The sequence below is a fragment of the Haladaptatus paucihalophilus DX253 genome (assembly GCF_000376445.1).
In the GTDB taxonomy this organism is placed as follows: Archaea; Halobacteriota; Halobacteria; order Halobacteriales; family Haladaptataceae; genus Haladaptatus; species Haladaptatus paucihalophilus.
The window spans coordinates 2338489-2790225 of sequence record NZ_AQXI01000001.1 but is presented as its reverse complement, the minus strand read 5'-3'; the positions used below and the strand labels follow the sequence as shown (position 1 = coordinate 2790225).

General features: G+C 63.3%; 460 protein-coding genes, 4 tRNA genes, 4 pseudogenes and 1 riboswitch (2 of these 469 cut by a window edge). Of the genes and pseudogenes, 235 read left to right on the top strand and 233 right to left on the bottom strand.

The features are described 5' to 3' along the window. The 6 genes from B208_RS0115455 to B208_RS0115430 form a co-directional block, all read right to left on the bottom strand. Positions 1–38: the beginning of a glycerophosphodiester phosphodiesterase gene (locus tag B208_RS0115455; RefSeq protein WP_007981869.1), read on the bottom strand. The gene continues 952 nt to the left of window position 1, outside the view; 38 of the gene's 990 nt are visible here — the first part of the coding sequence; its start codon is at positions 36–38; the stop codon falls past the left edge of the window. Positions 39–201: 163 nt separating this feature from the next. After that, a complete protein-coding gene (locus B208_RS0115450; protein WP_026177882.1) occupies positions 202–1257 on the bottom strand; it encodes an ABC transporter permease in 1056 nt (351 codons plus the stop codon). After that, positions 1250–3175, bottom strand: a complete 1926-nt coding sequence (locus B208_RS0115445; RefSeq protein WP_007981872.1) for an ABC transporter permease subunit — start codon at positions 3173–3175, stop codon at positions 1250–1252. The genes B208_RS0115450 and B208_RS0115445 overlap by 8 nt, the downstream gene beginning before the upstream one ends. Next, the gene (locus B208_RS0115440; protein ID WP_007981873.1) at positions 3172–4059 is read right to left on the bottom strand and encodes an ABC transporter ATP-binding protein; all 888 of its coding nucleotides are present in this window, start codon (positions 4057–4059) and stop codon (positions 3172–3174) included. The genes B208_RS0115445 and B208_RS0115440 overlap by 4 nt, the downstream gene beginning before the upstream one ends. Positions 4060–4352: 293 nt before the next feature. After that, complete coding sequence (locus B208_RS0115435) at positions 4353–5894, bottom strand: long-chain-fatty-acid--CoA ligase (RefSeq protein ID WP_049805646.1); 1542 nt, start codon at positions 5892–5894, stop codon at positions 4353–4355. A gap of 97 nt (positions 5895–5991) precedes the next feature. Then, on the bottom strand, positions 5992–6711 hold the full coding sequence (locus B208_RS0115430; RefSeq protein WP_007981875.1) for a fumarylacetoacetate hydrolase family protein: 720 nt from the start codon (positions 6709–6711) through the stop codon (positions 5992–5994). A 260-nt stretch (positions 6712–6971) separates the two neighbouring features. Here B208_RS0115430 and B208_RS0115425 point away from each other — a divergent pair, with 260 nt between their 5' ends. The 9 genes from B208_RS0115425 to B208_RS24435 all read left to right on the top strand — a co-directional run bounded on the left by B208_RS0115425 (position 6972) and on the right by B208_RS24435 (position 15497). Continuing rightward, entirely contained in the window at positions 6972–9176 is a 2205-nt protein-coding gene (locus B208_RS0115425; protein WP_049805645.1) for a type II/IV secretion system ATPase subunit, read from the top strand. After that, on the top strand, positions 9173–11095 hold the full coding sequence (locus B208_RS0115420) for a type II secretion system F family protein (RefSeq protein ID WP_007981877.1): 1923 nt from the start codon (positions 9173–9175) through the stop codon (positions 11093–11095). Before B208_RS0115425 ends, B208_RS0115420 begins: the two co-directional genes overlap by 4 nt. Beyond that, positions 11092–11838, top strand: coding sequence for a DUF7289 family protein (locus tag B208_RS0115415; protein ID WP_007981878.1), 747 nt, complete (start codon positions 11092–11094; stop codon positions 11836–11838). The genes B208_RS0115420 and B208_RS0115415 overlap by 4 nt, the downstream gene beginning before the upstream one ends. Further along, a complete protein-coding gene (locus tag B208_RS0115410) occupies positions 11838–12332 on the top strand; it encodes a DUF7266 family protein (protein ID WP_007981879.1) in 495 nt (164 codons plus the stop codon). Before B208_RS0115415 ends, B208_RS0115410 begins: the two co-directional genes overlap by 1 nt. Then, positions 12329–13042, top strand: coding sequence for a DUF7263 family protein (locus B208_RS0115405; protein WP_007981880.1), 714 nt, complete (start codon positions 12329–12331; stop codon positions 13040–13042). Before B208_RS0115410 ends, B208_RS0115405 begins: the two co-directional genes overlap by 4 nt. Then, the gene (locus B208_RS0115400) at positions 13035–13481 is read left to right on the top strand and encodes a DUF7262 family protein (protein WP_018128959.1); all 447 of its coding nucleotides are present in this window, start codon (positions 13035–13037) and stop codon (positions 13479–13481) included. Before B208_RS0115405 ends, B208_RS0115400 begins: the two co-directional genes overlap by 8 nt. Continuing rightward, entirely contained in the window at positions 13478–14005 is a 528-nt protein-coding gene (locus B208_RS0115395; RefSeq protein ID WP_007981883.1) for a DUF7261 family protein, read from the top strand. The genes B208_RS0115400 and B208_RS0115395 overlap by 4 nt, the downstream gene beginning before the upstream one ends. Before the next feature lie 115 nt (positions 14006–14120). Beyond that, positions 14121–15212 (top strand): Gfo/Idh/MocA family protein, encoded by a 1092-nt coding sequence (locus B208_RS0115390; protein ID WP_007981885.1) that lies wholly within the window; start codon positions 14121–14123, stop codon positions 15210–15212. Between the two features lie 111 nt (positions 15213–15323). Then, positions 15324–15497 carry a hypothetical protein gene (locus tag B208_RS24435; protein WP_007981888.1) on the top strand — a complete coding sequence of 58 codons (174 nt, stop codon included), beginning with the start codon at positions 15324–15326 and terminating at the stop codon, positions 15495–15497. A 39-nt stretch (positions 15498–15536) separates the two neighbouring features. On the opposite strand, the gene B208_RS0115380 is transcribed toward B208_RS24435, so the two are convergent. Next, entirely contained in the window at positions 15537–15773 is a 237-nt protein-coding gene (locus tag B208_RS0115380) for a hypothetical protein (protein ID WP_007981890.1), read from the bottom strand. Between the two features lie 164 nt (positions 15774–15937). On the opposite strand from B208_RS0115380, the gene B208_RS0115375 reads away from it, so the two are divergent. After that, positions 15938–17020: an NAD(P)/FAD-dependent oxidoreductase gene (locus B208_RS0115375; protein WP_007981892.1), complete on the top strand. Its 1083-nt coding sequence runs from the start codon at positions 15938–15940 to the stop codon at positions 17018–17020. Positions 17021–17050: 30 nt separating this feature from the next. Here B208_RS0115375 and B208_RS23360 read toward each other — a convergent pair whose 3' ends face one another. The 4 genes from B208_RS23360 to B208_RS0115355 form a co-directional block, all read right to left on the bottom strand. Then, complete coding sequence (locus B208_RS23360) at positions 17051–17167, bottom strand: CcmD family protein (protein ID WP_007981894.1); 117 nt, start codon at positions 17165–17167, stop codon at positions 17051–17053. A 2-nt stretch (positions 17168–17169) separates the two neighbouring features. Next, a complete protein-coding gene (locus B208_RS0115365) occupies positions 17170–17892 on the bottom strand; it encodes a cytochrome c biogenesis protein (protein ID WP_232423815.1) in 723 nt (240 codons plus the stop codon). Positions 17893–17956: 64 nt separating this feature from the next. After that, positions 17957–18640 carry a cytochrome c biogenesis CcdA family protein gene (locus B208_RS0115360; protein ID WP_007981899.1) on the bottom strand — a complete coding sequence of 228 codons (684 nt, stop codon included), beginning with the start codon at positions 18638–18640 and terminating at the stop codon, positions 17957–17959. 49 nt (positions 18641–18689) lie between these two features. Then, complete coding sequence (locus B208_RS0115355) at positions 18690–19928, bottom strand: c-type cytochrome (protein WP_007981901.1); 1239 nt, start codon at positions 19926–19928, stop codon at positions 18690–18692. Between the two features lie 354 nt (positions 19929–20282). On the opposite strand from B208_RS0115355, the gene B208_RS0115350 reads away from it, so the two are divergent. Genes B208_RS0115350 through B208_RS0115340 form a run of 3 tightly spaced genes read left to right on the top strand, consistent with a single transcriptional unit; the run spans position 20283 to position 24280 of the window. Continuing rightward, a complete protein-coding gene (locus tag B208_RS0115350) occupies positions 20283–20687 on the top strand; it encodes a thioredoxin family protein (protein ID WP_007981903.1) in 405 nt (134 codons plus the stop codon). Further along, complete coding sequence (ccsA, locus tag B208_RS0115345) at positions 20684–23071, top strand: cytochrome c biogenesis protein CcsA (RefSeq protein WP_007981905.1); 2388 nt, start codon at positions 20684–20686, stop codon at positions 23069–23071. Before B208_RS0115350 ends, ccsA begins: the two co-directional genes overlap by 4 nt. An 18-nt stretch (positions 23072–23089) precedes the next feature. Beyond that, the gene (locus tag B208_RS0115340) at positions 23090–24280 is read left to right on the top strand and encodes a lysozyme family protein (protein ID WP_007981906.1); all 1191 of its coding nucleotides are present in this window, start codon (positions 23090–23092) and stop codon (positions 24278–24280) included. 23 nt (positions 24281–24303) lie between these two features. On the opposite strand, the gene B208_RS0115335 is transcribed toward B208_RS0115340, so the two are convergent. The 3 genes from B208_RS0115335 to B208_RS0115325 are packed head-to-tail and all read right to left on the bottom strand — an operon-like array spanning position 24304 to position 26103. Next, the gene (locus B208_RS0115335; protein WP_007981908.1) at positions 24304–24978 is read right to left on the bottom strand and encodes a heme exporter protein CcmB; all 675 of its coding nucleotides are present in this window, start codon (positions 24976–24978) and stop codon (positions 24304–24306) included. 1 nt (position 24979) lies between these two features. Then, entirely contained in the window at positions 24980–25684 is a 705-nt protein-coding gene (locus B208_RS0115330; RefSeq protein ID WP_007981910.1) for an ABC transporter ATP-binding protein, read from the bottom strand. 44 nt (positions 25685–25728) lie between these two features. After that, positions 25729–26103 (bottom strand): cytochrome c maturation protein CcmE domain-containing protein, encoded by a 375-nt coding sequence (locus B208_RS0115325; protein WP_007981912.1) that lies wholly within the window; start codon positions 26101–26103, stop codon positions 25729–25731. A gap of 475 nt (positions 26104–26578) precedes the next feature. Between B208_RS0115325 and B208_RS0115315 the strand changes: the two genes are divergently transcribed. Next, positions 26579–27178 (top strand): DUF2269 family protein, encoded by a 600-nt coding sequence (locus B208_RS0115315; RefSeq protein ID WP_007981916.1) that lies wholly within the window; start codon positions 26579–26581, stop codon positions 27176–27178. A 29-nt stretch (positions 27179–27207) separates the two neighbouring features. Here B208_RS0115315 and B208_RS0115310 read toward each other — a convergent pair whose 3' ends face one another. Further along, complete coding sequence (locus B208_RS0115310; RefSeq protein ID WP_007981918.1) at positions 27208–28245, bottom strand: asparaginase; 1038 nt, start codon at positions 28243–28245, stop codon at positions 27208–27210. 116 nt (positions 28246–28361) lie between these two features. On the opposite strand from B208_RS0115310, the gene B208_RS0115305 reads away from it, so the two are divergent. Both B208_RS0115305 and B208_RS0115300 read left to right on the top strand, forming a co-directional pair. Next, positions 28362–29027: a sugar phosphate isomerase/epimerase family protein gene (locus B208_RS0115305; RefSeq protein WP_007981920.1), complete on the top strand. Its 666-nt coding sequence runs from the start codon at positions 28362–28364 to the stop codon at positions 29025–29027. A gap of 49 nt (positions 29028–29076) precedes the next feature. After that, a complete protein-coding gene (locus tag B208_RS0115300) occupies positions 29077–29895 on the top strand; it encodes a hypothetical protein (RefSeq protein ID WP_007981922.1) in 819 nt (272 codons plus the stop codon). Positions 29896–30128: 233 nt separating this feature from the next. Here the strand turns inward: B208_RS0115300 and B208_RS0115295 are convergent, their stop codons facing one another. From B208_RS0115295 to B208_RS0115255, 9 genes are all read right to left on the bottom strand, one after another. Continuing rightward, a complete protein-coding gene (locus B208_RS0115295) occupies positions 30129–31106 on the bottom strand; it encodes an ABC transporter ATP-binding protein (RefSeq protein WP_007981924.1) in 978 nt (325 codons plus the stop codon). Beyond that, positions 31103–32092, bottom strand: a complete 990-nt coding sequence (locus tag B208_RS0115290; protein ID WP_007981926.1) for an ABC transporter permease — start codon at positions 32090–32092, stop codon at positions 31103–31105. Before B208_RS0115290 ends, B208_RS0115295 begins: the two co-directional genes overlap by 4 nt. A 52-nt stretch (positions 32093–32144) precedes the next feature. Beyond that, the gene (locus B208_RS0115285; protein WP_007981928.1) at positions 32145–33239 is read right to left on the bottom strand and encodes an extracellular solute-binding protein; all 1095 of its coding nucleotides are present in this window, start codon (positions 33237–33239) and stop codon (positions 32145–32147) included. 230 nt (positions 33240–33469) lie between these two features. Beyond that, positions 33470–35308, bottom strand: a complete 1839-nt coding sequence (locus tag B208_RS0115280; RefSeq protein ID WP_007981930.1) for an IucA/IucC family protein — start codon at positions 35306–35308, stop codon at positions 33470–33472. A 2-nt stretch (positions 35309–35310) separates the two neighbouring features. Beyond that, entirely contained in the window at positions 35311–36693 is a 1383-nt protein-coding gene (locus B208_RS0115275) for a lysine N(6)-hydroxylase/L-ornithine N(5)-oxygenase family protein (protein WP_007981932.1), read from the bottom strand. Then, positions 36690–37283, bottom strand: a complete 594-nt coding sequence (locus B208_RS0115270) for a GNAT family N-acetyltransferase (protein ID WP_007981934.1) — start codon at positions 37281–37283, stop codon at positions 36690–36692. Before B208_RS0115270 ends, B208_RS0115275 begins: the two co-directional genes overlap by 4 nt. Beyond that, positions 37280–39070 (bottom strand): IucA/IucC family protein, encoded by a 1791-nt coding sequence (locus B208_RS0115265; RefSeq protein WP_007981936.1) that lies wholly within the window; start codon positions 39068–39070, stop codon positions 37280–37282. Before B208_RS0115265 ends, B208_RS0115270 begins: the two co-directional genes overlap by 4 nt. Further along, entirely contained in the window at positions 39067–40587 is a 1521-nt protein-coding gene (locus B208_RS0115260) for a pyridoxal phosphate-dependent decarboxylase family protein (RefSeq protein ID WP_007981938.1), read from the bottom strand. The genes B208_RS0115265 and B208_RS0115260 overlap by 4 nt, the downstream gene beginning before the upstream one ends. Continuing rightward, the gene (locus B208_RS0115255) at positions 40584–41936 is read right to left on the bottom strand and encodes a diaminobutyrate--2-oxoglutarate transaminase (protein WP_049805660.1); all 1353 of its coding nucleotides are present in this window, start codon (positions 41934–41936) and stop codon (positions 40584–40586) included. Before B208_RS0115255 ends, B208_RS0115260 begins: the two co-directional genes overlap by 4 nt. Positions 41937–42253: 317 nt before the next feature. On the opposite strand from B208_RS0115255, the gene B208_RS0115250 reads away from it, so the two are divergent. Together B208_RS0115250 and B208_RS0115245 are read left to right on the top strand one after the other, a co-directional pair. Beyond that, a complete protein-coding gene (locus tag B208_RS0115250) occupies positions 42254–42703 on the top strand; it encodes an ester cyclase (RefSeq protein ID WP_007981942.1) in 450 nt (149 codons plus the stop codon). 75 nt (positions 42704–42778) lie between these two features. Continuing rightward, positions 42779–43798 carry a DHH family phosphoesterase gene (locus B208_RS0115245; RefSeq protein WP_007981944.1) on the top strand — a complete coding sequence of 340 codons (1020 nt, stop codon included), beginning with the start codon at positions 42779–42781 and terminating at the stop codon, positions 43796–43798. 333 nt (positions 43799–44131) lie between these two features. On the opposite strand, the gene B208_RS0115240 is transcribed toward B208_RS0115245, so the two are convergent. Then, positions 44132–45061, bottom strand: a complete 930-nt coding sequence (locus tag B208_RS0115240) for a DMT family transporter (RefSeq protein WP_007981946.1) — start codon at positions 45059–45061, stop codon at positions 44132–44134. Between the two features lie 94 nt (positions 45062–45155). After that, entirely contained in the window at positions 45156–46340 is a 1185-nt protein-coding gene (locus B208_RS0115235) for a polysaccharide deacetylase family protein (RefSeq protein WP_007981948.1), read from the bottom strand. 247 nt (positions 46341–46587) lie between these two features. Between B208_RS0115235 and B208_RS0115230 the strand changes: the two genes are divergently transcribed. Continuing rightward, positions 46588–48291 carry a right-handed parallel beta-helix repeat-containing protein gene (locus B208_RS0115230; RefSeq protein WP_007981950.1) on the top strand — a complete coding sequence of 568 codons (1704 nt, stop codon included), beginning with the start codon at positions 46588–46590 and terminating at the stop codon, positions 48289–48291. Between the two features lie 92 nt (positions 48292–48383). On the opposite strand, the gene B208_RS0115225 is transcribed toward B208_RS0115230, so the two are convergent. Continuing rightward, positions 48384–48767: a hypothetical protein gene (locus tag B208_RS0115225; RefSeq protein WP_007981952.1), complete on the bottom strand. Its 384-nt coding sequence runs from the start codon at positions 48765–48767 to the stop codon at positions 48384–48386. A 99-nt stretch (positions 48768–48866) separates the two neighbouring features. On the opposite strand from B208_RS0115225, the gene B208_RS0115215 reads away from it, so the two are divergent. Then, positions 48867–49172 carry a cupin domain-containing protein gene (locus tag B208_RS0115215; protein ID WP_007981954.1) on the top strand — a complete coding sequence of 102 codons (306 nt, stop codon included), beginning with the start codon at positions 48867–48869 and terminating at the stop codon, positions 49170–49172. 20 nt (positions 49173–49192) lie between these two features. On the opposite strand, the gene B208_RS0115210 is transcribed toward B208_RS0115215, so the two are convergent. Beyond that, positions 49193–49459 (bottom strand): hypothetical protein, encoded by a 267-nt coding sequence (locus B208_RS0115210; protein WP_007981955.1) that lies wholly within the window; start codon positions 49457–49459, stop codon positions 49193–49195. A gap of 215 nt (positions 49460–49674) precedes the next feature. Here B208_RS0115210 and B208_RS0115205 point away from each other — a divergent pair, with 215 nt between their 5' ends. The 3 genes from B208_RS0115205 (at position 49675) to B208_RS0115195 (ending at position 51823) form a co-directional block, all read left to right on the top strand. After that, the gene (locus tag B208_RS0115205; RefSeq protein WP_007981957.1) at positions 49675–50145 is read left to right on the top strand and encodes a cupin domain-containing protein; all 471 of its coding nucleotides are present in this window, start codon (positions 49675–49677) and stop codon (positions 50143–50145) included. A gap of 137 nt (positions 50146–50282) precedes the next feature. Beyond that, entirely contained in the window at positions 50283–51161 is an 879-nt protein-coding gene (locus tag B208_RS0115200) for a DUF3891 family protein (RefSeq protein WP_007981959.1), read from the top strand. Continuing rightward, on the top strand, positions 51158–51823 hold the full coding sequence (locus tag B208_RS0115195; protein WP_007981961.1) for a precorrin-2 dehydrogenase/sirohydrochlorin ferrochelatase family protein: 666 nt from the start codon (positions 51158–51160) through the stop codon (positions 51821–51823). The genes B208_RS0115200 and B208_RS0115195 overlap by 4 nt, the downstream gene beginning before the upstream one ends. A 2-nt stretch (positions 51824–51825) precedes the next feature. On the opposite strand, the gene B208_RS0115190 is transcribed toward B208_RS0115195, so the two are convergent. The 5 genes and pseudogenes from B208_RS0115190 to B208_RS24430 all read right to left on the bottom strand — a co-directional run bounded on the left by B208_RS0115190 (position 51826) and on the right by B208_RS24430 (position 55356). Further along, the gene (locus B208_RS0115190; RefSeq protein WP_007981963.1) at positions 51826–52854 is read right to left on the bottom strand and encodes an anthranilate phosphoribosyltransferase; all 1029 of its coding nucleotides are present in this window, start codon (positions 52852–52854) and stop codon (positions 51826–51828) included. Beyond that, positions 52854–53687: a uroporphyrinogen-III C-methyltransferase gene (gene cobA / locus B208_RS0115185; protein ID WP_007981965.1), complete on the bottom strand. Its 834-nt coding sequence runs from the start codon at positions 53685–53687 to the stop codon at positions 52854–52856. Before cobA ends, B208_RS0115190 begins: the two co-directional genes overlap by 1 nt. Next, positions 53684–54361, bottom strand: a complete 678-nt coding sequence (locus B208_RS24750; protein WP_232423839.1) for a DR2241 family protein — start codon at positions 54359–54361, stop codon at positions 53684–53686. Before B208_RS24750 ends, cobA begins: the two co-directional genes overlap by 4 nt. Positions 54362–54409: 48 nt before the next feature. Continuing rightward, positions 54410–55210, bottom strand: a pseudogene (locus B208_RS24745) (CbiX/SirB N-terminal domain-containing protein); the annotation flags it as partial. After that, on the bottom strand, positions 55207–55356 hold the full coding sequence (locus B208_RS24430) for a hypothetical protein (protein ID WP_007981969.1): 150 nt from the start codon (positions 55354–55356) through the stop codon (positions 55207–55209). The gene B208_RS24430 and the pseudogene B208_RS24745, both read right to left, overlap by 4 nt. Before the next feature lie 328 nt (positions 55357–55684). On the opposite strand from B208_RS24430, the gene B208_RS0115165 reads away from it, so the two are divergent. From B208_RS0115165 to B208_RS0115155, 3 genes are all read left to right on the top strand, one after another. Next, entirely contained in the window at positions 55685–56005 is a 321-nt protein-coding gene (locus tag B208_RS0115165; RefSeq protein WP_007981973.1) for a hypothetical protein, read from the top strand. A 106-nt stretch (positions 56006–56111) separates the two neighbouring features. Continuing rightward, a complete protein-coding gene (locus B208_RS0115160) occupies positions 56112–57890 on the top strand; it encodes a nitrite/sulfite reductase (protein ID WP_007981975.1) in 1779 nt (592 codons plus the stop codon). 80 nt (positions 57891–57970) lie between these two features. Further along, positions 57971–58249 (top strand): DUF6360 family protein, encoded by a 279-nt coding sequence (locus tag B208_RS0115155; RefSeq protein WP_007981977.1) that lies wholly within the window; start codon positions 57971–57973, stop codon positions 58247–58249. A gap of 1 nt (position 58250) precedes the next feature. Here B208_RS0115155 and B208_RS24425 read toward each other — a convergent pair whose 3' ends face one another. The 4 genes from B208_RS24425 to B208_RS0115135 form a co-directional block, all read right to left on the bottom strand. After that, the gene (locus B208_RS24425; RefSeq protein WP_026177874.1) at positions 58251–58508 is read right to left on the bottom strand and encodes a hypothetical protein; all 258 of its coding nucleotides are present in this window, start codon (positions 58506–58508) and stop codon (positions 58251–58253) included. A gap of 161 nt (positions 58509–58669) precedes the next feature. After that, positions 58670–59830, bottom strand: a complete 1161-nt coding sequence (locus B208_RS0115145; RefSeq protein WP_026177873.1) for a glutathione-independent formaldehyde dehydrogenase — start codon at positions 59828–59830, stop codon at positions 58670–58672. A 228-nt stretch (positions 59831–60058) separates the two neighbouring features. Next, a complete protein-coding gene (locus B208_RS0115140; protein ID WP_007981984.1) occupies positions 60059–60463 on the bottom strand; it encodes a DUF7344 domain-containing protein in 405 nt (134 codons plus the stop codon). A 57-nt stretch (positions 60464–60520) separates the two neighbouring features. Then, positions 60521–63037 carry a PAS domain S-box protein gene (locus B208_RS0115135; protein WP_007981986.1) on the bottom strand — a complete coding sequence of 839 codons (2517 nt, stop codon included), beginning with the start codon at positions 63035–63037 and terminating at the stop codon, positions 60521–60523. A 133-nt stretch (positions 63038–63170) separates the two neighbouring features. Between B208_RS0115135 and B208_RS24420 the strand changes: the two genes are divergently transcribed. Beyond that, positions 63171–63332 (top strand): hypothetical protein, encoded by a 162-nt coding sequence (locus B208_RS24420; protein ID WP_007981988.1) that lies wholly within the window; start codon positions 63171–63173, stop codon positions 63330–63332. On the opposite strand, the gene B208_RS0115125 is transcribed toward B208_RS24420, so the two are convergent. Then, positions 63327–63764, bottom strand: coding sequence for a hypothetical protein (locus tag B208_RS0115125; RefSeq protein WP_007981990.1), 438 nt, complete (start codon positions 63762–63764; stop codon positions 63327–63329). The genes B208_RS24420 and B208_RS0115125 overlap by 6 nt on opposite strands. 181 nt (positions 63765–63945) lie before the next feature. Here B208_RS0115125 and B208_RS0115120 point away from each other — a divergent pair, with 181 nt between their 5' ends. Beyond that, positions 63946–65589 carry an acyl-CoA synthetase gene (locus B208_RS0115120; RefSeq protein ID WP_007981992.1) on the top strand — a complete coding sequence of 548 codons (1644 nt, stop codon included), beginning with the start codon at positions 63946–63948 and terminating at the stop codon, positions 65587–65589. On the opposite strand, the gene B208_RS0115115 is transcribed toward B208_RS0115120, so the two are convergent. Both B208_RS0115115 and B208_RS0115110 read right to left on the bottom strand, forming a co-directional pair. Then, positions 65586–66800, bottom strand: a complete 1215-nt coding sequence (locus B208_RS0115115; RefSeq protein ID WP_007981994.1) for an outer membrane protein assembly factor BamB family protein — start codon at positions 66798–66800, stop codon at positions 65586–65588. The genes B208_RS0115120 and B208_RS0115115 overlap by 4 nt on opposite strands. Next, positions 66797–68140, bottom strand: coding sequence for an outer membrane protein assembly factor BamB family protein (locus B208_RS0115110; RefSeq protein ID WP_007981995.1), 1344 nt, complete (start codon positions 68138–68140; stop codon positions 66797–66799). Before B208_RS0115110 ends, B208_RS0115115 begins: the two co-directional genes overlap by 4 nt. 107 nt (positions 68141–68247) lie before the next feature. Between B208_RS0115110 and B208_RS0115105 the strand changes: the two genes are divergently transcribed. Together B208_RS0115105 and B208_RS0115100 are read left to right on the top strand one after the other, a co-directional pair. After that, positions 68248–68661 (top strand): hypothetical protein, encoded by a 414-nt coding sequence (locus B208_RS0115105; RefSeq protein WP_007981997.1) that lies wholly within the window; start codon positions 68248–68250, stop codon positions 68659–68661. Positions 68662–68786: 125 nt separating this feature from the next. Beyond that, positions 68787–69974, top strand: a complete 1188-nt coding sequence (locus B208_RS0115100; protein ID WP_007982000.1) for a mechanosensitive ion channel family protein — start codon at positions 68787–68789, stop codon at positions 69972–69974. 82 nt (positions 69975–70056) lie between these two features. Here the strand turns inward: B208_RS0115100 and B208_RS0115095 are convergent, their stop codons facing one another. Next, a complete protein-coding gene (locus B208_RS0115095) occupies positions 70057–70368 on the bottom strand; it encodes a hypothetical protein (protein ID WP_007982002.1) in 312 nt (103 codons plus the stop codon). Positions 70369–70511: 143 nt separating this feature from the next. Here B208_RS0115095 and B208_RS0115090 point away from each other — a divergent pair, with 143 nt between their 5' ends. Beyond that, on the top strand, positions 70512–71735 hold the full coding sequence (locus B208_RS0115090; protein WP_007982004.1) for an MFS transporter: 1224 nt from the start codon (positions 70512–70514) through the stop codon (positions 71733–71735). A 9-nt stretch (positions 71736–71744) separates the two neighbouring features. On the opposite strand, the gene B208_RS0115085 is transcribed toward B208_RS0115090, so the two are convergent. From B208_RS0115085 to B208_RS0115075, 3 genes are read right to left on the bottom strand one after another with little or no spacing between them, the layout of a single operon-like run. Continuing rightward, the gene (locus B208_RS0115085) at positions 71745–73004 is read right to left on the bottom strand and encodes a WD40/YVTN/BNR-like repeat-containing protein (protein WP_007982006.1); all 1260 of its coding nucleotides are present in this window, start codon (positions 73002–73004) and stop codon (positions 71745–71747) included. A gap of 51 nt (positions 73005–73055) precedes the next feature. Further along, positions 73056–73877: a hypothetical protein gene (locus tag B208_RS0115080; RefSeq protein WP_007982008.1), complete on the bottom strand. Its 822-nt coding sequence runs from the start codon at positions 73875–73877 to the stop codon at positions 73056–73058. Positions 73878–73916: 39 nt separating this feature from the next. After that, entirely contained in the window at positions 73917–74273 is a 357-nt protein-coding gene (locus B208_RS0115075; RefSeq protein ID WP_232423814.1) for a hypothetical protein, read from the bottom strand. 344 nt (positions 74274–74617) lie between these two features. On the opposite strand from B208_RS0115075, the gene B208_RS0115070 reads away from it, so the two are divergent. The 7 genes from B208_RS0115070 (at position 74618) to B208_RS0115035 (ending at position 81184) form a co-directional block, all read left to right on the top strand. Then, positions 74618–74917: a hypothetical protein gene (locus tag B208_RS0115070; protein WP_007982010.1), complete on the top strand. Its 300-nt coding sequence runs from the start codon at positions 74618–74620 to the stop codon at positions 74915–74917. After that, complete coding sequence (gene aceA, locus B208_RS0115065; protein WP_007982011.1) at positions 74914–75978, top strand: isocitrate lyase; 1065 nt, start codon at positions 74914–74916, stop codon at positions 75976–75978. The genes B208_RS0115070 and aceA overlap by 4 nt, the downstream gene beginning before the upstream one ends. A 1-nt stretch (position 75979) precedes the next feature. Then, the gene (gene aceB, locus B208_RS0115060) at positions 75980–77281 is read left to right on the top strand and encodes a malate synthase AceB (RefSeq protein WP_007982012.1); all 1302 of its coding nucleotides are present in this window, start codon (positions 75980–75982) and stop codon (positions 77279–77281) included. A gap of 570 nt (positions 77282–77851) precedes the next feature. Further along, on the top strand, positions 77852–78454 hold the full coding sequence (locus tag B208_RS0115050) for a DUF6230 family protein (RefSeq protein ID WP_018128956.1): 603 nt from the start codon (positions 77852–77854) through the stop codon (positions 78452–78454). A 29-nt stretch (positions 78455–78483) separates the two neighbouring features. After that, positions 78484–78885 carry a DUF6114 domain-containing protein gene (locus tag B208_RS0115045; protein ID WP_232423813.1) on the top strand — a complete coding sequence of 134 codons (402 nt, stop codon included), beginning with the start codon at positions 78484–78486 and terminating at the stop codon, positions 78883–78885. A gap of 107 nt (positions 78886–78992) precedes the next feature. Further along, complete coding sequence (locus B208_RS0115040; RefSeq protein ID WP_232423812.1) at positions 78993–79652, top strand: helix-turn-helix domain-containing protein; 660 nt, start codon at positions 78993–78995, stop codon at positions 79650–79652. 113 nt (positions 79653–79765) lie between these two features. Further along, positions 79766–81184, top strand: a complete 1419-nt coding sequence (locus B208_RS0115035) for an autotransporter outer membrane beta-barrel domain-containing protein (protein ID WP_018128955.1) — start codon at positions 79766–79768, stop codon at positions 81182–81184. 115 nt (positions 81185–81299) lie between these two features. Here the strand turns inward: B208_RS0115035 and B208_RS0115030 are convergent, their stop codons facing one another. Continuing rightward, positions 81300–82289 (bottom strand): TackOD1 domain-containing metal-binding protein, encoded by a 990-nt coding sequence (locus B208_RS0115030; protein ID WP_007982019.1) that lies wholly within the window; start codon positions 82287–82289, stop codon positions 81300–81302. 320 nt (positions 82290–82609) lie between these two features. On the opposite strand from B208_RS0115030, the gene B208_RS0115020 reads away from it, so the two are divergent. The 3 genes from B208_RS0115020 (at position 82610) to B208_RS0115010 (ending at position 83406) form a co-directional block, all read left to right on the top strand. Then, positions 82610–82834 carry a DUF7835 family putative zinc beta-ribbon protein gene (locus tag B208_RS0115020; RefSeq protein ID WP_007982022.1) on the top strand — a complete coding sequence of 75 codons (225 nt, stop codon included), beginning with the start codon at positions 82610–82612 and terminating at the stop codon, positions 82832–82834. Between the two features lie 99 nt (positions 82835–82933). Continuing rightward, positions 82934–83134 carry a hypothetical protein gene (locus B208_RS0115015; RefSeq protein ID WP_232423811.1) on the top strand — a complete coding sequence of 67 codons (201 nt, stop codon included), beginning with the start codon at positions 82934–82936 and terminating at the stop codon, positions 83132–83134. Positions 83135–83223: 89 nt separating this feature from the next. Further along, on the top strand, positions 83224–83406 hold the full coding sequence (locus B208_RS0115010; protein WP_007982026.1) for a DUF7556 family protein: 183 nt from the start codon (positions 83224–83226) through the stop codon (positions 83404–83406). 10 nt (positions 83407–83416) lie between these two features. Here the strand turns inward: B208_RS0115010 and B208_RS0115005 are convergent, their stop codons facing one another. Next, positions 83417–84706 (bottom strand): S8 family peptidase, encoded by a 1290-nt coding sequence (locus B208_RS0115005; RefSeq protein WP_007982027.1) that lies wholly within the window; start codon positions 84704–84706, stop codon positions 83417–83419. Between the two features lie 201 nt (positions 84707–84907). On the opposite strand from B208_RS0115005, the gene B208_RS0115000 reads away from it, so the two are divergent. The 9 genes from B208_RS0115000 to B208_RS0114960 all read left to right on the top strand — a co-directional run bounded on the left by B208_RS0115000 (position 84908) and on the right by B208_RS0114960 (position 93346). Then, complete coding sequence (locus B208_RS0115000; protein WP_007982029.1) at positions 84908–86284, top strand: APC family permease; 1377 nt, start codon at positions 84908–84910, stop codon at positions 86282–86284. Positions 86285–86546: 262 nt separating this feature from the next. Beyond that, the gene (locus B208_RS0114995; RefSeq protein WP_007982030.1) at positions 86547–87854 is read left to right on the top strand and encodes an ABC transporter substrate-binding protein; all 1308 of its coding nucleotides are present in this window, start codon (positions 86547–86549) and stop codon (positions 87852–87854) included. Between the two features lie 24 nt (positions 87855–87878). After that, positions 87879–88805 (top strand): carbohydrate ABC transporter permease, encoded by a 927-nt coding sequence (locus B208_RS0114990; RefSeq protein WP_007982032.1) that lies wholly within the window; start codon positions 87879–87881, stop codon positions 88803–88805. Beyond that, on the top strand, positions 88802–89722 hold the full coding sequence (locus tag B208_RS0114985) for a carbohydrate ABC transporter permease (protein WP_026177870.1): 921 nt from the start codon (positions 88802–88804) through the stop codon (positions 89720–89722). The genes B208_RS0114990 and B208_RS0114985 overlap by 4 nt, the downstream gene beginning before the upstream one ends. Positions 89723–89776: 54 nt before the next feature. After that, a complete protein-coding gene (locus B208_RS0114980) occupies positions 89777–90898 on the top strand; it encodes an ABC transporter ATP-binding protein (protein ID WP_007982035.1) in 1122 nt (373 codons plus the stop codon). Between the two features lie 3 nt (positions 90899–90901). After that, positions 90902–91078 (top strand): hypothetical protein, encoded by a 177-nt coding sequence (locus B208_RS24415; protein ID WP_007982037.1) that lies wholly within the window; start codon positions 90902–90904, stop codon positions 91076–91078. A 161-nt stretch (positions 91079–91239) separates the two neighbouring features. Beyond that, positions 91240–92007, top strand: a complete 768-nt coding sequence (glpR, locus tag B208_RS0114970) for an HTH-type transcriptional regulator GlpR (RefSeq protein WP_007982039.1) — start codon at positions 91240–91242, stop codon at positions 92005–92007. After that, complete coding sequence (gene pfkB / locus B208_RS0114965; protein WP_007982041.1) at positions 92004–92912, top strand: 1-phosphofructokinase; 909 nt, start codon at positions 92004–92006, stop codon at positions 92910–92912. The genes glpR and pfkB overlap by 4 nt, the downstream gene beginning before the upstream one ends. A gap of 191 nt (positions 92913–93103) precedes the next feature. Continuing rightward, on the top strand, positions 93104–93346 hold the full coding sequence (locus B208_RS0114960; protein WP_007982043.1) for a hypothetical protein: 243 nt from the start codon (positions 93104–93106) through the stop codon (positions 93344–93346). A gap of 138 nt (positions 93347–93484) precedes the next feature. Here the strand turns inward: B208_RS0114960 and B208_RS0114955 are convergent, their stop codons facing one another. Further along, the gene (locus B208_RS0114955) at positions 93485–94642 is read right to left on the bottom strand and encodes a PKD domain-containing protein (protein ID WP_007982044.1); all 1158 of its coding nucleotides are present in this window, start codon (positions 94640–94642) and stop codon (positions 93485–93487) included. 226 nt (positions 94643–94868) lie between these two features. Here B208_RS0114955 and B208_RS0114950 point away from each other — a divergent pair, with 226 nt between their 5' ends. Both B208_RS0114950 and B208_RS0114945 read left to right on the top strand, forming a co-directional pair. Then, a complete protein-coding gene (locus tag B208_RS0114950) occupies positions 94869–95936 on the top strand; it encodes a M42 family metallopeptidase (RefSeq protein ID WP_007982046.1) in 1068 nt (355 codons plus the stop codon). 71 nt (positions 95937–96007) lie between these two features. Further along, a complete protein-coding gene (locus tag B208_RS0114945; RefSeq protein ID WP_007982047.1) occupies positions 96008–96250 on the top strand; it encodes a hypothetical protein in 243 nt (80 codons plus the stop codon). A gap of 26 nt (positions 96251–96276) precedes the next feature. On the opposite strand, the gene B208_RS0114940 is transcribed toward B208_RS0114945, so the two are convergent. From B208_RS0114940 to B208_RS0114900, 8 genes are all read right to left on the bottom strand, one after another. Continuing rightward, on the bottom strand, positions 96277–96612 hold the full coding sequence (locus B208_RS0114940) for a DUF7344 domain-containing protein (RefSeq protein ID WP_007982048.1): 336 nt from the start codon (positions 96610–96612) through the stop codon (positions 96277–96279). Between the two features lie 67 nt (positions 96613–96679). Next, positions 96680–97600, bottom strand: a complete 921-nt coding sequence (locus B208_RS0114935) for a helix-turn-helix domain-containing protein (protein WP_007982049.1) — start codon at positions 97598–97600, stop codon at positions 96680–96682. A 246-nt stretch (positions 97601–97846) separates the two neighbouring features. Next, positions 97847–98935 carry an ABC transporter ATP-binding protein gene (locus tag B208_RS0114930; protein ID WP_007982050.1) on the bottom strand — a complete coding sequence of 363 codons (1089 nt, stop codon included), beginning with the start codon at positions 98933–98935 and terminating at the stop codon, positions 97847–97849. Further along, positions 98928–99962, bottom strand: a complete 1035-nt coding sequence (locus tag B208_RS0114925; RefSeq protein ID WP_007982051.1) for an ABC transporter ATP-binding protein — start codon at positions 99960–99962, stop codon at positions 98928–98930. Before B208_RS0114925 ends, B208_RS0114930 begins: the two co-directional genes overlap by 8 nt. A 77-nt stretch (positions 99963–100039) precedes the next feature. Beyond that, positions 100040–101023, bottom strand: coding sequence for an ABC transporter permease (locus B208_RS0114915; protein WP_007982052.1), 984 nt, complete (start codon positions 101021–101023; stop codon positions 100040–100042). Then, positions 101016–101993, bottom strand: a complete 978-nt coding sequence (locus B208_RS0114910) for an ABC transporter permease (RefSeq protein WP_007982053.1) — start codon at positions 101991–101993, stop codon at positions 101016–101018. Before B208_RS0114910 ends, B208_RS0114915 begins: the two co-directional genes overlap by 8 nt. Positions 101994–102028: 35 nt before the next feature. Further along, positions 102029–103642, bottom strand: a complete 1614-nt coding sequence (locus B208_RS0114905) for an ABC transporter substrate-binding protein (RefSeq protein WP_007982054.1) — start codon at positions 103640–103642, stop codon at positions 102029–102031. Positions 103643–103802: 160 nt separating this feature from the next. Beyond that, a complete protein-coding gene (locus B208_RS0114900; protein ID WP_232423809.1) occupies positions 103803–105323 on the bottom strand; it encodes a metallopeptidase TldD-related protein in 1521 nt (506 codons plus the stop codon). A gap of 108 nt (positions 105324–105431) precedes the next feature. Here B208_RS0114900 and B208_RS0114895 point away from each other — a divergent pair, with 108 nt between their 5' ends. Continuing rightward, positions 105432–106820, top strand: coding sequence for a M28 family metallopeptidase (locus tag B208_RS0114895; RefSeq protein WP_007982056.1), 1389 nt, complete (start codon positions 105432–105434; stop codon positions 106818–106820). Beyond that, positions 106817–107569: a creatininase family protein gene (locus B208_RS0114890; RefSeq protein WP_007982057.1), complete on the top strand. Its 753-nt coding sequence runs from the start codon at positions 106817–106819 to the stop codon at positions 107567–107569. The genes B208_RS0114895 and B208_RS0114890 overlap by 4 nt, the downstream gene beginning before the upstream one ends. 9 nt (positions 107570–107578) lie before the next feature. On the opposite strand, the gene B208_RS0114885 is transcribed toward B208_RS0114890, so the two are convergent. Both B208_RS0114885 and B208_RS0114880 read right to left on the bottom strand, forming a co-directional pair. Continuing rightward, the gene (locus B208_RS0114885; RefSeq protein ID WP_007982058.1) at positions 107579–108124 is read right to left on the bottom strand and encodes a hypothetical protein; all 546 of its coding nucleotides are present in this window, start codon (positions 108122–108124) and stop codon (positions 107579–107581) included. Beyond that, positions 108121–108894 carry a nucleotide-binding protein gene (locus B208_RS0114880; RefSeq protein WP_018128953.1) on the bottom strand — a complete coding sequence of 258 codons (774 nt, stop codon included), beginning with the start codon at positions 108892–108894 and terminating at the stop codon, positions 108121–108123. Before B208_RS0114880 ends, B208_RS0114885 begins: the two co-directional genes overlap by 4 nt. 455 nt (positions 108895–109349) lie before the next feature. On the opposite strand from B208_RS0114880, the gene B208_RS0114875 reads away from it, so the two are divergent. Both B208_RS0114875 and B208_RS24950 read left to right on the top strand, forming a co-directional pair. After that, on the top strand, positions 109350–109700 hold the full coding sequence (locus B208_RS0114875) for a hypothetical protein (protein WP_007982503.1): 351 nt from the start codon (positions 109350–109352) through the stop codon (positions 109698–109700). 108 nt (positions 109701–109808) lie between these two features. After that, a complete protein-coding gene (locus B208_RS24950) occupies positions 109809–109943 on the top strand; it encodes a DUF7503 family protein (RefSeq protein WP_007982500.1) in 135 nt (44 codons plus the stop codon). Here the strand turns inward: B208_RS24950 and B208_RS0114865 are convergent, their stop codons facing one another. Next, positions 109944–112025, bottom strand: a complete 2082-nt coding sequence (locus B208_RS0114865) for a caspase family protein (protein ID WP_007982498.1) — start codon at positions 112023–112025, stop codon at positions 109944–109946. 20 nt (positions 112026–112045) lie between these two features. Beyond that, a complete protein-coding gene (locus B208_RS0114860) occupies positions 112046–112732 on the bottom strand; it encodes a DUF7504 family protein (protein WP_007982496.1) in 687 nt (228 codons plus the stop codon). A 68-nt stretch (positions 112733–112800) separates the two neighbouring features. Here B208_RS0114860 and B208_RS0114855 point away from each other — a divergent pair, with 68 nt between their 5' ends. Both B208_RS0114855 and B208_RS0114850 read left to right on the top strand, forming a co-directional pair. Continuing rightward, positions 112801–113742, top strand: a complete 942-nt coding sequence (locus B208_RS0114855; protein WP_007982494.1) for an ABC transporter ATP-binding protein — start codon at positions 112801–112803, stop codon at positions 113740–113742. Between the two features lie 39 nt (positions 113743–113781). Beyond that, on the top strand, positions 113782–114576 hold the full coding sequence (locus tag B208_RS0114850; protein ID WP_007982492.1) for an ABC transporter permease: 795 nt from the start codon (positions 113782–113784) through the stop codon (positions 114574–114576). 5 nt (positions 114577–114581) lie between these two features. Here B208_RS0114850 and B208_RS0114845 read toward each other — a convergent pair whose 3' ends face one another. From B208_RS0114845 to B208_RS0114835, 3 genes are all read right to left on the bottom strand, one after another. Further along, positions 114582–116030, bottom strand: a complete 1449-nt coding sequence (locus tag B208_RS0114845; protein ID WP_232423808.1) for a COG1361 S-layer family protein — start codon at positions 116028–116030, stop codon at positions 114582–114584. 727 nt (positions 116031–116757) lie between these two features. Continuing rightward, entirely contained in the window at positions 116758–117939 is a 1182-nt protein-coding gene (locus tag B208_RS0114840) for a M24 family metallopeptidase (protein ID WP_007982489.1), read from the bottom strand. Between the two features lie 582 nt (positions 117940–118521). Continuing rightward, positions 118522–118595, bottom strand: a tRNA-Tyr gene (locus tag B208_RS0114835). A 129-nt stretch (positions 118596–118724) separates the two neighbouring features. On the opposite strand from B208_RS0114835, the gene B208_RS0114830 reads away from it, so the two are divergent. The 3 genes from B208_RS0114830 (at position 118725) to ftsZ (ending at position 120814) form a co-directional block, all read left to right on the top strand. Next, positions 118725–119264, top strand: a complete 540-nt coding sequence (locus tag B208_RS0114830) for a double zinc ribbon domain-containing protein (RefSeq protein WP_007982488.1) — start codon at positions 118725–118727, stop codon at positions 119262–119264. A gap of 182 nt (positions 119265–119446) precedes the next feature. Continuing rightward, positions 119447–119623: a ribbon-helix-helix domain-containing protein gene (locus B208_RS0114825; RefSeq protein ID WP_007982487.1), complete on the top strand. Its 177-nt coding sequence runs from the start codon at positions 119447–119449 to the stop codon at positions 119621–119623. Between the two features lie 3 nt (positions 119624–119626). Beyond that, positions 119627–120814 (top strand): cell division protein FtsZ, encoded by a 1188-nt coding sequence (gene ftsZ, locus B208_RS0114820; protein ID WP_007982486.1) that lies wholly within the window; start codon positions 119627–119629, stop codon positions 120812–120814. A 103-nt stretch (positions 120815–120917) separates the two neighbouring features. On the opposite strand, the gene B208_RS0114815 is transcribed toward ftsZ, so the two are convergent. Together B208_RS0114815 and ncsA are read right to left on the bottom strand one after the other, a co-directional pair. After that, positions 120918–122105 carry an outer membrane protein assembly factor BamB family protein gene (locus B208_RS0114815; RefSeq protein WP_007982485.1) on the bottom strand — a complete coding sequence of 396 codons (1188 nt, stop codon included), beginning with the start codon at positions 122103–122105 and terminating at the stop codon, positions 120918–120920. 97 nt (positions 122106–122202) lie between these two features. Beyond that, complete coding sequence (ncsA, locus tag B208_RS0114810) at positions 122203–123171, bottom strand: tRNA 2-thiolation protein NcsA (protein WP_007982484.1); 969 nt, start codon at positions 123169–123171, stop codon at positions 122203–122205. A 338-nt stretch (positions 123172–123509) separates the two neighbouring features. On the opposite strand from ncsA, the gene B208_RS0114805 reads away from it, so the two are divergent. Continuing rightward, entirely contained in the window at positions 123510–125642 is a 2133-nt protein-coding gene (locus tag B208_RS0114805; protein WP_007982483.1) for an outer membrane protein assembly factor BamB family protein, read from the top strand. Between the two features lie 16 nt (positions 125643–125658). Here the strand turns inward: B208_RS0114805 and B208_RS0114800 are convergent, their stop codons facing one another. After that, positions 125659–126804: an MBL fold metallo-hydrolase gene (locus B208_RS0114800; RefSeq protein WP_007982482.1), complete on the bottom strand. Its 1146-nt coding sequence runs from the start codon at positions 126802–126804 to the stop codon at positions 125659–125661. Between the two features lie 168 nt (positions 126805–126972). Between B208_RS0114800 and B208_RS0114795 the strand changes: the two genes are divergently transcribed. Next, the gene (locus B208_RS0114795; protein ID WP_007982481.1) at positions 126973–127620 is read left to right on the top strand and encodes a DUF7095 family protein; all 648 of its coding nucleotides are present in this window, start codon (positions 126973–126975) and stop codon (positions 127618–127620) included. Positions 127621–127902: 282 nt separating this feature from the next. On the opposite strand, the gene B208_RS0114790 is transcribed toward B208_RS0114795, so the two are convergent. Further along, a complete protein-coding gene (locus B208_RS0114790) occupies positions 127903–128994 on the bottom strand; it encodes an aminopeptidase (protein ID WP_007982480.1) in 1092 nt (363 codons plus the stop codon). A gap of 39 nt (positions 128995–129033) precedes the next feature. After that, positions 129034–129825, bottom strand: a complete 792-nt coding sequence (locus B208_RS0114785; protein ID WP_007982478.1) for a class I SAM-dependent methyltransferase — start codon at positions 129823–129825, stop codon at positions 129034–129036. Positions 129826–129955: 130 nt separating this feature from the next. On the opposite strand from B208_RS0114785, the gene B208_RS0114780 reads away from it, so the two are divergent. Both B208_RS0114780 and B208_RS0114775 read left to right on the top strand, forming a co-directional pair. Further along, complete coding sequence (locus tag B208_RS0114780) at positions 129956–130633, top strand: AzlC family ABC transporter permease (RefSeq protein WP_007982476.1); 678 nt, start codon at positions 129956–129958, stop codon at positions 130631–130633. Next, positions 130634–130984: an AzlD domain-containing protein gene (locus tag B208_RS0114775; RefSeq protein WP_007982474.1), complete on the top strand. Its 351-nt coding sequence runs from the start codon at positions 130634–130636 to the stop codon at positions 130982–130984. Between the two features lie 25 nt (positions 130985–131009). Here B208_RS0114775 and B208_RS0114770 read toward each other — a convergent pair whose 3' ends face one another. The 3 genes from B208_RS0114770 to B208_RS0114765 form a co-directional block, all read right to left on the bottom strand. Continuing rightward, positions 131010–131195, bottom strand: coding sequence for a hypothetical protein (locus B208_RS0114770; protein ID WP_007982472.1), 186 nt, complete (start codon positions 131193–131195; stop codon positions 131010–131012). Positions 131196–131249: 54 nt separating this feature from the next. Beyond that, positions 131250–131507 carry a hypothetical protein gene (locus B208_RS23920; protein ID WP_171970522.1) on the bottom strand — a complete coding sequence of 86 codons (258 nt, stop codon included), beginning with the start codon at positions 131505–131507 and terminating at the stop codon, positions 131250–131252. Between the two features lie 103 nt (positions 131508–131610). Beyond that, entirely contained in the window at positions 131611–132486 is an 876-nt protein-coding gene (locus B208_RS0114765) for a deoxyribonuclease IV (RefSeq protein WP_007982468.1), read from the bottom strand. A 62-nt stretch (positions 132487–132548) separates the two neighbouring features. Here B208_RS0114765 and B208_RS24410 point away from each other — a divergent pair, with 62 nt between their 5' ends. Continuing rightward, on the top strand, positions 132549–132725 hold the full coding sequence (locus B208_RS24410) for a thioredoxin domain-containing protein (protein ID WP_007982465.1): 177 nt from the start codon (positions 132549–132551) through the stop codon (positions 132723–132725). 88 nt (positions 132726–132813) lie between these two features. On the opposite strand, the gene B208_RS0114755 is transcribed toward B208_RS24410, so the two are convergent. From B208_RS0114755 to B208_RS0114745, 3 genes are all read right to left on the bottom strand, one after another. Beyond that, on the bottom strand, positions 132814–133623 hold the full coding sequence (locus tag B208_RS0114755) for a lipoate--protein ligase family protein (RefSeq protein WP_007982463.1): 810 nt from the start codon (positions 133621–133623) through the stop codon (positions 132814–132816). A 103-nt stretch (positions 133624–133726) separates the two neighbouring features. Then, positions 133727–134203 (bottom strand): YbhB/YbcL family Raf kinase inhibitor-like protein, encoded by a 477-nt coding sequence (locus B208_RS0114750; protein WP_007982462.1) that lies wholly within the window; start codon positions 134201–134203, stop codon positions 133727–133729. Positions 134204–134246: 43 nt separating this feature from the next. Then, positions 134247–134618, bottom strand: a complete 372-nt coding sequence (locus B208_RS0114745; RefSeq protein ID WP_007982461.1) for a DUF7475 family protein — start codon at positions 134616–134618, stop codon at positions 134247–134249. Positions 134619–134808: 190 nt separating this feature from the next. Here B208_RS0114745 and B208_RS0114740 point away from each other — a divergent pair, with 190 nt between their 5' ends. Together B208_RS0114740 and B208_RS0114735 are read left to right on the top strand one after the other, a co-directional pair. Continuing rightward, complete coding sequence (locus B208_RS0114740) at positions 134809–136095, top strand: TIGR00341 family protein (protein ID WP_007982460.1); 1287 nt, start codon at positions 134809–134811, stop codon at positions 136093–136095. A gap of 77 nt (positions 136096–136172) precedes the next feature. Continuing rightward, a complete protein-coding gene (locus tag B208_RS0114735) occupies positions 136173–136583 on the top strand; it encodes a VOC family protein (RefSeq protein WP_007982459.1) in 411 nt (136 codons plus the stop codon). 1 nt (position 136584) lies between these two features. On the opposite strand, the gene B208_RS0114730 is transcribed toward B208_RS0114735, so the two are convergent. The 3 genes from B208_RS0114730 to B208_RS0114720 all read right to left on the bottom strand — a co-directional run bounded on the left by B208_RS0114730 (position 136585) and on the right by B208_RS0114720 (position 138692). Further along, positions 136585–136977, bottom strand: a complete 393-nt coding sequence (locus B208_RS0114730; protein ID WP_007982458.1) for a VOC family protein — start codon at positions 136975–136977, stop codon at positions 136585–136587. 90 nt (positions 136978–137067) lie between these two features. Further along, positions 137068–138207 (bottom strand): pyridoxal phosphate-dependent aminotransferase, encoded by a 1140-nt coding sequence (locus B208_RS0114725; RefSeq protein WP_007982457.1) that lies wholly within the window; start codon positions 138205–138207, stop codon positions 137068–137070. After that, positions 138204–138692, bottom strand: coding sequence for an Lrp/AsnC family transcriptional regulator (locus tag B208_RS0114720; protein WP_007982456.1), 489 nt, complete (start codon positions 138690–138692; stop codon positions 138204–138206). The genes B208_RS0114725 and B208_RS0114720 overlap by 4 nt, the downstream gene beginning before the upstream one ends. Positions 138693–138825: 133 nt before the next feature. Between B208_RS0114720 and B208_RS0114715 the strand changes: the two genes are divergently transcribed. Further along, positions 138826–139350, top strand: a complete 525-nt coding sequence (locus tag B208_RS0114715) for a GNAT family N-acetyltransferase (protein ID WP_007982454.1) — start codon at positions 138826–138828, stop codon at positions 139348–139350. Between the two features lie 128 nt (positions 139351–139478). Here the strand turns inward: B208_RS0114715 and B208_RS0114710 are convergent, their stop codons facing one another. Beyond that, positions 139479–140273 carry a hypothetical protein gene (locus B208_RS0114710; protein ID WP_007982452.1) on the bottom strand — a complete coding sequence of 265 codons (795 nt, stop codon included), beginning with the start codon at positions 140271–140273 and terminating at the stop codon, positions 139479–139481. Positions 140274–140535: 262 nt separating this feature from the next. On the opposite strand from B208_RS0114710, the gene B208_RS0114700 reads away from it, so the two are divergent. Both B208_RS0114700 and B208_RS0114695 read left to right on the top strand, forming a co-directional pair. Further along, a complete protein-coding gene (locus B208_RS0114700; protein ID WP_026177866.1) occupies positions 140536–142005 on the top strand; it encodes a sodium-dependent transporter in 1470 nt (489 codons plus the stop codon). Between the two features lies 1 nt (position 142006). Then, the gene (locus B208_RS0114695; protein WP_007982447.1) at positions 142007–142324 is read left to right on the top strand and encodes a hypothetical protein; all 318 of its coding nucleotides are present in this window, start codon (positions 142007–142009) and stop codon (positions 142322–142324) included. 18 nt (positions 142325–142342) lie between these two features. On the opposite strand, the gene B208_RS0114690 is transcribed toward B208_RS0114695, so the two are convergent. The 5 genes from B208_RS0114690 to B208_RS0114670 all read right to left on the bottom strand — a co-directional run bounded on the left by B208_RS0114690 (position 142343) and on the right by B208_RS0114670 (position 148004). Then, positions 142343–143557 carry a cytochrome P450 gene (locus B208_RS0114690; protein WP_007982446.1) on the bottom strand — a complete coding sequence of 405 codons (1215 nt, stop codon included), beginning with the start codon at positions 143555–143557 and terminating at the stop codon, positions 142343–142345. A 199-nt stretch (positions 143558–143756) separates the two neighbouring features. Continuing rightward, positions 143757–144887 (bottom strand): ABC transporter ATP-binding protein, encoded by a 1131-nt coding sequence (locus tag B208_RS0114685; protein ID WP_007982443.1) that lies wholly within the window; start codon positions 144885–144887, stop codon positions 143757–143759. A 6-nt stretch (positions 144888–144893) separates the two neighbouring features. Beyond that, positions 144894–145766 carry a carbohydrate ABC transporter permease gene (locus tag B208_RS0114680; protein WP_007982441.1) on the bottom strand — a complete coding sequence of 291 codons (873 nt, stop codon included), beginning with the start codon at positions 145764–145766 and terminating at the stop codon, positions 144894–144896. Then, positions 145763–146662, bottom strand: coding sequence for a carbohydrate ABC transporter permease (locus B208_RS0114675; RefSeq protein ID WP_026177865.1), 900 nt, complete (start codon positions 146660–146662; stop codon positions 145763–145765). Before B208_RS0114675 ends, B208_RS0114680 begins: the two co-directional genes overlap by 4 nt. Positions 146663–146678: 16 nt before the next feature. Continuing rightward, complete coding sequence (locus B208_RS0114670; protein WP_007982436.1) at positions 146679–148004, bottom strand: ABC transporter substrate-binding protein; 1326 nt, start codon at positions 148002–148004, stop codon at positions 146679–146681. A gap of 192 nt (positions 148005–148196) precedes the next feature. On the opposite strand from B208_RS0114670, the gene B208_RS0114665 reads away from it, so the two are divergent. Beyond that, complete coding sequence (locus B208_RS0114665) at positions 148197–149114, top strand: serine/threonine-protein kinase RIO2 (RefSeq protein WP_007982435.1); 918 nt, start codon at positions 148197–148199, stop codon at positions 149112–149114. Here B208_RS0114665 and B208_RS23355 read toward each other — a convergent pair. After that, positions 149111–149257: a DUF1328 domain-containing protein gene (locus B208_RS23355; protein ID WP_026177864.1), complete on the bottom strand. Its 147-nt coding sequence runs from the start codon at positions 149255–149257 to the stop codon at positions 149111–149113. The genes B208_RS0114665 and B208_RS23355 overlap by 4 nt on opposite strands. Positions 149258–149478: 221 nt before the next feature. On the opposite strand from B208_RS23355, the gene B208_RS25210 reads away from it, so the two are divergent. Continuing rightward, a complete protein-coding gene (locus tag B208_RS25210) occupies positions 149479–149613 on the top strand; it encodes a DUF7503 family protein (RefSeq protein ID WP_449404116.1) in 135 nt (44 codons plus the stop codon). A 4-nt stretch (positions 149614–149617) separates the two neighbouring features. Here the strand turns inward: B208_RS25210 and B208_RS0114655 are convergent, their stop codons facing one another. After that, the gene (locus tag B208_RS0114655) at positions 149618–151723 is read right to left on the bottom strand and encodes a hypothetical protein (RefSeq protein WP_007982433.1); all 2106 of its coding nucleotides are present in this window, start codon (positions 151721–151723) and stop codon (positions 149618–149620) included. A 28-nt stretch (positions 151724–151751) separates the two neighbouring features. Beyond that, complete coding sequence (locus tag B208_RS0114650) at positions 151752–152453, bottom strand: DUF7504 family protein (RefSeq protein ID WP_007982432.1); 702 nt, start codon at positions 152451–152453, stop codon at positions 151752–151754. 205 nt (positions 152454–152658) lie between these two features. Between B208_RS0114650 and B208_RS0114645 the strand changes: the two genes are divergently transcribed. Together B208_RS0114645 and B208_RS0114640 are read left to right on the top strand one after the other, a co-directional pair. Then, the gene (locus B208_RS0114645) at positions 152659–153249 is read left to right on the top strand and encodes a 50S ribosomal protein L15e (RefSeq protein ID WP_007982431.1); all 591 of its coding nucleotides are present in this window, start codon (positions 152659–152661) and stop codon (positions 153247–153249) included. A 169-nt stretch (positions 153250–153418) separates the two neighbouring features. Next, positions 153419–154054 (top strand): TMEM175 family protein, encoded by a 636-nt coding sequence (locus tag B208_RS0114640; protein ID WP_232423806.1) that lies wholly within the window; start codon positions 153419–153421, stop codon positions 154052–154054. A 224-nt stretch (positions 154055–154278) separates the two neighbouring features. Here the strand turns inward: B208_RS0114640 and B208_RS0114635 are convergent, their stop codons facing one another. Both B208_RS0114635 and B208_RS0114630 read right to left on the bottom strand, forming a co-directional pair. Beyond that, a complete protein-coding gene (locus tag B208_RS0114635) occupies positions 154279–155295 on the bottom strand; it encodes an NADP-dependent oxidoreductase (protein WP_007982429.1) in 1017 nt (338 codons plus the stop codon). Positions 155296–155353: 58 nt separating this feature from the next. Then, on the bottom strand, positions 155354–156169 hold the full coding sequence (locus B208_RS0114630) for a CPBP family intramembrane glutamic endopeptidase (RefSeq protein WP_018128950.1): 816 nt from the start codon (positions 156167–156169) through the stop codon (positions 155354–155356). Between the two features lie 92 nt (positions 156170–156261). Here B208_RS0114630 and ubaA point away from each other — a divergent pair, with 92 nt between their 5' ends. From ubaA to B208_RS0114615, 3 genes are all read left to right on the top strand, one after another. After that, entirely contained in the window at positions 156262–157080 is an 819-nt protein-coding gene (ubaA, locus tag B208_RS0114625) for an SAMP-activating enzyme E1 (RefSeq protein WP_007982427.1), read from the top strand. Between the two features lie 176 nt (positions 157081–157256). Next, entirely contained in the window at positions 157257–157826 is a 570-nt protein-coding gene (locus B208_RS0114620) for a DoxX family protein (RefSeq protein WP_007982426.1), read from the top strand. Positions 157827–157863: 37 nt separating this feature from the next. After that, entirely contained in the window at positions 157864–158982 is a 1119-nt protein-coding gene (locus B208_RS0114615; RefSeq protein WP_007982425.1) for a VIT1/CCC1 transporter family protein, read from the top strand. Between the two features lie 32 nt (positions 158983–159014). On the opposite strand, the gene B208_RS0114610 is transcribed toward B208_RS0114615, so the two are convergent. From B208_RS0114610 to B208_RS0114600, 3 genes are read right to left on the bottom strand one after another with little or no spacing between them, the layout of a single operon-like run. After that, a complete protein-coding gene (locus B208_RS0114610) occupies positions 159015–160184 on the bottom strand; it encodes an NAD(P)/FAD-dependent oxidoreductase (protein WP_007982424.1) in 1170 nt (389 codons plus the stop codon). 34 nt (positions 160185–160218) lie between these two features. Next, a complete protein-coding gene (locus tag B208_RS0114605; protein ID WP_007982422.1) occupies positions 160219–160731 on the bottom strand; it encodes a winged helix-turn-helix transcriptional regulator in 513 nt (170 codons plus the stop codon). A 33-nt stretch (positions 160732–160764) separates the two neighbouring features. Next, positions 160765–161136, bottom strand: coding sequence for a DUF7471 family protein (locus B208_RS0114600; RefSeq protein ID WP_007982420.1), 372 nt, complete (start codon positions 161134–161136; stop codon positions 160765–160767). A 197-nt stretch (positions 161137–161333) separates the two neighbouring features. On the opposite strand from B208_RS0114600, the gene B208_RS0114595 reads away from it, so the two are divergent. The 3 genes from B208_RS0114595 to B208_RS0114585 all read left to right on the top strand — a co-directional run bounded on the left by B208_RS0114595 (position 161334) and on the right by B208_RS0114585 (position 163784). Next, positions 161334–161969, top strand: a complete 636-nt coding sequence (locus B208_RS0114595) for a DsbA family oxidoreductase (RefSeq protein WP_007982417.1) — start codon at positions 161334–161336, stop codon at positions 161967–161969. A gap of 63 nt (positions 161970–162032) precedes the next feature. Next, on the top strand, positions 162033–162758 hold the full coding sequence (locus B208_RS0114590; RefSeq protein ID WP_007982416.1) for a ribonuclease H-like domain-containing protein: 726 nt from the start codon (positions 162033–162035) through the stop codon (positions 162756–162758). A gap of 261 nt (positions 162759–163019) precedes the next feature. Further along, the gene (locus tag B208_RS0114585; RefSeq protein ID WP_007982414.1) at positions 163020–163784 is read left to right on the top strand and encodes an NAD-dependent epimerase/dehydratase family protein; all 765 of its coding nucleotides are present in this window, start codon (positions 163020–163022) and stop codon (positions 163782–163784) included. 12 nt (positions 163785–163796) lie between these two features. Here B208_RS0114585 and B208_RS0114580 read toward each other — a convergent pair whose 3' ends face one another. Then, entirely contained in the window at positions 163797–165626 is a 1830-nt protein-coding gene (locus tag B208_RS0114580) for a glycoside hydrolase family 15 protein (RefSeq protein ID WP_007982411.1), read from the bottom strand. 114 nt (positions 165627–165740) lie between these two features. Here B208_RS0114580 and B208_RS0114575 point away from each other — a divergent pair, with 114 nt between their 5' ends. Then, positions 165741–166277: a DUF6735 family protein gene (locus tag B208_RS0114575; protein WP_007982409.1), complete on the top strand. Its 537-nt coding sequence runs from the start codon at positions 165741–165743 to the stop codon at positions 166275–166277. A 41-nt stretch (positions 166278–166318) separates the two neighbouring features. Beyond that, entirely contained in the window at positions 166319–167053 is a 735-nt protein-coding gene (gene nucS, locus B208_RS0114570) for an endonuclease NucS (RefSeq protein WP_007982407.1), read from the top strand. An 11-nt stretch (positions 167054–167064) separates the two neighbouring features. On the opposite strand, the gene mutS (B208_RS0114565) is transcribed toward nucS, so the two are convergent. Together mutS (B208_RS0114565) and B208_RS0114560 are read right to left on the bottom strand one after the other, a co-directional pair. Further along, entirely contained in the window at positions 167065–169731 is a 2667-nt protein-coding gene (mutS, locus tag B208_RS0114565) for a DNA mismatch repair protein MutS (protein WP_007982404.1), read from the bottom strand. 67 nt (positions 169732–169798) lie between these two features. Next, positions 169799–170119 (bottom strand): antibiotic biosynthesis monooxygenase family protein, encoded by a 321-nt coding sequence (locus B208_RS0114560; RefSeq protein WP_007982402.1) that lies wholly within the window; start codon positions 170117–170119, stop codon positions 169799–169801. A 104-nt stretch (positions 170120–170223) separates the two neighbouring features. Here B208_RS0114560 and B208_RS0114555 point away from each other — a divergent pair, with 104 nt between their 5' ends. Next, positions 170224–171297, top strand: coding sequence for a guanosine monophosphate reductase (locus B208_RS0114555; RefSeq protein ID WP_026177862.1), 1074 nt, complete (start codon positions 170224–170226; stop codon positions 171295–171297). Positions 171298–171721: 424 nt separating this feature from the next. Here the strand turns inward: B208_RS0114555 and B208_RS0114550 are convergent, their stop codons facing one another. Continuing rightward, entirely contained in the window at positions 171722–171934 is a 213-nt protein-coding gene (locus B208_RS0114550; protein WP_007982399.1) for a hypothetical protein, read from the bottom strand. Between the two features lie 222 nt (positions 171935–172156). Here B208_RS0114550 and B208_RS0114545 point away from each other — a divergent pair, with 222 nt between their 5' ends. The 4 genes from B208_RS0114545 to B208_RS0114530 are packed head-to-tail and all read left to right on the top strand — an operon-like array spanning position 172157 to position 176594. After that, the gene (locus B208_RS0114545) at positions 172157–173170 is read left to right on the top strand and encodes an AIR synthase family protein (RefSeq protein ID WP_007982398.1); all 1014 of its coding nucleotides are present in this window, start codon (positions 172157–172159) and stop codon (positions 173168–173170) included. Between the two features lie 39 nt (positions 173171–173209). Then, positions 173210–174268, top strand: a complete 1059-nt coding sequence (locus tag B208_RS0114540) for an AIR synthase family protein (RefSeq protein ID WP_007982397.1) — start codon at positions 173210–173212, stop codon at positions 174266–174268. Beyond that, complete coding sequence (gene thiD / locus B208_RS0114535) at positions 174265–175647, top strand: bifunctional hydroxymethylpyrimidine kinase/phosphomethylpyrimidine kinase (protein ID WP_007982396.1); 1383 nt, start codon at positions 174265–174267, stop codon at positions 175645–175647. Before B208_RS0114540 ends, thiD begins: the two co-directional genes overlap by 4 nt. Beyond that, positions 175644–176594 (top strand): TIGR03560 family F420-dependent LLM class oxidoreductase, encoded by a 951-nt coding sequence (locus B208_RS0114530; protein WP_007982395.1) that lies wholly within the window; start codon positions 175644–175646, stop codon positions 176592–176594. The genes thiD and B208_RS0114530 overlap by 4 nt, the downstream gene beginning before the upstream one ends. Positions 176595–176621: 27 nt before the next feature. On the opposite strand, the gene B208_RS0114525 is transcribed toward B208_RS0114530, so the two are convergent. From B208_RS0114525 to B208_RS0114515, 3 genes are all read right to left on the bottom strand, one after another. Then, positions 176622–177014: a hypothetical protein gene (locus B208_RS0114525; RefSeq protein WP_139025536.1), complete on the bottom strand. Its 393-nt coding sequence runs from the start codon at positions 177012–177014 to the stop codon at positions 176622–176624. Between the two features lie 124 nt (positions 177015–177138). Next, a complete protein-coding gene (locus B208_RS0114520) occupies positions 177139–177483 on the bottom strand; it encodes a four-helix bundle copper-binding protein (protein ID WP_018128947.1) in 345 nt (114 codons plus the stop codon). 42 nt (positions 177484–177525) lie between these two features. Beyond that, entirely contained in the window at positions 177526–178716 is a 1191-nt protein-coding gene (locus B208_RS0114515; protein ID WP_007982392.1) for an arylsulfotransferase family protein, read from the bottom strand. Positions 178717–178917: 201 nt separating this feature from the next. Here B208_RS0114515 and mutS (B208_RS0114510) point away from each other — a divergent pair, with 201 nt between their 5' ends. Beyond that, complete coding sequence (gene mutS / locus B208_RS0114510; RefSeq protein WP_026177860.1) at positions 178918–181596, top strand: DNA mismatch repair protein MutS; 2679 nt, start codon at positions 178918–178920, stop codon at positions 181594–181596. A gap of 58 nt (positions 181597–181654) precedes the next feature. Here the strand turns inward: mutS (B208_RS0114510) and B208_RS0114505 are convergent, their stop codons facing one another. Next, positions 181655–182368 carry a hypothetical protein gene (locus B208_RS0114505; protein ID WP_007982388.1) on the bottom strand — a complete coding sequence of 238 codons (714 nt, stop codon included), beginning with the start codon at positions 182366–182368 and terminating at the stop codon, positions 181655–181657. 380 nt (positions 182369–182748) lie between these two features. Between B208_RS0114505 and B208_RS0114500 the strand changes: the two genes are divergently transcribed. Then, positions 182749–183438: a DUF7504 family protein gene (locus B208_RS0114500; protein ID WP_007982385.1), complete on the top strand. Its 690-nt coding sequence runs from the start codon at positions 182749–182751 to the stop codon at positions 183436–183438. Between the two features lie 33 nt (positions 183439–183471). Then, positions 183472–185550, top strand: coding sequence for a hypothetical protein (locus B208_RS0114495; protein WP_007982384.1), 2079 nt, complete (start codon positions 183472–183474; stop codon positions 185548–185550). 4 nt (positions 185551–185554) lie between these two features. Here B208_RS0114495 and B208_RS25205 read toward each other — a convergent pair whose 3' ends face one another. Together B208_RS25205 and B208_RS0114490 are read right to left on the bottom strand one after the other, a co-directional pair. Beyond that, complete coding sequence (locus B208_RS25205; RefSeq protein WP_449404117.1) at positions 185555–185689, bottom strand: DUF7503 family protein; 135 nt, start codon at positions 185687–185689, stop codon at positions 185555–185557. Between the two features lie 215 nt (positions 185690–185904). Then, entirely contained in the window at positions 185905–186258 is a 354-nt protein-coding gene (locus B208_RS0114490; RefSeq protein ID WP_007982382.1) for a hypothetical protein, read from the bottom strand. Between the two features lie 186 nt (positions 186259–186444). Between B208_RS0114490 and B208_RS0114485 the strand changes: the two genes are divergently transcribed. The 5 genes from B208_RS0114485 to B208_RS24405 all read left to right on the top strand — a co-directional run bounded on the left by B208_RS0114485 (position 186445) and on the right by B208_RS24405 (position 191577). Then, positions 186445–187284 (top strand): RNA ligase family protein, encoded by an 840-nt coding sequence (locus B208_RS0114485; RefSeq protein WP_007982380.1) that lies wholly within the window; start codon positions 186445–186447, stop codon positions 187282–187284. 270 nt (positions 187285–187554) lie between these two features. Further along, positions 187555–190797 carry a PAS domain S-box protein gene (locus B208_RS0114480; RefSeq protein ID WP_007982378.1) on the top strand — a complete coding sequence of 1081 codons (3243 nt, stop codon included), beginning with the start codon at positions 187555–187557 and terminating at the stop codon, positions 190795–190797. 90 nt (positions 190798–190887) lie between these two features. After that, the gene (locus B208_RS0114475) at positions 190888–191169 is read left to right on the top strand and encodes a HalOD1 output domain-containing protein (protein ID WP_073096624.1); all 282 of its coding nucleotides are present in this window, start codon (positions 190888–190890) and stop codon (positions 191167–191169) included. After that, positions 191166–191372 carry a DUF7576 family protein gene (locus tag B208_RS0114470; protein ID WP_018128945.1) on the top strand — a complete coding sequence of 69 codons (207 nt, stop codon included), beginning with the start codon at positions 191166–191168 and terminating at the stop codon, positions 191370–191372. Before B208_RS0114475 ends, B208_RS0114470 begins: the two co-directional genes overlap by 4 nt. 61 nt (positions 191373–191433) lie before the next feature. Next, positions 191434–191577 carry a hypothetical protein gene (locus tag B208_RS24405; RefSeq protein ID WP_007982373.1) on the top strand — a complete coding sequence of 48 codons (144 nt, stop codon included), beginning with the start codon at positions 191434–191436 and terminating at the stop codon, positions 191575–191577. A 54-nt stretch (positions 191578–191631) separates the two neighbouring features. Here B208_RS24405 and B208_RS0114460 read toward each other — a convergent pair whose 3' ends face one another. Continuing rightward, a complete protein-coding gene (locus tag B208_RS0114460) occupies positions 191632–191919 on the bottom strand; it encodes a hypothetical protein (protein WP_007982371.1) in 288 nt (95 codons plus the stop codon). A 121-nt stretch (positions 191920–192040) separates the two neighbouring features. On the opposite strand from B208_RS0114460, the gene mutL reads away from it, so the two are divergent. The 3 genes from mutL to B208_RS0114445 all read left to right on the top strand — a co-directional run bounded on the left by mutL (position 192041) and on the right by B208_RS0114445 (position 195297). After that, positions 192041–194245: a DNA mismatch repair endonuclease MutL gene (gene mutL / locus B208_RS0114455; protein ID WP_007982370.1), complete on the top strand. Its 2205-nt coding sequence runs from the start codon at positions 192041–192043 to the stop codon at positions 194243–194245. An 85-nt stretch (positions 194246–194330) separates the two neighbouring features. After that, positions 194331–195074 carry a hypothetical protein gene (locus B208_RS0114450; RefSeq protein ID WP_007982369.1) on the top strand — a complete coding sequence of 248 codons (744 nt, stop codon included), beginning with the start codon at positions 194331–194333 and terminating at the stop codon, positions 195072–195074. A gap of 31 nt (positions 195075–195105) precedes the next feature. Further along, the gene (locus tag B208_RS0114445) at positions 195106–195297 is read left to right on the top strand and encodes a DUF7333 family protein (RefSeq protein ID WP_007982368.1); all 192 of its coding nucleotides are present in this window, start codon (positions 195106–195108) and stop codon (positions 195295–195297) included. Between the two features lie 14 nt (positions 195298–195311). On the opposite strand, the gene B208_RS0114440 is transcribed toward B208_RS0114445, so the two are convergent. The 10 genes from B208_RS0114440 to B208_RS0114395 all read right to left on the bottom strand — a co-directional run bounded on the left by B208_RS0114440 (position 195312) and on the right by B208_RS0114395 (position 204072). Further along, positions 195312–196160, bottom strand: a complete 849-nt coding sequence (locus tag B208_RS0114440) for a class I SAM-dependent methyltransferase (RefSeq protein WP_007982367.1) — start codon at positions 196158–196160, stop codon at positions 195312–195314. Between the two features lie 615 nt (positions 196161–196775). After that, complete coding sequence (locus B208_RS0114435; protein ID WP_007982366.1) at positions 196776–197747, bottom strand: phosphoadenosine phosphosulfate reductase family protein; 972 nt, start codon at positions 197745–197747, stop codon at positions 196776–196778. 208 nt (positions 197748–197955) lie between these two features. Continuing rightward, positions 197956–198531 (bottom strand): DUF7110 family protein, encoded by a 576-nt coding sequence (locus B208_RS0114430; protein ID WP_018128944.1) that lies wholly within the window; start codon positions 198529–198531, stop codon positions 197956–197958. A 105-nt stretch (positions 198532–198636) separates the two neighbouring features. Further along, entirely contained in the window at positions 198637–198984 is a 348-nt protein-coding gene (locus B208_RS0114425) for a glutaredoxin family protein (RefSeq protein ID WP_007982362.1), read from the bottom strand. Between the two features lie 43 nt (positions 198985–199027). Beyond that, positions 199028–199549: a hypothetical protein gene (locus B208_RS0114420; RefSeq protein ID WP_007982360.1), complete on the bottom strand. Its 522-nt coding sequence runs from the start codon at positions 199547–199549 to the stop codon at positions 199028–199030. 65 nt (positions 199550–199614) lie between these two features. Beyond that, entirely contained in the window at positions 199615–200241 is a 627-nt protein-coding gene (gene gfcR, locus B208_RS0114415) for a transcriptional regulator GfcR (RefSeq protein WP_007982358.1), read from the bottom strand. Then, a complete protein-coding gene (locus B208_RS0114410; protein WP_007982356.1) occupies positions 200228–201301 on the bottom strand; it encodes a glucose 1-dehydrogenase in 1074 nt (357 codons plus the stop codon). Before B208_RS0114410 ends, gfcR begins: the two co-directional genes overlap by 14 nt. A 261-nt stretch (positions 201302–201562) precedes the next feature. Continuing rightward, positions 201563–202639: a D-xylose 1-dehydrogenase Gfo6 gene (gene gfo6 / locus B208_RS0114405; protein ID WP_007982355.1), complete on the bottom strand. Its 1077-nt coding sequence runs from the start codon at positions 202637–202639 to the stop codon at positions 201563–201565. A 26-nt stretch (positions 202640–202665) separates the two neighbouring features. Then, positions 202666–203484 carry an arylamine N-acetyltransferase family protein gene (locus B208_RS0114400; protein ID WP_007982354.1) on the bottom strand — a complete coding sequence of 273 codons (819 nt, stop codon included), beginning with the start codon at positions 203482–203484 and terminating at the stop codon, positions 202666–202668. Positions 203485–203490: 6 nt separating this feature from the next. Beyond that, positions 203491–204072 carry an NADPH-dependent FMN reductase gene (locus B208_RS0114395; protein WP_007982353.1) on the bottom strand — a complete coding sequence of 194 codons (582 nt, stop codon included), beginning with the start codon at positions 204070–204072 and terminating at the stop codon, positions 203491–203493. A gap of 130 nt (positions 204073–204202) precedes the next feature. On the opposite strand from B208_RS0114395, the pseudogene B208_RS25200 reads away from it, so the two are divergent. Further along, positions 204203–204394: pseudogene (locus B208_RS25200) on the top strand (DUF7347 domain-containing protein); the annotation flags it as partial. A 232-nt stretch (positions 204395–204626) separates the two neighbouring features. Beyond that, the gene (locus B208_RS0114385) at positions 204627–205151 is read left to right on the top strand and encodes a DUF7351 domain-containing protein (RefSeq protein WP_007982351.1); all 525 of its coding nucleotides are present in this window, start codon (positions 204627–204629) and stop codon (positions 205149–205151) included. 16 nt (positions 205152–205167) lie between these two features. Here B208_RS0114385 and B208_RS0114380 read toward each other — a convergent pair whose 3' ends face one another. Next, the gene (locus tag B208_RS0114380; RefSeq protein ID WP_007982350.1) at positions 205168–206115 is read right to left on the bottom strand and encodes an AIR synthase family protein; all 948 of its coding nucleotides are present in this window, start codon (positions 206113–206115) and stop codon (positions 205168–205170) included. Between the two features lie 212 nt (positions 206116–206327). Here B208_RS0114380 and thsA point away from each other — a divergent pair, with 212 nt between their 5' ends. After that, positions 206328–207965: a thermosome subunit alpha gene (thsA, locus tag B208_RS0114375; protein WP_007982349.1), complete on the top strand. Its 1638-nt coding sequence runs from the start codon at positions 206328–206330 to the stop codon at positions 207963–207965. A 626-nt stretch (positions 207966–208591) separates the two neighbouring features. Here the strand turns inward: thsA and rbcL are convergent. Beyond that, positions 208592–209839 (bottom strand): type III ribulose-bisphosphate carboxylase, encoded by a 1248-nt coding sequence (gene rbcL / locus B208_RS0114370; protein ID WP_018128943.1) that lies wholly within the window; start codon positions 209837–209839, stop codon positions 208592–208594. A 135-nt stretch (positions 209840–209974) separates the two neighbouring features. On the opposite strand from rbcL, the gene B208_RS0114365 reads away from it, so the two are divergent. Then, the gene (locus tag B208_RS0114365) at positions 209975–210355 is read left to right on the top strand and encodes a hypothetical protein (RefSeq protein ID WP_007979333.1); all 381 of its coding nucleotides are present in this window, start codon (positions 209975–209977) and stop codon (positions 210353–210355) included. 144 nt (positions 210356–210499) lie between these two features. Here the strand turns inward: B208_RS0114365 and B208_RS23020 are convergent, their stop codons facing one another. Continuing rightward, on the bottom strand, positions 210500–210682 hold the full coding sequence (locus B208_RS23020) for a hypothetical protein (protein WP_007979334.1): 183 nt from the start codon (positions 210680–210682) through the stop codon (positions 210500–210502). Positions 210683–210744: 62 nt separating this feature from the next. On the opposite strand from B208_RS23020, the gene B208_RS0114355 reads away from it, so the two are divergent. Both B208_RS0114355 and B208_RS0114350 read left to right on the top strand, forming a co-directional pair. Beyond that, positions 210745–211257: a gamma carbonic anhydrase family protein gene (locus B208_RS0114355; RefSeq protein ID WP_007979335.1), complete on the top strand. Its 513-nt coding sequence runs from the start codon at positions 210745–210747 to the stop codon at positions 211255–211257. A 133-nt stretch (positions 211258–211390) separates the two neighbouring features. Then, positions 211391–212920: an alpha,alpha-trehalose-phosphate synthase (UDP-forming) gene (locus B208_RS0114350; protein ID WP_007979336.1), complete on the top strand. Its 1530-nt coding sequence runs from the start codon at positions 211391–211393 to the stop codon at positions 212918–212920. Position 212921: 1 nt separating this feature from the next. On the opposite strand, the gene B208_RS0114345 is transcribed toward B208_RS0114350, so the two are convergent. Further along, on the bottom strand, positions 212922–214295 hold the full coding sequence (locus tag B208_RS0114345; protein ID WP_007979337.1) for a nicotinate phosphoribosyltransferase: 1374 nt from the start codon (positions 214293–214295) through the stop codon (positions 212922–212924). A gap of 342 nt (positions 214296–214637) precedes the next feature. Here B208_RS0114345 and B208_RS0114335 point away from each other — a divergent pair, with 342 nt between their 5' ends. From B208_RS0114335 to B208_RS0114325, 3 genes are all read left to right on the top strand, one after another. After that, on the top strand, positions 214638–215975 hold the full coding sequence (locus tag B208_RS0114335; protein ID WP_007979338.1) for a putative ATP-dependent zinc protease: 1338 nt from the start codon (positions 214638–214640) through the stop codon (positions 215973–215975). Between the two features lie 143 nt (positions 215976–216118). Beyond that, positions 216119–217117 (top strand): M48 family metallopeptidase, encoded by a 999-nt coding sequence (locus tag B208_RS0114330; protein WP_007979339.1) that lies wholly within the window; start codon positions 216119–216121, stop codon positions 217115–217117. A 158-nt stretch (positions 217118–217275) separates the two neighbouring features. Then, a complete protein-coding gene (locus B208_RS0114325) occupies positions 217276–218499 on the top strand; it encodes an HAD family hydrolase (protein ID WP_007979340.1) in 1224 nt (407 codons plus the stop codon). Between the two features lie 5 nt (positions 218500–218504). On the opposite strand, the gene B208_RS0114320 is transcribed toward B208_RS0114325, so the two are convergent. Together B208_RS0114320 and B208_RS0114315 are read right to left on the bottom strand one after the other, a co-directional pair. Continuing rightward, the gene (locus B208_RS0114320) at positions 218505–219149 is read right to left on the bottom strand and encodes a hypothetical protein (protein WP_007979341.1); all 645 of its coding nucleotides are present in this window, start codon (positions 219147–219149) and stop codon (positions 218505–218507) included. Positions 219150–219290: 141 nt separating this feature from the next. Continuing rightward, positions 219291–219557, bottom strand: a complete 267-nt coding sequence (locus B208_RS0114315; RefSeq protein WP_007979343.1) for a ubiquitin family protein — start codon at positions 219555–219557, stop codon at positions 219291–219293. Between the two features lie 100 nt (positions 219558–219657). Here B208_RS0114315 and B208_RS0114310 point away from each other — a divergent pair, with 100 nt between their 5' ends. Beyond that, entirely contained in the window at positions 219658–220572 is a 915-nt protein-coding gene (locus B208_RS0114310; protein ID WP_007979344.1) for a dihydrodipicolinate synthase family protein, read from the top strand. Between the two features lie 106 nt (positions 220573–220678). Continuing rightward, complete coding sequence (locus tag B208_RS0114305; protein ID WP_007979345.1) at positions 220679–221533, top strand: NosD domain-containing protein; 855 nt, start codon at positions 220679–220681, stop codon at positions 221531–221533. On the opposite strand, the gene B208_RS0114300 is transcribed toward B208_RS0114305, so the two are convergent. Further along, a complete protein-coding gene (locus tag B208_RS0114300) occupies positions 221517–222524 on the bottom strand; it encodes a glycoside hydrolase 5 family protein (RefSeq protein ID WP_232423805.1) in 1008 nt (335 codons plus the stop codon). The two genes, B208_RS0114305 and B208_RS0114300, sit on opposite strands and share 17 nt — an antisense overlap. 424 nt (positions 222525–222948) lie before the next feature. On the opposite strand from B208_RS0114300, the gene B208_RS24945 reads away from it, so the two are divergent. The 4 genes from B208_RS24945 to B208_RS0114280 all read left to right on the top strand — a co-directional run bounded on the left by B208_RS24945 (position 222949) and on the right by B208_RS0114280 (position 226942). Beyond that, entirely contained in the window at positions 222949–223074 is a 126-nt protein-coding gene (locus B208_RS24945) for a hypothetical protein (RefSeq protein ID WP_007979347.1), read from the top strand. A gap of 50 nt (positions 223075–223124) precedes the next feature. Beyond that, positions 223125–224363 carry a mandelate racemase/muconate lactonizing enzyme family protein gene (locus B208_RS0114290; RefSeq protein WP_007979351.1) on the top strand — a complete coding sequence of 413 codons (1239 nt, stop codon included), beginning with the start codon at positions 223125–223127 and terminating at the stop codon, positions 224361–224363. A gap of 358 nt (positions 224364–224721) precedes the next feature. After that, complete coding sequence (locus B208_RS0114285) at positions 224722–226389, top strand: outer membrane protein assembly factor BamB family protein (RefSeq protein ID WP_026177858.1); 1668 nt, start codon at positions 224722–224724, stop codon at positions 226387–226389. A 49-nt stretch (positions 226390–226438) separates the two neighbouring features. Further along, entirely contained in the window at positions 226439–226942 is a 504-nt protein-coding gene (locus B208_RS0114280) for an NUDIX hydrolase (RefSeq protein ID WP_007979353.1), read from the top strand. On the opposite strand, the gene B208_RS0114275 is transcribed toward B208_RS0114280, so the two are convergent. Further along, positions 226943–227305, bottom strand: coding sequence for a hypothetical protein (locus B208_RS0114275; RefSeq protein ID WP_007979354.1), 363 nt, complete (start codon positions 227303–227305; stop codon positions 226943–226945). 78 nt (positions 227306–227383) lie between these two features. Here B208_RS0114275 and B208_RS0114270 point away from each other — a divergent pair, with 78 nt between their 5' ends. Continuing rightward, positions 227384–227914 (top strand): hypothetical protein, encoded by a 531-nt coding sequence (locus B208_RS0114270; RefSeq protein ID WP_007979355.1) that lies wholly within the window; start codon positions 227384–227386, stop codon positions 227912–227914. 53 nt (positions 227915–227967) lie between these two features. Here B208_RS0114270 and B208_RS0114265 read toward each other — a convergent pair whose 3' ends face one another. Continuing rightward, on the bottom strand, positions 227968–228756 hold the full coding sequence (locus B208_RS0114265) for a YihY/virulence factor BrkB family protein (RefSeq protein ID WP_007979356.1): 789 nt from the start codon (positions 228754–228756) through the stop codon (positions 227968–227970). 131 nt (positions 228757–228887) lie between these two features. Here B208_RS0114265 and B208_RS0114260 point away from each other — a divergent pair, with 131 nt between their 5' ends. Then, positions 228888–229472: a flavin reductase family protein gene (locus B208_RS0114260; protein WP_026177857.1), complete on the top strand. Its 585-nt coding sequence runs from the start codon at positions 228888–228890 to the stop codon at positions 229470–229472. Next, a complete protein-coding gene (locus B208_RS0114255) occupies positions 229469–230266 on the top strand; it encodes an aminoglycoside N(3)-acetyltransferase (protein ID WP_007979358.1) in 798 nt (265 codons plus the stop codon). Before B208_RS0114260 ends, B208_RS0114255 begins: the two co-directional genes overlap by 4 nt. A gap of 1 nt (position 230267) precedes the next feature. Here the strand turns inward: B208_RS0114255 and B208_RS0114250 are convergent, their stop codons facing one another. Next, the gene (locus B208_RS0114250) at positions 230268–230600 is read right to left on the bottom strand and encodes a 2Fe-2S iron-sulfur cluster-binding protein (protein WP_007979359.1); all 333 of its coding nucleotides are present in this window, start codon (positions 230598–230600) and stop codon (positions 230268–230270) included. Positions 230601–230723: 123 nt separating this feature from the next. Here B208_RS0114250 and B208_RS0114245 point away from each other — a divergent pair, with 123 nt between their 5' ends. Beyond that, complete coding sequence (locus B208_RS0114245) at positions 230724–232091, top strand: geranylgeranyl reductase family protein (protein ID WP_007979360.1); 1368 nt, start codon at positions 230724–230726, stop codon at positions 232089–232091. Between the two features lie 172 nt (positions 232092–232263). Here the strand turns inward: B208_RS0114245 and B208_RS0114240 are convergent, their stop codons facing one another. Both B208_RS0114240 and B208_RS0114235 read right to left on the bottom strand, forming a co-directional pair. After that, complete coding sequence (locus B208_RS0114240) at positions 232264–232581, bottom strand: HalOD1 output domain-containing protein (RefSeq protein ID WP_007979361.1); 318 nt, start codon at positions 232579–232581, stop codon at positions 232264–232266. A 172-nt stretch (positions 232582–232753) separates the two neighbouring features. After that, on the bottom strand, positions 232754–234037 hold the full coding sequence (locus B208_RS0114235) for an amidohydrolase (protein WP_007979363.1): 1284 nt from the start codon (positions 234035–234037) through the stop codon (positions 232754–232756). A gap of 191 nt (positions 234038–234228) precedes the next feature. Between B208_RS0114235 and B208_RS0114230 the strand changes: the two genes are divergently transcribed. The 3 genes from B208_RS0114230 to B208_RS0114220 all read left to right on the top strand — a co-directional run bounded on the left by B208_RS0114230 (position 234229) and on the right by B208_RS0114220 (position 236676). Next, complete coding sequence (locus B208_RS0114230) at positions 234229–235800, top strand: Na+/H+ antiporter NhaC family protein (protein ID WP_007979364.1); 1572 nt, start codon at positions 234229–234231, stop codon at positions 235798–235800. Then, entirely contained in the window at positions 235797–236057 is a 261-nt protein-coding gene (locus tag B208_RS0114225) for a DUF7513 family protein (RefSeq protein ID WP_007979365.1), read from the top strand. Before B208_RS0114230 ends, B208_RS0114225 begins: the two co-directional genes overlap by 4 nt. A 172-nt stretch (positions 236058–236229) precedes the next feature. Beyond that, positions 236230–236676 carry a hypothetical protein gene (locus B208_RS0114220; protein WP_007979366.1) on the top strand — a complete coding sequence of 149 codons (447 nt, stop codon included), beginning with the start codon at positions 236230–236232 and terminating at the stop codon, positions 236674–236676. A 78-nt stretch (positions 236677–236754) separates the two neighbouring features. Here B208_RS0114220 and B208_RS0114215 read toward each other — a convergent pair whose 3' ends face one another. After that, positions 236755–237087 (bottom strand): uS10/mL48 family ribosomal protein, encoded by a 333-nt coding sequence (locus tag B208_RS0114215; RefSeq protein ID WP_007979367.1) that lies wholly within the window; start codon positions 237085–237087, stop codon positions 236755–236757. A gap of 192 nt (positions 237088–237279) precedes the next feature. Here B208_RS0114215 and B208_RS0114210 point away from each other — a divergent pair, with 192 nt between their 5' ends. Then, a complete protein-coding gene (locus tag B208_RS0114210; protein WP_007979368.1) occupies positions 237280–237708 on the top strand; it encodes a bis(5'-nucleosyl)-tetraphosphatase in 429 nt (142 codons plus the stop codon). A 32-nt stretch (positions 237709–237740) separates the two neighbouring features. Here B208_RS0114210 and B208_RS0114205 read toward each other — a convergent pair whose 3' ends face one another. Then, a complete protein-coding gene (locus B208_RS0114205) occupies positions 237741–238439 on the bottom strand; it encodes a DUF7827 domain-containing protein (protein WP_007979369.1) in 699 nt (232 codons plus the stop codon). 136 nt (positions 238440–238575) lie between these two features. Here B208_RS0114205 and B208_RS0114200 point away from each other — a divergent pair, with 136 nt between their 5' ends. Next, entirely contained in the window at positions 238576–239619 is a 1044-nt protein-coding gene (locus B208_RS0114200) for a DUF5787 family protein (protein ID WP_007979371.1), read from the top strand. Position 239620: 1 nt separating this feature from the next. Here the strand turns inward: B208_RS0114200 and B208_RS0114195 are convergent, their stop codons facing one another. Next, positions 239621–240121: a DUF5797 family protein gene (locus tag B208_RS0114195; RefSeq protein WP_007979372.1), complete on the bottom strand. Its 501-nt coding sequence runs from the start codon at positions 240119–240121 to the stop codon at positions 239621–239623. 132 nt (positions 240122–240253) lie between these two features. Between B208_RS0114195 and B208_RS0114190 the strand changes: the two genes are divergently transcribed. Further along, positions 240254–241030 (top strand): enoyl-CoA hydratase/isomerase family protein, encoded by a 777-nt coding sequence (locus B208_RS0114190; RefSeq protein ID WP_007979373.1) that lies wholly within the window; start codon positions 240254–240256, stop codon positions 241028–241030. A gap of 13 nt (positions 241031–241043) precedes the next feature. Here the strand turns inward: B208_RS0114190 and B208_RS0114185 are convergent, their stop codons facing one another. Continuing rightward, complete coding sequence (locus B208_RS0114185; protein ID WP_049805643.1) at positions 241044–242294, bottom strand: MFS transporter; 1251 nt, start codon at positions 242292–242294, stop codon at positions 241044–241046. A gap of 143 nt (positions 242295–242437) precedes the next feature. Between B208_RS0114185 and B208_RS0114180 the strand changes: the two genes are divergently transcribed. The 3 genes from B208_RS0114180 to B208_RS0114170 all read left to right on the top strand — a co-directional run bounded on the left by B208_RS0114180 (position 242438) and on the right by B208_RS0114170 (position 245388). Further along, on the top strand, positions 242438–242695 hold the full coding sequence (locus B208_RS0114180) for a DUF5789 family protein (RefSeq protein WP_007979375.1): 258 nt from the start codon (positions 242438–242440) through the stop codon (positions 242693–242695). Between the two features lie 60 nt (positions 242696–242755). Then, the gene (locus B208_RS0114175; RefSeq protein ID WP_007979377.1) at positions 242756–243067 is read left to right on the top strand and encodes a transcription factor S; all 312 of its coding nucleotides are present in this window, start codon (positions 242756–242758) and stop codon (positions 243065–243067) included. 638 nt (positions 243068–243705) lie between these two features. Then, a complete protein-coding gene (locus B208_RS0114170; protein ID WP_007979379.1) occupies positions 243706–245388 on the top strand; it encodes an acyl-CoA mutase large subunit family protein in 1683 nt (560 codons plus the stop codon). Between the two features lie 54 nt (positions 245389–245442). On the opposite strand, the gene B208_RS0114165 is transcribed toward B208_RS0114170, so the two are convergent. Then, a complete protein-coding gene (locus tag B208_RS0114165; protein ID WP_007979380.1) occupies positions 245443–245772 on the bottom strand; it encodes a DUF1330 domain-containing protein in 330 nt (109 codons plus the stop codon). 133 nt (positions 245773–245905) lie between these two features. Next, positions 245906–247021 carry an aminotransferase class V-fold PLP-dependent enzyme gene (locus B208_RS0114160; RefSeq protein WP_007979381.1) on the bottom strand — a complete coding sequence of 372 codons (1116 nt, stop codon included), beginning with the start codon at positions 247019–247021 and terminating at the stop codon, positions 245906–245908. A 100-nt stretch (positions 247022–247121) separates the two neighbouring features. Between B208_RS0114160 and mce the strand changes: the two genes are divergently transcribed. After that, complete coding sequence (gene mce / locus B208_RS0114155) at positions 247122–247505, top strand: methylmalonyl-CoA epimerase (protein WP_007979382.1); 384 nt, start codon at positions 247122–247124, stop codon at positions 247503–247505. Positions 247506–247622: 117 nt separating this feature from the next. On the opposite strand, the gene B208_RS0114150 is transcribed toward mce, so the two are convergent. Further along, positions 247623–249539 carry a beta-CASP ribonuclease aCPSF1 gene (locus B208_RS0114150; RefSeq protein ID WP_007979383.1) on the bottom strand — a complete coding sequence of 639 codons (1917 nt, stop codon included), beginning with the start codon at positions 249537–249539 and terminating at the stop codon, positions 247623–247625. 300 nt (positions 249540–249839) lie between these two features. Here B208_RS0114150 and B208_RS0114145 point away from each other — a divergent pair, with 300 nt between their 5' ends. Then, positions 249840–250316 (top strand): hypothetical protein, encoded by a 477-nt coding sequence (locus tag B208_RS0114145; protein WP_007979384.1) that lies wholly within the window; start codon positions 249840–249842, stop codon positions 250314–250316. A 1-nt stretch (position 250317) separates the two neighbouring features. Here B208_RS0114145 and B208_RS0114140 read toward each other — a convergent pair whose 3' ends face one another. Further along, on the bottom strand, positions 250318–250722 hold the full coding sequence (locus tag B208_RS0114140; protein ID WP_007979385.1) for a hypothetical protein: 405 nt from the start codon (positions 250720–250722) through the stop codon (positions 250318–250320). 55 nt (positions 250723–250777) lie between these two features. After that, positions 250778–251074, bottom strand: coding sequence for a hypothetical protein (locus tag B208_RS0114135; protein WP_007979387.1), 297 nt, complete (start codon positions 251072–251074; stop codon positions 250778–250780). 172 nt (positions 251075–251246) lie between these two features. On the opposite strand from B208_RS0114135, the gene B208_RS0114130 reads away from it, so the two are divergent. The 7 genes from B208_RS0114130 (at position 251247) to gltB (ending at position 264067) form a co-directional block, all read left to right on the top strand. Continuing rightward, positions 251247–251708, top strand: coding sequence for an 8-oxo-dGTP diphosphatase (locus tag B208_RS0114130; protein ID WP_007979389.1), 462 nt, complete (start codon positions 251247–251249; stop codon positions 251706–251708). Positions 251709–252445: 737 nt separating this feature from the next. Beyond that, positions 252446–253903: a proline--tRNA ligase gene (proS, locus tag B208_RS0114125; RefSeq protein ID WP_007979392.1), complete on the top strand. Its 1458-nt coding sequence runs from the start codon at positions 252446–252448 to the stop codon at positions 253901–253903. An 88-nt stretch (positions 253904–253991) separates the two neighbouring features. Then, a complete protein-coding gene (locus tag B208_RS0114120) occupies positions 253992–255644 on the top strand; it encodes an AMP-binding protein (RefSeq protein ID WP_007979394.1) in 1653 nt (550 codons plus the stop codon). A 133-nt stretch (positions 255645–255777) separates the two neighbouring features. Next, positions 255778–256467, top strand: a complete 690-nt coding sequence (locus B208_RS0114115) for a metallophosphoesterase family protein (RefSeq protein ID WP_007979396.1) — start codon at positions 255778–255780, stop codon at positions 256465–256467. Positions 256468–256521: 54 nt separating this feature from the next. After that, positions 256522–258645: a polyphosphate kinase 1 gene (ppk1, locus tag B208_RS0114110; protein WP_007979398.1), complete on the top strand. Its 2124-nt coding sequence runs from the start codon at positions 256522–256524 to the stop codon at positions 258643–258645. Between the two features lie 235 nt (positions 258646–258880). Then, a complete protein-coding gene (locus B208_RS0114105) occupies positions 258881–259381 on the top strand; it encodes an Lrp/AsnC family transcriptional regulator (RefSeq protein ID WP_007979400.1) in 501 nt (166 codons plus the stop codon). Positions 259382–259567: 186 nt separating this feature from the next. Continuing rightward, positions 259568–264067, top strand: coding sequence for a glutamate synthase large subunit (gene gltB / locus B208_RS0114100; RefSeq protein ID WP_026177855.1), 4500 nt, complete (start codon positions 259568–259570; stop codon positions 264065–264067). A 24-nt stretch (positions 264068–264091) separates the two neighbouring features. Here gltB and B208_RS0114095 read toward each other — a convergent pair whose 3' ends face one another. After that, the gene (locus tag B208_RS0114095) at positions 264092–264826 is read right to left on the bottom strand and encodes a GNAT family N-acetyltransferase (RefSeq protein WP_007979403.1); all 735 of its coding nucleotides are present in this window, start codon (positions 264824–264826) and stop codon (positions 264092–264094) included. A gap of 266 nt (positions 264827–265092) precedes the next feature. Here B208_RS0114095 and B208_RS0114090 point away from each other — a divergent pair, with 266 nt between their 5' ends. The 4 genes from B208_RS0114090 to B208_RS0114075 all read left to right on the top strand — a co-directional run bounded on the left by B208_RS0114090 (position 265093) and on the right by B208_RS0114075 (position 269442). Then, the gene (locus B208_RS0114090) at positions 265093–266082 is read left to right on the top strand and encodes an NAD-dependent epimerase/dehydratase family protein (protein WP_007979405.1); all 990 of its coding nucleotides are present in this window, start codon (positions 265093–265095) and stop codon (positions 266080–266082) included. Between the two features lie 551 nt (positions 266083–266633). Further along, the gene (locus tag B208_RS0114085) at positions 266634–267683 is read left to right on the top strand and encodes an NAD(P)-dependent glycerol-1-phosphate dehydrogenase (RefSeq protein ID WP_007979407.1); all 1050 of its coding nucleotides are present in this window, start codon (positions 266634–266636) and stop codon (positions 267681–267683) included. Positions 267684–267923: 240 nt separating this feature from the next. Then, entirely contained in the window at positions 267924–268574 is a 651-nt protein-coding gene (locus B208_RS0114080; protein ID WP_232423804.1) for a helix-turn-helix domain-containing protein, read from the top strand. Positions 268575–268863: 289 nt separating this feature from the next. Beyond that, on the top strand, positions 268864–269442 hold the full coding sequence (locus tag B208_RS0114075) for a response regulator transcription factor (protein ID WP_007979411.1): 579 nt from the start codon (positions 268864–268866) through the stop codon (positions 269440–269442). A 38-nt stretch (positions 269443–269480) separates the two neighbouring features. On the opposite strand, the gene B208_RS0114070 is transcribed toward B208_RS0114075, so the two are convergent. From B208_RS0114070 to B208_RS0114055, 4 genes are all read right to left on the bottom strand, one after another. Next, positions 269481–270314 carry an ABC transporter permease gene (locus tag B208_RS0114070; protein ID WP_007979414.1) on the bottom strand — a complete coding sequence of 278 codons (834 nt, stop codon included), beginning with the start codon at positions 270312–270314 and terminating at the stop codon, positions 269481–269483. After that, on the bottom strand, positions 270311–271246 hold the full coding sequence (locus B208_RS0114065; RefSeq protein ID WP_026177854.1) for an ABC transporter ATP-binding protein: 936 nt from the start codon (positions 271244–271246) through the stop codon (positions 270311–270313). Before B208_RS0114065 ends, B208_RS0114070 begins: the two co-directional genes overlap by 4 nt. Positions 271247–271310: 64 nt before the next feature. Further along, positions 271311–272144, bottom strand: coding sequence for an ABC transporter permease subunit (locus tag B208_RS0114060; protein ID WP_007979419.1), 834 nt, complete (start codon positions 272142–272144; stop codon positions 271311–271313). Continuing rightward, the gene (locus B208_RS0114055) at positions 272141–273085 is read right to left on the bottom strand and encodes an ABC transporter ATP-binding protein (protein WP_018128937.1); all 945 of its coding nucleotides are present in this window, start codon (positions 273083–273085) and stop codon (positions 272141–272143) included. Before B208_RS0114055 ends, B208_RS0114060 begins: the two co-directional genes overlap by 4 nt. A 121-nt stretch (positions 273086–273206) precedes the next feature. On the opposite strand from B208_RS0114055, the gene B208_RS0114050 reads away from it, so the two are divergent. Then, on the top strand, positions 273207–273710 hold the full coding sequence (locus B208_RS0114050; RefSeq protein ID WP_007979424.1) for a GNAT family N-acetyltransferase: 504 nt from the start codon (positions 273207–273209) through the stop codon (positions 273708–273710). A gap of 18 nt (positions 273711–273728) precedes the next feature. Here the strand turns inward: B208_RS0114050 and B208_RS0114045 are convergent, their stop codons facing one another. Then, positions 273729–275534: a S9 family peptidase gene (locus B208_RS0114045; RefSeq protein ID WP_007979427.1), complete on the bottom strand. Its 1806-nt coding sequence runs from the start codon at positions 275532–275534 to the stop codon at positions 273729–273731. A 178-nt stretch (positions 275535–275712) separates the two neighbouring features. Here B208_RS0114045 and B208_RS0114040 point away from each other — a divergent pair, with 178 nt between their 5' ends. The 7 genes from B208_RS0114040 to B208_RS0114010 all read left to right on the top strand — a co-directional run bounded on the left by B208_RS0114040 (position 275713) and on the right by B208_RS0114010 (position 280551). Next, positions 275713–276045, top strand: a complete 333-nt coding sequence (locus B208_RS0114040) for a HalOD1 output domain-containing protein (protein ID WP_007979429.1) — start codon at positions 275713–275715, stop codon at positions 276043–276045. Between the two features lie 4 nt (positions 276046–276049). Then, entirely contained in the window at positions 276050–276244 is a 195-nt protein-coding gene (locus B208_RS0114035; protein WP_007979431.1) for a hypothetical protein, read from the top strand. Between the two features lie 84 nt (positions 276245–276328). After that, positions 276329–276826: a hypothetical protein gene (locus B208_RS0114030; protein WP_007979433.1), complete on the top strand. Its 498-nt coding sequence runs from the start codon at positions 276329–276331 to the stop codon at positions 276824–276826. 287 nt (positions 276827–277113) lie between these two features. Beyond that, positions 277114–277713, top strand: coding sequence for a DUF7344 domain-containing protein (locus B208_RS0114025; protein ID WP_007979435.1), 600 nt, complete (start codon positions 277114–277116; stop codon positions 277711–277713). Positions 277714–277797: 84 nt separating this feature from the next. Further along, positions 277798–278871, top strand: a complete 1074-nt coding sequence (locus B208_RS0114020) for a glycosyltransferase family 4 protein (RefSeq protein ID WP_007979438.1) — start codon at positions 277798–277800, stop codon at positions 278869–278871. A gap of 202 nt (positions 278872–279073) precedes the next feature. Continuing rightward, complete coding sequence (locus tag B208_RS0114015) at positions 279074–279745, top strand: ABC transporter ATP-binding protein (protein ID WP_026177853.1); 672 nt, start codon at positions 279074–279076, stop codon at positions 279743–279745. Beyond that, positions 279742–280551, top strand: coding sequence for an ABC transporter permease (locus B208_RS0114010; protein WP_007979443.1), 810 nt, complete (start codon positions 279742–279744; stop codon positions 280549–280551). Before B208_RS0114015 ends, B208_RS0114010 begins: the two co-directional genes overlap by 4 nt. 9 nt (positions 280552–280560) lie before the next feature. On the opposite strand, the gene folP is transcribed toward B208_RS0114010, so the two are convergent. Together folP and B208_RS0114000 are read right to left on the bottom strand one after the other, a co-directional pair. Continuing rightward, complete coding sequence (folP, locus tag B208_RS0114005) at positions 280561–283011, bottom strand: dihydropteroate synthase (RefSeq protein WP_007979445.1); 2451 nt, start codon at positions 283009–283011, stop codon at positions 280561–280563. Positions 283012–283086: 75 nt separating this feature from the next. Further along, the gene (locus B208_RS0114000) at positions 283087–283614 is read right to left on the bottom strand and encodes an SHOCT domain-containing protein (protein ID WP_007979447.1); all 528 of its coding nucleotides are present in this window, start codon (positions 283612–283614) and stop codon (positions 283087–283089) included. 126 nt (positions 283615–283740) lie between these two features. On the opposite strand from B208_RS0114000, the gene B208_RS0113995 reads away from it, so the two are divergent. Then, positions 283741–284541 carry an alpha/beta fold hydrolase gene (locus B208_RS0113995; RefSeq protein WP_007979449.1) on the top strand — a complete coding sequence of 267 codons (801 nt, stop codon included), beginning with the start codon at positions 283741–283743 and terminating at the stop codon, positions 284539–284541. Between the two features lie 31 nt (positions 284542–284572). Here B208_RS0113995 and B208_RS0113990 read toward each other — a convergent pair whose 3' ends face one another. After that, positions 284573–284836, bottom strand: a complete 264-nt coding sequence (locus tag B208_RS0113990) for a zinc-ribbon domain-containing protein (RefSeq protein WP_007979451.1) — start codon at positions 284834–284836, stop codon at positions 284573–284575. A gap of 240 nt (positions 284837–285076) precedes the next feature. On the opposite strand from B208_RS0113990, the gene B208_RS0113985 reads away from it, so the two are divergent. Then, on the top strand, positions 285077–285547 hold the full coding sequence (locus B208_RS0113985; RefSeq protein WP_232423803.1) for a hypothetical protein: 471 nt from the start codon (positions 285077–285079) through the stop codon (positions 285545–285547). Positions 285548–285561: 14 nt separating this feature from the next. Here B208_RS0113985 and purH read toward each other — a convergent pair whose 3' ends face one another. Beyond that, a complete protein-coding gene (purH, locus tag B208_RS0113980) occupies positions 285562–287178 on the bottom strand; it encodes a bifunctional phosphoribosylaminoimidazolecarboxamide formyltransferase/IMP cyclohydrolase (RefSeq protein ID WP_026177852.1) in 1617 nt (538 codons plus the stop codon). Positions 287179–287345: 167 nt separating this feature from the next. Between purH and purB the strand changes: the two genes are divergently transcribed. Both purB and B208_RS0113970 read left to right on the top strand, forming a co-directional pair. Further along, positions 287346–288722, top strand: a complete 1377-nt coding sequence (gene purB / locus B208_RS0113975; protein WP_007979456.1) for an adenylosuccinate lyase — start codon at positions 287346–287348, stop codon at positions 288720–288722. A gap of 58 nt (positions 288723–288780) precedes the next feature. Then, positions 288781–289461, top strand: coding sequence for an SRPBCC family protein (locus B208_RS0113970; RefSeq protein ID WP_007979458.1), 681 nt, complete (start codon positions 288781–288783; stop codon positions 289459–289461). A gap of 10 nt (positions 289462–289471) precedes the next feature. On the opposite strand, the gene B208_RS0113965 is transcribed toward B208_RS0113970, so the two are convergent. After that, positions 289472–289843: a DUF2127 domain-containing protein gene (locus B208_RS0113965; protein ID WP_007979460.1), complete on the bottom strand. Its 372-nt coding sequence runs from the start codon at positions 289841–289843 to the stop codon at positions 289472–289474. Between the two features lie 87 nt (positions 289844–289930). Between B208_RS0113965 and B208_RS0113960 the strand changes: the two genes are divergently transcribed. Together B208_RS0113960 and B208_RS0113955 are read left to right on the top strand one after the other, a co-directional pair. Beyond that, positions 289931–290149 carry a zinc ribbon domain-containing protein gene (locus B208_RS0113960; protein ID WP_007979463.1) on the top strand — a complete coding sequence of 73 codons (219 nt, stop codon included), beginning with the start codon at positions 289931–289933 and terminating at the stop codon, positions 290147–290149. A gap of 39 nt (positions 290150–290188) precedes the next feature. After that, entirely contained in the window at positions 290189–290530 is a 342-nt protein-coding gene (locus B208_RS0113955; protein WP_007979465.1) for a DUF5518 domain-containing protein, read from the top strand. A 351-nt stretch (positions 290531–290881) separates the two neighbouring features. Here the strand turns inward: B208_RS0113955 and B208_RS0113950 are convergent, their stop codons facing one another. From B208_RS0113950 to dapA, 6 genes are read right to left on the bottom strand one after another with little or no spacing between them, the layout of a single operon-like run. Then, on the bottom strand, positions 290882–291997 hold the full coding sequence (locus tag B208_RS0113950) for a M20 family metallopeptidase (RefSeq protein ID WP_007979466.1): 1116 nt from the start codon (positions 291995–291997) through the stop codon (positions 290882–290884). Positions 291998–292001: 4 nt separating this feature from the next. Beyond that, positions 292002–292838: a diaminopimelate epimerase gene (gene dapF, locus B208_RS0113945; RefSeq protein WP_007979468.1), complete on the bottom strand. Its 837-nt coding sequence runs from the start codon at positions 292836–292838 to the stop codon at positions 292002–292004. After that, a complete protein-coding gene (lysA, locus tag B208_RS0113940) occupies positions 292835–294082 on the bottom strand; it encodes a diaminopimelate decarboxylase (protein WP_007979470.1) in 1248 nt (415 codons plus the stop codon). Before lysA ends, dapF begins: the two co-directional genes overlap by 4 nt. Further along, the gene (locus B208_RS0113935) at positions 294079–294921 is read right to left on the bottom strand and encodes a 2,3,4,5-tetrahydropyridine-2,6-dicarboxylate N-succinyltransferase (RefSeq protein WP_007979471.1); all 843 of its coding nucleotides are present in this window, start codon (positions 294919–294921) and stop codon (positions 294079–294081) included. The genes lysA and B208_RS0113935 overlap by 4 nt, the downstream gene beginning before the upstream one ends. Further along, positions 294918–295676, bottom strand: coding sequence for a 4-hydroxy-tetrahydrodipicolinate reductase (gene dapB, locus B208_RS0113930; RefSeq protein ID WP_007979473.1), 759 nt, complete (start codon positions 295674–295676; stop codon positions 294918–294920). The genes B208_RS0113935 and dapB overlap by 4 nt, the downstream gene beginning before the upstream one ends. Beyond that, complete coding sequence (gene dapA, locus B208_RS0113925) at positions 295673–296563, bottom strand: 4-hydroxy-tetrahydrodipicolinate synthase (protein WP_026177851.1); 891 nt, start codon at positions 296561–296563, stop codon at positions 295673–295675. Before dapA ends, dapB begins: the two co-directional genes overlap by 4 nt. 356 nt (positions 296564–296919) lie before the next feature. On the opposite strand from dapA, the gene B208_RS0113920 reads away from it, so the two are divergent. The 3 genes from B208_RS0113920 (at position 296920) to B208_RS0113910 (ending at position 298514) form a co-directional block, all read left to right on the top strand. Continuing rightward, positions 296920–297252, top strand: coding sequence for a hypothetical protein (locus B208_RS0113920; RefSeq protein WP_232423802.1), 333 nt, complete (start codon positions 296920–296922; stop codon positions 297250–297252). Positions 297253–297325: 73 nt separating this feature from the next. Then, positions 297326–297967: a metallophosphoesterase family protein gene (locus B208_RS0113915; protein WP_007979478.1), complete on the top strand. Its 642-nt coding sequence runs from the start codon at positions 297326–297328 to the stop codon at positions 297965–297967. A gap of 49 nt (positions 297968–298016) precedes the next feature. Next, positions 298017–298514 carry a LabA-like NYN domain-containing protein gene (locus B208_RS0113910; protein WP_007979480.1) on the top strand — a complete coding sequence of 166 codons (498 nt, stop codon included), beginning with the start codon at positions 298017–298019 and terminating at the stop codon, positions 298512–298514. Here the strand turns inward: B208_RS0113910 and B208_RS24400 are convergent. Further along, positions 298511–298687 carry a hypothetical protein gene (locus B208_RS24400; RefSeq protein ID WP_007979482.1) on the bottom strand — a complete coding sequence of 59 codons (177 nt, stop codon included), beginning with the start codon at positions 298685–298687 and terminating at the stop codon, positions 298511–298513. The genes B208_RS0113910 and B208_RS24400 overlap by 4 nt on opposite strands. A 142-nt stretch (positions 298688–298829) precedes the next feature. Between B208_RS24400 and B208_RS0113900 the strand changes: the two genes are divergently transcribed. From B208_RS0113900 to B208_RS0113890, 3 genes are all read left to right on the top strand, one after another. Continuing rightward, positions 298830–299300: a PUA domain-containing protein gene (locus B208_RS0113900; RefSeq protein WP_007979484.1), complete on the top strand. Its 471-nt coding sequence runs from the start codon at positions 298830–298832 to the stop codon at positions 299298–299300. A gap of 61 nt (positions 299301–299361) precedes the next feature. Beyond that, entirely contained in the window at positions 299362–299754 is a 393-nt protein-coding gene (locus B208_RS0113895) for a nascent polypeptide-associated complex protein (protein WP_026177850.1), read from the top strand. Then, on the top strand, positions 299751–300473 hold the full coding sequence (locus B208_RS0113890) for a methyltransferase domain-containing protein (protein WP_007979489.1): 723 nt from the start codon (positions 299751–299753) through the stop codon (positions 300471–300473). Before B208_RS0113895 ends, B208_RS0113890 begins: the two co-directional genes overlap by 4 nt. 102 nt (positions 300474–300575) lie before the next feature. On the opposite strand, the gene B208_RS0113885 is transcribed toward B208_RS0113890, so the two are convergent. Beyond that, complete coding sequence (locus B208_RS0113885) at positions 300576–301175, bottom strand: GNAT family N-acetyltransferase (RefSeq protein ID WP_007979491.1); 600 nt, start codon at positions 301173–301175, stop codon at positions 300576–300578. A 124-nt stretch (positions 301176–301299) separates the two neighbouring features. Between B208_RS0113885 and B208_RS0113880 the strand changes: the two genes are divergently transcribed. Then, complete coding sequence (locus B208_RS0113880; protein ID WP_232423801.1) at positions 301300–301545, top strand: hypothetical protein; 246 nt, start codon at positions 301300–301302, stop codon at positions 301543–301545. On the opposite strand, the gene B208_RS0113875 is transcribed toward B208_RS0113880, so the two are convergent. Next, entirely contained in the window at positions 301522–301983 is a 462-nt protein-coding gene (locus B208_RS0113875; RefSeq protein WP_007979494.1) for an MGMT family protein, read from the bottom strand. The two genes, B208_RS0113880 and B208_RS0113875, sit on opposite strands and share 24 nt — an antisense overlap. Before the next feature lie 85 nt (positions 301984–302068). Between B208_RS0113875 and trpC the strand changes: the two genes are divergently transcribed. Genes trpC through B208_RS0113855 form a run of 4 tightly spaced genes read left to right on the top strand, consistent with a single transcriptional unit; the run spans position 302069 to position 305867 of the window. After that, on the top strand, positions 302069–302827 hold the full coding sequence (gene trpC / locus B208_RS0113870; RefSeq protein WP_007979496.1) for an indole-3-glycerol phosphate synthase: 759 nt from the start codon (positions 302069–302071) through the stop codon (positions 302825–302827). Next, the gene (gene trpB / locus B208_RS0113865; RefSeq protein WP_007979498.1) at positions 302824–304185 is read left to right on the top strand and encodes a tryptophan synthase subunit beta; all 1362 of its coding nucleotides are present in this window, start codon (positions 302824–302826) and stop codon (positions 304183–304185) included. The genes trpC and trpB overlap by 4 nt, the downstream gene beginning before the upstream one ends. Beyond that, the gene (gene trpA, locus B208_RS0113860) at positions 304182–305051 is read left to right on the top strand and encodes a tryptophan synthase subunit alpha (protein WP_007979500.1); all 870 of its coding nucleotides are present in this window, start codon (positions 304182–304184) and stop codon (positions 305049–305051) included. The genes trpB and trpA overlap by 4 nt, the downstream gene beginning before the upstream one ends. A gap of 21 nt (positions 305052–305072) precedes the next feature. Beyond that, positions 305073–305867 carry a 2-amino-3,7-dideoxy-D-threo-hept-6-ulosonate synthase gene (locus tag B208_RS0113855; protein WP_007979502.1) on the top strand — a complete coding sequence of 265 codons (795 nt, stop codon included), beginning with the start codon at positions 305073–305075 and terminating at the stop codon, positions 305865–305867. Here the strand turns inward: B208_RS0113855 and B208_RS0113850 are convergent, their stop codons facing one another. Beyond that, a complete protein-coding gene (locus B208_RS0113850; protein WP_007979504.1) occupies positions 305868–306539 on the bottom strand; it encodes an HAD family hydrolase in 672 nt (223 codons plus the stop codon). It abuts the gene before it with no gap. A gap of 289 nt (positions 306540–306828) precedes the next feature. On the opposite strand from B208_RS0113850, the gene B208_RS0113845 reads away from it, so the two are divergent. Then, a complete protein-coding gene (locus B208_RS0113845; protein ID WP_007979506.1) occupies positions 306829–307998 on the top strand; it encodes a 3-dehydroquinate synthase II in 1170 nt (389 codons plus the stop codon). On the opposite strand, the gene B208_RS0113840 is transcribed toward B208_RS0113845, so the two are convergent. From B208_RS0113840 to B208_RS0113825, 4 genes are all read right to left on the bottom strand, one after another. After that, the gene (locus B208_RS0113840; protein WP_007979508.1) at positions 307985–308401 is read right to left on the bottom strand and encodes a zinc ribbon domain-containing protein; all 417 of its coding nucleotides are present in this window, start codon (positions 308399–308401) and stop codon (positions 307985–307987) included. The two genes, B208_RS0113845 and B208_RS0113840, sit on opposite strands and share 14 nt — an antisense overlap. 72 nt (positions 308402–308473) lie before the next feature. Beyond that, on the bottom strand, positions 308474–309148 hold the full coding sequence (locus B208_RS0113835; protein WP_007979510.1) for a type I 3-dehydroquinate dehydratase: 675 nt from the start codon (positions 309146–309148) through the stop codon (positions 308474–308476). 30 nt (positions 309149–309178) lie between these two features. Beyond that, positions 309179–310207 (bottom strand): DNA-methyltransferase, encoded by a 1029-nt coding sequence (locus B208_RS0113830; RefSeq protein ID WP_007979512.1) that lies wholly within the window; start codon positions 310205–310207, stop codon positions 309179–309181. Between the two features lie 55 nt (positions 310208–310262). Beyond that, complete coding sequence (locus tag B208_RS0113825) at positions 310263–311225, bottom strand: transcription initiation factor IIB (RefSeq protein WP_007979514.1); 963 nt, start codon at positions 311223–311225, stop codon at positions 310263–310265. Positions 311226–311479: 254 nt separating this feature from the next. Here B208_RS0113825 and B208_RS0113820 point away from each other — a divergent pair, with 254 nt between their 5' ends. Next, positions 311480–312229 carry a helical backbone metal receptor gene (locus B208_RS0113820; RefSeq protein WP_007979516.1) on the top strand — a complete coding sequence of 250 codons (750 nt, stop codon included), beginning with the start codon at positions 311480–311482 and terminating at the stop codon, positions 312227–312229. 34 nt (positions 312230–312263) lie between these two features. Beyond that, entirely contained in the window at positions 312264–312800 is a 537-nt protein-coding gene (yjjX, locus tag B208_RS0113815; protein ID WP_007979519.1) for an inosine/xanthosine triphosphatase, read from the top strand. Here the strand turns inward: yjjX and B208_RS0113810 are convergent. After that, a complete protein-coding gene (locus tag B208_RS0113810; protein ID WP_018128935.1) occupies positions 312786–314606 on the bottom strand; it encodes a flippase-like domain-containing protein in 1821 nt (606 codons plus the stop codon). The genes yjjX and B208_RS0113810 overlap by 15 nt on opposite strands. 218 nt (positions 314607–314824) lie before the next feature. Between B208_RS0113810 and B208_RS0113805 the strand changes: the two genes are divergently transcribed. Next, the gene (locus B208_RS0113805; RefSeq protein ID WP_007979522.1) at positions 314825–315064 is read left to right on the top strand and encodes a DUF7123 family protein; all 240 of its coding nucleotides are present in this window, start codon (positions 314825–314827) and stop codon (positions 315062–315064) included. A 204-nt stretch (positions 315065–315268) separates the two neighbouring features. Here the strand turns inward: B208_RS0113805 and B208_RS0113795 are convergent, their stop codons facing one another. The 5 genes from B208_RS0113795 to pyk form a co-directional block, all read right to left on the bottom strand. Continuing rightward, positions 315269–315883, bottom strand: coding sequence for a winged helix-turn-helix transcriptional regulator (locus tag B208_RS0113795; protein WP_007979526.1), 615 nt, complete (start codon positions 315881–315883; stop codon positions 315269–315271). A 102-nt stretch (positions 315884–315985) separates the two neighbouring features. Then, complete coding sequence (locus tag B208_RS0113790) at positions 315986–317122, bottom strand: SPFH domain-containing protein (RefSeq protein WP_007979529.1); 1137 nt, start codon at positions 317120–317122, stop codon at positions 315986–315988. Positions 317123–317251: 129 nt separating this feature from the next. Continuing rightward, on the bottom strand, positions 317252–317785 hold the full coding sequence (locus B208_RS0113785; protein ID WP_007979531.1) for an NfeD family protein: 534 nt from the start codon (positions 317783–317785) through the stop codon (positions 317252–317254). 38 nt (positions 317786–317823) lie between these two features. After that, positions 317824–318006 carry a DUF7312 domain-containing protein gene (locus tag B208_RS0113780; protein WP_007979533.1) on the bottom strand — a complete coding sequence of 61 codons (183 nt, stop codon included), beginning with the start codon at positions 318004–318006 and terminating at the stop codon, positions 317824–317826. A gap of 35 nt (positions 318007–318041) precedes the next feature. Then, a complete protein-coding gene (pyk, locus tag B208_RS0113775; protein WP_007979534.1) occupies positions 318042–319790 on the bottom strand; it encodes a pyruvate kinase in 1749 nt (582 codons plus the stop codon). Between the two features lie 115 nt (positions 319791–319905). On the opposite strand from pyk, the gene B208_RS0113770 reads away from it, so the two are divergent. After that, positions 319906–320190: a GYD domain-containing protein gene (locus tag B208_RS0113770; RefSeq protein WP_007979536.1), complete on the top strand. Its 285-nt coding sequence runs from the start codon at positions 319906–319908 to the stop codon at positions 320188–320190. Between the two features lie 7 nt (positions 320191–320197). On the opposite strand, the gene metG is transcribed toward B208_RS0113770, so the two are convergent. Then, on the bottom strand, positions 320198–322276 hold the full coding sequence (metG, locus tag B208_RS0113765) for a methionine--tRNA ligase (protein ID WP_007979538.1): 2079 nt from the start codon (positions 322274–322276) through the stop codon (positions 320198–320200). Between the two features lie 849 nt (positions 322277–323125). Further along, on the bottom strand, positions 323126–323692 hold the full coding sequence (locus B208_RS0113760; RefSeq protein ID WP_007979540.1) for a YqaA family protein: 567 nt from the start codon (positions 323690–323692) through the stop codon (positions 323126–323128). Positions 323693–323795: 103 nt separating this feature from the next. Between B208_RS0113760 and B208_RS0113755 the strand changes: the two genes are divergently transcribed. Continuing rightward, positions 323796–324371 (top strand): HVO_2922 family protein, encoded by a 576-nt coding sequence (locus tag B208_RS0113755; RefSeq protein WP_232423800.1) that lies wholly within the window; start codon positions 323796–323798, stop codon positions 324369–324371. 10 nt (positions 324372–324381) lie between these two features. On the opposite strand, the gene mfnA is transcribed toward B208_RS0113755, so the two are convergent. Continuing rightward, positions 324382–325440, bottom strand: a complete 1059-nt coding sequence (gene mfnA, locus B208_RS0113750) for a tyrosine decarboxylase MfnA (RefSeq protein ID WP_018128932.1) — start codon at positions 325438–325440, stop codon at positions 324382–324384. Between the two features lie 51 nt (positions 325441–325491). Continuing rightward, positions 325492–326613 carry a glycoside hydrolase family 15 protein gene (locus tag B208_RS0113745; RefSeq protein WP_007979545.1) on the bottom strand — a complete coding sequence of 374 codons (1122 nt, stop codon included), beginning with the start codon at positions 326611–326613 and terminating at the stop codon, positions 325492–325494. 163 nt (positions 326614–326776) lie between these two features. On the opposite strand from B208_RS0113745, the gene B208_RS0113740 reads away from it, so the two are divergent. After that, the gene (locus B208_RS0113740; protein WP_007979546.1) at positions 326777–327292 is read left to right on the top strand and encodes an HPP family protein; all 516 of its coding nucleotides are present in this window, start codon (positions 326777–326779) and stop codon (positions 327290–327292) included. A 100-nt stretch (positions 327293–327392) separates the two neighbouring features. Here B208_RS0113740 and ppsA read toward each other — a convergent pair whose 3' ends face one another. Further along, the gene (gene ppsA / locus B208_RS0113735) at positions 327393–329687 is read right to left on the bottom strand and encodes a pyruvate, water dikinase (protein ID WP_007979548.1); all 2295 of its coding nucleotides are present in this window, start codon (positions 329685–329687) and stop codon (positions 327393–327395) included. Positions 329688–329806: 119 nt separating this feature from the next. Next, positions 329807–330145 (bottom strand): DUF7344 domain-containing protein, encoded by a 339-nt coding sequence (locus B208_RS0113730; protein WP_018128931.1) that lies wholly within the window; start codon positions 330143–330145, stop codon positions 329807–329809. A gap of 180 nt (positions 330146–330325) precedes the next feature. Here B208_RS0113730 and B208_RS23350 point away from each other — a divergent pair, with 180 nt between their 5' ends. Further along, entirely contained in the window at positions 330326–330682 is a 357-nt protein-coding gene (locus B208_RS23350; protein ID WP_018128930.1) for a KTSC domain-containing protein, read from the top strand. Positions 330683–330700: 18 nt separating this feature from the next. Here B208_RS23350 and B208_RS0113720 read toward each other — a convergent pair whose 3' ends face one another. Next, positions 330701–331624 (bottom strand): PhzF family phenazine biosynthesis protein, encoded by a 924-nt coding sequence (locus tag B208_RS0113720; RefSeq protein ID WP_007979554.1) that lies wholly within the window; start codon positions 331622–331624, stop codon positions 330701–330703. Between the two features lie 486 nt (positions 331625–332110). Here B208_RS0113720 and B208_RS23910 point away from each other — a divergent pair, with 486 nt between their 5' ends. Further along, positions 332111–332911 (top strand): hypothetical protein, encoded by an 801-nt coding sequence (locus B208_RS23910; RefSeq protein ID WP_139025503.1) that lies wholly within the window; start codon positions 332111–332113, stop codon positions 332909–332911. Positions 332912–333587: 676 nt separating this feature from the next. Further along, a complete protein-coding gene (locus B208_RS0113700; protein WP_007979560.1) occupies positions 333588–333920 on the top strand; it encodes a hypothetical protein in 333 nt (110 codons plus the stop codon). Positions 333921–334462: 542 nt separating this feature from the next. Here the strand turns inward: B208_RS0113700 and B208_RS0113690 are convergent. Then, a complete protein-coding gene (locus B208_RS0113690; RefSeq protein WP_007979565.1) occupies positions 334463–335851 on the bottom strand; it encodes a chymotrypsin family serine protease in 1389 nt (462 codons plus the stop codon). Positions 335852–336143: 292 nt separating this feature from the next. On the opposite strand from B208_RS0113690, the gene B208_RS0113680 reads away from it, so the two are divergent. The 4 genes from B208_RS0113680 to B208_RS0113665 all read left to right on the top strand — a co-directional run bounded on the left by B208_RS0113680 (position 336144) and on the right by B208_RS0113665 (position 339696). Further along, positions 336144–336854, top strand: coding sequence for a phosphoribosyltransferase (locus B208_RS0113680; RefSeq protein ID WP_007979569.1), 711 nt, complete (start codon positions 336144–336146; stop codon positions 336852–336854). Between the two features lie 5 nt (positions 336855–336859). Beyond that, the gene (locus tag B208_RS0113675; protein ID WP_018128928.1) at positions 336860–337459 is read left to right on the top strand and encodes an HD domain-containing protein; all 600 of its coding nucleotides are present in this window, start codon (positions 336860–336862) and stop codon (positions 337457–337459) included. A 182-nt stretch (positions 337460–337641) separates the two neighbouring features. Next, complete coding sequence (gene mtnP, locus B208_RS0113670) at positions 337642–338490, top strand: S-methyl-5'-thioadenosine phosphorylase (RefSeq protein ID WP_007979573.1); 849 nt, start codon at positions 337642–337644, stop codon at positions 338488–338490. 135 nt (positions 338491–338625) lie between these two features. After that, the gene (locus B208_RS0113665) at positions 338626–339696 is read left to right on the top strand and encodes a pyridoxal-phosphate-dependent aminotransferase family protein (protein ID WP_007979574.1); all 1071 of its coding nucleotides are present in this window, start codon (positions 338626–338628) and stop codon (positions 339694–339696) included. Here B208_RS0113665 and B208_RS0113660 read toward each other — a convergent pair. The 3 genes from B208_RS0113660 to B208_RS0113650 are packed head-to-tail and all read right to left on the bottom strand — an operon-like array spanning position 339693 to position 344466. Beyond that, positions 339693–340601 (bottom strand): segregation and condensation protein A, encoded by a 909-nt coding sequence (locus tag B208_RS0113660; protein WP_007979576.1) that lies wholly within the window; start codon positions 340599–340601, stop codon positions 339693–339695. The two genes, B208_RS0113665 and B208_RS0113660, sit on opposite strands and share 4 nt — an antisense overlap. Further along, positions 340594–344172 carry a chromosome segregation protein SMC gene (gene smc, locus B208_RS0113655; protein ID WP_007979578.1) on the bottom strand — a complete coding sequence of 1193 codons (3579 nt, stop codon included), beginning with the start codon at positions 344170–344172 and terminating at the stop codon, positions 340594–340596. Before smc ends, B208_RS0113660 begins: the two co-directional genes overlap by 8 nt. A 27-nt stretch (positions 344173–344199) precedes the next feature. Continuing rightward, complete coding sequence (locus B208_RS0113650; RefSeq protein WP_232423799.1) at positions 344200–344466, bottom strand: DUF7518 family protein; 267 nt, start codon at positions 344464–344466, stop codon at positions 344200–344202. Between the two features lie 232 nt (positions 344467–344698). Here B208_RS0113650 and gatB point away from each other — a divergent pair, with 232 nt between their 5' ends. The 4 genes from gatB (at position 344699) to B208_RS0113630 (ending at position 348130) form a co-directional block, all read left to right on the top strand. Continuing rightward, complete coding sequence (gene gatB / locus B208_RS0113645) at positions 344699–346216, top strand: Asp-tRNA(Asn)/Glu-tRNA(Gln) amidotransferase subunit GatB (RefSeq protein ID WP_007979582.1); 1518 nt, start codon at positions 344699–344701, stop codon at positions 346214–346216. A 146-nt stretch (positions 346217–346362) separates the two neighbouring features. Continuing rightward, positions 346363–346620, top strand: a complete 258-nt coding sequence (locus tag B208_RS0113640) for a hypothetical protein (RefSeq protein WP_018128927.1) — start codon at positions 346363–346365, stop codon at positions 346618–346620. Further along, complete coding sequence (locus B208_RS0113635) at positions 346605–347282, top strand: DedA family protein (RefSeq protein WP_007979586.1); 678 nt, start codon at positions 346605–346607, stop codon at positions 347280–347282. Before B208_RS0113640 ends, B208_RS0113635 begins: the two co-directional genes overlap by 16 nt. 134 nt (positions 347283–347416) lie before the next feature. After that, complete coding sequence (locus B208_RS0113630; protein WP_007979587.1) at positions 347417–348130, top strand: lytic transglycosylase domain-containing protein; 714 nt, start codon at positions 347417–347419, stop codon at positions 348128–348130. 53 nt (positions 348131–348183) lie between these two features. Here B208_RS0113630 and B208_RS0113625 read toward each other — a convergent pair whose 3' ends face one another. From B208_RS0113625 to B208_RS0113615, 3 genes are all read right to left on the bottom strand, one after another. Next, positions 348184–349614: an MATE family efflux transporter gene (locus tag B208_RS0113625; RefSeq protein WP_394294987.1), complete on the bottom strand. Its 1431-nt coding sequence runs from the start codon at positions 349612–349614 to the stop codon at positions 348184–348186. Positions 349615–349694: 80 nt separating this feature from the next. Then, complete coding sequence (locus B208_RS0113620) at positions 349695–350234, bottom strand: response regulator (protein ID WP_007979589.1); 540 nt, start codon at positions 350232–350234, stop codon at positions 349695–349697. A 133-nt stretch (positions 350235–350367) separates the two neighbouring features. Continuing rightward, positions 350368–352584, bottom strand: a complete 2217-nt coding sequence (locus tag B208_RS0113615) for a sensor histidine kinase (protein WP_007979590.1) — start codon at positions 352582–352584, stop codon at positions 350368–350370. Positions 352585–352766: 182 nt separating this feature from the next. On the opposite strand from B208_RS0113615, the gene B208_RS0113610 reads away from it, so the two are divergent. The 8 genes from B208_RS0113610 (at position 352767) to B208_RS0113575 (ending at position 362114) form a co-directional block, all read left to right on the top strand. Then, complete coding sequence (locus tag B208_RS0113610; protein WP_007979591.1) at positions 352767–355343, top strand: DNA topoisomerase I; 2577 nt, start codon at positions 352767–352769, stop codon at positions 355341–355343. A gap of 347 nt (positions 355344–355690) precedes the next feature. Beyond that, complete coding sequence (locus B208_RS0113605; RefSeq protein WP_007979592.1) at positions 355691–356413, top strand: phosphoglycerol geranylgeranyltransferase; 723 nt, start codon at positions 355691–355693, stop codon at positions 356411–356413. A 215-nt stretch (positions 356414–356628) separates the two neighbouring features. Next, the gene (locus tag B208_RS0113600; protein WP_049805658.1) at positions 356629–357561 is read left to right on the top strand and encodes an ABC transporter ATP-binding protein; all 933 of its coding nucleotides are present in this window, start codon (positions 356629–356631) and stop codon (positions 357559–357561) included. Next, positions 357554–358357, top strand: a complete 804-nt coding sequence (locus B208_RS0113595; protein WP_007979594.1) for an ABC transporter permease subunit — start codon at positions 357554–357556, stop codon at positions 358355–358357. Before B208_RS0113600 ends, B208_RS0113595 begins: the two co-directional genes overlap by 8 nt. Next, a complete protein-coding gene (locus tag B208_RS0113590) occupies positions 358354–358983 on the top strand; it encodes a TetR/AcrR family transcriptional regulator (protein WP_018128924.1) in 630 nt (209 codons plus the stop codon). Before B208_RS0113595 ends, B208_RS0113590 begins: the two co-directional genes overlap by 4 nt. Positions 358984–359008: 25 nt before the next feature. Continuing rightward, the gene (gene aspS / locus B208_RS0113585) at positions 359009–360307 is read left to right on the top strand and encodes an aspartate--tRNA(Asn) ligase (RefSeq protein ID WP_007979596.1); all 1299 of its coding nucleotides are present in this window, start codon (positions 359009–359011) and stop codon (positions 360305–360307) included. 176 nt (positions 360308–360483) lie between these two features. Further along, positions 360484–361317, top strand: a complete 834-nt coding sequence (locus B208_RS0113580; protein ID WP_018128923.1) for a pantoate kinase — start codon at positions 360484–360486, stop codon at positions 361315–361317. A gap of 53 nt (positions 361318–361370) precedes the next feature. After that, a complete protein-coding gene (locus B208_RS0113575) occupies positions 361371–362114 on the top strand; it encodes a 4-phosphopantoate--beta-alanine ligase (RefSeq protein ID WP_007979598.1) in 744 nt (247 codons plus the stop codon). On the opposite strand, the gene B208_RS0113570 is transcribed toward B208_RS0113575, so the two are convergent. Further along, a complete protein-coding gene (locus B208_RS0113570) occupies positions 362111–363274 on the bottom strand; it encodes a glycoside hydrolase 5 family protein (protein ID WP_232423798.1) in 1164 nt (387 codons plus the stop codon). The two genes, B208_RS0113575 and B208_RS0113570, sit on opposite strands and share 4 nt — an antisense overlap. Before the next feature lie 393 nt (positions 363275–363667). On the opposite strand from B208_RS0113570, the gene B208_RS0113565 reads away from it, so the two are divergent. Beyond that, positions 363668–363976, top strand: coding sequence for a MazG nucleotide pyrophosphohydrolase domain-containing protein (locus tag B208_RS0113565; protein WP_007979604.1), 309 nt, complete (start codon positions 363668–363670; stop codon positions 363974–363976). Positions 363977–363987: 11 nt separating this feature from the next. Here the strand turns inward: B208_RS0113565 and B208_RS0113560 are convergent, their stop codons facing one another. The 3 genes from B208_RS0113560 to B208_RS0113550 all read right to left on the bottom strand — a co-directional run bounded on the left by B208_RS0113560 (position 363988) and on the right by B208_RS0113550 (position 368221). Continuing rightward, a complete protein-coding gene (locus B208_RS0113560) occupies positions 363988–365220 on the bottom strand; it encodes a digeranylgeranylglycerophospholipid reductase (protein WP_007979606.1) in 1233 nt (410 codons plus the stop codon). A gap of 383 nt (positions 365221–365603) precedes the next feature. After that, complete coding sequence (locus tag B208_RS0113555) at positions 365604–366467, bottom strand: 2-oxoacid:ferredoxin oxidoreductase subunit beta (protein ID WP_007979608.1); 864 nt, start codon at positions 366465–366467, stop codon at positions 365604–365606. After that, positions 366464–368221 (bottom strand): 2-oxoacid:acceptor oxidoreductase subunit alpha, encoded by a 1758-nt coding sequence (locus B208_RS0113550; RefSeq protein WP_026177846.1) that lies wholly within the window; start codon positions 368219–368221, stop codon positions 366464–366466. Before B208_RS0113550 ends, B208_RS0113555 begins: the two co-directional genes overlap by 4 nt. A gap of 91 nt (positions 368222–368312) precedes the next feature. On the opposite strand from B208_RS0113550, the gene B208_RS0113545 reads away from it, so the two are divergent. The 3 genes from B208_RS0113545 to B208_RS0113535 are packed head-to-tail and all read left to right on the top strand — an operon-like array spanning position 368313 to position 370292. Further along, entirely contained in the window at positions 368313–368951 is a 639-nt protein-coding gene (locus B208_RS0113545; protein WP_007979612.1) for an FAD-dependent oxidoreductase, read from the top strand. A gap of 52 nt (positions 368952–369003) precedes the next feature. Continuing rightward, positions 369004–369849: a DUF7093 family protein gene (locus B208_RS0113540; RefSeq protein WP_007979615.1), complete on the top strand. Its 846-nt coding sequence runs from the start codon at positions 369004–369006 to the stop codon at positions 369847–369849. A gap of 50 nt (positions 369850–369899) precedes the next feature. Continuing rightward, positions 369900–370292: a DUF5611 family protein gene (locus B208_RS0113535; protein WP_007979617.1), complete on the top strand. Its 393-nt coding sequence runs from the start codon at positions 369900–369902 to the stop codon at positions 370290–370292. Here the strand turns inward: B208_RS0113535 and B208_RS0113530 are convergent. Then, positions 370289–370648, bottom strand: coding sequence for a cell division protein SepF (locus B208_RS0113530; RefSeq protein WP_007979619.1), 360 nt, complete (start codon positions 370646–370648; stop codon positions 370289–370291). The genes B208_RS0113535 and B208_RS0113530 overlap by 4 nt on opposite strands. Before the next feature lie 152 nt (positions 370649–370800). Between B208_RS0113530 and B208_RS0113525 the strand changes: the two genes are divergently transcribed. The 8 genes from B208_RS0113525 to B208_RS0113490 all read left to right on the top strand — a co-directional run bounded on the left by B208_RS0113525 (position 370801) and on the right by B208_RS0113490 (position 377254). Next, positions 370801–371262 (top strand): hypothetical protein, encoded by a 462-nt coding sequence (locus tag B208_RS0113525; RefSeq protein ID WP_007979620.1) that lies wholly within the window; start codon positions 370801–370803, stop codon positions 371260–371262. A gap of 197 nt (positions 371263–371459) precedes the next feature. Then, entirely contained in the window at positions 371460–371897 is a 438-nt protein-coding gene (locus tag B208_RS0113520) for a hypothetical protein (RefSeq protein ID WP_018128920.1), read from the top strand. Between the two features lie 184 nt (positions 371898–372081). Further along, positions 372082–373554 (top strand): S8 family peptidase, encoded by a 1473-nt coding sequence (locus tag B208_RS0113515; RefSeq protein WP_007979624.1) that lies wholly within the window; start codon positions 372082–372084, stop codon positions 373552–373554. Between the two features lie 57 nt (positions 373555–373611). Then, positions 373612–374310, top strand: a complete 699-nt coding sequence (locus B208_RS0113510) for a DUF1028 domain-containing protein (protein ID WP_007979626.1) — start codon at positions 373612–373614, stop codon at positions 374308–374310. Between the two features lie 151 nt (positions 374311–374461). Further along, the gene (locus tag B208_RS0113505) at positions 374462–374941 is read left to right on the top strand and encodes an RNA-binding protein (RefSeq protein WP_007979629.1); all 480 of its coding nucleotides are present in this window, start codon (positions 374462–374464) and stop codon (positions 374939–374941) included. 47 nt (positions 374942–374988) lie between these two features. Next, positions 374989–375291 (top strand): DUF7562 family protein, encoded by a 303-nt coding sequence (locus B208_RS0113500; protein ID WP_007979631.1) that lies wholly within the window; start codon positions 374989–374991, stop codon positions 375289–375291. Positions 375292–375333: 42 nt separating this feature from the next. After that, complete coding sequence (locus B208_RS0113495) at positions 375334–376617, top strand: ribonuclease catalytic domain-containing protein (RefSeq protein ID WP_007979633.1); 1284 nt, start codon at positions 375334–375336, stop codon at positions 376615–376617. A 28-nt stretch (positions 376618–376645) separates the two neighbouring features. Then, positions 376646–377254, top strand: coding sequence for a uracil-DNA glycosylase (locus B208_RS0113490; RefSeq protein WP_007979635.1), 609 nt, complete (start codon positions 376646–376648; stop codon positions 377252–377254). Between the two features lie 9 nt (positions 377255–377263). Here B208_RS0113490 and B208_RS0113485 read toward each other — a convergent pair whose 3' ends face one another. The 3 genes from B208_RS0113485 to B208_RS24740 form a co-directional block, all read right to left on the bottom strand. Further along, positions 377264–377569: a HalOD1 output domain-containing protein gene (locus B208_RS0113485; protein ID WP_018128918.1), complete on the bottom strand. Its 306-nt coding sequence runs from the start codon at positions 377567–377569 to the stop codon at positions 377264–377266. A gap of 108 nt (positions 377570–377677) precedes the next feature. Then, positions 377678–378154 (bottom strand): Lrp/AsnC family transcriptional regulator, encoded by a 477-nt coding sequence (locus tag B208_RS0113480; protein WP_007979639.1) that lies wholly within the window; start codon positions 378152–378154, stop codon positions 377678–377680. 431 nt (positions 378155–378585) lie between these two features. Beyond that, positions 378586–378720, bottom strand: a complete 135-nt coding sequence (locus B208_RS24740; RefSeq protein ID WP_232423797.1) for a formate dehydrogenase accessory protein FdhE — start codon at positions 378718–378720, stop codon at positions 378586–378588. Between the two features lie 271 nt (positions 378721–378991). Here B208_RS24740 and B208_RS0113470 point away from each other — a divergent pair, with 271 nt between their 5' ends. Together B208_RS0113470 and B208_RS24735 are read left to right on the top strand one after the other, a co-directional pair. Beyond that, positions 378992–379273, top strand: a complete 282-nt coding sequence (locus B208_RS0113470) for a hypothetical protein (protein ID WP_007979643.1) — start codon at positions 378992–378994, stop codon at positions 379271–379273. Between the two features lie 439 nt (positions 379274–379712). Continuing rightward, on the top strand, positions 379713–380540 hold the full coding sequence (locus tag B208_RS24735) for a hypothetical protein (RefSeq protein ID WP_232423795.1): 828 nt from the start codon (positions 379713–379715) through the stop codon (positions 380538–380540). A gap of 388 nt (positions 380541–380928) precedes the next feature. Here the strand turns inward: B208_RS24735 and B208_RS0113455 are convergent. From B208_RS0113455 to B208_RS0113420, 7 genes are all read right to left on the bottom strand, one after another. Then, positions 380929–381000, bottom strand: a tRNA-Ala gene (locus tag B208_RS0113455). A 5-nt stretch (positions 381001–381005) separates the two neighbouring features. Continuing rightward, positions 381006–381623 (bottom strand): rhomboid family intramembrane serine protease, encoded by a 618-nt coding sequence (locus B208_RS0113450; RefSeq protein ID WP_007979649.1) that lies wholly within the window; start codon positions 381621–381623, stop codon positions 381006–381008. Positions 381624–381740: 117 nt separating this feature from the next. Further along, positions 381741–382049 (bottom strand): 30S ribosomal protein S10, encoded by a 309-nt coding sequence (gene rpsJ, locus B208_RS0113445; RefSeq protein WP_007979652.1) that lies wholly within the window; start codon positions 382047–382049, stop codon positions 381741–381743. A 3-nt stretch (positions 382050–382052) separates the two neighbouring features. Beyond that, complete coding sequence (gene tuf / locus B208_RS0113440) at positions 382053–383318, bottom strand: translation elongation factor EF-1 subunit alpha (protein WP_007979654.1); 1266 nt, start codon at positions 383316–383318, stop codon at positions 382053–382055. A 145-nt stretch (positions 383319–383463) separates the two neighbouring features. Beyond that, complete coding sequence (locus tag B208_RS0113435; protein ID WP_007979655.1) at positions 383464–384414, bottom strand: homoserine dehydrogenase; 951 nt, start codon at positions 384412–384414, stop codon at positions 383464–383466. After that, the gene (locus B208_RS0113430; protein WP_007979657.1) at positions 384411–384950 is read right to left on the bottom strand and encodes a hypothetical protein; all 540 of its coding nucleotides are present in this window, start codon (positions 384948–384950) and stop codon (positions 384411–384413) included. The genes B208_RS0113435 and B208_RS0113430 overlap by 4 nt, the downstream gene beginning before the upstream one ends. Positions 384951–385531: 581 nt before the next feature. Next, complete coding sequence (locus tag B208_RS0113420) at positions 385532–387718, bottom strand: elongation factor EF-2 (RefSeq protein ID WP_007979659.1); 2187 nt, start codon at positions 387716–387718, stop codon at positions 385532–385534. Between the two features lie 141 nt (positions 387719–387859). On the opposite strand from B208_RS0113420, the gene B208_RS0113415 reads away from it, so the two are divergent. Then, on the top strand, positions 387860–388621 hold the full coding sequence (locus tag B208_RS0113415) for a DUF5781 family protein (protein WP_007979660.1): 762 nt from the start codon (positions 387860–387862) through the stop codon (positions 388619–388621). Between the two features lie 53 nt (positions 388622–388674). Here B208_RS0113415 and B208_RS0113410 read toward each other — a convergent pair whose 3' ends face one another. From B208_RS0113410 to B208_RS0113370, 10 genes are all read right to left on the bottom strand, one after another. Beyond that, positions 388675–389292: a 30S ribosomal protein S7 gene (locus B208_RS0113410; protein ID WP_007979662.1), complete on the bottom strand. Its 618-nt coding sequence runs from the start codon at positions 389290–389292 to the stop codon at positions 388675–388677. Positions 389293–389294: 2 nt separating this feature from the next. Then, complete coding sequence (locus tag B208_RS0113405) at positions 389295–389723, bottom strand: 30S ribosomal protein S12 (protein ID WP_007979666.1); 429 nt, start codon at positions 389721–389723, stop codon at positions 389295–389297. Between the two features lie 151 nt (positions 389724–389874). Then, positions 389875–390444, bottom strand: a complete 570-nt coding sequence (locus B208_RS0113400) for a hypothetical protein (RefSeq protein WP_007979668.1) — start codon at positions 390442–390444, stop codon at positions 389875–389877. Positions 390445–390567: 123 nt separating this feature from the next. Next, a complete protein-coding gene (locus B208_RS23905; protein ID WP_139025504.1) occupies positions 390568–390750 on the bottom strand; it encodes a hypothetical protein in 183 nt (60 codons plus the stop codon). A gap of 19 nt (positions 390751–390769) precedes the next feature. Continuing rightward, positions 390770–391198 carry a NusA-like transcription termination signal-binding factor gene (locus B208_RS0113395; protein WP_007979670.1) on the bottom strand — a complete coding sequence of 143 codons (429 nt, stop codon included), beginning with the start codon at positions 391196–391198 and terminating at the stop codon, positions 390770–390772. After that, the gene (rpoA2, locus tag B208_RS0113390; protein WP_007979673.1) at positions 391198–392379 is read right to left on the bottom strand and encodes a DNA-directed RNA polymerase subunit A''; all 1182 of its coding nucleotides are present in this window, start codon (positions 392377–392379) and stop codon (positions 391198–391200) included. Before rpoA2 ends, B208_RS0113395 begins: the two co-directional genes overlap by 1 nt. Beyond that, positions 392372–395302 (bottom strand): DNA-directed RNA polymerase subunit A', encoded by a 2931-nt coding sequence (locus B208_RS0113385; RefSeq protein WP_007979675.1) that lies wholly within the window; start codon positions 395300–395302, stop codon positions 392372–392374. The genes rpoA2 and B208_RS0113385 overlap by 8 nt, the downstream gene beginning before the upstream one ends. A 1-nt stretch (position 395303) precedes the next feature. Then, positions 395304–397130: a DNA-directed RNA polymerase subunit B gene (rpoB, locus tag B208_RS0113380; RefSeq protein ID WP_007979677.1), complete on the bottom strand. Its 1827-nt coding sequence runs from the start codon at positions 397128–397130 to the stop codon at positions 395304–395306. After that, positions 397130–398686, bottom strand: coding sequence for a DNA-directed RNA polymerase subunit B'' (locus tag B208_RS0113375; protein WP_007979678.1), 1557 nt, complete (start codon positions 398684–398686; stop codon positions 397130–397132). The genes rpoB and B208_RS0113375 overlap by 1 nt, the downstream gene beginning before the upstream one ends. Then, positions 398686–398913: a DNA-directed RNA polymerase subunit H gene (locus tag B208_RS0113370; RefSeq protein ID WP_007979681.1), complete on the bottom strand. Its 228-nt coding sequence runs from the start codon at positions 398911–398913 to the stop codon at positions 398686–398688. The genes B208_RS0113375 and B208_RS0113370 overlap by 1 nt, the downstream gene beginning before the upstream one ends. A gap of 289 nt (positions 398914–399202) precedes the next feature. Between B208_RS0113370 and B208_RS0113365 the strand changes: the two genes are divergently transcribed. The 3 genes from B208_RS0113365 to B208_RS0113355 all read left to right on the top strand — a co-directional run bounded on the left by B208_RS0113365 (position 399203) and on the right by B208_RS0113355 (position 400145). After that, positions 399203–399275: transfer RNA gene (locus B208_RS0113365), tRNA-Asp, on the top strand. Between the two features lie 272 nt (positions 399276–399547). Further along, the gene (locus B208_RS0113360; RefSeq protein ID WP_007979683.1) at positions 399548–399988 is read left to right on the top strand and encodes a group I intron-associated PD-(D/E)XK endonuclease; all 441 of its coding nucleotides are present in this window, start codon (positions 399548–399550) and stop codon (positions 399986–399988) included. An 84-nt stretch (positions 399989–400072) separates the two neighbouring features. Beyond that, positions 400073–400145: transfer RNA gene (locus B208_RS0113355), tRNA-Asp, on the top strand. A gap of 84 nt (positions 400146–400229) precedes the next feature. Here B208_RS0113355 and B208_RS0113350 read toward each other — a convergent pair. Further along, positions 400230–400637 carry a hypothetical protein gene (locus B208_RS0113350; RefSeq protein ID WP_007979685.1) on the bottom strand — a complete coding sequence of 136 codons (408 nt, stop codon included), beginning with the start codon at positions 400635–400637 and terminating at the stop codon, positions 400230–400232. Between the two features lie 307 nt (positions 400638–400944). Here B208_RS0113350 and B208_RS0113345 point away from each other — a divergent pair, with 307 nt between their 5' ends. The 3 genes from B208_RS0113345 to B208_RS0113335 all read left to right on the top strand — a co-directional run bounded on the left by B208_RS0113345 (position 400945) and on the right by B208_RS0113335 (position 405485). Next, positions 400945–402528 carry a COG1361 S-layer family protein gene (locus B208_RS0113345; protein ID WP_007979687.1) on the top strand — a complete coding sequence of 528 codons (1584 nt, stop codon included), beginning with the start codon at positions 400945–400947 and terminating at the stop codon, positions 402526–402528. 6 nt (positions 402529–402534) lie between these two features. Beyond that, positions 402535–404985: an efflux RND transporter permease subunit gene (locus tag B208_RS0113340; protein ID WP_007979689.1), complete on the top strand. Its 2451-nt coding sequence runs from the start codon at positions 402535–402537 to the stop codon at positions 404983–404985. A gap of 68 nt (positions 404986–405053) precedes the next feature. Continuing rightward, positions 405054–405485, top strand: a complete 432-nt coding sequence (locus tag B208_RS0113335; protein ID WP_007979692.1) for a universal stress protein — start codon at positions 405054–405056, stop codon at positions 405483–405485. A 72-nt stretch (positions 405486–405557) separates the two neighbouring features. Here B208_RS0113335 and crcB read toward each other — a convergent pair whose 3' ends face one another. The 3 genes from crcB to B208_RS0113320 form a co-directional block, all read right to left on the bottom strand. Next, positions 405558–405920, bottom strand: coding sequence for a fluoride efflux transporter CrcB (gene crcB / locus B208_RS0113330; RefSeq protein WP_007979694.1), 363 nt, complete (start codon positions 405918–405920; stop codon positions 405558–405560). Further along, entirely contained in the window at positions 405917–406309 is a 393-nt protein-coding gene (locus B208_RS0113325) for a CrcB family protein (RefSeq protein WP_007979696.1), read from the bottom strand. Before B208_RS0113325 ends, crcB begins: the two co-directional genes overlap by 4 nt. 9 nt (positions 406310–406318) lie before the next feature. Then, positions 406319–406387, bottom strand: a riboswitch (Fluoride riboswitch). 101 nt (positions 406388–406488) lie between these two features. Further along, positions 406489–407517, bottom strand: coding sequence for an ATP-binding protein (locus B208_RS0113320; RefSeq protein WP_007979698.1), 1029 nt, complete (start codon positions 407515–407517; stop codon positions 406489–406491). 76 nt (positions 407518–407593) lie between these two features. Here B208_RS0113320 and B208_RS0113315 point away from each other — a divergent pair, with 76 nt between their 5' ends. Further along, complete coding sequence (locus tag B208_RS0113315) at positions 407594–408079, top strand: Ig-like domain-containing protein (protein ID WP_007979700.1); 486 nt, start codon at positions 407594–407596, stop codon at positions 408077–408079. 3 nt (positions 408080–408082) lie between these two features. On the opposite strand, the gene B208_RS0113310 is transcribed toward B208_RS0113315, so the two are convergent. The 6 genes from B208_RS0113310 to B208_RS0113285 all read right to left on the bottom strand — a co-directional run bounded on the left by B208_RS0113310 (position 408083) and on the right by B208_RS0113285 (position 412469). Next, the gene (locus B208_RS0113310) at positions 408083–408844 is read right to left on the bottom strand and encodes a protein-L-isoaspartate O-methyltransferase family protein (RefSeq protein WP_026177843.1); all 762 of its coding nucleotides are present in this window, start codon (positions 408842–408844) and stop codon (positions 408083–408085) included. A gap of 26 nt (positions 408845–408870) precedes the next feature. After that, the gene (locus B208_RS0113305; RefSeq protein ID WP_007979706.1) at positions 408871–409782 is read right to left on the bottom strand and encodes a class I SAM-dependent methyltransferase; all 912 of its coding nucleotides are present in this window, start codon (positions 409780–409782) and stop codon (positions 408871–408873) included. 50 nt (positions 409783–409832) lie between these two features. After that, entirely contained in the window at positions 409833–410483 is a 651-nt protein-coding gene (locus tag B208_RS0113300) for an HVO_0476 family zinc finger protein (protein ID WP_026177842.1), read from the bottom strand. A 70-nt stretch (positions 410484–410553) separates the two neighbouring features. After that, positions 410554–411087 carry a hypothetical protein gene (locus B208_RS0113295; RefSeq protein WP_007979710.1) on the bottom strand — a complete coding sequence of 178 codons (534 nt, stop codon included), beginning with the start codon at positions 411085–411087 and terminating at the stop codon, positions 410554–410556. A gap of 92 nt (positions 411088–411179) precedes the next feature. After that, a complete protein-coding gene (locus tag B208_RS0113290; RefSeq protein WP_007979711.1) occupies positions 411180–411512 on the bottom strand; it encodes a CHY zinc finger protein in 333 nt (110 codons plus the stop codon). Positions 411513–411524: 12 nt separating this feature from the next. Then, positions 411525–412469, bottom strand: a complete 945-nt coding sequence (locus tag B208_RS0113285; protein WP_007979712.1) for an aminopeptidase — start codon at positions 412467–412469, stop codon at positions 411525–411527. 182 nt (positions 412470–412651) lie between these two features. Between B208_RS0113285 and B208_RS0113280 the strand changes: the two genes are divergently transcribed. From B208_RS0113280 to B208_RS0113270, 3 genes are all read left to right on the top strand, one after another. Next, positions 412652–413665 carry a type II glyceraldehyde-3-phosphate dehydrogenase gene (locus B208_RS0113280; RefSeq protein WP_026177841.1) on the top strand — a complete coding sequence of 338 codons (1014 nt, stop codon included), beginning with the start codon at positions 412652–412654 and terminating at the stop codon, positions 413663–413665. A gap of 433 nt (positions 413666–414098) precedes the next feature. After that, complete coding sequence (locus B208_RS0113275) at positions 414099–414434, top strand: hypothetical protein (RefSeq protein WP_007979714.1); 336 nt, start codon at positions 414099–414101, stop codon at positions 414432–414434. Between the two features lie 149 nt (positions 414435–414583). Continuing rightward, positions 414584–414973 (top strand): Hsp20/alpha crystallin family protein, encoded by a 390-nt coding sequence (locus B208_RS0113270; protein ID WP_007979715.1) that lies wholly within the window; start codon positions 414584–414586, stop codon positions 414971–414973. Here B208_RS0113270 and B208_RS0113265 read toward each other — a convergent pair. From B208_RS0113265 to B208_RS0113250, 4 genes are all read right to left on the bottom strand, one after another. After that, entirely contained in the window at positions 414960–415826 is an 867-nt protein-coding gene (locus B208_RS0113265) for an ATP-grasp domain-containing protein (protein WP_007979718.1), read from the bottom strand. The two genes, B208_RS0113270 and B208_RS0113265, sit on opposite strands and share 14 nt — an antisense overlap. Positions 415827–415951: 125 nt before the next feature. Then, positions 415952–416413 (bottom strand): ASCH domain-containing protein, encoded by a 462-nt coding sequence (locus tag B208_RS0113260; RefSeq protein WP_007979719.1) that lies wholly within the window; start codon positions 416411–416413, stop codon positions 415952–415954. A 108-nt stretch (positions 416414–416521) separates the two neighbouring features. Then, positions 416522–417331: an alpha/beta fold hydrolase gene (locus B208_RS0113255; protein WP_007979722.1), complete on the bottom strand. Its 810-nt coding sequence runs from the start codon at positions 417329–417331 to the stop codon at positions 416522–416524. 154 nt (positions 417332–417485) lie between these two features. Then, positions 417486–417851, bottom strand: a complete 366-nt coding sequence (locus tag B208_RS0113250; RefSeq protein ID WP_007979727.1) for a DUF5518 domain-containing protein — start codon at positions 417849–417851, stop codon at positions 417486–417488. Between the two features lie 101 nt (positions 417852–417952). On the opposite strand from B208_RS0113250, the gene B208_RS0113245 reads away from it, so the two are divergent. Continuing rightward, on the top strand, positions 417953–418912 hold the full coding sequence (locus B208_RS0113245; RefSeq protein ID WP_007979729.1) for an NOG1 family protein: 960 nt from the start codon (positions 417953–417955) through the stop codon (positions 418910–418912). A gap of 23 nt (positions 418913–418935) precedes the next feature. Here the strand turns inward: B208_RS0113245 and B208_RS0113240 are convergent, their stop codons facing one another. Continuing rightward, the gene (locus B208_RS0113240) at positions 418936–420264 is read right to left on the bottom strand and encodes a TIGR00341 family protein (RefSeq protein ID WP_007979730.1); all 1329 of its coding nucleotides are present in this window, start codon (positions 420262–420264) and stop codon (positions 418936–418938) included. A 71-nt stretch (positions 420265–420335) separates the two neighbouring features. Next, the gene (locus B208_RS0113235) at positions 420336–421697 is read right to left on the bottom strand and encodes a TIGR00341 family protein (RefSeq protein ID WP_007979731.1); all 1362 of its coding nucleotides are present in this window, start codon (positions 421695–421697) and stop codon (positions 420336–420338) included. Between the two features lie 127 nt (positions 421698–421824). On the opposite strand from B208_RS0113235, the gene engB reads away from it, so the two are divergent. Further along, positions 421825–422445, top strand: a complete 621-nt coding sequence (gene engB / locus B208_RS0113230) for a GTP-binding protein EngB (RefSeq protein WP_007979732.1) — start codon at positions 421825–421827, stop codon at positions 422443–422445. Between the two features lie 450 nt (positions 422446–422895). Here engB and B208_RS0113225 read toward each other — a convergent pair whose 3' ends face one another. Beyond that, positions 422896–423585 (bottom strand): helix-turn-helix domain-containing protein, encoded by a 690-nt coding sequence (locus B208_RS0113225; protein WP_007979733.1) that lies wholly within the window; start codon positions 423583–423585, stop codon positions 422896–422898. 152 nt (positions 423586–423737) lie between these two features. On the opposite strand from B208_RS0113225, the gene B208_RS0113220 reads away from it, so the two are divergent. The 5 genes from B208_RS0113220 to B208_RS0113200 all read left to right on the top strand — a co-directional run bounded on the left by B208_RS0113220 (position 423738) and on the right by B208_RS0113200 (position 430744). Continuing rightward, the gene (locus tag B208_RS0113220; RefSeq protein WP_007979734.1) at positions 423738–424775 is read left to right on the top strand and encodes a DUF1611 domain-containing protein; all 1038 of its coding nucleotides are present in this window, start codon (positions 423738–423740) and stop codon (positions 424773–424775) included. Next, positions 424775–425830, top strand: a complete 1056-nt coding sequence (locus B208_RS0113215; RefSeq protein ID WP_007979735.1) for a dipeptide epimerase — start codon at positions 424775–424777, stop codon at positions 425828–425830. Before B208_RS0113220 ends, B208_RS0113215 begins: the two co-directional genes overlap by 1 nt. A 110-nt stretch (positions 425831–425940) precedes the next feature. Next, complete coding sequence (locus B208_RS0113210) at positions 425941–427134, top strand: redox-regulated ATPase YchF (protein ID WP_007979736.1); 1194 nt, start codon at positions 425941–425943, stop codon at positions 427132–427134. 825 nt (positions 427135–427959) lie between these two features. Beyond that, positions 427960–429519 carry an APC family permease gene (locus B208_RS0113205; RefSeq protein ID WP_026177839.1) on the top strand — a complete coding sequence of 520 codons (1560 nt, stop codon included), beginning with the start codon at positions 427960–427962 and terminating at the stop codon, positions 429517–429519. Further along, the gene (locus tag B208_RS0113200) at positions 429512–430744 is read left to right on the top strand and encodes a M20 family metallopeptidase (protein ID WP_007979738.1); all 1233 of its coding nucleotides are present in this window, start codon (positions 429512–429514) and stop codon (positions 430742–430744) included. Before B208_RS0113205 ends, B208_RS0113200 begins: the two co-directional genes overlap by 8 nt. A gap of 33 nt (positions 430745–430777) precedes the next feature. Here B208_RS0113200 and B208_RS0113190 read toward each other — a convergent pair whose 3' ends face one another. Both B208_RS0113190 and ddh read right to left on the bottom strand, forming a co-directional pair. After that, positions 430778–432169 (bottom strand): FAD-binding oxidoreductase, encoded by a 1392-nt coding sequence (locus tag B208_RS0113190; RefSeq protein WP_007979739.1) that lies wholly within the window; start codon positions 432167–432169, stop codon positions 430778–430780. Between the two features lie 223 nt (positions 432170–432392). Beyond that, complete coding sequence (ddh, locus tag B208_RS0113180; RefSeq protein ID WP_007979741.1) at positions 432393–433331, bottom strand: D-2-hydroxyacid dehydrogenase; 939 nt, start codon at positions 433329–433331, stop codon at positions 432393–432395. Between the two features lie 113 nt (positions 433332–433444). Between ddh and B208_RS0113175 the strand changes: the two genes are divergently transcribed. After that, positions 433445–434017, top strand: coding sequence for an LURP-one-related/scramblase family protein (locus tag B208_RS0113175; protein WP_007979743.1), 573 nt, complete (start codon positions 433445–433447; stop codon positions 434015–434017). A gap of 324 nt (positions 434018–434341) precedes the next feature. Here B208_RS0113175 and B208_RS24730 read toward each other — a convergent pair. Then, positions 434342–434596 (bottom strand): annotated as a pseudogene (locus tag B208_RS24730) (IS6 family transposase); the annotation flags it as partial. 209 nt (positions 434597–434805) lie between these two features. Next, positions 434806–435231, bottom strand: a complete 426-nt coding sequence (locus tag B208_RS0113165) for a DUF5518 domain-containing protein (protein ID WP_007979745.1) — start codon at positions 435229–435231, stop codon at positions 434806–434808. A gap of 200 nt (positions 435232–435431) precedes the next feature. Here B208_RS0113165 and B208_RS25045 point away from each other — a divergent pair. After that, positions 435432–436119, top strand: a pseudogene (locus B208_RS25045) (nucleotidyltransferase domain-containing protein). Between the two features lie 36 nt (positions 436120–436155). Here the strand turns inward: B208_RS25045 and B208_RS0113150 are convergent. Together B208_RS0113150 and B208_RS0113145 are read right to left on the bottom strand one after the other, a co-directional pair. Further along, positions 436156–437397 carry an NUDIX domain-containing protein gene (locus tag B208_RS0113150; RefSeq protein WP_007979747.1) on the bottom strand — a complete coding sequence of 414 codons (1242 nt, stop codon included), beginning with the start codon at positions 437395–437397 and terminating at the stop codon, positions 436156–436158. Between the two features lie 69 nt (positions 437398–437466). Beyond that, a complete protein-coding gene (locus B208_RS0113145) occupies positions 437467–438597 on the bottom strand; it encodes an outer membrane protein assembly factor BamB family protein (protein WP_007979748.1) in 1131 nt (376 codons plus the stop codon). 84 nt (positions 438598–438681) lie between these two features. Here B208_RS0113145 and B208_RS0113140 point away from each other — a divergent pair, with 84 nt between their 5' ends. The 3 genes from B208_RS0113140 to B208_RS0113130 are packed head-to-tail and all read left to right on the top strand — an operon-like array spanning position 438682 to position 440997. Continuing rightward, positions 438682–439209, top strand: a complete 528-nt coding sequence (locus B208_RS0113140) for a metallophosphoesterase family protein (RefSeq protein WP_007979750.1) — start codon at positions 438682–438684, stop codon at positions 439207–439209. Positions 439210–439262: 53 nt separating this feature from the next. Further along, entirely contained in the window at positions 439263–440024 is a 762-nt protein-coding gene (locus B208_RS0113135) for a coenzyme F420-0:L-glutamate ligase (RefSeq protein ID WP_018128912.1), read from the top strand. Further along, positions 440011–440997: a 5,10-methylenetetrahydromethanopterin reductase gene (locus B208_RS0113130; RefSeq protein ID WP_007979755.1), complete on the top strand. Its 987-nt coding sequence runs from the start codon at positions 440011–440013 to the stop codon at positions 440995–440997. Before B208_RS0113135 ends, B208_RS0113130 begins: the two co-directional genes overlap by 14 nt. Here the strand turns inward: B208_RS0113130 and B208_RS0113125 are convergent. Beyond that, on the bottom strand, positions 440948–441160 hold the full coding sequence (locus tag B208_RS0113125; protein ID WP_007979757.1) for a hypothetical protein: 213 nt from the start codon (positions 441158–441160) through the stop codon (positions 440948–440950). The two genes, B208_RS0113130 and B208_RS0113125, sit on opposite strands and share 50 nt — an antisense overlap. Positions 441161–441232: 72 nt before the next feature. Here B208_RS0113125 and B208_RS0113120 point away from each other — a divergent pair, with 72 nt between their 5' ends. From B208_RS0113120 to yciH, 5 genes are all read left to right on the top strand, one after another. Next, positions 441233–441526 (top strand): DUF7573 domain-containing protein, encoded by a 294-nt coding sequence (locus B208_RS0113120; RefSeq protein WP_007979759.1) that lies wholly within the window; start codon positions 441233–441235, stop codon positions 441524–441526. A 339-nt stretch (positions 441527–441865) separates the two neighbouring features. Further along, the gene (locus B208_RS0113115; RefSeq protein ID WP_007979761.1) at positions 441866–442864 is read left to right on the top strand and encodes an AAA family ATPase; all 999 of its coding nucleotides are present in this window, start codon (positions 441866–441868) and stop codon (positions 442862–442864) included. 1 nt (position 442865) lies between these two features. Next, the gene (locus B208_RS0113110) at positions 442866–443891 is read left to right on the top strand and encodes a DUF58 domain-containing protein (RefSeq protein WP_007979763.1); all 1026 of its coding nucleotides are present in this window, start codon (positions 442866–442868) and stop codon (positions 443889–443891) included. Further along, entirely contained in the window at positions 443888–446128 is a 2241-nt protein-coding gene (locus B208_RS0113105; RefSeq protein ID WP_007979765.1) for a transglutaminase TgpA family protein, read from the top strand. The genes B208_RS0113110 and B208_RS0113105 overlap by 4 nt, the downstream gene beginning before the upstream one ends. Before the next feature lie 65 nt (positions 446129–446193). Continuing rightward, on the top strand, positions 446194–446487 hold the full coding sequence (gene yciH, locus B208_RS0113100; protein ID WP_007979767.1) for a stress response translation initiation inhibitor YciH: 294 nt from the start codon (positions 446194–446196) through the stop codon (positions 446485–446487). 99 nt (positions 446488–446586) lie between these two features. Here yciH and B208_RS0113095 read toward each other — a convergent pair whose 3' ends face one another. The 6 genes from B208_RS0113095 to B208_RS0113070 form a co-directional block, all read right to left on the bottom strand. Then, on the bottom strand, positions 446587–446934 hold the full coding sequence (locus B208_RS0113095; RefSeq protein WP_007979769.1) for a rhodanese-like domain-containing protein: 348 nt from the start codon (positions 446932–446934) through the stop codon (positions 446587–446589). A 72-nt stretch (positions 446935–447006) separates the two neighbouring features. Continuing rightward, positions 447007–447525, bottom strand: coding sequence for an NUDIX hydrolase (locus B208_RS0113090; protein WP_007979771.1), 519 nt, complete (start codon positions 447523–447525; stop codon positions 447007–447009). After that, complete coding sequence (locus tag B208_RS0113085; RefSeq protein WP_007979773.1) at positions 447525–448073, bottom strand: NUDIX hydrolase; 549 nt, start codon at positions 448071–448073, stop codon at positions 447525–447527. Before B208_RS0113085 ends, B208_RS0113090 begins: the two co-directional genes overlap by 1 nt. A gap of 49 nt (positions 448074–448122) precedes the next feature. Continuing rightward, a complete protein-coding gene (gene azf, locus B208_RS0113080) occupies positions 448123–448869 on the bottom strand; it encodes an NAD-dependent glucose-6-phosphate dehydrogenase Azf (RefSeq protein WP_007979775.1) in 747 nt (248 codons plus the stop codon). A 62-nt stretch (positions 448870–448931) separates the two neighbouring features. Then, on the bottom strand, positions 448932–449150 hold the full coding sequence (locus tag B208_RS0113075; RefSeq protein ID WP_007979777.1) for a hypothetical protein: 219 nt from the start codon (positions 449148–449150) through the stop codon (positions 448932–448934). Between the two features lie 49 nt (positions 449151–449199). Then, positions 449200–449808 carry a translation initiation factor IF-2 subunit beta gene (locus B208_RS0113070; RefSeq protein WP_007979779.1) on the bottom strand — a complete coding sequence of 203 codons (609 nt, stop codon included), beginning with the start codon at positions 449806–449808 and terminating at the stop codon, positions 449200–449202. A gap of 85 nt (positions 449809–449893) precedes the next feature. Between B208_RS0113070 and B208_RS0113065 the strand changes: the two genes are divergently transcribed. Both B208_RS0113065 and B208_RS0113060 read left to right on the top strand, forming a co-directional pair. Next, positions 449894–450235, top strand: a complete 342-nt coding sequence (locus B208_RS0113065; protein ID WP_007979781.1) for a dihydroneopterin aldolase family protein — start codon at positions 449894–449896, stop codon at positions 450233–450235. A gap of 292 nt (positions 450236–450527) precedes the next feature. Beyond that, positions 450528–451010, top strand: coding sequence for a DUF5790 family protein (locus B208_RS0113060; RefSeq protein WP_007979783.1), 483 nt, complete (start codon positions 450528–450530; stop codon positions 451008–451010). A gap of 15 nt (positions 451011–451025) precedes the next feature. Here the strand turns inward: B208_RS0113060 and B208_RS0113055 are convergent, their stop codons facing one another. Next, positions 451026–451737, bottom strand: partial view of a creatininase family protein gene (locus B208_RS0113055; protein ID WP_007979784.1) — the 3' portion only. 26 nt of this gene lie beyond the right edge of the window; only the last 712 of its 738 coding nucleotides appear in the window; its start codon lies beyond the right edge, outside the window; the stop codon is at positions 451026–451028.

The window sequence follows — 451737 nt, the reverse complement described above, 5'->3', positions numbered from 1 at the left end:
GTTCGCCGATTCAACGTCTGGAGTCGTTCTGACACCATATCCCGATTCACACCCGCCATCGCTATAATATTTATAATAGACTTCCAGATTAATTCAAAATACTATATATTGATATTATATCCAGGATTCGACACTGTGCGCTCTCCGATTTGTTGAAATACGGAGACTTCCGTCTCGGTCGAACCACCCCGCACGTCGCGCTTACGCGGTCGTCAAAAGCCCCCGGCCACCGACGACCCGGCGGACCAGCGCGTAACCCGCGAGCGAACACGCCAAATAGAGCGCCACCATCGCGTGGGTAAACGGCGTCGGACTGCCGATGGCGAGCCTCGCCACGGTGTTCGCGGGCGCTTCCGGCAGGAGGTACGTCCCGCTGAAGACGACGAGCATCGCCATCGAGAACAGAAACTGGGCCTGCTTTCTGTCGCGGAACCGCAACGCGAGTATCGCGCCGATAGCGACGATGGCGACCGAGAAGGCCGCGACGAGCGCCACGATTTCGAGCGGGTTGGCGACGTTGGTCCCGTTAAACGAGAGGAGTACCAACCACGCCGCGGCCTGCACGGGCGCGAGTATTCCCATCGCCAGCAGTTTGCCGTCCACGATGTCCACGCCGGTCAGCGGCGTCACGCGGAGGAGTTCGAGGGTTCCGCGGTCGTACTCCTCGGCGATGGTGTCCACGGCGACGCTCCCGCTGATGAATACCGGGAGGAACATCAACAGCGGGATGAGCACCGTGTAGGTGAACCCGAAGTACGGACTCGCACCCGTCTCGGGCGGCGGTGCGACGGGCGACCGTTCGAGTCGAGAGGCGAACCGCGCCCGCTCGCGGCGTTCGAGTTTGTCGAGTACCTCCTTTATCTGGGTCACGACGAGCGTCGTCTTGATGTTGCCATCCGGGGCGATGGCGGTCACGCGGACGCTTCCGTCCGCGGTGCGGTCGACGGCGAGAACGGCGTGTATTCTTCCGGACCGGAAGTCGCGCATCGCGGCGCGCTGGGTCCGGTAGTGCTCCGCCTCCCAGCTATCGTCCGAAGCGAGGACGGGCGCGAGGTCGGCGCTCGCGTCCCCCGTCACGCCGAACGAGACGACGAAGCCGTTCGAGGCGGACCCGGGGTCGTACATCGACACCAGTCCGACTGCGAGGAACGACGAGAACGCCGCGATGAGCAACTGGATCAGTATCGCCAGCACGATGGTCTTCTCGCTCCTGAGCGACGCCAACTCCCGCCGCGCAACGGTGAGGCGTTTATCCAAGGGCGTTCACCACCGTGAGGTTGTAGGCGGCGTGAACCAGCGTCGTGACGGCCAGCGTCCACGCGTACCAATTTCGGTCCTTGCTGGCCCCGTAGGCCGTGACGGTCGCCGTGACCGAATGGAGCGCGAGCGGCGCGAACAGCAGGCCCAGCAAGACGAGCGGCGAGGCGTCCACGCCGAGACCGGTGGCAGCACCGAACGCCGCCCGTCCGAGTTCGAGGTTCGGAAGCCCGACCAACTGGGCGATGGCGGTCAGTTTTTCGCCGACGAAGAAGCCGAAGCCGCTCAGCAGACCGAGGCTCCCCACCGTCCGAAGCGAGCGGTCGAACCGCGAGTGGGAGAACCCGGCGTAGACGTGGACGCTCTTTGCGACCTCCTCGATGAACGCGATTGCGAGGAGCAACACGGGAATCGAGAGGTCCACGGGGAGCGCGAAGAGGAGCGCCACCGCGAGCAGTTCGGCCACGAAGACGAACGGAATCGAGAGCGCGCTGCATTTTGCGACGCTCCGCATCCCGTGAAGTTGGCTGTCGAGCGCGTCGAGCGCCTTCAGCGTCACCGGGCGCTGGGTGAACATGTCCTCCTCGCGGTAGACGCCCGCGCCGAGCGCGAACAACACACCCGCGGTGAGAAACAGCGGCAGCGTCGAGAAGGCGTACTGTCCCAGCGCGACCGACTCGCCCTGCAGGACGCGAACCACCAGCGACAGGGGCGAGATGGACGCGATGGGATGCACGTCGGTGAACACGGACGGCACGAACGCGTAGGAGGTGAGGAAGACGCTGAGCGACACCGTGACGAACGTGAGTTCCTTGAACGACCGGGAGAACATCGCGCCGACGAACGCGCTGGCGAGGAACAACAGCGCGATGGGAATCACCGCCGACACTGCCGTCACCACCGCACCCGCGACGGCCAGCGGTTCGGTACCGACGTTAGGGGTGAACTGCACGATACCGACCGCCGTCACCGTTGCGATGGCGACCATGCCGACGAAGTACGGTAGAGTCTTGCCGACGATGATGTCGCCGCGGGACACCGGCGAGACGAGGAGCAACTCGCCGCGGTCGTTGATGCGCTCCTCGATGACGCTGCTCGCGTAGGCCTGAATCACGAAGTTCATCGGCAGGATGAACGCGAACGCGAGCACCAGCGACTCGAACGGGAACGGCGGCGAGATGTCCGAAGGAGTCCCCTGCCGCTCGTTATCGACGAAGATGGACGACCCGGAACCCACCGACGGGGCCGCGACGGACCCGGTCGCCGACCCGTCCCGACCGCCCGCGTCGTTTCCGCCCGTTCCGTCCGTTCCGGCACCACCGCTTCCGGCACCGTCGCTTCCGCCGAGGCGCGTCTCGCCCGCCGTCGTGGTGCGGGTGGTGATTCCGTCACCCGCGCCGGGTCCGCTTGCTCCACTTTTTCCCGCTCCGGGAGCACCGGCAGTGGCGTTCTGCTGGACGTACCGGAGCGTGACGTTCACCGGAAACGCGGCGGCGCGGTCCGGTTCTTCGGCCATCCGTTCGTCGTTGTACCGCTCGACCGTCGTCCGCAGTTCGGCGAGCGCCGCCTTGCCTTTGGGCGAATCCTTGTAACGCAGCGCGTCCCGAGGACAGTTCGGAACGGCATCACCGGTGCAGACGAACACGTCGAATTCGCCCGACTCGTAGGTCTCCGCGGTCGGTTCGACGGCCACGAACGTCGGGTCGGTCGCGACCGGACCGTAGTACTGGCTGTCCTCGCTGACGCCGACGCGGTAGATGCCGTCGTCCACGGTGTTCCCCCGACTGGCGACCATCGGGGTCAGCACGGCGACGAACAGGAGGACGACGGCGACGACGGCGAGCGTCCGCCGGTCGAACTGTCCCGCGTTCTTGCTCACTTCCCAGCGTGCGATGCGGAGCGTCTTGCGGCGCTTCACGGACGCCCCTCCACGTCCGGCGCGTCGGTCGCCAAATCGAGGAAGATGTCCTCCAAACTGGGCGAGCGCGTCTCGATATCCACGACGCTCCCCCCGGCCGCTTCCGCGCGTTCCCGCGTCTCGGCCACGGCGTCCATGCTTTCGACGACGCGGCGGTAAGTTCCGTTCTCCCGCACCGCGTCGGTCACCTCGACCGTCGTGGAGACGTGGTACTCGGTCCGGCCGTGTTCCTCGCGGAGGTCTTCGACGCTCCCGCCCGCCACGATTCGACCGTTGTTCATCACGACGATGCGGTCACAGATGCTCTCGACGTGAAACAGGTTGTGCGCGCTGAAGACGACCGTCTTGCCCGAATCGCTCAACTCGCGCGTGAACTCGATGATGTAGTTCGTCGTGAGCGGGTCCAACCCGCTCGCCGGTTCGTCGTAAATCAGCACCGCCGGGTCGTTGACCAGCGAGCGGGCGATGGCGACCTTCCGCCGCATTCCTTTGGACATGTCCCCCAGTCGTCGCTCGCGGTGGTCCAGTTCGAGGCGGTCCAGCGTGCGGTGAATCCGCTCGTCGGCGACGCCGCTCGGCACGTCGTAGAGGTCGGCGAAGAAGGACAGGTACGACAGCGGCGTCATGTCCTCGTACAGCGGCGACTCCTCGGGGAGAAATCCGAGTTGAGTCCGCATCTCGGGGTCCTGCGCGTCGTAGCCCGCGACCCGCGCGCTCCCGGCGGTCGGTTCGATGAGTCCGGCGAGCATCTTCAGGGTCGTCGTCTTCCCCGCGCCGTTCGGGCCGATGACCCCGAACACCTCCCCATCGGAGACGGAGAAACTGCTCCCCTCGACGGCCGTGAAGCCGCCGTATTCCTTCCGGAGATTTTCCACTTCGAGCATAGATATGTTCTACTCTCGACACTGGAGCTACTTGAGCGTGTGCCAGTGGAATGGGAGTCGTTGACGAACGGTAAACGCCGCAAAACCGCGCTGATACCCAACGATTGACGGAATCGACCAATCAAGAAGACAGAGAGAACGAAAGTGGTGCCGGCAGTTTTACAGATTATTAAAGTATCTAGACATTATTTCAAATTCTTTGTGTCGAACCAGTCCCCCAGATACGTTGCGATAGCACCCCTCTTCGAACCAGTAACGAAACCTCCCTGACGATTACATTCCAATCCTCGCCCTTACGCGTCGTCCTCCCGGAGTTCGAACTTCTGAATCTTCCCGCTGGGCGTCTTCGGCAGTTCGTCGACGAAGGCGTACTCGCGCGGCCGCTTGAAGTCGGCGAGGTCGTCGTTCCCGAGGAGGAACGAATCGAGCGCTTCCGCGGTCGTTCCCGACTCGGCGGCGACGTACGCGACCACTTTCTCGCCCCACTCGTCGTCGGGCGTGCCGACGACCGCCGCCTCTATCACGTCGGGGTGTTCGAGGAGCGTGTCTTCGACCTCCCGCGGGTAGATGTTCTCCCCGCCGCTGATTATCATGTCGTCCGCGCGGTCTTTGACCCAGACGTAGCCGTCCTCGTCGGCGTAGCCGAGGTCGCCGGAGTAGTACCACCCGTCGCGGATGGCCGCGTCGGTTTTCTCGGGACTGTTCCAGTACTCTCGCATCAACGCCGGACCCCGAACGATGATTTCGCCGACGGTTCCGGTGGGCGCTTCTTCGTCCGGCGCGAGCGCGTTTCCGTCCGCGTCGAGACGGGCGACGCGAACGTCGTGGTTGAGTATCGGAATCCCGGCGCTGCCCGCCTTCTCCAGTTGCTCGTCCGGGTAGAGCACCGTGACCGCCGGACCGAGTTCGGTCATGCCGTAGTACTGGATGAGGTCACAGCCGATTCGCTCGTGGACGTCGCGAATGGTGGCCGGTGCCATGCTCGCGCCGCCGTACCCGCCCAATCGGAGCGCGGAGAGGTCGTAGGATTCCGGGTTCGCTTGGAGCATCGCCAGCCACATCGTCGGCGCACCGAACAGGACCGTCACGTCGTGTTCGACGAGCATCGAGAGCGTCTCCTCCGGGTCGAAGGCGTGCTGGATGACGTTCGTCGCGCCCACGTGAATCCGCGGAATGAGGAAGACGTGGAGTTCCGCGGAGTGATAGAGCGGTGCCGCCGAGAGGCCGACGTCGTCTCGGGTCAGTTGCTGGTCGACGAGAACGGACATGCTGTGCTCTATCATGTCTCGGTGAGCGTGGACGACGCCCTTCGGCCGCCCGGTGGTTCCGCTGGTGTACATGACGATGTAGTCGTCCTCATCCGAGACGTCCGCGTTCGGTTCGGCCGCCGATTGGTCCGCGAGCAGGTCGTAGAAGTACGTGTCCGCGTCCGGGTCATCGACGTGGACGAACTCCGTGACCGTTTTCAGGTCGTCTCTGGCCGTCTCGACAACCTCCGCCACCGCGTCTTCGTAGACGAGTACCGAACTCTCGGCGTCGTTCAGGATGTACGTCACCTCCCCGGCGGGCAGGCGAAAGTTGAGCGGGTTGAACACCGCACCGAGTTTCGAGGCGGCGTACATCGTGAGCACCAGTTCGCTGGTGTTGAACAGGAGCGTCGAGACGCGATCTCCCTTCTCGACACCGCGTTCGGAGAGCGCGTTGGCGAGTCGGTTCACTCGCTCGTCGAACTCACGATACGTCCAGGATTGGTCTTTTCGCGGGTACACCAGTGCGGTGCGGTCCGGGTTCTTCTCGGCCGATAGGGAGAGAGTGTCTCCCACAGTGGGATACATACACTGATTTCCATCCGCATAGATAATAAATATCCGGGCGCTGGTAGTTCGATTCTCTCGGCGTCTCCGTGCCGTCGATACGCCGGTTCTCGTGTGATTAGTCCGCGTCGACGATCGTATTTCGGAGCGTTCCGATACCGTCGTATCGGATTTCGACCACCTCGCCGGGGCGAACGAGACCGGGGTTGGCGGGACTGCCGAACGAAACGACGTCGCCCGGTTGGAACGTGTACCGCTCCGAGAGGAACGCGATGACTTCGCGCGGGGAAAACAGCATTTCCGAAGTGTTCGCCTCCTGACGAAGGTCGCCGCCGACGTGCGTCGTCATCTCGACGTCCGAGGGGTCCAACTCCGTCTCGATCCACGGACCCAACGGAGCCGACCCGTCGAACGCTTTCCGGGCGGTTCGTCCGTCCTGGTCGAGGGCGTCGAGGTCGTTTAGTATCGTGTATCCGCGAACCGCGTCGTCCACGTCGCCAACGTCGAGGTTCGTGCATCGACCGTCGATAACGGCGGCGAGTTCTCCGGCGTACGTCAGTTCGCTCGTCCAGTCGGGATACGGTAGTGCCGCTCCGTGCGGAAGAACCGACACCGACGGCTTGATGAACCAGTCGGGACGCTCGGGTCGCTCGTACCCCATCTGGTCGTTCGTCGTCGCGTAGTTTCGCCCGACGCAGTACAGCGCCGACGGTTCGCAGGGAGCGAGCAGTTCGGCGTCGTCACCGACGAGGTACGACTCGGAGCCGGTGTCTACCGTCCCGTCCTCGTATTCACCAGTCAACACCCCATCCGCGGTCCGTATCCGTGCCAAGCGCATACGTCGTAGCCACTCGAAGCAGGCGTCTATTCCTTTCGGTGCGCGCTGACTACGTACCCGAAGTGTTCGCTGCTGCTGATGCTGAAGTCGAGACTGATGTTGAAATCGTGACCAATGCTGAAGTTTCAAAATGGAAATTTCGTGGAGAGCGTAGCGTTGTGCGACTACCGCACATAAATATGCGGACTGTAATTTTTATATGATGTATCTGATTCCGAAGGTTTAAATCAGAATGGATGACCGAATATACTCATAACGACATGTCATCTTTGGATATATCGACAGGTTATGACACACCAGATACAGAGGTGGTTCCCCCGCCGATTCCGCCGGACGACTCCAACGCGTGGTACGCACCCGACGTGCGCGACCAGCGCGAACTCCACCCCGGCGTGGTCGCTACGGTTCGGGAGACGGACGACGGGTTCCGATACGACGTTCGAACGCCCGCACTCGGCACGACGGACGAGAACGCGCTCGACCGGGTTCGAGAGTACTTCGCCACCGCGAACCTTCGACGGCCGCTCACCCGCGAGGGGGCGGTCGAGTGCGTCGAGCAGGGGTTCGAACCGAAGTACCGACGCGCCATCGACCGGCTGACAGATCTCTCACATTCGGCCCGTCGCCGGGTCGAGTATCACGCGCTGGCCGAGTTGCTCTGTCTCGGGCGACTCACGCCGCTGGCGCTGGACGACCAGATAGAAGTCGCCGACGCCGCGGGAGACCACCTCGTCGTCCACACCGAGGACTACGCACCCGCCGACACGGACCTCCCGGCCGACGCCGACTATCTGGCTCGCTTCGCCAGCGAGCGAATCGAGACGCACACGGTCGATTTCCGGGACTTTCGAATTCCGGTCGTCATCTATCAGGAGCACCTGCTCGGGACGGATTCGTTCGCCACGAAGTACGCCGTCCTCGAACCGAACCTCCTGCCGGACGACGACCGCCTCATCGAGGAGTGTAAGGACCGCATCTGGGAAACGCACGTCGGCGACATCGTGGACGACCGCGCCGCGTTCGTCCGCTCGCGGGCGACGCAGTTTCTCTCGCGGCGTCTCACCGCCCGGAACACCCGCGCGTGGTTCGACGCGGCGAAGTATCGCGTTCGAACCGCGCTCGCGGAGTACGACCTCGCGGTTCCACCGGTGGACCACCGCTTCTCGGACGACCGACTCACCGACCTCGTGTACTACGTCCTCCGCGATTACGTCGGGCACGGAAAGCTGACGATACCCATCCGGGACGGTCTGCTCGAAGACATCGAGGCGAATCGCGTCGGCGAGCGAATCAAGGTCGTTCCCCGCGGCCGCGCCATCGGCCACGGTGAGCGCATCCCGACGAACCTCGCGTTCGAGGACGAATCGGCGTTCGTCAACGTCGTCACCCAGATGGCCGCCTCGGACGGCGTGGAGCTCAACGCCAGCAACCCCAGCGCGAAGGTGAACCTCTCGCTCGACGGCGTGGCCGACGAGGAGACCATCCGCTGTGCCGTCGCCCTCCCGGTCATTTCGGAGGACGGTCCGCACATCTCCATTCGGAAGCAGGCACCGGACACGATGACCCCCGTTGACCTGCTCGACGCCGACAGCATCTCGACCGAAATCGTCACCCTGCTCTGGCAGCTGTACGAACACCACGGCGTCGCGCTGTTCTCGGGCCAGACGGGGGTCGGGAAGACGACCCTCATGAACGCGCACATGCCGTTCATCCCGTACCGCGACCGCCCCATCAGCATCGACGAGGGGTCCCGCGAGGTGCGCCTGCCGCACGAAACGGGCGTCTCGCTCACCACCCGCGACCACGAGAACGACTACAAGCGGGTGACGATGGCGGACCTGATGACCGAGTGTAACTACCTCAACCCGGACGTGGAGGTCATCGCGGAAATCAACACCCCCGCCTCGTTTCAGACGTTCGCCGAATCGCTGAACACGGGTCACGGACTCCTCGGGACGACCCACGCAGAGAACATCGAGAAACTCGTCAACCGGGTGGTCGAACAGGGGCTTTCCTCCTATCTCCTCCAAGAAATCGACCTCGTGGTGTTCCCCCGCAACGTGGACGGCGAGCGCTACGTCGGCGAAGTCGTGGAACTCGTGACCGAGGACGAGTTGGCCGAACTGGACGGCCGCTGTGGAACGGTCACGAAGGACGGCACGACGATTCACTGGAACGCCCTCGCGTGGCGGGAGCACGACGGGTCGTTCCAGACGAAGTACGACCACCCGCACCTCGGCGACGAGGAGCGGAACATCGGCTTTCGGTTCTTCCACCGCCTCGCCCACCGCACTGACCGGAGCGTCGAGGAAGTCGAGGCCGAGTTCCACCGTAAACACCGCTACGTGCAATATCTGGAGCGCGAGAGCGTGACCGACTTCGACGAACTGTTCTCGTTCCTCGCCGACCTCCAGAACAACGAAGCGGCGACGGTGGAACGGGTTTCGCGGGAGGTGCGCGGGTGAGCCTCACGACCGAATCGACCGGAGATGTTTCGAAAACGACGACCTTCGAATCGTCGCTCGGCCTTCTCGACCGCGCGCTCTACGCGCTGTTCTCCCGCCACGCCGACCAGCGGCGACACGACCGGAACAGAAAGCGGTACCGCGCGACCGACGTGAACGCCAGTTTCGACGTGTTCCTCTCACGAATCTATGGCCTCTCGTGGGTCGTGTTCCTCGGAACGTTCGCGTGGGTACTCCTCCTCACGCTCGCAATTCCGCCGACCGTTCTGGCGCAGTTCGCGTCGTTCCTCCACGGCGGCGTTCCGGTCGTGGAGTACGTCCCGGTTCCGCGAGTTCCACGGGTGTACGCGGCGGCAGGGGTCGCGCTCTGCTGTGCGGCGGTCGGAAAGCGAGTCTCCGTCTGGTTCGGGGGGTTGTATCTCGGGTGGGCGGCGAGCGCCCGCCGGTCGAACATCGAGCGAACGCTTCCGGGTGCGGTGCGCTATCTCCAGGCCTTGTCGTCCGGGAGCGACGACCTGCTGGCGATGCTCCGAAAAGTCGCCGACCGCGAGGAGTCCTACGGCGAAACCGCGGTCGCGTTCCGGAAGGTGTTGAACAAGGCCGCGCTGACCGGCAGCGTCGATGACGGCTTGCGAATCGTCGCCCGCGACACGCCGTCGCGGGACGTGCTCGCGCCGTTTTTACTCAAGTTCCGCGAGCACGCAGAACAGGGACCGGACGCACTGGAGCAGTACCTCCAGATGGAGGGACGGATGCTGAGCCACAGGCAGTCGCGGTCGCACGAACAGGCACAGGACTTCCTCGAACTGTTGGCGGAGATGTTCATCGTCCTGCTGGTCGTTCCGGCGCTGCTCGTCATCGTGCTGACGGTGATGAGCGTCCTCGCGCCGGGATTATCAAAACCGGCCCCGCCACCGTTCGGCGGGTTTTCCGTCCGAACGTTCATCGTCTACGCGAGCGGCGCCTTCATCCTCGTCATCGGAGCGGGCGCGGCGGTGCTGGTGTCTTCGCTCCGTCCGGTGGACCAATCCCCGCCGACTCACTCGCGCTCGAACCGCGTCTCGGACCTGTTCCGCACGGTCCTCATCAATCCGGCGAACACGGCCGCCGTCCTCGCCCCGGCGACGGTCGCCGTGGGTGGGCTTCTCTGGTATCTGGAGTACACGCCGGTCAACACGGTTCTCCTCTCGTACGTCGCGTTCGCGCTTCCGGTCGGGGTGGTGTCGGTTCGCCGCTCCCGCCGCGACGACGCGAAGGACCGGGAGATAAAGGACTTCGTGCACGCCGTATCGAGTCACGTCAGCCTCGGCCGACCCTTCTCCACGGCCGTCGAGCGCGTCGCGCGGGACGTGGACCTCGGCGCGCTCCAGCCGAACGTCAACGACCTCGCGTTCAGTTCGAATCTCACCAGCCGCGAGGGCGACCTCCGACGCGACGCCCTCTCTCGATTCGTCGAGGACGTCGGGACGCCGCTCGCGGACCAAACCATCGGCCTCGTCACCGGGACGCTGGACGTCGGCGGCGACACCGAGACAGTCTTCGACACGCTACAGGTCGAAATCGGGCGGCTCTACCACCAGAAGAAATCGCTCCGGTCGAATATGCTCGTGTACGTCGTCGTGGGATGGATGACCGCACTGCTCGTCGTCGGCATCATGGTCGCGGTCAACGCCTACGTGCTCGACAGCTTCTCGCAGTTGTCGGCGGTCTCCTCGTCCAGCGCCGGATTCGCGCTCGACCCGCACGCGGTGCAACCCGCCCAAGACCGCCATCGGTTCTACGTCGTCACCCAAGCGACCATGCTCGCGTGCGGCTGGTTCGCGGGATACGCCAGCCGTGGGTTCTACGAGGCGCTGCTCCACTCGGCGGCGCTCGTCGCGGTTGCGTACTTCGTCTTCGCGGGGGTGGGAATGGTATGACCCGCGGCGAGTCGAACGCCCCCGGAAAGTCGAACGCCCGAGGGCAGTCCAACGTCATCGGCGTCGCCCTCCTGCTCGGCGTCGTCATGCTCTCGCTCGCGTCGCTGACGGCGAGCGTCGGGATGGTCGTCCAGAGCAACGCCGCGACGGCGGACGCGGCGCGGGTCGCTACGGATATGAATCGGGCACTCGACCCGGTGGAAGTGACCGGCATCCATCGCGGTCGCGTGGCGTTTTCGGCAGGAGCACTGACGACCGAGCCCCGGGAACTTCGCGTTCTCAACGAATCGGGGACCGTCCGAGTCGTCCGCGTGGACGCCTTCGTCTTCACGAACGGCGACAGACGCGTCACCGACCTCGCCGGAGCGGTCGTCCAAGGAACGGGCGACGCCGGGAGGATGGACGCCCGACCACCGATCACGTCGTCCGAACGCGGTGGCGTCCTCGTCGTCGGAGCCGCGAAACTCAACGCCTCCGGTCGGACGGTCGTATCGAAGCGCGGCGAATCAGCGGTCGTCCGCACGAACGTCACGCACGACCGAACGGCGCTCGGCAACGGAACCTACCGGGTCGCGGTGGAGACGAAAACGCCCGACGCGTGGGGTCGCTACTTCGAGCGGCAGAACGCCACGACGACGACTCGGGACTTCGACGGCGACGGGATTCCGAGCGTCGTCGCGCGATACCCCGGAACGCGGTTCTGCTACCTCGTCGTCCACGACATGCACATGGAGGTGCTGTGATGGACGAACGAACGCGCAGCGCCGACGACGGGGTGAACGAAACGGACGACCGGGCGGTTAGCCCGGTCATCGGCAAGGTGCTCGAAGCCGGACTCGTCGTGCTGTATGTCGGCCTGCTGACGACCACCTTGTACGGCGGCGTCGTTCCCAAGTACAGAACGGCCGTCGGCGACGAGATGGGACAACGCGTGCTGTCGAAGTCGGCCGAGCGAATCCAACAGGCGGTTCCCGAGGTCGGAACGAACGTCGACGTTCGAACCAGCGTTTCGTTGCCCGAAACGGTTCGCGGACGTGGGTACACCATTCGAGCCGACGGAACAACACTGACGCTCGACCACCCGAACGACCGACTGAACTCGAGCGTGCGACTCGCCCTTCCGTCGCGGGTGGCGACCGTGCGCGGAAACTGGTCGAGTCGTGAACCGGCGCTCATCACGGTTCGAAGCGGTCCGGACGGCCTCGTCGTGGAACTGAAACGAGGTGAAAAGCGATGAGTTCGATGCGTCGTGAGCGGCGACACGGATCGAAGGGACGCGCGCAGATGAACTTGCCCGCGTTGGCGGTCGCACTGCTCATCCTGACGATGGTGACGGGATTGAGCGTCGGTATCGCCGACAGGGCGTTGATCGGTGCGGACAGGAATCCAACGACGCGACGGGCCGCCGTGGCGACGAGCGAGCGACTCGTCTCGGCGGACAGTTCGTTGACGGTTCGGTCGAACGTCGTCAACGCGACGACGCTCGACGGATTCAACGCGAGTCGGCTGACGGCGTGGTTTCCGGTGGTCGGCGAACGGGACGTCCGCATTCGCCTCGGCGGAACCGTCGTCGCCGAACGAGGCTCACCGACGGGCGGCGTGACGATTCGCCGAATCGTCCTCGTCGAGAATCGGAGCGCGGTGACGCTGACGCCCCCGTTATCGACGAGCGACCCCCAGTTTACCCTCCCACGCCGCACGCCGAACGCGACGCTCGCCGTTCACCCGCCGGACGGAACGACCGTGAGTGTCGTCCGAGCGAACGGTCGGGTGGTGTTGCGGAACGCGTCGGGTATCGACGGGCGGTTTCACATTCCTCTTTCGCGGTTCGAGACGACTCGATTCTCGTTCGAAGCGGACGGTAGTCTCCCGACGGGCAGCGTCAACGTCACCTATTACCCGGCGAAAACCCGAAAAGCGGTTCTGGCGGTGACGGTCGATGTGTAGGGGACGTAGCGAGACACCGCGTGACGGCTCGCGGTCGTCTCGCGCTCAACTGTCGCTGTCCGTCGTTGAGGCGGGAATCGGCGTCGTGCTCGTCCTCGGCGTCACGATGGGGTTCGCGTTCGGCGTTCCGTCGCCGAACACGCGCGGAACGCAACTCGACCTGTACGCGAAGGATACCGGGGCGGTGCTCGTCCACGAGGCCCCGCGACACCACGGCGCGACGCGGTTGGCGGAGATAATCGAGTCGAAGGAGTCGTTCCGCCGAGAAAAGAGTGCGTTGGAGACTCGCGTGGACCGCATCCTCCCGGACAACCTGATGTTTCGGGTCGAGACGCCGTACGGTTCGGTCGGCTATCGAAGACCGGGCGGCGTCCCGGTCGGCGTTTCGACGGTGACGACCACCAACGGCGACGTGACCATCTGGGTGTGGTACGTATGAAAAATCGCGCTCAACTCGTCCTCACGGCGGCGGCCGTGGTCGCCGTCGCGCTCGCGCCCGCGGTGTTCGCCTACCTCCAACTGGGCTACAGCGCGGACGTAGCCGCGAGCGGCGATTACGACGCTCCCGTCGGGAACGCACAGCGCGTCCTGTCGCGCGGAGTTCACGGCGCAGCGACGGGAATCCCGTCGTCGTATCGATGGAACCGTCGGGAGGCGGCCATCTCGGCGGTGCGAGCGAGCCTCCAACCGACGATAGACGCGCTCCGGTCCTCCCGCGTCGAATCAGGAACTGTGTACCAGGTGGCGTACAACCGATCGGCGGCGCAAGCGTGGGGCGACGAACGCTGTGCGACGACACGCGGCCCGAACCGACAGTTCGGTGCGTGCGAGGCCAGTCGCGGCATCGTCGTCCAGAATCGAACCGGCGAGACGCACGTCCTCGCGGCGGCGTTCGACGTGCACGTGACGACCGAGCGGGGGCGGAACGAAGTGACGGTGATCGTCCCGTACGACGACGGGTGAGTGGTGGAAAACACCCATCGCAAGCGATTGGGTGGAAGCGTCCCGTATCGAACGACTGGTGGAAGCTTCGCCGGTGACGGCCACTTATTTCATCCATCGACCCGTCTCCGTTCCCATGCAGGAACCAACAGTTCGTCTCGGCGTCGTCGGGTTGGGATTCATGGGGCAGACCCACGCGACCAACGCCGAAGAACTCGGACACGACGTGGTAGCGGGTGCGGACATCGACCCCGCGACGCGCGACGAATTCGAATCGGCGTACGGCGCGGCCACCTACGAAGGGTTCGAGGCGATGTACGAGGCGGAGAATCTCGATGCGGTCGCCGTTTCCACGCCCAACACCTACCACGAAGCGGCCGTCGTCGCCGCGCTGAGCCACGGCTACGACGTGTTCTGTGAGAAACCGCTCGCGGACACGCTGGAGAGCGCAGAACGCATGGCCGAGGCCGCACGAGCGGCCGACGGCTTTTGCATGGTGAACTTCCACAACCGCGTCTCGACCGCGGCGGAGTTGTTCATGGGCTATCAGAAGGACGACTACTTCGGGGAGATTCGCCACGTGCGGGCAAACTACGTCCGCAGTCGGGGGATTCCCGGCGTCGGGTCGTGGTTCACCAACGAGGAACTCTCGGGCGGCGGCGTCGTGGTCGATATCGGCGTCCACGCCATCGACCTCGCGCTGTATCTGATGGGATTCCCGCCGGTCGAGGACGTGTTCGCCGTCACCCGCATGGGATTCGGCGACCGCGACGACTACGTGGACCCGGACGACTGGTACGACGCGACGGAGGAAGCCGTGTTCGACGTGGAGGACTCGGCGACGGCGCTGATCCGCTGTGCCGACGACCGGACGCTCTCGCTCGAAGTCGCGTGGGCGGCCAACGAAACGGCCAATCAGGAGTTCGTCGTCCGCGGAAGCGAGGCGGGCGCACGCCTCGACCTCGGCGGCGAGACGTTGACCATGCTGGAGGGAAGCCATCGCGGTACCGACCACCTCGTCGAATCGTCGGTCAGCGACGCCTCGCTCGACCACACCGGCTGGCGCGGCAGCGACAAGCGGTTCCTCGATGCCGTCGCGGCGGGCGAGGCACCCGAGTTCAACACCATCGAGCAGGCGCTCACCACCCAGCGCGTCATGGACGCTATCTACCGCTCCGCCGAGACGGGCGAGCGCGTCTCGGTCGACGACCGGCCGGTCGGTCGCTAACCGGTTTTATCTGGCCCCGTCGATACGGACACCTCACGACTGGCACGGGATGGGTTCGATGGGGTATCAGACAATCGAATAGTTTAACGCGACGATACGACATTGTGAAACATGAACGACAGAACCGACCGACTTCTCGCCGCGCTCGTCATTCTGGTCGCGTTGCTTCTCGTTTCGCAGGTCACGGTCGTCCCGAGGAACCGACTGTTCGGGACGATATCGATTGGCGTCGCCGTCGTGGCAATCCTCTACGCGCTCGCCGAAATCGCGGACACGTTCGGGTAGCGACGCAACGACGCTTCGATGCGCAAACGCGGCGTCGAATCACCGAAACGCAGCGTCCCAGACGAGGTTCGAGAGGCAGATGCCGAGATACGCTCCGACGGTACCGATGAAAAACTGCTGTGCGGCGTCACCGAGCGTTTCCATACCGTCCCCGTGAAGCACGAGGAGGTTCGCCGCGACGTACAGCGCCATCACGACGGCGAGGAAGACGAACAGCGGAGCGTTGGCGAAGTACGCCAGTTTGGAGGCGGGGGGTTCCGACGCTGGAAGGACCATCGTGTCTGAATCTCAACCGTATTACGTATATCCTTTCTCATCGCGGATGGTACGAAAATAGCGTTCGTTTTCCGTTCTATCGTCCCTCGCGGTACCGACGGTTCGGCCCCGACCGATACGGACAAAACTCAGGTAGCTACGAGTCCATCGTCCAGGCCAGAGCAATGAACGTCGGCATCATCGGCGGAGGCGTCATCGGCACCAGTTGCGCGTACCACCTCTCCGACCGCGGTCACGAGGTCACGCTTTTCGAACGGGACGAAATCGGCTCGGGGACGACGGCGGCGTCGATGGCCGTCTTCGTGTGGCAGGCGGTTCCGCCGACCGAGTTCGAGCACCGACTTCGGCGGCGCGCGTGGGAGGAGTACGCGGCGTTCATCGACGACGGCGACCTCGACTACACGCGAACGGGGCTTCGTCACGTCGCGTGGTCGGAATCGACGCTGGAGACGTATCGGGAGTACGCCGACGACCTCGACGCCGCGGGGGTGGACGCGACCGTGCGGTCGGGCGACGGACCGTACGACGACGACCGCGCCGTCGGGGAGCTTTACACGCCCGAGGACGGCTACTTCGACCCCGTTGCCGTCGCGGAACTGTACGCCCGGAAAGCGCGGGCTGCGGGCGCGACGATTCGAACCGGGACGACGGTTACGGACCTCGACACCGAGTCGGGCCGCGTGACCGGCCTCGAACTGGACGGCGACGAGATAGCGGTCGATGCCGTCGTGAACGCCGCCGGACCGTGGGCACCGGAACTCGGCGGCAAAGACGACCTCCCGTTGCGACGAACCGCCGGACCCATCGTCGGCTTCGAAACCGACGAGGACGTCGAGATTCCCTTCTCGCTCTTCGAAAACGACCTCTACGTCCGCGACTACTCGAACGGCGTGTACGTCGGCCACTACAACACCGACTATCGAGACGACGAGGACGCGAATCCCGATACAACGGCGACTCCCGACGACGGCGGCGCGTTCGAGCAACGGGCGAGGAACCTATTGGGCCATCTCGGGTTCGACGCGGACGACCTTCGGCGGGACACGGCGTGGACCGGGTATCGAACCGTCACGCCGGACGGACTCCCCATCGTCGGCGAGGGAACCACCGAAAACTACTACCTCGCCGTCGGGATGAGCGGCCTCGGAATCACCCGCGCACCCGTCGTCGGCCAGTCGGTCGCGGATGCGGTCGGCGGCGAGTCATCGTCGATGCTCCGCGAGATGTCGCCCGTCCGCTTCGACTGATTCATCGCCGTCGAAAAATAGCCGGTCGCGTTATCGCCGGTCGCTCAGCCGTTTTTCGAGCGAGACGAGTCGCCGCTGCAATCGAAGGACGTAGCCGAATATCAGGAGGAAAATGGCCCCGTATCCGGCGATGAGTAGTGGTTCCATGGTTATCGGTTGTGTGCGTTCCCCCAATGAACCTTGTCTTCTAGCTCGTGGAGTTTGATTCGGACGCCCATCAGGTACGCGTACAGGAACGTGACCGCGAGTATCGAGACGACGAGGGTGAGCGGGTCGATGTTCGCGCTGACGTTCCCGTTCCCGAGGGTCGCTTCGTGAAACGTCGGCGTCCAGAGGCGCGTCGCGGCGTAGGAGATGGGTACGGTCACGAACCCGAGGACGCCGTAGACGGACGCGTAGCGCTCGTCGTCGCTGTTCTCGGTCGAGGAGTAAACGACGAGATAGCCCGCGTACACGAGCCACACGATGAGGAAAGTGACGAGGCGGACGTCGCTCCACTCCCACCACGAGTTCCAGATGACTTTGCCCCAAATGCTGCCGGTGATGAGCGTCAGCGTGGCGAACAGGAAGCCGATTTCGCCCGCGCTGTGCGCGAGGCGGTTCCAGAACCGGCCTTCGTAGCGCAGATAGAAGACGCTCCCAAGGAACGTCGTGGCGAGCGCCACCGAACTGGTCCACGCCAGCGCGATGTGCCAGTATGCGATTAGGTTCGCACCGTGCTCGATACCGTACATCGTGCTCGACGCGAACCCGAAGACGAGAACGATAGAGGCGAGTCCCGCGATGAACGTCCCCCACCTGACTGCCCTGCTCCACATCACCCGGTCGAAAAATCGAACGAGAAGGCCCAATTTAGAGGATATTGCGCGCATGTGCCTACACCATGCACTATTGTTTACCCCCGCGACTAATCAGTTTCGTTTCAGCGAGCGTTCCTCACGCAAGCAACGACATGACGAGTTTGTCGATGTCGAACAGCATCGCAACGCCCGTCACGACGAGAACGTAGCCCGCCACTTTCCTGAACTGTACTGGTCGCCGTCCTCGCATCACGGTGTCGGCGAGGGCCCGACCGCCGCGCTTGCTCCCGTAGGCGACCCCGAGCAGGGGCACCGAGAAGCCGAGTCCGTAGACGAACAGGAGGGAGGCGCTCCGAGATACGTCGCCGGTCGTCCCGACGTACGCCAGCACCCCGCCGAGAATCGGCCCGACGCACGGCAGCCAAACGACGCCGAGTAGAAGTCCGAGCAGGAACGCGCTGGCGAGGGGGTGGTCGCGCTCGTCCACGAGCGCGGTCGCCTCGGTCGCGCGACCGGCGACCTTCGAAGCGTACGTCGAGTACACCTCGTGAACGTCGTCGTCCGCCATGACCGCACCGAACGCTATCATCACCGCCATCAACGGGCCGCGAAGCGCGTCCGGGGAGAGACCGCCGAAGAAACCCGTCGCCACGCCGAGGGCGGTGAACGAGCTGATGCTCCCGAACACGATCGACAGCGGTCGGAAGCGGTGACCGACGCTCCCCGCGAGCATCGGGGGAAGCATCGGAAGACAACACGGCGTCAGAATGGTCACTACTCCCGCGAAGAAGACCGCGACGACGCTCGGTGTTCCTGCCATCGTTCCGTTCGTGTGCTCCGAAAGAGGTAAAATTGAAACGATTCCCGCGTTAGGACGCCCGCTGGTCGTCCCGGTTCGACCCGCCGAACACGTTGACGATAGCGCCACTGGCGCTCGCGTTCGCGGTGCCGTTGATCGACGTCTCGTTCAACGCGTTCCGGTACTTGTCCGTGTTCTTCGGGATGTCCCCTTTGTTGAGCGGCTCCGTTCCGACCGGGATTCCGGCCATGAGGAGCTTCTTGCGCATCGGGTTCATGTTGTACCCGAACCGGTCCTGCACGCGCTTGTAGTAGACGGCCTCGTCCGGCGGTCCGTCCGCCGACCAGTCCTTGTTCTGACGGTCGAGATGCGGACGGTCGTGGCCGTTGACGAATCCGGCGATGTCTTGGACGTCGCGCCAATCGCTCACCGTGTGTGCCGAACCGTACGGCATCGCTTCACGGATGAAGCCGGATGCGGTGTAGATTCGGCCCATGCCCGCCCCGTCGTTGTAGGAGTCCGGTCCCCACAGCGGCGGATACTGTCCTTTCGACCCCTGTCCGTCCTTACCGTGACAGGACGCACAGTTTTCGAGGTACAGCTTCGCCCCGCGGACGGGGTTGACGTTGGGTATCGGCATCTTCTCGCTTCCCTCGGGCTTGCGGATGTGACGCCAGTACGGAACCTTCTGGACAGGCGTTCCCTTCGCCAGCCAGACGAGGTACGACTCCATCGCCTGTATCTCGCGGCTGTCGTATTCCGGGATGTTCTCCGGGTCAGTGTTCATGCTCCGGAGGAAGCACCCCTGAATGCGCTGGCGCATGTCTCGCATTCTGCTCGTTCGGCCCGTCCACTCGGGATAGCCCGCGGCCGTCCCGACGAGCGGAATCATCTTGATGTCCTGCCCGACCATGCCGTTCGCGGTCGGGAGCGACCCGCCGCCGTGACAGTTCGCACAGGACATCCGACTCGTGCCGGTCTGGTTCGGAATCTCGTTGGCCGTGTTCGCGAACAGTTGCCGACCGTATTTGACGAGTTCGCGTCGATGTTCGTTCTCGGGCAGCGTCGAGTTGTTCATCTTCTTCGGGACGAACGCGGCCTGCTGTCCGGCGGTCTCGTTGCGATACCGCATGTCATCACCGGCCTGCCCCTCTCGAAGATTCTTGTCCATCCACTCGAAGCCGCTCCAGTCGCCGGGGAGCTTGAGCTCACCGGCCTGGCTGGAGTCCTTCTGATACAACATGGGTGCGGTGCAACCCGCCAAGACGAGAACGAACGCGAGGGAGACGGTTGCGATCCGTCGATTCATCGTCCTCCCCGACGTCGCGACGTCGCCCGTTCGATACCCCGTTCACCTGTCTGCAGAGTCGTGTCCATAGCTTACAGTATTGTGTTTTTCCGGTATTCCTCCCGGGCTATTAAACGTTTGTAATGGTGAACCAATCTATCGTTCTTCGTGCGACGATTTGGGAAAACAGAGTACAGTATTCGCATTATAACGGACATATCACTTCGGGCAGCTCGCCGGAGGTATAGAATGATATCTACAAGAACACGCAATATTTAACCGGAATCGTTGCCAACAGCGGGTAGTTGGATGTCCCCACGAAAGATACTGACGCTCGTATTTTTAGCCGCTCTGTTGGGTATCGGTTATCAATCGATGAATGCGGCCCCGGTACTGAGTGACCAGTCCTACTCGTACCACGGCGGGACGAAGTGGCACACCAACTTCTCCGACGCAGAGAGCGTCGCAAAAGAACAGGACAAGCCCATCCTGGTCTACTTCTGGACGACGTGGTGTACGTACTGCGAGGACTACAATCAGAACGTGTACTCCGACCCGGCGGTGCGGGACCGCCTCGACGATTTCGTTCTCGTCGCCATCAACCTCGACAACGACAGCCCCCAAGCCTCGCGGTTGAAACAACGATACGATGCGACCTATCCGCCACAGCACGTCGCGATTACGCCCCAAGGTGACCGCCTCGTGAAGATAAACGGCTACGCGAAGAAGGAAGCGTTCATCGACTATCTCGAACGCGCACAGCGGAGGGCGGAGCAGTGACGCCGGGACAGATACTCCTCCTGCTCGCGCTGTGCGTGAGTACCGTCACCACGCTGTTGCTGGGACGGGACTACCTCCGCGACGAGGAGCGGTTCGCCGGATACGTCCCGGCGCTCGTGGGGACGACGGCCGGGCTGTTGACGACCGCTCTGTTGTATCTCACCTACCAGTTCGTCACGACCGACTACTCGAACGCCTACGTCTGGAACAACACGACCGATTTCCTTCCGCTGTTGTACCGGTTCACCGGCGTCTACGCGGGCAACGAGGGGTCCGTGTTGCTGTGGGCGGCGCTCGCCTCCATCGTCGCCTTCTGGGCGGCGAAGCTCCGCGGCGTCCGCGGGCGCAACAGAAAACTCGTCCAGACCATCACGATGGGAATCGTCTCCTACTTCGGCCTGATGTTGGTCGTCGAGAGTCCCTTTACCACCATCGCACAGGAGTTCCCGAACGCGGCCGCCGGGTTCGTTCCCGCGACCGGCCGCGGTCTCAACCCGCTCCTCGTGGACCCGTACATGGCGATTCACCCGCCGGTCATGTTCACCGCCTACGCGCTGTTGACGGTCCCGTTCGCCATCGGCGCGGCGCACTTCGTCTCGTTGCTCCGCGGCCAAGGCGGCCTGTTCGAGGAGTGGTACGGGAGCGTCCTCCGCTGGCTCCGCGTCTCGTGGCTGTTCCTGACGGCCGCCGTCTCCCTCGGCGCGCTCTGGTCGTACACCGTGCTGGGATGGGGCGGCATCTGGGCGTGGGACCCCGTGGAAACCGCGATTTTCATCCCGTGGCTGTTCCTCACCGCGACGCTGCACGCCGTCACGAACTACCGCGCCGGGCGCAACTACACGGTGCTCGCGCCCGCGATGACCTCGACGGTGTTCGCCCTCGCCATCTACACGACGTCGGTCGTTCGGAGCGGGGTCTTCCGGAGCGTCCACTCGTTCGCCTCCGAAGGAATCGGCCTCTCCCTGCTCGTGCTGATGGGAATCACGGCGCTTCTCGGCGTGGTCGTCCCGCTCGCGTACTGGTTCCTCGAAGCCGACGACGACGGGTCGAGCGGGAGCGAGTGGGTCACGCGGTCGAACCTGCTTCACCTCGCCGTCCTCGTGCTGGGAACGCTCGCGTTCATCTCCATCTGGGGACTGACGTTCCCCCTCCTCCGCGACCTCACGACCGGCATCGAGGTGCAGGTGAACCCGAAATACTACAACCTCTGGAGCTACCCGGTCGTGCTCCTCGCTCTCCTCCTCCTCGGCTTCTACATGGACTTCGACGTCGAAGGGCGCGACCGGAGCCTCGTCGCGCTCGGCGTCTTCGCCGTGGCGACCGTCGTGGCGGCGTTCGTCAAGCCGTCTTCGCCGTGGCAACTGGCGTCGGTGTCCGGCAACGACGCGCTCGTGTACCGCATCGTCGGCGGTGCGAGCGCGCTCTCGGTCGTTCCCCCGGCCGCGTACGTCTGTATCGCCATGGTCAAACGGGCGATAGAGCGCATCCCCGGCAATCCGCGCCGGTTCCAGCTCAAGGAGACGGGAATCACGCTCATCCACCTCGGCGTGGCGATACTCGTCGTCTCGCTTGCGTTCACCTATCTCTTCACGGCCCAGTCCTCGGTCATCATCCAGGATGCTCGCGCTGACGGGTCCGTCCATCAAGTTCCCGATTCGGCGTACGCCGTCCAGGCGGTCGGCTACGACGAAACCACGCTGCCGAAGAATCCCGACCCGCGGCAGGCCGCGCTGTCGAGCCAGCAGGTGCTCTCGAAGGGGACATCGTTGAACGGCACCATCAAGGCCGTGTACGGGACCGTCACGGACGTCAAACGAGGGCCGCGGGCGACCGTGGCGCAACTCGACAACTCCGGGGTGTGGGTCGGCCTGACCGGACAGAACGGCACCTCGGCCGACCTCTCGCGCGGCGAGGATATCGTCGCCCGGGGTGCGGTCATGTGGAACTACGTGCCGCAAGCCGATGCCGTCGTCGTGACCGACGCACAGAACGTCGGACCGGTATCGAACCCGCCAGCGTCCGTCGACCTGACTCGCGTCCAGAAACGCTCGATGGACCTCCGCGTCTATCGAAACGGTAACCGAATCGCCGCCGGGAGCGTGGGACAGCGACGGTACGTCAAACAGGGCGGTATGCAGGTCCGGGACGTGCTCATCGACCGCGGACTCACCCAAGACACGTACGTCATCGCCGCGCTCAACGACGGGACGGCATCGCTGACCGTCAAACGCATCCCGCTGATGACGCCGATTCGGGTCGGCGTTCTCTTCCTGCTCGGCGGGATGGTGCTGATACTCCTGTTCGACCCCACGCACGGACTCACCGCCGAATCGCTTCGGTCGACGACGACCGCATCAAAAACGGATCCGACGACATCCGACTAACAACGATTTGATACACCAATGAAACGCTTCGCACTATCGCTCCTCGTCCTCCTCGCTTGCGTCTCGACAGTGCCGCTTGCGAGCGGCGCGGGCGACACGACGGTATCGATTTCCGGAACAGCGACGGTTACGAACGGAACGGCAAACGGCGACACGGTGACGGTGACGCCGCTCGACCGGAACTATCGCCGGGTCGGGCAGTCGGTGAACGCGACGGTGACGAACGGAACGTTCACCGCCGCGAACGTCACGAACGCATCGCTGTACTACGTTCGACTGTCCCACGACGGACTGGCACACTACGCGCTGACGAACGAAACGGACGGCATCTCGTTCGACTTGGGACCGACCCTCTCGGGACGCGTCGTGAGCGAAAACGGCTCGGCCGTCTCGAACGCCCAGTTGCTCGTCGCCAGTCCGACCGGCCCGCCCGTCGGACAGGTCAACGCATCCGAAAACGGAACGTTCAGCGTCGGGCCGCTGAAGTCGAACACGACCTACACGCTGTGGATGCGGATGGCGGGCGTTCCCTACAAGAAGACCGTCACGACGGGGACGAACGCCACGAACGTCCGGTTCGTGAAACGCGCGCCGACGGACGACGACGGCGTGCTCACCGTCTCCGGCGGCAATCCCGCCAGTCACGTGATGCAGGTTTCGCCACAGCAGAACAGCACCGGCCTGAGCGTCGTCGAGACGCTGACGGTCCGCAACACCGGCGACCGGCCGTTCGTCGGTCCGGTTCGCGTCGCGCTCCCGAACGGAGCCACGCCGACCGGTGCGATGTTCCGTAATCGCCAGACTACGTTCTCACGACGGGGGTCGGACGTGATAATCAACGCCACCATCGCCGCGAACGACACGGCCCAAATCGGCGTCGCATACGACCTCGAAAACCGGAGCATACGGAAGTCGGTTGACCACGATACCGACCGTCTCGCGGTCGTCCTGCAGGGGTACAACCTCTCGGAGGTGTCCCACTCCTCGAACCTCCGACCGGGGTCGGCCCCGATTTCGATGTTGACGAACGATAAGGCGCTTCGGAGCGGGGACGAGATTCGAGTTCACGTGCCGAAAACGGCTCAACAGTCGGCGAACGGCGGGTCCGGCAATGGCGGCAACGGCGGCACCGACTTCCCGACCGTGGTCATGGTGCTGTCCTTCCTGAGCATCGTCATCGGCGGAATACTCGCGTACCGCGCGCTCTGAACGGCAGAACCCTCTTCTGAACCCTATCCTTCGACCACGTATTCGAACGTCACGAACCCGGCGAGAAAGAGGATGCCGTCGTACGCCAACAGCAGGACGACCCACGACCGGAGACTCTCGCCGGTGGTGAGGCCGCGGGTGAGCGACACCCCGGCCAGCAACACCGGGATGACGAGCGGGACGAGCAACATCGGGAGCAACAGCTCCCTGAGCTGTGACTTCACGGTCAGCAGCGACAGGACGACCCCCGCCGCGGAGAAGCCGAACGAGGCCGCGACGACGATACCGACGAGGGCGGGAACCGCCGCGACCGGCGGCGAGTAATCGAGGAACACCACGACGAACCCCACGGTGAGGAGTTCCACGCCCGCGACGAAGGCGGTCGAACTCACGACCTTGCCGACGTAGATGGCCGACCTGTCCACGGGGGCGAGCAACAACCCGTCGAGGGCGGCGTCCTGTTCCTCGCTGACCGCGCTTTGGATGACGCCGAACGTCCCGGCGAAGACGAACGACACCCAGAGCGCCCCGCTGCCGATGGTATCGAGGTTCACGAACGTCTGCGCGAAGCCGAACGCGAAGACGACGACGACGAGGAGCGAGAACACGACCGCCGTGTTGAGCACGCGCTTCGAGCGCGCTTCGACCAGCAGGTCCTTCCGGACGACCTCGGCGGCGACCCGCAGGAACGCCCGCATCTCAGTCCGCCTCCAAACCGATGGCGGTCCGGTACCGGTCGATGAACGCGTCCGACGAGTCGAGGGCGGTCAGTGAAACGTCGCTGCGGACGCTCCCGCCGTCGAGAACGAGGCCGCGGTCGCAGAAGGCGAAGCCGCGGTCGAGGTCGTGTGTCACCATCACGACCGTTCCGACGCCAACCGCGTCGAGGATGCCGTCGAAGTCGGCCATCGACCGCCGGTCGAGTCCGGAGTACGGTTCGTCGAGCAGCAACACGTCGGGGTCGTGCAACAGGGCGCGGGCCAGCGAAAGCCGCTTTCGCATCCCGTGGGAGAACGTGCTCGGGTCGCGCTCCCCGTCCGACCTGAGGCCGACCAACTCCAACACCCGTTCGCATCGCTCGGTATCGACGCCGTGGAGTCGGGCGTGCAGTCGGAGGTTCTCGCGCGCCGTCAACCCCTCGTAAAGCATCGTGTCGTGGGAGAGGACGCCGATTCGTCGCCGGACGCCCGCCCAGTCGGACGAGAGTTCGCGGCCGTCGACCAGAACCCGTCCATCCGTCGGCGTCGAGAGCGTTGCGAGGATGCGAAGCAGCGTCGTCTTTCCCGCGCCGTTCGGACCGAACAATCCGACGCGCTCGCCGTCGGAAACGCCAAAGCTCACGTCGTCGAGCGCCGTGAAGCGCCCGAATCGCTTGGTCAATCCATCGACTTCTATTCGTGTCATCGGTGTCGTCTCTCGACCGTCGAATTCGCGTTCACGACCGGCGGCTACTTCGATTTCTCGGGGCGGTCGGTTCCCTCGTGGGCGCGAACGGAGAGTTTGCGCGCGTCGAGTTTTCCATCCCGAAGCACGCCCTTGGCGACCACGACGCGCCCGTTCTGCATCGTCTCCGGCATGGTCTTGTCGTACGTCACCCGCACCGAGGTGTTGTTATCCACGACATCGAAGACGACCTGCTCGTTCGACCGATGAAGGTCGGTCACGCGTCCTTCCAAGTTAACCCAGTCGCCGTCGTAGTTCCCGCCCTGGGCCTTCGTCGGCGTGACGAACGTCGTCGTCGCGTTCATCGTCGTCGCCGCGAGAACGAGAAAGAGGACGAGGATTCCGATGCCCCCGAAGAGTAGTTTGTTCCGTTGTTTCATTGCCGAAAGGTGTGTTGCTTCTGCATTGTAAAGGTAGTCTTCGTACGATACGCCGCCGTCGAGCGGCCGGTCGAAACCGGCCGAGAAATACCGTTTCGAACGGGAAGTCGGCCGTCCTCGCCGTTCGGTCGGACGAACGAGTGTCCCGGCACCATTACCGACACGGAGTGTATCCGCGAATATATGCTTTTGGAAGTATCTTGCAATATTGTGCAAATTATTACCTGTTCGGATGTGGGAATCGAATCGTCGAAGTAGCTCAAAGTCTCCCGTCAACACGCTTAATTCTCATTTGAGAATTTCGGTGAGTCGCCCGAGAATACGGAATAGAAGGACAATCTCGGACGAAATGTAGAAACGGACGTTCGACTCGGCTCGTCAGCTTCGACGTCAACCGTCGCGTCGTCAGCTTCGACCAGATGTCGGTACTGTTAAGTCAATGATGGACATTACTCAACCAATCGTCGGCACCGCAATGTCCCAGAGTACTCCGACATACCTCCATCAGATACGGGAGATAACCGAAGAGTCGTCGCTCTCTTTTCTCGTGAGCGCCGTCCTCCTCCCACTTTCGGTCGTAGGTGCGACCGTCCTCATCGACGACCCGCTGTTGCTGTTGTACGCGCACATCGTGAGCGGGACCGTCTGGTTCGGGATGGCGATAGTCTTCCCGGCCGCCCTCATCCTGTATCTGGGAACCGCGAGTCCCGAGCGAGCCAAGGCGTTCACCCAACGAGTGATTCCCAAGGTCGTCGTATTCATGCTCGTCATCAGCTTTACCACCGTCCTCTCGGGGAGTCTCCTCGCGGAGCAGTTCGGGTTGTTGCACGCCGACAACCCGTGGATGCTCCGGGTGTTCGTCCTCGGGTGGTTACTGTGGTTGTTCGGCCTCCTCGTCTCCAACCGCATGCACCTGACGGTGTATTTCGAGGGGCAAGCGCCGTCCCCCGACCCCTCGCGGCTCAAATCCATCGAGAAACGTATCCTCCTCGTCGGGACGTTCGAAACGGCCGTCATGCTGGGAATCATCTTCCTCGTCCTCAACCCCGGCTTCCGCTTCTGGAGCCTGCTGTAGCACCCGGAGTCGGCCGAATCGGGTCCGTATCACCCGTCGAACAGCGCGCGGAGTTTCTCGTGTTCATCGCTCTCGTCGTCCCCGTCGCTCCCTGTTCGTCCGTCACTCTCCTCGCATCCGTCCTTTTCGCCCGAATACGTCGAGAGCGCGAGGGCGAGTTTGAGGCGAGCTTTGTGGGCGGGCAGGTCACCGGCGAACATCGCACCGGCGTTCCGCAACGTCTCGCCGCCGCCAGCGCCGCCGTAGACCGGCGTCGTCCGCCCCGCGACGCACCGCGACGCGACGACGACCGGCGTCCCGTTTCGGACCGTCGATTCGACGAACTCGCCGAGGCTCGCGGTGACGTTGCCGAGTCCCGTGCCGTTCACGACGAGACCGTCCGCGCCCGCGTCGAGCGCGGCCGCCGCCAGTCGTTCGTCCGCTCCGGCACCGCTCCCGACGACGAAGACGGTCGGGTCGAGAGAGGCGTCCGGAATGTGCTCGGTTTCGCTCCGCGGCCGACGGAGGATTCGAACGTCCTCGCGGTCGTGGGTCGCCACCGGCCCGACGCCGGGCGAGGAAAAGGCGTCGAGGGCAGACGTGTGGACTTTCGTCGCGTACCGTGCGCTGTGGACCGCCCCGTCGAAGGCGACGAAGGTCCCGCCGTGTCCGCCGTCCGCGAAGGCCCGTGCCGCCGCGAACGCGGTGACGAGGTTGGCCGGACCGTCCGAACTCCGTTCGTCCGGTCGCCGTTGCGCGCCGGTCAGGAGGACGGGCGTGGTCGGACGACGGGTCGCGTCGAGGAAGTAGGCCGTCTCCGCCATCGTGTCCGTGCCGTGCGTGACGACGATGGCGTCGGTTCCCGAATCGTCGTCCAGTTCGGCGACCCGCTCGCCGACGAGTTCGAGCGTTTCCGCCGTCATCTCGTAACTCGGAACCTGTGCGACCTGTTCGACCGAGATGTCGCCGTACTCGCGTAGCGCCGGGACGCGCTCGACGAGTTCGGTTCCCCGTTCGGTCGGCACCGCGCCGGTTTCGCTGTCGGTGCTCGCAATCGTCCCGCCGGTTCCGAGAACGGTCACGTTCATATAGCGCGAGCTTCTCGCTGCGCAACCAAAAACACGGGCGGGCGTGGGAGTTCGTGTTTGCCAAACCCTCACATCCCACGGTACGTATTTGGACCGGCGCGTGCTACGCCGTATCGATGATAGTCGCCGGGAAATGCCCACCGACCGCCGACGAATTGCGGGCCGCGTCCGAGCGCGGCTTCGACGCGGTGGAACTCCACCTCACCACGGACGACTTGGACGCCATCGAGGAGACGACGGCCGCGTGTCGCGCCGCGCCGGTCGATGTCGTTTCGGTGCACACGCCGCACGTGGGCCTCGACGAACTGGCGTACGTCCAGCGCGCGAACGACCTCTGTGAGCGACTCGACGCCACGCTCGTCGTCCACTCGACGAAGATTCCGTTGAGCAACCTCGGCTACGTCCTCGACCGCATCGACATCACCGTCCCGCACGGCTTCGAGAACTCGACGGGTCACAGTCGCCATTTCCTGACGAACGTCCTGCTCGACGAGGGTCGGCCGCTCGTCCTCGACACCGCACACCTCTACACGGCCGAGGCGGAGTACCGTTCGATACTGGAAACACTCCTCGCCGCGGACGACATCTCGATTCCCGTCGTGCACTGCTGTGACGGGACGAAAATCACGGACGGACTGGCGTTCGGGACGGGCACGATGGACATGGAGCGCGTGATTACGGCCCTCCACGAAAACTACGACGGCATCGTCGTGTTGGAGGTCATGCCCGACGAACAGGCCGACGCGCTGGAGCTATGGCGCGACGTGATTCGAGGGAGATGACGCCGGAATCACCCGAAAACGTATGATTTCGTGACGCGAATTCGAAGGTATGTCTTCCCCGCCGCGCCGAATCGGGTGGTCGTTCGAACCCGACGATTCGCGTCTCCTTCGGCTGCTGTCCTACTGCTCGTTCGGCGTCCTCGGCGGGATGTGGGTGTTCGCTGGCGCTGTCGCGGCATCGCTTTTCCTGCGGGGACCCCTCCCGATACGCGGACTGCTGGCCGCCGGATTCCTGTTCGCCGTCTTCGTCTGGCTGACGCACCTGCGCCCGCTGTTCGAAGCGGACGGGGGACTGTCGCATCTCGAACCGCACTGGCTGTTCGTCGCGTCGCTGTTCGGTGCCGGTGCGTTCTCGCTAACGCTGGGCGTCGGAACGGTTCTCGGATTCCTCCTCTTGTTCGGTCTCATCGCGGTCCCGGCGGTCCTCGTCTCGGCGCTCCAATCGACCGGCGATATCGACGCCGAGAAACGGACGATGACCTATCGCGGCCGCGAGGTTCCGGTCGACGGACTCTCGGACGTGCGTCGGTTCCGCCTCGGCGGTCTCACCCTCCACTGGTTTTCCTACGCGCCGGGCGCGTCGAACGTCACCACGCCGCGGTTCGTCGTCATCCCGACCGACGCGGCGGCGGACGCGAAACGGGTGTTCGCTGCCGCCGTCGCGGCGGAACCGAGCGACTTCGAACGTCCCAACCCGGCGGTTCGCTACGCGCTTGCCGCCTTCGGCGCGTTCTTCCTCGGCTTCGCCGCCGTCCTCGTCGTCGTCATGCCGGGCGGAGAGGACGCCGCGGTCGTCAAAACCTACGCCCTCCTCGTGTTCGGATTCGTGGGCGTCGGCTTTCTGGGTGCCGCCGCCGTTCACGGATAGGCGACCGTGGCGTCGAACCGCGAACTCACGACGGCGAGCACCGACGTTCGACCGCCGGAACGAAGCTACTGAACCACACTGAAACTACTGATTTGGATTTTGTGAAACTGATTAGCGGCTGGAGAGCACTATTTTCTACTGGAAGCGACTAATAAGTACTGAAAGATACTATCAAACGCGAAACGAGCGGTTGCATCTGCGACATCAGCGCGACGTTCCCTGCCGACCGGCGACTACTCCGGTCTCCCGTCCTCGATGGCCCAGCGGTGGTCCGATGGGAGCGACACGGCGACCGTCTCGCCGGGCGACAGCGACCGGGAACTGAACGCGGTCAACACCTCGTCGCCGAGCGAGAGCGTGACCCGATTGTCACCGTCCCGCGGCGTGACGCGACCGACGGTGGCCGAAAGCGACGCGTTCGTCGCCGCGCCGTCGAGCTCCACGAACTCGGGTCGGATGGCGACGTGCGTCGCGGACGGTTGGGGAACCACCTCGTCCGATAACGCCGTCGCGGGAAGGCAGTTCGACCCGGTGAACCACGCGACGAACGGTGTCGCGGGGCGTCGAAACACCTCTTCGACGGTGCCGAGTTGGACGATGCGGCCGTCTCGCATGACGGCGATGCGGTCGGCGAGCGCGCGTGCGGTCGTCCGGTTGTGGGTGACGTAAATCGAGGTGACGTCGGCGATGAGGTCTTGAAGGTCGTCGCGGAGCACCTCGCGGGTCGGCACGTCGAGCGCCGAGAGCGGTTCGTCCAACAGCAACGCCTCGGGTCGGATGGCGAGCGAGCGCGCCAGCGCGACGCGCTGGGCTTCCCCGCCGGAGAGGGTCCGCGGCCAACGGTCGGCGAGGTGCGCGACCCCGAGGTCGGCGAGGACCGATTCCGCGTCGAGCGCGTCCGGGTGGTATCGCGCGCCGAACGCGACGTTCTCCCGGACGGTCAGGTGCGGGAAGAGCGCGTAGTCCTGAAAGACGAAGCCGAAGTCCCGCTCCTCCGGCGGGTCGTCCGTCACGTCCCGCCCATCGAAGAAGACGCGCCCCGAGTGGTCGTGATACCCCGCAATCGTTTCGAGCAGAAGCGTCTTGCCGCTCCCGCTGGGGCCGAGCACGACGAGGGTTTCGCCCGTCTCGACTTCGAATTCGGCGTCGAGGTCGAACGGGTCGGTTCCTTGTGTGGTGAACGTCGCGCCAATGTCTAGCTCGAAGCTCATAGCACGCTCCCGGATTCGGTGTCGGTGAGCAGTCGAACGATAAGGAAGATGCCTGCGCTCATCACCAGCAGGATGAACGCGACGGCGCTCGCGTCCGCCAGCCCCGCCGAAGTGAAGGTGTTGAAGATGTACACCGGAGCGTGCTGTGCGACGGTTTCCTCGCCGGTGAACGGATAGAAGAAGTTCACGCTGTAGGCGACGACCGCGACCGCGCCGAACTCCGAGACGCCGCGCGCCCACGCGAGGACGCCGCCTGTGAGGATGCCCCGGTACGCGAGGGGAATCTGAATCCGCCGGAAGGTCTCGAACGGCGTCGCGCCGTGACTCCGGGCGGCGTATTCGAGTCGAGAATCGATGGTTTCGAACGCCTCGCGGGTCGTGTTGACCGCGAACGGCGCGCTCACGAACGTCAGCGCCAGCACCATCCCGGTGATGGTTGTCAGCACCGACACGCCCGGGAATAGACCGCGCCGCCCGAAGCCGAACAGGATGAGGATTCCGGCGACCGAGTGGGGAACCACGAGGGGCAAGTCGACCAGACTCTCGACGATTGCCTGCCCGGAAAAGCCGCGCGCGAGGAGGTAGGCGAGCGGCACGCCGAAGACCAGCGACGCGACCGTGGCGAGCAGCGGACCGTAGATGGTGAGATACAGCATCGTGTGGACTTCAGAGGAACGCGCCGCCTCGACGATGAGGGAGGGGTTTTGGCGCGTGATGAACATGACGAGGGGCATCCCGAGCGCCAGCAGGAGGACGACGCCGAACGTGGCGGCGGCGACGCCGAACCAGCCGTCGTTCGCGCGCCAGCCCAGCAGCGCCGCGCTCCCGAGCGCGACGCCGACGTAGAGGGTCGGCTGGCCGATGACGTACAACGTCCCGAACGCGATGGCCTGCACCGTCAGGACGGCCAGCACGACCGACCCGCGACCGAGCATCGCGGTCGGTTGCGCCCGATACCCGCCGTCTTCGTAATTTGAATCGCTCATGGTTTCCAAATGGTTCCCCGAAGACTCGTTACCGTCCGTTTGTGCGACCGCCCTATAGTTCGAGCGGACCGAGCGACGATTTCGCTTCCGCGTGGTTCATGACGCCCTTCGGAACGGCGTCCGTTCCGCTTTTCGGCACGACGGCGGGTTTCACGGGTTCGAATCCGTTCTGCTTCAGCATCTTCTGACCCGGTTCCGTGATCATGTACTCGACCCAGGCCGCTCCCGCGTCGGGGTTTTTCGCGTTGCTCGGCACCGTGATGCCGTAGGCGATGGGTGCGCCCGTGTACGTCTCGTTTTTCGTCTCCACTTCCGCCTTCGCGTAGTGTTTGGCGTACTTCGAGGTCGCCTTGGAGAGGTCCACCGACGGTTGGAGGTCGACCGTCTTCAGGTCGTGGCTCTTCCCCGCGGACTGGTACTCCCACGCGTAATCGAGTTCGCCGGATTTCAGTTGTCCCACGAGGTCCGTCTCGGTTCCCGACGGGATTTTCGCCTTGTCGATGAGCGCCTTCGACGTGCTCTCGTCGTACAGTTTCTCGCCGTCGAACGGGACCGCGCCGAGTTGCATCGTCATCACCGAACGGTAGCCGTTCGGGTCCACGGCGGGGTCCGAATGGGCGAACGTCACGTCGTCCCGGCCGAGAATTTCCCACCAGTTGTCCGGTGAAATCTCGTCCGACCCCGTGGATTTGTCCGTGTACGCGATGGTCATCGCGTTGGTGGCGAACACGGCGTACCACTTCGCGTACTTGGGAATCATCATGTCGGGGATGAGCCGGTAGTCGGACACGGCGAGCACGTCGGCGGAGCGGCCGAGATTGGTTATCTTCTTCGTCGAACCGACCGACCCCTTCGCCTCGCGGTTGACTTGCACGTCGTATTTCGACTCGAACTTCTTTTCGGCGTCCTCGAACGGCGCGGAGAGGCTCCCGGCGTGGAAGATGGTCATCGTCCCCGAGAGGTCCTTCGAACCGGACGAGTCCGTTCCGTCGGTCGTCGATGTCGAGTCGTCTCCCGTCGAACTTATCTCGCCGCTGCCGGCGTCGCCGTCGTCGTCGCCGGACGTACACCCGGCGAGGGCGAGCGCGCCGGTCGTCGCCGTTCCCTGAAGAAGCCGCCGTCGCGTTATGGTCGGTCGGTCAGTCATGAATAGAACATCGTTGTATCGTTCGTCATATAACGGTTGTGGTGTCCTCAACGACCGCTCAAAGCATAGCCTTTTCCGGTGGTGTGACGCCGCAGGAGACCGAACGGTAATCGCAGCGAGTACAACGGCGAGCGACCAGATATTTCGGATTTGAAACAGTGTTGGCAAACTATTCTACCGTTTCAACTGACGGGGTGAACCGGTCCGTTCACGCGACCGGACGGACTCGCTCAGCGGTCCACCACCTCGTACAGCGGGTTGGGAACCGTGCCGTGCTCCGAGGCGTGTGGACGACCGTCGGCGTCCTCGTAGCCGTAATCGAGGAGGCGGTTTCGATTGAGACAGAGCTTCGTGAACTCGGGCCGGAGCAGGTCGAACAGTTCGAAGCGGTCTTCCAGTTCCGGAAACTCGGCCTGATATTCCTCGACGGCCTCCCGAACGCCCAGCCAGAACCGCTCCTCGGAGTAGTCCGAATGCGTCTCGAGCGCGTCGGCGACGTAGCGGAAGACGCAGACGAACAGCCCGGAGAAGATGAACTGGCAGAGACCTTCCGGCGGTTCGGTCCTGAGAACCGCCCGAAGTTCGCCCGGGAGCGACTGGAGTTCGGGCAACGGTTGGTCGCTGACGTTCACGTCGTCCACGAAATCCTTCACCGCGAGGCGGTGCGGTCGGCCGTCCTTCAGCACCAGCATCGTGTTCTGGCCATGCGGCGAGAACACCGTCCCGTAGCGATAGAGGTAGTGAAGCAGCGGCGGGAGCACCGTCTCGAACAGTTCGTCCAGCCACGCTTCCATCGACAGGCCGGACTCCTCCACGAGCGATTCGAGGTACGGCGTCCCGTCTTCGACGTGCATGAGCGACGACAGCGTGATGGCGTTCTCGTCCTCGTCGAGGAACGTGTAGATGCTCTCGCGCCACACGCAGCCGAGCAGTTCGTCGTACTGGTACGCCGACCCGTCCAGTTGCGAGAAGTCGGGGTGGTCGTAGTTCAGCCCCGCGATTTCGCCGGGGAGAATCAAGTCACACTCCTCGCGGAGGAACTCGTCGTCCTCGTAGATTCCCTCGATGTACTCCGTGACTATCGGCGCGACTTCCGTCCGCTCGCCCGGGAGTCCGCGGTAAACGAGCGTGTTGAGGATGCGCAGCGGGAGTTTGACGTGGTGGCGCTCCAGTTCGTCCACGTTGACGAACGTTCGAATCGACTGCTGTGGGAGGTACTCGTCGGGACCGTCGCCGAGCGGGACGATGGCGTTCGTCGCGATTTCGTCCGCGAACAGTTGGACGACGCTGTTGTCCCACTGCCACTCGTGGACCGGCAGGAAGTAGTAGTCGTCCGGGTCGAGACCCTTCGCTTCGAGTTTCGCTCGGAACGCCCCGTACAGGTCGCCGAGTTCGTCGGCGACGAGCGACTGGTGGTCGAGTCCCGAGACGGCGCTGAAGGTGGCCCGCTCGCGGGAGACGCCGAGCCACGAGAGCGTCACGGGCTGTTTCCGCTCCGGCGCGTAGTCGAGGTAGTCGTCGTAGCCGAAGCCGAGCCGACCCTTGTTGTAGGTTATCCACGGGTGGCCGGTCATCTCGCCTTCGAGTTCGGCGTAGTCGAGCGCCGTGAGGTCCCGCTCGCCGTCGCGGGATTTCGCCTCGATGTGGGCGTCGGCGAGCATCGTGTTGCGGTACTCCCGAATCAGGTGTCCGGCGGTCATGTCCGAGACGCCGATGGTCCCTTGCGCGTCGAGCAGGAAGCGAACGGGGTCCGTCGCCGGTTCCCAGTCGCCGGACTCCCGGCGCTCGATGGAGTCGGGGTGAACGCTCCGCCAGTCGAACAGCCGGTCGTCGGCCTCGAACCGGTACTCAACCCCGTCGGACAGACCGAGGTGGAAGTAGCCGTCCTCCGTTCGCCGGGGCACGACGAGTTCCTCGTAGCCGAACTCGGCCAGCATCTTCGCCAGCAGTCGCCGACCGACCGTCTCCCAGATTCCGGGGGCCAGTGCGTCCCGAAGGTGTTCGTACTCGATACTGCCGTCGGTGCTATCGATGTCGATGTCGTTCGAATCCTGCGTTGGGGTCTGCATCGTCAGTCCTCCTGTGTGGGTGTCGCGCGTTCGTCGTCCAATCGTTCGCTTCCGGGTGATTTCGAGCAGAACCGCTCGACGGAGAAATCCTGAAAAACGGTGTCCTCGTCGGTCGGATACCGTTCCTCGCCGAGCAGCGACTCGATGATGACCGCGTTTCGCTGACAGCCGAGTCCGAGGTCGGGCGTCCCGACGCCGTGGCTGTACAGGTCGGCGTTCTGCACGAACAGGCGGGCCGCGCCGTCGAACTCGATTTCGTAGTTCTCGGCGATGCGAAGGCGTCCCTTCGCGTCGCGGGCGATTCGATCCTCGATTCCGGCGAGGAACGGCGGCCTCGGGCGGTGATAGCCGGTTCCGAGGACCACCACGTCGCTTTCGTGGGCGAACCGCTCGCCTTCCTGCCACTGCTCGCAGGTCAGTCGGTAGCCGCCGTCCGTCGCCTCGATGTCCTCGACTTCGGTCGTGGCGAGCATGCCGACGTCCGGGTCCGCGTCGCCGATGGAGCGCTCGTACAACAGGTCGTAGATTTCCTCGCTCGTCTCCGGGTCGATTCCCTTGTACAGCAACCCTTGCTCGGGCACGAGGTCGTCCTTTCGCTCCTGTGGCAGGTCGTAGAAGTACTCGGTGTACTCGGGCGTGAAGTGCTGAAGCCCCAGTTTCGAGTACTCCATCGGGAAGAACCCCTCCGAGCGCGTGAGCCAGTCGAGGCGGTAGCTCGCCTCGGGTTGTCGCTTGAGCAGGTCTAAGAACACCTCGGCGGCGCTCTGGCCCGACCCGACGACCGTAATCGCCCCGGCGTCGAGACAGCGTTCCCTGCGGTCGAGGTAGCTGGCGGTGTGGAACACGTCCTCGCTCGGGTGCCCTTGTAGCGCCTCGGGGATCTTCGGGACGCTTCCGACGCCGACCACCACGTTCTCCGCGCGGTACTCGAACGTCCCGCACGTCCCGCCGCTTTCCGGGTCGCGGGCGGTGACGTGGAACTCCTTCCGGTCCTCGTCGTACCGAACGTCGGTCACGGTGCGGGAGAACGCCGTGTTGCCGAGGGTTTCGGCGACCCACCGACAGTAGTCGTCGTACTCCCGCCGGGGCACCTGAAACGTCTCGTAGAAGTAGAACTCGTAGAGACGGTCCGTCTCCCGGAGGTAGTTCAGATACGTGTACTCGCTCGTCGGGTCGGCGAGCGTCACGAGGTCGGCGAGGAACGGCACTTCGAGGGTCGCGTCCTCGATGAGCATGCCGCCGTGCCACTCGAACTCCGGTTTCCGTTCGAGGAACAGCGCGTCGCTCTCCGTCTCCTCGAGCAGCGCCGCCAAACCGAGGTTGAACGGGCCGAGGCCGATACCAACGACGTCGTAGCTGTCCGTCGAACGTTCGTCGTCCGTCATCGACCCAGCACCTCCGTCTCGAATCGCTCGCGCTCACAGACCATCAGCAGGGCGTCCTTTTCCTCCAACGACAGCTCCCGTCGCGGTTCGAACCCGCAGTTCTCGAAGACGTAGATGACCTTGTCGTTGCGAACGTCGGGTTCCGTCACGATTCGGTCCGTCTCGTCGTGGCGGAACTGGAACGCCGTCATGGCCCGGAGCAGGGGTTCGGCGTAGCCGTGGCCCAGGAACTCCGGGACGCCGATGAGCAGGTGGATTCCTTGGTCCGTCGGCTTCGCATCGTAGTGGTCCGCGAGGTCGTCGTCCGCGGCCCAGTACGATTCCCAGTAGCTCATCGGAACGTGGTCGAGGTGGCCGACGTAGAGCGTCTGGTGGTCGTCGGCCAGCTTTCCGGCGAGCGTCCGTCGGAACTCGGGAAGCGGGTCGTCCAACTGCCAGTACGGCAGGACGTGGGGTTCGTTCAGCCAGCGGTGCAGGCGGCCGAGGTCGCGCTCCATCGACGCCTCCCGGAACGAAATCGTCTTTTCCGCATCGTCGTCGCGCGTCTGGAAGTCGTAGTTCGACGCCACGAGTCCGGCCGGGCCGGTCATGGTTTCACCTCCAGTTCCGTCACGAGCGGGTTGGGGACGTTCGAATAGACGGACTGATTTTCGAGCGTTCCGGTGAGTTCGTCCATGCCGTGGAACCGGGTGAGCAGGTTCGCCTTGCACGCGACCCGCCGCTCCGTGAGCAAACTCGTCGCCAGCGACGACTCCTCGCGTTCGTACTCCGCGAGCGATTCCAGTTCCTCGCGCAGGAGTGAGAGCAACTCGCGTTCGTCCACGAGTCCGGCACAGCCGAACGCGTTGACCACCCCGAACGCGTTGTTCAGGACCACGTAGTAGCGGATTCGCTCGTCGGCCAGTTCGTCGGAGACGAGCGTGTCCGCACGCTCGGCGACGCCGGGGAGGAACTCCTCGACTTCGTTCTGCGTCGATTCGACGAAGTAGTAGCCCTGATTGTCCCGGTAGCGGAATTCGTCGGGATAGCCGTCCCGAAGCATCAGCACGCTGTTTTGCTGGTGGGCTTCCAATCCGACGCCGCGGGTCAAATAGAGCCACAGCACCGGTCGGATGGCGACGGAGAGGTACTCGCGGAACCAGTCCCGGCTCACCGCGGCGGTTGACCGGCCCTCCCGCTCCGCGATTTCCTCCACGATGTTGGCGAGCCGGGAGTTACCGCCGGACAGCGAGTCCTGACAGAGCCCCACGATGGGCGTCGCGTTTCTCGCGTCCTCGCCGCGGAAGGGGTTCTCGCGCAGGACGACTTCGAACCCGGATTCCGCTCCGTCGCCCGCTTCGACCGTCAGATAGGCCGGGTCGCGCACCACGTCGAAGTCGGGGAACCGCGACCGCAGTTCGTCCCCGAGGGCCGTATCCATGAGTTCGGTGATGGCGACGCCGCGTTCCAGTTCGGGCCGCTTGTTCGTCCGCTCGGAGTTCGTGATGGTGACGGCGAGCGACCCCTTCACCATGAACGACGATTCCGGGCTGTACAGCGTCCGAACCGACGAGGTGGGATAGAAGTCCCGACCCACCGGACCGAGGTGTTCGAGTGACCCGTCGTCCGACAGCGACTCCACGAACGGTTTCCGGAGCAGGTGTTCGGCCTGCCACGGGTGAACCGGAATCAACGCGTCGTCGCTTTCGACGTGTTCCGCGACGAACGACTCGGAGACGGCCGGGTCGTCGCGGAGTTCGGATTTCACCCACTCGGTCGCGCTCTCGTCCCGCGCCGAATCGTGCGCGACGAGTTCGGGGGACGCCCGGAAGTAGTGGAGCGGGAACGACCCGCGCAGTTCCGGGGCGTACGTCGGCGCGTCGCGGGCGGCGATTCCCTCCCTGCTCTTCGGCGTCGGGTGGAGCAGGTGGCCGAAGACGAGCGACTGCTCGGCGTCGGCGAACTCGAAGTCGGTGCCGTACAACCTATCGAGATCGTCGGCGCGCGCTTCGACGAACCGCTCCGTCGCCCGTTTGCTGGACAGCACCCTGCCGAGGAACTCGTCGGCAACGTTGTCGTCCGCGCGCTTTTTCGACAGGTCCGTGACGACGAGCGACGCCAGCGTGGCGTAGTCGAGCGTCGTCCACTCGCCGCCCGCGCGGAACCGCGCCGGGAGGTCGAACAGGTGACGACCCGTCTCCGACCGGTACGAAAGCGGAACGACGACTTCGACGCCGACGGCCGACAGTTCGAACCGAATCGCGTTCCCGGACTCCGCCGAGGAATCTTCGACGACCTCGTAGTCGCCGGTCTCCCGGAGATAGGAGTTGAGGAAGGCGTGGGTCGTCGCGGCGGCGGCAACGACGTCGGGGTCGTCGGTCGCACTCGGGGGAATCATCGACTCACCTCCGGCGAGACGGCGCACAGCGAATCGCCGCGCCGTTCGAGCGTATCGAGGACGGCGGCGACGTCCGAGAGCGTCGTCCGCGGGTTGAGGAGGGTGAACTTCAGCGCGGAAACGCCATCGACTTCGGTTCGGGCGAGGACCGCCTCGCCCTCCCGGAGCAGCGACTCGCGTATCGCCTCGTTTATCCATCCCAGCAGGTCGTCGGAGAGGTCGTCGTGCGGCCGATAGCGGAAGACGATGGCGTTGAGCGTCGGTTCGGCGACCAGTTCGAACGAATCGTCCTCCGCGAGCAGGTCCGCGACGTCGGCGGCGAGGTCGACGGTGCCGTCGATGAGGGCGGCCAATCCGCTCCGCCCGACGGCTTTGAACGTGAGGTACGGTTTGAGCGCGTCGAAGCGGCGCGTCGTCTGGACGGATTTGGCGACGAGGTTCGGCGCGTTGTCCCCTTCGGGGTTGAGGTAGGAGGCGTTTCGCGCGATGTGTTCGTACCGCGAGCCGTCGCGCAGCAGGAACGCGCCACAGCTGATGGGCTGGTAGAACAGTTTGTGGAAATCGACGGCGATGGAGTCCGCGCGGTCGATGCCGGAGAGCCGGTCGCGGTGGCGGTCGCTCGCGGCCAGCGCGCCGCCGTAGGCCGCATCGACGTGGAACCACAGGTCGTGTTCGTCCGCCCGGTCGGCGAGTTCGGAAAGCGGGTCGATGCTCCCGAAGTCCGTCGTTCCGGCGGTGCCGACGAGGGCGAACGGGACCAGTTCCCGCTCGTGGAGGTCCGACAGGGTTCGGTCGAGCGCGTCCGGGCACAGCCGTCGGTCCTCGTCGGTTTCGACGGTCGTCACCGCGTTCTCCCCCAACCCGAGGTGGGCGGCGGCCTGTTCGGCCGTGAAGTGTGCCTCCTCGGAGCAGAGGATTCGCATCGCCTTCGCGCGCGGCGGAAGGCCCGACCGCTGAACGTCGGTGCCGAAGCGCTCCGCGGCGAACCGCTCGCGGGCGAGCAGGAGTCCGAGGAAGTTCGACTGCGTGCCGCCGCTGGTGAACACCCCGTCTCCGGCGTCGGCGTCGTAGCCGAAGAGCGAACAGAGGTCCTCGACCATCCGCGTTTCGAGCATCGTCGCCGCCGGACTCTGGTCCCACGAGTCCATCGATTGGTTCGTCGCGGAGAGCATCGCCTCCGCGGCAAGTCCCGGCACCGCGGGTGGGCAGTGGAGGTGGGCGAAACAGGTCGGGTTCGAGACGTTCACGGAGTTCCGGAGTATCGACTTCGCGTCCTCGATGGCTTCCTCGACACCCGTACCTTCCTCGGGAATCATCGATTCGTCCGCGAACAGTTCTCGAAGCGATTCCGGCGACTGACCGGAGTAGGGTTGCTCGCCGTCGCCGACCGAATCGAGAACCGCGTCGGTCGCTTTTGCCATCGCCCGCCGGTAGGCGTCGTCCCCCCCGTCGCTGCCGAGGAACAGCGAGTCCGCGCTCTCACGTTTCTCGATTTCCTTCGCGTTGGCCTTCGTCATGCCGTCACCACCTCGCGCTCGGCCGCCGCGACAGCGTCGTGGAACCGTTCCGCGATGGCGTCGATGTCGTCCTTCGTGACGACGAGCGGCGGGAGGAATCGGACGGTGCTGCCGTGACGACCGCCCAGTTCCACGATGAGACCACGGTCGAAACACTCGGCGCGGACGGCCGACGCGAGGTCCGGCGCGGCGGGATAACTGCCGAGTTCGTCCGGCTCGGACGTCGAGTCCACGATTTCGGCCCCGAGCATCAGCCCGCGGCCGCGAACGTCGCCGACGAAATCGAACGTCTCCGCGGTCCCGTCGAGGTGACTTCGGAGGCGCTCGCCCATCCGCTCCGCGTGAGCGGCGAGGTCGTTTTCGAGGACGTACTCGATGGTCGCCTGCCCGGCGGCCATCGCCAACTGGTCGCCGCGGAACGTCCCGGCGTGGGCACCCGGTTCCCACACGTCGAGCGATTCGTCGTAGACGACCACCGCGAGGGGGAGGCCGCCGCCGACCGCTTTCGAGAGCGTCACCACGTCCGGCACGATGTCCGCGTGTTCGAAGGCGTACGTTTCGCCCGTCCGTCCGAGTCCGGTCTGAATCTCGTCCACGACGAGCGGGATGTCGCGTTCGCGGGTCATCCGCCGAATCTCGCGGGTCCACTCGTCGGGGGCGGGAATCGCACCGCCCTCGCCCTGCACGAGTTCGAGCACCATTCCGGCGGGGGCAACGATACCGCTCTCCGGGTCGTCCAGCAGTCGTTCGACGTACCGACTCGACGTCCGGTGGCCGTCCTCGCCGCCGATGCCGAACGGACAGCGGTAGTCGTATGGGTACGGCAGGTGGTGGACGTCGGGCATCGTCCCCGGAACGGCCGCCTTCGGGTCGGTGTCGCCCATCAGCCCGAGCGCGCCGTGGGTCATCCCATGATAGCCGCCCTGAAACGCGAGGAGGGAGCGGTTTCCGGTCGCGGTCTTGACGAGCTTCAGCGCCGCCTCGATGGCGTCGGTTCCCGCGGGGCTACAGAACTGCACGCGCGCGGTGTCGGCGAACTCGTCGGGGAGGCTCTCGAACAACCGGTCCACGAACGCGTCCTTCGTCGGCGTCGTGATATCGAGCGTGTGGAGCGGGCCGCTCGCGTCCAACACGTCCTCGATGGCCTGCACGACGACCGGGTGGTTGTGGCCGAGAGCGAGCGTCCCCGCGCCCGCGAGACAGTCGTAGTACTCCCGACCGTCCACGTCCTCCACCGTGACCCCCTCCGCGCGCTCGATTGCGAGGGGGAGATGACGCGGGTACGTCCGCGCGTTCGACTCGCGCCGCGCTTGTTTTGCGAGCAGCCGCTCGCTTTCGGAACGACTCATTGCGACCACTCCGTCGGTTCGCGTGGTAGAGCCGTCGCTATCCGTGCTCTTCGGGGCTTCCATCGCTGCATACGGGTTTTAGGCTCGCCTAAACCAACGTAAACCCATCGGTTTTTAGGCCTACCTAAAACGTTGCCCGATAGTAATGTTCCGATAGTATGAAATAATATTTACCCCTCATTGTCGGATTACTCCCGGGTGGTCGCGGCCGTTTCGCCGCGTTCGACGCCCCCGAGCAGCCACGGCTCTGCTCCCGAAGAGACTCTTCTCGGACAACACTTTGTACCCCGCCGACGTACCCGTGCGCGGGGGGACCTATGGAAGACGTAGACGAAAACAAGGAAGTAGTCAATCGGCTCATCAACGAGTTCGTCAACGAGGGGAACGAAGCGGTCGCGGACGAACTGCTCGCGGCGGATTACGTCCGTTACGACCCCGACGCGCCGTCGGGGACGCAGGACGCGGACGAGTTCAAAGCGATGATTCGGACGTTCGGGGAGGCGTTCCCCGACGCCGAGGTGAAAATCGAGGAGATGATCGGGGAGGGCGATTTGGTCGTGTTCCGCGGCACCGAAACCGGCACCCACGAAGGCGAGTTCGTCGGCCACGAGCCGACGGGCGAGACGTTCGAAATTACCGGCCTCGCCATGCACCGCGTCAGGGACGGCCAAATAACGGAGACGTGGGCCAACTGGGACATGCTCGGGATGATGCAACAGCTCGGCATCGTCCCGACGCCCGACGAACTGACCGAACTCTCCGACTGACCGACTCGTTCATTTTTCCGCTCGACGGTGAAACCAACCGGCAGCTTCCTGTTACGTACACACGTAGTGTCTCGTATGGGGGAAGTTGCCGTCGGGGAAGCCGAAGAACTGGAGACCGTTTTGGAAGACACCGACTCGCTGGCAATCGTCTGTCACTACCAGCCGGACCCGGACTGTCTGGCGAGTGCATATGCGCTTCAATGGATCGCCGCGCGAAACGGCGTGACCAACACGGACATCTTCTACCAGGGTCACATCACCCATCAGGAGATTCGCTCGTTCATCGGCATCTTCGACATCAGCCTGCAGGAGATCGACGACGCCTCCCTCGAGAGCTACGACATCGTGGCGTTCGTGGACCACTCGATTTCCGGCACGGAGGTCGAAATCCCGCCGACCGTCGACGCCGATGTCGTCATCGACAACGTGGAACCGCCCGGAGACCCGGACGCCTCGTTCGTGGACACGCGACCGGAGTACGGTTCGACGGCGGCGATTCTGGCGGAGTACGTGACCAACTGGGACGATGACCCGCCGGAACTGGTCGCCTCGGCGTTGCTCTTTGCCATCCACCGAGAACGACTCGACGACGTTCGCTATCCGACCAGACTCGACTACCGAGCGGCGCTCGATCTCTTTCCCTACGCCGACATCGACCTCATCGAAGAGGTGTACGGGTCGTCGCTCACCCCGGAGACGCTCGATGCGGTTGGACGGGCCATCCATCACCGGACCATGCGCGGGTCCGTCCTCGTTTCCAGCATCGGACAGACGTCCGACAGCGGCGCGCTCCCACAGGCCGCGGAGTACCTCCTTCGACTCGAAGGCATCCGGACCGTCCTCGTCATGGGCGTCGTCAACGGCGACCTCTGGCTCAGCGGACGCTCGTTCGACCCCCGAATCGACATCGGGATGGCACTCAACGGCGCGTTCTCCGAGTTCGGCACCGCGGGCGGCCACCAAGACCGGGCGGGCGGACAGCTATCGCTCGGCATCTTCGCGGACACCGACATGGACTCGCCCGTCATCAACGAACGCCTCTTCCAAATCGTCGCCGACCGGTTCTTCAGGACGCTCGCGCTCGACGAGGACTGACCACTTCGAACGGTATCGACAGACCCAGCACGTATCGGTTTCGGTGATGACGACGGGGTTACCCTGAAGTTGACTTCGAACACCCCCGCCACGCTCGCTACGTGTTACAGCCGAGGGTAACTGAATCACAATCGCCGGAGAGACGACCTCGAAAGGAGGAGCCTTTCAGAAGTCCACCCGCGACCGCACAGCGTCCGGTGCTCACGGCGTTACCGTTCGCATACGAGGTTTCCTCGAAACCTCGCTGGCCTCACCGCCTCGCCAGCGCGCGCCACCCGGAAATGCGAATGCTGGTAGGATTCGAATTCGAGAAGCGAGGCGGTCCGAGAACGGTCACGCGTCCGTTTCCGTCCCGCCGCCGTCCCGAAGTCCGGCGACGAGCGTCCGCCGTTCGGTCAGCGCGAAGCCCGTTGCGATGACGACGAATCCGGCGACGGTGTGGAGCGTGATGGTCTCGCCGACGAGGAGCCAGCCCGCAATCGCGGTGACGACGGGGACGACGTAGGAGACGAGCGCCGTACGAACCGCGCCGATGCGCGCGATGAGTTCGAAGTACGCCGAGTACGCCCCCGCGGTGGCGACGACGCCGAGGTAGGCAATCGATACCAGAAGCGTCGAACTCCACGCGGTCGAAACGTGCTCGCCGAGTCCGTAGCTCACGGCGTGGAGGAAGAGGCCGCCGAACAGGAGGCCCCAACTGGTCGTCACGAGCGTCGGAAGCGTCGTCTCGAACCGCCGCGTGAGGACGGTGCCGAACCCGAGACAGGCCGCGCCACAGAGGAGTATCCACGGACCGAGTCCCCGCGCCGAGAGGAGCATCTCGGGGGTCGGGTCGGCGACGATGGCGACGCCGAGAATCCCGAGGACGACGCCGAGGACCGAGACGACCGAGAGCCGTTCGCTCGGCAGCAGCGCCCACGCGAACAGCGTCGCCAGTATCGGATTGAGCGCGAATATCACGGCGGCGACGGCGCTCGGCGTGGTCTGCTGGCCGACGAACAGGAAGGCGTTGGTTCCCCCTGCGACGAACAGCCCGGCGGCGAAAACGGTGAGCCAATCGCCGGCCGTCGTCGGTCGCCAGTCGTCGAACCACGCGACGACGGACGGCAGGAGGACGACCGCCGCGATGTCGAGGCGGCTCGCGGCGAAGAACACCGGCGGGAGGTTGTGCAGGCCGACCGAGATTGCGACGTAGGAACCGCCCCACGCCAGCGCGACGAAGGCGAAGAGCGCGGCGATGAACCGGGAGCGAGAACTGGACACGTTCGTCCCGACAGTATCGAGGAATAAAGCGGTGCTGACGCGGGCGAGGCTCGCCGGAGAACGGCGAGCGCGCGAAGGGCGACCGCCGAGCGACCTATCGCCGACGGAAGTAGCCGAGCGCGCCCAGACCGAGCGCGCCGAGGAGCGACACCGCGCCGAGTTGGCTCGCCGACGGCGTGTCGTCACCCGCCGATTTCGTATCGGACGGGTCGCCGGTCGTCCCCGACGAGGGGTCCCCACGGGCCGACGTCGACGCGGTGGACGTGGCGGACGAGGTGGTCCGTGTGGTGGACGGAGCGGGCGTCGTGGGTTCGGCGGTCGCCGGGAGCGCGTCGAACTTCTCCAACGCATCCCGCAACGTCACGATTTCGAGGTTCCGGCGTTTGGCGAGGCGAATCGTCGCCCGAACGCGGGAGGGCGCGAGGTGGCCGTCCTGACTGTGCCCGACGAATATCCCGAGGGCGTCCTCGTTCCGAACGCGGTCGAGGAACGCCCCGATTTCGGCCTCGGTCATCGACCCGTCGCGGAAGACGGCGCGGCCGAGGTGATAGCGGTCGAGCGAGGCCCGAGCGTTGAAGCCGCCGTGGTGTTCGTTCGCCAGCACGTCGTAGTAGTCGGGGACCAGTTCCTGCACCCGACCGCGCGTGCGCCCGAACGGGAGGACGAGACTGGAGACGTTCACGCCGAAGCCCTCCAGCGTCTCCTTCGAGTTCTTCAGGGACCGCCGAAGCAAGTCGTCGGTGTAGCGTTCGGTCACGCCGTCCTTCGCGCGGAAGGGCGTCCGGAGCGGTTCTTCCGCCACGAGGTACTCGCCGGTGGAATCCTCGCCGCCGTCAGCGACGGTGAACGTTTCCGTCCGGCGGCCGTCGTCCACCACGATTTCGTCGCCGGGAACGCGCTTGTGGAAGTTCGACTCCACGTACAGTTTCGTCTCGCCCGGTTCGACGTCCCGCGTGACCGCGATTTCGCCCAGCGCGCGGTGGCGGACGGAGTGAGACATCATCTCCCAGCCCTCGCGTTCCATCTCCCGCAACTGCTCCGGCGAGAGCCACGACGAGTGGCCGATGCGGTCCGCGACCGCGGCGACGCACCCCGGAACGCCCTCGTCCTGATGAACCGGAAAGATTCGAGTGTAGTCCTCCTCCGGGGAGTCGTCGTAGATGAACACGACCCGCCCGTCCGTTGACCGGGCGGCGGCCGTCGAACCGAGGAGCGGGAGGGAGAGCGCACCCGCCGATTGACAGAAGCGACGACGACTCACGTCCGGAAGTTCGCTCATCGTCCGACACCCCACCGGTTCTTCGGCGGTAGCGTGTCTGTCCGGAGCGTCCGCTTCTCCGGTTGTGGTCTCGGGGTTGAACGTTCAGCAGGGGACATCTTAGGAAGTGGAACGGTGTCCTAATAATTTGTAATGCGCCCCTTGGAACGATTAACAGACGGTTAAACGAGGGGCGACCGGCGTTGCGGCGAACCGACGTCTGCGGCCACAAATCAGTGGGTGGTCGGCGTCGTGGGTCTCACGGAGAATGCCCGACATTCCACGACGGCGGGTGCTGGGGGGAACTGCTGGGCTGGCGTTCGCGCTCACGGGGTGGGGAGCGGACGACGGCCGTGCGACCGACACGCGGGACGAGCGACGGACGCGAGCGGTGGCCGATTCCGTCGTCACGACAACCGACGAACTCGAATCGACGTTCGAGAACCTCTCGCCCGGCGAGACGATTCTCATCACGGCGAAGAACGCGCCGTACCGGACGACCGGATGGCTCGACATCGACGTGGACGACGTGACCGTCGTCGGTCCCGGCGTTCGGACGCTGATAAAACCGGCGGCGGACGCCAACGCGGGCGGCTTTCGCGTCGGTCATCACCGCCACTGTTCGAACGTCACGATTCGCGGCATCGGCTTCGACGGGAATCCCGACGAACAGAGCGTCTTCACGAAGCTGTGTCACGGCATCGTGGTGAAGGACGCGGAGACCGTCACGGTAGCGAGAAACTACGTGACCCGGACGCATCCGTACCGCGAACACGGCACCGGCGGGAGCGGCATCAGCGTGGAACCGGCCAGCCGGAACGTCCGCATCGTCGGCAACCGAATTCACGACATCGGCGACAGGGGGATTCAGGTCGGGGGCACGCGCGTCGTCGTCTCCGGGAACGTCCTCACGAACGGGCTCGACCGCTCCATCTCCTGTGACGTGTGGCGGAAGGGTCGCCATCGACAGGGAAAAAACGTCGCCGTCGTCGGCAACGTGATGGGGAACAACCCGGAGGGAAGTCTGGTCGGCATCGGCGGGGACGATTTGACAGACGGCGGGGGCTACGTCGTCATCGCCGACAACCTCGGGTTCGGCCACCACAAATCGTTCTGCCACCTCGGGTTCGGGGGAACCGTTCGGGACGTTCGAATCGACGGGAACGTCAGCGTGCAAGAGCGACGCGACGACTTCTCGGGCATCTCGCTCGACATCGACCGCGCGGACCACATCACCGCGGTGGACAACGACCTGTACGGCTACGGCGGCCGCGGCATCAACGTCGCCGACGGAATCTCGGATTTCGTCGTCGCCCGAAATCGCATCCGGAACGTGGCGAGCGACGGCATCAGAATCGCCGGGAGCGAGGACGGTCTCGTCGCGCGAAACACGATTTCCGACACCGGCAGAACTGGAATCATCCTCGAAAACGCGCGGTTCGTCACGGTCGAAGGGAACCGCCTCCGAGACCTCGAACGCGTCGGAATCCTCTCGGCGGGGGGTGAGACGAACCACGAGATCAGCGACAACCACGTCCGCGGCTTCGCCGCCGGAGAGGGACACGAAGCCGGACTGTTGATTCGTAGCACCGGAAACATCGTCCGGCGCAACCGAATCTACCGGAGCGGCGCTCCGGCGATCGTGGAGGGTGACGGCGGGACGGACAACTGCTACGACGGGAACTGGTCGGACGTTCGAAACCCGTGGCACATCGGGAGCGCGAAATCGATGGTGCGCGACCACACCCCCGCGTTCGACGTGCACCGCGGCGTGTCCGTCGATGAGTCAGGTCGCGCGACGGTGAAATTCGAGAAACCCTACGCACACCGTCCGAAACTCTCGTTCGGGCGCGTCGGCGGCGGGATTCGCGGCGTCACCTACCGAACCACGGCGGACGGCCACTTCGACGCGGTTCGGCTCACCGTGAACGAGCCGAATTCGAAGCTGGACCTGTTCGTCGAGTCGGTGTGACCGTCCCGAAGTCGGTCCACCGTCGGGAGTCGGTTCGACCGTCGGGAACAGTCCGACCGTCTCGGAACCTCGGAACCAGTCTCCCCGCCACTCTACTCCGTCGATACCGGCGTTCCGGCGGTTACTCGAAGGAAGACGACGCTCCCCTCGGTGTCCTCCGCCGGTTCGCCCCACCTGTCGCTGTCGTTCGGGTGCTGATAGAACAGCTCTGGCGGGACGTGAGCGCCCTTCCCTTGCGGTTTCTCGGGCATCACCACGTAGTGGCCGTCGCGCGACCCGCGAAGGTGGACCCGGTAATATATCTCGTCGTCGCGCGCCGAGCGCTCCTCGGCGATTCGTTCGACGGTGAACTGCCGCGGACTTCTGAGCGGTCCGGTGTCGGTGCCGACCGTCACCGAGTCCCCCCGACGAAGCCGGTAGAGCAGCGACAGCAATCCCCCGCCAGCCGCGTTCTCCGCGTACCCCCTCTCTGGCATGGCTACCAAAACGGGTCGAGCGAACATAAATCGACGAGTGGCCGTGCTGCTGCACAGCTACCCCGAACGCTTCTGGCGCTTGGAAACGAACGCGAACCCGTGAAGCGAACGACCACGAAAACGGCGGACTGGTTCGACGTACTGCTGGAAACCGAGCGAGCACAAGCCGCCTCCATGGTGCTGTCACCGGGACAATCGACCGGCGGCCCGGACAACCGCCACGAGGGGAGCGAGCAGTGGCTGTTCGTCGCGTCGGGAGAGGGCGAAGCAATCGTCGAGGGCGAGACGGTCCACCTCTCGGCGGGCGACCTCGTGTGCATCGAGGAGCGCGAGACGCACGAAATCACGAACACGGGCGATGAGCCGCTCGAAACGCTCAACCTCTACGTGCCGCCCGAATACTGAGGAAGACGCGGCGGACGACGCTACAGTCGCTCGATTTTGATGAACCGTCTCGTGGAGCGGGCGGCGTCGGACCCGTCCTCGAACAGGCTGTTGAACGACGCGTCCGGGTCGGCGCGGAGGCGGGCGAAACAGTCCCGACAGACGCTCGCGGAGTCGCCGGACGACGGTCTGGCGGCACTCACGCCAGCGTCGATTTCGGTGCGGACGACGCGAAGTACGGCGTCGTCCCGGCAGCGCGAACAGTCGTCCGATACGCAATCGTCGGCGTGGTTCGTCTCGGGAGCCATCGTTCGTCCACAGCACGAGCCGTCCCCGCAAGAGTATGGGGTCCGTACCGCCGTCGCCGCGGGACGATAGCGACCGCCTACCGGCACCCTTACTGTCGGGAAATTGCCCCACGAAAGGGTGATGCTTCGAATCCGCCTAGCGTCGAACGGGGATATAATCTCGCGGACGGTTCGTTCCGCGTACCCCACCGCGAGCGACGAGAGAGGGGAAAACCATGGCAGTACAATCACGGGACGAGGACCTGCAACCGGTCCGACTCTACCAGTTCGAAGGTACCGACGTGTGGCAAGAAGGCGACGACCACGCGCGACTACGCGGCTACTTCCCGCTGTCGCCGGGAACGCCGCAAGCGAGCGGAGTTTCGGGGGAGGACCTGATGGTGGTCTGCATCGAACTCGAACCCGGAAACTACCTCCCGACACACCGCGACAGCAACGAGGAGTTGCTCCACGTGACCGCCGGAACCGTGGAGGCGACGGTCGGAAGCGCGACGACGGAACTGTCGGCGGGCGAAATCGCACTCGTTCCGGTCGAGGCACCACACAGCATCCGAAACATCGGGGACGAGACGGCGCACATTCTCGGAATCTTTCCGAACGACGAACTGACCGCCACGTTCGAAAAGCCGATGGAACCGTTCGGGACGGCCGTCATCACCATCGGTCCCGACGCCGATTCGGAGTGAGACGGGGAAACCCCGACGGGGCGGCAGGAAAAACCGACCGACTGCGGCCGAGCGGGGAACCGCGACGACCGACCCGCTGACCCGCCGACGGCGGGTCGGCACGCGCTTTTATGCCGGTTCCGTGCCAATGCCGAGACATGATTATCGCCGACGGGGAGGGCCACTATCGGTTCATCACCCAACCCGACCACGCGAGGTTGGCCGGACGGTTCGCCGAGCACTGGGGGAACGAAACGTTCGAACGCCCCGAACCCTTCGCCGCGATGGTGCTCGCGGCGGACGCGCACGACGATGGCTGGTGGGAGTACGACCGACGGCCGCACCTCGAAGACGGCGAAGTCGTGGACTTCCTGAGCGTCCCGGCGGACGCGTGGGTGGCGTTCTACGACGGCGGCATCGAGAGCGTCATCGAGTTGAACGACTACGCCGGACTCGTGACGTCGATGCACGGCTCCGGGCTTCGCCGCCGCCGCTACGGCCTGTCATCGTCGTGGCCCGACACGCCGCCCGCCTTCGAGGAGTTCGTGGACCGCGAGGAACGGCGACAGACCCGTCTCGCGGAGGAGTTACACGGGAGAGAAGCCGACGGCGAACACGGCAACGAGCGACGTTCGAACGCCGACACACGACTTTCGGACGCCGACATCGACCTCCTCACCGCGCTGCACGAGGAGGGTGAGCCACCCGAAGGAACCGAGAGCAGGCTGTGGTGTAACTACGAGCTCCTGCAGGTGTGGGACTTCCTGTCGCTCGTCCTCTGCACCAGCGAATGGCCCGAGGAGACGACCATCGATTCGGTGCCGACGTCGCCCGAAACCGCGGACGTCTCGATGACGGTGACACCCCTCGGCGACGACGAGTTCCGACTCGACCCGTACCCGTTCGACGAAGCGCCGCTCACCGCGTCGGTTCCCGCGAGAATCGTCCCGGACGGCGGATACGACGACGAAGCGGCCCTCCTCCGGGCGTACTACGGCGGCGAGCACGAGACGGTCGAGTTCACCCTCCGAGAATGATTCCGCTGTTCCACGACTTCCGCGGGGAGCGCGTGCTCGTGTTCGGCGGCGGGCGGGTCGGCTATCGGAAGGCGCGCCGCTTCGCGCGCGAAGCGGAAGTCGTCGTCGTTGCGGCGGCGTTCGCGGACGAATTCGAACCCCTCTTCGAGGACGAAGGCGACGAGCGACCTCCCTTGTCGCCCGTCAAAGCCCGCATCGACCCGTCCGATGTGGGAACGTGGCTCGACAGGGCCGCGCCCGCGCTCGTCGTCGCGGCGACGGACGACGCCGCGTTGAACGAAGCGGTCGAGCGAGCGGCGAGCGAGCGAGGAGTGCTGGTGAATCGAACGGACGAGCACGGCGGCCGCGACGCGGGGAGCGTCGTCGTCCCGGCCACGGCCCGCGACGGAAACGTGGTCGTCGCCGTCGGGACCGGCGGGCGGAGTCCCGCGCTGAGCCGCGAACTCCGGAAGCGAATCGAACCGGAACTGGCGGGCGCGGAAACCGTCGCGGTCGTCACGGCTGAACTACGAGAAGACCTGAAACGGCGGGGACTTCCGGCGGAGACGCGCCGAGATGCCGTCCGTGCGGTCGTCGAATCGGATGCCGTCTGGCGCGCCGAAACCGAGGAAGGGTCGAAGAAGAAAGCGACGGAAATCGCGGAGCGAGTGCTCGGCGACTGAATTCAGCCGTCGAACTGCCGGAGCGCGACGAGTCGGTCGGCCGCCGACCCGTCCGCGAGCGCGTCCCGCGCTCGCTCCACGCCGTCGTCTATCGATTGCACGTCGTCGCGGGCGTACAACCTGAGCGCGGCGTTGAACGCAACGGCGTCCGCGAGGTCGCCGTCGCGTTCGCCGGAGAGGACCTCCTCGGTGATGCGCGCCGAGTCTGCCGGAACGTCGGCGACGTCGAGGGCGTCGCCGTCGAAGTCCATCCCGTGGCGGTCCGTTTCTATCTCCGCGCCGTCCCACTCCACGACGGTCGTCCGTCCGGGTCGAACGTCGTCGTAGCCTTCCAATCCCTGAAACATGAGGACGCGTTCCACGTCCTGCGTTCGACTCTCGGCGAACGTGTTCACGATTCGCTCGCCGAACGTCGTGTGGAAGAAGCTTCCGAGGTGGACCGACGCGTCAGCGGGGTTGGCGAGCGTCTCCACGGTGTTGACGAAGGTCCGCACGCCGAGGGCGCGCCTGTCGGCTTCGAGGGCGGCCACGCCGGGATTGAAGCGAGCTTGGTCGTAGAATCCGAAACCAACCTCGTCGGTCATGTCGGCGCTCGTCTCGGGGTCGAGGTCGGTGTCCACGCCGAGTTCGTCGAGGACGTGCCGGTAGGCACATCCCTCGCTCATGGGTACGCGGTCGCCGCTGTGGACGACGACGGGCGTTCCGGCGGCCGCCGCGACCAGTCCCGACGCCACGCCGAGGAGGGCGGTTCTGGCCTTACCGTCGTAGTTCGCGCCGCAATCGACGGGGGAGCAGTCGGGAGCGGCGACCGACACGGAGTCTTCGCGCATCGCGTCCACGAACCCCGCGAGTTCCTCGGGCGTGTTCCGTTTCCAGCGGTTCGCCACCCAAAACCCACCGAGCGCGACGGGGGAGACGTCGCCGGAGAGGATTTCCCCGAAGGCGAGTTTGGCCGCCTCGTAGTCCATGTCGTCGGCCGACTTCGGGCCGGACCCGACGTGCGAGACGAGTTCCCGGAAATCGCGCCCCATCACTCGACCCCCCGTTCGGAGACCGCGGTGTCGGCGAACGACGGAACGCCGACGGACGGCGCGCCGTCCAGATACTCCGCCACGCGGTCGCGGACAGAAACGACGTCGCCGACGACGGTGACGGCGGGAGGTTCGATGCCCACCTCGTCCCGGCGTTCGACGATGGTGTCGAGCGTCCCCGTCACGGTGAACTCGTCCTCGCGGGTCGCCCGCTCGACCATCGCGGCGGGCGTGTCCGCCGGGACGCCAGCGGAACGCAACGCGGCCACGTTGTCCGGCAGTCGGCGGACGCCCATCAGAATCACCAGCGTTCCGCCCGCCCGGACCGTCGCGGCGAGCGCGTCCCAATCGAGGGCGCTTTCGGCCTTCGTCGGGTCCTCGTGCCCCGTGACGACAGTGACGCAAGACGCGTGGTCGCGGTGCGTGACCGGAATCCCGGCAACGCCGGGCGCGGCCACCGCGCTCGTGATGCCGGGCACGATGTCGAAGTCGATTCCGGCGGCCGCGAGGTGTTCCGCTTCCTCGCCGCCGCGGCCGAAGACCGTCGGGTCACCGCCCTTCAGTCGAACGACGTCCTTTCCCTCGCGGGCCAGTCGGACGAGCAGGCGGTTTATCTCCTCCTGCGTCGTCCGTTCGCCGTCCGGACCGGGGCGCTTGCCGACGTACATCCGCTCCGTGGTCTCGGGACACGACTCCACGATTCGGTCGTCCGCCAAGTTGTCGTGGCAAACGACGTCCGCGTCGTCCAGCAGTTTCCGCGCCTTTACCGTCAGCAGTTCCGGGTCGCCCGGACCTGCACCGACCAAATAAACCGTTCCAGTGTGCATGCTCATGTTCGTCCTCCGCTTCGTGCGCTCCGGTACCGCGCTCGGTAGCCGTCTTCGGCGTCGTCTTCCCCGCACTCCTCCATCTTCTGAAACTCCCGCACCTTCGCGATGAACAACGAACACGGCTCCCGGCAGGGGAACTCGCCGTCCCCGCGCGGAACCGCGATTTCGTCGGCGTCCGCCGCGTCCCATTCGCGCCGCGCACTGCACTGTGAATCCACACAGCAGGCTTCGACGGCGTGGTCGAGCGCTTCGCGCCCGATGTCCTCCACGTCGGCGTACACGCCGGTTTGGCGCTCGGCCGTCTCCCGAAAGTGGCTCACGTCGAGTTCGCCGTTCCGCTCGCGGTACCAGTTCGAAATCGTCGCCGGATAGACGAACTCGACGGCCCGCAGGAGTTCGTCGGCGTCGAGGTCCGAACACACCCACCCGGTGGGGAGCGTCGCCGCCGTCGCCAGCGGGCGGTACTCGCCGTCGTCCGAGAACCGCACGGCGTCGCGCGTCTCCTCCGGGTCCGCGTGGGAGTCGAGTTCGTCCGACTCCGCGCTGCGGTCCTCGACGTGCCGGATTTCGTACCGACGGTTACCGTCGGCGGTTCGCGTGGTCGTGATGGTGAGTTGCCCCCACGTTCGGGTCGCGTCGTGGGATTCGTCGCTCTCCCCGTCCGCCAGCCAGCCCAAAAACGCATCGCGGGCCGTCTCGGCCTCGCTACGCTCGGCGTCGTCGGCCTGCTCTGTGGTTTCGACCGGCTCATCCCCGTCGTCGAGCGTCGCTCGCGCTCGCTCGATGACGACGTCCGCGACGAGCGGTTCGGTTCCGACGGCACCCGAGTACCAGACCCGTTTGCCATCGACGTCGGCGGGAACGGGATACCCCGATTCGGCGTCGTCGGTCAGGCCGATGTCCTCCGGAATATCCTCTTGGGTGTGGTAGCCGTCGGCGACGAACAGCGGGACGACGACGAGTTCGTCGCTCTCGAAGTGGTCGGTCAGGTCGTCGATGTACGGCGCTTGGTCCATGAACAGCGCGCGCACCTCGTCGAAGCGCTCGCGGTGGTCGATGGCGTTCGCGTGGTCGCGGGTCGCCTTCGCGCTTCTCGGATTTCGTTCGGTGCCGTGGCCGACGATTGCCAACCCGACGCCCGGGCCCACGGACGGGTCGCCGGTGACGTGTTCGGCACGTTCGACGATGACGTCGGCCATCGATTCGTGGGTCCCGACCGGGTCGGCGTAGCGAACTCGCTTGTCCACGTCGAGGTCCCACTCGTCGGTAAGTCGGAGCTCACGGGGGAGCACCTGTTCCGTGAAATACCCCTCGCTGGTGAAAAGTGGGACGACGACCACGTCGGTCGACTCGACCGTTCGAAGGACGTTCCGAAGCGACGGCGCTTCCTTCCAGAACGCCTCGCGCACCTCGGCGAAGATTCCCCGAGAGCGAAGCTCGTCGGCGTGGTCGTACACCGGTCTGGCGGACCCCGAGTTCCGATGTGAGCCGTGCCCGACGAGGACGAGCGCCGTGTCCGCCGTCATTCTTCCGGTTCGTCGTCCTCCTCGTCCCGACCGTCGGAGAGGTGCTCCCAGATTTCCGTGCATCCCGCACCGTCCGGGACGCCCTTCAAGTGGTCGTCGTCGCGCGGTTCGCTGACCGTCTGTTCGGCCACCGGCTTTTCGCTCACCGTCCGTCACCCCGTGCGGTGAACCGTTCGTCCGTCGTTTCGGCGACCGACCGGTCCGTCAATCGGCGCGTGGCTGAATAGCTGATGTTCATCACAACCCGCTTTGTCGCCTGCCCCCTAAATCGCGTCTCTACCCGTAATTCCGGCCACTGCTCCCACATACCGGTAAGAACCACTGCTATCTCCGACCGCCGTATTCCGGCAATTCGTGCAGGAAATAGGGTGGCCGTGCAGGTATCGAGCGTTCAACCGGTTTCGACGCGTCAAGTGATTCGGCGGGGATTGCGTCCGCCGATGTATTGAGGGTTCGGAGACGCGGAGATAGGGCATGGTAACTGCGGTTCGGACGCTGGACGAGGGTGCGTGGGTCAACGTGAACAATACCCGAATCGTCGGCGTAAGCGATATCTGGCCGCTCGTGGACCACGACGTCTGTGATTGTGATACCGCGTTGTTCCTCGTCGAGGTGTTCACCGACATCGGAGTGGACGGTCCGTGGGTGGAAGCCCGTGCGGCGGGACAGTGCATCGGCTGTGGAGAACGGGGCGCGACCGGGTGGCTTCGAATCGGACGCGCCGACGGAGACGAATTCCGTTCCATCGACTACGAAGGGGGCCAACGACCGTCGAACGCCCGGTTCTCGGACTAGGGAGGGGTCGCTACCATGTTCCCGCGATACTTGCCGCTTTTTCCGACCCCCGGCGGACATTGACGCGGAGATGGGGTGTTTAGGCGTGTGTGCTGTAGCGATTCCCATGCCGACCGACGTAGAGAAATGGAAGGATGATATCTATGGGGAAGAGATCAAGGACCACATGCGTCGATTCGCCGAGGAGGGCTGGGAGGCCATCCCGGAGGACGAACACGACGCGTGGTTCGAGCGGTTCAAATGGTGGGGGCTGTACCACCAGCGCGACGGCCAAGAGAGCTACTTCATGATGCGCATCGGGCCGCCGAGCGGCGTGCTCGAACCCGGACAACTGCGAGTCATCGGCGAAATCGCCCGCGACTTCGCCACCGGTCCGGCCGCGAACCCCGAGTTCGGCAACGGCTACGCCGACGTGACGACGCGGCAGGCGGTCCAACTGCACTGGATAAACATCGAGGACGTGCCGAAGATTTGGGACCGTTTGGACGAGGCGGGCCTCTCCACGAAACAGGCCTGCGGTGACTCGTGGCGGAACATCGTCGGCTGTCCGGTCGCCGGGAAGGACAAACGCGAGTTCGTGGACGCGCTTCCCGTCGTCAAGGACCTCAACGAGAACTTCAAGGGCAACCCGGAGTACGCCAACCTGCCGCGGAAGTGGAAGGTGTCGGTGACGGGGTGCCGCGAGGGCTGCGGACAGGGCGACATCAACGACGTGGGTATCGAACCCGCGGAGAAAAACATCGACGGCGAAACCGTCCGCGGGTTCAACATCCGCCTCGGCGGCGGACTGGCGGGCCGCGAACCGCGCTTCGCCCGCGACATCGACGTGTTCGCCGAACCCGACGAAGTTACGCCGATTCTCGGCGGCCTCTCGGGGCTGTTCCGCGACTACGGCAACCGCGACAACCGTCGCCGCGCCCGCATCAAGTTCCTCGTGGACGAGTGGGGGCCGGAGAAGGTCCGCGAGACGCTGCAGGAGGAGTACGTGGACTTCTACCTCAAGACGGCGGGCGAGGACCTCCGCGAGGAGTACTCGTACAACGCTGGCGTCCCGGACGACCACGGCCACGCGGACCACGTTGGCGTCCACGAGCAACCCAACGGCAACTACTACGTCGGCCTGAACGTCCTCGTCGGCCGCGTCGGCGCGGAAGAGATGATAGAGATTGCCGATGTCGCCGAGAAGTACGGCTCCGGCGAGGCGCGGCTCACCCAGCGCCAGAACATCATCCTGATGGACGTGCCGGAAGAGCGGCTCGACGCCATGCTCGACGAACCCGTCTTGGAGCGCTACAGCCCGGACCCGCACCCGTTCCAGCGCGGCTCCATCGCCTGCACCGGGACGGAGTTCTGTTCGCTCTCCATCGTGGAGACGAAGAACCGCCAAGTGCGCCTCTCGCGCTGGCTCAAGGAGAACGTCGAGCTTCCGGAGGACGTGTCGAACTTCCACATCCACCTCTCGGGATGTACCGCGTCCTGTGCGCAACCCCAAATCGCCGACATCAGCCTCCGCGGCATGAAGACGAGAAAGGACGGCGAAACCGTCGAGGCGCTCGACATCGGCGTCGGCGGCGGCCTCGGAAAGGACCCGAGCTTTGCGACGTGGATACAGGAGCGCATCGCCGTGGACGAGGTTCCCGGCGCGATTCGGAACCTCGTCGAGGGCTTCGCGGCCCGACGCGAGGACGGCCAGACGTTCCGCGAGTTCGTGAACTCGCTCCACGCCGACGAACTCGAAACCCTCGCCAGCCCGGAAGAAACCAGCTACGAGGACCCGTACATGCACAACACGAAGAAGACGTGGTATCCGTACGCCGAGGACGACGACATGGAGTCGAGTCCGGCCCCGAACAGTCCGGTGGACGCGATTTCCGGCGATGACTGAGTGCAGCGAAGGAGTCCCGGAAGCCAGCGAGTCGCAGCGCCGAAGGCGACCGTCTCGCGCTGTTTCCGGGGGCGACTGAGATGGCCGACCGCGTGCTCTCGGTGACGGCCTACACGACCTTCGACCTGCTGAACGCCGTGGCGGAGGGCCACGGCTGGACGGACGAGGCGATGGCCGTACTGAACGTCAAAACGCCGCGAAACGACCCCGACGAGGTGTTGCTCCAACTCGAACTGGACAACACCTCCCTCGACAACCTCCCCGCGCACGCAGAAACCGTGTCGCTGTCGCCCGACGAGGCGCGAACGCTCGCGGGCGAACTGGAGCGATACGCGGAAAAAGTCGAGGACGCGGAGTAGGTCAGAGGTGGCACCGAAAGCCACACGAGGAACACCGAAGCGTGTCGTGCTCCCGAACGATGACGCCGATACCGCACTCCGCGCAGGTTCCCTCGTACGTGGCCGACCCCGACGAGGTACGCAGGACCGTATCCCGGATACGCTCCAGTTCGTCTATCTTCCGGCGTTGTTCGTTCAGCTGACGCTGTAGTCGAGCTATCTGGCGCAACTGCCGCTGACGCTCGTCCCGGCGCGCGCTCCGTCTCCCCCGCATTTCCATGTGCTCACCACCGTTTAAACGGAGGGGGCGGACACGCATTAACCCGTGCTCATACTCAGAAAGGTATTTATTACTTTTTCGCATACCAGTCGCTCGTCACGTCGGACCGATGTCGTCGTTCGACGGGTATCGACACAAAAAGAGTTGGTCGTGGCTTCGACTCAGGGTTCGAGCAGCACTTTCGTCACGCCTTCCTCGCGGTTGTCGAAGCGCTCGTACATCTCGGGCGCTTCTTCGAGGTCCACGCGGTGTGAGACGACGAAACTCGGGTCGGCGCGCCCCTGAATTATCAGGTCGCGGAGTTCTCGGTTGTACTCCTTGACGTTACACTGGCCGGTGCCGACCTTCAGCCCCTTCTCGAAGAACTTCCCGAAGTCGATGCCGAGGCGACCCTGTGCGGCCATCTCGTCCGGCGCTCCGGGGTCCGAGGGCACGTACAGTCCGGGGACGCCGAGTTGACCGGTCGCCCGGACGACCTGAATCAGTTGGTTGAGGACCACGGCCGGGTTCTCCCGCGCCGGGTCGTAGGCGTCGTCGCTCACGTCCGTCTCCGGGTCGATGGCTTGATAGCCGACCGCATCGACGCCCTTGTCCACGCCGCCGCCGTGGATGCTCTTTATCTGCTCCACCGGGTCCGACTCCTCGAAATTGATGGGCGTCGCATCGCAGTGTTTCTCGGCGAGTTCGAGTCGGCTGTCGACCCTATCGACCACGTAAATCTCCGCCGCGCCCTTGATTTTGGCGCTGTAGGCGGCCATCAGTCCGACCGGTCCGGCACCGAAGATGGCGACGGATTCGCCCGGTTGAAGGTTCGCCAGTTCCGTCCCGTGCCATCCCGTCGGGAAGATGTCCGCGAGCAGGATGAACGAATCCTCGTGTTCCCTCCCTTCCGGAAGTTTGAGAGCGTTGAAGTCCGCGAACGGCACGCGGAGTCTCTCGGCCTGTCCGCCCTTGTACGGCCCCATGGCGACGTATCCGTACGCCCCCCCGGCGAAGCCGGGATTCACGTTCAGACAGAAGCCGGTATAGCCGTTTTCACAGTTCTTACACACGCCACAGGCGACGTTGAACGGAAGGACGACGCGGTCACCCTCCTCGAGCGTCGTCACGCCGTCGCCCACCTCGTCCACGATTCCCATGTTCTCGTGCCCGAAGACGATACCGGGGTCGGCGTCGGTTCGCCCCTCGTACATGTGGAGGTCCGACCCGCAGATGGCCGTCGTGGTGATGTCGATGACGACATCGTTCGGGTGCTCTATCTCCGGTTCATCTACCTCTTCTACGTCTACGTCGTGCGGTCCTTGGTACACGACCGCTTCCATTGACATTTCAATCCACCCCAAAGAGGGCACGCTACTCTCACGTATGTCGTTATTCGAATTGATATGGTAGCTTCGGAGTGAACAGAGCCTTCACAGCGCTCCTTTCCTCGGCAAACGTGTCGAACGGTTGAAGGCGTACAGGGAGAGTGGACGATGAGTGAAACGTCTCAGCAATCTTTGTCGGTTGTCCGAAAATACACTATCGCTACTCGCGTTCGTCGGCGACGTTCACGTCCGACTTTTCGGATGGTCGTTCACGTCGTCCGTCTCCGAGTCGCGGCACAGTTCGAGTCGTCGTTCGAGTTCCTCGTGTCCCCAATACCGGACGGTTTCGCTCCGTGCTTCGTACGTCAGAATACCGCAATCTTCCAACATCGGCAGGTGAATGTGGTGGAGGCGAATCAGCGCCGTCTCACGACCGCGGAAATCGTCGTGCTGAACGAGCAAGTCGATGAGTTCGTCCATCGTCGTAAGCGGCGATTCGACGAGATACTGGCAGAGAGCACGCCGCTGTGCATCCGAGAGGATTCGCTCCACGGTTCCCGGCGGTAACGAACTGTCACTCTCCTCCTCCGGGTGTCGTCGACTCGTTTCGAGATGTGTGTCGTTTGGTTGCTCCGAGTCGCTCATCATCACCTACAATCCGTTCCGGGGGCACCAGTCCTTTGCCTCAGTACTGAGGTATCGGGGTCAGTCTATCCGTGGACGCTCCGAAAACAGCAGCGAGAGGAGTTTTCGCTCGGCCGTTTGGAGGTGTTGGTGAAACGTGGGCGAGGAGATATCCAGCGTGTCGGCCAGCTCCGCCCCCGAACTCGCGCGGGGGTAGTCGAAGTATCCCGCGAGATACGCCGCTTGCAGGATTTCGGCCTGTCGTTCGGTGAGCGTCTCGCCCAGTTCGTGGTAGAACTCGGAGGTCGAGTGAAACGGCCGGTCGCGGGACTGCTTCGAGAGCAGACTCGTCTCCTCGTACACCTCCTCGACGGCGTCCAAGAAGGGACGAACGCGGGTGTTCGCCGGGACTTCGACGACGATGCTTCCCTTTCCGTCTTCTATCGAACCACGTTGGACGTAGGCACCGCGTTCGATGAGCGCTTGGGCGGACGTTTCGGTTCCGCAAAGCGCCACCTCCAACAGGGTTTCGTCGCCGGTCTCTTGGATGACACGGACGTGTTCGACCATGGGTGACTCGTCCGCGCGTTCGATGACCTTCTCGGAGGGAGCCCCGCTCAACGTCACGTAAAACAGATACACGTCGTCCCGTCGAGGGACGACGCCATCGAGTTCGAACGAACAGCCGAGTTCCTCGGACGTGACGACGAAAAACGAACCCGTGTTCGTGATCGAGAATTCGAGTTCGAGAACGCTGTCGGAGTAGAGGAGTTTCTTGCTCTCGACGGCGTTGATGGCGTGGCCGATGGTTTCCCCCAACTCGCTGAACACGCTCCGCTCGCGCTCGCTGACCGACGTCAGTTTGGTCGCGTACACGACCAACACGCCGTAGGTGGTTCCGCGGTAACTGATGGGAATACACGCGATGGAACCGTACCCGCGTTCGTTGGCGGCGGATGTGAACGACTGCGGCAACGACGACAAGGACGACACGTCCTCGACGACGTTGAACTGTCCCGTTTGGAGGGCGGTCCCGGCACCCCCGCGTTTCGACTTGGGCCCTAACTCCGTAATCAGGTCCAGATAGTCGTCGTCGATACCGGCGGCCGTCTGAACCACCAACCGCTCCTCGGTCGACGAGAGCGTTGCGATGAGGGCACCGTGATAGACGCTCGAATCCGCGAACCGTTCACAGACGGTCCGTTCGATCTCCTCGCGCGACGGCGCGGCGACGAGGGCTTGATTGATATCCCGAACGATGGCGTTGATGCGGTTCAGCGTCGTCAACTCGTCGCGCTGTCGGGCGATGTCGCGCTCGCGTTCGGCCCGTGTCAGGGCCGTCTCGGTGTTGGTGGCCAGCACCCGCATCAGGTCGAAGTCGATGCGGTCGAAATCGCGGGGGGTCGTGGACGCGGTGATGAAGATTCCGTGTTCGCCGAGCGGAACGATGATACCGCTTCGAACCGGCGTGTCCCGGTCCGCCACGCTGGGCGTCGCATCGAAGTCGGAGATGGCCCTCGGTTCGTTCGTTTCGAACACGTCCCACGCGAGGTCATCGTCGGACGTGTACGTCGGAACGTCACCGTCGAACAGGTTCTCGACCCGTTCGGTCATCACGACCGGTTCGAGCACGTCGTCGTCCTCCGAAAGGAGGTAGATGCCCGTCGCGGGCAGGTCGAGCACGTCGGCCGCGGTTTCCACCGCACGTTGACAGATGGTTTCGGGGCACGACGTTTCGAGCATCTCGTGCGTCGTCGCGTGTAACCTGTTCAGGGCCTCCTCGCGCCGCTTCCTGTCGCTGATGTCGTGGAAGATGCCTTGAACCACTCGTCGCCCGTTCAGCTCGGTCGAGTTCGAGTTGATGGACACGGGGATGCGATTCCCGTTCGAATCGACCACCGAAAGGCCGTGGCTGTCCGGAACGGACGCGTCGCTTTCGCGCGGTCGATCGAACAGCCGTTCGTATCGGTCGCGGTCGTCCTCGGGGTGGAGTTCGGACTGGTGCATCCCCTCGATCTCCTCTATCGGCCGGTCGAGGAGTTCGGACGCCGCCCGGTTCGCTTCCAGAATCGTCCCCGTTTCCGCGTCGGCGAGAAAGATAGCATCGGGCGCGGTATCGACCAGCGTTCGATACTTTTCGGTGACGGTTTCCAGTTCCCGTTGCCGTCGTTTCCGTTCGGAGATGTCTCGAATCGTGGCGGTGAACAGTCGCCGGTCGTGATACCGGTGTTCCCGGAGCGAAAAGGAAACCGGAAACTCCTCCCCGTCTCGACGGATTGCGGTTCGTTCGAGACCGCTGTGTTCGACCGTCGAGTCCGCGTTCTCGACCTGCCGTCGAAACTCGTCGAGATAGGTCTCTTGATGTCGCTCCGGGAAGAGACTCCGTATCGACTCGTCGAGCAACTCGTCTTGGTCGTAACCGAAGAGTCGTCCCGCCACCTCGTTCGCGAATACGATGGTTCCGTTCTCGGAAATCGTCACCACCGCATCGAGCGCATCCCGGACGATGTGCTTGAAAAAGGCGGTCTCCGCTTCGGTTTCCGTCTCGGCGAGCGAGGACCGCGTGGAGAGATTTTCGTTCGAAAGCGGTTCGGTCATGGTTGGGAGAATCACGCAGTCGATGAGTAAGAGGCTTTTGCCCGACGTCCGAACGATGGGCAGGGGATGGAGTATTTAAACCGCTTGTATATACGGGTAGAACACACTGGGACGTCGGTTGCCGTTACCTTCCATGAACACGTTCGTCGAAGTCGCGGGTCCGGTTGCTGAGTTCGTCCTCGAAGCCGACGGGCACACGCTCGGTGCGACGGAAACGGGTTCGACGCTCCGTTCGGTCGAATGGGGAGCGATGCCGCGAGCCGTCTTCGGATACTCGAACGGCCGTTATCTATGATTCGGCTTCGACACCTCTCCGCTCGTACCGGTAACTCCGCTTTACGACGTCGTAGAGCAGCTCCTTGTCCACGATGTCCGTGTTCGTGGAGAGCCAGACGTGAGGGTCACCGGTGAGGTCGTAATCGACGATTCCGACGAACCCGAGTCGCGGGAGGTGCATTCGAACCATCCGTTCGCGCAGTCGGGTCCGGTCGTCTACGTCCGAAATCGTGGCGACCGAGCGCACGAGTCTCGGGAGCGCAATCGTAGTCTCGTCGTGGTGAAAGAGGACGTAGATGATGTGTCGGGGTTCCGCGTCCGCGAGCACCGAAAAGAGACGGGCGAGGGACTCCGCGGTATCGACGACGAGCGGAGAGCGATGGGAGTCGCTCCGACGGTCGTTGGGTGGTGACACCGACGAAACATCCGGCAGGGGCTCGTCGTCCTCCATCGACGTATGCTATCCACCAGTATCGTCATTCCATCTCTGGTTTCGCTTTCACCCATTTTTAGACGGGGCGGCTCTCCGTTCTGCGACCGCTCGCCGACTGGTGTCCTCGAAACGAACCGCAGCCGGAAGTGATTGCATCGTTAGATAATAATTATACGTTCAGTCTACGACGTTCCCCGTGATGAACGGTCACAATCTTCACGATTACGACAGTGAACGAGAGAGGTTCGAGTGGGACGACATTTTCGCGGAAGCCGATTGGGATGCACCCGAGCGACTGAACATCGCCCACGAGGTTTGTGACCGACACGCGGATGACCGTGGGAAAGTCGCGCTGTACTACGCGGGCAAGAACGGCGAGCGGGAAACGCTCACCTTCTGGGAACTGGCCGAGGAGTCCAACCGCTTTGCGAACGTTCTCTCCGACTGCATCGACTCCGGCGACCGGGTGTTCTCCTACCTGCCGCGAATCCCGGAGCACTACGTCGCGCTCATCGGGACGCTCAAAGCGGGCGGCGTCTGGGGCGGCGTCAACGAGCGCTTCGGCCCGGACGGCATCGCCTACCGACTGGACGACTGCGACGCGAAAGCGGTCATCACCACGGCGTCGAACCGGGACACCATCGAGAAGGCGCTCGAAGACGCCCCTTCGGTCGAACACGTCATCGTCATCAGCGACGACGGGACGGGGATTCGACGCAGCGACGTCAGCTATCGCGCCGCGATGGAGGATGCGGAAAAAGAGTACGAGACGGCCGAGACGGGCGGCGAGGACAACGCGCTGCTGTACTACACGAGCGGAACGACGGGACTGGCGAAAGGCGTCCTCCACAAACACCGCTGGGTCGCCGGTGTCGCCGCGACCCAACGCTTCGCCGTGGACCTGCAACCCGGCGACTGTTACTGGTCCACCGGCGACTTGGGATGGCTGACCGGCCCCATCAACACGCTCGGCGCGTGGTTCTGGGGTGCGACGCTGTTCACCTACGAGGGCGAGTTCGACCCCGAGACGTGGGCGGGCCTGTTGGACGAGTACCCCATCTCGGTGCTGTTCAGCGTCCCGACCGCCTACCGGATGCTTCGGGAAAACGAGTCGGTACTGGACGACGCCGACCTCGACCTCCGCCACGCGCTCTCCATCGGCGAACCGCTATCCGCGGGCGTGGTCGAGTGGGGCGAGGAGACCCTCGGCGTCACCATCCACGACACCTACGGTCAGACCGAGACGGGCAACATGATAATCAACAACTACCCGACGATGGAGGTTCGGCCGGGAAGCATGGGCAAACCGCTCCCCGGCATCGAGGCCGCCGTCGTGGACCCCGAAAGCGGCGAACCCCTCGACCCCGGCGAAACCGGCGAAATCGCTCAGCGCGGGGATTATCCGTGCTTCTTCGCCGAGTACTGGAACAAGCCCGAGAAGACGGCGGACTGTTTCGTGAACAATTGGTATCTCTCCGGCGACCTCGGCCACCTCGACGAGGACGGCTACGTCTGGTTCGAGGGCCGCGCCGACGACGTGATAATCTCCTCGGGCTACCGCATCGGTCCCTTCGAGGTCGAGAGTTCGCTCGGCGAACACCCCGCAGTCGCGGAGGCCGCCGTGGTGCCCAAGTCCCACCGCGAGCGGGGCAACATCGTGAAGGCATACGTCGTCCCGAGCGCGAGCGCGGAGCCGTCGCCCGACCTCGCGGAGGACATTCAGACCCACGTCAAGGAGGAACTGTCCGCCCACGAGTACCCCCGCGAGGTCGAGTTCGTGGACGAACTCCCGAAAACCGTGACCGGGAAGATTCGCCGGACGGAACTGCGCGACGAGGACTAATCCTTCGGAACGAACCGGGCGACGGTCAACCCGTCGGTCCCCATACCGGCGGCGTAGACCGCACCGTCCACGACGGCGGGGCCATTGTCGAACCGCGCGTTCGAGTTCGGGAATCGCCACGCGGTTTCTCCGGTTTTCGGGTCGAGCGCGCCGAGCGTCACCGAGTAGGACCCGCTGAGCGACCCGACGGGGAGGTAGAGGTACTCGGAACTCGCGGCGATGCCGCTGGCGTAGCCCGACACGTACTCCTCCGATGACCAACACGCGGTCCCGGACGCCGCGGTAAACGCGTCCATCGTCGGCCCGTACTGGCCCCCGAACCCCACGTAGACGTGGCCGCCGTCCACCGCGAGATGGCCGACGGTCCCGACCTCCTTTCGCCACCGCTTCTCGCCCATCTCGGCGTCGAGCACGTACAGGTTCCCGTCGTCCGAAGCGGCGTACACCCCACCGTCGGCAACCGCGGGGTCACAGTTGATGCGTCCGTCGGTTTTGTATCGCCATCGTCGCTCACCCGTCTCGGCGTCCAGCGCGTAGACGGAGGTGTCGTCGCTCCCGACGTAGACCGTTCCATTGGCGATTGCGGGACGGCACTTCGTCTCCAGTCCGGTCGAAAAGCGCCACCGTCGCTCGCCCGTCTCGGCGTCGAACGCGGACAGGAAAATGTCCCCGGAGACGAACACCGTCCGCTCGGTCGCCTGCACGCCGCCGCTGAGCAGGTGCGCCCCGACGTCGGAGTCGGTCCGCCAGCGCTGCTCGCCGCTCATCGCGTCGAGCGCCGTGACGGAGCCGTCGTCCGCGACGAACACGCGACCTCCGGCGACCGCCGCCGCCGAACTCACCGAGACGTTCGCTTGCCACCGGTGTTCCCCCGTCTTCGCGTCCACCGCGTGAACTTCCCTATCGAGGTTCGTGGTGTACACCGTCTCGTGCGCGACGACCGGAGGGGACACACCCGTGTGTCCGCCCATCGTGTACGTCCAGTCGATGCGAAGCGGCGGCGCGGGAACGTCGTCGCTCGGCACCGAACCGGTGTTTTTCGGCCCGCCGCGCTTGCTCGTCCAGTCGGACGTGCCGGGCGTCACGCTCGGGTCGATGGCACACTCTTCCGGCGGCGGGGACTGCTCCGTTTTCTTCGAGTCGGCCAGCAGGTCGGAACAGCCCGCACCGAGCGCGAGGCCGCCCGCCGCGAGGAAGGCGCGGCGCTTCATTCGTCACCCCGCGTCGCCCGCCGGATGGCACCGTACTGCGTCGCCACGAACACCGCACCGTCGGTGACCGCCGGACCCTCGACGACGGCGTTCGCGTCGCTCAAATCGGAGAAGAAGTCGTCATCCTCCCGGTTCCCGACGTTCCCCCACAGCCGTTTTCCCGACGATGCGTCGAGCGCGCCCGCGCCGACGTAGACCGTTCCGTTCGCGACGACCGGCGCGCTCTCCATCGGCACGCGGCTCTCGTCGCGGTACGAATCCTTCGAGAGGTTCACGAACCGCCACCGTTCGGTTCCGTCGTCCGCGGAGAGGGCGTAGACGTTCTTCGAGGAGACGTAAACGGTCCCGTCGCGGACGGCGGGCGCGCTGACCGTCTCGTATCCCGAGTTGAACCGCCACCGCTTCGACCCGTCAGCCGCATCGACGGCGTGGAGGATGGACTGACCGACGTAGACCGTCCCGTCCGCGACGACCGGTGCCCGCGGCAGGTCGTGGCTCCCGTATCGCGGTCGGTACTCGTAGCGCCAGCGCTCGTCGCCGCCCGAGCGGGACAGCGCGAGGAGGTTCCCGGCGCGGGTCTCGGTGGTGTCATCGAACCCGATACCCGTGGTGACGTACACGGTGTCCTCGGTGACGGCGGGTTTGGCGCGTATCCGCCACCGCTTGTGCGAGAAGAACGATTTGAGGGGCCGCTGTCCGTACCGCCAGCGAAGGGTTCCGTCCGTCCGTCGGAACGCGTGGACGGACCCCTCTCGGTCGCCGACGTAAACGTGGGCTCCGGCGACGGCGGGGGTTCCGACGGGCGCGCCCGTCGTGGTTCGCCAGCGGACGTCGCCCGAAGCCGCGTCGAAAGCGGTCAGCGCCCGGTCGTTCGACCCGACGAACGCGAGGCCGTCCGCGACGGCGGGCGTTCCCGACCCCCCGTCGGGTAGTCTCACCGACCACTCTGGTTCCCCGGTAGTGGCGTCGAGGGCGACGAGCGCGCCATCCCCGTCCGGCCTGCGGCCGGGGAGACCGGTCGCCACGAACACGGTGCCGTCCGCGACGACCGGACTGCTCACGCGACCGTGTTGGACGGTTTCTTTCTCGATTACCGACTCGGACCGCGCGATGACCCAGAGTTTCCACTCGGCGAGCTTCGGGTCACTTCGGGGTGTGTTTCGCGCGCGAGAGTAGCCGACGTTCGTCGGCGTCCCGTGGGCGACCGGCCACTCGTCGTCGGACCGTTCGAGCGACGAGTTCGTCGGCGACGAATCGCCGGAACACCCGGCGAGCGCGCCGACCGCACCGACGCCGAGGGCGGCGACGAACCGCCGCCGACTAGGACGCTGGAGGGTCATGTCGATTGTGCCGATTGTTACGCCCCCTACATGAGCTTTCTGTGACGGGGGTGCTCGCCGCCAGTAGCTTGATACTCTCGTCAGTCGATACTTCTTCTCCTCCAACCATGTCCCAGAACAGACGCCCGATGTACATCGGAACCGAACCCGAAAGCGCGACGTGCGACCGCCACGGCGAGATGGAACAGCAAGCGCCGGTCGTCACCTTCGACGGTCACGTGCACGCGCTCACGAAACCCGTCTCCGTCCGCAACTGCCCGGAGTGTTGCCTCGAAATCGCGCGCGAAAGCGGGGGTCCGACGGGCTCCGAACAGGACGCGTTCGAGGCGTGTTGGCGACAGCTGGTGGACGCGGAGTGGCGCAACGGACTCCAGCGATTGTTCGTGGACCTCGGCCGCGGCGCGGTCGAGGAGGAGACGATCTACCTCCACGAGAAACTTGACGACGACGAGATTCCCGACTACTTGCGCGAATCGGCCGACTGGACGATACAGACGGCGGGAAGTTCGAACGCGGAGTGATGACGTCGGCCACGGCGAGGTCGTTTTTCCGCCCAATACACTGAAGCAGAGCGCGATTGACTCGGAATCCCGTGGTCGGAGTTCGGCCGGTGCGGAACCGGCGACGACGACACCGGAGATTCACCATGACCAATCTGTGGACCAACTCTCTCGGACTCGCCGAACTGCTTCCCCTGCCCGAAGCGCGAGTCTTACAATCGACGTTTCTCCTCGTCATCCTCGTCTTCGTCGTGTGGGTGCTGTGGAAAATAGCGCCGCGGCTGAAGCGACAGGTCGACCCCCGCGTCGTCGATGTCGTCCTCCTCGTCGTGAGCGGCCTCGTCGCGCTCTTCATCGGCCAGAGCGCCCTGTCGCTCTGGGCCAGCGCCGCGCCGAACGCGCCGACCGTCGACGTGTTCTCGCAGCTCACGTCCGCCGGGCTTCGAATCGTCATCACCGTCGGCGTCGTCGCGGCGGCCTACATCGGGTCGGGAATGCTCGTTCGTGCCGTGGACCGATTCACGACCGAAACCGGGGGCCTCACCAGCCATCAGAGCGAGGTGTTCTCCCGACTCACCGAAGTCGCGGTGTACCTCCTCGCCGGACTGTTGCTGTTGAGCGTCTGGCAGGTGGACGTCCGAGCGTTCCTCATCGGTGCAGGGTTCCTCGGCATCATCATCGGGTTGGCCGCGAACGAGACGCTGAGCGCGCTCATCGCGGGATTCACGCTCATGTTCTCGCGGCCGTTCGAAATCGGGGACTGGATTCAGGTGCCGCTCGAAAACGGGGGAGAAACCGACGGCATCGTCACCGACATCACGCTGTTCTCGACCCGAATCGAGACGTTCTCCGGGAAGTACGTCGTTCTCCCCAACGACCTCGTGACTTCGAACACGCTCGTCAACTTCGGGCGGAAGGGACGGCTCAGGATCGAAGTGGAGGTCGGCATCGACTACGACGCCGACCCGAAACGAGGGGTCGACGTGGCGAAGAGGGCGATGAAAGAGGTGGACGAGGTGTTGAACGTCCCGCGACCGAACGCCGTGCTGACCGGGTTCGGGGAGTCCGCCGTCATCCTCGAACTTCGGTTTTGGATAGACCGCCCCAGTAGCCGCCGTCGATGGCGCGCGACGACAGCCGTCATCGCGGCGGTGAAGCACGCTTTCGACCGGGAGGGAATCAAGATACCCGTCCCACAGCGGGAGGTCGCCGGACGCGACGAAACCGGCGGGTTCCGGGTCGTCAGTGACTTCCCGGACCAGCGTGACCGCCCCGACCAGTACGAGGGACACGACCGGCGCAATCGAGGCGACCCGCGGGACCGACCCGACTGACTCGCCGCGAACCCGCTCTCGAACGACCCGCCGCGGACCGACCCATCGCGGACCGACCGAAACGCATCCCCCGCAACCGACCTCAACCGAGTCTGTCCAGACAGTTTCCGCAGTAATCCGCGTACTCGGGGTTCACGGCGTCGCATTGCCGACAGCGGACCTGTCCGCCGTGTGTCGAACTGGTCAATCGAGAACGCCCGCCGCCGCCGAACCCGAACATCGCGGCTGCAATCGGCGACTCGGGAATCGGGCCGTACTCGCCGTTCATGGTTCGGTTCACGAGGTCGTCGTTACGAAGCGCCATCAACCCCCGCCACAGGCCGAGAAACAGGAGCGTGGGCGCGACGACCAGCACGCCCGCGACGAACACCCGAAAGACTATTTCGAGAGCCATGTAGTGCGTTGGCACTCGACGACCTTAGCTCTGTAATCCGACGGCGAACGGGGGACACGACCGCCGATGGACACGACGGCCGTTCGACCAGTCCGTCGCTGGCTATACTTGAGTGGGTGACGTATCGATTCGCCACTACCCGCATGACCGATGGCCGTTCGCGTTCGTCCCGCTGGTTGTACGTCGCCGCCGCGGTCGGAACCGCCGGCACCGCCGGAACGTACCAGTTCTCGTGGCCCGCCATCCGCGGCGCGCTGGGCGCGCAGGCGACGGCATCCGGGACGGCGCTGGGAACGATATTCTCGGTGATGGTGGTCGCACAGACGCTCACGGCGTTTCCCGCGGGATGGACCCGCGACCGGTACGGCCCGCGGATTCCGTTCTTCGCGGCCGCGGTGTTGCTGTTCTCCGGCTTCGTCGGGGCCGCCTTCGACCCGACGCTTCCGGCGCTCTTCCTCTGGTTCGCGCTCGGCGGCGCGGGTGTGGGAATCGCGTACGACGTCGCCATCAACACTCCCTCGCGGTGGTTCGTCTCGCGCCGCGGAATGGCGACCGGCGCGGTGAGCATGGCGTTCAGCGGGACGAGTTTCCTGCTCATCCCGGTCGTCAAGCGGAGCGTCGAGACCGACTTCTCCGCGACGTTGCTCGCGTTGGGCGTGGCATCCGGCGTGACGGCGGTGACCGCCGCGCTCGTCGTTCACGACCCGGACGAGCGGGATTCGACGGACGATGGGTCCGACGAGTCGGCGGGCGATTCGTCGCCGGACGGGTCATCACCGTCGGGACCCGACGTCACGTGGCGGACGATGGTTCGAACGCGTCGGTTCTGGGTCCTGTACGTCGTGTTCGCCGTCGTCAACGGCGTCGGGCTGTTGCTCGTCGAGAAGGTCGTGGTGTACGCGGCGCACTTCGGCCTCTCGGCGGCCGCGGCGACGACCGCCGCAGCACTCGTCGCGCTCGGGCAGGCGTCCGGCGTCATCGTCGTCGGCACCGCGTCGGACCGGTTGGGCCGCGTGCGCACTCTCACCGGGTCGCTGGTCTGTTGCGGTATCGCCCTCGCCGCGATGGTCGCGGCGGGTGGGGTGGGAGCACAGTGGGCTTTCGTCGCGCTCGCCGGGGTCACGATGTTCTTCAGGAGTCCGTCGTTCTCCATCCTCCCCGGACTCGTCGGCGAGTACTACGGCGAGGAGTACTCCTCGGAGAACTACGCGGTGATGCTCACGGCGAAGCTGTGGGGCGGTATCTACGGCGGGGTGGGGACGAGCCTCCTCGTCCTCCGATTCGGGTGGTCGCCGACGTTCCTGTTGGGGGCGGGGCTGGCGTTCGTCGCCGGGGTCGGTGGATTTCTGACGCTTCGCGGCGACTGACGAAGCGCCTCACGTGGTCGCGTCGGTCCGCCGCTCGACGACGGTTCCGCCCGCGCCGACCGCGACCGACCGGGACGGTGTGACCGCGATGCCGTGAAGCGTCCCGTTGGCGGGCGTGAGGGTTCGGTCCCACTCGCCGTCCGCTCGTTCGTAGACGACGCCCGTCTCCCCGCACGCGGCGACCGCCCCGTCCGCCGCCGAAACGGCCCGAATTCCCTCGTCGCCGAGTCTGGTCGGCGTCCACGTTCCGTCGTCACCGCGGTAACAAATCCCGTCGTCGGTCGTCACGTACCGGCGACCGCCGCCGGTCGCCGTCACGTCGGTCAGGGTCCCGTCCACGCCGTCGATGCCGATTCGACCGAACGTCTCGCCGCCGTCGTCCGTCTCGAACACGCCGTCGTTCGTGTCACAGAGGACGCCGACGGACGCACCGACCATCGTCGCCGCGCACAGGCTGGAGCCGCTCCCCGGCTTGACCGGAGTGTCCCACGCGAGGTCGCCGTCTCGATACCGCCCGCGGAGGACCTGTCCGGAGCCGTTCGCGAGCAGTACCGTTTCGTCGTCCGTCGTTCCGCCGACCGCGACGGCCGTCCAGTTGTCGGTCACGTCCGCCGGAGCGGAGTGGTCGGTGTGTCGGCCCTCCGCGACGTCGAACCGCCCGAGTGCGCCGCCGTCCCCGGCGACCCAGACGGCCCGCCCGTCGGTCGTCGCATCGACGCCGCGAAGGTCGGCCGCGTTCGCTCCCGGCCCGTCTTCGAGGGCGATTCGCCAGTCGTTCCTGTCGCCTTCGTCGCCCTCGCTTCGGAGGACGACGCCGTTCTCGCCGACGGTGTAGGCGGCACCCTCGGCGACGACGGTATCGAACAGGGTCCCGTCCGTCGGCGTTTCCGCGACCGTCCACGAGCGAGTTGGGGCGTCGCCGTCCGACTCGGATTTAGCGTCATCGACCGTTTCCGATTCGGCGTTACTGCCCCTGATTGCGTCGTTTCTGTCGGGGGGCGAAGTCCCTGAATCGCCGCGGGGGTCGGCCTCGGTAACGCCCGTTTTCGTGGCGTTCGACCCCCTTTCTCCCGGATTCGCGCCGCGAAGGTAGAGGACGACCGGCGGGAGGACGTAGATGCCGAGCGCGACGACGGCGAACGCCCGATTGACGAACGTCAGCGTCCCGAACGCGGTCAGTCCCGCCGTCGCGACCGCGTGAATCCACGTCTTCGTGTAGCGCCGAAAGAAGGGAACGAAGCGACGCTCCGAGCGTGTCGAATCGACCATCGCTCGGGTATCGTACCCCACGGTGTTGAGGCTTTTCGCCGAGCGGTCGGGTCACTTCACGTCGTGCATCAACCGGAGGAGTTCCGCGCGGTAGGCGTCGCCGTCGCGGTCGAAAACCACTCGGAGTAGTTCGTCCGTCGGCCTGATTCCCGCCGTGAACAGCAGCGTCTCGCCCGGTTTCAGTACTTCGAGGTACAGTATCGTCTTCACGCGTCCGTCCGGCGTGACCGACGGAAGACGGTACGCGGGCGAGTTCGGGCGCTCGATGTACTCGCTCGCATCGTAGTCGGCCTCGTACTCGGCGACGGCCTGTTCCGCCGTCGTCTCGCGTTCGGAAGGGGGACGCTCGCGGATGTCCGAGAATCCGAGGCGTCGAAGGTTCCGTTCGAAGCGCTCCTTTGCGATGCCCGTCACCAGCGACGGTTGCGCGAGAATCGAGAGCGGGGAGTCGAACGTGACGCGGGTCGCCATGAACGCGCCGACGATTCCCTCGAAGTTCCCGCGGACGTATCTATCGAGACCCGACGCCAGCCGTGCATCCTTGTAAATGAGCGTGCTCGTGTAGGCGTCGCCGAACGACCGTCCCCCGGCCCGAATCACGGTCCTGTCGGTTCGTTTCTCTTCGAGGGTCCACCGCCGAATCGCGGGCGACGTGACGACCGGTTCCCGGTACGGCCCGCGACGTTGTGCGCCACCGACGACGCCATTCATTTCGGTTCCCACGACCGCGCCGATACCACCCACCGCCGCACCCATTCGGGCGAGAAATCGCCTTCGCTGCATGAGGTGGTAGTATCGGGCGGCGACCGGATAATCGCCACGGCCCAGCGACGCGTCTCGTCCCGCGCTCGGCGACACCCCGGAATACGTCACACGCGCTCCGCTCGCCACCGCGTCCGCCGGTCGCGGCGGCTACCAGTCCTCGTTGCCGACCGGGTCCCGCGTCTCACAGTAGGGACAGCGGTTGCGGTACCGTTCCAAGTTCCGACCGCAGTACCGACAGTTGTATCCGCCCTCCGGGGGGTGAACCTCGGTTTCCGACGACGAAGACGACGTTCCCGGAAGCACTCCCGCGCGGAACGCGAGGACGCCGCCGATGACGACGATGGCCCCGACGAGCGCGACGAGCACCAGACCGTTGTCCGTTCCGGGAACGTAGGGCACGTCTTGAAGTTTCTTTCCGCCGAAAATACCGCGTCCGGCAGAAAGGAACATCAACAGCAACAGGATACGCAGGAGTCGCCATCGTCCGAAACCCCTATTTCGCACGTTCCCACCCTCGTTTCATACCTGAACTCGGGGACGAGCGAAGATAAGCACTCGGGAAACCGAAACGAACGCGGGAAAGTAGGGACGAGTGGGAGGAAGCCGGAGCGAGCGCGAGCCGCCGTGTGGGATGATACCGAACGACAATTATATCTCCTTAACCGCCACTGGAGAGATGAATGGCATTAAAGAATATTATCATTATAAATCATAATGTTTATGCCCGATACTGTTGTCGGAGTGGATGCGGTGAAACAAATGTCAGTACACGCAGCACGCTCCTCGGCACGCACCGGAACCACTCGCAAAACGTCACCGACGACAGATCGACTGACAATACGACCTATATGACAGACCGAACTCGCTACGACCGCACGGAAGAAGAAGCCCCGCTCGTCCCGTTCATCGGGACGACGGGACGCGACCGACCGACGACGGACCGACCGACCATCGACCGCCAGACGACCGACCGCCGGACGACGGACGACCGGTGGACCGACGAGCGGCGAACTGACGACGGACCGACCGCCGCCCGAACGCCCTCCGACCGCCCGCGAACGGAGTTCCCGTCCGAACTCGAACGGGAACTCAGGACCCTCCGAACGCAACTCGACCGAATCGAAGCTACCCTACAGGATAACCAATGATATCCGATACCGACACGACCACGAGAGACATCGAGAACCGCGCTGGAAAGGAGTTCCGCGAGATGCTGAACTCCCAGAACTACGTCTTCGCACCCGGCCTCTACCACGCCCTCGACGCGCGACTGGCGGAGATGGCCGGACTGGACGCCGCGTACATGAGCGGCTACTCCACGGTGCTCGGCCAGTTCGGTTTCCCGGACCTGGAGATGGTGACGATGACCGAGATGGTCGAGAACGCAAAGCGCATCGTGGAATCCTGCAACCTCCCCGTCGTCGCGGACTGTGATACGGGGTACGGCGGCATCCACAACGTCCGCCGCGCCGTCCGCGAGTACGAGAAGGCGGGCGTGGCCGCGGTCCACATCGAGGACCAGACGTCGCCGAAGCGGTGTGGCCACATCGCCGGAAAGCAGATCGTCTCCCGGGAGAAGGCCCGCTCGCGCTTCAAGGCCGCGGTGGACGCGAAGCAGTCCGACGATACCGTCATCATCGCCCGAACCGACGCCTACGGCTCCGCCAACGGCGACTGGGAGGAACACCTCGAACGCGGCCGCATCTACGCCGACGCGGGCGTCGATATCGTCTGGCCCGAGATGCCGGACCCGAGTCGGGAGGACGCGGTGGAGTACGCCGAAACCATCCACGAGACGCACCCCGACCTGAAGCTCGCGTTCAACTACTCCTCGTCGTTCGCGTGGTCGGAGGAGGAAGACCCGCTCACCTTCGAGGAACTGGGCAACCTCGGCTACAAGTACATCTTCATCACGCTGTTCGCGCTCCACTCCGGCGCACACAGCGTTTACGAGGACTTCGAACGCCTCGCCGAAGACGACGAACGCGCGCAGTTCGACCTCGAAGGCCGCTACCTCGACCACCCGACCGAATCGCACCACGAGCTCTCGTTCGTGAGCCGGTATCAGGACATCGAGACGCAGTTCGACCCCGAGGCCCGCGAGCGCATCGAGGAGTCGGAAGGGTTCTCCGAGGACGAGTCGAACCCCATTACTTCTAACTCGGAGGAGGACGAAGAGATGGTCGCCTCCGAGCAAGGAGACGACTGATATGAGCACGCAACGACGACACGACCGCGAGTTCGTGCGGACGTTCTTCACCTCGCCGACGGCGGTGGAGGGCGAGGACGACTCCGCCAAGATGATCCGGAGCGCGGCCCAGCTCCGCGGCATGCAAGCACCGGACGTGTGGGTGCCCGACAACGAGGACGCGACGGCCCCGTCGATGCGCGACGAGGGTGCCGACAACATCGTCGAAGTGGTGTCCGAACACGGGGCCGACTTCCCCGGCGAAATCCACCCCCGCATCGTCTGGCATCGGGACAGCCCCGGGACACGGTATCGGTGCTTTCAGCACCTGCTTCAAATCGCGGACCCCGAAAAAGGAGCCATCGAACACATCGACGGGTTCGTGATTCCCGAGGTCGGCGGCATCGACGACTGGAAGAAGGCGGACGAGTTCATCACCATCGTCGAGAACGAGTACGGTCTCGAAGAGGGCAGCCTCGCAATGTCGGTCATCGTCGAGAGTGCGGCGGCGGAACTGGCGATGGGCGACCTCCGCGAGGAGATGGGCAAGCCCGACAACAACCTCGAACGCCTGTTCTTGCTCGTGGACGGCGAGGTGGACTACACCAAGGACATGCGCGCGATGACGCCCACCGGCGGTCTGCCCCCGTGGGCGGAACTGCGCCACAACACGTCCCGCGGCGCGAGCGCCGCCGGTCTCATCGCCGTCGATGGGCCGTACGACGACATCCGGGACGTGGAGGGGTACAACGAGCGGATGGAGGACAACCGGGCCAAGGGGATGATAGGCATCTGGTCGCTCACCCCCGGGCAAGTCGTCGAGGCGAACAAGGCTCCGCTCCCGCCGGAGACCGGCCGCTGGCTGCTCGACACGGGCGACGGCACGACGGAACTCGAATCGGAAGACGGCACCCAGTTCTACGACGGCGAGAGGATCGGACTGGACGAAACCGAGACGGGCTACAGCCTCCGGGTCGGCGGCGACGAGCGCGACCTCGGCGAAGACGAGTTGCGCGAGGAACTGCTCGACATGACCGAGTACGTCCCGAGCATGGACGACATCGTGGATTCGATGGAGGAGTTCGAAGCGGCCAAGGAAGCGGGGACGGGCGCGATTTCGATGACGCAGTCGGCGACGATAGTCATCGACGGCATCGAAATCGACATCAGCAAGGACAGGATGTGGGACGAAGCGACCTATCAGGCCGCGATGACGCCCGTCTCCCTGTTCCAAGACGTGTACGAGAACCGCCCGGACCAGCGCGAGGCGCTGGCGGAACTGTACGGCGAGAACGTGGTCGAACGCGCGATGAACGTCGGATGACGGAGCGGAAGTAGACGACCAGACGGGAGACGGAGCGACTCGAATCACACCTCTTCGCGGACGAACGGACGGCATCGCAGACGATGCCACAATAGTAATTATTAATAGTGAAGAAAACGACGAGGCAATCGGAACCCATGTACAGAATACAGTGTGAATCCTGCGGACAGATCGGTTTCCACCCATCACGCATCGGCGCGGAATCGCGGGCTGAGTCGCACGTCGACGAAACCGACCACGGCTGTTCCATCGAACCGATGTAGGTCGCGTGAACCCGTAGGTACCGAAACGAGACGAAAGCGCTCTTTTTCTCACGCGTTACGACTGAACGGACGACGGACAGCGCGGTGCGAAAGCCGCGACGAGACACGGATGACCAACGGGAGACGGTCCGTTTCCGCCTCCGGGAACGGTACCGAACCGCGGTATCTGTCCGACACCATAAGTAATATAATTTTGAATTACACCTCTCTTTCATAGTAAATTTATTGATTTAAAATCATCCCCCTTGTATATTCCCGGGTAAAACCGCGCCAATCCTTAATGTAATAAATGATCGTTGGTATGTGTATGGCAATCAATACCAGAAAGTTTGCTATCGTGATCGTCGCGGCATTGGTGCTTCAAGCCGGAACCGTCGGCGCGGTCATGGCAGGTGGCGTCGCCATCGCGGTGCCCACGGCCGGAGTGGGCGGATTCACGGTGACGTTCGACCAGTTACAGGGTCAAGGGTTCACACAGTACGCGTCGCTGGAGAACTCAAGCGAATGCGGGACGTATCCGTCGGCGGTCGCACAGATCGACAAAGGGGAGATAACGGGACTGAAGATGTACAAGGACGTCGAAGTTCCCGATGGGATGCCCGGCGGTGGCAACACCATCCGTCTCATGATCAGTTCCGATAAGGCGGTGAAGTTCTCGGGAATGACCCAGAAGTTCACCTATCTACGGGGGAACCTCAAGATGAAGAGCCAGAAGACGACGTCCGAACCGGGTACCGTGAAGAGTTCGTTCTCGCTCTCGGCGCCCACCATCGTCATCGACGACGGGGAGATACGAGCACAAAGTCAGTTCCTGCGGAGTATCACGCTCTCCGGAGCGCACGTCAAGACGGTCGTGAACCCCGAGAACGAGACGAGTTTCCCGACGAGCCAGTGTGCGGCAGGAGCGTAAACTGAACCGAACGATTGGAGGAACACGACATGTCCACACACACATCACAGCTCACATCGTACCGCTCGAACTTCGCGTCGTGGCGACACGAACGACCGTTCTGGGGAGCGCTCCTCGTCATCCTCGCCGGACTCGTCATCGGCATCATCCCGGCACAGCTGGCCATGACCTTCGCGCTCGTTCCGAGTACGTTCATGTTCGCGGGATTGGTGTTCGCCGTCTTCGTCTTCCTCTGTGGCGTCTTCGCCCTTCTGCGCCCGGAGTTAGCCGAGTTCTTCGGTGCCGCGGGAATACTGCTGTCGGTCGCATCGATTTTCGGGGCGCTCGGCGGATTCGGCGTGGGAATGCTGCTCGGAACGGTCGGCGGTGCCCTCTGTGTCGCGTGGGAACGACCGGACCTCGACACGGACGAGGCGGCAACAGGAGCGTGACATCGGGGAGTCCGACCGTCCGTTTTCGCCGTGCTATCGAACACCGGACACCGTTTAATAGATAAATAATTATGTATATTCGGGAGATGAGTGCGTGTTAGAATCGGATGATGAGATTTCTAACGCTCAAATTAGTGCTCGACGGTCAGGGCATCCATCCGGTCGGAGATGTCATCGCGGCGCGGGCCGACGTGACGCGGGACCAACTCCTCCACGTTAATTCCATCTTCAACGGCGGCGGCGTCCTCCTCTATCGACTTCGGGGGAACTCGGACGGACTCGTGGAGGATTTGGACGCACACGAATCCGTGTTGGCCTACGATATCCTCGACGTCCACGACGGATCGTTCCATATCTACATCTACGTCGAAGCCGGTGAACCGGCGGGGACGCTCATGTACGTCGTCGAGAAGTACGCGCTCATCATCGACACGCCGCTCACGTACACCGACTCCGGAGACATCCTCGCAACCGTCGTCGGGACGCAGGAGATGATACAGCGAGCGTTCCGCGAACTACCGCAGCGAATCGACATTCGCGTCGAACAGACCGGAGAGTACGCACCGGACTCCGACCACCTGTTCTCCGGACTGACTGACCGACAGCGCGAAGTGCTCGAAACCGCCGTCAAACACGGGTACTATCAGATACCGCGACAGGCCACTCACGCGGACATCGCGGAACGACTGGAATGTGCACCGAGCACCGTGGACGAACACCTTCGAAAGGCCGAAGCGCACCTCTTTTCCACCCTTTTCGGACGGTGAGAGTGACGTCCGTCGCAGACGCGACGGCATATAAATAACCGTGTATTACGGCGGGAATAAATATGCGGCTGAAACGGTATGGTAGAGATAACCACAATCGACAGTGATATTCGATGGAACATCGAGTCATCCTCGCCGTCGCCTTCTGTCTCGTGGTCGCCTCGACCGCGCCGACAGCAGCGACACGGCATGAACGACCGGGAATACCAGAACAGCAGACGCAGCCGGGTGCGACACACTGCTTCAGGGACGTTACGTTCCGGAACACGACGTTTCCCGCATTCGGTCAGAACGCTCGAAACCTCCACGTCGAGGAGGCGATGTCCGGGGCCCTCGACGGGGGAACGAGCGACGGTGCACTCTCCGTCGATATCGCTCGGATGCACGCCGAGAGGATTTGTATCGGGGTGAAATCCACGGACGACGGCGCGGGCGTTCGGTTGACGTTTCACGACGCGGTGTTGAAAAAGACGATGCTCCAAGGGGCCGAGATGCGTTTCGAACGGGCGACGGCCGATTCGATATCGTTCCGCGTCCCGAAGCGCATCGGCGATCGGTTCCGCGACCAGTTGGGAGGGAACACGACGAACGATGGAGGCGACGACAGCGGCGCGACACCGACTCCGGCCGATGGTCCGGTCGGAGACGAGAATCGGTCGGGCGGACCCGACGTCGGCGACAGACCGCGAGACGTCGGGGACGTGGTGAACGACACCGCGGACGAGAGCGGAGACGTCGATAACCGAACGGACGACCTCGGGAACTCCACGAAGCGGGCCGGGGATGGAGTCGATACCGTCACGGACGGAGCAAAGGACGCATCGGACGACCTCACGGATCACCTGAACGACACCACGGGGAACGTCACGGATGCGGTGGACGAGGGAACGGATACGGTCGATAACACGACCGACGGCGTGGGCGGGGGGACGGACACCGTAAACGACACGACACGCGACGTCACGGACGGCGTGGATGACGTCACGGATGCGGTGGACGACACGGCCGAGAACGTCTCGAACGGAGTCGATGACGGGACGGATACGGTCGATAACGCGTCGAATTCAGTCACGAACGGGGTTGACGAGACCACGGATTCGGTCACTGACGGTATCGACGACGCGACGGAACAGGTGGCTGGAAGCTCGGATACGGTCACGGATGGAGTAAACGAGACGACGAATGCGGTCGATAACACGACCCACGAAGCCACCGACGGCATCGACCAAACCACGGGGATGGCGGACGACACCACGGGAATGATCACGGACGGAGTAAACGAGACGACGACCGACGTGAACGAGACGACCGAGGTACTCGACGACAGTGCCGAGAACACGACGGGCGGCGTCACGACGGCGGTCAGTAATACGACCGCCATCGCCGACGACGCGGCGAATACCACGACCGGACTCGTCCAAAACGCCTCGACTACCGTCGGTGGAATCGTCGGCAACGCAACTGACACGGGCACCGTCACGACGGGAGCGACGAACGGAACCGACGGCTCGGACGATGGGTCGCTGTTGTAGCGGCCCGACGTTCGGTCGATGACGGCGTTCTGACCGCGACGCTTCGGGGGACGGCGCGCTCGGTGAGCGCCCATCGTTGCTTTAACGTCGTCGAAAATGTCCGGACGTCCGGCGATTACCCGTTCTGTGGTTTGAAGATGTCGGCGAGCCGACCGACGAAGGAATTGCTGCCGCGCTCGTCGGCGACGACCTCGTACTCGCGTTTCAGGGCGTCGTCGTTCGTCAACCGAAGTACCGTCAGGCCGTCGTCCGAGAGGAGGCTCCCGGCGCGTTCGCCGACGATTTCCCCGGACGTGGTGACGAGTGTCGCACGCGCGCCGACGTCCGCCGCGAGCGACGTCAGGGCGGCGATATCGTTCTCGTCCGGGCGTTCGTGAATCGCCGCGATGACCCGGTCGTTGAGCAGGTCGTCGCGCGCGTAGACGTGAACCGGTACCTCCTCTCCCGCGCCGTCGGTGACGACGGTATCGATTTCGGTGCGGAGCTGTCGTTCCTCGAACGCCTCGGCGACCGACTGCCGGGCGGTCAGTTGCTCGTCGATCCAGTGGGCACCGCCCTCGCTCAGGAAGTAGCGATACAGCACCCGTTCGATGGTATGCAGCGGGTCGGAGACGTAGAAGCAGTCCCGGCATCGAAGCCGGTGTTTCGGCGTCTCGAACACCTCGTCACAGTCCTCGCAGACGTGCGCGGCGTTCGCTTCGAGGTGTTTCAACGACTCCAGTTCGGTGTCGCAGTTCGGACAGACGATGGCGTCGTCGCCGACGAACTGCTCGCGCATCCCCTCGTAACCGCAGTCGGGGTGTCGGTATCTGTCCGTCCGAATCGTCTGTGGCGATTCACACGACGGACAGGCCGTGGTGTACTGCATCCCCTTCGCCTCGCAGCGGGGGCAGATGTACTGTTTTTCCTGAAACTCGCGGTGGAGAAGGTCTCGTTCGGCCAGCGTTTCCAGCACTTCGAAGGTTTGACCGTCGCTGTCGTCGAGATATTCGGTCGCATCGGGGTACGTCACCAACCCCGTCTCGATGTCGAGTATCGGTCGAACCTCGTCGAGTGACCCCTCCCGGAGGGCGGCCAGCAGTCGGACTGTTCCCGGTGAAGCCATGACCAATCATAACAATAGCCATCTATTTAATCATCCCCCAAACCATAACTATACTTTTGTAATTATCGAGAGGATTCCGTGACGATTTACACGCGACGTTTTGATACGGTGGTCAGAACCTCCTTTTTACTCCCTCCAGTGGTATGTAGTAGCTCACCGACGAGCGACCCGTGACCGAAGGGGCGGAGATGGAGGGGAAAACAGATGAAAACCACACTTCAGCTCGATACCGAAGCGACGAACGAACCGTCCACCAAGGAGACGCGGTACGGACCGCCACAGCATTCGATGCGGCGAACCGACCCGGAGGTGGCGTCACCATGACGGAGACGAAATCCGGAGACGGGTTCGTGACCGACATCGTGGAATCGTGCCCGGAGTGCGGGCGGCAAACGCCTCACGAGGTGAAAATCGAGATTCGAACCGAGAACGGGGACAGCGACAACGCGGTGTTTTCGCGTGAACCGTACCGGGTGAGTACGTGCACCGGATGCGGGAAGACGACGGCGACGCGGATGAACAACGTCACAGGGCGGCGAGGGTGACGACGAGGAGACCGGCGAACCTGTAGGGTTTGTTTTGGATGAAAAATCGGTACCGTTATGCCATAGCAGTTCTAGGTATCAGCCGAACGACGTATGGGAGTGACACTCACACTTATGGACTTCTGGGAGGGAGTTCGATGGCTCGGAGAGACGGTCCCCTTTTTCACCGTCCTTCCGGCATTCATCGGGATTCTCGTCTTGGTCTGGATGTTCGCCCCCGAACTCTCGACCCGGCGACCGACACCGACCCACCCGGACGGCGAGTATCGATTCGACCCGGACGACTTCGAGCCGCGGTGATTCGACAGTGTGGTCAGAACGGCTTTTATACTGACCTTCGAAGCAACTGACGAGGAACATCGACAACCGAACGAACGAAACCAACCACCATGACGCACTCAGCACTCGGCAGACGGCGCGACGGAACGGACGCACCCGAAATCGTCTTCGCGATAGACGAGACGCCCGACGAACGGTGTCCGAACCGGGCCATCATCGCGGACATCACGCGGGACGACGCGTGGATTGCAACGGACAGTACGGACACGGCAGTGCTGACCGAGTGGCGATAGACGGCCGCGCCTATTTCGTGAGCGACTCGACCGTGTGCAGCGCGTTTATCCGGCCAGCACCGAGGTCGGGGTCGCTCCGACCGTTGCTTTTCTCGGCGTTGCGTTCGATGACACCGGCCACCTGTTGGGGGTTCACGGTGGGGTCCAGTTCACGGACGAGTCCGACGAGACCGGCGACCTGCGGCGACGCCATCGACGTGCCCGCGAAGTAGGCGTAGTCGTCTCCCGGGACGGTCGAAAGCACGAGGTTGGTCGGATACGGCCACGCGGTGTCGTCCGCGAGGCTCTTTTCGAGCGTCTCGTAGCCACCGCCGGGCGCGCCGACCGCAACGTCGTCCACGCCGTAGTTCGAGTAGAACGACAGTTCGTCGTTCGGACCGGTCGCGCTCACGCCCAGCGTGCTTTCGAGGCTCGTCCACATGTCGCGGTAGCCCCCGTGTTGGAGGTCCGTTTCCTCGTTGCCCGCCGACACCACGACGGTCGTCCCGCGCCGGAGGGCGCTCCGAACGACGCGTTCGCAGATGACGCGACGGACGCCGCGCGACGTTTGGTTCTCCCGCGGCGGACGCGGGTCCCACCCGAGACTCATGTTCACCGCGTCCGCACCGATTTCGGCCGCGTAGTCGATGGCCAGCAGGCAGTCGCTGATTCGTTCGAGGAGCGGTCCCTCCTCGGGGAACACGCGGAGCGGGACGAGTTCGGCGTCGGGAGCCATGCCGACCACGCCTTGCGCGCCCGTCGCGGCGGTGATTCCGGCGACGTGCGTCCCGTGGGCCGCGACCGGTCCGGCGTCCGTTCCGAACTCCCCGTCGATGACCGACCGTCCGAGGTCCGTATTGACGTTGGCCGCGAGGTCGGGGTGCGTGTGGTCGACACCCGTATCGACGATGGCGATGCGCGTTCCCTCTCCCGTCGCGGTTGCGTGGGCCTCGAACGCGTCCGTGACCTGCTTGTCCCACTGTAACTCGGCGTATTCGGCGTCCGCCGCGACGCCGGTCGATTCGACGGTCGAGGTGCCCAACTCGTACGCCATGTCCGACACCGCCTCGTGAACACCGGGGACGCCCCGAAGGTCGTCTTCGGCGTCGGCGGGACCGAGGACGAACAGGACGTTCGCGTCCGGGATTTCGTTCTGGACAGTGTACCCCGCCCGTTCGAGTTTTCGAACGGCGTTTCGGCTTCCAGTCGTGACGAGGTACGTCACCGTTTCGGAGGCGCTTCCGGGCGTCGTGGCGGTGATGCCGACGGTCGTCGCCGCGATTCCCTTGAGAAATCCGCGTCGCTTCGCTGTTGTATCCATCGTGAACCATCCAGTAGACGTCGGTGTCCGCCATAAATTTACCTTCAAGACGCTGTTAAATGGATGGCGACTATCGGCGAGCGAAATTGGCCGTCGACAACCGACCGTCACCGACACCGTTCCAATTTTGAGATGCTAAACTGATTTGAGAATCACTATATGAGGGGTACCCCTCTTTTCGGCCGAGACGGTGGTCGGAAAATGAGTGAATACGATGGATCGACGGCGGACGACGGATTGACGCGAACGCTCGGACTGCTGGATTGCGTTTTGCTGAGCGTCGGGGGCATGGTCGGGTCGGCTATCTTCGTCTTTCCCGGTTCGACGGGACGGCTGGCGGGTCCCGCCTCGACGCTCGCGTGGGTGGTCGCCGGACTGCTGATGATGATAATCGCGCTCTGCTATACGGAACTCGCGCTGGCGTTCCCGAAGGCGGGCGGTCCCGCGGTCTTCCCCGCGGAGACGTTCGGGCGGAACCGGACGGTTCGACTCTTCGCCAGTTACCTCGAAGGGACGTCCTACTGCATCGGTATGGTGTTCAGCGTCACGATTTCGGCGCTCGCCATCGCGCAGTATCTCGGCATCGCGTTTCCGCGCGCGAAGGGGTACGTCGTTCCCATCGCCCTCGCCGCCATCGCGCTGAGCTTCCTCGTCAACCTCGTCGGCGTGACGAGCACGAGTCGGACGAACCTCGTCCTGTCCGCGCTGTTGCTCACGATACTGCTCGTCTTCGTGGCCATCGGCCTCACGCGGTTCGAGCCGACCAACTACGACCCCTTCTTCACGAGCGGTCCCGCGAAGTTCTTCGCCGCGGTGCAACTAGCGCTCACGGGCTACGGCGCGTGGACCGCGATTCCGTCCGTCGCGGAGGAGGTGAAACGGCCAGCGAAGACGGTCCCGCGGGCGATTTTGCTGTCGCTCCTCGTCACGACGGTCCTCTACACCGCCGTCGTCGTCGCGCTGCACGGCGTCGTCGCGCCGTCGGCGTTCGCGGAGGGAAGCCCCGTGACGACGGTGCCGCTCGGGGTGGCCGCGTCGAAACTCGGAGTACCGATGGTTCGACAATATTTCCTCCCGCTCGCCGCGGTCGTCGCCATCTTCACCACGATGCTCGTCGGGACGATGAGCGCCAGTCGCGTCGTGTTCGCGCTGGGACGAAACGGAACCCTGCCGCGGGCGTTCGCAGCCGTCCACTCGCGGTTTCAGGTGCCGTGGGTCGGGCTGGTCGCGGTCAGTCTGGTGGCGGCCGCGTTGACGATTTTCCCGGAGTACTTCTACGAACTGCTGGTCATCGCCTCCGTCGTCGGAACCGGCCTCCCGTACGCCCTCAATATCGTCTCGTTCGTCGGGCTTCGACACTACCGCACCGACGTGACGCCGCCGTTTCGCGCTCCCGGCGGCGACGCCCTCCCCGCCGTGGCGCTGGTCGCGTTGAGCGTCGCCATGGTCGGACTGGGTTCGACGGAGGTCCTCTGGTCCGTGGGAAGCATCGCCCTCTTGGGCACGTACTTCCTCGTCCGGTATCTGCGGCGACCCGACCTGTTCCGGCAGCGGGACGCGGCGACGAACTGGGAGTGACCCCGCCGCCGAATCAGTCGAACGAACGCGTTCGTGCAGATTCGAACACGAGTCGTCATCGACTCGTGTCGTTTCCGGTAAATCGGCCGTACGTCGCTTTACTCCCGCGTTTTCTACGATTCTCCCACGGCATATCGAACGGCGACCCACCCGACATTGTTTATTTTTGTTCCCAATTGATGCAGTTCGTGATTGGATTTGACTGAATATGCGTGTTTTTGCAGAACATTTATTATGGTCGTTCTGTATGGTTCTGGATGTCATGGGTGATAAATACAACCATACACGGCGTCGATTCGTCCAAGCGACGGGCACACTCGGTATCGCGGGAACGACCGCGTTGGCGGGCTGTACCTCCTCGAAAGACGGTAAAGGTTCGAAAAGCGACGGTAGCGACGACGGCGAGATGGCCGACAAAATCGTCTTCTTCAACGCGGGCAGTCTGAAGGACGACCCCGGGACGGAAAAGAACATCAAGCGGTTCGAAGACGAGACGGGTATCACGGTCGACGTGAACGAGGTGCCGTGGAGCAACCTGAAGACGACGCTCATTACGCAGTGGCGAAACGAGGGGAGCAAGGTGGACGCCTTCAACGGGCCGACGTGGTGGCTCGCCGATTTCGTCGCGGCCGACTGGCTCGAACCCCTCGGCCTCTCCGATTCGCACATGGGCAAGTTTCCGGAGAACCTCCAAAACCTCGTCACGTTCGACGGCAAGACGTACATGGCCCCGCAGATAGGCAAGTGGGGGAACTTCCTCTACGACAAACAGTACTTCGAGAAGCAGGGCATCTCGTCGCCGCCGGACACGTGGGACGACGTGCTCGCGCTCGGCGACAAGGTGGGCAACGACAAGTCCGGGTTCGGCTTCACGTGGGCGAACAAGGACGTTTTCATGTTCAAACAGTTCCTCTGGCAGGCGGGCGGCCAACTGTTCAACGACAAACACGAACCCGTCTTCGCCGACAAAGGCGCGACGGTGTTCGACGACTTCCTGACGCCGCTCCGCAAGAAGGGACTCCTCCCCAGCGGCATCCAGAGCATGAACGAAGGGAACGTCGGCGACGCCTTCGTCGGCGGGAAGTTCGCCACCGTCGAGGGCTGGACGCCGCTCGGGTCGCGCGCGCTCAACGAGGGTTGGAAGAAGGACCGTCTCGGAATCGCCAAACCGCCGAAGGGTCCCGCCTCCCGCGCGACGTTCCAAGACACGAACGGCGTCGCCGTCTCGGCGTTCTCGAAGCGCAAGAAGGCCGCGAAGAAGTTCGCGGAGTTCATGAGCACCCCCGAGTCCTGCAAGACCGACATGGTAGTCGAGGGCAACCCGGCGGCCATTCCCGAGGTGTACGAGGACGAGGAGGTCAAAAAGAAGTATCCGAAGGAGTTGCGCGCGAACATGAAGTACAACCTCAAGAACGCCAAGAGCGAGGTCTACCGCCTGCAACCGCAGGTCGATGACATTCTGTCGTCGAACATCACGCCCGTCTTCCTCGGGAAGAAGGACGCCAAATCGGCCCTCTCGAAGGCCCAAGAGGACATCACGTCGCTCTACAAGAAGAACAAGGTCCTCTAGATTTCGGGTTCCCCTTTCCAATACATGGCAGAGAATACACGTTCGCTTCGACGGCGGCTCGACCGCCTGTTCATCCCCCTCACCGTGGGACCGACGGTGCTCTGGATAGCCGGGGTTATCCTCTATCCGACGCTCCAACTCCTGTGGTCGAGTCTGTTCTACACGAACCCGATAACGCAGGAAAAACAGTTCGTCGGGCTGGATAACTTCGCCTCGCTCATCTTCGAGAACGGCACCGTCGGGGCGCTCAACCCGGACCTCGTACAGTTCACGAAACACACCCTCGTCTACGTCGGCTGTAGCGTCACCATCTCGTTCCTGTTGGGCCTCGGCATCGCCATGCTGCTCAACAAGGACCTGAAGGGGCGCGGGTGGATTCGCACGGCGGTCATCGTGCCGTGGATTCTCCCCTACGTCATGAGCGGCCTGATGTGGCGCTGGATGTTCCAGACGCAGTACGGCGCGATTAACGGTGTCCTCGTCGGCGGCGGCGTCATCTCGGAACAGATTCCGTTCCTCTCGGACGGCACGCTGGCGATGATGGCGCTCATCATCGCCGACGTGTGGGTGTTCACGCCCTTCATCATCATCATCCTCCTCGCGGGACTCCAGAACGTCCCCGAACAGCTGTACGACGCGGCCGAGGTGGACGGCGCGAGCCGCTGGTCGCGGTTCTGGAACGTCACCTACCCGTTCCTCAAGCCGTCGATTCTGGTCGCGCTCACCATCCGCATCATCTTCGACATCCGGGCGCTCGACCTCGTGTGGGTGATGACCCACGGCGGCCCCGGAAAGTCCACCGAAGTGTGGGCCTCGTGGCTCTACCGCACCGCGATGGTGTTCGGTGATACCGGCCAAGGTGCCGCGCTCGGCGTCGTCATGCTCGCGGTGACGTTCGCCGTCGTCGCGGTCCTCTACAAGGTCTTCGGAGGGACCCCCTACGAAACATGAGTACGAAAACAGACACGCTGAGCAGAGTTCGTCGTAGCTTGAACCTGAACACGGAAGACGAGTGGTCGAGCGTGGTCCGGGACCGGATGGTCGCGTACGGCCTGCTCGCCCTGTACGTCGTGGTGGTGTGGTTCCCGATATACTACATCCTCATCACGAGTTTCAAGGCGCCCTCGGAGACGCTCTCGTTCCCCATCACGTTCTACCCGCACGACCCGACGCTCTCGAACTACGTCGAAATCTTCCAGAACCGGCCGTTCGGCACCTACACGCTGAACAGCCTCATCGTCGCCGGGACGACGACGCTCATCTGCGTCACGCTGGGGACGCTCTCGGGATACACGTTCTCCCGCTACGATTTCCTCGGCAACAAGGCGCTGTTGCTGTCCATCATCGCCGCGCGGATGATTCCGCCCATCGCGCTCATCGTCCCGTTCTTCGAAATCATGTCGAACCCGCCGGTCATCGGCGCGCTCACGGGCAGCCTCTACAACACGAAGGCGGCGCTCATCCTGACGTACACGTTCTTCAACCTCCCCTTCGCGGTGTGGATAATGAAGAACTACTTCGACGGCGTGCCGCGCTCGCTGGACGAGCAGGCCCAAGTCGACGGCTGTTCGACGTGGGAGGGCTTCTTCAAGGTCATCCTCCCGGTGGCGAAGCCGGGCATCGCGGCGACGGCCATCCTGGCCTTCATCTTCTCGTGGAACGAGTTCGTCTTCGCGCTCGTTCTCACGTCCTCGGAGGTCTCACAGACGCTCCCGATAGGCGTCTCCCTGTTCGTCGCGGACGACTTCATCGACTGGGCGCACCTCGCCGCGGGCGGGATGATAGCGGCCCTGCCGGGCATCCTGTTCGGCCTGTTCTTCCAGCGCTACATCGTCAGCGGCCTCACGCAAGGAGCAGTGAAAGAATGACGAAACCGACCCCCACTATGCGATTCAATCAGACTGACGACGGATGTGGTATCGATGGCTGAAGTAACGCTCGACGCGCTCGAAAAGCGATTCGACGACGTGGTTGCGGTGGACGGCATCTCGCTCGACATCCCCGACGAATCCTTCACGGTGTTCGTCGGCCCGTCCGGGTGCGGCAAGACGACGACGCTTCGTCTCATCGCCGGACTCGAACGCGCGACGGACGGCGAGATATACATCGGCGACCGGATGGTCAACGACCACCGGGCGTACGAGCGGGACATCGCCATGGTGTTCCAGAACTACGCGCTCTACCCGCACAAGACCGTCGGCGAGAACATGCGGTTCGGGCTGGAACAACACGGCGTCGACGACGACATCATCGAGGAGCGGGTGGACGACGCCGCCGACCTCCTCCAAATCGACGAACTGCTGGACCGTCGCCCCGCGGAGCTCTCAGGCGGGCAACAACAGCGCGTCGCGCTCGGCCGCGCCATCGTCCGGGAACCCGACGTGTTCCTGATGGACGAACCGCTGTCGAACCTCGACGCCAAGCTGCGCGTGCAGATGCGCGCAGAACTCAACAAACTGCACGAGCAGCTCTCGACGACGACGGTGTACGTCACGCACGACCAAATCGAGGCGATGACGCTCGCCGACCAAATCGCGGTCATGAACGACGGCGAGATTCAGCAGGTCGGCGACCCGACGTACGTCTACGCCCATCCGCGAAACCGCTTCGTCGCCGACTTCCTCGGCAGTCCGTCGATGAACTTCGTCGAAGGGAAACTGACCCGCCGCGACGACAGCCTCGTCGTGGACGTCGGGCCGTTCCAACACGAGGTTCCCGAGTCCTACCGCGACGCGCTCGACGGCCGGGTCGGCGACCGAATCGTCGTTGGCGTCCGTCCGGAGAACGTCACGCTCCGGCCGGACGGCCTCCCGGCGCTCGTGGAGGTCGTGGAACCGCAGGGCGAAAAGACCGTCCTCGAACTCGACCTCGGCGACGACATCACCATCAAAGCGTCCGTCGAACCGAGCGTCCCCGTCGAACTCAACGACCGCGTTAACGTCGAGTTCGACCGTCGGTCGCTCCACTACTTCGACGCCGACACCGGCGAATCGCTGACGTACTCGCCGCCGAAAGAGCCGAAAGCGACGGAGGCGACGCACTGACCGATGGCAGTGAGCGTCACCTCGTGGGTACCGGACCGAGAGAACCTGTTGGTCGCCGCCTGCTGTCTCATGGCGGCCGTCGCGGCCTACGACTACCACGTCGGCGCGTACGGCGGGACCGTCGTCGCAACCGTCGGGGCGGGAATCGCGCTGACGTTTCTCGTCCTGCTGTCGGAGTGAGATGCCGTCCGCTCGCCCTCCTCTCGCAAACGGAAGGCAAAGCCGCGACGAAAGCGGCAATATAATCCGACGTCACCAGAGAGGTTATAGCGTCGAATGGCCAACAAAACCAACGAACGCGCCGCCCTTGACTCGATACCGAGTCGATTCGATACGAACATATGTTGCCTGACGAACGAAAACGCAGAATCGTCGAGATAGTCTCCGAAGAGAACGGCAGTACCGTCGGCGACCTCGCCGGTCGCCTCGACGTCTCGGAGGCGACCATCCGCCGCGACCTCCGGGACTTGGAGGACGAGGGTCGCATCGAGCGGTCGCACGGCGGTGCCCTGCCGGTCGAGACGGTCGGCGAGGAGCGAACGTACGGACAGAAACAGGTCCAAAAGCGGGAGGCGAAACGCACCATCGGACGACGTGCCGCCGAAACTCTCCAAGACGGGCAGGTCGTCTTCTTCGATTCGGGGACGACGACCATCGAGGTCGCAAAGCACGTCCCGAGCGACGTCTCGATTACCGCCGCGACGAACTCGCCGCTCGTGTCGGTGCAACTCGCCGAGGCGGGTATCGAGGTGAAGGTCACCGGCGGAACGCTCCGGCGCTCCACGTGGTCGCTCGTCGGCCCGACCGGCGAGAGCTTTCTCGACCGAACCAACTTCGACGTGCTGTTCCTCGGGACGAACGGGATACACCCCGACGCCGGACTGACGACGCCGAACGAGGACGAAGCGCGCATCAAATCGCGGATGTGCGAGAAGGCGAGTCGCGTCGTCCTCGTCGCCGACGGGAGCAAGTTCGGTCGGCGGAGTTTCTTCCGCTTCGCGTCGTTCGAAGACGTGGACGCCATCGTCACCGACGCGGCCGTCCCGCCGGAGTACCGCGAACCGTTCGAGACGACGGGCGTCGAAATCGTCGAAGGGGTGGACGCGTGATTCTGACCGTCACGCTCAACCCGGCCGTCGATTACACCGTCACCGTCGAATCGGACATCGAACCGAACGGCGTCCTCCGGTCGAGCATGGCGCAGTACGACCCCGGCGGAAAGGGAATCAACGTCTCGAAGTACCTCGCCAGACTGGAGGTCGAGACGCTCGCAACGGGCTTCGTCGGCGGGTTCCTCGGCCGGTACATCGAGGAACAACTCACCCGCGGCAAGGTCGCCAACGATTTCGTCGAGATGGACGTCTGCACCCGACTCAACACCACGATTCTCGGCGAGGACGGCGAGTACAAACTCAACCAGTCGGGACAGGGCGTCAAGGACGAAACCGTCCGCGAACTCATCGGGACGGTCCGCGAGTACGACCCCGAAATCGTCGTCATCGCCGGAAGCCTCCCGCCGAACCTCGGCCCGGCGACCATCGACCGCATCGCGGGCGCGGGGTCGTGGGAAACCGTCGTGGACGTGCAGGGCGACCTCCTGACCGGCATCGCGGGCGACTACGCGCTCTGTAAACCCAACCGGAGCGAACTGGCGAGCGCGACCGGGATGCCGGTCCACAGCATCGAGGAGTGCGCCGAGGCGTCGCAGGCGCTCCGCGAGAGGGGATTCGACCGCGTTATCACCTCGCTCGGGGACGACGGCGCGCTGCTCACCTCGGACGACGGCGTGTTCCACGCGGAACCGCTGGACGTTGACGTGGTGGATACGGTCGGCGCTGGCGACGGACTGCTCGCGGGCGTCCTCTCGACGCTCGCTCGCGGGCAGTCGGACCGAATCGCGCTCCGGGTCGGCGTCACCGTCGCGTCGCGCGTCGTGACCGTTCCCGGAACGACGGTGCCGGACATGGACGACGTTCGAGCGGACGCGACCGAAATCCCGCTCCTCGTCGAGTGATGACGGCACCGTCGCGTATTTTCCGTCTCGATGCCGCTTCGTTGTTTTCCGGGTGTGGTCTAATTAGACACGGGGAGCGATCCTACGCTTATCCTGCGGTGCATATCACGAAAGAGAACAGTACAACAGGGAAAAGACAAATCTGTTAGTCTAAAATAACTTTAACACCCTCCTGTGAGTGGCGGGAAACGATGTCTGGAATCAAAAAATCACCAGAGATTCCCCAATCAGTCCCGAAACTAGAAGCCGAACTCATCCGCGACGCCTACGAAATCACGAGGCAGGGCGACAGTCGCGGGGACGACGGCATCGACACCGGGACATCTATCGACCTCTCAGATGCGGATCGACGGGATTTGCGACGACGACTTCTCGATAGCGGCGTCTCGGAAGAAACATTGGTGGAACTCGGTCTCGACACGAGCAACGACTAACTCGGTTTCTCGGGGGTTCGTTTCCTCTCCTCACGTATTTCCGACCGCAGAGCGCGTCCTCTCGCGGCGAGAGGAATGGTCGATGTACGTCGGTCGTAACCCGTTCGAAAAATACGAGCGAATCGGTCGGTACGGTCGTTATTTGACGGAGAGGATAGCCTCGTCCGTGGCCGTCGCCCCCTTGTCGTCGGTGACTTGGAGGGAGACACGGTAACGACCACAGGTAGAGAGGGTCATCTCGGCCGTCTCGCCGCTTTCCTCGAACGACCCGTCGCCGTCGGTGTCCCACATGTATTCGACGATTTCGCCGTCGCCGTCCGACGACGGGGAGGCGTCGAGCGTCACGGTATCGCCGCGTTCGAGCGCCCCGCCGGTCGTGTCGCTCGGCGTCGTCCGAATCCGCGCGACCGGGGCCTCGTTCTGTTCGTTGTCGCCGTCGTCACCGCCATCGTTTCCGTCGCTTCCGTCGTCACCGCCATCGTCGCCGCCGTCTCCGCCGCTTCCGCCATCCGACGAAGTGAGCACGTCCTCCTCGACGAGTTGTTGGGTTATCTTGGTGAGCCACTGCACTCGCGTATCGAGGGCCGTGTCATCCGAGGTCGCTTCGACGAGGAACGCAACGGCGTCGGTGTCGCGCGCGGCCTTGTGCGTGAGCAGACCGGTCGGTTCGTTGGAGGACGAGGAGAACGGGTCGACCGTGAAGTCGTAGCCGTCGCGCGAGACGTAGTTGTCGTTGAGATAGTCTGCGGCCGCTCTGGCGTCGCTGAACGCCCGGTCGTCCCACGACGAGAAGATGGCCTGACCGACGCCACCGACCATATCGCCGTCGTAGATGCCGACGGATTCGTGGAGGTCGATGACGGTATCCGGTTGGAATCGCTCGACGACGCCCCAGATGGCGCGGGCGAGTTCCGTCTCCGGTTCCTCACCGGTCGGGAACTGGCGATTCAGGTCCACGCCGCCGTCCGCGATGCGGGAATCCTCCTCGACGGCCGCGGCGTTCGCCTTCGGAATCGTCACCAGTGTTCCGCGGGCGATGTCCCACTGGGCGACCTTCTCGGCCGCCGTGTAGCCTCCGTTTTCGTTTCCGTGTACGCCGCCGACGACCATCACCGTCGGGCCGGACTCGCTCGCGGACGTGACGAACACCGTCGTTTCTTGGTCGGTGCCGCTCCGAATCGTGTACGAATCGCGCGAAACGGTCGTTTCGCTTTCACCTGTCGTCGCCGTTACGCCGAGCCCAAGCAGTCCCGCACAGCCAGCCGCCGTCAGAAACGTTCGTCGTGTTGCAGTCATTGCTTCCCAGTCGAGGGTTGTATCGGGAGTTTATTGTTGTTTTGTTCGTTTTCGAAAGGAATCCGAGAAAACGAATAATTATCCCATTATATTGGGAGACAGATGATAGATGGACGGAGATGTCAACGAGTCCCCGAGAATATTCAGTTTTATTAACGACGGGGAACGCCTTCTGCCGGTTTGCAGGGACCCGAACTATTATCGTCCGTTCACACCCGGTTCCCGCATGCACGTTTCGTTCGACGACCTCGAAATGCTGGTGGAAGCGCCGGGCGCACCCGGAAACGAATACGCCGTCGCGGATCGGTTCGCCGAACTCATCGAACCACACGTCGACAGCGTGTCGTTCGACGCGATGGGGAACGTCGTCGCCACGAGCGAGGGCAGCGACTTCGAAATCATGCTCGCGGCCCACACCGACGAACTCGGGTTCCTCGTCGAGGACGTGGACGACGACGGCTTTCTCACCTTCCACATGCTCGGCGGACACTACAAGGGGAACCTGTCAGGGCAACGCGTCCGCGTCGGCCCGGACGGCGTTCTCGGCGTCGTCGGCCCGCGCTGTCGCCACTACATGAGCGACGACGAGAAGGAGTCCCTCCCGGAATCGCTCCGCATCGACGTCGGAGCCACCTCGCCCGAGGAGGTCGCGGATATGAACGTCGAACCGGGCGATTACGCGGTGTGGGACTACGGCGTCTCCCGACTCGGAAACGACAGAATCACCGGACGAGCGTTGGACGACCGCATCGCGCTGGCCATCCTGCTCGCAATCGCCCGCGAAGAGGACGTGGACGCGACGGTTCACTACGTCGCAACGGTACAGGAGGAAGTCGGCCTTCGCGGTGCGCGGACGGCGGGCTACAGCCTCGACCCCGACGTCGGCATCGCGCTCGAAATCTTCCCGGTGGACGACTACCCCGCCGGGCGGAAAGAAGGCGTGAACGCGACGCTGGACGGGGGTCCGGTGGTCGAGTTCGGGGACGGAACCTCCGAGTACTTCTTCGGCGGGGTCATCGTTGACCGCCAGACGAGAACGTGGCTCCGGGACGCGGCGAACGCGACCGACGTGGACCTCCAACACGACGTGATGCTGACCGGTTCGACCGACGCGACCGAACTCCAACAGGTCCGCGGCGGCCGCCACGCGGGTGCCATCGCGGTTCCCTGTCGCTACTCGCACTCGCCGGTCGAGACGCTCTCGATGCGGGACGCCGACGCGACGGCCGAGGTGTTGTTGGCCGCGCTGGAACGGGAGTTCCCGAGTCGGGACGACATCCGACGGCCGCGGTGAGTCGTCCGCGGTACCACCGCCGGTTGCCGTCGTCCCGTAACGTTCACAACGCTCCCCTCCGACGGGCCGGTATGCGACGAGTCCGGGGACCGCGGCGTGGGTGGGCGAAGATAACGCTCGGCGTCTCGCTCCTCTTCGCGGTCGGCGTCTTCGTTTTCCTCTCGATACAGGGGTCGCCGGTTCGCGGCGCGGCGGGCGGCCTCCTCATCATCGTGGCCGGACTCTGGGAGTGGCGTCGGAAACGCTCGGACCAGATTCGCGCCGAGCGCTTCGAAGCCGAGGCGGAAGAAAGTCAACGAAAACGGCAGGGATGAGAAAAACGGTTCGCGCGGTATCGACCTCACTCCGTCGGCTTCTCTACCGCGGCCGAGAGCGACAAGAACTGATCGAGCAGCGGGTCGCTTCGATAGCGGATGACGTTGCTCCGGGAATCGTACTCGATGACCCCGACGTCCTCCAGCATCGGAAGCGTCGTATGGTGGAGTTGCACCAGCGCCCGCTCTCGGTCCTCGTACTCGGTGTCCGCCGCGACGAGGTGGTCGGCGAGTTCGTCCCTCGTGAACACGTCGGACGACGAGGCGTCGAGGTGGTATAAAACGCTTCGGCGGCACCCATTCGATAACACACCACACACCGAATCTACCGAAAGCTTCGAGCAGATGGGTTCGTCTATCATGTCTACAGGTCACTGACTCAAACGAGTCAGGAATATAATCGCGTCCGAAGCCAATGAAAATAGAGCTTTACTGGTCAGGCACTGTCGTTTCATCGACGTTCGTGAACAGTTGCTCGAACACCGTATCGTACGCTTTGCGGAGATGCTCGTGGAACGCCTGCTTGGAGATACCCATCCTCTCTGCCAGCACCACGCCCGAGCACTTGCGCGGTTGCTCGAAATAGCCGCTGAAGTAGGACATCTGCAACGCGGTCAACTGTCGCTCCGTCAACTTCTCTTCTATCAGGTGATAATCGAAACTCGACGTGATGACGCGACAGGTGGAGACGAGTTCGAGGTCCGGGTAGACGTCTCGAACGACCGCTTGGACGCGTTCCGTATCGACCGAAGGAGGAAACTCCGCTACGATACGGATTTCCTGCTCGTCGTACGTCGCTGATTTCGTTTTTCCGTCGAATTCACCGAATATCGATAACAACGACTGAAACGAACTGTGGGACTCTACCCGGTGAGTTCCGTTGACGGTGCTCAACAACCGCGCGTCGAGTGTCGCCGGAAACTCCATCACCGTTTCGAGCAACGCTTCCGCGGATATTCCCGTCGCGGTCCAGTACTGGAGATGTTCGCCCTCCGAGAGGTGTACGACCGAATCGATTTCGATGAACAGCGAACCGTTCGCCAACTCACGGAACGGTTCGGCGAGGTCGGTGGAACGAAACACCGTTCGAATCCGGGGGTGGCCGTCCGTAGGGCGGTCGTTCTCCGCAAAACAGTCCGAGCGGCCGCACGGCGGCCACCAGACTCGGTGCGTATCCGCGACGGTTCTCGTTTGGAGGAGGCCGTCGTCCGCTAACGTCCGTAGTCGTTCGAGTGTCTGTTCTTCGACACGTCCCAGCGCGGACGCTATCTCGCTCGTCGTCAGTGGTGCGTGAGGGTCGTCCGCACGAGAAAAAACATCGAGAAGGTCCCGACGAGAAACCTTCGTCATATAACTTGCAACGTATCGTCCATCATTCCAGATATTCGATGAGAACGCATTCGACCCGCACGGTACAGATTTTCCCAGAACTTCCAATCAACGTCCGAAATTGATGAAATATATCTATCTGAATCCATATAAAATAGTTCTATTTTCAATATGTTGGGTGTTAGAACAGGACCGTATTAATACCCAACGGAGTCGGAGTTTCGCATCGATCATCCGGTCGCCACGGACCCGAAACCGGACGACGGGTCAGTCCGCCGACGACTCCGCCGCGACGGCCTCGTCGCGGTCCGTCTCGTCAGTCTCGGCGTACGGGTCGAAGCCCTCCGCGCTCTCGTAGAGGTGGCAGGCGACTTCCCGGTCGTCCTCGACGTCGGACTTCGCTTCGAGCGGCGGTTGCACCGAATCGCACACGCCGCCGATGTACTTCTCACACCGGTTCTTGAACCGACATCCGGACGGGATGTTGACGGCATCGCCGACTTCGCCCTGCAACTCGACGCGCTCCCGGCCCGCCGTCGGGTCGGGAACCGGCACGGCGTCGATGAGCGCCCGCGTGTAGGGGTGTTTTGGGTTCGTGATTATCTCCTCGGTGGGTCCCTGCTCCACGATTTTTCCCATGTACATGATGGCGAGTCGGTCGCACATGTGCCGCAGGAGCGAGAGGTCGTGGCTGATGTACACCACGGAGAGACCGAACTCGTCGGTCATGCGCTCCAAGAGCGAGAGCACGCCAGCCCGAAGGCTCACGTCGAGCATCGACACCGGTTCGTCGGCGACGATGAAGTCCGGGTCGATGACCAGCGCGCGGGCGATGGCGAGGCGTTGGCGCTGTCCGCCGGACAGTTCGTGCGGGTAGCGGTCGAAGAACGATTCGGCGGGTTCGAGTTCCGCGAATTCAAGCGCCCGTCGGACCCGCGCCCGCTGATTCGGAACGTCGTGGATGCGGAGCGGTTCGACCACCGTGTCGTACACCGTCATCCGCGGGTTCAGGCTCTCGAACGGGTCCTGAAATATCATCTGGGCGTTCTGACGGAAGTTCGTGAGGGCCGAGCCGCTCTTGTCCGCGATGTCCTCGCCGTCGTAGTAGATGCTCCCGCCGGTCGGTTCGTACAGCTTCGTCAGGCACATCCCGGTCGTGGTCTTCCCACATCCGGACTCGCCCGCGATGCCGAACGTCTCGCCCTCGTGCAGTTCGAAGTCGATGCCGTCGATGGCGTGCACCGCGTCCTCCTCTTCGCCGCGGATGGTGTTCATCAGACTGGAAACGAGGCCGCTGCCGACCGGGAACTCCTTTTCCAACCCCTCCACGCGAACGAGCGTGTCGTCGTCAGTCATCGGTCGCCTCCATCGACGCGTCGTTCTGCCACGTCCGCGCCTTGCTGGCGACCGAGCGAAGTTCCGCGTCGATCCGGTCGGTGTGGTGGCAGAACGAGCGCAACTCGCCGTGTTCGACGGCGGGCGGGGACTCCTCCCGGCAGACTTCTGTCGCCAGCGGACAGCGTTCCGCGAACCGACACCCGCTCGGCGGGTTGCTCAAATCCGGCGGGTGGCCGCCGATGCTCACGAGGTCCTGTTCGGACCGGCGGATGTCGGGGAACGCGCTCTTCAGCCCGAGCGTGTAGGGGTGGTACGGTTCGCCGAAGATGAACTCCGACGGGCCTTCCTCGGCGAGTTCGCCAGCGTACATGACGACCACGCGGTCGCAGGTCTCCGCGACGACGGCCACGTCGTGCGTGATGACCATCATGGCGGTGTCGCTCTCCTGTTGAATCCCGTTGATGCGCTTGAGAATCTGGTCCTGCATGATGACGTCCAGCGCCGTCGTCGGTTCGTCCGCGAGGATGAGCGACGGTTCGAGGACGAGCGACATGGCGATCATCGCCCGCTGGCGCATCCCGCCGGAGAACTGGTGGGGATAGTCCGTCTGGCGGTCGCGGTCGAGTCCAACGAGGTCGAAGGACTCGTCGATGATGTCTTGGGCCTCCGACCGTCCCATCTTCGGGTAGTGGGCGTCGATGGCCTCCAGAATCTGCTCGCGGATGGTGTACACCGGGTCGAGCGCGTTCATCGCGGACTGGGCGATGAGCGAAATCTCGTCCCAGCGAAGCGCTCGGCGGCGCTTCTCGGGCATGTCGGTCAGGTCCTCGCCCTTGAACAGTATCTTCCCGCCGTTGATGTAACCGTTCTTCGGCAGGATGCCGATAAGCGCCTTGGCGAGCGTCGATTTTCCACAGCCGGATTCGCCGACGATGCCGACGGTTTCCCCGGCCTCTATCTGGAAGCTCACGCCGTCAACCGCTTTGACGGGGCCGTCCTCGCTGTCGTAGTAGACTTCGAGGTCTTCGACTTCGAGCAGGGCCATTCAGCGGGCCTCCGTTTCGTCCGAGTACATGAATCCTATGTGCGTGAATCGTGCGAGCGTGAATCGTTTGAATACGTTCATCCTTCGACCTGTAGTTCGGGGTTGACGATCTCTTCGTAGCCGCGGCCGATGAGGAAGCCGCTGATGACCACGAGGGCGATACAGACTCCGGGCGGCACGAACCACCACCACGTTCCTTCCGTCATGGCGCTGTAGACGCGGGCGCTCTGGAGCATCATGCCCCACGAGACGCTCTTCGGGTCGCCGAGGCCCAAGAAGGACACCCCGGCTTCCGTCAGAATCGCCCACGCGATGGCGAACGCGCCGTAGAGAAATGCCATCGGAAGGACGTTCGGTGCGATGTGCCGCGAGATGATGCGCCAGTTGCTCGCCCCGGAAATCTTCGCCGCCTTGACGAACGAGCGTTCGCGGAGCGAGAGGACGAGCGCGCGGATGACGCGGGCGGACGTGCGCCACTGCAGGAGCACGAACGCGAGGATGATGTTCTCCAGTCCCGGCCCGAGCACCGTCACGAGGACGATGACCGTCGGCAGGAGCGGGAGTCCGTACACGAAGTCCACGAGTCGCATGAGCACGTCGTCCACGTAGCCGCCGTAGTAGCCGCTGACGAGGCCGACGAGCGTTCCGAGGCCGACGGTCATCACGGCGGCCACGAGGCCGACCATGATGGCGGGACGCGCCCCGTACACCAGTTGGCTGAAGATGTCGTAGCCCTGCGCCGTCGTTCCGAGGATGTAGCCGCCCTCGCCGCCGAGGAAGGACGGTTTGATCCACTTGGCGAAGAGCGCGTTCACCATCAGGCGTTCCTTCGGTCCGTACGGCGCGATGTAGGGCGCGAAGACGGCGACGATGCCGAAGAACGCGAGGATAGCCATCGCGGCGACGACCAGTGGGTCCTCCGTGAGCATCGAGAACTGTTCGGTTATCGTCTCCTTCCAGAGGCGGAGGTTGCGCTGCCACGCGCTGAACTGCTCCTCGCTCTCCTCGTCGATGTCCGCGAATATCGAACCGTCGTGCTCCTGATTCATCGTTTCAGTCATAGGTCACCCGTGGGTCGAGGACGCCGTACAGCAGGTCGGCGACGAAGTTCATCACGATGACCGACAGTGCGAGGACGAGGAACGTCCCCTGGGCCACCGGGTAGTCGCGTCGAAGCACGGCGCGAATCATCTCGCGGCCGATGCCCGGCCAACCGAACACCGTCTCGATGAGGACGCTGCCGCCCACCGCGTAGCCGATGGCGATGGCGGCGGCGGTCAGCACGGGCAACAGGGCGTTGCGGGCCGCGTGGTTGAACATTATCTTCCGCTCCGTCAGTCCCTTCGCGCGGCAGAGGTCGATGAAGTCCTCCGAGAGGGTTTCCAGCATGCTGTTGCGCATGATGAGCAGCGGATAGCCCATGTAGTAGAACGCGAGGACGATGACCGGCGCGACCATGTGTTTGAGGAAATCGAGCGAGAACACCATCGCCCAGAAGTTCTTCGGGCCGGAGCCGAGGCTCGTCATCCCGCTCATCGGGATGATGCCGAGTTTCGCGCCGAAGATCCAGAGGACGAGGATGCCCATCCAGAAGCTGGGGACGCTCCGTCCGACGAGCGCGGTCACGACCGTCGCCTTCTCGAACCGCGTTCCACGGTACCAGCCGGTGAGGACGCCGAGCGAGATGCCGATGATGTACGCCACGACGAACGCGGTCAGCATCAGGACGAGCGTGTTCGGGAGGTACGTGACGAGCATGTTGATGACGCGCTCGTTGGTCTTGAACGAGCGCCCGAGGTCGAGCGTCAGGAGGTTCTGTATGTACCGAACGTACTGCACCCACAGCGGGTCGTTCAACCCGTAGCTCGCGATGAGCCGCTGTCGAACCGCGGGCGTCATTCCGGGCGAAATGATGTACGACGTCGGGTCGCCCGGCATGAGGCGAAACAGCATGAACAGCGCGGTTGCAACTGCCCACAGCGTGATTCCCAACTGCACGGTGCGCCTGACGAAGAAGTCTAATTTACCCATTTATTAGTATCGAAATTTTTGTTGGTCGGTCGGCTCTACTTAGGGAAGTGCGCCATTCCGTCGCCGTCGATGACGTATCCGGCATCTTTGAGGGACTGCTTCCCGGCTTTCACGCCGTCGTCCGGCTGGTACTTCTTGACGTCCGGGTTGCTGAACTTGCCGAACGATTCGCCGACGAGGTTCCACCCCTCGGTGGCGAAGCCGTAGAGAATCTGCTCGTTGATGGCCTTCTTGGGAATCGCGTTGACGGCGGCCTGTCGGACGGCCTTGTCGTCGAGTCCCTTCTGGCGCGTGTTCTGGCTGAAGTGCCACCAGCCGTCGCCGGGCGCGGACTTCACGCCGATGTTCGAGGCGTCCTGGTTGTCGTTGAGCTGTTTGCCGATACGGGTGTACGGCAGGTAGTTCAGCGTCCCCTTCTTCAACAGGGACCACACGGTCGAACTCTCCGGGATGATGCGCCAGATGCGGCGGTTGAACTTGACCGGCCGCCAGTGGTCTTCGTACTTCTTCAGGCTCAGTTCGCTGCCCTTGTCCCAGTAATCGAACTGGAGCGGACCGCTTCCGACGGGTTCCGTGATGTTCGCTTTGGCCGGGTTGCTCCGGCTCTCCCACTTGTGCTTCGGCACGATGGGTATCTGGTTGGAGAACAGTTTGTGGACCGGACCGACGGGGTCCTTGAAGTTCACCGTCACCCACTGACCGTCCACCGACACCGAGTCGTACATCTCCCACTGCGTGGAGTAGAGCGGAATCTCGTTTTTCTTGATATATTCGAGCGTGAACTTCACGTCCTCCGGCGTCAGGTCCTCGCCGTCGTGCCACTTGTGGCCCTCCCGAATCTTGTACTTCACCGTCTTGTTGTCCGGGCGTTCCCACTCGGTCGCCAGACTCAGTTTCGGGTCGGCTTCGAGTTTCGAGTTGATGCGCACGAGCTTGTCGTACAGCATCTCGAACTGGTGGATGAGTTTCGTCTCGTTGTTGTAACCGAGAACGCTGAGCGTGCCGAGGGTCTCGGCCCACGAGCCGCGAAGCTCCTTTTTGCTGTTGTTCACTTCGATATTGGTCATCGGTTCGAAGTGGAAGTAGCCCGCGATGTGGTCGGTCCACCCGCTGACCTGATTTTTGTTGTACGCCACGATGTTGGGCATCTGAACGATGGGGTGCATCGGGACGTCCTCGTTGATGGTCTTCTGAATGTCGAACAGCGTGTCGATGCGCTTTTGTTCGTCTTTCATCTGCAGCTGTTCCATCAGCTTCGGGTCAAGGTCCTTGTTGGTGTAGCCGGTGAAGTTGCCCTGGCCCTTCCCCGTGTTCGAGGAGTGGAACTGCTCGGGCATTCGACGACCGGGGTCGATGCCGAGGCCACGTGACCACGTTGCGAAGGAGAAGTTGAACTCCTCGGTGATTTTCGTGTAGAGGGTGCCCCACTCGAACACCTGCACCTTGGTGTCGAGTCCGACTTTCTTGAGCTGGTCGCCCACGAGGTTGATGGCGTCGTGGCGCGCGGGGTTGTAGTTCGCGGGGTTGTTGAGGTAGGTGTACTGGGGTAGCTTGTCGCCGCCGCTTCCGCCACCGCCGCCGTTGTCGTCATTGGAACCGCTGCAACCGGCGAGTGCGGCCATTCCACCGACGCCGGTTGCGGTGGTCATCTTTAAAAAGTCACGCCGTTTGACATCCATGTTACCACTTGGCATTTGTCATTAATTACCAGGCGTGCCTACTATATAAACAAAACTGACAATATATTACAAATCAGAAGAGGGAAATGGAACATATTTCTGAATACGTTATCGAATGCGGAAATTTACACTAACATATCCTCAGATTTGAAAAACGCATCGAAAACCGAATCGACGGCGCGGTGACGGCGTACGGAATCATCGACCGGTGTTTGGAGCAGACGCCGGTCACCGTTTCGCGGACGTCGTCGATACCCGTTATCGAACGGAGTGCACCGAGAGGAACCGTCACCGCTCCGCCCGCGAACCGCTTTCCGCGCTCGCTCCCGTCCACCGTGTAGCCGAGTCGAACCGGGAAGGTTAGTTCCTGCGTCGTCGCCTCGTCCTCGAACTCGCTGGGCGTCGTCGCCGCGATGTCCTTCGCGTACAGGACGCTCGGCGGCATCGAACTCGCGCGCTTCGTTCGCGTGGCCTCGTTCTCGATTCGCGGCGTCTCGACCGATTCGACGTAGACGTCCGCCCCGTCGAGAAGCGACGCCCGCGAAGCGGACCCGGCGGCGACGTCCAGATGGCGGGCGTGAATCCGCGGCGGCCGTTCGTAACCGACGCTCGGAACCACGGACCCCATCGGGACCGTCTCTTCCTCGATGGCGGACACCGTATCGTGGAGGAAGTTCCGGACGATACCGTCGGACACCAACGTCACCGGCGTCGTCGGTTTTCCCTCCGCGTCGTATCCCAACGCCGCCCACGACCCGGCGTGAACGCAATCCTCGACGTCGAGTCCCGGCGGGCCGAATCGGTCACCGACGGAGAAGGGACTCGACCCGAGATACGCCGCGTCCATCTCCAGATAGTGCGCGACGTGGTGGAACAACGCCGCCGCCGCCCGCGGGCCGAACACGACGTCCGCGTCGCCGTCGCCTCCGATACTCGTCGTCTCAGCGTCGTCGAGCGGGGGATACCCCTTCCGCTCCCGAACCGACGCCGCCAGTTCGTCGAAGTGGCCGGGAAGCGCGTCGAAGAACGCGGGTCCGGTGGTCGTTCCGAAGTGACGCTGGACCTTCTCCGCGTTCGCGGGCGCGACGACCGTTTCGACTGACGCCCGTTCGAGCGACGTTCGGACCGTCGTCCCGGTCGTCGTCAACAGGACCGACGACAACCGCTCGTCGCGGTACGAGACGGCCGCGCGGTCCAGCGCGAGGCCGTCCATCGACTCCGCGAACGCCGACCTGACGGCCGTGAGTTTTTCGGTCGCCGCGGAGTCGGACAGCGATCCGCCGACCGTCCATCCCGGGTGAACCGCCTGATGGACCGTCCCCGGGTCGTATTTGGCGGGGACGCGCTGGTCCAAGACGCGGGCCGACCGAATCGACCGCTCCATCAGGTCTTCCAGATGGGATTCCGAAAACGACGTCGTGAACCGATAGTCAGCGCTTCCCTCCACGAACACGCGCCACCAGATGCCCTCGTTCGAGAGGTCATCGGCGGAGCGAACCTCGGCCGGAGTCGCCGACCCAGTAGTCTGCGTTCTGTCGAGATATCCCACTTCCGCGACGGCCACTTCGTCGTCGGAATCGAACCGCGAGAGAATCCACTCCGCGACGTCGAGTTCGTCCCCCAAATCGGGTCCGTCCTCCGTCTCGTCCATACCACCTCCTTCGCGGGGGACTCCTAAAATCCGACCCACGAGTGCACGGATTTCTTCGAACCAAACGTACATCACACCCGGAACCAATCGTAAACCCTACCACGTAAAATGACAACACTACCCACGACAATCGTTGGCGATGCGTACACGAGCACGCGGCACTGGGACCTCCTCTGTAACCTCGTCGACCTCGACAATCGGATGGCCGGACAGGACGGAGAGGCGGAAGGGGCGGAACTCGTACAGGAAGCGTTCGAAGCGAACGGCCTCCGCGATGCGACCATCTCCGAGTTCGAGATTCCCGGTTGGTGGCGCGAGTCGAGCGCACTGACCGTCGAACACGACCGGACGCACGAGTTCGACGCGCAACACGAAACCGTCGCCCTACCCGGAACGCCGAGCGGCGACGTGGAGGCGGAACTGGTCGACGTCGGCTACGGACTTCCGGAGGACTTCGAGGCGGCCGACGTCGAGGGCAAACTCGTCATGGCGTCGAGCATGACCCCGGACGACTACGGCCGCTGGATTCACCGTGCGGAGAAGTACGGTGCCGCGGCGCGGGGCGGCGCGGTCGGCTTCCTCTTTCGCAACCACTTGGAGGGGAACCTCCCGCCGACGGGAAGCATCGGGAAGGAAGACGGCCCCGGCGACATCCCCGCCGTCGGCGTCTCGAAGGAAGTCGGCGACAGACTCGTCCGATACTGCGGCAGCGGCGAGACGACCGCGCGACTCGCGGTGAACTGCCGGAACGAACCGACGAACTCGCGCAACATCGAGGCCGTCGTCGGTCCTGACACCGACGAGGAAGTGCTCGTCACCGCGCATGTCGATGCCCACGACGTCGGCGAAGGCGCGAATGACAACGGCGTCGGGACGGTGCTCGTCGCCGAAATCGGCCGCCTGCTGGTCGAGATGGAAGACGCCCTCGAAACGCGGGTCCGCTGTCTCGTCTTCGGTGCCGAGGAGGTCGGCCTGTTCGGCGCGTACCACTGGGCCGAGACGCACGACATGGACGCGGTGAAGTGCATCTTCAACATGGACGGCGCGGGATACTCGCGCACCGCCGACGTGTACACGCACGGATTCGACCCGATGGGCGAGGCGTTCGCAGAGGTGCGCGACGAACTCGACGTCCCGGTCGAAATCCACGACGGCATCCGCCCGCACAGCGACCACTGGCCGTTCGTCCAGAAGGGCGTCGCGGGCATGCAGGGCCGGTCGATAGCGGGCGAAAGCGGGCGCGGCTGGGGGCACACCCACGGGGATACGCTCGACAAACTAGACGTCCGCGACCTCCGTGACCTCTCCGTCGTCTTCACGGCGGCCGTGCTCAAACTCGCGGAGGAAGACCGGGACATCCCGCACAAGTCGGTCGCGGACGTCCGCGACGCGACGGTCGAACAGGGATTCGAAGCCGGGATGCGAAACTCCGGCAGTTGGCCGTTCGACGACGCTGCAACGGCGGACGCGGAACCAGCGGCGGAGGCGGACCGATGACGGTTCGACTCGACTACGAACCGTACGACCTCGGCGGGATGACGTGGGAGGACGCCGAGGAGGCGATTCCCGACGCCGATTTCGTCGTCCTCCCGACCGGAAGCGTCGAACAACACTCCCTCCACCTCCCGGTGACGGTGGACACGCTCCGTGCCGAATCCCTCTCGCGGGAACTCGTCGAGGCGGCACCGGACCGCGACCTGTCGATGGTTCGACTGCCGACCCTGCCCTACGGCTACTCCGAACACCACATGAACTACGCCGGGACCGTCACGCTGTCGAGCGACACCTACCAGCGCGTCATCGAGGACATCGGCGAATCCATCGCGGAACACGGGGCCGAGCGACTCGCCATCGTCAACTGCCACGGCGGGAACAACGCGCCGCTCACGCTCGCCGCGGACAGGATTCAGCGCGACCACGGCGTCAAAACGTCGCTCGTCCACTGGACGAATTTCGCACGGGACCGGTTGGAAGAGCGGTTCGGCGACGAGTGGGGCCACGCGGGCGACCACGAGACGAGCGTCATCGAACTGTTCTATCCCGACCTCGTGAAGACCGAGAAGAAAGAGCCACAGGTTCGAAAGGCACGGTTCGAGGCGCGCAAGTACACCTACTTCGACGACATCACGGAGCAGGGCGGACGCGGCGACCCGACCCAATCGGACCCCGAGTTCCTCGAAGAGGTCGTCGCCGAGACGACCGACATCATCCTCTCGGCGCTGAAATCGGACATCGAACAGGAGTAGTGCGGGCCGCTACGGGTCCAGTTGGTCGCCCAATCCCCACTCCTCGGCCCGCCGCTCGGCCTCTCGTTTCGCCTGCTTCCGAATGGCCGCGATTTTCTCCTCGTCTTCGAGGAACGCTTCCACGGCGCTGGTCGGGGTCGTTTCCGTGTCGGACGTCGGTCGTTCCGGCGCACGCGCCCGCGTTCTCGCGGCCAGTTGCGGGTCGCCCGCCAGCCGTTCGGCGGGCATTCCCGGCGGAATCGTCCGGTCGTCCGCTCCATGGGTCGTCTCGCGTTCGTCCACGGGTTGTCGATAGAGTTCGACGCTGTACGGTCCGGGAACGGCGAGGTCGGCGACGGCCGCCGGTCCGCCGCGGCCCGTCCCGGTGTGATGGGCTTGCACGGGGATGCCGTCCTCGAAGGTCAGCACGCCGTACCCGTCCGCGTCGAGGAGGAGCGAGTCTTGGGGTTTGAAGACGGCGTGACCGGTGAGGTCGCGTTCCAGCGCGGTGGCGAGCGCTGTCGACGGGTCGCTGACGACGCGGGAACGGACCAGTTCGCCGTGCGGGGACGTCATGGTGCGTCGGGGATGACCGCACTGCGGAAGCGTTTGGCGACGCGTTCCGACTCGCCGGTCCGAACGTCGAGGGTTGTGGCGGCATCGCGGTAGGCGCTCGCGGCCGCGCTCTCGGGCGCGTGCGCGAGGAGCGGTTTTCCCGCCCGACGGGCCGCCCGCGCCGCGTGGTCGTCGGGGACCGCCGCGAGCGTCGGCCCGTCGAAATACCGCTCGCTCTTGTCCGCTATCGGACGCACGTCCTCGTCGTCGTGAACCTTGTTGAACAGCACCCCCGCGGTTCCGGTGCCGTACGAGCGAGCGTACTCTTGGACCTTCAGCCCGTCGCTCAGGGAGGGTATCGTGGGTTGGAGGACGACGACGATTCGGTCGGCGAGGACGATGGGGAGAATCGCGCTCTTGCTTCCGAGCGCGGCGGGCGAGTCGAGCAAGAGCACGTCCGTCTCCGCGGCCAGCGTCGCCACGACGTCCTGTAACCGGTCCGGGTCGGCACGCTCGAACGCGGCAAGGCTCGTTCCACAGGGGACGACGCGCATCCCGAACCGTTCGTAGACGGCCTCTTCGACCGACGCGTCGCTGTCCCCGATGAGCAAGTCGTGGAGCGTCGTCTCCGCGTCGGTCAGTCCCGTGTGAAACAGGAGGTTCGCCATGCCAGTGTCGGCATCGACGACCGTCACGTCGTACTCCTCGGCCAGCGCCATCCCGAGGGAGAGCGTGCTCGTGGTCTTGCCGGTGCCACCTTTCCCGCTCGCGACCGCAAACGCCTCGACCATCGTTTTAGACTCCGGTCGTCATCAGTTAAAAATACAGGTATTTCCACGACGGATAGAGGAACGGCGAGAGAAAGACACTGATGAAAGCGGGGGACGCGCCGATTCAACGGAGAAACCGACGCACGAAACCGTCAGAGGAGACCAAACAAAAGGTGCGACCGGTCAGGTGTGGCGAAGTATCCCGACCGGTAGGCAGTGACAGGATGCGTGCCGACACGGCCGCCGATACGAACGGTGTGTCGCAGTTTGACGTACTCCGGTACTGGTTGAGTGGCGGTGACCAGCGGAGAGTGGCGTGCGTTTGTACCGGCGATTCGTGCACTTCTCACGCATCCAAGGGGTGATACAGACCACATTGTCTAAAAATTTTCCATTCATTTGGCCGTATGTTAACCTCTTTCTTTTTCAAACGAACTTCGACACTGTTTTCAAACAAACATGGAATAGCATACCATATGCGTCCCTCCGAGGCCGACCTCACCGCACCTCCCCTCGCACAGGTGTTCACCTATCCGGCGCGAATGAAGTTTCTCGCGGTACTCGCGGACGACCCGAACGAGAGTTTCAGCGCGACGGAGTTGGTAGACCACGCCGGAACCGCCCCGAGCACGTGGACGGCCCACCGGGACGACCTCCTCGAACTCGAACTGGTGAAAACGGTAGAGACGGGGGGTTCACACCCCGAATATACGCTCGCCACGACGACGCACGCCCGACTGCTTCAGCGACTGTCCGACGAACTCGACGACGTAATCCACGAACTCAAAGATCCCATTTCGGACGCTATCGATGGATTCTCCCAATGAGAATCCGCAAAACAAATTAATGCATTTTTATTATAATAATTGTAATTAATATTTGTTATGTATTATTAAAAAAATTATAATTCATATCGAAAGCACGGTTTGCACGTGATGTCGCAAAAAGACGCGGTACGTGGAAAACTGGCAGATCACCCCCGATTGCTCGGCGTCCTGTTCACCCTCAGCTTGCTGGTGCTGCAGTTCGGAACGGTACTCGCGGGGAGTGGGGCAAACTCCGGGCCGTAACTATTCGATTTCGGACAGACACAGCTCGTCGCTCCACCGCAGTTCCCCGTTGGCTTCTATCGGTATGAGCTGGTCGGAGAACTCCGCACGGAGTTCCTCCTCGGTCAGCGCGAGCGTCGTCACCGGCGAGGTGCTAAGAAACCGTTGATGGGACCAACTGGGGTGGAAATTGGTGTGAGAGCCGAACCCGAACAGGTCAGTCGGATACATGCTGACCTCGACTTCGAATCGGTTCTCCCCAACCCGTTCGATTTTCAAGTGTTGCGGACTTCCTCGCTCGCTCTGGACGAGCGACAAGCCGCCGTCGCCCAAGACGGTGTACTGATAGCCGTGTGCCGAGTGTCGCTGTGCGATCGACAGCGCCGGTCGAAGCGGGAACCCGCAATTGAGGAGACGGGCCAGCGTCCGTCCGAGCTCCGTCGCCATCGGATTCCCGACCGGCGAGAGCGTCACGACACCGCCGCGGCTTCCCTTCGTGATCAGTTCGCGTCCCTGTTCGTAGGATTGGCAGGCGTTCAGGAGAAACGCGGAGACGCCGACTTCGGAGATTGATTTCACGTCGAGCGACCCGTCGGCACACAGGATACCGTTCTCATCGACGTGGCCGATGTAGTGGATGAAGTCCGCCGGTTTCGCTAACAGGTCGGTAAGCTCGTCGCGCGACAGGTCGTAGTGGGCGGTCACGTCGAAATCGAGCAGGTCGCGCAAGCCGTACAGTTCTCGAACGACGTCTTCCTCCCGCATGTGCTCGTCGTTGCAGACGACGTGAATGTCGATAGTTTCGTTCGACGGGCGACGGTCGATACGCTGTCGAAGCGCGCTCACGTCGAGTTTGTTGACCGTGAGCGGATACCCCGGACCGGCCCACGCCTGCCCGATCACGTTCGGCATCGGGTCCACCTGAAACACGTCCCGACCGTCTACGGTGTCCCATCCGCTCGCTCCGCGAACCAAGACCTCCGACGAGGGCGCACGGAAGAACTCCGACTGTGCGTCGGACATCGGTTTGACCGTCTTCGAGGTCGGTTTGTCGGGAATGCGAACGAGCGCGAGGTCACGAGCGATGTGCGGCATGTACTCGGCGTTTTGGATCGTCGGCGTTAGGTCAACGCCCAACCGCCAATTCGGGATGTGCGGTTCGAGCGTTTCGAACGGAACGGACAGGTAAACCGCGAGACGCTCCGGGAGCGGCGTTTCGTACAGGTCGGCGAAATCGAGGTCCACCAGCGGTTCGACCCGCTCGCGCTCGTGCAGTTCGACCTTGTAGTAGCCCTCCGTCCGCGTGAGACAGTCGAGAAAGAACGTCTGTCTGAGGACGCGGTTGACCGTTTCGACGTACCCGCCGGGTCCGTCGAGCGACCGCTCGAACGACCCCGCGACGAGACGCGGGTCGTGCCCCGGAACGACCGTCGCACCGAGATAGTACGCGAGCGAGACGACGGGGAAGACGTGTTCGCGGTCGGGTGGAACGACCAGTTCGACGTCCGTCGCCGCCGGTCCGAGTCCGTTCGGCACGGAAAACGTCTCACCTCGTTCGACGAGCGGTGGATGGCCGCGGAGCGTCGGAAACGACCGTTCCGGCGAGAGCGTCTTCAGCGCCGACCCGAACAGCGAGACGGCGCGCATCACGTCACGAACGTCGTCCGTGACGGTTATCGTCCCCGCCGGGCGGTCGTGAAAGGAGCGCGCGCCGACGCGAACCGCCGTCGTCGCGTCGAACGAAAAGCGGACGGTATCGTCGCCGTGCTCGATGGTCATTCGTCCGTCCACGAGGAAGTAGAGCTTCATCGGTGCCGTACTCACCTCGACGAGATACGCGTCCGAACCGAGGGTTCGGTCCCGTTCGTCCGACGTCTCGACCATCATCGTCCCGTCCTGTTGACGAACCGTGATGGGCACGGCTTTCGGGACTTCGAGCATCGGCGTCACGATTTCGACGGCGGCATCGACCGGAAAGTAAAACGGCGACGTATCGACCGGCGTCGGGTCTACGGACGCGGACGTAAACAGCGCGAACCGAACGTTCTCGATGGGGTCGTAGATGTCGAGTCCGTCGTGTTCCGCGTGCCGCCGAAACTCCATGGTAACAGTAGTATGGTCAGCTATGATAATTCTACCCAGTGGGTAGTCTCACCGAGTTCCGGGACGTGCCACCGTTGTTCGGCCCATCCCGGTCGCTTCCGAAGTTCGATACGGGCGTCGAACAGCGGCGATAGTTCCTCCACCAACGGGTCATCATCCGGGACGCGAAGGTGATAGTGTGCCATTCCGTGAACGCCGCGAACGAGGGCGGTAAGCCCCCGGAGGAACTGTCCGACCGAAACGAGGTCGTCGTTCACCTCCAACAGCTCGACCGAATCGACACCGAGGCGCAACTCGGCGGGTTCGAAGCCGCCGTTTCGCTCCTCGTGGACGCCGATGGCGGAGACGATCTCCGAGCGAAACGTCTGGCGGTCGATCATCGGACGGTGGACGTTCGAACAGGTCGCCGTCGTCCCGCGGTCGTTCGGCCGTCGGTCGATGATCTGCGTCCCCGGACTGTCGGGCGAACCCGGGAGATACGACTCGGCGGCGGGCGTCGCCGGATTGAGGAGTCCGAGGATGCGCGTTCGTCTCCCCTGTCCGAAGAGCGTCCGGCTAAACTCGGCGCTGGTGGTTTCGGGAACCTCGCCCGTGACGAGCAAGTTACTGCCACTGACTTTCAACCCGGAAAGCCACTCCCTGAACGTCACGTCCCGGACGGAGGAACCCTCGCCCGACTCGTTTCGAAACCTGAGGCGAGAAACCATTAGTAAGGAGAAAGTCAGATGTTGAAATAAAATTTCTGGAGCTCGGTCAGCTCTGCCGGAAAACAAATATGATCTCTGATACGTTCGGCGAACCGTATAAGTCGCTCGCGGGCGTTCATTCGTCGGTGTCCGCGCCGGAACCCATCGCCATCGAGGAGTTGACCAAGTATTACGGAGACGTTCGCGGCGTCGAGGACCTGACGTTCGCCGTCGAATCGGGCGAGATATTCGGCTTTCTCGGGCCGAACGGGGCGGGAAAATCGACCGCGATTCGACTCCTGCTCGGCCTGCTGAAGCCGACGAGCGGGACCGCGCAGGTTCTCGGACACACAATCACCGAGCGAACGCGAAGCGTGGAAGGCCGAATCGGCTACGTCCCCGGCGACGCGACTGTCTACGAGAACGTCACCGGAGCGGAGTTGCTCGATTACTTCGCCACGCTGTCCGGCGACGAGCGCCGCGAGGAGTTGCTCGACCGGTTTCCGGTCCCCATCGACCGAGCCGTGAAAAACTACTCCCGCGGGAACCGACAGAAACTCGCGCTCGTGCAGGCGTTCATGCACGACCCGGACCTCCTCATCATGGACGAACCGACGGCGGGACTCGACCCGCTCGCACAGAACGCCCTGTACGAACTGTTGCTCGCGGAGCGCGACCGCGGCGTCACGGTGCTGTTCTCGACGCACGTCCTCAGCGAGGTTCGAAAGGTGTGTGACCGCGTGGGAATCATCCGCGACGGGCGACTCGTCGCGCTGGAGAACATCGGCGAACTGCTGGCCAAAAGCGGCAAAATCGTGCGCCTCGACCTCGCGGAGGACCCGCCGCCGGACGACCTGTTGTTCGACGGGGCGCTAAGCAGCGACCTCGACCCGGACGGCTACTACCGGCTGGTCGTCACCGAGAACTTCGACGGTCTCGTGGACGTGCTCGACCGCTACTCGGTTCTGGATTTGGAGGTCGAGGAGACCTCGCTCGAAGACGTGTTCATGGAGTTTTACGGGGGAACGTGAAGGAGCCATGCAAATCCGAATGGGGAGAAGACCGGCGCGATGTTCGAGATAACGAACTTCGAGATGGGGCGGCGCGTCCGCGGAACGCTGTTGCTGTCGGGGTCGCTCATCGCCTTCGTCGTGCTCACCATCGCGCTGTTCCCGTCGATTCAGCAGTCCGGCGTCAACCTCGATGCGTACATCCAGAACTTGCCGGAGGAGGCGCGCCGCGCGTTCATCGGCGACGTCGATAGCATCACGACCATCGACGGCTACCTCGCCTCGCAGTTCTATCAAATCGCGTGGCTCCTCGGTCTCGGAATCTACTACGCGTACGCCGGTGCTTCGAGCGTCGCAAAGGAGATGGAGAACGGCACGCTCGAACTGGTGCTCGCCCACCCGGTCACGCGAACCCGCCTCGTCATGGGAAAGTACCTCGCGCTCATTCCGAGCATGCTCGCCGTCAACGCGTTCACCTTCCTCTCGGTGTACGTCAGCGTCGAGTTCATCGGCGAGTTCCTCGACCCCGGATACCTGCTCGCCCTGCACGCCTACTCCATCGTCTACTTCCTCGCGTGCGCGAGCCTCGGAATGGTCGCCTCGGTGCGATTCGACACGGCACGCCGCGCCCGGACGGTCGGCGTCGGCGCGATATTCGGAATGTTCCTCGTCGATACCGTCACCTTCGGGACGGATTACGAATGGATCGGAGATTTCGCGTTCACCCGCTACTTCGACGTGGGGAAGATACTGACCGACGGAACCGTGTCCGCCGACGATTTCGCGGTGCTCGCCGTCGCCGCCGTCGCCCTGCTCGTCGTGAGCGCGGAGCTGTTCGAACGGCGGGACGTGTGACCGGACTACCGCCGCCAGAGCCACCACGCGACGCCGAGAAGCAGGACGACGACGGCGGCCGCGACCGACAGCACGGACGACCCGACGCCGGACTGGCGTCGAATCGTCACCGGAACCGCGTACGGTCCCGCCTCTCGACGGTCGCCGTTCGGCGTCTCGTAGGTGAGGACGACGGCGACGGGATGCCGGTCGGGAATCGCGTCGCCGCTCACCGTCAACTGGAACGACGCCGACATCGAGTTGTTGGGGCCGAGCACGCCGATGTACGACTCGCTGTCGTCGCTCGACAGGGGGTCCGAAACCAACAGTTTCGCCGTCACGTTCGAGAGCCGTTCTCCCGCGTTGTTCCGCACCCGCACCCGAAGCGTCCCGCTCGAATCCACGGTGAAGTTCGCGTCCGTCGCGGTGACGACGAACGGCTCACGTCGCTGTTCGACACGCACCGGCATCGAAATCGGGTCGCTCACGCGCCGCTCGCCGCTCCCGTCGCGGTAGGTGACCCTGGCGGTGAAGTCCCGAGGACCGGGGTTCGTGGCGTTCGTCGCGTCCACCTCGAATCGGAACCGCCGCGAGCTGTTGTTCCGGAGGGTACCGAGCGGGAACCGGGTTTCCTCGGGGCGCAACGCGGTACCGTTCGACGGCTGAAAGACGAGCGTCGCGTCCTCGACGGTCCGCGCACCGGTGTTCACGACCCGGCCCGTAACCGCACCCGTGTCGCCGACGCGGACCGTGCTCGTCACGTTCCGGAGTGCGAACGACGGTTTGCCCTCGGGTCGGATGCCGATGAACAGCGGGTCCGAAACTCGACGCTGGCCGGTCCTGCTCTCGTACGCGACGCGAACCTGCGCCGTGACGTTGCGCGCGGTGTCCGGGCCGACCTGCAACGGGAATTCGACGTACTTCGTGTCGCCGCGCAACCACTCGCCGACCGAGGTTTGGGCCGTCGTGGCGTTGTTCCCGAACCGGATGCCCGAATCGGTCGAATTGACCACGACGCTGGAATCGAACGCGCCGACCGTTCCGGCGTTCCGAACTGCAAGCGAGAGCGTCCCCGTCCCGCCCGCGCTGGCGTTGACCGTCGTGTTCACGACGCGAAACCGCGGCCGTCGCTCGACCCGAACGGTGACGTACCGGACGACGGTTTCCCCCCCGGACGCCGCGTCGTAGCTGACCCGAACCGGCAGCGTGTACTCCCCCGGCGTCGCCTGCTCGCCGACGCGAATCCGAACCGAAACCGGCCGCTGCGCTCCGGGCGGAACCGTCCCGACCGGAGCGCGGTTCGTCAACACCCGAACCGGGGCGTTTTGGTCCCCGACTTCGACCGTCGCGGCGTTGACCGGTTCCGTTCCGTCGTTCGTCACGACGAGTTTCAGTTGCGTCTCCTCGCCCGGTGCCAGCCTGTCGTCCGGCGCGAACACGTCGATACCGGACTGCTCCGCGGCCTGTTTGCTCACCACTCCCCCACCAACTAGCGTGGCGCACACGAGAACCGCGGCTACCACACCCCCCACGCGCATACCCCCTCTACGATGGTATCTGACAAATCAATGCTGGTGACCAACGCGAGCGGTTGTTCACCCGAAATTCGACAGTCCGACGTTTAGTAGGTTACAGTGTGATTTAGTAGCTTTCAGTGTGAAATAGTTCCCACAATCGACTTTTCGGAAGATTCGCTTCGGGGGCGATGGAGTTTTCGAACGCCACGTCAGCGCGCGCCGCGGCAGAAGACAGGTTCGTGATACGGACCAAGCGTCCCCGGCGCGTGCGCCAGCAGTCCCGAGGCCAGCGAGGTTTCTCTGAAACCTCGGAAGTGAGCGGCAACGCCGCGAGCCGTCGGGCCGAGGGACTAGCTGGTTATCACGCGAGGGATGACTGAGCGAATGCGAAGGAATCGGTTGGGGAGGGTGTGGCGTGCGAGGGTTCGGAGAACCCTCGAAAACGAACGGCAACGCCGTGAGCACGCGGTGCGGTTGCGGTTTCAGTGACGTCTGTCGTTGCAGTCACAGAAGAGCAGTCACAGAAGAGCAGTCACAGAGGAACCAACGACACAACGACAACTCGTAACGAGCGGGCGGGAGCGTTCGAGGACGAACCTCCCTGTCGTCGTTCCGAGAACGAAACCGAACCCGTCTCAAAAGAGTCGCCTCACTTCCGGATTCCGCCTCACCACCGGATATCGCTTCACCACCGGATGATGTTGGATTCCAAGTCGCGGGGGAAGTAGGTCAGCATCTCCGTGCCGGTTTCGGTGACGGCGACGGTATCCGAGTGGCGGTAGCCGTACGTATCGGTGTACAGGCCGGGTTCGATGGTGTAAACGTGGCCGGGTTCCATCTCGGCGTCGCCCTCGTCCACGTGGTCCGACCAGCCGCGGTCGATGTACGGCGGTTCATGGCCGCCCATGCCGATGTTGTGGCCGACGTGGTGCTGGGCGAGGTCGGCGACGCCTTGCTCCTCGAAGTAGTCGGACACGAGTTCGTCAACGTATGACAGCGGGACGCCCGGGCCGAGGGCGTCGATGGCGATGGTCTGGGATTCGAGCATCAACTCGAAGTAGTGTTCCTGTTCGTCGGTCGGGTCGCCGACGAACATCGTCCGCTCCAGTTCGGAGTGATAGCCATCGACGTTCGCGGCGGCACCGGTGATGAGGACGTCGCCCTCCTCGATTCGGCGGTTCGCGGTGTGGCCGTGGGGAAGCGCGGTCTGCGGACCGGTGATGTAGCCCGCGAAGGCCGGGCCGTCCCCGCGCGTTCGGGGGACGTACTGGTCCCCGAGCGTGTCGAGCATGGCGCGGGAGGCGTCCGTCGATGCCCGCTGGCTGACGGTGGCCGGGTGGGCACCGGGTTCGGTGTAGTCCGCGAGGTACTGATGGGCGAGGTTGCCCCACTTGGCGGACTCGCGGATGCAGTCGATTTCGGCGTCGGACTTCGCCCAGCGCATTCGGTCCACCCAGCTCTGCATTTCGACGCCGACGAACTCCGAGAGAGGGGGGCCGTCGTAGCCCATGACGCCCGGCGCGCCGTCGGCGTCCGTCACGACCGACTCGGCGTTGAGTTCCGAGAGCATCTCGGCGGCCACGGCAATGGGCTTACCGCCGGGATAATCGAAGTAGTGGTGTACCGCGTCGATACGAGGGTTGGGCTGCACGCGCTCGACTTCGAGACGCGGCACGGTGATTTCGACGCGCTCGTCCGTGACGGCGAGAACGACCGGGCGCTCGGTCTGAATGTGGTCGAAGCCGGTGAGGTATTCGATGCTCGTCGCGCCGAACCAGACGCCGGCATCCGCGCCGCTGTCGCGTATCTTCTCGCGGACGGCGGCGAGACGGGTTTCGAACTCGGACTCGGGTAGCCGTGTCGACATGGCAGTTCGTTCACGGGAGCGGTGTAAAAGCGTTGACCTGCCGGAAAGGCGTCCCAAATCGGACCGACCCATGGAAACGCTTCGTTTCCGTTCCGGTATCGTCGGCCTAGCCCCGTTTCAGGGAGGACGATTTACCATCCGGGGTAGCTGCGTATGTCGAACGATTCCCTCCGAGCTCGCATCGAGACTGAGTAAACGCCGTAAATCCCACCGACAGGCCGCAAAGCGAACGATAAACGATCTGTACCCGAACTGTATTACGAGTTCTTCCTCCTTCAACGACATAAATAATACCCGACACCTAATCGAATATTTTCAATTATTCGTAGTTATTGAACCCCGCTGAACGTACGGCTTCGACCCCGCTCGTCGAATGGGTAAACGAGTTTCGTGGCGAGTGCTCACTCGTTTGACGTAGGGCACGAAAAGTCGGAACGTGGTCATCCTCCTCGATTGAACGCCGGAAGACACTCCCACGCCGACTTGCTACGCTTTACGGGCAGTGACTTCCAGGCTCAAATCGTGTCGGTTGGGCGTTCTCGGATCCGACGGCTCACGCTGTTCGAGTCGGATTCAGAGAAGTCCGCCCTCCCCGATTTGAACGGGGGACAAGTCGATCTACAGTCGACTGCTCTACCAATCTGAGCTAAGGGCGGGCACGCACTTTCACCTATCCCGGTCACGGACTTAAGAATTATTATTCTGGCTGGCGTTCTTTCCAGACGGAAAGGTTCAAGTATGATAGACCCAGTGTTTCGGGAAACAGACGAATTCGGGTGAAAAACATGAGTAAAATTACATTCCGGGCGGACGACGACCTCGTGGAAGGCATCGAATCGCTCGACGCCTCGAAGAGCGAGGTGATGCGCGAGGCGCTCCGGGCCTATTTGGAAACACCCGACACGAACGACGAGCGGAGTCTCGATGCCGTCGTGGCCGAGCGCGTCGATGAACTCGTCGACCGACGGCTCGCCGAGACGACCGCCCGAACGAACGAAACCGGACGGGACATCAACGTCAACGTCACCCTCGACGGTGCGGGGGCGGTGCACACGCGCGAAGATGCCCAGACGCAAACGCAGGGCGACCGAACGCGAACGGACGAACCGACGCGTCGGACGACCGCCGACGCGAAGCAGACGGAAAACAGCTGCCACCAGTGCGGCGAACAACTCGACTCCGGACACGTTTACTGTCCGAACTGCGGCGAGAAAGCGACTCACCGCGTGTTCTGTGACTGTGGCGACGAACTCAGGTCCGACTGGGCGTTCTGCCCCGGCTGTGGGCGACGAACGCCGTCGGCGGACGTTTTAGACTCGTCGTAAAACGATTGTTTTACAGCCGCCGTTAATTATATATGCTGTGGCTATGTGGATACTTCTACGTAAGACGATTGTCTTACGCCATCCCGAAAACGGCCGATGCCGGGTGTCTCGGCCGCTGTAATGGCGTAAGACGGACAAAATAAAACACTGCGTGTCGTCTTACCAAACAAGGGGAACCTACTATGGAGCGCGTGACACTACGAATCCCAAAGCAGCAAATCGAAGAAGTCGAACAGATGGTCGAAACCGGCGAGTTCCCGAATCGGAGCGAAGCGATTCGGGCCGCGGTTCGAGACATGCTCAACGAGCATGACGAAGCCGCCGAGACCACGAACAAGCGCACGTGGGCAAAGGTATAAGCGATGCAGGATATCGTTCAAGAAGCGCTGGAAAACGCCGAAAGCGAACAGCGCGAGATGGAGGCGGCGACGGCAGACGACGAGTTCGGCGACCCGCGAATCGTCATCGTCGGCTGTGGTGGTGCGGGCAACAACACCATCAACCGCCTGTACAACATCGGCGTCGACGGGGCCGACACGGTTGCCATCAACACGGACAAACAGCACTTGAAGATGATCGAAGCCGACACGAAAATCCTCGTCGGCAAATCCCTCACGTCCGGTCTCGGCGCAGGCGGCGACCCCTCGATGGGGGAGCGCGCGACCGAAATGGCGCAGGGAACGGTCAAGGAAGTGCTCGGCGACGCGGACCTCGTGTTCGTGACCGCGGGCATGGGCGGCGGAACCGGGACCGGCGCGGCACCCGTCGTCGCCAAAATCGCCAAAGAGCAGGGTGCAATCGTCGTCGGAATGGTCTCCACGCCGTTCAACGTCGAGCGTGCCCGCACGGTGAAAGCCGAGGAAGGACTGGAGAAACTCCGTAACGAAGCGGATTCCATCATCGTCCTCGACAACAACCGCCTGCTCGATTACGTCCCGAACCTGCCCATCGGCAAGGCGTTCTCGGTCATGGACCAAATCATCGCCGAGACCGTCAAGGGCATCTCGGAGACGATTACCCAACCGTCGCTCATCAACCTCGACTACGCCGACATGTCCACTATCATGAATCAGGGCGGCGTCGCCGTGATGCTCGTCGGCGAGACGCAGGACAAGAACAAGAGCGAAGAAGTGGTCCGCGACGCGATGAACCACCCGCTCCTCGACGTGGATTACCGTGGGGCATCCGGCGGTCTCGTCCACATCACGGGCGGTCCCGACTTGACGCTCAAAGAGGCCGAAGGAATCGCGGGCAACATCACGGAGCGCCTCGAAGCCAACGCCAACGTCATCTGGGGCGCGCGGATTCAGGAGAACTACAAGAACAAGGTTCGCGTCATGGCCATCATGACCGGCGTCAAGAGCGCGCAGGTGCTCGGCCCGACGACGCAGAAGCAGGCCGACCGCTCCCGACAGAAGATGCGCGACGTGGACGCGCAGTCCTACGACGCGAGCAACAGAGCCGAACAGAGTAGCGGTACGTTCGGCGCCCAGAGCGACGGCGGCCGAAGCGAACTGGAGAAAAACAACGGTCTCGACGTCATCCGGTAATCTACCGCTCTCGTCTTCCGCTCTCGTCTTCCGCTCTCGTCTTCCGTTCTCGTCTTCCGCTCTCGTCTTCCGTTCTCGTCTTTCGTTTTTTCGTATCCCTGCCTCACTCCAGCGCGACCAACTGGTACGTCTCTTCGCCGGTTTGTGCGACGACGTAGAGCGCGCCGTCGTTCAGCACGGGACCGAACCTGACGGGACCGGAAAACGACTTCTCGAACCGTCGCGCCGGTCCGTCTCCCGAGAGCAACCCGGACGACGGCGTGGGGTCGAAGGCGAACAGTTTCTCCCCGCCGACGAAGAGCGTATCGCGGACGAGGGCCGGAGCGGTCCGACGCCAGTCGCCCGTGTCTTCCGTCCACAGTTGCTCGCCGGTTGCCGGGTCGATGGCGTGTAGCCCTTTCGTCCCGGCGGCGTAGAGGTTTGCTTTCACCGCGAGTCCGCCGTTCGCCCACCCGGTTTCGACGCTCCAATCGATGTCCAACCGCGGTTCGGTCTCGGTTCTGATGCCGTAGGTCTTCCTGTCGAGACAGTTGACGTAGATGCCGTCGGTGTCGATGGTCGGCGGCGCTTGGGGTTGCGAGGGGAGGCCCCACTCGCCCCACCCGGTTCCGTCTGGTCCGAGCACGTATATCTTTCCGGCCTCGGTCGCCAGCGTGACCCCCCGAGAACCACACGGCGACGAGCCGAGGAGGGTACCGAACAGGCGGCGAGACCAATCGGTCTCGCCCGTTTTCGAATCGACGCGATACACCATCTCGCCGACCGGAACGTACAGCCGGTCCCCGCCGTACGTCGATGGTGCCGCCACGGTTCCGTCGGCGTCGAACGTCCGTTCCCATTTCGTCGTCCCGGTTTTCGCGTCGAGCGCGCGAAGCCGATTGCTCGCCCCGACGTACACCGTCCCGTCGCGGACGAGCGGCGCGGTTTCGGCTTCGTCCTCGTCGGTGGCCCACAGCATCGACCCGTCCCGTGCGTCGTACGCTTCGAGTCGGTTCGGAACCGGGAGGAACACTCGCCCGTCGGACGCCACCGGAGGGTGAAACAGCAGTTGTGGTGCATCGACGCGCCAGCGCTCGGTGACGCCATCGACGGGGGCGTTCCCGTCCGCGACGGTGCGGGTGTTGCTTGCGTTACAGCCGAAACTCGACCACTCGCCGTTCGCGCCGTCGATGTGTTCTTCGGGGTCGGGCGATTCGTCCGCGCCCGCTTTCGGGGGGTCGTCGGCCGTCGTCGCACAACCGGCGAGCGCGGCCGTCGCGCCGAGGGCGAGAAACCGTCGTCGGGAGGGCATGCCTGCCGTGTCGAATCAGCGAGTAATAAGTCTTCTTCGCTGTCGTGATTCGTGCGAACCGAACTACGCCTCCGCCCTCCGCTCTACGCCCTCCGCCCTACGCCGCGTGAATCGCGTCCACGAGCGAGCACTTCCGACACACGTCTCGCGTCGTCGCCGCGCCACAGCGTTCGCATTCGTTGAGTTCTCGTTTGCCGTCACCGGCACCGAACTCGTCGGCCGCGAGCTTGGCGAGCTCCTCGTACCCGGCCATGATGGAGTGACGCGTTCCGGGGTGATTTTCCTCCAGCGACAGCATCAACTGCTGAATCTCGGCGCGATAGGCCTCGCTGGAGTGGGGACACTCCGTGATGTGTGCGGGAAGGTCTTCGAGGTGCGCGTACAGCGCGACCTCCTTTTCGGGAACGTCGCGGAGGGGTTTCGCCCGGGGGACGAACTCGTCTTGGTCGGACCGCTCGTCGAACCCGGCCAGACTCGCGTCGAAGTGTTTCGCCACTTGAGCGACATCGCCTTCGAGGAAGTTCATCAGCGCCGTTTCCGCCTCGTCGTCCAGATTGTGCCCGGTGAGGAGTTTGTTCGCGCCGTACTCCTCCGCGTACTTCGAGAGCAGGTCGCGGCGGAAGACGCCGCAGTACGCACAGGCGGCCATGTTCTCGGGGTCCTTTCCCACCACGTCGTCCATGCGCAGGTCGAACTCTTCCTCGTAGCTGACGACCTCGTGTCGGATGTCGAGGTCGTCGGTGAGTTCGAGGCAGGCGTCCAGACTCTTGTCTCGATAGCCCTCGATACCCTCGTGAATCGTCAGCGCGACGAGTTCGATTCGCGGGTCCTCCGCGAACGTGTCGTGGAGGATTTTCGTGAGCACGACGCTATCTTTCCCGCCCGAAAGGCCGATGAGCCAGACTTGCGGGTCGTCCGGCGTCGCGGACGCGGGCAGTAGGTTATCGTCTCGGATTCGGCGTCGAAGTCGCTTCTCGACCGACCGACAGAAGTGGTCGTCGCAGAGATGCAGCCCCGAATAGGCCGCGTGCATGACGGCCTCCCGTTCGCACTTATCGCAGTCCATTACGTGTCGGTTGCGTCGCGGGCCGTTTCACGGTTTCGCTCCGGTATAAATCGGATGGTGCGATAGCAAATGCGGTCGCGGCGATGTGACGGTCACGAAACCGGAGGGCAAAACAAGCAAGTGAGTGCGAATCAAAACGGTTAGTCAACGCCACGGGGACGGGCGGGAGCGAACTCCGACATGGGGTGTCGGCCGGTTGAGCGAATCGACCATTGCGGACGGGAGATACCAGACACCACCCGTCGTATCTCTCCCCTGAGAACTGATAAGTTGCCGTCGTACGACGATAGTTTCGGGCAACAGGAGTCGATTGCAGCCGATTTAACCCCTGAATAATAATGCGACGAGGCGGCGGCATGCAGTTCATGGGTAAGCCCTTCGACGAGACCCGGCGGAGTTTTCTCACACTGAGCGGTGTTGCTATCGGGGCGACCGGATTCGTGGGAAGCGTGACGTCCGAGACGGAAACGACCACGAATCGAGCGTGGGCGTCGTTTCAGCACGACGCCGGAAACACGGGCACCACCCCGGACGGGACCGACCCCGGCCCGGATGCGTGGATAGAGTGGAGCGAACAGGTGAGCGACCGTCCGCTCCACTCGCCGACCGTCGCGGACGGTATCGTCTACGTCAGCGACGTTTCCGGCGAGATAACGGCGTTCGACACGGACACCCGAGAGACGCGATGGACGGCACGAATCAGAGGGTTGGACTACGCTCCGAGCGTCGTCGGCGACACCGTGTACGCCGCCGGGACTGACCTCGTTGCGCTCTCGGCCGCAGACGGCAACGAACGCTGGCGATTCGACGTCGGAATCGCGGAGTCGTCCCCCGTAACCGCCGCCGACGGAACCCTATTCTTCAAAACCAGCGACGTGAACGGCCAAGGGTCGTGCTGGGCGGTCGATGCCGCGACGGGGACGGAACGCTGGCACGTTCGCCTCCCGACGGGCAAGGACGGCGAAACGCCGAGCGCCGAACACGTACCTCCGGCGGTCGTCGGCGGTGTCGCGTACTTCGCCGACAAGGACGCGGTGTACGCCCTCCGCGCGGAGGACGGCACGCCACGGTGGCAAGCGAGCGTCGATGGGATCATCGACCACGCACCGACCGTTGCGAACGATACCGTCTACGTGTGTGGAGAACGGGCGTTCGCGCTCTCGGCCGACGACGGACGGGCGAAATGGAAGACCGACCTCGGCGACTCGGCGCGTTTGAGCCAGTCGCCCGCCGTCACCGACGACGCCGTTGTCGTCACGGACGGCTCTCGGGCACGGATTTGGGCGCTGGCCGCTGACGACGGAGCGATTCGCTGGACGGTCGAAGGAACCGGAGGCTCCGCGGGAACGCCCGTCATCGCGGACGAAACGGCCTACGTTCCCATCGCCGACGACGAGGACGGCCTCGTCGCACTCGACCTGCAATCGGGCGACCAACGGTGGTGGGTCCCGATTCGAAATCTCAGCAATTCGTCGCTTCCACCGGCCATCGACGACGCCATCTACGTCACCGGTCGAGAGGGATTTCTCTACGCCGTCGCCGATCCGACGTGGCTCGACTGGCGAGCGAACCAAATCGGGTCGCTCGCGGTCGACGAAAACGTCTACGTTTCGAACGGCCGCGGCCACTTCTCCGCGCTCGACGCCGAAACAGGGTCGAAGCGGTGGCGTGGGGAAGCCGACGAAACCCCCGTCACGGCGAACGGAATGGTCTACGGAACGGACTGGTCGGCCGTCGTCGCCTACACGCCGGACGGAACGGAACGGTGGCGTTTCGACTGTGACGGGAAAATCACGACCGAACCAGTGGTCACGGACGACTCCGTCGTCGTCGCTGGCGACGGCTGGGTAACGGCGCTCGACCCGACCACTGGCACGCACCGCTGGACGAACGACGGGGATTGTGCCGGACTCGGGACGGTCGAAGCGCTGTCCGCCGAAGGAAAAACGGCGTTCGCGGTCGTGGACGGCCGCGTCGTAGCGCTCGATTTCGATGAACGACAGTGGTCGGCCGGGAGCGGCGTTCAAACCATCGCCGTCGGCGACGCGGTGTACACCGGGACCGAACAAAACGAGGTCGTCGCCTACGGTTTCGACGGAACGGAACTGTGGAACGCGACGCTCGACGACGGCAACCAAGTGACGAGTCTCGTCGCGGATGACGGTCTCTACGCCGTGACGACAGCCGTTACGAGCACCGGAACCGACAGCCGCGAGTGGTTGGTTTCGCTCGACGAAGGAACGGTTGACTGGACGTTCCACCCGAAATTCCTCCCGTTCGGGTCGCTCTGTGAACCGGTTGTCGAGGACGAAACGGTCTACGTCGGTGCCAGCGACCGTCGAGTGTACGCACTCTCGGCGGCGGACGGCACCGAACAGCGGCGATTCGAAACCGGCGGTGTGGTCGAGTTGGTCGCGGTCGACGGCGACCGCGTGTACGCGACGGCCGACGAAACCTACGCGTTCCGATAGCGGACGGGCGATTCGGCTACGGTGCGGAACAACGGTTCGGCCCCAATTCGAGTTCGGTTGCTTCCCCCTCGTCGTCGGGTTCGTCCAGTCCGCGATTGATGGCGATGACGGTTTCGTAGTTCGGCGGCTTCTCCGGGACGGTTTCGGTCAGTCGAGCGACGAACTCGTCTTCGGGCAACTGGAGTACGTCGAGTTCACGCCGTAGGTCACCGACCGTCGCCTGAATCGGCTGTCCCGGACTACCGTGTGCGAAGCGTCCGTCCTCCGTGACGGTGACGTGGCCCGGCAAGACGACGACGCTGTCCGGCTCGCTCATCAGCACTTTGTGCAGGGAGTCGTACTGCATTTCTGCCCCTTTTCCGGCCCCCTCCTCGCCGAACTCCAGTTCGGTGCGTCCGATGGAATCCACGAACAGGGTATCTCCCGTGAGGACGGCTTCGTCGTTCACGAGATAGCTGGTGATTTCGGAGGTGTGCCCCGGCGTGTAAACGGCTTTGATGTCCGTATCGCCGACGCGAACCACATCGTTCCGTCCGAGAGCGTCGTACTCGTATTCGACGCCGCGTTTCCGAGCGCGCTCGCCGAGATGGTACGGAACGCCGAGCTCGTCGGCGAGCCGTCGGCCACCAGAGATGTGGTCGGCGTGGATGTGCGTATCGAAGACGTGCGTGATGTCGTAGCCGCGAGCAGCGGCCGCGTCGCGGAACTCGTCGATGTGGCGGCTCACGTCGATGGCCGCCGCCTCGCCGTCGCTTCCGACGAGGTAGCCGAGACAACCCTTCGCGCGCCGCTGTATCTGGACGATTTCCGCGTCACCGTCCGTCTCTATCGGGACGTGTTCGTACACCTGACTCCACTCCTCCATGCCGCCTTCGACGACCTTCACGTCCTCGAAGCCGTGCTTTTCGAGTTCGTCGACGAAATGGGCCGAAGAAATCCCTTTCGCACAGACGGTGAGGATTTCGTCGTTTCCGTCGAGCATCGACTCGACGGCCGACGCACCGTCCTCCGAAAGCGATTCGTCCGGGCCGAAGGGGAAGTTCACGGCCCCCTGGATGTGCCACGACTCGAAGCTCTCTTCCGGTCGCGTATCGAGGAGGACGAACTCCTCGTCGGCGTCCTGTTTGTCCGCTAATTCCTCCGGAGTAATCGCTTCGACCATATCGGACGGTTCGGCAGCGACGGCGAAAGGAGTGTCGGGCGGTGTGCGAACGAGACAATGGAGAAGAGAGATGTGAGGTGAGAACGATGGAAACGGAAACCAAACGGCCGTCACCGAACCTTCGTCGTTCCATCGCACTTATCCACGACAACCCCGAATCAAGCACCGATGGAGCGAAGCGCGGCAATCGAACGCGTCGAGGAGATCGTCGAAACGGTCGAGAACGACACCATGCCGGTTCCCGTCCGCGAGATTTGGGTGTACGGCGACGTGTCCCTCGGACTCGACCCCATCGACAGACTCGACGTGTACGTGACCAAGGACATCCTCCTCCGCGGCGACGACGCCGACCGCGAGACTGAGTTCGTCGAATCGCACGGCGTGAAGGGAATCGGAAAGACGGTTCGTGCGGAGTGGGCCGACGAACATCCCGAACTGATTCGAGCGAGCGAAAACGGCTACACCGCCCCGGAGAAGTGTCTCGCGGCTCACTTGCTTCCGGACGACGAACCGGTTCACCTCGAAGTCTGCAATTCCAGTTTCGAGGACAACGTTACCCAACGCTTGCGCGGCGCGATGGCGCGAGAGGCCTACGAACAAATCCTCGACCCTCGAGGCGTCTGTCTCTGGGTGGATGGGCAACGGAGCGACGAAGCGTTTCGCAAGCTACGGGAGGGGGAGTTCGCCTTCCCGACGCTCCCGGCCGCACTGGAGATGCTCGGCATGGACGAAGAGGAGACGGAAGAAGCGGCACAGGCCGTCGAATCCTACCGTCGGCGACAGGAGGGAACGACGGTTCGCGGCGACGTAGTGTAGCAACTGTACGGGCGAACAGGTGGCACAACCGGTTTCGCGCGAGGGACGGCCACGCACCCGCCTCGACCGCTCGCGCGCCGACGATCAGGTCATGCCGGGGTTGGTCCCGGCACGGTATATAAACCCTCGCTGTGCTCCCTCGCGGACCTATCCCTCGAAGCCGTCTTCGAATCTGAAGGTCCGCATTCCACGTTTTTACGTCGTCGGGTCGGCTTCGCCGACCACTCCTCGCAAAAACCTGGACTAAAAACTCCCGCTCGGTCACGGTGCTCCCTCGCGGACCTATCCCTCGAAGCCGTCTTCGAATCTGAAGGTCCCGTTGCGCTGGACGATTTCTCCGTCCACCTCGATGAACGAGTCCTCGCTCATATCGACGATCATATCGATGTGCGTGGCGCTCTCGTTGAGCGGTTGGCCCTCGGGGACGGTCTGCTCGATGGCCTTGCCGACGGCGAGGTGAATCGTATCGCCCATCTTCTCGTCGAAGAGCATGTTGTAGGTGAAGCGGTCGATGTCGCGGTTCATGCCGATGCCGAGTTCGCCGAGTCGCCGTGCGCCCTCGTCGGTGTCGAGCACGCCAGCGAGGACCTCCTCGTTCTTCTCGGCGCTGAAATCGACGACCTCGCCGTCCTCGAATTCGAGCCAGACGTTCTCCACGATGCTACCCTGCCGGACGAGTGGTTTGTCGAAGAGCACTTCGCCCTCGACCGAATCGGGGACGGGCGCGGTGAACACTTCCCCGCCGGGGAGATTCTTCTCGCCGTAATCGTTGACGGTCTTCATTCCCGACACGGACATCGTGAGGTCGGTGGTGTCGCCGGAGACGATGCGCACCTCGTCGGCCGAGTCGAGGATTTCGACCATCTGCTGCTGGTGTTTTCGTTGCTGGTCCCAGTCTTTGTTCACCGCGCCGTAGACGAACTCCTCGTAGGCTTCCGTGCTCATCTCGGCCAACTGGGCGTCGCCCGACGCGGGGAACTGTGTACCGACCCACCGTTTCCCCATCCGTTCCTGCTGAATCGGGGCGTGTGCACGCGCTTGGGCGGCGACCTTCTCGGTCGGAACGTCGCTCGTCTCCGCCGTGTTCTCGGAGCCTTTGATGATGATCACGACGTCGGTTTCCTCCAGCGCCGCCAGGGAGTGGTCGGGGAGGTCGATATCGTCCGCGTCACAGCTTCGAAGGAACGCCCGTTTCGCCCGCGGGCTTCGCATCGAGAGCGACGGTTTCGCGCCGCACTCTCCGATTTTCTCGTAAAGCGCGACGGCGAGGTCCTCGGCGACGGTCGGTGCCAAAATCTCCACTCTGTCGCCTTTTTCGATGCTCACGGAGTGGTCAGCGATGACTTCCGCGTGGTCTCGAACTCGTGGGTCCATGTCGGAAAAGAGAGGCGTTACCGTGAAAATGGTTTCAGTTTAGACCCGACCGGAGGTGACGTAGAACGGAACGACTTCCGCACGTCGGTAGTCGTCGGCCTGCATCTGATCGACGACGGCGTGGCCCATCTTCCGCCATCCCGCTCGGAGGTCCTCGTACTCGTCGGGCGACAGCGGTCCGACCAGCGTGTCGCGTTTGTCGGCCAGCGCGCCCGCCGTCGCCTTCCGTTTCGCGGCCTCGACGTCGCGGGTCGAATACGGCGGTTCGACCGTCTTCGCGTGGTGGTGCGCTCGGGTGGTGATTTCGTCGAGTCCGGCAGTGCGAAAGACCTCGCGCGTGCCGTCCCCGCCGAGCGTAATGTCGGTGGTCGTCCCCTCGACGTAGGCATCGCGCGCCTTCCGGGAGAGGGTTCGCTCCTCCGGAACCGTCGATTCGACCGACACGGCGGAGTTGTCGGGTTCGACCGCGGCCACGAGGTCCGAGGAGACGCGGGCGAACTCCCGCACCGCCCGAATCGGATCCGGGAGGTTGATGAGCAGCGCCTGACAGACAACGAGGTCGAAGGTGTCGTCGGGAAACGGCAGGCGGTGGGCGTCGCCAGCGACACAGGGGACGAACTCAGCGGCGACCGAGAGGAGTCGCGGGTCGGCGTCCGTCCCGACGACCTCGCCCGGTGTTTCGTCCGCGAGGACGCGGGCCAGCTCGCCGGTGCCACAGCCGACATCGAGCACGCGTCGCCGGGAATCGAGGTCGAGGTCGGCGAGCGCGTCGCGGGAATCCCACATTCCGTCCCGTGTTCGCCGGAGGTAATCGGCGGAGAACTCGCGCATGGGTATGGTCAGTCGGTTTTTGATGGGCGGCGTCAAAAGCGGGGTGGTTCGTCGCGCGACAGGTCGGTCGGCGAACGTAACTGACCGGGATACCAACGTTGATACCAGCCTGAGCGTCTACGAGTAGGCAGTGTCATCACGTGCCGATTTTCTCGCGGGCGTCCGCGTCGCGTTGCCGATTACGCTCGGCGTCGTTCCGTTCGGGATGGTCACCGGTGTCGCCGCGGTGGACGTCGGCATTCCGGCGATACACGCCTTCGCGATGTCGGTTATCGTCTTCGCCGGGGCGTCGCAACTCGCCGCTATCGAACTCATCGGCCGAAACGCACCCATCGCCGTCGTCATCCTGACCATGCTCGTCGTCAACCTCCGGATGATGATGTACAGCGCCTCCATCGCACCGTACTTCGAGCGCGAGTCGGCGCGGTGGAAGGCGGCACTCCCGTACCTGTTGACCGATCAGGCCTACGCCGTCTCCCTGCTGAAGTTCAGAAACGATGAGACCACCAGCAGGCGATGGTACTACCTCGGCGTCGCGGTGCCGCTCTGGGTCGCGTGGCAGACGGCTACCGTCGTCGGCATCCTCCTCGGCGGGGGCGTTCCCGAAGGCTGGCACCTCGAATTCGCCGTCCCGCTGGTCTTCCTCGCCGTGTTGGTCCCGACCGTCACGGACCGCGCGACGCTGGCCGCCGCCATCGTTGGCGGTGCGGCGGCGGTCGCGGCCAACGGCCTCCCGTTCGACCTCGGCCTCGTCGCGGCGGCAATCGTCGGTATCGGAGCCGGACTCGCCGCGGAGGAGGTGTTCTGAATGTCCCCCGCACCGACCACCGACTTCGGCTCGAACACCCTCTGGCTCGTCATCCTCGCCGCGGGCGTCGGCACCTACGCGATTCGCGTCTCGTTCATCGCCCTGTTCGGCCGATTAGACGAGATACCCGAGGGCGTCGAGCGCGCGCTCCGCTTCGTCCCGGCCGCCGTCCTCTCCGCGCTTGTCGTCCCCCAGTTCGTCTACGCCGACGGGAGCCTCGCGCTCTCGCCGGACAACCTTCGGTTGTTCGCGGGCGCGTTCGCCGTCGTCGTCGCGTGGAAAACCGAGAACATCTTGGCGACCATCGTCGCCGGGATGGGCGCGCTGTGGCTGTTGAGTTACCTGCTGTAGTCCCGGAAAAACCGTTGACGGCGGTTCACGAACTGCCGACGCTCCGCCAAATCGTCGCCGCGACCGCGACGACCACGCACGCCAGTGCGAGCACGGTCACGACCGGACTACCTGTGGACTCGAACCGCCAGTCGAAGGCGACGTAGCCGACGACACCGACGATACAGGCGAGGATTCCGACGAGTCGGAGGGCGGGGGATTGGGAACGCATGGCATACACCTACTCGCCGATTCGACAAAAAACCTGAGTTATCCGCGGTGGAAATCACGAACGTGGTTTCGGAGCGTTCGCTTCCTCGTTCTCGTCCTGCCCATTCCCGTCCAGTCCCTCACCCGTGTTTCGAGCTGATACTGGCGACGTCCATACCGCATCCGCATCCGTACCTGCATCCGCATCCGCATCTGCATCCCCATCTGCATCCGCATCCGTACCCGCACCGCCGGTGTCCCCACACCTCCCCGCCAGCACGGGAATGCGCTCGCCGTTCGCGTCTCCCGCCTCGCGCGAAACGCGCTGGCACAACCGTTCGGTTGACCGACCGAGCGTTCGCCACGGAGAAAATTCGGAGCGCTCGGAATCGCCGCATGGTCCTCGACGCTCTCGAAAAGAGATGCTCGTTCCGACGTTATTCGCCGTTCTCGCGCAGTTCCTTCACGCGGGCGATGTTCCACGCGAAGCCCTTGCCGTCCTCGGTCGGCGTTTCGAGGACGAGCGGCACGTCTTCGAGTTCGGGGTGGTTGATGATGGCGGACATGCCCTCCTCACCGATGTAGCCCTCGCCGATGAGGGCGTGTTCGTCCTTGTTCGTGCCACACTCGTGTTTCGAGTCGTTGAGGTGGATGCACTTGAGGTGCTCCAGACCGACCACCTCGTCGAATTCCTCGATGGTCTCCTCGACGCCCTCCTCGGTGGAGAGGTCGTAGCCCGCGGCGAAGGCGTGGGCGGTGTCGATGCACACGTCGAGGTCCTGCTCGGACTCGTCGAGGACGGTGGCGAGGTGTTCGAAGTCGCCGCCGAGTTTGGTCCCGCTCCCGGCGTCGCTCTCGATGAGGACGGTGACGCCGTCCGGGATATCCAGTTCGTCCAGCGCGCTGGCGGCGTTGTCCAGGCCGCCTTCGACGCCCGCGCCAGTGTGAGCGCCGAGGTGGACGTTGACGTATTCGATGCCGAGTTCGTCCGCGGCGTCCACTTCGGTCTGCATGCTGGCGATGGATTTCGCGCGGAGGTCGTCCTTCGGCGTGCAGAGGTTGACGAGGTACGACGAGTGGATGACCCACGGGCCGTCGAGTTTCTCGTCGGTTTCGTTCACGAACAGTTCGACCTCCTCGTCGCTGAGGTCCGGGTCCTGCCAGACCTGCGGGGACGTGGTGAAAATCTGCCCGCAGTTGCCGCCGAAGGCGACCTGTCGGCAGACCGCGTTCGCGATGTTGCCGTGGGGTGGTTTCGTCTCGTCGCTCGTGACCTTCGAACTGGACATGGAAACGTGTGCGCCGACTCGCATACTCACAGCCTTCCGTTCGGTGGTCAAATGTACTTCGAAGCGTCGGCGTCAGCGTCTTCGAGATGGTCCGCCGTGCCAGACGGTCGTGTTTTCTCATCGACCGGTCGGGCGTCGTCCGGTACGTCTGGGTCAGCGACCACCCCATCGACCCGACGATGAGACGACCCCCGCTCGCGGAGGTTCACGACGCTGTTCTGGAGGCGTTCGGCACCGAACCGGAGACGTTCGGGGTGGAGTGACACCGATACGCCGTCTCGCCATCGTCGCCGAATGCGCCGTCTGCGGAGCGGAGACGGGACGGTTTACGGAATAGGAAGAGAATTCGATTCACGCGGTCGGGTCGTCGCGGTGCTTCGTCCACGCCTCGCTTCCGAACTTCGCGTCCGCGTGCTCGCGTGCTCGGGACAGTTCGTCGTCCGTCCACGACCCTTCTGTCGCGTCTCCCCAGTCGTGAAGCGCCTCCTCGACGGCGGTCACGGCGTCGTCGCGGTCGATGCTGGCTTCCTCGTTGATGGTGGTCACGCGTTCGTGGAACTGCGCCGCCGTCGTCTCGGGATTCGCAAACGTCGAGAGGTGGCGTGTCGCGTCGAGTGCGAACTTCAGCGAACCGTGTTGGATGACGGCATCCTTCCGGCGATACTGCGCGTTGCCGCTAATTTTGCGCCCGTTCGCCACCACGTCGTGTGCGGGGTGGAGTTCCCGGAGGTAGCACGCCGGTTCGTGGATGACGGGGAGTTTCTCCTCGGTGAACCCCGCGTCGACGCCCATTCGCTGGAACGCGTCAAAAATCGGCTCACAGAGCAGTTCGTACGTCTCCATCAGGTCGCCCGGCAGTTCGTCGGCGGGGGCGATGATGGAGTAGGAGATGTCGCCGTAGTTGTCGTGATAAATGCCGCCGCCGCCGGTCGGCCGCCGCGTGACGGTGATTCCTTCGTCCTCGCAGAACTCCCAATCGACCGTCTCCGGGTCCTGTCGGTAGCCGAGCGACAGCGTGCTCGGGTCCCAGCGATACACGCGGAGAGTTCGCGGCCCGCCGTTCGCGGCCGTTTCCGCGGCGATTTCGTCGAGCGCCATGTTCAGCGGGCCGTCCCACGATTCTTCTCGCACGAGCCGCCAGTCCCTGTCCGCCAGCGTCATGCTACGTCATTCGCATGGTGGGACGAAATCGGTTACGGACGACGGACCGGCGAAACGTCCACAAGAGAGCGCGCGGTCACCCCGAAATTCTGGACCGAAGCGTCTACGATCGCTCGAAAACGCCCGTGAATCGGTCCTCGGCCAGCACGTGCCCCGCGAGCGACGTGTCCAACTCCCGTCGCGGAGCACCCGGCGGCAGGTCCAACGTCGTATCGACGGCGAGCAGTCGAAATCGATACTCGTGAGGGCCGTGGCCCTTCGGCGGGCGTGGACCGCCGTAGCCCACGTCGCCGAAATCGTTCTGGCCTTGCGACGCGTCGCCGAGGGTCGTTACCGTCTCCGTCGTCGGCACGCCCTCCGGGATTTCGACGGTATCCGGCGGCAGGTTCCACATCGTCCAGTGGGTGAACGTCGCGTTCGGCGCGTCCGGGTCGTCGACGATGACGGCGAGCGACGCCGCGTCGTCCGGCGCGCCACCGATTGTCAGTTCCGGGGAGACGTCCGCACCCTCCTTGGTGAACTTCTCGGGTATCTCTTCGCCGTGCGTGAGCGAAGACGTTCGAATGGAGAGGTCGCCCATACGTTTCGTATCCGGTCCGCGGTTCAATAGGGATGGCGGCCCGTCACTCCACCGTCTGCCACAGCAGGAAGAGGACGACGATGAGCAGGAGCTGGACGAGTTTGTCCACGAGACCGAGCGGTTCGTAGACGTTCGGCCAGCGCAGGCCGAAGTACGCGGCGAACTGGATGCCGGTGAACGCGATACCGACGGGGTACAGAATCCGCCGATTGAATCCCAACCAGAGGAGGACGATGGCACCGAAGAAGCCGAGTCCGGCGAGGATGAACAGGATTCCGAAGATTCCCTCGCCGAGGTCCTCCACGCCCTCGTAGAGGTGAATGAAACCGGTAATCGCGGCGAGGACGATACCTACGTAATCGAGCGACGCCAGTCCGTCTGTGCGGTCGAACCACGAGCGGGTTTCGGTCGCCATACGAGCGGTGCAACCGCGAACGGATTAGGAATGACGGCCAGTAACGTTTCGCCTGACCAGTCGAATCGGGAGTATGACGGACCGCCGACAACGAATCGGCGACGTCGTGGCGAAACCCGTCGTCTTCAAGGTGTGACCGGGAGCGCTGAACTACACAATCAACTAAATATTCTGCCGACGTAACAGGTGTATGCGTCTCGTGCAAATTCTCGTCCCACGTGGCAAACGGACGGACGTTCTCGATGCACTGGACGAGGAGGGGGTAGACTACGCCGTGTTCGACGAAACCGGGCGGACGGAGTTCACCGCGCTGGTCACGTTCCCGGTGCCGCCGAGCGCCGTCGAACCCATCCTCGAAAAACTCCGCGACGTGGGCATCGAGGAGGACGCCTTCACCATCGTGCTACAGCCGGAAACGGTCGTTTCGAGGCGAATCGGGGAACTCAAACGGCGGTACGCCGGGGTGAACATCGCCCGCGAGGAACTCCGCGACAGGGCGTCCGAGATGGCTCCCGACCGCTCGACCTTCTTCTCGATGACGGTCATCAGCACCATCATCGCGGCGACCGGGCTGTTGCTCAACTCGTCGGCCGTCATCATCGGCGCGATGGTCATCGCACCGCTGATGGGTCCGGCAATGGCCGCGAGCGTCGGGACGGTCGTTGACGAACCCGATTTGGTGTCCAGGGGCGTCTGGTACCAGATCACCGGTCTACTGGTCGCCATCGCGAGCGCGGCCCTCTTCGGGTTCCTCGTTCAGGGAACCGTGCTCATCCCGCCCGGAATCGACATCCGAACGATTCCGGCGGTGACGGAACGGTTCACGCCGAACTTCCTGTCGTTGCTGCTGGCGCTCGGCGCGGGCGCGGCGGGCGTCATCAGCCTCATGCGCGGTTCCGGGTCGGTCATCGTCGGCGTGATGATCGCCGTCGCGTTGGTCCCCCCGGCCGCGACCGTCGGCCTCGGAATCGCGTGGCTCGATTTCGGCGTCGCGTTGGGTGCGACCGTGAACGTCCTCGTGAACCTCCTGTCGATAAACCTCACCGCGCTGGCGCTGCTGTGGGTGTCCGGCTATCGCCCCGAACGGATACGGTCCGTCGGGGAAGCCCGTTCCAGAACCCTGGCGCGAATCGCGGTCATCCTCGTCGCCATCGCGGTCCTCTCGCTCGGTCTCGGACTCGTCACCTACGGAACGAACCGGACGACGGTCTATCAAGAGCAGGCGAACGACGAGATACACTCGCTGTTCAACGGCGAGAACGCACCGTATGCGGAGTATCAGCTCGTGAATTCCTCGGTGACGTACCGACCGATCGAGTTCTACCAGGGGAAACCCGCACAGGTTCGAATCGTCACCGACCCGCCGGGTCAGCCACCGGACGGCATCGCACAGCGAATCGACCGCGATATCACGCGACGAACGGGGCAGAAGACGACCGTCGAAGTCGTGTTCGTCCAATCGCAAGAGTCGTCGTAGCGTGGGAGTCGGCGGCCCCAACCGGGGATTCGTTCGACGGTCGACAGTGATTTCGTGATGCAACCGCCATTCCGACCGTGACGAACGACAGTCCAACCGGCCTGCTCCACCACGTCGAACTCTACGCCAGCGACTTCGAAGCGTCGGCGTCCTTCTGGGGCTGGTTACTCGACGAACTCGGGTACTCGGTGTATCAGGACTGGGACGGCGGCCGGTCGTGGAAGCGAGGTGAGACGTACATCGTCCTCGTCCAAGCCGATGAGGAGTTTCGGGACGAACCGTATCACCGCCGTCGTCCGGGGCTGAACCACCTCGCGTTTCACGCCGCGTCGCGCGACCACGTGGACGAACTGACGGAGACGTTGCGCTCGAAGGGCGTCCCGATTTTGTACGAGGACGACCACCCGTTCGCTGGCGGCGAGGACCACTACGCGGTCTACTTCGAGGACCCCGAACGGATAAAGGTCGAACTCGTCGCGCCGGAGTGACTCACGCGGCCAGTTCGACGAGGACGATTTTGGTGCCGTACGGGTCCTCGAAGTGGACGTGAACGCCGCTCTCGTCCGACTTCGGTTCGCCGAGGAACGTGACACCTCGGTCGGAGAGCGTCTCGTAGGTTTTCCGACAGTCGTCGGTGTAGAAGACGAACGCCGGTTGGTCACCGGTCTGCTCGCCGACTAACGCGCGTTCCGCTTCGCCACTGGGTTCCATCAGCCAGATTCCGACCGGCGACCGTCCGGAACGACCGACGTGCACCGCCCGATACCCCTCCTCCAGTTCGTCGTCGTAGAGCACCTCGAAGCCGAGCGTTTCGGCGTAAAACTCGATGGCGTCGTCGTAGTCGTCCACCAACAGCGTCGTGCGACCGATTTCGGTCATCATGAGCGTGTAGAAAAAAGCGCGATACCGGAATAACGCTGTGCCGTACGTTGAGTGAAAGTGGTCGGAAAACGAGCGGGGAAAAGACGGTCCCTACCGTCCGCGAACGAACGTCTCGATTCGGTTCATCGCCTCGCGCAACTCGGCCATGCCGGTCGCGTAGGAGGCGCGGAAGTGGCCCGCGCCACCCTCGCCGAAGGCGCTTCCGGGGACGACGGCGACGCCCTGTTCTTCGAGGAGTTCCTCCGCGAAGGCCTCGTCGTCGTCGCCGCACGCGGGGAACGCGTAGAACGCGCCGCTGGCCTCGAAGCAGTCGAGGCCCATCTCCTCGAAGCGCGAGAGGACGAACCGCCGACGGCGGTTGTACTCGTCGTGCATCTCTCTGACGCTCTCTTCGCAACTCCGGAGCGCCTCCAGCGCGGCGTATTGGGCGGTCACCGGTGCGGAGAGCATCGAATACTGGTGGATTCGATTCATCGCGGCGATGGCGTCCGCGGGACCGAGCGCGTAGCCCAGTCGAAGGCCGGTCATCGCGTAGGCCTTCGAGAAGCCGTTGAAGACGACGGTTCGCTCGCGCATGCCGGGGAACGTCGAAATCGACGTGTGGTCGCCGCCGTAGGTCAGCGCGGCGTAAATCTCGTCGGAGAGGACGAACAGGTCGTGTTCCCGAACGAACTCCGCGACGTCGGCGAGTTGGTCCGCGCTCATCGTCGCGCCGGTCGGGTTGTTGGGATAGCACAGCATCAGCGCATCGGCGTCGGCCGCACCCGCCGCTTCCAGCGCGTCGTAGGTGAGCGCGAAACCGTTCTCCGCCCGCGTCGGAACCGCCAGCGGTTCGCCGCCCGCGAAGACGACGCCGGGGACGTAGGAGATGTACGAGGGCTGGTGAACCGCCACGGTGTCGCCGGGGTTCACGAGCGCCCGCATCGCCACGTCGATGGCCTCGCTCGCGCCCGCCGTCACCAGAATCTCCTCGTCCGGGTCGTAGTCGAGGTCGTAGCGCTCCACGTGGTCCGCGATGGCCGTCCGAAGGTCGCGGCGGCCGCGGTTCGCGGTGTAGGACGTTTTCCCCCGTTCCAGCGCGTCGATTGCGGCCGTTCTGGCGGCCCACGGCGCGGAGAAATCCGGTTCGCCCACCCCGAGCGAGATAACGTCGTCGCGCTCCTCCGCGAGTTCGAAGAAGCGCCGAATCCCCGATGGGGGAACCTGTTGAACGCGGTCGGCGGGTTTCATGGCGAAACCGAGAGACGGTCGTCGTCGTCGCGGTCCTCGAACTCGATACCGCGTTCCTTGTACGTCTCCATGACGAAGTGTGTCACCGTCTGCGTCACCTCCGGGATGGGCGCTATCTGCTCGGAGACGAAGTTCGACACGTCGTGCATCGACTCGCCCTCGATGTCCACGGCGAAATCGTAATCGCCACTTATCAACCGCAGCGAGACGACCTTGGGGAATTTCGCTATTCGACGCGCGATCTCCTCGTAGCCGGTTTCCCGGTCGAGTTCGACGTTGAGTTCGACCTCCGCTTGCACGTGTTGGTCGTCGATGTTGTGCCAATCGACGACCGCCTGATAGCCGCGGACTGCACCCTCGGATTCGAGTTCCGTAATCAGCGATTCCACTTCCGACTCCGACAGTCCGGTCTGTCGCGCGAGGTCGGCGGTGCTCTCGCGGGCGTTCGACAGGAGCAGTTCCAGTAGTTCCCGTTTCGACTCCATAGCACCCCTTTCTGGGCGGGGGCACAAGTAGTTTGGTCGCACCTGACAACGGGCTGGCGAAACACGGGAGAACTGCAGTCCGACCTGCGCGACCGGGCGGTTATTCCGTTCACGGAGAGACGGTCCGCACGAGATGGCCGAGATTCGGGAAGCGACACGGGACGATGCGTCCGAGATTTTGCGCCTTCACATCGCGTCGATTCGCGCGTTCGGCCCGGACGCGTACGACGAAACACAGGTCGAGGCGTGGGCGGAAAAGGACGACGGAACCAGGGGCTATCCCATCGACACGCCGGGTCACTACCTCGTCGTCGCCGTGAACGACGGCGTGGTTGGGTACGGACATCTCGTGCCGGAGAACGACGAAGTGCGGGCAGTGTACGTACATCCCGACGCCGCACGGAACGGTATCGGCTCAGCCATCCTCGGCCATCTGGAGGAGTACGCCCGCGGTGTTGGACTGACCCGACTCGAACTGTGGGCATCGCGCAACGCCGTCGAGTTTTACGAACGAATGGACTACCGCCCGATAGCCGAGGAAGCAGTCGAGAAGGAACACGACGGACGCGAAGTGTCGATTCCGGTGTTGGTTATGAGGAAATCGCTCAACGACGGTGATTCGATACTCGACGAGATGCCGGATGAGACATATCGATAGGACGGTCCGCACTCGGTGTCGATGAAACTGGTGGGAAACATCGAGTTCGAGGGCATCCCGAAGATTCCGAAGGAAGACGGCTGTGCGACCAAAAGAAGCTCGCCAGCATCATCACCGGCAAGTAACCGTCACCACCATCTCGCTCCGTCGTCAGAATCGTCCGGTCTCGTTCCGTACAGCGCGGCCGAGTGAATCTCGACCGGACTCCACGGTTCGAAGTCGCCTTGGCCGCACATGTTCCACCACCGCTCTTCCATTCGATTCCAGTAGACGCCGTTGAAGTTGAGTTCCGGGCAGTACCACGTTCCCGTCGTGTCCATGATGAAATCGACGCCCCACGTCTCGGAGAACTCGCCCGCAATCCGTTCGGCGTACCGACGCGGCGTGGAGAGGTCCACGCTCCGAATCACGGGGTCAAGGTAGTCGTAGGTGTCGTCACAGACGTTCCTCGCTCGCTCCGCGGTCGGCGGCGTGTGGCCGAGAACGTCGCCGTCGTCCACGAAGAATCGAACCGACGGATGGCAGGTGTGGTTCGGGTGCCGACAGAAATCGAAGTCGAGCCACTCGCGCACCACGAGTCCGCCGCCGTGCGGCCAGCCCTGTTCGCCGTTCTGCGTGAGCAGCGATTCGACCACCCGGTCTATCACGTCCGCCTCGGGGCGGTAGATGAACGACCCCTCGCGGAGTCGGACCGTGGCGGCCTTGACCTGCGTCCGAACGAACGCCCGGTCGAACCCGTTTCGGTCCATGAACGACAGAATCGCGTCCGTGTCCCAGCGGATTTCCTCCTCGTCCGTTTCGAGCGGGACGAGCGCCGTCTTCGGAACCGGAACGTCGAGTTCCCGAAGCCGAGGCCAGTAGCTGTCGAAGCGACAGCGTTCGTCGGCGAAATCGGTGATGTAGAGCGGGGCCGCGGAGGGCATGAGTGGCAACCGATTCGATGAGGAGCGACATTACGATGTCGCCGAAGTACCCTCACACCAGCTATTTCATATCGTGGAATGTGATTTATTGCGCCAAACCATCCCAATTCTGTCAGAGCGAGACAGTCGAGGTTCTCTACAGAATCAGAGCGGTTGAGTACAGCGATCAGTAGAGAAAGTGTATTCATGTCGGTGAAAGTAGAATATCACCACCTAACCGTATCAATATAAGTTTCTGCCGACCGTCCGAACCGCCGTATCCATGTCAGATGCTAACGCACGGACCGTACGGGAACAGTGGGGAAGTCGCTTCGGCTTCCTCATGGCAATGCTCGGCGCGATGGTCGGCGCCGGAAACATATGGCGGATGCCGTTCACGACGGGGGAAAACGGGGGTGGCGCGTTCCTCGTGGCGTACGTCATCCTCCTGTTCCTCATCGCCATTCCGGGGCTGATGGCCGAGACGGTGTTCGGGTCGTACACGAACCGCGGCGTCATCGGGTCGTTCAAATCCGCGTTCGGTGAGGGCCGCGCGGAAGGGCTCGGGTTGGTCGTCGTCATCGTGAACATCGCCTTGATGTCCTACTACGCGCCCATCATCGGGTGGACGATGTACTACGCGGCGAACTCGGTTCTCCTAACCTTCTCGCAACCGGGCTTCGACCCGCAGTCGTTCTGGTCGGCCTTTTCGGGATCTCCGGCGCTCACCGTCGGGATGCACACCGTCGCCATGGCGGCGACGGGAGGCGTCCTCCTGTTCGGCATCAAGGACGGCATCGAGCGCGTCGTCAAGTGGATGATTCCGTTCCTCGTCCTCGCGCTCATCGCGGTGGGAATCAAGGGACTCACGCTCCCCGGCGCGATGGGTGGACTGGAGTTCGTGTTCACCCCCGACTGGAACTACCTCGTGCGTGCGGAGACGTGGACCGCCGCGCTCGGACAGGCGCTCTTCTCAACCGGCCTCGGTTGGGGTATCGCGCTCACCTTCGGGAGTTACCTGAGCAAGAACGACGACGTGCCGCTTGGTGCGGGCGTCTTCACCGCCGTCGGAAACACGAGCGTCGGGCTGCTCGCCATCTTCGCCGTCTTCCCGGCGGTGTTCGCGTTCGGGCTGGAGCCGAGCGCCGGGTCCAATCTGGCGTTTATCTCCCTACCGAGCGTCTTCCCGCAGATGACGGGCGGAGCGATTTGGGCCATCCTGTTCTTCGTTGGCTTCCTGTTCGCCACGTTTTCGTCCGGCCTCGCCATCACCGAAGTCGCGGTGACGACGGTCACCGAGGAGACGAGGTTGGACCGCCGCGGTGCCGTTCTCGGAGTCGTCGGCCTCATCTGGTTGGTCGGCCTTCCGAGCGCGTACTCCGCCGACTTCCTCGGGCTGATGGACTTCATGTTCGGAAACTGGGGGCTGCCGCTCGCGGCGTTGCTCATCATCCTGACCGTCGGCTGGCAGCTCGAAGCCGAACCCATGCGCGTCATCGCGCTCAACCGCAACTCCGACATCCACGTCGGTGGGTGGTGGGTCGGCATCATCAAATTCCTCATTCCGGCGCTGATGGTGGGCATCATGGCCTACTATGTCGTGATGAGTGTCGGTACGTCGTTCGTCCGGACGGTCGGCGGCGTCGTGTTGATGGCCGTGTTGCTCGTCGGTGCGGTCCTCATCATGGGTGCGCTCCGCGGACGTGGTGGGACGAGTGACTCACCTGAAACCGCCGCGGGAGGAGGTGATTGAGATGGCACTCTCGACGAGCGCGTGGGTCGTCATGCTCGGGTCCATCGCCGTCCTCTGGGGCACGGCCGTGTGGGCGCTCGTTCGCTCGCTCCGAGACGAGGACGAAAAGCTCGAACTGCTGAACGAACAGGGCGAAATCGACACCTACTCCCCGCGCTCGATGACGGAACTCCGGGAGTGGATACGGGAGAATCCTAACGACAAACACGCGTCCGAGGCTCGCGAGCGCTACAACGAGTGCGTCGAGACGCTCAGACGTATCGATACGACGTTCTACGACTGGAGCCAATCGGAAATCGACTCGCTGGAGCGGTTGTAGCGGCGGTCCAATTTTTTGTCACTCGGCGCGTTCGACGCGACACGGCAGGGCTTCGAGTCCGTGGAGCAGTTGGGTCGAAAGCGGACTCTTGGGTTCGTCGGTCGGCTCGATGGTGTCGAACCGGTCCAAGAGCGCGTCGAGCGCGATGTCCGCCTCGACGCGGGCGAGCGGCGCGCCGAGGCAGTAGTGGATGCCCTTGCCGAACGCGATGTGTCGGTTGGGGCTTCGCTCCGGCCGGAACTCCTCCGGCGCGTCGAACACGTCGGGGTCGCGGTTCGCGGACCCGATCCACGCGGTCACCAACTCACCGGCTTCGATGGTTTCGCCGCCGAGTTCGACGTCCCGGGTGGCGACGCGACGGATAGACTGGGCGGGAGAGCGGTACCGAAGTACCTCCTCTATCGCCTGTTTTCGGTCGATTTCGCCCGTTCGAACGGCGTCGGTCACGTCGTGTTCGTCGAAACACCACACGGCGTTCGTGATGAGATTCGTCGTCGTGATGTTGCCCGCGATGAGAAGGAGGATGCAAAACCCGACCTTCTCATCGCGTTCGAGGTCGTCGCTCGTCGCCGCGAGCGTGATGAGGTCGTCGCCGTCCCCGTCGGCCCGCTCGTCGAGCAGGTCGCCGAAGTACTCGGCCATCTCCCGACGAGCGCGTTGGCGCTGCCGTTCGTTTTTCTCCATCGCCGCTGTCGTCTCTTCCGTCGGACTGGCGACCAGCGCGTCCGACCACGACTTGAACTGGTCGCGGCGGTCGGCCGGAATTCCGAGCAGTTCCGCGATGACGGTCACGGGGAACGGATACGCGAAGTCCCCGACGAGGTCGATTCGGTCCGCGTCCTCGACCGCATCCAGAAATTCGGCGGCGAACGCTTCGAGACGGGGTTGCAGTTCGCGTATCGTTCCCGGCCGGAATCGTTCGTCCACGAACCGCCGAAGTCGGTCGTGTTCCGGCGGTTCCGCGTTTATCATGGTCCGGCGCATCGCTTGGTCGTCGTCGAACGACACCGCCTCGGCGTCCCGCATGTCCGAGGAGAACGCGTCGTAGTCGGAGAGCACGCGGTCCACGTCCTCGTACCGAAACACGTCCCACATCTTTCGACTCTCGTCGTAGCGAACGGGAGACTCCCGACGCATTCGTGCGTACCAGTCGAACGGGTCGAGTTGCCGCTGTCTGTCGTACAGTTCTTCGGGCGGTCGGAGGACCGATGACGCTTGATTGGGGGATTCCATCGACTGAATAATCGTTCAATTAGATTGTATGCTTTTTGGTCAGGAGATGGTTGATAGTAGAAAGAAAACGTAGAGATAAACGTCGAACAACTATCAACACGGAGCAATTTCGAAGTGAGAGAAGTACTGACCAGTCAGTTAGAATCGCATTGTATGGCTGCTCGTTCGAGGCGTGAAACGAGGGTCGGGTCCGGTCCGGCTACGCCGAGGGACGCTTCACCGGCGTTCGCTCGGATGCGCCCGGCGACGAGTGGTATATCGCCGCCCCGGTATCGGAACGGAACAGGTGGAGCCGTTCCGAGTCGGCGACGAGGCCGACCGTTTCACCCACTCCGACCGACCTTCGCGGGTCGGCTTTGACCGAGAGTTCGGTCTCGCCGACGGTGCCGCGGAGCAACAGCGACTCGCCGAGCGGTTCCGTGACGCTCACCGAGAGTTCGATATCGCCCTCGCCCTCGCTGACCGCGAGGTCTTCGGGACGAATTCCGACCTGCGCGCGGTCGATATCGGTATCGACGCGCGTCTCCGCCCGTGGAAGCGGGATGCGAAATCCGTTCCCCTCGGCGACCCGGCGTCCGTCACCCTCGGAGACGCGAGCGGGAAGGACGTTCATCGACGGACTGCCGACGAACTCCGCCACAAATCGGTTGACGGGATAGTCATAGAGCGTCTGCGGATCATCCACTTGCTGGATTTTCCCGTCGTTCATGACCGCAACGCGGTCGCCGAGCGTCATCGCCTCCGTCTGGTCGTGCGTGACGTAGATGGTGGTTCGTTCGAGTTCGGCGTGGAGTTCCGCGAGTTCCGCGCGCATTTCGACGCGCAGTTTGGCGTCGAGGTTCGACAGCGGCTCGTCCATGAGGAGAATTTCGGGGTCCCGAACGAGCGTCCGGCCGATGGCGACCCGCTGTCGTTCGCCGCCCGAGAGTTCACCCGGTTTCCGGTCGAGGAGGTCCACGATGTCGAGCGTGTCGGCCGCGTCGGCGACCGCTCGCTCGATTTCGTCGCTCGTGTACGACCCCGACGAGTTCATGCCGAAGGTCATGTTCTGCTCCGCGGTCATGTGCGGGTAGAGCGCGTAGTTCTGGAACACCATCGCCACGTTGCGGTCCTTGGGTGGGACGCCGTTGACGACGTCGCCGCCGAACCGAATCGTTCCGTCGGATATCGTTTCGAGTCCGGCGAGCATGCGAAGCGTGGTGGATTTCCCGCACCCGCTCGGTCCGACGACGACGAGGAACTCGCCGTCGTTCACTTCGAGGTCGATGCCGTTGACTGCCGTCACGTCGTCGTACCGCTTGACGACGTTTTTCAGTGAGATGGTTGCCATAACTGGTCACTTTTGTTGAAGTCCGAACGTCTGGAGGAGTGGGCGGTGCAACACGAGGAGAACCAAGAGCGGGGGGACGAGCGCGATGACGGCACCCGCCATGATGAGTCCCCACTGGGTTTGCCCCGCGGCGCTGGCCGACTGCAAGAGTTTGACGCCGACCTGCGCGACCTGCTTTCGTTGCGTGCTCATGATGGTGAGCGGCCAGAGGTACTGGTTCCACGCGTAGATGAACTCGATGACCGCGACGCCCGCGATCATGCCCTTCGACATCGGCACGAGGACGCGAAACAGGAACGTGAGCGGTCCGATACCGTCCAGTCGGGCTGTTTCGACGAGCGAGTCCGGAATCGACCGGAAGTGCTGTCGAAGCAGGAAAACGGTCGTCGCGCTGGCGAGGTAGGGCGCGGTCAGCGCGAGCAACGAATCCGACCAGCCGATGCTCGCCACGAACTGGAACAGAGAGAGGATGCGCACCGGGACGGGGAGCATCAGCGTGAACAGGATGAACATGAACACCAATCGCTTGAACCGGAACCGGTAGTAGACGATGGCCAGCGCCGCGAACAGCGAAATCGTCACCTTGCCCACGACGATGACGAGTGACATCGCGAGCGAGTTGAGCAGATACCGACCCATCCCGTACTCGGTCATGGCGGCGACGTAGTTGTGCGCCGCCTGCCCGCCGGGGGCGAGGTTCGTCGTCTGGTATATCTGGGTCGTCGTCTGCGTGCTCATCAGGAGCGCGAGCAACAGGGGCAACGCCATGACGAACGTCGAGCCGACGAGTGCGACGTGCACGAAGAGGTTGTCAGGGAGTACGTCCCGCCACGACCCCCGACGCACTCGGTCGGCGGCGGGGAACGACTCCGTGCTCATGAGTTCCCTCCGTACTGGACGTACCGGTCGGAGAGGCGCAACTGGGCGTACGTCAGCACGCCGACGATGCCGAACAGGATGACGGACTCGGCGGATGCGAGTCCGGGGTTCGAGAACTCGAAGGCGTCCCGGTAGAGCTTGAAGATGAGGAAGTTGGTCGCCCCGTTCGGGCCGCCGTGGGTCATCAGGTCCACCAACGAGAAGGTGCTGAAGAACGCGTAGATGGTGTCCATGACCACGAGGAACAGGAGCGTCGGCGAGATGAGCGGGATGTAGACGCGGGTGACGAGTTGAAACCGACTAACGCCGTCGAGTTTCGCCGCCTCGTTGAGCGTCTCGGGGACGTTGTTCAACGCGGCGAGGATGAAGATGATGTTGTAGCCGAGTTGCTTCCAGATGGCCGCTATCGCAACGATGACCAACGCGAGCGTGCCGTTCGTGAACCAGTCGAGCGTGATGCCGAACAGGTCGTGAAGGAAGTACGTGATGACGCCAAGCGTGGGATGAAACAGGAAGAGCAGAATCGTCCCTGCGACCGCTGGCGGGAGCGCGTACGGCCAGATGGCGGCCACGAGGTACGCCGCTTGCCCGGTCGTCACCTCGTAGAGGAGCGTCGCCACGAACAGCGAGACGGTCAGCGTGCCGACCACGACGGCGACGGCGAAGAGGGCCGTCACCGCGATGCTGTGACGATACTCGGGGGAGGTGAGGAGGGTTGCGAAGTTGTCCAGTCCGACGAACGTCTTGTGGAGACCCAGCACGCCCGTGTTGTAGAGGCTCAGACGGATCGTCTCGATCGACGGATAGTACAGGAACGCGACGAGGACGACTATCGTCGGCAGCAACAACAAGGCCGCCTGCCAGGTGCTCGAATACGTTGATTCTTTAGTGGACATGAAAAGCTGAGGTGAGTTACTTCTGGTTCGCGCGGGCCAGTTCGGACTCGACGTCCTTCTTCGCGCTGGCGAGCGCGCTATCGACGCTGGTGCCCTGAATCATGCTCACGTAGCTCTTCTCGACGATGGTTCGCGTCTTTGCGAACGGTGCCATCTGTGCGCCGCGAGTCGCCGTCGTATCCTTCGTGGCCTGCAGTTGGTCGAACGCCGTCTTGAAGTTGGGATTCTCGTCGAACCAGCCGTTGTCTTGGAGTTGGCCGACGGCCTCCTTGCGGACGGGGAAGTATCCCGTGTTCTTGTGCCATCGAACCTGCTGTTCGGGCTGGGTGAGCCACACGAGAAAGTCCGCCGCCGCCTTCTGTTTGGCGTCCGAGAGTCCCTTCGGAACCCAGAGCGACCCGCCGCCGATGACGACGCCCTTGCGTTTCCCCTCCGGGGTGGGCAGGTAGCCGGTACCCATCTCGAAGCCGTTCTCCTTCGCGCCCGCGGTGGTCGAGGCGATGCCCGAGGTGGAGGTGATGAGCATCCCGACTTTCCCGGCGATGAACGCCTGTTTCGCGGCGCTCCAATCCTCGATGCCGGGGTTGAGGTACGCGCCCTGTTCGTACAGTTCCGTCCACCAGTTGAAGATGCGCTTTGCCGCGTCGCTTTCGAGGTAAACCTCGGTCGGCTCGCCCGCGCGACCGTTCTCCTCGTTGACGAGGAGCTGATTTTGCTCGGCCATCCACTGCTCGACGAACCAACCGTGGTTCGGCCACGTGATTCCCTTCTTCGTGGCTCCAGAGTCGATCAGCTTTGCCGAGGCGTCCGCGATACCTTGGAAGGTTTTCGGCGGACTCTCGGGGTCGAGACCGGCCTTCTCGAAGGCGTCCTTGTTGTAGTACAGGACGGGATTCGAGGAGTTGAACGGCATCGAGTTGAGCGTATCACCGATGCGGTAGTAGTTGAGGACCGGATTCAGGAAGTTGTCGTAGTCGATTGCGTCCGACGGAATGATGTCCTGGACGGAGACGAACGCGTCGCTGGTTCGTGCCAGTCCGGTCCCGATGTCGAAAATCTGGGCGACCGCCGGGGGTTTGTCCGCCTTGACCGCCGAAAGGGTCGAGTTCAACGTCTCGCGGTAGCTCCCCTTCGACGTCACCTCGACGGAGACGTCCTCGTGTTGGGATTCGAAGTCGGAACCCATCTGGTCCAACAGCTTCGCGGTGTCGCCGCCCATCGCGTGCCAGAACTTGATTGAGGTTTTTCCGCCGCTCAACTGACCGCTACAACCGGCGAGCGCCAACGCACCGGTTGCGGCGCTCGTGGCCAGGAACTTTCGACGAGTGGATTCGTTCGTCATTATCCGTCGATTTGAGCAACCGAACTTAAGGCGTTGTAATAGGTCTATATGGCGAATACATAATCATACGGAGTAATCAATCGAAGTATGAATCGCACGCCGTTTCCATCGCAATCGCCACGAAAGTCGTATCGAAGACCCCTATCAGCGTAGTCGCAAGCCCCTTACGCGCCGGACGAGTAGGCGAACGCGATGGTTCGGAACGTCGCACCCGAGATGGCCGAGTTGGAGCCGGAGGACTTCTATCTCCTCTCGGGCGTCGAGCAGGGGATGCGCTTCAGCGAGTGGGTACAGAAGGAGAAGATTCCACGCTTCTCGCGGTTGACCGCGGAGGAGGTCGAATATCGAATCGACCGGTGTCTCGACCGCGAGCTGCTCGAACGCAAGACCATCCAGTACGAGGGCTACACGCTCACGTTCGAGGGGTACGACGCGCTCGCGCTTCGGGCGTTTTCCGAGCGCGATACGATTCAGGGCGTCGGGTCGCCGCTCGGCGTCGGCAAGGAAAGCGACGTGTACGAAGTGCAGTCGTTCCGGCCGCTCGCGTTGAAGTACCACCGCGAGGGCTACACCAACTTCCGAGAAGTGATGAAGGAACGCGATTACACGTCCGACCGGGAGCACGTCTCGTGGCTCTACACCGCTCGCAAAGCCGCCGAGCGGGAGCACGATGTCCTCGAAGCGCTGTACCCCGACGTGAGCGTTCCGCGCCCCATCGACCACAACCGCCACGCCATCGTGATGGAGAAGATAGACGGCGTGGAACTCGCGCGCTCGAAGTTCGAAGACGAGCAGGTCGTCCCCGTCCTCGACCTCGTGCTCCGCGAGGTGGGAGACGCCTACGAAGGCGGGTACGTCCACGCGGACATGAGCGAGTACAACGTGTTCGTCAACAGCGAGGGAATCACCATCTTCGATTGGCCGCAAGCGATTCCGACCGACCACCAGAACGCGGCGGAGTTCCTCGAACGTGACGTTCGCAACATCGTCGGCTACTTCCAGCGCAAATACCCGCAACTCGTTGGCGACGTGGACGTCCCCGCGGTCGCAGACGCCATCACCGAAATAGAGTTCGACTCGGTTCGCAACCACGTGAGCGACGGGCCTTAAATGACGTAGGACACCACCGCCAACACGAGGAACACTATTATCAACCACTTGGCGATGTCCATCGACATGCCAGCGATGCCACCCGCGCCGAGAACTCCAGCAACGATGGCGAGGACGGCGAACGCGATCGCGAGTTCGAGAATCGCCATTAGCGACTCACCCCGCCGACGCCGTATCTGTATGCGAGATACATGCACAGTCATAGACCCCCTGGTCACTTCGTGTCGTGGGCTGAATTAGCAAGTACAGTATGTTATTTGTGGCCGTGAGGAGATTTTATCATGGAATACAAGGGTTCGTATTATAATTATCTTGTTTAAACTGATTAAATAAATTAATCTGTGCTAGGGAATATAATGGATGTATGGCACGACAGGATGTCGCCACGTATCTCGCACAGCACCCACGAATGATCGGCGCTTTGTTCATGGCCAGTCTGTTGTTGATGCAGACCACGCCTGTGTTGGCAGGGGGTCCAGAAGTTCACATCGGCCCTTAAAATATCAATTGAGGTGTCTGATTGGATTCCAGCAAACCTGCCCACCGATAACTGCGGGTTGACGTTCTAATTTCCAGAATTGCTTTAGTTTATCCGTACTCACTTTCTCAAATTCTATACCATTCGAGACAAGATTTCGTGCAGATGTACCGAGAACGTTCATCGTGAATGTTGAACCAAACCCACATCGTATATCTAGAAACGTTTCAACTGAAACATCGTATTTTTCACCACCCATATCAGAAACAGATGTCCAACTTGGGACACCGCCTTCGGGTTGCATCAATGGTCGTCCACCGTTGCCTAGTGTGATATATCTGTAACCAGACACCGTTTCTTTACGGGCAATTGACAGAGCTGTTCGTAATTGAAATCCATTATTTAGCAAACTTGCAAACGTACGACCGACTCTCGTAGCAGTCTTATTCGCAACATCTGCAAGGGTAACCACACCACCCATACTACCTCGCCCAATCAATGCCATCCCCTGCTCGTACGAAGAACAAGCGTTCAAAAAGAATGCCTTGATACCAACGTCCTCGAGTGTTTGAGCGTCCAAACTACCATCGACACAGAGGAATCCATTTTCGTCTACGTGACCAACGTAGTGGAACAAATCGATGGGTGATTCAATTATCTCACGCAACTCGGCCACAGTTCGATTGTAATCGATGGTGATGTCATAATCAACCAGTTCACGAAACCCGTACAGTTCATCCACGATTTCGTCGCTCATCTCCCCGTCGTTACAGACGACGTGAATGCTAATTCCAGATTTGTTCGGCGCGGAGTAGTCGAACCGGCGTTTGAGAGTCTCAACCGTCAACTTGTTCGCACCCAACGGAAACCCATCCCCAATCCACGCGTGTTCGGTCGTTTCCACGGGGTCGGGTCGAACGATTTTTCCCGCATCGGTTCGCTCGCTCGCCCCCCGAAGAAGGTCCGGGCTTTCGAACTCGCGCTTTTCGCCCCGCGTGAATCCCGTCCGGTAGAAGTCGTCGAACATCTGTGGCTGTGAAATCGACTGCTTCGAGGAGCGGAGCGGCGCGGAACGAATCTGGGAGAGGTCGTACGCGAGAAACGGCAACACCGCGGCGTGTTTTTCGAGCGGCGTCACGTCCGTCGTGAGCGTCCACGTCGGGACGTACTCCGAAATCGTCTCGAAGGGAACCGAGAGATACGTCTCCAACTGCTCGGGGAGCGAACTGTCGTACACGTCCGCGAAGTCCCAGTCGAGGCGCGGTTCCAGTTGGTTTCGTTCGTAGAGTTCGTCCTTGACGATTCCTTCCGTCCGAACCAGACAGTCGAGAAACGCGGTCTGGCGGAGGAGTCGATGCAGGATCCCCTCGTAGGTGCCGTCGCTTTCGAGGGAGTACTCGAAGTCACCAGCGACCAGTTTGGGGACCCCGCTCGTCGGAACCACCTCCGCGCCGAGGTAGTAGGCCAACGACGCCGCCGGATAGACCTTCTCGTGCAACAGGGGCAGTTCGAGTCGGACGCCGGTGTCCGGCGGGTCGATGGACTCCGGAACGTGGAATTCGTCGCCCAGTTCCACGAGCGGCGGATGCCCCCGGAGCGTCGGATGCGCGCGGTCGGGAGTCGTCATCTTGAGCGCGGACCCGAACGTCGAGAGCGCGCGCATCGTATCCCGAACCGACCCGGTGACGGTGATGGTTCCCTCGGGGGATTCGTGATACGAACGCGCGCCGATTCGAACGGCCGTCGATCCGTCGAACGAGAGCCGTATCTCCGTCTCCGACTTTCGAATCGTGACCGCGGACGAGAACGAGAGATAGATGACTATCGGCGTCCCGTTGAGTTGATAGTATTTCTCTCCCGGTTCAATCGTCAGTTCGGTGTCACTGTTCGGCGTGAAATCCTGTAGAAACTCGCCATCGGCCGAGTATACGTAAATGCTCCCCAATATCGGGAAGACTATCTCGTCCGTCTCGACGGTCACGGCCGAATCGACGGGATAGTAAAACGATTCGGCGGTTGCTGGCGTCGGTTCGACGGCGCTCGGGGTGTGCAACTCGAATCGCACCTTCTCGATGGGGTCCCGAATCTCGACGCCGGACCGTCCGTCCAGCGAATCGAACTGTGGCTCCACGATTTCGTGTGTTTCAGATTCCAGATACTTATAGGTCTACCCACGCGGTCGTCATATCGAGGGACGGGATGTGCCACCGGTGGTCGGGACGGTCACCGTCCCGCTGCCGGAGTTCGATTCGGGCGTCGAATAGAGGCGACAGTTCAGCAACCATGTCGGCGTCGTCCGGCACGGGAAGGTGGTAGTGGGCCATTCCGCGAACGCCCTTGGTAACCGCGCCGATGGAGCGCAGGAATCGCTTGAGCGCGAGCAGGTCGTGTTCGTCCACGAGGTAGTTCAGCGAATCGACACAGAGCCGAAGCTCGGCCGGGGCGACGCCCTCCGCGGCGTCGTCGTAGTAGCCGACGGCGGTCACTATCTCCTCGCGGAGTTCGTGGAGACCGTTGTGGCCGTCCAACGGCGGGAGGGTTTCGCTGACCCCCGCGGCGGCCTGTGGCATGGCGCGGCGACGGTTTCCGCGGTCGATGAGCCAGACGGAGGCATCGTCATACGAAACGCCCGCCGGGAAATGCTCGTTCGCGGTGTTGATTCCCGCGTCCGTGAGCGCGAGGACGCGTTTTCGGTCGTGCATGTCATCTCCGAAGAGGGTGCGCGACGCGCGGTTCGTAACACGTTGTGACACTTCGCCGGTGACGAGGAGGTTACTTCCGTGCTGTCGGAGGCTTTCGAGGTGGTCCCGGAACACGTACACGTCCTCCTCGTCCCGGAATAACGGCCGACAGTCGTTCATCTTACGTTGTATTCCTCGTAATTTGATAAAACATCTCTGGTTGTGACGAGCGAAGACGAAGCTCTTAAACCCGCCAACCGGGAACGTTCGATAACTCGCTGGGAAACGGGCACCAGTGGGCACCTGCAACTGCAGGACGGAATGTGGCGTGGTCGATTGTGAATCGATTCCACGCTGAACCACTCAACGCCCGTGGTGATAGACCATGGCAAAAAGTTTCTACTCCCACATTCGGGACGCATGGAAGGACCCGGACGACGGCAAACTCGCCGAACTCCAGTGGCAACGAAAGCAGGACTGGCGCAAGCAGGGTGCCATCGAGCGAATCGACCGCCCGACCCGCCTCGACCGCGCCCGCTCGCTCGGCTACAAGGCCAAGCAGGGCGTCGTCGTCGCACGCGCAAGTGTCCGCAAAGGTGGCGCACGCAAACAGCGACACAAGGCCGGACGCCGTTCCAAGCGTCAGGGTGTCAACCGCCTCGGACGGCGGAAGAACATCCAGCGCATCGCGGAAGAGCGCGTCAGCAAGAAGTACCCGAACCTTCGCGTCCTCAACTCCTACTGGGTCGGCGAGGACGGCAGCCAGAAGTGGCACGAAGTGATTCTGGTGGACCCCGAACATCCCGCCATCCAGAACGACTCGGACCTCAACTGGATTTGTGACGACTCGCACCGCGGCCGCGCACAACGTGGCCTCACGAGTGCAGGACAGCGAAACCGCGGTCTCCAACAGCGCGGCAAGGGTACCGAACACACCCGTCCGAGCAACACCAGCGGCAAGGGCCGCGGCAAGTAACACCGCCGTTCGCGGTTCGGAACTCGAATTTATTGTATCGGTGCGACGACCCGCCAGCGATTGCTAGCGATTGACGAGTCGGAGCGGAGACGACGGATGGGAAAACGAGGGTCGAATCGCCCAGACTCATCTCAACGATTATCACCTCGGCGACCGTTCGTCGTACGCGATGGGGGAGTCCGAAGCGGAGGGTCAGGCAACGGGGACGGAGGGGATGGCCCGATTGGCGGGATTCAGCGACGGCGTCTTCGCAATCGCCATCACGTTGTTGATACTGAACATCGAGGTGCCCGAATCGACTGCTTCGGCGGCGGTCGCGGTCGCACAGGTGATACGCGAGTGGCCGGACGTGTTGAGCTACGTCATCAGCTTTCTCGTCATCGGCAACTACTGGATCGTTCACCACAGCATCTTCGAGGACGTCGATAGCTACGACCGACGGTTCCTCTGGTTGAACGTCGTCTATCTCATGTTCATCGCGTTCATTCCCTTTTCCACCTCGTTGCTCGGCGACGTTCCGGGACGCTTTCCCGTCATCGTCTACGCCGGAACGCTCACGCTGACGAGCATCGTCCTCGCCGTTCTCTGGCGATACGCGTGGACGTACGACCTGCTCGACGGCACGGTCGACGGCGAGAAAGTGCGCGACGTCACCGCCAGTATTCTCACGCCCGCCGTCGTCTTCGCCGGGTCGATTCTGGTGTCCTTCGTGAGCGCACAACTGGCGATGTACTCGTGGGTGCTCCTCTTGTTCGCCGATTCCGCGAGGGAGCGGTTGCTCGGAGGAGAAACCGCTCGGGGGTGAAACGGTGAAATCTGAGGGTACGAGAGATGTGAAACTGGTTCGACCCATTGGAAAACCACTCGAATGAATCGTATTTTGCGATATGAAATGGTTCGCGTCGCCGACGGACGCTGACCGTTCGGTCGGCGACGGTCGTCCGATAGCGAACCGTAAGACTTCGCGCTACGCTCACGGGTCGAGGCAGCGCGAGAGAAAAGATAACCGTCGAAAACCGGACTACTCGATTACTCTTCGGGTTCGCCGACCTTCACCAACTGCTTGCCGATGTTCTCGCCCTCGAACAGGCCGAGGAAGGCGTTGGGGGCGTTCTCCAGCCCCTCGGTGACGGTTTCGCGGTACTGAATTTTACCCTCGGATATCCACTGGCCGAGTTGTTTCGCACCCTCCGCAAAGCGCGGCGCGAAGTCGCCGACGAGGAGGCCCTCGACCGTCGCGCGCGTCTCGATGAGTTTGCCGAGTTTGCGCGGTCCGGTGGGCATCGACTCGGCGTTGTAGAGCGCGATTTGACCGCACACGGCGACGCGGGCATCGACGTTGAGTTTCGAGAAGACCGCATCCGTGATTTCGCCACCGACGTTATCGAAGTAGCGGTCAACGCCCTCGGGTGCGGCGTCGTCGAGCACCGCGCCGTAGTCGTCCACGTCCTTGTAGTTGATTCCGACGTCGAAGCCGAGGTCGTCTTCGAGGAAGGAGACCTTCTCGTCGGACCCGGCGAAGCCGACGACTTTGGCGCCGGTGAGTTTCGAAATCTGGCCGACGACGGAGCCGACAGCCCCCGCCGCACCGGTGACGACGACAGTATCACCAGCGCGCGGTTGGAGGACTTCGCGGGTGCCGAAGTAGCCGGTCAGCCCCGGCATTCCGAGGACGCCGAGCGAGGTGGAGATGGGTGCGAGGTCGGGGTTGACCTGCTGGAGTTCCGGACCGAGGGCGGTAACGTAGTCGGCCCATTCGAGGTTTCCGGTCACGATGTCGCCAGCCTCGAAGCCAGCGCCGTTGGATTCGACGACTTCGCCGACGACGCCGCCCTCCAGCGGCTCGCCGACCTCCCACGGTTCGGCGTAGGACTCTCCGGCGTCCATCCGACCGCGCATGTACGGGTCCACGGAGAGGTACAGCGTTCGGACGAGCGCCTCGCCCGGCCCCGGTTCCGGGACGTCTTCTTCGACTAACTCGAAGGTGTCTCGGTCGGGCGTTCCGCTCGGGCGCTTCGACAGCAGGAATTTTCGATTCGTCGCCATGCTGAACAAATACTACGCGCACGGATAAGGGGGCTGTGGCGGAAGCCGCCTTTGCCGCTTACAGGACGGTACCGAGTGACACGAGGACGACCACGACGTGGAAGGTGACGTGACCGACCATCGCCGATTCGAGGCTCCCCTGCCAGTAGAGCCACCCCAAGCCGACGCCGACGAGCGCGTTGAGGGAGACGGCAAGCGCGCCCAACGCGGGCGTGAACGCCGGGGACGTCGAGAGCACGGGAAGGTGTCCGGCCCCGAAGGCGAGCGCGGAGACGACGACGGCCGTCCACATGACGCCCGAGGACGGTCGGTCGCCGCCGACGAGTTTCCAGACCAGCCACACGACGAGCGTCATGAAGCCGTATCGCACGAGCAACTCTTCGGTGATTCCCCCGTAGAGGAACCTGGTGGGGACGGTTGCGATGACCGAGAAGACGGTCGAGTGGACCCCTCCTGCAACGCCGAGCGACGGGAGGTCGGGCGCGACCACCGCGAGCGCACCGTCGAGGGCGAGCACGGTGACGGCGAGGGCGACACCGACGCCGACCGCCCCGGGGAGTTCCTCGGCGAACAGGACCGGCGGCTGCGTCCGCCCGACGAGTCGGTAGAGGACGTGCGAATGTAGCTTCACGCGCGGTGCGAGCGCCGTCCCGACGAGACAGGCGAGCGCGAGCAGGACGAGAGGTTGTGCGATACCGACGAAAAAGAGGGAGGGAGTCGGTGTGTCGGCGAACTGTGGGAGGGCTCGGAGTTCGTCCAGCAACGACGCGCCGACCGCCACGATTCCGGGAAGCCCGAGGAGGAACGTCACGAGGGCCCCTTCGAGGAACGAACGCCGTCGCGTTCGCTCCGTCGTCGACCCGGGGGTGTGCATACGACTCGGCGCGCGCCCGAAGGCGAAAAAGGGTTCGAGTCGTCCGGCGGGTCGAACCACGGATTTATAGCTCGATGCGCCTACTGAAAACCATGAGCGGCCTTTCGCTCGACGCGACACAGCTCGACCGCTACTCCCGGCACATCATCATGGACGAGGTGGGGGCAGAGGGCCAACAGGCGCTCCTCGACGCCCGCGTTCTCGTCATCGGCGCTGGCGGTCTCGGCGCACCGGTCATCGAATACCTCGCGGCGGCGGGCGTCGGCACCATCGGTATCGCCGACGACGATGCCGTCGAACGGAGCAACCTCCAGCGACAGGTGATTCACGGCGACGACGACGTGGGGCGTCCGAAAGTCGAGAGCGCCGCCGACTTCGTTCGGGAACTGAATCCCGACATCGACGTCGAAACGCACGCGGTCCGCGTCGAACCCGACAACGCGGCGTCGCTCGTCGCGGAGTACGATTTCGTCGTTGACGCGAGCGACAACTTCCGAACTCGGTACCTCGTCAACGACGTGTGTACCCTCTCCGGCACGCCGTTTTCCCACGGTGCGATTTACAAGTTCGAGGGACAGGTGACGACGTTCACGACCGACGGGCCGTGCTATCGCTGTCTCTTCCCGGAAGCACCGCCGGAGGGAATGGTCGCCGACTGTGCGACGACGGGCGTGCTCGGCGTCCTCCCCGGAACCGTCGGCTGTATTCAGGCCACCGAGACGGTCAAATCCATCATCGGAGTCGGAGAGGTGCTTGAGGGCCGGATGCTGTTTTACGACGCGATGGACATGAGCTTCGAAGAGGTCGAATATCGGCGCAATCCCGACTGCCCCGTCTGTGGCGAGGACCCCATCGACTCCATCGAGGACGTGGAGTACACCGAATCGTCGTGTGCGGTGCGGGCCGACTGACACCCGTTCCGATTCCGTTCCCAATCCGTTGCCCGGTTTCCCTTCCTCAAGTGTCACGTGACAGCACTGGTTATTCATCCTAAAACAGAAGTGTGAAAAAAGAGTTCTCAGGCCGTGGGAAATAGGAATCGGCTATATGCTCCAAGCGGTCGTCTCTTCATTTGTAGGTGAAGACAATGGCAACTAACGAAATCAACACCGGTGCAAACACGTTCGAAAGCAAAATCGGGGGACTGACCGTTCGCGGACAGGCACACAGCCTGAGCGCGTGGTTCGTATTGGCGCTTCGGCTCATGATGGGCTACGCGTTCCTCCACGCCGGGTGGGCGAAGATCGCCGCGGCGGAACCGTTCGATGCGGCGGGATACCTCCTGCACGCGGTGCCGAAAACCAGCCCGATGCTCGGCGTGTTCCACTGGATGGGCACCACGCCGTGGTTCGTGGACTTCGTGAACGTGGCCGTCCCGTTCGGTGAGTTCTTCATCGGCCTCGCCCTCATCGTCGGCGCGTTCGTCCGCCTCGCGGCGTTCTTCGGCGCGTTCATGATGGCGATGTTCTACTTCGGCAACTGGACGGTCGAACACGGTATCATCAACGGCGACTTCGCGTACATGCTCGTCTTCCTCGCCGTCGCGGCGTTCGGCGCGGGCCACATCCTCGGATTGGACGCGCTCATCGAGCGGTACGAGGTCGGCGGCAAGGCGCTGGTCGAACGCTACCCCGCCCTGCGATACATCCTCGGCTAAGCACGCTTTTTTCGCGGATACCGTCGATACAGTAGTTATGCAATCAGGGGACGTGGAACGCTGGCGGGACAACTGGCAGGACGAGGTGGACGGCGCGGCGCTCTACCGGGCGATGGCCGAATCGGAGTCGAATCCGGAGCTGGCAGAACTGTACGAAAACTTGGCGGCGACGGAAGCCGAACACGCGGATTTCTGGGCGACGAAGCTGGACGACGCCGACGAGCCGGTCGGCGAGCCGACGCCGAGCCGTCGCGCGCGAACCCTCGCGTGGCTGGCGCGGCGGTTCGGCGCGGCGTTCGTCCTCCCGGCGGTTCGTGGGAGCGAAATCGGCGGGAGCGCGGCGTACGCGGCACAAGCCGACGCGGGGACGACGCTCGCGGACGACGAGCGGTCGCACGCTCGACTCCTCTCCCAACTGGACACGCCGAACGGCGTCGAGGGCGGGACGCTGGCGCGACTCGAAGGCAGGCATCGGGCGACCAGCGGAAACGCGCTTCGGGCCGCCGTCCTCGGCGCGAACGACGGACTCGTCTCGAACCTGAGTCTGGTGATGGGCGTCGCGGGGGCGGCGCTGTCCCCGAACTCGATACTCATCACCGGACTCGCGGGGTTGCTGGCGGGCGCAGGTTCGATGGCGATGGGCGAGTGGCTCTCCGTTCAGAGTTCGCGGGAGCTATTCCAGCGGCAGATCGCCGTCGAAGCCGACGAGCTCGCGGAGGTGCCGGAGGAAGAGGAGACCGAACTCGCCCTCATCTATCGGGCGAAAGGGCTGTCGGAGGAGCAGGCCGACGAACTCGCCGCTCAAATCGTCTCGGACCGTGAGACGGCGCTCGACACGCTCGCGCGGGAGGAACTGGGCATCGACCCGGAGGGACTCGGCGGGTCGGCGTGGGAAGCCGCGGGGTCGTCGTTCGTCCTGTTCGCGCTCGGCGCGGTCGTTCCGGTCGCGCCGTTCGCCGCCTTCGCCGGACTCACCGCAGTCGGCGTGAGCCTCCTCGCCAGCGCGCTCGCGCTGTTCGTCATCGGCGCGGGAATCACGCTTCTCACCGGACGAAGCGTCCTGTACTCCGGCGGACGGCAGGTCCTCATCGGACTCGCGGCGGCGGCCCTGACGTTCGGCGTGGGTCGGCTCATCGGCGTGACCATCGCCGGGTGACGGTGGGGAACGAGTACACTGAACTCGGGAACTCAGTTCGTCCGGTCGTACTCCCAGTCGTCGCGGAGCGCCCGCCACACAGACGTTCGGACGGCGGAAATCGACAGCAGACGGCCCGCAAGCGACGGGTGGGAGAGAAGACGAATCAGCGCCCGGTAGGGCTTCCTGTCGATAGCTTCGATGTCGATGCCGGAGGCGGCCGAGAGCAGGTCGGCCAACAGGTCGGTTCGACCCTCGTCCAGAACGGTCGTTACGAGCGACGAGAGGAGGTATTCGGCTCGCATACCTCGATGGAGGCGGTCGGGGTACTCGTCCAGTTCTCCCGCCGCAACGCACTCCGCGAGCAGGGACGCTGAGTGAATCGCCTGTGAGATGCCTTTTCCCGTGAAGCGATTTGCGATTCCGGCGGCGTCGCCGACGCGAACGACGTTGTTCTCCGGGCGATAGATTCGCGCCGGGTCCAAACTCGGCCCGCGCGGGATGACGGCGACGTTCGTTCGGCTCCGGTCCGGTTTCGGCCAGTCGTTGCGCTCGCACGCGGCGCGGAACGCGGCGAAGTAGTCGTCCGGAACGTCGCCCTCGTGCCATCCGACGCCGACGTTGGCCCGCGTTTCGGTCTTCGGGAACAGCCACTCGTAGCCCAGATACCCCTCGAAAACGATGCGTGAATGGGGGAAGAGGGCGGAAAAGTCGCCCGTCACGTCGGCGTTGAGCGCGACCATCCGACCGGCGTACTCGTCGGTCGCCGCGCGAACCTTGCTCGTGAGCGACGGCTGACCCGTAGCGTCCACCAACAGGTCGTACTCGCCCCCGAGACGGCGAAATTCTGCCTTGCTCACGCCGTGGTTTGCCCGGACATCGACGCCCCGGTCGGCCAGCCACGCCGCCCACCGTCGCTCGACCAGATTTCGGTCGGTGATGTAGGCGTCCCGTGCGGGAAACGTGCCGCTGCCGATGACCGTCTCGTCTCCCCGAACCGCCACTCGAAACGACGGGACGGGGTTCAAAAACCCGTTTTCGGCGGTCTTTTCGAGCGGGATTCCCGAGGCGGCCGTCATCGCCTCGCCGCAGTTGACCCGTTTTTCGTCGTACCGCTGACGCTCGTAGAGGGTCACGTCGTCGCCGAGTCGCCGGAATTCGGTGGCGGCCGCGAGGCCGCCGACCGCACCGCCGACGACCGCGATAGATCTCCGACGTCGCATATCGTCTCCGATACGATTCGGCGTGCGAAAAAAGCTACTCAGCCAGCAATCCGTCCACCAGGCGGGTGAAGCGGTCCACCATCCGCTCGGGGAACGACGGCGTGACGGCCGCCAGCAGGTGGGCCGTCTCCTCGGGTCGCGTCGGCGCGAGCGTCACCCGATTTCGAACGTCGTGGCGTTTCTCCACGAGGTCCTGCTCTTCGAGGTGCGAGACGTGCCATTCGAGCGTGCTCCGGGCGATTCCGAGGTCGTCGGCTAGCGTCCCGGGGCGGGCGGTTCCGCGCTCCAAGAGCGTGACGAGCACGTCGCGGGCGGTTTCGCGGCGGAGCAGGGCGAGCGCCGCCCGCTCCCACTCGTCGTACTCGGGGGTGTAGTAGTGGGTTTTGCCGTAGAGCTGTTCGCTCACGAGGCGACCCTCGGTCAGCAACGCTCGGATGTGATACTGTACCTGTCCGGGCGCGATTTCCGACTCCCGCACGAGGTCGTTGAAGTGAATTCCCGGACGGGAATCGACGCATTGGGCTATCCGTGTTCGTGTCTCGGTCATCGTTTTCAGTGGTTGTCGTTTCGTCGTCGTGGGTCAGTCGTCATCGTCTTCCGTCGGCACCGTTTCGTCGTCGTGGGTCAGTCGCCGCGTTTCGACGCTTCTGGCGTAGTACACCGCACCGATGAGGAGGGCGATGACGACGATGTCGAGCGCGTGTTCGTACAGGTGGTGGGCGTTCGCGGAGAGGTAGTTCGCCGCCGTCATCCCGCCGACGAGTTCGCGGCCCGCGAGCGCCGCGAACGCGAGTGCCACCAGCAGATACGGGAGCGTCCGCCGCTGTCGAAACGCCGCCAGCGCCAGCAGGAAGACGGCCGCGGACCCGACCGCCGCCACCGCCAACACGACGTGGAGTGCGAGCCCCCCGGAGGAGGCGACGGCGTGGAGCGGGTACAGTGCGGGTGCCATCTGTCACGAATTTCGTGCTCGACGTACCTGAGGCGTTCGGTTCCGGTATGTGGTCTGGCGAGACGATCGAAGAAAGGCAATGGCGGAACGAAGTCACGAGACGAAGTGCTCGCGGAGCTGACGACGGGAAATCCGACGAAGGGGCAACCGCTTCCGAGGCCATCCGCTTTTTGCACCCCACCGCACAACGGCCATCCATGAGCCACCCCGAAGCGGCCGACCGACTCGTCGTGTACTCCGATTACGTCTGCCCGTTCTGCTATCTGGGACGCCAGTCGCTGGAGCGGTATCGGGAGACGCGCGAGGACCCCCTCGTACTCGACTGGCATCCGTTCGACCTGCGGAGCGGGAAGCGCAACGACGACGGCTCCATCGACCAGAGCGCAGAGGACGGGAAGGGCGAACAGTACTACCGACAAGCGCGGGAGAACGTCCGGCGGCTACAGGAGAAGTACGACGTCGAGATGGCTCAGGAGATAGCGACCGACGTTGACTCGCTCCGCGCGCAAGTCGCCTCCTACTACGTCAAATCCGAGCACCCCGACGACTGGCTCGACTTCGACGAGGCGATTTTCGAGGCGCTGTGGCAGGATGGACGGGACATCGGAGACGCGGACGTCCTCGCCGACCTCGCGGAAGGCGCGGGACTCGATACGGACGAGATTCGGAACGCAATCGCGGACGACGACCTCCGCGAAGAGCTTCAAGACAGGTCCGCGGAAGCGCAACGGCGCGGTGTGACGGGCGTCCCGACGTTCGCGTACGACGGCCACGCCGCGCGCGGTGCGGTCCCGCCGGAGCAACTCGAACGGCTCGTGGACGGCGACCGGTAACGCGGGGTCGCCGAAACAGATTACCATAGTTTTACCATCGCCGCCCGACGCCGTGAACGATAGATGGCAGGACGGTTCGCACTCGACATCGAAACGGTGAGCCCGACGCTCGACCACTACGAGACGCCGCCGGATTTCCGCGACCCGGCGTACTTCGAACTGCTCGCGGTCGCGGTCGGCTACGAATCGCCCGGCGGCGACAGGGAGACGGAGATGCTGTTCCGACGGGACGACACGCCCGACGACGAACTCGATTTGGTCGCACGAACGCTCGATTGGCTCGCCGAGCGGGACGGGGACGAGTACATCACCTACGGCGGCGAGACGTTCGACGTGCCGCAACTCTTCGGCCGAGCAAGGGCGGCGGCCGATTCGACGCGGGAGGGCCTCGCCGAACGGCTTCGGACCCGACTCGAAGCGGACCTCGCGCACGTCGATTTACGGCGTCCGGCGTGGGACGCGTTCGGCGACTACACGCGGCTCGAAACCGCGTGCCGAGAGGTCGGAATCCGACCAGAGGACACCCGCTGGGACACGTACGACCACGGTATCGACCTCGACGCGCTCCGCCCCGAGAAGTTTCGGGGCTTCGGGAAGGTCATCAACAAGGACGTTCCCGTGTTCGGCGAGCGGTACATCGCGCTCGCGGCCGCCGGAGCGACCGAGACGCTGACGTTCCGGTCGTTGCACGAACTGCTCGACCACTACGGCCGGGAGGACGTCGTACACCTGTTCGACCTCGCCGACGCCCGCCCGTTCGACGTCGCGGATACCGCGTCGTGGGCGTGATTCGAAGACGGATGCAATCGGACGTTCCTGACGGCGAGAAGCGCCGAGAATAGTATTCTTCAGTATGATTTAGGACTATTCAGTACTTTATAGTAGTTATTAGTTAACCAGGCATCGAATCAGTGTTCGACGATAGGATTCAGTAGCAAAAAACGAACGGAGTGGAATCGTTCGACGCCACGTCGCCAAATCCACGAATCGATAGTTTCCTGACACCGTTCGACGGAGGATATAGGGTCGTCGGGGACGAATCACGCCGACATGACACGGATCGCAGTGACGGGTGCCGGAGGCACCGTCGGCCGCGAGTCGTTGGCCGCGCTCGAAGACCACGACGTGACGCCGATTACGCACAGCGAGCACGACGACATCGACAGCGTGCGCTGTGACGTGACGGACTACGACGCGCTTTCCGACGCCCTGTCGGGACACGACGTGGTGGTACACCTCGCGGCGAACCCGTCGCCCGAGGCGGACTGGCGGAGCACCGTGGACGTGAACATCGAGGGAACGCGGAACGTCTTCGAGGCGGCGCGGGAACACGGGATTCGGCGGGTCGTCTTCGCCTCCTCGAACCACGCCGTCGGAATGTACAACGCCGCCGACAGAACGAAGACGGAGACGATGACGACCGAGACGGCCGAACCGATCTCCCACGACGACCCGCCGCGCCCGGATTCCTACTACGGCGTGAGCAAGGTGACCGGCGAGGCGTTGGGGACCTACTACGCCGACCGGCACGGTATCGAGGTCGTCAACCTCCGAATCGGGTGGCTCCTTCCCGAAGACGGCCTTCGAGACACGCAGGACGAACCGGAGGAACACGCCCGCTTCGCCCGCGCCATGTGGCTCAGCCCGCGGGACTGCCGCGACGTGATTCGCGCCGCCGTGACGGCGGACCTGCCGGAACGGGCCGTCACCGCCCACGCCACGTCGCGCAACGACGACCGGTTCCTCTCCCTGCTCTGGGCGGAGCGTGCGCTCGGCTACCGGCCGCGCGACAACGCGACCGAAGTCCTCGAATGAGGTTCGGAGCCGCTATTTTCCGATCGCTTCCGGGACCGACTCCTCCCCGCGCTCGGCCATGCCGAGATACAGCGCGGCGTTGACCAACCCGACGTGACTGAACGCCTGCGGGTAGTTTCCCAGCAGTTCCCCCGTCTCCGGGTCGATTTCCTCGGCGAGCAGGCCGAGCGGACTCGCGTGGTCACAGACCGACTCGAACACGTCGCGTGCTTCCTCGACGCGACCGGAGAGCGCCAGCGCGGAGACGAGCCAGAACGAGCAGATGACGAAGGCCCCCTCCTCGCCCGGTAGACCGTCCGCGCCGTCGTAGCGCCGGACGAGACCGTCGTCGTCCGCTTCGAGTCGGTCGCGGATGGCGTCGATGGTGTTTTGCACCCGGCCGTCCTCGAACGGGAGGAAACCGACGATGGCTATCAGCAACGCCGTCGCATCCAGCGACTTCGAACCGTAGGATTGGACGAAACTCCCGATATCGTCGTCGTACCCCCGTTCGAGGATTTCGCCGCGGATCATGTCGCGCGTCTGCTCCCATTTTCCGGTCGGGGCGTCGAACCCCCACTCGTCGGAGATTCGCAAGCCGCGGTCGAGCGCGACCCAACACATCACCTTCGAGTGGACGAAGTGACGCGGGCCGCCGCGAACTTCCCAGATTCCCGCGTCGGGTTCGTCCCAGACGTCGCAGACGTGCTCGACGATACCGCGAATCGCGTCCCAGTCGTGGGGGTTGAACTCGTCTCCGTCGGTCGTTTCGAATATCGCCAAGAGGAGTTCGCCGAAGATGTCGAGTTGTCGCTGGTCCTTCGCCGCGTTGCCGACGCGAACCGGGGACGAGTCGCGGTAGCCCGAGAGATGGTCGAGCGTTCGTTCCTGTAGGTCGGGAGCGCCGTGCAGTCCGTAGAGCGGTTGCAGTTGCGTCGGGTGCTCGGCGTGGCTGAGGTTGAGGAACCAATCGAAGTACGATTCTGCTTCCGCGGTGTGGCCGAGGTTGGCGAGCGCTTGAATCGTGAACGCGGCGTCTCGAATCCAATTGTAGCGATAATCCCAGTTTCGAACCCCGCCGACGTTCTCGGGGAGCGAGGTGGTCGGCGCGGCACAGATGGCTCCCGTTTCGCGGTGGGTGAGCAGTTTGAGCACCAATCCCGACCGGACCGCGAGGTCGTGGTGCACTCCGTCGAACGAGCACCCGTCCGGACAGGAATGCACCCACTCGCGCCAGAAATCCACCGTTCGGTCGAGACGTTGGGAACAAGCGTCGGGGGCCGCCTCACCCGTTTCCTCGTGCGACAGCACGAACCACGTCGATTCGTCCGCCGACAGCGACCACGTGGCGCGGACGGTCGCCCCGTCCACCTCGAATCCGACACCGCCCGCGAGAAAGACGAATTCCGCGTCGTCAGTCGGATACTCCCCGTCCGAGACACGAATCCCGCCGTCGGCGGATTCCACGACCGATTCCGCCCGTGCGTAATCAAATCGCGGGGCGAACGTCAGTTCGAGTTCGACGCTCCCCTCGACGGCCGTCACCTCGCGGTAGACCGCACGCTCCATGCCGTCGTCGCGGACGGGCATGAAATCGGTAACCCGCACGCGCCCGGAGTCCGTTTCGAACGTCGTCCGCAACACGTTCGTTCCGTCGAGATACGACTGTTCCGAGTCGAACGAGTCGGTCGGCTGAATCCGCCAGCATCCCCCGTTTTCGGCGTCCAAGACGCTCGTAAACACGCTCGATGATTCGACGTGTGGCAGGGGGAGCCACTCGATTTCGCCCTCGTCGTTGACCAGCGCACAGGTCTCCAGATTACCGATGAGTCCGTACCGTTCGAGCGGAGAATACCGCGTCATCGTTTCGGACCCCCAGCGAACCGCGTCATACCGAGAATTCGACCGAGCAACGAATTGAACCTTTGGGCGGTTCACCGTCCGCGTCGTCGGCGACGACGCGGACGTTTTTATGTGATGACGGGAGCACTCCGGGCCACCGTGGGACACCGAGCACTCGTCGTTTACGAGCGACCCGACGGCCGGTACGACCGTCACTACGCACACTGGGGCGCGGCGGACCTCGAACTCAGTCACGAAATCACGCCGGAAACACCCTTCGCGGGTAACCGCACGACCCGAACCGGAGAGAGATGGACGCCCGCAATCGACCCGACGCCCCGAGATACCGCGCTGGCGTTCGACGATGCCGCGACGTTCGACTATCGGGCGTTCGAGGCGTTCTACGTCGTCTCCCTGGCGTGGCTCGTCGCCGCGTACCTCCCGCTCTGGTTCGGCGTGACCGCCGACGCCGACGTGCACGCTGGCGCGCTCGTCGCGGTCGAGTCGGAGCGCGACGCCGCCCGCGTCCGCCGCTGGTTTCGCGCGACGCGGGATGTGGTTCGGGACATGGTTCGCCGTGACGTGCTCGATGTCGAGGACGCTCACGACTACCTCGCATCTCGCGTCGGCGAGTGGGCGGGAAGCCGCCGGGAGGTGATTTCCGTGCGGTGATGGCAATCGGTTTTTATCCGACTACCATCTACCATCGGTCAGTGACGCAGACGAACGACAGGACGGACCCCGCCACGCTCCGGACGCCGACGCACGGCGAGGCGCTGGCACACGTCGAGACGGCCATCGAACGGGGAGACCTCGTGACCCTGTTCGGGCGCTGTACGGTCGATTACGACGGCCGCGCGGAGAGCTATCTCGGTCCCGGCGACCGACTCGTCGTGCTCAAACCCGACGGAACCACGCTCGTCCACACCGAGGAGGGACAGAAACCGGTGAACTGGCAACCGCCGGGTGGAACCCTCGACGCCGAACTCGTGGGCGACCGCCTCCGCGTCGGTAGCCAGCGAACGAGTCCGAGCGAATCGCTCGAAGTCGAGTTCGAGCGCCTCACGCAGGTGTCCGCGTTCGACGTGACCGACGCGACGGAGTTGTCCCTGGACGGGACGGAAGAGGACCTCCGACAGCGGATTCTGGACGACCCGGACCTCGTGGAGGCGGGTTTCACGCCGCTCGCCACGGAGCGCCAGACGGCGGCGGGTGCCATCGACATCTACGGCACGGACGCGGAGGGCACCACGATGGTTGTGGAACTCAAACGACGGCGCGTCGGCCCCGATGCGGTCGGCCAACTCCGGCGCTACGTGGACGCCCTCCGCCGCGACCTGCACGCCGAAGCCGAGATTCGCGGCGTTCTCGTCGCGCCGTCGGTGACGGAACGCGCCCGCAACATGCTCGCCGAAAGCGGGTTGGAGTTCGTCTCGTTGGAACCCTGAACGGACACAACTCAGTCTAACTCTCTCTTCAGCCTATCGAGCAGTTGCAACGCTTCGAGCGGCGTCGTGTCGGCGACGTTGGTACGGCGGAGTTCGGCGAGCACGTCGTTCGAAGCGGATGTCACGGGAGGTGACTGGGGAGCGGAATCGCTCGGGTCGGCGTCCCGAAGACAGGTGCCTTCGTCCACCGAGTCCCCCTCGTCTTCGGCCAGAAGGTCCTTCGAGCGGCGGATGACCGACTCCGGGACACCGGCGAGTTGGGCGACTTCGACGCCGTAGGAGGCCATCGTCGCGCCCTCCGAGATGTGGTGGTCGAAGACGACCTCGCCGTCCCGCTCGGTCGCGCCGAAGTGGAGGTTGATGGCGTTCGGAAGGTCGTCGGCGACGGCCGTGAGGTCGTGGTGGTGGGTCGCAAAGAGCGTCTTCGCGCCGATTTCGTCGTGGACGTGCTCGGTCACCGAGCGGGCGATGGCGAAACCGTCCGTCGTGCTCGTTCCGCGGCCCACCTCGTCCAGCAAAATCAGCGAGCGGTCGGTCGCGTTTCCGAGGATGTCGGCGAGTTCGGTCATCTCGACCATGAACGTCGAGCGGCCGCCCGCGATGTCGTCGCTCGCGCCGACGCGGGTGAACACGCGGTCCACCAGTTCGAGGCGCGCCTCGTCGGCGGGGACGAAACTCCCGACCTGTGCGAGGATGGTGATGAGCGCGACCTGCCGCATGTACGTCGATTTCCCGGCCATGTTCGGGCCGGTGATGACCGCCAGCGTGTCGTGGTCGAGGCGGGTGTCGTTCGGCACGAACGAAGATTGGGTTCGCTCGACGACGGGATGGCGGCCGTTTCGAATCTCGATGCCCTCCGGGACGATTTCGGGGCGCGAGTAGCCGTGTTTGGCGGCGACTTCGGCCAGCGCGACGAGGGTGTCGAGTTCGGCCAGCGTCTCGGCGAGCGACTGCACCCGCTCTGATTCCTCGGCGACGGCCTCGCGCACCTCGCAAAAGAGGTCGTACTCCAACTCGTCCGCGCGCTGTTCGGCGCGGACGATTTCGTCCTCGCGCTCCTTGAGTTCCGGCGTGTAGAATCGCTCCGAATTTTTCAGGGTCTGCCGTCGCGTGTAGTCCTCGGGCACCTTGTCGAGGTTCGGGTCGGTGACCTCGATGTAGTAGCCGTGGACCTGATTGTAGCCGACCTTGAGCGACCCGATACCCGTCCGCTCGCGTTCGCTCGCTTCGAGGTCGTCTATCCACGCCTTCCCCGAGCGCTCCGTCTCGCGGAGGTCGTCCAGTTCGTCGTCGTAGCCCGATTTGATGACGCCGCCCTCGGTAATTTCGATTGGCGGTTCCTCGGGAATCGCGCGTCCGATTCGGTCGCGCACGTCGGCCATCTCGTCCAGATTCTCGTGGAGGCGTCGTAGTTTGGGAGATTCGACGCCCTCCATCGCCTCCGCGATGTCCGGCACCACGTCGAGCGTGGCCTTCAGCGAGCGCAAATCGCGGGCGTTTGCCCGGCCGCGGGAGACGCGGGAGATGAGGCGTTCGATGTCGTAGACGTTTCGGAGAAGCTCGTGGACCTCTTCGCGCGCTTGCACCGTCGTCGTCCACTCCTCCACGGCGTCGAGTCGGGCTTCGATGCGGTCGCGTTCCAGCAGGGGGCGGCGGAGCCAGTCCGTGAGTTTGCGACTGCCGAGGGCGCACGCGGTTTCGTCCAGCACGCCGACGAGCGTGGCGTCGTCCTGCCCGTGAACGGCGCGGGACGAGAACAATTCGAGACTCGTGAGCGCCACGGCGTCCAACAGCATGTACGAGCGCGGGTCGTACCGCGTGAGGTGGTTGAGGTAGTCGAGACGGGTGTCGGTGTCGTCAGTGTCGTCCTCGGTCACGCCTTCGCCGCCGCGGACGTACTCGGCGTAGGAGAGAAGCGCCCCGCAGGCCCGGATTTCGGCGTCGGTGGCGAGCAGTCGGTCCGGCGGGCCGAAGTAGTCGGCGACCAACTCGCTCGCGCCGTCGATGTCAAAGGTGGCTCCGGCGTACTCCGTCACCATGCAGTCCGCGTCGAAGACGTCGGGGGTCTGCGTGTCGGTCGCACCGTCGGACGCGGCCGAGTCGGGGTCGAGGGCGGGGGCGACGATGGCTTCCGTCGGTGCGAACCGCTCCACTTCGTTGCGGACCTCGCTCGCGGTTTCGACCGTCGTCGCGTAGAAGTCCCCCGTCGAAACGTCGAGGATGGCGAGGCCGTACCCCTCGTCGTGGGCGAGACTGGCGACGAAGTTGTTGTCGTCGCCGTGGAGCAGTTCGTCCTCGGTCAGGGTGCCGGGCGTGACGACGCGGGTGACGGCGCGTTCGACCACGCCGGAGGCGTCCGCCGGGTCCTGCACTTGGTCGGCGACGGCGACGCGATAGCCCGCGTCCAACAGCGCCTCGATGTACGATTCGGCGTTGTCGATGGGAATTCCGGCCATCGGATACGTCCCCGTGTTGTCCTCGCGTTGCGTGAGCGTGATTTCGAGAATCCTCGAACAGCGCTCGGCCGCCTCGCAGAACGTCTCGTAGAAGTCGCCGACCTGAAACAGTACCATCGAATCGTCGTACTGCCGACACAGCTCGAAGTACTGGCGCATCATCGGCGTCAGCTCGTCGCTGTGTTCGGCCATCTTCTCGGGTGCCCCCAGCGCCGCGTCCATGCGAGAAACCCAGTTCCCGCACGGCAATAAGCCACCGGAATCGCGGCGGAGCGGACGGGGCGCGTGGCTACCGTTCGTCCGTGAGCGCCACGTCGTAGAGGTGATAGTCCGCCGTGGCGAGTTCGAGCGCCCCGTCCATGTGTTCGCGCACGTCGGGCCGCTCGAAGATGGCTTCGTAGTCGGCCTCGCTCTCCCACTGGGCGTAGTTGACGACGCGTTCTCCGTCCCGGCTTCGATGGATGTTCGCGGAGACGAAACCGGGGAGGTGACGCATGGTCTCCTCGGTGGCGTCGGCGAGGAGGTCCACCAGTTCGTCTTGTCGCTCGGGAACCACGGTGAAGACGTTGATGAGGGTCGTCACGTCCGTTTCTGTGTCGATGGTCGTCATCGAATATCGTTCACCACGCGACACGAAATACGCTGTTGCCGACCGTTTCCGTCCGTTTTCAGTGGAGTTAAGTGGAGTCGGAAACTCGGAAGTGAAGGTTACCGATGGACATCAGGACAGGTCTTTCGTACGGCGATGTGCTGCTCGTGCCGCAACGCTCCCCGGTCGATAGCCGGAGCGACGTCTCCCTGACGACGAAGCTGACGCCGACCCTCGAACTCGACGCGCCGCTTCTCTCCGCGCCGATGGATACCGTCACCGAGACGGACGCCGCAATCGCCCTCTCGGAGTTGGGCGGCCTCGGAACGATTCACCGCTTCATGGGCATCGAGGAGCAGGCCGAACAGGTTCGCTCGGTGAAAGCGGCCGGTGGACTGGTCGGCGCCGCCGTCGGTATCAACGAGGAATTCATCGGCCGGACGGAGGCCACGCTCGACGCGGGCGGGGACTGTATCATGGTCGACGTCGCTCACGGCCACATGGAGCGCTGTCTGGACGCCGTGTCCGAAATCAAAGCCGAGTTCCCCGACGCGGAACTCGTCGCCGGAAACGTCGTCACGCCGGAAGCCGTCTCGGACCTCTACTCGGCGGGCGCGGACGGCGTGAAGGTCGGCGTCGGCCCCGGTTCGCACTGCACGACCCGCAAGGTCGCCGGGACGGGCGTCCCCCAACTGACCGCCGTGGACGACTGCTCGGACCGGGCGGACGAGTTGGGAATCCCCATCGTCGCCGACGGCGGCATCCGCACCTCCGGCGACGCCGCGAAGGCGCTCATGGCCGGTGCCGACACCGTGATGATGGGCAGTTTCTTCGCGGGAACCGAGGAAGCGCCCGGCGAAACCGTGACCGTGGACGGGCGGACGTTCAAGCGCTCGCGCGGCATGGCCTCCACCGCCGCGAACGAGAACCGCACCGACAAGGACCTCACCCCCGACGCCGACGAGGGAATCGCGGGCCTCACCGAGTACAAAGGCCCGCTCGCCGACGAAGCCGAGACCTTCCTCGCCGGACTCCGCTCGGGACTGAGTTACTGCGGCGGCCACGACATCGCCGCCGCCCGCGAGAACGCCGAATTCATCCAAGTCGCCCCGAGCGCGCGGGAACGCGAAGGCGCTCACTCCGTCTTCGCAAACGTCGAAACGGAAGCGGAGAAAGAAGCACTGGCTCCGCTGCAGTAATCCACAGACGTCGCGCATCTCGATTTTCGACGTGGCGCGCGCTGGCACAGCCCTGAGGATACGTCTCCGAAGGGCTGTGTTGATAGCGTGCGAGGTCTTCGTGAGTGACAACGGAACGAACGAATGGCTCGTCAGAGCGTTGCTCTGACGGTGGATGAGCGAAGCGAATCGGTTGGGGGGGAGTGGTTGTCGCGGTGCTGTGCGGTGGCGGTTTCATTGACGTCTGTCCATGCGCTCACGGAAGAACTACCAACTCGTCACACGAACACATCTCGTAGCGACCGGACGGAGGCGTTCGAAAACTGCTCTACACCGCTCCCGGTGGCATCTACCAGAGAGAATCTTGTTCGTAGCAAGGAGTTGCGGGCGTTCGAAGACACGACATCGAACAAAAATCGATGCCGGGGAAAACGGCGGTAGGGGGTCAGTAGCGGAACCGCCGAATCCCGGCGTTCGGGAGCCGTTTACGCCGTCGTTCGACGGAGATGCTTCGAAGCGGCAGGTAGTGCTCGTCGAAGAGGTCGTGGATGCCGAGGTGGACCTCCGCGTTCAGGTCGTCGGGGGCGACGCCGTTGAGATGGAGACAGGGTTGTTCGGTGGCGATACGTTTTTCCGAAGAAGGTTCGTTGTTCGACATGCTTTGGGAAGGGTCCTGAAGCAAGCAGAGTAGGTGTCCTACCACCTGCCTTTCGGCGAAACCCTGTTGCTTCGTTCGACGTATCTGTCCGTCGTGAGTTAATTCTATTGGTTTGGGAGGTTGGCGGATGCGGTTTCGAGGCCAAGAAAAAAGCGAACCCGCGGGAGCGTATCCGACCGGCCGAATCAGCACGGATTTGTGCGCAGCCCAAATACCACCTGTATGAGCGACATCGGGAAGATAGACCGCGATTTCTTCGATGAACACATCTATCCCTACCTCGGCGCGGACCGCGACGACGAACTCCTCGGGCCGAAACACGGCGTGGACTTCGGCGTGATTGAATTGGACACTCACGTCGTCGCGCTCGCCACGGACCCGCTCTCGCTCCTGCCCGAACTGGGCTTCGAGCGGGCGGCGTGGTTCGCGTTCCACGTCGTGATGAGCGACGTGGCGGTGAGCGGCCTGCGTCCGTCCCATCTGGCGGTGGACTTCAATCTCCCGCCGGAAATCACCGACGAGGAGTTCGCCACCGTCTGGCAGACGTTCGACCGCGAAGCGAGAAAACTGGGCGTCAGCGTCGTCACGGGCCACACCGCGCGATACTCCGGGTGTCAGTATCCGTGGGTCGGCGGCGCGACGACGCTCGCGGTGGGGGAGAAAGAGAACCTCGTCCGGCCTGACGGGGCGCAATCGGGCGACAAAGTGCTCGTGACGAAGGGACCGGGAGTGGAGACGGCGGGCTTTCTCGTGACGCTGTTCGAGGACCAGATCGACCTCCCCGAGGACGACATCGAGAACGCGAAGGACCGATTCTACGACATGAGTCCGGTCGAGGACGCGCTGGTGGCGGCCGACGCGGGACCGGTCACGGCCATGCACGACGCCACGGAGTGCGGGATTCACGGCGCGCTGGTCGAGATGGCCCGCTCCGCCGGAGTGCGCTTCGACGTGAGCCACGACGACGTGCCGGTGCTTCCGGGCGTGCTGGAGGCGTGCGAGTACTTCGACGTCGACCCGTGGGAATCCACGACCGAGGGAACGCTCGTGCTGACGGTCGCATCGGAGGGGGCGGAGACGGTCCTCGCCGCGCTCTCCGACGCCGGGATTCCGGCGGCCGAAATGGGGACGGTGCGCGAGGGCGAAGGAGTGTACGTCGATGGCGACCGAATCGAACATCCCGACGTAGACCCCTCGTTGCAGGTGTTCGCAGAGTTGTCGGCCGAACGGGAGTGAACACCACCGATAAATACCACAAAGTAATATTCCGAACCGATGAGCGAGTTAGGCAAAGTAGACGGCGAATTCTTCGAGGAGTACATCTTCCCGCACCTCGGCGCGGAACGCGACGACGTGACGTTACAGCCACAGCACGGCGTGGATTTTGGTGTCATCGAGCTTGACTCGGTGGGCAGTCAAAGTGCGTCTGGCGACGTGTCAGAAGTCGGCGGCAAAGCGATAGCGACGGCGACGGACCCCATCTTCATCATGCCCTCGCTCGGATTCGAGCGGGCGGCGTGGTTCGCGTTCCACATCCTGATGAGCGACGTGGCGGTCAGCGGCCTGCAACCGACCCACCTCGCGGTGGATTTCAACCTCCCGCCGGAAATCACCGACGAGGAGTTCGCAACGGTCTGGCAGACGTTCGACCGCGAAGCGAGGAAACTGGGCGTCAGCGTCGTCACGGGGCACACCGCCAGATACGCGGGTTGTAACTATCCGATGGTCGGCGGAGCCACCGCGATGGCGGTTGGCGACCCCGAGAACGTCGTCCGACCGAACGGCGCGCGACCGGGCGACAAAGTGGTGCTCACGAAAGGTCCCGCCGTCGAAGCGACCGGCCTGTTGAGCAACCAGTTCGCGGACCTCATGGACCTCCCCGAGGAGACCGCCGAGGAAGCCAAGGACCGCTTTTACGACATGAGTCCGGTGGAGGACGCCCGCATCGCCGCCGAGACGGGCGACGTGTCGGCCATGCACGACGCCACGGAGGGCGGCGTCCACGGCGCGCTGGTCGAGACGGCGACTGCCAGCGGCGTCCACCTCGACGTGAGCCGCGACGATATGCCGGTGCTTCCCGGCGTACTGGAGGCGTGCGAGTTCTTCGACATCGACCCATGGTCGTCCATCAGCGAAGGGACGCTTCTGTTGACCGTCGCGCCGGAGGACGCGGAACGCGTCGTGTCCGCGCTCGACGACGCCGACATCCCCGCGGGAATCATCGGTGACGTCCGCGAAGGAGAAGGCGTTACCGTCGATGGAGAAGAAATCGAACATCCCGAGTCGGACCCGTTCTGGGCCGCCTTCGAGGAGTTCATGGAGAAATCGACATGACGCGAACCGCCGCACCCGTCTCGCTCCCCGTCGCGCTGACCATCGCCGGAAGCGACTCCGGCGGCGGGGCGGGGATTCAGGCGGACCTGAAGACGATGGAGGCCCACGGCGTGTTCGGCACCAGCGCAATCACGAGCGTCACGGCACAGAACACCCGCGCCGTCGAGGGGTTCGCCACGCTTCCCGTCGCGGAAATTGAGGCTCAATGCGAGGCCGTCCTCTCCGACTTCGACGTGCGGGCGGTCAAGACCGGCATGCTCGCGGAGGCTCCCGTCGTGCGGAGCGTCGCCGAGCAGGTCGCCGAGGTGGACGTCCCGGTCGTCGTGGACCCCGTGATGGTCGCGGCGTCGGGCGACCGACTGCTCGACTCGGCGGGCGAGGAAGCCTACGAGGACCTGTTCGAGCACGCGACGCTCGTCACGCCGAACACGGACGAGGTCGCGGTCCTGACCGGCATCGAACCGACCGACGACGAACGCGCCGAAGCGGCGGGCGAAGCCCTCCGCGAACTCGGTGCGGACGCCGCCCTCGTGAAGGGTGGCCACGTCCCCGGCGAGACGGTCCGGGACGTGCTCGTCACGGGCGACGGCGCGACCGTCTTCGAACACCCGCGCATCGACACCGAGGCGACCCACGGGTCGGGGTGCACGCTCGCCAGCGCCGTCGCGGCCCGACTCGCGCTCGGTGACGACCTCGAAACCGCCGTGGCGGGTGCTACCGACTTCATGGAGCGGGCGGTCCGATATAACCTCGACGTCGGCGAAGGACCGGGAGCGGTCCACCACCTCGCCGAACTTCGGAACCGAGCGGCCCAAACCGACACCGCGGAAGCGGTCGAAGCGGTCGTCCGCTCCTTCGTCGAACGGGACGTGAGCGCGCTGGTCCCCGAAGTCGGCATGAACGTCGTCGGGGCGACGCCCTCCGCCGAGAGCGTGGGAGAGACCGCCGCCGTCGAAGGGCGAATCACCCGCACGCTGTCCGGCGTGAATCCGAACCGCGGCGTGCGCTTCGGCGCGTCGAGTCACGTGGCCCGATTCCTGCTCTCGGCACGGGAATTCGACCCCAGTTTGCGGTTCGCCGTCAACTGCCGGTTCGACGCCGACGTGGAAGACGCGCTCTCGACCCTGCGCGGCGAAGTCGCGGAGTTCGACCGCGACGCGGAACCCGAGGACGTCAAGGCGGAAGAGGGCAGCACGATGGGCTGGGGTGCGAAACGGGCGTTTCAGTCGGCGGACGGAACGCCCGTGGCGATAATCGACCGGGGCGAGGTTGGAAAGGAAGCCATCGTGAAACTGCTGGCGGACGACGCGGAGACGCTTCAGCGCCGGACGTTCGCGGTGCTCTCCGCGTTGGAAGCCGAACCGGGTGACGGGTCGTGAATGCCGACGTCGGAATCGTCCTCCCGCAGTACGGCCGCGATTACGATGCCGTCCGTGACGTGGCGCTCGACGCGGAAGCGTGCGGGTTCGACGGCGTGTGGCTCGAAGACCACTTCCAGTCGTGGATAGGGGACGCCGAACGGGACACCTACGAGTGCTGGACGACGCTCTCGGCGCTCGCGGAGGCGACCGAAGACGTTCGACTCGGGACACTCGTCACCTGTCAGGCGTACCGCCACCCGTCGTTGCTGGCGAAGATGGCCGCGACCGTGGACCGCGTGAGCGACGGCCGCCTCGACCTCGGACTCGGCGCGGGGTGGTACCGGGACGAGTTCGAGCGCTTCGACTACGAGTTCCGGGAACCGCCCGCCGCGCGCATCGAACGACTGCGCGAAACGGTCGAGATTCTCCGCGGGCTGTGGACGAACGAGCGATTTTCGCATCGCAGTGAGCACTTCACTCTCGAAGATGCCTTTTGTCGCCCGAAACCGGTTCAGGACCCGCATCCACCCGTCTGGATCGGCGGCGGTGGTGAGCAGTTCACGCTCCGGTACACGGCCGAACTCGCGGACGGATGGAACTACGGTACCCTCGACCCGGACGGCTTCGCGGAGAAGTTGGCGGTGCTCGAGAACCACTGCGAGGACGAGGAACGCTATGAGGACATCACGAAATCCGCGGAACTGTTCGCGTTCGTCGCCGATTCGCGGGCGGCGGCGGAGAAAAAGCGCGAGCGGTTCGCCGAGCGCCACCTGCCGAACGACCCGAGCGAACCCCGGGAGTTCTTCCTCGCGGGCTATCTGGAGACCGCGCTGGTCGGGACGCCGGACGAGGTTCGGACGGAACTGGAACGCTACGCGGACGTCGGTATCGAGGCGTTCATGCTTAGCGTGCCGGACGCGCCCCGAGACGACAGTTTAGGCATTCTTGCGGACGGAATCGTTTGAGTCCGCGGTTCGCGGCCGCCGTTCTCCTCAGTCCTCATGATAGTTCAAGACGGATACCGTGCCGTTATCCGCTATCGTGAACTCGGTGAACGACCGCCGGTCGCCCTCGACGACCGGCAGTTCGACCGTTCGGGAGACGGTTCTGCCGTCCACGGTCAACCGGAGGGTGTACCGGCCGGAACGGTTCAACGTGGACAGCGGTTCGGACGAATTCGCGGAGAGGCGGAGTGACTCGTTCGACAGTCGCTCGCCGTCGTATTCGACGACGAACGCGACGTCGTGTGGCTCGTCGTCGGAGTTGCGTATCGAAACGCGGTGTTCGGGGAACTCGTTTTGCGGCGAGGCACAGCCGGAGAGGGGCACAGCCACCAGTAGCAGTACAAGAGACGCGAGCAGGGCTCGACTGTCGAGTGAAGGCATGAGAAGCGACTACCGATAGACCGGTGAATATCTTCTCAAAATCACATATCGAGTCTGGGAAGACGCGACCCGACCGTCGAACGAACCCCGGGAAACCGAAGCGGGGACCGTCCGCTCGCGTCGTCTACGCCATCATCTGCCGACAGCTTTCGGCACAGTCTTCCACCACGTCGGCACAGACCTGACAGTGGTCGTGGTCGTGTCGGGAACACTCCTCGGCGCACTCCTCGCACATACCGGCGCAGGCTTCGGCGAGCTGGTCGCTGTAGTTCGAGTTTCGCGCCATGAATCGGGCGTGCATCGACGCGATGTCGGCCACGTCGCGGCAGAGCCGGATGCACTCGGCCATCTCCTCGTCCTCGTCGGCACACCGGTCCGCACACCATTCACAGGCTTGCGTCGCCTCGAAGCAGTCGTTGATGCAGTTGTCCATCTCGGCGTCCAAGTGGTCGATTTGAGTGAGCGCCACGGAACGACGGACGGGAGAACGACGAGTGTCGATTCTGGTTGCTCACGCAATCGGCTTTTCCGACGCCCGGACGAACAGCCACAGTCCCACGAGGAAGACGAGGAGCGCGACGCATCCGACCGCGAGATGCCACCCGGCGACCCAATACGGAAGCGCGACGACGTGCCGGGCGCTGTCGAGCAGGTAGTCGAAGACGGGAAGTTTCGTGGTCCCGGTTCCGACGTCGCCCGTCTCGTCCGTGGGCGGTCCGGCGGGATACTCGCCCGGATAGCGGTCAGCCTCGTAGGGGAGCGTGGGGACGCGGGCGCTCCAGACCATCGCCCCCGACTCGTTCAGTTCGACGACCCGGTTGTTTCGACTGTCGGTGACGAGCGTGTGGCCGCTCGGTAGTCGGTCCGCGTCCCGCGGCCAGTTGAAACCGATGCCGCCCGCGCCGTGGGCCTGCCACGCGACGCTCCACTCCCCGTCCGTCCGGTGGAGTTCGACCACGCGGTCGTTCTCGCTGTCGGCGACGAGAACGGCGTCCTTCGAGAGGTACTGGGGATTGTGTTGCTTGTTCAGCAGTCGCCAGTTCCCCTCGGCGTTCACGACATCGACGACACCCTCACCGCGCTGGAGGACGAGGAGTTGGTTCGCGTTCCGGACGCTGACAAGGTAGCGACCGGGACCGATTCGGTCCACGTCGTTGATGTGGAGCCAATCGGTTCGCGTCGGGTCGGACGGCGGGTCGTACCGCTCGCTCGCGTTCCACTGCCACGTTCTCGTCCCGTTCGGCGCGAGCGTGAACACCTGCTCTCTGTCCATGTCCGCGACGAGCAGTTCGCCCGAGGGGAGCAGTTCGGCGTCGTGGAGTTCGCTGTTCAAGCCCGAGCGGACGGGGAACGTCCACTCGTAGACGACGTGCGGCGAGGGCTTCGGGTCGATGATTCGCACGCCCGTCCGGGCACAGGGCGACTCGTACGGGCCACAGTTCCGATAGCCGTTATCGATGAACGCCGCGCGCACCGTCCCGTTCGGGAGCCACGACACGTCGTGATAGCCGTTGGCGTGACCGTACTGCCAGACGCGATGGCCGTCAGCGTCGAGCGCGACGACCCGCCCGTCGGTCGTCGTGGACTGGACGCCGACGACGGTTCGGTTGGAAACCGGACCCGACGAAACGTTGGAAATTGGCGGCGTGAGGGCGGCGCTGACGACGAGCGTGCAGACGAGGCCGACGACGGCGAGTCCCATCAGCGTCGCACCCAGTTGCCGACGGGAACGGGGACGAGCGGAAACCACGCGAGGGGGAATCAACGCCGTCGGGCGGCAAAACCGTACCGGCGGGACCCGCTGCGTTGGACGGGGGGTTTCGCGCCGAATCCGCACCGTTTTAGTCGGCGTCCACCCCACTGTCGTACATGATTTCGGTTCTCGTCTCCGGGGGTGTCCGCCGTGAGTGAGGGCGGCATCGTCGGGGAGTTTCTCTCGCTCAAAGCGGAGACGGACGCGGACGTGTTGACGATGCAGGTCGGCGACTTCTACGAGTTCTTCGCGGACGACGCGGAGTTGGTCGGCGACGTGCTCGACCTGAACGTCTCGAAGAAGTCCAGCCACGGCAGTAGCTATCCGATGGCGGGCGTCCCGCTCTCGGAACTGACGCCGTACGTGAAAGGGCTGGTCGAGCGGGGCTACCGCGTGGCGGTGGCCGACCAGTACGAGACGGACGGCGGCCACGCCCGACGGATTTCGCGGGTCGTGACGCCCGGCACGCTCCTCGAAACGACCTCGGCGGACGCCCAGTACCTCGCGGGAATCGTCCGCGTGGACGACGGCTACGGGTTGGCCTTCGCGGACGTGACGACCGGTCGCTTCCTCGTCAGCGCCGTTTCGGGTCCCGACGCCGATTCCAAGGCGCTGACGGAACTGTACCGGTTCGACCCCGCCGAGGTCCTTCCGGGTCCCGAACTCCGGAACGACGATTCGTTCCTCGAACGGGTCCGCGAGCGGACCGACGCCTCCCTGTCGGTTCACGACGCGAACGCGTTCGCGCCCGGCAAGGCCGCCCACCGAACCCGCGAGCAGTTCGGGACGGAGGCCCTGTCCAGCCTCGGGTTGGATTCGGGCGACGGAGCGGAGGTGCGGGCCGCGGGTGCGGTCCTCTCCTACGTCGAGGAGACCGGCGCGGGCGTCCTCGGGTCCATGACGCGGTTGCAGTCGTACCACGCCGACGACCACGTGGAACTCGACGCGACGACACAGCGCAACCTCGAACTCACCGAGACCATGCACGGTGACCGGAAAGGGTCGCTGTTCGAGACGGTGGACCACACGAAGACGAGCGCCGGACGGCGGTTGCTGAAGGAGTGGCTGCAGCGACCTCGCCGGTCGCCCGACGCCCTTCGGGAACGCCAGTCGAGTGTCGCCGCCTTCGCGGAGTCGGCGCTCGCCCGCGAGGAGATTCGGGAGACGCTCGCGGACGCCTACGACCTCGAACGGTTGGCGAGCAAGGCCGTCTCCGGGAGCGCCGACGCCCACGACCTCCTCCGGGTTCGGGACAGCCTCGCCGTCCTCCCGACCGTCGCCGACGCCGTGGCCAACGCGCCGTCGCTTTCCGGGTCGCCGCTGGCCGAACTCGTCTCCCGACCGAACCGGGAAGAGGTGGAGCGATTACGCGAAGAATTGGCCGAAGCCGTCGCGGAGGACCCGCCGAACACGGTCACGCAAGGCGGTCTCTTGCGGCGTGGCTACGACGAGGAGTTGGACGACATCATCGACAGCCACGAGGAGAATCTGGAGTGGTTCGACACGCTGGCGGACCGAGAGAAGTCCCGGACCGGCATCTCGCACCTGCAGGTGGACCGCAACAAGACGGACGGCTACTACCTGCAGGTCGGAAAGTCGGACACGGACAAGGTGCCCGAGGAGTACGAGGCCGTCAAGACGCTGAAGAACTCCGAGCGGTACGTCACCGACGAACTCCGGGAGCGCGAACGCGAAATCCTCCGCCTCGAAGAGCGGCGCGGGGAACTGGAGTACGAACTGTTCGGAGAACTCAGGGAGCGAGTGGCCGAGCACGCCGAACTCCTGCAGGACGTCGGACGGACGCTGGCGGAGTTAGACGTACTGGCGAGCCTCGCCGTCCACGCCGTCGAAAACGGCTGGGTGCGACCCGAACTCGTCGAATCGGGACTCGACATCGAACAGGGCCGTCACCCCGTCGTGGAGCGAACGACCGAGTTCGTGCCGAACGACGTGCGGATGGACGACGACCGCGAGTTCCTCATCGTCACCGGCCCGAACATGAGCGGAAAATCGACGTACATGCGGCAGGTCGCGCTCATCACCCTGCTGGCGCAGGTCGGCAGTTTCGTCCCCGCGCGGTCGGCCCGCATCGGAGTAGTGGACGGCATCTTCACCCGCGTCGGGGCGCTGGACGAGTTGGCACAGGGTCGCTCGACGTTCATGGTCGAGATGCAGGAGTTGAGCAACATCCTCCACTCCGCGAGCGAGGACTCGCTCGTCATCCTGGACGAGGTGGGTCGCGGAACCGCGACCTACGACGGCATCTCCATCGCGTGGGCCGCGACGGAGTACCTGCACAACGAGGTCCGGGCGAAGACGCTCTTTGCGACCCACTACCACGAACTGACGACGCTGGCCGACCACTTGGAGCGCGTCGAGAACGTCCACGTGGCGGCGGACGAACGGGACGGGGACGTGACCTTCCTCCGAACCGTTCGGGATGGCCCGACGAACCGCTCCTACGGGATTCACGTCGCCGACTTGGCGGGCGTGCCGATGCCCGTGGTCGAGCGCTCGCGGGACGTGCTCGACAAACTCAGACAGGAGAAGGCCATCGAGGCGCGCGGGTCGGGGTCGAACGAATCGGTGCAGGCGGTGTTCGACCTCGGGTCGGGGCAGTTCCAAACGAACGGAGCGGGCGGAAACGGGAGCGGAAGCGACGCGGACGGGACGAACGATGGCGAGGAATCAGACGCCGCCGGTCCCTCGCTCGACCCGGAAACGGAGGCCGTGCTCTCGGAACTCGCGGGGGTCGAAGTCGCCGACATCTCGCCCATCGATTTGATGTCGAAGGTGCAGGAGTGGCAACAGCGGGTCGAAGAGCGATAAATCGAGTAAAAAACTGTGTTGCGCCCCGAACGGGTCGGAGCGGGCGAGCGGTCGCCGACTATTCGCCGGACGAGTAATCGACCGTGACCGTGGCGACGCCGTAGATGTCGTCCCAGTCTTTGTCCTCGTCCATCAGCAGGACCATGAGCTTAACTTCGCCGTCTTCGACACCGGCTTTCTCCAGTCCGCCGGGTCGAATGGTGATGGTGAACTCGCCGTTTTCGTCCCGGGAAACGTCCATCCGCTCGATGAGCGTCCCCTCGGTCCGGGTGAACCGGGACCCGTTGTCAAGCGACCCGTCGGCGTACACGAGGAAGAACGGTTCGCCGTTCACCGTGCCGTGCTCCGCGGGGTCAACGTGATGCATGTCGGTGTTGGCCTCGACCTTCAGGTCGAAGGCGGCGTAGCCACCGTTTCCGGACTTCGTGTTCACGACCGAAACGCTCTGTATCCAGTTACCGCCGTCCTCCGAGTCCATCTTGTTCTGGAGCGGCGTGTTCGGGGCTTTCGGTTCCGACCACGACGACTCGGCGGTCGTAGTCGTCGCTTGCGTTGTCGTCGCCTGTGCCGTCGTTGTCGTCGTGACGTCGGACGACGTGTCCGTCGTTCCGTCGCCCGCGTCGGTCGATGTGCTCGTCGTCGATGCCGTCGTGTTCGTCGGCTTTTCGATGGTCGTCGTCGTGGTCGTCTGGTCGTCGTTACCGGTGAGCGACGCGCAACCGGCGAAGACCACGGCGAGGACCAACAGGAGCGTGATACTCGTTCTCGTCATATTTACGAATGACCTCGGGCAGAAATCCACGTACTGACCCATAACTTTGCAGCATTTTTTCGTTAGTTACAACAAACAGAGTATGAAATACACGTCGGAGAATCGAGGAGCGTAGTTCGATTTCGTGGACGACGAGAGATACCGGCACGCCGTTGGTATCGACCCATCCGTGCTTGTCCTAACAACTGACCAATCGTACAACCATCAATGACACATGTCCGAACTAACGGTTCGAAAGCGGCCGAACGCGGGGAAGCGAGACCCGAGGGAGCGGCCGCGAAGCGTCGAACGGGAGACCTCACCGACGGCGGACGGGGCTCTATTCCTTCCGACTTATCTAACTCGGAATATTTATTTGGAAGAATTCCAATATAATCGGCATGACTTCGGAGCTCCGGTTTCGGGGGGACGAACCCGATTCGAACTTTCAGACGTGGTTACAGCGGTTGAAACAGCGAGGAAGCAACATTCTCGTGACCGGGAACGTGCCCGATTGGATTTCCGCGAAGGCGACCCGCGTGCTGTTCGGCTACGGGGAGCGACGGTATCGAATCCTCGCGCTCATCGACCGAACCATCGACAGCCCCGAATCCCGGCTTCCGAAGCACGCGTCCGCCGCCGACGCGACGACGTGGATGATCGACCAGCGAAACGGGGAGCGGTCGATTCCGGCCGCCGCGACGTCGGCGGCGTCCTATCTCGACCCGCCGGAGAAAGACGACGTACACCAACTCCGGGACGAAATCCAGACGGCCATCAGTTACTACGAAGAGCGCGAGAACGGTCTCGCTCCCGCCGAACTCCGGGTCGGCGTCGATTCGCTCTTCCCGCTCATTCAGCGGGATATGCGAGCGACGAAACAGTCCCTCCGTACCCTCGGCGCGACCGTTCGAGGCGTTCACGGGATGGCACACTATCACCTTCGGGTGGCAGACGAGGAGGACGTCGTGAGCAACCTGACACCGCTGTTCGACGCGCGAATCGAACTTCGACGGAACCCCGGAATGAAGGCCGAACAGCGCTGGCACGTCCCGGAACTCGACAAAACGACGGTGTGGGTAGAGCTATAATCCTCCCGAAGCATACAACAGAGAATCAGACACATGGAGTTCGATACACTCGACCGGCGTTCCGGGCTCACCATCTTCGACCCCGTCGAGAACGCCCGATTTGAACTCTACACTGAGGACCCTCCCGCGATGGAACCCGCCGGGACGACGGGGTTTTACTTCCCCATCGACGCGGCGGTCGGGTTCGAGGCGGCGGGCATCGAGATTCCGAATCACCTCTCGGTCGTGGTCCGCACCCAAGACGGGTCGATAGTCACCGACGCGACGACGTTCGACGGGTTGGAACTCCCGTTCGACGACTACCTGCTCGAAGTGCAGAGCACGCCGATGAAGCTCTACATCGCGGTCGAGAGTTCGCTGGTGCTCGACCACGGCGAAACGTCCGCCATGATTCGGTTCGACGGGCGTCGCCGGGCGCGCGTCGGCGCGCGGTCGTTCCACGAACGCCCCGCGGGGACCATCACCGTCACCGACGACGTGGAGGACGCGATGGCCGCCCTCTCACTGCTCGGGTCGGCGCTGAAGACGACGACCTGTGAGCGGTCGTTTCCGACGCTTCGCGGCCATCCACCCCTCATCGAGCGAGGCGAGTCCTTCGACGTACCGGACGGCATCGAGCGGCCGGATACGGGCGTCGAACTCGTCCTGCCGCCCGAACGGAGCTACGTGTACCCGGCGGCGTCGCTGGCGTACTACCTCGGCGCGGAACTCGTCGTCGGCGACGCGCCGCGATTGCGGGTCGGGGAGTTCGAACGCTCGCTTTCGGGACCTGGCGGGTACGAAGCCACCGTCAACCGCATCCTCCGGCAGGTGTTCTTCCTCGACTGTCTCACGCGGACGGAGGGCTACTACAAGGTCGAACTGCACGAGCGCGAGCGGGTCGAACCGCTGGTGGACCTCGATTTCGCCGACCTGTACGACCGACCGCTCGCGGAGCAACTGCCCGAATACCTCTCGGTTCCGTTCGAGACGCTCGAACCGCACATCCTCGATTGGCACCTCACGACGGACGTGGTACCGACGGCGGAGACGCTCCCCGCGCTCCCGCACTTCGCAAGCGAGTTGTCGCTGTTGCGAACGCCACAGCACCCCGATACGTACACCTCGCGGCCCAAGCCGAAGATGTTCGACGACTTCACGCGCACGGCGGTCGCGGCGGGTGACTTCACGCGGAGTGCGGACGACGCGTGGGACTGGGGCGACGACGAACTGTTTCAGATAGAGTCGGCGGACACCATCGAACACGCATGGGTCGGCAACGGCTATCCCATCGGGGCCAACAAGGTGTCGATAGAGTCGTTGCGTCAGAAGGACGATTACACCGCGCCGGACGAGTCGGCGCTGACGGTCCACGTCGTCTGCAACGACGTGTCGATGGACGAGGAGAACGTCGTCAGTCGATTCTACGGACTCCGCGATTTCGTCGCCTTCGACGTGTCGATTCACGAGGAGACGACGACGGACGAACTGGCGACCCTGTTCCGGTCCGACGCCGACTTCATCCACTACATCGGCCACGTTGACGACGACGGCTTCCACTGTTCGGACGGGTCGCTCGACGCGAATTCCCTCTCGGAGGTTAACGTCGATGCCTTCCTGCTGAACGCCTGCCGCTCGTACCGACAGGGCGAAACCCTCGTCCAGAAGGGGAGCAAGGGCGGCGTCGTCACCCTCGCCGAGGTCGTCAACTCCTCGGCGACGAAGATCGGCCGTTCGCTCGCCAGACTGTTGAACTGTGGATTCTCGCTTCGTGCCGCCCTCAGCGTTGCGAAAGAGGAGTTGGTCGTCGGCGTCGAATACGTCACGGTCGGAGACGGTGGCGTGACGCTGTGTCAGAGTGAAAGCGGAACTCCGATGATGTATCGAGTTAGCCGAGACGGTGACGAGTTTTTACTCAAACATTCTGCCTTTCCAACATCCAACTATGGTTTAGGAACAATCATGTCCTCAGAGATAGAAGGATCTGTTAAACGGTATCTTGCTTCAGATTCATTTGCACAATTTCGGTTATCAACTGTTGAATTTAAGCAAGCATTACAGCTTGAATTACTACCTGTGAAAATTGATAGGGAACTTCACTGGAGTGACGAACTTTCAGTCACTGATCTATAATATTCTATGGTCCGTTTGATGCATTCCCTGATGCAGCCATGACATTTCCCACTTGTACTAACAGTGCGCAGATAGCGAACAAAACGCCTATCATACGTGGGTGCTGTGCGAGATACGATTGTAGGTTGTCCTCCGACATGCAATCAAACCGACTGTCCACATAAATGTAGACTTTTCTTAAAGCTACTCACCCATGTAATATATAAATAAACGAAATTATATACGACAAAATGGTGAATTTACGCGCTATTCCCGGTCGAATCGACGGGATACGGCTGATTCGTGAATGCCTTCCGACACATTCGTGTCGTGTAAATACCGACAGAATACGATTCCGCGCGGTGGCCGACGGAGCTATCGGACGAATCCGTCGAGGGCAGCGGAGAGGAGGGGACCGGTGTTTTCGAGTTCGTCCTCCAGCGCGTAGTGGAGGTCGGCGAGCAGGTCGGCCTGCTCGGTGTCGGCGAGGGAATAGGTCGGATGGGTGCTGGCGTCCGAGCCACCGTCTCGGAGGGCAACGAGGTCGAACCCGAGGAAGAGGGATTTGTGGTCGCGGTGGAAACCCGAGCGCGAAACGCCCGCTTGGTCGCACCACTCGGCGGCGGTAAGCCACTCGCCGCGACGCTCGACGAGGACGGCGAACAGGTCACACCGCGCTTCTGAGCCGAGCACCTGCGACAGCGCCGGACTGAACTGGTTCGCGCACATCGTGGGGAAGAACTACCTCGGAGGGAGGAACGAATCCCAGAAGACCGTTCTGTCGCAACGAGTCGAACACGAAGAGCGGAGGATGCATGAAAAACTACGAGTAGCCCGCGCCGCTACCGTTTCACAGCAGTCCGCCGCCCGCACCGACCGCCGCCCGTCCCGCCGCCTGTACCGCCACCCAACACCATGAAACGGTATCCATCGATTCCGCGCGCCGACGCCGCATCCGCCCTGTTCGAACGAGGCCACCTCTGGATTCAGGAGAAGATAGACGGGTGGGGCGTCCGCTTCCAACTGCAGGAGTCCGGCGTGATTCGCGTCGGCGACCGGGAACGGGTCTACGAAGCCGGAGAACTCCCTGCTCGATACCAGCATCTGATCCGACACCTCCGGGAGAACCTCGACCGCGAGGCGTTGCGCGCCGCGGTCGGCGACGTCGAATCCGTCGTCTTCTTCGGCGAAGCGACGGTCAAACGAACCATCGACTACGAGTGGCGTCGCACGCCGTCGTTTCTGGGCTACGACATCTGGGAGACGAACGAGGAGCGGTTTCTCCCGCCTGATGCCGTCGAGAAGGTGTACGAACGACTCGGGCTCAATCCCGTGAATACCGTCCAAAAGGAGGTTCGAGCGGTCGATTTCGACCCCGACGCCTACGAGATTCCGGAGTCGAACTGGTACGACGGGCCCGCGGCGGGCGTCGTCATCAGAAACAAGACGGGCGAGCGGGCGGAACTCACACACCCGAACGTGGAGGCGACGACGGACGTGAAACCCGTCGAGGGACCCGCCGAGGAAGTCGCAACGGAACTCGCAACCGATCGCCGGTTCCGGACGGTTGCGACGGCGGTCGAAGCCCGGAACCGGGCGGTTACGGTCGATACCCTCTACGACCGCGTGTTCGAGGACATCGTTCGGGAGGAACACGACCGTCTGTTTCACGACGCCGCGGACTTCGACGAGGGGGCGTTCCGCTCGGAACTCGCGGCGCTTGCGAGCGAGTTCGTGGCCGAGCGTTCGAACTAGTCGTCAAATGAGCGATAGTCGAGGAGCAGCGCGTAAACGGCTCGAATGCCGGACGAGCCACGACCCGCTACGGCCGTTCTGTTCGATGGCGGTTCGGTTGTGAAACCGGTCGCGGATAGTGGTGAACGTGTTTTTAAATCGGCATTTATTTCGATTCGCGGAGAATTCACGATGAGAAGTCGTAATCGGGCGGCACGACGAGCAGTGGATTCATGACCGTGCCACCCATTCTATCCCTCAACGACCCTCGTTATCGAGGGGGATGATTCAATGACGTCATTTCCCGACAACCGGACGTCGCAGAACGTCAACGGGTTCGACGCCCTCGTGTCGAGTTTCGGTGATGATTCTCGGTCGCTTACGAAACTGTTCTCGGCGTTCGACGACGCGGTGTTCGCGTTCGCGTTCCGGCACGAGGAACCCCTCTCGTGGTGGTCCGACCGCGTGGCCGACCTGACCGGACGTTCCGAGACCGACCTCGCCTCACAGCGGGCCGGAGCCCTCGTGACCGAATCCGACCGCGAACGCTTCGACGCCGCGTGTACCACGGCGCTCGATGACGGCAACGCCACCGTCTCCGTCGGCTTCGTCACGGCGGACGGGCGGGAACGGTCCGGTGACTGCCACCTGGTTCGACTCCCCGAAAGTGACCATCTCTTCGGCGTCGCCGAGTTGGCCGAGGAACCGCCAGAACGGACGGCGCACGAACGCGACCTCGAACGGTACGAAACGATGTTCGATACCGTCAACGACGGTATTTACGCGCTGGACGACGAGTTCTATCTTCTCGCCGTCAACGAAGCGATGGAGGAGTTGACGGGGTACGGTCGGGACGAACTCGTCGGCGCTCACGGGTCGCTCATTTCGGACGACGAAACCGTCTCGGAAGCGTTTCGACAGCGTGAACGCCTTCTCGACGGCGAGAGGGACGTCGGCACGTACGAAATCGAAATTCGGAGGGCCGACGGCGAGACGGTTCCCGTCGAAGTGCGATTCACGTCGCTTCCATCCGAGGACGGCACGTTCGAGGGAACGGTCGGAGTCATGCGCGACATATCTGAACGGGTCGAGCGCGAACGGCGTCTCCAACTCGAACGCGACCGGGTCGCGGCGTTGTTCGAGGATTCGGGTGACGCAACCGTCTACTGCGAGTACGAGGGCGACGTTCCGACGATTAGATCGGTGAACGCCGCGTTCGAGCGGACGTTCGGCTACCCCGTAGACGAGATGGTCGGTCGCTCGATAGACGACGTGGTTCTGCCGACGGAACTCGCCGCGGAAGGGAAAGCTATCAATCGCCGGGTAAAAGCAGGGGAGTACATCGAGGACGAGGTCAGGCGCGAGACGGCCGACGGCGTCCGGGACTTCTTCCTGCGGTCGATTCCGGTTCACCCCGGCGAATCCGGTGAGCAGTCCTACGCCGTGTACACAGACATCACCGAGCGGAAAGAGCGCAAGCGCGAACTCGAAGAGACCAAGACGCGCCTCGAATCGGTCGTCGAGAACGTTCCGGTCATCCTGTTCGCGCTCGATGCCGACGGACGGTACACCCTTTGTGAGGGTCGTGGGTTGGCCGCATTCGATACGTCCTCCGAAGAGGTCATCGGCGAGTCGGTTTTCGACAGCCTCTCCGAATATCCCGAGGCTATCGCCGACGTTCGGCGGGCGCTCTCGGGAGAACCCGTCAACGCCGTCCACGAACTGGAGAACCTGCATCTCGAGACGTGGTTCCAACCGATGCACGACGAGGACGGCGAGGTGACGGGTGTCATCGGCGTCTCGATGGACGTCACCGCGCGGATGCGTCACGAGCAGGCGCTCACGGCGTTGCACACTGCGACACAAGAAATGCTCGAAGCGTCCTCGACGGAGGAAGTGGCACGAATCGCCGCCGACGCGGGTGCGTCGGTGCTCGACCTCCCCGGCGTCGTCGTCTTCCTCTTCGACGAGGAGACGAACACGCTGGAACCGGTGGCCCATTCGGACGACGTCCCACCGCTCGTCGGACCGCCGGTTTCCTTCGAAGCGGGCGAGAGCATCACGTGGCAGGTGTTCGCCACGGGGGAGACGCGGGTGTTCGACGACGTTCGAGAGTCCGAACACGTATACAATCCGGAGACGCGTCTCAGGAGCGGGCTGTACGTCCCGCTCGGGAACCACGGGGTGTTCATGTCCGTCGACGACGAACCGGGAACGTTCGAAACTGACGCCGTCGAACTGGCCACCGTCTTCGCCGCCACGACGCAGGCCGCGCTCGACCGGGTGAGCCGAGAGGCCGCGCTCCGCAAACGGGAGCACGAACTCGAAGAACAGGCCGCTCGTCTCGAACGATTGCACGAGACGACGGAACTGCTCCGCGACATCGAACATCTGCTCGTCCTCGCGGACTCTCGCTCGGACGTCGTGGACGAAGTGTGTGAGCGCCTCGCCGCGACCGACCGATTCTCCATGGCGTGGGTCGGCACGCTCGACGAAGCGACATCGAAGGTCGTCCCGGAAGCGTGGTCCGGCATGGAGCGCGGATATTTGGACAGTGTTTCGTTGGAGTTGGAGGCGGACTCGACGACGGTTGAACCGGCGGTGAGTACGGTGAAAAACGGTTCCCTCACGACCGTAATGAACGTGGCCGGGGGCGTCCAACGCGAGGCGTGGCGGTTCGAAGCGCTCACGAGGGGCTATCAGTCGGTTATCGGAATCCCGCTCGTCTACCGGGAGTACTCCTACGGCGTTCTGATGGTGTACGCGACGCGCTCGAACGCGTTCGACGCGCTCTCACAGGCAGTGTTCACCGAACTCGGAGAGACCATCGCGTACACCATCGACGCCCTCGAAACGAAGCGTGGCCTGTTGACCGACCGGAGTGTCGAACTCGACTTTCGGGTCACCGGTTCCGACGACTTGCTCCAACGACTCGCCACGAGCCTCGACTGCCGTGTCACCTACGAAGGCATCGTCAACGACGAGGAGACGGACCACCTCTTCATCACGGTCCACGGGACGGATGTCGATGCAGTCGAGGCGTATCTGGACGAGGCCATCGCGGTGAAACGCAGTCGCCCCGTTACCGAACGCGACGACGAGGCGCTGTTCGAAATCACGGTGACGGAGCCACTCATTCCGTCGGTGTTCGGGGAACGGGGTGCAGTACCCGAATCGATAACCGCCACCGAGGAGCGAATCCGGGCGGTCGTTACCGTCCCGCCCACGACGGAGGTCCGAGAACTCGTCGAGACGCTCCGGACGCGCTACTCGGGGCTCGAACTCGCCGCACGGCGCGACCGGGAACGGCCGGTACAGACGGTTCAAACCTGCCGTGCGGCCTTCGAAGAAGGTCTCACCGACCGGCAGCAACAGGTGTTGAAGACGGCCTACCTGAGCGGCTATTTCGACTCTCCTCGCGGCACCACTGGGCAGGAAGTCGCGAAGTCCCTCGGCATCACTCAACCGACGTTCATCAACCACCTCCGAACCGCCCAGCGGAAGCTATTCGACCGGCTCTACGAGGTCGAGTAGCTAGGCATCTAGCGCCAGTCTCGGTATGGTACTGCATACCTAGCTGGAATCGCTTTACCGATACTTGTCCTGCCTCCGGTCGTGGAACGCATGAGTGAACGAGGAACTACCGCAACGATACCCGTCAAAAACGGACGTGTTAGCGAGGCCGTGATACGTGCCGTCGCCGACGCCGCCGAAGTCGATCCCGCCGATATGACACCACTGTACGATATCATCGACCCGGACGCGCTCGACAGACTATTCCGACCGACCTCATCGGTAACGCGAGAGGTCGAGTCCAGTATCAACTTCACCATGGCTGGCTGTGAAGTGGTGGTTTCCGACAATCGAACCGTCTCCGCCACGCTCCTCTCGCAAGTAGAGGCATGAACGATACCCCCGGAATGGAGAAGCGGGACGGTCGTCGTGACGTCACCATCACTCGGTCCGTGACGCCCGTCTGTTCCCACTGCGATAGGCCCATCGACACCACCGCGTGGTATCCTATCGTCACGGAAACGAAAGAGGACGGGTCGGTCGTTCTCCACTCGTTCTGCGACGAAACGTGTCAAGCGGCGTGGAGTCGCCAATGAACCTCCATTCGGCGTTCCCAGCGATTCGCTCGACAGCGACGCTCTCACCCCCTCCCCAACCATGACGACTACCAGCGACGAACGAACGGAAGAATTACACTGTACCGAATACGCCGACGGTTCGGGTCGAGTCGTGATGATGTACGACCCCGAGAACTCGAACGCGTGGATTCGCTCCTGCGTGACCGTACCCGTCGAACGCTGACCGCCGTTTGATAGGGACCGGTCGAGTCGGCCATCGACGACGGCGAGTCAGCAGTTATCGCGTGATTTCCATGTCGAGCGCTTCTCCGGCGACCGTCCAATCCTCGTCGCCGAGGCTGTAGTGGCGGACCTCCGGCGTCGTCCACGACCCATCGACACAGACGGCGCTGATTTCACAGCGCCGAATCTTCTCGTGTCGCGGCTCGATTTCCAGTCGGAAGCGGTCGTCGGGCATGTAGTCGATGGGACTGGCCGGGCCTTCGAACGCCCGCCCGTCCTTGAGTTCGATGCGAACGTGGTTCCCCAAGGTCACGACTTCCAGCGTTTCGGTAAACGATTCCATGGCAGGAGTACACGCGACGAACGTGAGTAAACGTTGCGATTCTATACCTATTATTCGTTAAGGACATGGATTCGAACCGACACACGAACCTTGATTACGTCGGGCCGAAAGGATTCGAGAAATGAGCGACGGGGAGACCAACATCCGGGCGCTTTCCGAGACGACGATACAGCGAATCGCGGCGGGGGAGGTCGTCGAGCGACCGGCCTCGGTGGTCAAGGAACTGGTCGAGAACAGCCTCGACGCGGACGCTTCGCGGATTTCGGTGCGGGTCGATGGCGGCGGGACGGAGCGAATCGCCGTCACTGACGACGGCATCGGGATGAGCAGGGAGGACGTTCAAATCGCGGTCGAGGAGCACACGACGAGCAAGATTCGGGACATCGACGACCTCGAATCCGGGGTCGCAACCCTCGGCTTTCGCGGCGAGGCGCTGTACACCATCGGCGCGGTGTCGCGGACGAAGATTCGAACGAAACCGCGCGGCGGCGAGTCGGGCACCGAACTCCGTCTCGTCGGCGGCGACGTGGAGGGTGTGGGACCGGCGGGCTGTCCCGAGGGGACGACGGTGGAAGTCGAGGACCTCTTTTTCAACACCCCAGCGCGCCGGAAGTACCTGAAGACCGATTCCACGGAGTTCGCCCACGTCAACCGCGTCGTCACCCAGTACGCGCTGGCGAACCCCGACGTGGCGTTCTCGCTGGAACACGACGGGCGCGAGGTGTTCTCGACGACCGGACGCGGAAACCTCCAGTCCACCATCCTGTCGGTGTACGGTCGGGAAGTCGCCACCGCGATGATCGCCGTCGATGGCGGGGACGCGGTGGACGCCTCGGGGTACGTCAGCCATCCCGAGACGACGCGAAGCACCCGCGAGTACGTCGCAACGTACGTCAACGGGCGGTACGTCCGCTCCTCGGTGGTTCGGGAGGCCATCCTCGATGCCTACGGCAACCAACTCGCGCCCGACCGCTATCCCTTCGCCGTCCTCTTCCTCGACGTGCCCGCCGACTCGGTTGACGTGAACGTCCATCCGCGCAAGATGGAGGTCCGGTTCGGCGACGAAGCGCGGGTGAAGACGGCGGTTCGTGACGCCGTGCAAGACGCCCTCCTCGACAACGGACTGGTTCGGGCATCCGCCCCGCGCGGTCGGTCCGCTCCCGACGAGACGGACGTGACGCCCGAACCCGTGCAGTCGGAACTCGGCGACGGGGATTCGGCGGGGCGAAAGAACGCGAGCGGAGAGACGGCGGATTCGAACGCGGCGGAGTCGCATGCGACGACCCGCGACGGGGAGAGCGGCCGCGGGCAGGAAACGGCCCGCTCGGGTCGGTCGAACGCGGCGACAGCATCGAAGTCGGGGTCTCGGACCGCCGCGTCCGATTCCCACCGCGCCGAATCCAGTGATGCGGAGGCGACGGAACAGGACCGAACGACGTCGAGCGGCCACGGTTCGACCACCGAACGAACCGCGACTGAATCCCGTACGGAATCACCGACGAGCGGCGATTCTACGACGAACGGGACCGCGACGACGAACGGAGATACGGCGACGGAGCGACGTTCCGCGGAAGGGAATTCGGCGGGAACGGGTTCGACGACCGACGCCGCCCGCGACCCGGAACGGAAGTTCAGCGCGCCGACGGCGACGACGACGCTCCCCGAAACGGGCGGGGAGGGAGCGAAAGAAGCGGACGAAGCCTCGTTCGAGCGACTGCCGAGCATGCGGATTCTCGGGCAGCTCCACGACACCTACGTCGTCGCCGAAACCGACGACGGCTTGGTGCTCATCGACCAGCACGCCGCCGACGAGCGGGTGAACTACGAGCGCCTCTGTCGGCAGTTCGCGGGCGATACGACCACGCAAGTCCTCGCATCGTCGGTCGAACTCGAACTGACGGCGGCGGAGGCGGCGCTGTTCGACGACTACCGCGAGGCGCTGGCGCGACTGGGCTTTCACGCCGCGCTCGTCGATGACAGGACCGTCGAGGTGACGACCGTTCCCGCCGTCTTCGAGAAGACACTCTCGCCGGACCTGCTCCGAGACGTGCTCTCCGAGTTCATCTCGGTCGAATCGGGTGGCGCCAATTCGGCCGAGGCGGTCGCCGACGAACTCATCTCGGATTTGGCGTGCTATCCGTCGATAACCGGCAACACGTCGCTTCGAGAGGGAGACGTGGTGAGTCTGCTCGCCGCGCTCGACGAGTGTGAAAACCCCTACGCCTGCCCGCACGGGCGACCGGTGGTCATCGAGTTCAACCGGGAGGAAATCGAGGACCGGTTCGAACGGGACTATCCGGGTCACGCCGGACGACGTGCCGAGTGAGAAAGACATGTTCTCCGACCGAGACTGTCCGTTTTCGGACCCGTAAGGATAACCTTCATATCGGCTGGCCGAATGGAGCCACAGTATGGCACGCGGGACGAGTCAGGGAGGACTCACCGACGCAATACGATACGACATCGCACAGTTACACACCGGATGGATGGCGCTGTTCTTCCCGCGACAGCGACAGCAGGCCCACTCGGTCCTCGGAAAGTGGCAACCACAGAGTACGACGGGGAAAGTCGCCTACAGCGTCTGGAGCGTGGTCGGAACGGTCGTCGTCGCCCTGCTCTATCCCTTCGTCCTGTTCGGGTTCGCCGCGCGCTACTACACGAGTCGCATCGACCGAACGGCGGCGAGCCTCGGGGTGCTCGGCGTCATCGTGCTCTCGGTGGTCGTCTGGGGGGGCTTGGCGGCGCTGGCGAGATATCGCTTCTCGACGGAGGGGTTCTACGCGGTCGCCGCCGCAGGTGGCGTAGCGACGGTCGCGGCCGTGTTCTCGTATCTCACCAGCCGATACAGGGGTCGAATAACGACTGTGCTGTTCGCCTACCCGTCCGGGATGACGGCTATCTTCCTGCCGCCGGTCGTCGCGGCGTTGTACTCCCCTGCACTCTCGAACGTCATCTTCCCCAACAGCACGAACCTCGCGGTGTGGTTGCTGAACAACGTGCTCACCTACCGCGGCATCGACGAGATACTCCGGGCGCGCTTCGACCTCGAAGGACTCGCCTACGTCGGTATGTGGTTCGGAATCGCGGTGCCGGTCGGTTGGGTCCTCGGGTTCTTAGTGACGCTGGCGAATCTCATGCGCCCGAAATCGGAGTAACGCTTTTCTGTCGGTCGCCGAACGGTCCCGTATGGAGTTCAATTTACCTGTGACCGCCGCAGCACTGGTGGCGATCGTCGCCATCGGTACGGCGGGCCTCATCGGGATGGGAGCGATGGCGACGAGTACAGTGCTGATGATGGTGACACCCTCGATGCTTGTTTTCGGCCTGATAGCGCTCTTCCTCGGCGTGAAACACGGGGAGTACCGCGCGACGAGATAGCGGACCCGAATCGCTCACTCGACCCGCCCGACCGCGAGGATGTGGTTCGACAGGTCGGCAATCGTCGGGTCTTCCCGAAGCGTTTCGACGACTTCCGCGACGGTCTCCTGTGCCTCCTCGTCTATTTCTTCGAGGTTCGCTCCGAAGTTCGAGGCCGGGCCTTCCAGTCCGGCGACGACTTCGACGGCGATGCCGCGGGCTTCGAGGAGACGGCGGAGTTCGTCGCTCCGGAAGAAATGACACTCGACGAACGACGGGTCGTCGATGCCGTGTTTCGCTATCAGTTCCGGCGAGTAGTCCCGCGTTTCGACCACATCGGGAAGCTGTCGAACGCCCGCCTGGAAGTGCGGCGCGCTCTTGATGAGGTTTTGGACGACGGCGACGAACCCCATCACCGAGACGAAGACGGGAGCGTCTGATTTGGCGACGCGACGGAGTTCCCGAACCGCCGCGTCCCGTCCGTCGGCGTCGATGACGTGCGAGAGCGGCCCGCCGAGACAGAGCGTCGCGTCGAACCGGTCGTCGGAAAACGGGAGGTCCCGGATGTCTCCGCGTTGGACGCTGACGCGGGATTCGAGGTCGCGCTCCGCGACACGCCGCTTTGCGATGGCGACCTGTTCCGCCGAGAGGTCGAGCACGGTGACGTCGTACCCCTTCTCGGCCAGCCAAATCGAGTACCGTCCCGCGGCCCCGCCAGCGTCGAGGACGCGCCCCGATTCGGGCAAGAAGCGGTCGAGATAGTCGGTCGTGTTCTCGAATTCGAGGGAATTCTTGAACGACTCTTCGAGGCGCTCCCACTCGCCCTCGCCGAGGCGGTCGTAGTAGTTCGCCGGGTCGATGCGGTTTCGCGGGTCGTTCGTCATTCTATCTGTCGATTGGAATGAAGAAACAAAAGCAATTTTTGTGAATCGGTATCGTTTGACGCGTCTCTGCATCGAAACGAATCCCGGCCAGCGAACGGCGAACGAACGTGAGCCGAGCGATAGGCCAATGACACTGCCGCCGGGAATCGACCAGCGACGCGACCACGAAAAACGAACGACTGATACGACGACTGAACCCGCAAGTGGAATGAGCCTAAAATCGGCAAGCGACACAACCGTCCGTCGCTAGCTCACCCACGGAAAGACCTGCGGTCTTTCGAGCCATCACAATCGCCCCGCGATTGTGAGACACCGGAAAATCGGAGATTTTCCTGGCCGACGACTGAATGGAGCAGGAACCACTCGCGGTGCGAGTGGTTCCTGCGAAATGAAGGAGGAATGTCTTCGTGAGCGGAGCGAACGAAGGCCAGGAAGTCGCAGCCCGCGGAGCGAAGCGAGCAGGAACGTCTTCTGCTGCTTTTGGTCCAGCTTTTACAGGGAATGCGAGGGAGCAAAGCTCCCTCGTTCCTTCACGGCGAAGCCGTGAAGATGCCCGTGGAAGCGCCGACGGTAACCGTCGGCGCTTCCACTTGCGACCGTCGTAAAAGGTGGGTCTTACATGTAACCCAAGTCGCGCAGGCGCTCCATCAGGTCCTCTTTGTCTTGGGCGCGGCCCGCACGCTCGGTGGTGTTCTCCATGTCCTGCAGCCAAGCCGGTTCCTGGTCGCTCTTCTCGGTGCTGATTTCGCTGCCGAGCGAGCGGAACCCTTCGAAGTACTTGGGCGAGACGGGGATGTCGTCCTGCGTGAGGTCGTTCGGCAGGTCGTCGAAGCCTTGCGGGACGTAGCCGTCGTCGGGGTAGTCCTCCACGGTGTCCGGGACGACGAAGTACCAGAACGCGTCCCAGACCGCGGGTTCGTCGAAGTGGAGGATGGGTTGAACGCGGTCGTGCGGCGGGTAGATTTCGGGGTCGTGGCGCGGGCTGAAGAACGTCTCGTCGGCGCGGGCTTCCTGTTCGTCCCAGCGGACGCCGGAGATAACGCCGTCAACGTCGTACTCTTCGAGCGCGTCGTTGAGCGCGACGGTTTTCAGCAGGTGGTTGCCCACGTAGGTGTCGAGGAGGAACGGGAACGTGTCCTCCTCGTATTCGAGGAGCTCCCGGACGTGGTGTTGGTTGTGCTCCGAGAGCGCGTCGATTTCGATGTCGTCACCGGGTTCGAGGTCGTGTTCGTCCACGTAGCCGCCCACGTCCTCGTTGCGGGCGTAGATAACCTCCAAGTCCCACTCGTCGGCCCAGTAGTCCACGAAGTCGTGAATCTCCTGGAAGTGCTGGTAGTGGTCGATGAACACCGCCGGGGGGACTTCCAAGTCGTAGCGCTCCGCGACTTCCTTGATGAAGTAGAGCGTGAGCGTGGAGTCCTTACCGCCGGTCCACATGACGGCGGGATTCTCGTACTCTTCGAGACCCTTGCGCGTGACGTCTATCGCCTTCTCGATCTTGTCTTCGAGCGAGGGATAGTCTTCGGGGTTCTCGCCTTCGCCGTCCGTGTAATCCACGTCGAGGTAGTCGGGGAAGTCGTTTGCCATGACGTGTAATTAGATATAATTAGGTCGCTAAAGTGCTTTTCGGCTCGGCGTGAGGAACCATTTAAAATAATCGACCTGATACGTCTCGTTTTCGAGCCGTGGCTCACACGACGAGGGACGGCGGCAAAAATCGAACGGTCAGTTCTCGCGGGCGAATCCGTGCGAGATGGAGTTTGCATCGATGGGAGGACGGGGAGCAGGACGACGATTAGCTGATGAACTTGTTGTCGCGCCAGTTCACGCCACTGGACGAGGAGTTTTCGTTTCGCGGTCCTTCGACGACTTCGATGGACGCCGGACGGTCGTCGCCATCGACGATTCGGGTGGCTTCCAGTTCGCCACCGACTTCGGCGATGGCGGTCAGCGTGCCCTTCTCGGCCTTTCGCGCGATAGTGCAGAGCACCTCGAACATCGGGTACTGCACCGCGCTGTTCTGGAGCACCGTCTCGCGGTCGCCTTTGAACGCGGCCATCTCGATGAGTTCGCCGGTCGGTTCCTCCTCTTCTTCCTCTTCCGGAGTCCCCCATCGGGGCGCGTTGCGTCGCGCCTCCTCCTCCTCGGTGAAGACGCGCGTCTCGGAGACGCTGGCTTTCAGTTGCGCGGTCGGTGTGTACTTGCTGATGCTCTCGTCCGAGGAAACTGCGCTGATGATGAGAGTGTTGTTCCGGCGGGTGATATCGACGCTGTCGATTCCGTCCGGTAGTTCTGGGTCACTTTCGAAGTAGTCGTAAACAGTTTCAAGCGGCAATTCGAGCGTCGAATGTAGTCGGTATACCTGGCTCATTTGTAGTCGTGGGTTCCGTCTCCCGTCGGCGGTACGTATTTGTATACGCGCCCCGCACTTATAGGGTCTACTCTTTGCGTTGCGTGTGCAACCCGCGGACTGACATCAGTCCGCTCGAAGTGTCGATTCGAGGTCATTTCGTTCGTCCATCTCTGCGAGGATGTCGCTTCCGCCGATGAATTCGCCGTCAACGTACGTCTGCGGTATCGTTTCCCAGCCGCTGTGACTCGACAGCGCCTCGCGGTAGGCATCTAGGTTATCGAGCACGTTCACCGTCTCGAACTCGTCCCCGAGATGCGCGTCGAGGAGTTCGACCGCGCGCATGGAGAAACCGCACTGCGGCATGAGGCGCGTTCCCTTCATGAAAAGCACGACGTCCTCGTCCGCGATGGTAGAATCGACCCGTTCCTCGACTTCCTCGGCCGATAGCTGTTCGCCGGGTGTGAAGGTCATACCGTTGCGTAGGCACCCACGCCGCAAAGAAGTTGCGCCCGCGTCACGCCGTGCCGTTGACGGGACGGTAACGAGCGAAGGAACTGCCGTCGTTTTCGATGGTCGTCACCGTCTCGCCATCGATGACGACGGTTATCGTGTCGTAATCGCGCGGCACCGTAACGGCCGCGTCGATGGTCGTCCGCGGCTGACAGTCGTCCGGCGGCGACCCCTTCTTCGCCGACGCGGCGCGGTCGAGACTCGTCTCGATGCGGAGGAAATAGTTTCCGTCAGCGCCGGACTCCAGCGTCGCGTTCACGTCGATGACGGTCGCCTCGTGCGCGATGGTGTCGTTAAACGAGACGGCCATCACGTCGTGAATCGGTTGCTGGCCGACCCAGCCGCCGGTATCGACCGTCGCAGAACAACCCGTCCCGGTGGCGGTGACGAGAGACTCGGACGGTATCTCGACGCCGTTCCTCGCGCCCGCGGGAGACTCGAACAGCGATGATCCGGCGGACCCGACGACGAGGCCGACGACTAATCCGAGGGAAAGAGTTCCGACGAGAACCCGTCTGGAGGTCATACTCCGGGAGTTATCATCGAAAAATAAATGCTTTCTGCCGCGGGTCCGGGTCGGTCTTCGTGACGTTATTCGTCGCTGCCGACGCCGATGACCTGCACCAGCGAGTAGACGGGAACGCCGTCTAGCTCCTCGATACCGCGCTTGTCGGCGAGGACGATGCAGGCGACCGGGTCGCCGCCGCGGTCCTTGATGGCCTCGATGGTCTCGGTCATCGTCGTTCCGCTGGTGATGGTGTCGTCCACGACGTAGCACTCGCGGTCTCGAATCTGTGCGAAATTGCGCGAGAAACTGCCGCCGTACTCGTCGATGTCGCCCTCGTCCCACTGGTGTTTCCGCGGCGCGTAGGTTCCGAGGTCGGTGCCGAGTTCGCGGGCGACGGTGGTCGCCAGCGGCGCACCCGCCTTCTCGATTCCGATGGTCAAATCGACCTCCTCGCCGTGTTTCGACAGCATGTCGGCCATCGCCGCGCCGACGTGCGAGAGGCGGGCGCTGTCGCGGCCGATGGCGCTCCAATCGACGTGAATGTCCTGCGGGCCGCCGGTCGGTTCGGGGGTCGGCGCGCTTCCGCTCCGTTCGACGAGCCAACTCGCCGTCTCGCGCGAGACGTTCAGTTCGTCCGCGATTTCGCCCTTCGAGAGGCCGCGCTCCGCTAGCTCGGCCGCGCTCTCGATGAGGTCGTCAACGTTCTTCATGGTCGTAGAATTTCACCGCGGCCTTTATTGTCGTTTCGTCGTCCGCAAATGCGTCCGCGAGGTTCGAGGTGTCGTAGATGTCGGTCACGAGGTCGTCCAAGAGCCAGTCGGGGAGCGACGAGAGCGTCTCGGTCGCGGCCTCGAAGTGCCGGTAGCCGGAGTTGACGCTCCCGACGAGCGCCTTGTTGTGCATCACGAGTTCGCGGTGGAGTTTCCCGCCGTCGATTTCGAACGGCCACGAATCCGGGACGCCGAGCAGCGCGGCGACGCCGTTCGGCGCGAGCGCCTCGATGCTCTCGAAGGCGTGTTTCGGATAACCGGTCGCCTCGAAGATGAAGTCCATCGGTTCGTACACGTCGGGTATCTCCGAGACGGGCGTCTCGCGCGAATCGACGTACGTCGCGCCCAGTTCCTCGATGATGTCGATGGTCGGGTCCGGCCGGTCGCGGCGGCCGAGGCAGTAGGTCCGCTCGAAGGATTGGCCGAGCATCGCCAGCGTGAGCAGGCCGAGCGACCCGTTGCCGAGGACGAGCGCGCTCTCCGGTTGCCAGTCGAACGCCGAGCGCGAGGCGTAGGCGTGTTCGACGGCCTTCTCGGCGATGCTGATGGGTTCGACCAGAAAGCCCCACTCGGCGAGGTCGTCCGGGATGGGAAGTAGGAACTCCGCGGGACTCGTGAAGTAGTCGCTCATGAAGCCGTGACCGCCGGTGATGCCGCGCTCGACGACGTCCTCCGGGGGAGCCATGTCCGGTTCGCCGCGCTCGAAGTACTCCGTCGGGCCGTCGGGAAGCGGACGGCGAACGGTCGGCACGACCACGTCCCCCTCCTTGAACGCGGTGTCGTTCGGGTCCACCACCACGCCGACCGCCTCGTGGCCGAGGACGAGATGGTCGTCGTCCGCGGGAAAGCCGCCGTGATGCCCGGCGATGACTTCGTAATCGGTTCCGTCGATGCCTACTCGGAGTGTCCGCACCAGCACCTCGCCGGAATCGGGGTCCGGTCGGGGTTTGTCGATGACTTCGGGAGCACTCGCGCCGCGCTTGAGTGCGACTGCGTGCATGTCACACCCTTACAGCCCGGTATTCAAAACATTTATTCTTTGCCGAGTAAATCGTTCGGATGCAGGCGAGCGGCCGCGAGCGTCCATGGTAGTATGCTCACACGAACCCGAACGTCTGTCCAATATGCAGTTCTGGCCGCTCGCGTTTTCCCGTGCGCTGTTCCGCGAGTCACAACCGCGTCGCCGAACTCTGCGTCGTCGAAATCTGCGCCACCGAACTGGTTCCCGAAGTGCCCGGTTTCCGCCGTTCGCGGACGCTCGTTAGCGTTCGACCGCCACGCGCTCGCCGGTTTCCGCCGACTCGTAGATGGCTTCGATGGTTCGCATATCGACCAGTCCGTGCGCGCCGTCTGGTCCGGGGTCGCGGTCGGCGAGCAAACGGTCGGCGAAGTAGTCGAACTCCTCCCGTTCCTCGTTCACGGGCGCGACCGAGAACGCGGCCGCCGCGTCGCCGCGTTCGACCGTCAACTGGGCCTCGCCGAAGAACGCCGGGGAGAGCGTCAGTTTTCCCTCGGTCCCCGTCACCGAGAACTCGCTTCCCTTCTGGGCGTACTGGCTGGCGACGCAGGCCGCGGTGACGCCGTTGTCGAACGCGACCTCGAACGAGACGTGTTGGTCCACCCCGGCGAAGTGTTCGTGCGGACTCCGCGTCGTCCCCTGCGCGCTCACCGGGTCGGAATCGAGGACGAATCGGGCGGTGTTCAGCGGATAGATACCGAGGTCGATGAGCGCCGAGCCACCGGCGAGGTCGGCGTCGAGTCGCCACTGGTTCGGGTCGGGCGTTATCTGCTCGAAGACGTTCTGGCACATCGACCCCTCGACCAGTACGGGGTCGCCGACGAATCCTTCCCGCACGAGGTCGCGCATCCGCCGGACGGCCGGATTCACGTGCATCCGGTAGCCGACCATCAACTGCACCCCGGCCTCGTCACAGACCTCGACCAACCGCTCCGCTCGCGCGGCCGAGACCTCCATCGGTTTCTCGCACAAAACGGCCTTGCCGAGGTCGGCCGCCGTCTCCGCGAATTCGAGGTGTGTCGCGTTCGGCGTGGCGATGTACACCGCGTCGTACGCGTCCACGCCTTCCCCCGCGTGGAATTCCTCGTAACTCAACGCGCGGGCGGCCCCCGTTTCGTCGCGGAGTCGAACGGCCTTTTCCGCCGAGCCGCTGACGAGCGCCCCGATTTCACAGCGGTCGCTGTCCCGAAGGGCCGGGACGACCATCTCCGTCGTGAACCAGCCGAGGCCGACGAGCGCGAAGCGAACTCGTTCGTCCGAGTCGGTCGCGGTCTCCCAATCGCGCCGGGTGAAGTCGTCGAGATGGTCTGCGAGCGTCATCTTCCACAGGAACGAGCCTGTGGCGGTTAGCGTTTGGGGCGTGTCGCCTCGGGACGGTCGGTCACGCCGAACTCGGTTTCGAGCGCGTCGTACCACTCTGCCTCGGCGAGCGATCGCTCGCGCTCCTCGCCGTTTTCGTGCCGGGTCAGCGCGTCGGTGGTGAGCTTCGCGTGTCCGGAATCGGTCGCGATGGTGACCACGGGGTCGCCCGTGAACGGCGACTCGGGTGCGGATGCGAGGTACTCGCACGTCGCCTCGAAGTACGACCGCTCCCTCGGGACGTCGCGGAAGACGTACCGCGTTTTCCATTCGGGATTCTCCGCTGGCGAGTCCCGGAACTGGGTCGCGTAGTCCGAATCGGGACGGTCGCTTTCGACGGTGCGCCATTCGACGCCGATGCCGTCCCGCGTCGCGTCGCCGTCGAGCGGGAGCGGACGCCGCATCGTCGGGACTCCCATCCCCACATCCACGACGTACGGCCGGTCGAGCGTGACGACGTTCGTGAGGTGGTTCGCGGGGGGACGCGCCTCCCCGTCCGAGAGCATCATCGCGGCGCGTCGGCTCACGTCGAACCCGAGTTCGGCGAGGAAGTCGCCGAAGAGACCGTTGAGTTCGAAACAGAATCCGCCGCGGCGATTCTCGACGATTTTGTCGTAACAGTCATCGGCGGCGAGCGATACGCCCGCTCCCTCGCGGTTCCCGAACGGGTCGCCGGTGATGGCGACGTTCTCGAAGGGGACCGTCGTGACGTGCGCGCGTTGCAGTCGGGCGAGCGTTTCGAGGTCCGCGTCCCGCACGCTCGACGGGTCGAGGCCGATTCGAGCGCAGTATCGTTCGTGATTCATGCTGGCTTAGAATCCGGTGACCGATTCGATGGTCGCGCTGGCGACCTCGGGATACTGCTCGACACCGGCGAACAGGACGAGGTGTTCGCCGAGGCGACGGACGCGCTCCGCGGCGGCCGGGTCGGTCAATTCGCCGTCCGCAAACGACGAATCCGCGTCGGAGACGCCGACTTCGAGGGGAAGCGTCCACGCGTTCAACGCTCGGCAGACGGACCGAAGGTGTTCGAGGGCGGACGTCGGAAACCGGCCGCCGGACACGGCGAGCAACCCGACCGTCTTGTCTTCGAACTCCTCGAAGCCGCAGTAGTCGAGCGCCGTCTTCAGCGGCGAGGAGTACGACCCGTGGTACATCGGCGTGCCGAGCAAGATTGCGTCGGCGTCTCGGAGCGTCCGTCGAAGCGATTCGGCGTCTGCCGGGGACGCTTCGTCCGCGTCCACCAGCGGCAGGTCGTAGGTGCGCAAGTCCACGAGCGTCGTCACCGCACCGGCCGCTTCCGCCGCGTCGAGTGCCGTCCCGAGGGCGGCCCGCGTTCCGCTTTCGTCGCGCAAACTCCCGCACAGCGCGACGACGTGAGTATCGGGTTCCATTTTCGTCGGAAGAGGCTACCGCCGACAGCCACTAAAGCGCTCGCTGAAGACGGATACAGTTGTCAGTCTGTCACGTCCGCCGAACCGACCAGAAGAGATTACCCGGTCGGTGGAAAACCGCCGTCACGAGATGCAGGACGAGTTCGAATCGGCGACCGAATCGTCGGTCGCATCGACCGAGGCGCTCACGCTCATCGGCAACGACGTTCGGGCGGGAATCCTCCACGCGCTCAGCGACGCCCGGGGCGGGGAGGGAAACCCGCCCGCGCTCTCGTTCTCGGAGTTGCGCTCGCGCGTGGGCGCGGACGTTGACAGCAGTCGGTTCAACTATCATCTCCAACAGCTCGTCGGTGAGTTCGTCGAGCGGCGGGACGACGGCCACTCACAACTCGTCGAAACGGTCGTCGAGCAGGAGGGGACCGGCTACGCGCTCCGCCCGGAGGGCACGATGCTCACGCGAACGATTACGCGCCACGACGGACGGAGACGGCGCGTCCCTCTCCCCGACGGAACTCGATACGGACTGTTACTTCTGCGGGGAACCCGTCGAGGCGATGTACGAACACGCCCTGTTCAAGATACAGTGTCCGGGCTGTTCGTACCTGTACGAGTACGACTTCACGCCCCCCGGCGTCCTGCACGGCGACGACGGGAGCATCGTCGCACAGGCCAGCGAGTACAACCGGTCGGTTCGCCTCGCGTTCGCGCGGGGGGTCTGTCACCTCTGTGGAAATTCGGTGGACACGACGTTCGTCGAGCCGTCCGAGACGGGCTATCCGCGCCCCGACAAGCGCGCGGTGTGCATCAACCGCTCGTGTGACCGCTGTAATCACCGGAACTACTTGCGGCTCGGCGAAGCCCTCCTCGGAAACCCCGCTCTCATCTCGTTCTGCCACGAGCGAGGTCTCGACGTGACGGCGACGCCCATCTGGAAGCTCGAATTCGCCGCGACCGACCGCCACGTGACCGTCCGCTCCACGGACCCGTGGGAAGTCGCGCTTCGCGTTTCCCTCGACGGCGACACGCTCGAACTCGTCGTGGACGAGGAACTGAGCGTCGTTGAACACTCGATTTCGTAACCGAAGCCACGCGACGCTACTCCCAGAGGGCGTACAACTCGTCCCGCGGCGGGTCGGTGACTTCCGCGTCGTCCAGCGCGAGCGCGCCGTCGCCTTCGACGACGCGCCCGACGACGGCGGCCGGGATTCCGGCCCCTCGAACCGCGTCGAGCGCCTCCTCGACCGACCCTTCGGGGACCGCCGCGAGGAGCGCCCCGGACCCGAAGATGCGGAGCGGGTCCACGCCCATGGTGTCACAGAGGTCGCGGGTCGCGTCCCGGACCGGCACGTCGTCGCGGGCGACTTCGAGGCGCACGCCGGAAGCTTCCGCCATCTCCAACAGTCCGGTGACCACGCCCCCCTCCGTCGGGTCGTGCATGGCGTGGGCGTACTCGCGGAGGTGGCGGGCGTCCTCGGCGACGCTGATTTCCTCGAAGAACGATTCGCCGCGTTCGGCCGCTGGGCCGACTTCCGCGCGGAAGTCGGTGGCGAGGATGGCCGTGCCCTCGATTCCGGCACCCTTCGTCAGAATCAGTCGGTCGCCCGGTTCCGCCCCGCCGGTCGGGACGAACTCGTCGGCGAGTCCCATGCAAGTCATCGTGACCATCGGCCGCGAGAGGTCGGGCGCGTACTCGGAGTGGCCGCCGACGATGGCGATGTCGAGTTCGGTCGCCGCCTCGTCTATCTGTCGGGTCACGACGTCCAGCGTCTCCCGGTCGTCGTCGGGGAGGAAGACGACGTTCGTCAGCCATCGCGGGTCGGCTCCGGAGCAGGCCACGTCGTTGCTGGCGACGTTGACCGCGAGCGTGCCGAGTCGTTCGCGGGCCAACGAGAGCGGGTCGGAACTGACGACGAGCGTTCGTTCTCCCACCTCGATTGCGGCGGCGTCCTCGCCGTAGCCGGGACCCACGGAGACGGCCTCGTCGCTCGCGCCGGTTCGGGAGACGACGAGCGCGAGGTGCTCAGGGTCGAGTTTACCGATCATGCTCCGACGTTCACACGACGTGCCAATGTGCGTTTCGTCGTGGCGCGGTTGCAGTTTCGTCGCGGTGTGGTCGTCTGTTTCGTCGTGGCGCGGTCGTCGAATTCACCACGATGATTTCGGCGCGCTACGAGACGACCGCTCCGCTCGCGTCACGGGACTAGTTCTTTTGTGCATGCTGTCGTATCCGGTGTGGGGGTATCATGGCAGACAGAATGCAGACCGGACCGGTCCTGATACTGGGGGAGGAGGCACAGCGAACGAGCGGACGCGACGCCCGCGAGATGAACGTCACCGCCGGGCGAGCGGTCGCAGAGGCGGTACGCACCACGCTCGGCCCGCGAGGAATGGACAAGATGCTCGTCGATTCGATGGGCGACGTCGTCGTCACCAACGACGGCGTGACAATCCTCACGGAGATGGACATCGAACATCCGGCGGCGACGATGGTCGTCGAAGCCGCCGAAACCCAAGAGGACGAGACGGGGGACGGGACGACAACGGCGGTCATCCTCGCCGGGGACCTGCTTCGCCGGGCGGAGGAACTGCTCGAACAGGGCGTCCATCCGACCACGGTCGCGCGGGGCTACCGACAAGCGAGCAGGGAAGCGTCACGGGTACTCGAATCGGCGGCGCATCCGGTCGAAGAGAGCGGCCTGCTCGTCGAAATCGCTCAGACGGCGATGACGGGGAAGGGGGCCGAAGCGGCCAAACAGGCACTCTCGGAAATCGTCGTGCAGGCGGTTCGCGCGGTCCGGGACGACGAGAGCGACGACATCGACCTCTCGAACGTCACCGTGGAGACGGTCGTCGGGGGAGCCATCTCGGGATCGGAACTCGTGGAGGGCGTCGTGGTGGACAAGCAGCGCGTGAACGACGACATGCCGTGGCACGTCGAGGACGCCACCATCGCGCTGGTCGATACGCCCATCGAGGTGCAGGAGACGGAGGCGGATACGGCGGTCAGCGTCACCGACCCGGACCAACTCCAGGAGTTCCTCGACCGTGAGGAGGCACAACTCCGGGAGATGGTCGATAGAATCGTCGACAGCGGCGCGAACGTCGTCGTCTGCCAGAAGGGCATCGACGACCTCGCACAGCACTTCCTCGCACAGGAGGGCATCCTCGCCGTTCGCCGTGCGAAACAGAGCGACGTGAACCACCTCGCGCGGGCAACGGACGGCCGCGTCGTCTCCAGCCTCGACGACATCGACCCCGACGACCTCGGGCACGCCGGACTCGTGGCCGAACGCGACGTGGCGGGGGACACCCGGATTTTCGTCGAGGGGTGTGACAACCCGCGAAGCGTCACCCTGCTCCTCCGCGGCGGCACCGAACACGTCGTCGAGGAGGTCGAGCGGGCCGTTCACGACAGCCTCGGCGTCGTCCGCGTGGCCCTGCTGGACGGGCGGGTGTTACCGGGCGGCGGCGCACCCGAAACCGCGCTCGCGCTCGCCCTCCGGGAGTATGCGGACGGCGTGGGAGGTCGGGAACAACTCGCGGTCGAGGCGTTCGCCGACGCGATGGAGGCGATTCCCCGCACGTTGGCCGAAAACGCGGGCGTCAGCCCCGTCGATGGAATCACGGAGCTCCGAAGTCGGCACGACGCCGGGGAGGAGAGCGCCGGAATGAACGCCGAAACCGGCGACGTCGTGGACATGCTCGACGCGGGCGTGGTCGAACCCCTCCGCGTCAAGACCCAAGCCATCCAGAGCGCGACCGACGTTGCCGAACTCCTGTTGCGCATCGACGACGTGATTTCCGCGGGCGACCTCGGAGGGAGCGAGGACGAAGCGGGCGCCCCCGAGATGGGTGGCATGGGCGGTATGGGAGGAATGGGCGGTATGATGTAGGACGGGAGTGGGATTCCGTTTCTCGTTTTTATTCCCAACGAGGGACGGTGTTCGCGGAGTTTGTGGACAGCGACGAGCGGGGAATATTCTCGGCATACCTCGCGCGGGATGTGAGTTGTCGTGAGTACGATTCGTAGCAAACTTCGAACGCCCCTGCCCGCCCGCTCCGAATTGGTAGTTCTTCTGTGACCGCGTGTACAGACGTCAATGAAACCACCACCGCACCGCAACCACACCGCGTGCTCGCGGCGTTGCCGTCGTCTCGCGGGCCGTGCCCGCTCGACTGTCCGCGGAACGTCGTTCCGCGCTATTCGCATTCGAGGTTTCTTCGAACCCTCGCACGCCACTCCCTCCCCAAACGACTCACTCCACTCCGGAAGAGCACGCTCTTCCGTGCTCTCGTTCGTTGCACTCACGAGAACTCCGTTCCGCTCATCCACCGTCAGAGCAGAGCTCTGACGAGCCATTCGTTCGTTCCTTCGTCACTCACGAAGACCTCGCATGCTATCACCACAGCCCGTCGGACGACCGCTGTCCTCTGGGCTGTGCCAGCGCGCGCCATATCGAAAAACCAGTGGTCGTCACACCGTCAACTCTCGAACCGGGCCGAAACCGGGAAATCGGCTCTAGCGCGGCGTCTCGGTGCCCCACTTGTCGAGGGCGACTTTCAGTTCGGGGTGGTCCTCGGCGTACGCTTCGAGCGGGATGTCCGCCACCGTGGCATCGACGGATTGGCGGAGCGCGGCCGCGCCCGCGCGGGTGCCGTCGGGGTGGCCGTGGACGCCGCCGCCCGCCTGGATGCAGATGTTCGTCCCCTCGCGGTCGATAAGTTCGGCGACGAGGCCGGGGTGCAGGCCGCCGGAGGCGACGGGGAGCACGTCGTTCATACCGTAGAGGTCGGAGTAGAGCCACTCGTTGATACCCACCGTGTCCTCGTTTTCGAGTTTGCCGAGGTCGGCGGTGCCGGTGTGGAGTTGGTCCACGCCGCAGATGCGGGCGATTTGCGCGAGGACGCGCATCGAGACGCCGTGGCTCGGAATACGGTCGAACGCGGCGTGCATCGCGCGGTGGGCGTGGATGGCGAGGCCGAGTTCCTCACAGCGCTCGCGGACGCTCTGGACGGCGCCCCAGCCGGTCGTGATGACGTCCACCATCACGTACTCACAGCCCTGTTCGGCCACCATGTCGGCGCGTTCGAGCATGGTGTTCGTGTCCGCCGTGATGTTGACGAGGTAGCTCTTCTTCTCGCCCGTCTCGTCCTGTGCGTCGTCCCGCATGGCGAGGCTCTGGGTGAGGCGGTCGGCGAAGGGGTTGAACTCTTGGTCGGTGAGGTTCTCGTCGTCCTTCAGTAGGTCGAGGCCGCCGACCCACGCCTCGTAGCCGATTTGGGCGTGCTGGTCGGTCGAGAGGCCGACCTTGGGCTTGGGGACCGTGGCGGTGATGGGTCGCTCGCCCGCGTCGAAAATCTCGTTTCGAACGCCGCTGCCGAACTGCGGGCCGGGGAAGGAGGTGGTGAGCGGTTCGGGCCAGTCGCAATCGAGCAGGCGAATCCGCTCGACGGCCTTCATGCCCATGATGTTGCCCGCGATGCAGGAGAGTACCTGTGGCATGCTCCCGTCCTCGAACAGTGCGTCCGGGTAGGCGACTTTCACTTCGTTCCCCTCGATGCTGAACGTCGTGGCGCTCAAGTCGGTGATGCTCCCTTCGACTTGGAGTTCGGCCCACGTCCCGTTCGAACTCTCGCTGGCGACGCGGCTCGCCGCGTCCTCCATGTCCATGTCGGCGGCCGGTTCGACGTGGAAGGTGCAGACGAGTTCCGATTCGGCGGGGGTGTATCCGAGGTCGAGGAAGTCCTCGTACTTTATGCCGGGCATAACCCGTACGTTCACCGTCGTTGGTTAAAAATCCCCCCGCCGATTCCGGGAAACGTGGGTGAACGGGGGGAGCGATGTGCGGCGATTCGTGTCGGAGAACGGAACGCTTACGCTACCGTCCGAAAATCGACTCGTATGAATCGACGGGGATTCGTCCGATACGGTTGCTCGCTCCCCCTTTTGGGCGGTACCGGGGGGTGTCTCTCCGACGGGTGGGGAACGAACCCGCACACAGAGACGATAACGGTGTATAACCGCCTCGACAGGAAGGCGACCGTTTCGCTCGACGTGCGGCGACCCGAGAAGCGCGTCTTCTCCGGGCGCGAATCGATTCCCGCGTCGGGGTCGTGGGACGTTCCCGACGAGTTCGGACCCGGAAGCTACGACCTCTCCGTCGAGGTTTCTGCTGGCCCGTCGGCACGGACGTCGTGGGAGGTCCCGGCGGACGGTCCCGACCGAGGGTTAGGCATCGAGATACGGCGGTCGGGAATCGAAATCACCCCGTGGGTCGATTGAACCCCGCGGCGACACCGACCGCGCGACTCGGCCACCACCTCCACGTCGTTCCACCGGAACGACCGTAACGCGTACTCGTGGCTGGAGTCGCGGGGACGAACGGGATGGGTCTCGGGAGACGTGTGGTGCGAGTGGTCGAGACGACTACCAGAGCGTTCGCCCGTTCTCGTCCACCTGTCCGACCCAGAGCAGGTGTGCGAAGGGGACGAACGCGAGGAAGTCGCCGTCCTCGTCGAACAGTCGAACGCCGGGACCTTCGATTTCGTACTCGGCGCACTCTATCTGCTCGCCGTCGGAAATCTGTGCCTTGAACAGGGGGACACACACGACCGGCGCGACCTAAAAAATGACCCCGCCAAAGCTTTGGTCGAGAACGTCGTGTCAGGGGTATGGTTCGAACGTACGGGTTCGAAGGGGGTGAGCCGTCGGTGCACGAGGACGCCCACGTCTGCCGGGAGGCGACCGTGGTGGGGGACGTCGAAATCGGGGCCGACGCGAGCGTCTGGCCCGGTGCCGTCCTCCGAGGTGACGTGGCACCGGTGCGCGTCGGCCGGGAGTCGCACGTCGGAGACAACGCGGTCCTGCACGCCTCGACGGTCGGCGACCGGGTGATGGTCGGTCACGGCGCGGTGTTGAACGACGCGGAGGTCGGCGACGGGTCGCTCGTCGGGTTCAACGCGACGATAAACAGCGACGTTCGAATCGGCGAGCGGAGCATCGTCGCGGCCGGGACCGTGACGCTCGAATCGGCCGATATTCCGCCGGAGTCGTTCGTTCGGGGGATTCCCGCGCGGGTGACGCCGCTGTCGGAGACGACCATCGACGCGGAGGAAATCTTCGAGTCGTACTCCTCCGGGGAGTACACCGGGCTTGCGAAGCGCCACGGTGCGCTGTTCGAGTAGGGCGTCGAGACAGTGGCCGAGTGGGAGGGTCGGCCGCAAAGCGTGCGCGATTCCACACGATAATAAAGTAACTTGCGAGCGCAACCCACGCAGTGATTCGTTTCAGTGGCCCAGATACGGGACGAGCGACATAATGAACAAAACCGTTGACGGTACCGTCTCCGATACGGAGGAGCGGGAGGCCGTTTCCGCGACACCGCCGTTCGGAGACCGAGAATTGGTCCTCGTATCCAACAGGGAACCATACGTGCACGAACGCGACGACGACGGCATCAGCGTCGCCCGTCCAGCGGGTGGCCTGACCTCCGCGCTCGACCCGATGATGGCGAGCACGGGCGGGACGTGGGTCGCGTGGGGGAGCGGCGACGGCGACGAGGAGATGAGCGACGAGAACGGGTGCGTTCGCGTCCCCCCGGAGTCACCCTCCTACGAGCTGAAGCGCGTCGCCCTCTCGGAGGAACAGGTGACCAACTACTACTACGGCTACAGCAATCAGGTGTTGTGGCCCCTCTGTCACTCGGACATCGCCAAGATGACGCCGAAACCGGAGTTCTGGCGACACTACCGCGAGGCGAACGAGCGCTTCGCGGACGCGATACGGGAGCGGGTGGACCCGTCGGAAGCGGTCGTCTGGTTTCAGGATTACCACTTCGCACTCGCGCCACGGCTGATCCGCGAGTCGGCACCCGATGCGTTCTGCATGCAGTTCTGGCACATTCCGTGGCCGTCGTGGGACGTGTTTCGAAGTTGCCCGGAACACGACGAACTCCTCGACGGGTTGCTGGCGAACGACCTGCTCGGCTTCCACACCGACCGCTACTGCCGGAATTTCCTCGACTGCGCCTCGAAAGCGTTGGGCGCGGACGTGAACCGCGAAACGGGAGTGATTCGCTACGACGGGCGAACGGTTCGCGTCGAGTCCTTCCCGCTCGGCATCGACGCCGTGGAGCGACGACGGCTCGCGGGGTCGGCGGAGGCTGACGAAGCGTGGGAATCCCTCCGGGACGCGTACCCGCTCGGGGCGGAGCGGTTGGCGCTCGGCGTCGATAGACTCGATTACACGAAGGGAATCGAACAGCGGCTGACCGCCCTCGAACGGCTCTGGGAGGAGCGACCGGAGTGGCGCGGACGGGTCACGTACGTCCAGAAGGCGAGCGAGAGCCGGAGCCGAATCAACGACTATCAGCGCGTCCAAGCGACCGTGACGGGGGAAATCGAGCGAATAAACGAGCGATTTGGAACGGACGCGTGGCGACCCATCGTGTACATCGACGACCGACTCTCGACGGCCGAACTGGCCGCCCTGTACCGAGAAGCGGACGTGGGGCTCGTGAGTTCCCTCCGTGACGGGATGAACCTCGTGGCGAAGGAGTTCGTCGCCTCGCAAGTGGACGACCCCGGCGTGTTGGTCCTCAGCGAACTCGTCGGCGCACACGAGGAACTCGGAGAGGCGGCGATGACGGTGCATCCGAACGACGCCGAAGCGTTCACGGACGGCATCGAGCGAGCGCTGACGATGGACCGCCCGGAACGGTCGAACCGCATGACGCAGCTGCAAGCCGAGGTCGAAGAGAACGACATCGAGGCGTGGAAGAACGACGTGCTCCGGCACGCCGGAGAGGTCTTGAACCGGAAGCGACGTGCGGACCGCGACGGCGCGTGACTCACCGCGCTTCCAGTTCGGCTTCCACGTCGTTCGTCAACTGACGGAGGCCGTCGCTGATTTCGACCGGATAGGTGCCGGGGGAGCGCAATTCGCGGCAGTCGTCGGGCAGTTTTCGACGGCGCGTCCCCGCCCGGTCCGCAATCGCGCCGAGTTCGGGCGAGTCGGCCACCCTGTCCCCGTCCTCGAAGATGGTGACGAGTTGTTCCTCGCCCGCGACGTCCTCGCCGCGCAACGCGAGCACGTCCTTCTCGTAGCCGCCGTCTCCGACGCGGCGAACGCTCTTCGCGCCGGGGTACGTGACCTTGCCCGACGACAGTTTCATGCTCGGGCGCATCTCGCCGTCGCGCTCGATTTCCGTGAGTTTGTACACGAGGTCGAGCGACGGGGCGTCCCTGCTCGTCGTCAGCGCGGTGCCGGGACCGAACCCGGTCGCCACGCCGCCGTCCCGGAGGAAGTCCGCGATTTTGTACTCGTCCATGCCCGAGGAGACGAAGATGGGTCGGCCGTCGACGATTTCCGCGACCTCATTCGAGAGCGGGGCGAGGTCGCCCGAATCGAGGCGCACGCCGACTTCGGCATCGTGGTTTTCCGCCACGTCCATCGCCAGTTTCGCGCCCTCGACGGTATCGTAGGTGTCCACGAGCAGAATCGTGTCCTCGTGATACTGTTCGAGGAACGTCTCGAACGCCTCCCGTTCGTTCTCGAAACTCTGGACCCACGAGTGGGCCATCGTCCCGTAAACGGGGAGCGAGAACGCCTCTCCGGCCGCCACGAGCGAGGTACCGTCGAAGCCGCCGATGACGGCGGCGCGGGCGGCTTTCATCCCGGCGTCGGTACCGTGGGCGCGTCGGGAACCGAAATCGACGAGCGACTGGTCGTCGCCGTAACGTTCGACGGCCTCGCGCATCCGGGCGGCTTTCGTCGCCACGAGGGTCTGAAAGCCGACCTGATTCAACACCAGCGTCTCGAACAACTGGGCCTCGAAGATGGGTGCGGTCACCTCCAGCAGGGGTTCGTCGGGGAAGACCGGCGTCCCCTCGGGGAGCGCGCGCACCCGTCCCGTGAACTCGAAGTCCGCGAGTCGAGCGAGGAAGTCCTCGTCGAATCCGCGATTTCGAAGATAGTCGATGGCTCGCTCGCCGAACGAGAGGGTCTCGATGTACGTCAACGCCTGTTCCAACCCGGCCGCGACGACGAAGCCCCTGTCCGTCGGAAGTCGGCGGAAGAAGAGGCTGAACGTCGCTTGCGGGTCGTGGTCCGCGGCGTGATAGCCCTGCAACATCGTCAGCTCGTAGAGGTCGGTGAACAGTCCCAGATTCTCGGGCGTGACGTAGCCGAATCGGTCCTCGTCGTCCGCGTTGGTCCCCACCATAGCCACTGGGACCACGCCGCGTCAGTAATAGTTAGGGGAGGAAATCGCGAGGTAGAGGGGGACGCCGAGCAACCCGACTCCGGCGAGAGGCGTTTATTCGTGGGGACCTTACGCCCCTCCATGAACTTGGAATCGCTCAAACCGGATTTCCTCACGCCGAACTGGAAGTGTAACTCGTGCGGGAAGGAATACTGGCGTAACCGACGGCAGTGCAGTCGCTGTCAGAGCACGGTCTTCGACAAGATCCGTTAGTCGAGAAAGAACAATCGGTCGGGAACGTCGAGCCAACTATTAGCAACAGAGCAATAAGTGTTTTGAGCCGAGTTAGCGAATGACATACCGATGCCGGGAGAAACGTCGGTACGAGTCGGAGTCTTCAGCCTTCACAACAGCAAGGAGACGAAAGCGATTTTGAACGCCGTCGAAGCGCTGGGTCACGAGCCCGTCTGGCTTCGTCGGGAGAACACGTCGGTCGAGATACGGGACGGCGAACTCGTCCTCGAACCGGACGTAGACGTCATCGCCAATCGGTTGTTGCTCTCCAAGACGGAGTATCCCGACGAACTGTTGGGACTGGTGAACCTGTACGCGAGCGTCGTCCCGACGCTCAACCCACCGATGTCGGTGTTACGGGCGACGCACAAGTTCGCCGCCGCGGTGCGGTTGGCCGAGGAGGGGGTTCGGGTTCCGGACGCCATCCTCGCGCTCTCGACGGAACGACTCAACGAACTCTGTGAACCTTACGGCACCGAGGCCGTGTACAAGACCGCCATCGGGACCCACGGCGGCGGCACGTGGAAGGTCGACCTGAACGACCCCATCAGCTCCCGCGTCGGGAAAAGACAGGCGTTCGTCCAGCAACTCATCGAACAGGACGACGACGGCCCGCACAGCGACCTCCGCGTCTACGTGGTCGGCGATTCCGTCATCGGCGGGATGATTCGCTCCGCCCCTGACGAGGAGTGGCGGACGAACGTCGCGCTGGGGGGAGACGTGCGCGCGGCGGGCGACGTACTCACGGACGAAGTTTCACGAACCGCACTCGACGCGACGAACGCCATCGGTCTCGACTACGCCGGGGTCGACCTCATCCGAAACGAGCGCGACTGGTACGTCCTCGAAGTCAACCCGACCGCGGGATTCAAGGGGTTCTTCGAGGCGACCGGCCACAGTCCGGCACCCCACATCGCTCGCGCCGCCATCGAAACGGCGGGCGGGTCGGTGGACGAAGACCGGGTCGTCGAACTGACCGCGACGCTCGACGACACCGTTCCCGCCTGCAAACCGTCGACGAGTCGCCGAGACCTCTCGGAGCAACCGACCATCGGCTACACGACGGAGGTCGTCGTCAGCGGGACATCGGGGTCGGCGACGGTCGTCGCGAAATCTGATACGGGTGCGAGTCGGACGAGCATCGACACCGGCGTCGCGGCGGACGTCGGCGCGGGACCCATCCGTCGAACCTCGCGGGTGCGCTCCGGGAGTTCGAAGTCGAGTCGCACGCGTCCGGTGGTCGATATCGTCGTCGGCATCGCCGGGAACCACTACACCGTCTCCGCGAACATCGAGGACCGAAGCCACATGGAGAATCCCGTCCTCCTCGGCCGCGACATCCTCGAACACTACCAAGTGGACATCAGCAAGCGGGTGGGCGAGGAGGACACCACCATCGAGGAGTGAGGTTGAGGGAAGTGAGGTTGGGGGAGTGAGGTCGAGAGGAGAGAAATCAAAAGGGGGAGTCGGAGGAAAGGGACCCACCGACGCCGCTCGGGAGCGGACGAAGTGTTGCCGTTTTACAATCGCCGGCGAGAAAGAAAGGGACGATGCGGACCGACAGTCTCACCGGTCGAATTCTCCTCTCGGTGACGGCGCTCGTCGCGTTGACAGGCGCGCTCGTCGCCGGACTGCTGTTCGTCTCGTGGACGGTGGGCGGGGTCGTCGCCCCCTTCCTGTTCGCACCGCGCGTCTGGGGGCACTACCTCGGCGGGATTGTCGGCGGGGTGGCGTGCGTTAGACTGCTCGTCGCCACGGTCCGTCGTGGCGGGATTTCCACCGCGGCGGTTCTCGACGCGGTTCCGCCGTCGGAAACGACGGATTCGAATCGGGACCTCGCCGACCTCGTTCAGCGCGTCGCGTTGCAGTTCGACGTTCCGGCACCGACCGTTTCGGTGGCCGAGATGCCGGTTCCACACGCTTCCGTTTCGGGATTCACGCGTCGAAACACCACGCTCGTGGTCTCCACCGGTCTGCTGGACCGCCTCTCCGACGAGGAACTGCGCGCGGTCGTGGCACACGAGATGGCACACGTGAGCAATCGAGACGCCGCCGTGGTCTCGCTGGTCGCCCTCCCGACGGTGTTCGGCCGGTCGATACTGAACGGACTCGGCGTGGACGACGAGGAGACGCCCGTCACCTCGAACGCGGACGACCTGTTGGGTATCGGTGCGCTGGTCTTCGGCGGCGCGATTTGGCTCGTCGGGCGGTCGCTGCTCGCGCTGTTCGCCCGACAGCGCGAACTCGCCGCCGACCGCGCCGCCGTCGAACTCGCGGGGTCCGCGGCGGCCTTGGCAACGGCGTTGCAAAAAGTGGATGCGGAGGCGGTCGATGCACCGACGACGGACCTCCGGAAGGCCGATACCGTCGCGGCGTTCTCCATCGTCGAACCGCCGCGGACGTCGAACGACGGCTTTTCGATTTGGGCCGACGGGCGGACGCCGCCGGTGCTTCGCGTTCGAAATCGGCTCGACGACATCGGCAACTGGCTGTTCAGGACGCACCCATCGACGGAAAAACGGTGTGAACTGCTTCAATCGTGGTCGTAAGCGGTCGTCGGGGTGGGGAGTTGTGGTCGCGGTCACGGTGGTGATGTTCGTCGCGGGAGGAGTGTTGGAGCGTCGGTGGTTCGCCGTCGCCGTTTTCCGAGTCCGCCAATATTCCCTCCTCCCCCGACCTTTATCCCGGAAAGCGACCGACTTCCAGTATGGAACGCTACGACGCCCTCTATCGGCTCTACGACGAGTTCGACGCGAAAACCCTCAGAGCGTATCAGGACTTCGTGGACGTGTTTCCGCCGGTCGATTCGCGGGTCGCGTTGGAACACTGGCAGTCCGCGAGCGACGAACTGGAGCGACGGAAGGACGAGATTCGGGACGGATTCGACGCGGGCGAAACCTACGCTGACGTGGCGGCCCACGCCACGCGCGACCAGGCGTTCACCGCGCTCGACCTCTACTCGAAGTACGGCCGGTCGGTGAACGCGCTCGTACTGGACGTGGACGAGACGCTCCGGTCGGCGGGCGGAACGGACAACGAGATTCCGCGGGAGGTACTCAACCTGTTGACCGAATTCCACGAGAAGGGCGTCCCCATCGTCGTCTGTACCGGACAGACGCTGGAGAACGTCAAGGGATTCACGATTCAGGGACTCGGCAACGAAATCGTCCACTCCGGCACGGTGAGCATCGTCTACGAGGCAGGGACCGGCGTATTCACGCCGGGCCACGGCGCGGAGACCAAACGACTGCTGTTCGAGGACCTGGACGACGACATCCGGGACGTCTTCGACACCGTGCGCTCGCAGGTGCTCTCGTCCGCGCCCGAGGAACTCCGGCGGGGGACCCACCTGCAGGGTAACGAGTTCAACATCACGATGAAGCCGAACTTCGAGACGGGGAGCGCGAAGGCGGTGGAAGTCATCGACGACGCGCTGGTCTACCAACTCGACCTGCTCGGCGAGACCGTCGTCGAAGACGGAAGCGAGTGGGCGCGGACCTACTACGCCCACAGCGACCCCGAAATCCGCGGCGTGCTCGAAGCGCAAGGCGGAATGCCGGACGCGGACGTGGAAGCGATTCCGGAGGACGTGCGGGACACCTTCGACCGAATCGACGTGGCCTACTACGAGGGTGACGCCGCCGAAATCGGCAGTCGAGAGTTGAACAAGGTTGTCGGCGTGGAGGCCGCGTTGGACGTCCTCGGCGTGGACGACCCGTTCACGCTCGTCATGGGCGACAGCAAGAGCGACCTGCGCGTGATGCAGTGGGTGGACGAGAACGACTGTGGCATCGGTGCCGCGCCGGAACACGCCTCCCGCGACGTGCTGGACCACGTGGTTCGCACCGACGAACTCATCTTCGACCGCGGAAAGGCGGGCGACGTGCTTCGGACGGTGTACGCGCTGAATCGGTTGGGTCGATTGGGATAAGGCCCTCAGTCGTGCCAGAAGACGATGCCGAGGACGGAGAGCGGCACCGTCGCAAGCCAAAGGAGGGTTCGGATGGCGAACAGCTTGGGGCCGAGGAACGGATGGGCCGCCTTCGCGCTAATCTGTTCGAAGCCGTAGTACGTTCCACTTCGATTGACGAGTCGGCGGGATGGCGGGATTTCGGACGTGGTGCGCAGGTGCCCCACACGAATCCCCTTCTCGAACTTCCTGTCGGCTCGAACAGCCTCCGGTAACGGTCGGTACGAAACGTTCGCCAACACGGGAGCAAGCGACACGCTCCGCGCTGTGAACACCGTCGTCCCGTTTTGCACCTCGGCCGTCGGGTCGTAGAAGCCGTCTCTCGTCAGGACGTACTGGTAGTCCGGGTACGTTTGGGAGAGTTCGGCGTCCACCGGGACGCCGCCGCGTATCGCCGCGAGTTCGAACCCGCAGGTTCGGGATGTCCTCGGGGCGCAGTACGCGACGGACGAGGATTGGCGCAAGAAGTGGTTCGCGTTCGACTCGTTCACCGAGACCGTTCGGTATTCGTACCGGGTAGCGTTCCCGCCGGGAACCAACCAGAGCGTGTTCGCCGCGAACGCCACCGCGAAGAGAACACAGAGCGCGCCGACCGCTCGGCGGCGGTTCACGGAATCACACCTCGCCGGAAGTTCATGACGGAGAGGTATCAGAATCGAGTATAAGTTTTCTGTCCGAGACGGCGAGGGAAACGGAAGGAAAAACGGAGAGAGAAACCGAGGTTCCGAGGTCGTGGGAAGCGTCGCGTCGAATCAGGCGTGGACCTGTACGCGAACGGTGTCGCCCGCTTCGACGGGACTGTGAACCGAGAGCGGTTCGTGGTCGGACTCGCGGACGAGGCTGGTGTCCGAGCGAAGGCCGAATCCGTCCACGATTCCCGCGCGGACTTGCGGGCCGTAGCGCTCGCCGAGTTGTTCGACGACATCCTCGACGGTTGCCTCGTCGGGGACTGCCACGCGTGCGTCGCGGGTTCCGGTGCGCGCGACCATCGGGCCGGTGAGTTTGACTGTGACGTTCATACACACATCTTTGCACCCCCGGGACAAAAAGTTTACTCAGTCTCGAAAAACTCCTGCCGAGACGAAACCGCTTATTGGGCCGGGGGACGAGCGTCCGAGTATGTCGCACGCACCAGAACCGGGGACGGACGACCCGCTCTCCCTGCACGGCGTCGTTCCGCCCACGATTACGGCGTTTCACGAAGACGAGTCGGTGAACTACGAAGCGACGGCGGCCCACGCGCAGTACGTCGTTGACGGCGGCGCACACGGCGTCTTCCCGCTCGGCACGAACGGCGAGTTCCCCCTGCTGACCGGCGAGGAAAAGCGCGGCGTCGTCGAAGCGGTGGTCGAAGCCGTGGACGACGTGCCCGTCATCGCGGGCGTCGGCGCGCCGAGCACGTACGAGACCGTCGCGCACGCCGAACACGCGGAATCGGTCGGCGCGGACGGCCTCGTCGTCGTCACGCCGTACTACTACCCGCTGGACCACGACGCGGCGGTCGAACACTATCGGCGGGTCTGTGAGGCCGTCGATTTGCCGGTGTACGTTTACCACATCCCGAGCAAGACCGGCAACTCGCTGTCGCTCGACACCCTCGACGACCTCGCCGAAATTCCGAACCTCGCCGGACTCAAGGATTCGAGCAAGGACGTGCCGTGGCTCGGGCAGGCCATCGACGCACACCCCGAACTCACGTTCCTCGCGGGGTCGGACTCCCTGCTCCTCCCCGGCCTCCAACTCGGCTGTACCGGCATGGTCAGCGCGGTTGCGAACGCCTTCCCCGAACTGGTCGTCTCGCTCTACGACGCATACGACGCGGGCGACGTGGAACGCGCCCGCGAACTGCAGAGCGACGTGTACGCGATTCGGGACGCCCTGAAGGGCGGGTCGTACATGGCGGGCGTGAAGACGACGCTCGACGTGCTCGATTTGGACTTCTCCCCCGGCCCGCTCCGGAGTCCGCTCCGGAAGATGAACGAATCGGACCGCGCGGCGCTCGAATCCGACCTTCGCGCGCTCGACATGCTCTGATTGCCGACGCGTACGCTCCATTTCCGCGTCCTCACGCGACCGTTCCGACGAGTAGGATGCCCTTACGAGGATAGCGTATAACACGGGGGCCGTTGTGCGTGGGACCATGCTCCCCTCGCGCGTTCTCGTCGTCGGGTTGGTTTTCGTCTGTGTTGTCGGCGGTGTCGGCCACGTCGGCCGCCCGCCGGTCGCCAGCGCGTCCGCCGCATCGACCACAACAACGGCACCCGCCGCACAGTCCGCCACGGCCGTCGATTCCTGTACGGCGATTACGAAATCCGGGCGCTACGTCCTCGCACGGGACGTTCACAACGGGAAGACGGCCATCTCGACCGGATGTATCAAAATCCGCGCGGACGACGTGGTGTTGGACGGCCGGGGACACATGTTGGACGGGTTCGGCGTCAGCGACACGAGCGGCGTCCACGTAGCGGGGGCGTCGAACGTGACGGTTCGAAACCTCCAAACGAAGGATTGGAATCGCGGAGTCTACGTACAGAACGCGGCCGCCGTGACGGTGCGCGACGTCGTTACCTACAACAACGCAATCGGAATCGACGTGACGGACTCGGACGCCACACTGGTGAACAACACCGTTAGGGACGGCCTCCGCGGTCTCGTCCTCGACGACGCGTGGGACGACGACCTACGGCGCAATCGAATCCACCACAACGAGGTCATCGACATCTACGCGCCGATGGCGCTGGTGAACGTCTTCGGCGTCCAACTCACCGTCGGACCGCCGCTCGACCTCGACGGCGACGGTCGCTACGAGGACGTGACCGGCAACGGGAAAACCGGCGTCTGGGACGCAGTTTCGCTGCCGGTCGTCGCCGTGGCCGTGACGGTTGGGGTCGCCGACATCCCGGCACAGCAACGGTCCGCCCTCGACTTCGACGGCGACGGGAACTTCGACCACGGCGACGTGCTGGCCTACGCCGGACTCACGCCTTCTCGATGACCTTCTTCGCCCAGTCGGGCCACTCCTTGCGCTCTCGACCGTTGAACGTGTCGTCGCCGGACATGGCTTTGAGGGCGCTCGCGTCTTCTGTGCTCCAAACAGCGCCGTCCTCGTGGAAGACGCCGTTCAGGATGCCGCGTTTGCGCTGACTCAACATGTAGGCCGGTTTGAGCATGAGCGACCAGAAGAAGTTGCCGACGCCGGATTTCCGAATGACGGGCGCGAGCGAGGCGTAATCGGGGCCGCGCTGGGCCGCGGAGACGTCTTTCTGTCCCCATCCGAAGTTGGCGACGCGTTGCCACTCCGTCAGCCAGACGGGTTTGCTGATGCTGTTGCGGAGTTCGTTCGCCTGCTGGAGCACGCCGCGGTAGATGTCCGTCGTGTTCGGGTAGTTGTAATGGAACTGCACCACGTCGATGCCCCAATCGTAGTAGTCGGTGGCGTTCGCAAAGCTCGTCGCGCCGATTGTCAACGGCACCTCGCCGCGGCGCTCGCGGGTGTACTGAAACATTTCGCGGGCGAAACGCTTCTTCCACGGCCGCCACCCCGGTTCGTTCATCACCTCGATGGCCAGCACTCGCTCGTCGTCCCGGTAGCGGTTCATAATCCACTCGACGAACCGCTTCGGCCCGTCCCATTCGTCGCGATTGCGCATCACGTGCTTAGCCGGGGACCAGACCGACGTGCCCGTCCACGGGTCTGTGTCGTAGAGGTTCTTCGGAACCGGCGGACGACCGACGCCCTCGAAGACGCCGAGCAGAACGCGGATGCCGTGCGAGTCGGCGCTCGAGAGGAAGTGGTCGAGCGCCCGGCCGAACGACGCTCGGTCCTTGTGCCACGCCTCGTAGCTCAGCCACGTCCGAATCGCGTTGAGGTTCAGTCGGTCGGCGAACCCCATGTCGCGCTCCGTGACGCCGCGTTCGTAGGTGTGCCACATCTGGAAGGAGTTCATCGCGCGGGCGGGCAGATACATCGCTCCCCGAACGTCCACGGGGGGTCCACCATCGGCGACGCATCCGGCGAGAGAAACCGCAGATGTGACACCGGCGGCGAGGAACCCCCGTCTCGTACACCGATGAGTCATGGAATCGCCGACAACGGCCGGGCACCTGAATGTACTGGTGGTTCTGTTGACATATTTCTTCCCGTCCCATGGGGTCGCTCCCGGCACGCCGACCGCGGGGAACCACGGAGAACGGAACGAATTGCGGGGTCCGCGTTCGGTAACTTCGATGAACGTTTCGGGACGGCCGTCTCGGTTAGTCGGTGTATAATCGACGGTAGAGACGGGAGTGGCGGTGATTCTGTCGGTAGGTCGTCTATCACCCAACGGAGAGGAACGGTGGGCCTATCACGGCGTGTAATCGGTTAACTGGTCAATAGTAAGGACACGACGCGTCGAAGCGGCAAACGAGATGCCTGAACAGCAGACCGAGCCGCGGGTCGTCGGGTACTATCGACGCGGGCGATACGAGCTTCGCGCAGAGGATTCCGTCCACGCGTGGATCAGCGCGGAAATGCCGGTCGACGTGCTCCAGTAATAACGGACGATACCATTTGAACTTTTACTACGGGCGGAGTACCCGCCGGTATGGGACGCGATTACTCGACACTGCACGACCCCAACGCAGAGTACACGATGCGCAACCTCTCCGCCGATACGATGGGTGCCACGGCATCCCGCGGGAGCAAGCGCGACATCGAAATCACCGACGTACAGACGACGATGGTGGACGGCAACTTCCCGTGGACGCTCGTCCGCGTGTACACCGACGCCGGAATCGTCGGCACCGGCGAGGCCTACTGGGGTGCCGGTGTCCCCGAACTCATCGAGCGGATGAAGCCGTTCGTCATCGGCGAGAATCCGCTCGACATCGACCGACTGTACGAACACCTCATCCAGAAGATGTCCGGCGAGGGTTCCATCGAAGGCGTGACCGTCACCGCCATCTCGGGCATCGAAATCGCCCTGCACGACCTCGCGGGCAAAATCCTCGACATCCCGGCCTACCAGCTCCTCGGCGGGAAGTACCGCGACCGAGTTCGCGTGTACTGCGACTGTCACACCGCCGACGAGGCGGACCCGGACGCCTGTGCCGACGAGGCCGAACGCGTCGTCGAGGAACTGGGCTACGACGCGCTCAAGTTCGACTTGGACGTTCCCTCGGGACTCGAAAAGGACCGTGCGAACCGTCACCTCCGCCCCGGCGAAATCCGTCACAAGGCCGAAATCGTGGAGAAGGTCACGGAGCGCGTGAAGGACCGCGCGGACGTGGCGTTCGACTGCCACTGGACGTTCTCGGCCGGAAGCGCGAAGCGCCTCGCGGAAGCCATCGAGGACTACGACGTCTGGTGGCTCGAAGACCCCGTTCCGCCGGAGAACCTGCAAGTACAGGAGGAAGTCACGAAGTCCACGAACACGCCCATCACCGTGGGCGAAAACCGCTACCGCGTCACCGAGGAGCGCCGCCTCATCGAGAACCTCGCGGTGGACATCATCGCGCCCGACCTGCCGAAGGTCGGCGGCATGCGCGAAACCCGAAAAATCGCCGACGTGGCCAACCAGTACTACGTTCCGGTCGCCATGCACAACGTCTCGTCGCCGGTGGCGACGATGGCGAGCGCGCACGTGGGGTCCGCCATCCCGAACTCGCTGGCGGTCGAATACCACTCCTACCAACTCGGCTGGTGGGAGGACCTCGTGGAAGAGGACGTCATCGAGAACGGCTACATCACGGTGCCCGAGAAACCAGGGCTCGGCGTGACGCTCGACATGGACGCCGTGGAAGAGCACATGGTCGAAGGCGAGGAGTTGTTCGACGAAGCATAGCTTCGTCGGGCCAGGGGCCAGTGAATCTTTGATTCACGCTGTTTGACGAGGCGTGAGCCTCGTCAAGCCAGCAAAGTTCTGCTTTGCGTTGTTCGACGAAGCGTCACTTCGTTGAGCCAACAATTTTTTCGAGTCGTGGGGTATCACGTTCGACACCCACGAACACCCATCCGATCAGATATTTATCGATTTTGAAGAGGTTTGGATTCGTCAGAATCGTGGGTGAATCAGGCAGAGAGGAGAAATTTAGAAACGCACAGAGATTTTCGGACACATTCATACACTGTCAAAATCAGAAGTATTTTTAAACAGAATGTCTGCACAAAGTATATTCGACGGCAATACTTTCAAATGGAGCATGCACGCGACAAATCGGCGGGAGTTTCTGAAGGTGGCGGGAGTTCTGGGCGCGACCGTCGCCGTTGGCACCGAGTTCGCGACGAGCGCGGAGGGGTCCGGCGACACGGGAGGTTCGTGGGCGACGTACCGCGGCAACGCGGGGCGGACCGGTGCGACCGATAACGTCGGTCCGGGGGCGAACGTGACCACCGAGCGGTCGTTCGATATGGACGGCGGCATGCACACGTCCGAACCGGTCGTCGCGGACGGAACGGTGTACATGGCCGTGACGACGGCACACACGCCATCGACCAGTGCGGGCTACGTCGCCGCCTACGACCCGGACGCTGACGAAACCGTGTGGAAGCACGAGGGGGTTTCCCGACCGGGAACGCCCACGGTCGGCGGCGGCACCGTCTACTTCGGGACGTACGGTTCCGAAGACGCCGACGGGGCGGGATTCTTCGCGCTCGACGCCGACACCGGCGAGACGAAGTGGCACAAACCCGCCTCGGACGGGTTGTCGAATCCGTTGGTCGCGGACGGGGACTTGTACGTCGGGGTAGCGGGTGGCGTCTCACGACTCGACGCCGAAACCGGCGATACCGTTTGGACGACCGACGGGGTTCAGGGAAGCGCGTGTTACGCGGACGGAACGCTCTTCTACACGGACGGAACTGCGCTGAACGCGGCTGACGGGTCCGTTCGCTGGGACGTCACCGAGGAAGGCGACGAACTGCAGGCCGTCGCGGATGGCGTGGTGTACGGCGTCGTGAACGAAAGCAGCGAGCACGCGATCAAAGCGAGGTCGGCCGACGACGGGACGCTCCAATGGTCGTCGTCGGTCAACATCGAGTACTACTGGCTCGGGGACCGCCTCACGGTCGCCAACGGGCGCGTGTTCTTCCGCGTCGGGGACACGATACTGGCGTTCGACGCGAAAAGCGGCGAAGAAGCGTGGACGACCGTGACGGACGCAGCGCTCGCGGGTGCCTTGTCGGTCGGCGGGGAAACGCTGTACGCCGGTGGGCGAGCGGACCCGGAGACGGAGACCGGAAACGCGGTCGTGCTGGCGCTGAACACGACGAGCGGGGACCTGGAGTGGCGACACGAGTTCGGAGGATGGGATTTCGACGAATACGGCCCGGCGACCAACTCGCCCGTCGTCGTGGACGGGAAGGTGTACACCGCGACCTATCCGATGGGCTCGACGCTGGATTGGATGTACACGCAATACGGCGATTTCCACGTCCTCGGGAGCGACGACGGACCGTCCACTACGACCACCACGGAGGAGACGACTACCACGGAAGAAACGACCACTTCCGCCGAAACCACGACGACCACGAAGGAAGCGACTACTACCGCCGAAACCACGACGAGCGAGAAAACGACCACGACCGCCAGCGAAACGACCACGGCAAGTTCGACGACTTCGGAGACCACGACGACAACGACGACGCCGGGAACGACGACGCCGGGAACGACGACAACGACCACGACAACATCGGGGTCACCGGGTACAACCGAAACGACGGGAACGGGAGGGAATGGACAGCTCACCAGCACGACGACCGGGACGACGACCACCTCGGACGGACAGCCCGGATTCGGACTCCTCACCGCCCTCGGCGGCGTCGGCGGCGTCGGTGCGTACCTCCGGTCCAAAATCGAGCGCGAGGACTGACTCGACCACGTCCATCGAATTTTTGACAGACGGGGGCGGATGGAACGGTGTGTCTCACGACGTTCCACCGGACACGCCGCGCGAGCAACAGACGCTTTCGCTCCCCGAGTCGAAACTGGCGTCGCTTCGGGAGTGGGCGGTCGACGGCACCGGGTTGACATCGGCGGCGCGGGTCCGCGACGCGGCGGGGCGAATCGCCCTCGTGAAGAACGGGTGGTCCGAGGGATGGATTCTCCCCGGTGGCGGGGTCGAACCCGGCGAAACACCGACGGAAGCCGCGAAGCGCGAAGTGCGCGAGGAGACGGGATTGGATGCTACCATCGGCGCGCCGCTGGTCGTCCTCGACCAATCCTACGTCGCGGCGGCGAACGGGGAGGAACGGTTTTCGGCCCGGTACGTCGTGTACGCCGCTCGTTCGGAGGGAGACATTCCCGACGCGTCGCGGTTGGGCGTGCACGAGGGCGAGATTTCGGCGGCGGAGTGGTTCGAGCGACTACCCGAAAACCTTCACGACGGCGACCTGCTTCGGCCGTATCTCCGGGACGAACCGTGATTACGCCCGCAACTGCTCGATAACCGTCCTCCTGAACGCCACCGCGACCGCACCGGCCGCGAACAGCCACACCAGCACGATTTGTGCGGGCGTCGCGTTCCCGGACGTGAGACCCGTTCCGAGCAGGTAGTGAATCCCGATGGAGAGCAGGAAGACGAGGAAGGCGAAGTGCCAGACGCCATCGACGTACAGGTCGGGGTTGTACGAGAGCAGGGCGTACGCGAGGAGAAGCGCGACGCCAAACACGCCGAAAATCCCCGAGTTACCTCTCACGTCGAGGGCATCCGCCAACGGACCGACGAGGGTGGTGAGCGCCAGAATCAGCGCGAACGTGACGCTGACCACTCGAGAGCCACTGACCATGGCGCGAGTTGCCGGGGACGACGCATAACTGTAGCCATATCGAACAGTATATTTCGCTGGTAACGAAATGAAGCGAGAATGAACGGCGACCCCCGTTTTCGGGAAACGCAGCGGTTCCGACAGGGGTGGCTGTGGGCGTTTTTGCTCGTCACGAACGTTCCAATCCTCATCCTGCTGGGCGTCGTGTTCGCCGACGAGTACGGCGGATTGACCCCCGAAGCGATACGAGTCGGGGGGCTGACCCTGCTCGCGCTCGTCCTGCCGTTGGTCCTGATACACCGAGCGGCGCTCGTGACGGAGGTACGAGACGACGGCGTGTACCTCAAGTTCTTCCCGTTTCACCTCCGGTTCCGTCGGATTCCGTTCGGAGAAATTGAGGCGGTCGAAGCGGCCGAGTACAGCGCCATGCGCGACTACGGCGGGTGGGGAATTCGGTGGGGCGTCTCGCTGACCCGGAACGGGTTGGCGTGGGAAGAGAAGGGGAAAGCGTACATCGTCGACGGAAGCGAGGGCGTGCGACTCGAACGCGACGGAGGGCGGGCGCTCCTCGTCGGGTCCGAACGCGCCGACGAACTACGCCGAGCGATAGAAGACGGGCGACGATACTGAAAGCCGTCCGTCGGCGCGGACGACACCGAAGCCGTACTGTTAAGTGGCGAGCGTCAGACGGTCGCCGCGCTCCGGTCGGCGACGACGAGGTTGACGACGGCACCAACGAGCAAGATGACGCCCGCGAAGTAGAGCCACGTGAGGAAGACGATTATCACGCCGAGGATGCCGGTGAGTCCGTACTTTCCCGACCCGCCGAGGAAGTACTGGAATCCCGCTTGGAGCACCAGCCAGCCGAGGGCGGCGAAGAGCGTTCCGGGCAGCGCTTCCCGAAGCGACATCTTCACCGGGGGGAGGACGTAGTACAGCGGGAGGAAGACGAAGACGAGGCCCAACAGCAGGCCGGAACTGGCGATGGCACCCACGAACGGGATGCTCGTCACCAGCGACGACCCGAGGACGGTCCCGACGACGACCATCAGCGCGACCCCGAGTACCACCGCGACGAGCGTCGCGAGGCCCTTTTTCACCTGTTCGACGATACCCACGTCCGGGAACGTCTGGTACACCTCCTCGAAGGCGATGACGAGGCCGCGAAACAGTTTGAGGCTACTCCAGAGGAGGATGACGATACTCACGACCGACGCGCCCGCGGTTCCGGAGGTGTTCTGTAACGTGCGGTCGAGAACGGTCGCGCCCTCGTCCGAGAGGAATCGACTGGCGGCGTCGATAAGCATGTTCGAGAACTCCTGTCCGCCGACGAACGTCCCGACGGCCAACGCGAGCAAGACGAGCGGGAACAGGGAGACGAACGCGTAGTACGCGAAACTCGCCGCGAGGAACGTGACGTTGCGCTCGCGGACGATATCGACGACCGACCGTATCGACTCGGTGACGCTCATATCAGAGAATCGTGCTCTCACGTAATGGATGATTCGGCTGTATGAATGACGAATCGGGGAGCGGTCACCGACTTCCGGCAGGACCGACCGAACCCGAAATCCGTTTGGCAGCGCGCGCTATGTACCACGATATGGAGATAAATCCGGAGACGGTCGGTTCGCTGTACCGGACGTTGGCTGGTGCCGTCGTCCCGCGCCCCATCGCGTGGGTGAGCACCCGGAGTCCCGACGGCGTGGACAACCTCGCGCCGTACAGCTTTTTCAACGTGGTCAGCGTCGCCCCGCCGGTCGTGATGTTCTCGCCGGTGGACGGCGAGGACGGCCTGAAGGACACGCCGACGAACGTGCGGGAGACGGAGGAGTTCGTCGTCAACGTCGTCACCGAACCGCTCGCCGAGGCGATGAACGAAACCAGCGCGACGCTCCCGCACGGCGAGAGCGAGTTCGACCACGCCGGACTGGAGCGCGCGGAATCGACCGCGGTGGACGCGCCGCGCGTCGCCGATTCGCCGGTCGCCTTCGAGTGTTCGCTGTACGACATGGTGGACATCGGCGCGTCCACGATGGTGCTCGGCGAAGTCGAATGGGTCCACGTGGACGACGACGTGACCACGGACGGAAAGCTCGACGTGAACAAAATCGACGCCGTGGGCCGTCTCGCCGGGAGTCTCTACGCACGAACGGACGAGCGGTTCTCGCTGGAGCGCCCGCCATGACCGAGGGGGATGCGGTCGAGCGAACCCCGGAGCCGATAACGACCGAGCGATTGGAAGCCGACCTCCGCGACCTCGGCCTGTCGGCGGGCGATACCGTCCTCGTTCACTCGTCGCTCTCGGCGCTCGGGTGGGTTTCCGGCGGCGCACCGGCGGCCGTGGACGCGCTCATGGGCGTCGTCACGGCGGCGGGAACGCTCGCCATGCCGACCCACTCGACCCAGCTTTCGGACCCGACGCACTGGGAGAATCCGCCGGTTCCGGACGAGTGGGAGGAGCGCATCAGGGAAACCTCGCCGCCGTTCCGGCCGGAACTCACGCCGACGCGCGGCATGGGCGCAATCGCGGACTGCTTCCGGGACTATCCCGGCGTCGTCCGAAGCCGCCACCCAACGACGTCCTTCGCGGCGTGGGGCGCGGACGCCGACGTCGTGGTCGCGGACCACGCCTACGACTCGCCGCTCGGCGAACGGTCGCCGCTCGCGCGCCTCGACGAACTGGACGCGCGGGTGCTCCGCCTCGGCGTGGACGCGAACACGTCGCTCCATCTGGCGGAGTACCGCGCCGACTACGACAAATCGTTCGAGACGAACGGCGGTCCGGTGCTGGAAGACGGCGAGCGTCGGTGGGTGTCGTTCGAGGAACCCGAAAGCGAGGACGACTTCCGGGACGTCGAGGCGGCGTTCGAGGAGGACCACGAGGTGCGCCGCGGGCGCGTCGGCGAGGCGGACGCGACGCTGCTGTCACAGCGGGAACTGGTCGAGTTCGGGGCGAAGTGGATGGAGGAGAACAGGTAGCTCAGTCGTCCGCCGCCGCCGCGGATTCGTCCATGGCTTCCGCGTCGGCTTCGATGCTCGGCGGATACTTCCCGCGGTCGAGTTTCAGGTCGCTCTGCGGGCGAGCCATGCAGGTGAGCGCGTAGTGTTCGGATTCCTCTTCGGTCAATCCGCGAGCGGCGGGTTGGGTCACGTCGCCCTCGACGATTTCCGCCGAGCAGGCGAGACACATGCCGACGCGACAGGAGTACTCCTGCGCGATGCCCTCCTCGATGCAGGCGTTGAGGATGGTCTGTTTGTCCGAAACCTGGATGGATTCGCCGGTCCCGACGAACTCGACGGTGTACTCGGTCATACCCCGGCGTACGAAACAACTCGGCAAAACTCTTTATGCACGCCGTCGTGCATTTAGCGTCCTCCCCTGAAGGACACAATAGGGGATAAAGAGTTTTCTCGCTTCCCTCTCGTAGCGAAACGCATGAGCGAACAGTACGATATGGTCGTCGTCGGTGCGGGGACGTCGGGGTGCTACGCCGCGGCGACCGTGGCCCGCGAGGGGTACGACGTGGCGGTTGTCGAGCGGAAGACGGAGGAAGAAGCGGGCCACATCGCGTGTGGCGACGCCCTGAAGGGGGCCGACGCCTTCCCCGAGGCGATTCCCAAGGAGAAGCTACAACCGGCGTTCACCAACACGGGCGTGGACCACGGGCGATTCGAGATTCCGCGGGAGGACACGGTGCTCGAAATCCCCATCCCCGGCGAACTCGCCGTCATCGACCGATGGGAGTACGGACGGCGCATCATTCAGGGCGCGAAGGACGCGGGTGCGGAGTTCCACTACGATACGGTCGTCCAAGACGTGACGCAGAACGACGACGGACGCGTCACGGGCGTTCGAGCCATCCACAAGGGCGACGTCGTGGAGTACGAATCCGACCTGCTCATCGACGCCGCGGGGGCGCTCTCGCTGTTGCAGGACAAGACCGACTTCTCGGGCACCACGTTCGACACCAACGTCACCTACTCGCAGTTCTGTTCGGCCTACCGCGAAATCATCCACGTCGACGAACCGGTCGAGTGGGACGACGCCCTCGTGTTCAAGCCGACCGACCGCGCCGCGGGCTACCTCTGGTACTTCCCGCGCACCAGCACCGAAATCAACGCTGGGCTGGGCTTCCAGATGAACGAAGAGCCGATGGAACTCGTGGACGACCTGAAACACGACCTCCGCAACCGGGCCGAGTTCGACGGAGCGACCGTCGAGGACAAACTCGGCGCGGCGCTTCCGACCCGTCGCCCCTACGATTCGGCCGTCGCGCCCGGCTTCATGGCCGTCGGCGACGCCGCCGGACACGTCAACCCGACCACCGGCGGTGGCATCGCGGGCGCGGCGTACGCGGGCAAGTACGCGGGCGAGCAGGCTATCGAGGCCCTCGAAACCGGCGACGCGAGCGAGCACGCGCTGTGGGAGTACAACCGACGCGTCATGGACCACTTCGGAGCGCGATACGCCGGTCTGGACATCTACAACATCTTCACGACCGCCGTGGACGTGGACGACCTGATGGGGATGCTCGGCGCGCTTCCCGCCGAAAAGCTCTCCGAGGCGCTGTACTCGGGAAGCGCCAACATCGGCCTCCGTCTCAAACTGCAGACGGCGCTCGATGCGCGCGACCACTGGCGACTCGTCTACGATCTCTATAAGACGAAGAAGCTGGCCGACGAGGTTCTCGACCACTACGACCACTACCCGACGGACCCGCGCGGACTCGCCGCGTGGCAGGACGTGCGCGACGACCTGATGGACGAGGTGTACGCGACCACCGGTGCGGCGCCGAAATACTGAACTCGGTCACCCATCCGGTCCATCTTCCATGGCTGGGTGATATTGTTCGGTGTGTGAAAGACTGCAGACGGATACGTCACCGCGATGGTTGTATGGTAAGCTATGTCTTAGCATGGCCGGGAGGATGAAAAGTCGAAGGGAACGGCAACGAACGGAAAAAAGAGGAGAGTCGTTATTCCTGTTCTCGAATAACAATCTCGCCGTAGCTCTGGACGGTCACTTCGTAGTCGAGGATGGTGAAGACGACTTTTCCACCCGTTCGAGGCGACCCGTCGTGTTTGTCGCTAAATAGATTGTCGAGCGCGTCGGGGTCGATGACGTCGTATAGCGGTACCCCGATGTCGCTGGGGTCTCCCCCGGTAATATCCGTAAGTGCCATGACGACCGCGGTACTGAGTTGTTCCCCGTCGGCGTAGATAGTGTACTGGTTCGTCTGCGCTGAACTCGTGATAACTGCACCGTCGTTGCTGTCGTTGATGTTCCCGTTCATAGGTTGTACCTCTCGAACACTGCAATACTGTTCGAATCTACTTAGACGGTTGTGACGGGTGCTTATAAAAATTACCGTGTTCAATTGAAACGGTTGGTGGAACGTAATCACAGTCTGAGGAACAGGTATCGGCAGCGTGGAAATCCGCACACTACCGTCGTTGTTGCACCAACTACGGACGTTGCTGTGCGATTTCGGTGATAGATGTCGAGAGGAGGTCTACGCCGATTTGGAGGCTGTCCTCGTCCACGTCGAAGGTCGCGGTGTGGTGGCCACCGGGGTGGTCGGTTCCGACGCCGACGTAGGCCGCGAGACCGCCGTTCCCTTGGACCTCCTGCATCAGATACGTGGCGTCCTCGCTCCCGCCGAGCGTGTCGCGGCGAATCGGGTTCTCGACGCCGCTCGTGTTCAGGGACACGTCGTGGACGATTTCGACCAATCCCTCGTCGCTCTCGGCGCTCGGCGCTTCCCCTTCCGCGCTCAGTTCGACGGAACAACCGTGCATCGTCGCCGCGTTTTCGAGGACGCGCTCCGCGCGCTCTTTCATGTAGTCCTTGAGTTCGGTCGTCTCGCCGCGGACTTCGCCGTCGATGAACGCCTGCTCCGGGATGATGTTCGTGGCCGTTCCGCCGCCGACCTGCCCCGCGTTGATGCGCGTCGGACCGTCCTCGTGGCGCGGGATGGCGTAGAGGTTCTGGATGGCCGTCGCCATCGCCTGAATCGCGTTCTCGCCCGCGTTCGGCTGACCGCCAGCGTGGGCCGGTTGGCCGGTGAACTCCGCGAGGAAGTGGTCCACCGCGAGGAACCCATCGACGCCCGCGACCACCTCGCCGGTCGGGTGGTCGAGGCCGATGTGAACCGCGAGGAGGTAGTCCACGTCGTCCAGATGGCCGCTCTTGGCCATCGGCTTGCCACCGGCGACCATCTCCTCGCCGGGCTGGAAGAGGACCTTGAACGTTCCCTCGAAGTCGCTGTCCTTGATGGCTTCCAAGACGCCGATTCCCATCGTGATGTGCGAGTCGTGCCCGCACGCGTGCATCGCGCCCGCGTGCTCGGAGCGGAACCCTTCAGCGGCGGGAACGTGGTCCTCGTCGGTCGATTCCTCGCGGAGCAGGCCGTCGATGTCCACGCGGAGGGCGACGGTCGGACCCTCGCCGCGGTCGAGCACCGCGATAGCGCCCGTGTTGCCGCCGTCGAGTCGTTCGAGGACGTCCTCGCGTGCACCCGCTTCGCGCGCCTGTTCGTACCACGTTTCGAGTTCGTCGTCGTCCGGGACCGACATGCGCTCCTCCTGTGCGAGCACCTCGGGACCGACGTACAGTTCGTCCACGCCGATGGATTCGAGTTCGTCTACGATTCGAGAGGTGGTGTAGAACTCGCGCCACGCCGGTTCCGGGTGGCGGTGGAGGTCACGTCGAAGCGAGACGAGTCTATCGCGGCTGGTCTGTTGACTCATGGCGAGGTGGACGGCGGGCGGGGCCTTAAATACTCGAAAAGCGGCCAGCCGTCGAATTTCGTTCTTAGACTCGCGCGCAGAATTGAAAATTTAGTGACTGTTTTGCACAGAAACGCCGCTGTCTGTCAATTTTTGCGGACTACTTTTATACCATCGCGGTTGCTTGACACAGGGTGTCAGAGGTAATATGAATGAGTTCGCCAACTGACGAGCGTGACGAAGAAGTCGAAGAGGAGTTAGCGCAAGCAGAACACGCACGACACGAGTCTCGCATCGAGTTCTACGGCGGGACGGCGATGAGCGCGCTACCCATCGGCTTGTTCATCGTCTGGGCCGTGTTCCAGAGCGGTTTCCTCGGCGTCGGGAGCACCTCGGGCCTCGTCGTGGGGATGCTCGTCTCGCTTATCATCGGGATGTTCTTCGCAAAGGGCGACTGGAAAACCTACGCCAACACCATCTTCGAGGGGATGACCCAGCGCGTGGCGGCGACGGCCATCGTCGCGTGGCTCTGGGCGGGCATGTTCGCGCAAGTGTTACAGGACGGCGGGTTCGTCCAAGGACTCGTCTGGGCCGCGGACGCGTTGCACGTCGGCGCGTCGCTGTTCCCGGCGGCGACGTTCATCCTCGCGGCGCTGTTGGCGACGGGCATCGGCACGGGGTACGGGACGACCATCGCGTTTACCGGCCTGTTCTTCCCGGCCGGTCTCGTCGTCGGCGCGAACCCGGTGTTGATGTTCGGCGCGATACTGTCGGGCGCGGTGTTCGGCGACAACCTCGCACCGGTCAGCGACACGACCATCGTGAGCGCTGTGACGCAGGATTCGGACATCGGCGGCGTCGTCGCCTCCCGGTTCAAGTACGCGCTCACCGCGGCGGTGTTCGCGCTGGTCGGCTACGTCGTCGCCGGGATGATGATGGACGGGGCGAACATCGCCGCCGACGTCTCGTTGGACAGCAACCCCATCGGCCTCATCCACCTCGTCTCGATGGGTATCGTCATCGTGACGGCCATCTCGGGTCGTCACATCGTCGAGGCGATTTCGTGGGGACTCGTGTTCGCGGTCATCGTCAACGTCGTCACCGGCCTCGCGCCGATTCAGAAGATGTTGGTGTTCTACGCACCGAACAACGGTCCGCTCGCGAGCACCTTCGGCTTCCTGCCGTTCGTGCAGACCGTCGCCGTGAACGCCGACAACGCGGGGACGGTCGGCGGAAGCCTCTACAGCGGCGCGTCCGGGTTCTTCCCGCTCATCGTCTTGACCCTGCTCATCGTCGCGGGTGCACAGATAATGATCCGCGGCGGCGGCTTCGAGGCGCTCCAGAACTGGCTATTGAACGTCGTCGCGACGAACGTCCGACGTGCGGAGACCACGATGGTCCTCGGCACGGCGGGCGTCAATGCGATGATAACCATCAACACCGCCGCGGAAATCGCCATCGCACCCTACGTCGCCCGCATCGGCAAGCGGTTCAACGTCAACGGCTACCGCCGCGCGAACATCCTCGACGCCAACAGTTCCGCGATGGGCTACATCTTCCCGTGGGGCGGCGGCGTCTTGGTCGGCTACGCCACGATGATTCAACTCGTTGGAAGCGACCAGTTCGGCTGGTTCACCCGGTCGATGGTCGTCAACCCCGCGGAGGTCTGGCCGTTCGTCTTCCACGGCTGGTTCCTGTTCGGCGTGTTCCTGATATCGGCCCTGACCGGGTTCGGACTGGAGTACGTTTCCGACCGCCGCGCAGAGGAGGTGGCGCGGGTATGAGCCTCCTCGACAAGTATCTCGCCGGGTGGTCGTTCCGGACGAACAAACCCGAGTTCGAAGCGGGCGAGGAGATAGACGTCTACCTCACCGGCCACCGCAACGGGACCGCGACCGCACGTGTCGGCGACACCATCCTTCACGTCGAGGGAGCGCCGTCGAACGCCGTCGACGAGCGCGTCCGGCTTCGAGTCGAGGAGTTCGACGCGAACGAGCACGTCGGACGGGCAGCCTTCGTCGAAGCGCTCGACGGGGAGTAATCACGGTCCGCGGTTCGACGGACGTCGGTCGCGACAGGATGCCGGTTGCACCGGGACGTCGGCCGCGCCGCGGAGTCAGTTACGTCGGGTTACTCCGTAACCCGCCGCTTACGTCCGCTTTATCCCCGCGAGACGCCTCCCTACGAGTGCGTACCACGGGGGGTACGGAACGATGGAATCGAACGATGCTATAGAACTCCCGAACCCGAGCGATTCGCGTCGGGAGTTCATGAAGAAAGGACTGCTCGCGGCGGGTGCGGTCGGACTCGGCGTTGCAGGGGTGGGGACAGCGGCAGCACAGGACGGGCGGGAAGTACTAGTGTACTTCGACGACTACGTGGCGGACGCGCGGTTCCGCGTCGTCTCGCTGCTCCCGGCGTCGATAACCGTGCGGATGCTCTCCCTCCCCGGCGGCGGTGAGGCGGCCGAAATATCGCAACCAGACGACTACAACGGCTACGCGATTCGGTACGACAGAGGAACCGGAAGCGTCGCCGGTGCCTCCTACGTGTTCACCAAAGGGACGCTACGGGAACGGACGAGATACGAATTTGCGCGGGACGCGACGGTGTTCAGCAGCCGTCTCGGACTTCTCGACACGACCGTCAGTCGGCCATGAAAACTGACGGTCGTGAACCGAGCGGTCGCTGAACCACGTGTTTTTCGAATTCCGGAAGAGAGAAGAAACGAGCGGCGGTCAGGCTTTCCCCATGCCCTGAATCTGTTCGAGTTCGACCTCGACGCGGATTCCCGGCGGGAAGTCCATCTGGGCGACGCGGCGGGAGACGTCGTTGTGACCGACGATCTCCAGTCGTCGGGTGTAGACGGTGTAATCCCAGCTTCGGAACTGTCGCCCTTCGTCGCCGGAGAGCGTCTTGTACTGCGGTACGCGGTGTCGCTCCGGCGGGTCCGAATGCGGTCCGCGAAGGTCGGCCCCTTTTCGTCCGGCCAGCGAGCGAATGTCGGATACCACGCTGTCGAGAACGGGACGGTTCCCGCTCTGGAGTAGTATTTTCGTGATGAAGGTCATGGCTAGCTCTGTAGGCAGTACACAATCCTTCTACGTAAAACGTCTGCTTCCGGCCCGAGGGATTACTCCGCAGGAGATTCGACATTCACCAACGAACTATCACGAGGAATTCAAAACGGAGCGGGCTGGTGGCACGAAAACGCCCGTATTGGTTCGACATTCCTTTAATGGCTAACCTCGTAACTGAACACAATGGCAGTTAACGCTACGAGCGCGGGTGCGATCCTGTTCAGGGATACCCGCGGTCGACGAGAATACCTCCTCCTCAAAAGCCGACCGGGCGATTGGGAGTTCCCGAAAGGCGGCGTGGAGGGTGACGAAGAGCTACAGCAAACGGCGATACGGGAGGTGAAAGAGGAGGCCGGAATCGAGGACTTTCGGCTCCTCGACGGCTTCCGCGACGACTACAGTTACGTCTTCGAGGCGAACGGGACGACGATTCACAAGACCGTCCACCTGTTCATCGCGAAATCGTACGAGGCCAGCGCGGAACTCTCGACCGAACACCGGGACCTGCAGTGGCGCGACTACGAGCAGGCGATAAACACCATCACGCAGGACGGACCCCGCGACATCCTCCGGGATGCGGACGAGTTCCTCGACGAGTACGAAGAGGCCTGAGCGAAGAAAACGAACCGCAGATTTTTCGAGGTCTATTGCCGCCGTGCGAGCAACGCGACCGCCGCGAGCGCGAAGACAGAGACGCCGACGCCGAAGCCGGGTTGACCGCTGCTGTCGGTGGTCGTCGTGGAGTCGTTCGACGTGGTGGTCGTCATCCCGGATTCATCGTACGTCGTCGAGGTGTTCGTCGCGGTCGTCCGCGACCCGTTCGTCGCATCCCCTTTGACGTTGAGACCGCCGTATTCGATGGTGGGATCGCTGTCCCCGGTACCGGCGTAGACGGTGATTCCGTACATGTTCACGGGGAGTTTGCCGTCGACCGTCGTCTCGTTTTTGACGGTGAGCGCGTCCGCGTCGGCCGTCGTCGTCAGGGCCGACCCGTCGCCGCTCCCCGCTTTCGCGGTGTCGAAAACGAGGACGACGGTACCGTCGCCGTTGCCGTCGGTGACGCTCGCATTGAGTTTGTAGTCCATCGCGCCGCCGCCGAGTTGGACGGTCATGGCGTCCAAGTCCTCCAGCGTGACGTTCATCGTAACCGTCTCACCCTGCTCGACCTCGTAGATGGAACGATTGAACGAGACCGTACCGTTCGCATCGTTCGACTGGAAGAGCGAGGGGGACTGTACAGCGGGATTGGTCGTGCTCGCCGCGTGTCCGGCGGAACCCGCCGCTGCGGGTCCGGCGAGGAGCGAGACGACCAATAGGGTCGTGAGGGCGTTTCGTAGGGTCATAGATATCGGGGTACCGGTACGGAAACCGGTTTACTCGTCAGTTGACGAGAGGGATTCGTCTTTCTCATCTTCCAACAAATATTTTTTGATATTGCGTAGTCGAATCGCTTACCAGCGCTGGGTGAGAGGGTACCGTATGGACGAATCGGAGTTCGTCTTCGAACTGCGAACCTGCCGGTGGGCCGAGCGACGGTGGCCGCCCGACGGCGGCGACCGGGCCGTCCTCGTCGCCCGACAACTCGGAACGAAGCGCAGACGATGGGATACCGTCGTCATCGAGGTCGATGCAGACGCGTTCGCCCGCCGCGCTGACTTCGGCCGCCGTCGCCTGGACGGCGACATGCTCGGCGTCGTTCGACACGCTCCCGCCGAGTGGGAGTGGTACCGGGACGCCCTCCCCGACCCCGACTATCCGTGGCGGTACGTCCGCGAGACGATTCACGAGGCGGACGAACGGGAAATTTTGAAGGTGCGAAAGCGAGGCAACCGCCTCGAAATCAAACGGCGGTACGAGTACCCGGACTGGATTCGGCGCATCGTCGCCATCGAGAACAAACCGGACTTGGACGCCAGCGCGGCCCGCGACTTGCGACCGCAGTTGGAACGGGACGTGGCGCTCTCGCTGGCCGACGAGGTGTGGGTGGCGACGAATGCGACGGGCGAGACGGTCGAACCGGCACTGCTCGAATCGGTACCGGTCGAGGCGGGGATTCTGACGTTCGACGGGCACGACGCCGCAGTGGCGTGGTACCCCCGAACGCTCGACGTGGACGCGCCGGGGACGCGAATCCTCGAACGACCAAGCGGCGGGAAGTACGACCAGTCGGCCGCCCGGTTCGAGTACGTCCCGCCCGAGGAGAAAGCAAAAAAGCGGCTCGAAATCGCGGAACGGGCGTACGAACGGGGATGGCGCACGTACACTCGGACGATGCGTCCGGACTGTCGGCACTTCGAACTGCGGCGGGAGGAGGCGTTGGTACTGCCCTACTGTGACGCGAAATCCTGCCACCAGACCGCGCGGGAGTGTTCCGGGCGGTGCTCGGCGTTCGAACCCGAACCCCCGGCGTGGCGGCAGAAAGGATGGCCCATCGAGGGCGGGCCGGGGAACGCCAGCAAACGACTGCTCGAATCGCGTCGGGAACGCTATCGTCCGGGGCAGTCGGCGTCGGACGCCGAGTGATTCACCCGGACTCTTCGACCGTGATGTCGTCGCGGGCGACGGCGAGTTTGAAGGTCGGGACGGTCCGGTAGACGACCTCGACGACGCCCTTTCGTTTCAGACTCTGGAGCGCGGCGCGCACGTCGTCCACGTCGGGGTCGATATCGAACTCGTCGCGGACGCTGTGCAGGACGGAGACGACGCTCGCCGACCGGTCGTCCGGGTCGGGAACGACGTCGAACACCTGTCGCTGGAGGGTCGGGACGCGGACGACGCTCGGCGCATCGTCTTCGTCGTCGGCGACCATGCCGGGCTCTACGTCCACGAGGTCGTTGGCTTCCGTCGTCGCGCGGATGTAGCTGTTCTCGTCGCGGTAGTAGTACTCCTTCAGTTCGCTTTCGAGATACTGGTGCACTTCGCTCCCGCTCTCCAACCCCCAGCGGTCCTGCAGTTCGCTGTTTTTCGTCGGTTGGAGTTCGACCAAATCGGCGAGACGGTCGCGGGCCTCCTCGGACAACGTCATTGTCGCGTGATTATGACGGGGGGTTATTTCCCAGTTCCGAAGCGACACGAGGAATCACGGGGTGAGCGCGGGCCCGTCGCCGTCACCCGCCCGTCCGCAACGATTAACCGAATACCCCGAGACATCCCACGCATGCCCGAATGGGACACGGTACGATACGAGTTTTCGGACGACGTTGCGACGCTCACGGTCGACCGCCCCGACCGACTCAACGCGTTGAACGTCGAAACGCTCCACGCGCTCCGCGAGGCCATCGACGAAGCGGAGGCGGACGGTGCCCGCGCGCTCGTCCTCACGGGGGCGGGCGAGAAGGCGTTCATCGCCGGAGCCGACATCAGCTACATGCAGGACCTCTCCGTGACCGACGCACAGGAGTACGCGGAGTTGGGCCACGACGTCGCCGACTCGCTCGAAGCGTTTCCCGCGCCCGTCATCGCCGCCATCAACGGCTACACGTTCGGGGGCGGGTGTGAACTCGCGCTGGCGTGTGACCTCCGGGTGGCGAGTTCGAACGCCGTCATCGGTCAGACCGAAATCGACCTCGGCATCATCCCCGGATGGGGCGGCACGCAGCGCCTCTCGCGGTTGGTCGGCGACGAGCTCGCCCGTCGGCTCATCTTCTTCGGCGAGCGCATCGACGCCCAGGACGCCCACGAGATGGGACTGATAGGCGAAGTCGTCGCTCCCGACGAACTCGACGACCACGTAGAGGAGATGGCGACCGACCTCGCGGAACGCCCGGCGTTCGCCCTGCAAGCCGCGAAGGAGGCGCTGAATCAGGTACAGGAAGGAACCCAGTCGGCGGGACTGCGCTACGAGCGTCGGCTGTGGAGTTCGCTGTTCGGCACGCACGACCAGCGGGAGGGGATGGCGGCGTTCGTCGAGGACAGGGACCCGAACTTCGACTGAGGAAAGAGCGTTTTCAATCCTGTGGCGTCGGACGGGCGTCCGGGGGTTTCGTAACCGTCTCTTCGACCTGCGTGTAGACGAGGGCGGCCCCGAGCGCCGCGAGGACGCCGCCGACTTCGAACGGCACTTGGAAGCCGAACTTGACGAGGAATCCCGAGGAGAGCGGCCCGATGGCGGTGCCGAGACCGAACGCCATGGTGAGCAGGGAGAGTTGCGTCCCTGACTGACCCTTTCGTGCGATGTCGCCCGCGAGCGCCAGCGCGGGGGCGAACACGAGCGCACCGGCGACGCCCTGGACGAGTCGAGCGATCAGCATCTCCACCGGCGTTCCGACGAAGCCCTGGACCACCGTGGCGGGGATGAGCAGGACGAGTCCGGCGACGATGAACTGTTTTCGGCCGTAGCGGTCCGTCGCACGGCCGATGGGCGTCTGGAGGGCGACCTGTGCGAGGACGAACGCCGCGAACTCGATGCCGAACCACAGTTCGTTCTGTCCGAGTCGCCGGTTGATGGTCGTCTCCAGCGTCGAAATCAACGCGATGCTGATGGCCATGAACAGCGAGGCGAGCGCCAGCGTGAAGATTGGGTCGAGACCGCCGCGCGAGCCGAGAATCGTGATGGAGAAGTCGTCGGCCGCCTCGGCATCGGCCTGTTCGGGGTCGCTCACGAGCAGCGTGACGAGCGCGAAGCTGATGAGCGCCCCCAAGGAGGCGATGTAGAAGGCGGATTCGAAGCCGGTCATGTGGATGCCAGCCACGGTGTAGGGACCGTTGTGAACCAGCGCACCGGCCGCTATCGGCCCGGCACCGAATCCGAGCAGTCGGAACGTGTTGAACACGCCCATGTTTCCGCCGCGGTTCTCGTCCGACGCGAGGTCGTTGACGAGCGCGATGGTGCACGGGATGGTGAAGGCCACGCCGATACCCTGAACGGCGCGAATGGCGACGAGCGCGGGGTAGCTACTGGCCAAGGAGAAGGAGAAGTTCGTCACCGCCAGAATTCCCAGTCCGAGCAGGATGAACACTTTCCGCCGCTCGGATTTGTCCGAGAGGTATCCCGCGAACGGTTGCGTGAAGCTGTTCAAGAAACCGAACAGGGAGAGGACGATGCCGGTGATGGCCGTCGCGGTGAGTCCGAAAGAATTCCCGGTTATCACGCCGCTGGTAATGTAGAGCGGGAGAACGATGATGAGAAACGAATTGCCAGCCGAGTCGGCCATCCGTGCAATCGCCAAAGCTAGCACTCGCCTGTCCACACTGAACATTCGAGTCGAAATACCGACTGCACGGTGAAGACAGTTGTGATGGCGGTCGTCGTGGCAGCAATCGCGGGGGCGAGGGGAGCGGTACCGGCGGTTCGAGAAGGAACGCGATAACACCTAAGCACGACCGCGGCGTCTGTGCTACCATGGCACAAAGAGTCAAATACAATCGGGTCGAGTCGGTGCTTCGAGAACTCTCCTATCCCATTCTGCGGGAGGACGCGGCCATCGAGTTGGACGAGACGACGCTCGTCCTCGCCGAGGGCGAGGAGAACCTCGGCGGCCTCATCGCCCAGACCGACCAAGAGGAGTACGAGTCCGCGCGCGACCTCGAAACGGAGGTCAACAACGTTCTCCCGCGCGAAGCGGTCGGCGAACCGTACCAGTCGGAGGGGGAGGGATAAGCGAAAAAAGCGCGGAAAGCACGCTACTTAAATGGCCGCGTTTGTTAGTCCGGGACAACAATGGAGTTCTGTGACGAGTGCGGTTCCATGATGAAAGCAAACGACGGGTTCTGGGTCTGTGGTAGCTGCGGCCACGAGACTCCGCGGGGCGACGCCTCGGAGTACGTCATCACCGAGGACCAAGAGGCGAGCGAAATCATCGAGAGCGGCGGCGGCAGCAACGGCCTCCCGACGACCGAGGTGCAGTGTCCCAACTGCGACAACGACCAGGCCTACTGGTACCTCCAGCAGATTCGCTCGGCCGACGAGAGCGAGACCCGCTTTTTCGTCTGTACCGAGTGCGAACACAAGTGGCGCGAAGACGACCACTAAACGTAGATTTTTCACCATCAGGTTCTCTCCCACGTCTACAAACAGGGATTTTTCCGTCGGATTTCAAAAATGACGGCGTAGAGTAAACTCCGAAAGCCCCCGCCCGGTCGTCGCGTGTCGTTTTTGATGGAACGGTGATTGACGTCCGTGAGAAGCAGTTTTCGAAAGCCCCCGTCCGGTCGCGGTCGCTCGCCGACATATCGCGGACCTCTCCGCACCGCTCGGTCCGCGATAGGGGTCACCGAGACGACCACAGCAAACGCGACCGGACGGCCCCTTTCAATCCCACCCAGCACGGCACCGCGACGGCCACATCCTCCCCAGCCGATTCCTTCGCATCCGCTCAGTCATCCCTCGCATGGTACTCAACGGACCTTCGGCCGCAATGGCCTCAGGCCCGTTGACGCACGCGCCGACGTAGTTTGTCCAGATTCGCGTGCCTCTGATTCTCTGTCGTGCCGTACACTGACAATCTGTCGTGCCGTACACTGACAAGGGCTTTCAGGACTTTACTTGTCTTACCGTCTTCTCGTCGCCATCGAAACGGACGTCTACACGTATCGAACGACTACATTCTTCTGTCGCCCTCGAAGTCGTCCGTCAATCCTTAAGACGAATCGCCGACAACAGTTCAGGCAATGTTTGACGCGGACGACCTCGACGAAATCCGCCGGGGGAAAGACGAGTGGGAAGCGGAGACGCTCGACCCGACGCTGGAGCGGTTCGGCGAGCGAAAGGAGGAGTTCACGACCGACACGGACGGACAGACGGTAGAGCGCCTCTACACGCCGAACGACGTCGCCGACACGGACTACGAGGAGGACCTCGGCTATCCGGGCGAGGACCCCTACACCCGCGGCGTCTACCCGACGATGTACCGCGGGCGACTGTGGACGATGCGCCAGTACGCCGGGTTCGGGACGGCCGAGGAGACCAACGAGCGGTATCACTACCTCATCGACAACGGCCAGACGGGGCTGTCGGTGGCGTTCGACCTGCCGACGCAGATGGGCTACACCTCCGACGCCGCGATGTCGGCGGGGGAAGTCGGGAAGTCGGGCGTCGCAATCGACTCGCTCGCGGACATGGAGACGCTGTTCGACGGGATTCCGCTGGACGAGGTGAGCACGTCGATGACCATCAACGCGCCCGCGTCGGTGCTGTTGGCGATGTACATCGCGGTGGGCGACCGGCAGGGCGTCTCCCGCGAACAGCTCCGCGGAACGATTCAGAACGACCTGCTCAAGGAGTACATCGCGCGGAACACGTACATCTTCCCGCCCGAACCGTCGATGCGCATCATCACGGACATCTTCGAGTTCTGCGCCGAGGAGGTGCCGAAGTTCAACACCATCTCGATTTCCGGCTATCACGTCCGCGAGGCGGGCGCGACGGCGGCACAGGAACTCGCGTTCACGCTCGGCAACGGTATCGAGTACGTCGAGGCCGCGCTCGACGCGGGATTGGACGTGGACGAGTTCGCGCCGCAACTCTCGTTCTTCTTCAACGCGCACAACGACATTCTGGAGGAGGTGTCGAAGTTCCGCGCCGCGCGGCGGATGTGGTCGACCATCATGGAGGAACGCTTCGGCGCGGAGAACCCCAAATCGAAACAGCTCAAGTTCCACACCCAGACGGCGGGGTCGACGCTCGCCGCCCAACAGATAGAGAACAACGTCGTCCGCGTGGCGTACCAAGCGCTGGCGGCGGTTCTCGGCGGGACCCAGAGCCTGCACACGAACGGCAAGGACGAGGCGCTGGCGCTGCCGACGGAAGAGAGCGTACGGACCGCGCTCCGCACCCAGCAGATTCTGGCCCACGAGAGCGGCGTGGCGGACACCATCGACCCGCTGGCCGGGAGTTACTACGTCGAGGCGCTCACGGACGACTTGGAAGAAGAGGCGTTCGACCTGCTCGACACCATCGACGAGAAGGGCGGGATGCGCTCGGCCATCGAGAGCCAGTGGGTCCAGCGCCAGATTCAGGACGTGGCCTACGACCGCCAACAGGAGATAGAGTCCGGCGAGCGGACCATCGTCGGCGTCAACGAGTTCGAGGTGGACGAGGAACCCGAGATGGACATCCAGGAGGTCACGGAGGAGGACGAACGCCGACAGATAGACCGCCTGAACGAGGTCCGTGAGGAACGGGACGACGGGGAAGTCGAGGAGACGCTGACCGCGCTCCGCGAGGCCGCGGAGGGGAACGACAACCTCATGCCGTACATCGTGGACGCGGTGAAGGCCTACGCGACGGTGGGTGAAATCTGTAACGTGCTCCGGGACGTGTTCGGCGAGTATCGGCCGGGCACGGCGATTTGATCGGGCGAGTCGAACTCCTCGGTCCGTCTCGAAAAGTGCTTGCTGCGTACCTCCTCAGTCGAAGTCGTCGGGCGAGAACGAGGCGGTGATTATCAAATCGGTGTACTCGCAGGTCTCGTGGCGAACCTGCCTGAGTTCCTGATAGGAATCGTCGTTGTACCACTCCTCGGCGGCTTCGACGGACGGGAATTCGAGGACGACGGTCAAAGAGTGGTCCCAGTCGCCTTCTATCACGTCGATATCAGTCGAGCCGACGAGTACCTCGCCATCGTGGTCCGCAATCGTCTCCCCGGTAGCGGGGAGGTACTCGTCCATGAATCGGTCCACGTCGGTTATCCCGTCGACGGCGATAACGTATCCCTTTCGTTGCGTGTCGTGAGACATCCTTCTTCCCCCACCGTCGGCTGACACCGAACTCCTCGGTCCGACGGACGCATTCCATGACAACCTCTGACACAATGAACGTATGGGGTACGGTCGGCCCGATTCGAGGAGAGGAGGGACCGTAGCTCGGCGCTCAGACGTGCTCCAACAGCGCGTCGATGTCGTCCGCCGTGTTGAACACGTGGACGGAGGCGCGGACGGAGTTGTTCGGATACGGCAGCGAGCGGATGCGAATCCCCTCGCCAGCGAGTCGTTCGACGAACGCGTCCGGGTCGTCCACTTCGAAGGTCACGAGGCCGGACTCGTACTCGCGGGGACTCAGCAATCGCGCGTCGTCGGACGCGACGAGGCCCTCTTTCAGTCGGTCGGTTAGTTCCCGGATTCGGCTCTCGATGGTATCGTACCCGACTTCCTCGATGACGTCGATTGCCTCCCCGAGTCCGGCGTACGGTGCGGGCGAAACGGTCCCCACTTCGAGTCGGTGCGCGCCGGGTTCGTAGGTGTACGCCTCGGCGTTCGCGTCCTCGACGCTCCGATAGCCGATGTGGGCCGGGTTCAGGTGACGTTCGGCCCCCGAACGGACGGAGACGAATCCGGCACCGAACGGCCCCAACAACCACTTGTGACCGGCACCGGCGACGAAATCGGCGTCCCATTCGGTCACGTCGAGCGCCATCTGGCCGGGACACTGCACGGCATCCACGAGAACGAGCGCACCCGCATCGCGGGCGATGTCGGTGAGTTCCCGCACCGGAAGCATCGTCCCGTGCGTCCACGTCAGCGCGCTGAAACAGACGAGTTTCGCGTCGGTTACGGCGTCTTTCACCGCATCGAGGTCGAGTCGTCCGTCCTCGCTCGAAAGAACGTCCGTCTCCACGCCCTGTCGCTCCAACCGCTTCCACGGGAGGATGCCCGAGGAGTGTTCGAGGTCGGTTCGAACGACGCGGTCGCCGGACTCCCAATCGAGCGCGGCGGCGATTCGGTTGATGCCGTCCGTCGTGCTCTGGGTCAGCGCGATTTCCTCGGCGGTCGCGCCGAGGTGGTCGGCGACCGTCTTCCGGGTCCGATCCAGCACGTCGAACGTGAACGGATACATCCCCTCGTCGGCCGGTGTCTCGTACTCGTGGCGTTCGAGACAGGATTCGTTGGCCTCGACGACGCGGGTCGGGCTGGGGCCGCTCGCGCCCGTGTTCATGTACGTCGTCCGTTCGAGCGCGGGGATGTCGGCTCGCAAGGCAGTGGGTTCCATCGGATACTATCATGCACGGTACGCCTAATAATTCCCACCTCGCGGCAATCCGGTCGGCCGAATCACCACCGTTATGCCGCGATACGGCCATCGTTTCCGCATGCAGATAGACCACATCGGCATCGCAACCGACGATGCGGCCGGACTCGCGGAGACGTACGAAGCGCTGTTCGACGCCCCCGTCGCCCACGAGGAGGAGTTCGACGGACTCCGCGTCGTCTTCCTCGATTTCGGTGGCAGCTACTTCGAACTGCTCGAACCGCTCGAAGACGGAACGATTTCTCGGTATCTCGACAAGAACGGAGCGGGCATCCACCACGTCGCGCTCGAAACCGACGACATCGAGGGCGCGCTCGAAACGGCGCGCGAGCACGGCGTCGAATGCATCGACGAGGAACCGCGACCCGGCGCGTGGGGTCACGACGTGGCGTTCCTCCACCCGAAATCGACGGGCGGCGTGCTGGTGGAGTACGTCGAACACTGAAACGAATCCTCAAAACCAGTCGTCCGCTCGCAGTTCGTTCGGCGTTCGGCGTCCGAACGGTTCCACGTAGAGCCGTAAAACGGACGAACGGGGCGTCTCAGAACCGAGTTCCGGCGTTCACTTGAACCGGAACGTCTCCAGATTCTTCGGCGCGAACGTGCGGATGTTGAAGTCGTGGTAGAGCGACGAGGAGAGGTCTTGGGTGGAACTCTCGTCGCCGTGGACACAGAGCACCTTCTCGGGGCGCGGGTTCATCGTCTTGACGAAGTTCATCAACCCGGCGCGGTCGGCGTGGCCGGAGAAGCCGTCCACGGTTTCCACGTCGAGTTCGAGGTTGAGCGTCTTGTTCCGACCGCCGCGTCCGTTGATCGGGATTTCGTCCCACCCGCTCTGGATGCGGCGACCGAGGGTTCCCTGTGCCTGGTAACCGACGAACACCATCGTGCTGTCCGGGTCCGGGCCGACGTGTTCGAGCCACGACATGATGGGGCCGCCGGTGACCATCCCGGACGTCGAGAGGATGATACACTGGTCGCCGTCCGCGACGTCCTGTCGTTCCTCCTCGCCGCCGTCGATGTGGTTGAACTGCGGCGCGAGGAACGGGTTCTCGTCCTCGTGGAAGATACGGTCTCGGAGGTCGTCGCGCAGGTATTCGGGGTACGTCGTGTGGATGGCCGTCGCCTCCCATATCATCCCGTCGAGGTGGACGGGCATCTCCGGGATGTCGCCGTTTCGCATCGCCTCCTCGATGACGAGCATCATCTCCTGTGACCGACCGACCGCGAACGCGGGAATGACGACCTTGCCGCCCTTCTCGTACGTCTCGTTGATGACCTTCTTGAGTTTCTCCTCCGAATCCTTCTGGTCGGTCTGGTAGTCGTTCCGACCGCCGTAGGTCGATTCGAGGATGAGCGTTTCGACGCGCGGGAAGTCGTTCACCGCGCCGTTGAACAGGCGCGTGTCGGTGTAGTGGATGTCGCCGGAGAACGCCACGTTGTACAGGCCATCGCCGATGTGGAAGTGCGTCACCGCGGAGCCGAGGATGTGGCCGGCGTTGTGGAACGTGAGTTTCACGTCGGGCGCGATGTCAGTGACGTCGCCGTACTCCAGCGGAATGGTGTGTTTGAGCGCTTCCCGAACCATCTCGCTCTCGTACGGCGGGACGCGGCCCTCCTTCGCGGCCACGTCGAGGTAGTCGAGTTGGAGCAGTCCCATCAGGTCGCGGGTCGGTTCGGTCGTGTAAATCGGGCCGTCGTAGCCGTACTTGAACAGGAGCGGAATGAGCGCGCTGTGGTCGAGGTGAGCGTGGGTGAGCACCACGGCGTCGATGGTGGCAGCCCCCGCGCCGAGCGCCTCCTCGACTTGGAGGTACGGCACGTCGTCGGAACCGGGCTTGTCGCCACAGTCGATGAGGATGCGGGTTTCGGGCGTCGAGAGGATGAAGCTCGCCCGACCGACTTCGCGGCAACAGCCGAGCGTCGTGACGCGGACCCACTCCTCGTCGCTCATCTCCTCGCGGTGTATCTGTCGGCCGACCTTCTCCAGGATGTTGCGACGGTCGTCGCGTTCCTGTTTGAGGAAGTTCCGGACGTTGGAAACCGTCGAGGATTCGATGGGCGGCGTCCTGACGACTTCGGGCGTCCAGCCGACTTCTTGGGTTATCTCTCGGAGCGTACTCCCGTGCTTGCCGATGACCATGCCGGGTTTCTCGGCCTGAATGACGACTTCGCCGGTATCGGCGTGGAAGTCGAGGTCCGTCACGCCCGCTTCCTCGGGGATGACGTCGAGGATGTCCTCGCGCGCCGTGTCGGGGCGTGAGAGGACGTCGGGGTCGGGGCGAACCGTGATGCGCTTTCGCAGTTGGCTCGCCAGCTTTCGGATCAGGTCGCCGTTGCGCGCGAACTTCTTCGGGTCGCGCGTGTAGACGACGAGTTCCGGCCCTTCGTACTTGACGTCGGATACCGAAATGTCGCTCGGGAGTTCGCTCGTAATCGTTGCTTTGAGGTCTTCGAGTTGTTGCTCTACTTTACTCATGGTGAAAACAGTCCGCTTCGTCCGTTGGGAGAGCGAATGCTGTTGGTCCGGCGTATCTGGGATTGTCGCAGTCGGTGGTTTCGAACACCGTGACCACTACGACGTATACAGCACAGCATAGATTGTCTCGCTTGTTCTGCGGGATTGGAGCATACGCGTCAACGCGCATAATGTGGTCCTGGTCTCCGAAAGCAAACTGCTCATGGGTGACACAGGAAAACCCGCTTATCCCCCACTAAACGGTGTGGTTATAAAAGCCTTCTCAAAACCCCTAAATCTACTCTGCACGACGTATTCCCCATGCAACTCTCCCCTGCGACCGTCGCGGACGAACACGAGTGGGTCCGGGAACGAACGGAAGTCGTATCGCTCATCGACGACGTTCGAGCGAACCTCGGCGAGGCGTTCGGCACGGAGGTCGATTCCGTCTCCGTCGCCGACTACCGACGCGAAGTGGACGCCGTGTTCGCCGACGGCGACCTCGCGGTAAACGTCGCCGCACTCGTCGCCCTGCTCCGCGACCTCGACGTCGAAAACGACTACCCCGGATTCGTCGTGGACGAACTCCTCGGCCGGGAACTCGCCGGAATGATTGCGGGCAACCAACCCCTTCGCCTCCTCGGCGAGGCCACGTTCCACTACGCGGATATCATGCACCACGTGGACGACGAGGCGGCGGGCGTGGACGACTTGGACGCCGCCCTCGCCGCCGGATTTCAGACCCGACTGCCGGGGTGGGACTGGACGGAAGGCGAGAGTCCGTTTTCGGTGAAATGAGTTAGACCTCGGCGTCTGCGTCCACTTTGAAATGTCGCCCGCCGCGCATCATGTCGAAGCCGAAGAAGGCGAGCGAAAGCGCGCCGACCGCGTTCACCGCAATCCAGCCGAGTCCGTTGTCGGCGAGAACGCCGGTGAACAGGAACGACACCGCGAGGCAAACGTATCCCAGACCGGCCAACCGATACCAGCCCACGTCCCACGGCAGTTCGACACCCGAAAGTATCAACAGGAGACCGCCAAGGATGCCGACTCCGAACTGCGCGAGTTGTTCGAGGTGGGACAACGCGCGCGGTCCGAGGAGGGCGAGAAACCCGGCGTTCAGCAACAGCATGAACGCTCCGAGCCACTTGAACCACCGCCGCTTCGGCCCGCCCGTGGGTGCGCTGATGACCGGCGCTTTCATGATTTCGTGTTGGAGAACTGAACTTAAATACCTTCTTCCGATGATTTCGCGGGGTTCAAAACGACGACCGCAGGAGATACGACACCAACACCGACAGGGAGAGACAGAAGAAACCCACATCGGCCAGTCGGCGCGTTTCGACGTCCCACGTGTGGTCGGTGGTCGAAAGGAGAAGGAGGAGTCCACCGCCCGTGCCGAGCGTGATTTGGACGAGTAAACTCGGGTCGCCCAGTACGTGGAAATCGAGTGCGACTACCATTCCGAGGTGGAGAATCAGAACGAGGACCCCGAGCCAACGTATCGCGCGTTGGCCGACACCAAGCGTCGGAGCGGAAATCGTCGGCGCTCTCATGATATCGTGTTGGATAACTGGCGTTAAAAAGCTTCGTTCACCTGTCTTCGACCCGCAGGTCGAACCCCCAGTCGAATTCCGTCATCGGGTTGTCGTCAGCCGTTTCGGTCATGACATCCGGCCCCTTCGACCGTTCGGAACACTGATTAAATCGGAGTGACAGCGAACAGACATGCAACCCGCGACGCTCTGTTATCCGATTCGCGGCGACGAAATCCTCCTCATCCGCAAGAAACGCGGCCTCGGCGAGGGGAAACTCGTCGGTCCCGGCGGAAAAGTCGAGGACGGCGAGACCCCCCGCGACGCCGCGATTCGGGAGGTCGAGGAGGAGATTCGCGTGTCCGTGGAGAACCCGACCAAGGTCGGCGAGTTCGAGTTCGTGTTTGGAACGGAGTCGGAGATGTTCGTCCACGTCTTCCGCACCGAGGAATTTTCGGGAGCCCCCCAAGAAACCGAGGAGGCCGACCCGCGATGGTTCGACGTCGAGGACATGCCCTACGGCGAGATGTGGGAGGACGACCGCCTCTGGATGCCGTATTTGCTATCTGAGGAGACGTTCTCGGGATGGTTCCGGTTCGATGAAGACGGCGACGAGATGCTCGAACAGGAGTTGGAAACCGGCGTGGAATTTTGAGTGCGAATTCGCGTCTATTGATGAATCGTGTTCGGTACTCGTCTGCAATCCGTCCGTTCGCTACGAGTCGTGGCTGTATTGCTGTGATTGCAAATACAGACGTCAATGAAACCGCAACCGCTACCGCCCACACGCCTCCCCAACCGACTCCTTCGCGTGCGCTCAGTCGTCCCTCGCGCTGGCCAGGCGGCCCGCAACCGACCGCAGGTTGCGGGCCTTCTGACGCACGCGCCAGTGTGTCTGGTCCCTATCTCGCGGACGAATTTCCACAGTGGCGCGCGCTGATGGGGTGGTGAGGCCAGCGAGGTTTCGAAGAAACCTCTGGGTGAGCGGTGTAACCGCGAACCAGCGGTGCGGACGGCCGAACCAACCCCTCGAAGCCGCGCGAGGGATGACGACCGAGGAGCGCCAGCGACGAGCGGAGGAGTCGGTTGGGGAGGATGTGGTTCGGGGCGGTTGCGGTCGGGTGGGAATGAAAGGGGCCGTCCGGTCTCGCGTTCATCGTGGTTGTCTCAGTGACCCCTCTCGACGCTGGCGAACGAAGTGAGTCAAGGAGAGATGTCACTGAGCAACCGCGAGCGTGGCGGGGGCTTTCGAGATCTGCTTCTCAGTAACTGCAATCACAGCGAAACCAGACTACCTCCGAAGAAGTAAACGCACTCCTCGAACGTCCAAAATCACCCCTCCTTGCCGTCGCTTCAGGACATTTAAGAGTGCAACCGGACTGGATAGGAGTAATGAGCAACGACGACCAGGAACTCGGCATCACCGAGTCCAAATCGTACAGTCCCGGCGACTGGTACGCCGAAGTGGTTCTGAAGGCGGGTCTCGCCGACTACGCGCCGATGGGCGGGTTCATCGTGACCCGACCCCGCGGCTACGCCCTCTGGGAGGGCCTGCAGGACCACCTCGACGGCTGGTTCAAGGAGACGGGGGCGCAGAACGCCTACTTCCCCGCGCTCATCCCCGAGAGCTACCTCGAACGCGAGAGCGACATCGTGGAAGGGTTCGACCCGGAAGTCGCGTGGGTCACTCACGGCGGGCACGACGAACTGGACGAGCGCCTCGCGTTCCGCCCCACCAGCGAGAGCATCATCACGCCGTTCATGAGCCAGTGGGTGCGGAGCCACCGCGACCTGCCGCTCCGACTCAACCAGTGGTGTAGCGTGATTCGGTGGGAGGCGACGGACACCAAGCCGTTCTTCCGCACGAAGGAGTTCCTCTGGCAGGAAGGTCACACGGCCCACGAGACCGAGGAGGAGGCGTGGGACGAGACGATGACCCGCCTCGAGCAGTACCAGCGGGTCTTCGAGGAGGTGCTGGCGATTCCGGTCATGCCCGGCCGCAAGCCCGAACACGACAAGTTCCCCGGCGCGGACACCACGACGACCGTCGAGGCGCTCATGCCCGACGGCAAGTCGGTGCAGGGCGCGACCAGCCACTACCTCGGACAGGGCTTCGCGGAGGCGTACGACCTCTACTTCACCGACGAGAACGAGGACGAGCGCGTGGCGCACACCACCTCGTGGGGGCTGTCGTGGCGCGCGCTCGGGGCGCTCATCATGACCCACAGCGACGAGCAGGGGTTCGTCTGTCCGCCCACGCTCGCGCCCGAGCAGGTCGTCATCGTCCCGATTTGGCAGGAGGAGAACCGCGAAGAGGTGCTCTCGTACGCCGAGGGTATCGCCGAGGACCTCGAAGAGGCGGGCGTCCGCGTCGAACTCGACGACCGCGACGAGCGCAACCCCGGTTTCAAGTTCAACGAGTGGGAACTGAAGGGCGTCCCCGTCCGCTTCGAAATCGGCCCGCACGAGGTTGAGGACGACGAGATTACGGTCGTTCACCGACCCGACGGCGAGAACGTCGTGGAGGACCGCGCGGACATCGCCGAGACCGTCGAGGACCACTTCGACGCGGTGTTCGACAAGATGTACGAGGCGGCCGAGGAGAACCTCGAAGACAACATCCGGGAAGCCGACTCCCGCGCCGACATCCTCGGCACCATCGGTCAGCACGGCGGCTACGTGAAAACCGCGTGGTGTGGCGACGAGGACTGCGAGGCCGAAATCAAAGACCAGATTTCGGCGGAGATCGTCATGGTGCCCCTCGACCGCGACGAGGAACCGTGCGGCGACGAGTGTTCCATCTGCGGCGACGAGGCCGAGGAGACGGCGTACTTCGCGAAGTCGTACTGAATCGGACCCCCGTTTTTTCGACCGATCACGGGCCGACCGTGATATGTGAACCTTGGATTAGATAGTCCCACGCGTGCAATGAGGTACCATGCCGCGGTACGTCACGCTCGACGACTCGTACGAAACCGCCCGCGAGGACTTCGCGTGGGACCTCCCCGAGACGTTCAACGCCGCCCACGACCTCGTCCGAAAGCACGACGACCCGAAAGGGTCCGTGGCCCTCTTCCAGGCCTCCCCCGACGGACGACGGGAAACGTACACGTTTCACGACATCGACGTGCTGTCGAACCGGGTCGCCAACGCCCTGTCGACCCTCGGCGTCGAGTTCGGCGACAGGGTCGCCGTCGCCGTCCCGCAGAAACCCGCGAACCCCATCACCCACCTCGCGTGCTGGAAACTCGGCGCGATATCGATACCGCTGTCGGTGCTGTTCGGGTCCGAGGCGCTCGGCTATCGACTCGACGACAGCGGCGCGAACGTCGCCGTCGTGGACGAGGCCGTTCGGGAGTCGCTGGACGAAGTTCGGGACGACTGTCCCGACCTCGAACACGTGGTGGAAGTGGACGGGGACGCCGAGGGTGATGTGCGGAGGTTCGAGGAACTGCCTCGGGACGGCGGGCGCTCGTTCGACCTCGCGGAGACGACGCCCGAGACGCCCGCCATCGTCATGTACACGAGCGGAAGCACGGGTCCGCCGAAAGGCGTCCTCCACGGGCATCACGTGTGGGTCGGCCACTGCCCGACGTACTCGATGGTTTTCGAGCGAAACGTCCTCGGGAAGACGGTGGCGTGGACGCCCGCGGACTGGGCGTGGATCGGCGCGCTCGGCGACCTGCTCTTTTCCTCGTGGCACTACGGCCGCCCGGTCGTCGGCTATCCGATGGGGAAGTTCGACGCCGAGGAGGCGTTCGAACTCGTCGAGGAGTTCGGCGTGACGGACGCGTTCATCCCGCCGACGGCCATCCGCATGATGATGGAAGTGCCCGACCCGACCGACGCCTACGACCTCGACCTCGACGCCATCAGTACCGGCGGCGAACCGCTGACGCCCGAGATTCTGGCGTGGGCCGAAGAGGAACTGGCGGGCGTCGCGGTGAACGAGCTATACGGCCAGACGGAGGCGAACCTGCTCGTCGCCAACTGTGGGGACTGGTTCGAGGCGAAACCGGGGAGCATGGGGAAACCCGTTCCGGGCCACGACGTCGCCATCGTGGACCCCGAGACGGGCGAGGAACTGTCGCGCGGCGAGGTCGGCCAAATCGCGGTTCGAAACCCCACCGAACCCGCGATATTCGAGGAGTACTGGAACGCCCCGAAGAAAACCGAGTCGGTTCGTGTCGGCGACTGGCACCTCACCGGCGACCTCGCGGTGCAGGACGAGGACGACTACATCTGGTTCAAATCGCGCGACGACGACCTCATCATCACGAGCGGCTACCGCGTCGGACCCGGCGAAATCGAGAAAGCCGTCCTCGAACACGAGTCGGTCGAACAGGTCGGCGTCGTCGGCGTCCCGGACGACACGCGCGGGGAAATCATCGCGGCGTTCGTCCAACCCGTTTCGGGAGTCGAGGGGACCGACGCGCTCCGCGAGGAGATACGAACCCTCGTCCGGGACCGCCTCGCGGAGTACGAGTATCCGCGTCGAATCGAGTTCGTCGCCCGACTGCCTCAGACGACAACCGGGAAGATTCAGCGAACGGAGTTGCGGGAGCGGGCGGTCGAGGAATCCGGTTCGTGAGCGATTGGTATAAATTCGCATACGGATTGCTCTGACGCCTCCTGACGAGTATTATAAACCGTTTAGACCGCGGACCTGTTGTGTTCCGTCGAAAGGCCGCTCACCGATGCGGCGAGCGGTCGCTACTACAACAATGGTTTCGAGTCCGACGTTCGACGACGGAGTGCCACACGAGCGAATCGACGCCGACGAGTGGGAGGACATCTACGTCGTCGGCGACGTCCACGGCTGTTTGCCGGAACTCGAATCGCTTCTCGACGACCTCGCGCCGTCCGCCGACGACCTCGTGGTGTTCGTCGGCGACCTGATTCGCAAAGGTCCCGACAGCATCGGCGTCGTCGAGTTGGTTCGGGAGAACGACAACTTCCGCTCGGTTCGTGGAAACAACGAGCAGAAACTCCTCGACGGGGACGTCGAACTGGACGAGTTCGGGGAGGCCGAAATCGAGTACGTTCGGAGCCTTCCGGCGGCGATTTCGTGGGCCGACGCGCTCGTCGTTCACGGCGGCGTGGACCCGCGAAAGCCGCTTTCGGAACATTCAATCGACGACCTCGAAACGACGCGCTCGCTGGACCCGGACGGAAGCTACGACCGACCGTTCTGGTTCGAGGAGTACGACGGGCCGCGACGGGTGTTCTTCGGTCACACCGTCCTCGAACGGCCGGTCGAACGGGAGTGGGCCGTCGGGTTGGACACGGGGTGTGTCTACGGCGGGACGCTCACGGCCTACGAGTATCGGGCCGACGAGTTCGTCACCCGGCCGTCCCAGCGAACGGACACGAGCAGGAGCGACGACTCCATCGTCACCCCTCGGTCCCACTGAACCCTCGAACCCGCTGAACCATCGGTCCCAGAAAACCCCCCTCCGCGACCAGTCATGCCACAACACGAGTTACCGGACGACGATGACGAGGAAACGACGTCCGAAAACGCGGCCATCGACCTGACGGACTCCGAGTACTACCTGAACCGAGAGTTGAGCCAACTCGAATTTCAAAAGCGGGTGCTCCACGAAGCGATGGACGAGCGCAACCCGCTGCTGGAGCGAGTGAAGTTCCTCGCCATCTTCACGACGAACATGGACGAGTTCTTCCGCAAGCGGGTCGGCGGCCTGAAACAGCAGATGGCGGCCGACGTGACCGAACTGTCGCCCGACGGTCGAACGCCGCGGGAACAGTGGGACGAAATTCTCGACGTGACGGGGGAGATGTTCCGCCAGCAGTCGTCCTGTTATCGGGACGTGATTCACGGCGAACTGGCGGGCGCGGGTATCGAAATCGTGTCGTACGACGACCTGTCGTCCGCGGAGCGAGACGACCTGCGCGAGTATTTCGAGGCGTCCGTCCTTCCCACGCTCACTCCCCTGACGTTCGACCCGGCCCATCCGTTTCCGTTCATCTCGAACCTGAGCCTCTCGTTGGCGGTGCTGACTCGGAAGGACGACGAGTCGGAGACGACCTTTTCGCGCGTGAAGATTCCGAAAAACCGGCCGCGTCTCGTCCGAATAGGCGACGAGACGCGATACGTCCTGCTGGAGGACGTCATCCGGGCCAACCTCGACCTCCTCTTTCCGGGCACGGAGATCATCGATCACTCCACGTTCCGCGTCACCCGAAACGCGGAGGTCGGAAAGGACGAGGAAGTCGCGGAGGACCTCATCGACATGATAGAGTCGGTGCTCCGCGAACGTCGGTTCGCCACCGTCGTCCGCCTCGAAATCGAGGAGGGGATGCCCGACGAGGTTCGGGAGTTGCTGGTCGAACAACTCGGCGTGGACGAACGCGAGGTGTTCTGCCTCCCCGAACCGCTCGACTTCCGGGATTTCATGGACCTGACGGACTGTGACCGATCCGACCTGAAAACCGCTCCGTGGACGCCACAGCCCCATCCCCGTCTCTCCGGCGGGACCCCCGACGAATCCGTGGACGTGTTCGAGGAGATTCGACGCAACGACGTGCTCGTCCATCACCCGTATCACTCCTTCGAGGAGACGGTCCAGAAGTTCCTGCGGCAGGCCGCGACGGACCCCGACGTGCTCGCCATCAAACTCTCCATCTATCGGACCGCGAGCGATTCGAAGGTCGTCGAGAGCCTCATCGAGGCGGCGAAGAACGGAAAACAGGTCGCGGTGATGGTCGAACTCAAGGCGCGGTTCGACGAGGAGAACAACATGGAGTGGGGCAAGAAGTTGGAGGAGGAAGGCATCCACGTCGCGTACGGGACCATCGGCTACAAAACCCACAGCAAGACCGCGCTCGTCGTCCGCGAGGAGGAAGACGGCGTGCAATTGTACTCCCACATCGCCACCGGAAACTACCACTCGGAGACGGCGAAGACGTACACCGACCTCGGACTGCTGACCGCGGACCGCGAAATCGGGCAGGACCTGAGCGACCTGTTCAACTACTTCACCGGCCACACCCGCCACGAGAAGTACCGAAAACTGCTCATCGCGCCGGGGAACATGCGCGAGCGGTTCACCGAGATGATACGCACCGAGGCGGGGTTGGCGCGCGAGGGGAAGGAGGGACGCATCGTCGCCAAGATGAACTCGCTCGAAGACCCGGCTATCGTCGAAGAACTCTACCGAGCGGCGATGGACGGCGTCGATATCGACCTCATCGTTCGGGACATCTGTCGGCTTCGTCCCGGCATCGAAGGGGTGAGCGAAACGGTGGACGTCTACAGCGTCGTCGGACGGTTCCTCGAACACTCCAGAATCTTCTACTTCGGCAACGGCGGCGACCCGCGGTACTTCATCGGGTCCGCCGATTGGATGACGAGGAACCTCGACAAACGCGTGGAAACCATCACACCGGTGACGAACCCGGCGCTTCGGGAGGAACTGTCGACGATTCTCGAAACGATGCTGGCCGACAATCGGAACTGCTGGGTGATGGAATCGGACGGCGGCTATCGCCAACGGCGACCCGGCGACGAACCGGCGGTGGCTACACAGGACGTACTCATGCGGCGCGCGGGTCGGATGAGCGACACCTGAAGAAATCAGAGCGGCCAGAAGTGATGGGTTAAAAACAATAACGGTTCCAAAACAATCGAGTTCGGAAGATCACGAAATGAATGCGAATTGCGGTTGTTGAATGTCTCACATTCGGAAACTAAGCGAGGTTTGACAGTATACCACAGTATCACGTGTTGTAATCCGTAGGCACACCATTTATCCAAATCACGAATCGTTAGCAAAGTTTTAGAAACTCGACTACAATCGATTATGTATGGCCGAAGTCAATTTAGACAAAAAGGACTTCAAAATCCTACGCTGGCTCGACAGGGAGGGGGATATCGACGTCGACGAAGTGAGCGACGAACTCGGTATCAGTACCTCGACAGTGTACTATCGGTTGGACAAGTATCGAAAACAGGGAATTCTCTCGGGGACGGTTTCAAAAATCGACGCGCACGAACTCGGCCTCGAACTGACCGCTATCACCGAAATCCGAAGCACCTACGGACCGGGATACGACGAAATCGGCGATGAACTGACGGAGATTTCGGGCGTTCAGACGGTGTACTTCATGCTCGGCGACAAGTCGTTCACGATAATCGCCCATCTCCGCGACCACGACCACTTACAGGAGTACATCGACGACATCATCCACACCGACGGTGTGGAACACTCCTCGACGCAGGTCGTTCTCCAAACGTTCAAGGACGAGTCCAGACTACTGGTCAACTACGACGACGAGGACCTGGAAGCGCTCATCGAAAGCGAGTAGGGGCAGTTTTCGATAGTTACGGAGGAAAGGAGAAACGGACGATAATCCCGTCCGAATTGACACTCATTTACTACAACCATAGTTATTTCTCCCCCAGTATCGTGTAAACGTCCAATATATAAGGAACACATATTGACAATAGCACACCCTTTTCCCTTCAGGAGAAACCTCTTATGCCAGTTTGTCATGCGCTCGCACATGACCAACTCTCTCGTCGACCCGACCGACCAGCGGTCGAACTGCGGTGTCGGTGTCGTAATGGACCTCGACGCCGACGCCGACCACGAAATCGTCGCCGACGGCCTGTCGCTCCTCGCCAATCTCGAACACCGCGGCACGACCGGCGCGGAATCGAACACCGGAGACGGGGCGGGTATCCTCGTCCAGCGTCCGGACTCGTTTTTCGCCGCGGAACTCGATTCCGACCTCCCCGAGACGTACGCTGTCGGGCAGTTGTTCCTCCCGCGCGATGCAGACGTTCGCGCCGAACTGGAGACGACTGTCGAGGAGGTTCTCGGTGCGGAAGGCGTCCCGGTCTTCGACTGGCGGACGGTCCCGACCGAGAACGACGACCTCGGCGAGACGGCGCTCGAATCGGAACCCGTCATCGCCCAGTGTTTCGTCCGCCCCGAGGAAGGAATGTCCGTCGAAGAGTTCGACGAGACGCTCTACGTCGCCCGACGCGCGCTGGAGCGGCGAGTCGAAGCGCGCGACGACGCCGACCGATTCTACGTCTGCTCGCTGGACCGCAAGACGCTCGTCTACAAGGGACTTCTCAAGGGCGATCAACTCACGGGATACTTCCCGGACCTCCGCGACGAACGCTTCGAATCCTCGGTCGCCATGGTTCACGCACGGTTCTCGACGAACACGCTCGGCGCGTGGCACCTCGCACACCCCTACCGGCGCGTGGTCCACAACGGCGAAATCAACACGATTCAGGGGAACGGCAACTGGATGGCCGCCCGCGAAACCGACCTCGAAAGCGAGCGCCTCGGCGACGACATCGACCGCATCACGCCCGTGACGACGCTCGACCAGAGCGACACGGCCGTCGTCGATAACGTCCTCGAACTGCTCATGCAGGACGGCCGCGAGTTGCCCCACGCGCTTCGCATGCTCCTGCCCGAGGCGTGGCGCGACCGGACCGACGGCGACCGCCGCGCATGGTACGACTTCCACGCCTCTCTGGTCGAACCGTGGGACGGCCCGGCGCTCGTCGCCGCGACGGACGGCGACCGCGTGGGCGCGGTGCTCGACCGCAACGGATTGCGCCCCTGCCGGTACGACGTGACGGCGGACAACCGACTCGTGATGGCGAGCGAAACCGGTGCCCTCGACCTCGAACCGAACGAGGTGGTCGAGCGGGGACGCCTCAAACCGGGACAGCTGTTCCTCGCCGACCCCGAACAGGGCGGCATCGTCTCTGACGAAGCCGTGTTCGACGACCTGACCGACGAGAAGTACGCGGAATGGGTCGAAAACGAGCAGGTCCGACTGACCGAGCGGCTGGAATCGGACTCGTTCCGCGACGCGGGTGATTCCGACGACACCGCCGAGTCCCCCGTCCCGCTCCGTGCCGGACAGGCCGCCTGGGGCTACACCCACGACGAACTGAGCGAACTCCTCGAACCGATGGCCAGCGCGGGCAAGGACCCCGTCGGCTCGATGGGCGACGACACGCCGCTGTCGGTACTCTCCGACTTCGACCGTCCGCTCTTTTCCTACTTCAAGCAGCTGTTCGCGCAGGTGACGAATCCGCCAATCGACTACATCCGCGAAGAACTGGTGACGAGCCTCGAAACCCGTCTCGGCCGCCAGTGCAACCTCCTCGGCGAGTCGCCCGCCCACGCGCGGCAACTCGTGCTGGAGTCGCCCGTGTTGACCGACGAGGCGCTGTCGGGGGTGCTCGAAACCGACTTCCCGACCGAAGTCATCGACATCACCTTCGACCCGGACACGGACCTCGAAGCGGCGGTCGAGCGGGTCCGCGACGACGCCCGCACCGCCGTCGAGGACGGTGCCGAAATCGTCGTCCTCTCGGACAGAGGGATGGGCGAGGACCGAATCCCGATTCCCTCCCTGCTCGCCACGGGCGCGGTTCACCACCACCTCGTGCGCGAAGGACTGCGGACCAGAACCGGCCTCGTCGTGGAGTCCGGCGACCCGCGAACCGTCCACCACCTCGCCACGCTGGTCGGCTACGGCGCGGGGGCGGTCAACCCATACCTCGCCTACCGGACCATCGAGGATTTGGTGGCCGGACCGGACGGCGCGGACGAGGAGGAGGCAATCGGCAAGTACGTCTCGGCGCTGGAGAACGGGCTGCTGAAGACGATGGCGAAGATGGGCATCTCGACCGTCGAGAGCTACCGCGGTGCCCAGATATTCGAGGCGGTCGGGCTGGACGGCGAGTTCGTCGACGAATACTTCACCGGCACCGAGAACCGCACCGAAGGCATCGGTATCGACGAAATCGAGGACGACGTGCGCGAGCGCCACGAAACCGCGTTCGGCGACGACCCGAACATCGACCGACGGGGCGAGTACGAACACCGCTCGAACGGCATCCACCACCAGTGGAATCCGAAAACCGTCGGCGCGCTCCAGCGCGCGGTTCGCGGGAACGACGGCGAGGAGTACGAGGCGTTCGCCGAGGAGATAAACGACCAGCAGGAGACGCTGCAGACGCTCCGCGGCCTGCTCGACTTCGACACCGACGCCCGCGAGTCGGTCCCCCTCGACGAAGTCGAACCCGTCGAGGACATCGTGACCCGGTTCTCCACGGCGGCGATGAGCCTCGGGTCGCTTTCGCCGGAGATGCACGAGAACAACGCCATCGCCATGAACCGCATCGGCGGCAAGTCGAACACCGGGGAGGGCGGCGAACCCCCCGAGCGCTTCGACACCGAACGCGAGTGTTCGGTGAAACAGGTGGCGAGCGGGCGGTTCGGCGTCAGGAGCCGCTACCTCCAGTCTGCCGACGAGGTGCAGATCAAGATGGCCCAAGGGTCGAAGCCCGGCGAGGGCGGCCATCTACCCGGCAAGAAGGTGAACGAGATGATAGCGCACGTCCGCCACGCGACGCCGGGCGTCGGTCTCATCTCGCCGCCGCCGCAACACGACATCTACAGCATCGAGGACCTGAAACAGCTCATCTACGACCTAAAGGCGGGAAGCGACGGGTCGGAGGTCAACGTGAAACTCGTCTCCGAGGCGGGCGTCGGCACCGTCGCGGCGGGCGTCGCCAAGGCCAAGGCCGACGTCGTACACATCTCGGGTCACTCGGGCGGCACGGGTGCCAGTCCGCGAACGTCCATCAAGAACGCCGGATTGCCGTGGGAACTCGGCCTCGCCGAGGCCAACCAGATGCTCCACCAAACCGGACTTCGCTCGCGCATCCGCGTCAGCGTGGACGGCGGCCTGAAGACCGGCCGCGACGTCGCCGTCGCGGCCCTGCTCGGCGCGGAGGAGTACTCGTTCGGGACGGCGAGTCTGGTCACGAGCGGCTGCGTGATGGCGCGCAACTGCCACGCCAACACCTGCCCGGTCGGCATCGCCACCCAGCGGGAGGAGCTTCGGGAGCGGTTCCCCGGCGAACCGGAGCACGTCATCAACTACATGGCGTTCATCGCGGAGGAGCTTCGGGAGATAATGGCCGAACTCGGCTTCCGCACCGTCGAGGAGATGGTCGGCCACGTCGAACTGCTCCGGCAGCGCGACACCGACCATCCGAAGGCGCGTCGCCTCGACCTTTCGAGCGTGCTCGCCGACCCCGCGAACGGTGGCAGCCGAACCAAGACGCGGGAACAGGATCACGAGTTGGACGACCACCTCGACCACGACCTCCTCGACGCCGCGCGCGGCGCGCTGGACGGCGAGGAACCGGTCGAAATCGAGCGTTCGATAACGAACCAGGACCGCGCCGTCGGCGCGATGCTCTCGGGTCGCATCTCCGCGCTTCACGGTGAATCGGGACTGCCGGACGGGTCCATCACCTGCCGGTTAGACGGTGCCGCCGGACAGAGTTTCGGCGCGTTCTGCCAGTCCGGCGTGGACCTGTTCCTGACCGGTGCGGCGAACGACTACGTAGGAAAGGGTCTCTCGGGCGGTCGGGTCGTAGTCGAAACCCCTGCCGACGCTGGCTACGATTCGAACGACGTCATCGTCGGCAACGTCGCCCTGTACGGCGCGACGGGTGGCGAACTGTACGTCAACGGCGTCGCGGGCGAGCGGTTCGCGGTTCGCAACAGCGGCGCGAAAGCGGTCGTCGAGGGCGTCGGCGACCACGGCTGTGAGTACATGACCGGCGGCGTCGCGGTCGTCCTCGGCGAAATCGGCGAGAACTTCGCGGCCGGGATGACGGGCGGCGTGGCCTACGTGTTGGGCGACGGCGACGAACTCCGCGAGCGCGTCAACGGCGAGAGCGTCTCGCTGTCGTCCGACTTGGACGCCCGCGACGAGGCGGTAGTACGGCGGTTGGTCGAAAACCACGCCGCCGCGACGGGCAGCGAAACGGCGCTGTCGGTGCTGGACGACTGGGAATCGGTCTCCTTCGTGAAGGTCATGCCCGATGCCTACCAGCAGGCCATCGAAGAGGGCAAAGAAGACGTTCGAGCGTCGCCCCCCAGTCCGGTTTCGGCGGCCCGACAGTCGTCCGGCTTTCGAGTGCCGTCGGACGACTGAACCCAAAAAAGCGGTCGCCGATTTTCAGAGGTACGCCGAGTCCCACCGCGCCGCCTTCCGCTTGTTGCCACACTCGTTGCATTCGATGCGTTCCATGCTGTCCATCGCGTTGTCGAGCGTCTCGCAGTTCGAGCAGAAGTAGCCGTAGCGGTCCTCACCCGCCTCGTCGTTGAACACGGCGAAGAACGGCGCTTTCGACCCCCGACTGGTTTCCGAGCGGTTGATGTATCTGGTTTCTCCGTCGAACTCGCGGGCTTCCAGTATCGGCTCGTCGCTCTCCGAGTAGATGTTCTCGGTGTACGTCTCGTCGCCGATTTCGGCCGTCCGCTCGCCGACCTTGGTGAACCCGTGGTCTCGGTAGAACTGGTTTCCCTCCTCGTTTCCGGCGAGGACGAGTCCGGAGAGGGTTTCGACCTCTTTGTCTTCGAGTTTCTCCTTCGTCTGCCCGAGGAGCGTCGTTCCGACACCCTCACCCCGGTAGTCGGGGTGGACGTGCAACCAGAGGATGTTCCCCTCGGGGACGTCGGGGAGCACCTCGCTCTGCGTGAATCCCGCCACGTCTCCCCCGTCGAGTGCGACGAGGTACAGCGTCCCCCGGCTTTGGAACTCGTTCTCCAAGTTCTCCTCGGAGTACCACTCCTCGATGGCGTGTTCGATTATCTCCTCGTCCAAGAAGTGTGCGTATGAAGCCGCAAGCGACTCCGCGGCGACGTCTTGGATTCCAGCGATGTCCTCGGTTCGCGCTTCGCGTACTTGCATACTTGGCATACTCCGGGATGAACAATAAACATTCTACCGGCCGCAGCTTCCTACTTGTCACCTCAGTTGCAGTCATTACGTCCGATTTTTGCGTATCGTCGCGCTCTATCCTCCCGTTCGGACGTTTTTAACGGGGTCGTTCCCGACCAACCGTCCAGTTTTTCGCCTCACAGCCCACCATCACGGAAATCGTGCGACGAGTTACGCGCCGCTCGTACTTCTCCGCCTTCGGTAGCGTTTTCCGCCCGCCACGCAATCGACCCGACATGAACACGGCACTCGTCATCGGCGGGACGCGATTCATCGGCCGCCACCTCGTGACCGACCTGCTCGACAACGGCTACGACGTGACCATCTTCAACCGCGGGAACCACGACAACCCGTTCGCCGACGCGGACGGCGTGAGCCACTTCGAGGGCGACCGAACGGACGACGGCGCGCTCGAAGCGGCGCGCGACGAGGTGGACCCGAACATCGTCATCGACTGCGTGGCCTACAAACCCCGCGAGGTCCGGGCGGCCACCGAAATCTTCGCCGACGTGGACGGCTACGTCTACATCTCCAGCGGAAGCGCTTACGGCAACGAAGTGATTCCCAAGCGGGAGAACGACACCGAACTCTGTGCCTGCACGGACGAACAGGCCACCGACGACTCCCACGACTCCTACGGCCCGCGAAAGGCGGAGGGCGACCGCGCCATCTTCGAGGCCGCGGAACGGGGCGTCAACGCCATGAGCGTCCGACCGTGCATCGTCTACGGACCCTACGACTACACCGAGCGACTGGACTTCTGGATAGACCGCGTGAACGAACGCGACCGCCTCGTCGTCCCCGGCGACGGCCAGAACGTCTGGCACCGCGCCTACGCCGAGGACGTGGCGAGCGCGCTCCGCATCGTCGCCGAGGAGGGCGACCCCGGCGAGGCCTACAACGTCGGCGACGAGCGATTGGTCACGATGGACGAGATGCTGTCGCTCATCGCGGACGCCCTCGACACCGACGTCGAGCTCGTCCACGCCAGCGACCGCGAACTCTCGACGGCCGACCTCTCCACCGACGACTACATCCTCTACCGCGACTACCCGCACGTCCTCGACACGAACAAACTCGCCGCGCTCGGCTGGGAGTCCACGCCGCTCGACGTGGCGATGGAACGAACCGTCGAGGAACACCTCGAAAGCGACCGCGACGGCAGCGAGTACGACCCCGGCCGCGAGAACGAAGAACGCGTGCTCGGCGTGCTCGACACCATCTGAGACGTATTCGGCGGTTACGGTGAACAATCGGCGACTGATTTCGTTTCATCTCGTTCGTGCATTCCGACTTCTCAATCTGGCGCGCGCTGGCGAGGCGACGAGGACAGCGAGGTTTCGAAGGAACCTCGAAAGCGAGCGGCACCGCCGCGAGCCATCGTCCGAGTCGTCTCGATAAAGCGTGCGAGGGATGAGCGAAGCGAATCGGCTGGGGAGGGTGTGGCTGATGCGGTTTGCGGTGCGGTTTCAATGACGTCTGTATTTGCAGTCACGGAAGAAGTAACAACAACTCGTGCCGAGCGGACGGGTGCTTTCGAGGTAGTCTTCTCGGTAGTTGCAGTCGAAGTAGCTGTAATGTGTTCTCGTAGGGGGTGGGGGCTTTCTGGGTCTTCATAGTCGTAGCCGAAGAGTTAGAATGAACATCACGAAACGCCCGGGCGGGAACGGTCGAGGTCGTCGCATGCCCAGCAAAACCGAATCCACCTCGTAACCAAAGTCCCCAAAGTCGTCGGAGGAGGGGAAACTGTTTGACTGCGTAGGAGAGACAGACCACTATGTTCGAGAAATCTTCGTGGATTCGCCTGCCGCGGAACGTCGTGGTGGGCCATGGCGTTCTCTCGGAGACGACGGCGGCCATCGACGAACTGCACTTGCACGGGACACCGCTGCTCGTGACGAGTCCAACGCCGAACGAGGTGGCGGGACAGCGCGTCGCGGACCAGTTCGAGGACGCGGGATGGGGCGTCGAAACCGTCGTCATCGAGGAGGCGAGTTTCGAGTCCGTCCAGCGGGTCATCGACGTGGCGAACGAAGTGAATCCGGGCTATCTCGTGGGCGTGGGCGGCGGAAAGGCCATCGACATCGCCAAGATGGCGAGCGACGAAATCGGGCGGGGCTTCGTCTCGGTTCCGACGGCCGCGAGCCACGACGGCATCGTCAGCGGGCGGGGATCGGTCCCGGAGGAGGACACGCGCCACAGCGTGGCCGCCGAACCGCCGCTGGCGGTCGTGGCGGACACGGAGATCATCGCCGACGCGCCGTGGGAACTCACGACCGCGGGGTGTGCCGACATCATCAGCAACTACACGGCGGTCGAGGACTGGCGGCTGGCACAGCGGCTCCAGAACGTGGAGTTCCACGAGTACGCCGCGACGCTGGCGGAGATGACGGCCGAGATGCTGGTGGACAACGCCGACACCATTCGGCCCGGACTGGAGGAGTCCTCGTGGGTCGTGGTGAAGGCGCTGGTCTCCTCGGGCGTGGCGATGAGCATCGCCGACTCCTCGCGTCCGGCCAGCGGAGCGGAACACCTGTTCTCGCACCAACTCGACCGCATCGCGCCGGGGGCGGCGCTGCACGGCCATCAGGTCGGCGTCGGGTCCATCATCACGGAGTACCTCCACGGCGGCGACTGGCGCGGTATCCGCGACGCCCTCGCGACCATCGGCGCGCCGACGACGGCCGACGAACTCGGCATCGACGCGGAGACGGTGGTCGAAGCGCTCACGACGGCCCACGAGATACGCGACCGATACACCATCCTCGGAAACGGGATGAGTCGGGCCGCCGCGTACGAGGCGGCGGAGACAACGAAAGTTATCTGAATAGTTCGAAGTGGATTCCGAACGGATGGGGCATCAATTTCCGAACCGTTTGCGGGTATCACAGAGTCGATACGAGTGGGAGCCTGACAAGATATGTCGGGAATATCGGTAGCGTTTCGAGAACGTATCGGCCGCGTTTTCGTAATCAGTGACGATTACGTGGTGCCCATTTTGATCGGAGTTGGCAACAACATTGATTACCTTCGCGTAACTGATTTCGCGTGGTGGTATCGAAAACAGATGAGTTCCATCGTTGAGATTTCGATATCCGCCGACGAGTTTGCACTCGGCCGCGCGTTGCAGGCGGCACCGGAGGTGCAAATCGAACTCGAACGCGTCGTCCCGGTTGGGATGTCTAGATTTCCCTTCTTCTGGGCACGCGGTGGCGATACCTGTCGGTTCGAAGCGGCGGCACGCGCCGAACCGGCGGTCAACGCGCTCACGAGGATCGACACGCTGACTGATAATACGTTGTTCCACGCACAGTGGAACGACGATATCACGAACCTCGTCCACGGAGTCGAAGAAGCCAACGCGACTATCGTGGAAGCGAGTGGGACGGCGGACGACTGGACGTTTCATCTCCGATTCCCGGCACAAGAAGGGATGTCCTCGTTCCAGACGTTCTGTCAGCACGAAGGAATTCCGATAGAGGTCGAACGAGTGTACTCCATGCAGGAACGAGCGGTTCACAACTCCGCGGGTGTCACGCCCGCACAGCGGGAAACGCTCATCACTGCCTACGAGGGAGGATACTTCGAACAACCGCGTGGAATCACGCGTGAAGAGTTAGCCGACGAACTGGGTATCTCTCCACAGGCCGTCGGTGGTCGTCTTCGACGCGGATATGCGAATCTCATCGCCGGACTACTCCGTCCGATGAATGGATAGACGTTGAATCAGCAATGCACTTAAGTGTGTTTCGTGGGAAACATGTGGCCTCAACTACTTCGCGCCACATCGTTTCCATGTGATTGGACGTTCGGAAATAAGGCCGACGATGCGAGACGAAATCGTTCGGTCAGCGGTTACCGAGTGTTGTACTGATACGACGCTCTCGGCCCGACCCACGGGTGCCGACGGTGGCTGTGTTGGAAACCGGTCGGAGCGATGAAGCCCGGAAACCGACGTCGCCCGCCCTACGTTAGAATCCGCCCGTCCAGCGACCCGGAGACTACGAATGAGTGAGTACCAAATACTCGTCGTCGATGACGAACAGCCGATTGCCGACCTGTTTACCCGCTGGCTCGAAGACGAGTACGACGTTCGAACCGCCTACAGTGGCGCGGAAGCGATAGCGATGCTCGACGATTCGCCCGATATCGTCCTCCTCGATAGGGACATGCCCGAGACGAGCGGCGACGACGTTTTAGAGGCGATTCGAGCCAGGAACATCGACTGTCGAGTCGGAATGGTGACGGCGGTCGAGCCGGATTTCGACGTACTCGAGCTGGGATACGACGCCTACGTCGTCAAGCCGATTACCGAACCGGACGAGCTGTACGACGTCGTAGAGAGCCTCCGCCGCCGGGCGACGTACTCGACTGACGTTCAACAGCTCCTCGTGCTGTCGTCGAAGCGTGCGACCCTCGAAGCGCGAATCGCCGAGACCGAACTGGCCCGACACGAGGAGTACAAGACGCTCGTATCGGAGATACGGCGCTTGAAACGGTCGCTTTCGACGACGCTCGACGGGATGGACGACGCGGAGTTGGACAAGGAACTGACCGACAGCAGAGTCGCTCCCGAACAGACGTAAGAGACGCAAGGCGCGAAAAAATCGATTCTGATGCGGGTTTAGCTGATGTCCGCCCGTTCGAACTGCCAGTAGCCGAGCGCGACGGGAACGACCAACCAGAACGCGAGCAACGCGAGCGCGAACCAACCTTCGAGATAGAAGGGGACGGTCCCGTTGACGAGTTGTGCGTACGGACTCGCACCGTTCGGGTTGGACAGGAAGTTCGCCGCGACGCTGTAGGCGTTCGTTGGGTTGATGATTTGCAGGAGGAAGTACCACGGCGGGAGTCCGTCCGCCACGTTCGGCATTCCGCCCTCGATCAAATAGTAGACGCCGAACGGAACGATGTCCCAGATGAGTTCGAAGAGGAAGAACAGGCCGATAGCGCCCGCCATCGCGCGCGAGCGGGTGGACGCCATCGCGGAGAAGCCGATAGCGATTCCCACGAACACCATTCCGAAGATGAACGTCGTGACCCCCTGCACGAGGAAGTCCGAGACGGGGAACGAGCCGTACTGAACCGCGAGGACGATTGCCCCGGCGATGAACGCGATGACGGTCGCGACCCCGACGACGAGGGAGCGGCCGACGAGTTTGCCGAGCAGCACGTCCCGACGGGTGTGCGGCAGGCCGAGCAACAGCTTGATGCTTCCCGATTCGCGCTCACCGGCGATGGCGAGGTACGCGACGACGAGCGCCGCAAGGGGAACGAGGAGCGTCGCGGGGGAACTGAGGAAACCGATGGCCTGTTTCGCGGTGAAGTCGTCGGTCAACGAGCCGACGGCGAACATCGTCCCCGCGGTTGCGAGCACGAACAGCACCGTGATACCCCACAGCATCTTCGAGCGCGCGGCGTCCTCGAAATCCTTGCGCGCGACGACGGCCCAGCTCATGCTTGGGCCTCCGATTCGATCCGCTGACCTTGAGAACCGGTCGTGTAGGCCTCGAAGAGGTCTTCGAGCGAGGACTCCTTCGTCCTGATGTCGGCGACGGTCGCGCCCGCCTGCTCGACGGCGTTGATGACCTTCGCCTTGGAACTCGCGTCGGAGTACGTGACGTGAATTTCGTTTCCGTCGATGGACATGTCCGAGACGCCCTCGACGCTCGTCAATTCGACGTTCGGGACGGTATCGACCGTCAGCACCATCGTGGCACCGGTTCCGACCGCATCCCGAAGGCCGTCGATGGTATCGACGGTGACGAGTTGGCCCTTGTTCATGATGGCCACGCGGTCACAGACCGCCTCGACCTGACTGAGGATGTGGCTGGAGAAGAACACGGCCGTACCGCGGTCGGCCTCTCGCTGGATGATTTGGCGCATCTCGCGGACACCGTGCGGGTCGAGCCCGCTGGACGGTTCGTCGAGTATCAGGAGGTCGGGGTCGCCGACCAGCGCCATGCCGAGGACGAGGCGCTGGCGCATCCCTTTCGAGTAGCCGCCCGCCGAGCGCGACGCGTCGTCCGCCGAGAGGCCGACGCGTTCGAGGATTTCGTCCGCGTCCTCGTTCGTGCCCTTGGAGTCGATGGCGAACTGGATGTGCTTTCGCCCCGAGAGCCGACCGTAGAGGTCGGTCGCGTCGGGGAGAATACCGATCCGCTCGTGGATCGCCTGCGTCTCGTTCTGTGCGTCGTAGCCGAGGACCGTCGCCGTCCCGTCGGTCGGGCGGATGTAGTCCATCAGCATGTTGATGGTGGTCGATTTCCCGCATCCGTTGGGACCGAGGAAGCCGAAGACTTCTCCCTCGTTCACTTGGAGGTTGAGATCACGGACCGCGACCACGTCACCGAACCGCTTGGTGAGACCAGTCGTTTGTATGGCGGCCATAACGCCCATATATTCCTTAGGGTAGTTAAAAGTATGCTGCCACGATATGTCATGCCATAATAGGTCAACCGAGGTCTGCGCGCTCGAACCGCCAGTAGCCGAGGACGAGCGGGACGACGAGCCACGCGGCGAGGATGACCAGCATGAACCACTTCTCCAGGAAGAACGGCACCGTCGCGTTCTGGCCGATGACGCGGAAGTAGTAGAGTTGCTGGTCGGTGAACACGAGGTCCGCGGCGCGTTGGAACGCGTACGGCGGGCTGACGAGGTAGACGAACTCGTAAATCTGTGCTGAGAGGTGCACGCCGAGCGTGTCGTCGGCGATGAACCGAAGCGCCCGCGACGGCGAAATCGCCGGGACCGTCCAGAGGACGTTGAACACGAAGAAGACGCCGACCGAACTGGCCATCGCCCGCGACCGTGACGCGCACGCCGCCGAGAGGCCGACCGCGATGGCGATGTACGTCACGGCGAAGAAGAGGAACAGGAGGAAAAACTGCGCGAGAATCGCGATATCGACCGATGCGAGGAGAATCGACCCTTCGACGGCCGCGATGACGAACGCTAACGCGAGACCGACGGCGACGACGGCCGACCGACCGACGAACTTCCCGATAACGAGGTCGAGGCGCGTGTTCGGGAGACCGAGGAGGAACTTGATGCTCCCGGACTCGCGTTCGCCCGCGATGGCGAGATAGGCGATGATAAGCGCACTGATGGGGATGATGAAGATGCCGACGAGCGCGAGGAGTCGAAGCACGTTCGTCATGCTGACGTCAGAGGGTGCGACGTACACCGTGAGGGCGAGCAGCGCGACGTACAGGCCGATGAGCGCCCACAGCCCCTTCGAGCGCCGGGAGTCGATGAAATCCTTTCTCGCCACCGACACCCAACTCATGCGGTGACCTCCATACGAGCATCGGGTTCGTCCTCGGGTTCGTCGCCCGTCGTGTAGGTGGTAAACAGCTCTTCGAGCGAGGCTTCCTCGGATTTGATGTCGGTGACGGTCGTCGCGGCGTCCACGCGCTTGACGACCTGCGGTTTCGTCACGGGGTCGGAAAACGACACGCGGAGCATGGATTCCTCGACGGACACCTCGGACACGCCGTCGATGGCGGTTAGGTCGAGGCCCGTCGGCACGCGCTCGACGGAGAGGAGGAGTTGCGAGCGGGAACCGGTCAGCTCCCGAAGTCGCTCGACGGTGTTCTGTGCGACGAGTTCGCCGTCGTTCATGATACCAACGCGGTCACAGACCGCATCGACCTCGGAGAGGATGTGGCTGGAGAAGAACACGGCCGTGCCGCGGTCGGCCTCCTCGCGGAGGAGTTCGCGCATCTCCGCGATGCCGTGGGGGTCCAGTCCCGAGGAGGGTTCGTCGAGTATCAGGAGGTCGGGGTCGCCGACCAGCGCGGCGGCCAACGCGAGGCGCTGTGTCATCCCTTTCGAGTAACCGCCCACCTTCCGATCGGCGTCCTCCTGTGACAGCCCAACGCGGTCGATGAGCACCGCGGGGTCGTTGGTCGCGTCCTTCGCGTCGATGGCGAATTCGAGGTGTTCGCGCGCCGTCAGTCGGTCGTAGAGCCGATACCCGTCGGGGAGGATGCCGATTCGGTCGCGGATGGTTCGGGATTCGTCCTGTGCGTCGTAGCCGAGGACCGTCGCCGTTCCGTCGCTGGGGCGCATGAAAACCAACAGCATGTTGATGGTGGTCGATTTCCCCGCCCCGTTGGGACCGAGGAAGCCGAATATTTCGCCCTCCTCGACCGTCAAGTCGAGGTTTCGAACCGCGACGACATCGCCGAATCGCTTGGTGAGGGACTTCGTTTCGATGGCGGCCATGGCGGGACTTTCGATGCCGTGCACAAAAGTTTTCTCCTGATTGACAGCTACCAACGTGTTCAATGGTATCACGCGACAGTGGCGCGAAAGGACTTTGCATCGCGGCGTTCGTCACTCTCGAATGACATCGCCCGCAATCCGTCCAGCGCGACCCGCCGACGCCGCCGGTATTCGGCGCGTCGCCCGCGAATCGTGGCACGCCGCCTACGACGACATCATCGGCGCGGAGACCGTGGACGACACCATCGACCGCTGGTACGACCCCGACCGACTCCGGGAGAGCGCGCGACGACCGAGCCACGAGTTCTTCGTCGCCGAACGCGACCGACTCGTCGGGTTCGTCCACGTCGCGCCCGACGCCGAGGAGGGGGAAGAGAAGAGTATCTTCGAACTCGTGCGCATCTACGTCGTTTCGGACGAGTGGGGGTCGGGGCTGGGAACCCGCTTGCTCGTCCGCGCCGAACGGCGGTTGGAAGACCGGAACGCCGACCGACTTCGATTGACCGTCCTCGCCGACAACGAGGTCGGCGTGGGATTCTACGAGTCCCGCGGCTTCGAGCGCATCGAGGAGCGAGAAGACGCGGCGCTCGGCGTGGCGGAGTTCGTGTACGAAAAGGAGTTGTGACCGGCTATCCGACCGCGCTTAGACGTACTGCTCCAAGAACTCGGCCGTCTTCGTGTACGCCTCGATGCGGTTCTCCAGTTTCGAGAAGCCGTGGCCCTCGTCGGGGAAGACGAGTTTTTCGACCGGGACGCCCTGTTCGGCGGCTTCCTCGGCTATCTGCTCGGCCTCGCCCACGGGGACGCGCGGGTCGTTCTCCCCGTGGAGGACGAGCAGCGGCGCTTCGATTTCGTGGATGTTGTTGATGGGACTGATGGACTCCAGGAAGTCGCGGTCGTCTTCGAGCGACCCGTACTCGGCCTCGCGGAGTTCGCGCCGCCAGTCGCCCGTGTTTTCGAGGAACGTGACGAAGTTGGCGATGCCGACGACGTCCACCCCGGCGGCCCACAGGTCGGGGTACTCCGTCAGCGCCGCGAGGACCATGAACCCGCCGTAGGAGCCGCCCATGGCGACGATTCGGTCGGGGTCCACGGCGCGCTGGTCGTGTAACCACTCGACACCGGCCTCGACGTCGGCGACCGAATCCATCCGCTTTTCCACGTCGTCCAGATGCGTGTACTCCGTGCCGTAGCCCGACGACCCGCGGACGTTCGGCTCGAAGTAGGCGTACCCGCGGTTCAGGAAGTACTGTTTGACCGGGTTGAACGACGGACGACGCTGGCTCTCCGGACCGCCGTGGATGTCCACGATGACGGGGGTTTCGCCCGCGCTCGCGTCCTCGGGCACGGAGAAGAACGCGGGAATCGAACGGCCGTCGAAGCTCTCGAAGTGGACGAGTTTCGGGCGGACGAACGAGTCGGTCGGAAGCCCCGCCGTCGATGCGTCTGTCCAGCGCTCCGCCTCGCCCGTTTTCGTCTCGACGACGTAGACGTTGGTCGCGCTCGCGCTGCCGGTGACTGAGATGGCGAATCGCTCCGCGTCGGGGCCGAAACTGACGCCCCCCGCGATACCGTGCGGCAGGTTGGGCGTCGGGAACTCGCGGATGGTCGTCTCGCCGGTCAACTCGCCGACGGTGAGTTCCGTGTACCCGTCCTCGTTGCGCGAGTAGACGAGCCGACCGGAGTCCTCGTCCAGCGCACAGCCGTCCACGTTCCAGCTCCCGCCCTCCTCGACGAGTTCGATATCGTAGGTCTCGAGGTCGAGGCGTGCGAGATACATCGTGTCCGCCCCTTCATCGGTGACGAGGTAGAGCGCGTCGCCGTCCGGACCCCAGTTGATGCCCTGATACCGGACGTTCCCCTCGTGCGGGGTGACGTGTTCGATGTCGCCGGATTCGATGTCGAGGACGTACAGGTCCCGGTCGAACGAGGAGTGGGATTCGACCACGACGAGGCGGTCGTCGTCCGGACCCCATCCGGCGAGCGAGAGCCACCCGTCGCCCTCGTACACCATCTCGGCATCGTCCCCGGTCCCGGTGCGGTCCTGCACGTACACGTCGAAGACGGCGTTGTCACGCCGGTTCGACGCGAACGCGAACTGCGACCCGTCGGAGTTCCAGCCGCCCCATCTGTGTTTCGCGTCGGGCATCGCCGTAAGGGGGGTGATGGTTTCGCCGTCGCCGTCGAGGCGGAACAGTTGCTGGCGTTCGTTCCCGCCCTCGTCCATCCCGAAGGCGAGTTCGTCGCGCTCGGGTGACCACGAGACGAACGTCACCCGCTCGTCGTAGAACGTCGATTGCTGGGGCCACGCGCGGGGACCGTCCAACTGCCACACCTGCGGGACGCCGGTCGTGTTCAACAGGAAGCTCAGACGCTCCCCCGTCGGGTCGAACGACGCGCCGTACGCGCTTCGAACGTTCAGATAGCGTTCGAAATCGTATGATGTCATCGTCGGTCGGTTTTCCCGCTGACGGGATAGAGCTTTGGTCGTCGATAACACCTGACGTTAGTGAACGATATATAATGAAAAGATAAAATACATCTCATCGTACTTAAAGAACGGAGATACAAAGGCACAGACTTTGGACGACCGATAGCTTGATTTGTAGTACGTTTCGTGATATAGTATGGATACGACATCTCAAAATTCTCACAGTGACTCCGATTTGATACGGGAATTCTCATTCGATAACACTGAAACCGACAGTGTCGTCGTTGCTGTCAGCGCAGCCGTTTCGGAGGTTACTGGGACGCCGATGGAGGAGATGCCGCCACTCCAAGAGACGCTCGACTGCGATGCGCTCGAATCCCTCTTTAGCTCGTTCGATATAGACGATATCGGGGAGATAGGACAGGTCCAGTTCCCGTTTCACGGGTGCACAGTGCGGATCGATACGACCGGAACGATCCAAGTGTTCGACGGTAATCGACGATTTACCGCCGACGGCACCGGGTGCTAACACCGTGGAGGGTGAACCGGAACTGCTCTCGGTGGACGAGTTCGAGGACGAACTCGGAAAACTGCTCGAAACGAGCGCGCGGAACGGAATCGATTTCGACCGGTCGTGGACGTTCCGCCTTTCGAACGATGACCTCCCCGACATGATGGTCGAAATCACGAGTCTACAGAAGCCTACCTCCGATTCTGAAGAGCGGTAATGGCGGCGTTCGAGGGGTAAAGTTGTCGTTTCCATAGAGTAGCCGGTATATAACAAAAACCCCTGCGTGAGAGGCGCGGATGCCATGCAAACCGAGAAACGACGCGTCCTCGCGGTCGCTATCGCCTGCCTGTGTATCGTCGGAAGCGGTGGCGTCGTCGCCACGACGCACGGACACCCAACCGACGGCCACCGGACGGGGACGATGACACACGAGCAACGAGCGAAAACGACGACGCACGACGGAGTGGGGACACACGACGAGCGGTCGGGAACGGAGACGTCGAACGAGACGGTTCAGGTCGAGTTCGTCAACAACTCGACGGTCGTGATTCACGGCGCGGCCGAGCGCGTCGGCATCGGAACGACGTGGTACGCGCCGGACGGCGTTGCGACGTCCTACTTCGAGTACGGCCCGCTGAACGGGACCACGCGCATCGCCGTGCCGGTGCAGGGCAGCGGAACCACGATAACCTACGTCACGGTGTACGACGACGAACGCGCGACGCCGATGCTGACGAAGCAACGCCCGACCGCGGCGAACATGACGACGGAACCCTGCCGCGGCGAATCGGCCGCGTGAGTGCGTCGATGTCGTAACGACGACCCGACGAAAAGCCTCGATTCGCCGCGCGGCCGCCGTGCGGGAATGGTCGGATTTGTTCGCGCCAACGAGCGAGTAACAGCCGATTGAGTCGCTGGCAGCGCGGAAACCGCATCGTTCGGCGTCCGGCCGCCGGTGGTGGGTTCGGCCGCACGTTTGTCAGTCGATAAACTGTTTACGAAATCGGGACATCGAGCGATACGGGGTAAACGGAGTCGCTGATTTATGCGGTATCTCGGCGTCTACGCACCGACAGGGTGGGAGGAATGAATACGACACAGACACGGGAGCGCACTGACCGGGCACGGTCGCGGGCGTTCTCAGAACAGGAGGTGTACGACGCGGTGAAGAACCTACGCAGGCGCTACGTTCTCTACTCGCTCAACCGGCAGCGCGGTTCCGTCGAGTTGGGAGAACTCGCCGAACAGATAGCGGCGTGGGAGAACAATATTTCTCGGGAGGAGGTGTCTCCGGAACAGCGAAAATCGGTGTACAGCGCGCTGTATCAGACCCATCTTCCGAAGTTGGAGAACATCGGTATCGTCAGCTACGACCGGGATTCGAAGCAGGTGTCGTTTACCGACGGCGCACGGGATTTCGAGTTGTATCTCGCGACGGACTCCCAGACGACGGTTCCGTGGCACAAACTGTACGTCGCGCTCTCGGCGGTGGGCGCGCTGTTGCTCGGGCTCGGATGGTTCGAACTCGTCCCTGCTTCGGGGTTCCAACTCGCGACGTTCGTCCTCGTCGCGTTCGGCATGACAGCCACGGCGCACTTCTACGACCGTCACTGTTGGCAGCAGCGGTTTCAAGGCGCGACCCCGGACCTCGCCGTGGAGTTCGGCGACGACGGCCGGTTCTTGTGAATCCTCGGCGACCGTTCAGGGGATTTTCACTATCGGCGCGCAGATGAAAGAAGACTTTTACTTTCTCGTTTCGTGGCGAGGAGTATGCGCGTCGCGTTCGTCGCAGAAGTGACGGCTCAACACGATGACACGGGGAGAACCCGCCGACTTAGACGTCTCGCAGAACTGCTCGCGAATCGCGGCCACGACGTCACGGTTTTCTGTGCCCAGTGGTGGGACGGCGACCACGAAACGTTCGAACAGGACGGGGTGGTGTATCACGCGGTGACGACCGACCCGCCGGGCCAGAGTCCGTCGCGGCGCTTCGCGCTCTCGCTCCCCGGCGCGCTCCGCCGTTCGAAACCCGACGTGATCCACGCGGCCGCGGTTCCGAAGCACGTCCTCGCGGCGAAGACGGCGAGTAAACTCGCGCGCGCACCGCTCGTCGTGGACTGGTACGAGTCGCCGTCCGAAATCGAGAGCACCTCGAAGTCGCTCCGGATGGCGGCGCGGGCACCGGACGAAGTTGTCACGCCGTCCGAGACGATACGGACCCGCGTCCGGGAGTTGGGCGCGGACGGCGGCGACGTGCGGGTGATTCCGAACAGCATCGACATGGACGCCATCCGGGACGCGCAGGTCATCGACGGTGCCAACATCGTCTATTCGCGCCGCCTCGACGAGGACGCTAACGTCGAGAGTCTCTTTCTGGCACTGGCGGAACTCCGCGATAAGGGCTGGCACGCCGTCATCATCGGCGACGGCCCCGAACGCGAGGGGTACGAGCGACAGGCCTCGGACCTCCGTATCGACGACCGCGTGGAGTTCACGGGGGCACAGCCGGTCGAGAAACGGATTCCGGTGTTTCGCGGCGCGCACGTCTACGTCCAGACCGCGCGGCGCGAGGCGTTCCCGACGGACCTGTTGCGCGCGCTGGCGTGTGGCTGTGCGGGCGTCGTCGAGTATCACGTCGAATCGAGCGCCCACGAACTGGTCGAGCAGGAAGAACGCACCTTCCGAACGACGAGCGAGCAGGAACTCACCGACGCGCTTCGGTCGGCCGCCGACCTCCCGCGGATGACTGAAAACGAGGAGTTCGAGCGCTACGACCACGACCCCGTGCTGGAACGGTACCTCGACTGCTACCGCGACGTGCAGGATTCGTTCGGATTCTTTTGAGAGCAATCGCGGTCATTCGCATCCCGAGAGGCCGTCGATACGGGCGATGAACACCGCGCTCCGTCGATGACGGTCTACAGAGTGAACGAAACCCGTACTACCGACTACTGTTGGAGTCGGAGCGATGACGATGGGTATATCGGGCATCGATACCCTCCGGAGGAGAATTCAAACCGACGCCACCCGTACCGGCGGACAACGCATGGCGACCAAACTCGAAACCGAACGACTCACGCGAGTCGTCGGCGGGGACCGAATCGTCGATGGCGTTTCCATCTCGGTGTCCGAGGGGGACGTACTCGCGGTGCTCGGTCCATCCGGGTCGGGCAAGTCTTCGCTCCTTCGGCTCCTCAACCGGCTCGACGAACCGACCGACGGAACCGTGTTTCTCGACGGGACGGATTACCGCGACCTTCCGCCCCGGGAAGTCCGTCGCCGAATCGGCATCGTCCCCCAGTCGCCCGCGCTCCGGGACGGGACGGTCTTCGAGAACGTGACCATCGGCCCGCGGCTTCGCGGTGAGACGGTCACGGACGGAACCGTCGAAGAATTGCTGGGACGGATGAACCTCGACGGCTACGCCGACCGGGACGTCGCGGACCTGTCGGGCGGCGAGGCACAACGCGTCGCCATCGCCCGGACGCTCGTCACCGAACCCGAGGTGCTCCTGCTCGACGAACCGACGTCGAGCCTCGATTCGTCGTCCGAGGAACGGGTCGAAGCGCTCCTCGAAGGACTCGTCCGCGAAACCGACCTGACGACGGTCCTCGTCACCCACGACGAGTCGCAAGCGCGTCGGCTGGCGGACCGCGTGGCGCTGCTCGAAGACGGACGGCTCGAATCGGTCGGACCGGTGTCGGAGGTGATGGCGTGAGCTTTTTCGACCAGTTCGGAAACCCGGACGTGCTCCGGGGACTCGGACAGGTCGCCGTCGCGTCGGCGTTGGCGCTGGTCGTCCTCGTCGTCTCGGCGGTCCGAAACCTCGACCTCGAAACGGAACTCGGGCGGTCGTTCGTCCGCGGGTTCGTGCAGGTGATAGCGATGGGGTCGGTCATCGGCGTGCTCTTCTCGGTGAGCCTCGCGTGGAGCGGGCTGGTGCTCGTGGCGATGATGGGAATCGCCGCGTGGATTTCGAAGGACCGCGGCGAGGACGTTCCCGGCGTCTTCCGGGTCTCGCTCGTCGGCATCGCGTTCGGGTCGGGGCTCGTTATCGTCACGATGGTCGCCGCGGGCGCGATAGAGGCGACCGTTCGGAACCTGATTCCGGTCGGCGGGATGGTCATCGCGAACGCCATGAAAACCAACTCGCTCGCGCTGGACCGGTTCAAGGGGGAGATAGAATCGAACCGCGCGGAAATCGAGGCCGTCCTCGCGCTGGGCGTCGCGCCCGAGAACGTCGTCTCGGAGTACGTGACGACGAGCGTCAGAGCATCCTTGATTCCGATGGTGGAGTCGCTGAAGAGCCTCGGACTCGTCTACATCCCCGGCATGATGTCCGGGATGATTCTGGCGGGCGCGAACCCCATCTACGCCGCCGAGTACCAGTTCGTCATCATGGCGATGCTGTTCGCCGCCGGGGGACTGACGAGCATGGCGAGTACCCTGCTTGTCGGTCGCTACGCGTTCACCGAGGCCGAGCAGTTGAAACCGTTCGACGGGGGAGAGGCGAGCGCGGGATAGCGCCGCCGGCTACTCCTCGCGGTCCGCGTTGGCCGCCTCGACGGCGCGGACGGCGGCGACGTTCTCCGGCACGTCGTGCACTCGAACGATGTCCGCCCCGCGTTCGGCCGCGATGGTCGTCCCGGCGACCGTCGCGGCCATTCGGTCCTCGTCCGCGATGGGTTCGAACATGGATTTGTGCGAATGTCCGATGAGGACGGGACAGTCGAGGGCGTGCAGTTCGCCCGTCCGACCGAGGAGTTCGAAACTCTCCGCGGGAGCCTTGCCGAAGCCGAGTCCGGGGTCGACGATTATCTTGCTCCGGTCGAGTCCGGCCTTCTCGGCGAGCAGGACGCGCTCTTCCAGTTCCGCGATGACGTCCTCGACTACGTCGTCGTACTCCACCGTGTGCTCCGGAACCACCGGCGCGTCGAGGCTGTGCATGACGACCAACGGCGCGTCGTACTCCGCGGCGACGAATCGCATCTCGGGGTCTTCCAACCCGGACACGTCGTTCAGGATGTCCGCGCCCGCTTCCAGCGCGGCGCGGGCGACGTCGGCCTTGCGAGTATCGACGGAAATCATGGCGTCGAGGTCGCTGATTCGCTCGATGACGGGGACGATGCGTTCTATTTCCTCTTCGTTCGATACTTCCTCCGCGCCGGGACGCGTGCTCTCGCCGCCGATGTCGATGACGTCCGCGCCCGCCTCGACCATCCGCTCGGCGCGGTCGATGGCGTCCTCGTGTGCCTCGTACTGGCCGCCGTCGTGGAAGCTGTCCGGCGTCACGTTGAGGATCCCCATCACGGCGGTTCGACCCTCCCACGGGAAGCCGTGGTCGCGGCCGTCTCCGTCCCCGTCGGAATCCGACCGCCGGATGCCGAGCGTCTCCCGGATGTCGTCGGCGAAGAGCGACAGGCCGTATGGTCCGTCGTCGAGCGCCTCCGCGAGCCGTTTGTACTGGGTCAGCGTGCCCATCAACAGCACATCGATGTTCTCGTCGTCCCGGTCTTTGAGCCCGGAGCGCGCACACTCGCCGCCGAGGGCGAGCATCTCCTCTTTGATGCGCCGTGCCTGCCGGGTCTGAACGCGGGTTTTGACGACGCGATGAACCGCTTTTCCGCGAATTCTGACGTTCTCGGTGTGTGTCACGTGGCTGGTTTCCAACGCCTCGCGCGCGTCGTCCATGTCGGCGATTTGCTTCGGAATTTCGGCCCGCGTCCAGCGGGTCCGCGCCTCCGCCACGGCGAACAGCGACCCGACGACGAGGACGAAATCGTCCTCGTCGGCCGCCGCGAGCGCGCTCTCGAGGGCGCTCTCGACCGAGCGAATTCGTTCGACGTGCTCCACGCCGCGGTCCTCGAACACCCGCGCGATGACCGCTTCGTCCTCCGCGCGGTCGATGTTCGCGTGGGTGGCGACGACGTGATCTGGCGTCGGGAGCGCGTTCGCCATCCCTTCGACGTCCTTGTCGTGCATCGCGCCGAAAACGAAGTGGAGGTCGTCGTAGTCGAACTCCGCGATGGTGTCGGCGAGGGCGGCACACGCACCGGGGTTGTGCGCCCCGTCGAGCGCGACGAGCGGGTCCGTCCCCATCACTTCGAACCGGCCGGGCCAGAACCCCTTTCGAAGCCCGCGGGCGAGTTCGGTGTCGGTCACGTCGGCGACCTGCCGGGCGAGCACCGCGGCGATACCCGCATTTTGGGCTTGATACTCGCCGAGCAGCGGAATCGAGGTTTCGAGGTTCCAGTCCGGACCCGACAGCGAGATGGCCGCCTCGGTGTGATTCGTCCGTCCTTCGTAGGTCGCCCGCACGTCGCTGTCCTCGCCGTCGCCGACGACGAGCACGTCGCCCGCCTGTTTTCGAACCGCGTCGAGGGCGTCCCCCGTCGCGCCGGTGACGAGCGGGGCGTCCTCTGGCGCGACGTGTGCCTTGTCCGTGGCGATTTCCTCCACCGTCTCGCCGATGATGCCCGTGTGTTCGAGCGTGACGCTGGTGACCGCCGAGGCGACGGGGTCCACGACGCTCGTCGCGTCGTACCGCCCGCCGATGCCGACTTCGAGGACGGCGACGTCCACGTCCTCGCGCCCGAAGTACCAGAGCGCCAGCGCGGTCATCCCCTCGAAGAACGTCGGCGAGTTGCCGTGAGTCGCCCGTTCGGTCACGTACTCCGAGACGGCTTCGACGTACTCGACCATCGCCGCCTCGGTGATTTTACGCCCATCGACGGTGATTCGCTCACGAACGTCGTCGAAGTGCGGCGACGTGTACAGGCCGACCGACAGTCCCGCTTCGCGGAGGACTTGCTCCGTCATCCGAGCCGTGCTGCCCTTGCCGTTCGACCCCGCGACCTGCACGAATCGAACCCCGTCGTGCGGGTCGTCGAGGTGCGCGAGGAGGTCCGCGGTGGAGTCCGTCCCCGGCTTCGGACGGAACCGCCGCAAGTCGAAAAGAAAGTTCGCCGCCTCGTGGTAGTCCATGTCTGTGAGGACAGAAGCCGTGCGCTTTAGATTGTCGGAGTCGGAGGGCGTCGAACCCGTCGGCGCGCCGACCGGTCAGAACTCGCGTTCGAACTCGCGCTTCGTCCGCTCGTAGCTCCGTCGGGCCGAAGCGCGACCCCCGTCCTCGTTCTCGGCCATCAGCCGCATCATCCGACGTTCGAACTCGTCCTCGTCGATTTCGTCCGCGACGTATCGCTCTTTCAGCTCGTCCATCCGGTCCTCTTTCGTCGGTCCGAGGCGTTCCGAGAGTCCGACGTCGCGGGCCTCCGGGGACAGTCGTTCGGCGATTCGAGCGAGTCCGGCGAGCCGTTCGCTTCGCGGCATCGAAGCCTGCCGTACCGCGCTCGAAACCATCCAGACGAACAGCACGGTGGCGAGTATGGCGTCCAGCAGGAACGCCACGACGTACGGGAACGCGGCGTTGAACACCGCGAAGACGAGCGGCGTGTTCGCGTACGCCGACCCCCCGAGGGCGGCGAGGGTGCCGAACACGCCGACGACGGCGATTCCGACGAGGAGGACGAGCGAGAACACGAACCCCGCGAACAGCGTCTTGACCTTCGTGCTGGAGAGCGCGCTCATCGCGTGAAGCTTCGTTCGGGGACCACTTTAACTCACCTTCCGCCGCCCACGAGCGGGGTGGCGAGGGTCCGCCGCGACGAGTTCGACGGCGGCGTTTTTGCCCGTTCGCGGCGTACTCCACCCGCCATGCCGTACGAACAGTGCAACGGAGCCGACCTGTATTTCGAAGACGAGGGCTCGGGAACCCCGCTCGTCTTCCTCCCCGGCGTGATGACCGGTGTTCGGTTCTTTACGCACCAACTGGGGAACCTCTCGGACGACTACCGGACCGTCGCGCTCGATTACCGGGGGCACGGCCGCTCCGAGAAGACGGAAACCGGGCACACGGTGGGCCAGTACGCCAGCGACCTGGACGCCTTCCTCGACCGGCGGGACCTCGACGACGCGGTTCTCGTCGGGTGGTCGATGGGCGCGCTGGTCGCGTGGGAGTACGTCGGCCAGTTCGGGACCGACCGAGTTCGGGGCTTCGTGGACGTGGACATGTCCGCGTCGGCGTTCCAGTGGGACTACTACGACCACGGGAGAAGCGACTCGGCACGGCTCACAGAGACGCTCGGATTCGTCCAAACCGACCACGCCGCGTTCATCGAGGGACTCGTCGAAGCGGCGTTCGCGGAGCCGCCGTGCCCCGAAACGAGGGCGCTGGTCTTCGACGAGGTATCGCGCACGCCGCCGCCCATCAAGAGCGCGATTCTGTTCGATTACACGATGCGCGACTACCGCGACGTTCTCCCCGACATCGAGACCCCGACGCTCGTCTGCGCCGGTGCCGACGAAAAGTGGCGAACCGTCGCGGCCGTCCGGGACGTCGCGGACCGCCTCCCGAACGCCGAGTTCGAACTGTTCGAGGAGAGCGGCCACTGCATTACGGTGGAGGAACCCGAGCGGTTCAACCGCCGACTCCGGGAGTTCGTTGAATCCCTGTGAGGACGGCGCGGATTCGCGTTTTTATCGATTTTTACCCGTCAGCCATCGACCTACCACAGTATCCACAGAACGCATCGTTCACGGTGTTCCGTGCGCCGCACTCCGGACAGTTGCGTTTCCGCTCCGCCGGCGTCGCGTCGAACAGGCCACTCCACCCGGCCAGTTTGAGGACGGCGAGGACGAGGAGAACGTCGAGAATCCACCCGACGGGACCCATGAACGCGAACAGGACGAAGAAGGCTCCGACGACGACTGCGAGCGCGAGGTAGACGCCGTGTTCCGCTCGGAAATTCATAGATGATGGTCAAGGAGAGCGGGCATAAGTTTTCTCTCAGTACGTCCGGCATGCGTTGACATAGTCACCGTGCGTTTTTGTATCGAACGAACATTTGAAGAACGAATGTTGCACTTCTGTCCACGGTGCAGGAACGCCGACGTCGAGAAGCCGGTTCTCGATTCAGCGAACGGGTACGCGACCGCCGAGTGTCCGGAGTGTGGCGAGCGCTTTCGGTTCCAATATTTCCCCTTGTATACGTTGGAAGGAGCGCCGGGCGTCGGAAAATCCACGACCGCGGGTTTTCTGGACGGAGAAATCTCCCCGTCGATTTACGAGGGCGACCTACACATCGATTTGACGAACGGAAACCTGTCGTGGGAGGCCATCTGCGACCTCGATTTCCGCATCTGCATGACGCTCCACGCGACCGGAAAGCAGGCGCTCTTCGTCGGCGGCGTCCACCCCCACGACCTCACCGACAGCCCCGAGACGCGCTATTTCTCGGGTATCGAACGCTGTGCGCTCGTCTGTGACGACGCCGACCTCGAAGAACGGTTACGCGAACGGTCGATGGCACAGGAGGGCATCGATTTCATGCTCGACGTCAACCGTTGGTACCGAGAACGGGGGGCTGACCGGAATATCGAAGTCATCAACACCACCACCGCTGACCCCGATACGATCGCTCAACGGGTTCGCACGTGGCTCGAAAAGAACGGGAACCGGTAGTCGATTCGCTTCGCTCAATCGTGCCGGAAGCACCGACTCCCGGTGAACACCATCGCCATGTCGTGCTCGTTCGCGGCCTCGATAACGTCGTCGTCGTTCACCGACCCGCCGGGTTGGATGACGGCCTCGATACCCGCTTCGGCGGCCTCCTCGATGGCGTCCGGGAACGGGAAGAAGGCGTCGCTCGCCATGACCGCGCCGTCGGCGTCCTTGCCTTCAGCATCGCGGTCGGCCTTCATCTTTGCAATCTGCACCGCGTCCACGCGGCTGACCTGTCCCGCGCCGACGCCGACCGTCTCGGTGCCCGTGGCGAACAGGATGGCGTTGGACTTGACGTGTTTGATGGTCTGCCACGCGAAGAGCAGGGAGTCGAGTTGCTCGTCGGTCGGTTCGCGCTCGGTCACGACGTCGAGGTCCTCGCGGGTCGGGTCCTGCATGTCGCGCTCCTGGACGAGTCGGCCGCCCACGAGGTCCTTCTCGGTGTGAGTTTCCGTGATTTCGCCGAGGTCGGAGACGTCGAGCACGCGGAGGTTCTTCTTCTCGCAGAGGGTTTGGAGCGCGTCGTCGGTGTAGCCCGGCGCGACGACGACTTCCTTGAACGAGTCCACGATTTGGGTCGCGGTGGCGTCGTCGCACTCGCGGTTGAGGGCGACGATGCCGCCGAACGCGCTCTTCGCGTCCGTCGAGAGGGCGCGCTCGTAGGCCTCGGCGAGCGAGTCGGCGACGGCACAGCCAGCGGGATTAGTGTGCTTGATGACCGCGGCGGCGGGGCGGTCGAACTCCTTGATGAGGTTCAGCGCGCCGTCGGCGTCGTTGTAGTTGTTGTACGACAGCGCCTTCGCGCCCTCGTTCAACTGCTCCGCGTGGACCACGCTGGCCTCCTCGCACGTCGCGTCGGCGTAGAGCGCGGCGTCCTGATGCGGGTTCTCCCCGTATCGGAGGCTGGCGGCGCGGTCGAACGTTTCGACCTTCCGGGCGGGAAGCGCGTCGTCCGCGTCCGCCTCGACGCGGACCGCGTTCGCGTCGAAATCGACCTCGGCGTCTCCCTCGGCGAACCAGCGGACCGCGCGGGGGTACGCCTTGAACTCGCCTTGATAAAGGACGCGCTCCTTCAGCGACTCCTCGTCGTCGCCGTCGTACACCGGAACCGGTTCCTGCGTGACGATGGGACCGGAATCGACCTTGGAGTGGTCAACCTCGCCCGCGTCGTCCGTCGCGTCGGTGACGACGTGAACCGTGCATCCGGTCGTGCTCACTCCCGCGTCCAGCGCGTCGCCCCACGCGTCCATGCCGGGGAACGACGGGAGCAAGGACGGGTGGACGTTGAGCGTCGTCGGCGCGTCGTCCAAAAACTCGTCCGTGAGGATTCGCATGTAGCCGTCGAGGCACACGAGGTCGAACTCGTAGTCCGCGAGCGCGTCGAGGACGCGGCGCTCGTGGTCCTGCCGCAATTCGTCGTCGCCCTGTTCGACGACTTCCGTGGGAATCCCGCGCTTTTCGGCTTCGTCCAGCACCGGCGCATCCGCGCTGTTGGTGAGGACGACCGCCAGTTCCGCCCCGCCCGGCGCGAGGTCCGCGATGTGCATGAGGTTTCGACCACGGTTCCCGGCCATACCCGCAATCCCTGTCATACGAGAGAGACCGACCGGCGGGGCCAAAGTAGTTGCGGTCGAGCGGCGAATTCTATACAACTTCGTGGATATATTTCGGAGTCGCACGGTTATTTTTCCGTTTTGTATGCATACTTGTGCGTCATCGGACCGACACGCTTTTGCCGAACCGAACGGCAGGCACAGGTATGGATTCCCTTTACGCCGTCTCGCCGATAGACGGACGCTACGCCGGTCGAACCGCGCCGCTCCGCGACTACGCGAGCGAGGCCGCGCTCATGCGTGCTCGCGTGCGAGTCGAGATAGAGTATCTCATCGCGCTGTCCGACCTCGACGTGACGCCCTTCGACATCGCGGCGGACGACCGCGACGAACTCCGTGCCGTCTACGAGGAGTTCGACGCGGAGGACGCTGAAATCGTCAAGGCCCTCGAAACCGAGGGCTACGAGGACTACCCCGCGACGAACCACGACGTGAAGGCGGTCGAATACTTCGTCCGCCGCTCGCTCCCCGACGATTTGGACCTCGGGTCGTGGATTCACTTCGCGCTGACGAGCGAGGACGTGAACAACCTCGCCCACCGCCTGCTCGCCAAACCCGCCGTCGAGGAGGTTCTGCTCCCCGAACTCGCCGCCGTCCGCGACGAGTTGGCCGATATGGCCCACGAGTACCGCGACGTGCCGATGCTCGCCCGAACCCACGGTCAACCGGCCACGCCGACGACGTTCGGCAAGGAGACGGCCGTCTACGCCGCCCGCCTCGGACGAGCGGTCGGCGAAATCGAACGCGCCGCCGAATCGCTCTCGGGCAAACTCGCGGGCGCGAGCGGCACCTACGCGGCCCACGTCGCGGCGTATCCCGACGTGGACTGGCGGGCCTTTTCCCGCGAGTTCGTGACGGACCTCGGTCTCTCCCACACCGCCCTCGCCACGCAGGTCAACCCGTGTGACGACCTCGCGGAACTGTTCGACGCGCTCCGTCGGGCCAACACGATTCTCCTCGACATGGACCGGGACATCTGGCTCTACGTCAGCGACCGCTACCTCGGGCAACTCACCACCGAGAGCGAAACCGGCAGTTCCACCATGCCCCACAAGGTCAACCCCATCGACTTCGAGAACTCGGAGGGCAACCTCTCGAAGGCCAACTCCGACCTCACGTTCCTCGGCGACTACATCACCACCTCCCGACTCCAGCGCGACCTCTCCGATTCGACCGTCAAGCGGAACATCGGGTCGGCGTTCGCCTACTGCCTGCTCGGCTACACCAAAGCGCAGGACGGCCTCGGGAAGGTCGTTCCCAACGAGGAGGTCATGCGCGAGGAACTCGAATCCACGCCCGAAATCATCGGCGAAGCGGTCCAAACCATCCTCCGGCGCGAAGGCCACGGCGACGCCTACGAGCGCGTCAAAGCGCTCACCCGCGGGAAACGCGTCACGCTCGACGACTTCCGCGACCTCTTCGACGAACTCGACGTGGACGAGGACGTGCGCGAGGAACTGCACGCACTGACGCCCACCGGCTACACGGGCATCGCCGCCGACCTCGCGGACGACCTCGACTGAGCGCTCACCAGCCCAGCCAGCCCAAACCGTTACACTCCTCTCCGTCGTCACCGGTGTCATGTCATCGACGTACGAGCGACGCCGACTGGTGGCACCGCTCATCGCAATCGCCGCGCTGATCTACTGGTTCGCCGTCCGACCGTGGCACCTCCGCTGGGGTGCGACCGACGAGGAATCGAACGGTTCCCTCCCCGGTGACGGTTTGCTTCGGGACCCCGAGTCCGAGGTCACTCACGCCGTCACCATCGACGCCCCCGTCGAGGAGGTGTGGCCGTGGCTCGTCCAAATCGGACAGGGGCGCGGCGGGTTCTACAGTTACGACTGGCTGGAAAACCTCGTCGGCGCGGACATCCACAACGCCGACCGAATCCTCCCGGCACATCAGGACCTCGAAGTCGGGGATACCGTCCACCTCGCGCCCGAGGACTACTCGGTGCAGACGCCCGAGTCCGCCCCCGAAGTCGCGGTGCTCGACCCCGAGCGGGCGATAGTGCTCCAACCGCCGGGGGAATCACCGCGGTGGACGTGGGCGTTCGTCCTCCGTCCGCTCGACGACGAGACGACGCGGTTCGTCGCTCGAATGCGCTCGCACGGAAAACAAGACATCGCCGGGAGAGCGGCCGACGTCCTGTTCTGGGAACCCGCCCACTTCGTCATGGAGCGCAAGATGCTACTCGGAGTGAAAGAGCGCGCCGAATCGTCGAAATACGGGACGCGGAAAAACGTGAATAGGGCGTGACTTTAACGAATTATTTGTAATAATCGCGCTTGCTGTAGACGTAGGCCAACAGTAACCCGCCGACGACGATGCCGAAGAAGGCGGCGAGATGCCCCGTGAAGAATCGGAACACGTCCATCAGCAGGCTCAACCCGTACACGATTATCGTGAGCGTCCAGGCCCACGACTTGAGCGTCCACAGACCCCAGACGACGGCGAGTTTGGCGACTGCGAAGACGATGACGATGGCACCGACGATGAGGCCGATGGGGGACGAAAACAGCACCCCGAGACCGCGAAGGAAGCTTCCGAGCGCACCGAGCGCACCGAGGACGCAGATTATCTTGATACCGAGCGGGGCGGACTGGGATTTCCGTCCGTATGCGGAACGGTTTGTAGCCATACTGTTCGATAGAAAGCGAATCGTAATAAGCTTCGTTGACGTATCGACCACGAAGTATTTATTCCCACGAAATAGACACGTCGCTGTATGGACCCCGATACACGCGATACCTCCGGCTGCCCGAAATGCGGTCACACGGAAGTAACCACGGACTCCATCTCGACCACCGGCGGCGGACTCAGCAAGATGTTCGACATCCAAACGAAGAGCTTCACCGTGGTCTCCTGCTCCAACTGCGGTTACTCCGAACTGTACAAAGACGTCCGCAACCGCGGCAGCGACATCGTGGACGTCTTCTTGGGTTGAATCGCCACCGACCGCCGTTGTCGCTAACTACTACAACATATGACAGACAATAATAACCTCATCCACGCGCTCATCGGCGCCGTCGTAACTCTCGTCGTGTCCTTCATCCCGTTTTCGCCCGTCCTCGGCGGGGGCGTCGCCGCCTATCTGGGGCGGACGACGCCCAACGAGGGACTTCGAGTCGGTGCCATCTCCGGTGCCATCGCCGCAATTCCCATGGCGGTCGTGGGGCTGTTCGTCATGAGCATCATCTCCTTCGGGTACATGCCCGGCGGATTCGTGGCGCTCCTCTTTCTCTTGGGCATGTTCGCCATGCTCTACACGGTCGGACTGAGCGCGCTGGGTGGGTACCTCGGCGCGTATCTCGCCGACGAGTTCTGAACAACGAATCGCCCTCCTCACCTGAACTTTTTATACCGACACGAAGCCACCTCGCGGCGTGACCGCCGAACGAATCGCAGCGCTGGTCGTCCTCGCCGCGCTCGCGCCATTGGTTCCCGGTGGTGAGCGACGACGCTCTTCGGCGCTACTTCCCGCGATTTCATCGCTTGCGGTCGTCACGCAACGACAGCAATCACAACAGCAACTGCGACGACAACGACAACAACCACGCCAGCGACGACAGCAACACCGACCGCGAATACTCGTTCTCGACCGACCACCGCCCGAGCGCGACCCGTCCGAAAGCGATGTTCGCAACCTATCGGACCGAGAGTGCCAACAGTGTCCCGGTCATTCAACGAGCGCCAGAAGAGTTCCCCGTACCGCATCCGCGGCCGCTCGGACGTCGGCGACATCGACGTACTCCCGCGGCCCGTGTGCCACCGCGCCCTCGTCGTCGGACAGCACGCCCGGCCCGAACACGACGGTCGGAGCGACGCGTGCGAAATAGGACGCCTCGGTCGCCGCGCCGAACGGACGTACCTCGCCGCCGCTCTCGTCGGAGAGCGTTCGCACCAGTTCCGAGTCGGCGGGCGTCTCGAAGGCTTCGAGAAACGGCGTGTCGCGTTCAGCGAGGGAAACGTCCACCTCGACCGCATCCACGGCGTCCCGGAGATGGGCTTCGAGGGAGCGGCGGAACTCCTCGGCACCTTCCGGCGGAACGCTCCGCCGGTCGATGACGAACGAGCAGTCGGCGGGAATCTGGTTCGTGGCGGTTCCCCCCTCGACCGTCGTCGGCGTGAGCGTCGGCGCGCCCAGTTCGGGATGTTCCCTGTCCGAATCGAACGTGGAGAGCGCCGACAGGACGGGGACCAACCCGCGTATCGCGTTGACGCCCGCTTCGGGGTGCGCGGCGTGTGCGTTCTCCCCCCGAACGGTTACCGTTCCCTGAAAACGCCCTCGCGCGGCGTTGCACACGTCGAGGTCGGTCGGTTCGCCGACGATTACGGCGTCGGGATGGAGTTCGGTCCCGTCCTCCTCGTCCCGAGCGAGGAAGTCGAGGGCGGCCGCACCCGTCGAGTCGGTTTCCTCGTCCGGCGTCACGGCGAGCGTTACCCGCCCTCGCTTCGGTTCGAACGCGAAAAACGCATCGAGGAGCGCCGCGAGCGGTCCCTTCGCGTCACAGGAGCCGCGGCCACGAATCCGGTCGTCGTCACCGTCTCCGACGCTATCGCGGGAAAACGGAACGTGGGGCGGCACGGTGTCGATGTGGGTGTTCAGGACGACGTGCGGGCCGTTTTCGTCGCCGACGCGCTCCGCGAGGACGTTCCCCGCGGCGTCGATGGTCGTCTCGACGCCCGCCGATTCGAGGGTTTCGACGAGCAGGGTTCGCATCGCATCGACCGATTCGTGTGATGGCGTCCGAACGGCGGTTTCGAGGAACGAAATCGGGTCGAAGTCCGTCACGGAATCACGCCTCTAAATCGAGTCGTCCGGCGTTCGAGACGCGGAGGTCGCCGCCGAACTCGCGTTCGACGGGTCCGGTGAGCGTCGCGTTTCGGTCGTCAACCGTGACTTCGAGGTCGCCGCCGGGCGGCGACACCGATACGTTCTCGCCGTCCGTGAGTCCGAGTCGGCGCGCGGCGGCCGCGATGGCGACCGCGCCGGTGCCACACGACTGGGTTTCGCCCTCGACGCCGCGCTCGAAGGTCCGCTGGTCGAACCCGCCGTCGCACGGCGAGGCGAAGGTGACGTTCGCGCCCTCCGGGAAGACGTCAGCGTGGCGAATCGGCGGTGCGTCCCGTTCGAGGTTCACCGCCGTCACGTCGTCCACGAACGCGACCGCGTGCGGAACGCCCGTGTTCACCGCCGTTACGTCGTAATCGCCGACGCGGGTCTCGATGAGGGGTTCGTCCCCCGCGACCGGGACGTCGTTCGGCCCGAATTCGGGGGCACCCATCTCGATGGTCGCGCCGCCGTCGTGGATTTTCGCGTGGCGGGTTCCGGCGAGCGTGTCTATCATCACCTCGTCCGCGTTCGCGCGCTCGGCGGCCCAGACCGCGGCACAGCGCGCACCGTTTCCGCACATCTCGGCCGTGCTCCCGTCCGGTTGCACCAGCGTCATGATGACGCGCGGCGGGCGGAATTCGGGTTCGAGTGCCAGAAAGAGCACGCCGTCCGCACCGATTCCGTCGGTCCTGTCACAGACCCTGCGGGCGAACCGTGAGCGGTGAGGAACGCATGCGTCCGGGTTCACGATGACGAAATCGTTCCCGGTGCCGTGGTACTTCTCGAACGAGAGGTTCATTCCCACGTCACCTCCGTTTCGGTCGCGATGACGTCCGCGTGGGTTTCGCGTCGGTGTGCGACCCCGGTTCGGTCGCCGTCCACGACGACGACGGCCGGACGCGGCCGCGAGTTGTACTGGCTCGCCATCTCGTAGCCGTACGCGCCCGCGTTGCCGACGGCGAGTAGGTCGCCGCGCGTCGGGTCGGCGAGCAGGTGGGTTCCGAAGGTGTCCGAACTCTCGCAAATCGGTCCGGCGACCGTCGTTTCGACCGCTTGACCGTCCGCTCCCACGCTCCTGATGTGATGGTACGAATCGTAGAGCGCGGGTCGAACGAGCGCCGTCATTCCGGCATCGACTCCGACCACGGTCGTCTCCGGTGCCTCCTTGACCGTGTTCACGCGGGTCAGGAGGACACCGGCGTCGGCGACGAGGTACCGACCCGGTTCCACGACGAGCGTGGCGTCGAGGTCGCCGAGCGCGTCCCGCGTCGCGTCCGCGACCGATTCGAGGTCGAGAGGCGGGTCATCGGGGTGATACGGCACGCCGAACCCACCACCGACGTCCACGAATTCGAGGTCGGGGTCGATGGTGCGAGCCAACTCACCCATCCGGGAGACGAGTTCGCGGTGGTTGCCGAGGTCGTCGCCCGAGATGCCGCTTCCCGCGTGGGCGTGGATTCCTACGACGTCGAAGTCGTCAGCGGCCGATTCGAGCAGGGACGCGGCGCGGTCGTAAGGGACGCCGAACTTCGCGTCCGCACCCGTTCGCACCTTCTCGTGATGGCCCGCGCCCACGCCGGGATTGACGCGGAGACAGAGCCGTCCGTCGTAGCCGCGCTCGGCCAATCGGTCGATGGTGTCCGCGGCACCGACCGTAACCGTCAGACCGGGGTGGTCCGCGGCGAGTTCGACCGCCCTGTCGAGGTCGATTCCGGGCGGGTTGACGGCCGTGTAGTGGACACGCTCGCCCTCGAATCCGGCGGCGAAGGCGCGCTCCGTCTCGCCCGCCGAAGCGCATTCGATGCTCGCGCCCTCGGCTTCGAGGGTTTCGAGGACCGCGCGGGACGTGTTCGCCTTCGCGGCGAAGTGGACGTCGGCGTCAGGAAACGCCGCTGCGAGTCTGGCGTAGTTCTCGCGGACGCGTTCGAGGTCGATGACGTACAGCGGCGTGTCGTATTCGTCGGCGAGGTCGTCGAGCCGGGCGTCGGACCAGTCCGACAGCCGTCGTACCGGCGGGTTGTCGGCCGAAACGGTCGCGCTCATCGCAGGGCCTCCTCGCGCTCGACCTGAGCGAGCGTGTCGTCTTCAACGTCGAGCGCCACGACGGCGGGCTTGTACGCCCCGCCGTCGAACAGGTCGTGGTCGCCGAGGCTCGATTCAACGAATCTGGTGAACGCGCGTCGGTTCGGCGGAAGATGGCCGTACAGAATCTCCTCGTCCACGAGGTCGTAGACGGGGATTCGCGGCGTGAGAAGCGTGTTCTCGGCGACGATGCTTCCCTCACCGACGACGAACCCGGACGTGACGCGACAGCCAGCGCCGAGGGTCACGTCGTCTTCGACGATGACGGGCGTCCCCTCGACGGGTTCGAGGACGCCCCCGATGAGCGCGTTCGCACCGAGCTTGACGTTCTCCCCGATTTGCGCGCACGAGCCGACGGTATCACAGGAGTCCACGAGCGTCCCGTCGCCGATGGAGACGCCGATGTTGACGAAGCTCGGACTCATCAGGATGCAGTTCGACCCGACGTGTGCGCCGCGGCGGACGACGGTTCCGTCGGGCGTGTTGCGGGTACCCCGACCGGGGAAATCGTCCGTCTCGCGGAGCGGAAGGACGTCGTAGTAGGTGACGCCGCCGTATTCGTGGCCCTCGATGTGGCGAAGGCCGAAGTTCAGTAAAATACCCTGTTTCACCCATTCGTTCGCTTCCCAACTCCCGTCGCGCTTTTCGGCGGCGCGAACCTCGCCCGCCTCCAACGCGTCGAGGAAGGTTTCGAGGAGTTCGTGTTCGTTCGGTCCGGCGCTGTCCGCGTTTACCTCGCCGGAATCGTATCGTTGCCACAGTTCACGTACGTCGCTTCGTATGTCGCTTTCACGTCTCATTCGCTGATTACCTCGCTAAACTCGTACCGCCCCGGATGTCGTCCGGTCACCCACGCCGCCGCGTCGAGCGCGCCGTCGGCGAACACGCCCCTGTCGGCCGCCCGATGGGAGAGTCGAAGCTCCTCGTGGTCGTTCGCTATGAGGACTTCGTGTTCGCCCGCGATACCCCCCGCACGGCGAGCGTGAACGCCGATTTCGTCGGGTTGTCGCGGCGCATCGCCTTCGCGTCCGTGAACGCGCTCGTCGGGACCGCCCGCCGCCGCGATTCGGTCGAGGAGCGTCTTCGCGGTCCCGCTCGGCGCGTCTCGCTTGCCGTTGTGGTGCGTTTCGGTCAGTTCCACGTCGTAGCCGGGCAGGTCGGAGACGGCACCTTCGACCGCTCGGAGGAGAGCCTGCACCCCGCGGGAGAAGTTGCTCGCCACGAGGACGGGGACCGATTCGCTCGCCTCGCGGAAGACGGATTCGTCGTCGTCGAACCCGGTCGTGCCGACGACGCACGCGACGTCCGCGTCCGCACACGCCGCGACCAACGTTCGGCTGGCGTCGGGGGTCGAAAAGTCCACGAGAACGTCCGGGTCGTACTCCGAGAGGGCCGCTTCGAGGTCCGCCGCGGATTCGGTCGGAACGCCGTCGATTTCTCCCGGCGGGTCGCGGCTCACGCCAGCGACGATATTCACGTCGTCCCGGTCGCTCGCCGCCGCGATGACGGCGCGGCCCATCCGCCCCGTGACGCCGCCGACGAGCACCCGCGTCACGCGCCCCCCTCCAGTTCGTCGAGTACCGCCGCGAGTTCCTCGCGGTTCTCGTCGGACAGTTCGGACAAGGGCAGTCGGAGGCCGTCCGGTCCGTAGCCGCGGTGTTCCATCGCCGCCTTCACCGGAATCGGGTTCGTCTCCGCGAACAGCGCGCGGAACAGCGGTCCGAGTTCGAACTGGAGTTCCCGCGCCCGGCCGTAGTCGCCCGAAAGGGCCGATTCGACCAGTTCACAGGTCCGTTCCGGTTCGACGTTTGCAGAGACGCTGATAGTCCCCGCCGCGCCGATGGAAAGCATCGGGAGCGTCAGCGCGTCGTCGCCCGATAGCACCGCGAACGCCTCGTCTCGGGTTCGTTCGATTATCTCGCTTATCTGCCCGAAGTCGCCGCTCGCGGCCTTGTAGCCGACGATGTTGTCGTGTTCGGCCAGCGAGACGGTCGTCTCCACGTCGATGTTTCGCCCGGTTCGAGAGGGGACGTTGTAGACGATTTGAGGCAGGTCAACGCCGTCCGCGATGGTGCGGTAGTGGGCTTCCATCCCCGCCGGTTCGGGCTTGTTGTAGTACGGAGAGATGAGAAGGAGGCCGTCGGCCCCGGCGTCCGCGGACCGTCGTGCGAGGTCGAGGGCTTCGTGGGTCGCGTTGCTCCCCGCGCCGGCGATGACGGGGATGTCGACGGCGTCCACGACGGTTTCCACGACTTCGACGTGTTCGTCGTGGCTCAGGGTCGCGCTCTCGCCGGTCGAGCCGACCGGAACGAGGCCGTCGACCCCGGCGCGTTCGAGGCGCTGGGCGTCGCTACGGAGGAGTTCGTGGTCTATGCTGTCGCCCGCAAAGGGCGTTGTCATCGCGGGATAGACCCCGCGAAACGGTGTGTCTGTATCTGTCATCGGTCTGTGTCGGAAATCGGTTATCGCGCGGTGCAAAACGAGAATGGCTCGAAACGGGGGTGCCATGCCCGCCGCGAACCTCACGCCGCACGTTTTGTCCGTTTTCCGACTGTGCTGTCGCTGGCTCGCCGATACGCGAACGCGGCGGGCGCCACAGCACGAGGCATATTCCATTGGGTGTTTCGTGGTGACTTATGCCTTACGCCGACGACAGACTCTGCCGTCGGGGTCGGATTTCGGTGGATTCGTCGTCAAAAACCGGTCGGAGTCGCGAGGAAACCGGTCGAAAGTGGTCGTTTGCCGAAAATCAACCGGTTGGTCAGAAAACATTTATCGAGACATGAAGGATGTTCAGTATGAACTGGTCCCTCATCGCACGGTGTAGCCTCCGATACTCGCTCGTCTACGCGGGACTCACGGTGGGTGCCGTGTTCGCTCTCACAAAATCGGAACTCGCGCTCCTCACCCTGTTCGGGCTTGGACTCGCCGTTCTCCTGTTTGCGCTCGGTGGAACTGGAACCGTCCGAATGGGAACAGCAATGGCGAACGCGGATTCGATGGGTTTAGAGAGTACCATCGTGGACCCAGCGGACCTCCAAGCGACCCAGTTGCAGAGCGACGTCAAGGTGCTCTTTTACGGCATCGGCCTCCTCGTCTGTGGCATGGCGGCGCTCGTACTGGTCGGGTAGGAGAGGCCTGTGTGCCGTTGCCGCGCAGGACAATCCGGCGGTCTTATCATACCTCCAGACATACGCTCGAAAAATGCTCGTCCTCGGAGACGCCCACGCCGACGACCGCGACAACCGGCGCGCACTCTTTGCGGCGTACCGCGAGGCGAACCCAGACGTCACTCTGCAGTTGGGAGACTTGATGTTCTACGACTTGCCCGCACCCACGTGGTTTATCGGCGGCAACAACGAGGATTTCGACACCATCGAAGCACTGCGGAACGGACTGGTTTCGAACTCGCAGGTCAGAAACGCCCACCTCATCGCCAGCACCGCCGTCGAACTCGACGGCCTTCGAATCGCCGGTCTGTCGGGGAACTTCGCGCCGACGCAGTACGACCGCCCGCGCGCTAACCTCGTCGGCGACCGCCGCCGTCACTTCACTCACGAAGACGTGGAGAAGGCGATGGAACTCGACTCCGTGGACGTATTGATGACCCACGAGGCACCCCACGGTCTGCCCGTCGCCGAGGATTACGACGTCGGGTGTTCGCACATCGACGACCTCATCTCCGCGCTCTCGCCGGACCTCTGTCTCATCGGGCACCACCACCAGCACGCCGAGACGACCATCGGCGAGACGCAGGTCGTCAGCGTGGCACCGACATGGGAGCGATATTACATCCTCGACCCCGAGTCGCTCACGCTCACGTGGCATAAAACGCCGACATCGTGACAGTACCGGACAAGCAACTTCTTTATGCCAGTAGTTATCACACTAACGTATGACGGATATTCATCCAGGTCAGCGCGTCACGGTATTAGCCGACGCGCAAAACCTCTATCACACTGCTCAAAGCGTCTATAGTCGGAATATCGACTACTCATCTCTTCTCTCGAAGGCGGCACAGGATCGAGAGTTGACGCGCGCCATCGCCTACGTCATTCAGGCCGATAGCCCCGACGAGGACCGCTTTTTCGACGCGTTGACCGACATCGGATTCGAGGCGAAAATAAAGGCGATAAAGACGTTCGGCGACGGGTCGAAGAAGGCGGACTGGGACGTCGGCATCTGTCTCGACGCCATCACGCTCGCACCGAAAGTCGATACGGTCGTGCTCTGTACCGGCGACGGCGATTTCGCACAGCTCGCGACGCACCTTCGACACGAGGGGGTGCGCGTGGAAGTGATGGGGTTCCAAGAATCGACCGCCGAAGAACTCATCGCCGCCGCCGACAGTTTCATCGATCTCAGCGAACGGACCGAAACGTTTCTCCTTTAGACCGGGCGACCGCCTTCGCCCGTGCCGAACATCAGTGCGCCAGCGGCGAGCGCGACAGTGGCGAGACCGGCGAGGGCGTTCCCCGTGAAGGTACCGATCATGGAGATGACGCCAAATATCAGGACGCTCCCGACGATGAGAAGCGCGATTCCCAGCAGTTCTTTCGTGTTCATACGTCGTCTTCGGACTCCCGCCTAATAAATCGCTCTCAAATCGATAGCCAGCGCCATGGTACACCGTGACAGAGAAATGGTAACATGCACCAAACAGTCCGATGTCGAAGGGCTTTCACCCTCACACGCTAAATCCGGCCCAATGACTGAAGACGAGGATTTGCCCGCACTGCGTACGACCGCGGATTACCAGTTCGGCGCGGGGGCCGGTGCCGCGCTGTTCCCTCCCGAGGAGGACCTGGAAGTTCGCCATTCGTCCTCCGGGCGACCCCAGCAGGTGCACGCCGACGGGAGCCGACTCGTCACCTACGCCACCGACGGCCGATTCACGCTCGGCCTCGCGGGGGGCAATCGCATCGCCGACGCCCTCGAATCGCCCGCGGGTCGCGTCATCGTCGGCGACGAGAGCGAGCCGTTCGTTAGGGACGGCAAGAACGTCTTCGCCAAGTTCGTCGCCGACGTGGACCCCGACGTCCGCGCCGGAGACGAGGTGCTCGTGACCCACGAGAACGGCGACCTGCTCGCCGTCGGTCGCGCCGAACTCGACGCAGACGCCATGTTCGATTTCGACACCGGAATGGCCGTGAAGGTGCGCGACGGCGCAGAAAAGTAAACCGACGGGTTTCCGACGCATTTGCGTCACGTTTTTCCCCCTCCGTTCCGACGATTCGGGTATGTTTGGAGGAGGCGGCGGTGGGCTCGACCCACGCAAGATGCAGCAGATGATGAAGCAGATGGGTATCGAAGTGGACGACATCGAAGCCGAAGAGGTCGTCATTCGCACGACCGACGGCGAGGAACTCGTCTTCAGCGACCCGGACGTCACCCGAATGGACGCACGCGGCCAGCACACCTACCAGGTCGTCGGCGACGCCGAGACGCGCGAAGCGTCCGGTAGTTCCGACGCGGGAAGCTCCGAGGAGTCCACGGAGGAATCCGCGGGCGCGATTCCCGATGCCGACGTCGAAATCGTCGCCCAGCGCGCGGGCGTGAGCGAAGACGAAGCCCGAGAGGCGCTCGACGCGGAGAACGGCGACCTTGCGGCGGCGATAGAGCGACTGGAGTGACGGTCCTACTCGTTCACGGCGACCGGGAGTACCTGCGAAATCCCGGCGAGGAGCTACAGACCGACCTCGGCGTCCTCACCGTTCCCGAGGACGTGCAACCCGGCGACGTCCTCGCCACCCACTTGGACGAGGAGTTCACGGTGCGACGGCTCCGCGGCCCGGACCTGTTCCACCACTTCGAGCGAACGGGCGCGCCGATGCTCCCGCGGGACATCGGCCTCGTCGTCGGCGAAACAGGCGTCGCGGCTGGCGACCGGGTGCTCGACGCGGGAACCGGAACCGGCGTCCTCGCCGCGTATCTCGGGCGAATCGGCGCGGAGGTCGTCACCTTCGAGCGGAAGGAAGATTTCGCCGAGGTCGCCCGCGACAACATCGAGATGGCGGACGTGGCCGATGCGGTCGAGGTTCGAACGGGAGACGTCACCGAAAACCTCGACGAACTCGGCGAGTTCGACGTCCTCACCCTCGATACGCCGGACGCGGCGGAGGTCGTCGCACGCGCGCCGGACCTGTTGGCGGACGGCGGCTCGCTCGGCGTCTACGCGCCGTTCGTGGAGAGCGCCCGTGACGTCGAAACGGCCGCTCGGGAATCGAATCTCGACGACGTTCGCACGATGGAGACCATCCAGCGCGAGATGGACTTCGACGAGCGCGGAACGCGCCCGTCCACGAGTCCCGTCGGCCACACCGGGTATCTCACCTTCGCGCGGAAGACGTAGCGCGAGACGGCGGTTCTCGATATCATTTTTCTTTCGACGCGCCCCGCGGTAGCGGGGGGTATTCGGGACTGCTCGGAGCGGTGGGTGAAAGACGGTCGGTCGTCAGTGCCTGCCGGTGTCGTACTTGTAGGTCGCGTCGTCGGGGTCGATGCCGAACTCCTCGGCCATCTCCTCCGCGTCCTCGTCGCTCGAAGGCTCTCCCTCGTGCGGCCGGGCGTCCTTGAACCGTTCGCGGAGACGGTCGGGCATCTCGAAGGAATCGACGGCGAGCACCATCGGGATGGCGTCGGGTTCGATGTCGTCCCGTTTCGAATCGAGGCGGTCGCGGAGTTTCGACGGGAGGTCCCCGACGTCGAGGGGTTCGAAACCGAACTGGGCGAGGTAATCGGGCACGCCGACGAGGGCGTACACCTCCTCGAAGTCGTCGTCGCTCGCCTTGTCGATGAGGCGTTCGATGACGTGCGCGCCGACGCCCTGCCCGCGCCACGATTCGACGACGCCGATGCTCGTCAGCTCACAGATTTCGGGGGCATCGTCCGGCTTGTGGATTCGAATCCGCCCGAATCCGGCCTTTTCGCCCGACGTTTCGTCCACGACGACGACGTAATCCCGGGAACGAAAGGCGGTTTCGTCGAGCCCCATCGCTTCGATGTTATCGAGCAACCAGACCTCCTCGCGGTTTTTAGCATCCCGGACGTACATGTCGGGAGATACGTTCGCAAGCGTCAAAAAGTCATCCGTGGATGGACGTTGAAGTGGCTAGCCGAGAAACAACGACCGTCCGATGCGTGGGTCGAAGGTCATGAATCAGTGGGGAATAGTTCTCATGCTATCAGTGGTAGCGATACAGATAGCGCTCGAAGCCTACAGCGCGGTTACGAACAGCGGAATCGCCGAATTCGGCGGGCATCTCGCGTTTGCCCTGCTCTGGGTTGTGTTTGGTCTCGTGGCGTTTCGCCAGCATGGGACGACGCGACTCACCATTCTCACGGTTCCCCTGCTGGTCGCGGGTGCCTTGCTGTACGTCCTCCAGATTCGGATCAGCCCTTCACAGCCCTTCCAGCGAGCGTAGTTTCTGCTCGACGTCCGGCGGCGCGGCGCTCGGCCCGTCGCGGACGCGGTGGTCGGGGACGAGAATCGGGGCGGGGTTCTCGTCGAGCGCGGTCCTGACCAGTTCCAAGTCCGCGTCCTCGGTGTGGTCGATACCGGAGGTCATCCGGGCGACGGTTTCGACGTTCACCTGCTCGCCGTAGGGAACGTTGCGCACCGACTCGAGCACGCTTCGTTGGTCCGTCGGGAGGGTGAGCGCGACCTGTACGTCAGAAAAGTCGTCCTCGACGCCTTCCAGATACGCCATGATACGGTCGAGGACGGCGTGGTCTTCCAGTGCGTCGTCGTCGGGGTCGTGCGGAAACGTCACGCGCAAGACGCGTCCGCTGGCGACGCCGACCTGCACTGCTCGCTCCAAATACGGGGAGTGCTGCGCATAGATTCCGGCAGTCTCGTCCATAGCGACGGCAACGAACCTCATGACCTTCAAGATTCGTCCCGCGGACGCAAACCTTATGTACAAACTAGTCCGTTGATGTACTACAATGAACGTAGATGGTGCGCTCGCACCCGCGGTCGAATCCATCCTCCGGACCGCTCGGGAACGGACACCCGGCGAGGACGCAGAGCGGATCTCCGTGGACGCGCGTTCGTTTTCGGACGCGCTCGCGGACGCGGAGGAAAACGGACGGGTGCCGCTGATAGCGGAGGTAAAGCCGACGAGTCCGACGACGAACGGTGAACGAACCGACGATCCGGTCGAACTGGCCGAAACGATGGTCGAGAACGGGGCGACGGCCCTGTCGGTTCTCACGGAACCGGAGCACTTCGGCGGCAGTACCGAGAACCTCCGTCGAATCCGCGAAGCCGTGGACGTCCCGGTACTCCGCAAGGACTTCATCGTCAGAGAGGAACAACTGGACGCGGTGGCCGCGGACCTCGTGCTCCTCATCGTCCGCTTCGTGGACGACCTGGAGGGACTGCTTTCGGCGGCCGAAGAGCGCGGCTTTCAGGTCCTCGTCGAAGTCCACGACGAGGAGGAACTCCGAGAGGCGCTCGATGCGGGAGCGACCATCATCGGCGTGAACAACCGCGACCTCGCGCGATTGGAGGTCGATTTGGGAACGTTCGAATCGGTCGCACCCGTGGTTCCCGAGGACACGACGCTCGTCGCCGAAAGCGGTATCACGACGACGGCGGACGTCGAACGAATGTGCGACGCCGGGGCGGACGCCCTGCTCGTCGGGAGCGCCATCATGGACGGCGACGTCGGCGAGAACACGCGGAGGTTGGTGAACGCATGAGCGATACGAACGACATGAACGGAGCGAGCGGAATGAACGAGACGAAGTTCGGAGAGTACGGCGGCCAGTACGTCCCCGAAGTGCTGATGCCCGCAATCGAGGAACTCCAGTCGGCCTACGAGCGCTACGTGCTGGAGAACGAGGACGGCTTCATGGACGAGTTTCGCCGCCACCTCCGCGATTTCGGCGGCCGACCGACGCCGCTCCAGCGCGCCGACGCGCTGAGCGAGCGATACGACCGCGAAGTCTACCTGAAACGCGAGGACTTGCTTCACGGCGGGGCGCACAAACTGAACAACGCGCTCGGACAGGTGCTGCTGGCGAAGTACATGGGCAAAGAGCGCATCGTCGCCGAGACGGGCGCGGGACAGCACGGCACCGCAACCGCGATGGCCGCCTCGTACCTCGACATCGACTGCGAGGTGTTCATGGGCCGCACCGACATCAACCGCCAGCGGCCGAACGTCTTCCGGATGCGAACCCACGACGCCGAGGTCAACCCCGTTGACGTGGGGTCGGGAACGCTGAAGGAGGCCATCAACGAGACCATGCGCGACTGGGCGACGAACGTCGAGGACACCCACTACGTCATCGGGAGCGTCGTCGGCCCCCACCCGTTCCCGAAGATGGTCCGCGACTTCCAGTCGGTCATCAGCGAGGAAGCCCGCGAGCAGATTCGCAAGAAGGCCGGGCGACTCCCGGATAGCGTGGTCGCCTGCGCGGGCGGCGGGTCGAACACCATGGGTGCGTTTCACAATTTCGTCGATGACGCGGAACCACGTTCCGCGAACAGGTCGAGCGGGCACGGCCCGCGAGACGACGAGAGCGTCTCCCTGTTCGCCGTCGAAGCGGGCGGTTCGGGCCTGACTATCGACGAGGACGAGGGCGTCGCACCGCACTCGGCGTCCCTCTCCTCCGGACAGGACGGCGTGCTCCACGGTGCCCGAACGAAACTGCTCCAGAGCGGGGACGGTCAAATCCTCGAATCCCACAGCGTGAGCGCGGGACTCGACTACTCCGGCGTCGGGCCGGAACTCGCCCACCTCGTCGAAACGGGGCGGGTGACGCCCGTCAACGTCGGCGACGACGCGGCCCTCGAAGCCTTCCACCGACTCTCGAAACTGGAGGGAATCATCCCCGCGCTGGAGTCGAGTCACGCGGTTGCCTACCTGGAACGCGCGGCCCAACGCGCCGCGGATGGGTCGAGCGGGCATGACCAGCGAGACGAGGCGGACGAGTTGGGCGATCTCGTAATCGTCAACGTCTCCGGACGCGGCGACAAGGACCTCGATACGGTCATCGAGGAGAGCGCGAAGCGTGGTATCGATGCGGCACCGAGTATGGAGGTGTTTGAATGAGCGAACTCGAAGCCGCCTTTGCGGACGAACCGGCCCTGATTCCGTACGTCGTCGCTGGCGACCCGGGTATCGAAGAGACGAAGGAGTACGTCCGGGCGCTGGTCCGCGGCGGCGCGGACGTCATCGAACTCGGCCTGCCGTTCTCGGAACCCATCGCGGACGGGCCGACGATTCAGAACGCCATCCAGCGCGCGCTTTCCGGCGGGATGACGCCGGACGACTACCTCGAACTCGTCTCGGGGTTGGACGTGGACGTGCCCGTCGTCTGCATGACCTACTACAATCTCATCTACCAGTATGGGGGCCGCGAGGCGCAACGCGCCTCGGAACGGTCGAGCGGTGGCACACCGCGAGACGAGGAAGGCGTCGAAGCGTTCGTCTCCGCCGCCGCCGACGCCGGGGTGTCGGGACTCATCGTCCCCGACCTTCCCGTCGAGGAGAGCGGTCCGCTCCGCTTGGCGTGCGACGAGTACGGACTCGATTTGGTGTTCATCATCGCGCCGACGACGACGGACAGGCGCAAGCGGCGCATCACCGAGCAGGCCTCCGGATTCGTCTACGTGCAGGCCCGAATGGGAACGACGGGCGCACAGGCGGACGTGAGCGGCGACACCCACGACAGCCTCGCACGACTGGCCGAAAGCGACCTGCCGAAAGCGGTCGGCTTCGGCGTGAGCGCGGGCGAACACGCCCGCGAAATCGTCTCGGCGGGAGCGGACGGCGTCGTCGTCGGCAGCGCGCTCGTCGATATCGTCGCGTCCGGCGAGAACGTCGCGGAACGACTCGAATCCAAAGCCGCGGAACTCAAATCCGGGGCACGCGAAGGGGAACAAGAGATACCGGAACCGGAACGAACTTCAAACTAGCTTGCTACAGAGTCACATACAATGGATACAGGAATCACAGCGCGCCTCGACCGAATCGGGCGTGACGGACGCTACGTCATCGTCCCGATGGACCACGGAATCACACTCGGCGCGGTACGGGGTCTGAAGGACATCGAATCGACAATCGACGCGGTAACGCGAGGGGGTGCCGACGCCGTTCTCACGCAGAAGGGAATCGCACCGCGCGTCCATCCGAACAAGAACGACGCGGGCTACATCGTCCACCTGAACGCCTCCACGACCATCGGCCCGGACTCGAACGATAAACGAATGACCGGGACGGTACAGGAGGCTATCGCGGCGGGGGCCGACGCCGTTTCGCTCCATCTCAACGTCGGCAGCAACTACGAACCCAAACAGATCACGGACCTCGCGGAAGTCTGCGACACGGCGAGCAAGTTCGGAATTCCCGTCCTCGCCATGTCCTATGCACGCGGCCCGGGAATCGACGAACACGACGCGGAAAGCCTCGGCCACGCGGTGCGGTTGGCGGAGGAACTCGGTGCCGACGTGGTGAAGACGGCCTACAGCGGCGACGCCGAGAGCTTCGAGCACGTGGTCGAATCGACGCGCCTCCCCGTCGTCATCGCGGGCGGTGCACCCGAGGGCGACAAGGCGACCCTCGAAGCGGTCCGCGGCGCGATGGACGCTGGCGGTGCGGGCGTCTCCATCGGCCGGTCGGTCTTCCAGCACGACGACCCGGAGGCCATCGCACGCGCAGTGACCAGCGTCGTTCACGACGACCTGTCCGCCGAGGACGCGCTGGACGAGGCGGGGCTGTCGGTCGAAGCCTGATTATAGCAGTTCGGGAAACTCCGCGAGCGACGTGAGCGTGTGCGTCGGTTCGTGGGCAGATTCTATCCGTCGGTTTTCGTGGGGAACCCACACGGAGTCGATGCCGAGCGCGTTCGCACCGGCGACGTCCGCCCGCAACGAGTCGCCCACGTGGAGCGCGTCGTCCGGTGCCACGCCGAGGTCGGTCAGCGCCTTCTCGAACGGGGCCGCGTCGGGTTTCGGCGGGACGCCGTTTCGCGGGTCCACGAAGACGAGCGTATCGAACGCGTCGGCGATGCCGAGCGCGTCCAGTTTGACGGTCTGTGTCGCCTCGTCCCCGTTCGTCACGAGTCCGACGTTCGTCTCGCTGGCGGCCGCCAACGCGTCCTCGGCACCGGGTCGGAACGAAACCGCCGAGTGATCGACACACTCCTCGTACGCCGTGGCGAGCGCCGACGCGTGATGGTCCTCGACGCCCACCTCGCGGGCCGCGGCGGCGAAACAGAGTTCGTAGAACTCGTGCGACGTTTCCGCGGTCGGGATGTCGTCCACCGCCTCGATGATGTCGGCGACCGTACAGTACTGTTCGACGGACGCGCGGTCGAACGCGTCCGTGAGGACCGCCTCCTCGTCTTGCTCGGAGACACACAGCGTCGAATCGAGGTCGAAGAGAACGGCATCGAGAGCAGTCATTCGTTAGTGGTGTTCGATAGTGTGATAAAAAGATGTCGAGTGGTGAGCGATGGGGGAGACGAGCGATGGAGAAACGAGTGAGAGGGTGACGAACGGGGGAGTAACGAATGATGGAGCGCCGAGTGATGGAGTGACGAATGATGGAGTGGGACGAACGATGGGTTCCCGCCGATGGCCGTCGATTCGGACGGTCCAACTGTGGTCGTCGTCAACGGCAAATTCGATAGCGGGGAGCAGAGAAGTTGCGGATTCCGCCACGTTCAAGCCGTGGGGCTACGAGCGATTCAGCATGACACGCTCCGTATGGTTGAAGGCCGACGCCTCCGTCGGCGACTGGGACACCCGTCGCAAACGAATCACGGCCGGGTTGGAAGCCGGTGTGGACTGGATTTTGGTGGACGACGGCGACGTCGAGCGCGTTCGAGAACTCGGCGAAGTGAACGTCGCGGCGTTTCGCTCCGAGGGCGACGTGCACGTCTTCGACGCCGAGGACGACGAGCGCAACCGGGCCGACGCTCGAATCGTCGGGAAGGACGGCGAGGGCGACGGGACGGTCGACCTCCCCTCGGATTTCTCCGGCTCCGCCGACCTCTCGACGCTCCGCCGGGAGGACGAAGCCGAGGGAGCCTACGTGAGAATCCTGAGCGAGGAGTACGAAGCGTTCGCCGAGGCAGCGGCCCAGGAAGCCGACTACACCATCGTCGTCGGCGAGGACTGGACCATCATCCCGCTCGAAAACCTCATCGCCCGAATCGGCGAGGAGACGGACCTCGTGGCGGGCGTCACGAACGCCGAAGAGGCCCGAACCGCGTTCGAGACGCTGGAACTCGGCGCGGACGCCGTTCTGCTCGACAGCGATAACCCGGACGAGATTCGGTCGACGGTGGAAGTGCGCGACGCCGCCGAGCGCGAAACGCTGGACTTGGAGTGGGGCGAAGTTCTCACCATCGAACAGACCGGCAGCGCGGACCGCGTGTGCGTCGATACCGGGTCGCTGATGGAACACGACGAGGGCATGCTCGTCGGGTCGATGTCGCGCGGCCTCTTTTTCGTCCACGCCGAGACGGCGGAGTCGCCCTACGTCGCGTCGCGGCCGTTCCGAGTGAACGCCGGGGCGGTTCACGCCTACGTCCGCACCCCCGGCGGCGGGACGAAATACCTCGCGGAACTCCAGAGCGGCGACGAGGTGCAGGTGGTCGATACCGACGGCAAGACCCGCGAAGCGGTGGTCGGTCGGGTAAAAATCGAGAAGCGACCCATGTTCCGCCTCGAAGTCGAGACGGCGGACGGCGACCGCGTGGAGACGCTGCTCCAGAACGCGGAGACCATCAAAGTCGCCACGCCCGACGGACGGAAGGCCGTGACGGACATCGAAGTCGGCGACGAAGTAAAACTGTTCCTGGAGGGAGGCGCGCGACACTTCGGCGAGAGCGTCGAAGAGAGTATTATTGAGCAGTAGCGTCGGCGTCGAGCGGCGACGTACACCACTGACAGAAGTCGAGGTCGGCGTCCACTTTTCGTCCGCAGTTCGGACAGCGCCTCGTCCCGTCGGCAGCCTCTTGGACGGCGCGATTGTTACGAATCGCCGACCAGTAGGCGTCGAGGATGTTACACAGCGAGACGAACAGGACCGGGAGGGTCTGTTGTATGTCGATGTTTTCGCTCGCCTGCATGTAGCCGGACCAGCCGCCGTTCTGGACCGCCTGTATCATCTCCGGAGGGATGAACAGATAAGCGGTGAGGAACGCGAACCCGAACCAGAGGAACGCGCGAAGCCACTCCCGGAGATAGAGATGGCCCGCTCCGGGGTAAACGAACGCGAACAGGGCCGCGAGCCACGGGCGCTTTTTGTTCCGTGTCACTAGTCGTTGATAGCTGGTCGAGCGTGTTAAACCCTTCCGATGCGGCGTTTTGACGGGAATTCGCCGAGGCAGTCAGTTACCGCGCAGTTCGTCGACGAGTTGCGAGAGCGTCGCCAAGTCGTACTGACCGGGGGCGGTCGCATCCGCCAGTTCGAGGGGCGCGTAGCCGATTTTCGACCCGTACAGCGGAACGACGGCCCGCGAGTGACGACCGACTTCGCCCATCGCTATCGTCGCGACGGTTTGCCCGCGCTCCGTGAGGAGGTTCGTGACGCGGAACAGGTCGAGCACGTCGGATTCGGACTGGGCGGTGACGGCGAGTTTGCCCACGTCGGCGTGGTCGGTACAGTTTTCGAGCAGTTCGCGCATCCGTCGCTGCGACGGCGTTTCCTCGAAATCGTGAACCGAGGCGATCACGAGTACGTCGTTGTTCCGCGCGTGCTCGGCGAGGTCCCGTCCGGGGGCCGTAAACAGCGTCTCCAGTTCGAGGTCGATAGCGTCCACCGCCGGGTGGTCGGTCGCTTCGCGGAGTGCATCGAGGCGCTCGTCGCCGGTCGCTTCGCCACCTTCCCACTCGGCGCGATTCGTGGCGATGACTGGCAGTTCGCCGTCGTAGGCGGACAGCATCGAAAGCGGGTCGTCCGCGAGGTCCATCCGGAACTCGACGATATCGGCGTGTTCACGGGCGCGGGGTTCGTCGCCGAGGTCGGCCGTGCTCACAGCGAGCGAAAAGGAATCGACGTCCATATCCGCGACTTCGACCCGCCGAATAAAAGATTACTCGGAATAGGGTTCGTGAGTGACGAAGAATCCGGTTTCGTCCCGCTCCACGTCGCTCACGGCGTACAACCGGATGTCGCGCTCTTGGGCCGTCTTGACGGCGAAATCGTAGTACGTAGCGTCGTACTTGAGGTCGCCGCCGTGGTCGCCGACGAACGCCCGATGGTCGTCGAGTCGCCGAGAGATGACGCTTCGGGAGAGTTCCGGCGTGGTTTCGGCCCGCTCCGCGAACAGTTCGACGAAATCGGGTTCGAGTTCGTACCCCACCGAGTTTCGACCCGCGACCATCGCGGCGAGCGAGGTCGTTCCCGTCCCCCAAAACGGGTCGAGAACGGTGTCGCCGTAGACGGAGAACATCGAAATGAGCCGATACGGCAGTTCGAAGGGAAACGCCGCCGAGCGCTCGCGGAGGTCGCCGTGGTCGAGCAGTTGCTCCTCGCCGCGAACGTCCGTCCAGAGGTCGGAAAACCACTCGTTTCGCTCCTCCCAGAAGTACGAAGACTCGTAGCGATGGTCCACGCCCGGTTCGAACTCGCGGGTGTCGCCGTTCCGGAAGACGAGGAGGTATTCGTGTTCGAGCGCGGCGTAGGCGTTCGGCGGGAGCATCCCCGACCCCATGAACTTCGTCAGGCGGTTCGAGGGTTTGCGCCAGAGGATGTCGGGAAGGGACTTCAGACCGCGCTCCCGGAGGTCGCGGAGAACGTGGGCGTGGTTCGGAAACGACTGAAACGTCCCGTCCACCTTTCGGGTGGCGTCGCCGACGTTTATCACCGCAATGCCGCCGGGTTTCAGCACGCGGACGAGTTCGGCCCAAACGGCGTCGAGTTCGTCGTGCATCAACTCGAACGCCGTATCACCGTCGCCCGCCGAAAGCGCCGTCTCGATTTCGGGATTCGCGTCGGCGAAGAGGTCGTCCCACATCTCTATCATCGGATAGGGGGGAGAAGTGACAACGAGGTCTATCGAATCGTCGGGAAGCGAGGTATCGCGCGCGTCACCGACGTGAATCTCGTGCTCGGTTTCCATTGCGGTAGCTTTCTGAAGCTATCGGCGCAAGATAAAAACCTCTTTTCAAACGCGTCTACAGCGCGACGGTTCCTTCCTCGGCTTCGAGCAGTTCGTGATATCGGTTGCGAATCGTGACCTCGCTGATGTCGGCCACGTCGCTGACCTCGGCCTGCGTCGTCTTCTCGTTGGTCAGGAGCGCGGCGGCGTAGACGGCGGCCGCGGCGAGTCCGACGGGCGATTTGCCGCTGTGGACGCCCTGTTCTTTCGCGTTACGGAGGAGTTCGCGGGCGCGGTGTTCGGCTTCGTCGGAGAGTTCGAGCCCGGACGCGAATCGCGGGACGTAGCTCTCGGGGTCGGCAGGTTTGACTTCGAGGCTGAGTTCGCGCACGACGTAGCGGTAGGTTCGCGCCACTTCGCTTTTATCGACGCGGCTGACCTCGGTGATTTCGTCCAAACTGCGCGGGACGCCGGCCTGGCGCGCGGCGGCGTACACACACGAGGTCGAGACGCCCTCGATGGAGCGCCCCGGCAGGAGGTCCTCGTTCAGCGCGCGGCGGTAGATGACGCTGGCCATCTCGCGCACGTTGTCCGGGAGGCCGAGCGCGCTGGCCATCCGGTCGATTTCGCCGAGCGCCTGCTTGAGGTTCCGCTCCTTGCTGTCGCGGGTGCGGAAGCGCTCGTTCCACTTGCGGAGGCGCTGCATCTTTTCGCGCTGGCGGGAACCGAGCGAGTTGCCGTAGGCGTCCTTGTTCCGCCAGTCGATGTTGGTCGATAGCCCCTTGTCGTGCATCGTGTTCGTCGTCGGCGCGCCGACGCGGGACTTCTCGTTTTTCTCCTTCGCGTCGAAGGCTCGCCATTCCGGGCCGCGGTCCACATTGTCCACTTCGACGACCAGACCGCAGTCCTCGCAGATGGTTTCGCCGTGACCGGAGTCGGCGATGAGCTTACCGCTACATTCGGGGCAGCTCCGTCCCTTCTGCCCGCTTTTCTCTACTTCTGTTTCTTCGCTTCTCGTTCGGATAGTCGTGTTTTGCATGTGCAATACCTCCTCGGTGGGAGAGCGCGTCAGCTACCGGGCAGGAGAATCCTGAAAAACCCGGGCACCGCTAGTCTTAACACGTCGTTAGGACGAAAGGTACTTAAACGATTCGTTTTTCGACCGAGTTGAGTTCGTGAAACACTCACACACGCCGTGAAATAGCCGTCCAGCGTCAGGCCAGCGAAATATTTAAGAATAGGTTTCGACGAGGTAACGAAACGTTTACTCGCTCCCGACCGAACCGCGGGGTGATGGTTTCGAACCGCGTCGTCTCCCTCGCGCCGAGCGTCACCGAAATCTGTCGGGCGCTCGATGCAACGGACCGACTCGTCGGCGTTACCCACCACTGCCGATCCGACGTTCCCGCGGTCGGCGGGTGGCTGAATCCGGATTTCGATGCGGTCGAGGCGCGCGACCCCGACCTCGTTCTCACGACCGACGCGTTACAGGCTGACATGCGCGACGACCTCCGGGACCGCGGGCACCGCGTCGTCCACGTCGAACCGGAAACGCTCCCCGAAGTCGTCGAATCGTTCGCCACGGTGGGACGCGCCATCGGGAAACCGACCGCGGGGCGCGCCCTCGCGCGGCGCGCTCGGAATCGAATCGAGCGGGTTCGCCGACAGGTCGCCGACGAACGACGGCCGGTCGTCTACTGCGAGGAGTGGTCCGACCCGCCGACCGCGGCCGGAAACTGGGTTCCCGATGCGGTTCGGGCCGCTGGCGGCGAGTACCCGTTCGTGCCGTCGGGCGAGCGCTCCCACCGAGTCGATTCGGACGCCATCGAGGACGCGGAACCGGAACACGTCTTCCTCCACGTGTGCGGGCGAGGCGAACGAAGCGACCCCGAAACCGTGCTGTGCCGCGAATGGGACGTTCCCGCACTCGAAACGAGGGACGTCCACGTTCTCGACGACTCCCTGTTGAATCAGCCGAGTCCGCGACTCATCGACGGCATCGAGACGATGGCGCGAACGCTCCACCCGGACGTGGTGGAGTAGCAACGTCCAAGTACGGACGGAAAGGAAAGCCACCATGCACGTCGGCGTTGGCAGTGGAAATCCGGTGAAGGTAGCCGCGGTGGAGTCCGCCCTCGGCGGACGACTCGGCGCGCGGGTCGAATCCGTCCCCGTCGAGTCGGGCGTCGCGGAACAACCGTTCGGCGAAGCGGAGACGATAGCGGGCGCGGAGAACCGCGCTCGGCGCGTCAGGGAGTCGGGTGACGGATACGAACTGGGCGTCGGACTGGAGGGCGGCGTCGCCGAGGTCCCCGGAACCGGCGGCCTCTATCTCATCATGTGGGCCGCCGTGACCGACGGTGAGACGATGGGGCGCGGCGCGGGGCCGCGACTTCGACTCCCGGAACCCGTCGCCCGTCGAATCCGGGACGGGGAGGAACTCGGCCCCGTGATGGACGACGTTCTGGGGGAAGACGACGTGGCGAAAAAGCAGGGCGCGGCGGGCGCGCTCACGGACGGAATCATCGACCGGCAAGAAGCGTTAGAACAGGCGGTCGCCGGGGCGCTCGCCCCGTTCGTCACCGATTTCTATACGTCGTCAGTCGTCGAGTGAAGCGGGTTCCTCGACGGACACGTCGCGCCCCTCCTCGACCGCTTGGGTCAACGAGACGTTGAGCGAGAACATCGACCCGACGCCGCCGACGAGCGTGACGATGTTCTTCACCGCGTGGTCGAGGATGGCCGCACCGAGGGCCACTTCCCACGAAATCGGCGTCAGACCCGCGACGAAGACCGTGAACGCGGCCTCGTACAGGCCGACACCGCCGGGCGAGAGCGGGAGCACCTTGGCGAGGTTGCCGACGCTCACCGCGAAGAAGCCGATGGCGACCAACGTGACGGGGTTGAGCGACACCTTCGGGAACGCCGTCAGGACGAGGATGGCCGTCAGCACGTCGAGCGACCAGATGGCGAGGCTGCTCGCGCCGACGCGGGCGAAGGCCGTCCGGTCGCTCGCCACGGTCTGCACGTCTCCGGTGAACCGCTCGACGATGCCCGCGATGTGATTCGCGTAGGAGTCCGAACTGATCTTCGTCACGAACGAGCGGACGAAGTTGCTGTCGGAGCGGGCGCTGGCCACGATGATGCCGACCGCCGCGATGGCGGCGACGCCGACACCCGCCGCGACGTAGACCGCGGTTCGTGCGGCCTCGGCGTGCTGTGCGCCGGTGACGGCCTGCACGATGTCGGCCGCCTGTCCCGTCACGGTCAGCCCGATGAGGACGACCCCGGCGAGGACGGTTATCGTCAGCAGGTCGAAGACCCGTTCGACCGCGAGCGATGCGAAGCCGGACGGGTACGGGATGTTGCGGCGGGCCTTCATCACGTAGGCGCGCACGCCGTCACCGAGTCGGGCGGGGAACACGAGGTTCCCGGTCTGGCTGATGAATATCGCGCCCGTGAGGAACCCGACGCTTTCCGTGAAGCCGAGTTCTTCGAGGATGTTCTTGTACCGCGCACCGCGAAGCGGCCACGAAAAGACGTAAATCAAGGCCGCGACACCGACGAGCGCGAGGTTCGCGCTCTCCATCTGGGTGAGGACTTTCCCCAGCGGGAGGTATTTCCCCATCAGCACGACGGCGATGATGGTCAACAGGACGCCGACGGCCATGGAGACGCTCCGGGTGATACGCGGTTCGACGGAGAACTCCCACCAGCAGCGACCGATTTGGCTCCCCATCCCGAACACGTCCCGAACGAGGTCCACCTTCGTGTCGCCCTTCGGCGTCCAGTCCACCGAGAACTCCTTGATTTCGTATCCCTTGCGCTGTGCGCGAACGAGGACTTCCGTGTCCCAGAACCAGTGTTTGTCCTCGACGTCGGCCAGCACGTCGAGCAGGGCGGTCCGGTCGAACGCTTTGAACCCGCACTGGTGGTCCCGCAGGTCGGAACGCAGGAACAGTCGTGTCAGACCGTTGAATCCGCGACTCGCAATGTCACGTTTCGCCGGACGGTCGGCGACGTTTTCGGGCATCCAACGCGACCCCGTGGCGAAGTCGTACTCGCCGGAGCGAACGCTCTCGACCAACTCCTCCAAGTGTCGCATGTCCGTCGCCAAGTCCGTATCGAAGTAGACCAGCGTCTCCCCGTTCGCGGACTCGAACGCCCGATTCAGTGCTCCCCCACGACCTAGCCGTTCGTCGCTGTGAAAGTGGCGGACGCGCTCGTCTTGCTCCGCCATTCGGTCCGCGATTTCCGGCGTCCGGTCGTCACAGCCATCTTCAGCAACGATTACCTCGAAGCTATTTGGAGGGAGAAACGATTCCAATGTGTCGAGAGTCGTCTCGACGGTGTTCTCTATCGTCGCCTCCTCGTTGTACGACGGAAGGACGACACTCACCTCTACAGAACCACCGCTCATTATGAAACTGTCTCACCCTCGCACCGTAAGTAGCTTCTGGGCCATGACTGTCAGGATTGCACGTGCGAACCCGCCTACAACCGAGCGTTAACCAACCGTACCAACCACCCCCACGGGAGGAATTATATTCACAAGGATTGAAGAGGAAATCACAAGACGGCGTTGCGTTAACCACTCGTACCAAACCCACTAAGGTCGTATCCTCCCACTATAGGAGTATGAGCACCACCACTGCTGGCACGACCACGCTTACTGACAAACAACAGCGTATCCTCCGGTACCTTCGTGAAAACGGGACGACAAAAACGTACTTCAAATCGCGGCTCATCGGCGACGAACTCGGACTCACCGCGAAGGAAGTCGGCACGAACATGACCGCCATCGCGGAAGGAAACTTCGACGTCGAAGTCGAGAAGTGGGGGTACTCCTCCTCGACGACGTGGAAAGTCAGCGCCTGAGCGAGAACGCGTCGCCCCAGTGGGTTTCATCGCTGATATCGTCGGGACTGTCATCCATCCGTTTCGTCGAACCTGCTTTTATCGGCACGATTTTACCGGCATCGATACGGTCGTCTAACCGGTTCTTCGTCACGTCTCGAACCGGTCAACTCGAACCAATCAAACGGACGGAGATGTTCGAGAGTCGAACGGAAACGCCGGATTTCACGGGTCGAACGAGATCAGATTCGCCGCCTCGCCCGCGAACTGTTCCGCGTTCGCATCGAAAGAGTCAGCGTACCGAACGAGCAAAGTGATGAGCGTCTCCGGGTGACGAACGGCGTACCCGTCTTCACGCGAGAGCAGTCCCTTCTCGTCCAAATCGGCGGCGTACTTGCTCACCGTGGGCCGCGAAACGTCGAGGGCGGCCGCGAGGTCGCCGCCGGTGGCGTCGGGGGTGCGGAGGAGTTCTATCAGCATGCCCCGCGGGGTGTCGCGCCGGAGGTAACTCAACGCGACCTGCTCGAACGCGGAGAACTTTCCGGCGGGGAAAAACCGCCTGTAATCGCCGTCCCGGTGACTCTCGACGACGCCGAGTTCGACGAGCTGTCGCAAGTGATGTTGCGTTTCGCCGGTTCCGAGTTGGAGGTCGTCGCGTACCTTCGAAAAGTGTGCGCCCGGTGTCGTCGTGACGTAGCCCGCAATCGCGTCGCGGGCTTCGCTTCGCTCGCCGCTGTGATTCCCATCAGCGAGCTTCGTCAATGGCGTTGCCGCTCCCAAAACCGCGAAACGGCGGAGCGTCGCACGCTTATTTTCATCGACGTTCCCGGGCTGAACCATCTACACATCCGTACAACTGGGGAACGTAAAACAGCTTCGCTTGACAGACAGTTACAATGACCGAACGGTCGGACCGAAAACGAGTCGGACGGTGGAGGACTGTTATTCGACTTCGGTTTCGAGTTCGCTTTCGGACTCCGAGTCGGGCGATTCTGCTTGGTCGGACTTCATCTCGGCGTCCATCTCCGAGATAACTTCGTCGGCGCTCTTGATGTTCGCCTTGTCTTCGCCTTCCTTGATGGCCTGTGCTTCCTTTTCCATCGCTTCGACGTCCATCTCGGCTTCCTCGTCTATCTGGCCGAGGATTTCGTCGATGTCATCGAGTCCGAGTAGTTCGCGGGTCTCGGAATCGAAGTCGAGGCTTTCCAAGTCCTGCTTGCCGTCGATGGCGACGTCGCTGCCGGTGAGGTGCTTGCCGTAGCGGCCGACGAGCGAGGAGAGCTCCTGCGGCAGGACGAACGTCGTGGACTCGCCCTCGCCGATGGCTTGGAGCGTCTCCATCCCCTTCTCGATGACGGCGCGTTCGCCCATCGATTCGGCGGATTTCGCGCGAAGCACGGTGGAAACTGCGTCACCCTGCGCTTCGAGGATCTGGCTCTGTTTCTCACCTTGCGCGCGGATGATGTTGGACTGCTTGTCACCCTCCGCTTTCTCGATGGCGCTCCGTCGTTCACCTTGCGCTTCGAGAATCATGGCGCGGCGCTTCCGTTCGGCGCTGGTCTGTTGCTCCATCGCCTGCTGGACGTCCTTGGACGGGTTGACTTCACGGACTTCGACGCTCTCGACGCGAATTCCCCACTCGTCCGTGGGTTCGTCGAGTTCGCGGCGGATTTTCGCGTTGATCTCCTGGCGCTTGTTGAGCGTGTCGTCGAGTTCCATGTCACCGAGAACGGCACGGAGCGTCGTCTGGGCGAGGTTCGAGACGGCGCGTTTGTAATCCTCGACTTCGAGGAACGCCTTCTTCGCGTCCATCACCTTGATGTAGACCACGGCGTCGGCGGTCACGGGCGAGTTGTCGCGCGTGATGGCTTCCTGGCGCGGCACGTCGAGCGTCTGTGTCCGCATATCGAAGCGATAGGTTTTGCTAACGAACGGCGGAACGAAGTTGATACCCGGTTCGAGGAGTTTGCGGTACTCACCGAAGACGGTCAGCGCTCGCTTCTCCGTCGCTTGAACGATTTCGACTGCCTGCCAGATGGTGACGACGGCGAGCAGTAACAACAGCAGTGCGACTATCATAAAGCCCCCAGTCATGGGAGCGCTCTGCAGGGGTATTGTGGGCAGCATTACGTTCGGATGTTGGGAGAGATACTTGTTAAGTATTCTGCTACTTTATCCCATATTATTCGACACGAAAGGAGTCGATAATTACAATTCTTCCGTCTCCTTCTCCTTGCCGGCTCGCTCGCGTGCGAGTTCGCGGTCGATGGCGTCCTCGATGAAATCGATGGGTTCGACCTTGACGACGTTACCGCCGCCGGGGTCGATGACCATCACTTCCGTCCCCTCGGGGATTTCACCGTCCATCGACCGAGCGGCGAAGTAGGGGTTGAAGCCGCCGCTTTCCAGTTTCACCTGTCCGCCCGAGCGCGTAACGCGTTCGGTGACGTGACCGGTCGTTCCTTTCAGCGAATCGGAGTCCTTCGTTCGACCGGAGCCTTTGCCACCGTACAGGTCGAGGTTCCGATAGCCGTAGAACGCGAGCGCGCCGAACGCGAGAACGAGGAACGAGAGCACGAACGGCTGGGCGAGCGGCGGAAAGAGGAGGGCGAGCAATCCGGCGAGGAGGAGGGCGATACCGACCACGATAAAGTGTGCACCGGGGATGAGCGCCTCCGCGAACGCGAGCCCTGCACCCGCGATGACGAGTAAAAGCGCAAGCGAATCGAAGGGCGATGCCATGGGTGGGCCTTGGTGTCGAACGATTAAGGGTTTGTGGGTTAGGCGACGCCGGTGACGTGGAGAAACATGAAGACGACAGTCAGAACACCGAGCAGCACGAACAGCACGTTCTCTGCCGAAGGGGACCCCGGTTCGAGAGGTTCGCTCTCGGCGAAAACGTCGGGAGATGCATCGTCGGCATCCTCACCAACATCGTCCACGTCGTACTTCCAGTCGGACATACGTCAGGATACGGGTCCGGTGACCAAAAGGCTGGCTACGAGCGGTCGTACGAGCGAACGTCGCCGTCGTACACGACGCCGCGTTCCGCATCGAGGGTGATCTCGTCGCCGTCGCTGACGGTCGGGCCGAGCGGCGCGCCGCTTATCATCGGGATCTCCAGTTCGCGCGCGATCAACGCCGGATAGCCGGTCATCCCCGGACGGGAATCCACGATACCGGCGAGGCGTGAGGTATCGCCGGTGAACTCGCCGTCGAAATCCGGTTCGAGGACGAGGATGCCCCCCGACGGAACCTCCGAGAGGTCGCCGGTCGAAGACCGCACCGCCGGTCCCACGGTTTGCCCGCGAACCACGCTCCGCCCCGTCGCGATGGTTTCCGCGGCGACGTGCACCTTCAACATGTTCGCCGTGTCCGAACCGTCCAGTTCGCTCATCATACCCGAGAGGACGACGACCGTGTCACCGCTTTCCGCGACACCGGCGTCGAGCGCGGCCTGCACGCCGTCCTCCACGATGGTTTCGACGCTGTGGCCGAGGTCGGTGTACTGGGCGTTGACGCCCCACGAGAGGGCGAGTTTCCGTCGAACCCTGTCGTTCGGCGTCGTCGCCACGACCGGCACGCCGGGGCGGAACTTCGCCACCTTCAGCGCGGTGTACCCGGATTCGCTGGCGGCGACCACCGCGCTCGCGCCGATGTCGCGGGCGAGGTAGCGGGCCGATCGAGCGATGGCGTCGGTGCGCGTGTCGTCGCTCATCGGGACGCGCTGTTCGAGCGTCTCGTCGTACTCATCGCTCTCCTCGACCTCACGGACGATGCGGTCCATCGTCTCCACGACGCGAACCGGATGGTCGCCGATGGCCGTCTCACCGGAGAGCATCACGGCGTCGGTCCCGTCGAGGACGGCGTTCGCCACGTCGGACGCCTCCGCCCTCGTCGGCCGTCGGGAGTGGACCATCGAGTCCAACATCTCCGTCGCGGTGATAACCGGAACTCCGGCCTGCTGGCACGTCCTGATGATGCGCTTTTGAATCATCGGCACGTCCTCCATCGGACACTCGACGCCGAGGTCGCCGCGGGCGACCATCACGCCGTAGGCCGCGTCCACGATTTCGTCCAGGTTATCGACCGCGCCGCGCCGCTCGATTTTGGCGATGATGGGGATGTCGGCACCGAACTCCTCCAGTACCTTGCTGACCTCGTACACGTCGTCGGCGTCGCGGACGAAACTCGCGGCGACGAAATCGGCACCCTTCTCGGCCGCGAGACGGAGGTCCTGCCGGTCCTTCTCGGTGACGACGCTGAGACCCAGTTCGACGCCGGGGACGTTGACACCCTTGCGACTGCTCAACTCGCCGCCGCTCACGACGTGCGCGACGACGGCGTCGTCCTCGACTTCCTCGACCTCCGTCTCGATTCGACCGTCGTCCAAAAGAACGGCGTCGCCGGGTTCGGCGTTCGAGATAGAAACGGAGAGGCCGACCTCCTCCGGCGTCGCGTCGTCGCCCTCCACGAACCGGACGGTCGAACCGGTTTCGAGGGTGATGGGCTCGTCCACTTCCGCGGTTCGGATTTCCGGCCCTTGCATGTCGAGCATGGCCGAAAGCGGGTTTTCGGTCGCCTCGTCGACGCGGCGAATCGTGTCGATGAGTTCGGCTCGGTCCTCGCGCGAGCCGTGGCTCGCGTTCACCCGCGCGACGGTCATACCGGCGTTTGCGAGTTCTCGAACCGTGCTCCTGGAATCGGACGCGGGTCCGAGGGTACAGACGATTTTCGCGTTTCTCATGCGCGATGATTGGTGCGTGCCCCCAAAAAAACCCTACAGTTAACTCGCGGCCGAGTTCAAACGGTGACACATCCGGCCACAACCGATATTTGTGTTGCCTCCAAAGCGGGAAAATATGTCGACGTACGCCTCGCTCGTCACCGTCGAACGGGACTACCAGAACGTACAGGAACTCGCGTCGATTTGGGGGGACGTCCGAAACGAACTGGAAACCCACAGCGCGACGCTCGAATCGACGTACGCAATCCTCGGAGAGTACGATTTCCTCCTCGTCATCGACGCCGAGGACCGGGACGCCGCGTATCAAGCGTCGCTGTGCATCGAACGCTACGGCCTCGACATGCAGACGATGGAAATAATTCCGATGGAGGACTTCGCAACGCTCGTAGACGACCTCTGAACCGCGACTACTTGATTTTCGTGCCCGGTTCGGCGTCGGCGTGGGTCGTCAACAGGTCGGCCTCCTCGCCCGCCGCCAACACCATGCCGTTGCTCTCGACGCCGAACAGTTCGGCCTTTTCGAGGTTGGCGACGACGACGATTTTCTTCCCTTCGAGGTCCTCCACGTCGTGGAGTTGTTTGAGACCGGCGACTATCTGCCGGGTTTCGGGGCCGATATCGACTTCGAGTCGAAGGAGGGCGTCGGCACCCTCTATCGGTTCCGCCGACTCGATGCGGCCGACGCGGAGGTCGAGGTCTTGGAATTCGTCGAAGCTGATTCGGTCGTCCGAGATGGGTTTGTGGTCACTCACGGTTTCGTCCTCGTGTTCGTCGTCGGCTTCGTCCTCGTCCGACGTAGCCGCTTCGATGCGTTCGTCGAGCGTTTCGTTCAATTCCTCGACGCGCTCGTCTTCGATTTGGGCGAACAGTTCGTCGGGTTCGCCGAAGTCGCCGCGCGGCGCGGCGAGCGCGTCCGCGACGACGGTCTCGTGCACCGAGCCGTCCTCTCCGAGTTGTGCCCAGAGGGTTTCGGCTTTACCGGGGAGAATCGGCTCGAAGAGCACGGCGAGCGCCTTCGACAGCTGCACGCAGTCGTAGATGACCTGTTCGGCCCGTTCGGGGTCCTCGTCGGTCAGCTTCCACGGTTCGTTGCGCTGGATGTACTCGTTGCCGAACGCGGCGAGCGCGGTCGCGGCGTCGCCGAGGTCCTTGATGGAGTAGTCGTTGACCGCCGCGGTGAACTCGTCTATCGCGTCTTCGATTCGCTCGCGCACCTCGTCGCTCGTCTCGGCGTCCGGCGCTCCGTCGTAGTTCCGCGCCGCGAACAGCAGGCTCCGGTAGACGAAGTTGCCGACCGTGCCGACGAGTTCGCCGTTGACGCGCTCCTGGAAGCGGTCCCACGAGAAGTCCACGTCCTGCTGGAAGCCGCCGTTGGTGGCGAGATAGTAGCGCAGGAGGTCCGGGGCGAAGCCCTCGTCCAGATAGTCGTCGGCCCAGACGGCGCGGTTGCGACTCGTCGAGAAGCCCTTGCCGTTCAGGTTGACGAAGCCGCTCGCCATGACGGCTCGAGGTTCGTTGTACTCGGCGACGTGGAGCATCGCGGGCCAGAAGACGGTGTGGTGCTGGATGATATCGCGGCCGATGATGTGGACGATTTCGCCCGCGTCCTTCCACGGTTCCTCCCAGTCGTAGGTGTCCGCACCCACGCGCTCGGTGTACTGCTTCGTGCTGGCGATGTACTCGATAGGTGCATCGACCCAGACGTAGAGCACGAGGTCTTCGGACGCTTCATCTCCCTCATCACCAGGATAATCGATGCCCCAGTCCATGTCGCGGGAGATACACCAGTCCTGTAGTTCGCCCTCTATCCACTCGCGGGGCTGGTTCTTCGCGTTGCTCGTCCCTTCGAGGCGGTCGATGAACCCCTGCAGGTACTCCTGTAGCTCCGAGACGCGGAAGAACTTGTGCGTCCGCTCGCGGTACTCCGCCGGGTTGCCGGTGCGGATGCTCGTCGGGTCCTCGATTTCGCCGGGTTCGAGGTGGCGACCACAGCCCTCGTCGCACTCGTCGCCGCGGGCGTGGGCACCGCAGTACGGGCAGGTCCCCTCGACGTAGCGGTCCGGAAGCGGGTCGTCCTCGATGGGGTCCCACGCGACTTTGATCTCCTTCTCGTAGATGTAGCCCTCTTCGTCGAGTTTGCGGACGATTTCCTGGGTGAGTTCCGTGTTCGTCTCGTCGTCGGTATGACCGTAGTTGTCGAACTCGATGTCGAACTTGGGGAACGTCGCTTCGTACTTGTCGTGGTGGCGAAGCGCGAACTCGCGGGGCGAGACGCCCTCCTTCTCGGCGTTGACGGCGACCGGCGTGCCGTGCATGTCCGATCCCGAAACGAACGCGGTCTGCTGGCCGAGCGTTTCGAGCGCGCGCGAGTAGACGTCGCCGCCGACGTAGGTTCGGAGGTGGCCGATGTGCAACTCCCCGTTCGCGTAGGGCAGTCCGCACGTCACCACCGCGGGTTCCTCGGTGGGATAGTCGTCGTGACTCATGCTATCGACTCCGTTTCTGTGGGTGTAAAAACCGCCGATTTCTCCGTCTGCCGTCGCTTCCGTCTCTCCTGTCCCGTCCGTCGCTCCTGATTTCGTCTCGTCATGCGTGATGTACTGTCTTCGATGGTTGGTGGGGTCGTTCGCGTAGCGGTCGCTCTCCGAATATTCCAAACGGACGGGTTTCACCCCGGATACCGACCGACGACCGGCCCAGAAGGATTCACCCGACGCTACTGCTGCCCGCGCATAGGCATCCGAGTGAGGTGGGCCGTCCGGCACATACCGTGCGATAGGTCCGTGACAGTATATAAATGCTCGCCCGCCGGAAGGAGGATAGAACCATCGGTTTCAGAAATCCGAGTTATCCACGGTACCGCGCGCGCTGGCGGGGCGACGAAGACAGCAAGGTTTCAAAGAAACCTCGCAAGCGAGCGGCACCGCCGCGAGCCATCGTCTGAGTCGCCCCATTGAAGCGTTCGAGGTCTTCGTGAGTGACAACGGAACGAACGAATGGCTCGTCAGAGCAACGCTCTGACGGTGGATGAGCGGAACGGAGTTCTCGTGAGTGCAACGAACGAGAGCACGGAAGAGCGTGCTCTTCCGGCGCGGAAAGGCCAGAATATCCCGCACAGCGGTCACATGAACGGACGTGAATGTGACCACGGAAGTCGCACGCCCGCGAACGAAGTGAGCAGGAACGTCTTCCGACGACCGCGAGCGGGTGGGGCTTTCGAGGGCTGCTTCGCTGTTGCTCCACTCGGAGCATCCTCTCAGGTAAACTCATTTCGTAGCGAGCGGACGAGAACGTCGGAGAAACGACGGTATCGACGCCGACCCGTCGGGTCCACTTCAGAGCGACAGGACGCCAGCACCGACGAGCGTCACCAACACCAGTCGGCCGACGCTCCCGGCGAACGACGCCAGCGCGAACTTCACGTAATCCGTTTCGAGAATCGAAAACGCGTAGATGGAGATGGTATCGGGGAAGCCGGGGACGCACAGCGCCCCTGCCAGTCCGAGGTACCCCCACTTCTGAGCGAGACCGACCGTCTTTCGCTCCGACCACTCCACGATGTCGATTTTCGAGCCGCGGAGCGCGCGGATGACGGGACCGGACTGTTTCGCCTCCTGACCGATGTGGAAGGCGAAGACGCTCCCCGCGGCCTTGCCGAGACCGCTGAGAAGGATGATGAGCGAAATTCGTCCGAGTTTGCCGACCCCGAGGTCGAGCGGTGCGAGGAGGACGACCTCACTGGGGAGGGGAAGAAGGAACGAGATGAGGAACGAGTAGATGGCGATAAGTACGAGACCGAACCAACCCGTCGCGTGTTCGACGGCATCCGTCAACCCCCCGAGGGATCCGAGAACGACGCCGTTCGTGGCGACATCGACGACCGAAGCGAGGATATCGAGCACAGGAGTAGGTCCGCAATCGACCGATGTAAAGGTTGAGATTGGACCCCGAAACGTGCTACCAGATAGCAAACAGACTGATGCCGACCCGTGACGAACCGAGGGTGTGAACTCGGACAGAGAATACCGCGTCACGGTACATCCGACGCTGCAAATGCGGGTGGCGTACACGGACGACGGCTCGGCGGTGACGGCGACGGTCGAGTATCGACGCGACGGGGAATGGGAGGAGTCGGCCGGAACGGTCGAACTCCGCGGGCGGGAAATCGCCGTCACCCGCGACGGCGAATCGGTGCTGGAGAAACGCCTCAGCGCGGAGTTGATAGAGGAGTACGGGTCGTCGGTCGCCGGGTTCGTCGGCCGATTGGCGAACAGGGGCGACGTGGGGAAATCGACGACGAGAGAGACGGGCACCGAGCCCGATTCGTGGCCCGTCGCGGTGACGCAGGAGGACGGGAGCGTCGTGGAGGCGCTCCGCCCGCCAGCGCAGGCGACGTTCGAAGTGTACGAGGACCACGGCGGCGAGTGGCGCTGGCGACTCGTACACCGAAACGGGAACATCATCGCCGACGGCGGCGAGGGCTACTCGTCGAAACAAGCCGCGAAGAATGGCATAAAGAGCGTCAAACGAAATACGCTCGGCGCGCCGGTGGAAGAGTCGGAGCGACCAGCCGAGTCGTAACCGACGGCGATTACGCGCGAACGGCGTCCAAATCCGCGACGAACTCCTCCAACATCGCGCGGGTGACGTGGGGCATACAGACGATTCGGAGTTCGCCCGAGCCGGTCGGCGAGACGCGCCAGCCGCGCTCCTGCAGGGCTTCGACCGTCTCGCGCGGGACGTCGATCGCGACCAACGGGAGCACCGGGTCGACCACATCGTAGCCCCGCGAGTCGAAGGCGTCCGCTATCCACTCCGCGTTCGCCTGTGAGCGTTCGAACTGCTCGCGGTAGCCGTCACGCCAGAGCGCGTCCATCGCGGCCCACGCGCTGGCGACGCCCGCGCCGCTTCGCGTTCCGGTCAAGGTTGCTTGGGATGTCGATTCGAGATACGGTGTTTCGACGGCCAGCGCGTCCAGGACGCGCTTTTCGCGGGTCAGAAAGCCACCGGCCGGAACCGCCGCCTGCCCCATCTTGTGCGGGTCGATACCCATCGTGTCCACGGCCGCGTGCTCGAAGTTCCACTCGTAGTCGGTGAAGGGAAGGACGAAACCGCCCCACGCGGCGTCGACGTGGAGCAGTGCTCCCGCATCGTGGGCGATGTCCGCCAAGGCAGGAATCGGGTCTACGCGCCCGTATTCGGTCGTTCCCGCGATGCCGACCACGAGAACGGTGTCGTCGTCCACCAGTTCGGCCATCGCGTCCGGGTCGGCGCGGCGGTCGTCCGCAACCGCCGCGAGTCGGAGTTCGACGCCGAGCACGTCCGCCGCCTTCTGAAAACTGAAGTGGGCGCTCTCGGGCGCGACGACGTTGGGGTCGTCCGTCGCCGCGAGGTTACGCGCCGCTCGAACCGCTTGGATGTTCGCCTCCGTGCCGCCGCTCGCGACGTAGCCGTGCGGATTCGAAAGCCCGGTGATATCACCGAGCAGTGATACGGCCTCATCCTCCAACGCCGAGACGGAGGGGTACGTCGTCGGGTCGCCCGGATTCGACGCCAAGAATCGTTCGGCGGCGTCGCGCGCCGCCGGATGCGGTTCGGTACACATCGAGGAAAGTACCCGGCGGAACGATTGGCTCGCGGCCACCTGCATACCCCAGAATTCGACGCAACCCGTTTATTGGTTCCGTTACGCGACGGCTCGCTACGGCGCGCTCGACTCGTCGTACCCGACGGAAAAGCCGCTCGACTGGACGATGACGTCGGACGCGGTGACGATGGTCAGCGAATAACTGCCCTCGAACCGCGTGCCAGCGTCACGACCTGGGTCGGTCCGGGTCAGCATCGGGTCGCCGCCGTCGCTCGGGAAGTAAAAGTACGCCGTCTCGCCGGGTTCGAGCGCGTGCTCGAACGTCGCCGCGTACGTCGTTCCATTGTGGCCGAGTTCGATGCTCGAACCGGCCGGAAGCGCGTCGCCGCCGCGGTGTTCGATTTCGAGACGGCCGGAGTCGGTCGTGGTTCGAAGGTCGGCGTGGACCGCCCGCCCCGCCTCGTCGGTCCACTCGGGACGGTCGATGGCGTCCGAGCGCGCCGCGAGGAATTCGAAGTCGATGGACCGGGTTCGCCCATCGGTTTCGATGAATCGGTGGAAGCGGTGAACGCGACCGGCCGAATCCACGACCAGCGTGGCGTCGTAATCGGTGACGTTCTCGAAGCCGCCGTTCCCGGAGAATCGGTCGGCGTGAAGCGTGATTCGGGTTCCGTCATCGACGCTCGCTACGTGGTCGATGGCGAACTCCCCGGTGTGGAGTATCGACCGAATCGTGTTCGATTTCGCCACGCCGCGTTCTTCTCGCGGACGGATTCGGTACCGCGTCCCCTCCTCGCTCGTGCCGCGCGAAATCACGGTGGAGTCGTTTTTCCACACCGTGCTCCGATAGTGGAAATTACCGGTCATGTTCAGCCGCGTGAACACGGTGGACAGCCCCGCGGTGGCGCGGCCGTGCTGGACGGCGACTGTGGTATTGCCGTCCGCGCGGGACGTTTGGCGGGCCTCGAACTGAAAGCCGGTTTCGCGCAGGGCGGATTCGTGGGCCGAAACCAGCGCGTCCACGTCCGAAATCCCGTCGGTCGTAACACCCGGCGGGAGGTCGGCATCCGCCGGGGAAATCGTCGTTTCGGTGGTGGTCGTGGCTGTCGTCGTGGACGATGCCGTCTGTGTGGTCGTATCCGATGCGACATTCGTCGTCCCGGCGTGACCACCGAGACAACCTGCAACGAGAATCATCGCCGTGAGGAGGGCGATACCGGCCGGTTTCCAATTCATCTCCCGCGACAATTACCCGGTCTGACATATAAAATTGAAGAAAAGTTGTCGGGATAGGAAGACTGGTTCACGGTCGGCACCGACAGCGAATAGAAGTACATACAACGGTTGTCTTCGATACGTCTACAAAGGGTATGTCGATGAAAAGGGCTGACAAATCGGTATGAGACAGCACGTTGAAACCGGTCTCTATGCGGGATTTCTGTTCGCCGTTCTCGGATTCGTTGCATGGATGAGTGGTGAGCCGTTTATCTTCCCGAGCCTTGGCCCATCCGCATTCATGCTGGCGTTCGAGCGCCGGAGAGACCGACGACAGGTGTATCGGATTGTCGGGGGGCATCTCATCGGCGGTGTCGCCGGATTTGTTGCGTTTCATTTGCTTGGAGATGGTGCAGCGATCACAGCACTGCCCCCCGCCCGCTCAGCTGAAGAATTTCACCTCGTTGCGAGTGCAGTCGTCTCGATTGTTCTCACTAGTTGGGCGATGATTGCAACCGACATGATTCACGCTCCCGCCTGCGCAACGACGCTTATCGTCTCCCTTGGATTACTCTCGACCTCGACTCAAGTCGTGATTATCGTTGTGAGTATCGTTCTCCTCGTAGCGTCGGATACTGCTGTACTGTTTCTGTTTAAACGAGTAGTTGGTAGACCACATCCAATCTATTCCGGTGAATAAGCTACCCTCCCTACTGCTCGCCCGGCGAACCACGCTTTAGCGGCGAGCAAATACGGTGTTGGAGCGCTTTCCGAAATCGTTCGAAAAATCGGATTGCTCGTTACCGCACCGAATCCAACATCAGTTTCTGCTCGACGCGTTTGACTTCGTGTTGCACGTCGCGCACGGCGTCGATGTTCGCCGAGATAGACGACACGCCGCGGTTGACGAGGAAGCGAACCATCTCCGGTTTCGACCCGGCCTGCCCGCAGATGCTCGTGTTGATGTCGTGTTCGCGGCAGCAGTCGATGGTTTGGCCGATGAGTTCGAGGACGGCGGGGTGGAGTTCGTCGAACCGGTTGGCGACGTTCTCGTTGTTGCGGTCCACCGCGAGGGTGTACTGGGTGAGGTCGTTGGTGCCGAAACTGGCGAACTTGATGCCCGCTTGTGCCATCTCCTCGATTTGGAGCGCGCTCGCGGGCGTCTCTATCATCACGCCCCACGAGCGTTTGTCGGGGTCGATGCCCGATTCGGCCATCAGCCGACGGGCGCGGAGGACGTCCTCCGCGTCGTTGACGAGCGGGAACATGATCTGTACGTTGTCGTAGCCCATGTCGTACAGCTCGCTGAAGGCGTCGAGTTCGTGCTGGAAGACGCCGGGCTTGTCGAGGCTCCGGCGGATGCCGCGCCAGCCGAGCATCGGGTTGTGCTCGTTCGGCTCGTTCTCGCCCCCTTGGAGCTGTTGGAACTCGTCGGTCGGCGCGTCGAGCGTGCGAACGCGGACGGGTCGGGGGTAGAACTCCTCGGCGACGCCGCGGATTCCCTCCACGATTTCGTCCACGTAGGCGTCCACGCCGTGGTCCTCGATGTAGCGTTCGGGCGTCTTGTTGGTCGAGAGGATCATGTGCTCCATTCGGAGCAGGCCGACGCCGTCGGCTCCCGTGGCGGCGGCGCGTTCCGCGGCCTCCGGGATGGAGACGTTCACTTTGACCTCCGTCGCGGTCATCGGTTTGACGGGGGTCTTCGGTCGCGCCTCCTCGATGGGCTCGCGCTCCGTCTCTCGCTCGGGCTTGCCCTCGCGGATGGTTCCCTTGTCGCCGTCCAACGTGACGACTTGCCCGTCTTCGAGGGAATCGGTGGCGTTGCTACAGCCGACGACGGCCGGGACGCCGAGTTCGCGCGAGACGATGGCGGCGTGGCTGGTCATGCCACCTTCGTCCGTGATGATGCCCGCCGCGCGCTTCATCGCGGGCACCATGTCGGGCGTCGTCATCTCGGTGACGATGATGTCGCCCTCGCGCACCTTGTCGAGTTGGTCGAGTTTCGTGACGAGTCGGACCGCGCCGCTCGCGATACCGGGGCTGGCCCCGAGTCCGTCGACGAGGATTTCGTGACCGCTCGCGCCGACCGCTCCGGCCGCGCCGCTGCCGTCGGCGACGCCCTCGGACGACTCGGCCTCGATGGTGCCGTTGTCGCTGATGGTGGTTATCGGACGCGACTGGAGCATGAAGACCTCTCCGTCCACGATAGCCCACTCCACGTCCTGTGGGGTTTCGTAGTGGCTCTCGACCTCCTCGCCGAGTTCGATGAGCCGGTCGATGTCGGCCTCCGAGAGGACGCGTGCGTTCCGTTTATCGTCGGGAACGCTTCGTTCGACCGTCTCGCCGGTGTCCTGGTCTTTCACGTGCATCACCTTCTTGTCGGCGATGGTGACGTCCTCGGCCGCACCGGTTTCGCGGTCGATGACGTAGTTGTCGGGCGACACGGACCCGGAAACGACCGCCTCGCCGAGCCCCCACGCGGCCTCGATGATTATCTTCGGCTCGCCGGTCGAGGGGTGGCTGGTGAACATGACGCCGCTCTTTTCGGCGTCCACCATGCGCTGGACGACGACGGCGATGTCCACTTTCCTGTGGTCGAAGTCCTTCTCCTGTCGGTAGTAGATAGCGCGCTGGGTGAACAGCGACGCCCAACACTCTTTCACTCGCTCGACGAGATCGTCGCGCGTGATGTTGAGGAACGTCTCCTGTTGTCCCGCGAAGGACGCGTCCGGGAGGTCTTCCGCCGTCGCGGAGGAGCGAACCGCGACGAACGCCTTCCCGTCATCTAGATTATCGTAGGCGGCGAGGATACCCTCGCGCATATCTTCAGGAATGTCGGTACCGAGAATGAGCTCTTCCGCCCGCGACTCGGCCTCCGCCAGTGCCGCGGAATCCTCGGTGTCGACGTCAGCGGCCTCGAACAGCTCTTCTGCGATACCGGTTTCTTCGATGAACCGTCGATAGGTTTCGGCGGTCACGACGAATCCCGGCGGGACAGGGAGGTTCGCACCGGTGAGTTCACCGAGCGAGGCCCCCTTGCCACCGACCAGTTCGAGGTCGTTTGCACTGATTTCGTCCAGCCAGAGTACAACCATTGCGTATGGGGGGAAACAAGCAGGTACATAAAGAATGTTCCGACCAGTTCGTCGTGGAAAAGTAACTCAGAACCGAATATACTCTGGAATCGCCACCAGGACGCCGGGGGCGATTTTCATCATTCTACGAACAGGGGAAGTAGCTCATCGACGTCGGCGCACGGACGGATTACGAGGGTCGTTCTGTCGTAATCGATGAACCCGTAGTCCGCCAGCTTGGGAAGATGGTGGTGATGAAGCATCGACCGGACGAGGGTTTCATCCGTACCGGTCAATCGAGACGAAACGTGCGCTCCGAGTTCGTCCAACTCGATGGTGTCGGCGTCGCACTCGTGAAGGAACGATAGGACAGTTCGACGTTCCGGGCGTTGCAAAGCGTCGAAGACGTTCGACAGGTCGCGCGTGCTTGGTGCGGCTGTAGAAATTCCGGTTTCGGTTGGCGTCTCGCTGTTAGTCATGGCTTCTCCGACCACCCGGACAGCACGACGGACTGGATAAATGGACGTGTAGAACCGTCCGGATTGGCACACCATAGAAGATGGCGATTATACATAAATAACTTTCTGTGCCTCTGTATAACTTACAGCAATGATTTGCGGGCCGATGCGTTGAGGGTCGTTCGAATCGTGGCTTCGGCGATGAAAGCGCGCACACGCGACGGCGAACGAACGAGACGAATCGAGTGCGACGAATTCGAGGAAGGGAACGAGGGAATCGTCCTCCGGGGACGCCACGCGGGCGTCGTCGGATACGTCCCGTACGACATGCTGGCGTCCGTGACGCGAACCCGGACGCCCGTAGATTCGACCAGTTTGGCGAGCGTCGGCTACGACCCGGAGGAGGAGACGCTCGAAATCGAGTTCCACAGCGGCGGCGTGTATCGGTACGCCGACGTTCCCCAATCGGTGTATCAGGAACTCCTGAGCGCCCGCTCACACGGGTCGTACTTTCACGAAAATATCCGGGGAGCGTACGACTATCGTCGGATTCGATAACGTCGTTCGCGTCCGTCGTCAGCACTCGATGATGTCGTCGTCCGCCGCGTCGGGGGCGACCAAACTGCCGTCCAGCGCGGTCGTCGCCCGACCCCCGACTCGCACGCCGGTTTCATTATCGACCCGCACGCGCACGTATCCCGGTCGGTCAACGAAGTGACCCTGCTCCAAGCGGAGTTCGTCCGGGAAATTCCCGGATTCGCCCTCGTTGTCGAACGCGTCGTACGCGTCCAGATACGCCGCGACCGACCCGCTCGCCGTGCCCGTCACCGGGTCCTCCGGAATCCCCACCGCGGGGGCGAACATCCGCCCGTGGAGCGTCGAGCCCGCCTCGATGGCGTCGAACGTGAAGGCGTAGACGCCGAGCGCGCCGACCTCGTTCCCGATTTCCTCGATGGCCTCCATGTCAGGGTCCGCGCCGCCGACGTGTTCGAGGAAGTTGACGGGGACGATGAGAATGGGAAGTCCCGTCGAGGAAACCGCCAGCGGGAGGTCCTCGCCCACATCGCGGAGCGCCGCCGGGTCGATGCCGAGCGCCGCACCCAGTCGTTCGTACTCGATATCGACGGGTTCGACGTCGGGGTCGTCTTGGGTCATCCAGACGGTGCCGTCCGTTTCCACCTCGATGTCCAGCACGCCGACGTTCGTTTCGAGCGCGTGCGTTCCCGGTTCGATGCGGTCGTCTTCGAGCAGGTGGACGTGCGAGGCGACCGTCGCGTGTCCGCAGAGGTCGATTTCCGTCGTCGGCGTGAAGAACCGGACCCGGCGGTCCGCGTCCTCGCTTTCGACAAAAAAGGCCGTCTCGCTCACCGAGAGTTCGCGGGCGATGGCCTGCATCTGGTCGGCCGTCAAATCGTCGGCGTCGGGAACCACACCGGCGGCGTTTCCGGCCAGCGGTTCGTCCGTGAACGCGTCCACGAGCAGCGTTCGACAGGTTTGCATACCGGGGCATGGTCCGACGGGGTGTTTAAGCCTCGGTTCTCGATACCCGCGGGATGGTTGAATTGGATTCCCCGTTGTCCATTCTAACCACGGTCAAACCGAGTCCGTAATCGGTTCTCCCTCGTCCTCGGTATCACTCCGTGATTCTCCTGCCACACTACATTTCTCACTATCGGTGGAGGAGGAATGAGAAACACCCATTACATTCGGTTCGTATCGAGTAGCGGCGGTAAGCACGTCTGCTTCCGCTTTTCGGACGGGAGTAAACGTGGTCCACTGGTATATGGAGAGTGGATTGATTGTGATCCGTTTGTCTCACTGCCTCATGTTGCACTACGCAGAACTAAGCGAGACTGGCAAGCGTATCAAACTCAAAGAATTCTAGAAACCCGATATGAGTTCTCTCATATTACGAAGAGAGCATCCAGACCGGTTCAGACGACTATTCAGCAAATATATACGTCATTTACGCATGGATGGCTGTATATGGAACTGAATATTTTTATCTCACTAGTTTCGGGAGTATTGTCGGTACCATATTTTAGCAACGCAATCAGTACGCTCAAGATATTTTGGCTGATTCGCTCGGGGACATACACAGAAAAACAGATTACTGACACAGGAGATACAGTCCTATTACGAGGAGACATAACCGTCGACTCACCTCCAGAGGGATCTACCCAGCTATTTCCGGCTTATAATCCAGCAGTAGGAGCATATCTGTGGCGGATCTCACATAGCGATAACCTCTATGTTATCGATCTAAAAGATAGAACGATATCTCGGGCTAAAGTGGGGTACGAGTCCGGAATCGAATGTGGGGAATTCTCGATTACTACCAACGAGGGAACTGCAAAGATCGATCCGACGTGGCTTATCCGCACCCATAATACAATTCCATTATCCGAGGCAACCATCTCAACAATACCAAGAACCATCAGTGTCTCGCCCAGTATGTGGTCGTCGCCATACATCCATCTGACGAGCACCGAGACCGTACATGAGATCGAAGACGTTATCGATCTGATCGAGTCAAAAGGCGACAGAGCACGCCAGTACTACGTCCAGGCAAAGCCCATAGAGAACGGAACAACACTCACAGTATACGGGAACCTTCGTATTGAGGACGGAACTCCAGTACTCTACGGAACTGATGCGTTACCTCTAGCGGTTACGGATCAAGAATCGACGGAATTTCGTCGCTATCTTACGAGGCGGCTAGTAAAATACGGCGTACTTGCACCGCTACTCGTTGTCGTTGCGATCTTCAACTGGTTTGTTATCTGATTTCTACTGTATAGTCGTTTTGAGCCAACCAACGAAGACCGCGATCCCAACACCAACGTTACTGATGTGCCAGAGAAGGGCATCGGCTTGGATGATCTTCTCACCGAGGGCATCCATGTGTGTTAGTAGACCTCTTCTACCTGAAGAAGTTACTTTCCGAAAACGCCCACCGTGTGTAGTATAATCACACCGAGTCCAAATAAAGTGAACCAAACGAATGTATCAAGGCCAAAGAAATCCGGGAGTGGTGATCCACTGAGTTGAACCGCTATTGCAGTGAGTAAGATGGACACGATACCGATCACATTGCCCCGGGTGCGGCGATGTTCTGTACTCATTGTCGCTATAATTCTGTGTAAGCGGTAATAAATCTCCGCTTATATTGCATGACGTGCTGTATCCAGCTCAATTCGAGATCCCGAATATTTTCCACTACCGCTTATACTGCCCACAGGAAGTAAACCGTCCAAACCGGCCAAATTCGAAAATTCGACCTCACTGCCGTCGCATGTTCTACTTCAGTTATCGAACCAATCACGCATCTCGAAACGCGATGAAATCCCAGAAATCAGACTGCACTTCCCCTGTTAGTTCGGAATAGCCGGATTCGATACCGTAATCGAATAGACATCGATTTCTTCACAAAACTTAGGCCTGCAACTCGTTGCAGTAAGCTATGGAACGAAACACTCTCGTTTCCGCCCTCCTCGCGTACACCGTCCTCGCAGCGGGTATAACGGTCGTTCCGCTCGCATACATCTATGGCAAAGCCATCGGCCTGCTGCTGATCGCGTCCCTGTTCGTGTTCTGCTTTCTCCATGCACGGACCGGAAGCGCCCCGACCATGGCGATAGAAGGTGGTGAAGGAAACGACTTCGTAGAAACGGACGCCGCACCATCACAGTTGCACGTCGGGTCCTCGCTCCCCACGAACAACCGAGCGATTCTCACGTTCTACCTCCTCGGCATCGTCCTCTGGAGCCTCGTTGCGACCTTCGCCGTCGTCTGAATGCTGTCGAGTTTTCTCGTCCGTTTTTCCTCCTCGTTCTGCTACGAGAACACCACGGACGCAACGAACTGGAGGCGCGGGGTGAAAGATGTGCGCCTTGCATTCAGTTCCGATGGCGATTACGACGACTCAACGACGTAGCCTCCGGTAACGTGCGTCGAACGAGTCCGGCAACGAGCACGACCAAAAGGAAATAGGAGGAGTTCAAATATTTCAAATCAGTATCGAGAGTAATGCATGAGTCATTGAAAGATGTGGGACTAGCTACGAGGTCACTCTCACTTGCAGTCGGTATTTTGCTCGGCAGCAGGGTGAGCGAACTGTTTGGGTTTGGCTCGGTCTTGAAATTCGTGCTTATGTTCGGCTCGACACTGTTGTCCATGGTCTGCATTTGGTGGCTCCGGCAAATCGCGTATGAGAGCGGATAATCGTTCACGCCGAGTTTTTGTTGTATTCGGACGTCGTCCTCTCGATTTTCGGGGTGATTGGCAGCACTAACTACTGAAACGATGAAAATGAGATCCAACTCGACTCGAACGCCGTTACGACGACTGAACGACGTAGCCGCCGGTGACGCGCAAATCGAAGGAATCCGTCGAGGAGTCGGGGACTGCGACGGTCAGGGAGACGTCGCGGACGAAGGCTCCGTCGCGGGCGTCGTCGTCGGTCAACTCGAACGTGGTTCGGTTCCCCTGCACGGAGAGCCATCCGGTTCCGACGGCGGTGCCGGACACCTCGGCGATCGCTTTCACCTGCTTACCAGAATCCGTCGGGCCGGACACGGAGAACGACTCCAAGGACAGTTCCGGGCCGTCGGTCGAAACCGTGACCGTGGTGTCGAACGTCTCGCGGTAGGTAACTGACCCATCGTCGCCTCCGCCCGTACCGCCACGGCCGCCGTCACCGTCTCCGCCACGACCACCATCATCGCCGCCGCGTCCGCCACCGCTTCCACCGCCACCGCTCCCGCCCTCGCCGGGTTCCTCGGTCAGCAGTTCGACGCCGAGTTCGGATTCGACGGCCGCGATTTTGGAGAAGATGGTCTGGCGCGCGGACCCGGCGAAGAGCAGGCCGACGAGTTCGCCGGTCGAATCGAGGAAGACGGGCGACCCGCTGTCGCCGCCCTTCGACATCGGTCCCGCGATGAGTTGGTCGCGGAGTTTGATGGTGCCCGCGTCGCCGTAGTTCACGCGGACGCTCGCGCCGGTGGCTTTCACGTCGCCGCTCGTAACGCCGGTGGTGCGGCCCGTCTTCGTCACCGTCTGACCCTTGAGCGAGCGGTAGTCCTCGCGGCGGACGCTCGTCGGCCACGAGTCGTCCAACTTGTAGTACTCGGGCGATTCCCGCTCCGGGTCAACGGAGCGGGCCGCGACGTCCACCAGCGCGCCGTCGTCGATGGTAACGTAGCCGCGCAGTTCGCCGGTCTTGTCGTCCGGCATGCTCCCGCCGTCCCTCGGCGATGGCTGGATGACCGGTTCGCCGAACTCTCCTTCGTTCACCCGGGCGTAGACGTGGTTGTTCGAGAGGCGAACGACGTCGCCCTCGGAGACCGACTCGGCCCAGTTCGCGGCGCCGGTGTCGGTCACGCGGGCGGGATACGGCCCGGCGGTCGCGGCCGTCGATTTCGCGTTGATTTCGCTGATACCGCCGACGACCGGTCGATGGCGGTCGTGGCGGCCCGCCTCGGCATCGGGGAGGGGTTCGAGAAAGGCGAGCGCGTCGAACCCGTCGCGTTCGTCGCCGTAGCCCGCGTCTTCGACGCGGACGGTAACGCCGGAGACGCGCTTTTTCACGTTGTCCTCGTCGTCGAGTTCCGCGTCCGGGAGCTTTTGCGAGACGAAGACCGTGAGCGTGTTCGTTTCCTCGTCGTAATCGACGCCGAGGACGTTCTTGCAGTCGAGGAGGTGTTCGAATTCTTGTGTGTGCGTCATGGTTTGGGGGCGTCAGGACAGGTCCGTCTCCAGTAGTTTCACTGCCTGATTCGATGATATTAAGGAGCGAATCGTAATATAGTTGATGGCGCTGGCGTGGTGGCGTTTCCACGGGGAACGACCGACCATAGCGGACGGGAACCACTACGCGACGGCGCGTGCCCTCCGTCATCTCCAAACCGTCGAATACACTCCGCAGTGAGCATTTCTCGGGGTTCGACGACGCGTGCAACTGGGGGTACGCGACCACCTGTAAACCGTTAAGTGTGCCGACGCGCGACGTTCGGATAGAATGAGCGATATCCCGGACGATTTCAAATGTACCATCACCAACTGGGATTACATCTACAGTCTCTGCCGCGACGTGAGCGAGCAGGTGAAAACTTCCGAATTCGAACCGGACGTCATCGTGGCGCTCGCACGCGGCGGGTGGTTCGCCGGGCGATGTATCTGTGATTTCCTCGGCTTGGACGACCTGACGAGCCTCAAGATGGAACACTACGTCGGGGCGGCCCAGAAGTCGAGCGAACCCGAAGTCCGCTACCCCATGCCCGAGGGGAGCGTCGAGGGCAAGGACGTGCTCATCATCGACGACATCGCGGATACGGGCGGGTCCATCAAGCACGCCGCGGAGTACGTCGAGGACCGCGACGCGGGCGAAATCCGAACCGCCACCCTCCAACTGCTCCAGACGAGCGAGTTCGACCCCGACTACATCGGCGAGCGACTGGAGGAGTGGGCGTGGATAGTCTACCCGTGGAACTTCATCGAGGACATGATAGACATCACCAGCGGCGCGCTGGACCGAGCCGACGACGAGGTGTTCACGAAGGACGACATCCGACACTACCTCAACGAGTACCACGACGTGGAGCGAATCCAGATGGAGATCGCCCAACCGGACCGCCTGAGCGAAGTCCTCGAAGAGATGGTTCGGCGAGACGTCCTCTCCCGCGAGGACGACGGCTGGCGACTGCTGGAGAACTCGACCGGCGTGCAGTAGAAACCGTGGACACCATCGACGCACTCGCGGACGCGTTCGCGCTGAAGGACGAACGCCGAACCGGGTGGCAACTCCGGGAGGTTTCGGACCCCGAATCGGTCGCTGGACACACGTGGGGCGTCGCGTTGCTCTGTTTGCAGTACGGGAACGAAGCCGACATCGACACCGACAGGGCGCTCCGCATGGCGCTCGTGCACGACCTCGCGGAGGCGAAAACGGGAGACGTTGCGACGCGCGTGAACGACGCCGACCAGCGGATTTCCGCGGCGGAGAAAGACCGGCGGGAACGAGAAGCCATGGCCGACCTCGCGCCCGCGCTGGACCCCGAAATCCGCAACCTGTGGGAGGAGTACGAAGCCCGCGAGACCCCCGAGTCCGTCTTCGTCAAGGACATGGACCTGGTGAACATGTGCCTGCAAGCGCTCGTCTACGAGCGCGAAGCGCGGTACGACGGCGAGCGGGAGAACGACCGGTTCGACGAGTACGAGGATTTGGACGAATTCTTCGCCACGGCGGAGCCGCGACTCCGAACCGCGATCGGCAAGGAACTGTTCGAGGAAATCGAGACGCGCTACGAGGCCGTTCGGGACGGGACGGACGAATAAGCGGTCCGCAGCCGAGAGGTCCGTTCCCGAGCCAAGAGCGGGGACGATACGGAAGGTCTCCGATATCGCATTTCGGGTCGTATGTCGCGGTATCGTGCGGCACGGACGGGCGAAAAAGGCTCCGAATCCCCGTCCGAACCGAACCCGTGTCGTTTAGGTGGACACCGGGACGAGTACCCGTCATGATAGGCTTCATCGGCGGAAGCGGCATCTACGACGCACTGCCACTCGAAAACACCCGCGAGGAGAACGTGACGACGCCCTTCGGCGAACCCAGCGCGCCCGTCACCATCGGCGAACTCGCCGGGAAGGAAGTCGCCTTCCTGCCCCGCCACGGTCCGAAACACCAGAAGACGCCGACTGAAGCGCCGTATCGGGCGAACATTCACGCGCTGAAGCAACTCGGCGTGGAGCGGATTCTAGCGAGCAACGCGGTCGGCAGCCTCCGCGAGGAACTGCCGCCGCAGACGCTCGTGATTCCCGACCAGATCTTCGACCGGACGAAACACCGAACCCCGACGTTCTTCGGCGACGGCATGGTCGTCCACATGCCCTTCGCGGACCCGTACTGCCCGCACATGGTCTCTCACCTCTCGGAGGCCAGCGGCGAGGCGACCGACGCGGACCACCACTCGGGTGGCACCTACGTCTGTATCGAGGGCCCGCAGTACTCGACCCGCGCGGAGAGCGAGTTCTACCGCGCACAGGGCTTCGAAATCATCGGCATGACTGCTATCCCGGAGGCGAAACTCGCGCGCGAGGCCGAGATGTGCTACGCGACGGTGGCGGGCGTCACGGACTACGACGTGTGGAAGGAGGACAGCGAGGTGACGTTGGAGGAAGTGTTGGAGAACGCGGCGAAGAACGAGGACGCCATCAAGGAGGTCGTCGAGCACGCGATTCGAACCATGCCCGACGAGCGCGAGTGCGACTGTGACCACGCGCTCGAAGGCACCATCAACACCCCGACGGAAGCGATTCCCGAAGAGACGCGCGAGGAAGTGGATCTCCTCGCGGGCGAGTACCTCTGAATCCGAGCCGAACTCGGTAACGAAACCGACGTAGGAAAACGACGAGCTTTTCCAGCGGCCCAGTCCGGTCTTCGACCGTCCCCAGGGCCCCGGTCGGTGGAACGGTTTAACTTCGACGGCGAACGCAGGGGACCTATGGACGAGAACACGCTCACGATGACGCCGGGGCCGACCGCCGTCCCCGAGGACGTTCGAGAAGCGATGGCGCAACCGGCGATGAACCCCGACGTGAATCCCGAGTTCGAATCGTACTACGAAACCCTCCTCGACAAACTGGCGCGGGTGTACGGAACGGACGACGAGATGGTCGTCCTCGGCGGCGAGGGAATCCTCGGGCTGGAAACTGCGGTCGATTCGCTGGTCGCGCCGGGCGACGACGTGCTCTGTCTCGCCAACGGGGTGTACGGCGACGGCTTCGCGGATTTCGTGGAGATGGCGGGCGGCACCCCGGTGGTCCACGAGGCCGACTACAGGGACGCGTTCGACCCGGACGAGGTAGCCGCACGCGTCGAATCGGGCGACTTCGACGCCGCCACGATGGTCCACTGTGAGACGCCGACCGGTCTGCTGAACGAGTTCGACGAGATTCTGGCGACGTTGCAGGAGGCGGGGATTCTAACCATCGTGGACGCCGTGTCGTCGCTCGGCGGCACCGAGGTCCCGGTCGAGAACATCGACGTGTGTCTCGGAGCCTCGCAGAAGTGTTTCAGTTCGCCGCCCGGCCTGACCACCATGTCCGTCAGCGATGCGGCGTGGGAGAAGGTCGAGGAAACCGATCAGAACGGCTTCTACACCAGTCTGGAACCGTGGCAGGACGCCGACTACTCGTTCCTGCCGTACACGCACCTCGTGTCGAACCTGTACGCCCTGGAGGCGTCGCTGGACCGAATTCTCGACGAAGGTCGGGAGAGCGTGTTCGCGCGCCACGAAACGGCGGCCGAACGCTGCCGGGAGCGCGGCGAGGAACTCGGACTCGAACCGTTCCCCGGAACGGAGTCGCTCTGCTCGCCCACCGTCACGGCCTTCGAGATCGAGGGACGTGCGGAGGAAATACAGGAGCGATTGTACGAAGACCACGACGTCCTCGTCGCCACCGGACTCGGTGAGATGGCATCGGACCTCCTCCGAGTCGGTCACATGGGCTACAGCGCCGACGAAACGCGCGTCGAGAAGACGATGGACGCGCTCGAATCGGTGCTCGATTAATCAGCGAGGAGTTCCGGCGGTTCCGCGTCGTCCGTCTCGCGGGCGTCCTGCACCCAGAGGTCGCCGAACAGGTCGTCTTGTTCGAGCACGAGCGTTCCTCTGTGGGCAAGAAACAGTAGAGCGAGGTACGTCATGACCCGCGTCGAACCGACCGTTTCGATTTCGGCGTAGAGCACTTCCGTTCTCCCCGCCTCGTACTGTTCGACCAGCGCACCCCGCACGTCGTCGATGACCGTCTCGATGTCCTCGTCGTGGGTCGTGCCCGTCACCTCCGACTCCGTGGGTTCGTCGTCGAAGCGCATGTCGTCGCCCGAGTGGTAATCGAGCGTCTGGGTTCCGCGCTGGAACCCCTGCGGCGACCCGCTCGTGTCGTAGGTCCGCGACTCCTTCCACCAGGACCCGCGTTCGCGCTCCCGGAGTTCGCGGACGAGTTCGTCCAGCGTCTCAGGCTTGCCACGGGCACTTTTCCGGTCGAGTCGTCGCTCCATCTCGTCTTCGAGCGACGCGACCGGATCGAACCCGTCCGTCTCGTCCATCGACATCGGCGGTTCCCACGGTTCGAGTTCCGCTTCCTCCTCCGGTTCGTCCTCCGAGAGGAGCGCGTCGCTCTTCATCCGAAGGAGTACGCTGGCGTAAAACAGCGCCCGTCCCGAAGTTCTGAGGTCGGTGCCGTCCAACCGGTCGAGGAACTTGTCCGTCACGTCCACGATGTCGATGTCCCACGGCTCGATTTCGCCCTCCTCCGCGAGCTGCACGAGCAGTTCGACCGGTTCCACCTCGTCGTCCGACTCCTCCGTCGGCAGGTCGGAGAGGAGGTCCGACTCCCCCCGCTCCCGGTCTTCGTGACCGGCGATGTCGAGCGGTATGTCGTCGTCTCGGTTTTCCTCCGAAAACTCCTCAGTCATCCGCGGGCACCTCCTGCTCCCCGTCCAACCGGATACCAGTCACGCTGCTCACGTTGTCCCCTTGCATCGTCACGCCGATGGCCCGCTCCGAACGGTCGAGCATCGCGGAGCGATGCGAGACGACGACGAACTGTGCGTCGCCCGCCAGTTCGTGCACCATCTCACCGACGCGTTCGGCGTTCACGGCGTCGAGGAAGGCGTCCACCTCGTCCAGCGCGTAGAACGGCGCGGGGTTGTAGCGCTGGATGGCGAAAATGAACGCGAGCGCGGTCAGCGACTTTTCGCCCCCGCTCATGGCGTCGAGACGCTGGACGGGTTTGTCCGCCGGTTGCGCCTTCATCGTCAGGCCGCCGTCGAAGGGGTCGTCGTCGTTTTCGAGGAACAACTCGCCCGACCCGGCCGACAGGCGAGTGAAGATATCCTGAAAGTGCGCGTCGATGGCGTCGAAAGCCTCCATGAACGTCTCCTTCTTCTGTGATTCGTAGGAGTCGATACGCTCGCGGATGCCGTCGCGCTCTTCCACCAACGTCGCTTTTCGGTCCTTCAGGTCGTCCAACTGCTCGTCCACCTCGTCGTATTCGTCGATGGCGAGCATGTTGACGGGTTCGAGCGCCTCCATCTGTCGAGTGAGTCGGTCGATGTTTTCCTGCACTTCATCGTGGTCCGGCACGTCCTCGGGGTCGTACTCGCCGACCTCCTCCCGGAGTTCGGACACCTCCTCTTCGAGACGACTCGCGCTCCGCTGCAGGCTTTCGAGGCGGTTCTCGACGCCCTCGACCTTCGACTGCTGGGCGTCGCGTTTCGACTTCGCCTCCTGTAGTTCCTCCTTCAACTCGGCGCGTTCGTCCTTGAGTTCGGTCAGTTCCTCTTCGAGTTCCGATACCGCCTCGCGCTTTTCTTCGAGGATTTCCTCTCGCTCCTCGATGTCCGATTCGAGTTCCGAAATCAGCTCTTCCTGCTCGGCTTTTCGGTTCTGTGCGGACTCCACCTCGTCGTGGAGGTCGTCGATGGCGTCCTCGGCGTACTGCTTTTCGAGTTGCAGTTCGTTGAGTTTGCCGTCGAGCGAATCCATTCGGTCCGAAAGCGCGTCGATTTCTTCGTTCACCTCGTCAGCCTCGCTCGTCAACTCGGGAATCTTCGAATCCGCGAGTTCGCTTTCGAGGTCCGCGATGTCCTCCTCGATGGACGCGATGGTTTCGTCGTGGGCCGACACCTCGGCGTCGAGTTCCTCCATCCGCTCGGTGACCGACTCGCGTTCGTCCTGTAGCTCCTCGATTTCGTCCTGGAGCGACCCGATGCGCTCCTCGATGGATTCGAGTTCGGACTCCTTCCGTTCGATGTCGTTCTCGATGCTTCGAACTTGGTCCGTCGCGTCGGTCTGCCGGTCGCGGGCGTCGTCCAACCGCTCCTCGACGCCGTTGATGGACTGTCGAATCGACTGGCGTTCGTCCTCCAACTCGTTGATCTGGCGCGCCACGCGCTCGATTTTCCCCTTGCCGGAGGCAGAAAACGAGTAGCGCGACCCGCTGGTCGAACCGCCGGTCATTGCCCCGCTCTTCTCCACGAGTTCGCCCGAGAGCGTCACGAGGCGGAAGTCGCCCATCAACTCGCGGGCCGTCTCCATGTCCTCCACGACGAGCGTGTCGCCAACGACGTAGGAGAAAACCGAGGCGTACTCCGAATCGAAGTCGATGAGATTGTACGCAAAATCGACCACGCCCGGCGTGTTGGGCAGGGACGGTAGGCGGCGCTTTTGCATCTTCGTGATGGGCAGGAAGGTCGCCCGGCCCGCATTTCGCTGTTTCAAATACTCGATACAGCGCTGTCCGACGCTGTCGTCGTCCACGACGACCTGTGCCAGTCGGCCGCCCGCAGCCGTCTCGCAGGCCGTTGCGTACTGCTGGTTCACGCTTCCGAGTTGTGCCACCGCGCCGTGAACGCCGTCCACCCCGCCGTTCAGAATCGTGGAAACGGCGCGACCGAACGACGAATCGCCGCTCTCGTTGGCCCGCGCATCCAGTTTGGCGTACTCCTGCTGTTTGGACTGTATCTTCCCTTCTACCGCGTCGAGGTCCGACTGAAGTTCGGACTTTTCTTCCTTCAGATCCGACACCACGTCCTCGATTTGCGCCGCGTTTCGCTCGGCTTTCGTCAGTTCGTCGGCCAAATCGCCGAGTTCGGTTTCGAGTTCGGGAATCCGCTCGCGGGCCGACGAGAGTTCGTTTTGCTTCTCGTTCACCGCGTCCGAACGTCGCCGCGCTTCGTCCAGCAGGCGGTCTTTCTCCCGCTGGCGCTCGTTTTTCTCGCTCTTTTCGGCTTCCAGAGCGTCTTTCTTCTCGGCGAGGTCGGCTTTCACCTCGTCGTACTCGGTGTCGACGTTATCTATCTCATCCTCGATTTCGGCGAGTTTCGCTTCCTTGGTTCCGATTTCACCCTTAACCGAGGCCTTCTCGATTTTGATGTCTCGGATGTCGCCGTCCAACTCGTCGACCGTCTCCTGTTTACGGTCGATTTCGACGAACGCCTGCCGTCGCCGGTTTTCCGCGTCCTCGATCTTCTCTTCCGCCGTCTCGATTTTGTCCTCGAGACGGGAAATTTCGCCTTTGACCTCCTCGATTTCGCTCTTGATGGCGAGCTGTTCGTCCTCGCCCTTGCGCTCGATTTCGGCGTTGAGTTCCTCCAGTTGGTCTTCGAGACGGACGACTTTTCCCTGCTTTTCGTCCAGTTCGCGCTGGAGGGAGACGAGTTCCTCCTTTCTGGCGTCGATATCCGTTCGAGTCGCGTCCAAATCCGACCGTTTCTCTTCGAGTTCGGCAGCCTTCAGATAACCTTCGTACTCCTCTTTTTCGTCGCGGAGACCCTGATATTCGAGCGCCGTCTCACGTTCGTCCCGCAACTGGTCGAGCCGGTCTTCTTTCTCCTCGATTCTCAGTTCGGCCTCCTCAACCCGGTCTTTGACCACTTCGAGTTCTTCCAAGGCGGCGTCCCGCTTCGCGTCGAACTCCGCCACACCGGCGATTTCGTCGATGATTTCGCGCCGCTCGTACGGCGTCATGTTGATGATACCGGTCACGTCGCCCTGCATGACGACGTTGTAACCTTCCGGCGTCACACCCGCCTGTGCGAGCAGGTCCTGTATGTCCGAAAGGTTGACCGAGCGGCCGTTCAGATAGTAGTACGAGTAGTAGTTGTCCTCGGTCTGTTTGACCCGGCGCTTGATGGTGATTTCGTCCACGTCTCCGACGTTATCCGTCCCGGCGGCGTTGACGACCTGCGTCCGGTCGAGGGTGCCATCGCTGTTGTCCAGAACGACTTCCACGGATGCTTCGAGCGGTCCGTTGCCCGCCGCCTCGTCACCGTCGTGGCCGGGGTTGTAGATGAGGTCGGTCAGTTTCTCGGCGCGAATGCCGCGCGTTCGGGCCAATCCGAGCGCGAAGAGAACGCTATCGATGATGTTACTCTTCCCGGAGCCGTTCGGGCCGGTCACGACGGTGAAGTCCTCGTAAAACGGGATTTCGGTCTTCCGGCCGAAGCTCTTGAATTTGTCGAGGACGAGCGTTTTGATGTGCATGGATTGCTCGTGGGGTGAGGAGAAGTCCTACGCGACGATGATGTCGTCGCCGAGTCCGGACGACTCCTCTTCTTCTGTGTCGTCCTTGGACTCGTCAGATTTAGCCTCTTCGTCCTGCGCCGATTCCGATTCTGATTCCGATTTCGAGTCCGCGTCCGCCGTTTCCTGTGCCTGCTCCAGTTCGCGGATTCGCTGGTTCGCGTCCACGAGTTCCTCCGTCAGGCCACGAATCGTCGCTTCCAGTTCTTCCATTCGAGATTCGAGTGAGCCGATACGGTCGCGCTGGCTAGTCATATAACGTATGCGTGACGGTTTGCCTATAAATGTGCGTCAGACATGTGGCAGACTCCTGTGAAGTAAATCGCTCCGTCACAACCAATAGGACAGTAGGTCGAGCACCGACAACGTATCGACGGCGAATGCTCACGGAAACCGAAGCGGGACCGATTAGCTCGTTCCGTTCGTGAGAGGCGTCGTTGGAAGCGTCCCGTAGGCTTTTAACACTCACCCGACCAACCAGTCTGTAATGACTGCTCAGGCTGTCCAAGAGGGCGAACTCGTGGCCGTTATCGGCCTCGAAATCCACGTCCAATTGGAAACGGACACGAAGATCTTCTGCGGGTGTTCGACCGACCAAGACGACGCCGAACCAAACACCTACACCTGTCCGGTCTGTCTCGGATTGCCGGGGGCGCTCCCGGTACTGAACGAGGCGGCCGTGGAGTACGCTGTCAAGGTCGGCAAAGCCATCGACGCCGACATCCCCGAGGAGACGACCTTCCACCGGAAGAACTACTTCTATCCCGACCTTCCGAAGGGATTCCAGATAACCCAGTACGACGCGCCCATCTGTCAGGACGGCGAACTTGAGTTCAGCTTCGAGGGTGAAACTCGAACGGTCGGCATCCACCGCGCGCATCTCGAAGAGGACCCCGGCAGTCTCCGGCACGTTCGGGACGGAACGGGCGACATCGAAACCCGGACCGTCGGTATCGACCGTGCCGACTACACCCTCGTCAACTACAACCGCGCCGGGACGCCGCTGATGGAGATCGTCACCGAACCCGACTTCCGTGAACCCGGCGAAGTCGTCTCCTTCCTCGAAAAGTTGGAGGAAGTGCTCGAATACCTCGGCGTCTTCGACTCGACGCGGGACGGTAGCCTGCGCATCGACGCCAACCTGTCCATCATTCCCGAGGAGGACGTTGCGGACGACGGGTCGATTCCCGAGGACGTTCTCGCGGAGGCGAACCGGACCGAAGTCAAGAACATCTCGAGCCACAAAGGGGCCGAAAGCGCGCTGGCCTACGAGGAGAGCCGACAGAAGAACCTCATCCGCCGCGGAAAGGCCATCGAACAGGAAACGCGCCACTTCAACGAAACGCACGGTTCCACGGTTTCGATGCGCTCGAAGGAAGCAGAGAAGGACTACCGCTACTTCCGCGAAGAAGATCTACCGCCGCTCCAAGTGAGCGACTGGAAGCAAAAGCTCGAAATCCCGGAACTGCCGGACGCCCGCCGCGAGCGGTTCCGCGAGGAGTACGGCCTGAACAAGGAGGCCGCGAGCAAGCTCACGTCGAGCAAGCAGGTCGCTGACTTCTACGAAGACGTGGCCGAAGCGTTCGACCCCGACCTCGCCGCGGCGTGGGTCGCCGACAGCCTTCTCGGGGAACTCAACTACCGCGACATGGAGATCACGGACGTCGAGGAACGCCTCGGGGAGTTCAAGAACCTCATTCGACTGGTGGCCGAGGACGAGATTACGGCCAAGAACGCGGAAGAGACGGTTCTCCGAGAGATGCTGGACGATGGCGACGACCCGGAGACCATCATCGACCGCGAGGGACTCGGCAAGGCCGACTCGGGCGAAGTCGAACAGGCCGTAACGGAAGCCATCGAGGAGAACCCGGACACGGTGGAGGATTACCACGCCGGGGAAGGTGGCGCTATCAACTTCCTCGTCGGACAGGTTATGCAGAAGACCGGCGGCAGCGCCGACCCCGGAAGCGTGAACGGCATGCTCCGCGAACGACTGGACGAGTAACGAACAGGCGACGTGGAAACGACCGCGAGGGGAGCGTCGCACACCCGCCTCGACCCCTTCGCGGCAATCGGCTACGGCATGTCGGCGGTTGGTCTCTTCTTTCGATTTAAACCTACGTGTGGTTCTCGGAGCAAGACATATGATTCGTGACCGGCCTGGGCGTTTTCGTCGCGACGTTCGTCGTCTATTCGCTTGAATACGCGATTCCGGGCGAATTGCCGCTGTTCATCGTGCCGTTGGCGATGACAGCCGAGCGTGGCGCGTCGGCGATAAAGTACGAGACGTTATCACATGGGTTCGCTACGGAACGGTATTGTTCGACAACAATAATATTGAGATTACCCGCCATGAAAAAATTAATTATGGAGAACGAAGAAGGGGTTATCGAATGTTCGATTGGCTAGCCAATACCATTCTCTCGTTCGTCGTGAAATACGGGTATTTGGCAGTCTTCATCTATTTGACGCTCGAAACGGCGTTCATCCTCCACTTCGCGCCGAGCGAAATCGTCGTCCCGTTCGCGGCCACGCAACTCGTCCACGACCCGATGTCATTCGGGTTCTTCGTCGCGGTTTCCACCGCCGGAGCGACCGCCGGGAGCCTCCTCGGGTACTACGCGTTCGGGAGGAACGGCAAGGCGGCGCTCGACCGGTACGGACACATCCTTCACGTCTCCGAGTCGGATTTGGAGCGAAGCCAACGCTGGTTCCGACGGTGGGGCCGGAGTTCCGTTCTCTGGGGTCGGATGCTTCCGTTGATGCGCGCCATCATCTCGATTCCGGCCGGAATCGCCGAGATGGACGTGCGAACCTTCACCGTCTACTCCGCGAGCGGTTCGCTGGTGTTCAACGTGTTTCTCACGTACCTCGTCTACGAGGGGTCCGGGGAAACCTCACCGCTCGACTGGGCAGTCACGACGATTTCGACCACGGTCACGCCGTATATCGAGGGAATCGGAGGAAACTGGGCCGTCATCGCGGGCATCGGCGTCGTCCTCGCGGTTGGAACCGCGGGCGTCTGGCTTGCTCGTGAACACCTCATCCGAGAAATCGCCTCACAACGGTGAAGGCGCGCCCGATTCGCCCGCTTTTGTCCGGCCGGAAGCACCGCCGAGGACGGTCGGATACTCCGTCCTGGCCATTTTATTTCTGGAATTTGGAGAAAAATATATTTCTCTGTAGACTCGCCAGATAATTGCAGATGCCATCCAGACGCAACATACTAAAGAAAGTCGGTGCGACGGGAACGGCGGCGGTGACCATTAGCGGCCTCTCGGGGTCCGCGGCGGCGACGCCCGGTTCCATCCCGTCGAACTATCTGACCGAGTACCAGCAGACGGGAAGCGACTACGGAATCGACTGGACGTATCTCGCTGGCGTCGGCTGGATCGAGACCCAACACGGCCAGTACGAGGCGGGATGTGACACCTCGTCCGCCGGGGCGAAAGGCCCGATGCAGTTCATGCCCTCGACGTGGGACTACTACGGCATCGACGGGAACGGCGACGGCGTGGCCGACATCTGTGACTATCAGGACGCGATTCCGGCCGCCGCCTACTACCTGACCGACAGCGGCGCGCCCGGCGACTGGGACAGCGCGCTCTACGCCTACAACCACAGCTGGTCGTACGTCAGCGACGTGAAGGACGCCGCGGCGTACTACCGCGACACCTACGGCGGCGGCAGTGGCGGTGACAAATTCGTCGATGGCGACCGAGTAACGCCGACGGTCGATCTGAACACGCGGGAGCAGCCGGGAACCGGTCAGCCAATCGTCGCAACCATCTCACCCGGCGAGGTCGGCGAAATCATGAACGGTCCGACGGACAAAGGCGGCTACACGTGGTGGGGCGTCCACTGGCTCGACCGAGGCGTGTGGGGCTGGTCGGTCGAGCGGTATCTCACCGACGCGTGAGGATTCGAAGCACCGTGCCCGTTTTTTGTTGACCGTGCCGACGTTCCGACCGCTCAGTCCGCGGTCGTCGGTTGTCGTTCCTCGTCCCCCAACACGCCCTGTCGCCACGTGCCGAGGCTGAACCAGAGGACGCCGATGACGAACGACCCGATGGCCGAAATCGACCACGCCCACCAGAGACCGTTGACGCCCCACGCGAGCCCGGAGAGGGTGAGCGGACCGAGTTGCAGCGTCCACTGGTAGGCGAGCAGTATCGCGACGGGAATCCGAAGCATCCAGCGCGAGAGGAACGAGAGCGCCATCGCGACTCCGGTGTTCCCCGCGCCGCGGAACCCGCCCTGAATCACCATCAGCCCGCCGAAGAAGGCGAGAAACGGCCCGATGACTTCGAGGAAGTGAGTGCCGACGCGGACCACCTCTGGGTCGTCCGTGAACACGCTGATGGCGACGTCGGGAAAGAGCACCATCAATCCGCCAGCGCCGAACAGCACCACTAACGTTCCGATGGTCGCCTTCCGCGTCACCTCGGCTGCGCGGTCGGGCGTCTCCGCACCGAGGTTCTGACCGACGCCGGTCGCGGCGGCCTGTCCGACCGCCCCCGAAACCGTCCACGAAACGGACATCATTCGAACGCCGACGCCGTAGGCGGCGGTCGGCACCGGTCCGAACCGAGCGACCAACGCGGCCATCGCCACGGCGGCGAAACTCCGCGCCGCACCGTCGATGGTCGCGGGATAGCCGACCGTAACGAGCCGTTTCAGCACCGGCCAGTCGGGGCGGAGGTCGTCGAGTCGAAGTCGGATTCCCCAGTCCCCCTGCAGGAGGACGTACACGCCGACGACGGCGGCGAACACGCGAGCGACGAGCGTGGCGACCGCCGCACCTTGCGTTCCCATGGGGTCGAACGGGCCGTAGCCGAGGATGAGTATCGGGTCGAGGACGACGTTCATCCCAGCGGAGATAACCATCAACCACATCGCGGTTCGAGTGTCGCCAGCGCCGCGGAGAACCGCCCTGAAGACGAAAAACAGGAACGTGAACGGGATGGAGATGAACAGGACTTCGATGTACTGGAGCGCCTGCACGTAGACCGGCCCTTCCGCACCGACGAGCGTGAGGAGTTGCGAGCGAAACGCGTAGCCGAACGCGGCGAGGACGACCCCGGCGAGGACGGTGAGGAGGGTCGTCTGTGCGACCACGTTGTCCGCGGCCCGGTCGTCACCGGCGCCGATATGCTGTGACACCAGCGCGACCGACGACGCGGTGAGTCCCATCGCGAGCGAGACGAACAGCCACGAGGTCGGGAACATGAGCGAGACGGCCGCGACCGCGTTGGTGCCGACCCGGCCGACCCAGAACATGTCCGCGAGGTTGTAAAACGTCTGGAGGAGGTTACCGACGACCAGGGGCCACGCCAGCGTCACCAGTTTCGGCGTGATGGCACCGTCGGTCATATCGACGCGTCCTGTAGGTCGCCCGGACATAAACGTTTCAGAGCAACGGTCGAACGGTTCTTAAACGAACGTATCCCGTCCGCTCTCTGCCGGTTTCTCGTGAGTACAGACTACTGAATCTCGCGGAGGACGTGTTGAAACTCGCGGTGGTCGTCGACTTCGAGGGACGAGTCGAGACTGCGGCGGACGGACTCGATTTCCGTTTCGAGCGAAACGAACTCGTCGTTCTCTTGCAGGTCGTCGTAGGAATGTTCCGCCAAGAGGTTGGCGTGCGTCGAAACGAGCGAATAGTAGTGGGTCAACGTCTCCGCGTACTGTGCCCGACTGTACAGCGCCTCGACCGTCCGTCGAATGGTATCGCCATCGACTGGTTTCGTGATGTACTCGTCGAACGACATGTCGATGATATCGTAGTCGGGTGCCACCGCGGTGATCATGGCGACGCGACAGTCGTACGCTTGTGCACGAATGCGTTCGAGGACTTTGGAGCCGCTCAACGTCGGCATTTTCCGGTCGAGAAGAACCACATCGATCTCCTCTCCTCGCCGGTCGAGCACTGTAAGGGCCTCCTGTCCATCGTGTGCAACGTGTGTCCGATGCGCGGCGAGCCACTCCTCGTAGAGCGTGGTTACCTCCACCTCATCGTCCACGATTAGCACACCGATATTCCCATCTGCATTCATATTCTAACCGTGTGGTGGTAGAGATAATCAATCAGATGCACATATATCTTTGGTTTCTTAGATTACAGCTCTGGAACATTCCCAAAAGCGAAGTGATCGTTCATGTGAGTGGAGCGTCCGCTGACAGTTGCGGGAACGAGAGGATGGCCACCGTGCCGCACGGGTTCGCGTCTTCGAACCACACCGAACCGTCGTACTGCTCCATCATCACCGAGACGAAGTAGAGACCGAACCCGATGGAACCGGTCGATTCGGACGTAACGTTGCGGTCGAAGACCCGCGTTTTCATCTCCTCCGAAATTCCCGGTCCGTCGTCCTCGATTTCGACGCGGACAGTCTCCTCCGACCGCCGTGTCCGAATCACGAGCGACGGGTCGTCGCGGTCGTGATGTTCGATGGCGTTCAGGAGCACGTTTTCGACGACCTCGCCGAGCAGTTCGTTGCCGGAGACGGCCAATCCGTCCTCGATGTCGGCGTCGATACTCACGTTCGGGTACGTGTTCCGGACCTTCGTCACCCGCCTCGACAGCGCGTCGGAAAGGGACACGGATTCCAACGATACCGACTCGGAGTCCGTAACGGTCTGACTGACGGACCGCACCTTCTCCGTCAGTTGCCCGATATCCTCGCTCCAGTTACGGACCGTCTCGAAATACGACTCCCCGGTCGCCGCGACGTGAGGTTCGAGGAGTTCGAGATTGCCGTTGACGACCGTAATGCCGTTCAGAATATCGTGACGCAAGACGCCGTTGAAGAACTCTATCTGCTCGGTTCGTTCTTCGACCATCGCTTGACTCTCCCGAAGGTCGCGTTCGCGTTGTGCGCGGTCGAGGGCCGTCTCCGTCGTGCTCGCCAGGATACGGGCGAATCGGCGGTCGTTCTCGGTGAACGTCCGTTTTCGGGTGTCGCTTCCGACCGCGAGGACGCCGTGTTCGCCGAGCGGCAGCGACAACAGACATCCGAGGGGGAGATACCCGTACGGCGGCTTCGAGAGTTGCTCGACCGATTCGTACACGACCGGCGTTCCGGATTCGAACACCGACCACATCGGTTCGGCATCGCGCGAGAACGTCAGTTCACCGTCGAGACCGTCTCGCATGAGGTCGGTCATCGCAACCGACCGAAGGACCGCCCCGTCGTCTTCCGGGAAGAAGATGGACGAATAGGGGTGGTCCAACACCTCGTCGGCGGTTTGCACCGCGATTTCGGCGATCTCCTCCGGTCGCTCCGCGTTCATGAATCGCCGGGTCGCGGATTGAAGCGCGCGGAGCGTCTCTTCCCGCCGTTTCTGGCTCGTTATCTCGCGGAGGACGAATATGTCGCCGCGATGTGCGTCGTGGTGGTCGCGTATCGGTGTCGAGCGAGGGTCGTAGATGGGCGTTTCCCCGACGGAACCGCCGTCCGCCAGCACCGAAGGCGGGGAAAACGGTTCGTCGCTCGAAACGGCGTCCAACAGCCCCGGAACGACCGATTCGAGGTCACGGCCGACGATGGTGTCGCCGTCGAACAACGGCTTCGCCGCCGGGTTGTACTCGACGATTCGCTCGTCCGCGACGACGATAACGGGGTCGTCCATCTCGGACAGGACGACCTCGGAGGCGAGCGGCGCGACGTTCAGAAAGTCGTACCGAAAGAGAGCGAGACAGTCCAAGATGGCGCTGGCGGCGAAGAAAACGGGGGCCAAGCCGAACGCGATGTTCAGGTCGACGAAGGAGAAAACGGCGGTCCCGACGAGGGGGAGCAGTCCCGCGAGGATGATGGCGACCGTCTGTTTTCGATAGAGTCGGTCGGCTTGGACCAAGAACGCGGTGAAAAATCCGAATCCGGTGACGAGGACGACGAACAGATAGACGAGGTGGAAGTAGAACGACGGCGTGTGGACGACCGACAGGGCGGTGAGACCGTCGCTCGTCACCAGCGCGGCGCTGTCGTTCGCAAAGCCGTGGTGGGGGCTCGATAACGAACCGACGGTGTAGAGGACCGGTTCCGCCCAAATGAGCGGCAACGTCTTGCGCGAGACCCAATCGTCCCGACCGGTGTATTCGAGCGCGAAGGTCAACCAGAGGACGGGGATGGCGGTGACGCAAACCCCGATGAGCGTCGTCCAGAGACGGGCGCGAGCGAGCGACGTACTCGTCAGTAGGAGGAGGGAAAAAACGCACCACCCGGCGACGGCGAGGATGAGCGAGGAAAAGAGCGTCGCCCCGGGAACGTCCCGATTCGACCACGCGTGTCGCGCGAGGACGAAGCCGACACCGCCACCGAGGGCGGTACCAGTGAGGACGACACCGCCACCGAACGTTATCGAACCGAACATATCAGAGCATGTTTTTGTACAGGTCTTCGACACATAGCAGTTTCTTCCATTATCACCCCAGATAATCGGGGGGGACGTCGGGGGTTCCCGTGGAATCCTACTTTCTTTCGTTGGCGAAACGTTTACCAGCGCCATGGCCGTAGCCGAGGGCGATGACCGACGCGAACCGGGGTGGTGCGTAAGTGGAACTCATCATCACCGAGAAGGACAACGCCGCACGTCGAATCGCCGACATACTTTCCGGCGAGAGTGCGGAGGCCGACCGACAGAACGGCGTCAACGTCTACAAGTGGGGCGGGAAGCGCTGCATCGGTTTGTCGGGCCACGTCGTCGGAGTGGATTTTCCACCCGAGTACAACGACTGGCGCGACGTGGAACCGGTAGAACTCATCGACGCGAGCGTCGAGAAACAGCCGACGAAGGAGAACATCGTTCGGACGCTCCGCCTGCTCGCGCGTGATGCGAGTCGGGTGACGATTGCGACGGACTACGACCGCGAGGGCGAACTCATCGGGAAGGAAGCGTGGGAACTCGTCCGCGAGGTGAACGAGGACGTGCCCATCCAACGCGTTCGATTCTCGTCGATTACGAAAAACGAGGTCTCTTCGGCCTTCGAGAACCCGGACGAACTCGATTTCGATCTGGCGGCCGCGGGCGAAGCCCGCCAGATAATCGACCTCATCTGGGGGGCCGCACTGACGCGATTCCTCTCGCTCTCGGCGCGACAACTCGGCAACGACTTCATCAGCGTCGGGCGCGTCCAGAGTCCCACGCTGAAGCTCATCGTGGACCGGGAACGCGAGATTCAGGCGTTCGACCCCGAGGAGTACTGGGAGATGTTCGCCGACCTGCAGAAGGACGACGAGGCGTTCGAATCGCAGTACTTCTACCGCGACGAGGACGGCAACGAGGCGGAACGCGTCTGGGACGAGGAGACGGCCGAGAAAGCGTACGAAACCCTCGAATCGGCCACGCAGGCGACCGTCGATAGCGTCTCGCGGCGGACGCGAACCGACACCCCGCCCGCGCCGTTCAACACGACGCAGTTCATCCGCGCGGCGGGCAGCCTCGGCTACTCCGCCCAGCGCGCGATGAGCATCGCGGAAGACCTCTACACCGCCGGATACATCACGTACCCGCGGACCGACAACACCGTCTACCCGGACGATTTGGACCCAGAGGAACTGCTCGATACGTTCGTCGGAAACTACCACTTCGGCGACGACGCGGACGGCCTGCTCGAACAAGACGACATCGAACCGACCGAGGGCGACGAGGAGACGACCGACCACCCGCCGATTCACCCGACCGAGGACATCCCGACGAAGGGCGAGTTGGGCGACGACGAGTGGGACGTGTACGAACTCGTGGTTCGACGCTTCTTCGCCACCGTCGCCGAGTCGGCGAAGTGGGAACACCTCAAGGTGGTCTCCACGGTGGACGACCTGACCCTCAAGGCCAACGGAAAGCGCCTCCTCAAAGAGGGCTACCACGCCGTCTACCCGTACTTCAACACCAGCGAGAACTACGTGCCGAACGTGGAGGAAGGGGAAGACCTGTCCATCATCGACACGCGAATCGAGGACAAACAGACCCAACCGCCGCGCCGGTACGGTCAGTCGCGGCTCATCGAGAAGATGGAGAAGATGGGAATCGGGACGAAATCGACCCGCCACAACACCATCCAGAAGCTCTACGACCGAGGTTACCTCGAAAGCGACCCGCCGCGGCCGACCCGCCTCGCGCAGGCGGTCGTGAAGGCCGCGGAGGATTACGCCGACCTCGTGGTGAGCGAGACGATGACCCGCGAACTCGAAGAGGACATGACCGCCATCGCGGAAGGCGAGGCGGACTTGGAGGACGTGGCCGATTCGTCGCGCGAAATCCTCGCAACGGTGTTCGACGACTTGGAGGAGTCGCGCGAGGAGATCGGCAAACAGCTCCAACAGTCGCTGAAGGAGGACAAGACGCTGGGGCCGTGTCCCGAGTGCGGAGAGGACCTGCTCGTGCGCCAGAGCAGACGCGGGTCGTACTTCGTCGGCTGTGACGGGTATCCCGACTGCACCTACACGCTCCCGCTGCCGAACAAGGGCAAACCGCTCATCCTGGACGAGACGTGCGAAGACCACGACCTCCGCGAGGTGAAGATACTCGCCGGACGAAGCACCTTCGTCCACGGCTGTCCGCTCTGCAAGGCGGAGGAGGCCGAGGAAGCCGAAGACCGGATCATCGGGGAGTGTCCCCAGTGTGGGGAAGGCGCTGGGTCGGAGAGCCAGCGAGACGAAGGCGGTGAAACCGCCGAAGAACACGGCGGCGAACTCGCCATCAAAAAGCTCCAGACCGGTTCCCGACTCGTCGGCTGTACGCGCTATCCCGACTGTGACTACTCGCTGCCGCTCCCCCGCCGGGGCGAAATCGAAGTGACCGACGAGCGGTGCGAGGAACACGACCTCCCGGAACTCGTCATCCACAACGACACCGAGCAAAGCTCGGCTGGCCAATCGGACGAGTCCGATGACGGGGACGAACCGTGGGAACTCGGCTGTCCCATCTGCAACTACGAGGAGTTCAAACAGCGCGAACGCAAGAGCGGGCTCGAAGTCATCGACGGCATCGGTGCGAAGACCGCCGAAAAGCTCGCCGAGGCCGGTATCGACACCATCGACGACCTGAAAGACGCCGAGGCCGAGACGGTTGCCGAGCAGGTCAACGGCGTCAGCGAAGATAGATTGCGAAACTGGCAGGCGAAAGCGGACTGATTCGTCCCCCCTCATCTACATCACAAATCGTGCACGGCGTCCGCATTATGCCAGAATCAGCAGTGACACAACCACCAGTAACTCGCATTTTCACAACCGCCGGAAACAGCCGATGAAAAACCGCGGAGACCAGTCTTCTTTCCGGAAAATCTTCGATTTTCCGGGCCGACGACTGAATGGAGAGGGCCGACACGTGTCGGCCCTCGAAATGAAGGAGGAGTGCTTTTGGTCGAGCTTTTACAGGGAGCCGGTTGGCGGGACGACAGCGGTTGTCGTCCCGCCGACCCGCGAGCGTCGTAAAAGGTCGTTTCGAAGCTGTTTTAGCCGGGAGTTTTGAAAGGAACCCTATGACTGCGCCATGGGACGACTGGGACCATATAACTAAACTCGATCCGGACAAGAGCCTCGCGGATGGCGATACGTTCGCCGACGTGTGCGCGACGGGGACGGACGCGCTCGAAATCGGTGGCACGCTGGATATGACGCAGGATAAGATGCAGCGGGTCATCGACGCCTGTGCCGAGTACGACGTGCCGCTCTATCAAGAGCCGAGTAACCCGGCCGTGGTCGTGGAGAGCGACGCGCTGGACGGCTATCTCGTCCCGACCGTGCTGAACACGCGAGACGTGGCGTGGATAGCCGGACTCCACAAGGAGTGGATTCGGATGGCGGACGTGGACTGGTCGGAGACGCACACGGAGGGCTACATCATCCTGAACCCCGAGGCGAGCGTCGCGGAATACGCCGACGCCGATTGTGACCAGACGCCGGAGGACGTGGCGGCCTACGCCGAACTCGCGGAGAAGATGCTCGGCCAGCAGATAATTTACATCGAGTGCTCGGGTACGTTCGGCGACCCGAAAACCGTGAAGATGGCACAGGAAGCGTTGGACGAGGCGACGCTGTTCTACGGCGGCGGCATCCGCGACTACGAATCGGCGAACACGATGGCGGCGCACGCCGATATCGTGGTCGTCGGCGACCTCGTGCACGACGAGGGCGTCGAGGCCGTCCGCGAGACGGTCGAAGGTGCGAAAGACGCGAAGAAGGCGCGCGCGGAATCGGCGTAAGGAGCTTCGACGTACGAGAGTTCGTTTTCCGTCGGTCATTCGGAGTAGTGGCGACGCTGGGGTAAAGCGCCGCCAATTGTGAGTAGAGACGGTGATTGTGAGTGGAAACGACGCAAATAACCCAAAAAAGCGCTGACGGACGTGAATAAGAGATTCGAATATTCATGAACGGAATATTCATATATTCATGGTGCGGATATACGGTCGGGATACACATGTCCGCACTCGAAACGGTCGGTCTGACGAAGTACTACGGAGAGACGCGGGGTATCGAAGACCTGACGCTCTCCGTCGAATCGGGCGAGGTGTTCGGCTACCTCGGCCCGAACGGAGCCGGGAAGACGACGACGATTCGGACGCTGCTCGGATTCATCGCCCCGACGGACGGGGAGGCGACGGTGCTCGGGTACGACGTGCGCGACGAACGTGCGCTCATCGAAGCGAAAAAACGCATCGGCTACCTGCCGAGCGACCCCGGATTCGACGAAGGCGCGACCGGAACGCAGTTTCTGGACTACCAAGCGTCGCTGAAGGGCGACGACCGACGGGAGGAATTACTCGAACTCTTCGACGCCCCCGTCGAGCGGGCTATCGAGGAGTACTCGCGGGGGAACAAACAGAAGCTCGCCATCGTCTCGGCGTTCATGCACGACCCCGACCTCGTTATCATGGACGAACCGACCTCGGGACTCGACCCGCTGATGCAAGAGCGGTTCTACGACTTCCTCGAAGACGAGCAGGAGCGCGGCGTGACGTTCTTCTTTTCGAGTCACATCTTGAGCGAGGTTCGGAAGGTCTGTGACCGCGTGGGCATCATCCGCGACGGAAAGCTCGTCACGACCGAGGACGTGGAGACGCTCCTCGACCGGAACGGCAAGCGCGTGCGGCTTCGAACGAACGAACCGGTGGCCCGCGAGGAGTTCGAGTTCGCGGGCGTCCACGACCTCGTGCTCGACGGCGCGGTGCAGTTCACCTACACGGGGGAGTACGACGTGCTCTTGGACCGTCTCTCCGACTATCACGTCGTAGACGTCGATATCGAAGAGGCACCGCTCGACGAGGTGTTCATGCGGTTCTACGGCGGCGAAGCGAGCACCGACGAGGCGGGTGAAGTTTCCGCGAGCGAGGGAGGTGAAGTCGATGCTTGAAATCGCGCGCTACGAGTCCTCGCGGCGGGTCAAGGGAGCGGTCGCGTTGGCGGTGCTCCTCGGCGTGATGTCGATACTGTTCGTCGCCCTGTTCCCGTCCATCAAGTCCTCGGGGGCGAACATCGACGCGTACTGGAACAACCTCCCACCGGCGATGAAGGCGGCCTTCGGCGCGTCGGGAGCGGGGTTCTCGCTGACGACGATGGAGGGATTCCTCGCCGTCGAACTGTACCAGTTCTTCTGGTTGCTCCTGCTCGGCGTCTACGTGGCGTACCTCGCCGGGAGCCTCATCGCCGGTGACGTGGAGCGCGACCGGATGGACGTGCTCCTCGCCACTCCCGTCTCGCGTTCGAAGGTGCTGGTCGAGAAGTTCGCCTCGTTGCTCCCCACGCTCGTCATCCTCAACGTCATCGTGGGCATCGTAGTGTACGGGAGCGTCGTCGCCGTCGGCGAGTCGGTGTCGGTGAGCGATTTGGCCGTCGTGCACCTACTCTCGATTCCCTACCTGCTCGCCTGTGGCGGCATCGGACTCTTGCTGTCGGTGCTGTTCGACCGTGAGGACATCGCCCAGCGCGGGGGACTCGGGGCGGTGTTCGCGCTGTTCCTGCTCAACTCCGTCGGCGAATCGGCGGATATGGGCTGGCTCGGAGCCCTCAGCCCGATGCACTACTACGACCCGACCGCCATCCTCGTCTCCGGGTCCTACGACTGGACGGGGGCGGGAATCCTGCTCGTCGGAATCGCGGCGTTGGTGTCCGTGAGCCTCGTCATCTTCCAACGGAAAGACATCGCATGAAGGGATTTGACGACGCTGAGCGCGAGCGGATACGGGACCAGCTGATGGAGACGGGGACCGACCTGTTCGCACGGTACGGGGTGAAAAAGACCACCATCTCCGACCTCACGGATCCGGTCGGAATCGCCAACGGGACGTTTTATCGGTTTTTCGACTCCAAGGAGGCGCTCTACTTCGAAATTCTGCAACGCGAGGGGCACGAGACGGCCGACGACCTCATCGCCAACTCGTTCGAGACGGAAGACGACCCCGAGCGCGCGATTCGGCGATTCATGACGCTGTTGGCCGATGAGATGGAGGAGAACCCGCTGTTCGAGCGGTTGGTCGCGGGCGACGAGTGGGAAACCGTCTTGCGGACGATGGACGGCATCTCAAAGGAGGAGTACGAATCGATGCGTGCCGCGTCGTTCGCCCACCTCCTCCCGTACGTCGAAGCGTGGCAGGCCGAGGGGAGCGTCCGCGACGGCGACCCGGCCGCCATCGTGGGCGTGATGGGGTCGGTGAAATTCCTCACGGCGTACCGGGAACAGCTCGGCGAGGAATACTACCCGGTCATGCGCGACACGTTCGTCGAGACGGTCGCCGCCGGGTTGACGCGCCCGACGGGGGAAAACGAACGCGTTTAAGCACGTCCCGGGAGAATTGGGCCGTATGCAGAACCGAACCTACACCGCGGATGCCGAACCCGGCGAGACCGTCACGGTCGCTGGCTGGGTCCACGAAATCCGCGACCTCGGCGGTATCGCGTTCCTCATCGTCCGCGACACGACGGGGAAGATTCAGGTCAAGTTCGAGAAAGACGACATGGACGAGGAGCTCGTCGAGACCGGCCTCGGCGTCAACCGCGAGAGCGTCGTCGAAATCACGGGCGACGTGAAAGAAGAACCGCGCGCGCCGACGGACGTCGAAATCGTCCCGACGGACGTGGCGGTCATCGCGGAGGCCGAACCGGAACTCCCGCTCGACCCCAGCGGCAAGGTCGATGCCGACCTCTCGACGCGTCTCGACAACCGAACGCTCGACGCGCGCAAAGAAGATGTCGAGGCCGTGTTCAAGATTCGCGGCGAAGTGCTCCGCGCAGTGCGCGAGACGTTCCGCGACCTCGGTTGCAGCGAAATCAACACGCCGAAAATCGTGGCGACGGGGACGGAGGGCGGAACGGAACTGTTCCCCATCACCTACTTCGGCGAGGAGGCGTTCATGAACCAGTCGCCGCAGCTGTTCAAACAGCTCATGGTCGGTTCGGGTCTCGAACGCGTCTTCGAAATCGGTCCCATATTCCGCGCGGAAGAGCACAACACGCCGCGCCACCTGAACGAAGCGACCAGCATCGACTTCGAGAGCGCGTTTTACGACCATAACGAGGCGATGGACGCCTGTGAAGCGGTCGTCAAGGCCGCCTACGAGGGCGTCGCCGAGAACTGTCAGGACGAACTCGACGCGCTCGACATCGACTTCGAAGTGCCCGAGGGCGACTTCCCGCGACTTACCTACGAGGAGGCCATCGAGCGCATCAACGCCACCGGCGAACTCGACGAGATGCTCGTCTGGGGCGACGACCTGCCGACCGAGGGCGAGAAGGCGCTCGGCGAGGACGTGGGCACCCACTACTTCATCACCGACTGGCCCAGCGAAATCAAGCCGTTCTACATCAAGGACCACGACGACGACGAGGAGCTTTCGACCGGTTTCGACATGATGCATCCGCGCATGGAACTCGTCTCCGGCGGGCAGCGTGAACACCGCTACGACCGCCTCGTCGAAGGGTTCGAACAGCAGGGACTGGACCCCGAGGCGTTCGACTACTACACGAAGATGTTCAAGTACGGCATGCCGCCGCACGCCGGGTGGGGTCTCGGCGGCGAGCGTCTCATCATGACGATGCTCGGGTTGGACAACATTCGAGAGGCTGTTCTGTTCCCACGAGATAGACAGCGGTTGAGTCCGTAGACGAAACCGCTGTTTTCGAGTGGGAGCGAGGAGTGAAGCGAAGTGGAACGACTCAGTTCCCGCGAGATTGCCACCGTCTTCGAGCAGAATCGTGGACGGCATCTTCGCGCGAACAAAACCGCCGAATGACGACGACGAATTTTAACCGTTATACGCTGTCGCCCGAAAGCGGGGGTATGAGCGACGAGGTTGGTCGCGCGTTCGTTCCCGGCCACATCACGGGGTTTTTCAGCATTCACGAGGCCGACGACCCCGAACGGGCGGGGTCTCGCGGGGCGGGGCTGACGCTTTCGGAGGGAGTCACCGTGACCGTCGAACCGGCCGCGGAGACGAGTATCGAACTGAACGGCGAGTTCGCGGCCGTCGAATCCGGGCGACGCGTGTTGGACGAACTGGACGAGACGGCACGCATCTCGGCCGAGACGACCCTCCCGCTCGGTTCGGGGTTCGGCGTCTCGGGCGCGGTCGCGCTCGGAACCGCGTACGCCGCGAACGACGTCTTCGGCGACGGACGCTCCGAGAACGAACTCGTGACGCTCGCGCACAAGGCGGAGGTCGCAGCGGGAACCGGACTCGGCGACGTGGTGGCACAGGCGCGCGGCGGAATCCCCATCCGACTCGAACCCGGCGGACCCGAACACAACCGTCTCGACGGCGTGCCGACGCGGGCGACCGTCGAGTATCTCTCGCTCGGTGAACTGTCCACCGCCGAGGTGCTCTCGGGGAGCACGAACCGACTCTCGCGGGCGGGCGTGGACGCGCTCGTCGCGTTGGTGAACCAACCGACGCTGCAGACGTTCATGGCAGAATCGAACGCCTTCGCGGAACGGACCGGCCTGCTCACCGACGAGGTTCGGGCGGTCATCGACGACGTTCACGCGGCGGGTGGGTACGCCTCGATGGCGATGCTGGGTGAAACCGTCTTCGCGCTCGATACGGGCCTCTCCGATGCGGGGTACGACGCACGCGCCTGCAAAACGCACCACGCCGGAGCGACGGTGCTCGAATAGGCGTTCGGAATCGAATCACGGCTGTTTTCTCCCCCCGCTTCGGAGAACCGGGTATGACCGACGAGGTGGAGATTCCCGAGGACCATCCGCGATACCAGTCGCTTCTCACGCGCCACCGAATCGAGGAGGGCGTCGAGAAGGGTATCACGAGCAAACAAGGACTCATCGCCGAAGGTCGCGGCGAGTCGTTCGACTACCTGCTCGGCGAGGAAACCCTCCCGAGCGCCGACGCGGCGGAGCGGGCGGCCGCGGCGCAACTGCTCCTCGCGGAGCACGCGGTGCTCTCGGTGAACGGAAACGTAGCGGCGCTCGTGCCGGGCGAAACCGTCGCCCTCGCCGAGGCGACCGGCGCGGACATCGAGGTGAACCTGTTCGGACGGACGGAAGAACGCATGCGGGCCATCGCCGACCACCTCCGTGAACACGGCGCGACGAACGTGAAGGGACTCGCCGCGGACGCTCGCATTCCCGGACTGGAACACGAGCGGGGGAAGGTGGACGAAGACGGGATTTACGATGCGGATGTCGTCCTCGTCCCGCTGGAGGACGGCGACCGGGCCGAAGCGCTCGGCGAGATGGGAAAGACGGAGATCGTCATCGACCTGAATCCGCTCTCGCGCTCGCCGCGAACCGCCGCGATTCCGATAATCGACAACATCATCCGCGCGGTGCCGAACGTAACGGAGCACGCCCGCGACCTCGCGGACGCGTCCCGCGACGAACTGGAAGCTATCGTCGCCGACTTCGACCGCGAAGCGGTCCTCGACGACGCTGAACGAGCGATACGGGACGTCTAGTCGGTGACGGCGTTCCGAACGGACTCGGCCCACGACGGCCATTCGGGGCGTTCCTCGCCCGAAAAAGTGGGGTCGCCCGACATCGCTTTGATGGCCCGGGCATCGTCCGCGCTCCAGACCGTGCCGTCCTCGTGGAATATTCCGCTTATCAATCCCTGTTCTCGGCGATAGACCTGATACGCGGGTTTGACCATGAGCGACCAGAAGAAGTTGCCGACGCCCGCCCGCCGAATCAAGGGAGCGAGCGACGCGTAGTTCGGCGGATGTGTTCCGGTTCCCTTTCGGGGCGGTGCGAGTCGCTGCCACTCCGTCAGCCAGACGGGGCGACCGGTCCGACGCTCGGTCGCGTTGATACGGCGAAGCAACCGACGGTACTGCCCTTCGGTGTGGGCGAAGTTCTTGTGGCACTGGTACACTTCGCTCCCCCACGTTCGGTAGTCCCGGTTGTTCGGGATGTTCGTCGAACCGACCGACAGCGGGACGCGTCCGCGCTGGTCGGCGAGCGTTCGGAACATCGCCCGCGCGAACCGCATCTTCCACGGCTTCCAGCCGGGTTCGTTCATCAGTTCGATGGCCAGCAGGCGCGAATCGTCGCGGTGGCGTTCCATGAACCACCGGATGAACCGTCGCGGCAGGTGCCAGCGCGCTCGCTGTTCCATGATCTCCCGCGACGGCGAGAACACCGGCCGAGCGGTGAGCGGGTCGGTGTTTTGCAGTTGGCGTTCCGTGGGATTCAACCCGATACCTTCGAAGATGCCGAGCAGGACCCGGAGGCCGTGGTTCGCCGCCGTCGTCAGGAAGTGTTCGAGTCGGAGTCCGAACCGCAACGGCTCGCGCCGCCACGTTTCGAAACTCAGCCACACCCGCAGCGCGTTCAGGTTAATCCGACTCGCATAGCAGAGGTCGCGTTCGATGACGTCGGGGTCGTAGCCGTGCCACATCTGGAACGTGTTGTACGCTCTGGACGGGAAGTAGATGGCTCCGCGAACGTCGACCGGAGCGTCCGCTTCGCCGTTCGTCCCGCGGTCCCCGGACAGACAATCAACGTCGCTCTCGGTTCGTCGGCCGGAACTCCCCGCCACGCCGACACCGGCCGCTACCGCGCCGAATCGAAGTACTCCTCGCCGCGTCGGATTCCCCTCCCACATCCGAACGTTCAATCACGTCAATCGCGTTCCGAGGACATATTAGTTCGCGGATGATTTCGACGAGGACGCTCCGAAACGGAGCGACCTCGGTTTGCGGCGGTGGGAGAGGAAGGGAAGGAAGGCGGTGGGGAAAGTGGTGGGAGTATAGTAGAAAACAGTATATTATAGTAGAATTCAGTGAAATTTAGTGTCACAAATATGAGTTCAGTAATTTGCCGTAATAATCAGTACCCCAACACGAGACGGTAGGAGTCGTCATTTCCGTACTCGCGGTCGGTGACACGGATGTCCGGAGCCGCCGTCAGCGCGCGCCGAGCGGGATAGTTCGACCACCACACGTTGCGTACCGGAAGGCAGCGAGGCGAACCGGAACAGTTTACTCCGACATGTCTGCTCAAAGTGAGTATGGACGAACAAGAGGCGGTTGCCGCGTTCGTGGCGGAGCACGACCTGGAGAGCGACCCCGCGTATCGAATTCTCGATTTGGCCGCGGAGGTCGGGGAAATCGCGGCCGACGCGACGAAATCCACGGGATGGGGTGACGACCCGGCGGCGCTCGACGTGACGGAAGACGAACTCGGCGACGCGCTGTTCTCGTTGCTCGCGGTGGCGAACGCACTCGACGTGGACGCCGGAGCCGCGTTGGACGACGCGCTCGAAAAGTATCGCCGCCGGATTCGAGAGACGGGAACCGCGAGTTCGGCCGAAAAATAGCGTCGGAGACGTTACATCGGGAGCCGTTCTCTGGCGAATCGCTTGAGGAGCGGGATGTCCTCCCAGTGGAGGAGCTTCATGATGCCGCGAAGTTTCCCGTTGTTCGCGTTCGCACGCATCTCGTGGCTGAGTTGCTTGAGGTCACGAATCAGCGTGTCGTAGCGCTCGTTCTCGGCGAGATAGAGCAGTTGCGTCATCAGCAGTCGCGTCCGCATCTGCGGCGCGACGTCGCCGTGCCAGAGATTGTCGTATATCGACATCTTCTCCGCGGAGGTGTCCGATGCGCTGGTCATGAAACAGCGATCAGCGGTTATCGCCGCCGCTCGCGCGGATTTCATGCCGGTGTGAATCCCCTCACCCCAGAGCGGGTCGATGGTCGGCACGGTGTCGCCGATGGCCATGAAGTTGTCCGTGGAGAGGCCGCCGGGCATCTGGATGTGGGCGGACCCGCGGTGTTGTTTGCCTTCCATCCGTTCCGCGTTCTCGAACCGCGGGTCGGTGTCCAACCAGTGTTGGAGGTAATCGTCGATACCCATTCCCTCCTTGGCGTAGTCGTGGTGGCTCTCGTTTTGGATGTAACAGAGGCCGACCTTCGCGGTGTCCTCTCCGGTGTGGAAAATCCACGAGTAGCCGCCCGGCGCGAGGTCGTGGTCGAGTCGAAGCATCATCGCGTCGGTGAGGTCCGCATAGCCGTCGGCGTCCACATCGACGCCTTTCATCTCGAACTCGACGCCGATGGCCTGATTCTCGCGCTTCAGGTTGGTCACGCCGAGACTCTTTGCGAGCGGCGCGCTCGGACCGGTCGCGTCGATGATGATGTCGCCGTACACCTCTTGGTCCCCGGCGTAGCGGACGCCGACGATTTCGTTGCCGCTCATGATGGGCTTCGAGACGCGGGCGTCGAACCAGTATTCGGCACCCTCGTCCCGACCGTCCGCCACCAAAAACCGCTTGAAATCGGCGAATTCGAGGACGGCACCGGGTTGTGCCTGGACGAAGTGTTCGTTCGGCGATTCGAGGACCACGTTGTCGGTGAAGTTCATCACCACGTCGTCCGGGATGCCGAACGCCGCCATCATGGACGAGAACGTCCCGGCCGTGGACTTGTTGCTCTGGCGCGGGAACGTGTCTTCCTTTTCGGCTTCGAGGACGACGACATCGTAGCCCCGTTGGGCCAAATCCCGGGCACACTGTGCACCGGCCGGGCCAGCGCCCGCGATGATAACGTCGAAATGGTCGCTCATACCGCCACCTTCGTCCGATACGGGGACGGTGTTCGCTCCTCTGTGCCGGGTGCTCGAACTGACGACGCGTCGACGGTCGAACGGCCGCCGATAGCGTCGCAAAGTCGGCCAGTGTCGGGGGAATCGAGTAAAACGGTCGCCGCGGCGGGGGGACACCCAGCACCGCAGACGACAGCGCGTATCTCCGCAGTCATCTCTATCCGTTCTTGCCGGTCATATCATAAAAAACAGACGCAAACGGCCGCGAGAAACGGATTTAGTCGTACGTCGTGGGTCAGAAGTTGAACCGGAGACGTCGAGAGCAATCGAGGTGGAACGAGAAACCGGTCGTTGGCAGGCGAGTAAAACAAAAGGAAACCGAGCCGTCGAAAACGGGTGCCGGGTCAGTAGAACTCGCGCACGAGGTCCATCGCGTCCTCGGGTGCGCCGTCGGGAATCTCGGACATGTTGCCCTCGATGCCGTGGAGTTCGCTGTACGGAACGCTATCTTCGTCCTGGTAGATGACGCCCTGATACTCCTTGCTGGCGTCGAGAATCTTCTCTTTGGCCGCCTCGTAGTCGTGCGGGTCGTGACCCTCGTCCGCGAGGTCGACGATGGAGTCGCGGAAGTAGTCGTACGTGTCCACGTCGTTGAACGTGACGCAGGGCGAGAAGACGTTCACGAAGCCGAAGCCGTCGTGCTCGATGGCCTTCTGGACGATTTCGGCGTGTCGCTGTGCGTCGGTCGAGAAGGACTGTGCGATGAACGTCGCACCCGCCGAGAGGGCGAGGGCGAGCGGGTTGACCGGGGGCTGTTGCGGGCCTTCCGGCGTCGTACTCGTCTCGAAGTCCTCGCGGCTGGTCGGCGAGGCCTGTCCCTTCGTCAGCCCGTAGATGCGGTTGTCCATGACGACGTAGGACATGTCCACGTTCCGGCGCACGGCGTGGATAAAGTGACCCACACCGATGGAGTAGCCGTCACCGTCGCCGCCCGCGACCATCACTTCGAGGTCGGGGTTGGCGAGTTTGACGCCGGTGCCGACGGGAAGCGCACGCCCGTGCACGCCGTGAATCGCGTAGGAGTGCATGAACGTCCCGATTTTTCCGGAACAGCCGATACCCGCGACGACGAACGTGTCGTCCGGGCTGTTGCCGGTTTCGGCGAGTGCCTTCATCATCCCGTTCATCGTCCCGAAGTCGCCGCATCCGGGACACCACGTCGGTTGCTTGTCCGACTTGAAGTCGGTGAATCGAACCTCTGAACTCATGCTTCTACCTCCTGTCCGAGTTTCGCTTTGATGTCGTCGGCCAACTCGTCGGCCTTGAATCGAATACCGTTGTACTTGTTTATCCGCTCGACACGAGTGAGCGCGTCGTGTTCGAGAACGTTGGCGAACTGCCCGGTTTCGTTACACTCGACCACGATGACGGTGTCCGCGGACTCGATGTCCTCGGTGAGGTCGGGGCGGGGGAAGATGTACGGAACCGAGAGGAACCGAACGCTCACGTCGTCCTCTTCGAGGAAGTCGAGGGCTTCGCGCATCGGCCCTTCGTTCGACCCCCACGAGATGACGAGCGTGTCGGCGTCTTCGTCGCCGAACTCGCGCGGACTCCAGTCTTCTTCTTCCTGTGCCGTCTCGACCTTGCGGTTTCGCTTGTCGACCTGCTCGACGCGGATTTCGGTGTCCTCGGTCCGCCGACCGAGCGCATTGTGTTCGAGACCGGTGGACATGTGGGCACCGCCCTTCGTTCCGGGGAACGCGCGCGGGCTGATGCCGTCAGCGGTCGGGAAGTGGGGCTGGAACCGGTCCTTCTCGTCCGTCCACGCCTCGATGTCGTCCTCGTCCACGATGTTTCCGCGCTCGATTTCGACGGAATCCATGTCGAACTCCTCGGGCGAGAACGTCTGCTCGGTGACGGCCATGGCGAGGTCGGCGAGCAGGAAGACGGGGGTCTGGTACTTCTCGGCGAAGTTGAACGCCTCGACGGTCTTGTGGAAACACTCGGCGACGTTCGTCGGCGCGACGACGAACCGCGGAATCTCGCCGTGGCCGCCGTACAGCGTCATGTTCAGGTCGCCCTGTTCCTGTTTCGTCGGCATCCCGGTCGAGGGACCGGAGCGCATCACGTCGCAGATGACGAGCGGCGTCTCGCTCTGTGCGATGAGACCGAACGTCTCGGTCATCAGGTCGATACCCGGACCGGACGTCGCCGTCATCGAGCGTGCGCCAGCGCGCGCCGCGCCGAGCGCCATGTTGATGGCCGACAGTTCGTCCTCGGCCTGCATCACCGTGCCGCCGAAGTGCTCGATTCGGCCCGTGAGATACTCCATGACGTTCGTCGCGGGCGTGATGGGGTAGCCGGAGTAGAAGCGACAGCCAGCGGCGATAGCACCCATGCCGATGGCCTCGTCACCGTTGAGCAGGACGTAGTCGTTGTCCGTCGTTTCCACGTCGTACTCGAAGTCGTAGTCGTACTCCTCCTGGACGTACTCCTGTCCGAGACGGGCGGCTTCCTTGTTGTTCTCGACGATGGCCTCACCCTTCGCGCCGAACTTCTTGTCGAGCGCGCTGTCGAGGTTCTCGATGGGGAAGTTCGCCACTTCACACGCCGCACCGAGCGCGACGGTGTTCTGCATGATGGTTCCACCCGCGTCCTTCGCCAGACTGCGGAGCGGAACGGCCAATCCGATCATCTCCTCGGGGATGTCGACGTCCTCCATCTCCGTCCGTTCCCCGTCGTAGATGATCACGCTGTCCTCGTGAAGTTCGTCGAGGTTCTCGTCGATGGTCCGCTGGGTCAGTGCCACGAGGATGTCCAGTCGGTCGACGACGCTCTCGACTCGGTCGGTAGACGACCGGATCTTGTACGCGGTGTAGCCCCCTCGAATACGGGACGCGAAATCCTTCGACGTGAAGACATGTCGGCCCGCTCGGGAGAGTGCCTGCGCAAAGATTTTCCCGGTCGAATCGATTCCATCGCCGGCTTCGCCGCCGATGGCCCAGTTCAGGTCTTGCATCACTGCTACGTTACCCGGTGGCAAATCAAAAGCCTTCTGAAGCAGAGTCGGCGAAGTGGGAAGGAATTTGGTTCTTACGGCCAAACGTCCCACCATGGATGGAACCGAAGTCGAAGTGAAATCGGTGAGAAATGTCGGAGCAGGGACGATTGCGCTGGAGATCGAGTCACCGCCGGGATTCGACGCCCGTCCCGGACAGTTCCTCCAGGTCGCTGGAATCGTAGACGGTGAGGAAATCACGCGCCACTACACGCTCTCGTCGCCGACCGCGACGGAGACGTTCGAAATTACGGTGGGAATCGACCCGGACGGGGACCTCAGTCCGTGGCTCGCGGAGCGCGAGGCCGGAGACACGGTGTCCATCGCGGGTCCCTTCGGTCGGTCGTACTACGAGGGCGAAGCCCGCGTCATCGTCCTCGCGGGTGGGCCGGGCATCGGTCCGGCCGTCGGAATCGGGGAGCGCGCGTTGGCGGACGGAAACGACGCGACAATCGTGTATCGGGACGACGAACCCGCCCACGAGGACCGACTTCGAGAGTTGGAAGCCGACGGTGCGACGGTCGTCCTGACGGAGGAGGCGGTGAGCGAGAGCGAGGAAGTACGGACCGTCCTCTCTCGCGCGGACGGACGGTCGTTCGTGTACGGGTTCGCCGACTTCCTCTCGGACGCTCTCGACGTTCTGGCAGCGACCGGACACGACCCGGACGAGGCGAAAACGGAAAACTTCGGCTAACGTTGGAAAAAACAATACCCTTTTATCACACCGTGAAAATAACCCTCACTCAATGGGTCTCAGATGTTCGCTGATAGGGCATGACTACGGTGAGTCCGAAATAGAGCGCGAGCGCGAAGAGCAGGGTAACGAAGTCGTCGTGACGGTCCGGGAGTTCGAGGAGTGTCAACGCTGTGGAAACGAGAAGGTGGTCAGCGAGAACAAGGAGGTGACGGCGATAGAGGAACCGGAACCCACGCCGGAACCCATCGAGAGCAAGGCGGCGGACCGACAGGTCGAACCACCGTCCGAGACGGAGATCATCGACTCCTCACCCACCACGGAGCCGGGTCCTGAATCGAACCCGGAGCCGGTGAGCTTCAACGACGACGACTTCGAGCCGCCGGAGAGCGCGGAGGAAGACGATGGCGTCATCCTCGAAGACGAGGACGACGAGGAAGCCGACGAGGGCGAACGCGGCCACGGCGAGTGGCCCGAGGCGGAAGATACGAACGTGGGCGACGCGGAGCGGGAACCGATGGAGTGGCCCGACACGGGGATGGAAGACGAAGGGTTCGATGCACAGGTCAGCGACGGAAGCGACGCCGAGGTGAGCTTCGGCGGGAGTTTGACACCCGAGAGCGCGCCGAAGATGGACGACGAGACGGAGTTCGTGGAGGCCGAACCGCGCGAGGAGACGGGATTCGTGCGAACCACGCGACCCGACCCGCAGACGGACACCGGTTTCACGCGGGCGCGGGAAGCGCCGAAGCCGGACCAAGCCTCGGAGTCGAGCGTCGACGCGGAACTCGTCTGCCCCGAATGCGGCCAGTTCGGTGGGGTAGCGTCGGGGTCCTCGCTTCGAGCGGGGGACATCTGTCCCGAGTGTCGAAAGGGATACCTAAGCGAGCAAGAGTAAGCGCGACGCGAAAAGGGTAAACATCCACCCCTCCAATCTGGGGCCAACTCATGAAAGAATACAAAATGCGACGCGGTGAGCATCTCGAAGACCGAATGCCCGACCTGAAAGCGAGCATCGAGGACTACTTCGGTCCCGTAACGGGGACGGAGGAGTTCAACGGGCACGAACTCTACGTGGTCGAGGAACCCGACAATCCGGTGTTCGAGCGGATCGTCGCCGGTGCGGCATCGTACAGCGGCAAGAAAGACAAACTCGCCGTTCACTTCGAAGAGCGACCGGCCGAGGACGTCATCGCGGAAGGAAACGCTGACGCTGCTGCCGACGCGGTAAGCAAGAAAAACGAATTCCTCCTCGAAGCGACCGGCCGCGACGCGAAAGCACGCCGCGATTCGCTGAAGCGAACCGTCGAGGACGATGCGGATGCGCCGGATAACGTCTAATCCCGACCGAGTTTTGTTCGGCTGATACTGACGCTAGTGGGCGTCACGATGAGTTGGTCGTCGCCTTTCTGAACGATATCGCCGTTGACTTCGCGGGCGACCTGTTGTAGTTCGTCCGTGATTCGTTCGACGGTGGTATCCTGCGTTCGAAGTCGTGTGATGTCAGCGATAACGATGTCGCCGTCGTACACGGCGTCCTTGATGGCGATGACGTCCTGTTGGCCCTGAATTTCGGCGATATGGACGCTGGTTTGCGATTCGTCGGGTGCAGCATCGAAGTCGTCCAAATCGAGCTCGACATAATCCCCGGCACTCCCGGATGGAGTCTCGCCGAGAATTTTATCCATGAATCCCATAGAACTACGGGGCCATCGAACGAGTATAGTTCTTACGTCAGACGAAGCGTGCGGGAACGTGGCGGCGAGGAACAGAATGGTTCTATCGTGAGATGGTTTCGATAAATTATATAGATGAATATTATGTACTATTAGATAGTAATTCTAATCGTATGGTAGACAAAGACAACCATACGTCACGGCGTGACGTACTCAGGCGATCCGGCGTCGGTCTCGCGGCGCTGACCGGCGTTTCGATGATGGGAACGGCGGACGCGAACGTCTCGTGTCCCGATTGTGGCGGCGGCGGCGGCGGTGGCGGCGGTGGCGGCGGCAGTCCACCCGCGGCACCGCGGACGAGTAATTACACCGTCAGCGACGGCGAAGTGGAACTAACGGGCTGGACGAACGAGGACGGCGGACGAGCGTGGTTCGAGTGGGGCGAGGGCACTCAGGAAGACGGGTTGCCCGACCAGAGCCTCCCGAACGATACGGAGCTCCGATACGTCGATTCGTACGACGTGTTCACCGGTCACCCGGTCGGCGTGGAGAGCGGTGTCTCCTACGTGTACCGAGCCATCGTGGTCAACGACTACGGCAGTTCGGTCGGCATGCCGAAGACGTTTATCGTCTGACGCCGCCGGTCGGGCTTTTCCGGCAGCGAACAGAAACCGAGAGCGAAAAGAGACAGGGAACGGGACGGAAATCGGTGGGGTCGTGGAGAAACAGTTTATCGCCCGAAAATGGATTAACGCGAGGGTACCGACGGAAGCAATATTATATTCTGTATTCTCAGAAAAAATATATACTAGGGCAGAGTAATCTACCGTGCATGACAGATGAAGACAAGCATACATCGCGCCGCGACGTGCTCGAACTGACCGGCGTCGGTATCGGAGCGGCAATCGGCATCTCGATGACGGGCACGGTAGCCGCGAGGGTTCCGTGTACGGGTTGTGACGGCGGCGGTGGCGGTGGAAGCGGGAGCGGCAGTCCACCTCCGACACCACAAACGGGACCGTACACCGTAGACAACGGCGAGGTAGAGCTCACCGGCTGGGCGTACGGCACCGACGTCGAGGCGTGGTTCGAGTGGGGTCCGGAAGGCGACGGGTTCCCGTACGATACCGAACTTCGCCTAATCGACGATAACGCGAGTTTTACCGGCCATCCGGTCGGTGAAGAAAGCGGCATCACCTACGAATATCGCGCGGTTGCGTACAACGACTACGGGAGAACCGAAGGCGCAACGAGGACGTTCTCCTTCTAGGCGGAACCTCGCTTCAACGGGAACGCTGATTTTCCGTTCGAGACCCTCGAACGGTATCGGTTGCGGTTTGGACAGTTACCGACTCGAACACTCGTTCTCCGGAGAACGACCTACGAGAGCCAATTTTCCGGCACTCTACGCCTGTACAAATATAGTTAATAATTGATAAGACAGTACTTGTTTGATGGCTCATAAAAACGAAACCATCTCGCGTCGAACAGCACTGAAAGCGACGACCGGTTCCCTCGTCGTGTTCGGAACCGGATTCGCAAGCGCGAGTCCCGGAGACACCGTAGAAGTGAACGTCGGGTTCGAGAACGCCACGGGGAAGGCGATGGCGAGGGACGCCGCCGATACCGTCGTCCGCGAGTTCTCGTTCTCGGCGATGACGATGGAACTCCCCGCCCGCGCCGCGGAACGACTCCAGTCCCACCCGGCCATTCGATACGTCGAGGAGAACGGCACGGTTCACGCCAGCGGACAGACCCTTCCGTGGGGTGTCGACCGCGTGGACGCGGACGTGATTCACCCGGAGGGCGGAACGGGTCGGGCCGCCGACATCGCCATCCTCGACACCGGTATCGACTCCGACCATCCGGACCTCAGCGGGAACGTCTCGTCGGGTGAATCGTTCGTCGGGTCCAGTTGGGAGGACGACAACGGGCACGGGACGCACTGTGCCGGTATCGCCGGTGCAGCGGACAACTCGTGGGGCGTGGTCGGCGTGACGACCAACGCCAGACTCCACGCGGTCAAGGTCTTGGATTCGAGCGGGTCTGGGTCGTGGTCCGACCTCGCCGCGGGACTGGAACACGTCGCCGACCAAGGTTGGGACGTCGGCAGCATGAGTCTGGGCGCGTCGTCACCCTCGTCCACGGTACAGGACGCGTGTCGGTACGCGAGCGACAACGGCGTGTTCCTCGTCGCAGCGGCCGGAAACGAGGGACCCTGTACCGACTGCGTGGGCTATCCCGCGGCGTACAGCGAAGTCGTCGCCGTTTCATCAACCACGTCGAGCGATTCGCTCGCCTACACCTCCTCGCAAGGGGCGGACATCGAACTCGCCGCGCCCGGCAGCAGCATCTACTCGACGTACAAGGGAGGGACCTACGAGACGCTCTCGGGCACGTCGATGGCGACCCCGCACGTCGCGGGCGCGGCGGGTATCCTAATGGTGAACGGCTTTTCGGCGGCCGATGCCCGCATCCGCCTCCGCAACACCGCGGAGGACATCGGCCTTAGCTCCGACGAACAGGGCTACGGTCTCCTCGACGTGGAGGCCGCGACGGCGGGCATCGACTTGGACAAGGACCCGATAGCGACGACGGGACCGGTGAACGTCGATGCCGAAACGCAGTCGGCGGAAATGAGCGTCGAAGTAAGCGATCTCGGCGGCGCGAATTCCGCGACCGTCCACTTCGAATGGGGGCCCCAGAAGGACCAAGAGCTCTTCCCGTACACGACGCCATCGACGACCATCAGCGGCCCGGACACCGTGACGAAGACGGTCTACACGCCGACCGACGGCGAGGGATACACCTTCCGAGCGGTCGTGGAGGCCAGCGACGGAGACACCGTTTACGCGCCGGGATTCTTCTGGATGCCGACGGACGGCGGCGGAATCATCCCCACGCCGAAGGGCGAGACGACGAACTGAGCCGAACGCTTCGCCGGAAAACCGACTTTTTTGCTCGCACGCTGTGTTACCCGGTTCATGACGTTCAGTATCTGCGTCCGGGAGCGGTACACTGATGAGGAGGGGGACGACCAAACGCGGTTCGGCGTCGCGGTCACGACGCGCTTACCGGGGGTCGGAACGCTGTGCCCGTTCGCCAGCGAGAACGGGGCGATAGCCACCCAAAGCCTCGTCAACGTCGAACTCGGACGGAAAGGTATCGAGTACGTGGACGACGGACTCGCCATCGAGGACGCCCTCCACGCGCTCCTCAACGCGGACGACGGAGTCGAGAACCGCCAACTGCACGGCGTCGACGCCGACGGAACGTTCACCTTCTCCGGCGACGAGTGCAACGGCTGGTACGGCCACGAGAGCGGCGAGAACTACACCGTCGCCGGAAACCTGCTGACCGGCGAGTCGGTCGTGACCGAAACCGCCCGCGAGTACCGGGAGAACGAGGACGACGACCGACCGCTGGCCGAGCGACTCATCGACGCGCTGGCGGCGGGTTACGCGGAGGGCGGAGACAAGCGCGAGGAACTGCACGTCCAAAGCGCGGCGCTGCTCGTCGAGACGACGGAGGCGGACGAGACGGAGCCGTACTACAACGACTTGCGCGTGGACGCGACCGAGACGCCGATTCTGGATTTGCGGGAGGCCTACGAACTCGCCGGGGACGGCTTCGCCGCGGCCGTCGAACGCTACGAAGCGGCGCGGGACGAAGCCGACTCGTAATTCGACTTCGGACCGGCGGTCGATTCGGCTGTCGATTCGGCTGTCGATTCGGCTGTCGATTCGGCGTCGGTTCGGCTGTCGAATCGTCGGTATCCGCCCCGTGTCGGTTCAAACGGGTGGGTTTATGCACGAGACGAACGCACGTCGGATTATGGAAGTCAAGTCTCGCCATCATCTCCGAAGCGACGAGGTTCGAGAGATAGAAACCTCGCTCGAAGACGCGCTCGGCGTCGAACTGGACGCCGACACCTACGAACTGGTGGAGTTGGAGGATTCGAAGTTCGACATCGTGCTCGTCAACGGGGACCCGATGGTCGTCTACATCGACGACGAACCGTTTCTCACCGTGCAGGGCGCGAACGCCTACCCGCCGACGAAGCGGGTCGTCACCGTCGACGCGGGTGCCGTCTCGTTCGTCAGCGACGGCGCGGACGTGATGCGCCCCGGTATCGTGGAAGCGAGCGACGACATCGAAGCAGGCGACCTGGTCGCCATCGCGGAGGAAACCCACGGGAAGGTCCTCGCCGTCGGGCGCGCGAAAACGACCGGCGACGAGATGGTCGGCGACTCCGGGAAGGTCGTCGAATCGGTTCACTTCGTCGGCGACGACCTCTACGAGTTCGTGGTCTGATTCGCGGCGGCAAAAAGGGGAAGTGGGGGGGCGTCGAAGGAGCTAGTATGTGGGGTTCCCGGCGGAACCGGGAGAAAAAGTCAGTCATCTGCATCGCGTGTGGCGACGCCGTTCGCCGCTCCGCGGCCCGCGAATACGATAAGGAAGGGAACCGCTGGGAGCGAAACGGAAAGACGTTCGAGCACCTCTGTAAGGCGTGTCACCGTGAGCTATGCCATCAACCGCGCGACGAACTGGAGGCGCTGTTGGTGGACATCGACGCCGGACGTGTCGATCAGATTGAGTTTTTGACCCGGTACGAAAGGGCGGTTCAAGACCGTTATGGCCCGTTGGAGGAACGCGAAGGGTAGTCAGTCGATACGCCTAACTTCCCAACACCCTTACCAGCGGCCATGACGAGCGACGCACAGGCCGAGGCGGGAACCGCCGAAGGCCAAGGGCCGGTCGAAATCTCCGAAGACCTCGCCGAGCGACTCGACAGCAAGCGCGAAAAGCTGTTCGAGAAGTTCGAAATCAGGGACGGATTTCCACAGGCCGTGATGACCGAGGCCGAAAAGCGAACCGAGAACATCCAGCAGGAGATTCAGGACGAGGCCGAAGAGCGGACAGACCTGCGCGATATGACGACGTGGACGACGGACCCCATCGACGCGCAGGACTTCGACGACGCCATCTCCGTCGAGGAGCGCGAGGACGAGTACGTCCTCTGGGTCCACATCGCCGACGTGACCCACTACGTCCACCCGGAATCGAACATGTGGGAAGAGGCGGTCAAACGCGGGAACACGGTGTATCTCCCCGGCTACACGATTCACATGCTCCCGCCGATGCTGGCGGAGACGGTCTGTTCGCTCGTACCGAACGAGGACCGCCTCGCGCACACCGTCGAGATGCACCTCGACAAGGAGAACCTCTCCTACGAAACCATCGACATCTACAAATCGGTTATCCAAAGCGACGAGCGACTCACCTACTCGCAAGCCGAGGAGCGAATCGACGACGAGGACGCGCCGCTACACGAGGAGTGTAAGCTCTCGTTCGAACTCGCAGACCGGATGCACGAGCAGCGAAAGGAGGACGGCAGCCTCGTCCTGAACCCGCGGCGCGACCGCGCGCACACCATCATCGAGGAGTCGATGCTGAAGGCGAACAAGGCGGTCACGCACGAACTGATGTGGGGCCGCGGCGTCGAGGCGATGTACCGCGTCCACCCCCAGCCGACGCCTGACGAGTGGGGGAAGGCGCTACAGGAAATTCAGGACCTGAACGGCGTCTCGATTCCGGGCAGCACGTGGGACGACCCGCGGAAGGCTGTCAACGCCACGCTGGAGGATGCACCGGGCAGACAGCTCGACAAAATCCAGTGGGCCGTGATGAAGGTGATGCCCCGCGCTCGCTACATGAGCGACCCGTTCGGCGGCCACCACGCGCTCAACTTCGAGATCTACGGTCACTTCACCAGCCCGATTCGGCGGCTGTCGGACCTCATCAACCACTGGATCGTCTACACGAACGACGTGCCCGAGGACCTCGTGGCGCTCTGTGACCGCGCCAGCGACAAGCAGGCCGACGCGGAGGCCTGCGAACGCGAGTACAAACAGTTCCTCGAAGAAGTCGGACTCGACCCCAACGCGGTCAACAACCGCGGCATCGAAGTCGTCGAAGACGACGACTGAACGCGGTCGAACGGACGATTTTCCAGCCATGTTTCCAGACTCGCGCACCGTCCTCGAACCCGACTGCTCGCGGTGTCCCGAACTCGTCGAGTGCCGAAACCGCATCTCGTGGGGGACCGGGCCGCGTTCGGCCGACGTGATGGTCGTCGGCGAGGCTCCCGGCGCGGGGGCACCGGACGCGGAGCAGTGGCGGGGCGGCAACTGGACGGGCATGGCCTACACCACGCGCCACTCGGGGCGAAAAATCAGGTCGCTGTTTTCCGACCTCGGGTACGACGCGTACTTCACGAACGCCGTGAAGTGCTTTCCAGAGGGCGAGGACGGGTCGAATCGAGAGCCACGGGCGGAAGAACTCGACAACTGTTTCGACCACCTCAGAACGGAGCTAGCGACGGTGGACCCGACCGTCGTCGTCTCGACGGGGAAACACGCCACGAAAATTCTACTCGATTTCGAATCGATACCGATGGAGGGGTTTCTCGACCGGGTGCTGTCGCCGGTGGAGTGCGAACGCCTCGGCGTGGTACTGTTGCCGCTCCTCCACCCATCCTACGAGAATGTCTGGCGAGAGAGGCTCGGCTACGACCGATCGGAGTACGTCGCTGCCATCGAGTCAAAGCTCGCGGCACTCGTCTGACTCGTCTTCTCACTCGTCTGCGGGTGCAGTTCCGGACGCGTCGGCCGGGGGGTTCGCGTCATCGGTGATGTGGATCCATCCGTCGCTCTCGTACGTAATTTCGTAGTCGCGATAGCGGAACACCGCTTTGCCCCCGTCCCTGGCTGCGCCGTCGACCCGCGGTCGGAACAGCGAATCCAGCGCGTCGGGGTCGATAACGTCGTACAGGCGCGGTCCGATATCATCCGGGGAGGCATCTTCGTAGTCCGCAATCGCATTGACGACGGCGGTACTGGGACGCTCACCGTCCTGCACACGGTAGGGAGTATGTTCCATTCCGGTACACCCCCTATGATTCGTCAATGGATAAGTATGTCGGAAAAATCTGTGTGAATTCGATTCTGAAGATAGTATTTTCCGAATTTCGAAATAATCCCGCGCGAGTCACTCCGAGACGGTATCGCCACCGAAGTGGTCGAACGGTTGCACGTGCTCGTTCTTCACCAGCACTTCCTCGACGACTTCCACCCCGAGTTCGTCGAGTTTCCGCGCGACGTCGGCCACGTCGTCGCGGGTCGTCGCAACCGCTTCGACGTGGAGGTTTTCGACACCGGCCATGATCTCCCTGACGGTGACCACGCCCGGCGCGTCGAGCGCGCGTTCGGCGAGGTCCTCGCGGTCGGGTATCGGCGCGGTGCAGATGAAGAGGACGCGGAGCGGAAACCCGGCGTCGTGGTAGTCGATTTGAGGATAGTAACCGTCGATGACTCCCTTCTCCCGAAGTTCTCGGAGTCGATTGCCGACGGTGCTGGCGGAGACGCCCACGGCGTCGCCGATTTCGGTCGTCGTCACGTTGCGTGCGTCCTGCTGGAGCAGGTGAAGGATGCCGCGGTCAACCTCGTCGAGTGTGTCGTGGCTCATTGTTCTGGTAACCTCGGTACTCGGTTTCGGTCCTGAAAAAGTCGGCAGGCGTTCGAGATGACAAACTTTCGTGGGAGGCATGGCCGAAACACGGCGAGAGGCCAGCTCGCCACCAGCGCCTCCGGCACCGTCGAACGCTTGCCTGAGAGTACACCCGGGCTTCGGGCGTATTTCACACGAATACCGCTATCGGCTTTATTATATCCCGGCTAAGCGGGGTGCGACGGGCGCGAACTCGGTGAAACAGTTAGGAGAACAGAATCGGGCGATGTGGGCGAATCACCATCGTAAACCGGTCGTACCGCCGGAATCCGCCGTGAAACGGTGGTCCGCCCGGAGGAAATTGACGGACGAAAAACAACTCCCCGACACGTCGGTGAACGGGGGGACGTGCGAATCATTCGAAAATCTCGCGAGAGGCAGGGATTTTCTCACCGCTCGAAGAAATCACGCGCGGTTTCCAACCCGACCGAACAGCCACAGGGCCGACACTCGTGGGTGTCCGGCCCGCGCGTCACGACCAGCAGAACGGGCGCGCCACAGACGGGACAGTCGGGGACCGACACGGATTCCGAATTCTCGTCCGACGAATTCTCGGAGCACATAGTTTCTCACAGGCGTGTACGGAAGCCACACGGACTCGATTCCTGACGCTTCGACTCGCCAAAATGGGGCTGGGTTGGCGATGAGGTAGTCCGTCATTGACTTCCGTATGATGACATCTTCGAGCAGTCACTTAACACTAGCGTATCAAACCATACACTCAGTGTCTCGATAGAGATGGTGAGAAATTGGAATCAATCAAATTAACATACGAATTGGTTTGGTTACAACCGGATGCGACGCCCTCGGGTAGAATGGATGACGCGGGCAGACAACGTTATTTTGGAGTTTCTACTAAACGAGGGTAACAAGCCGATCAACGCGAATCCGGCAGTGGTTCAGGCCAACATCGATTATCAAATCTCCCACATACGGAGTCGCCTCCGTGAACTTCATTCGGCAGGGCTGGTCGAGTACTACGACGAGGACAGGGGGATCTACTGTATCACCGAGAAAGGCAAGCAGTACCTTGCTGGTGAGCTTGCGGCGAGTGACTTGGAGCGAGACGAGAAGTAGTTACCATGCGCCTGCGGGCAGAGTGGATGACTCCGATGGACGACTGTGTTCTGGAGTTGCTACAATCCGCGGGTATCATCCTTTCTCCCTCTATCATCGCGTTCAATCTCGATTTGAGACGTGAAGGTGTGAACCGACGCTTGAACGAATTGGTAGAATACGGTCTCGTAGTCCGAGTTGAGCGAGGAAAATACGAAATTTCGGAGACAGGGGAGCAGTATCTCGCTAGCGAGTTGGATGCGAGTGAATTAGAGAAAGACTAGAAACTACACGACAGAGAATAAAATTTGATTGAGAAGCTGCTGATATGGATACTGCAGGTATCAATAAAACACATATTCATTTGGATTTTCTCACCCGTATCCCTCCTTTCGATTTCACTTTCACTCTGCTGTGTAAACATTTAAGTCATTAGATATCATATATACTTGACGAACCAATGGCAGAAACAGCACGGTTCAGATTCGGACGTATTGAAGTTGATAACGCAAATCTCCCTAGTCCAGAGGTTCTCCATAATAATATAGACAACCAGTTTCGAGAGAGAAGTACAAAGGTTGTTGTAGAAGGAGAAGACCCGATATCATTGGACGAAAAGGGAATGAATTCCTACCTTAGCAATGGGCGTGGAGAACGCGACTTCTGTTACTTCACCTATGTCTCGGAAAAAGAGAGGAGTCGGGTAGAGAGGCAAGAAGATAGTGATGAGCTAGTCCCAACATCTGACAGATCGCCAGTTCGACCGCGTGTGTTTTATTTTGATAATGGATTATACGCGTATGAGAGTCAACAAGGACTGGCAAAAGCATGGATTCCTCAGTATATCGGGAAAAGAACTGGTACGGAAATAAAATCTCAGCCAGAAATTGCATTTTCACAAAGGACAATGTTTGAGTTCTATGAAAAGTGGGACGATATTACATTGTTCAGGTTCGGCGCTTCTGACGAAGAATTAGAGGAAGGTGACGAGTTTGGAAAAGCTCTAAATGAGCTTGCCGAAACCGTGTCAAGTCAAGAATTCCGTGGTAGTAAGAATTTGAAGGGTTTAGGAATGTTTGACGAGGCAGCCAATAAAACAGAGATACTGGCGCTCCGTGGTAAGAAGGGAGATGACTTCACGACGAACATTCTTCAATCTGGAACTAAGGAAATCAAATGGGATAAGCCAGATGTACCTAACAACGAACTAAATGGTGCTCAAGCAGAAGCTATGTACCAGAGACTGTCTCCAATACTGAGAAAGATTGAACGGGACCTAAATCTGTAGGACCTACCATCGGCGGTCAGAGATAATACAATTGTTGATCAAGTATTCACAAAACATAGCAGTGGACTCACTAGCAATGACATAGATGATTTACCATGAATAGCGAGTCCATCCTTTTCCCCTTCTTCCGCGAGCGAAGTTCTCGTGAACGAGAGCACGGAAGAGCGAAGCTCTTCCGAAGCGAGCGAGGCAAGCGACGACCGACGGAGGAGCGGCGTGCTTTTGATCAACCTTTTACAGGGAGCCAGCAGGAGTGGCAACGACAGCCGTCAATCCTGCATGCGACCGTCGTAAATGGTTGAATAGACTCGCCGGGAGTCCCGCGAGCGAAGCGAGGGGGACTACGGCGAGTCCACTGATCGAACGGAACGAAGTGGAGTGAGAGAAGTGGACTCGCCGGGATTTGAACCCGGGGCCTCTTCCTTGCGAAGGAAGCGATCTGCCACTGATCTACGAGCCCTCGACTTATTGTACCGCCCGGTCGTTACTTGTAGCTTGTGTTTCGACGCGGAGTATGTGAAGCCGTCCCGCGATTAGGCCGACGGCGAAGCCGGTGAAGTGGGCGAGGAGCGCCACGCCGGGCGCGGCCGTCATCAGGGTGATGAGGGTGGTGAACGCGACGACGATGACGGCCTGTGCGCGGCGCGAGAGGCGAAGCCGTCCGAACACGGCGTCCGAGACCGGGTTTCCGGCGAGGAGGTAGCCGTACAGGCCGAGGACCGCGCCGCTGGCTCCGAGGACGGCGGGGGCGGTCGGGGAGAACAGGCCGCCGACCCACACCTGCACGAGGCCGGAGAGCATCCCGACCGTGATGAAGAAGGCGTGGAAGCGTGCCGTCGTCGTCACCCGCTCGACGATGAGTCCGGCGAGCACCAGTGCAACGGCGTTGGAGAACAGGTGCCCGAAGTTGGCGTGGGAGTACACGCTCAACGGGAGCGTCCACGGGTGAACCGACACGGGCGGCGCGAGGGCGAACAGGCTCACCGCCCAAAACGGCCTGATGAACCCGACCACGGTTTGGAGGACGAACACGACGGCGAAGGCGACGAGCGTCTGTATCGTCGGCGAGCGGGAGAGACGCATACTCCTACTCATCACCGAGAGCACAAAAAACGACCACACGGTGCGCCCGCTGGTCGATGGGTGAAAAACGAAAGAAGATTGCGCGGGCCTCGAACTGAGCGGGATACGGGGTATCCCTTAGTCTTCGAGGACGATTTCGATGCTTACGTCGTTCGGAACCTGGATGCGCATCAGCTGTCGAAGCGCGCGTTCATCGGCGTCGAGGTCGATGAGGCGCTTGTGGACGCGCATCTCCCAGTGTTCCCACGTCGCAGTGCCCTCTCCGTCGGGCGACTTGCGCGTCGGAATCTCCAGCGTCTTCGTCGGGAGCGGAATCGGACCGCTCAGGGAGACGCCGGTTTTCTCGGCGATTTCACGAACATCGTCGCAGATGTCGTCGAGGTCCGAGGGGTTGGCTCCTGCGAGTCGGACTCGTGCTTGCTGCATCGTTTACTTCTCGTTGACTTCGAGGACTTGACCGGCCGCGACGGTCTGGCCCATGTCACGGATAGCGAAGGAACCGAGTTCCGGGATTTCGCCTGCCGGTTCGATGCTGAGTGGCTTCTGCGGTCGGACCGTGACCTTTGCCGCATCGCCGGACTTGATGAAGTCCGGGTTCTCCTCGGCGACTTCACCGGTGGACGGGTTGATCTTCGCGTCGATGGACTCGATGGTACACGCGACCTGCGCCGTGTGGGCGTGGAAGACCGGCGTGTAACCGGCCGTGATGACGCTCGGGTGCTGCATCACGACGATGCGGGCCGTGAACGTGTCGGCCACTTTCGGCGGGTTGTCGGCCGGGCCACACACGTCACCGCGACGGATGTCGTCCTTGCCGATGCCGCGGACGTTGAAACCAACGTTGTCACCGGGTTCCGCTTTCGGAACTTCTTCGTGGTGCATCTCGACGGTCTTCACTTCGCCGCCGACGTCGCTCGGCTGGAACGACACGTTGTCGCCCACGTTGAGCGTACCGGTCTCGACACGTCCGACCGGAACCGTACCGATACCGGAGATAGTGTACACGTCCTGGATGGGGAGACGGAGGTCCGCGTCCGTCGGTGGCTCGGGTGCTTCGAGGTCGTTGAGGGCCTCGAGCAGCGTCGGGCCGTCGTACCACGGCGTGTTGTCCGATTGCTCGGAAACGTTGTCGCCCTCGAACGCCGAGGTGGGGACGAACGTCGCGTCGTCGGACTTGAAGTTGACCTGCTTCAGGAGCTTGGAAACTTCGTCCTTGACTGCTTCGTACTTGTCCTCGCTGTAATCAACGACGTCCATCTTGTTGACCGCGATGATGAGTTCGTTGATACCGAGCGTCTTCGAGAGGAAGACGTGCTCCTGGGTCTGGGGCGCGACACCGTCGTCTGCGGCGACGACGAGGACCGCGTTGTCTGCCTGCGATGCGCCCGTGATCATATTCTTCACGAAGTCACGGTGGCCCGGACAGTCGACGATGGTGAAGTAGTACTCGTCGGTGTCGAATTCCTGGTGGGCGATGTCGATGGTTACACCACGCTCTCGCTCCTCTGCGAGGTTGTCCATCACGTAGGCGAACTCGAAGCCGCCCTTACCCTTCTCTTCCGCTTCTTCGCGGTGCTGTTCGATAACGTGCTCCGGGACGCTCCCTGTCTCGAAGAGGAGTCGCCCGACCATCGTACTCTTACCGTGGTCGACGTGGCCGATAACGGCCAAGTTCTGGTGTGGTTTGTCGCTCATTGTATATCTCACGCGCAGATGCGCTCTGGAGGAATTATTTGGCAGAAGCGGTTAAAACCATTTCGATACGCTATGCAGGCCATCTCGCCGCCGTCTGGCGGTTAATGGCAACAGATGCCATGGTTAGTTGCGGCACGGACGCCGGTCACATTTCCCGTTCGAGGCGACTCACATCCGCCAGAACCGCCGTCGCCGTTTCGTCGCCGCCCGCACCGCGTCCGCTGATGTTCAGTTGCCCCGCGTGTTGCGTCTCGAACTGGACGATGTTCCGCGTCCCCGAGACGGCGAGCGTCCCGTTTTCGGGTATCAACCGCGGCGCGGCGCTGACGCCGTTCGGGGACACTTCGCCGACCAGCCGAATCGTCCACCCGTCCTCGGCCGCCAGTTCGAGGGCGCTTCCCGGCAGGTCACGGATACCCGAAACGTCCGCGTCCGCGAGCGTGTAGCCGCCGTCGAACAGCACGTTGGCGAGAATCGCGCATTTCAGCGCGGCGTCGGTTCCGTCCACGTCGAACGAAGGGTCGGCCTCCGCGACGCCGAGGTCCTGTGCTTCGGCGAGGACGTGCTCGTAGCTCAGCCCCTCGGTCGCCATCCGCGAGAGGACGAAGTTGGCCGTCCCGTTGAGGACGCCGCGAACCGCGGTGACGTTTTCGGTCCCGACGTCGGTGATGGTCGAGAGGACGGGAATCGCGCCGCCGACCGTCGCCTCGAACAGCAGGCTTCCCTCGCTCTCGCGTTCGAGCGCGCGCAACTCGTCGTAGCGTTCCGCGACCGGCCCCTTGTTCGCCAACACGACGTCACGGTCGCGCGCGAACGCCTCGCGTGCGTGGCCGAATCCGGGTTGCGCGTCGCCGAGCGTCGTCGGCGTCGCCTCGACCAGCACGTCGTATTCGCTTTCGAGCGCGGTTTGCGGGTCTCCGTCCCCGACGGTCCCGTCGCTGGCCTTGCGTTCGAGCGTCGCGGCCACGTCGATGCCGCTCGAATCCACGACCGCACCCGACGAGTCCGCCAGCGCCGTCACGGTGTGGCCGTACTCCCCCGCTAGCTCGACGACGGACCGACCGACGGCACCGGCACCGAACACGGCGAGTTTCATGCGACCCCCTCCCCGTCGGTCAACGGCGCGATGAAGCGCAAATCCTTGTCGTCCGCGACCGTTTCGACGGTTTCGAGAACGTCGCTCGTATCGGCGGAGTCCGTGGCGAGACGGAGGCGCGCGCTCGATACGTCGCTCGTCCCTGCGGGGGCCGACAGGGAGATATCGACGACGGACGCGTTCGATTCGGCGGTGATCCGCGAGAGCGTATCCGAGACGTTCGTGTCGATGATATGACCCGTGAGGATGACGGTCACTTCCTCGTCGTATCGCTCCGCACCCGCGCGGATGACGTTGATGCTCGCTGTGCGAAGCGCGGAAACGATAGTTTCGAACCGGTTGGGATGACACTCGAAATCGACTTCAACCGGGATGTTGCCGCGAGGAGTGAGTGAGCCGCGTTCGTGAAAGACACTGAGTAGATTGCCACCGTAGTCGGCAATCGGTTCGAGAGCCCGGAGCAGTTCACCCGGTTCGTCCGAGAGTTCCAAACGAACCGTGTACGCTTGTACCGGGCCGCCGCCGTGGTCGCTCATGATGACAGGATTGGGGGGCGGGAGGCAATAAGCCTTGAGTCGGTCGCAAAATTCTCCAATCGAAGGACGGCAACGGGATGCAACGGAGAAAAACGGTGTGAAACCGGCGTTAGTCACAGCCTATGTCATGCGTTAACGGGGTCGTAGTAATACCCGTGGACCGTGAACGGGTGAATCGGTGATAGATGATGCGATTTACCGACGCGGTCGGTGCGAGCAGTACCAGTACGAATGAAGACCACGTGTGTGCGTTCTGCCAGACGGCCTTCGATAGCCGTGACCGCGTGTGCCCGGTATGCGACGCGGAGATCGTCATCCGGGGTGACCGATAGCTGCGCAGTCGTACTCGGAACGAGACGCCCATTCTGACGTAGTGACGTCGAAAACCATGCGGTGCGCGATGCGGACGATTCTACGCCGACGACCCCGTGAGACGCATCTCGCCGCGAAAGAGCGAGCGCTGGTTGGTGGCGATGGCACGTGAAAAACGATATCGCGCGGACGGCGACGTGACGAGCGAAATCGAGTTCCTGACTCGGGAGAGACTCAAAAGATAGCGGTTCGAAAGCGGTGAGCGTCGATTAGAAGTAATCGACGGCCTGCGGGAGTTCCAACTTCATCCCCTTGCGCTCTCGGATTTCCATGATTGTCTCGGGTTGGAGGTTGTCCGCCATGACGCGGAACCCGGCGTTCTCGGTGTTCCACGACGCACGACCTTCCGTCGCACTGCGGATGTCCGAGGAGAACCCGATCATCTCGTCAACGGGCGCGATACCTTCGACGACCATGAGGTCGCCCTCTTGGTACATGTCGTCCACGCGGCCACGGCGACCCTGAATCTCGCCGGACGCGGCACCCATGTGCTCGTTCGGAACGTCGATGCGGACGTTCTGAATCGGCTCGAGGAGTTTGATGTGACCGTGGATGAGTGCGTTGTGCACTGCCTGTCGGACCGCAGGGATGACCTGTGCCGGACCACGGTGGATGGTGTCCTCGTGGAGACGCGCGTCGTGAAGTTTGATGAGCGTCCCCTGAACGGGTTCGGCCGCGAGCGGACCGTTATCGAGCGCCTCTTCCAGCCCTTCGATGACGAGTTCCATCGTCTCGTTCAGGTGCTGGATACCCTTCGTGTCGTCGATGAGGATGTTCGTCCCGTGGATGTGCTCCACGTTCTGGCTGGTGTCCTTGTCCATACCGGCTTCCTGCAGGACCTCACGGCGGTCCTGCTCGGGCATGTCCATCGACACGTCGCCGAGTCGAACCTTCTCGACGATTTCATCGCCAAGCGGTTCGACCGTGATGTAGAACCGGTTGTGGCGGTTCGGGGAGATACCTTCGACTTCGGTGGTCGCCCCCTGAACTTGCTCGCGGAAGACGACGATAGGCTCACCAGTCGTCACCGGGATACCCTGGTTGCGCTCGATACGCTGGGTAATGACTTCGAGGTGGAGTTCACCCTGTCCGGAGATGAGGTGTTCACCCGTGTCCTCGTTGATGTCGATCTGGATGGTCGGGTCTTCCTTGGAGACCTGTCGGAGCGTCTCGATGAGTTTCGGCAGGTCGTCCATGCTCTTTGCCTCGACGGACTTCGTGATGACGGGTTCGCTGATGTGCTCGATGGACTCGAACGGCGTCATCTCCACGCTCGATACCGTGGAACCGGCGATAGCGTCTTTCAGACCGGTGACGGCCGCGATGTTCCCGGCAGGGACGCGCTCCACTTCCTCGCGTTCGCCACCCATGTAGATACCGACGCTCTGGACGCGGTTCGTTCCGACAGTCCCGGAGATGTAGAGGTCTTGGCCTTTCTCCAGCGTACCGGAGAAGACACGACCGGCGGAGATTTCGCCAGCGTGCGGGTCGATACCGATGTCGGTGACCATCAGGACGACTTCGCCGTCCGGGTCCACGAGACGCATCTGTTCGGCGAGTTCCGAGTCGTCATCACCACGCCAGACGCGCGGGATACGACGGGGCTGCGCCTCGATGGGGTCCGGGAAGTGCTCACAGACCATGTCGAGGATGACGTCCGACAGCGGCGTCTTCTCGTGAAGCTCTTGGCGATTGTCGTTGCGTTCGAGTTCCATGATGTCCCCGAAGTCCATGCCCGTCGCCTGCATCGACGGCATGGAGACACCCCACTTGTAGAGTGCCGACCCGAATCCGACGGTTCCGTCTTCGACGGAGACGGTCCAGTCGTCCACGTCGTCCATGTCCTCGGTCATGCCGCGAATCAGCTCGTTCACGTCGTCGATGACGTTGAGCAGGCGGCGTTGCATCTCCTCGGGACCCTCTTGGAGTTCCGAGATGAGTCGGTCCACCTTGTTGATGAACAGGGTCGGCTTAACACCTTCGCGGAGTGCCTGTCGGACGACGGTCTCCGTCTGCGGCATCGCGCCTTCGACCGCGTCCACGACGACGAGCGCACCGTCGACGGCGCGCATCGCACGAGTCACGTCGCCACCGAAGTCGACGTGGCCCGGCGTGTCGATGAGGTTGATGAGGTGGTCTTCACCCTCGTACTCGTGGGTCATCGAGACGTTCGCCGCGTCGATGGTGATACCGCGTTCCTGTTCGTCCTCCTCCGTGTCCATCATCAACTGGGTGGCTTCGCCTTGGTCGGCGATCATGCCCGCACCAGCGAGAAGGTTGTCCGTCAGCGTCGTTTTACCGTGGTCGACGTGGGCGGCGATGGCGATATTCCGGATCTGTTCCGGTTTGTCCATGAGCCGCTCACACTGTTCGACGATCTTCTTTCGTCTACCCATATATGGGTATCCCTACCTGTACGAGGTTGAAAAGCGTAGTGTTTTCCCGCCCGTAAAACGGCCGGAAACGGGCCATTTCCCTGCTAAACAGTCACATATGGCACAAGAGTAATGGCGGTGTAGACCGTGCCAACGACACGCATGGATATCCGAGTGCACGGTTTGACGTCCCCGAGCCCGTTTCTCAGCGCCTCCGACATCTTCGAAACCGAACTCGACCTCGAACGACCGGTCCACGTGCGCGTCCGCGACGACCCCGACGAGCGGACGTGGACCGCCCACCCCGAGGACCACCACGTGCTCAACATCTCGCGGCAGGCCGCGACCAGCGTCATGGCCCGCGAGCTCGCGCTCCACGAGTATTCCCACATGGCGCGCAACGAGCAGTCTCACCCCTCGCACACCCAATCAACCCCGGAGGTGCTGTTCCTCGCGTTCGCCGGACAGTCGGTCGAGCGGCGGAAGCTCACCCACTGCTATCAAATCGCGAACCACATGAAGGACATCTACGCCGACGACATCACGCTCCGAGTCGGTCCGAGCGACAAACTCGTCACCTTCCTCGAATCGGAACTCGCGGCGGCGGTCGCGGACCGCCCCGCCGAGGTTCGCGGACGGCGACTGACCGCCACGTCAGACCCGGAGATGACCGCCGTCAACGCCGCGTTTGCACTCGCCATGGTCGAGCGTCACGACCTCGTTCCGCGCGACCACCGCCTCTACGACCTCGCCCGCACCGCCGCCCGAGATGCGCCCACCGTCGACGTGCAGGGATTCAAATACCGATTCCTCTCGCTGACCGACGACCCGACCGAGAGCGAATACAGAAAGGCCCTCGTGGACACCGCGCGCGAGTACGTCCTCGGGAACGGCGACGGTGAGCGCACGCAAGCGGCGGACTGAAACACAGAGTTGAGACTCACGACGAACGATAAACGAGAGAAGTACGAGAGAATTTAACGGGCCGCGGCGGCGACGCGCTCTTTCTCTTCTTTCTGGTTGACAGCGTAGGTCTGGACGTCGTAGTCCGCGGCACCGATGAGCTGGGAGGCAAGCGCCTCTTCAGCGTCGGTCGAGGTCTTGAACGACGCGCCGTGGGCACCCTCCGCGATGAACTTCAGGGACTGGTCGACGCGGCGCTGGGGCGCGACGTCGACTGCCTTGGGGACGGAGATACCACCGTATTTCAGGCGAACCGTCTCTTCACGCGGGGCGGCGTTCTCGACCGCGCGGACGAGAACCTGAACCGGGTTCTCCTCGGTGCGCTCGTGAACGATGTCGAACGCGCTGCGGACGATCTTCATCGTCTGCTGTTTCTTGCCCGTGTTCTCTTCCGTCTGCATGAGACGGTTGATGAGGCGCTCGACGATGCTGATTTCGCTCTTCTGGAACTGCTTGGAGGCGTGGCGGCCCATCGTGTGAGCGACGGGCGTGATGTTGATGTAGCGCTCGGTGCTCGGGTCGTTGAACTCGATCTCCGAGACGTCCCACGTTCCGAACAGCTTCGCGGCCATCTCCTCGCCTTCGGTGCCGACTTCCTGTTCCGGCTCTGGTTGTTCTTCGTCTGCACTCATGGTTATCGGACCGGTTTCTCCGCGTTTCCGCGAACCAGTTCTTTCAGGCTCACGCCGTTGACCTTCTCGACCTTGTAGTTGACACCCGAGATGTCACCCATCGCACGACCCTTCGCACCACCGATACCGGCGATGGTAACCTCGTCGTGCTCGTCGATGAACGAAATCGCACCGTCACCGGGACAGAACGCGGAGACTTGCTTTCCGTTCTTGATGAGCTGAACACGGACACACTTTCGGATTGCGGAGTTGGGCTGTTTCGCCTCAATGCCCACTTTCTCCAGCACGATACCTCGGCCCTGCGGCGCGCCTTCGAGGGGGTCGGATTTCTCCCCGAGACCGCGCTCGCGTCGGGCGTAATCGGAGTCAGACCACCGATGCTTCTGGCGGTCCTTCTTCAGCTTACGAGCTGCGTACTTGCCGTTCGCCATATGCAGTGGACTATCCGACGAAGGTACTTAAGCGTCCCCTTTTGGAAGCGGCGAAACGCCCGCAGGTCGCTCGAAAGGGGCCGATAAAGCGATTTGAGACCGTTTCAATGATTCTAAGCCGAGCCAACGGGTTCGTTCAAACCGGACCGCATCATCGGTTCAGCAGGGTTCCCATCCCCGACGCCCGCGAAACGGCGTCCGTAAACCATCCGAACAGGACGAACAACCACGCCACCGACAGCGAAACGCCGACGGCCACGGCAACGAATTGGACGCCGAGCGATTCTCCGAGAAGCACGCTCAGGCCGAACCCACCGAGGTACGTCACAATGAGGGGCCACCCGACGGCGACACCGAGCAGTCGCTCGACGTCACGAAGCCACACCGGCGTCGGCGTCACGTCGAGTAGTTGAACCCCGAGCAGCAACGAAACGACCGCGAACAGCGCGAGTGCGCGATTCGAGGGGGCGAACAGCCAGCGCCTCCACGCCGAAGCCGAATCCGAATCTCCATCGACCACTTCGACGACCGCGACGGCGACGACGTAGCTCACGACCACGGCACCCGCGGTGAATCCGAGTGCCCGCGGAACGACGCCGGAGTCACCGTACGCCGCCGCGATGTCCGCATCACGTATGATGAACCAGAGGAGCGGGTACAGAACGGCGACGAACGGAAAAGCGAGCGCCCGCTGGGAGCGGACGAGGGAGCGGAGATTCATACTCAAAAATGGTGATTCGCTAAGATAAATCTTGACACGCGCGTTACTCTCGGCGGTTGTGCCGACCATCCCCGACGCTCCGAGAACGTGTCGATGTGCAGGTCGTCCGAACGTCCCGAAAAATCAGTAATCCGTGTCGCCGCCGCGAATGACGACCACCCACCGCGAGCGGGAGCGGAGCGACCGGCGAGCGGGCCGAGCGACGACCAAAGCGAACGCAGTGAGCGACGGGAGGAGCGCTGGCTTTTGGTCCCGCTCTTTCGAGGGAGTAAGGCAGAGCGCGAGCGCAACTCGCGCTCTGCTCACGACCGCAGAAAAAGGTGGGTTAGGTCAACTGGATGTCGTCCACGTCGAAGTGGCGCGACACCAGCAGTTTCGCGGCTTCGATGTTGCGCCCGTCCGTCCCGATGGCGACGCCGGTGTCCTGCTGTGCCACCTCGGCGTAGGCGACGGTATCGTCGTTTTCGCTGATGGTGACGTGACGGACCTCCGCCGGTGCCAACGCGTTGACCACGAATCGATCAGGTTCGTCCGCGTCTTCGACGAGTTCCACGTCCGCACCGAGTTGCTCCTCAACGCTCCGAACGTGTTTTCCGCCCGGTCCGATGGCCTGTCCCATCTCGCCGGGTTTGACGACGAAGATGACACGCTTGTCGTCGTCACCGAGGACGACACAATCACGGGCGGTCGCACCCGTCTCGTCCTCGAAGAGGGCGATGTACTGTCGCGCCGTGTCGGTGAGCGTTACCGTCATCAGTCGGACGGTTCCGCACCGCGACTAACCGAACCCATCCGGAGGTTCACGTCGCCCGTTCCGAGTTTGATCGGTTTACCGACGATGACGTTCTCGATAACGCCGTTCAGGTCATCGACTTCGCCGTGAATGGCGGCATCGAGCAGGTGGTTCACCGTCACCTCGAACGCCGCACGTGCGAGGACGGACTCCTTGCTGCCGGAGATACCGTGTCGGCCGATGGATTCGATAGTACCACGGTTGGTCATGATGTCGGCCACGAGCATCAGGTGCCGAACGTTCACGTCGCCGAGACCCTGTTCTTCCAGCGTGTCCATCGTCTCCTCGATGATGGATTCGCGGGCCGCCTCGACGCCGAGCGTTCGGTAAATCTCGTGGATGTTGTTACACGTCGTCCGGGAGGCATCGACGCCCTCGATTTCGAGCGTGTCGCTGAACGCCGACCCCTCGGTGTAGAGGACGAACTCCTCGCCGTCGTCGAGCGATTCGCGGCGAATGACGACGCGGGAGATCTCCTCGATACCCTTGAAGACGATTTCGCGGAGTTCCTCGACCAACTGCAGGAGTTTGCGGTAACTCGGCTGGTCGGGACCGAACTCGATGACCGACCCCTGTTGTGTCGTCTGGACGCCCAGACTGTCCTCGATGATGGATGCAACCTCGTCGATGGTTATCATCCGCTCTTCGAGCGTGTCCTCGTTCAGGTTGATGGACACGATCATGTCGGCGACGTTCGTCGAGATGTCACCGAGCGCGAGGATTTTCGTCGCCTCGATGTTCCAGACGACTTCGTGTGCCTTCTCGCGGTTTTCCGCGTACTCGTCTTCCAGATAGACGGTCATGATGGGCGTGTCGGGCGTCTTCCGTGCGTCCACGAGTTCGATGAGGCGCGGAAGCCCCTGCGTCACGTCCATCTCCGCCACGCCCGCGTAGTGGAACGTGTTCATCGTCATCTGCGTTCCCGGTTCGCCGATCGACTGTGCGCTCACCGTTCCCACGGGGTCGAGCGGGTCGACCCGCGTGTCGAGGTAGCGGTGTTCGACCGCTTTGGCGATGTCCGTCACCTGTTCGAGCGAGATACCATCGCGCGATTCGATGGTCTCGTACACTTCGTCCTTGAGTCGTCGGGGAAGTTCCGTATCCTCGACGATCGCTTCGATGTCGTCAGTTATCTTAGTCATCTGATTCCACCTGCCGTGTGTCTGCGTGTTCGGACAGATTCGTCGGCGGCTGCCGTTCGCCGAGGAATTCGAGTTTGCGGTCCTCGCTGTCGAACTCCTCTTCGAGAATCTGGTCCGCGATTCCTGCGACGTCTATCGGGTTCTCCTCGTCCGAGGAGACCTGCGTCGGCGAGGTACCGTCCTCGCCGAATTCGAATTGGACGATGGTGTCGCTGCTGTCGCGCACCGTTCCGTCGTACTGGGTTTCGAGTTCGGACAAGGCGTTGATGAGGCGGCGCTGGAGGTAGCCGGACTTGGACGTCCGAACTGCCGTGTCCACCAGCCCCTCACGACCACCCATCGCGTGGAAGAAGAACTCGAGCGGCGTCAGACCGCCGGTGTAGGAGTGTTCCACGAAGCCGTGGGCGTCGGCAGACAGGTCGTCGGCCTGATAGTGCGAGAGCGTTCGGTCCTCGTATCCGCGGTTGATGCGCTCGCCCCGAACTGCCTGCTGGCCGACACAGCCGGCCATCTGGGTCAGGTTGAGCAGCGACCCACGCGCACCGGAGTCGGCCATGATGACCGCCGGGTTGTCGCTGGCGAAGTGGTCCTCCGCGATGTCACCGGCGGAGTCACGCGCCTTGCCGAGCGTCTGCATGATCTTCATCTCCAACGTCTCGTCGACGGTTCGACCCGGAAGCGATTCCAGATCGCCGTTCTCGTACGTTTGGATGAGGTCCTGAACGCGTTCGTAGGCGTTGTCGATGGCTTCGTCGATCTGCTCCTGTGCGCCCACCGGAATCGTCTCGTCGTCGATACCGATGGAGAACCCGAAGTGCATGATGGCACGCATCGCCAGCGTCGCGACTTCGTTGATGAAGTGACGGGCACGGGTTTCGCCGTACTCCTTACAGATGGTATCGACGATCTCCCCGCCGAACGCGCCGACCGCGTCCTCGTCTATCGTCCCTTCGATGAGCTGACCGTTTTCGATGACCACGGTGTCGCCCGTCGAGCTCGTGAACTCGAGTTCGATGCCGTTCGGCAGGAGTTCCGAGAACAGCGTCTGTCCCGTCCAGTACGGGGTTCCGTCCTCCTCCGTCCCGTCCTCTTCCGGCAGTTCGTCGATCCGCGTCGCACGGAGCAGGTCGAGCGCCTGCGTCTCGTTGAAGTGCGGATTGTGGTGGGTGAGGAGATACGTTCCCGAGATGTGGTCCTGAATCGCGCCGATGATGTTCTCACCGAAGCGCGGGGAGATGATTTGTTCCTGCACGCGCATGAGCACGCGCGCCTCCGCGCGTGCTTCCTCGTTCTGGAGCGCGTGCATGTTCATCTCGTCCCCGTCGAAGTCGGCGTTGTACGGCGGACAAACGACGGTGTTCAGCCGGAACGTCTTGTACGGCATCACGACCACTTCGTGGGCCATGATGGACATCCGGTGCAACGACGGCTGTCGGTTGAAGATAACGATGTCGCCGTCGATGAGGTGTCGGTTGACCTCCCATCCCGGTTCGACCTTCTCCGCGAGTTCCTCGCAGTTCTTCTCGGTGACCTTCAATCGTCGTCCGTCCGGCCGCTTGACGTAGTTCGCGCCGGGGTGACCCTCCGGTCCGTTTCGAACGTAGCGTCGGGCCTCCTCGATGCTTCGCGGCGTGACGTTCATCGTCTGGGTCATCTCGCGGGCGACCCGTCGCGGGACGCCGACCTCGTTCAGCGAGAGCGTCGGGTCCGGCGAGATGACGGTCCGTGCCGAGAAGTTCACGCGTTTCCCGGACAGCGAGCCACGGAAGCGACCTTCCTTCCCCTTCAACCGCTGGGAGAGCGTCTTCAGCGGACGCCCGGAGCGGTGACGGGCGGGCGGCGTGCCCGAAATCTCGTTGTCCATGAACGTCGTGACGTGGTACTGGAGCAGTTCCCACAGGTCCTCGATGATGAGCTGTGGCGCACCGGCCTCACGGTTCTCCATGAACCGCTGGTTGATGCGGATGATGTCCACCAGCTTGTGGGTCAGGTCGTCCTCGGAGCGCTGGCCGTTGTCCAGCGTGATAGACGGACGAGCCGTCACCGGCGGCACCGGCAGGACGGTCAGAATCATCCACTCGGGGCGCGAGCGACTCGAATCGATACCGAGCGCTTCGATGTCCTGGTCCGGGATGTCTTCGAACCAGTCGCGGATGTCCGAGGGCATCAGCTTGTTCATGTCCTCGGTCGTCAGGTCGATGGAAAGCGCCTTCTCGATGGCCTTCCGGTCCGCCTCGCGCGGACGGAATTCGCCGGAGATTATCTGGTTGATGCGCGAGAGGTCGATGTCCGTCTTGTCCGCCAACTCCTGTGGCGAGACGGGTTCGAGGTCTTCGTCCTCGTCGCCCTCCTCGTTTCGACCCTGCATCCGGGACGCGATGCGCTCCGAGTATTCGCTCGTGAGCACCTGCTGGACCTCGTAGTAGGTCGTCGGCTTTTCGTGGTTGATGTCGTACTGAACCTCACCACAGTGCGGACACCGGTCCTTCTTCCGCGCCTCTCGAATCGCCGCCTTCGTCACATCAGTGATGTCGTTGCCGAGTTCCTTCGTCCGCGTGAGCATGCCGCGGTACTTCTCCTTTTCCTCCTCGGTCAGGAGGAGTCGGGAACAGTCGCGGCAGGTACCGCGAAGGAGACGACGGATGAGTTTCGTGAATCCGACGTGGATGACGGGGGCAGCCAGTTCGATGTGACCGAAGTGGCCGTTACACGAGCCTGAGTGTTGCCCGCACGTCTTACACTCCAGACCGGGGTCGATGACGCCCAATCGCGGGTCCATTAGCCCCATGTCGATGGGGAATCCGTCGTCGTCGTAGGTGTCGGCGGTGATGATTTTCGTCGCCGACATTTCTCGGTACTCCTCCGGGTCCATCAGGCCGAAGCTGACGGAACCGATCTCCTTGGGAGTTTGATTCGTTGACATTTTAGACTGTATCCTCCAGTTCGAGTCGCGGCGCGATGCCGAGGGCTTTCATCTCGTCGAGCAGGAGCTTGAAAGCGTAGCTCATATCGATTTCGTGAATGTCCGTTTCCTCCTCGCAGTTCGGGCAGTAAACGCGGTTCTGGTCGATGTTCTCGACCGCGCTCATGCCACACTGACCGCAGACGTAGATCCACTCGCGGTCGGAGGAGTCGAGAAGCCGTTCTTTGAGCGCCAGTGCCGCGCCGTGTCCGACGAAACAGTCACGCTCCATGGTCCCGATACGGAGACCACCTTCGCGGGCACGACCTTCCGTCGGCTGGCGCGTCAGCACCTGCACCGGGCCGCGCGACCGGGCGTGGAGTTTGTTCGACACCATGTGGTAGAGCTTGTGATAGAGAATGGTGCCGACGAAAATCTCCGCCTCGATCTTCTCGCCCGTCACGCCGGAGTACATTATCTCCTTGCCGGACGACTTGTAGCCGCGCTCTTGCAGCGCCGAGCGGAGTTCTTCTTTGTCTTCGCCGGAGAAGGCCGTCCCGTCGACTCGGCGACCTTCCATCGCACCGACCTTTCCGCCGATCATCTCCAGCACGTGACCGACCGTCATGCGCGACGGCAACGCGTGCGGGTTAACGATGAGGTCGGGAACGACGCCCTCCTGCGTGAAGGGCATGTCCTCCTGCGGCGCGATGTGGCCGACGACACCTTTCTGTCCGTGCCGCGACGCGAATTTGTCCCCGAGTTCGGGAATTCGCTCGTCGCGCACCGACACCTTGGAGAGCTTCGAGCCGTCCTCACCCTCCATCAGCGTCACGGTGTCCACGACGCCTGATTCGCCCGAGCGCATCGTAACGCTCGTCTCGCGGCGTTTCTGCGGCGACAGTCCGCCCATGTCGTCCGGTTCTTCGAGGAACCGGGGCGGACTCGTCTTGCCGAGCAGAACGCTGTTTTCGTCCACGCGCGTCTCGGGGTTGACCAGTCCGTCCTCGTCGAGGTGCGTGTACGCGTCCTCGCCACGGGCACCGCGAACGTCGTCGCTCGGAATCTCGAAGCGGTCCTCCTGTCCACCGGGGTAGCGACGTTCTTCACCCTCGTAGGTCCGGAAGAAGTGCGAACGAGCGAGCGCGCGTTCGACCGAGCCTTTGTTCATGACGAGCGCGTCCTCGATGTTGAACCCTTCGTAGCTCATGACCGCGACGGTGAAGTTCTGGGCGGCGGGTCGGTCGTCGAACCCGATCTGCTCCGTCGTCTGCGTCTTCACCATGGAGAGCTGCGGATAGTGGAAGAGGTGCTGGCGCGTGTCCGGGCGAATTCGATAGTTCGCCGACGGCAACCCGATGGACTGCTTCATCATCCCCGCACCCATCGTAATGCGCGGGCTGGCGTTGTGTTCCGGGTACGGAATCATCCCGGCACCGATACCGAAGATGAGCTGCGGGTCGATTTCGAGGTGCGTGTGGTCCTCGTTCAACTCGTCGTCGTCGACCGCGACGTAGATGTCCTCTTCTTCCTCGGCGTCGATGAACTCGATCTTACCGCGCTCGACGAGTTCGTCGAACGAGAGGTCGCCCTGGTTGAGCGCCTCGACTTCCTCGTCCGTGATACGAGTCTCGCCGTCTTCGACCACGAGCAGCGGACGGCGGGCACGACCCGCGTCCGCGTTGATGATGACTTCGCTGGTCCGTCCCTTGACCGAGACGTTCACCATCTCGCTCACGTCGCCGCGCCGACGTGCCTCTCGTACCTGATTTGCGAGCTGTTCGGGGTCGGGGTGCGTCCCGACCAAACTGCCGTTGACGTATACTTTCGCTTCTCGTCCCTGACTCATCAGTCTGCGCTCCCTTCGATGCTCTCGATTCCGGGAATCCCCTCGACTCCCATCGACGACAGTTCCTGTTTGAGTTCCTGTTCGTCCTCGATGTTCTGGCTCAGCTCCATCGCCTGCGCGAAGTTCTTCACCAGACCACAGTTCGGTCCCTCAGGCGTCTCGGACGGGCAGATACGACCCCACTGGGTCGCGTGCAGGTCACGGGCCTCGAAGTGAGGCTGGCTCCGCGACAGCGGACTGCGGAGACGGCGAAGGTGTGACAGCACACCCATGAAGTCCGTCCGGTCGACCAACTGCGAGACGCCGGAACGGCCACCAACCCAGTTCCCGGTCGCAATCGGGTGTTCGAGACGTTCGGTGAGAACGTCGGATCGAACCACCGTGTTCACGGACAACTGCCGGTTGCGCATGTTCGCGCGTTCGAGCTGGTACTTCACGTCGCGCGCCAGTTTGTTCAACGCCGTGCGGAACAGGTCCTTCATGAGGTCGCCGGAGACCTTCAGCCGCTTGTTGGCGTAGTGGTCCTTGTCGTCGGAGTCGCGGCGTCCCAGCGCGAGTTCGAAACACGCCTCGGCCATCCGCGCGAGGTAGTACGCCTTGTTGATGCGCACTTCCTCTTCCTCGACACCGTCCTCGTGGAGGTGCGGCAGGAGATAGCGGTCGATGACGTAGTTCGCACGCTTCAGCTGGTAGTTCTTGCCCTGTCCGGAGGCGACCCGCTTCCCGAGGGTTTCGATGGCCTCCTCTTGGGTCTGGACTTCGGCGGCCTCCAGGTTTTCGAGCATGAACTTCACGATCTCCGGGTCGTCGGAGACGCGGTGGACGATCTCCTCGTCGGATTCGAGTCCCAGCGCGCGAACGAGCGTGACGAAGTTCACGCGTCCGGACACCGACGGGAACGACACTTCGAGCAGGCCGTCGCGCGAGCGCTCGACGAGAACCAGCGCGCGGTAGCCGCGGCGTTGGCTGAACGTCTTTGCGACCTGAATCTCGTCGCCGTACTTCGTGTCGTACTCGGCGAGAATCTTGTTCGGGGCGAGGTCCTCGGAGGTCATCAGCACGCGCTCCGAGCCGTTGACGATGAAGTAGCCGCCGGGGTCGGCGGGGTCCTCACCGATCTCCACCAGGTCCTCCTTGTCGAAGTTGGCGATGTTACACTTCTCAGAGCCGACCATGATCGGCATCCGACCGACTTTCGTCTCGGTGGAGTCGACGACGCGCTTGTCGTCGCCCTCTCCTTTGACGATGGTCATCTCCATGAAAACCGGTGCGGCGTACGTGATGTTGCGGAGGCGCGCTTCCTGTGGATACAGGAGCTCTTCGCTTCCGTCCGCCTCACGTACGCGCGGGGTGACCACGCGAATGTCGCCGAGTTCGACGAACACCGGTTCTTCGCCCTCCTTGTCACCGATGTCCGTGTCGATTATTCCCTTCTCGGTTACGACTTCCTGCATGCCGCGATTCAGGAAGGCGTTAAACGAGCGATAGTGATGCTCCGCGAGTCGTTCTTTCGAGAAATACTCCCTCGATAGTGTGCGTCGATCTTCCTGTTGCATTATTCCACCACGAGTCGATACACGACGGCGTTCTCCGTCGTTCGGGAGTTGCGGACGATTTTGATGACGTCACCCGGCTCTGCGTCGTCCGGCAGCGCGGGGTCGGTCCGCTTGATTTTCGGCAGGTCTGTACTCTTGATGTCGTATTCCGCGAGCACCTCGTCGATTTCGTCCGAATCGACGATTGAGTGCTCCGGAACCATTTTGTGTTGGCTTACGTCTACCATGTGTGCGCGAGTTTCCGGCTAGCGGGAGAAATGGCTATCACGAGATACTACAGGGTATTACACGCAGCACTCATTTAAGACTTGCTAAGTCGGTTCGCACACGCTCGGCTATCCCGAACCCCCGTACAAATGGACGGAAGTTCCCAACTGAACACCTGTATCTACTTCGTTCTGGTATAAATGGTTTGGGCAACCGGGATGTGTTAGCATCCCTCGGTACGAACCCCCACACGGGACGGCTTTGGAAAGCCTTAAGAGTACAAGCCAGAAAGGAAAAGATGCGTCGAAGGCCCGGGTGGTGTAGTGGCCCATCATACAACCCTGTCACGGTTGTGACGCGGGTTCAAATCCCGCCTCGGGCGCTTTCTAACGGAACAACGATTCACGAGCGGTGCACCCGCTATTTCCGTCTTTGTGCAAACGGGAATTTGGATTCGGCCTTGAACACTACCAGATAGAACAATAGTTCGTGTGTGGTGGGTCCATCTCTCAACCTCGATGGAAGCCGAATTCTGTCTCGGGCGTTTCTTGGCTGAATGCCGATTAGCGATCCGAGTCAATCATACAATTAAGATCCAGTAATATATCACGCACCGAAATAGTCAATAAGATGGAATCGAGTCTATTTCAACGGATGTCAGAAGAGAGAGGTAACACGAAAGATAGAGGTGATAAAACAGAGGCGAAGATAATCCACGAGATGATATCCTATGGATATAGCGTTTCAATTCCGTTCGGTGACAACGACAAATACGATTTGATAATAGACGATATGGGAGATTTATATCGAGTTCAATGTAAAACCGCATGGCAGAACAAAAAGAAAACGATGCGGTTCAACACTCACACCCAAACGACAAAGGGTGGGAACTATCACGAGAACACGTATGATGGAGAGATAGATGCGTTTGTTGTTCGGTACCCTGGAAACAAGAAAACCTATTGGATAGCGATCGACGAGGCAACCGAGCAAAAGATGGAACTTCGCTTCGAAGGGAAAATAGACCATCCGTCGATCAACTGGGCAGAAGAGTACGAGTTCGACGGAGAAATCCCTCCGAAAAGTGGATCGTAACGGAACCCGAGATAACGGGTACCAAAGGACGACGAAATCGACACCCCTTAATAAGTCCGGGGGAAAGAAGAAGATGCGTCGAAGGCCCGGGTGGTGTAGTGGCCCATCATACAACCCTGTCACGGTTGTGACGCGGGTTCAAATCCCGCCTCGGGCGCTTTCTAACGAAACAACGATTCACGAGCGATTGCTCTGTCTCAGTTTCTATCGGTCGAGAAGATTTGAACCCTGCAAATCGGAGTTAGTCGAGAACCGTCAACCGGGTTCGGTAGACGACGATATAGGCGGTCAGAGAGGCCGCGACCCAGACTATCGCTCGTGGAACCGGGTTACTCCCGGCTAACGAAAGCCCCGAGACGAGTATCACTATCATCCCGAGGAGTCCCCACCCGAATGTGGCGACGGTAAGGACGAACACGTATTCACCGAGCTGTCCGAGCGACCAATCGCCCGCAACCATGGGATACGCTCCACCGACCGCCAGCACACCGATAACCAAGCCGACTGTCGAGGCCGAAGCCGGCGACCCGAAAACTGCGTTTCCGAGCGAGACCATCGGATACAGCACAATTATGAACCCGAACACTGCCAGAAGGAAATCAACGGTCGCTGATACCCACGAGACCAATCCTCGCTCGGCAGTTCCCATATTTACAGTTCATATCGAAGCTACGAACCATTTGGGGTCGATACGGAATCTGAAAGTGAGAAGGGGACACAAATAATCGGATGTCATGATAGATACGCGCCCGTATCCAGCAGGATCACTGAATCTCATCACCGCGGGGGGATTTCTACAAGGCCACATTTTGTGAACGACCGAGACACATCCCCGTCGAACTGACCACCCGGCATCGTTCGACGGGCCAAACCTATAGGAATCATGACGACGTGACAAGAGAGCGGGGGAAACGAATGGCGCAAATGGGGGAGACGGGTTCGACGGGACGTGACGGATGAACGGTCGAGCCGTCATTTCGATAGGACTCCTGCTGCTGGTCGTCCACGGGGGACTGTGGATGGGAACCGCAAATCCGACGAGCGGGGCGGCTATCGAACAGGAAGCACAGGCACCGACGGGTCAATTCAGAATCGTATCGGTCGCCTCGAACGTACCGATAAACGGGACCGGGAACCTCTCCATCACGTTCGAGAACACCGGGGAGGACGTTTCGAACGCGAGCATCTCGGTTCGGTCACCGAACGAGAGCGTTCGGTTCGGACCATCACAGACCGCCCGAAAGCAGGTCGGAAACTGGGCGGCGGGCGAGCGACGGACGGTGAAATACAGCCTCCTCGCGGAGGAGTTCGCCGAAGTCGAGAACTACCCGTTCGAGGCGAACATCTCGTTCACGGCGGGGGACGGCTCACAGAGGCGGGCGGGACCGTACACGTTCGGCGTACAACCGAGCGAGCGGATTCGACTGGAGCGGTTCGAGGTGACGTCCATCTCCTCGAACGTGCAGGCGGGCGATACGGGAGTGATATCGGTGACCGTGGAGAACACGGGGCGGGACGTGAACGACGCCATCGTGTCGCTTCGGTCCGCGAACGAGCAACTCACGCTCGGCCGGTCGCCCAACGCCAGCCAGTTCGTGAACGAGTGGTCGTCGAACGAACGGCAGACGTTCCAGTATCGGGTGACGGCGAAGAACGATACGGTCGGCGGGAGCTACCCGTTCAGCCTCTCGATTTCGTACCGGGAGGAGGGGACCAGGAATCAGACGGAGCCGCATCTCATCGGCATCATTCCCGACCCGGAGCAGTCGTTCTCGTTCGATACCGTGACCAGCACGTTGCGCGTGGGACAGGAGGGAACCGTGTCCGGGACCGTGACCAACGAGGGACCACAGCGCGCGCCCAACGCCGTCCTCGTCCTCACGTCGCAGGGGGAGAACCTCTCGCCGAAGGAGACGGAGTACGCGCTCGGGTCGCTCGATGCGGGCGAATCGACGCCGTTCGAGTACCGAATCGACGTGAGCGACAGCGCCGACCGCGGCCCGCGACAGCTTTCGTTCGTCGTTCGATATCAGAATCAGGACGGCGACCCGCGACAGAGCAATCCGCTCGACGCGCGGGTTCCGGTCGGCCCGCGACGGGACGAGTTCCGAATCGACGCGAAACGCGCCTCGGTCGAGGCGGGATCGACGGCGACGGTTTCGCTCGTCGTCACGAACAACGACGACCGAACGGTGCGGAACATCGACGCGCAGGCGTTCGTGGACAGTCCGTTGACCATCAACGACAACGGTGCGTTCATCGAGAAACTGGAACCGAACGAATCGGCGACCATCAGGTTCGACGTGAGCGCCGACGGGGGGACGCTCCCGAACGCGTATCCGATGTCGGTGGACTTCCAGTACGACACGCCGGACGGGGAGACGAAACTCACCGACACGTACGAGGTTCCGATTCGGGTGACGGCCCCGAGGCAGGAGGGTGTGCTGTCGTTTTCGAGCGGAACCGGGGGACTCGTCGCCATCGTCGTGCTTGCCGTCCTGCTCGTCCTCGTCGCCGTCTTCGTCATTCGACGGCGGTGAGTTCCGATGGTGGACTATCAACGCGTCATCGATTGGCTCGACGTGTGGATAGCCGACCGATCGAAGAGGGTGATACTCGTCTTTCTCGTGCTGACGGTCGTCCTCGGTACCGGGCTCGTTCGCGTTTCGACCGAATCCGGGACGAGCCAGTTCACCGAGGACAGCCCGGCACAGGAGGCGTTCGACGCCGTAAACCGCGAGTTCACGCCGCCGTTCGCGGCGGAGAACGGGAGCACCCAGCTCATCCAGACCGGACGGAACGTGCTCTCGAAACCCGAACTGCTGGCGATGTTGAAGGCGCAGTATCGCCTCGAACGCCGCACCGAATTCCGCGTTTCCTCGACGACGAGCGCGGCGAGAATCGTCGCCGGGACGCTCAACCCGAACGCGACGACGCTCGAAGCGCAGATTCGAACTGTGCGGCGTGCGACCCCGACCGAGGTCGAAACCGCGGTTCGGCGGGCGGCGACGAACCCCGGCTTCCGCGCCCTGTTGAGCAAGGATTTCAACCGTCGGTCGGCTTCCGCGTCGGCGACCATCGGCATCGTCGAGCACGAGATTCCGCGCGGGTTGGCACAGCAGGCGGGTGCCGAATCGAGCGGCGACGACCCGCTGACCCGGATTCAGGTTCGGTCCGAATCGGTCGTCGGAAGCGTCGATAGCGACATTCGGGTGTTCGGGAGCGGCATCATCTCGTCGGAACTATCGAACGTCACCTTCGACTCGCTCATCATCGTCACACCCGCCGCCGCGGTGCTGATACTCGTCTTTCTCCTCTTCGCCTACCGCGACCCGCTCGACCTCCTCCTGGGCGTTGTCTCGCTGGTGATGACCATCATCTGGACGTTGGGGTTCATGGGGTGGATCGGCATTCCGTTCACGCAACTGCTCGTCGCCGTGCCGCCCCTGCTCCTCGCGGTCGGTATCGACTACGGTATCCACGCCATCAACCGCTACCGGGAAGAACGCGTCACCGGGTTGGACATCAGCCCTTCGATGCGTCGGACGACCGACCAGCTGCTCGTCGCGTTCTTCATCGTCACGGGAACAACCACGTTGGGCTTCGCGTCGAACCTGACGAGTCGCCTCCAACCGATTCGCGAGTTCGGGTTGGTCGCTGCGATTGGCATCGTGGTCACGGCCCTCATCTTCGGCATCTTCCTCCCCGCGGCAAAGGTCACGGCTGACCGGTTCCGGGACCGTGTCGGGCTTCCCGTGTTCGGGCTTCGACCGCTCGGCGAGGAGGGGTCCGCCTTGGGACGACTCCTGCAGGGGAGCGTCACGCTCGCCCGCCGGGGCGCGCCGGTCGTTCTCGCCGCCGCGCTCGTCCTGACGGTCGTTTCGGGCTACTACGCGACCGGCATCGACACGTCGTTTTCGAACGAGGATTTCCTTCCGCCGGAGCAGACGCCGAGCTATCTCCAATCGCTTCCCGAACCGTTCGCGCCGGGAACGTACACCGTCACCGAGACGACGAACTTCCTCGACGAGAAGTTCGCCGCCGTACAGGGGGATACAGTGACGATATACGTGCAGGGGCCGCTCCGCGAGGATTACGCGCTCGAATCGATTCAGCACGCCAACCGAAATCCGCCGAAGTCCTTCGCTCAAGCGGACAGACGGGCGGAGTCCGAAAGCATCATCACCGTCATCCAAAATTACAGCCGTCAGTCGGACGAGTTCCGACAACTCGTCGAACGAAACGACATCGACGGCGACGGCGTTCCCGACGATAACCTCGGACAGATTTACGACCGGTTGCTCTCGTCCCCCGCTCGCGGGCAGGCACTCCAGTACATCACGGAGGATCAGCGGAGTACACAGGTCGTCTACACGATGAAAAGCGGCGCGTCGCAGAACGCCATCACCCGCGACGCCCAGCAGGTGGCCGACCGCTACCGTCTCGACGCGACTGCCACCGGCGAAACGGTCGTCTTCCAGTCCATCGCGGCCATCATCTTCGCGTCCGCGCTTCGAAGCCTCGCCACTGCACTCCTCGCCACGGCCATCTTTCTCGCGTTCGTCTATCGCGTCCTCGTCGGCCGGGCCGCGTTCGGCGTCATCAACCTCTTTCCAATCGTCGTCGCGGTCTCACTCCTCGCCGGGACGATGCGGTTACTCGGCATCCCGTTCAACGCGCTGACGGCGACAGTGCTCGCCATCGCGCTCGGGCTCGGGACCGACTACTCCGCCCACGTCGTTCACCGATTCACCGACGAATTCGAACACGAGACGGACGTGTTCGCCGCCCTTACGCGCACCGTCCGCGGAACCGGGGGCGCGCTAACCGGCAGCATGCTCACCACGGTCGCCGGGACGGGCGTCCTCGTCCTCGCCATCACCCCCGTTCTCGGCCAGTTCGGACTCGTGACCGCCCTGAGCATCTTTTACTCGTATCTCACGGCGGTCCTGTTGACCCCCTCCGTCATCGTCGTGTGGGAGCGGTATTTCGAGTAACATCCACCTTCCCTTCGAACGCCGTGGCTGCAGTACAGTTATTCCGATGCCCACCGAACGTGCGGGAGATGTACGGCGAGATACTCGTTCCGACCGATGGCAGTCCCGAAATCGAAGACGCCATCGCGGAGGCGCTCGACCTCGCGGCGTCCACGGGCGGGCGGATACACGCGGTGTCCGTCGTCGATACGCGCGAGTACAGCACCTTGTCGGATGCCAAGTGGCTCACCATCGAACGCGACCGAACCGAACGAGGCGAGAGCGCGATTGCGGACGTTCGAAAGCGGGCGGACGAACGGGGCGTTCCGGTCGAAACCGAACTCCTGCGAGGGATTCCTCACGAGGAAATCCTCGACTACGCAGACGAGAACGGCATCGAAGTCGTGGTGATGGGAACGCACGGCCGAAGCGGGGTCGAACACTTCCTGAACGGAAGCGTCACCGAGAAGGTCATCCGCAATTCGACCCTGCCGATACTGGTCGTTCGCGTGACGGCGTGAGCGGCAATCTGCGGGGAATCAGCAACCAACGGGAGACTGACAACAGGTGGGAAACGAAGGGTCCGCACTCAACTAGCCGAGGAGTTGGACGACGCCCCACGCCACCGCGATGGCGATTCCGGCACCGGCGAGGTTGCCGAAGGCGTTGACGGTCGCGCGCAACCGTTCGCCGGTCTCCCACAACCGGAAGGTCTCGAAGGAGAACGACGAGAAGGTCGTAAACGACCCGCACGCGCCGGTCCCGAGCAGCAGCGCCAGTTGGTTGTCGATGGAGAGGAACGTGAGGAGTCCGAGGACGAAACTCCCCGCGACGTTCACCGTGAACGTCCCGATTGGGAATTCGTCGGCATCGACCCGTTCGCTGACGAAATGGCGACAGAGCGCCCCGATTGCGCCACCGGTCCCGACGATGTGCGCGGGGTCGAGCGAGGTCATTCGCTCACTCCCCCGTTGACGAAGCGGGCGAGCGAGCGGCCGAGCATGACGCCCAGAAACCCGAGGCCGTAGTTGGCCACGACGTTTCCGACCATCCACAGCGGCGACGCCGCCTGCGTCGTCTGAACGGCGAACGTGCTGTACGTCGTAAACGAGGAGAGGAATCCTGTGCCGACGACGAAGTGCGTTTGGTCGGCGAGGTAGCCCATGTAGATGGCTTCGTACAGGATGAAGCCGAGCGCGAAACAACCCGCGACGTTGGCGATGAGCGTCCCCGTCAACCCGGGTTCGACGAGGCTGACGAAGTACCGGAGGTTCGACCCCGCGAATCCGCCGACGCCGATTAGCAGCAGGACTTCTATCGTGTGGAGTGGATGTTTGCTTCCCATATCTGTCGCTCTCGAAAAGGAGTCATCAGCCGACGCGTTCGGCGGTTGGGGAAGGCGGACTCCATCGCCCAGTTAGTCCGGTACTCCTTATCGAACGCACTTAACGGACTCGAAACGACCCGGCAGTCACCGACTACTCGACGATTCTCGGTTGCTCGATGGGTATCGTCTGCCGGCGGTCACCCGTCTGCCAGTTCGCTCGCGCTCGGACTGCCGCCGCCGTGTTCGACGCGCCGCGTTCGAACCTGCACCGCGTGGACGCTTTCGGTCGCGTCGTCAACGACCAGCGCCGAACCGGGCGTCTCGGGCATTCGGTCGGCGAACGACCCGTGCATGTACGTCGGGCGAGCGCGGGCGAGGGCTTCACGGTCGGCCCGCGAGGTCAGACGGTGGGAAACGAGTAGGTCGGACTGTGAAACCGCCACGTCGGGGAGAGCGGCCGGGCGCTGTGTTGCGGCGACGAAACTGACGCCCGGCCGCCGTCCGCGCGTCACGATGGTTCGAAGCGCCGGTCCGGCGATTCCGTCGAAGAAGGCGTGCGCTTCGTCCACGACGAGCCACGGAAGCGTCGCCACGGATTCCGTGACCCGAGCGCGATACAGGTCTTCCGCAACCGCCCGAACGACGGCGTTCATCGGTGCGGCGTCGTAGCCCGAACAGTCCAGTATCGTCGCCGCGGACTGCCTGTCCGCGGCGGTGAGTCCGTCGGGGGAAAACACGTCCCACGAATCCGCGAGTACGAGGTGATTTCGGGCCGCCCGGCGGGTCGCCCGCGCCACGTCGGCGTTCCAGACGTACTCGTCCATCGCCGCGAGCGTTTCCGTCTTCGCGGCCGCCTGCCACACCAGCGACCCGACGGCACTCTCGTGGTCGAGACCGAGGAGTTCGCACCACGCTCGCGGCGAAAGCGCGTTCGCGGAGACGCGCGGCTCCTCGATAACCGAGAATCCCGGAACGTCCGCGAACATCCGAAACGCGCCCATCGGGTCGGCGACGACGGGAGAAACGCCGTCCGCGCGTGCGAGTTCTTCGACCAGCACGCCGAGAGTGTAGGATTTCCCGTAGCCGCGTTTGCCAACCACCAACGCGGCGTGCGGGCCGTCCAAATCGATTCGAACAGGTGCACCCGCGCTGCCGTCGCGTGCCCGGTAGGTTCCGAGTGCACCCGAAACGCCGCCGTCGCCCGTCCGACCCAGAACGTCCGTCATGTGGGGTGCTGGTCCCGACTTCCGATATAAACCCTCGGACGAAGGTTTATATTCGAAACCAGAACCACTCCGGGCCATGTCTGTGCGTCAACGGCTTCGGACGAGGCGAACCAACCGCAAACTGCAACTGTTCCGGTCGGACGACCGAGCCATCGAAGGACTGCCGATTCGGCTGGTCATCGCGCTCGTCGTGGGGGTCGCCAGTTTAAGTGTCATGATGAACATGCTGTCGGGACTCAACGGATTGGCGGTGAGCGAACTCGACGCGAAACCGACCCCGGAAGTAGTTCAACCGGGCCACCAGTCGGTCGATATCTCCGTCATCGATTCGGACGGCAAACCGGTGTCGGGGGCGACCGTCGTCGTGAAAGGGGACTCCGCCACGTTGGAACACATCCAGACGGCGACGACCGGAAAGAACGGAGGTGCGACGCTCTCACTCGACCCCGAACTGGGGCCGAATCAGGAGGACGGAACGCTCGAAATAGACATCAAACCACCCGCTGGGAGCGAGTTTGCGGACAAGCGAGCGAACACGCAAATACTGGTCGTTGCCGACTAAGAATTAGCTGTATCCGTCCCAGTCGATCCACTCGTGTTCCCAACCGTGGCGGGCTTGGGCGTTGCGGTCCGCGAACTCGCGGTCCTCCCGAGTAGTGCGGTTGCGCTCGATGGTGTCCGACTGCTCGCCATCGACGAGGAGCGGGGCGAACGCGACGGTGCCGAACTCACGTCCGATGTCGGGAGTTCCGTCCGAAGCGCGTTCGACGGCGGTCAACCGCTGTATCCCTCCGCCCAGCGGAATCACCAACCGGCCGTCCGCTGTCAGCTGTTCGACGAGGGTGCGCGGCGGTTCGATGGCCGCCGCCTCGACGAGGATGCGGTCGAACGGTGCGTACTCGGGCAGGCCATCGGCACCGTCGCGGCAGTCGACGAAGACGCCGCCGTAGCCCGACGAACCGAGGTTCTGCCGCGCCTCGTAGACCATGGTTCGCGTGATATCGACCGCGTGGACGTTCTGCTCGCCCACGATTTCGGCCAGCACCGCGGACGTGTAGCCGACGCCCGCACCCACGACGAGGACGGAATCGTCCTCACGAACGTCGAGAGCTTCCATCAGTCGGGCGACGGTGCTCGGGGACAGTATTCGCGTCCCCCGGTGGTCGAACGACCGGTCGGAGTACGCGCCGTCGCTGGCTTCGAGGGGGACGAATTCGTGACGAGGGACCGTTCGGAGCGCGAGACCGACGTGCTCGCTCCGGACGAGCCCCTTCATCTCGTGTTCGAGGCTGGCGACCATATCGTCGCGCAGCACCGTCGGTTCCATGAATCCGGTTTGGGGTCCGACGTTCTTCAATGGCGCGGCCTGTAGCCGACGATGGCTTGCTGGTTCGTTCCCGGAACGTCCCGAATCTCGAAGTCATCGAACCCGGCGTCATCGAACCAGCCTTCGAACTGGTCTTCGGTGTACGTATCGCCGTTCTCCGTCTGTGCGAGCATGTGTGCGCCGAACAGCGCCGCGTCGTCGGCCCACCCTCGAACCTTGTCGATGAAGACGGCGACGCCGCCGGGTTCGAGGGCGTCGTAGACGTTCTTCGAGAGCGCGCGGTTTTCGGCCGGACCGAGCGCGTGTGCGACCCGCGAGCAGAACGCGAGGTCGAACCCGGTCGGAAGGTCGTCGGTCGCGTCGCCGGGAACGAGTTCGATGGGTTCGTGTTCGAGGAACGTCCGGTCGACATCGATGACGTCGGACTGGTCGAACAACGTCACGTCGTAGCCGCGATGGGCGAATTCCTTCGAGAAACTACCGGGGCCGCCGCCGATATCGAGGACGCGCTCCGCGTCGGGGTTCTCGTGAACCGCTTCCGTGACACACGTCCGAACCGTCGCGTCATCGATTGTCGCCATCGCGCCCATGAAGTTCGCCGTCCACTCGTCGGATGGCTCGGGCGGACGTCCGGTTCGCATCGTCTCGGGAAGCGCGAACCAGCGGTCGAGACAGTCCATCTGGTGTGGCACCGTCCCGATGGAACGCACGTCCGTTTTGGCGAACAACCCGAGCGCCCGGTTGGTCGCCTCGTATTCGCCGTCGACGCGTTCGAGAAAACCCAATTCGGTCATCGCGGAGAGCGTGATTCGGGCGGCGCGCTCGGTAACGTCTGTTTCGGCGGCGACTTCTGCGGGCGTTCCGGCGCGGAACATGACGGCATCGATGATGCCGGTCTCGCGGGCAGCCCACAGTAAACAGAGTTCTCGGTAGTCCATGCCTGAACGACGATTGCGAGGCGAAAAAAGCTAGGTGCTGGCGCGGTCGATTACCACGCGGACCACGCGGTCGAACCCTCGTCCTCGGCGTAAATCCGTTTCACGTCCTTGGCGAGCACGGCGTCGCCGTCGAAGTCGAGACGGTCGTGGTCGTAGCCGGAGGCGTCGTCCGTGACGAGGATGCCGTCGATGGTGAACTCCTCGTCCGCCAGTTCCTCGGTTTCGCCGACGACGAACTCGTAGTCGCCGGGAATGCTCACCTTGACGCTTCGGGAATTGTCCCGACGGCCGTCGTTGGGGTGAATCGTGACGTTGACGCTCACGTTGTCCACGGCGCGCGTCCAGATGGTTTCGACGTCGGGTGCGAGCGATTCCTCGACGCGGCGATTTTGGTCCTGTTCGAGGCTGGTAATCCTGACGACGAAGATGGCCTCGTCGGTTTCGAGGACGAACTCCTCGCCGACGGCGAGGTTCTCCTCGACCGGAACGTCGGCCTTCGCGGTGAACGACTCGCCTTCCTGCGAGACGACGACATCTATTTCCTCGGTTGTCTCCTCCTCGATTTTCGTCTTGTGAACGTGGTCGCACTCTGTGCATCGTACCGTCGCCTGTCCACCCGGTTTGAGGACCTCGTGAACCGTCTCCAAATCGGGGGAACAGGATGGGCAGACGACTGCCACACGTTCCGCTGTATCGCTCATGGAGCGGTGTAGGGACTCGGCGCGTAAAAGTGCGTGGAGTTGGGCGAAGGGGGGTGTTCGATTGCCGTCGTCAATTTCGGTTCTCGCTGGAGAACGCTTTCTCGTAGACGACATTTTCACCGTCGATGATTCCCGCGGCGTCCTTGACGTGCGCAACGACGACCCGTGACGGGAGGTCCGATTCGAAGTTCACGCTGACCGTGTACGGGACAATCCCCAATTCGAGCGTGCAGACTCCGTGGGAGATATAATCGTCGAAGACGGCCACCGTGAGCGTATCCGATCGTTCGTCGTACCGGAGTGATTTGAGCTCCGTCTCCTTGCACGACCGTCCACCGCTTTTAACCTGTCCAAGCACGCGAACTCGGTTTTCGGTCGAATCGAATTCGACCGTGGCGTAATTACCGAACTGCTTTCCAGGGTCGTAGTTTTCGTCGTCGAATCCCTTCGTCACGTCTACCAGTTCGAATTCGTGTTCAGTTATCGGGGGATCAGTTCGGATGGAAAAGTCCTTGTCGCGGCGATAATCGAGTTGCTGTGCGACGACGACGCCACCGCCGACGAGCGGAAGGGAGATTCCAGCGAGGAGCGTGCGACGGTTCATACCATCCACTACCCCCCATGAAGTAACAATTTTGTGGTGAGTGAGACGAGCGCCGTCCGGTTGGAACATCCGCGTACCGAACTCGGTCGAACTCACCCGTCGAAATACAACTCGTAGTGGTTCGCACACCCCGGATTGAACGCCGCACCGCAGTCCGGACAGCGCGAACCGCAGTCGAGGTACGCGGTAATCGTCATTTCCGCGCCGCAAACGCCGCACAGCACCGCCTCCGTGTCTTGTTCGTCTTCGGGCCACGGTTCCCGCGGATGGTCGGCAACCGCGTCGTGACACCGAAAGCAGGGATAGTATTCCTCACAACACGCGAACCGAATGGCGATTACGTCCCGCTCGGTGTCGTAGTGCGCACAACGGGTCTCGGCGTCCACATCGACGCCGTGGATCGCGGTTCCGTGGATGATTCGCATCGCTCGACCGTTTTAGGGCTGTGGCAGTTCGACCTCTTCGCCATCAGCGTACACCGTCGGTTCCCGAATGATGCCGTCCAAGTGAAGCGGGGCGTCCGTGTCGCCGCCGATTCCCGCGTCGTCGCCGATGGCGATGTGGACCGTTCCGCCAGCCTTCTCGTCCAGTAGGACGGAGCCGACGAGTTCGGACACCGCGACGTTGGTTCCGATGCCGAGTTCGGCGAGGTTGTAGGCGTCTTGGCCGACTTCCTCTGATGCAGTTTCGACCTGAGCGCGAATCTCGTCGTCGCTGATACTCGTGACGTAGCCGTCCTCGACTTCGAATTCGAGGGTTTGTCCCTCTTCGAGGAGGCCGTGCGGGCGCATGGTTCCGTCCACGACGTAGCGGCCGTTGACGTTCTCGGGGCTGACGAACACCTCGCCCGCGGGGAGGTTGGTGAAGTCGCCGGGGTCGTGACAGAGGCCGGTGTCGTCGTACCACTCGCGGTCGCCGGGTTCGAAGGTGATGTCGGTTCCGGCCTCGGTCGTGACGCGGATTTCCTCGGCACCTTCGACTTGCGCGAGCACGTCCGTGCAGTGCTGGTCGATGGTCTCGTAGTCGGCCGCGAGTCCGGTGATCATCACTTCCTTCGTGATGCCGGGGAGGGTGGCAATTCGCGCGCCTTCCTCGTTCGCGTCTCCTCGGGCGCGCGTGTGGCTGAGGCTTTTCGTGGTCGGCGCGAGAACGACGTCGGCGGCGGCCATCGCGGCGGCGACGGAGGCGGGCGGCTCCTCACCGTGCTGAGTTCCGACGGGATAGCGCGTAATCGTCACGTCGTCGGTAATCTCGCTCGCGGTATCGTACAGCGCCTTGCCGATGTCCCAGCGCTTGTCGTCGGTGATTATCGCACACGATTCGTCCGCTTCGAGTGCCATACACTGCTCGACGGCGGTTCTCGCGGCGTCGTCCAGACTCATACCAGGGCGGTTGCGCTCCGGGGCGGTTAGGTGTTCCCTTTTAGTACGGTCGGATGCGCTATCTCTCGGTTCCCCGAGAGGTGAATTCGCCCGAAAACCCGCGAATTACTCGCTATCGAGTTGTTTTCCTGCATCGTCGCTCGAAACCGTTTTAGTCGCGGGGGTTGGAGCGGCAGATGTACATGCTACAGGTCGGCATTAACGGGTACGGGACTATCGGGAAGCGAGTCGCTGACGCCGTTCGGGCGCAACCGGACATGGAAGTCGTCGGTGTCGCAAAAACCCGGCCCAATTTCGAGGCCGAGGGAGCCGTCGAGAACGGCTACCCACTCTACGCCGCTATCGAGGAACGGGCGGGCCGGTTCGACGACGCGGGAATCGAACTGGCGGGAATGGTCGAGGAACTGGTCGAGGCGGCCGACGTCATCGTCGACGCCTGTCCGTCCGGCATCGGCGCGGACAACAAATCGCTGTACGACGAGTACGACACGCCCGCGCTCTATCAGGGCGGTGAGGACGCGAGCGTCGCGGACACGAGTTTCAACGCGCGCGCCAACTACGACGAGGCGGTCGGCGCACAGCACGTCCGCGTCGTGTCGTGTAACACGACCGGGCTCTCGCGGCTCGTCGCCCCCCTCCGCGAGGAGTACGGGGTCGAGAAGGTTCGCGCGACGCTCGTCCGCCGTGGCGGCGACCCGGCCCAGACCGGGCGCGGTCCCATCAACGACATCGTTCCGAACCCGGTGTCGCTGCCGTCGCATCACGGCCCGGACGTGAAGACCATCTTCCCGGACCTCGCCATCGACACGCTCGGACTGAAGGTTCCGGCGACGCTGATGCACATGCACAGCATCAACGTCTCGCTCGAAGCCGAACCGGATGCCGAGGAGGTGCGCGAACTGCTCGAACGCCAGTCTCGCATCTTCGTGATTCCCGAGCACATGGACATCGACGGCGCGGGCAAGCTCAAGGAGTTCGCCATGGACAGGGGTCGGCCCCGCGGCGACTTCTGGGAGAACTGCGTCTGGGGCGAATCCGTCTCGATGGAAGGGAACGACCTCTATCTGTTCCAAGCCATCCACCAAGAGAGCGACGTGGTTCCCGAGAACGTGGACGCCATCCGTGCGGTAACGAACGCTGCCGACGCCGAGGAGAGCATCGAAACGACGAACGACGCGCTCGGAATCGGCTTCTAACCAACCGCTTCTGACCGTCGATTCGACGGTTCGTTTTTCGTGGGGCGACGGGACGGTATTCGTTCATACGCCCGAGTAACGCCGACAACTCGTGGAGCGGTCCTGTTATTCACTGCAGGGAATTGTGATAGATGTTAACATGGGACTTTTGAATTGTGAATTATCATCAATCAGCGCCGGATTCCGCCATTCGAAACACGGGACGAAACGTTTACCGACACGTATCCGCGACCGCGGCAGACGTCCTACGCCCCCGATTTTCCACGTTACCGACGTTTAGGTGCGAGTTCCGTCGTTCACAAACGGCGCAAACGGACTCAACGATGCTACCCGTTCATTTACGACACCCCCGATGAGGCATGATGGGTGGGGCGGACAGCACCGCTGACAGGTGGTGTCCAGTAACGGACTCTCCCGCCCGGAGAGAAAAACAATGAGAAAAGCACTCAAGATCCTGCTCACGATGACCGTCGTGGGAAGTTTGTTCGCAGTCGGATTCGCGGGTAACGCGGCGGCACTCGCCGACGACAACCAAGTACAAGTAAGCGGCCAGTACGCGAGTTCTGACGTCAGCCAGACCCAGTATGTCGCACAGGGTAACGCCAACTCGCAAGAGGACAACTACGCGGTTTCGGCCGCGGGCAGCATCGGTGGCGATGCGGAATCCGACGACGCAACGGCCATCCAAGCGAGCTACCAGAGCAACGAGAACGCGCAGGTCGCCTGGTCCAACGCCCAGAACTTCAACTGGCAGAACCAGGACGACTAATCGACACGTTCGCGGATAGCGGCATTTTTTCAGACGGGAGGCGAGTCAGCGTTCCGAAAGGTCGGACGTAAGTCCGATTCGTCGCAACGGAATCGGAACGGTTGACGCCTGTCCAAAACCTTTTGCCCGGGAAGGGCTTAGCCTCAGGTATGCGACGAGACGACCGCGACGACCCCTTCGACGATCTCTTTCGAGAGATAGAGCGCATGATGAACGATATGATGGGCGGCAACGTCGATATGCAGGTCGATACCGGCACGACCGGATTCGGTGCCGACACGCACGTCGACATCCACGAAGACGACGAACTGATCCGCGTCATCGCCGACCTCCCCGGCGTCGAGAAGAACGACATCGACCTCAAATGCGACGGCGAATCGATGACCATCAGCGCCGCCAGCGACCACCGCGAGTACGACGAGCGCATCGCGCTCCCGGCGCGCGTGGACGAGAGTTCCGCGAAAGCGACCTACAACAACGGCGTCCTCGAAGTCACGTTCGAGAAGACGGACGAATCAGCGAACATCAGCGTCGAGTAGTCCGAACGAGTTCGGCGAGGCGGTCGTAGAATCCATTTTCGTACTTCGTTTCCGCGTCTATCGTCGGCCGCGCGTTCGTCTCGTTGACGACCACCCGGTCGCCGACGACGAGCAGGTCGACGCCGCAGAACGGAATCCCGAGCGTCTCCGCCGTCCGTTCCGCGATATCCCGGAACTCCTCGGATAAGCGGACGCCGCGCGCCTCGGCACCGCGGTGGACGTTGTGCTTCCAGCGTCCGGCCGTCAGCGCGTCCTCGGGCAGCCGCCGTTCGACCGCGCCGACGTACTCGCCGTCGACGACCATCGCGCGGTAATCGACGGCCGCCGGGAGGTACTCCTGCACGAGGAACGATTTGTCCCCCGTCGCGCGGTAGTCGTGGACGAGGTTCAGGTAGTCCACCACGCCGAGGAAGGAATCAACGTCGTCCACTTTTGCGATTCCGGTCCCCCGCGTCGTGGAGTTAGGTTTCACCACGACCGGCGGGTCGAACGCCTCGAACGCGTCCACGAGGTTCGCCTCCTCGACGGGGTTCGAGACGACGACGGTCTTCGGGACCGGAATCCCCGCTCGGTCGAGTCGGGCGATGACGCCGCCCTTGTTCCGCGATGTGAGGACGGCCTCACGGTCGTTCACCCACGGGACGGCCAACAGCCCATCGACCACGCCGCCCTCCATCATTCGTGACGGGTAGACGAAGCCCGCGTCGAACTCGTCGGGACCCCACGGCGGGTCGGCGAGGTCGAACGTCCGCGACTCGCTCGGAACGTGGCGGACCCTGATTTCGCGCTCTGCGAGCGGGTCGCGGAGTCGCTCGAACGTCTCCTTTCGATAGGCGACCGCCAAATTCAGCATTGGCTATGGGTTGGCGTCGGCCGATAAAAAGTTCGCCCGTCTCGTTCGTGTGTCTGTCCTGTCCGTCCCGTCCATCCCATACGTCTACTCCGTTCGCCCGTCCATCTCGTCCCGCTCCGCCGTCCTCACTCGACAACTTCGAAGCGATGTCGGTACACCGTCGCGCTGTCGTCCCATTCGAAGTCGTCGTGGGCGTGATTCAGGCGCTCGCGGTAGGCGTCCAGGTCCTCCGAGCCTTCGGCTTGTGCGTCCTCGTCGGTTAAATCTCCGAGTTTCCGCTCGCTCACTTCGACGACCTCGAACGTCTCGCCGTCGATGTCGAAGGTGTCGCCTTCCTCGGCGTACGGGTTGCCACGGTGGAGTTGCGAGATTCGACCCGCCGTGACCGCTTGTTGGATGTGTTCGGACGGAAGTATCGTGTCGGCGTCTATTTTCGCCATGTTCGGTTCTTTGTGCTCCTCGCAAAAGTCACTCCCGGAGGACCGCTCTGATTCGAAGGTTCGTTCCGCATACCGATGGATTGGCACACCGAACCGGTCCCGTTCCCCTGCAACCGAATCGAGCGCGGTCGTGGCCGAGATCGTCATCGAATTTCGTCTGACGAGCGTGCGGAGAGCATTTGGTGACAGATTCAATTCGGCAGTGTCAGCGGATCAAAGCAACTGCTCACGAGTCGGGGACTCGGGACAACGGATTCACTCCGCGAATGAGGCGACCGTCTGATTGAACTTTTCGGCTTCTTCCCAGAAGGGGCAGTGTCCGCTCTGGTCGAACCGTACGAGGGTCGCCTCGGAGAGGTGATCCTCGAGCCACCCCCCGACATCGGTTGGGAAGATATCGTTCCGTTCGCCGTAGAGCAGCAGGACCGGGACATCGATAGTGGATAACACCGGTCGGAAGTCGGCATAGACGACATCCAGGAAGATATCGATGGCGACGCTCGTCGGTGTCTTGGTGGTCTCGGCGTACATCTCGTCTATCGTGTCAGCCGTCGGTGGTTCGCTGAACATTGACTCGAGGAACGACTTTGCAATCGATGGACGATTGTACGTGAGGTTCGTCGCGATATCGATACCATCGATACCCGAGAACTTACCGGGAGATCCGTGTGGCCAGTCGTCATCGTACTGTAATTTTGGACTCTGATCCACGAATACGGCCCTCGAGAGTCGATGGCTTCCAAACTGGTCGAGATATTCGAGAAGGACTGCTGTCCCCATCGACCAGCCCACGAGGGTAACGTCGGTGAGTTCGAGCGTCTCGATCAATTCCCGAACGTCCCGTGCGTACTGTGCGAGGGTGTGGCCTGCATCAGTCTTTCCAGAGAGTCCATGTCCCCGAAGGTCCAACGCTACGACTCGATGGGATTCTGCCAACACATCGAAGTTCTTCTGCCACCAGTACTCTGCGTTCATCATCCATCCGTGGACGAGTAGAATCGTCTCCCCTTGCCCCTTATCTTCGTAGTAGATCGGCACGCCATCGTGGATCTCAAAGTATGGCATCGCGGACTGTATTCTCAACTGACACAGCCATAAACATCCCGGGAACCGGTCAGGCTCCGAATGTTTCGAGCGGGTTCGTCATCGACGATGAATCGAGAACGGTTTCCTCACCCTCGTACCGGCCACGTTCGCGTCGCCGTCGAACCCAATCCAATCACTCTTTCAGCACGCCGCCGATGGCACCGCCGATGGCGCTGTCGAGCGCCAGCAGGAACGCGACGAAGACGGCCGCGAAGAAGAGGCCGATACCGCCGAACAGCGACCCGACCGGGCCGCCCGCGAGGCCGCCGACGATGGTTCCACCCAGTCCGAGGAACAGGGCGACGATGACGCCGCCGATGGAACCGGCGAGCAGGCCGTGCCAGAAGCCGCTTCCCAGTCCGCCGCCGGCGACGTAGCCAGCGGCGAAGCCACCGGCGAGTCCCGCCGCGACGTGTCCGATTCCGGGGAGGGCGAACGCGACGATGCCCGCGAGGACGGAGACGACGAAGCCGACGAAGACCGCGTACCAGTTGGTCATGGGTACATACGTTGGAAGGCGGAAAACAAAAGTCTCTCGCCAAAATCGGCTCGCACGACGGTATGAACGCCCTTTTAAGGGGCGAGAGCATACGAATGCCCATGATTTTCGAGACCCTACCGACGACGCCCACGTCGGAGGAACTCATCGACAAGGCGTTCTCGCGGGCGACACGAGCAGGCCGGGCCAAGAGCGGCATTCAGGCCCAACAGTCCATGCTCCAAACCGCCTCGAACATCCTATCGGACAATCTGCAGAATATCGTCACCGCGTGGCCGGACTTCGAGGAAGTGGACCCGTTCTACTACGAACTGGCCGACGCCGTCGTGAACGTTGACGAGATTCGAAAGAGTCTGTCGGAAATCCAATGGGCCTCCCGCAAGACGAAGGACATCGGCCGCGAGTACCAAGGAAAACTCCGCGGCGACATCAACTACGCCCGCAAGGTGCGAAAGCAGGGGTTCGCTCGCCTCGCGTCCATCGTGGAGGAAGTCGAGGACGACCTCGACCGTATCAACGCGGCGCGAAACGACCTTCGGGACCTCCCGGACATCGACCCGGCCGACCCGACCGTGGTCGTCGCCGGGTATCCCAACGTCGGAAAGTCGTCGTTCGTCAACACGATAACCAACGCGCGCAACGAAATCGCGGAGTATCCCTTCACCACGAAGGGGATTCACGTCGGTCACTTCGAGCGCGACCACATTCGCTACCAAATCGTGGACACGCCGGGACTGCTCGACCGACCCGCGGACGAGCGAAACGGCATCGAATCGCAGGCGGTATCGGCGCTCACGCACCTCGCCGACTGCATCCTGTTCTTCGTGGACCCGAGCGCCTACTGTGGCTACCCGCTCGACGCCCAACTCGAACTCCGCGATTCGGTCGAAGAGCAGTTCGGCGACGTGCCCGTCCTCACCGTCTGCAACAAGTCCGACCTCTCGACCGACGTGGAGGCCGACCTGTACATGAGCATCGAGGAGGACGAGAACGTGACGGGAACGCTCGACGCGGCCGTCGAAGCCATCGGCTACGAACCCGAACTTCCGTTCGACGGATAAGACCGGTCGGCGAGTTCGGACGTTCAGGCCGACACGTCGTCCGTTTCGACGTACCGAATCTGAACCCCGACCGTGCGACCCGTCCGAGTGGCGATTCGGTCGTAGATTCGCTCGGCGAGATCCGGGTACTGCTCGCCCCGCGGACGACCGACGGTGACCACGACGCGATGTGGTTCGCGGAACGGGAGGTTTCGCGTGTAGGTAGTCTTGCCGAGCGGGAACGTCTGTCGGTACTGGACCTGCATCTGAAGCCGTTCCGCCTGCTGATACCGCGGCTGCTCGAAGACGTTCGTCACCGCCCTGTCTGCTCCCTGCTCGAACTGCGCGCCTTGATACGAGAAGTAGGTAACGCCGCCGAGAAAGACCGAAAGAACGGCGAGGGCGACGACGAGGGCCCCGATTCGTTTGATGGCCTCCTCTCGGGAGCGCTCCAGTTTGAACCAGTTCTTCGGCCGATACCCCATGTACTGGAGCGTCACTATGGCCGAGAGGTTGATGGAGAGGACGTTGACGAGGACGAGAACCCCAGCACTTAACGCGACCACCGGACTCCCCCACGCGATGCCGATACCGACGGCGGCGGCGGGCGGGATGAGGGCCGCGGCGATCATGACCCCGACGAGGGCGACCGATACGCCCGCGGCCAGACTGATAACGCCCGCCGAACCCGCACCGAGCGCGACGATGAGCGAGAGGAAATCCGGAGTCAGCCGCCCGCTTATCTGTGATATTGCCGTGATATCCGTGTTCGGTGGAAAGAGGTAGAGAACTCTGACGAAGAATGCGAACAACGTCGCGCTGGCGATGGCCACGGTGACGCCGAGCAGTTGCAGTTTGACGCCGCGGGTGAACAGGGCGCTTTCGTCCAAAACGGTGCCAACGCCTGCCGATAACGCCGGACCGACCAGCGGCGCGATGACCATCGACCCCACGACGACCGCCGGAGAGTCGAGCAACAACCCCGCCGTGGCGACGACCGCACTCACGACGGTCATGAAGACGAACGTCCGCAACCGCGGGGACAGTTCCCGCGCCGCGGTTAGGATTTCGTCGCGCGCGATGCGGTCCGCGCCGTTTTCCGCCTCGTAGCGTTTCGCCAGTTGTTCGAACTGTCGGGACGTATCCGTCTCGGCGTCGATGATGACCGTGTGAGCCTCGTCGCTCAGTCCCGCATCGTGAAGCTTGTCGATAACCGGCTGCACGGCGTTCTGCGGGAGCGGAAACGTCGCAATCGCGGTATAACGGCGACCACCCGTTTCGTCGGTCAGAAAGAAATCAATTCCCTCGGAGTCGAGCGTCTCGACGACCGTTTCTCGCTCGCCCGTCGGGATGGATACCTGTACGAGTCGCACAGTCACCGATGGGGTTTGCAGATTGATATAATCGCGGGCCGATAGTCGGTTAGTTCATATCAACATGTCAGTCAATTTCTCTCGATACCGCGGCGAGGCGCTTCGTCGATGCTGACGTAACGGATTTGAACGGAGACGTCTCGGCCCGTCCGTCGGTAGAGACGGGCGCGAAGCCGTTCCGCCAGTCCGGGATACCGTTCGTTCGTCGGTTTACCGACGGTAACGATGACCTCCCGTGGCCGATGAAACGGGACGGCGGGGTCGCGGTACTTCCGAGGAAGCGGAACGGACGGCCCGTACCGGACATCAACTTCGAGCCGTTCTCCCCCGGAGTATTGCGGCAGTTCGAGCAAGGCGTCGGTCGTTGTCCGAACGCTCCGTTCGAACTGCGCGTCCTGAATCGACGAGTACGTCACCCCGCCGAGGAAGGCCGACAGGAGGACGATAACGAGGATGAGGAGAGATACCCGTTTGGCCGTCTCCCAGTTGGAACGTTGGAGTTTCAGCCACTCTTTCGGCCGATAGCCCATGTAACGGAGCGTGAGGAGGGCGGAGAGGTTGATGGCCAACAGGTTGACCAACACGAGGATGCCCGCGCTGACGGTCACGACCGGTTCGCCCCACGCGATGCCGATGCCGACCGTGGCGGCGGGCGGGATGAGCGCAACGGCGATCATGACGCCGACGAGAGCGGTCGAGGCACCGGCCGACAGACTCACGATACCGGCGATTCCCGCGCCGAGCGCGATGATGAGCGACAGGAAATCGGGGGAGATTCGAATGGCGACCTCCGGAATTCGCGTCACGTCCGTCCCCGGCGGAAACAGCGGGATAAACCGAACGAGCGTGGCGAAGGCGGCGGCGCTCGCTACCGCGAGAACGACGCCGAGGACCTGTAACCGCACGCCACGTCGAAACAGGTCTCGGTCGTCGAGGACCGTTCCGATACTGGCGGACAGCGCCGGGCCGACCAGCGGCGCGATGACCATCGACCCCACGACGACCGCCGGAGAGTCGAGCAACAACCCCGCCGTGGCGACGACCGCGCTCACGATCGTCATCGTGACGAACGTTCGGAGGCTCGGCGAGAGTTCGCGGGCGTGGATGCGAATCTCCTCGCGGGCGATGCGAATCCGACGACCGCGTTTCGCGGTGTAGCGCTCGACGAGTCGCTCGAAACGCGTCGAGACGTCCACCTCGGCGTCGATGATGATGACGTGGGCTTCCTCGCTGAGTCCGACATCGCGGAGTTCGTCGATGACGGGTTGCACCGCGTTTTGCGGCAGCGGAAACGTGATAATCGCGGCGTAGTCCTCTCTTCCCCCACGTCCGCTCGTCTCCTCGGTGATGTAGTAGTCGATATCCCTCGCTTCCAGCGTTTCGATGACCAGCTCCCGTTCCCCCAGCGGGATGGCGATTTCCACGAGACGCACATCCCGAACACGACACACGGAACAATAAGTCCCGCCGCGTGAGACGGCGGAATTCCGCCGCGGGAAACAGCGGAGTCTCGCCGCGGGAAACCACGGCCGTTAAGCGTCGAGAGGCGAACGGACGACTATGTTCGAAAATCGACCCGGCAGGGACGCCGAAGTCGTGTTCGTCGGGCGCTCGAACGTCGGCAAGTCCACGCTGATGCGCGAGTTGACGGGCCACAGTTTCGAGACTGGCGGCAAGCCCGGCGTCACGCGCCAACCCAATCACTTCGACTGGGCCAGCGAGGATTTCATGCTCACCGACCTGCCCGGATTCGGGTTCATGTCCGGCGTCGAGGAGGACCGGCGCGAGCGGATAAAGACCGACATCGTGGAGTACATCGAGGAGAACGCCGAGAGGGTGTTGGTCGGCGTCCTCGTCGTGGACGGCAAGAGCGTCATCGACATCATCGACCGCCACTCCGGAGAGGACGAAATCCCGCACGACGTGGAGATGTTCTACTTCCTCCGCGAGGTTGGAATCCCCGTCGTCGTCGCCGTGAACAAGATGGACAAGGTGGACGACGAGGACGAGCGACTGAACGACCTCTGTGACCGCCTCGGCCTTCACCCGCCGTGGAAGCAGTGGCAGGACACCATCGCACCCATCAGCGCCAAGCGCGGAAACATCGACGCGCTGAACGAGGCCGTGAAGACCCACCTGCACGAACAGAAGCGCGACGACCTGTTCAAGTTCTTCTCCTAGGCGGGTTTTCGGCGACCGGTTGCGTAGCGATTCGTCGGGCACTGACCGGTTTGGTCCCGGTATCATATATAAAGATTTGGAGGAGAATCGGGGTGCGTTGACGGGGGACGTTCTCGAAAAACACCGCCACGCTCGCTACGAGTGGCTTCTGATTTTGGTTCTCGTTCGATTTCAGCTACGGAGACGACCCTGAAAGCCCCCGCCCGCAACCGCACCGCGACGGCCACTCCCCCCCCAACCGATTCCTTCGCATTCGCTCAGTCATCCCTCGCGTGATAACCAAGCAGGCCCTCGGCCGCGATGGTCGAGGGCCTGCTGGCGCACGCGCCGAGGTATTTTATGCGGATTCCCCTCGTTTCACGTTCGGATTTTCGCGTATCGATTCGCCAACGCTGTAGAGATACTAGAACACACTAAAGAGCACTGAAATATACTGAATGATACAAAATATCACCCGAGCAGTTTCGCCTCGGCTTTCCGCAGATGTTCGAGGAGCGTGGTTTTGGACACGTCCATCTCCTCGGCGAGTTCGGATGCCGTCACGTGCCGCGGCCAGTCGTAGTAGCCGCGCTGGCGGGCGAGTTCGAACACCTCGCGCTGGCGTTCCGAGAGGTCGTCGGTGCGGAGGACGCCAGCGCCTGCTTCGGCGGTTGCGACGTGACGGACGCGGATTTCGGCGTCCATCTCCTCGCAGACCGCCTCGATTCGGTCGTGCAGTTCGTCCTTCTCGACCTCGACGATGACGGTCCAATACTCACGCCCGCCGTACATCCGCACCGGTTCGTCGGGGATGAACCCGCGCGAGACCAGCGCGTCGTTGATGCTGTTGCCGAGGTCGTAGTGGACGACGATACCCCGGCTCGCGCTGCCGAACGCGATGGAGTCCTCGGTGGCGTGCGGATGGTCGGTTTCCCACACGGAATCGGTCAGGTCGGAATCCCGAATCGCCGCCACGAGTTCGTCCACCTCCTCGCGCGTGTTGCCGTAGACCGTGAACCGCCCGGTCGCCAGTCCGTCGATGGTGTGGACGCCGTGGCCGAGGAGTCCCGCCGCCCGGCCCTCGGTGACTTCGAGCGTCCAGCAGTCGGGATGCCAGATGTCGAGGGTCACCCGAAGTCCGGCGTGCTCCGCTGTGGTCATCTGATGTGATACACGGATGAGACGAGCAAAAACGTATGGCAAGGGGAATGACATACGTTGACATGGGCACGGCTCTGAAATCGGGACCGGGCGTCGGCCCCCCTTCTATGAAAGGGGGTAATGTTTTGCCCCGCTATGCGCCTGTGTAGCACATGAACCTCCGGGACGCGTTCGACGCCCCCGCTCCAGCAATCGTTCTCGCCGAGGGAGCGTTCGGAACGATGGACGGAAAGACGGCCAACGGCGTCGTCATGCACAGCGAACTGTTCGACGCACGGGCCGTCATCGACTCGACACACGCCGACGAAGCCGCCAGCGACGTTCTCGGACGCGCGGACGTCCGCGACGTACCGATAGTCTCCTCGACCGAGGGCGCGCTCGAACGCGCGTCCGATGCCGAGGCGCTCGTCATCGGGGTCGCTCCCGCTGGCGGTGCGCTACCGGACGAGTGGGTGAGCGACATCGAGGAGGCCATCCGCGCGGGGCTGGATATCGTCTCCGGACTGCACGTCTTCCTCTCCGAGCAGGAGCGATGGCAAACGCTCGCGGACGAACACGGCGCCACCCTCTTCGACGTGCGAAAGCCGCCGGGCGAGGACGACCTCCGCGTCGGCGACGGGACCGTGGACGAAGCAGACGCACAAATCGTGTTGACCGCCGGGACGGACTGTGCGGTCGGCAAGCGGACGACGACGTTCGAACTCTATCGGGCCGCCAAGCGCGCCGGACTGAACGCCGGATGGGTCGCGACCGGCCAGACGGGAATCATGGTCGGCGCGCACCGCGGCGTCGTCATCGACCGCGTTCCGGCGGATTTCACCGCTGGCGTGGTCGAAGACCTCGTGTCGGCCGTCACCGAGGAGCACGATATCGTCTTCGTGGAGGGCCAAGCCTCGCTCACCCACCGCGCCTATTCGAGCGTCACGCTCGGACTCCTGCACGGCGCGTGGCCCGATGCGGTCGTGCTGGTCGATGACCCCGACCGCGACCGGCGAACCCACTTCGACCAGTGGCCGGTCGCGGGCGTTGAAGCGGAGCGGCACCTCGTGGAACAACTCTCGGACGCGACGGTCGCCGCCGTTTCGACGTGGGCCGACCCCGCCGAAATCGACTACTCCGTCCCTGCGGCGAACGTCTACGACGAAGGCGGCGCGGACGACCTCCTCGCGTCGGTCCGCGAGGCGCTGTAATGCGAATCGAACGGGTGTCGGTCGAACCGCTCGACCTGCCGCTCCGGGAGCCGTTCGAAATCTCGCTCGGCACGCAACATCGGGCGAGCAACGTGCTGGTGACGGTCGAAACCGAGGACGTGACCGGCTACGGCGAAGGCTCACCCCTGACGCCGGTGACGGGTGAAACACAGGAGGCGGCGCTCGCAACCGCTCGCGCCGCGACGACGTTGCTCGACGGAAAGTCCCTCGCCGACTATCGAAGCCTCGTTACCGAAGTCCGAGAGACGTTTCCCGGCATGGTGTCGGCGCTGTTCGCGGTCGAAACCGCGATTCTCGACGCCTACTGCCGCGAACGGGGGATGGCCCTCTCGGAACTGTTCGGCGGCGCGCCTACCTCCGTGACGACCGACTTTACCATCGGCATCATGCCACCGGAAGACGCGCGGGACGGCGCAGCGCGGGCGGCGGACCGCGGGTTCGACCAGTTGAAGGTGAAGACGGGGACGACCGTCGCGGAGGACGTCGCCCGCGTCGCCGCGGTGCACGAGGGCGCACCCGACGCGGAACTAACGGTGGACGCGAATCAGGGGTGGACGCCGAAGGAAACCGTCGCGTTCGTGGACCAACTCGAATCGCGGGGCATCGACCTCGCACTGGTCGAACAGCCGACCCCCGCGGCGGACGTAACTGGACTCGCGCGAGCGCGGGACGCCGTATCGGTCCCGATTGCGGCGGACGAGGCGGTGTTCACGCCGGAGGATGCGATTCGAATCGTCCGCGAGGACGCGGCGGACGTGATAAACGTGAAACTCGGCAAGTCGGGACTCCTCGCCGCGCGGGACATCGCCTCGATAGCCGAAGCCGCGAACGTCGAACTGATGGTCGGATGCATGCTCGAAAGCGCCATCGGAATCCACGCCAGCGCCCACCTCGTCTCCGGAATCGGGTCGTTCTCGCACGTCGATTTGGACGGCAACCTCCTCATCGCGGAGGACGTGATTCCGTCGGACGGAGGACCGACAATCGACATTTCGGGGGCGGGGCACGGAGTCGTGCCGAACGGAATCGAGTAACTCGGCGGTCAACCGCGTGACCCCGAGTGACCCCGAGTGACGCGGTATCATTCGACAGACGTGTCACCGTTTGAAAACCCCTTTAGCCACCAATCACCCACTCCGGCCTAATGAGTTACAAAATCGGCTTGGTCGGAAAACCCTCCGTGGGGAAATCGACCTTCTTCAACGCCGCGACGATGAACGACGTGCCGGAGGGGTCCTACCCCTTCACGACAATCGACCCGTCCATCGGCGAGGCCTACGCCCGCGTCGAGTGCGCCGCCCCCGAATTCGACGAGTCCTGCACGCCCAGCGTCGGTTTCTGCGAGGAGGGCACGCGCTACGTCCCGACGAAACTCGTTGACGTGGCCGGACTCATCCCGGGCGCACACGAGGGCAAGGGCCTCGGCAACCAGTTCCTCACGGACCTGAACGAGGCCGACGTGTTGGTCCACGTCGTGGACTTCTCCGGCAAGACCGACATCGAGGGCGAACCCACCGAGGGCCACGACCCCCGCGACGACATCGACTTCCTCGAAAACGAACTCGACATGTGGTACCTCGAAATCCTGGAGAAGGGCATCGAGCGCTTCCGCTCGGGCTACGCCGGGGAGGAGAAACACATCGAGGAGGACCTCGCGGAACAGATGTCGGCGTTCAAGACGAACAAGGACGAGATAAAGCAGGTCATCCTCTCGCTCGGTCTCGACCTCGACCCCGAGACGTGGGAGGACGAGGACCGCCAGGAACTCGCCCGCGAGATTCGCAAGCGCACCAAGCCGATGGTCATCGCGGCGAACAAGATGGACACCCCCGCGGCGCGGGCGAACTACGAGGAAATCACCTCGGACCCCGAGTACGAACACCTGACCGTCATCCCCGCCAGCGCCCACGCCGAGAAGGCGCTCAAGAACGCCGCCGAACAGGGCGTCATCGACTACGACGCCGGAGATTCGGACTTCGAAATCACGGGCGACGTGAGCGAGGAACAGGAAGGGGGCCTCGCCCAGATTCGGGAGTTCACCAACGAGTTCGACGGGACGGGCGTCCAGCGCGCCCTCGAAGCCGCGCTGTTCGACGAACTCGACCTCATCGCCGTCTTCCCCGGGTCGGCCAACGGCAGCGCCAGCGAGAAGGGCGTCTTCCGCGACTGCTTCCTCCTCCCCGGCGGTTCGACGGCCGAGGACTTCGCGTACCACCTGCACTCCGATATCGGAGATGGGTTCCTCCACGGCATCGACTGCCGGAGCAAGCGCCAAATCGGTTCGAGTTCCGAGTTGGACCACCGTTCCGTCGTGGAAATCGTCTCCACGAGTCAGTAACGACGGACTCTGCTAGTTGATTTTTCTCTCCTGTATTCTTCCCCCATTTCGTGGTTCGGTACGCTTGCTTAGCCGTGATTATGCGTTCAGCGTGATTTCAGCGATTGAGAAACAGCCCTCGAAAGCCCCCGCCACGCTCGCTTCGAGAAAAATCCGTGGCTAACGCCCCCAAAAACACTGACAAGTAGTCTCCAAAAGCCCCCGCCACGCTCGCGGTTGCTGTGCAGGATATTCTGGCCTCTCCGCCACGGTCGGCCAGAATAGTGGCCCGCACAGCAACCACGCAAGCGCGCGAGCGGACGGCCCCTTTCAGTCCCACCCAGCACAGCACCGCAACGGCCACTCCCTCCCCAACCGACTCCTTCGCATTCGCTCAGTCGTCCTTCGCACGGCTTCAGCGAGGGGACTCAGACGTACCGTCCTCGTCCCCTCGCCAGCGCGCGCCATTCGGAAAACCGGGATGAGCGCTACTGACTAACCGCCGTGGCGCGTGCGCCAGCAGGCCCTCGGCCATCGCGGCCGAGGGCCTGCTTGGTTATCACGCGAGGGATGACTGAGCGAATGCGAAGGAATCGGTTGGGGAGGGAGTGACCGTCGCGGTGCGGTTGCGGTTTTAGTGACGTCTGTAATTGCAGTCATAGACAAACCAACACCACCTCCTTGCAAGCGAACGAGGGCTTCGTGTTCCCTAGCGACTGCAATCGTTCTGGAAGTGCGAACCTCGGATCAACCCACAGAAAATCACTATTCTCACCCACTTCCTAGTCGTCACACCGCACATGCTAGGGACGGGGACTAAGCGGGGACATAGGTGTATGTCATCATATGTCATCATCACACGGCAAAGACAGCAATAGCCTCTCGCGGGACATGGGCCTGTTCGGGGCGATGAGCACCGTCGTCGCGGGGACGCTCGGTGCCGGGTTGTTCGTCACGCTCGGCACGGCGAGTTCCACGACCGGGCCGAGCGTCATCCTCGTCGTGGTCCTCTCCGGACTGCTGGCGATGGCCATCGCGGTGAACTACAGTTGGATGGCGACCATCTTCCCGGCCGCCGCCGGGTCGTACGCCTACATCTCCCGGACGTTCGACAGTCGGCTTCCGGGCTTCATCGTCACGTGGTCGAAGTGGTTAGGGTACATGGCCGCCGATGCCGTGCTCGCGCTGGGCTTCGGCAGCTATCTCCAAGTGTTCTACCCCAGTATCGACCCGACAATCGCTGGCTTCGCGCTCCTCACCGTCCTCTTCCTCGTCAATCTCGTCGGCACGAAGGAGTACAGCCTCTCGCAGAACGCCATCATGGCGGTGTTGATGCTGGCCATCCTCGTCCTCGTCATTCCGGGGTCGTTCCACGTGAACCCCGAGAACTACCAGCCGTTCTTCACCGGGGGCCGGAGCGGGTTCATCCAAGCCGCCGTCCCGCTGTTCTACGCCTACATCGGCATCGCCGTCGCGGGGCAGATGGGCGCCGAAGTGAAGAACCCGTCCAAGAACCTCCCGCTGGCGATGGTCGGTGGGACGCTGGTCCTCGTCGTCCTGTACGTCTGGACGGCCGCCGTCATCTACGGCGTCGTCGGGGACTACACCGTGCTGGCGAACTCCGAGCGGCCGCTCGCAACCGCCGCGGAGTCGTTCCTCGGCGGGAGCGCCACCGCGGTCGTCGCGTTCGGCGGCCTGCTGGCAACCGCCTCCAGCGTCCACGCGGTGATGGCGGCGGGCATCAAGATGCCCTACTCGTGGTCGTGGGACGAGGTGTTCCCGAAGCAGTTCTCCGCGGTGAGCCAGCGGTTCGGCACGCCGCACTACTCGCTCGCCACGCTGTACGTCGTTGCCGCCGCGCTGACGTTCTGGAGCGACGGCCTCAACGAGGCCATCGTCATCGCCACGTTCAGCTACCTCATCGCGTACGCCACGGTCTCGCTGACCCTGCTGTACGTCCGGGCGTCGCGTCCCGACCTCGTGGAGCAAGCGGGCTTCGACTACGGCTGGCTCACCCCCGTCACGGGCGTCGTGGCGACCCTCGGTGCGGTCGGGTTGCTGACCAAGGCCGCGAACTTCGGCGGACTCCCCGCCGCGCTCGGCGACTTCATCACCGGGCTTCCAGGTGCGTTCGGCGACTTCTTCGCCGCGCCGTTGGCCGGAACCGTTCCGCTCGTGAGCGCGTTCCGCGCGACGGTGGTGAACGCGTACTGGACCGCGTTCGAGGCCGCGCCCACGCTCCGCATCTACCTCCCGTGGATGGTCGTGGGACTCGGCATCTTCGCCGTCTACTGGCGACTCGGAAATCAGCGCGGGACCGACGTCGGCGCGATTCTCGACACGCTCCCGGGCGTGGCGAGCGACGACCACGACCCGACCATCGGGGATGTGACCTCGGATGACTGAACCCGCTGAATCCGCTGAACTCGCGCGGATCGACCCGGACGAGACCATCTCCCTCCTGCAGGAGATGGTGCAGATTCCCTCGCCGTACTTCGAAGAGCACGAACTGAGCGAGTTCGTGTACGACTGGCTGGATTCGCGCGACCTCGACCCCGAGTACCACCACGTCAGCGAGCCGAAAATCACGGAGTACGAGGGCGATAACGTGCTCGCCCGACTGGAAGGAAGCGACCCGGATGCCCCCACGCTCCTGCTCAACGCGCACATGGACACCGTGCTGTTGGTCGAGGATTGGGAGGAAGACCCCTGCTCGGGGCGCATCGAAGACGGCAAACTGTACGGACAGGGGGCCTGCGACATGAAGGGCGGCCTCGCCGCGGTCATGGTCGCCTTCGAAGCGCTGGCGGAGTCGGACGTTGACCTCGCGGGCGACATCGTTCTCTCCGCCGTGGTGGACGAGGAGGGGCCGTACGGACTCGGCACCGACCGCCTCATCCGCGACGGCTACACCGACGACTACGACGCCGCCATCGTGACGGAACCCGGCCCGATTCTCGCACAGGAGGAGGACATCGACAATCCCGCGCTCCTCCTCGGCGCTCGCGGGCGCTTCCTCTACGACATCGAAGTGAAAGGCCACGCGGCCCACGGGTCGCAACCGCACAAAGGAACCAACGCCGTCGTGGACGCCGGGAAGGTCGCCGACGCGCTCTCCAATCTCGACGTGGGAAGCCATCCGAAACTCGGCGACGGGTCGGTCTGTCCCCTTCTACTGGAGGGCGGCAGCCAAACGCTCTCGGTTCCCGAACGCGCCCAGCTCATGGTGGACCGCCACGTCGTCCTCGGCGAAACGGAGGAAATCGTGCGCGAACAGGCAGAGGAGGCCGTCGCGGCCCTCGACATCGAGAGCGAGGTGGAAATCGGCTTCCGCGAGTCGCCGGACCCCGGCATCAAGTACGGACCCTACGTCACGCCGGAGGACCACGACCTCGTGACGTCGCTCGTCGGCGCGACGGAATCCGTCGCGGGCGTCGAACCGGAGTTCGGCTACTTCGCCAGCGTCGGCGACTTCAACTACCTCGGCGACCGCGCGGACCTCCCGACCGTCATCGTCGGGCCGGACGGCGAGAACATCCACGGTGCGGGCGAGTTCGTCTACACCGACGAAGTTGTCGAGACGGCGCGAATCGTCGCCGAGGGCGCGATGCGCTTCGTCGGGTCGGAGTAGAAACGTACCGCGAGGGAAACGGTTTCCCTACTCTCAGTTCGCCGGTTCGATGTTCTGGTTCACGTGGAAGAAGTTGTCGGGGTCGTACGTCGCCTTGACCGCGCGCAACCGCTCGTAGTTGTCGCCGTAACTGGCCTGAACCCGGTCCTCCCCTTCCTCCATCATGAAGTTGATGTACGAGCCACCGACCGTGTGCGGGTGGAGCGCATGCCAGTAGTCGCGGGCCCACTTGGTGATTTTCTTGTCGTTCGCCGGGTCGGCATCGACGCCCACGATAACCATCGACCACGTCGCGTCGCGAACGCTCCACGCGGTCTCGTCTGGTGCGACGTCGTGGACCGCCCCGTCGATGGGATAGAGGTGCATCGTCGATTTCGGGGTCGGCACCTCGCTAAAACGCTCGTGGACGGCGATGGCGTCGTCGGTCAACTCGCGCACGTAATCCCCCTTCCAGTACCACTGGTCGCCCGGCGGGTAGAGGCCGTCGAACATGCCTTGGATCGCCGGATAGGGCATCGACTCGACGTGCTCGAATAACGGTTCGGCGGCGTCGCGGGCCGACTGGAGCGCCGCATCGGTTTCGGCTTCCGACCCCAGACAGCACCACATCAGTCCGCACACGTTCTTACCGTGGAGTTCTTCCGGGAATGGTTCGCCCGGCACCTCGGCAATCAGGTAAAACGCGTACACGTCCTCCGGGGCCTGCGGGAGCCACTCGCGGTACCAGCGCATCGTCGTTTCGAGTTCCGATATCGGCCAGAACAGCGGCCCCCCGACCACCGTGTCTACCGGGTGCAACTCGTATTCGAACGAGACGACCACGCCGAAGTTGCCGCCGCCGCCCCGAAGCGCCCAGAACAGGTCTTCGTGCTCGTCCTCGCTCGCGCGAACCAAGCGTCCATCCGCGAGTACCACATCCGCGCTCAGCAGGTTGTCGATGGTCAGGCCGTATTTCCGGGTCAGATAGCCGTGTCCACCGCCGAGGGTCAGGCCGCTAACCCCGGTCGTCGAGATGACTCCGCTCACAGTTGCGAGGCCGAACGCGTGGGTCGCGGAATCCACGTCACCCCACGTGCACCCGGGTTCGACTCGCACGGTTTTCGCGTCCGGGTCCACGTGGATGCCCGTCATGCCCGACAGGTCGATGACCAGTCCGTCGTCCACCAGTCCCAGACCTGGACCGCTGTGCCCCCCGCTTCGGATGGCGGCTTCGAAGTCCTGTTCGCGAGCGAACTTCACGGCCGCGATTACGTCCCCGACGTTGGCACACCGAACGATGAGTCCGGGACGTTTGTCTATCATCGCGTTGTAAATCGTGCGCGCGTCGTCGAACTCCGGGTCGTCCGGCCGAATCACCGTTCCTCGAAGGCCCTCCCGAAATCGTTCGATGGTCGTTTCGTCAGCGTCTTTCGCTGTCGTTGCCATTGTGTTCCCCCCTCTGTCGCGCCCATTCAGACGCCGTTCGTGTCCGAATCACCATCACAGCGAGCGCTAGTTCTCCTACTCCACCCACAACGTTAGATGTTATCAACTGTCAAACGATGGCGGCGATATCCACGGAATCCACATCGCATTCGAACGAACTTCGATAAACGTCGTATGGCTCGGTCGGCGAATCGCCGAACACCCCGCACCGGAGACGGCCCGCCTATACGACTCGGTTGGTGAGTTCCTCGTCGGCGTCGATGTGCTGTGCGTTCTCCCGGACGAGTTCCGCGATGTGGCGGTAGTAATCGACCTCCGCCGCGGCGGCGTGGGGCGTGACGATAACGTCGTCCATGTCCCACAGCGGCGAGTCCTCGGGGAGCGGTTCCTCCTCGAACACGTCGAGGGCGGCACCCGCGATGTCGCCGCCCTGCAACGCCGCGACCAAGGCGTCTTGGTCGGCACAATCCCCGCGTGCCACGTTGACGAAGTAGGCGTCGTCCCGCATGGCGTCGAACTCCGCTTCGCCCATCAGCCCCTCCGTCTCGTCAGTGAGGGGGGTCGCCAGCGCGACGAACCGAGCGTCAGAGATGGCTTCGTGGAGGTCGTCGTTCGCGTACACCGTCCGAACGTGCGGTACCGACTCGGCGGACCGGCGAACGCCCGTAACGTGCATGCCGATGGCGTCTGCGCGCTTGGCGATTCCCTGCCCGAGGGTGCCGAGGCCGACCACGCATATCGGTTCGTGCTGGAGCGTGAACGGTTCGTCCCAGTCGGGACGGGTCCACTCGTGCGCGACCTGCTGACGGGAGAATCTGTGGAGGCGGCGGGCGATTTCGAGCATGGTTCCCAACACGGTTTCGCCGACGCTCGTGCCGTGAATCCCCGTGCTGTTCGTCAGGATGATACCCGCTTCTTCGAGCTCGGAGAGCGGAAAGCGGTCGTACCCCGCCTGAATCGAGTGTATCCATTCGAGGTCGGCGTCGAGGAAGGACTCCCGATAGGCGAACGTGACGAGCGCATCGCAGTCCGCGAGCGCGTCTCGGTCGCCGTCGCCGACCACCGCGACCGTCGGGTCGAGCGCGGAGAGTTCCTCGCGCAACTGTTCGGGCGGGAAGACGGCTTCGACCGACTCGTGAATTCCGAGGTGCGAAATCTGCATGCGGAAAGGTACCAACGGCGTCGGAATGAATCTTCGGAAGGGGGAAGGCAATACCGCCCAACCGCCACGCGGCATCGGTAGTTTACTGTCGGTTCGTTTCGAAGACGGCCGCAATGACGGGACGCGGCGACGTCGGCGGGTGGTCGTTCGAGGGACGCGAATGTACTGTCAGGAAACACCTCCTCCGCGAAGAGTTTCGGGTGACCGACCCGGACGGGAACACGCTGCTCACCACCGAACGCAAGGTCGCGGAAGGGCGGGCCACGTTTCCGTTTCGGGACTCCGAGGGGGACGCCGTCTTCCGCGTCGATTCTGGCCAGACCTTCGACATCGAGGGGGAGTACACGCTCGTGAAATCGGAGACGGACGAACCCGAACTCGTCCTCTCGCGGGAGTTGGACTTTCGCCGCCACCACTGGACCATCGACCGACCGGACGGGGAACGCATCGCCGAGTTATCCTCCCGCCGAGGCATCGCTGGCGCACTGAACACCGTCGTGGACGTGTTCTCGCCGTTCCCGCGCACGTTCACCGTCACGGCACCGAACGGCGAACACGTCGGGACGATTTCTGGACGGCTCTCGCCGCGGACCGCCTACGACGTGCGTATCGAACGCCCCGGAGCGATTCCGCGGACGACGCTCACCGCTGGCGCGGTAGCCGTCGCGGTGCTCGAAAGCGTGTAGGAAGAGATTCCTCTCGGGGCGTATCGAAAGGGCGGCTCGGGGAAAATCCTCGTCACAAGGGGCTCGGAGGGGTGAACAGTTTCAACTGATTGATTCGTTCTTTCGTGAATTAGCGGTGGTTCGGTGTTAATCCCTTCATCACAAGGGGCTCAGTGGGGGTAACATTTCGTCATCACCACCATCAGAGGATAGAATCGGCGGGGTAAAAAGCGTCACGTAGTTGAATTCGCTTATTTTCAATAGTTGGCTCAGATTCAGGGTATGTTAGAGAACGGCACTGTCTAGTTTAGCTCCTCTTCGACAGGTGTTCGGTTGTTGAGCGATCACCGCGACCTGCGTCGGCGCTGCCGACGGCGGGTTGGAGACGCTATCAGATATCCGATGGATCCATTGAAAATCGCTCGATGCGAACGTTTTACGCCGAGAGGCGCAAGAATCGCTTTTGTTTCCCTGAGCGAACGCCCGGTCGCGTGGAGCCGGGTGGCGAACGACCGTCAGGGCATTCGCCGTCCGCTCATGCTCCCAACAGTCAATCCTAGCCGTCTCTAAACTCTTTTTGAGCAGGTTTGAGAGTAGCATGAATCACTAGCTCTTCGACCTGCTCGTCCTTATCTAGACAGTGCCCTCCGAGCTATCGTTGCGGACGCGGGTGAAGTCGGGGACTCTGTGCCGATCGTTTACCTTGTCAGTAACCCACTGAAGCTTGTCAGCTGTCTCACTCATAACATCGACAAAGCACTCTGAACATTCAATACCGGAATGAGACCTACTACTAGATCGTAGGCCAATTACGACACGTTCGCGCTAGTCTTCCATCGGGTGACAATGGTGATCGTCACCCATCCACCGATACGACCGCATCCTCGACCGAATAGAGGGGCGACGCACAGACTTATCCCCCCAGCAAACACCCAGAAGATGACTCTGGACAGCGGCCATACCGCCGTGATATCGACCGTTACGAGGAAAATGAGCACAGCGACGAGACCACCAAGGAACCCAGCGCGGAGTCCGGCAGCACTTGGTTCTGTTGAGCGGATTGCAGCGATGCCTCCCGCGACGAGCGCCCCAACAATCATAATTCCACCGCCGATAGTCGCCTCTGAATTCGGAAGCCAGTTGATAATGGCTGAGACCGGGAGCGAGACCAGTGCGCCGATGAGCGCGTATCGCCATGCTGGGGAGAGAATGCGAACGTGAGACGGCGAAACCATTTTCGTATTTATTGTGAGCTGGGACGTATATAGTTTCAGAAGTACCCTTGGTGGGTTGAAGCACAGGGAATCAGGCCGACTAATCGGCTGCCGATTCGGGTCCATGGAGCTACGTCAGTCAAGACTACTCTATTTTTCTCCAAGTGCGTGACTGTCTTCTATCCACAGCCCATTCATACGTTGTTGCACGATATCAGACAGTGTCTGGAGATGCGAAACAGCAGATAAAAGTCTGCATCAACGTCACCACGGATACGAGATAGACGTGTTTCGAATCGGTGTCGCAGACGATATCCTCCGTCTGTTGACCGACGCAAACGATACGGAATTTACGATTCCCGAACTCGTCGATGTGACAGCGGTAACTCGTTCGATAGTCTGGCGGGCCGTACAACTGCTAGACGATCTCGGCGTCGTCCGAATCCGCGAGACGCCATAGCGGAACTACGTTTCCATCGACCCTAGCCGCCTCCAGAAAGACGACCCGATACTTGCCATCGGGCGGCCGGAGTTTCACGACCCAGTTCGAGCGTTCATCGAGGAGGTCCAGTTTGCACTCGGTGAAACGGGCGATATCGAGACTGTCGTCGGTATCGTCCTGTTCGGTAGCGTTGCTCGCGGTGAGGCGGACAGGCAGAGTGACATCGCCTCTTCATCGTCGTCGATGGCAACAGAACGAGTGCCAGACGGTGCACAACAGACGTGGTCGGTGAGTTGAGCGAACGCCGGTTCGACGGCGACCGGTTCGACTTCGAAACGTACGTCGAATCGACCGAGAGCACGCGACGGGCGGGCAGGAAATTGCGAGATATCTTCGAGGAGGGTATTACTATGTACGGAACCGAACAGCTTCAGTCGATTCGAAAGGAGGTCTTCGCGGATGAGTAGTTCGAGAATCGAGACGTTTGACTCTTGCGCGTTCGGTCAGTCGTTCCACTCGGCTAATTCCCGCAGTTCGTCGGCTACCGCCTCGATGCCTTCCCGCTCCAAAAGGCCGCGTTCGGTGACGTAGCCCGAAACGAACTCGGCTGGCGTCACGTCGAACGTCGGATTCAGGACCGACAGGTCCGCGTCGCCGTCGTACACCGCATCCGGGTTTCCTTCTTCCAGCACGAGGTCGTCCCCGGTTCGGACCTTGTCCGTCGCGGTGACGACGAACACCGGAACGTCCTCGTTTCTCGCTGCCAACGCCGCCACTCGGGTTCCGGTCTTGTTCACCACGTCGCCGTTCGGGAGGACGGAATCGGCTCCGACGACGACGCGGTCCACGTCCTCCGTCGCCAGCACGTGCGCTATCGCGGCGTCGGTGTGAAGCGTCACGTTCGTCGCGTCGGCCAGCGACTCCGCGACGCCGACGCCTTCGAGGGCGGGGCGGGATTCGGCGACGAACACGCGGTCCGCGGCGCGAAGCGCGTCCAGCACCGTCCCGGAGCGCGAGAGCGTCAGCACCGTTTCATCGGCGACCTGCTCGCGGGCGTTGCGCGTCGCCGCCTCGTCCACGCGATAGGCGCGTTCGATGCCGTCGATTGCGGCGCGTTCGACCGCTTCGGGGGTTCGGTCGTCGGTCGCATCGGACATGACGCGGTTCACGCGGTTCGCCAGCGCGGCCATGCTCGGTCGAGCGTCGATAAGGTCCGCCGCGAGTCGGGTCAGTTCGTCCCAGTCGCCGCCGCGGACCGCGCACAGTCCGGCCCGGTCGCGGAGAACTTCGAGCGCCCGAACGGAGATATACGCGGACCCGTGTTCGGCGTCCTCGGCGACGGATTCGACCGTGGGCGCGACGCGGTCGTAGGAGGTCCACAGGTCCGGCACCGTCTCGCGCCGAAGGATTTCGGTCGGGGGAACCCACGCCGTCTCGGTCGTCTCCCAATCGGTGGTCGCGTCCCGACTCGCACAGTCGAACAGGTACGGGTGAACGACCCAGCGCTTGTCGAGCGAGTCGTCGGCCACGTCGAAGGTGTCCCCGGCGCGGACGAACGTGCAGGAAGAGAGCAGTCCGGTTTCCTCCTCGATTTCCTCGCGTGCGAGCGCGTCCGGGTCGCCCTCCGCGTGTCCGGCGACCCCGCCCCACTGCCCCGAATAGGACCCGACGTCCTCGCTTCTCCGGAGGAGCAACACCGCACCGCGGTTGCGCAGAAAGCAGGTGACGACGTGGGTTTCGTCCATGGGAAGGGAGACGGGCCAGTGGCAGTTGAACCCTCGGGCGAGAGGAGCGACGTCGAATACGCCGCCGATTCAGCGGTCGTACGCGGCGACGGTCTTCCCGTATCCGGCGATAACCGCGTCGTCGAGGAGGACGGGACGCATCGTCGCCCTGTCGGGCAGGTCGTACTTCGTCAACCGTTTGCCACCGGTGGCGAAGACGGAGAGGTTCTTTCGAAACTCGCGGTTCCCGCGGTCCGTCTCGACTTTCTCCATGGTCTCGGCGACGATACCGTCCTCGGTCACGGTGAGCGGCGTCCCGTAGCTGACGCGCGTTCGCCAGCGTTCCGCGCCGGTATCGAGGTGGAAGGCGATGAGGTACGTCTCAGTCTCGAATACGGTTCGGTGATGATTCGAGTAGAGCGACAACACGGCGTAGACGGTCGAGTCGGCCACCGCGGGCACGGTGTCCACGGACGCGATCCAACTGCTCTCGGTCTGCCAGCGTATCGAACCATCCGCGGCGTCGAGGGCGGTCATCCCGCCCCGAGTAGCGACGAGAACTGAATCCCCGCGGTGTGCCAACCGCGCCCCCTTCCCGATCTCGCACCGCCAGAGCGTCCCCCCGTCGTCCGCGCGGTAGGCGCGGACGACACCGGACGGGGACGCGGCGAAGACGCGCTCGCCGTCGGCGGCGATGGACGCCCGAGCGGTGCCGAACGGGCGGATCCAGCGAATCCGTTCGGCGGTCAAATCGAGCGCGAAGACGACGTATTTGCCGAACTCGTCGCTGTAGCCGACGCCGAACATGGACGACCCCAAAACGACCGGAGCGTAGTGGCCGAGCGCCAAGTACCCGGTTCGAAGTCGCGTTTGGGAACTGCCGTCGAGCGCGACGGTGCGGACGATGCCCTCGGATTCGACGAGCGCGCGGTGGTCGTAAACGACCGGGGGCGTCTTGACCTGTATCAGTTCGGCGAGTCGTTGGTACTCGCCGGAGAATCGAAGGTGACCGAGTTCGCCGTCGGGCGTGAACGTCGTTGCGATGACGAGGCCACCGTCGGAGAGAGTCGTCGCTCGTGCCGGGGTCCCGTCGAATTCGACCGACCAGCGCGGGTCTTGACGGGGCGACTGCGCTTGGAGGGCGCTACAGCCGCTGCCGAGTATCGACAGGCCGAGGCCGGAAATACGCAGAAAGCCGCGTCGAGACGAACGACCGACCATAGTCTGAAAACCATCAGCGAAGACTAAAACGTTCCGACGCATCGCGCTCAAACGTTTTTCTACCCGGGCGACGAAACGGCGACCATGCTCCGGGTCGCCGTCATCAGCGACACGCACATCCCGTCGCGCGCGAACCGAATTCCCGACTGGGTTCGAACCCGAATCATGCGTGCGGACCACACGATTCACGCCGGGGATTTCGATTCGGCGGACGCGCTGGCGTCGGTTCACGAACTGACGGACGGCAACTACACCGCCGTCGGCGGAAACACCGACCCGAAGTCGCTTCGCTTGCCCGACGTGGCGACCCTCGAAGTCGGCGGCGTCACCTTCGTCGTCACGCACGGAACGGGACCGAAACGCGGATACAGGGAACGGGTCGCTCGAATCGTCCGCGAGACGGTCGAGGAAGAAACCTCGGCGAAGCGAGCGACGGACGCGTCCGTCGTCGGCGTCGGGGGGCACACGCACCGACCGATGGACGAGACGGTCGATGGCGTCCGCCTGTTGAATCCGGGGAGCGCGACGGGCGCGGCCCCGGCGGAGATGGCGACGATGTTCGTCGTAACCGTCGAGGACGGCGAGATGGACGTCCAGAAACACGAAAGCTGACCCGTTTTGCACCTTCCGGGCGGGTTTTTATCGGCGCGCACCAACGCCCAGCCATGAACGTCTTCGCGGTATCCGGGATTCCCGAGGTCGAACCCGGCGACGACATCGCGGCGCTCGTCGAGGAACGAGTTGACCTCGAACCCGGCGACGTGCTGTTGGTCGCGAGTACCATCGTCTCGAAAGCCGAGGGACGGACCGCAACGCTCGACGAATTCCCGACGAGTCCGCGAGCGGAGGAAATCGCGGGACGCCTGTCGGAAATCTCGGGTGAGGAGAAAGACCCGCGGTTCGCACAGGCCGTCCTCGAAGAGAGCACGGAACTCGTCATGGAAGCGCCCTTCCTGCTGACCGCGACGCGGTTCGGCCACATCGGGGTCAACGCGGGTATCGACCGGTCGAACACGGGGGACGCGGACCTACTCTTGCTCCCGAAGCGACCGAGCGAGAGCGCCGCCAGAATTCGGGCGGGACTCTCGCTGGACGTGCCCGTCGTCGTCACCGACACCTGTGGCCGCCCGTTTCGCCACGGACAGCGCGGGGTCGCCATCGGCTGGGACGGACCCCCCGCGAGCCGCGACTGGCGGGGCGAGCGCGACAGGGACGGCCACGAACTCGAAGTGACCGTCGAATCCGTCGTGGACGAACTCGCCTCCGCGGCGAACCTCGTGAGCGGCGAGGGCGACGACGGTCTGCCCGTCGTCGTCGTCCGCGATTGGGAGTTCGGCGACCACGGGGGAAGCGACAACCTGTTTCGGTCGGTCGAGGGGGATTTCGTCCGGCAGGCGCTCCGGGGGTGGGAGTTTGCGCGGGATTGAACTCACGCCCGAGGAGCCGATTGCCGAGTTGGTCGAACACGGGAAGACGGCCGAGGACGAGGGCTTCGACACGCTGTTCGCCAGCAGCCACTACAACAATCGCGACCCGTTCACCGTCCTCTCGCGGGTCGCAGACGCCACCGAGGACATCCGCCTCGGGCCGGGCGTCGTCAACCCCTACGAGAGCCACCCGGTGACGCTCGCCTCCCGGGTCGCAACGCTCGACGAAGCCAGCGACGGACGGGCGGTGTTCGGCGTCGGCGCGGGCGACCGCTCGACGCTCCGAAACCTCGGCATCGACCGCGACCGACCGCTCCGGCGCGTGTTGGAGACGATGAAGGTCTCGAAGGACCTGTGGGCGGGCGAACGCGTCACCCACGACGGAACCTTCACCGCGCGGGACGCGGGACTGAACTACGACGTCGGCGAGATTCCGGTGTACGTCGGCGCACAGGGGCCGCACATGCTCCGCATGAGCGCGAAACACGCCGACGGCGCGCTGGTCAACGCCTCCCATCCGCGGGATTTCGACTGGGCGAGCGACCGCATCGAGGAGGGACTGGCCGAGCGCCCCGACGAACGCGGCGAGTTCGACTTCGCGGCCTACGCCTGCGTGAGCGTGGCCGAAGACGGCGATGCGGCCCGCGAAGCGGCCCGTCCGCCGGTGGCGTTCATCGCGGGCGGAACGGCGGAGCCGGTGCTCGACAGACACGGAATCGACGAGGAAGCGGCGGGGGAAATCGGAAAGAGCATCGAGGCCGGCGAGTTCGCCGCGGCGTTCGAGGCGGTGACGCCCGCGATGATAGACGCCTTCTGTATCGCTGGGACACCGGAGACGGTGGCTGACAGAATCGCCGCCGTACTCGACTACGCGGACAGTTTCGTCGCCGGGTCGCCGCTCGGACCGGACCGCGAAAACGCGGTCAGTCTTGTTGCGGCGGCACTCGACCGGGCACGTCGGAGACGAGCGTAGCGCCCAGTCCGCCGACGGTCAAGTAGGCGAAAAACAACACGGAGAAGCCGACGAAGATGGCCCCGAAGAGCAACATCAGCGCCGGGATTGGGTTCGACGTCGCCGTCGCCACGTCGGTGAACAGTCGAGCCATTTCGGTGAAGTTCGAGAGGATTCCTGCCATGCCCGATACTCCGTACCGGGGGTACTTGGATGCTCCGTCACGCTTACGACCGGGCGCTCCGTAGGCGCGGACGTGTCAGAGGATACGTCGCTCTCGGAATTCGTCGGGAAGACGGGCGAGTCGGACAGACAGGACGGGGCGGACGGACAGGACGAAACGGTCGAAACGGCCGAGACGACCGACGCGGACGGGTCGGCGACGGACCACGAATCCGCCGAGAAGCCGGACGAACCCGCCGTCGAACCCGCCAGAGCGACGTACGATTGGACGCCCGACGGCGCGGCTTGTACGCGCTGTGGGGCGGCGGTCGAGAAGCGCTGGCGGGACGACGGCGGAATGGTCTGTGCCGACTGCAAGGAGTGGTGAGGTGGAAACGCGGATGGGAAATGAAACCACGCTTAGAAGGTCATCCGGAAACGTGCCGACTAACCGGAGAAACCGCTTGACGTCGGCGGTTGAACGGCGACCTATCTCTTCGTCCGGGAGTGTCTCGTCGAAATCATGTTTGGCGCGAAACCCCGTACAAGTTGTCTTTTTTATCGACAGACAAATCCACAAAGTATTCAAGGATAACTGGAACACCTCTTTGAGTAGCGACAAAAGTTACAAAGGCCCGCTCCCATAGTACGTGTAACGAGGGAGACGCCGTTCACAGTACCCCATTGCCCATCAGGACCCGTTTCGACTCAATCGCGCATTCATAGCATGAAGGAAGCTAACAAAGATCCAGAGCCGACCCCTGTAGAGCGACCCACAGACGAATTCGCGGACCCCCTCTCGGTCGAGGACGCGGCGGATTTGACAGGACGCATCATCGACAACATCGAACACGTCATCGTCGGTCAGCACGACGTCGCGGAGCACATTTTGACGACGATTCTCGCACGCGGTCACCTCCTCCTCGAAGACGTTCCCGGCGTCGGGAAGACGATGCTCGCGCGGTCACTGGCGCGCTCCATCGACTGTTCGTTCAAGCGCGTGCAGTTCACGCCCGACCTCCTCCCATCGGACGTGACCGGCGTCAACATCTACAACCAGAAGACGAACGAGTTCGAGTTCCAACCCGGTCCCATCTTCGGAAACGTCGTCCTCGCCGACGAAATCAACCGCGCGCCGCCGAAGACCCAGGCCGCGCTGTTGGAATCGATGGAAGAAGAGCAGGTGACCATCGACGGGAAGACCCACGACGTTCCCCGTCCCTTCACGGTCATCGCCACGCAGAACGCCATCGAGCAGGACCGCACCTACGAACTCCCGGTCGCCGAAATCGACCGGTTCATGAAGAAACTCTCGCTCGGCTATCCGAACCCCGAGGACGAATCCGAGGTCCTCCGGCGCGTCGTCGGCGAGCACCCGATTCGCCGACTCGACGCGGTTGCGAGCGCCAGCGACATCCGCCGAGCCAGAGCGACCGTCTCGAACGTGAGCGTCAAGAAACCGGTTCGGGAGTACGTCACCCGACTGGCGAACTACACTCGGGACCGCTGTCAACTCGGCGTGAGTCCGCGCGGGTCGATTTCGCTGCTCCGCGCGGCACAAGCTCGAGCGGTCCTCGACGGCCGCGAGTACGTGATACCCGACGACGTGAAAGTCGAGGCGGAGGTCGTTCTCGCCCATCGCGTTCGGGGCAACTCGGGCGTCATGGGCGGCGAGGAAGGGCGGAAGATAGTACAGAACGCCCTCGACAACGTACCGGTGGAGTGAGATGCTGACGCGACGTGGCGGTGCGTTCGTCGCGGTCGGAATCGCCGGGTTCGCGTTGGCGTGGTCGTTCGGCGCGCGGTCGCTGAACGCCGTCGTCGGACCGATTTTGGTGGCGCTACTCGTCGGCTACATCCAACTGAAACGGACGAGCCACCCCCAACTCGACGTCTCGGTACCGAGCGTCGGCTCACGGGAGGACGAAGTGACGATAACGCTCGATTTCTCCGCGCCCGACCCCTTCGCCGGGACGGTCGAATTGGAACTCGATGACGGACTCGAATACGACGGCGGCCCCGTGAAGAGCAGCATCGGCGAGACGACCGTCGAGTTCGACGTTCGACTCGCAAAGCGCGGCGAACAGTCGATCGGACCGGTTCGCATCGTCGGGAAGGACGTCTTCGGACTGTTCAAGCGGACGTTCACCCATCAGGTTCGGGAGACCATCCTCGTCTTCCCGCGGATACGACCGGTCGATGGGGACGCCACCGTTCGCGCACTCCAAGACGCCCACGTGAACGCGGCCCGGCGCGAGTTCGAACAGCTCCGGGAGTATCAGACCGGCGACCCGCTCCGTGACGTCCACTGGAAATCGAGCGCGAAACGACCGGTGGGCGAGATGCTCGTCCGCCAGTTCGAGGCGCAGGCGGAGAGCGAACGGATAGAAATCGTGGCCGAGGCGAACGCGGGGCGCGTCGATACCGTGGCTGACGCGACCGCCAGTATCGCGTCCGCCCTACTCGACGGCGGCGTCGCGGTCGGGGTGACGACGCCCGAAGGCCGCGTCGCGCCCGACGGCGCGACCGAACAGCGGACGAAGATTCTCACTCTGCTCGCGCACATGGAGAGCGGACGGGTTCACGAACGCGAGCGCGCGCGAGCGGACGTCCTCGTTCGCGGACCGACCGACCGGGAGCACGCGGAAATTCAATGGGGCGGCGACACGATGTCGTTCGACGAGTTCGCGTCGGGCGGCGCGCGGACGACCGCGCCACACACGGCCCGCGCGGACGGGGGTGAGACGCGATGAGCACGGCGCGGGGGTTCCAGTTCGGCCGAGTGACGATTCCGTACCGAGGGCTGGCGATGGTCTCGACGGCGGTGCTCATCGGGTCGTACCTGAGCATCCTCTACGATATCGCGAACATCGCGGGCGACAAGGGGGACCTGCTCCTGTTGGTCGCGGGTGCGTTCGTCGGTGCGACCCTGTTGGCGCGGAAACTGCCGGTCTGGGTCGCGTTCGCGGTCGGAGCGGTGTTGTTCGTCGGCGGGATGTTCGCCTACTACGCGACGATACCCGGCGGCGTGAACGTGTTTTCACAGACGGGTCAGATTGCCGCGGACAACATCGCGCTGTTGACCGGGTTATCGATTCTGGAGATGCGGAAAGTCGGCACGTGGGCGTTGGGCGTCGCACCGGCGACCGTCTTCGTGCCGTGGTATCTCGTCTGCCGCCGTCGGTACATGCTCGCGGCGGCGAGCGGCGGAGCGGCGCTCGGCTTTTTCGTCCTCACGGGCGACGCCGGGTCGTTCGTGACGCTCGCGGGGATGCTCGGCGCGCTCGGAATTATCGCCTTCGGGACGATGGTTCGGTACGGTGCCACCGTCGGCCAGATAGACGTGTTGGTCGTCGCGCTGGTCGCGATGGTCCTCCTCTCCGCGACGGCGAGCGTCGTCCCCGGCGGCCGTGCGAGTCCGATACTATCGAACAGCGGCGGCGGGTCGGGCGGTAACGGCGGACTCATCAGCAACAACCCGCGCCTCTCGGTGCAAGGCAGCATCGAACTGTCGCCGAAGGTGCAGTACACCGTCACGGCGAGCCACGAGGGGTATTGGAAGGTCGCGTCGTACGACCGCTATACGGGGAACGACTGGATACGAACCGGCGGCAGTCGCGCCTACGAACAGCAGTCGTCGCCGCCCGGAGACTCCTACGAGATTCGACAGACGTTCACCGTCAAAGCGACGCGGGCGGACGCGATGCCCGCGGCGTGGAAGCCGATTCGAGTCCTCGGCAATCAGCGGTCGGACACGCGAATCAGTAGCGCGGGAAGCCTCTCGCCGAAACGACCGCTGACGAAGAACCAGTCCTACAGCGTCGTCAGTCGCGTGCCGACGAAGAACCCGAGCGAGTTGCGAACGGCCGGAACCGACTACCCGAGCGACGTTCGACAACGGTACACGCACGTTCCGGGGAGCACGTCACAGCGGTTGAAAGAGCGGGCGGGCGAAATCACCGCGGACGCGAAGACGCCCTACGACGAGGCGGTCGCCATCGAGCAGTGGTTGGAGACGAACAAGGAGTACTCGCTCGACGTCGACCGACCGGACGGGAACATCGCCGACTCCTTCGTCTTCGAGATGAACGAGGGATACTGCGTCTACTACGCGACGTCAATGGTCGTCATGCTCCGCACGCAAGGGATTCCGGCGCGGTTCGTGACGGGATACACGCCGGGACAGCGGACCGACGAGGATACGTGGGTCGTCCGCGGCCTCGACTCGCACGCGTGGGTCGAAGTGTACTTCCCCGACACGGGATGGGTCCGGTTCGACCCGACGCCGACCGACGAACGCGTGGACGCGGAACAGTCGATAGTGGAAAACGCCCGCGAAAACGAGAAACCGGGCATCGACGCGTCGGGGAGCGAGAACGGAACGTGGACCCCGGAGCCGACGACGACCACCACGACCACCACCACGACCACCACCACGACCACCGGCGACGGGACGAACAACACGTCGAACGGTTCGACGGGCGGGGAGTTGCCCGACCGTCAGAGGCCCGGTGACGGAATCGTCGGTACGAACAGCCCGGCGCGAACGACGACTACCACGACGAACGCGACGGCCGGTGGCGGAATTCCCATCGAACTGCCGTCGACGTCGCAAGTGCTCTACGGGGGCCTGCTGGTGCTCGGACTGTTGCTCACGGCGAGGCGGACCGGTCTGGTAAATCGGGCGTACCGAACCATGTGGATGCGCTGGCAACCGCGCGACGAACCGGACGCCGACGTCGAACGCGCCTTCGACAGACTGGAGTACTACCTGTCGCGGAAACACCGCGAGCGCCGTCCCGGCGAGACGCCGCGCGAGTACATCGCGTCGCTCTCGCACGTCGGCGTGGACGAGCGAGCCGAACGTGTCGGTTCGTTGTACGAAAAGGCGCGATACGCGGGCGAAGTGACCCGCGACAACGCGGACGAGGCGGTGTCGCTCGTAAACGACATCGTTCGCGGGTCGGACGGCGGCGGGACGAGCGGGTGACGACCGTTCGATATGGCAACACACCCGACAATGTTTAATAGGTTGGTTTCGTAGCCCCATGCGTAATGTCGGAAGTCTGCTCGACGTGCGGGCTGCCTCAGGAGCTTTGCGTCTGCGAAGACGTCGCAAAAGAATCCCAGCAGATCACCATCCGCATCGACGAGCGCCGTTATGGAAAAGAGGTAACGATAATCGAAGGATTTGACCCGAAAGACGTGGACGTCGATAGTCTCTCTTCGGACTTGAAGTCGAAGTTCGCCTGCGGTGGCACGGTCGAGCAGGGTCAGATAGAACTTCAAGGAAACCATACCGGACGCGTCGAGGATTTCCTCCGCGACCGCGGGTTTAACGTCGCCTGACAAACCATCCGTCGGTCGGAGACAGCTACACAATCATTTTTCACCGGTCTCGAACTGCCGAGAGGAGTCCCGTCTCGGTCGAACGGGCGAAACTGAACCTCAGAACGGAGCGTCGCGTTCGGCGTCGGCCGACGATTCGAGTTCGTACTCCCACTCGCTGAGGCCACCCGCCATGCTCTCGACCCGAGTGTCCTCCGGGACGCCCTCGTACGACCCGATGAGTCGGGCGGCTTGGACGCTCGATTTGCCGAGCGGACAGACCGTGACGACGTGTTCGGCACCGTCCAGTTCGCCGATCCGAGAGGGGAGCGTGTGAAACGGGATGTTCTCGCTTCCGGGGATGTGACCGCTGTCGAACTGTGGCTCCGGTCGGATGTCGACGATTCGAACGTCCGCGTCGGACTCGACCAGTTCGTGAACGTCGTCGGTGGAGATTTCCGCGTCCATCGACCGGGGTTATGGGGGCCGCCGGAATAAGCCACCCGGTCGGGGAACACGGAATCGGGCGTCCCACGAACGCTAAATCAACCCTTCCTCGCGCGCGAGCAGGAGCGGGGGCAATCCCCACCCGCAGGTCGGCCCGGCGCGAACCGCGTCGATCGCCTCCCCGACGGGAACCGTCCGAACGTCGATGAACTCGTCGGCTTCGAGGTGCTGGTCGCCGGGCGAGAGGTCGGACGCGAAGACGACCGCCCGCTGTTTTCGCATGCCCGCCGCCGGATAGTACGTTTCGAGGAGTTCGACGTGTTTCGCGCGATAACCCGTCTCCTCGTACAGTTCGCGTTTCGCGGCGCTCTCGTAGGACTCGCCGGGGTCCATTCGACCCGCCGGACAGGAGAGCACTCGTTCGCCGAGTCGCGGGCGGTACTCCTCGATGAGGACGAGTTCGTCACCGGTTCGGGCCACGACCGCCACGGCGTCCGGCGGGTCGAACCAGCCCCTTCGGACTCGGTTTCCGTCAGGCCGTTCGAGGGTGTCGTAGCCGACCGCGTGGCCGAGCAGCGACAGGCCGCGTCTCGCGTGGAGTTTCCACTCCATCAGTCGAGCAGGCCCTCCGCGTTTGCGAGGAGGAGCGCCTCGATGGTCGCGTCGTTGGCCGGGTCCTCGCGCGCGGCGTCGAGGGCGTCCTCGACGGGAACCGTCCGCACCGAGAGGAACTCGTTGTCGTCGAGGTTCCGCTCGACCGGCGTCAGTCCCTCCGCGAAGACGATACCGCGCTCGTGTCGGAGGACGCCCGTGGCGACCCAGAACGTTTCGAGTAGCGAGAGGCCGTCCGCCTCGAAGCCCGTCTCCTCGCGGAGTTCGCGCCCGGCGGCGGTCGTGTACGATTCGCCGTCCTCGACGATTCCGGCGGGACACTCCAAGCAGGTCTTCCGAATGGCCGGGCGGTACTGCTCCACGAAGACGACCCGTCCGTCCTCGACGGCGAGGACGACCACGGCGGGCGGGAGGTCCGCCCAGTAGTACTTCTTCGTCGTCCCGTCGGGTTGTTCCACGAGGTCGTAGCCGCCGGTGTACCAGCCGGTTTCGTACTCGGACTCCGATTCGAGCACCGGCCAGTCGTGGTCGCGCCAGTCGTCGGTCATGGTCGTGACTGAGGTGGCGTGTGGTTAAAATCGACGTGATACCGCAAAATCAGTCGTCGTGGTGGGCCGAGTTGTCCTGCGGGTCGTACCCGAGAACCTCGCGTGCCCGTTCGATGGAGTAGTACTTTCGGTCGTTGTCCGAGATTCCGTAGACGATTTCGTAGCCGTAGTCGGCGGTCAGACAGCAGTCGAACAGGTGGGCACAATCGCGGTAGGACAGCCACATCGCCTGTCCGCGTTCGTAATCTATCGGCGGGTGACCCTCGGTCAGGTTGCCGATGCGGACGCAGGCGACGCTGAGGTCGAACTCGTCGTGGTAGTATCGGCCGAGCGTCTCGCCCGCCGCCTTGCTGACGCCGTACAGGTTACCCGGACGGGGGAGTTCGGTGCCGTCCAGTCGGAACTCGTCGTGCGTCCGGTAGAGGTCAGGTTTCCGCTCTTCCGTCTCGTAGGCACCGACCGCGTGGTTCGACGAAGCGAAGACGAACTTCTCGACGCCCGCATCGACCGCGGCCTGCATGACGGTGTGGGTGCCGTCGATGTTGTTACCCAGTACGCTGTTCCACGGCGCTTCCGGCCGGGGGTCGCCCGCGAGGTGGATGACCGCACCGACACCGTCCACGGCTTCGTACACGGCGTCGTAGTCGGTGATGTCCGCGACGAAGAATTCGTGGGACGGATCCGCCGCTGGTGGTTCTCTGTCGAGCAATCGCCACTCGTATTTCGATTCGAGGTCGCCGAGAATCGCCGACCCGACGCGGCCCTCGGAACCCGTGAGCAGAACGGGATCGTCCATTCAATCGGCTAGAGGTACAACCCCGATAAGAACCATGCGATTTTCCGGCGAGACGACGACAGTTACGCCGTTACGCGGTGCAGAACCTTATCGCGGGCGAGCATGAGGCCCGCGATGAGGGCCACAGTACCCATCCAAACGAACCACAGCGCCATCGTGTTATCGCCGGAGAGCGCGTTCTGGATACCTTGATATTCGGTCACTGCTCCGAGAACCGTCAACAACCCCGACCCGGCGATGTACAGTGCGAACATGCCGAGTTCGAGGAGCGATTCGAACATGCCCGTTCATCGGAACGAGAGGCAAAAGAAGCTTTCGCAGGAACCCCGCTCAGGCGAGCCGCGCGAACGCGAGGTTGCCGCGGACGCTCTCGATGTACACCTGCACTTCGTCGCCCTTCTGTGCGCCGGGGACGAAAATCGTGTACTTGCCGCGTTCCGCAACGCCGTCGCCCTTTCGTCCGGTGCCGGTGATTTTGACCTCGTAGGTCCGCCCCTCTTCGACGGCATCGCGCTGTTGGGTTCGGCTCGTCGTGCTTCGCTTCGTGACCGGTCGGAACGCACCACAGGCGTCACAGCGGAGCATGAGGTTGCGGTTCTCGCGCACGAGTCGCGTGTCCGGCAGACCACACTCCGAACAGATGACGAACTCCTCTACGTACTCGTCCAGTGCGGTGTTGAAGTCGGACTCGGTGAACGATCCGCTGTATCGTGCCTGTCCTTCCTCGTACTTCCCGCTGGTACCGAGTTCGCGCTGGAGCGCGCTGTGAACGTGTTCGCCGTCTCGTGACAGGGCGTCGGCGATGTCGTCCAAGTTGGTCAGTCGTGTGAACGACCCGTCCTTCTGGACGGCCGGGTCGGGATAGCTGAACCGCTCGTCGCTCGTTTCGAGGTCTGGAACGGCGTCCATGCCTCTGTCGAGGGCTGAATTGTAATCCATACCGTTCGTTGAGAGGTGAACACGTAAAGGTTCTCCGTGTTCCATGTCATCACGAACTTTAACCCCCCGACGCTTCGTTTCCGGCATGGAACCGACGACGCGAGACGCCGCCTGTTTCGAAGCCGGAATCAAGTTCGGCGCGCTGTATCACCAGTTCGCGGGCACTCCCGTCTCCCCCGAGAGCGCAGACAGCCTCGAACGCGCAATCGAGGAGAGCATCGAAAACCAGCCCTCCTGTGAATCGGTCGAAGTGGACATCCTGACCGACAAACTCGAAGACGAGATAGAGCACGGGTATACCGAGTTGACGGGGCGATACATGGAAGTCGAAATCGTCATCGACCACGAGGGAACCGAAGTCGTCACCAAAATGGAAATGGAAGACGGCTACCCGCTGATGAAAATCGAGTCGGTTCGGAAGGAGTGAGGAACATCGAGTTCGACCAGCGAACGGACGTGAGCGATAGGCCGTCCGACTTTGCGCCGGGAACTAGAACCCCCACCGCGAGCGACGGAGGAGCGAGCGGACTCGGCGCGGACGGAAACGAACGGCGAACGCGAGTGAGCCGTGAGTCGAGGGAGCACCGAGGTTTTGGTCCAGATTTTGCCAGCGGAATCGCGGCATCGCCGCGATTTCCGCGCAGCAAAAGGTGGAGGTCTGGTCTTTCACTTCCGGTTTCGGGTTATCTTTTAAATGTAATCCCGTCCAATCACGCGACATGAGTCAATCTTCGTTCGATGACGAACTGTTCGGTGAAGCGGCGAACGAAATGCGGGAAGACGTCGAAGAACACCTCGCGGCCGCCCGCGAGGAACTGCCACCCGTGGAAGCCGTCTGGGAGACCGACGCCGAGAACACGCTTGGAGCGCTCAACGCGCTCCGCTCGGCGCTCGACGTCGGCGACGCGGAGGACCACCTCCACGACGCCAAGAAGTGGTACGCGATGGGCCAGCGGGCCGACGCGTTCGAGGACGCCGACGACCTGAAGGACGAAATCGAGACCATCGACGCCGCCATCTCGGACGTCGAGGACGCCCGCGAGCAGGTCGGCGAACTGGCGAGCACGATTCCGAGCCTGAAGGGGTCGCTGGAGGAGTTGGAAGCCGACGACGAAAGCGACGACGATGAAGCCGAGGAATCGGCGGCTGACGACGAGGTGGAAGCGGAAGAGGCGGAAGCGGAGGAAGAAGAGGAAGAGTAAGGGGGACGAATCGACCTACTCGCGGTCGGGACGGGACACGTCCCGCGATTCGACCGCCGAGAGCAGTTTCACCAGCGATTGCGTCGCCAGTTCGAGCAGTTCTTCGCCGCGCTCCTCGTCACCGTCGGTCGGGTCGCCGACGACGCCGTTTTCCGTGAACTCCGCGCTGTCGTAGGCGAGGTTGGTGTAGGACACCCACTCCCCCCAGCCGTCGCTCGCGCCCTCGCGGGCCGCTTCGATTTCGTCCTCGCGCACGAGGTCGGGGCGAGTGTGACGGAGGAAGGCGGTTTCGAGCGGCCCGGCGTGGCCCATGTCGCTCCGGTGGTCGCCGACCGCTTCGAACCACGTGAACGGAACGGCGTAGGCCTCGTCGTGGCGGGTTATCGTCCCCGCGACCTCCCGGAGCGCGGCCACGTTGCCGCCGTGACCGTTGACGATGACGACGCGATTCCAGCCGTGATGGGCGAGACTGGCGACCGTCTCGCGGACGTACCGGCGGAAGGTGTCCTCCGAGACCCACAGCGTGCCGGTGAACTGGCGGTGCTCCTCGCTCACGCCGACGGAAATCGGCGGGGCGACGACGACCTCGCCGTCGTACGCCGCCGCGCCCGCGTCCGCGACGGCTTCGGCGTTCAACCAGTCGGTGCCGAGCGGTGCGTGCGGGCCGTGCTGTTCGGTGCTTCCGACGGGGAGGAGCGCGAGGTCCGTGTCCACGTCGTCGGCGTCG

Coding starts and splice junctions, on each gene's coding strand:
- B208_RS0115360 (WP_007981899.1), bottom strand. CDS start 18,640: ATGGCAGGAACACCGAGCGTCGTCGCGGTCTTCTTCGCGGGAGTAGTG.
- B208_RS24400 (WP_007979482.1), bottom strand. CDS start 298,687: ATGAACACGAAAGAACTGCTGGGAATCGCGCTTCTCATCGTCGGGAGC.
- B208_RS24415 (WP_007982037.1), top strand. CDS start 90,902: ATGGCAGTGAGCGTCACCTCGTGGGTACCGGACCGAGAGAACCTGTTG.
- B208_RS0113300 (WP_026177842.1), bottom strand. CDS start 410,483: ATGAGCGATACAGCGGAACGTGTGGCAGTCGTCTGCCCATCCTGTTCC.
- B208_RS0114115 (WP_007979396.1), top strand. CDS start 255,778: ATGGTTTCGAGTCCGACGTTCGACGACGGAGTGCCACACGAGCGAATC.
- engB (WP_007979732.1), top strand. CDS start 421,825: ATGTTCGAAAATCGACCCGGCAGGGACGCCGAAGTCGTGTTCGTCGGG.
- B208_RS0113485 (WP_018128918.1), bottom strand. CDS start 377,569: ATGGAACATACTCCCTACCGTGTGCAGGACGGTGAGCGTCCCAGTACC.
- thiD (WP_007982396.1), top strand. CDS start 174,265: ATGACGCGAACCGCCGCACCCGTCTCGCTCCCCGTCGCGCTGACCATC.
- B208_RS0114160 (WP_007979381.1), bottom strand. CDS start 247,021: ATGGAACCCACTGCCTTGCGAGCCGACATCCCCGCGCTCGAACGGACG.
- B208_RS0114710 (WP_007982452.1), bottom strand. CDS start 140,273: ATGCCCTCCGCGGCCCCGCTCTACATCACCGATTTCGCCGACGAACGC.
- B208_RS0113250 (WP_007979727.1), bottom strand. CDS start 417,851: ATGACCAACTGGTACGCGGTCTTCGTCGGCTTCGTCGTCTCCGTCCTC.
- B208_RS0114890 (WP_007982057.1), top strand. CDS start 106,817: ATGACGGTTCGACTCGACTACGAACCGTACGACCTCGGCGGGATGACG.
- B208_RS0113540 (WP_007979615.1), top strand. CDS start 369,004: ATGGGTCTCAGATGTTCGCTGATAGGGCATGACTACGGTGAGTCCGAA.
- B208_RS0114730 (WP_007982458.1), bottom strand. CDS start 136,977: ATGATGACCGAAATCGGTCGCACGACGCTGTTGGTGGACGACTACGAC.
- B208_RS0114515 (WP_007982392.1), bottom strand. CDS start 178,716: ATGGGACTCGCCGTCGTCGGCCTCGTCTGCACGCTCGTCGTCAGCGCC.
- yciH (WP_007979767.1), top strand. CDS start 446,194: ATGTCGGAAGTCTGCTCGACGTGCGGGCTGCCTCAGGAGCTTTGCGTC.
- B208_RS0114750 (WP_007982462.1), bottom strand. CDS start 134,203: ATGGGCGACCTCTCCATTCGAACGTCTTCGCTCACGCACGGCGAAGAG.
- B208_RS0114310 (WP_007979344.1), top strand. CDS start 219,658: ATGTCGCACGCACCAGAACCGGGGACGGACGACCCGCTCTCCCTGCAC.
- B208_RS0115125 (WP_007981990.1), bottom strand. CDS start 63,764: ATGGAGGACGACGAGCCCCTGCCGGATGTTTCGTCGGTGTCACCACCC.
- B208_RS0113065 (WP_007979781.1), top strand. CDS start 449,894: ATGGAACCGACGACGCGAGACGCCGCCTGTTTCGAAGCCGGAATCAAG.
- B208_RS0113145 (WP_007979748.1), bottom strand. CDS start 438,597: ATGGTCGGTCGTTCGTCTCGACGCGGCTTTCTGCGTATTTCCGGCCTC.
- B208_RS0114210 (WP_007979368.1), top strand. CDS start 237,280: ATGGCAGTTAACGCTACGAGCGCGGGTGCGATCCTGTTCAGGGATACC.
- B208_RS0114650 (WP_007982432.1), bottom strand. CDS start 152,453: ATGAACGACTGTCGGCCGTTATTCCGGGACGAGGAGGACGTGTACGTG.
- B208_RS0114265 (WP_007979356.1), bottom strand. CDS start 228,756: ATGAGCGTCACCGAGTCGATACGGTCGGTCGTCGATATCGTCCGCGAG.
- B208_RS0114140 (WP_007979385.1), bottom strand. CDS start 250,722: ATGAAAGCGCCGGTCATCAGCGCACCCACGGGCGGGCCGAAGCGGCGG.
- B208_RS0113340 (WP_007979689.1), top strand. CDS start 402,535: ATGGTGGACTATCAACGCGTCATCGATTGGCTCGACGTGTGGATAGCC.
- trpC (WP_007979496.1), top strand. CDS start 302,069: ATGAACGTAGATGGTGCGCTCGCACCCGCGGTCGAATCCATCCTCCGG.
- B208_RS0113730 (WP_018128931.1), bottom strand. CDS start 330,145: ATGACTAACAGCGAGACGCCAACCGAAACCGGAATTTCTACAGCCGCA.
- B208_RS0113275 (WP_007979714.1), top strand. CDS start 414,099: ATGAGAAAAGCACTCAAGATCCTGCTCACGATGACCGTCGTGGGAAGT.
- B208_RS0113150 (WP_007979747.1), bottom strand. CDS start 437,397: ATGGACGAAACCCACGTCGTCACCTGCTTTCTGCGCAACCGCGGTGCG.
- B208_RS0115005 (WP_007982027.1), bottom strand. CDS start 84,706: ATGGATACAACAGCGAAGCGACGCGGATTTCTCAAGGGAATCGCGGCG.
- B208_RS0114425 (WP_007982362.1), bottom strand. CDS start 198,984: ATGACCTTCACACCCGGCGAACAGCTATCGGCCGAGGAAGTCGAGGAA.
- B208_RS0114825 (WP_007982487.1), top strand. CDS start 119,447: ATGGAGCGCGTGACACTACGAATCCCAAAGCAGCAAATCGAAGAAGTC.
- B208_RS0114085 (WP_007979407.1), top strand. CDS start 266,634: ATGTTCGAGAAATCTTCGTGGATTCGCCTGCCGCGGAACGTCGTGGTG.
- B208_RS0114640 (WP_232423806.1), top strand. CDS start 153,419: ATGGGGGAGTCCGAAGCGGAGGGTCAGGCAACGGGGACGGAGGGGATG.
- B208_RS0114090 (WP_007979405.1), top strand. CDS start 265,093: ATGAACACGGCACTCGTCATCGGCGGGACGCGATTCATCGGCCGCCAC.
- B208_RS0114420 (WP_007982360.1), bottom strand. CDS start 199,549: ATGACCTCCAGACGGGTTCTCGTCGGAACTCTTTCCCTCGGATTAGTC.
- B208_RS0113990 (WP_007979451.1), bottom strand. CDS start 284,836: ATGAATTTCCGAGCGGAACACGGCGTCTACCTCGCGCTCGCAGTCGTC.
- B208_RS0114485 (WP_007982380.1), top strand. CDS start 186,445: ATGAAACGGTATCCATCGATTCCGCGCGCCGACGCCGCATCCGCCCTG.
- B208_RS0113740 (WP_007979546.1), top strand. CDS start 326,777: ATGAGACAGCACGTTGAAACCGGTCTCTATGCGGGATTTCTGTTCGCC.
- B208_RS0115245 (WP_007981944.1), top strand. CDS start 42,779: ATGGGGGAAGTTGCCGTCGGGGAAGCCGAAGAACTGGAGACCGTTTTG.
- B208_RS0113310 (WP_026177843.1), bottom strand. CDS start 408,844: ATGGAACCGACGGTGCTGCGCGACGATATGGTCGCCAGCCTCGAACAC.
- B208_RS0115045 (WP_232423813.1), top strand. CDS start 78,484: ATGTCCACACACACATCACAGCTCACATCGTACCGCTCGAACTTCGCG.
- B208_RS0114980 (WP_007982035.1), top strand. CDS start 89,777: ATGGCTGAAGTAACGCTCGACGCGCTCGAAAAGCGATTCGACGACGTG.
- B208_RS0115095 (WP_007982002.1), bottom strand. CDS start 70,368: ATGGCTCTCGAAATAGTCTTTCGGGTGTTCGTCGCGGGCGTGCTGGTC.
- B208_RS0113805 (WP_007979522.1), top strand. CDS start 314,825: ATGAGCACCACCACTGCTGGCACGACCACGCTTACTGACAAACAACAG.
- B208_RS0113955 (WP_007979465.1), top strand. CDS start 290,189: ATGACAGACAATAATAACCTCATCCACGCGCTCATCGGCGCCGTCGTA.
- B208_RS0115315 (WP_007981916.1), top strand. CDS start 26,579: ATGTCCCAGAGTACTCCGACATACCTCCATCAGATACGGGAGATAACC.
- B208_RS0114525 (WP_139025536.1), bottom strand. CDS start 177,014: ATGCCTTCACTCGACAGTCGAGCCCTGCTCGCGTCTCTTGTACTGCTA.
- B208_RS0114255 (WP_007979358.1), top strand. CDS start 229,469: ATGACCGAGGGGGATGCGGTCGAGCGAACCCCGGAGCCGATAACGACC.
- rpsJ (WP_007979652.1), bottom strand. CDS start 382,049: ATGCAGCAAGCACGAGTCCGACTCGCAGGAGCCAACCCCTCGGACCTC.
- B208_RS0114985 (WP_026177870.1), top strand. CDS start 88,802: ATGAGTACGAAAACAGACACGCTGAGCAGAGTTCGTCGTAGCTTGAAC.
- B208_RS0113315 (WP_007979700.1), top strand. CDS start 407,594: ATGTCTGTGCGTCAACGGCTTCGGACGAGGCGAACCAACCGCAAACTG.
- B208_RS0114030 (WP_007979433.1), top strand. CDS start 276,329: ATGCAAACCGAGAAACGACGCGTCCTCGCGGTCGCTATCGCCTGCCTG.
- B208_RS0114990 (WP_007982032.1), top strand. CDS start 87,879: ATGGCAGAGAATACACGTTCGCTTCGACGGCGGCTCGACCGCCTGTTC.
- B208_RS0115010 (WP_007982026.1), top strand. CDS start 83,224: ATGACGCACTCAGCACTCGGCAGACGGCGCGACGGAACGGACGCACCC.
- B208_RS0114220 (WP_007979366.1), top strand. CDS start 236,230: ATGGAATCGAACGATGCTATAGAACTCCCGAACCCGAGCGATTCGCGT.
- B208_RS0113880 (WP_232423801.1), top strand. CDS start 301,300: ATGCTATCAGTGGTAGCGATACAGATAGCGCTCGAAGCCTACAGCGCG.
- B208_RS0115340 (WP_007981906.1), top strand. CDS start 23,090: ATGAAACGCTTCGCACTATCGCTCCTCGTCCTCCTCGCTTGCGTCTCG.
- B208_RS0113490 (WP_007979635.1), top strand. CDS start 376,646: ATGTTTCCAGACTCGCGCACCGTCCTCGAACCCGACTGCTCGCGGTGT.
- B208_RS0114460 (WP_007982371.1), bottom strand. CDS start 191,919: ATGGAATCGTTTACCGAAACGCTGGAAGTCGTGACCTTGGGGAACCAC.
- B208_RS0115325 (WP_007981912.1), bottom strand. CDS start 26,103: ATGAAACAACGGAACAAACTACTCTTCGGGGGCATCGGAATCCTCGTC.
- B208_RS0114470 (WP_018128945.1), top strand. CDS start 191,166: ATGAACGATACCCCCGGAATGGAGAAGCGGGACGGTCGTCGTGACGTC.
- trpB (WP_007979498.1), top strand. CDS start 302,824: ATGAGCGATACGAACGACATGAACGGAGCGAGCGGAATGAACGAGACG.
- B208_RS0115210 (WP_007981955.1), bottom strand. CDS start 49,459: ATGGCTCCCGAGACGAACCACGCCGACGATTGCGTATCGGACGACTGT.
- B208_RS0115300 (WP_007981922.1), top strand. CDS start 29,077: ATGTCTTCCCCGCCGCGCCGAATCGGGTGGTCGTTCGAACCCGACGAT.
- B208_RS0114690 (WP_007982446.1), bottom strand. CDS start 143,557: ATGGAATCCCCCAATCAAGCGTCATCGGTCCTCCGACCGCCCGAAGAA.
- B208_RS0113165 (WP_007979745.1), bottom strand. CDS start 435,231: ATGGTTTCGCCGTCTCACGTTCGCATTCTCTCCCCAGCATGGCGATAC.
- B208_RS0114855 (WP_007982494.1), top strand. CDS start 112,801: ATGATCTCTGATACGTTCGGCGAACCGTATAAGTCGCTCGCGGGCGTT.
- B208_RS0114400 (WP_007982354.1), bottom strand. CDS start 203,484: ATGAATCACGAACGATACTGCGCTCGAATCGGCCTCGACCCGTCGAGC.
- B208_RS0115135 (WP_007981986.1), bottom strand. CDS start 63,037: ATGACCGAACCGCTTTCGAACGAAAATCTCTCCACGCGGTCCTCGCTC.
- B208_RS0115355 (WP_007981901.1), bottom strand. CDS start 19,928: ATGAATCGACGGATCGCAACCGTCTCCCTCGCGTTCGTTCTCGTCTTG.
- azf (WP_007979775.1), bottom strand. CDS start 448,869: ATGGACGATCCCGTTCTGCTCACGGGTTCCGAGGGCCGCGTCGGGTCG.
- B208_RS0114790 (WP_007982480.1), bottom strand. CDS start 128,994: ATGGACCCACGAGTTCGAGACCACGCGGAAGTCATCGCTGACCACTCC.
- B208_RS0114615 (WP_007982425.1), top strand. CDS start 157,864: ATGCAATCAGGGGACGTGGAACGCTGGCGGGACAACTGGCAGGACGAG.
- B208_RS0114045 (WP_007979427.1), bottom strand. CDS start 275,534: ATGACATCATACGATTTCGAACGCTATCTGAACGTTCGAAGCGCGTAC.
- B208_RS0115275 (WP_007981932.1), bottom strand. CDS start 36,693: ATGACGGACGACGAACGTTCGACGGACAGCTACGACGTCGTTGGTATC.
- B208_RS0114720 (WP_007982456.1), bottom strand. CDS start 138,692: ATGGAGTCGAAACGGGAACTACTGGAACTGCTCCTGTCGAACGCCCGC.
- B208_RS0114915 (WP_007982052.1), bottom strand. CDS start 101,023: ATGACTGAAACGATGAATCAGGAGCACGACGGTTCGATATTCGCGGAC.
- B208_RS0113810 (WP_018128935.1), bottom strand. CDS start 314,606: ATGAGCGGTGGTTCTGTAGAGGTGAGTGTCGTCCTTCCGTCGTACAAC.
- B208_RS0113615 (WP_007979590.1), bottom strand. CDS start 352,584: ATGTTCGGTTCGATAACGTTCGGTGGCGGTGTCGTCCTCACTGGTACC.
- B208_RS0113530 (WP_007979619.1), bottom strand. CDS start 370,648: ATGGGATTCATGGATAAAATTCTCGGCGAGACTCCATCCGGGAGTGCC.
- B208_RS0114605 (WP_007982422.1), bottom strand. CDS start 160,731: ATGACCGAGACACGAACACGGATAGCCCAATGCGTCGATTCCCGTCCG.
- B208_RS0113430 (WP_007979657.1), bottom strand. CDS start 384,950: ATGAGCGACCACGGCGGCGGCCCGGTACAAGCGTACACGGTTCGTTTG.
- B208_RS0113580 (WP_018128923.1), top strand. CDS start 360,484: ATGAGCGACGAGGTTGGTCGCGCGTTCGTTCCCGGCCACATCACGGGG.
- B208_RS24405 (WP_007982373.1), top strand. CDS start 191,434: ATGACGACTACCAGCGACGAACGAACGGAAGAATTACACTGTACCGAA.
- B208_RS0115195 (WP_007981961.1), top strand. CDS start 51,158: ATGATTCCGCTGTTCCACGACTTCCGCGGGGAGCGCGTGCTCGTGTTC.
- B208_RS0114830 (WP_007982488.1), top strand. CDS start 118,725: ATGAGTAAAATTACATTCCGGGCGGACGACGACCTCGTGGAAGGCATC.
- B208_RS0114380 (WP_007982350.1), bottom strand. CDS start 206,115: ATGATCGGTAAACTCGACCCTGAGCACCTCGCGCTCGTCGTCTCCCGA.
- B208_RS0114060 (WP_007979419.1), bottom strand. CDS start 272,144: ATGAGTTGGGTGTCGGTGGCGAGAAAGGATTTCATCGACTCCCGGCGC.
- B208_RS0114050 (WP_007979424.1), top strand. CDS start 273,207: ATGACATCGCCCGCAATCCGTCCAGCGCGACCCGCCGACGCCGCCGGT.
- B208_RS0113910 (WP_007979480.1), top strand. CDS start 298,017: ATGACGGATATTCATCCAGGTCAGCGCGTCACGGTATTAGCCGACGCG.
- B208_RS0113745 (WP_007979545.1), bottom strand. CDS start 326,613: ATGAATTGGAAACCGGCCGGTATCGCCCTCCTCACGGCGATGATTCTC.
- B208_RS0113565 (WP_007979604.1), top strand. CDS start 363,668: ATGGACGAACAAGAGGCGGTTGCCGCGTTCGTGGCGGAGCACGACCTG.
- B208_RS0113260 (WP_007979719.1), bottom strand. CDS start 416,413: ATGACGATCTCGGCCACGACCGCGCTCGATTCGGTTGCAGGGGAACGG.
- B208_RS0114490 (WP_007982382.1), bottom strand. CDS start 186,258: ATGTGCGCGAACCAGTTCAGTCCGGCGCTGTCGCAGGTGCTCGGCTCA.
- B208_RS0114450 (WP_007982369.1), top strand. CDS start 194,331: ATGGCACGCGGGACGAGTCAGGGAGGACTCACCGACGCAATACGATAC.
- B208_RS0113480 (WP_007979639.1), bottom strand. CDS start 378,154: ATGAGCCACGACACACTCGACGAGGTTGACCGCGGCATCCTTCACCTG.
- B208_RS0114645 (WP_007982431.1), top strand. CDS start 152,659: ATGGCAAAAAGTTTCTACTCCCACATTCGGGACGCATGGAAGGACCCG.
- B208_RS0114670 (WP_007982436.1), bottom strand. CDS start 148,004: ATGACGAACGAATCCACTCGTCGAAAGTTCCTGGCCACGAGCGCCGCA.
- B208_RS0114000 (WP_007979447.1), bottom strand. CDS start 283,614: ATGAGCGCGCTCTCCAGCACGAAGGTCAAGACGCTGTTCGCGGGGTTC.
- B208_RS24435 (WP_007981888.1), top strand. CDS start 15,324: ATGAACGACAGAACCGACCGACTTCTCGCCGCGCTCGTCATTCTGGTC.
- B208_RS0114865 (WP_007982498.1), bottom strand. CDS start 112,025: ATGGAGTTTCGGCGGCACGCGGAACACGACGGACTCGACATCTACGAC.
- B208_RS0114725 (WP_007982457.1), bottom strand. CDS start 138,207: ATGAAACCCGCCGACCGCGTTCAACAGGTTCCCCCATCGGGGATTCGG.
- B208_RS0113060 (WP_007979783.1), top strand. CDS start 450,528: ATGAGTCAATCTTCGTTCGATGACGAACTGTTCGGTGAAGCGGCGAAC.
- B208_RS0113470 (WP_007979643.1), top strand. CDS start 378,992: ATGCGACGCCCTCGGGTAGAATGGATGACGCGGGCAGACAACGTTATT.
- B208_RS0115390 (WP_007981885.1), top strand. CDS start 14,121: ATGCAGGAACCAACAGTTCGTCTCGGCGTCGTCGGGTTGGGATTCATG.
- B208_RS0114585 (WP_007982414.1), top strand. CDS start 163,020: ATGACACGGATCGCAGTGACGGGTGCCGGAGGCACCGTCGGCCGCGAG.
- B208_RS0113335 (WP_007979692.1), top strand. CDS start 405,054: ATGTACGGCGAGATACTCGTTCCGACCGATGGCAGTCCCGAAATCGAA.
- B208_RS0114910 (WP_007982053.1), bottom strand. CDS start 101,993: ATGGGTAAATTAGACTTCTTCGTCAGGCGCACCGTGCAGTTGGGAATC.
- B208_RS0115290 (WP_007981926.1), bottom strand. CDS start 32,092: ATGAGCGATTCAAATTACGAAGACGGCGGGTATCGGGCGCAACCGACC.
- B208_RS0114225 (WP_007979365.1), top strand. CDS start 235,797: ATGAGCCTCCTCGACAAGTATCTCGCCGGGTGGTCGTTCCGGACGAAC.
- B208_RS0114285 (WP_026177858.1), top strand. CDS start 224,722: ATGCACGCGACAAATCGGCGGGAGTTTCTGAAGGTGGCGGGAGTTCTG.
- B208_RS0113835 (WP_007979510.1), bottom strand. CDS start 309,148: ATGGACGTCGATTCCTTTTCGCTCGCTGTGAGCACGGCCGACCTCGGC.
- B208_RS0114880 (WP_018128953.1), bottom strand. CDS start 108,894: ATGGTCGAGGCGTTTGCGGTCGCGAGCGGGAAAGGTGGCACCGGCAAG.
- B208_RS0115425 (WP_049805645.1), top strand. CDS start 6,972: ATGTCATCTTTGGATATATCGACAGGTTATGACACACCAGATACAGAG.
- B208_RS0113085 (WP_007979773.1), bottom strand. CDS start 448,073: ATGACCGACGACTGGCGCGACCACGACTGGCCGGTGCTCGAATCGGAG.
- B208_RS0114905 (WP_007982054.1), bottom strand. CDS start 103,642: ATGACCACCGCAACCGGCGTCGGTGGAATGGCCGCACTCGCCGGTTGC.
- B208_RS0114200 (WP_007979371.1), top strand. CDS start 238,576: ATGGACGAATCGGAGTTCGTCTTCGAACTGCGAACCTGCCGGTGGGCC.
- B208_RS0113660 (WP_007979576.1), bottom strand. CDS start 340,601: ATGACTGAGGAGTTTTCGGAGGAAAACCGAGACGACGACATACCGCTC.
- B208_RS0113135 (WP_018128912.1), top strand. CDS start 439,263: ATGAACGTCTTCGCGGTATCCGGGATTCCCGAGGTCGAACCCGGCGAC.
- B208_RS24425 (WP_026177874.1), bottom strand. CDS start 58,508: ATGGAAATGCGGGGGAGACGGAGCGCGCGCCGGGACGAGCGTCAGCGG.
- B208_RS0114695 (WP_007982447.1), top strand. CDS start 142,007: ATGGCACTCTCGACGAGCGCGTGGGTCGTCATGCTCGGGTCCATCGCC.
- B208_RS0113560 (WP_007979606.1), bottom strand. CDS start 365,220: ATGAGCGACCATTTCGACGTTATCATCGCGGGCGCTGGCCCGGCCGGT.
- B208_RS0113830 (WP_007979512.1), bottom strand. CDS start 310,207: ATGGAAACCGAGCACGAGATTCACGTCGGTGACGCGCGCGATACCTCG.
- B208_RS0114795 (WP_007982481.1), top strand. CDS start 126,973: ATGGAGCGAAGCGCGGCAATCGAACGCGTCGAGGAGATCGTCGAAACG.
- B208_RS0115115 (WP_007981994.1), bottom strand. CDS start 66,800: ATGAAGCGCCGCGCCTTCCTCGCGGCGGGCGGCCTCGCGCTCGGTGCG.
- B208_RS0114095 (WP_007979403.1), bottom strand. CDS start 264,826: ATGCAAGTACGCGAAGCGCGAACCGAGGACATCGCTGGAATCCAAGAC.
- B208_RS0113575 (WP_007979598.1), top strand. CDS start 361,371: ATGACCGACGAGGTGGAGATTCCCGAGGACCATCCGCGATACCAGTCG.
- B208_RS0113720 (WP_007979554.1), bottom strand. CDS start 331,624: ATGCAAACCTGTCGAACGCTGCTCGTGGACGCGTTCACGGACGAACCG.
- proS (WP_007979392.1), top strand. CDS start 252,446: ATGAGCAACGACGACCAGGAACTCGGCATCACCGAGTCCAAATCGTAC.
- dapA (WP_026177851.1), bottom strand. CDS start 296,563: ATGACAGATACAGACACACCGTTTCGCGGGGTCTATCCCGCGATGACA.
- B208_RS0113590 (WP_018128924.1), top strand. CDS start 358,354: ATGAAGGGATTTGACGACGCTGAGCGCGAGCGGATACGGGACCAGCTG.
- B208_RS0113115 (WP_007979761.1), top strand. CDS start 441,866: ATGAAGGAAGCTAACAAAGATCCAGAGCCGACCCCTGTAGAGCGACCC.
- B208_RS0114345 (WP_007979337.1), bottom strand. CDS start 214,295: ATGGTGGGGACCAACGCGGACGACGAGGACCGATTCGGCTACGTCACG.
- trpA (WP_007979500.1), top strand. CDS start 304,182: ATGAGCGAACTCGAAGCCGCCTTTGCGGACGAACCGGCCCTGATTCCG.
- dapF (WP_007979468.1), bottom strand. CDS start 292,838: ATGAACCTCTCGTTCGAGAAGTACCACGGCACCGGGAACGATTTCGTC.
- B208_RS0114430 (WP_018128944.1), bottom strand. CDS start 198,531: ATGAGCCAGGTATACCGACTACATTCGACGCTCGAATTGCCGCTTGAA.
- B208_RS0113690 (WP_007979565.1), bottom strand. CDS start 335,851: ATGACGCACACACAAGAATTCGAACACCTCCTCGACTGCAAGAACGTC.
- crcB (WP_007979694.1), bottom strand. CDS start 405,920: ATGACCTCGCTCGACCCCGCGCACATCGTCGGGACCGGTGGCGCAATC.
- B208_RS0114740 (WP_007982460.1), top strand. CDS start 134,809: ATGCGTCTCGTGCAAATTCTCGTCCCACGTGGCAAACGGACGGACGTT.
- B208_RS0113970 (WP_007979458.1), top strand. CDS start 288,781: ATGTCATCGACGTACGAGCGACGCCGACTGGTGGCACCGCTCATCGCA.
- B208_RS24735 (WP_232423795.1), top strand. CDS start 379,713: ATGGCAGAAACAGCACGGTTCAGATTCGGACGTATTGAAGTTGATAAC.
- B208_RS25205 (WP_449404117.1), bottom strand. CDS start 185,689: ATGTCGGAGGACAACCTACAATCGTATCTCGCACAGCACCCACGTATG.
- B208_RS0114840 (WP_007982489.1), bottom strand. CDS start 117,939: ATGTCGACACGGCTACCCGAGTCCGAGTTCGAAACCCGTCTCGCCGCC.
- B208_RS0114685 (WP_007982443.1), bottom strand. CDS start 144,887: ATGGCAACCATCTCACTGAAAAACGTCGTCAAGCGGTACGACGACGTG.
- B208_RS0114580 (WP_007982411.1), bottom strand. CDS start 165,626: ATGACGCGGTATTCTCCGCTCGAACGGTACGGACTCATCGGTAATCTG.
- B208_RS0115120 (WP_007981992.1), top strand. CDS start 63,946: ATGAACGGTCACAATCTTCACGATTACGACAGTGAACGAGAGAGGTTC.
- B208_RS0113960 (WP_007979463.1), top strand. CDS start 289,931: ATGGACCCCGATACACGCGATACCTCCGGCTGCCCGAAATGCGGTCAC.
- B208_RS0113795 (WP_007979526.1), bottom strand. CDS start 315,883: ATGGTTCAGCCCGGGAACGTCGATGAAAATAAGCGTGCGACGCTCCGC.
- B208_RS0115160 (WP_007981975.1), top strand. CDS start 56,112: ATGCCGACCGACGTAGAGAAATGGAAGGATGATATCTATGGGGAAGAG.
- B208_RS0115230 (WP_007981950.1), top strand. CDS start 46,588: ATGCCCGACATTCCACGACGGCGGGTGCTGGGGGGAACTGCTGGGCTG.
- B208_RS0113965 (WP_007979460.1), bottom strand. CDS start 289,843: ATGGCTACAAACCGTTCCGCATACGGACGGAAATCCCAGTCCGCCCCG.
- aceB (WP_007982012.1), top strand. CDS start 75,980: ATGAGCACGCAACGACGACACGACCGCGAGTTCGTGCGGACGTTCTTC.
- B208_RS0114410 (WP_007982356.1), bottom strand. CDS start 201,301: ATGCACGCAGTCGCACTCAAGCGCGGCGCGAGTGCTCCCGAAGTCATC.
- B208_RS0114315 (WP_007979343.1), bottom strand. CDS start 219,557: ATGAACGTCACAGTCAAACTCACCGGCCCGATGGTCGCGCGCACCGGA.
- B208_RS0113770 (WP_007979536.1), top strand. CDS start 319,906: ATGTCGACGTACGCCTCGCTCGTCACCGTCGAACGGGACTACCAGAAC.
- B208_RS0115270 (WP_007981934.1), bottom strand. CDS start 37,283: ATGACCGGCCCGGCCGGACTCGTGGCGTCGAACTACGACTTCCAGACG.
- B208_RS0113900 (WP_007979484.1), top strand. CDS start 298,830: ATGACTGAAGACGAGGATTTGCCCGCACTGCGTACGACCGCGGATTAC.
- B208_RS0114875 (WP_007982503.1), top strand. CDS start 109,350: ATGCGTCCCTCCGAGGCCGACCTCACCGCACCTCCCCTCGCACAGGTG.
- B208_RS0115260 (WP_007981938.1), bottom strand. CDS start 40,587: ATGACGAAGGCCAACGCGAAGGAAATCGAGAAACGTGAGAGCGCGGAC.
- B208_RS24950 (WP_007982500.1), top strand. CDS start 109,809: ATGTCGCAAAAAGACGCGGTACGTGGAAAACTGGCAGATCACCCCCGA.
- B208_RS0114385 (WP_007982351.1), top strand. CDS start 204,627: ATGTACGAACACGCCCTGTTCAAGATACAGTGTCCGGGCTGTTCGTAC.
- B208_RS0113215 (WP_007979735.1), top strand. CDS start 424,775: ATGCGAATCGAACGGGTGTCGGTCGAACCGCTCGACCTGCCGCTCCGG.
- B208_RS0114235 (WP_007979363.1), bottom strand. CDS start 234,037: ATGAGTCAACAGACCAGCCGCGATAGACTCGTCTCGCTTCGACGTGAC.
- B208_RS0113360 (WP_007979683.1), top strand. CDS start 399,548: ATGTCAGAAGAGAGAGGTAACACGAAAGATAGAGGTGATAAAACAGAG.
- B208_RS0113205 (WP_026177839.1), top strand. CDS start 427,960: ATGTCATCATCACACGGCAAAGACAGCAATAGCCTCTCGCGGGACATG.
- B208_RS0114630 (WP_018128950.1), bottom strand. CDS start 156,169: ATGCACACCCCCGGGTCGACGACGGAGCGAACGCGACGGCGTTCGTTC.
- B208_RS0114550 (WP_007982399.1), bottom strand. CDS start 171,934: ATGTCGAACAACGAACCTTCTTCGGAAAAACGTATCGCCACCGAACAA.
- B208_RS0113075 (WP_007979777.1), bottom strand. CDS start 449,150: ATGTTCGAATCGCTCCTCGAACTCGGCATGTTCGCACTGTACATCGCC.
- mfnA (WP_018128932.1), bottom strand. CDS start 325,440: ATGCAGGTGGCCGCGAGCCAATCGTTCCGCCGGGTACTTTCCTCGATG.
- mtnP (WP_007979573.1), top strand. CDS start 337,642: ATGATAGGCTTCATCGGCGGAAGCGGCATCTACGACGCACTGCCACTC.
- B208_RS0114600 (WP_007982420.1), bottom strand. CDS start 161,136: ATGGCACCCGCACTGTACCCGCTCCACGCCGTCGCCTCCTCCGGGGGG.
- B208_RS0114785 (WP_007982478.1), bottom strand. CDS start 129,825: ATGCGCGAGTTCTCCGCCGATTACCTCCGGCGAACACGGGACGGAATG.
- B208_RS0113420 (WP_007979659.1), bottom strand. CDS start 387,718: ATGGGTAGACGAAAGAAGATCGTCGAACAGTGTGAGCGGCTCATGGAC.
- B208_RS0113820 (WP_007979516.1), top strand. CDS start 311,480: ATGGTTTCGAACCGCGTCGTCTCCCTCGCGCCGAGCGTCACCGAAATC.
- B208_RS0113915 (WP_007979478.1), top strand. CDS start 297,326: ATGCTCGTCCTCGGAGACGCCCACGCCGACGACCGCGACAACCGGCGC.
- gltB (WP_026177855.1), top strand. CDS start 259,568: ATGCGCTCGCACATGACCAACTCTCTCGTCGACCCGACCGACCAGCGG.
- B208_RS0113885 (WP_007979491.1), bottom strand. CDS start 301,175: ATGTACGTCCGGGATGCTAAAAACCGCGAGGAGGTCTGGTTGCTCGAT.
- ppk1 (WP_007979398.1), top strand. CDS start 256,522: ATGCCACAACACGAGTTACCGGACGACGATGACGAGGAAACGACGTCC.
- B208_RS0113095 (WP_007979769.1), bottom strand. CDS start 446,934: ATGGACGCGGAAATCTCCACCGACGACGTTCACGAACTGGTCGAGTCC.
- B208_RS0114395 (WP_007982353.1), bottom strand. CDS start 204,072: ATGGAACCCGATACTCACGTCGTCGCGCTGTGCGGGAGTTTGCGCGAC.
- yjjX (WP_007979519.1), top strand. CDS start 312,264: ATGCACGTCGGCGTTGGCAGTGGAAATCCGGTGAAGGTAGCCGCGGTG.
- B208_RS0113415 (WP_007979660.1), top strand. CDS start 387,860: ATGGATATCCGAGTGCACGGTTTGACGTCCCCGAGCCCGTTTCTCAGC.
- B208_RS0114215 (WP_007979367.1), bottom strand. CDS start 237,087: ATGACCTTCATCACGAAAATACTACTCCAGAGCGGGAACCGTCCCGTT.
- B208_RS0114895 (WP_007982056.1), top strand. CDS start 105,432: ATGACAACACTACCCACGACAATCGTTGGCGATGCGTACACGAGCACG.
- B208_RS0113175 (WP_007979743.1), top strand. CDS start 433,445: ATGACGGGACGCGGCGACGTCGGCGGGTGGTCGTTCGAGGGACGCGAA.
- B208_RS0114885 (WP_007982058.1), bottom strand. CDS start 108,124: ATGACGTCCCCGCACGGCGAACTGGTCCGTTCCCGCGTCGTCAGCGAC.
- B208_RS0114185 (WP_049805643.1), bottom strand. CDS start 242,294: ATGTTCAGTGTGGACAGGCGAGTGCTAGCTTTGGCGATTGCACGGATG.
- B208_RS0113285 (WP_007979712.1), bottom strand. CDS start 412,469: ATGAGTCTGGACGACGCCGCGAGAACCGCCGTCGAGCAGTGTATGGCA.
- folP (WP_007979445.1), bottom strand. CDS start 283,011: ATGGACTACCACGAGGCGGCGAACTTTCTTTTCGACTTGCGGCGGTTC.
- B208_RS0114805 (WP_007982483.1), top strand. CDS start 123,510: ATGCGACGAGGCGGCGGCATGCAGTTCATGGGTAAGCCCTTCGACGAG.
- B208_RS0114925 (WP_007982051.1), bottom strand. CDS start 99,962: ATGGCCCTGCTCGAAGTCGAAGACCTCGAAGTCTACTACGACAGCGAG.
- B208_RS0114075 (WP_007979411.1), top strand. CDS start 268,864: ATGAGTGAGTACCAAATACTCGTCGTCGATGACGAACAGCCGATTGCC.
- cobA (WP_007981965.1), bottom strand. CDS start 53,687: ATGAGCATGCACACTGGAACGGTTTATTTGGTCGGTGCAGGTCCGGGC.
- B208_RS0114770 (WP_007982472.1), bottom strand. CDS start 131,195: ATGCGTTCCCAATCCCCCGCCCTCCGACTCGTCGGAATCCTCGCCTGT.
- B208_RS0114675 (WP_026177865.1), bottom strand. CDS start 146,662: ATGTCCACTAAAGAATCAACGTATTCGAGCACCTGGCAGGCGGCCTTG.
- B208_RS0113780 (WP_007979533.1), bottom strand. CDS start 318,006: ATGTCCGACTGGAAGTACGACGTGGACGATGTTGGTGAGGATGCCGAC.
- B208_RS24945 (WP_007979347.1), top strand. CDS start 222,949: ATGCCTGAACAGCAGACCGAGCCGCGGGTCGTCGGGTACTATCGACGC.
- B208_RS0113995 (WP_007979449.1), top strand. CDS start 283,741: ATGCCGTACGAACAGTGCAACGGAGCCGACCTGTATTTCGAAGACGAG.
- B208_RS0114505 (WP_007982388.1), bottom strand. CDS start 182,368: ATGACGAGAACGAGTATCACGCTCCTGTTGGTCCTCGCCGTGGTCTTC.
- B208_RS0115435 (WP_049805646.1), bottom strand. CDS start 5,894: ATGTATCCCACTGTGGGAGACACTCTCTCCCTATCGGCCGAGAAGAAC.
- B208_RS0114120 (WP_007979394.1), top strand. CDS start 253,992: ATGCCGCGGTACGTCACGCTCGACGACTCGTACGAAACCGCCCGCGAG.
- B208_RS0113935 (WP_007979471.1), bottom strand. CDS start 294,921: ATGAGACGTGAAAGCGACATACGAAGCGACGTACGTGAACTGTGGCAA.
- B208_RS0113435 (WP_007979655.1), bottom strand. CDS start 384,414: ATGAAACTCGCCGTGTTCGGTGCCGGTGCCGTCGGTCGGTCCGTCGTC.
- B208_RS0113790 (WP_007979529.1), bottom strand. CDS start 317,122: ATGATAGTCGCACTGCTGTTGTTACTGCTCGCCGTCGTCACCATCTGG.
- B208_RS0115285 (WP_007981928.1), bottom strand. CDS start 33,239: ATGACTGACCGACCGACCATAACGCGACGGCGGCTTCTTCAGGGAACG.
- B208_RS0114950 (WP_007982046.1), top strand. CDS start 94,869: ATGCACGTTTCGTTCGACGACCTCGAAATGCTGGTGGAAGCGCCGGGC.
- B208_RS0113510 (WP_007979626.1), top strand. CDS start 373,612: ATGACGTTCAGTATCTGCGTCCGGGAGCGGTACACTGATGAGGAGGGG.
- B208_RS0114170 (WP_007979379.1), top strand. CDS start 243,706: ATGTTTGACGCGGACGACCTCGACGAAATCCGCCGGGGGAAAGACGAG.
- B208_RS0113515 (WP_007979624.1), top strand. CDS start 372,082: ATGGCTCATAAAAACGAAACCATCTCGCGTCGAACAGCACTGAAAGCG.
- B208_RS0115280 (WP_007981930.1), bottom strand. CDS start 35,308: ATGCAGACCCCAACGCAGGATTCGAACGACATCGACATCGATAGCACC.
- mutL (WP_007982370.1), top strand. CDS start 192,041: ATGAGCGACGGGGAGACCAACATCCGGGCGCTTTCCGAGACGACGATA.
- B208_RS0114595 (WP_007982417.1), top strand. CDS start 161,334: ATGAGCCACCCCGAAGCGGCCGACCGACTCGTCGTGTACTCCGATTAC.
- thsA (WP_007982349.1), top strand. CDS start 206,328: ATGCAGACCGGACCGGTCCTGATACTGGGGGAGGAGGCACAGCGAACG.
- B208_RS0114180 (WP_007979375.1), top strand. CDS start 242,438: ATGGCACAAAGAGTCAAATACAATCGGGTCGAGTCGGTGCTTCGAGAA.
- B208_RS0115305 (WP_007981920.1), top strand. CDS start 28,362: ATGATAGTCGCCGGGAAATGCCCACCGACCGCCGACGAATTGCGGGCC.
- B208_RS0114070 (WP_007979414.1), bottom strand. CDS start 270,314: ATGAGCTGGGCCGTCGTCGCGCGCAAGGATTTCGAGGACGCCGCGCGC.
- B208_RS0113345 (WP_007979687.1), top strand. CDS start 400,945: ATGAACGGTCGAGCCGTCATTTCGATAGGACTCCTGCTGCTGGTCGTC.
- B208_RS0114205 (WP_007979369.1), bottom strand. CDS start 238,439: ATGACCCTACGAAACGCCCTCACGACCCTATTGGTCGTCTCGCTCCTC.
- B208_RS0115110 (WP_007981995.1), bottom strand. CDS start 68,140: ATGACCCTCCAGCGTCCTAGTCGGCGGCGGTTCGTCGCCGCCCTCGGC.
- B208_RS0115030 (WP_007982019.1), bottom strand. CDS start 82,289: ATGGCTTCACCGGGAACAGTCCGACTGCTGGCCGCCCTCCGGGAGGGG.
- B208_RS0114575 (WP_007982409.1), top strand. CDS start 165,741: ATGACGGGAGCACTCCGGGCCACCGTGGGACACCGAGCACTCGTCGTT.
- B208_RS0113265 (WP_007979718.1), bottom strand. CDS start 415,826: ATGCTGAATTTGGCGGTCGCCTATCGAAAGGAGACGTTCGAGCGACTC.
- B208_RS0114350 (WP_007979336.1), top strand. CDS start 211,391: ATGAACAAAACCGTTGACGGTACCGTCTCCGATACGGAGGAGCGGGAG.
- B208_RS0114105 (WP_007979400.1), top strand. CDS start 258,881: ATGGCCGAAGTCAATTTAGACAAAAAGGACTTCAAAATCCTACGCTGG.
- gfo6 (WP_007982355.1), bottom strand. CDS start 202,639: ATGACGCTCGCAGACCATCTCGACGACTTCACCCGGCGCGATTGGGAG.
- B208_RS0115255 (WP_049805660.1), bottom strand. CDS start 41,936: ATGAGTCGTTCCGAAAGCGAGCGGCTGCTCGCAAAACAAGCGCGGCGC.
- B208_RS0113350 (WP_007979685.1), bottom strand. CDS start 400,637: ATGGGAACTGCCGAGCGAGGATTGGTCTCGTGGGTATCAGCGACCGTT.
- B208_RS0115035 (WP_018128955.1), top strand. CDS start 79,766: ATGGAACATCGAGTCATCCTCGCCGTCGCCTTCTGTCTCGTGGTCGCC.
- B208_RS0113400 (WP_007979668.1), bottom strand. CDS start 390,444: ATGAATCTCCGCTCCCTCGTCCGCTCCCAGCGGGCGCTCGCTTTTCCG.
- tuf (WP_007979654.1), bottom strand. CDS start 383,318: ATGAGCGACAAACCACACCAGAACTTGGCCGTTATCGGCCACGTCGAC.
- B208_RS0113895 (WP_026177850.1), top strand. CDS start 299,362: ATGTTTGGAGGAGGCGGCGGTGGGCTCGACCCACGCAAGATGCAGCAG.
- B208_RS0115050 (WP_018128956.1), top strand. CDS start 77,852: ATGGCAATCAATACCAGAAAGTTTGCTATCGTGATCGTCGCGGCATTG.
- B208_RS0114940 (WP_007982048.1), bottom strand. CDS start 96,612: ATGATAGACGAACCCATCTGCTCGAAGCTTTCGGTAGATTCGGTGTGT.
- B208_RS0114150 (WP_007979383.1), bottom strand. CDS start 249,539: ATGAGTAAAGTAGAGCAACAACTCGAAGACCTCAAAGCAACGATTACG.
- B208_RS25210 (WP_449404116.1), top strand. CDS start 149,479: ATGGCACGACAGGATGTCGCCACGTATCTCGCACAGCACCCACGAATG.
- B208_RS0115040 (WP_232423812.1), top strand. CDS start 78,993: ATGATGAGATTTCTAACGCTCAAATTAGTGCTCGACGGTCAGGGCATC.
- pyk (WP_007979534.1), bottom strand. CDS start 319,790: ATGAGAAACGCGAAAATCGTCTGTACCCTCGGACCCGCGTCCGATTCC.
- B208_RS0114190 (WP_007979373.1), top strand. CDS start 240,254: ATGCCCGAATGGGACACGGTACGATACGAGTTTTCGGACGACGTTGCG.
- B208_RS0113555 (WP_007979608.1), bottom strand. CDS start 366,467: ATGAGTTCAGAGGTTCGATTCACCGACTTCAAGTCGGACAAGCAACCG.
- B208_RS0114860 (WP_007982496.1), bottom strand. CDS start 112,732: ATGGTTTCTCGCCTCAGGTTTCGAAACGAGTCGGGCGAGGGTTCCTCC.
- B208_RS0114635 (WP_007982429.1), bottom strand. CDS start 155,295: ATGGCGACGAATCGAAAATTCCTGCTGTCGAAGCGCCCGAGCGGAACG.
- B208_RS0113605 (WP_007979592.1), top strand. CDS start 355,691: ATGACTGCGCCATGGGACGACTGGGACCATATAACTAAACTCGATCCG.
- B208_RS0115155 (WP_007981977.1), top strand. CDS start 57,971: ATGGCCGACCGCGTGCTCTCGGTGACGGCCTACACGACCTTCGACCTG.
- B208_RS0114325 (WP_007979340.1), top strand. CDS start 217,276: ATGGAACGCTACGACGCCCTCTATCGGCTCTACGACGAGTTCGACGCG.
- B208_RS0115205 (WP_007981957.1), top strand. CDS start 49,675: ATGGCAGTACAATCACGGGACGAGGACCTGCAACCGGTCCGACTCTAC.
- mce (WP_007979382.1), top strand. CDS start 247,122: ATGCAGATAGACCACATCGGCATCGCAACCGACGATGCGGCCGGACTC.
- smc (WP_007979578.1), bottom strand. CDS start 344,172: ATGCACATCAAAACGCTCGTCCTCGACAAATTCAAGAGCTTCGGCCGG.
- B208_RS0113405 (WP_007979666.1), bottom strand. CDS start 389,723: ATGGCGAACGGCAAGTACGCAGCTCGTAAGCTGAAGAAGGACCGCCAG.
- B208_RS0113920 (WP_232423802.1), top strand. CDS start 296,920: ATGAACTGGTCCCTCATCGCACGGTGTAGCCTCCGATACTCGCTCGTC.
- B208_RS0114065 (WP_026177854.1), bottom strand. CDS start 271,246: ATGGCCGCCATACAAACGACTGGTCTCACCAAGCGGTTCGGTGACGTG.
- B208_RS0113595 (WP_007979594.1), top strand. CDS start 357,554: ATGCTTGAAATCGCGCGCTACGAGTCCTCGCGGCGGGTCAAGGGAGCG.
- B208_RS0114355 (WP_007979335.1), top strand. CDS start 210,745: ATGGTTCGAACGTACGGGTTCGAAGGGGGTGAGCCGTCGGTGCACGAG.
- B208_RS0114260 (WP_026177857.1), top strand. CDS start 228,888: ATGGAGATAAATCCGGAGACGGTCGGTTCGCTGTACCGGACGTTGGCT.
- B208_RS0113850 (WP_007979504.1), bottom strand. CDS start 306,539: ATGACTGCTCTCGATGCCGTTCTCTTCGACCTCGATTCGACGCTGTGT.
- B208_RS0115375 (WP_007981892.1), top strand. CDS start 15,938: ATGAACGTCGGCATCATCGGCGGAGGCGTCATCGGCACCAGTTGCGCG.
- B208_RS0113495 (WP_007979633.1), top strand. CDS start 375,334: ATGACGAGCGACGCACAGGCCGAGGCGGGAACCGCCGAAGGCCAAGGG.
- B208_RS0113600 (WP_049805658.1), top strand. CDS start 356,629: ATGTCCGCACTCGAAACGGTCGGTCTGACGAAGTACTACGGAGAGACG.
- B208_RS24420 (WP_007981988.1), top strand. CDS start 63,171: ATGAACACGTTCGTCGAAGTCGCGGGTCCGGTTGCTGAGTTCGTCCTC.
- B208_RS0114240 (WP_007979361.1), bottom strand. CDS start 232,581: ATGAACGGGAACATCAACGACAGCAACGACGGTGCAGTTATCACGAGT.
- purB (WP_007979456.1), top strand. CDS start 287,346: ATGGATTCCCTTTACGCCGTCTCGCCGATAGACGGACGCTACGCCGGT.
- B208_RS0114935 (WP_007982049.1), bottom strand. CDS start 97,600: ATGACGAAGGTTTCTCGTCGGGACCTTCTCGATGTTTTTTCTCGTGCG.
- B208_RS0113875 (WP_007979494.1), bottom strand. CDS start 301,983: ATGGACGAGACTGCCGGAATCTATGCGCAGCACTCCCCGTATTTGGAG.
- B208_RS0113295 (WP_007979710.1), bottom strand. CDS start 411,087: ATGAACCGTCGCACGCTCCTCGCTGGAATCTCCCTTCCGCTCGTCGGC.
- B208_RS0115105 (WP_007981997.1), top strand. CDS start 68,248: ATGTCCCAGAACAGACGCCCGATGTACATCGGAACCGAACCCGAAAGC.
- B208_RS0114545 (WP_007982398.1), top strand. CDS start 172,157: ATGAGCGACATCGGGAAGATAGACCGCGATTTCTTCGATGAACACATC.
- B208_RS0115350 (WP_007981903.1), top strand. CDS start 20,283: ATGAATGCGGCCCCGGTACTGAGTGACCAGTCCTACTCGTACCACGGC.
- B208_RS0114135 (WP_007979387.1), bottom strand. CDS start 251,074: ATGAGAGCGCCGACGATTTCCGCTCCGACGCTTGGTGTCGGCCAACGC.
- B208_RS0114080 (WP_232423804.1), top strand. CDS start 267,924: ATGAGTTCCATCGTTGAGATTTCGATATCCGCCGACGAGTTTGCACTC.
- B208_RS0113665 (WP_007979574.1), top strand. CDS start 338,626: ATGGACGAGAACACGCTCACGATGACGCCGGGGCCGACCGCCGTCCCC.
- B208_RS0114145 (WP_007979384.1), top strand. CDS start 249,840: ATGCAACTCTCCCCTGCGACCGTCGCGGACGAACACGAGTGGGTCCGG.
- B208_RS0113325 (WP_007979696.1), bottom strand. CDS start 406,309: ATGGGAAGCAAACATCCACTCCACACGATAGAAGTCCTGCTGCTAATC.
- B208_RS0114330 (WP_007979339.1), top strand. CDS start 216,119: ATGCGGACCGACAGTCTCACCGGTCGAATTCTCCTCTCGGTGACGGCG.
- B208_RS0115400 (WP_018128959.1), top strand. CDS start 13,035: ATGTGTAGGGGACGTAGCGAGACACCGCGTGACGGCTCGCGGTCGTCT.
- gfcR (WP_007982358.1), bottom strand. CDS start 200,241: ATGAAGAACGTTGACGACCTCATCGAGAGCGCGGCCGAGCTAGCGGAG.
- B208_RS0115165 (WP_007981973.1), top strand. CDS start 55,685: ATGGTAACTGCGGTTCGGACGCTGGACGAGGGTGCGTGGGTCAACGTG.
- B208_RS0115085 (WP_007982006.1), bottom strand. CDS start 73,004: ATGGTCGATTCGACACGCTCGGAGCGTCGCTTCGTTCCCTTCTTTCGG.
- B208_RS0113225 (WP_007979733.1), bottom strand. CDS start 423,585: ATGACCACAGCGGAGCACGCCGGACTTCGGGTGACCCTCGACATCTGG.
- B208_RS0115405 (WP_007981880.1), top strand. CDS start 12,329: ATGAGTTCGATGCGTCGTGAGCGGCGACACGGATCGAAGGGACGCGCG.
- B208_RS0114815 (WP_007982485.1), bottom strand. CDS start 122,105: ATGCCCTCCCGACGACGGTTTCTCGCCCTCGGCGCGACGGCCGCGCTC.
- rbcL (WP_018128943.1), bottom strand. CDS start 209,839: ATGCCCGGCATAAAGTACGAGGACTTCCTCGACCTCGGATACACCCCC.
- B208_RS0113525 (WP_007979620.1), top strand. CDS start 370,801: ATGGTAGACAAAGACAACCATACGTCACGGCGTGACGTACTCAGGCGA.
- B208_RS0113625 (WP_394294987.1), bottom strand. CDS start 349,614: ATGTCCGGGCGACCTACAGGACGCGTCGATATGACCGACGGTGCCATC.
- B208_RS0114900 (WP_232423809.1), bottom strand. CDS start 105,323: ATGGACGAGACGGAGGACGGACCCGATTTGGGGGACGAACTCGACGTC.
- B208_RS0115070 (WP_007982010.1), top strand. CDS start 74,618: ATGACAGACCGAACTCGCTACGACCGCACGGAAGAAGAAGCCCCGCTC.
- B208_RS0115250 (WP_007981942.1), top strand. CDS start 42,254: ATGGAAGACGTAGACGAAAACAAGGAAGTAGTCAATCGGCTCATCAAC.
- B208_RS0113385 (WP_007979675.1), bottom strand. CDS start 395,302: ATGTCAACGAATCAAACTCCCAAGGAGATCGGTTCCGTCAGCTTCGGC.
- B208_RS0114130 (WP_007979389.1), top strand. CDS start 251,247: ATGCAACCCGCGACGCTCTGTTATCCGATTCGCGGCGACGAAATCCTC.
- B208_RS0115000 (WP_007982029.1), top strand. CDS start 84,908: ATGAGTGAATACGATGGATCGACGGCGGACGACGGATTGACGCGAACG.
- B208_RS0113245 (WP_007979729.1), top strand. CDS start 417,953: ATGATTTTCGAGACCCTACCGACGACGCCCACGTCGGAGGAACTCATC.
- B208_RS0114930 (WP_007982050.1), bottom strand. CDS start 98,935: ATGACTGACGACGACACGCTCGTTCGCGTGGAGGGGTTGGAAAAGGAG.
- B208_RS0113280 (WP_026177841.1), top strand. CDS start 412,652: ATGCTACAGGTCGGCATTAACGGGTACGGGACTATCGGGAAGCGAGTC.
- B208_RS0113520 (WP_018128920.1), top strand. CDS start 371,460: ATGACAGATGAAGACAAGCATACATCGCGCCGCGACGTGCTCGAACTG.
- ppsA (WP_007979548.1), bottom strand. CDS start 329,687: ATGGTTGTACTCTGGCTGGACGAAATCAGTGCAAACGACCTCGAACTG.
- B208_RS0114230 (WP_007979364.1), top strand. CDS start 234,229: ATGAGTTCGCCAACTGACGAGCGTGACGAAGAAGTCGAAGAGGAGTTA.
- B208_RS0115225 (WP_007981952.1), bottom strand. CDS start 48,767: ATGCCAGAGAGGGGGTACGCGGAGAACGCGGCTGGCGGGGGATTGCTG.
- B208_RS0113505 (WP_007979629.1), top strand. CDS start 374,462: ATGGAAGTCAAGTCTCGCCATCATCTCCGAAGCGACGAGGTTCGAGAG.
- B208_RS0114250 (WP_007979359.1), bottom strand. CDS start 230,600: ATGACCGAGTACACCGTCGAGTTCGTCGGGACCGGCGAATCCATCCAG.
- B208_RS0114955 (WP_007982044.1), bottom strand. CDS start 94,642: ATGACTGCAACACGACGAACGTTTCTGACGGCGGCTGGCTGTGCGGGA.
- ubaA (WP_007982427.1), top strand. CDS start 156,262: ATGAGCGGCCTTTCGCTCGACGCGACACAGCTCGACCGCTACTCCCGG.
- B208_RS0113410 (WP_007979662.1), bottom strand. CDS start 389,292: ATGAGTGCAGACGAAGAACAACCAGAGCCGGAACAGGAAGTCGGCACC.
- B208_RS0113825 (WP_007979514.1), bottom strand. CDS start 311,225: ATGCAAAACACGACTATCCGAACGAGAAGCGAAGAAACAGAAGTAGAG.
- B208_RS0114335 (WP_007979338.1), top strand. CDS start 214,638: ATGCCGGGAGAAACGTCGGTACGAGTCGGAGTCTTCAGCCTTCACAAC.
- B208_RS0114555 (WP_026177862.1), top strand. CDS start 170,224: ATGGACATCAGGACAGGTCTTTCGTACGGCGATGTGCTGCTCGTGCCG.
- B208_RS0114850 (WP_007982492.1), top strand. CDS start 113,782: ATGTTCGAGATAACGAACTTCGAGATGGGGCGGCGCGTCCGCGGAACG.
- B208_RS0113650 (WP_232423799.1), bottom strand. CDS start 344,466: ATGACTAGCCAGCGCGACCGTATCGGCTCACTCGAATCTCGAATGGAA.
- B208_RS0115295 (WP_007981924.1), bottom strand. CDS start 31,106: ATGAGCTTCGAGCTAGACATTGGCGCGACGTTCACCACACAAGGAACC.
- B208_RS0113635 (WP_007979586.1), top strand. CDS start 346,605: ATGTTCGATTGGCTAGCCAATACCATTCTCTCGTTCGTCGTGAAATAC.
- B208_RS0115335 (WP_007981908.1), bottom strand. CDS start 24,978: ATGCGGGCGTTCCTGCGGGTCGCCGCCGAGGTCGTCCGGAAGGACCTG.
- B208_RS0115415 (WP_007981878.1), top strand. CDS start 11,092: ATGACCCGCGGCGAGTCGAACGCCCCCGGAAAGTCGAACGCCCGAGGG.
- B208_RS23360 (WP_007981894.1), bottom strand. CDS start 17,167: ATGGAACCACTACTCATCGCCGGATACGGGGCCATTTTCCTCCTGATA.
- B208_RS0114290 (WP_007979351.1), top strand. CDS start 223,125: ATGGGACGCGATTACTCGACACTGCACGACCCCAACGCAGAGTACACG.
- B208_RS23350 (WP_018128930.1), top strand. CDS start 330,326: ATGAAAGCGCGCACACGCGACGGCGAACGAACGAGACGAATCGAGTGC.
- B208_RS0114560 (WP_007982402.1), bottom strand. CDS start 170,119: ATGACGACCATCGACACAGAAACGGACGTGACGACCCTCATCAACGTC.
- rpoA2 (WP_007979673.1), bottom strand. CDS start 392,379: ATGACTAAGATAACTGACGACATCGAAGCGATCGTCGAGGATACGGAA.
- B208_RS0114055 (WP_018128937.1), bottom strand. CDS start 273,085: ATGGCCGCCATCGAAACGAAGTCCCTCACCAAGCGATTCGGCGATGTC.
- B208_RS0113290 (WP_007979711.1), bottom strand. CDS start 411,512: ATGCGAATCATCCACGGAACCGCGATCCACGGCGTCGATGTGGACGCC.
- gatB (WP_007979582.1), top strand. CDS start 344,699: ATGACTGCTCAGGCTGTCCAAGAGGGCGAACTCGTGGCCGTTATCGGC.
- B208_RS0114015 (WP_026177853.1), top strand. CDS start 279,074: ATGGCGACCAAACTCGAAACCGAACGACTCACGCGAGTCGTCGGCGGG.
- B208_RS0114020 (WP_007979438.1), top strand. CDS start 277,798: ATGCGCGTCGCGTTCGTCGCAGAAGTGACGGCTCAACACGATGACACG.
- lysA (WP_007979470.1), bottom strand. CDS start 294,082: ATGAGCGCGACCGTTTCGGCCGACAACCCGCCGGTACGACGGCTGTCG.
- glpR (WP_007982039.1), top strand. CDS start 91,240: ATGTTGCCTGACGAACGAAAACGCAGAATCGTCGAGATAGTCTCCGAA.
- B208_RS0114610 (WP_007982424.1), bottom strand. CDS start 160,184: ATGCGACGTCGGAGATCTATCGCGGTCGTCGGCGGTGCGGTCGGCGGC.
- mutS (WP_007982404.1), bottom strand. CDS start 169,731: ATGGACGCGGCGCTGGGGGCACCCGAGAAGATGGCCGAACACAGCGAC.
- B208_RS0114745 (WP_007982461.1), bottom strand. CDS start 134,618: ATGGCGACCGAAACCCGCTCGTGGTTCGACCGCACAGACGGACTGGCG.
- B208_RS0114995 (WP_007982030.1), top strand. CDS start 86,547: ATGGGTGATAAATACAACCATACACGGCGTCGATTCGTCCAAGCGACG.
- B208_RS0114500 (WP_007982385.1), top strand. CDS start 182,749: ATGACTTCGGAGCTCCGGTTTCGGGGGGACGAACCCGATTCGAACTTT.
- B208_RS0114680 (WP_007982441.1), bottom strand. CDS start 145,766: ATGAGCACGGAGTCGTTCCCCGCCGCCGACCGAGTGCGTCGGGGGTCG.
- B208_RS0114435 (WP_007982366.1), bottom strand. CDS start 197,747: ATGGCAAACGACTTCCCCGACTACCTCGACGTGGATTACACGGACGGC.
- B208_RS0114175 (WP_007979377.1), top strand. CDS start 242,756: ATGGAGTTCTGTGACGAGTGCGGTTCCATGATGAAAGCAAACGACGGG.
- B208_RS0113680 (WP_007979569.1), top strand. CDS start 336,144: ATGAGCGATATCCCGGACGATTTCAAATGTACCATCACCAACTGGGAT.
- B208_RS0115090 (WP_007982004.1), top strand. CDS start 70,512: ATGACCGATGGCCGTTCGCGTTCGTCCCGCTGGTTGTACGTCGCCGCC.
- B208_RS0115380 (WP_007981890.1), bottom strand. CDS start 15,773: ATGGTCCTTCCAGCGTCGGAACCCCCCGCCTCCAAACTGGCGTACTTC.
- B208_RS0113305 (WP_007979706.1), bottom strand. CDS start 409,782: ATGGACTACCGAGAACTCTGTTTACTGTGGGCTGCCCGCGAGACCGGC.
- B208_RS0114305 (WP_007979345.1), top strand. CDS start 220,679: ATGCTCCCCTCGCGCGTTCTCGTCGTCGGGTTGGTTTTCGTCTGTGTT.
- B208_RS0114800 (WP_007982482.1), bottom strand. CDS start 126,804: ATGGTCGAAGCGATTACTCCGGAGGAATTAGCGGACAAACAGGACGCC.
- B208_RS0114480 (WP_007982378.1), top strand. CDS start 187,555: ATGACGTCATTTCCCGACAACCGGACGTCGCAGAACGTCAACGGGTTC.
- B208_RS0113700 (WP_007979560.1), top strand. CDS start 333,588: ATGGAACGAAACACTCTCGTTTCCGCCCTCCTCGCGTACACCGTCCTC.
- B208_RS0114775 (WP_007982474.1), top strand. CDS start 130,634: ATGTCCCCCGCACCGACCACCGACTTCGGCTCGAACACCCTCTGGCTC.
- B208_RS0114715 (WP_007982454.1), top strand. CDS start 138,826: ATGGCCGAGATTCGGGAAGCGACACGGGACGATGCGTCCGAGATTTTG.
- B208_RS0114765 (WP_007982468.1), bottom strand. CDS start 132,486: ATGCGAGTCGGCGCACACGTTTCCATGTCCAGTTCGAAGGTCACGAGC.
- B208_RS0115145 (WP_026177873.1), bottom strand. CDS start 59,830: ATGGAAGCGGTCGTGTACCAAGGACCGCACGACGTAGACGTAGAAGAG.
- ddh (WP_007979741.1), bottom strand. CDS start 433,331: ATGCAGATTTCGCACCTCGGAATTCACGAGTCGGTCGAAGCCGTCTTC.
- B208_RS0115365 (WP_232423815.1), bottom strand. CDS start 17,892: ATGCGCGCAATATCCTCTAAATTGGGCCTTCTCGTTCGATTTTTCGAC.
- B208_RS0113845 (WP_007979506.1), top strand. CDS start 306,829: ATGACACGCTCCGTATGGTTGAAGGCCGACGCCTCCGTCGGCGACTGG.
- B208_RS0114540 (WP_007982397.1), top strand. CDS start 173,210: ATGAGCGAGTTAGGCAAAGTAGACGGCGAATTCTTCGAGGAGTACATC.
- B208_RS0113255 (WP_007979722.1), bottom strand. CDS start 417,331: ATGCCATACTTTGAGATCCACGATGGCGTGCCGATCTACTACGAAGAT.
- B208_RS0113190 (WP_007979739.1), bottom strand. CDS start 432,169: ATGGCAACGACAGCGAAAGACGCTGACGAAACGACCATCGAACGATTT.
- aspS (WP_007979596.1), top strand. CDS start 359,009: ATGCAGAACCGAACCTACACCGCGGATGCCGAACCCGGCGAGACCGTC.
- B208_RS0114590 (WP_007982416.1), top strand. CDS start 162,033: ATGGCAGGACGGTTCGCACTCGACATCGAAACGGTGAGCCCGACGCTC.
- B208_RS0114245 (WP_007979360.1), top strand. CDS start 230,724: ATGAGCGAACAGTACGATATGGTCGTCGTCGGTGCGGGGACGTCGGGG.
- B208_RS0114195 (WP_007979372.1), bottom strand. CDS start 240,121: ATGACGTTGTCCGAGGAGGCCCGCGACCGTCTCGCCGATTTGGTCGAA.
- B208_RS0113500 (WP_007979631.1), top strand. CDS start 374,989: ATGTGGGGTTCCCGGCGGAACCGGGAGAAAAAGTCAGTCATCTGCATC.
- B208_RS23910 (WP_139025503.1), top strand. CDS start 332,111: ATGGAACTGAATATTTTTATCTCACTAGTTTCGGGAGTATTGTCGGTA.
- B208_RS0115020 (WP_007982022.1), top strand. CDS start 82,610: ATGACGGAGACGAAATCCGGAGACGGGTTCGTGACCGACATCGTGGAA.
- rpoB (WP_007979677.1), bottom strand. CDS start 397,130: ATGAGTCAGGGACGAGAAGCGAAAGTATACGTCAACGGCAGTTTGGTC.
- B208_RS0113450 (WP_007979649.1), bottom strand. CDS start 381,623: ATGCGTCTCTCCCGCTCGCCGACGATACAGACGCTCGTCGCCTTCGCC.
- B208_RS0113785 (WP_007979531.1), bottom strand. CDS start 317,785: ATGGCATCGCCCTTCGATTCGCTTGCGCTTTTACTCGTCATCGCGGGT.
- ncsA (WP_007982484.1), bottom strand. CDS start 123,171: ATGGACTGCGATAAGTGCGAACGGGAGGCCGTCATGCACGCGGCCTAT.
- B208_RS0113545 (WP_007979612.1), top strand. CDS start 368,313: ATGGATGGAACCGAAGTCGAAGTGAAATCGGTGAGAAATGTCGGAGCA.
- ftsZ (WP_007982486.1), top strand. CDS start 119,627: ATGCAGGATATCGTTCAAGAAGCGCTGGAAAACGCCGAAAGCGAACAG.
- B208_RS0113535 (WP_007979617.1), top strand. CDS start 369,900: ATGAAAGAATACAAAATGCGACGCGGTGAGCATCTCGAAGACCGAATG.
- B208_RS0114440 (WP_007982367.1), bottom strand. CDS start 196,160: ATGACGAACGACCCGCGAAACCGCATCGACCCGGCGAACTACTACGAC.
- B208_RS0113270 (WP_007979715.1), top strand. CDS start 414,584: ATGCGACGAGACGACCGCGACGACCCCTTCGACGATCTCTTTCGAGAG.
- B208_RS0115440 (WP_007981873.1), bottom strand. CDS start 4,059: ATGCTCGAAGTGGAAAATCTCCGGAAGGAATACGGCGGCTTCACGGCC.
- metG (WP_007979538.1), bottom strand. CDS start 322,276: ATGAGTCACGACGACTATCCCACCGAGGAACCCGCGGTGGTGACGTGC.
- B208_RS0113220 (WP_007979734.1), top strand. CDS start 423,738: ATGAACCTCCGGGACGCGTTCGACGCCCCCGCTCCAGCAATCGTTCTC.
- B208_RS0114495 (WP_007982384.1), top strand. CDS start 183,472: ATGGAGTTCGATACACTCGACCGGCGTTCCGGGCTCACCATCTTCGAC.
- B208_RS0114275 (WP_007979354.1), bottom strand. CDS start 227,305: ATGGTCAGTGGCTCTCGAGTGGTCAGCGTCACGTTCGCGCTGATTCTG.
- B208_RS0115395 (WP_007981883.1), top strand. CDS start 13,478: ATGAAAAATCGCGCTCAACTCGTCCTCACGGCGGCGGCCGTGGTCGCC.
- B208_RS0115235 (WP_007981948.1), bottom strand. CDS start 46,340: ATGAGCGAACTTCCGGACGTGAGTCGTCGTCGCTTCTGTCAATCGGCG.
- B208_RS0113370 (WP_007979681.1), bottom strand. CDS start 398,913: ATGGTAGACGTAAGCCAACACAAAATGGTTCCGGAGCACTCAATCGTC.
- B208_RS0113855 (WP_007979502.1), top strand. CDS start 305,073: ATGGATACAGGAATCACAGCGCGCCTCGACCGAATCGGGCGTGACGGA.
- B208_RS0115100 (WP_007982000.1), top strand. CDS start 68,787: ATGACCAATCTGTGGACCAACTCTCTCGGACTCGCCGAACTGCTTCCC.
- B208_RS0114270 (WP_007979355.1), top strand. CDS start 227,384: ATGAACGGCGACCCCCGTTTTCGGGAAACGCAGCGGTTCCGACAGGGG.
- B208_RS0114025 (WP_007979435.1), top strand. CDS start 277,114: ATGAATACGACACAGACACGGGAGCGCACTGACCGGGCACGGTCGCGG.
- B208_RS0115430 (WP_007981875.1), bottom strand. CDS start 6,711: ATGCGCTTGGCACGGATACGGACCGCGGATGGGGTGTTGACTGGTGAA.
- B208_RS0115200 (WP_007981959.1), top strand. CDS start 50,283: ATGATTATCGCCGACGGGGAGGGCCACTATCGGTTCATCACCCAACCC.
- B208_RS0115190 (WP_007981963.1), bottom strand. CDS start 52,854: ATGGGGCGCGATTTCCGGGAACTCGTCTCGCACGTCGGGTCCGGCCCG.
- B208_RS0115310 (WP_007981918.1), bottom strand. CDS start 28,245: ATGAACGTGACCGTTCTCGGAACCGGCGGGACGATTGCGAGCACCGAC.
- B208_RS0113200 (WP_007979738.1), top strand. CDS start 429,512: ATGACTGAACCCGCTGAATCCGCTGAACTCGCGCGGATCGACCCGGAC.
- B208_RS0115330 (WP_007981910.1), bottom strand. CDS start 25,684: ATGACACGAATAGAAGTCGATGGATTGACCAAGCGATTCGGGCGCTTC.
- B208_RS0114445 (WP_007982368.1), top strand. CDS start 195,106: ATGGAGTTCAATTTACCTGTGACCGCCGCAGCACTGGTGGCGATCGTC.
- B208_RS0114475 (WP_073096624.1), top strand. CDS start 190,888: ATGAGTGAACGAGGAACTACCGCAACGATACCCGTCAAAAACGGACGT.
- B208_RS0113125 (WP_007979757.1), bottom strand. CDS start 441,160: ATGGCAGGAATCCTCTCGAACTTCACCGAAATGGCTCGACTGTTCACC.
- B208_RS0113320 (WP_007979698.1), bottom strand. CDS start 407,517: ATGACGGACGTTCTGGGTCGGACGGGCGACGGCGGCGTTTCGGGTGCA.
- B208_RS0114365 (WP_007979333.1), top strand. CDS start 209,975: ATGAATCGACGGGGATTCGTCCGATACGGTTGCTCGCTCCCCCTTTTG.
- B208_RS0114960 (WP_007982043.1), top strand. CDS start 93,104: ATGTCTGGAATCAAAAAATCACCAGAGATTCCCCAATCAGTCCCGAAA.
- B208_RS0114620 (WP_007982426.1), top strand. CDS start 157,257: ATGGCAACTAACGAAATCAACACCGGTGCAAACACGTTCGAAAGCAAA.
- B208_RS0113110 (WP_007979763.1), top strand. CDS start 442,866: ATGCTGACGCGACGTGGCGGTGCGTTCGTCGCGGTCGGAATCGCCGGG.
- B208_RS0113070 (WP_007979779.1), bottom strand. CDS start 449,808: ATGGATTACAATTCAGCCCTCGACAGAGGCATGGACGCCGTTCCAGAC.
- B208_RS0113140 (WP_007979750.1), top strand. CDS start 438,682: ATGCTCCGGGTCGCCGTCATCAGCGACACGCACATCCCGTCGCGCGCG.
- B208_RS0114165 (WP_007979380.1), bottom strand. CDS start 245,772: ATGTCTCACGACACGCAACGAAAGGGATACGTTATCGCCGTCGACGGG.
- B208_RS0115265 (WP_007981936.1), bottom strand. CDS start 39,070: ATGATTCCCCCGAGTGCGACCGACGACCCCGACGTCGTTGCCGCCGCC.
- aceA (WP_007982011.1), top strand. CDS start 74,914: ATGATATCCGATACCGACACGACCACGAGAGACATCGAGAACCGCGCT.
- B208_RS0114040 (WP_007979429.1), top strand. CDS start 275,713: ATGGATACGACATCTCAAAATTCTCACAGTGACTCCGATTTGATACGG.
- B208_RS0115140 (WP_007981984.1), bottom strand. CDS start 60,463: ATGATGAGCGACTCGGAGCAACCAAACGACACACATCTCGAAACGAGT.
- B208_RS24410 (WP_007982465.1), top strand. CDS start 132,549: ATGGTCCGCCGTGCCAGACGGTCGTGTTTTCTCATCGACCGGTCGGGC.
- B208_RS0113630 (WP_007979587.1), top strand. CDS start 347,417: ATGCCATCCAGACGCAACATACTAAAGAAAGTCGGTGCGACGGGAACG.
- B208_RS0115410 (WP_007981879.1), top strand. CDS start 11,838: ATGGACGAACGAACGCGCAGCGCCGACGACGGGGTGAACGAAACGGAC.
- B208_RS0113375 (WP_007979678.1), bottom strand. CDS start 398,686: ATGCAACAGGAAGATCGACGCACACTATCGAGGGAGTATTTCTCGAAA.
- B208_RS0113210 (WP_007979736.1), top strand. CDS start 425,941: ATGAGTTACAAAATCGGCTTGGTCGGAAAACCCTCCGTGGGGAAATCG.
- B208_RS0114945 (WP_007982047.1), top strand. CDS start 96,008: ATGCGACGAGTCCGGGGACCGCGGCGTGGGTGGGCGAAGATAACGCTC.
- B208_RS0114665 (WP_007982435.1), top strand. CDS start 148,197: ATGGTTCGGAACGTCGCACCCGAGATGGCCGAGTTGGAGCCGGAGGAC.
- B208_RS0113090 (WP_007979771.1), bottom strand. CDS start 447,525: ATGGAGTGGAAACTCCACGCGAGACGCGGCCTGTCGCTGCTCGGCCAC.
- B208_RS0114755 (WP_007982463.1), bottom strand. CDS start 133,623: ATGACGCTGGCGGACAGGGACTGGCGGCTCGTGCGAGAAGAATCGTGG.
- purH (WP_026177852.1), bottom strand. CDS start 287,178: ATGACAGGGATTGCGGGTATGGCCGGGAACCGTGGTCGAAACCTCATG.
- B208_RS0113105 (WP_007979765.1), top strand. CDS start 443,888: ATGAGCACGGCGCGGGGGTTCCAGTTCGGCCGAGTGACGATTCCGTAC.
- B208_RS0114700 (WP_026177866.1), top strand. CDS start 140,536: ATGTCAGATGCTAACGCACGGACCGTACGGGAACAGTGGGGAAGTCGC.
- B208_RS0113395 (WP_007979670.1), bottom strand. CDS start 391,198: ATGACGGTAACGCTCACCGACACGGCGCGACAGTACATCGCCCTCTTC.